Here is a 340,371-nt window from a genome sequence, read left to right on the forward strand (position 1 = left end):
AGAATATTGGCCTGTCCTTTTTTTACCCTTTCGATGTAAGGTTTCAGATCTTCATAATCTGCAACGGGAACCTTATCCTGGAACTCCTTAACAGATTGTATATTTTCAAAATCATGTTCCCTTCCGAAAAGGGTTTTCTGAGCTGTTTTTACTAAGGACAGCAAAAGAGCTTCCTGATTTCTCACTGAGTTTTTTTTGAATTCCCCGGTTTTCCGGACATGTTTTTTTGCCCAGATCAATGCCGCATTTTTCTTGAAGAAGTTTAACATGCCTCAAATTTATAAATAAGTATAGAATATGAAATCATTTTAAACAGGATGCCATAAAAAAACCGGTGAATATTCCACCGGTTTCTTCGAAATTTGATTATGAAAATAACAACTATATGTTAAAGTTTACTTGCTTGCTTTATATCTTTTGTCTGGAGTACCGTCTTTTTTAAGATGTTTGTTTTCTTTATACCTTTTGTCGGGTGTTCCGTCCTTTTTCATCTTTGCTGCAGGTTTTGCAGTTTTAGCTTCGGGAGCTTTTACTGTTTTTGTAGTTTGATGAGATGCTGCAGTACTTGCCGGAGCAGTCTGCTGTGCGGTTGCAAATCCCAGTCCTAGGGCCAGTGACATTGCTGTTAATAATTTTTTCATGAGATGTACTGTTTATTTTTCTTAAGTAAAGGTATACAAAAAACAGGCTGAAAAATCTGCATTTTTAATACTTAACTAAAGTTTATTACTGCTTAAAAAAAACTTAAACAAGAATCTTTAAGACAAAATAAGCCTGCTTCCGTTGAAGAAGCAGGCTTTCTTTATAATGATGAATAGTTGATTTAACGTGTACAGTTGGCAGTCCAGGTTTTACCGTCCTTGATATACAGAATCTTCAATTCATTATTGTCAATTCTTATATAAGAGGTAGCGCTGGATCCTACCATTACAAGGGTGTGGTCACCCTGCTGCTGAAATTCTACTCCGTTAAGATCCGGAATACCGTTGGAAAATGCAAAATTATATTTTGTACCGCTCGCGATCTTGGTTACAAATACACTTCCATTGTCTGTACTGTTATTGGTAGATCCGTCATTGTAAGAAATGCTTCCTTTGTAAGTTCCTGCAAAGAAGTCATTGTTTACAGGATCGTCGTCATCACTGCACGATGTAAATGATAATGCGGTTACAAAGACCAGCATAAAGAGTCCTAAAATTTTGATTGCTTTTTTCATAATGTTATTTCTTTAAAGTTCGATAGGGTAGAATTGCCAAACACTGTGCCATGCCGAAATAATGGTATTTTTTTAACTTTAAATTAAATAAATTGGTAAAAAATTAAGATTTGGGTATGTATATGTTGTTTTTAATTATATTTTTGGCAATTTGAAATTTCGGAAGGAAAAAAAATATCCATATCTTTGTATTAATCAAACGGTTTCGGAATACTCCCGAAATCGCTTTTGTCGTTTATATCGTTACTACTTATGCAGCTAAAACCTATCCGCGAAAAATTTCTTCCCGATCTGCTTCAGAAAGAGTTTGGAAAAGAAATCTTCATCCAATTAGAAAAAAGTCAGCATGTTTCCGTGAGAGGAAGTGCAGGGTCCTCAGTTTCCATTTTTGTTGCTGAACTCTTTTTAACGCAAAAGAAAACCGTTCTCTATCTGGTGGATGATAAGGAAGATGCGCTGTATGCCAATACCGAAATGGAAGACCTGCTTGGAAAGGATAAGGTACTGTATTTCCCGGCAACTCACCTTGAGCCGTACCAGGTAGAGAAAACACAGAATGCCAATCTTGTACTCAGGACGGAGGTTTTGAATAAGATCAATTCCGGAAAATCACCTAAAGTTATTGTGGCTTATGCAGGGGCGCTTTCTGAAAAAGTTTTGAAAAAAGAAGACTTTAAAGCCATTTCGCATCATATAAAAGTGGGAGACCAGCTGGATTTTGATTTTGTGGATGAACTGCTGAATCACTATAATTTCCAGCAGGCAGATTTTGTTTCTGAACCGGGAGAATTCTCCGTAAGGGGTGGAATTGTTGATGTGTTTTCGTATTCCAATGAAAAGCCTTACCGTATCACTTTCTTTGGGAATGAAGTGGAAAGTATTAAGACCTTTGATATTGAAACACAGCTTTCCATAGATAAAATAAAAGACTTTCAACTGGTTTCCAATATGAACTTTTCAGTATCCGGAACCAGGGTTTCATTGCTTCAGCTGCTGGCTAAAGAAAGTTGTGTTGTATCCAGAAACGGAGCTGTCGGGATGCAGAAGATCAGGGCTTTTTATGAGAAATCATTGGAGAAATATGAAACGTTAAGTAAAGATATTGCCCACAGAACACCACAGGAACTTTTTATTTCAGATCAGGATTTTTTATTCGATTTCAAAAAATTTAAAACAGTTGATTTTGCAGGTATTACTATTGAAGGGCTTAAAGAAGTTACCGAAATAAAAGTTGAACAGCTTCCACAGCCTTCTTTCCACAAGAATTTTGAATTGCTGATAGAAGATATTGAGGAAAAGCAGAATGAAGGTTTTGATACCTGGATCTCTTTTTCTACAGAAAAACAAAAAGAAAGACTTGAATCCATATTTGAAGAGCTGGAGCATGAGCTTCCTTTTAAAAGTTTTAAATCCGAATTACACGAAGGCTTTGTAGATAATGACCACAAGCTTTTAGTATATACGGATCACCAGATCTTTGACCGCTATCAAAGGTATAAAGCGAAAAATACCTTTGCAAAATCCGAACAGTTAACCCTGAAAGACCTGATGTCCCTGAAAATTGGAGACTATATTGCCCATATCGACCATGGAATTGGCAAGTTCATGGGGCTTGTCAAGGTAAACAATGACGGGAAAATCCAGGAATGTTTTAAACTTACTTACAAAAACGGGGACTTATTATATGTAAGTATCCACTCACTGCATAAAATTTCAAAATATAACGGTCCGGACGGAAAAGAAGTTGTATTGAGCAAATTAGGTTCTCCGGCCTGGAAATCTTTGAAACAGAAAACAAAGGCAAAAGTAAAACAGATCGCTTTTGACCTTATCAGGCTGTATGCGGAAAGAAAAACAGCAAAAGGATTTGCCTATACACCGGATTCTTACCTGCAGAATGAGCTGGAAGCCAGTTTTATTTATGAAGATACTCCGGATCAGGAAAAAGCAACCATTGATGTAAAGCGTGATATGGAGGCGGAAACGGTTATGGACAGGCTGGTTTGTGGAGATGTAGGTTTCGGGAAAACAGAAGTTGCGATCCGTGCAGCATTTAAAGCGGCAACAGATGGGAAGCAGGTTGCTGTATTGGTTCCTACCACTATTCTGGCGTTTCAGCATTACAGGAGCTTCAAGGAAAGGCTGAAAGATTTTCCCGTAAATGTCTCTTATGTAAACAGATTCAGGACAGCCAAGCAAAAATCAGAAGCTTTAGACGGTCTTAAAAACGGCAAAGTAGATATCATCATCGGAACACATCAGCTGGTAAGCACCTCTGTAAAGTTCAAAGATCTGGGATTGCTCATTATTGATGAAGAGCATAAATTCGGAGTTTCAGTGAAAGATAAACTGAAAACACTAAAGAATAATGTAGATACCCTTACATTGACTGCCACACCGATCCCGAGAACGCTTCAGTTTTCCCTGATGGCCGCAAGAGATCTTTCGGTTATAAAAACACCACCGCCAAACAGGCAGCCGGTTGATACCCAGCTGATCGGTTTTAATGAAGAAACCCTGAGGGATGCTGTCTCTTATGAGCTTCAGAGAGACGGACAGGTATATTTCATCAATAACAGGATAGAAAACCTGAAAGATATTGCGGGACTTATCCAGAGACTTGTACCGGATGCAAGGGTTATTACAGGGCACGGACAAATGGAAGGCAAACAGCTGGAAAAGAATGTCCTTGATTTTATGGAAGGAAAATACGACGTTCTTGTTTCCACAACAATCGTTGAAAGTGGAGTAGATGTTCCCAATGCCAATACAATATTTATCAATGATGCCCAAAAGTTTGGAATGGCAGATCTGCACCAGATGAGAGGAAGGGTAGGGCGAAGCAACAGGAAAGCTTTCTGTTACCTCATTACGCCTCCGTATGATATGATAACTTCTGATGCCAGGAAGCGTCTTGAAGCCATTGAGCAGTTCTCTGATTTAGGAAGCGGCTTCCAGATTGCTATGAAAGATCTTGAGATCCGTGGTGCAGGAGATCTTCTTGGTGCTGAACAAAGCGGTTTTATTAATGAGATGGGGTTTGAAACATACCAGAAGCTGATGCAGGAGGCTCTGGAAGAATTAAAAGATGATGCAGATTTTGAAAATCTGTTTGATAATGAAGAAGACAGGCAGAAGCTGTTCAAATCCGTAAAAGATGTCAATATTGATACCGACCTGGAGCTGATGCTTCCGGATTTCTATATTTCCAATACGGAAGAAAGATTGCTGCTGTATCAGAAAATTGCAGAGATTAATAATGAAAAGGATCTTCATCAGTTTGAACTTGAATTGATGGACCGTTTCGGAGCCTTACCGAAAGAAGCCATCAATTTATTAAAAAGTGTTGCGCTGAAATGGCTTGCTGCGGAAATAGGATTTGAAAAGATTGTAATGAAGAATGGTATATTTTTAGGATATTTCCCTGCGAATCCTCAGGATAAGTTTTATCAGACAGACAGATTCAGGCATATCATTAGTTATTTAACACAAAATCCTGCGGAGGCCCAGCTTAAGGAAAAGATAGGTAAAGAAGGAAATCTGCTGATGATGAGAAAAGAAAAGGTGAAAAATGTGGATGAAGTTAATATTCTTTTAAAAACAATTATCGGACACAACTAAAAGAATAAGTGGTTTGGAATTTTAATCTGAAATAAAAAAGATCCGGAAATTGTAATTTCCGGATCTTTTTTTTGACCTTTTGAATGTGTAACTTAAAAAAGGCTATCCTGAGGTAAACAGGAAGATAATTTCTAAAATCACGGAATAATGAGAAAAAATAATACGGAATCGGCTTCTGATATTGGGTTTGGAAGATGTATGCCGGGTAAAACAGGAAGAAAAATGATATTTTGTAGTAATAATTCTACTTTTCTGTACGATTAATTTTACAACATAATCGCTTTATTTATATGTGTTTAGATGGATATAAATGGTTTTTTATATTTTTAATTCATACCTTTGCAGCCTTCATTATGAAAAGAATTATGTATGGTTGCGCGGCCGGATTTTTATCCCTCCATAGTTACGCGCAGGTGGGAATTGGAACATCTTCTCCCAAATCTATTCTCGATGTCAACGGGAAAACCACTTTAAGAAAAGAACTCAGAGTAGGCGGAACATCTGCCCAAATAGGGAATGCAGGACTGAACGGACAGGTTTTGGTTTCGCAGGGAGACGGATTGCCTCCGGTCTGGAAATCACTGAATGTTTCCTTTATGGAAGAAGGTCAGTACAAGCTTATCAATTCATATTTATCTTCAGACCAGGCAGGAATTACCGATCTTTCGGATGGTATTGCAGCAGATAATATTTATAAAAACAATGTTGGAGATGATATTGCCGATACCTCAAAAGGTAAATGGTCTAAAATTACCGGACTTGAGAATAATTTTATTATCAAGAACGGGAAGAACAGGCTTACTTATCAGTTCCAGACAGGAATAGAGATGAAGGCCCCGAATGCAGCCGCTTCCCAGTCCGTTACTTTTACATGTGGGGTTTTCAGGAACGGAAAGCTGGTGGCAGTACGCCCTGACAAAGTTGTTTCAAACAATAATACAGAAAAATCTGGGATTCAGGATTATATTTTCACGCTTAACTATACGGAGCAGAATGTTCCGGTAGGAGCACAGAAACTTGAAGTGGCGTGCAGAAAAATCAACACATCCAATGTTAACTCCCAATTTACGGTAGGCCGTAATGTATCCGATACCAATACCGTTTCCAATGCATTTACCCTTGAATCTGTCATGAAGATAGATGTTATTGAATACGTTACCTATAAAAGCAATTAATTAATGAAACATAGTATTTCGATCCTGTTTTTGGCAGCAGGACTGTCTCTTTCTGCTCAGGTGGGAATCAATACTGATTCGCCAAATGCAAAACTCGACGTTAACGGAGACATCAATTTCAGAGATAAAATAAGTGTCCTGAATGTTATGGACAATACTTTATCCCAGGGTAATAACGACCAGATTCTTGTTTCCCAGGGAGAGGGCTATCCCCCCATCTGGAAGTCGCTCCGTATTCCCGAATACGAACCGAATAAATTTTATCTCATATTCAACAACTCTTTTTCAGACAAGACCGGAATAAAATTTACCAATAATGAACATTCCAGTATTGCTGCTAAAAATACAGCTTTTACAAAAGGAGCGAATATTTCCAGTCTTCCGGGATTCAAAAAAATTGCGGGCCTGTCTCAGCCTATCAGTGTATTCAGTACAGACAGTAAAACGTATTTTCAGTTTGAAACCGTGGTACAGGCAAATCTTCCTGTAAACGGAACACCTGATATTTCTATAGATTATGCATGCGGTATTTTTGTGGACGACAAGCTGGTAAATCTCAGACAGAGAAACCTGAAAGCAAGTAGTGCAGCAAGTACTTTCATTACCCATAACCAGATCGGGATAGTTACCAATCTTTCCAAAGGACAGCACAATGTAAGTGTGGCCTGTTCAAGGCTTGCCTCATACAGAACGGCAAGTGATGTTGTACTGGCAATAGGAATCAATGCGGATACCAACATTAACAGCTTTATTACCCAGTCTTCCCTGAAAGTGGATGTATATGAGATTCCGCAGGTATTTAACCCAATTATAAATTAATCCGGACATGAAAAAAATTATTATCATAAAATCCCTGCTGTTTGCTATATGGATGAATGCGCAGGTGGGTGTGAATACCTCAAATCCTGCCGGTATGCTTGATGTGAATGGAGATATAAGCGTTAGGAAAGAAATCAGGACCGGTGGGACGAACCAGCTTAAAGGATCAGCCGGAGTGGCTGGGACTATTTTTCATAATAACACGGAATTACACGAGAATGACTGGAAGAGTATCAAAATTGCAGATGGGCAGGGAAGTATGTCCGTATTTTCACTGAATACCGTTGCCGACCAGACGGGTGCGTCTTTTTCTTCACCCAACGGTGCTACAACTCCCTATACCGAAGGTACGGCCATTACTTCTGCATGGACGGTTCTGCCGGGAACTTCGGATACATTTTCTATTACCAATGCTGTAAATAAAGTAGCGTTTACTTTTCAGACTACAGCCCAGAAAACGGGAAATGACAATGCTTCTACAGGGTTTGCATGTGGTATTTTTGTAGATAACACACTGAGAGCAGTCCGTACAGACGTTTTAATAGGTTCGGAAGGAAGCTATAAAATCTTCAATCTCAATGCAACACTTGCGGGTCTTACACCCAAGAACAATTACAGCGTAAAAGTAGCCTGTACGAAAAGGAATCTGAACTCCGGAACATTGGGAATAGGAAGAGCGGTAAATACAGATTTTCTGAATAACGAGATGTCTCAGTCCGTTCTTACAACATCCGTTCTGCAGCCATACTAATTTCGTAATAAGTCATAAATAACAACCTGAAAATATTTGTTTTTAGGTTTTTTTTGTTAAAAGATACGGATTGTTATTAATTTGTTGAATAAGTAAATGTTTTCATCAAAAAAATGAATTATATTTGTCAACTCACTAAAATATTTTTTCATGGGAAAAAACTATCTTCTTAAAATCATTGCCGGAGTATTTTTCGGGTTGATGGTTTCATGTAACAATTCTTCTGAAGATCAATTCGAGCCCAGCTCCAATAACGGAGGAAATGGGAATACACCAACTCCCCCGGCAAGAGTTTTGGAAAAGATTACCTTAAACAATAATGTACAGGAAGAGTATACATTTAACGGAACTGCTTTTCAGAAAGGAATGCTGAGAGATGGAACCAACAATAATTATTATACAGGTACGGTAACGTATATCAATAATAAAATCAGTAAAATAAAATTTATTGGGAGCCTGACCGGAAGTATGACTTATGATTTTAGTGTAAGTGAAGACAGCAAAGGCAATGTATATAGTGCAACATGTACCGGTACGGCTACTGCGGCAATAGATTCTTTTGTAAGCGACTACACCTTTACCTATGATGCCACAGGTAAAAAGCTTGTGAAAATCATGGAAAAAAGAAAAGTAGCGGGAAATTCAGCATACAGCCAGTTTACACAGAATACTTTTACTTACAACGGAGATAATATTTTCAAGGCAGAATGTGCCAAAGGAACCCTTACGGGAACAGGAGAACCTAATATGGCTACTGCAAAGATGACTTTGTACAGCTTCCAGAACTATGATTCTAAAGTTAACCCATACACTACACTTCCCAAAACATTCTTTACTGCATGGAGCCTGGTTCGCCCGGAGAGCTTTTACAGGATTTCTCCAAACAACCCAACATCTGTGTACGTAATGCCGCCAACTCCTGCACCTGCAGTAAATACGCCTATGACGTATTTGTATGATGCTTACAATTATCCTGTATCGGATAAAGACCAGGCGCTTAAATATATTTACAGAACTTTATAAGACCCATTTGATTACCGGTTTTATTGGAATATAAATAAAAACATAACTTTTGTTCAAAAAAAAGTTATATTTGTGAAAAAATAAACAATTACCAGGAAATGAAACAACTTTTCTACTTTATTTTACTGATTGCAGGTTTTTCTTCAATACATTCCTGCAAAGACATGTTAGACGAAGACGGGGATCCGTTATTGGATCTGAACGATACGGGAGGCCTGACAGGTCCAAGAGCATTATACAGAGAAATTACAGATAAAGATACATTAGCGGAATACCACTACAGCGGGCTTTTGGTAACAAAAGTAATTACGGATAGTGCTTCCATTACAGATATTGCCTACAGCGGTGACAAAATAAGCCAGATTACCTTTAACGGATTCCTTGATCTTGACGGAAACGGGAAACTGGATAAAGATAGTGTTTCCTACAGCCAGCTATTTACTTACGGGCCAAACGACAGACTGGATAAAATCTCTGAAAACCGTTCAGTTTTCAGAAGACCTGCACCTGTACCGCCTGCAACTGCTCCAGGGCCGCAGACACTTTTAAGAAAGACAAAAACCCTTTACGATCTAAAGTATAGCGCTTCTACAGCTAAACTGGATTCCATCATCATGCAAAACGGTCCGGACGTTTCCGGAACACCATTCGCTTATATCAGCTATTCCAAAACAGGATATACCTATTTAGGTGATAACGTATCCAGAGTAGTAAGAAATTACGGTCCTATGGCTGCCGGAGTATTTGGAAGACCTACAACCAGACTGGCATACGATTTCACGATTTACGATACTGCAATCAGTCCGTTTACATTACTTCCTAAAGTATATAAAATTTCAAGACTTTTATCTACGGAATCTAACGACAGAGAAAGTCATATTTTATCTCCGAACAATCCCAGAAAAATATCTGTAACGGATCTTATACCGCCTATTCCTTCTCCAATCAGCTGGACAACGAATTATAACTACGATCCGCAGACTTATATGACGAAAGGATATGGTGTAAACTACATTTATAAACCTTTCTAAAAAGAAACTTTAAAATATACCCGCCCAATCCTTCATAAGATTGGGCTTTTTTATTTTTTATCCCTTAATTTTGCAAAAAATTTCTCAATGAAATATTTAATAGTCGGGCTTGGAAACAAAGGCCCTGAATACGAAAATACACGCCACAACATAGGATTCAAAGTAGCTGAAAAAATTGCAGAAACACTTGATGTTTCATTTAATACAACCAATTTCGGGTGGATGGCAGAAGGGAAGTATAAAGGACGGAAGGTTTTCGTTCTGAAGCCGGATACCTATATGAACCTTTCCGGAAATGCTGTAAGATTCTGGATGCAGAAAGAGAATATTCCATTGGAAAATGTACTGATTATTACCGATGATCTTGCTCTTCCGTTCGGAACTTTAAGAATGAAAATGAAAGGCTCTGATGCCGGCCACAATGGGCTTAAAAGCATTAATGAGATGCTTAATACCCCAAATTATGCAAGGCTGAGGTTCGGGATCTCTGCAGACTTCTCCGAAGGCCGCCAGGTAGATTATGTACTGGGAACCTGGAATGAAGAAGAATCTGAAAAACTTCCGGAAAGAATTGAAAAGTTCTCAAAGGCAGGTTTATCTTTTGTATTTGCGGGTATCAATAATACAATGTCTGCATTCAACGGGAAATAGAGTAGATGGATAAGACTTAAAAACAACATTATCTTTAAGCTTCCTGTTAAAAATAAAGACCATCGGAGAATCCAATGGTCTTGCTGTATACTTTAAAAATCAATTTCCAATCTAACTATACCATGATTTTTTGTATATGTGTGATAAAATGTACCGGCTTTTATCTCTTAAAGCCAGGTTACAACTCCGGTTTCAACATCATAATTGGCTCCAACTATTTTGATCTTACCTTCATCTTCTAACTTTTTAAGTGTTGAACTTTGTGTACGAATATCTTCAATTGCGTTTTTTACGTTCTGCTGATTCAGTCTTTCCAGAAGCACCCCGTTTTTTGATGAACGTTCTTCACCTTCTTCAATGATTTCATTGATGATTGGGTCGAAATGGTTAATCAGATGGTTGAGATTATCCATTCCCATTCCCTGGATTTGTGCTGCGTCCAGACCGCCTTTTAATGCGCCACATTTCGTGTGCCCTAAAACTACAACAAGTTTGGAACCTGCAACATTACAGCCAAATTCCATTGAACCTAAAATATCCTGATTGATAAAATTACCGGCAATCCTGATACTGAAAACGTCTCCTAATCCCTGATCAAAGATAAGCTCTGCGGAAGTACGGCTGTCTATACAGCTTAAAACCACTGCAAAAGGCCATTGCCCCTCACGTGTTGCATTTACCTGTTCCAAAAGATCTCTGTTGGCTTTCAGGTTATTTACAAATCTTTGGTTTCCTTCTTTTAAAAAATCTAATGCTTTTTCAGGAGTAATTGTAGATTGAGTTTCGTATGTATGTGCTTTCATATGTTTGATTTATTCTTTTTTTAAATTAAAAATTATTGTATTGAGCTTACATAGCTCTTCGGTGGGTAACCAGAATGTGGGAATCTTCATCTGTTTCATAGTCTTTATATGAAGTTTTGAAGCCTAAAAGTTCCACATTAATATCTTCTTCTTTTGCCCTGATATTGGCGAAATCCTGGATCATCTCCAGTACATCTGTGGCAATATATGAAGTTCCTCTTGCATCAATGGTTACGGTGGAGTTGGGTTTGATGTTTTTCAGTGTTTTTTTGATGGCAGCTTTATTCAGGAAAGAAACTTCCTCAGCAAGCTTTATGTTGATTTCATCAGCATCATCCAGCTTTTCCCTGCTCAGATAATAAGCACGTTTCATATTTCCCTGAAGGATATAGAATACGGAAATAGCCAGACCGATCCCAACTCCTTTAAGAAGGTCGGTTGCCACTACAGCCACTACCGTAGCCACAAACGGGATGAACTGGAATTTACCCAAATGCCAGAAATGCTTGAAAGTAGCAGGTTTCGCCAGTTTATATCCTACAAGAATAAGTACGGCAGCAAGTGTGGCAAGTGGTATTAAGTTGAGTATGAACGGAATAGTCAGCACACATACCAGTAAAAGTACACCATGAATCATCGCTGAAAGTTTTGAAGTGGCCCCGGCGTTTGCATTGGCAGAACTTCTTACCACTACCGATGTCATAGGCAGCCCTCCGATGAATGAACTTACCAGATTCCCGATTCCCTGTGCCTTAAGCTCAAGGTTGGTATCCGTAATTCTTCTTTGCTTATCCAGCCTGTCTGAAGCTTCGATACAAAGCAGCGTTTCAATAGAAGCTACAATGGCAATAGTAGCACCCACAATCCATACCTTGGTATTGGTGAATCCGGAAAAATCAGGCATCGTAACAAGATTTTTGAAATCATCCAGAGATTGTGGAACCGGTAATGAAACCAGGTGCTGTGTACTGATCGCCAGAGCGCTTCCGGATAGTTTAAATGCCTCATTCAGGAGTATTCCCGCCACTACTGCTACCAGTGCTCCGGGAAGTACTTTCATTCTTTTCAGGGCCGGAATTCTGTCCCAGGCAATAAGAATACCTACTGAAACCAGTGTTACCACAATGGCTCCTGCATGTACAGCTCCCAGTAATTCGGTAAAGTACCCGAAATTAAGGCCGTTATCGAAGATAGATTCATGTCCTTCGTAATCTTTATCGAATCCCATGGCATGAGGGATCTGTTTTAAAATAATAATGATACCGATAGCGGCAAGCATTCCCTCAATAACGTTATTCGGAAAGTAATTGGATATACTTCCTGCTCTTACAAATCCTAAAACCAGCTGGATAATTCCTGCAATAATTCCTGCGCAAAGAAAAAGTTCAAAGGCTCCCAGGTCTGTAATGGCAGTTAAGACAATGGCTGTAAGGCCTGCTGCCGGACCTGATACGGATATGTTTGAATTACTTATACATCCTACAACCAATCCGCCTACTATCCCGGCAATGACACCGGACAATGGGGGTGCACCTGATGCTAAAGCGATTCCAAGGCATAACGGAAGTGCTACTAAGAATACAACGAGCCCGGAAGGGAAATTCTCCTTGATTCCTCCTATAAATGATGTTTTTTTCATGATGTTTTTGAAAAATACTATAACTGATTGATCTGTGCTTCAGATCATCAATTATAAAAGATTGGAAATTTAATTTTAAAGCACACGTACCCAATATCAATGCTGATATGAATACTGTAAAAAAATCTAACTGTACTTAAAATTAGGCTTCCGGAGGCGGAGAAAATATGGTAAGTAGGGGCGACAGATGAAAGGAATCATCTATCAGCTCAAAAGATACACCCTGAAGGTTTGGTTCGGAAAACTTCACGTAATCGAATACGTCCAGAGTTTTCGGAAGTGTTTTTTCGTAAACAATAAAAGATGATGGGTGAGAATGTGGTTCTTCTTCATTGATTATTACATTGGTCCTTGCTATATCCCAGCCTGCAACGGCAGCAATGCCCGGCAGTGCTGTGAAGTTTAGGAATAAGGTCAATACAATAATACTCCAGAATTTCATTTTACATTCATTTTTAAGAAAAACTAATCTGTTTTTCTGCTCATTACCCAATCGGAACTTGTAAGGTTGTAGATTTTCTGGATGTCTTTCAGAATTTTTTCGAAATCGATCTCCAAATCAATGATCTTACCTGTTCTCAGGTCAAATACCCAGCCATGTACAATAGGAAATTCCTCGATAATATATCTTTCCTGTACGCAGGCCATTTTAATTACGTTGATGCACTGCTCCTGAACATTAAGTTCTACAAGTCTGTCATAACGTTTGCCCTCATCTTCAATAGCGTCTAATTCAGCCTGGTGTAATCTGTAAACGTCACGGATGTTTCTCAGCCATGGGTTTAATAATCCCAGATCCTGAGGGGTCATCGCTGCTTTTACGCCACCACAGTTGTAGTGTCCGCATACGATAATATGTTTTACTTTAAGATGTTCTACAGCATACTGAATTACGGCTGTGGAGCTCATATCTAAAGTATTGACAACATTGGCAATGTTTCTGTGGACAAAAACTTCTCCGGGTTTGGCTCCCATGAGTTCTTCTGCTGTGGCTCTACTGTCTGAACATCCGATATACAGATAGTCAGGATTCTGAGTTTTTGCAAGCTCATGAAAAAATTCCGGGTCTTGTGAAATTTTAGATTCTACCCACTTTCTGTTGTTTTCGAAAATAACTTCGTACGATTGTGACATAATTTAAAAAATTTAAAAGGTTTACAATTATTTATTTCGTTTAAATTATTTTCAAATTCAATAGATCAAATCAATAATCATGCAAAAATATAATTTTTGCCGAAAAGGCAGGCATCTTTAACAAAATTTAATATTAAAATATGCTTAAAATCATATTTAAAATGAATAGAATTACTGTTTTCCGGATGAATTTGTTTAAAATGTTTTTAATTCAAACTTAAAAGCTATGCTAAAATTACAAACTATAAATGATAAAATTAAAAACGGAGATTAAAATATTCTCAATTATACAAAAAAACCGCCTCAAAACTGAGGCGGTTCCTGATTTCACATCAACTATATTATTCTTTAATGATCTTCGCTATTGTGTCAGAATTGTTAATTCTTACCAAATATACGCCGGATACTAAAGAAGAAAGGTCAGTTTGTTCATTTTCAAATTTACCTGATTTTACTAACTGGCCAGACAAGTTATAAATCTGATAGTAGTATTCTTTAGCTACATCGTTTCCTTTGATGTGCAGCATACTCTTCACAGGATTCGGGAAGAACTCAAGTTTGTTCTGAGCTACTTTTTCCTTGATCACGGCTTTTGAAAGAACATCTTTTGCTTTAGCCAAAGCAGTAGGTGCAACAGGAAGTACAAACGGCTCGTATCTTCCGATTTCTTTTCCATTAGTATCATACTTGATTTCAGCACAACGGCATGACATTGCAGCCTGAGGACGGAAACCGAAGGTTGGAGTTAAGAAATAATAAGGATTGGAGGTTGGTTTAAATAACATCCCTAAAGAGCTACCTCCGCTACCTTGGCTGGCGGATGTCCAGATACCAGAATACTGGAAAGCCTTTAAACCTGAGGTGCCATTAAGATAATCGTTCATCGCATTACCTCCGTTAAAACCTCTTATACCCGTATTAGGAAATAAACCTATATTGTATTCTGGTCTATTTAATATAAATCCATAAGCAACGGCTCCTTTTCCTGAAAAATAGGCATATAGAGTACCACCGATATAGTTATATTTAGCCGGGTCATAATTTTCATATTTCACCACTGCATTCATGTCTCCCGGATCTATACCATAAGCATTATTAAATTGCTTATTATAGAACCAAGGTGTATTTCCTTTTGAAATAAAATTACCAAGAATAATGCCGGTGGAAACACTTTCAAGATCTACTACTCTCCAGCCTGCAGGGCATGGATCGTATGCAGATTTTTCGGTAGCATGTCCCCATCTTTCCGGCATGTTTCCATTCTCATCAGAAACCCAGTCTAATTTTGCAGCATCAGACTGATATAAATAGTTAAGTGGATTATTAACAGAGTATTTTAATACTTTCTTCATTTTATCCGCTTTTGAATCAGATGCAGAAACATTAGCTGCAGCTGAATATGCAGGATAAGCCTGGGTATAAGAATTTAAATATTCTGTTTCAGGTACATTAGCTGTATAAGGTATTGCTCCGGTAGAAGCATTGGCAGGATTATTTTGTCTGAATACATTATATGCAGCATAATTGGTTCCATAGTTGTAATAAGACGGTCCCGGATTGTAAAATACTGGTAATGGATCTTTTCTGCCCCATTGATAGTGCAAACCACCACTTTCACTTATTTGAGCTAATCTGGCTAGTGTGGCGGGATTTCCTGTAGGAAAGCTAGCTGTAGTAGGAGCAGCCAGTCCTGATGCAAATACGGAACCGGAAGGTTCATAAATATGCTCATTTACTAACTTATCTCTGGCTCCCAAATCCCTGTCCATAAAGGTAGTTTTCATAGGAACTCCTGCACTGGTCATAGGATCTACAAACTGCTGGTTAGCAGTAATAACCCCTCCGTTCCCAGCGTTTTCAGGATCTACATCATACTTTGCAATGACAGTTCTTGGTGCCCATATGTGCCAGCTCCATAATACCGGATCACTATGTTTGTTTGCTGACCATGTTCCATTACCCATGTGGAATGCAACTACAGCATTACCATATGTTTTTGAATTTAAAGTAACTCTTAATATGGCGCTCTCTATAGGGCCGTCTCCACCTATAATCTCCATTGTTTTGATCAGACTGGTATTGGTGGTCCAGACTACAGATGAGGTTTTCGTTCCCTCTGCAGGGAAAGAGAAGTCCGTACTTAAATGGAGTTTATACATTGCATATGCCTTTCTTAAAGGAATATCAATAATTCTATCATTATCCCTGTTTGGATCTATATTATTTCCGTTTGGATTGGGTGTTACTAGGTCAGAATTGGTATACTCTACATAGCTGTTTGGAAGCTTGGTCCATGATTTTAAAGTTTCAGTGGAATACGTTTCACTTCCTGAATAAACATAGTCAGTTTCAAATGCTGCCGGCATGAAAGCAGCGTTAGGATCATAAATACAACGGACACCACCACCGCCAGAATGTGCACTGCTTGAAAATCTATGCCATCCCGGTCTTGGTTTGGAAGCACTTAAAGGATCTGAAATCAGAGCTAATCCGGCGGTTCCAAATGAAGTACGTCGTACCCCATTGATCATTTCAGTTGCTGTTATAAATGTAGAGGTTACTAATCCTCCGTCCGCGCTTTGGTCCTGGAATTCCATTACCGGGGCTACCCAGCCGGTTCCATATTTTAAACCGCTTGTAGAATTAGGATACAGTTCATAATTTCCATTAATAGGGAATTTGCCTAAATTCATTCCCGCCACTCCTGAAAAATCAAATCCAAACTGAGGATAAATTTTTATACCAGGATAATCTGCATTTAATGAAGTAGCATTGAATTCCGGATCAATAGTATTTCCGGTATGTTTTCCCCAAGGGCTGTATCTGTTTTCATTCGGTTCCGGAGTACTGGAATTTCTTCCTCCAGAGAAGTAGCTTGAAGGTACTCTCCAGTTACACGGACAAGGATCATACGGTGATTTCAATGCATATCTGGAACTGGCTTCCCCAACTGCAGTATCGTCTATATCGGAATATTTCCCCTGACGTGTATCTCCCCAAAGATCCCAAGCAACGATATCTTCACGGTAAGGAGATGTATACTGTTTGTATTTCTGTTTTGAGAACCAGTTTGTTATGCCTACAGGCTGCGGCCATGTACCATTAGCGTTTTGTTGTAAAAAGTCTTCACCATCATTTAATAAAGGCTCGCCAATCTTAGCAACATAGAGAGGAGTGGCAATAAAGCTGATCGGGTTCTGTATAGAGAATCTGATATTTCCGTTTGGTGTATCAGTACCTGTGTTACGTTGAGCAGAATATCTGTTTCCTCTTATTTTTACAAATTTAGACTGAAAAGCAGGGTCAGTATATGATAAATTGATTTCGCCACTTACAGAATAAAGGCTTAGATCTTTAAGTCCAAATGATGGGAACGGATCTTTTCTTCCCCATTGGTATTGTAAGCCCAGAGATTTATGCCATTCATTTCCAACAAAATTAGCATTGGTAGCACCCAGGTTTCTGTCCATCCATTTCCAGTTGGTTACCACATTTCCGTCCTTATCTTTTTCAAAGCCGTGATGATAGGTACTTCCGTTGGTTCTTGGATCGTCAGTAGCCCATACGTGCCATGACCAGTAGATTTTGTCATCAACTTTGTATGAAATAACGGCATTACCTTCTTTTACTTTGTTGATCATTACTTTGATCCTTGCATTTTCTCCTGTGCCTTCCAAAGTAATGGATTTGATAAGTCCCGGCTCATCTTCCCAGTATAGTCCTGCTTTTGCAAGACCTTGCTGAGGGATAGGTGTGTAATTGCCACTGTCATTCTTCATAAAATCACCACCTTTTGCCCACATTTCGTAAGCTTTTTTTACAGGGATGTATAAACCGTCTACGGCGGCTCCGTATTGGTCTTTACCTGTGAAGATATAGCTGTTAGGAGCTTTTGTCCAGTCTGCGACAAGAGTTGGCTGTGCTCCCGGATTAATTGTAAAACAGTTTACAGAGCATTCTGAGGCATCATTTTTATAAGCTGTTGTATTTCCAAATACACCTGTATATTTAATAAACTTAGAAACCTCTTTTTCAATATCCTGTAATGATCTTATTGTTTGATAGCTTGCTGTAGCAGCATTTCTCAATGCTCCTACACCGTAAAGAGTCATTTCAGAAGTATCGGAAATACTTAAGTTTTCAGATCCCGGTCCTCTTCTGACTCCCTGACTATTGGTATATCCAAAGTAAGGACCTCCATAATTACTGGTAGTGTTTGGATTTAAATCAATAAAGGTTCCGTCACTTTTGTATATTCTTAAACCTGTTGCAAGGCTGGATACAATAACTACAGGCTCCTGGTCAGGAATAATCTCAGATAGATTCTTCCATGTTCTGTTATAGAGGTTGAAATACCTGCTTTCTAGTTTAGCCGGATCTTTGAAATTAAAATATCCGGGGCCATCAGGCTCTCCCGGCCACTGACTGAATTTCATGAAAAACCCGTTGGCAGAAAATTTACCTGCAAACATATATACCGGATCATCATAGCTATACAGATAGGGGATGGGGTGTCCGGCTGCTTCATTGTAGATGAATTCAGGAGTAGAGCCAAGTGAATTACTGATTGCCCCTGTATTGACAAGCTTTACAGATTTAATACCATTGGATTCTGTAATGATGTCTGATGGATTGGCAGGAGAAAAAACTACATCGTTCTTTTTATTGTCCATTAAAACATTACCCAGTTTGTTCCAGAAATAGGCTGAGGTTACCCTGTCTTTAATTCCTGTAGCTTTTCCATTGGCATCTGTTGTAATTGTCCCTTCTTTTCTAGGGGTTAAAAGCATGGTATACTCATTTTCATCCAGCTCACAATTACCGATGGAATAATCTCCCTGTTTGTAGTGGTCTACAGTTTTATTCCACGCTACACTGGTAAAATTGTTTGTGTCAGAACTTAGTTCAACTTTCAGATTGTAAGTTGGGCTTGCCGAAGCAGGCAATTCAAATGTTGCTTTTAAGTTTTCGTTATATTGGTTGTAAGAATAGAGTGTCTTACACCATGCTATAACCCATTCTCCCTGAGCGTTTTGATACTTAATGGAGAGGAGAATGTTAGTGTCTGTAAAAGGCTTGGAAAACTGTCCGCTCATAACGACAAGCCCTTTTTCGTTCACATTTTGTGAAACAACGATAAGAGGATCCAGATCATAGACACTTGGTGGGATAAGTGTCATAGATTTGAATCCAATACTGGTCTCATGATACCAGGGGACAGCTGCTGTCGCCCATGCATGAGACGATGCAATACTAAGTACTGCAGCAAAAATCTTTAGTGTCGATTTTTTTTTCATACGTATAGAATTAAAAGTGTTTTTGAAATAGGTTATCAGACTTATAAGATGTTCGGAAATAAACAATAGTGGATTAAATCCCAACCTGTAATAAAAAAAGCAAAATTTCACAATAAAAAGTATTTACTGCTGCTTACTATAAGTCGATGTAATTTAAATCAGATTTTTGAGAGAATAATTTTCAGAAGTAATGAAAAATGAGGCAACAGAGAACTGCATCATACTGAAAGAGTGATTTTTTTTCATGTGTTGTGTTTTAATGTTATTGTGTTTTTTTTTAATTTTAAAAAAAATAAAACGGGTTTGAAATTTTTTAAAATCCTTTTAGCAAAAGTCGATAAAAAAATATTTTCCTACAATAGGAAGAAGATTTTTCACGAAAAAAGTACTATGGATTTATAAATTTATATAGTTGGGTTTTGTAATTTATTAATGAGTATGAGGCTTTACGTTAAATTGTTTTGGTAAAATATTTCGAAATTTCATGATCCAAAAATTGTAAAAATGCCAAAATTACTTCCCAAACTATAAGCTATGATACCTTATTTCCGATACTAATTTTACCCTAACTGCATCCCTACAATAAAAAAACCGCCTCAATCCAGATTGAGGCGGTTCATCTTACGAATAACTATTGGCTTATTGCTTAATAATTTTCACGATGGTTTCAGAATCATTGATTCTTATTAAATAAGCTCCTTGCGGAAGCGAAGAAAGATCTGTCTGTTTGTTTTCAAATTTTCCTTGTTTTACAAGCTGTCCTGAAACATTGTAAATCTGGTAATAGTAATCTTTGTCATTGGCATTGATGTATAGAATACTCTTCACAGGGTTAGGGAAAACAGTCAGTTTTGAACTGTCTTTCTGCATTTCTTCAATTTGCTTTTTGGCAAAAGTATTTACTGCTTTTCCTGCGGTGTTTTTCGGAACTGCAAGCGCTAAAGGTTCATATCTTCCGATCTCATTTCCGTTACCGTCATATTTGATTTTTGCGCAACGGCATGACATTGCGGTTTGCGGGTAATAAGGATTTCCGGTGGATATTGCATAAGAACCCGGTGCATTAAGACCAAAGTCAATATACAAACCAATAGCCTGGCCGGCATGTCTGTCTGCAGGAGAAGATGTCCAGATTCCGGAAAACTTAAGTTTTACCTGTCCGCCATTGTCAATTGTTTTGGCATCATCTTTTGTATAAACGAGAAGATCTTTTCCTCCGTTGAATCCACGTATTCCGCTGTTCGCAAAACTTCCTATAGCGAAATGGCTGTCGTTGAATACGAATCCATAACGGGTAGCCGGATAATTCGCAATCATAGAAATCTGGCCTGGGTAAGAAAGACTGGTAGCAGAATATGTCGTACTAACGCCGTAAATCCCTCCGGGGTTCAAGCCATACTGTCCGTTTCCTGTATTTCTGTATCCGTTATAGTACCAAGGATTATTACCATGAGCAAATGGCCATCCTGCATAAAAACCTGCAAGTGAAGCCGGCTCTGTTTCATATACGGCAGCGGAGAATGTGTCTGGTATTCTCCATCCTTCAGGGCATGGATCGTAAGGAGACTTTTCAGCTGCATGGCCCCATCTGGAAGCAAACTGTCCGTTCTCATCAGATAACCAGTCTCCGATTTTTTTATTCGGATCGGTTTCACTGCTGGTATTTCGATATAGGAAATACATCGGATTTTTTACAGAGTACTGCAGTACTTTTTTAATTTTATCCTTTTTAGGGTCTGCCGGCAGAATACCAGAAGAATATTCTGCATATTCCTTGGCATAATTAGCAGTATAATTAAGGTTATCAATCGCTGTACTGTATGGAATAATACCACTGCTGATCGGACCGTTTTGTGAATAAACAGGGGTTCTGTTTAAATTTTTATATGCAGTTGATCCGTTTGTAAATTCATAGTTCCCTCCAGGATTGATAAATGCCGGAATAGGATCTTTTTTACCCCACTGATAGTGAAGCCCGCCACTTTTGCTTAATGCCGGTGAAAGGGAATAATTGGTAGTAGAGAAAATAACTCCCGGGAACATCATTAAGGCTCCCAGATCTCTGTCCATAAAGGTAGTTTCCAATTGGGCACCAATACTTTTCACAGGTTTTACAAACGCCGAGTTAACGTTTAAAACACCACCGTTTTCTGGTGTTTCAGTAGTATAGCCGGTGCTTGCTATCACAGTTTCAGGAACCCAGATATGCCAGCTCCAGATAACAGGATCCTGGTTTTTTCCATTGGCCCATGTAGTAGTGGAATTTCCTAAATGGAAGGCTACAACGGCATTACCATAGTTCAGAGACTTTAATGTAACCCTAAGTCTCGCTAATTCTTTGCTGTCAGGATTAATGATCTCTATGTTTTCTATCAGGTCTTTATTGGTAGTCCATACTACAGACGCAGATTTGTTGTTTCCTTCCGGAAATTCTTCTGTTGTGCTAAGATTCAGTTTATGCATGGCATAAGCTTTACCCAGAGGGATATCAATAACACGGTCCTTATCGGAAGCATTTACATCTACAGGGTTGTTTGTATATTCAACATAACTGTTTGGCTGATTGGTCCAGGATTTTAAAGTTTCCAATGAATATTCCTGAGCCGGCAGCGTAAAGAAATTGGTTTCAAATATTTGTGGCATAAAAGCATTGTTCGGATCTTTAATACATCTTATACCTGAAGTTTCATGGGTATTTCCATCATGATCAGTTGAAGCAAGGCTATAAAGGCCAAAGTTATTTGCTGGCTCCTTTATATTTCCCGGATCTGAATTGTATCTTAAACCTCTTGGTCCGTACCATGGCCCTCCATTTGCAGCTCCTACAGAAAATGTAGAAGAACCTAATGAACCGTCTGAAGATCCATCCTGATATATAATAGAAGGTTTTACCTTTCCTGATGCTGCAATACTATTGGCAGTAACTACATTAGGATAATATTCATAGTTCCCGTTAATAGGGATCAGTCCTAAATTACGATTGGTAACGCCGGAAAAATCATACCCTAAACCAGGATATATTTTGATACCCGGGAATTTTGTGCTGGATGTAGCCGGATCTGAAGTAAATGCATCATAATCATTAGCACCTCCGATTTTTCCCCAAGGTGAGGCATTATTATCATTACTCGGACTGGCTAAATTATCATAATAAGAAGGAACCCTCCAGTTACAAGGACATGGATCATAAGGTGATTTCATCGCATAGCTCATACTTTCTTTAGCCATCTGAGGATCATATGAATTATTCAGATCACTTATTTTACCTCCTCTTGTATCTCCCCAAAGGTCCCAGGCAACATTCTGATAAGGGTCGGCATTGAATTCAGACCTGTATTTCTGTTTCGAGAACCATGTTGTACGTCTTTGAGGATACCATGAATTATCAGCATTCTGAACCAGCATGTCTTCTCCATTGTTGTCCACTGTTTCTCCTTTTTTTCTGACATACATCGGAGGAATGATCATGTTGATAGGATTCTGGATAGAATAGCGGATATTCCCGTTAGGAGTATCATATCCCGTATTTTCCTGTGGATCATAAAGATTTCCTCTGAATTTTACAGGAAGTACAGAAGTGGCCCCGATCATAGATTTGGATCCCTGGCTTCTTATATTTCCTACTTCACCAGAAATGTCATACCTGGTACCATCCTTATACACTAAAGATGGGAACGGGTCTTTTCTTCCCCATTGGTAATTTAATCCTTGAGATTTATTCCAGTTATTGCCTACAAAATTAGCACTTGTCGCTCCCAGGTTTCTGTCCATCCATTTCCAATCCGAAACTGGATTTCCGTTTTTATCTTTTTCAAAACCGAGACGATAAGTACTTCCGTCTGTAGGATCGTCTGTTACCCAAACGTGCCACGTCCAGTATACTTGATTGTTTACTCTATAAGAAACAACAGCATTACCTTCTTTAAGCCTGTTTACTGAAACTTTGATTTTTGCATCTTCACCTGTGCCTTCCAAAGCAACAGATTTTATAAGTCCCGGCTCATCTTCCCAGTACAGCCCCGTACTGGCAGTTCCTGCTGGGATAGGGGTGTAACTGCCCTGGTCATTCTTCATAAATTCGCCTCCTTTGGCCCACATTTCATAGGCTTTCTTTACAGGAATATAAAGGCCGTCCACAGCATTCCCGTTTTTATCCTTACCGGTGAAAACATAACTGTTTGGAGCTTTGGTCCAGTCTACAAAATCTGACTGAGCACCTGAATTGATTGCAAAACAGGTAACAGGGCAGTCCTCTGCGGCCGGATTTCCGAAAATACCGACGTATTTTATAAATTTATTGATCTCGCTTTCGATGTCTATCAAAGGCCTTGACGGACCGTTCCAGCTGTTGATCACTTTTCTGTTTCTGATGGCTCCTACCCCATATAGTGATGCCTGAGAGGTGTTGCTTAATGAAAAATTTTCAGAACCGGGACCTCTTTGCTTTTCATAAAGCGGGGGATAACCAAAATCATCGGTAGTATTGTAATTGCTTAAAGCCGTAAGGGAAACATATTGCCCGTTAGCTTTATAAACTCTTAAACCTGTTATTTCACTGATCACAATAACAACGGGCTGCTGATTGGTGAAAACATCACCCAGCTTCTCATTGATGTAGTTATAAAGGTTATAATACCTGTTAAGAAGAGAATTAGGATTAGTAAAATCTAAATATCCTCTTCCCCAGGGTTCTCCTCCTTCTTCAGGTGGCAGAAACCAGTTACTGAAGTTAATGAAGAAACTTTCATTAGAAAACTTTCCGGCAAACATATAAACCGGATCATGATAAGAGAACTCGAAAGGACTCGTATCACTGCCCTGATAGATATATTTCTGGGAGCTTGCTATGGTAGTAAGGTTATTAGGATTCGTAATGTTAACAACCGGTGAATTGGCATTGGAATTATCCAGCGCTGCATTTCCCTGGAAGGATAAAACAATATCATCCAGTTTTTTCGTTAAGTGTTGAGACTTTACTCTGTCTTTTACCCCTGAAACAGTTCCATTCGGGTTGTATAAAACAGTTCCGTCTTTTTTGGGGGTAAACAGGATGGTGTACTGGTTTTCATCCAGATCACAATTGGCATAGGTGTAATTTGCCTTTTTGTAATGATTTACTGTTTTATCCCAGATGATTGAATTCCAGTTGGTAATGGTTTCATTTGAACTTAATTCGATCTTAACGGAATGTGTGTTTAAAGCCGACTCTGGTAACTCGAAATTAGCAGTAAGGTCTTCATTATACTCATAGTTCCCTGCAAAAGTTTTGCACCATAAAGAAACCCAGTTGTTTTGGGCGTCTTTATACTTGATGGTGACTTTTACATCTCCGGCGGTGTTAGGCTTTTGGAAGTTACCTTTGATAACTACCAGCCCTTTCTCATTCGCATTTTGTGAAATGACGATAAGAGGATCCAGATCATAGACACTTGGTGGGAGAGGTGTCATAGAATTGAATCCAATACTGGTCTCATTATGCCAGGGGACAGGTGCTGTCGCCCATGCATGAGACGATGCAATACTAAGTACTGCAGCAAAAATCTTTAGTGTCGATTTTTTGTTCATACGTATAGAATTAAAAGTGTTTTCGGTAAGAGAGAATTACAGGCTTTGAACTGTTAGAAGTATTAATTAATGCAAACATCCAATCCCAACCTGTTGTATTATATAATGATTTTGCAACTGATAAAAATATTTATCATTGTTTATCTAAAATTATATTGGGATTTAAATGGGATTAATGAAGCCATCCGGAAGTTGCTCCATCTTTAAGAGAGTAATTTTTTTTCATGACATTGTGCTTAAAAATTGTGTAGTGTTTTTGAAATAAATAATTAAGAATATAAGACAGACTTAATTCTTAAAAACCGTTTCAGCAAAAGTCGAGAAAAAAATATTCCTTTACAATAAAAAGAATGTTTTTAAAGAAAAACGGTAACTAAATTTATAAATCTGTAGGGGAGATTTTTTATATTTTATTGTTGATATAGGACTCTGTAGCGCTTTCTGTTGAATAAACTGTTCCCGGGTTGCCAACCACTACAGAATTGGCAGGAACATCAAAATTTACATACGAATTGGGGGCAATCAAAACATTTTTTCCAATAGTAACACCCCCTACAATTACGGCATTGGCGCCTATCCAGACTTCATCGGAAATGGTAGGGAAACCTTGAAATTTACCACGGTTTTGCTGGCCGATGGTTACACCCTGTGCAATATTGCAGTTCTTTCCAATTTTAGCTTTAGGATTAATAACCAGACTTCCCCAGTGCCCCAGGTAAAAGCCTTCCCCGATTTCAGTCTCAGGATAAATCTGGTAGCCGTATTTTATCTGGTAATGTCTGAGGACGAATTTCCAGAATACTCCTAAAACAGGCTTTTTATGATATTGCTGGGCTTTTCTTAAGACATAAATAAAATGCAGGTTCGGATTGATACATTTTTTCCAGATCTCGAATGAAGAGAGCCACGTTCCGCTCTCCCTGTAAAAATCTTTTTGTATAACCGTATAACTCATTTTAATCTTTTTTATAGTTCATCAATGATTTCCTGAAGTTTTGCTACAGACTTCTGCAGTACAAAAGGAAGATCGGTGGCAGCAATTTCTTTTTCGTAATGACCCGCAAGTTCCTGATTGATAAGGATTTTTTTCATTCCTTCATAAATTCCGTCTTCCGAGTTGGGTGTAATAACGCCTAATTTTCCGTCCTGAAGAAGATCCCTTATTCCGGAAACATCTGTAGATACGATAGGTTTGTTCAGAATCAAAGCTTCCGCAATAATGGTGGGAAAGCCTTCATGCCGTGAAGACATGATATAAAAATCAGCTTTTTTCAGGTACGGATACGGATTACTTCTGAAACCAAGCATTTTTACGGTTTCCTGAAGCCCCAGCTGATTAAGTTTTGACTGGATATTGTTGAAATCAAAACCGTCACCAATAATAATAATCTGGTGTTTAAGTCCCTCATCAATCAGCTTTTTATGTACATCCAGAAGCCTGTCGTAGCCTTTCTGCGGATAAACCGTTCCGATAGTAATGAAAGTGGGAACTGTATTGGAAAAAGGATAATCATCAATTGGCGTATTGGCTTTATTTAGAGTGTCGTCTTTATCAATCGGGTTGAAGATTTTAATAACTGCCTGTTTTTCCCGGTCTGTTTGTGCCAGCTTTTGCATTTCCTCCTTCAGCTTGTTGGAAATTACCAATATCCTGTCAAATTTGAAAAGTTGCTTTATTACGTCCGGTGTATATTCTTTCAGATTAAAAATATCATTCTGGATCCAGATGATTTTTTTCGAATCTTTCTGCGGACTGGAAAGAAGTTCCCTGTACATTCCATGGATCGCAGCTATTTCCACATCATATTTTTTATTTTTCAGCACAAAGTGGTAAAGGAGCCCCGGAAACCACAGGAACATTTTCTGGTAAAGCACCCTGAATGCTTTTACAGGTATTTCATGAGGCTTATTGGTGGTAATCATTTCTCCCTTAAGAAGATAATACAGATTAACCCATGACGGAACTTCTTTGATATACATTCCTGTGTACAGATTGATCAGCAGGTCTACTTCATATTTGTCCTCGGGAAGGTTTTTGAGAAAGTTAACGAGAACCTTTTCTGCACCGCCATGTCGGAGAGAACCTATACGAATAAGAATTTTCTTTTTCTGTGACATAAACTACTAGTCTATAACAATATTATTTTTGTAAAATTTTCTGGATACAAAATAACTGAATAAAGATGGAAAAAATATTATTATTAGAAGTTTAATGATATGTTTTTTGAACTGCTATTAAGAAAAAGAATTTCAATGTCGTAATTCTGTCCCTTAAGCTTTGAGGTTATGTTGGTAAGATCTTAGTTCTGCCATTAGATTTGTCTGGTAGTATTTAAATAAAATCTTTCAGGTCATTAGTCTCTTATTTTATTTTCCTGGCTTTTTTGAATTTATACGGAAGGTTAGCCTTGATATATTCATCCAGTTTTTTTCTGTCTTTTTCCAGTTCTCTGGGATATTCCGGGCTGCTTTTCAGAACAATATCACCATAATCTTCTATTGTACATAAAAACTGTGCAGGATTACCAATAAAGACCGTATTGTCTGGCATAGATTGTGACAAAACAGAATTGGCCCCCAAAATACAATTGTTTCCAATATGTACATCATGAGTAATCACGCAGTTTATTCCGATTGTGCTGTTGTTTCCAATTTTTATCCATCCGAAAATTCTTGCATTTTCATAACCGGGAAGTTTTCTTAAAAGAGTGGTAGTGCCCCCGTGATTCACAAATCTTACTCCGGCAGCAATATTAACATCATCCCCAATTTCTATAAGGTATGGCTCTGTTCCGAAGTAAATTTTGTCAGGCATATTAAAATTTTTCCCGACCTTCATACCACGGTTTTTTGCTGCTTCAAGGCTTGCCTTATTAAGAAAAACATGAAACATGGAATGTATTTTTAATACTATTCTGAATATGAGCATCATTATTGTGGATTTGTTTTTTAATTTTGCAAAGAAAAAGAATTTATTTAATATGATAAAAGTTTCCAAAATAGAATATTATCTACCGGAGAATGTTCTTACTAATGAAGATCTTGAGAAAGAGTTCCCGGAATGGAGTTCAGACAGGATCCATGAAAAAGTAGGCATCAGGCAGCGTCATATAGCATCAGACGGCGAAACTGTACTGGAACTGGCCGTAAAATCTTCCGAAAAACTTTTCGAGAACTATGACAGGAATAAAGTAGATTTTATTCTTTTCTGCACCCAGAGTCCGGATTATTTTCTCCCCACTACAGCTTGTATTCTTCAGGACAGGCTTGGTCTCAGAAGGAATATAGGAGCAATGGATTTCAATCTTGGCTGTTCCGGATTCGTTTATGGACTGGCTTTTGCTAAAGGATTAATAGCAGCTGGTATTGCAAAAAGTATTCTGCTGATTACATCAGAAACCTATACCAAGCACATCAATCCGAAAGATAAAGCAAACCGCAGTATATTCGGGGATGCATCTGCATCTGTGATTGTAGAGAAAGATGAAAATGCCAAAGATTACCAGTTTTGCCTGGGAACAGACGGAAGCGGGGCCGAGAATCTTATTGTAAAAAAAGGAGCTTTCAAAACAGATTTTCAGCTCAATCCTGAAAACGAGTTTCATCCCGAAAACCTTTACATGAACGGACCTGAAATTTTTAATTTCACTATTGAAAATATCCCGGGTCTGGTAAGAGAAACCCTGGAAACCAATGGAGTGACAATGGATGATATTGATCATTTTGTTTTCCATCAGGCCAATTCATTTATGCTGAATTATTTAAGGAAAAAAACAAAAATACCGGCAGAAAAGTTTTATATTGACATGGAAAACACAGGAAATACCGTGTCCGCCACCATTCCTATCGCCCTGAGAAATATGATGGATAAAGGAATGCTGAAAGAAGGAGACAGGGTATTGATGGCCGGTTTTGGAGTAGGATATTCCTGGGGAGCAACCGTATTGGAAATTTAATAATAATAAAAAAGTCGTAAAATTTAAATATATGAAAACATCCGTTTTTTTAGAGAAATTACAAGAAGAATTAGAAGAAGACGAAACATTAACCGTTGAAACCAATCTGAAACAGCTTGAAAGCTATGATTCTATCAGTCTGCTTTCCGTAATTGCATTTGTTGATGAAAATTTTGATAAGAAAATTGATACAAAGCACTTCAAAGACATAGAAACTGTTTCTGATCTTATGAATGTTATTGGTAAAGAAAATTTTGAAGATTAATGAACAGGTTTTCTTTAAAAGATAAAACAATTCTTATTACAGGCGCTTCTTCCGGAATAGGGAGAAGCTGTTCTGTAGAATGCAGTAACAGCGGTGCAAACCTTATTCTTATTGCCAGAAACGAAGAGGAACTGCAGAAAACAGTCTCTATGTTGGCGCCGGATACCAAAGCCGAAACTCTTATTGCAGATATTACCAATGCTGAAAACCTTGAAGAACTGATCGCTGAAAAAGTATCTGTTTTAGGGAAAATATCAGGATTTATTCACTGTGCGGGAATAGAAAAAACCCTTCCTTTGAAAAAGCATACCCCTCAGCTTTATACAGATATTTTTGCAGTTAATGTAATCTCAGGTTTTGAAATTGCCAAAATTTTATCCCTTAAAAAATACAAAACCGAAACTTCCAGTTTTGTCTTCATTTCCTCAGTTGCAGGAATGGTGGGCGAAATAGGAAAGGCCGCTTACTCAGCAAGTAAGGGAGCTGTAGTTTCCGGAGCCCGTTCTCTGGCAATGGAGCTTTCAAGAAGCGGGGTAAGGGTCAACAGTATAAGCCCGGCGATGGTCAATACTCCCATACTGGAAAAAATGTTTGAAAACATTGGTGAAGATGCCGCAGAAGAAATCCTTAAAAAGCATCCGCTGGGAATCGGGGAGCCCGAAGATGTGGCTAATGCCTGCATTTTCCTGCTTTCGGATGCCTCAAAATGGATCACAGGATCAAATCTTGTGGTGGACGGAGGATATTCCGCCCATTAATTTTTTTCGTAAAGATCTTCAAGAATTCTTTCCACTGCATCAAAGATTTTCTGATTGTCGAACTGGTCCTCAATAGTTTCCAGGTTTTTTCTGATCCCGGCAACCAGTTCAGGATTTGTTAGGAAGGCTTTCATAGCGGCGTACATCTCTTCCGTTTCATAATTGATGAGGTAACCGGTTTCCCTGTCTTTAATCATCACTCCTACATCTCCTGTATCGGTAGCAATGATCGGCTTCTGAAGTATAAGGGCTTCGGCAATTACCAACGGCCAGGCTTCAGATTCGGATGGCAGAATGAAGTAATCCGCATTTTTTACATAAGGATAAGGATTCATCCTGTTCCCGCTTAAAATAAACGTATCCTGGACATTATTTGCACGAATCTGTTCGGTAAGGTTTTTCATCTCCTCACCACTGCCTACAATAACAATACTGTGGTGGAATCCTTCATCAATCAGTTTTTTATGGGCATCAATCAGTTTATGGTAACCCTTTCTGTTATGAAGACGGCCTACCGAAACAAAAACAGGGCCTTCGGGAAGCGGTTCTGCCTTTTCCTGAGCTTTTTTCTTGATTTCATCAATAGGAATGGCATTGATCACAACACTTTCTTCAGGATATTTCATCTCCGGATAGTATTTGTGCATCAGATCCTTGATCTTTTGAGAGCAGTAGATCATATGGTCAAACTGCGGAAAATTTTCAAGGATATCAGGAACCAATGGCTGTAAAGTAGGGACATTGATTTCGGAATGAAACCATCCTATTTTCTTTGAAGCTTTGTTGCTGGAATTGATAACGGATGAAAAAGCTGAGTATGTAGGCGCAATTTCGATGTCAAATTTTTTATTTCCCAAAAGGCGATCTGAAATTTTATGGTTTTTCAAAGCACTGGAAAGTTTCAGTCTTCTACGCACTAACTGCAGTTTATGGACTAAAGGGTTTTTAGAAAGATCTTCTTTTCCATCGGTAAGATATATCTTTTTAACATGTTCAGGAAATTCATTTCTAAGCTCTCCCTGATTAAGATTCAGGCATACTGTGATGTCAAACTTTTCAGGATTGAGATTGTGGAGAATACTGAGAATTACTTTTTCTACACCACCCATTTCCATAGAACGGTGTCTGAAAAGAACTTTTATTTTTTTGCTGTCTGACATTTAACTGAAGAGTTTTTGTAAAAAGATTGTTATTTTTTTCCTGATACGGAAGGGAATTTTATTCTGATACTCCAAAAGATCAAAAATTTCCTGTGGGTCACTATAGCTTTGCGGAATCTGTTTTCCATTAATTTGCTTCAAATTTCTTCTCTGCATTGCTTCCCAAATCGAACGGGCATAATAGCTGTAAGATTTTGCTTTATTATCGTTTTGAGAAATTCCCCCTGCATGAGCCCTGTAAAGATAATCGGTTTGATTGATAAAATGCACTTTTCCAACTTCATACATTTTAAAATAAAGATCCTGGTCTTCTGCTATTTTAAGTTCGGGATTTATTTTTTTTCCTTTTAAATAAACATCTCTCCTGAAAGCTACAAAAGGTGCAATCTGGATAGGAAAATTAAAAAAGGTGTCCTGGCCGTTCGGAACCTGCCTTGCCGATTTAAATTCACTTAAGATATTTAAATTCTGATCACATTTTGCCAGCCTGGAATAGGTGAGAACCACATCTTTTTTATTTTTTAAAACTTCAACAGCACTTTTTAGAGCTTTTGGCCTAATGATATCATCCGGATCAAGATATCCGCAGACATCTCCGGTAGCATCTTCAATAAGTTTAGCTTTTGTAACTCCTACGCCATAGTTCGCATCATTCTCATAGAGTACAAATCTTTTGTCGCCGCCAATAATTTTTTTGATAATTTCTACAGAATCATCTGTTGACCTGTCATCTATAATCACCACTTCCCAGTCTGTATATTCCTGAGCGATAATAGAATCGTAGCAGTCTTTAAAGAATTTACCATTGTTATAATTGGCAATCAGAATAGAAAATTTCATCCAATTTGTGTTAATAAATTTTTTACAAAGATAATTATATATTAAAAATAACAGAAAAATCTCTATTTTTGTGCCTTAAATTTAACACAGTGAGTGAAATAACTAGAGTTCTCAAAACATTAATAGGTTATCTGAAAAGGCCGGACCTATACCCGGAACTAGGCCGGAAAATCATTAAAAATACGGTTAACAGAGGCAATGCCTTCAAGGGCAAGGAAAAAACAAATTCCTGGGCTGCAGGAAAAGCAATTTCCCAGAAAGAGGCTGTTTCAAAACTATTTGGTCTTGAAATAGATGCTTTCCGTACGGATTATGCCGAAGTTTTAAAAACAGCAGACCAGAAAGAAAAGGCATGCCCGGTAAAAATGGGTGGCCCCGGAGCATTGGAACTGATTTATTATGCATGCGAATTTACCAATGCAAAGCATGTAGTAGAAACAGGTGTTGCTTACGGATGGTCATCGCTGGCATCACTTCTGTCCCTCACAAAAAGAAACGGGACATTGTACAGTTCAGATATGCCATATCTGGCACAGGATGGAGATCAGTATGTAGGTTATGTTGTCCCGCAAAGCCTGAAAAACAACTGGAAATTATTCCGTTTTGCCGATAAGGAATCCCTTCCGAAGATTTTTACTGAAAATTCAGTTTTTGATGTTCTTCATTACGATTCTGACAAAAGCTATAACGGAAGAATGTGGGCTTATGACGAACTGTATAAGCATCTGAAAAAAGGAGGTGTATTTATCAGTGATGATATTGGTGATAACTCCGCTTACCAGGATTTCTGTGAAAAAAACAGCATAGAGACAACCGTGGTAGAATACGAAGGAAAATATATCGGCGTTTTTGTTAAATAGTTTTAAAAGAACGCTGTATTCTGTTATGTGTGATGAATAGTGCTTTTGTACTGTTTATTTCATAATTGTACGGATAGGTGTTTTTATATAGTTAAAACTATTGAACATTTTTGTGAATGAAGATAAGCCAGATTACCTTTACCAGATTCCTTGCAGCTTTAGCTATTGTTATTTCCCATTTTAACAAAGATATGTTTGTCTATAAGACAGATTATATTTCAAATATCTTTTTAAAGGCGAATGTAGGAGTAAGTTATTTTTTTATCCTTTCAGGATTCATCATGATTGTAGCTTACCATAGGAAAGAGAAAATCGGGTATTTTGAGTATTATAAGAACAGATTTGCAAGAATTTACCCCTTGTATGTGGTTGGATTGTTGCTTTATCTTGTGACAAGGTATTCAAACTTCAACATTATTAATGCTTTTTTATACCTGTTCGGTTTACAGAGCTGGATTCCCGGTAAGGCAATGATCCTGAATTTTCCGGGATGGTCTATATCCGTAGAATTCCTGTTTTACCTGATTTTCCCGGTATTGTATAATCATTTCTATTCCAAAAAAAACAAAAGTATATGGGTAGTGGGGATTGCTCTGTGGATTATTACACAGGTATTTTCCCATCTTTATGAAGCTTCACCGTCTTATAAAGGACCCCATACGGAAAGTCATGAATTTTTGTATTACTTCCCTCTGATGCATGTAAGTGAATTTTTAGTGGGAAACCTTGCAGGATTGTTTTTTGTAAACAACTTTAAGCAGAAAAATTATGATATTCCCGTAATCCTTTTCTTTGCGGCGGTTATGCTTTCACTGATCTTCGTTCCGCTTTTTTATCATAACGGGCTTATGGCAGTGTTCTTTATCCCGCTCATTCTTTTCATTTCATGGAATAACGGGCGGCTGACCAAGATTTTGGCATTAAAGCCATTGGAATATCTCGGGGAAGTAAGTTATGCGGTTTATATTACCCATATCCCCATTCTGTATATTCTGAGGGAGATCCTGAAACGGCAAAATTATCATCTTAATATTAACAATGTATTCTGGATTTATCTGGTAGTTCTTATTATTACCTCGGTGCTTTTTTATCAATGGATTGAAAAACCACTCAGGGATTATCTTAAAAAGGTAAATGTCAGATAAAATTTTTATTTTTGCAGCAGAGCAAAACACAATGAAAAAAAATACGAATGTTCTAAAGACATATCTTTCATGTATTTATACGAAATGTCCGGTACTCCCGGAAGCTTTTAATAATGCAGGACTGATTGAATTGAGAACCGGTACATTCATATTTTAATAAAAATAGAAAAATTTATGTACAAAACGTTTTCAGAACTGAAAAAGGAACTCCGCAGAGATATCCCTCAGCTTAAGACAATAAAGTTGGCATTACTGGGTGATACCGCTACCCAGTTTCTCAATGTTGCTTTGAAAGGTACTGCTGTGAATGAAGGCTTTAAGCTGGAAATTTTCGAAGCAGATTTTGGCCAGATTTCAAGACAGATCCTGGATCCTACTTCGGAATATTATGAGTTTAATGCAGATTACACCATTATCTTTGAGTCTTCTCATAAATTATTAAGCCAGTATTATAAGTCTTATGATACGCAAGTTGGTTTTGCAGAGAATAAAATATCCTATATTGAAGATCTTTACCGCACTATTCAGAGCCGGACCAAAAGCCGGGTTATTTACTGTAATTTTCCGGGGATTAATAACCAGGTTTTCGGAAACTTTTCAAACAAGGTGGAATCTTCTTTTGTTTTCCAGCTGAATAAACTGAATTATCTGCTTTCTGCAGAGCTGGCAATTAAGAATGATAACTTCTTTATTGCAGATCTTCTTTCAATACAGAATAAATGGGGGAGAGACTTTATGTTTTCTCCAAACATCTACGTGAATACAGAAATGGTACTTTCATTGGATGCCCTTCCGATTGTTGCCCATCATATCACCGGAATTATTTCTTCTCTGGAAGGAAAATTCAAAAAATGCCTGATCCTTGATCTGGATAATACAACATGGGGTGGTATCATCGGAGACGACGGTCTGGAAAAAATTCAGATAGGAAGTTTGGGTATAGGTAAAGCCTTTACGGAATTCCAATACTGGGTGAAGGCACTTCAGAGAAGAGGAATAATTCTTGCCGTTTGCAGTAAAAATGATGAAGATAAAGCCAAAGAGCCTTTTGAAAAACATCCCGATATGGTCCTTAAGCTGGATGATATTGCCGTTTTTGTGGCTAACTGGGAAAATAAAGCAGATAACATCAGAAAAATCCAGAGTATCCTGAATATTGGCTTTGATTCTATGGTGTTTCTTGATGACAATCCGTTTGAAAGAAATATTGTTCGCGAAAATCTTCCCGAAGTCTGCGTTCCTGAGTTACCTGAAGATCCGGCAGAATACCTTGAATATCTGTACGGGCTGAATCTTTTTGAAACCTCCAGTTTTTCTGAGAATGATGCGGAGCGAACCAAACAATATCAGGTAGAAGCACAGCGCGCAGGTGATCTGGACAGCTTTACCAATGTAGAAGACTTTCTGAAAAGCATGAATATGGTTTCCGATGTGAAATCTTTCGATAGTTTTTCAAAGCCAAGGGTTTCACAGCTTACCCAGCGTTCCAACCAGTTTAATTTAAGGACGGTAAGATACACGGAACAGGATGTAGACAGCCTGATCAATTCTGAAGAACATTACACCATTTCCTTCACACTGGAAGATAAATACGGAGATAATGGACTGATCTGTGTGATTGTTCTGGAAAAGAAAGATTCAGAAACACTTTTCATAGATACATGGCTGATGAGCTGCCGTGTTCTGAAACGCGGAATGGAAGATTTTACCCTGAATACCATTGTAGAAACTGCCAGAAAAAATGGATTTAAAAAGGTGGTGGGAGAATATCTTCCTACGGCAAAAAACCAGATGGTAAAAGATCACTATGAAAAACTAGGATTTACAAACGAGGATGATAAATGGGTGCTGAATGTTGATAATTACCAGTCAAAAGAAGTTTATATAAACACTAAAATATGAAAATAGAACACCTTATTGAAAGTATTTCCGGAAAAAATGCCATTCACGGCAAAAAGCTTCAGAAAAACTTTGCCTCTCTCTCAGAAGACGAAAATTATATAAAAGATTACGATGGCTTCATCAGCAAATACAGAGAAATTCTTGAAAAAAAGAACCTGACCTTTGATGATTCTATTAATTATTATCTTAAAATGATCGGCGATTTTAATGAAGAAATGCTGGATTTTATAAGAACCAATAAGTATAGGAATACTTCATTTGATGAGGTAAACCGTGCGATGTACAATAATCCGGATGTCATGGTTTCCCATATGCACGGCTTATTGCTTTCACAGTTTTTGTGGAAACATCATTATGCAGTGTATCAGTATTTTAAAACCCAGATTCAACAGTATCTTCCTGTGGAATCCTATCTTGAAATAGGAGCAGGCCATGGCCTGTATCTTGAGGCTGCTATGGAAAAAATTGGGGATAACTGTACTTTTGAGGCACTTGATATCAGTGAATCTTCACTTGAGCTTACCAAAAGCTTAATTAAAAGTGAAAAGGTTGTTTACCATCTTAAAAATGTATTCGACTATACGGATGAGGATGAGAAGAAAGACTTTATTACAATGGGAGAAGTGCTGGAGCATGTGGAAGATCCGTTGTCGCTGCTGAATAAAATCAAAAGCCTGATAAAGCCGGACGGAACTATTTTCATTACTACTCCTACTAATGCACCTTCTATAGATCATATTTATCTTTTTAATAATATTCAGGAAATCAGAGATCTCATTCATGAGGCAGGCCTTGAAATTGTGGATGAAAGATATTTTGTAAGTGAAGATATAGAACTGGAAAAAGCAGAAAAAAGAAAAGTTGCTACCATGTATGCATCATTTTTAAAAATAAAAAACATATAAATATTATGAGCAAAAACGAAATTTTATCAAAATTATCAGAAATTTTCCGTGAAGAACTGGATAATGAAGAAATTACTTTAACTGAAGAAACTACTGCAAATGATGTTGAAGAATGGGATTCTCTTTCTCATATTCAGTTAATTGTAGCAGTGGAAAAAGCTTTCGGTATACGTTTTACCTCTTCTGAAATTCAGAGCTGGAACACTGTAGGAGAAATGGCTGATTCTATCACTTCAAAATTATAATGAAATTTCACCATGTAGGAGTTGCCTGTAAAGACATACAGGCAGAACTCCAAAACATAAGAAAGCTCCATAAAATTATTGAGGAAACCCCTGTTGTTTTTGATGAAAACCAGCAGGCGGAACTGTGCATGATTACTGTAGAAGACGGGTTGAATATAGAGCTTGTTTCAGGTAAACCGGTACAGAATCTTTTGAAAAAAAATATATCTTACTATCATATCTGTTATGAAGTGGATGATATTGACCAGTCAATTGAAAACCTTATCGAACATGGCGGAATGCTTATTTCTCCTCCCAAAGAGGCTATACTTTTCAACAACAGAAAAGTTGCTTTTTTAATGCTTTCTTATGGAATTGTCGAACTTTTAAACAAGTAGTTATCATATGCAGTTTACATCATTGGTATTCGTACTTTTCTTCTCTGTTTTTTTTGCTGTCTACTGGTGGATTCTCGGGAAAAATCTTAAAGCCCAGAATGTATTTTTATTATTAGGCAGTTACGTATTCTATGCATATTGGGACTGGAGGTTATTAATACTTTTGATCGGAAGTTCGGCAATTATCTATTTTTTAGGGTTGAAAATTTCCAGAAGTGAAAATTCGGAGAAAAAACTCTGGCTGAATTTAGGCCTGATTTTTTCCGTTGGGACACTGCTTTATTTTAAATATTTTAATTTCTTCATTCAATCTTTTACAGATTTATTCGGAATTAAAAATAATCTGACCTTAAATATAATTTTACCCCTCGGAATTAGTTTTTATACATTCAGAATGATCAGTTATCTGCTTGATATAAAGAATACTAAATTAAAAGCCGAGACAGATGCACTGGCATTTTTCAATTATATCGCCTTCTTCCCGAGTATGACATCGGGCCCTATTGATAAAGGAGGCCTATTGCTTCCACAACTGAAAAAAGAAAGAGTTTTCACACTGGAAAACGGTTCTGATGCAGCCAGGCAAATTCTTCTGGGTGCATTTAAAAAGCTGGTGGTTTCTAATGCTATTTTTCCGGTTACAGAAAGTATATTCCAGGGATATGAGCATCTTTCCGGAAGCACTATAGCTTTTGGAGCCATACTGTTTTTATTCCAGATGTATGCGGATTTTTCAGGATATTCCGACATGGCAATTGGCTTTGCAAAGCTTTTAGGCTTTAAAACCACCAAAAACTTTGCTTTTCCCCTTTTTGCCCAGAATATTGCCGATTATTGGCGGAAATGGCATATTTCTCTTACATCATGGCTTACAGAATATGTATTTACACCTCTTGTGATTACTTTCCGTGATTATGATAAAAAAGGATTGATGCTTGCCGTTTTTCTCAATTTCGTCATCATTGGTTTCTGGCATGGTGCCAACTGGACGTTCATTGTTTACGGCTGCCTGCAGGGATTGTATTATGTTCCTTTAGTTGTTAATAACCAGATCAATAAAAAGAAAAAGCTGTCTAAAACCATTCCTACATTTAAAGAATTAGGGAATATTATATATACAATGGCTTTAGTGTGCTTTGCTTTGGTTTTATTTGTGGCTCCAAGTTTAAAAGACGCTTTTGGAATGTATGGGAAAATTTTCAGTCTTTCACTTTTTTCAGTTCCGCAGTTTATCAAAATTAAAATTTTAGGTTTGATAGGAATTGTAGTTCTGATTGACTGGATCAATAAGGACCAGGAGCATGGATTGGAAATCAGCAGATTTAAACCAATAGTAAGAAGAGCATTTTATATTTTCCTTGTTTTTATGATTATGTATTTTGGAATTTTTGGGAATGCCAAGTTTATTTATCAACAATTCTAATCCGAGATGAAAAAATTTTTATTCAAAATATCGTTTTATATTATTGGAATTATTGCCGTTTTATTGTTTTTGGGAACATATGCAGACGGTAATACGGATGATAATTATTTGCACTTTACAGGCCCCAAACCTTCTGATATGATTATGGGGGATTCCAGAGGCTCCCAGGCTGTTATACCGGATATTTTAGATCATAAGCTGAAGGGCAGGAAATTCAATAATTTTTCCCTGAATCTTACAGAATCACCTTACGGACCGGTCTATTTTGAAGCCATAAAGAAAAAGCTTAATCCTGATACAAAGAACGGCATCTTTATTCTTACTGTTGACCCCTGGTGTTTATCCACAGGTAGAGACGTAAAAGAAGCAAAAGACTTTACAGAAAGCACCTCCGCATTGGCAGATATGAATTTTTATGATGTAGCACCTAATTATGAATACCTTCTGAAGCATCATCCTGAAAGCTGGTTTCATATTTACAGAGACAGAGAAGCGGTGGGAAGATCCAATACGTATTTGCATAAAAACGGATGGATGGAAGTTACTGTAAATGTTGAGCCCGATACTTTAAGGAAAAGAGAAGCCCGTAAGGTAAACGATTATTTAGATTTTGTAAAATATCAGAAAATATCCCAGGTTAGGCTGGATGCATTTGACGACATCATTCAATATCTTAAAACGAAAGGTACCGTTTATATTGTAAGAATTCCGGGTTTTAAAGGAATTATGGAAATAGAAAACAGATATTCTCCGGATTTCAGCAAAAGATTAGGATCGATCGCCCAAAAAAACGGAGTAAAGTTTTTCGACTTTTCCCCGTACCATGATAAGTATGTCTTTATAGACGGAAATCATATGTACAGAGAATCCGGGAAAGTATTTACTGCCCAGCTTGCAGATTCCATTCTTCTGGATAAGAAAATGCAGAAATAACCTGAATTAAGGTTTAAGAATATAAAAAATTAAGCCGGAAGCTGGAAGAGAGAGACGGCAAATCACTGATTTTTCAATTTATTATAAGCCATAATAGTTCAGTGAACGGGTTTCTAAAAAATAAGAAGAACTGAGTATAATTACTCTTTCCGATTTCAATAGTTTCCCTCTTTCAGCCCCAAGCTTTGAATCATCCTGATTCAGACTAAAATAAATTCTTCCTGAAATTAATATTGAATAACCCGGAACGTATGCTTGGATAATCCGTAATCAGATATTTAGCGATCATTCCCCATTTTTTGAACGGTGGGGCAACAGCGATCTCAAAGCTTCGGAGCATCCTGTTGATGTGTAGTTTTACATCTGCAGGAACACTTTTCTCATTTTCTGCCCATTTATTTAATTCTTTCCAAAGCAGGACACGTGTTTTCGCAGGATTTATTTTCCCCGAATCCACTTTTGTGATTCTGTTATTCTCATGTACGCCCCTTAGGGCAATAGCCTCATCATTAATACCCGTATAAAGCTTAAGATAATGGGCAAATCTTATCACAATCTCAGAATCCTGGTGCAGGCGCAGAGAGGTCTCAAAAAAACGGTCCATTTTCGAAAGGGAAGATTTCCTCAACGTTAAAGTATCAAGATGAATAAGGCCGAAAGAACCACGTAAATTGATCAGTCCCAGGTAAACATCCTCAGGATTGGTTTTTTTGTAAACAGTATCAAGCTTGTCTTTATAAATGGGGTAGTATTGTTCCCTGGCTTTTTCCGAGTAATATTTTACCCCGATTGCTCCATAAACACCTTCTACCTCAGGGTTTTTGAAAAGCTCTCTTTCCGCATCGAATCTGTTCGGCAGATAATAATCGTCCGCATCCAAAAATGCTATAAAATCCCCGGTAGCCTTTTCCATTCCCAGGTTTCTGGAAGCTCCGGCTCCGTGGTTGCCTTTATCCGGATGCTGGTAAAGCTTAACTCTGTCATGCTTTTCTGTTAATTTCTGACAAACCTGCAGCGCGTTATCAGGAGACTTATCTTCAACTAAAACAACTTCATATACCTCTTCAAACTGAAGAGCTGATTCTACAGCCTGTGAGACATATTCTTCGGCATTGTAAACGGGAATAACTACGGATATTTTCATTCTTATCGGTTGAGATACGTAAAACGGTATTGAGTTTTTAATATTTGAGGATTCTTAATGACCTCTAAAAAGGTGCAAAAATATTTATTTAATCCTGTTTTCAGGGAAAGATCAAAAGATTTATAGGTTAAATAGATCTTTTTTCTGCATTCTGAAGGTAATGGATTGGCAGCGGTCCATTCATACAGCGATTTCCATAAAAGGAACTGTCTTTCATTGTATTGAGGGGAATATCTTATAATCTTGGTAATTCTGTTGTTATCATGAACACCTCTTACCGCAACAGCCTTATCTATAATTCCTGATTTTAGATAGCAGTGAAAAGCCAGCTTGGTAATAAAATCGGAATCCTGGTGAACACGAAGATTTTCATTGAAGTGAAGATTATTCTTTACTAAAGAAGATTTTCTTAAGGTAAGCGCATTCAAATGAAAGAACGTTCCGAAAACCCTGAGAGTCAAGCCCAGCAAGCCTTTCAGAACCTCTTTGCCTTCTGCAGGAAAATTAACGGTGGTTAAAGAAATGTCTTTAAACTTATCCTGAAACTCTTTCCGGCCTTTTTCAGTTAAATATTCTACCCCAATGGCTCCAAAAACACCTTCAATTTTTTCATCTTTAAAAATCTCTTTCTCTGCATTAAAACGATTGGGTAAATAATGATCATCAGCATCTAAAAAAGAGATGAATTCACAGCCTGCTTTTTCCAGTCCCAGGTTTCTTGTAGCTCCGGCCCCGTGGTTTCCTTTGTCCGGATGCTGATATAATTTCACTCTGGAATCTTTTACAACAAGTTTTTGACAAACTTCCAGTGAATTGTCGGTGGATTTGTCTTCAACAAGTACAACTTCCCTTACTTCCTCAAACTGTAAAGCAGAATCTACAGCTTTCTCCAGAAATTCGGAAGCGTTGTAAACCGGTATAATTACTGAAATATTCATGCTTTACTGTATATTGCTTTTAATTTTTCACTTACAATAGCGGGATCATGTTCCTTTCTGATCCTTTCCAATGATTTTTTTGACTTTTCAGGCAACTGTTCCGGATTTGTAAAAATATTTTCCAGAATATTTTCCAACTGGGTTTTCAATGTCTTTTTAAGATCTTCCCGTTGATCAGCAGTAAAATAAAGAGCCTGCTTTAAACGGTTCTGGGGAAGATGAATAAGCCATCCACAGCTTTCATTATTAATTTCAGGCAAAGCACGGATGTCAGTTGTAATTACGGGAACACCTGCTGCCTGCATTTCCAAAACAGAAAAGCCATAAGTGTCAGACCAGGTCGGCAAAAGACCGAAATGGGCACTTTTGATAAGCTCTATCACTTTTTCGTTAGGAATGTTTTCATAAATGTTGATCCATTCTTCTTTTTTGAGCATTTCCCGGGTTTCCTGAGCTTCTTTTTCAGTGACTCTGGTTACGTAATTATCTGTTTTAAAAGAAGAGATAATGCTAAGTTTGAAATTATACTTTTGTCTTAATTTCTTTAAAACGTCTATCATTTCAGAGCCACCTTTCAGATGAAACTGGGTTCCTACAAAAATAAGGTGAAATGTTTCCATGTTTTTGTAGATCTCTTCCGAATCTCTTGAAATAATTTCCTGAGAGGGATGAATAACTGAAAGCTTAGACTTTACATTTTCCTGAAATTCAGGGTAGTTTTTCAGAAGTTCCAGCTGGATATTGGCAGAAGCCTGAGAAATTGAAATAATTCCCAGACAGCTTTTTTTACTGATTTTCCCGAATGCATTTTCCGTTTTTTTATTACGGGTATGCTGAGGTTCGGTTTTCTGATGGTCATCTTTGGTTTCGGGAAACCTGGGAACAAGCGTTTCAAAAGAAGCCACCCACTTCTGGGAAGAATAATTGATATCGTTATAAAGATGAAGGACATCAATCTTGGGACTTTGATAAAAGAAATACTTCCCTTCAAAATCCGTTTTCTTCCTGAATAAGATTTTTTTTACAGTAGCTAGTGAATGGAAAAGATTGTTGTTCTTTCTTAGAAAAACATACTCATATCCCGGAACCTTATTCAGGATATTTCTTTTAATGGGATAGCCATTTTCCGCCAGACCTATTCTCATCATTACTGTAAATGATTTTTATTGTTCTGAAACCAAAGTGCAAGGATCAGCAGACTCCAGTGCTGATGGTGTTTGTTAAGCTTTTTTTGTACCTCGTTAAAATCCAGATACTTGAAGATATAGCTGTTTTTGTTTTCAAGGAGTTCTTTGCTTAGGCTCTGAAGCTCCGGTTCTTTGAACCATTCGGTTACAGAAGCCCCGAAGCCGTTCTTGCCACGCTTTGCAATTTCTTCTGTCCATGCCTGGGAATAGGCTTTTCTCAGTATAATCTTATCTTCTGTAGAGTTTACCTTATACTGCCACGGCATCTGGATACAGAATTCTGCAAAATCAATATCAAGGAAAGGAATTCTTACCTCTACGGAATTGTACATAGAGGTTCTGTCTCCCTTAAGAAGCATATTGGCGGGTACATATTTCTCCAGGTCAATACGCATGAGGTCATTATAATCTTCATTAGTGGGGTTAAAGCTGAAATCCTGTCCCGGAATTTCATCGGTGATCCCGAGATTTCTGATTTCTGCAACGGAGAAATAATTCCTTACTTTATTCTGATGATAATCTATGGTATCTTTATATTGTGCCCTTACGCGCCTTTCGGAGCCAACATCTCTGAATTTGCCAGCCAAAAGGATCATCTTTGAGAGATATTCAGGATAGAAGCCCTTTTGGGAAAGGTCTATGTTATATTTATAGAAAGTATAACCACCAAACAGTTCATCACCCACATCCCCTGAAAGGATTACCTTCAGATCTTTCGATGCTTCTTTGAAAATGAGATGGGTAGGAAGAAGGGAAGAGTCCATTAACGGCTCATCCATGTATGAATATACTTCCTGAAGGGTCTCGGAAATCTTCTGTTTTTTATCCAGAAGAATATGATGGTCGGTTTTATATTTATCTGCAATGGCCTGTGCATACGGCATCTCGTTTAAGTCGCCGCTTTCGTAGCCGTAAACCAGGGTTTTTATGTTTTCCTTGTATTTGGAAGCAACGGCAACAATAGTACTGGAATCCAGACCGCCGGAAAGGAAAGAGCCTACAGGGACATCAGCTACCAACTGTTTCTTTATAGCTATATCCAGAAGATGCTTAAATTTTTCAATGCTTTCATCCAAACTTAACGTTGAGGTTTCAGTAGGAATGGTCCAGTATGGCTTTACCTCTGCTTTTCCATTTTTTAATACTAATGTATGGGCAGGTTTGAGATTGAAAATATTTTTGTAAATCGTTTTATGAGGGTGAATATATCCGTTTTTTAAATAGTAGGCAATCTGTGCTGTATCAATTTCCGGTTTTATCAGTCCTGAAGCAAGAATAGCTTTAATTTCGGAAGCAAAAATAAATTCACCGTTTTTCCCGATAGCATAATAAAAAGGTTTTTCCCCGAAACGGTCTCTGGCACAGAACAGTTCCTGTTTTTCTTCATCCCAGATCGCAAAAGCAAACATTCCGGGAAGGTCATGAATCAGGTTTTTTCCTTTTTTCTGGTACATAGCAAGAATCACTTCTGTATCCGAGCTTCCACGGTAAGGGTAATCGGAATACTGGTCTTTTATTTCAGAGTAACCGTAAATTTCCCCGTTCAGTACAATGCATTCATTTTTTGTACTGGAAAACATGGGCTGTATCCCATTTTCAGACAGATCTATGATAGAAAGCCTGCGATGCCCCAAAGCTGCATTGTCATAAAATTCATGATGTGCCGAATCCGGCCCGCGGTAGGCGATGGCATCCGTCATTCTTTGAATTTCATTCTGGTAATTTCGGGCGTTATTGGTTATAATTCCGGCTATTCCACACATAATATATTGTTTTTCATCATTAATTTTATTTTCGGATAGACAAATTTACGACAGATTTATAAAATACTTCTTATTTGGGAAATTTGCTGTTGATTAAACTTATCCTGAAATTCCTTTCTTTCTTTTTCGGTTAAACATTCCACACCAATGGCTCTAAAAATATCTTCAATCTTTTCATCTTTTAAAATCTCTTTTTCCGCATCAAAACGATTGGGAAGGTAAAAATGTTATCAGCATCTAAAAAAGGTGTAAATTCTAATTGAGCTTTCTCTAATCCTAGGATTCTTGTAGCTACCGCTCCGTAATTTTCTTTTATCAGGATGATGGTGTAGCTTAATTTTCGGATTTTCTACCTTCAGTTTACGGCAGATGTCTAAGGAATTATCTGTTGATTTGTCTTCTACTAAAATAACTTCTTTTACTCCATCAAAATGCACTACAGACACCACATATTTTTCCAAAAACTACCCTTCATTATGAACCATAATAATTACTGAGGCTGTCATTAAAATTAAACCGGTGAAATAACTAAATTATCATTTATTAAAAGTTCTTCTTCTAAGCTGTAAAAGTCTTTATTAAGTACTCTGCTATGTATTTTGAAGTTGTTATCTAAAAAGAATTTTAAAAGTTCGCGGGAGGTATGAGAGCCTTGTTGGTCAATTGCCATAGGGCAAAATTCCATGAAAAAAATAGGTCTGTTTTTTAAGAAAATATCTTTATTGCCTAATATTACAACAGCTTCGTATCCTTCTACATCCATTTTCACTACGTCAAACTTGGCATTATTTATAATTTTTTCTAAAGGCTCTATTTGAACAGTAATTACTTTCTTTCCAGGATGATCGATCTCTACAAATGAACTCATCCCTGCATGCCCTGTCATAAAATTAAATGATTTTGTTTCAGAACGATCACCGATTGCAGCATTAAATAGTTTAATATTTTTGTAATTATTTTTTTTAATACTTTCGCTAAACTCATGATAAACATCGGGAATAGGTTCAAACGCAAAAATTTGTTTACAATAAGGGGCTAAAAGTAAGCTGTGTTGCCCAATATTAGCTCCTATGTCTAATAAAACTTTATCTTTTGAAAGAACATTCCTTATATCATCTACAATATATTGCTCATAAATTCCATTTTCAAAAATATAAAAATCTACATATCCGAATCTTTTATTGAGATAGATTTTGGTTTTCTGGTTGTTGTATTTAATTGTATAAAGTTTTCTGTTATCAAGATAGGAGATATTTAATTTTCTATTAATAAAATTTATTGGACCTTCTTGAAAGAATATACTTTTGAGGGATTTCAGATAGTTTGCCATATAAATAATTTTAAATGTTAATCATTTTATAATTTTTTTGTTATTGTGTTCCCCAAAGAGTACAAAAACATAGGCTGTTTAGATCTATAATAGAAAGCCTGCGATGCCCCAAAGCTGCATTGTCATAAAATTCATGATGTGCCGAATCCGGCCCGCGGTAGGCGATGGCATCCGTCATTCTTTGAATTTCATTCTGGTAATTTCGGGCGTTATTGGTTATAATTCCGGCTATTCCACACATAATATATTGTTTTTCATCATTAATTTTATTTTCGGATAGACAAATTTACGACAGATTTATAAAATACTTCTTATTTGGGAAATTTGTATCAAAATGATTCTGTTGATTCTATCCATATTCACCATGTTAAAAGAAAGTCCTGATTTATTGTTTATACTTCCAATGATTAGATTTTTACAGCTAAAAAAGTACTTTCTGAATTTTATAAAAGATAAAATAGTATGCCCGTTTTATAAGGGAGTCAAGAGCAGGAAAAGTTACGAATCCCTGATGCAGGACCATCATACTCCATAAAGCATTAAATGCAATCAGTATAAGAGCTGTTATATCTTTTCTGGTATTGCTTGCCAGTGTTTTTTCACCTGCAATGTATATCGTTAATAAAGAGAAAAGGATATTGATCCATCTTCCCCAGTCGTATGCTATATAAAATAAGGGCGCTAAACAAAGCACCTGTACTGCAATGAATACGAAATTAATTTTAAGCTCATTAAATTTATAATATATCCCAAAAGTCAGTATGCTGATTACCATACTGATGCTGTAGGTCTGGTAGCCGTAAATATGTTCTTTGTAAAAATTCAGAACATCAAAATGGGGATCATATTCATAGATTCCTAATTGGCCAAGCTGAAGGCCGTGTTCTTTTAAAAATACAATGGAATGATCTGTTCTTATATCCATTCCGAATTTGTAAAGAACAGCCATAGTGATGACGGCAGGCAGTATCTGAAAAATGAAAATTTTCTTGAGTTTACTCATTGCAGGACCTTCATTTTTAATAAAATAAGTAAACGCTACAAATGGCAGATAAAAAAAAGAAGCTTCATGATTTAAGATGGAAATGATAATAAAAAAGGTTATTACAAAGTCACCGATAATCATTTTTGATTTCAACGACATAAAGTATACAAGATACAGCAGCATGACAAAAATATCCTTTTTCGCTGCAATAGTTGGATCTTTTAAAAGCATTCCAAAAGCCGAGGGAAGAAGTAAGATAGCTATTGTTACCAGGTTGTTCTTATTTTTCCAGAACAGTTTAATCAGTAAACAGAAAAATACTGTGTATATCACAAACAGGAATGAAAATACCAGATATTCCAGGTTAATGTGGGTAATCTCATTCAGAAATATAAATATACTCCCAAACAGGCCTCTTCTTTTGAAGCCGCCGTCCTGGTAATTAATGATCCATTCGCCTAAATACCAGCCGTTTTTATACGTTACAATCTGAAGATAGGAGTTCTGTATACTAATGAAATAATATATAAGGAATATGATACCGATGATGTAATTAATGACCTTTGATTTCATATTTAATCAATAAATACTTCTTTAAATTTGTCCATTACCGGATTGGGTAAGAATTTCTCATATAATTCCCTGGCAGACAAACTTAAATCTGAATCCAGAAGTATATTTTTAAGCTCTCCTGCATTTTTGTAGTAATAAGCCTGATTTTTCAGATGATTGATATGTGCTTTTTCAGGTGAATCTGCAAAGGTGATGACCGGTTTTCCTTTAATGGCAAATTCTGCAACGGTAATTCCGAATGTTTCCCCTCTTTCACGGCCGTGAAGTAAAGCGTTACATGTATTGATGAATTTAAGCTTCATCAGAACATCTGAGCTTGGAGGTAAAAATTTGATGTTTGACGGAGCAGATTTCCACCATTTTTTTTTCACGAACGTATCAACGCCCATGAAGATAAAATAAACGTCTTTGTATGCAGAGGCAATTTTTTCTACCGTTTTCTGTACAAAACCGATATTAAAGCTTTGTCCGCCTCCATAATATCCGAATACTTTGGCATTTTTTGGAATGTTAAGCTCGGCTCTAAGATCTTCATGAGTTTCATTTTCAAAATTGACCATATGGGGTACAAACGGAGATTTGCCCTGCGTCATTTCTTCGCTGAGCCATTCAGATACGTAGGCATAAATATCCCCATGAGGTTCAAAATATTTAAAAACACTATGAACAGCTGTTTTGCATTCCTTAGTCTCTATATTGTCGTAAAACCCGTTTTTAATGGCGTAAAACAAATCAATATTATTGTTTTTTATGATAGTATCTACCTCATTGAAATCCGAATAATCGAAGACCTGAAATCTTTTTTCAAATTTTTCAATCCCAAGCGGATGGTTGGTAGGGAGCGTTTTATTGTATACGATGACAGATTCATTTCCCAGATATCTTTCATTGAAGTCGGCATAATCATATAATGCGATGGAAGTCCCTCTGTAATTGAGTTCGTTCTCATGGAAAAGGATTTTCATTCGTCTTTATTTTAATTTATTTTTCAATTTGTTAAGTATTTTCCGGAGCAGGCTTTTCTTTGGATATTTAACAAGATCCTTATGGGTGAAAAGGCCTTCGCCCTGCGCTATTTTAAAGTCCTGCTTTACCCACCAGGAAGCAATATTTCTTTCCAGCGAAACGGATTCTCCTGAGAAAGGAAGAATTTTTTCAAGCAGGTAGCTTTTTCTGACAAGATAAGGATTGTTTGTCCAGTTGGCCCACCGCGATGTGGTTACAAAAAAGTCTCCCTGTTTCTGTATCTTATCGGGGAATTCTACTGCCGGATCCAGCCAGTGCAGGGATTCCAGAAGGTGAGGGGACGTGCATTCGTGCCAGTCATCATAATATTCCAGTTCTTTACCTTTATGCCTGATGGATATCAGAGGATAGCCCGGATTTTTTCTGCTTCGGTAGCGCACAACATCAAAGCCGTTATTTAATAATTCCAGCCCTCCTTTTAACTGGGGAAAAAGGGTGTTTTTATCTTCAATCAGTTCCCAGTCATGCTCAAGGAAGAGGATGTTTTGAGAAGATGCATTTTCAGCAAGCATTTTCATACCTTTTCCTATTCCAACATTTTCTTTTAAACCAATGTATTTAATATTGTATTTTTCTGCTACTTTTTTGTCATCATTATTTACTTCCTGAAACAGAATCGTAATATCATCCACCATATCCAGAAGGCCATACTTTTTGTATGATCTTAATGTGTTTTTCAGATTGGCAGCACTTTTCCAGGAGAGAATGCAGATGCTTATGGGGAACTTTTCCATATTAAATCTTTTAAATATTTAAATAGGGATGATTACCACTCATAGATACTTTCCGGTAGGCCTGAATCTCATCAAACCTTTTTGAAAAGAATTTATACTGGTCCAGGTAAAACTTGTATTCGCTGGTATTTCTCTGGATACCGTGTTTCATAAGAGATGTGATAAAAGCTTTTTTCTCCCGGCCGATGTTGTAATCAAAATTGGGGTTCATGTACTTCGTTTCTCTCTGCATTTGCATGGAAAGTCTTTTCCTTGCCAATACTTCAGCGGGATCTTTCATTTCCTCTTTCTGGAAATCCTGGACTTTTGCATCGTGCACCACTTTACTTTTCGGGCAGGCAATGATTTTCAGCCCGAAATAGGTAACCCTGTTAATGTAATCGTAATCTTCAGCACCATGAAAGAAATAAGGATTAAAGCCTCCTACTTTTTCAAGCACTTTTCTGGGAATGAACCAATGAGCCGCGTTCACGAATTTTATTTCATAAAAAGGCTTTACATCGCCAAGAAAAACATCGGAAAGAAATCTGTTATTCTTACAATCCTGAGCAAGGTAATTTTCAAAGTGAAGATCAAATTTTTTCCCGGTTCCATCCAAGTGCATAGGACTTAAAATACCGATTTTCTCCTGCTCCGGATAATGATTATAAGCTTCCAGCAATTGCTCTACGCTGTCTGGAAAAATCCAGGCATCCTGATTCATAAGGTATACAAAATGAGCTCCTTCTTTATATGCTTTCTCTATTCCCTGGTTATTGGCTTTCCCGAATCCGGAATTTTCGGCAGACTGTATAAAATCTACCTCCGGGAAATGAGTTTTAATATAGTCCTGGGTTCCGTCGGTAGAGCCATTATCAATAACTATTGATTTTACGGGAATATTGGAATTCCGTAAACTTGTAAAACATCTTTCTGCCCATTTCATGGCATTATAGGTTACAATAATAAAATAAATCTTCATCTTTTCGCGGCTTTAAATATACTTTTTGACTAAAGATTCTATATAATCCTCAGGGTTGACGTCTGAGAAAAACCGATTAACGCTGTCCTCAAATGAAACCTGATAAAAATCTCCCTCATTTACTTCATTATAAATAGCTTTTTTATTTACTTTTTTTTCAATGGCTCCTATAATTTCCTGTAAATTATAATAATAAGGGAAAGCATAGTTGATCGTCTGATTTTTTAAATAAGGACAAATTTCCACTAAAAATTTATGAATATCATCCATATCAATCAGCAGTCTTCTAGCATGGCTATGAACGTTAAATGTATGATCTCCGGTAATCTGGGTCCTTAAATAATTAAACAGGGTGTTGGGGTTTCCTCCTTTTCCTACAATATTTCCGACCCGGAGAATAAGATGATTGCCGGAATTCTCTTTAATATAATTCTCCATTTGAAGCTTATGTAAAATATAAGGACTGTCCTGTTTCGACTGATCGTTTACGCTTAATGTTGAAAAATATATAAATTTACTTTCAGAGTATTTTTCCAAAGTGTTTTTCACAAGGCTGAATTCTCTTTCAAATTCAGAGTTTTTGGTTTCGAGGGAATTGGAAACACCGGAAGCAAAGAACAGGTTGTCTTCTGAATCAATATTTCTTAATGAGTTAGCAATAAGTCCGTTGCCTATAATCATACGTTATCTTTTTTTTCAATTTGTGTAAGTAAGAAAGTTTTCATGTATAAGAATTACCAGCAACCTATTTAAGGTAATCAAATATATGAAAATAGTATTTCATTTTTAACCTGGTGATCCAGCTGTGCAAAAGGGGAAGGCTTTTGATATAATTCTTATATTGCTGAATACAGTATGTTTTATACTCTTTTTCAAGTTCTGTAGTAAGGCTGAGTTTTTGAATTGCATTTTTTACAAACGGGAATCTTTTGAATATGGCAAAAACTGAATCACGGGATAAAACTTCTTTTTCAGAAGCATTAAAATAAGCAAATGTTTTGTATCCTATGCTTTGTTTCGGATGTATACGGTATCCTCCCAGAATTCTTTTTTCTATCCATACGGAATCTTTATCGGAAGCAATCAGAAGGAGTTCATAATCGTGAATAATCGTGGAATTAATTTTTTTCAGGGGAAGATTCTCTTTCAGAAAAGTATTTCGGACGGCCATGCTCATTCCGGGAAATATATTTCCTTTAAATAAAATTCTTTTTACAATGTCCTGCGGCTGTGTAAAATGATCAGGGTCTATAGCATCAAGGTCCCAATATGTAATTTCTTCGGTGCTGTTGATGTTTTCCCCAAAAAGTTTAATGTTATGGGATACGATGTTAACATGAGGATGCTGTTCAAAGATTTCTGTGATCACTGCAGTTTTATCCTGATTCCAGCGGTCATCCTGATCACATAAGAATACAAGATCTCTGGTGCACATGCTCATTGCTTTTTCAAAGTTTTCAACGTATCCTATGTTTTCTGTATTCCGGTGAATTTTTATGATATCCGGATAACGTGCTGAATAATCGGAAAGTATTTTTGAAGTTCCATCAGTAGAATTATCATCACAAATAATGATCTCAGACACAGGTTTTGCCTGGCTGAGAATACTTTCCAGCTGTTCTGCTATATATTTTTCACCATTATAGGTACAAAGGGCTACGGATGCTGTCATTGGTTCTGAAAATTCAGTTATTTTTTCTGAAAAAGGTTGTAATAATATTTTTTAAACGCCAGATATCCTGCGATCACTCTGCCGCCTGTAACTTTATTGAATTCGGTTTTCAATTGGGACAGCTGGGTGATGTGGGTTTCAATCATGTGATAAGCAAGCCTGTCATGCAGGTCGTCCCCATATAATTTCTTCAGAATAGGAAGAACTGTTGTTCTCTGGCGAAGAACTTTATAAGGATCGGAGGATAAGCTTTTTTTATCATCTTCTTTACGGTAATGGGCCAGTGGTTCATCAATCAGAAGCACTTCAGGATTGTTGCGGGTGATATAAATCCACATCAGCCAGTCTTCATTGATGCTTAAATTGGTGTCAAACTTAAATCCTTCAAGCAGTTTTACGGAAATTAAGGCACAATGTATAGGTATGGTGAATTTAAGATTCCAGCCAAATACAATTCCGTCAAACGTTGCAAAATCCTTTTCAATATGGTTGTATCCGGGATAGTGAGTTTTGTTTTTGTAGATTGTGAACTGGCTTATGATCAGCGGATAATATTTATCGTGGGAGAGGCTTTTGGCAAATTTCTGACGGTCTATGATATCATCGGCATCCAGAAACTGTACGTATTCTCCGGAAGCTTTTTCAAGTCCGGCATTTCTTGCTGAAGATATGCCTCCATTTTCTTTATATACATAATGAAAACGAGGATCTTTACCGGCCCAGTGTTTTGCCAAAACGTCTGTATTGTCTGTAGAACCGTCATTTACAATGATACACTCCCAATGGGTATAGGATTGTTCTAATATGGACTGCAGGCATTCATCAAGATAAGGCCCTTGATTATAGCAGGGTACTATGATAGAGATTTTTGGCGCCATTTCTTTTTAATATAATAAATTTTTTTGAGTGCTTTTAAAAAAGCTTTGATTTTAAAATGTTTAAGGTAATAGAAAATTGCTGAGTAATGAGCATTGTAGGTATGATAATTACTGATGCTCAAATATTCTTCCACTACTTTTGACATAAACTGATCATCAAACAGTGAAGAGTATTTTTCTATAAGCCTTTCCCTTAATTCAAAATAGGCTTTCTGCTTTTGATCTGAGAAATCTGCAGATCCTGAAATACTTGATCCTGAAATACGGACCTTTACCACACTGTTTTTAATATATAAAATAGGATTTCCGGCAGCAAATAAAAATATAGCCAGATCATCACTTCCCCAGGCTAATGTTATTTTTTCAAACTTAATTCTTTTATACATATCAAGTTTAAAAATATTCTCGGAAAGACTGCTTTGTATCTCGTGGTTATATTTTTTAATGAAAAATTCTGTAGGTTTTATCTCTGAAAAGTTATAAGCATACTTTTCTATAGCATTGTTTTTCTCATCAACCCACTGATGGGAAAATTTCATGACAGATATATTTCTGGATTCCGCAGTTTGAAGGTTATTGTAAAATTCTTCTACAAAGTTCTCGGAAATAACATCGTCATCACCCAAAACCTGGAACCATTCTTCTTTTACATGTTCTAAAACTCTTTCCCATTGCAGGGCCAGATTTTTACCGCCTAAATTTTCTTCATATCTGAAATAAAAGTAACTTTCATCGTGAAGATGTTTTTCAATGATGCTTACAGGATCATCCGGGCTGGCATCATCTCCTATATATAAAACAAAATTTTTGTTGGTTTGTGCGGCAACAGATTTAATGGTTTCCTCAAAAAAATCTATTTTATAGTAGGGGATAACTATAGCAAGCCTGTTTTGATAGTTTTGAGGGGTCATTTAATCAGATTTTTATACGTTAACATTCTTTTTTCAATCAGATGCCACGAGCTATACGCGAAAATATAGGTAATAACAATACTTGCCGGTATGAGTCTTATGGTTCTTAATTTAAAGAATAGCAGTCGGAGAAAATCAAAATTATTTTTCCTGTTAATTGGTGTAGCTGTACTCATTATTTTTTAAGAAAGTATTTTATTAATTGTTTCTTATGAAAATAGTCAATGTTAGGATTTTTAAGCTTTGTCATTTTATAAACAAAATATTTTCCGGTTAATGACATTTTCTCTGTGAACCTATAATGTGAAAGCCTTCTTTTATCAACAGTTACCAACACTTTTTCATTGTCACCGTCATAGTATCTGTCCGGATCAGGCATCCGGTAAGCATGCTTTTTATTATCCATTATTTGATAGAGTTCCTGAATACGGGATTTCCATACTTCTATACTGTAATTGTTCAGCACATATTCCTGTTGTTTTTGTGAGGTTTCTGTTCTGTATTTCGCATCCTGAATCAGCATTCTGATGTTGGAATGCCATTCGTCCAGGTTTTTTGGATAAACTATGTGATGTTCATTATTATCGCTGAAAAGTCTGAATGCAGATAGTGGATTATAATGAAGGGCAAAAGGTATCTTACGTAAAGCAGCCTGAAGAAGCGCTGTAAAGGAAGGCATTGGGAAGCCTTCAATATAAATGTCAGTTTCTTTTTCAATTTCAGCCAGCTTCTGTGAAGATACAATTCCATGTAAAACAATTCTTTCATGCCGGTATTCTTTAGCATAGTCAGAATCGGAATTAATCCCTACAATATTGAAGATGACGTCAGTATTTTCTTCTACAATCTTATAAGCTTCTCTCAGAAAATTGTAGTGTTCGTTGGGATTGTATTTGTAGGCTGTTCCTGTACTTAATAAATTGATGACATGAGTTTCATCGGTGGTAGTTTCTTCTTCTTCTTTTATTTCATTAGCTGTTTCTATAGGAATAGGCAAAAAGAACTGTCTCTCTTTTAAAATGCAGCGTCTTTCCACATCAATCGCTATACTGGATTCCCTGATTTGAAGAACCATATCCGCAACAGATGTTCCCAGCCAGAATACATGATCTGCATGGTTGATAAAACAAACAGGTGTTGTAATATCTTTTTGAGATAAAATGATGTTTGTAATGGTCTCGTCCGGATGAATATGAAGTGCTATTATGTCATAATCATTCAGGGGCTGCCCGTTTAAAAGTTTGACAGATTCTATTTTAGACGAGGATTTTACACTCACATGCTCCACATCAATACTGCCTTTTAGATAGAAATTACTGATCTCTTTCATTTCTTCCAGGGAAAGCCGGGTACTTAGTATTGTGTGTGTGTTTGAAGAATTATTTTTAATCCAGTTATAAAGCAATTTAGAATGCCCGCCCGAGGTATATACTTCCGAGCAGATATGAAGTATTCTATTTGTTTTACCGGTTTTTTGCTGATGAGAAGCTGTTGGTAAAATCTTTTGCTGAATTTCAGTTAAAAGCAGTTCTAAAGGTCCGCTTTTATAGTACCCCGAAAAATTGAACCATCCGAAAGAAGCTGTTTTTTCAATATAATTTATGCAGTCTTCATAAAGATTTTCTTCAAATAATTTTTGTGCAGTCCGAATACATGATTCGAAATACACCTTATTTGAATATAATAACTTTTCCGGATTGATATGTATATCTTTTTTTACCAAGTTCCTGTGCTTTTGAAAGTTTACTGATATTGATTAACCTGAGCTACCGGTTGTTTAGATTTTAAAAACAAATTATTGATGAAATCCTGTCAGGACCGTAAAACATCTTTTTTGTTTTCTCAAAAGAACTCAGAGTTATCCCATATTTTATCCTCTCCCAATATATTTGATTTTCTACGGGCTGATTTGGGTAATTTATATTCCTTTGCAGGACAATTTAAAACAAAAGCATTCCTGTTTATTTTCTTCGGTATTGAATTTTATCTGTACCGGAAACCATCTTTTGTAAATTTCTCTTTTGCAGCTGATTAACCTTCTCTGTGTGTTGTTTCGGGTTAATTTAAAATATTTTAAAATCAAACTGAGGCCTGATAATTCCCGGAAGAAGCGCAATATTCTTTCCAAGTTTTACATTTTCAACTTCAAAGCCGATTGTACTGGAAGTGATATACAACGGAATTCTTTGATCCTCACCGAAAATCAATTTGAAATAATAGTTTCCGGCATTCAGTAAATGCTTTGGAAGTGTAAATTCTACACTGTATTCCTTTGCTTCCGAATCATTATTGGTGGTAATTAAAACTCCTGTATGAAAAACGGGAACTTCTTCATAGGTTCTGAGTTCAAACGTAGTATCCAGGTTGATTCCCGGTTTTGAATTGAAGAATCTTAATTTTACCAGAATTCCGGATTCTATGTCTATTAATTCACCTTGTGCCGGCTCGGCAGAGAATTCAAGAATTCTTATGTTATCATTGCCCATTGCCGTTTCAACAGGTCCTTCGTGAAGATACTTGCTTTGGGTTTCAGAATTTTTCTGGTATTCTATAATGGTATCAAGTATATTGCCGCTGTAGGCCAATTGCCCCTGGTTCAGCAATATTCCGGTGTTACAAAGCTCTTTAATGGCTGTCATGTTGTGGCTTACAAACAAGATGGTTCTTCCTTCGCCTTTCGTTACATCACCCATTTTTCCAAGACATTTTTTCTGGAAATCTGCATCACCTACAGCTAAAACCTCGTCAACAATTAAAATTTCAGATTCTAAGTGTGCTGCCACAGCAAATGCCAGACGCACATACATTCCTGAAGAATATCTTTTTACCGGGGTATCAATGTATCTTTCAACACCTGAGAAATCTACAATTTCATCAAATTTCCTGGTGATTTCTTTACGGGTCATTCCTAAAATGGCACCATTCAGAAATACGTTTTCACGGCCCGTCATTTCAGGGTGAAAACCTGTTCCTACCTCCAGCAGAGACGCAATTCTCCCGTTGGTGCGGATTGTTCCTGTAGTTGGTTTGGTTACTTTACTCAATAATTTTAGCAGGGTAGATTTTCCTGCACCGTTTCTTCCTACAATTCCTACGGCATCACCCTGCTTTACTTCAAAATTAATGTCGCGTAAAGACCATACATAATCGGAAGTTCCTTTTGTTGTTCTGTCATTAATTTCTCCTATTTTCAGATAAGGATCTTCGTTTCCTCTTATTTTGTGCCAGAATCTGTTGAGGTCATGAGAAAGTGTTCCTGTTCCCACCTGCCCCAAACGGTATTGTTTTGATATATTTTCTGCTTTTAAAGCTAGCATTTTTAAATTTTTTTAATTAATCAAAGTGTTTTATACACATTTATACGGTATCCATGAAGGATCTTTCCACCTTATTGAATGTAATGATTCCAATAAATAAAAGAACAATAGTAATAATTGTACTTATGATAAGCATGGAAGGGGAAAAATCTCCGACACCCAGCCAGCCGTATTTGAAACATTCAAAAATACCGGTCAGGGGATTGTACTTTGCCAGGCTTCTGAAATAGCCGGGCAGCATGGATACAGGATAGATTACCGGAGTTGCATACATAAGTAAACTAACGCCAAATGCCAGCAGCATAGTAAGATCTTTATACTTTGTTGTAAGTGATGAAAATATCATTCCGGTTCCTAACGCAAACAAAGCCATGATGATGATGAGAAACGGCGTAGCCAGCACCCACCAGTTGGGATGAATTTCGTTGTTGATAAGATAATAAAGCCAGACAGCCAGAAATAAAAGAAACTGCACACTTAACCGCATCAGGTTGGAAATAACGATTGAAATGGGCGTTACAAGTCTGGGGAAATATACTTTGCCAAAAATACTGGCGTTACCTGTGAAGGTATTTGTGGTACCCAGAAGTGCTCCGGAAAAATAATTCCATAGGGTTACCCCCGCCAGATAAAACAATATACCTGGTGCTCCGTCTGTAGGAAGTTTCGCAAATTTTCCGAAAATAATTAGATAGGTAATTGTAGTAAAAATGGGATTGATAAAAAACCAAATAGGCCCTAATATTGTTTGTTTAAAACTTGATACAAAGTCTCTTTTTACAAACATGTAAACAAGATCTTTGTATTTCCAGACTTCCTTTAGCTTCAGATCAAACAAGGAATGGCCATCATCTATTGTTTCTGTCCACTTCTGTTGTGATTCATTCATTTGTGTATTTTTTTGCAAATTTAAAATATTTAATTCTTATTCGGACTTTTTGGTGATGAAAAATTCGTCATATAATTTCAAAAACAACAACGAATATATTGAAATTTGTTATTATGAACAAAAAACTACCAGCTATAAAGCCAATAGTTTTTTAAATTTATAATGTGAATTATTATTTGTTCAGAATATTTCCGTCATTAATTACGGCATTATTCACTACGCCTGGAATCCGTTAACGGCTTCTATAATGGCCTGGATCTCTTTTTCCTCTAAAACAGAAGAAATCGGAAGGCTCAGTACTTCTTCATGCATTTTTTCGGTAACAGGGAATGAAAGGTGGTTATATTCTTTGTAAGCTTCCTGTTTATGCGGCGGAATAGGATAGTGGATAATAGTACCGATCCCTTTTTCCGTTAAATAGGCCTGAAGCTCATCCCTGTTTTCTGTTCTTATCACAAAAACATGCCATACGTGCTCGTTTTCATCGGCAGGATTTTCGGGAAGGATGATTTTTGGATTGTTGATCCCGGAAATGAATTTTTTAGCAATTTCTCTTCGGGTTCCGTTTTCGTGGCCAATATATTTCAGCTTCACATCCAGAACAGCGGCCTGAATTTCATCCAGCCTTGAATTTAATCCTTTGTAAGTGTTTACATATTTCTGGTTTGAACCATAGTTGGCAATAGCACGGATAGCCTCAAATACATCTTTGTCATTTGTAGTTACCGCTCCTGCATCCCCTAAAGCTCCCAGGTTTTTTCCAGGATAAAAGCTGAAACCTGCAGCATCACCCAGATTTCCTGATTTAATGCCTTTCCATTCTGCGCCAATAGCCTGTGCATTGTCTTCTACAATCTTTAGATTATGCTTTGCGGCTATATTTTTAAGCTCTTCTGAAAAAACAATTCTTCCCTGAAGGTGAACGATAAGGATGGCTTTTGTTTTCGGCGTTATTTTTTCTTCAATTTTTGAGATGTCGATATTATAAGTACTGGCATCCGGCTCTACAAATACAGGAACGAGTCCGTTGTCGGACAAGGCCAGAACGGAAGCAATATAAGTATTGGCGGGTACTATAACTTCATCACCGGGCTGCATGATTCCCAGTTCAATATAAGCTCTGAAGATAAGACGAAGGGCGTCCAGACCGTTGGCAACTCCCAATGCATATTCTGAACCTATATATGATGCCAGGTTGGTCTCAAAGTTTTTAAGCTCGCTTCCCAGCAAATACCATCCGCTTCGGAAAACGCTCAGAAGTTTGTTCTCAATTTCTTCCTGATGCTTAAGGTTTATTTTTTTTAAATCTAAAAAATTAATCATTTTCGTAACCGTTTTTTAATTTCCAATTTTCAAACCCTTCCTCTTCCCAAGGCATGTTTCTTGAGAAATTATAAGGCCAGGGGTAATGGGACTTATCTGCATTTCTTGATTTGAGCTCACGTACATCCTTGATTTTTTTTGCCGGATTTCCAATAACCAGAGAATAATCGTCATATTTTCCTCCTACCAGAGATTGGGCTCCTACTAAACAATGTTTTCCTATCTCTGCAGCTGGCAGAAGAACTGTACCCACAGCAATTTGGGAAAAATCACCCACAGTAGGGCCTGTGCAGATATCTGAAGGAGGGGTCGGATCATTAGTAAAGACGACATAGGGATAAATAAATACATAATTTCCTATTTTAGATTGCTGCCCAATGTGCACATTGCTGTGCAGCCAGCAGTTGTCTCCAAATTCTACATATCCCTGAATATCGGATACAGTTCCGATTCTGCAGTTATTCCCAAACTTCGAATGTTCTCTTATTGTTACACGATGCCCCGTGGAAAAATTCTTTCCAAAAACAGAGCCTGCATAAATAATACTGTGGCTTCTGATGAAAGCACCTTCGTTTAATATTGTTTCAGGGTTTTCATAGCCGCTGTTAAAGTAGTAATCATTGATTGGTTCACCTATTATACAATCATTGCAGATAATAGAATTATCACCGATTATTACATTGTCATAAATAACAGTGTTGTCGCCTATTCTGACATTTTTGCCAATTGTAGCTTTCTCACTAATATATACATTCCTGTTATTGAATTTCATATTTTTTTAGTTATAACGATTGTTGAATTCTTTACCTTTCTTTTGTAGTCCTTTTAAAGCTTTCATAATCTCTGAAATAGTCTTCTTCGTCATATACTTCCGAAGCCAGACATAGCAACACTGCATTATGCGAAAACTGAATGTCTCTCCATACAAGTTTGGGAATGTATAAGCCTTTTGTAGGATGATCTAAAGTAAAAGTTTCCTTGTTGCCGTCTTTGTCCTCCGTATTAAAGGTAATGGTTCCTGAAACAGCAAAGATAAACTGCTGCAGTGCTTTATGGGCATGTCCTCCTCTTGTTACATCATGAGGTGTATAATAGGTCCAGTAGACTCTCTTTATCTCAAAAGGAACATTTTTTTGCGTTTCGGCAATAGTAATATAACCCAGCTGTGATGATCCTATTTTATCGAATGTGATAATTTGTGGTTTATTGTATTCCATTAATGTCTATAAAATTCTTTAAGCCCTCAAAGTTAATTATAAAATTACTATCGGGGCACAGCCTGATGCTGCCATCTGCCTGTATATGAAATTTACATTATGTACTTGCTTCGGATTAAAGAAAGGTACTGTATTTTTGTAACGTAAACGCTGATGTTATTTTCTGACAAGTTGTTTCAGATATTCACCATAACCACTTTTTCCGTATTTTTCAGCGGTTTCAAGCAGCTTTTCTTCGTTGATGAATTTATTTCTGAAAGCAATTTCCTCAATGCACCCGATCTTGAATCCCTGTCTTTTTTCAATAACGCTTACAAATTCAGAGGCATCGTTCAGGGAATCAAATGTTCCGGTATCCAGCCAGGCTGTACCTCTGTCCAGAACGCCTACTTCAAGTTTTCCTTTGTTTAAATAAACGTTGTTTACATCCGTAATTTCAAGTTCTCCTCTTGTGGAAGGCTGAATGTTTTTTGCAATTTCCACCACTTCATTATCATAGAAGTAAAGGCCGGGAACTGCATAATTCGATTTTGGGTGTAAAGGCTTCTCTTCAATAGAAATGGCTTTAAGATTATCATCGAATTCTACAACACCATATCTTTCCGGATCGGACACATGATAGGCAAAAACCACCCCTCCATCAGGATTGGTTTTTTCTTTTAAGAGTGTTCCCATTCCAGAACCATAGAAAATGTTATCTCCCAATACCAATGCAACAGGATCATTACCAATGAATTTGTCTCCTAAAATAAAGGCCTGTGCTAATCCGTCCGGGCTCGGCTGTACAACATACTCGATGTTGCATCCGATCTGAGAGCCGTCACCTAAAAGTTTAATGAAACCCGGCTGATCGTGAGGAGTTGTAATGATCAGAATATCTTTAATTCCTGCCAACAGCAAAGTTGAAAGCGGATAATAGATCATCGGCTTATCGTACACAGGCATCAGCTGCTTGCTTACTGCAATTGTTAGAGGGTAAAGTCTTGTTCCGGAGCCTCCGGCTAAAATGATACCTTTCATCTTTTGTGTTTGTTAGTTATACTGATTTTCGTAGTATTTCTGGTAATCACCGCTGGTTACGTTCTCAAGCCATTCTTTATTCTCAAGATACCAGTCAATGGTTTTCGAAAGTCCTTCTTCAAAAGTTACAGATGGTTTCCAGCCTAAATCTTTATTAAGTTTGGTTGCATCAATGGCGTAACGCTTATCGTGCCCCGGTCTGTCTTTTACGAAAGTAATTAATTTTTCAGAATAACCTTCCTGTTTTCCAAGTTTGGAATCCATTTGCTTGATCAGTTCTTTTACAAGATCAATATTCTGCCATTCGTTGAAGCCTCCGATATTGTAAGTTTCACCGGTTCTGGCTTCATTAAAGATCTGGTGGATACCTTTTGCGTGATCTATTACAAATAACCAGTCTCTTGTATATTTTCCGTCACCGTAAATTGGCAATGGCCTTTCATTGATGATATTTGAAATACAAAGCGGAATCAGTTTTTCTGGAAAATGATTCGGCCCATAATTGTTTGAACAGTTGGAGATGATGAACGGCATTCCGTAAGTATTTCCATATGCTCTTACCAAATGATCGGAAGCTGCTTTTGATGCGGAATATGGAGATTGCGGATCGTAAGCGGTAGTTTCCAGGAAGAAACCTGTTTCACCAAGGCTTCCATATACTTCGTCTGTAGAAACGTGGTAGAACAAATTGGTTCTTTTTTCGTCAGGAAATCTTCCGTGTGTATGATCCGGATTCAAAGTCCAGAATTCTTTACACAAATTAAGAAGGTTGGCGGTTCCGTTTACGTTCGTATTGATGAAGGCCATAGGATCCGTGATGCTCCTGTCTACATGGCTTTCTGCTGCCAGGTGTACTACTGCATCAGGATTGTATTTTTCAAATACCTTTCTTAATTCTTCAGGTTTTGTAATGTCTGCTTTTTCGAAAACATAATTAGGTTCATTTTCAATGTCCTTAAGGTTTTCCAAATTTCCGGCATAGGTAAGTGCATCAAGATTAATGATGGTTGTGTCCGGGTTATTTTTTACAAATTCCCTTACAACGTGAGAACCTATGAATCCGGCGCCACCGGTAATAATTATATTTTTCATATTAGTTTATATCCTGTTTATAATTATGAGTATGTAGTTTAATGATTGTTTTTATTCTTGTCAAATCAAAAATGTCTCCTTTGGAAACAATGTTAACATCATCAAATAGTTCAGATAAATTTTTGTTTTTAATGAGGTTTTTATTTTCAACATAACTTTCGAAAACACCGTTGTTTTTCAAAAAATCAATATCTGCTTTTCTATGCCCTGGTCTTGATCCTGTTCCTCCATAGTTTTTGGTATAATAGGTAACGAATGGACTTGCTAAACCCATCGGATCCAGGTAATATGCATTATACTGGTTGTTTGAAACCATCAGAGGCTCATGAAGCATGGAATAGCAATAATCTACAAAGGTAACTTTGGGATTAGGTTTAATATACCGAAACTTCATTTCCGGAAAATTGCTCGGAGGTTTGAGGTAAAACGCTCTCTCGTCCGATACCCAATATCTTCCTTTTGTTAGTTTGTCCTCATATAGTTTTATCACGGGAAGAAAATAAAATATAATGCCTGCAACTATCAGTCCAGGAGTATAAATTTTAAAGAAATTATTTTTATACTCGCTGAGGTTTCTTTCTGCAATAAATTCTATGATGGTGATAATACATAACGGGATTAGCGGGGTAAATAGTCTGCCAAGCATATAATCTCTTACTATAAAAATATATATCAGGTAAGAAAAGATACCTAAAAATATTCTTTTGTTTGCAATAAAAGATGTGTATAATCCTAAGATTATGATTAGGAACATCGGTTTGCTCTCAAATAGATTTTTTCTGGAGTAATATAATGATTGATTAAAATCAAGATTAGCTTTAAGATAAAAGCTATTGGGGAAGATATTGCCAAAATATAAAAATGAGAAAACAAACCAAAGAATTACAATGAGAGCCATGATTTGAAAACCCGGTGTGATTTTATTCCTGAATAAATAATAAAGCATTGTAGGTGCTATTATCAGTAAAAAATCATATCTGGTCAGAAAAACAAGTGCTGCTGCAACAGGTAACCAAAAAATTGTCTTAGAATTGCCCGGAGACATAGCTAAGATAGCAAAAGCTGAAATGACAAAATAGGACAAAGAATTTTCTAAGCCGCTGGTGCTGTAGTGCAGAAAAAACTTTGAAAAAAATAAGAGTATAAAACAGAGTCCCAAAATAATAAGTTTTGAGATGTCCAGCTTTTTGCTTTTTGAATAGGCAAATTTTAAAATTAAAAAGAATGTTGCTCCCGAAAATAATAAATTAATAAATATTGGGATTGATAATATTTTATTTTCAGAAAAACCAAATAAATTTAAAAATAGGTCTGATATATACGTTAAAGGTATAGATAGTAATGTAAATAATGGTGATGTTGATACATAGGTGCGTTCTGCAAAATTCCAGACAAGCCCAAGCCCATTAATTACATTGTATGATTGATAAACAACAGATAAACCGTCTGAAGAAACCCACCTGTAATGATAGGCCAGGGCTAGATAAATCAAGCCAATGGTAACCATTAGCCAGAATTTGAGGTCCTTAATGAAGTTCATCTTTAATAAATTGTTTTTCTACCTATACTTTTATAGTGGAATCCATTTTGTTCAGGGACTTCCAACGGGTACATGTTTCTTCCGTCAAAAATGACTTTATTCTTCATTTTCTTGGCCATCAGTTCAAAATTCGGATTTTTAAACTCAGGCCATTCCGTAGCAATAAACAGGACATCTGCATCTTCAAGAGCATCATACATTCCTTTGGCATACTGTATTTTGTCACCGATAAGTTTCTGTACATTACTTTCTGCTACCGCATCATATGCAGCAATTTCTGCACCTTTTTCCAGTAAAAGAGCAATATTGTCTAAAGAAGATGCTTCTCTGATGTCGTCTGTGTTAGCTTTAAAGGCCAATCCCCACATCGCAATTTTCTTTCCTTTGATATTTCCTCCGAAATATTTTTCGATCTCTGAAACCAGAATTACTTTCTGGGCAGTATTTACTTTTTCTGTAGCCTCCAGAATCTGGAAATTAAAGTCTTCCTGTATCCCGGATTTTATAAGGGCTTTTACATCTTTAGGGAAACAGCTTCCACCATATCCGATACCCGGGAATAAGAATCTGTGACCAATTCTGTCGTCACTTCCCATTCCTAGCCTTACTTTATCTACGTCAGCCCCTACTTTTTCACAGTAATTGGCAATTTCATTCATGAATGTGATTTTCACAGCAAGGAATGAATTGGCTGCATACTTCGTAAGCTCTGATGATTTCTCATCCATAAAGATAATCGGGATTCCCGTATTGGTAAATGGCTGGTAAATTTTAGCCATGATACCTTTTGCTTTCTCGGAGCTGGCGCCTACCACTACTCTTGACGGGTTCATAGAATCTTCCACAGCAAAACCTTCTCTCAGGAATTCCGGGTTGGAAACTACGTCAAAAGGGATATCCGTTTTAGAAGAGATCACTTCTCTTACTTTGTCAGCAGTTCCCACAGGAACTGTACTTTTATTAACGATGACCTTATATTCCGTCATCATTTCTCCGATATTGTTGGCAACCTGAATGACATATGAGAGATCTGCAGATCCGTCTTCTCCCGGCGGTGTTGGCAGCGCAAGGTATATAACTTCACTTTTGTCCAAAGCTTCCTTAAGATCGGTGGTGAAAAATAATCTTTCGGATTGAATGTTTCTTAAGAACATTTCTTCAAGGTTCGGCTCATAGATGGGAACTACGCCGTTTTTCATACCTTCAACTTTCTTTTCATCAATGTCAACACAGTATACTGAATTGCCAAGTTCTGCCAGGGTAGTACCTGTTACCAGCCCTACATAACCTGTTCCTACAATTGTTATATTCACAATGTTTATGTTTTTAAATTCACGGCAAAAATAATAAAAATACTTCATTGTCCTGCTTAATTTATCATAATGAAAGAATTAAGGTACTGAGTTGATAACTAAGCAGGTTTTGCTTTTTTAGAAAAAATGCGTATATTTGCAATGGATTTACAGGAAAAAATGGGAAGGCTTCGGAAGAAAGCCTTTTTTCGTACTGGTAAATCAAGATATTTAATGTATGGAGTTTAAAAAAAGAATTGAAGAATTATTAAATGAATTCCTTGAGAACAGGGAGGATTTGTTTCTTGTAGATCTTAAGATTTCTGCAGGAGATGATATTACTGTGATCCTGGATGGTGATAATGGAGTGACTCTTCAGGATTGCCTTGATGCAAGCCGGGCCATAGAGTTTAATATGGATCGTGAAGAGCATGATTTCAGCCTTCAGGTAATGTCTGCAGGACTGAGTGAGCCGATGTCTGCCCCAAGACAGTACAGGAAAAATTTAGGAAGAGAAATAGAAGTATTGCTGAATGATTCTTCCAAAATTGAAGGTGAGCTGGCCAATGCAGATGATGAAAAGATCACACTTATTTTACGCTACCGCAAACCGAAAGATATCGGGAAAGGGAAAGTGGATGTGGAGGAAGAAAAAGAAATTCCTTACTCCGAGATAAAAAAGGCATTAGTAATAATTAAATTTTAAAAGAAAAAAGAATAGATGGATAATATAGCGTTGATTGAATCCTTTGGTGATTTTAAAGACGAAAAAGGGATCAGTAAGATTGATCTTATGGCGATTATTGAAGACTCACTGAAGACTCTTCTCAGAAAGAGATATGATTCGGATGATCATTTTGATGTAATTGTGAACCCTGATAAAGGAGATTTTCAGATATTTTTAAATAAAACGATTGTAGAAGACGAAATGTCTGAAGATGATGATCTGGAAATTGAACTTTCTGAAGCTAAGAAAATAGACCCTACTTTTGAGGTAGGTGAAGATTTTACAATGGAAATTCCTGTAGCTCAGTTGGGAAGAAGAAATATCCTTACCTTAAAGCAAATCCTGGCGACAAAACTTCAGGAGCACAATAATGCAATGCTTTATGAGCAGTTCAGAGATAAAATCGGGGAAATTGTTATCGGAGAAATCCACCACATCCGTCACAAACATGTGATCTTATTGGATGATGAGGAAAACGAGTTCATTTTGCCGAAAGAAAACCAGATCCCGTCCGATTTCTTTAAAAAGGGCGAAAATATCAGAGCTATTGTTGAAACAGTAGATTTTAAAGGTTCAAAACCACAGATTATTATTTCCAGAACTGCACCTAAATTCCTGGAGAAATTATTAGAGCTGGAAATTCCTGAAATCCAGGACGGAACCATTATGCTTAAAAAAGTAGTGAGAATTCCTGGTGAAAAGGCGAAGATTGCAGTAGATGCTTATGATGACAGAATAGATCCTGTAGGTGCTTGTGTGGGAGTGAAAGGATCAAGAATTCATGGGGTTGTAAGAGAGTTGAGAAATGAAAACATTGATGTAATTCAGTGGTCTAAAAACCCTGAAATTATGGTAAAAAGAGCTTTAGGAAATGTTACCATCAATAAAATTGACATCAACGAGGAGGCAAACTATGCATTGGTTTACACCCCGGTTGAAGAGATTTCCAAAGTGATCGGAAAACAGGGACAGAATATCAGACTGGCTTCCTGGTTATCCGGATACGAAATAGATGTTTACAGAGAATCCAGCGAGGATGACGATGTTGATTTGAGAGAATTTAATGACGATATTGAGCAGTGGATTTTGGATGAATTTAAGAAAGTAGGTCTTACTACTGCAAAATCAGTATTGGATAAAGATACTGAAAGCCTTCTGAATATGGTAGATCTTGAAGAAGAAACCATTGAAGACGTAAAACGAATTCTGAGAGAAGAATTTGAAGATTAAGATTTTAATGAATTTTAATAAACAGTAAAAAGAAATACTTTAATTTTAAGAATTAAAAAAATAGTAAATAATATAGATGCCAAAAATAAGATTAAATAAAGCGGTTAAGGAATTCAATATTTCGATGTCCAGATTAGTAGAGTTTTTACAGTCAAAGGATTTCGAAGTTGAAAGCAATCCTAACGCTCAATTAGAAGAAGCGGCATATTCTGCATTGGAGGCTGAGTTTGCCAAAGACGGTGAACAGCGAAAGGCTTCCCATGAGGTGGTGATTACCAAAGTTCCGGAAGAAAAACTGGAAATTGAGGAAAAGAAAACCCCTGAAGTAATAAGAGCTAAAGCAAACAAACCGGAAACTAAAATTTTAGGTAAAATAGATCTTGAATCTAAAGCTCCCGAAGTTGAAGAAGCTCCTGCGACACCTGCGCCTGTAGCAGCACCGGTTGAAGAAAAGAAAGAAGAAGTTGTGGCCGAGCCGGAAGTTAAAGCAACTCCTGAAAAACAGGAATTCAAAGTTCTGGATAAAATTGATCTGTCCCAAATAGAATCCAGGAATAGACCTGTAAAAAAAGATAAACCCAAAATGGAGGAGAAAAAAGAAGAGGAAAAACCGGCAGAACCTGTGAAAGAAACTCCAAAACAGCCAGAACCTGTTGAAAACAAGGTTGAAGTTCAAGAATCTACTGAATCTGATTCTCAGGAACCACAGAAAATAGAAACCGTTTATCAGAAACTGGATGGTCCTAAGATCGTTGGTGAAAAGATCGACTTAACACAATTTGCGCCAAAACCCGGTGCAGGTGCTAAAAAGAAAAGAAAGAGAATTGAAAAACCCGGAGGCCCGAATAACCAACAAGGTCAGGGAAATAACCAAAACTCAGGAAATAACAACAACCAGGGAGGGCAGGGAAATCGTCCACACAATAATGGAGGCCCTGGAGGAAACCGTCCGCAAGGTCAGGGAGGCCCTGGAGGAAACCGTCCACAAGGACAAGGAGGCCAGGGAGGTAACCGTTTCGGGAACAACCAGGGTAACCGTCCTCAAGGTCAGGGAGGCGGATTCAAAAAAGGTCCGGGTGGAAACAACAACAGGCCAGGACAAAGAACCATGCCTGTTGAGCTTACTGACGAGCAGGTTAAAAACCAGATCAAAGAAACTCTTGAAAAGCTTACCAATAAAGGAGGTAAATCTAAATCTGCAAAACACAGAAAAGACAAGAGAACATATCGTAGAGAACAGGATGAACGTCAGCAGGAGATCGATGCTCAGGACAGAACATTAAAAGTTACCGAATTCATCACAGTAGGTGAACTGGCTAGTTTAATGAACGTTTCTCCTACAGAAGTAATCTCTGCTTGTTTCTCCCTTGGAGTAATGGTAACCATGAACCAAAGATTAGAAGCTGATACCTTATTATTGGTAGCTGATGAATTTGGATATAAAATTGAATTCTCTGATGCTGATCTTGAAGAAAGCGATGCAGAAGACGAAATCGACAACGAAGAAGACCTTCTTCCAAGAGCACCAATCGTAACCGTAATGGGACACGTTGACCACGGTAAGACATCCTTACTTGACTACGTTAGAAAAACCAATGTTATTGCCGGTGAATCAGGAGGTATTACCCAGCACATCGGAGCTTACAACGTAAAATTAGAAAACGGACAAAGAATTACATTCTTAGATACACCTGGTCACGAAGCGTTTACCGCGATGAGAGCCAGAGGTGCCCAGATCACCGATATTGCAATTATTGTAATTGCTGCCGATGATGATGTAATGCCTCAGACGAGAGAAGCAATTTCCCACGCACAGGCTGCAGGAGTGCCAATGATCATTGCGTTGAACAAAGTGGACAGACCAAATGCGAATCCTGACAACATCCGTCAGCAACTTTCAGGAATGAATATCCTGGTAGAAGAATGGGGTGGAAATGTTCAGTCGCAGGAAATTTCTGCAAAGTTTGGTAACAATATGGATGTTCTGTTGGAAAAAGTATTGCTTCAGGCAGAAATGCTTGATCTGAAAGCTAATCCGGACAGAGCCGCTCAGGGTGTTGTTATTGAAGCTTCATTGGATAAAGGAAGAGGATATGTTGCCACTATGCTGGTGCAAACAGGTACTCTAAGAGTAGGAGATTATGTAGTTGCAGGTAAAAACCACGGTAAAGTAAAGGCTATGCTTGATGAAAGAGGTAGAAGCCTTAAAGAAGCAGGTCCTTCAATTCCTGTTACTATCTTGGGATTAGACGGAGCGCCTACAGCAGGTGATAAGTTCAAGGTATACGCAGACGAAAGTGAGGCTAAAACCATTGCCAATAAGAGAGAGCAGTTGCAAAGAGAACTTTCAATAAGAACCAAGAAACATACTACGCTTGAAGAACTTGGAAGAAGAATTGCTTTAGGTGAATTCAAAGAACTTAACATTATTCTTAAAGGTGATGTGGATGGTTCCGTAGAAGCACTATCCGATCAATTACAGAGATTATCTACAGCAGAGATCAACGTAAATATTCTTCACAAAGGAGTAGGGCAGATCACTGAATCTGATGTTAACCTGGCTACTGCATCTGATGCAATTATTATCGGATTTAACGTAAGAGCCGGTGCTAATGCTAAAGATTTAGCAGATAAAGAAGAAATCGAAATCAGAACATATTCAGTTATTTATGCCGCAATTGATGAGGTTAAAGAAGCGATGGAAGGTATGCTTTCTCCTGAGATTAAAGAACAGGTAATTGGTAATGTTGAAATCAGGGAAGTATTCAAAATCTCTAAAGTAGGTACCATTGCCGGATGTATGGTTCTTTCAGGTAAAGTAACAAGAAGCTCTAAAGTGAGAGTACTGAGAGACGGTATCGTTAAATTCGATGGAGAGCTGGAAAGTTTAAAACGTTTCAAAGATGATGTAAGAGAAGTGGCCAAAGGTTACGAGTGCGGATTGAACCTGAAAGGTTATAACGATATTGAAATCGGAGACATTCTAGAAGTTTACGAAGAAGTAGCTGTTAAAAAGAAGCTTAAATAATAGTTTTTTAGCTAAAAATATAAACCACTTTTTTATAAAAGTGGTTTTTTTTATTTCTTTAGAATTTGTATAATTTTTACTGATTGATTTAATTGTTTTTTAACTTGATAATTTAAGGAAAGAAGGGTTATCATATAATTGTTTTTTTAGCAAGTCGATTAGCAAATTTTAAGCTGAGAATTTAATAATTATATGATCGAATCTTAAAGTTAAAGCAAGCATTGAAAATACGCTGAATAAAACATAAGACACTGAATAGTGTCTAGATGTCAGCCCGTAAATGCAATTAGAATACATAATAAGAATATAACGCTTAATCAACAATTAAAACTAAATAATTAATTTGTGTTTTATAAATAGATGAAATTCATCTTTTTTTATAGTATTTTTCTAAGATTATTTCAGTTTTTATTAATTTATATTTATTCTAAATAATATTTTTCAAATTGATAATAATTTGTTAAAAAAAATGACTTGTGTGAAAAAAAAATATTTATAGTAAATGAAGGTGGATATTATTGTTTAATCTGAGGTATTTCACTGAATGGTTAAAAACAATATGTAAAACGAAGCTATAGCTTATATAATGACTCCATTTGTGAGTGTTAATATTTATTAACATATTTGCTAATTAAAATATATTAAAATTTGTTAATATGAATGTTAAACTACGTGTATTGAGTGTTGGAGCGTTGTTCTTTATCGGAACTACTGCTTTCGCACAAAAAACGAAAAAAGACACCGCATCTACTACGCAGATTGAGGAGGTAGTAATGGTTGGATTCGGACAGAAGAAAACGGTGCAGGAGATTACAGGGGCTACAAGTACGATGACAGCCAAGGCTATTGAAGATTTACCAGTTGCTTCGGTTGATAAAATGTTACAAGGTAGAGTTACCGGTGTTCAGACTGGTAGTTCTTCTGGTCAGCCGGGTGGTTTTGCGAATGTAAGAGTTAGAGGGGTTTCATCTATCAATGGAGTAACTACTCCAATTTATATCGTTGACGGTGTTAGGGTAGCAAACGGAAGTTTGGGGACAGCTAACGGAACAGCATTACTTACCAATATTCTTGCTAACTTAAGCCCTGATGATGTAGAAAGTATTACAGTATTAAAAGATGCTGTTTCTACAGCTGTTTATGGTGCAGACGCAGGTGCGGGTGTAATTGTAATCACAACTAAATCCGGTAAGAAAGGAAAGCCAAGATTTAATTTGTCATTTAACAGCGGTTTTAACCAGCAAGCTGTTGATATGGCAAGAAACTTCTCTGCCGGTGAGTATAAGACATATTTAAGAGATATGTTCAATAACTCATTGAGTTCAAACTATTCTATCGAGGAGATTGCTGGTGGTGCTCTAGCTGGTAAAATCTCAGCTTCTGCAAATGCACAGGCTGTGGCTGTTATGTCTTCTCCTTATGACACAAACTGGCTGGATGTTGTTAGAAAAGATGGCTACCAGCAGAATGCGGATTTCAGCATGTCAGGAGGTAATGAGAGGTTTACCTATTATGCGGCTGCAAATATGTTCGAGCAAAACAGTATTATTATGAACTCTTTCTTCAAAAGATTATCATATACTACAAAATTAAGCTATCAGGCAACAGATAAATTAAAGATCAGCACAGATTTCCAGATCTCTCATAGTAAAACAAGAACTTTGAGTGATGGTGGTGCATTCTCTAACCCGATGCTTGCACAATATTTTAACAGACCGACGGATCCTGCAAGAAATGCAGACGGTTCTTGGTACTTAGGGAATCCTGCAAACAGCAGATTAAGTAATAATCAATTTAACGTTGGCTATTTGCTTGAGAACAACTATATCCAGGCTGGAACATTCAGAGCTTTTGCCAATCTTAATGTTGAGTATAAAATCTTAAAGAATTTAACTTATAGATTTGTATTCTCACCAGAATATGTAAATATGGAAGAAGATACATATTGGAACCCTCTTCATGGAGACGGATATACATATGGTGGATACAAAAGAACTTCTAATAATAGATATTTTAATTTCAACATACAGAATATCTTAGATTATTCACAAAAATTTGGAAAACATAATGTAGGAGTTTCTTTAATTCAGGAAGCATATAAAACTGATAGAAAGTTTTTAATGGCTACAGGAATTACTGTAGGTTCACCAGCACTTGAAACTTTAAGGAATTTTGTTGTACCTTATGGTTTTGATGGAACTCAAACAATCACATCCAGATACGGATATGCTGTAACAGGACATTATGACTATGATAAGCTATTCTTATTAGATGCATCTTACCGTAGAGACGTTCTTTCACAGTTTACTCCAGGAAGTAAAGCCGGTAATTTCTGGTCCATAGGTGGAGGTGTAGATTTAGCGAGACTAGATTTCATCAAAGATATGAATACTATTTCTATGGCTAAATTCAGAGCTTCTTATGGTAAATTAGGAAATCAGGTAAATGCCAACCCATATGCATTATATTTATACGATCTTAATTATAATGACTATGCTGGAGCAAGATATTATAATATCTATAATCCGAATTTATCTTGGGAAACAGTAAATCCATTGAATATTGGATTGGATTTAGGATTCTTAAGAAACAGAATTACAGTTACAGCTGAATACTATAACAAGAAAACAAATGATCTAATCTATAACGTTCCATTATCTCCATCACAGGGTGGAATTATCAACGATAATGGTACTATCAGATATGGTTTGATGCTTGATAATGTTGGAACACTTGTTAATAAAGGATTTGAATTTGCTGTAAATGCTGATATATTTAAAGGAGACAGAGATCAAGTGAACTGGTCAATTGGTGCCAACCTGTCTACCCTTAAAAATGAAGTTACAGAATTATATGGAGGAGCTGTTAATACAGCTACTACAACACTTAGAGTAGGAGAAGGAGCTCGTACTTTCTATCTTAGAAAATGGGCTGGAGTAGATTCTTCAAATGGAGACCCTCTATGGTATATCAATGGTAACGATGGAGAAACTACTAATGATTATAACAAAGCACAGCAAGCCGTTCAGGGTTCATTCCTAAGTACAGTGTTTGGTGGGGCTAACACTAGTATTTCATATAAAGGATTTGCTTTAGATCTTCAGTTTACTTACGGGTTCGGAGGTAAAATTTATGACAACTGGGCAAATTACACCTATAGTGATGGACAATATTCTCTAAACTATCCTGGATATGGAGATGTTATGGGAGACTACTGGACCCCTCAGAATACAGGAGCGTCTAATCCGAAGCCATTATATGGAGGAAACAAACTTTCTAACCAGGCTTCAACAAGATATTTATACGATGCTGATTATATCAGATTGAGTAATGCAAGATTTGGCTATACATTTAATGGTGATTTCTTGAAAGGGTCAGGACTTAATTCTGTACAGGTTTATGTAATGGCAAATAATGCTTGGACACATAACTTTGATGACAGATTGAAATTTGATCCGGAGACTAATATTTCAGGAACTACTAACTTGAGTTTACCTGTATTAAAGTCTTATCTATTTGGTGTTAATGTTAGCTTCTAAAAAAGAAAAAAAATGAATAAAATAATTAAAATAGGATTATTGTCAATCGGGGTTGCTGTTACCAGCTTATCATGTTCCGATGATTTTGTAGAAAGAGAATTCTTCCAGGAGGTACAGCAAGGCCCTCTAACAACTGATAATGAAGTTCAGGCATTTGTAAGAGGTGGTTATGCTACTATGCGTAATACAGAATATTATGGAGCAGACTTCTTAGCATATGGAGAAGTAAGATCAGATGAAATGATCAGTAACCTGGCTGGAGGATACTATCAGAATGTAATGAACTACACTATGCTTTCTAATGACAGATACGCAGTAGATACTTACAACAGAATTTACGAATTAGTTGCTAAAGCTAATATTGTTATCAATACAGATATGGCAACTATTCAGGGAACAGATAATGATAGAAAGAACTCCAGATATGCACAAGGACAAGCGTACGGATTAAGAGCTATTGCTTTCTTTGACGGTCTGAGATTATATGGACAAAAATATATCACAGGAGGAGAATCTTTAGGTATTGTATTACCTTTAAAGTATGATCCACAAGCTCGTATGGCTAGATCTACTATTGCTCAGACTGAAGCTCAGATTGATGCCGACTTTACAAAAGCATTAGAATTAATGACTGCTAATGGAGTTGTGACAAATACCATAAAAACGGAACTTAATATCAACTCTTTAAAAGGGATGATGTCAAGATTCTATCTATACAAAGGAGATTATGCAAAAGTAAGAACACTTACAAGTCAGATTGTTGCAACAAATGCTTATTCTGTAGCTTCAGCAGCATTATTACAGGAAACTTTCAGATTTACAATGAATGGAGCTGCTCCCAATTCTATCTTTGAATTAGCTGTGGGTATTAATTCATCATTATCTACAGGATCATACAGACAGAGACTTAACCCGAACGGTTATGCCAATCTTGTGGTAAATGCAAGTACTCAGGCAGCTTATGATGCCAGTGATGTAAGAAGAACATTTATTACACTAAGTGGAGGTCAGAGATTCGTTTCATTCAGTTCCAACGCTAATGGTATTGGTAAATATACGCAAGGTGTAGGAGCAGATAATATCAAAATGCTTCGTTATGAAGAAATTTTATTAAATGGTGTTGAAGCAGAATTAAATGGCGGTAGCGCCGCTCAGGCTCTTATTTATTACAATCTAATTGTTCAGAATAGAGGATTAGCTGCTGCTGGTACTGTTGATATGACTAAACTTAGATCGGAAAGAATGAAGGAACTTCTTGGAGAAGGTCTTAGACAATGGGATTTAAGAAGATGGGGTATTGCCATTCCAAGACCAACAGGTGCGAATGCTAATGTTGATCTTAATGCATTCCCGATTCCAAGACAGGAAACCGACTTATCAGGTACATTAGTTAAATCTAATCCAGGATATGACAACTAATAATTAGTTTATATAATTAATAAATATATCAGCCACTTCTTTATGAAGTGGCTTTTATTTTGCTATTTTTGTTAAAATGTTGTTATGAAAAAGATACTTTTAATTTTATTGGGTTGTTCAGTTTATATAGTCGATGCACAAGTCGGTAACGAAAATGTTTCCTATTCTCCCGGAACTTTTTTTATGAGAGCGAATAGGCCTACAACCAAAGAATATGTAATAGAAGGAAGTCCATATACAACCGGAGATAAGTTCAATAAGGTAATTATTAAAGGCTTTAGTAAAGATGTTCAGGATCTTCGCTATAATGCTTATGAAGATGAAATGGAATTTAAAAAAGATGATGAATTATTTTATACCAATAAAGAGGATAATGTCAAAATACAATTTCCTGATATTGGCAAAATCTATGAATCTCTGACTTATACCTATGATGGGAAAACAAAATCCGGATACTTGGTATTATTGGTAGATAGCCCGAAATTTTCGCTTTATAAAAGAGAAAAAGTGGAATTGCTGAAGGGAGAAAAAAGTACTAATTCATTTACAAAGGATGCTAATGATTATTATGCAAAAGATAAAGATCTATACCTGATTACCAAGGACAAAAAGTTCTTCAAATTCCCCAAGAACTCAGCTGATGCTGCCGAAGTCTTTTCAGTAGATAAAAAAGAACTGGACAGCTTCGTAAAGTTTAATAAAATCAATTTCAGTAAAGAACCTGATATGATAAAACTGGTAGAATTTGTGAACAAGTAAACACCATATCTTAACCCCTGCTTCCCGCAGGGGTTTTTGTTTCCTTTTATTTCTTATTTTTGCTGTACAAAAGTTCATAATGAGATCCTCTTAGATTCCACATGATTTTTGAACAATATAAATGAACGTATGAAGTACATCCTTATTATAATCATCTTCTTCGGTTTTGTTGCAAAGGCCCAGGTTGTTAATAAAACAGATAATAAAAATCCGCAGAAAGAAGAAGATACCCTTGTCATAGATACCGGGAAAAAAGATTCTCTGAAAATTTTTAAACCTACTATTAATGATTACCTGTATCAGACTCAGTTCTCTGAAAAGAAAATTTTTGATACAGTGATGACCGCTGAGAAGACCAATATCTTTTCTCAGTATAACAATAAGGATAACTTTGGAAAAGCCCAGGTTGCCAATATAGGGGCAGGCTTCAATCCTTTGATTTATGAGGTAAATCCCGAGCAGAATTTGTCTTTACTTCCAGCCAATAAATCATATATGATCATTGGTGCTGATGAAGTAAAATATTATGATGTAAAAACACCTACAGCCGCATTCATTTATCATACGGCTATGAAAAATGGGGCAGCATTGAATTCTACCTACACGCAGAACATAGGAAAAAGATTCAACTTTGCCCTTGAATATATGGGGCTTCGTTCCCAGGGATTTTATAGAAACTCGCTGGCATCGAACAACAATACAATATTTTCAGGACATTATATTTCCAAAAGTGGAAATTATGAGTTATTTGCGCATTATCTTCATCAGAATGTAAACAATCAGGAAAGTGGTGGAATTACAGAAGATGATCTGTTCCAGAATGGAGACAGCAACTATAAGAACCGGCAAAATGCCCAGGTGAATCTGGCTTCATCAAGTTCTCAGTATTCCTACAGGAGATATTATCTCAGCCATCAGTTTACGCCATTCAATTCGGAAAAATTTCCTTTCAGTATAAGACACACCTTGTCCCATCAGGGAAACAAATATTTTTATAATCAGGGAGCAGTAGAATCTTATTGGTATGATAATACTTCGGAACTGATCAACGGCTTCCCCCTTACTACAAAAAAATATTCAGACAACTTCAGTAATACATTGAGTCTTGTTTTTAATAATGAAAGATTCAAGCTTGATGGAGGAGTAAGATATCAGATGCTGAAGTTTGGAGTAAGAGATCTTATTACAGTAAACGGAACAGCGCTTCCGGGTGAGCTTAAGGAAAACAGAATTGGAGCTGTAGGAAATCTTCAGGTAAAGCTTTGGGACAAATTCCAGCTGAAATCCTTTTTGGAGTTTTCCAATGGAAGCCAGTTCGGAAGCTACCTCAGAACAGCCAATAACATAAAGTTCGAACCTATAAAAGATTATTTTGTAAACGCAAAAGTAAACTTCCAGAGTGCCTATCCTTCATTCAATTACCTTTTGAACACTTCCGTTTACAATAAATACAATTATTATCTGGAAAATGCCAAAAACCAAACGGTAACAGAAATCGGGGGAAGTGTGAATCTGAAATGGTTCAAAACTGAAATCTTCGCCAATTATTTCAGAATAGATAATTATACTTATTTTAATGCTGACGGAGCGCCACAACAGAGCAATAATTCATTGAACATTTCCCAGATCGGGGGAGATGCTACCTTCAGTTTTGGGAAATTCCACCTTAATACGAGACTTCATTTCCAGAATGCATTAACGAACAAAGACCTTCTTCCAATGCCAGGTTTTATCGGAAGAGCCAATTTCTTCTTCCAGAGTCAGGCATTCAAAAAAGCGGCGGAAATCCAGGCAGGTTTGAAAGTCTATTATTTCTCAAAATTTGCATCAAGAGATTACTTCCCGATTCTGAACGAATATACTCTGCCTAATGCTGAGGCATTCTCCATCGGAGGGCAGCCTATTGTGGACCTTTATGTTAATATGAAGGTAAAAAAAATGTTCTTCTATGTAGAAGGCCAGCAGATAGGAACTTTTATTTCCAACAATAAAGCATATGCATTTCCACACTATCCGGTTTACGATTTTAGGTTAAATATTGGAATTGTGTGGTATTTGTTCAACTAAAAGCAAAACAAAGTTGAAAACAGTAAATAAAATATCTTTTAATGATATAGAAAGCATTCCTCAGCTTGTAAAAGATTTTCTGAATCAAAACATTGAGGGCTTTGAAAAAAATACCTTTTCTTTAGATCATTTTAAAGATCAGATTCATCTCAAGCAGAATTCATTTACACAGGATCAGAGAACAATCTTGTCCAATGTACTGGAAAGACAGCTTTCAGGGCTTACCCTTTCCTCAAAACAGAAAGAAAACCTTGAAAACTTAAAACTGCCGGGTACATTTACAATTACTACAGGGCATCAGCTGAACCTTTTTTCCGGGCCTGTTTTCTTCGTCTATAAAATTTTACAGACCATTAAAACATGCGCTTACCTGAAAGAAAATTTTCCTGATTTTAATTTTGTACCGGTGTACTGGATGGCCTCGGAAGATCACGATTTCGCCGAGATCAATCATTTCAAAACCGAACATAATTATTATGAGATCAATGAGAAATCCGGCGGGCCGGTAGGCAGAATAACCATCAGCGATACATTTTTCATTTCCGAATTTGAAAAAGAATTTAAAGATTCCATATTCGGGACAGAATTGATTCTGATGATGAAAGAAGCCTACAAAACAGGAAATACACTTACAGAAGCAATTAAAATTCTGGTCAACAGGCTTTTTTCCGAATTCGGGTTGCTGATTATAGATGGCGATTCCAAGGAACTCAAAGATCAGATCAAAGATATTTTCAAAGACGAGCTGCTGAATTTCAGCTTACACAAAAACTCAAAAGAAAAAGTAAATTTTCTGACGGGAAAATATGGAAAAGTACAGGTTAATCCACGCGATATTAATCTTTTTTACCTTTCTGAAACCAGAGACCGTATTGATTTTGACGGTGAGCAATATATCGTAGTAGATACAGATAAAAGGTTTACCCGTGAAGAAATACTTCAGGAGCTGGAAAACCATCCCGAAAACTTCAGTCCGAATGCTTTAATGCGTCCGGTTTATCAGGAAAAAGTACTTCCTAACCTGGCTTATATCGGAGGAAATGCAGAGATCATGTACTGGCTGGAACTTAAAGATTATTTTGAAGCAGTTCGTATCCCTTTCCCTGTTTTGATTCCGAGGAATTCAATGCTTTTTATTAAAGAAAAAACTGTTGGGAAAATTGAAAAGCTGGACCTTAATATCCATGACTTCTTTGGAAATTTTACGGCAATTACCAATCAGAAAATTTTAAAAGACAGTAATGTATTATCATTGCTTGAAGAAAAAGAACTTCTTTTGGAGAAAAACTTTTCTGAGCTTACATCTGCAGCAGAAACCACGGAACGCTCTTTCGGGAATATGGTAAAAGCAGAAGAAGTAAGGCAGCTGAAATCATTTAAAAGAATGAAGAAACGATTGCTTCATGCAGAAAAAATAAAACAGGGTGAACTGCTCGAAAGACTTGAAAAATTGTTTTTAGATGTTCATCCTTCAAAAACATGGCAGGAGAGGGTTTATAACTTTAGTGTCTTCTTTTCAGATTATGGCTATTCATGGCTTGAAAATTGTTGGGAGGAAATGGTGGTTCAAGAATCCAAATTAATAATTGTTGCCATTTAATTTTAAAGAAGTATTTTTGTAAATTATAATTATCGAATATGATAAAGAGGTTTTTTATTTTGTCCAGTTTATGTATGGTTTTGGGAGCGTCTGCCCAGAACTCACACACCGTTATAAAAGGAGATAATCCTTATAATATTGCAAAAAAATACGGTATTACTGTAGATGAATTGTTAAAGCTAAACCCCAAATTTAAAGATGGTAAACTGGCAATAGGAGATGTTGTTACAGTAAAAGCTGAAAAACATACTGCTGTAGCTTCCAAACCTGCTGTCGTAGAAAAAGCAAAATCCGGTAATACAGCTGCTCAGGTTGGGAAAATTATTCTGCAGCCTAAACAGACTATTTACGGGATTACAAAACAATACCGTATCTCTGAAACAGATTTGCGAAAACTGAACCCAGAGCTTGATGCCCACATGAAAATAGGGGACGAGATCATTATACCTCTTGACAGTATCAAAAAATATGGTGGAGAGCAGCAGGCTGTTCCTGTAGTTACCAAACCCGCAGAAACTCATACAGAGGTAGCTGCGGCAGTAGCAACACATGTAGAAGGAGAGGCATATGTAGTTCAGTCAAAAGATAATTATTACAGAATTACAAAACAGTTTGGAATCAGCCAGCAGGAGCTTTTTGCCTTAAATCCGGGATTGGAAGAGAAAGGGCTTAAGCCGGGTGAGACCATCAGGATTAAAAAATCAAATGCGGATGCAGCCGTGGTTTCCGAACCCGTAAGTCCTAAAACAAAAATAGATGCAGGAAACGAGAAATCCCCGGCAGTAACTACTGTAGTGGATGACTACGTTACATATACCGTTCAGCAGGGCGATACCGTATTCTCTATCGTTAACAAGTTCGGTGTTTCAATTGACGAGCTTATCGCTTTGAATCCTGAACTTTCAAAAGGACTGAAAACAGGGATGGTCTTAAAGATCAAAAAACAGGATCCGGCTTACGTAAAGAAAAACGGAGATGCACTGAGCGTTGTTTTGATGCTTCCTTTCGGGTACAGTACCAACGAAACCCAATACAGATCAATGGCGCTGGACTTCCTTACAGGAGCTAAACTTGCTATTGAAAGAAATGCAAGAGGCGGTCAGAAGCTTGATGTTAAAATTGTAGATTCAGGAAACGAAGCTACATTCAAAAATTCAATGGCCCAGATCAATCCGGAAAATACAGACCTGATTATTGGCCCATTCTTTAAATCTAACGTAATTGACGTTCTTGATTTTACCAAAAATCAGAAGATCCCGGTTGTTGCACCTTTTGCCAACTCTCCGGAATTATACAATTATAACAACCTGATTATTGTTGAAACCAATGACCAGACTTATGCAGATAAAATTGTTGAAGAAGTAAAAGCTGTTTATTCAGATCAGAAAATATATGTGGTGGCAGACACTAAGAAAGAACTGGCCAGCTATATCAAAGGCGGTCTTGAAAAAGCAGTTAAAAATCCAAATATAATCATCGTTAATTCTCCATCAGAAATTCAGCTGGATCAGAATATGATGACAGGGCAATCCGCTCCGGTTATTGCCATTCTTGCCAGTGATAATGATGCTGCCGGAGAAGCTTTTGCCAACAAAACAATTGCCCTTTCCAAAGAAGTACAGGGAGTAAAAGCCTTCAGTATGTATTATTCTCCTGTTTTTGAGAAGAAAGTAGATGATCTGAGCCAGGCAAGCCTTGTATATCTGATGGACAGAAAAATCAATTCAGACGGAAGCTTTGAAAAAGAAATACTGGCTGCTTATAAAAGTAAATACTGCAAGACACCTCCTAAATATGCAATCGTAGGTTTTGATGTTGTAAATGACATGCTGATGAGAGAAAACAAAAAAGGAGAAATCTTTAAGCAGATGAATAAAGTTCAGACCCAGCTTGCTACCAAGTTTGAATTTGTAAAATCTAAAGCAAACGGAGCTTACGTAAATACCGGATACCGTGTAATTAGACTAGTTCCTTAATCAATTTATGCCTTTTTGAAGAAATATTTTTAACATTATCTTTATATTTGCATAATATTTAAATCAATACATGAAAGCACTTGTATTTCCTGGGCAGGGTTCTCAGTTCGTAGGAATGGGAAAAGAATTATACGATTCCAGAAAAGACATTAAGGATTTAATGGAATATGCCAACGAAATTTTAGGTTTCGATATTCTTTCCCTGATGTTCAACGGAACGGATGCAGATCTTAAGAAGACAGAAGTTACCCAGCCTTCAATATTTATACATTCAGTAGCTGCTCTGAAAGCAATAAACGGTCTTGGAGCCGAAATGGTTGCAGGACATTCTTTAGGAGAATTTTCAGCATTGGTTGCCAATGGAGTTTTATCCTTTGACGACGGTCTGAAGCTGGTATCCGAAAGAGCAAAAGCAATGCAGGAAGCCTGTGATGCCAATCCAAGCTCTATGGCTGCAATTTTAGGTCTTGAAGATGCTAAAGTTGAAGAGATTTGCGCACAGATCAGCGGTATCGTAGTTCCAGCCAACTACAACTGTCCTGGCCAATTGGTAATTTCGGGAGAAACTTCAGCAGTAGAAGAAGCTTGCGTAAAGCTTAAAGAAGCAGGGGCAAAAAGAGCATTGCTGCTTCCTGTAAACGGAGCATTCCACTCCCCGTTAATGCAGCCTGCACAGGAAAAACTGGCAGCGGCAATTGAAAAAACAAAATTCAGAAAAGCAACGATTCCGGTATACCAGAATATTACAACTACAGCAGTGATTAATCCTGAGGAGATCAAACAAAACCTGATCGCCCAGCTTACAGGTCCTGTAAAATGGACTCAGTCTGTTCAGAATATGATCAAAGACGGTGCATCTAATTTCGTAGAAGTAGGTCCTGGAAAAACACTTCAGGGGCTCATCAAGAAAATTGATGCTTCTGTAGATGTTGCGTCTGCAATATAATTAAGAAATATGAGCGGAATATTTTCACCGGGAAAGCTTATGCTTACTTCAGAATATTTCGCAATAGACGGAGCTCTTGTCCTGGCGGTACCTACCAAGCCCGGACAAGAGTTTTTTTTTGAAGAAAAAGATGATGAAAAATCCCTGATCTTCTGGGAAGCCCATCATCAGAATAAATTATGGTTGAAAGCTGTCATAGATTACAAAAACTGGCAGATCCTTGAAACCAATCTTCTTCCAAGCGCTGAATTCATTCTGAAAACCTTAAAAAACGTTCAGCAGCTTTCTAAAATCAAATTCAAAGACCATTTTACCTATCACCTGAAAACCAACCTTCAGTTTCCTGCAGATTACGGATTGGGAAGCAGCTCTACTTTAATGACCAACCTTGCAGAATGGGCAGATATTGATCCATTCCATCTCAACAGCATGAGTCTGGGAGGAAGCGGTTACGATATTGCCGTTGCAAAAGAGAAATCCGCAGTGCTTTTCCGCAGTAAACCTGAGATCAGCTATGAGAAGATAGATTTCAGTCCACCATTTAAAAATGAACTGATTTTTATTCATTTAAATCAGAAGCAGGATAGCAGGGAAGGAATTAATCTTTACAAGTCCAAATTAAAGTCCCAGATCCTTATTGATGAATTTTCGGATATCACAAAAAAAGTTTTATTATGCAGTGAATTGGAAAATTTTTCACAGTTGATGATGATCCATGAGCAAAAAATATCAAAATTCCTTGAAATTCCTGCAGTTAAAGAGAAATTTTTCGCGGACTGTCCTGTTTTTGTTAAAAGTTTGGGAGCATGGGGCGGAGATTTTGTGATGAGTGCCAAATTTCACGGCTATAAGGACTATTTTTGGGGAAAAGGTTTCAATACTGTTTTTGAATGGTCTGATATAATTAATTTATAATCAGTAATTTACAATCCTGTTTTTTTATTTGCCATTCTGACTTATATCATTATATTTAAACCACCTTTAACAAATAATTAATATTAATTTTGTTGAACCCAATAAAGAAATAGAAAATATAAGTAAAATGAAACACGCTAAAATCATCCAGGATTTAGAAAAATTAGGGATTAAAGGAAGTTATGAAGTCGTCTATAACCCGTCTTATGAAGAGTTATATCAGGCTGAAATAGCTCCTGAAAATCAAGGCTTTGAGCAAGCTGAGCTTACAGAATCCGGTGCAGTATCAGTGAAAACTGGAATTTTCACAGGTCGTTCGCCTAAAGACAGATACATAGTTCAGGATGATGTTACAAGAGACACAATTTTCTGGGACGGGAAAGTAAACCTTCCTACAACAGCGGAAAATTTTGATTCCTGTAAAACATTAGTGCTGAACCAGCTTTCTGAGGCTAAAAAGATCTATGTAGTTGATGCTTTTTGTGGTACCAATACAGATACAAGGCTAAAAGTAAGGTTCATCGTTGAGGTAGCGTGGCAGGCGCATTTCGTTACTAATATGTTCATCCGTCCGTCTCATTATGAGCTTGAAAACTTCGGCGAGCCGGATTTCACAGTGATCAACGGTTCTAAAACAACCAATCCGGACTGGGAAGCCCAGGGATTAAATTCTGAGAACTTCATTATGTTCAACCTTACTGAAAAACTACAGATCATCGGAGGTACATGGTACGGAGGTGAAATGAAGAAAGGTATGTTTGCCATGATGAACTATTATCTTCCATTAAAAGGAATGGCTTCTATGCACTGTTCTGCCAACGTAGGTGAAGAAGGTGACGTTGCCCTTTTCTTCGGACTTTCCGGAACAGGAAAAACAACTTTATCTGCTGACCCTAAAAGATACCTGATTGGTGATGATGAGCACGGTTGGGATAATAACGGTGTATTCAACTATGAAGGAGGATGCTATGCCAAAGTAATTGACCTTTCAGAAGAAAAAGAACCGGATATTTTCAGAGCGATCAAAAGAGACGCACTGCTGGAAAATGTAGTGGTAAATAATGGAATTGCTGATTATAAAGACGGATCTATCACTGAAAATACAAGAGTGTCTTACCCGATTTATCATATCAATAAGATCGTTCTTCCTTCTAAAGCCGGTCATGCTAAGAAGATTGTTTATCTTTCTGCTGATGCATTCGGGGTATTGCCTCCGGTTTCTATTTTGGATGAAAACCAGGCGCAGTATCACTTCCTTTGTGGGTATACTTCTAAATTAGCCGGTACAGAAAGAGGAATCACTGAACCTGAACCATCTTTCTCTCCTGCATTCGGAGAAGCATTCCTTACACTTCACCCGACAATGTATTCTAAAACACTGATCGGTAAGATGAAAGAACACGGGGCTAAAGCATATCTGGTAAATACAGGATGGAACGGAACAGGGAAGAGAATCTCTCTAAAAGATACAAGAGCAATTATTGATGCAATTATTGACGGTTCTATCGAAAATGCTCCTAAAACTCAGGTTCCAATCATGAACCTTGAAATTCCTACACAGCTTCCGAATGTTTCTGAAGGTATTTTAGACCCGAGAGAAACCTATGAGAACGCTTCAGAGTGGGAAGAAAAAGCAAAAGATCTTGCTGCAAGATATATTAAAAACTTTGAGCAGTACTGCGATACTGAAGAAGGGAAGAAGTTAGTTGCTTCAGGGCCTCAGTTGCAGGGACAAACGATCTAATAGTTATCAACAACATACAGAAAAGCCTCATGATCAATGAGGCTTTTTATTTTTATTTCAGACGTTTTAAAGGAAATCATAAATAAGACATCTGGTATTAGAAATGTCATGCTGAGCGGAGTCGAAGCATCTTTTGATATGCCTGATCTATCACTTTAAACTTAAAATCGCGAGCCTGTATCCATCCATACCAAAACCGGATAATACCGCATCAGTATTGGCTGCCGTTACAGACTTCTGGCGGAACTCTTCCCTTTTATAAATATTGCTGATATGAACTTCAACCTTAGGCTTTTGTATGTTTTTTAAACAGTCTGCAATGGCATATGAATAATGAGTATATGCTCCCGGGTTAATTACTAAAGCATCAAAATTATCTTCCTGAAGTCTGTTGATAATTTCCCCTTCAATATTGGACTGGTAATAGCTTATTTCACAGGAAGTGAATTCAGATTGTAAATTTTTCAGACAATCCTCCATAGAAACGGTTCCGTAGATTTCGGGCTCCCTTGTTCCCAAAAGATTGAGATTGGGACCATTGATGATAAGAACTTTCATTAAAAATAATTTATTCAAAGATAATATATTTTACATACTGTTTCCATTACTGTTTTTCATGTTCTTATGAAAATATTCTGAGGGAGTAATCCCTTCAATCTGTTTGAAAACCCGGTTAAATGTAGACTGGTTAGAGAAGCCTGCCTCAGTGTAAACATACATAAGTGTTGTTTTCTGAAAATCAACTTCTGTGAACAGCTTTTTCACATAATTGATTCTGTAAGTGTTCAAATAATAATTAAAATTAGGATACCCTTTATACCGGATCGCTTTCGATATGTAAGTGCTGTTGACGTCCAGCGCCACACTTAAAGTGGAAAGATTAAATTTTACATCTTTGAAAAGCATGTTTCCAGTCATGGAGGCATCAATTTTGGAGAACAGCTTTTCCATGTTTTCATTGTCGATATCATTATCATCTAAAATAAATTCTGTAACATTTACTTTCTCTTTTTCTGCTTTTCCGGTAGGTACAGCTTCTGATAAAATTTCAAGCTTTCTGATTTTATCCTTGTAGTATATTAATAAAGTAACGACTAATATATTTGACGCAATCAGGATTGTATCTGTAAATGTTACTTCTTTTTGAGAATGTTTAGGGAAATCCAGTTCAAGGTTATTGGCAAGGATGTATCCTGTAACAATGATGAACAGGGTATAAAAAGAATACACTAAAACTTCTTTTTTCGTAAAGAAAATATATGCCCCTAAAGGAAGCGGAAGAAGCCAGCAAAAGCTTGCAACCGAATTATTCCAGAAAGCAAGCATAATATAAAAATTATATAAAGGTGCAGTTATTAAATACAAATGCACAATTGTATTTGTAGGAAATCTTCTTCGAGCCAGAAAATAACTGTAACCAATAAAAACGAATCCGCCCAACAGATACCACGACATTATTTTATCATAGATGTAGAACGTGAAAATAACGGTATAAATTCCCAGGATAAAAAGCATCAGAATTACATACCTGTCTATCAGTTCATGTTTTAGCTTTTCTATGTCTTCATTTTTTTTGCTCATCTGATGTCTGGAAGGGATTTATTTTCAGTCTAAATCAATGAAATCTCAGAAATGACTTTGTTAAACGCTTGAATTTCAATAATATGAATGAGTTTAAGTCATTTTCAGAATTATCATTTGCCTTGCTGTTTTTTTGATTTATAGATTAAAATAATTTTGCGGAACAGTTTCGATAAACAAACACACGTATATATATCGTGTTGCAAAATTATTAAAAATAAAATATAAATGAAAGGTTCGCTGTAAATCGCGGTATTCTTAAAGCTTTTTAAATATAGTAAAGAATGTTGAAAATTAATTCTTTGGTTATTGCAGAACAGAAGAAATTATAGAAGATATGCAACGATATTTATTTTTTTAAAAAATTCTAAAAACACATATGAATGATAATTCTGAAAAGAATTCCTTTTTTAACTTAAAAACAACTATTATGAAAAAAATTATTTTGCTTGTTACAAGTATCTCTTATGCATTAATTTATTCACAAGTAGGTATTAACACGGCTAATCCGCGCGGAACTCTCCATGTGGATGGCCAAAAGGATAATCCCGCATCAGGTGATCCTGGTGCTGTACAGGGAGCGAATGACTTTATTGTGACCTCTTCCGGCAGTGTGGGGATTGGAACTGCAGTGCCTAATGCATCTGCGATCCTGGATGTAAATGTAGACGGACTCGCTGTTGGCAGCAAAAAAGGGCTTTTAGGTCCGAAAGTAGCATTAACCTCCCAAACCGATCAGGCTACCATTCCTTCACCTGTAGCAGGACTTCTTGTGTACAATTTAGGAACCGGAGGACTTGGTTATGTAGGGTATGTATTTTGGAACGGTACGGAATGGAGAACATTCAACAACGGCTCTCTTGCCCCTGGAACTTTAGGCTCTATTACCTGTAACGGAGTTACACTGTCTCCCGGAATTTATACTGCCGGTACTCCTTATACAGGAACTATGACTGTTCCGTATACAGGCGGAAACGGAGGTGTTTATGCAGCACAGACTGTGGGACCTGTAAACGGACTCACTGCAACGCTTGCTGCCGGAAACTTTAATGTAGGATCAGGAATTCTAAGCTATACAGTATCCGGAATGCCTACTGCTTCCAGCCCTACACTTACCACTTTCCCGCTAAATATCGGAGGACAAACCTGTAGTGCAACAGTAGGAGCGGGTTCTGTAATTGCCCCTGGAGAATTGGTATATTATCATTCTTCAATCCCGCGTCAGACTTCATCATTTCTTTTAAGTCAGTTTCTTAATGATCTTCCTATAGTTAACAATACCTTCAGAGTTGATGCATATATCACTTCTCCTAATGCATTTGACTCCAGTAGTGCGAATACCAATTTTGATCCCCGTCTTTATAATATTACCGCGGCTAACGCAAAAGTGTGGGTGTCTGAAGTATCTACGCATACGGGAGATTCACGTGGGGCTAATTTATTAATCTTCCCTAATAATTATGCCCAGTTTGATGATGGAGTGTATCTTACATATGGAAGAAATGAGACCGTTACTTTTGACATTACAACGGCGGATAATAAATGGTATAGAGTTTATTACGCGTTGCGTATAGATAATAAATCTTTTGCAAGTGCAGGTAATGCCAATACTACTTCAGACTCTACTACTGCGGACAATACACTGGAAGTTTTTGTTTCCATTCAGAGGTTGTATTAAAAAGGATTTCAAGTAGGTTAAATTATTGATTGTCAGTTTTTAATCATAAATGTTGATTGGATTTAAGGATCGGCTTTAAAGCTGGTCCTTTTTCAAAAAAGAAATTGGGCAATAGATATTTAGGTTTTGGGAGAAAACAATAGATACAGGAAACCCCCATTAGACTAAAGTGTATGATAAAATTCAAAATAAAAGACTTGGAAGAGCAGGCAAATACAGGCTATACTTTACAATAGTTTCACTTAACAAACTTTTTCCATGAGATTTGATTTTAAAAACATTCACATCGGTGAATGTATAAAGACAAGAGCAGAAGAACTGGAAATTTCTGTATCCCGGATCTGTAAATTTCACAAAATTACAGAAGAAGAAATGTATGAAATGTTTGATACGAAAAGTCTGGATACGGAAACTCTTCTTAGATGGTGCAAGCTTCTGGAATATGATTTTTTCCGAATCTATGCCCAGCATCTTATTTTATTTGCTCCCGGAAACGGCTCATCGTTTAATCTTCCGGAAAATGGCAAACCCTCACTTCCGGAATTTAGGAAAAATGTTTACACTAGGCAGGTTGTGGATTTTATTCTGGAATTAATAAAGACAGGAGAAAAAACAAAACTTCAGATATTGGAAGAGTATAGGATTCCCAAAACTACACTTTATAAATGGATCAGTAAATACGATGAGACACAATGAAATTGATGCACCAGTATAATTACCTGCTGTATCAGAATAAAGAAGAAATTATGAAATTGCTTGGACAAGAATTTAATTTCTATCCTTCTGATAACTGGACATATACGCTGGAAACAGGAACATTCGGAAAGAAAACAATCCTGTTTTTATTCTTTGAAAATGATAAAGTCTCCAAAATTGAAATAAAAAAAATATATGGAAAGATCAGCACCGGATTATAAGAAAATATACACGGACATTATTTTTAGAAAATGCCCTGAGAAATACGGGCTTTGTGATTTTATTTTGCAGAAAGAAACTCTGTCCGTTTTAGACGTTATTAAATTAAATCAGCTGATTTTTGATGTTGAAGACCAGCAGATAGCTCAGTTTAACCAAAAACAAAGATCGTATGATGAAGCTTCGATTTTGGAAATCCTGGAATTTCAGGAGAGAAACGGGTATAATAATACAGAATTAGCGGATGAATTTAAATTAAGCAGAAACTCTGTAGCAAAATGGAAAAAAATATTCAAGAGCAAAGCCCAAACTAACTGAACTGCTATATGCAAATTTAAAAGGCTATTATAAGAAAGGAATGACATCGGAAGATGTCATTTTTTTTGCTTCTCAGTTTTTCATTTAATTATTAATAATGATAAATCTCATATTTATGGATTTCGCAATCTGTTAACTCCTTGCTGTGGCGGTGTTTTAGTTGAGAATTAAGTTAATTTTTGATAATGTATAATAAAAAATTTTAAAGTCTACTTGTTTTGTAGACTAATTGTTTTTAGATTTGCAGACATATTTCGATCGGCTTATAAAGAAAGATGGAGGGAACTGACCCTGTGAAATCTTAACAACCTGCCCCTGCGCAAGGTGTTACATTCAGCCTTTAAAGGAAAAATAAGCATTTGGTTTATCGTATTTTTCGATGCCCTTTGCTGACTTTTCTGCAAAGGGTTAGTTTTTTAATATATGATAAATAAAATTGATTATGATTAGTAAGAGTTTAATTGATTCCAAGGCTTGGATTCCTTCTGCCGCTGTATTTTTCTTAGGAATTATCAGTGCAAATGCCCAGGAAATAAAGCCGAAAAAAGATACAGTCAAAGAAAAGGAAATTGATGAGGTGGTAGTCATTGCTTACGGTAAAGCCAAAAGAACAAGCTATACAGGTTCCGTAGCCACTATTTCCAGCGAAAAAATCAACAACAGGCCCGTTACCAATATTACAAAAGCTCTCGAAGGGCAGGTTCCGGGAATTCAGGCGGTAAGTGCTTCAGGACAGCCTGGAGCAACGGCTTCAGTAAGAATAAGAGGAATTGGTTCCATTAGTGCTTCCAGTGACCCTCTGTATGTAGTGGATGGAATTCCTTTTGATGGGAATATCAATTCCATCAGTCCGAATGATATAGAATCCATAAGTGTTTTAAAAGACGCCACAGCAAGTTCATTATATGGTTCAAGAGGAGCTAACGGGATCATCATCATTACCACAAAATCCGGTAAAAAAGGAGAATCCAGGGTCAATTTCAATATCAGTCAGGGATTTTCTACCAGAGCCGTAAAAGATTATAAGCAGGTAAGTACCGATGAGTATTTCCAATTGTATTGGGAAGCATTGAGAAACGGTTACAAATCCGGGCAAATATCTTCCCAGCAGGCCGCACAGATGGCAAGCGACAACCTTGTGAATGCTCTGGGAATAAACCCTTACGGAGCCGGTTTCCCCAAACCTGTAGGAACAGACGGAAAACTTCTTCCGGGAGCAAAAGCTTTATGGAATGACGACTGGAGAGATATTCTTCAAAGGACGGCCTCCAGAAGCCAGGTAGATTTTGACATCAGCGGAGGCAGCGAAAAAAGCAATTATTTCTTCTCCTTAGGATACCTTGATGATAAAGGAATTGCCATAGAATCTGGATTTCAAAAGTTTTCCACCAGGCTAAAAATTAATTCTGAAGTTAAAAAATGGCTGAACGCCGGAGCCAATTTAAGTTACACCAACAGTATTCAGCAGGCACCGCCATCTTCAGATTCCAGAACAGACAATATCATCAATGCAGCCAGGGTAATACCTTCTTTCTACCCATATTATGAAAGAAATGCTGACGGAAGTTATGTGCTGGATTCAGAAGGAAACAGGATCTATGATTTCGGGAAATACAGACCCACAAGTGCATTGCAGAACCAAAATGCAGCTGCAACACTGCCTTTGGATAAAAACGAAAACAAAGAAGACAATTTTTCAGGAAAAGGATTTTTAGAATTTATCTTTCTTCCCGAACTGAGATTTAAAACCAGTTTTTCAGTTGATCTTGTAAATTACAACGGACATTACTATTCCAATCCGCTGATCGGGGAAGGAAGCGAAACAGGAGGTTCCGTAACGAAATCGAACAGCAGAACCCTTTCCTATACAACCAGTAATATTCTGACTTTTGACAAGAAGTTCGGAAAGCATCACCTAAGTGTTTTGGGAGGCCAGGAATTTTACAAATATGATTACCAGACGATATCCGGTTCCAGAAGCCAGTTTTCCCTTCCTTATTACTACGAGCCTGATGCTGCGGCGCTGCTGGGAAGCTTCAGTGGAAACAGAGATCAGTTTTCCTTATTAAGTTTCCTGGGAAGAGCAGAATATGATTTTAATAATACTTACTTTTTGTCAGTTTCCGGAAGAGCAGATGGTTCTTCAAGATTCTTTGCAGATAACAGATGGGGGAAATTCTGGTCAGTGGGAGCTTCATGGAAAGTCTCAAATGAAGATTTTATCAAAAACCTGAATGTTTTCAATCAACTGACATTGCGTGCAAGTTACGGTGGTCAGGGGAATGATAAATTAAGGAGACCCAACGGATCTTCTCTTTACTATGCTTACCAGGAATTGTACAGGTTTTATAATAACCTTGGCGAGCCGGGAACAGTTCTGGAAAAAGTGCAGACCAATGATGTGAAGTGGGAAACCAACCTTAATTTAAATGTAGGTCTTGAGTTTGCAATTCTGAATAACAGGGTAAAAGGTAACGTAGAATATTTCAAACGAAAGAGTCAGGATCTTCTGTTTAATATGCCGGTTGCCCCATCTCTGGGAATCAGTGATTTTCCTTTCAATATCGGGACAATACAGAATACCGGTTTTGAATTCTCATTATTCACAACACCAATCAAGAACGACGATTTCCAGTGGAATGTAGATGTGAACCTGAGTACTTTGACCAATAAAATTACAAAATTGCCTAAAGGATCTGTAATAACAGGAACAAAACGCCTTGAAGTAGGTGGTTCCATCTATGATTTCTTTATTCCTGAATGGATAGGCGTTGATCCTTCCAACGGAAAACCTTTATGGAGATACATTTACCAGGATACCAATGGAAATACGGTAGACGGAACCACTTCAGAGTATGCAAAAGCTACAAAAACAGTACAGGGATCTGCGCTGCCTAAAGTAACGGGAGGAGTTACCACAACTATTGCGTATAAAAACTTTGATTTTTCAGGATTGCTGACTTTCAGCATCGGAGGAAAGATCCTTGATACGGATTACACATCATTAATGTCCAACGGAAACGCCGGAGGACGCGCGTGGAGTGCAGAAATGCTGAACAGATGGACTCCGGAAAACCCGAACACAGATGTTCCGGCGCTAAGCACGACAACGAATAACTGGACTTCCACTTCTTCAAGATTTTTGTATTCCGGAACGTATGCAAGACTTAAAAACGTAAGCCTGGGCTATACACTCCCTTCCGATTATTTTGAAAAATTAGGACTAAAAAAATTCAGAATCTACGTTCAGGCAGAAAATCTTCTGACCTTCTACAAGCATAAAGGCATGGACCCGGAACAGGCATTGGACGGGACTACCTATTACAGGTATCCGGCTATGAGAACTATAACTTTCGGTCTTCAGGCAACTCTTTAACCTTCAAAAATTGAAACAATGAAAAAATTAAAATACATATCTCTTGCCCTGATCGCAGTGTGGTCACTAACAAGCTGTGAAAGCGAACTGGAAACGGCTCCTACGGATCAGGCTAACGGAGCTGAGGTTTTCAAAACGGCAGAAAGCGCGGAAACAGTAATTAACGGAGCATGGGCAAAATTGAATGATGACGGTCCAACCTACGCAAATATCGGTTACTCAACGGTTCTGAGAACCAGTGATGCCATGGGAAGTGATGTTGCAGTTCTAACCAATAAATATGGGTTCCCGTCTGCGTATGCTTTTACGGAAATGATTAATAATACGGCCTCAAGACCGCAGTTTATTTGGTCAACACTATATTCAACCATTAATAACATGAATAATGTAATCACCCGTATTGACCATACAGAAGGGAGTCAGGCAAAAAAAGACCAGGTAAAAGGTCAGGCTAAGGCATTACGTGCTTTCTGTTATCTGAATCTGGCAAGTTTTTACCAGTTCAGCTATCTGAAAGATAAAACCGCTCTTACTGCGCCGATTTATACAGAGCCTTCAACCATCAGTTCTGTTCCGAAGAAAAGAGCAAGTCTTGAGGAAATGTATACCCTGATCAAAAATGATCTCACGGAAGCAGATAACCTTTTAACCAATTATACAAGAAATAACAAGGATAAGATTAACAGAGCGGTCGTAAACGGACTTTTGGCAAGAACCTACCTGAATACCGGAGAATGGAATAAAGCTGCCTCCGCTGCGAAAATGGCAAGAACAGGTTATCCGCTCATGACCGCTGAAAAATATAAAGAAGGTTTCAATGACATCAGCAACGGAGAATGGATCTGGGGACATGGGCAGACTCAGGAGCAGTCAGGGGCAAGCTACGCCTTCCATTATCTTGATGTGTCTTCTTCGGGAAGTTATTATTATAGCTTTATGGCAGATCCTTTCTTTAAAGATTTGTTTGATACGAATGATATCAGGTCCCAGCTATTCCAGTGGGATGGTCTTCCGGGAAGGGAAGGACTTTTGAGATATTCAAAATTTAAATTTAAGACGGGGCTTATCGCAGATATTGTATTGATGAGAGCCGCAGAAATGTACCTGATCGAAGCTGAGGCTGAAGCCAGAAATGGAAATATCACTAATGCGGTTACCATTTTAAATGGATTGAAAACAGCCAGAAATGCCAATATATATAGCGGTTCGCTTGCTCAGAGTGATGTGATAAAAGAAATCCTGACTGAAAGGAGAAAAGAACTGTTCGGGGAAGGATTCTCGCTTTCAGATATTATCAGAACACAAGGAAGCGTAGAGAGAAAACCTTATGTAGATACCGGTGGCCAACCGATAAAAGTACAGATTACCACTCCGGGTGGAACGGTGAAAACAGTAAACGGAAGAGGGCATTCAGTCTTTAATTTCCCGGATCAGACTGCTTTTGCACCAAATAGTAAGTATTATCTGTTTAGTATTCCGCAGAAAGAGATTGAGAATAATCCTAACCTGTAATAATTAGATTTGATTTTTTTTAGCCATCGTGTAGTACGGTGGCTTTTCGTTATTTTCCATGCATAAAATAAACAACCTTTTCATTTCTATGTTGGTCTTTAAAACCAATTTTAACACTGTCAAGAGTTTCCCTCTTGCTGATATCATCATAGTATAATACAATATTATCATTGTTAATACCGCCGCAGAAATCACAATGAAAATCAAGAAATTGGCTATGATCACTGTCTTCAAGGGAAAGGCCTTCCTTACCTGTTTTAAGATTTTTAAGCCTTATACTGAAAGCAAAGAAATTTTTATTGATCGTTTGATCCTTTTTTGAATTGAACTTAAAAGTGGTAAACGCTTCCACAATCTCATATTCTCCTTTATTAATTGTGATTTTGTTTACCGTAGGATAATATTCCTTTATTAAAAGACCTCTGTTCCTGGCTTCCGAAACAGTTTGAGGAAGGAATTCAGTATCAGAGCCTACACAGGACATTACCATCAAAAACAAAAATAGGATGTATTTTTTCATAGGAGATATAAAAGCTTATGATTGCCAAAAATATGAAAAAGTAATATTTCTTTCGAAACCCAACAGAATGTTAAGAATATATTAATTGAGCTTCCTGGCTTTACCATTTAGAAAAAAACTTTACCTTTGTTTATATGAACCTGTTAAGATGGATACTTGCATTCTATTTCATGGCATTGTCACTCATGCCCTGTGAAGATGTGCACCGTACTTCAGGAACAGCCGAAGCTAAACTGTCATTCAATATTCAGGAATCCCATTCAAAAGATCAGGGAGATATCTGTTCACCGCTTTGTGCATGCAGCTGTTGCCAGATGACCGTATCTTCCTTCAAAATGGATCCGTTATTGGAAATTCCAAGCCACGTTCAGGCTTACTTTTCAAAGAAGATTCTTTTCCAGAAAAACAATTTCGCTTACCAGGTGTATGATCATATCTGGCAGCCCCCTAAAATTTAATTTTTATTGATTATTAGAAAGTCAGGCTTTCTATCCATTGAACTTTGCAATTTCATTGCAGAGGTCTTCGTGATATTTTTGCACTGGCATTATCGCTGTGTGCATTGATTTACCAATAAAAATTAAATACGAATCGTGTTAGATAAAATCATAAAATTCAGTATCAAAAATAAGGTCGTCATTGGTATTATGACCCTTCTTCTGATCATCTGGGGAGTATGGAGTGCCTCGAAACTTCCCATAGATGCTGTTCCTGATATCACCAACAATCAGGTACAGATTATTACTGCATGCCCTACACTCGCAGGACAGGAAGTGGAGCAGTTTGTAACCTTTCCCATAGAGCAGAGTATAGCCAATGTCCCCGATATCCAGGAAACCAGAAGTATTTCCAGATTCGGGCTTTCTGTGATTACAGTAGTATTCAAAGAAAATGTAGACGTTTATTTTGCCAGACAGCTTATCAACGAACAGTTGAAACTGGCAGCAGAAGAAATTCCCAAAGGTGTAGGAACTCCTGAATTAGCTCCGGTAAGTACCGGTTTGGGAGAAGTTTACCAATATATTCTCCATCCTAAAAAAGGCAGTGAAAAGAAATATTCTGCCAAAGAACTCCGTACCATGCAGGATTGGATTGTCCGCAGACAGCTGAACGGAACTCCTGGTGTTGCAGAGATCAACAGCTTTGGAGGAGAATTAAAACAATATGAAGTAGGCGTAAGTCCGGACCGCCTGAAAGCAATGGGCGTAAGCATCTCGGATATTTTTACAGCCTTGGAAAAAAATAATCAGAATACAGGCGGAGCATATATCGATAAAAAACCGAATGCCTATTTTATTCGCGGAATTGGCTTTGTAACCTCTCTGGAAGATATCAGGAATATCTCCGTAAAAAATGAAACCGGAAGTGTTCCCATATTCATAAAAGACGTGGCAGACGTACGTTTTGGAAACGCAGTACGTTACGGAGCACTGACTTACAACGGAAAAGTGGATGCCGTAGGTGGCGTAGTAATGATGTTGAAAGGAGCCAACAGCAACGATGTGGTGAACAGCATTAAAGCAAAAATCCCAACCATCCAGAAATCCCTTCCGGATGATGTGGTCATAGAACCGTTTCTGGACAGAACAGACCTTGTAGGAAGAGCAATCAATACCGTAGAAAAAAACCTCATTGAAGGTGCTTTGATCGTTATTTTCGTACTGGTGGTTTTCCTTGGAAATCTCAGGGCCGGACTGATCGTAGCATCAGCCATTCCGCTTTCATTGCTTTTTGCGTTGGGAATGATGAATGTTTTTGGGGTCAGTGCCAATTTAATGAGTCTCGGAGCTATAGATTTTGGGTTAATCGTAGATGGTGCTGTGATTATTGTGGAAGCGACCTTGCATCATTTGGGAGTGAGGAAATCTTTACGCACGCTTACCCAAAGTGAGATGGATGAAGAGGTTTTTCTTTCTGCCTCAAAGATCAGAAGCAGTGCTGCCTTCGGAGAAATCATTATCCTTATCGTGTATATTCCGATTCTCACCCTTGCCGGTGTGGAAGGAAAAATGTTTACCCCAATGGCCAAAACAGTAGGATTTGCCATCCTGGGAGCTTTGATCCTTTCATTAACTTACATTCCGATGATGAGTGCATTGTTTCTGTCTAAAAAGATTTCTCACAAAGAAACTTTTTCAGATAAAATGATGAATTTCCTTCAGAAGATCTATCAGCCTTTGTTGCAGAAAGCGGTTAAAATAAAATATATTATTGTTTCAGTAATAGTCTTTATATTTATTATCAGTGCTTTCATTTTTAAAAATATGGGAGGTGAATTTATCCCTCAGCTGCAGGAAGGAGATTATGCATTCCATTGTATTCTGCCACAGGGAAGTTCACTCAGCCAGAGCATCGAAACCTCTATGCAGGCTTCCAGAATTATCAAACAGTTTGATGAGGTGAAAATGGTAATCGGGAAAACAGGCTCCGCAGAGGTTCCCACAGATCCCATGCCACCGGAAGCTACCGATCTGATTGTAGTATTGAAGCCGCAAAGCGAATGGAAATCAAAAAAATCATATGCAGAGCTGGCTGATGAGATCAGTGAAAAACTGGAAGCCATTCCCGGAGTGTTTTTTGAAAAGAACCAGCCGATCCAGATGCGCTTCAATGAGCTGATGACAGGAATCAGACAGGATGTTGCCGTTAAAATTTTTGGTGAAAACCTCGATTCACTGTCTGTTTATGCAGATAAAGTCGGAAAGATCATTCAAACCGTAGACGGTGCTACAGCCCCTCAGATAGAAAGAGTGAGCGGTCTTCCTCAGATCAACGTAGAGTATGACAGGACAAGAATGGCCAATTACGGGTTAAATATAGAAGACGTAAACAATGTTCTAAGTACTGCTTTTGCAGGAAAAGCAGCCGGACAGGTTTTTGAAAATGAAAGACGTTTTGATCTAGTAGTCCGCCTGGACAGCCTTCACAGAACCAATATTGACGATGTCAATAACTTAATGATTACTACAGGAACAGGAGCACAGATTCCGCTTTCCCAGGTGGCCAGTGTCAGTTATAAACTGGGACCTGCACAGATCAGCCGTGAAGAAGGAAAAAGGAGAATTGTAATAGGCTTTAATGTAAAAGGCCGTGATGTACAGAGTGTCGTAAAAGATATTCAGGCAAAGCTTAATAAACAGGTTAAATTGCCTTCAGGTTATTACTTTACTTATGGCGGACAGTTTGAAAACCTTCAGGAAGCCAGCAAACGACTGATAATTGCAGTTCCGGTTTCATTGTTCCTGATCTTTATGCTCCTCTATTTCACATTCCGCTCATTTAAACAGGCAGCTTTAATTTTTACAGCCATTCCGATGAGTGCCATTGGAGGTGTATTTGCCTTGCTGTTAAGAGATATGCCTTTCAGTATCAGTGCCGGAATCGGGTTTATTGCCCTTTTCGGAGTGGCAGTTCTCAACGGGATTGTTTTAATAGGAACCTTTAACCAGCTTGAAAAAGACGGCGAAACCGACGTCCTGAAAAGAGTATACGAGGGAACAAAAACCCGGTTAAGACCCGTTCTGATGACGGCAACCGTAGCTTCACTGGGATTTCTGCCAATGGCCATTTCCACAGGAGCAGGAGCTGAAGTACAGAAACCTTTGGCCACAGTGGTAATCGGAGGATTGGTAACGGCTACTTTCCTTACTCTATTTGTTCTGCCGATGCTTTATATCATTTTTAATACAAAGATTCCGCGAAAAATGAATAAGATCAAGCCAATCACAACAATTATTGTTCTTGGATTTCTGATGTTCGGGCAAACTTTCAAGGCTCAGACGAGACAGATTTCCGCAGACGAGGCAGTAGAAATGGCAGCAGAAAATAATCTGGTTTTAAAATCAAAAGAGCTGAATATAAAATCTGCGGAAGCTTTGAGAGGAACAGCAAAAGAACTTCCCAAGTTAAACTTTGAAGCACAGCTGGGACAATACAACAGTCCGAAATTCGATCAGTCGTTTGCCATTTCACAGAGCATTCCTTTTCCTACATTATTCAAAGCCAGAAGAGAACTGATTACTGAAAATATCAGGAGCAGACAGATCAATAAAGAAATTTCAGCCAATGAATTGACAAAGCAGGTACGGACGTATTATTACCAGATAGAATACCTTCAGTACAATAAATTCAAACTGAAAAATCTTGACAGCTTGTACCAGGATTTTATCAGGATCGCAACGGTAAGATTTAATGCTGGTGATATAAAGAAGATTGAAATTAATACAGCTGAAACACAGAAAGGCGAAATCAGCCTGTTGTTGAAACAGAATGAAGTGTATTTAAACAATGCCTATAAAAATTTAAAAACATTACTGAACACCTCGGAAGATTTCGAAGTTCCGTTTAAAAACGATTATGAACCTTTGAGAACAGAAAATATTCTTGACAGTTCATCCATAGCCAATAACCCTACAGTCAAGGCTTTCTATCAGGAAATGGAGATTGCAGAAAAGAATAAAAATGTTGAAAAATCACAGGGGCTTCCGGAATTCAGTCTTGGGCTGACGAGCCAGTCGCTGATAGGCTTTCATACCAAAAACGGACAGGAGAAATTCTATAACGCAGGAGACCGTTTCAATTCTTTTTCGGTAGGTGTTGCCATTCCTTTGACTTTTGGAGCCACAAAAGCAAGAATGCAGGCTTTGGAATATGAAAAACAGGCCGCCGAAGCCAATGCAGAAATGCAGCAGAAACAACTTTCGGCACAGCTCGGAAATGCTTTTGGACAGTATCAGCAGGATATCCAGCAGTATGAATATTATGTAAGTCAGGCCATTCCGAATGCAGAGAAAATTGTAAAAGCAGCACAGTTGGGTTATAAAACGGGAGAGATTTCTTACGTAGAATATCTTTTTGCCTTGCAGACTGCCACCAATATTCAGTTAAAATATCTGGAATCTATCCAGCAGGTCAATCAATCTGTAGTTACCATTAATTCAATCATCAATAAATAAACATGAAAATAAAGCACAATATCATATATCTGACCGTCACAGCATTTTTACTGCTAAGTTGTGGAAAAAAAGAAATCCAGGCAGAAAAAGCTGAAACAAAAACAGAAAAGAGCGAAACAGATCATGAAGAAACTACCCAAGCCATCGTTTCATTAACGGAAGAACAGATAAAGTCCGTCGGAATATCCTTAGGCCCTGTAGAAATGAAGGAACTTACTTCCACCATCAAAGCAAATGGCCTTCTCAGAGTTCCGAATAATAATAAAGCAACCATAACATCCCTGTATGGCGGGGTCATTAAAACCCTCAATGTACAGGTAGGAAGTATCGTCAGAAAAGGACAGGTGATTGCCACCATTGCGAATCCTGAATTTATCCAATTACAGGAAGACTATTTGACCACGAACAGCAGGATTACCTATGCAGAACAGGAATACAGAAGGCAGAAAGAGCTTTTCGACAATGATGCAGGAGCAAAGAAAAACCTTCAGAGCTCCGATGCCGAACTTAAAACATTGAGAACAAGGAGAGCTTCATTGCTAAGACAATTACAGATGATGGGGATAAGTCCCGGAAAAGTAAATAATTCCAATATGAGATCCGGATTGGTTATTACCGCGCCGATCAGCGGAACGGTCAGCAGTATTTCGGCACAGATCGGAAGTTATGTAGATGTTTCATCACCCGTTGCAGAGATCATTGACAACAATTCTATCCATCTTGATCTGCAGGTTTTTGAAAAAGACCTTCCTAAAATGAAAGTAGGACAGATTGTTCATTTCAAGCTGACCAACAATCCCGAAACTGAATACGATGCAGAGGTTTATAGCGTAGGGTCTTCTTTTGAAAACGAAAGCAAAACCGTTTCCGTTCATGGAACCGTGACAGGAAACAAAGCAGGCCTCATTGATGGGATGAATATTACCGGAATCGTAAGTCTGGATAAAAATACAACTCCTGCCGTTCCTAACGAAGCCATCGTAGAAGCAGACGGTAAATATTATATTTTTATCCGCACAGATAAAAAAGTAGAAGACCATGAAGAAGAATCCGCAGATAACCACAAAAACGAAAAAGAAGAACCGGCCCAACAGAAAAGAACTTTAAATTTTGAAAAGATAGAAGTGATAAAAGGAACTTCGGATATGGGCTACACGGCAATTACACCCGTACAGGAAATTCCGGCTGATGCACGTATCGTAGTGAAAGGAGCCTTTTTCGTTAATGCAAAGCTTTCCAATTCCGGCGGGCATGAGCATTAAATCAAGGAAATGATAATTGATTTATAAGGACAATCCGGGAAAAATACTGTTTTTATGCCTAAATTAGAGGTGTTTACGGTAGAATTTCAGGAGCAGCCATACCAATTTTCAGATCAGAGAATAGAAAGTACATCTTAAAAAAATTAGAAATGAAAAAAGATATAGAAAATAAGCTCATCGACAAAAATACCAAACCCACCAGCATGAGAATTCTGGTGTATGATTTTTTGAGTACCCAGGAAGCTGCATTGTCCCTTTCAGAAGTTGAAAGTCATTTTGACAATGCGGACAGGACCACAATTTACAGGACATTGAAAACCTTTGAAGAAAAAGGAATCGTTCACAGCATACAGGAAAATACCACAACAAAATATAAGCTGTGTGATGACGATTGCAATGAAAAGACACACAAAGACTGGCACCTCCATTTTTACTGCAAAATATGCAAACAGACCACCTGCAGGGAAGATATTTCCTTTCCGCAAAATGTTCAGACCAGTTTCCGGATCGATGAAATAAGATTTTTTGCCAAAGGAATCTGTGAAAACTGTCTTGAAAGTTTGCAATAGTATTGCATTTCGTATACACCTAATTTTACATCAAAATAGTACTTATGGAAGAATGTTGCAGTACAAAACCAAAAAAAGAACAGCATAAACATGATCATTCCGAAGGCGACGGACACGACCACTCTCACGATACAGGCAAAACGACTTTCCAGATGTTTCTTCCTGCCATTATCTCTTTCGTGCTTTTGCTTATAGGAATAGCCCTGGATAATTATATAAAGCCAGAATGGTTCACCGGTTGGGTACGCCTGGTGTGGTACCTTGCTGCCTATATTCCTGTAGGCCTTCCTGTTTTGAAAGAAGCTTATGAAAGCATCGTCCAGGGAGATGTCTTCTCCGAATTTTTCCTGATGGGAATTGCGACAGTAGGTGCATTTGCAATTGGAGAATATCCGGAAGGAGTCGCCGTAATGCTTTTCTACTCGGTAGGTGAAGTATTTCAGGGAATGGCTGTTTCAAGAGCAAAAGGAAATATCAAAGCTTTGCTGGATCAGCGTCCTGATGAGGTAACGATTATTGAAGCCAGTCAGCCTAAGACCATTAAAGCAAAAGAAACCAAAATAGGAGACATCATTCAGCTGAAACCGGGCGAAAAACTGGCGTTGGATGGTGAACTGATGACAGAATCAGCATCATTCAATACAGCTGCACTCACCGGAGAAAGCAAACCGGATACTAAAACGAGAGGCGAAGCAGTATTGGCAGGAATGATCAATATGAACAGTATTGCCCTTGTGAAAGTAAATACAGCTTACGAAGACAGTAAACTCAGTAAAATTCTCGAACTGGTGCAAAATGCCACCGCACAGAAAGCCCCGACTGAATTATTCATTAGGAAATTCGCCAAAGTATATACACCCATTGTTGTTTTTCTTGCCATAGGAATCTGCCTCCTTCCTTATTTCTTTGTGAATGATTACATATTCAGGGACTGGCTTTACAGAGCATTGGTTTTCCTTGTGATATCTTGCCCTTGTGCATTGGTAATCTCCATCCCGTTAGGATATTTTGGCGGAATTGGAGCAGCAAGCAGAAATGGAATACTTTTTAAAGGAAGTAACTTTTTAGACAGTATTGCTGAGATTCAGAATGTAGTGATGGATAAAACAGGGACCATGACAGAAGGTGTATTCAAAGTACAGGAAGTGAATATTAAACCTGAATTCAATAAAGAAGAAATCTTAAAGCTTGTCAATGCACTCGAAAGCAAAAGCACACATCCTGTAGCCACAGCAATACATAATTATGCAGGTGAAATTGATTATTCCATTCCATTGGAAAATGTAGAAGAAATTGCAGGGCATGGATTAAAAGCAATGGTGAATGGGAAAGAGCTGCTTGTAGGAAATTTTAAGCTGATGGATAAATTCAATATCAGCTACGATATCAATCATACTAACATTGTATATACACTTATTGCTATAGCCTACGATAAAAAATTTGCGGGCTACATTACCATTGCAGACAGTATAAAAAGTGATGCAAAGGAAACCGTTGACAGCCTGCACAGAATGGGGGTAAAAGCAACCATGCTAAGCGGTGATAAAAGCACTGTTGTACAATATGTTGCTGAGCAGCTCGGTATCGACAGTGCTTTTGGGGATCTTTTACCGGAAGATAAAGTGAATAAGGTAAAAGAGATCAAAGCAAAAAATCAGACCGTAGCTTTTGTGGGAGATGGCGTAAATGATGCTCCGGTAGTTGCCTTAAGTGACGTAGGAATTGCTATGGGCGGACTTGGAAGCGATGCCACCATTGAAACCGCCGATGTGGTTATTCAGGATGATAAACCGGGTAAAATTCCAATGGCGATCAATATTGGGAAGCAGACCAAAAAGATAGTCTGGCAGAATATTATCCTGGCCTTTGCTGTAAAAGCTGTTGTGTTGGCACTTGGAGCCGGAGGTTTGGCAACCATGTGGGAAGCTGTATTTGCAGATGTAGGAGTTGCTTTACTGGCCATCTTAAATGCAGTAAGAATTCAAAGAATGAAGTTTTAGTTAAGAGTCCGCACATCGTAAGTGAAAAATAAAACATACGAATTTAAACAAAATCAAAAATCTGCTTAATCTGCAAAATCAGCGAGATAAAAAAATCTCCGTTACAACTGTAGCGGAGATTTGCTTTTCCGTCAGCTTCGGCTCATCACCTTGCCATCAAAAAATAACAATGACATTCATCATAAATAAAGCATAAACCCAATTTGAGTAGTATATTTGTAAAACAGAACTGATCATTGAGATTTTTTATTTCCATATTCATCATTTTTACCATCGCATTACGCCCTGTTTTGCCATTGGTAAACTATGCTGTGAACTATGATTATATTGTAAAAAATCTCTGTGAGAACAGAAACATTCCGCAATCAACTTGTAAAGGGAAATGCTACGTTAGCAAAGAACTTGCAAAAACTGAAAAGCAATCCAGTAATTCCCAGGTTATGAAAATTTCTGTACTGGATGTTTTTGTTACCCATGAAACACTGTCATTTTCAGCTCATAAGTCTTACGACTTGGAATCACAGTCTGTGAATTCAAGGGATGTCATAGATCACTCTTCTGATTATTTTTCACGGATTTTCCATCCTCCTTTATCATAATTTTTAATTTAAACTAAGCATTTAGTTGATTTGAATTTTTCTGTAAATATTCATTGCCAATAAATATTTTTGGGATAAAATCTACTGTACTCAACAATAGAAAGGTTTATATTAAGTTTAGTTTAAGAATCAGCCAATTTTATCCAATACCACTATTAATTTCAATTTAAAATTAAAATGAAATCAAAAATTATTTTAACTGCATTTTTGTCAGTTTCGTTATTTGCGTGTGCTCAGGAAACGCCTAAAGTAAAGCATAAAAAAAGTACTTCATCTTCAAAATCAATAGCAAAAAAAGTAAAATTTGCCAACGCAGAAGACCCGATCTGCCATATGAAAACAGAAGACGATATGAAGGATACCGTAGTATACAAAAATAAAACGTACGGTTTTTGCAGTACCTATTGTAAAGACGAATTCAAAAAAAGTCCTGAGAAGTATGTCCAGAAATAAAAAAGCTGATACCGGAACGAAAAGAAAAATAATCATTCCGATTGTGATCTTTGCACTGCTTTTTCTGGGAATAGGTGTGGGCATGGGGTATTTTAAAAAGAATCTGTATACCGTAATGAAAGTTCCCGGTTTTGAACTTACAGATCAGAATAACAGGAAAATTACCAATAAAGATATGCTGGGAAGAGTATATCTCGTAGAGTTTTTTTTCAGCAGATGCCCCACTATCTGCCCTGTGATGAACCGCAATATGAGGTTTATTGAAGATGAGGTAAACAGCCCCGATTTTGGAATTATTTCCATAAGCATAGATCCGGAAAATGATACACCGGAAGTATTGAAACAACATGCCAGAAGTGTAGGAGCAAAATCCCAGGACTGGCATTTTCTTACCGGAGACAGAGATTATATCGGAAAGCTGGCGGACCAGTTCAATATTTATGTAGGAGATAAGGAAGATGAGAGTGAAAGTCTTAACCACAGCGGTATGATTGCCCTTGTAGATAAAGAAGGAAACATCCGTTGCAGGTATAATAAAGACAATATGCCGATCCTTTATTATTCAGGTCTGAATTATGAAGATCCGGAAGGGAGAACACCAAAACTCAACGGGAAATATCATCCGGACCGGGAAATATTGATTGAGGATATTAAGAAATTATTGAAATAAAGAAGGATGGAAGATGGAAGGCAGAAGATGGGAGTTATTGATAAGGTAAGTTTCAATGGTTCTCATCAGTTTTAATTGAATAGAGTAGTTTTCAGACTGAAATAACTTCCCTCTTCCATCCTCCACCTCCCTTTCTTTAAATAAAAAATATTGTTAAACCATAAAACAAAACATTATGAAGATTTTGAAAATAGCAGCTTTAAGTGCCGTATTTGCTGCACAATTCGCTTTTGGGCAGTTCAAGCAGACACCGCTTCCGTATGCCTACAACGCATTGGAAGGTTCAGTAGATGCCCAGACTATGGAAATTCACTATTCAAAACATGCTGCAGCGTATGTAGCCAATTTGAATAAAGCCATTGCGGGAACACCTCAGGAAAAGCAGACCCTTTTTCAGATCCTTTCAGGAGTTTCCAAACTTAGCCCGGCAGTAAGAAATAATGCCGGAGGACACTATAACCATGAGCTTTTCTGGACAGTGCTTACTCCTGTAAAAAATACACAGCCTTCTGAAAAACTGACAAAAGCCATCAATGAAACCTTCGGAAGCATGGATGCATTCAAAGAGAAAATAGGCAAAGCAGGGGCAGAACGTTTCGGTTCCGGATGGGCATGGCTTTCTGTAGATAAGAATGGAAAACTGTTTGTTTCTTCAACACCAAATCAGGATAACCCTTTAATGGATGTAGTAGAGGAAAAAGGAACTCCAATTTTAGGGATTGATGTCTGGGAACATGCCTATTATCTGAAATATCAAAATAAAAGAGCAGATTATCTTGCCGCCATCTGGAACGTGCTGAACTGGAAAGAAGTAAGCAGAAGATACGATGAAGCAGTAAGCAAAAAATAAAAAATGAACTTAGTTTGCAGCATATTCCTCACTTTTTACATGGCGTTCAGACCACTGATCCCATTGATGGAGTATGCTGTAAATTATGACTATATTTCCACAGTTCTTTGTATCAATAAGAGCAAGCCGGAGCTTCATTGCAACGGAAAATGCTATTTGAGCAAAGAACTCTCGAAGACGAACGATTCAGATTCCTCGCCTTTGAATAAAACTAAGAATTCAGGACAAAAAATCCTGGATATCTGCACACTTCCTGAAATTACTACAATCCAAAAAGCAGAGAAGTTTCTTTCTTTAAACTTCAGTTTTCTCTACGAAACAGCCTATTCTTTTCTGTTTCTGAAACAAATTTTCAAACCGCCGGTTTTTTAAGCTCAATTTTAATCATCACAAGCCACAAGAGTTTTAACACTTTGTTCAGCTGTATTTTTAAATAATTTTTGAAAATATAGTCTTACATAGATAATCACAGATTATCAAAAAAACTTAAGTGTTCTTCTATTTGGTTTTTCACATACACTTTGAATAGCTGAAGTGTCCAAAAACTTTTGTGTCTTTTGTGGTTTAAAAAAATGAATGTTCACTCATTCAAAAGCATTTCTATTTCAAAAATTCAACTTAAAAAATCAAAATGAAAATCTACAAATTTTTATCATTATTATGTATTGCCATTACTTTATTCACCTTATCATCTTGCCGGAACACTGATAACGATGATCCACAGGATACCACATCAGGAAGTTTACAACTCAAATTTGAAAACGGATTCAGTAACCTGGGTGATATCGTATTAAATCAAACAGTACAGACATCTGTTGCCGGGCAAAAACATACATTCTCAACCCTGAAATATGTCATCAGTAATATCGCATTAATTGATGAAAACGGAAATGAATTCAAATACAATGAAAATAACCCTGATAAAGGAGCTTTTATCATAGATCAGGCAGATGCCGTAGCCGGAATTATTTATATTGACCTGAACGGAATTCCGAAGAATAATTATAAAAAAATAAGGTATCTATATACAATTTGACACCAACTTTAAAATCTATTAATAGAACTATCTTATAGTGATTCTTATTTACGGATTTTATATAAAGAAAAAGAGGACTTTGTGTCCTCTTTTTGAATAATATAACTTAAAATTAATCCCAAATGGAAAATACAGAAAACAAAAACATCGAAAAAATTACTAATGAAGAATTATTTCAAGAATTTAAAAGACGTGGATTTTACACAATACCAAATGAAATAAAACCAGATAGACCCTTAAATTATATTGTAGTAGCCATTGAAAAACCTAATTGTGATATTTTCGTAGATTATAAACATGATGTAGAAAAATATAGAACAGGTTTTATTAACTTCTGAAAAATACGTTATTCTATAGTTTTAAGATTATACGCTTTCACTATACCATCAACTTTTGCTATTGTCAGACCAAAATCTTCCCAAACTGTTTGAATTGAATTTATAACTATTGTACCTACTTCGTCTTCATTATCAATTAAGTTTCCTTCGTCATCCTTAATTTCATCAAATGAGCAATATTGCCCCCTTGGTAACTGATATAAAATTTCATTAACAATAAGTTTTTTTGAAAATTTGTTTTCAAACATAACGTCATGAAGATCATCGTAATCAGCATCTTCAGAATTATATAGTTCAATACGAATTAGAAAGGTTGAGATTTTTTTCATAATATTTTAATTTTCACAAAATTACAAAGAAAAATACCAGATTTATTACGGAAAACCATAATAAAATCCCACTTTTTGTCAGTGGGATTATTATTTGAAGTCAATTTTAATTCTTAATAAACTTGGAACTCAACTCTCCAATTTTATAGATATAAATTCCTTTTGTAAGAGTTTCAACATCAATAGCTATTTTGTCCTCATTAGAACTGAAAACTTTATTCATAACCAACTTTCCTGATGTATCATATATTTGAACCTTATTAGCTCCATTATCTGGGTTTATAATGTTCAATATTTTGTTTGTAGGAATTGGAAATGCAGATAGTTTATTTTGAGATTGGACTTCTTTTGCTGCAAGTGAAGTCGTCGAAAGATTATAGATTTCAGTAGAGTTTATTGTGACTTTGTATAGCCTTAATTTATTAGTATTGGTTGTATTGTCATGATAAACATAGAAATCAAATTCATCATCAAATCTATAATTTTCTCCAAAGTCTTTAACTATTTGTCCGTCTTCATTAAAGATTACAATTTTGTTTATAAGACCATTATCATACTTACTAAAAACAACAACAATTTCTAAAAGATTATCTGTATTAAAAATGTTTTTAGATAGAATGAAATTGTTATAAGAACTTATATTCATTGAATACCCTGTTGGAATAGTTGGTGAAAATTGTTTTTTCAATGTGTGATTAGCATTGTAAATCTTAACTGTTGTAAGATTCTGACCAACAGAATAATAATTTGTTTCAGTTGCATTTGTATAAACTTGTAGATTCTCTGATGTGTAAGTTGTTTCAAGTGTGATTTGACTAAATGCAAAATTTGTAGCCATTATAGCTACTGATAGTAGGATTTTTTTCATGGTTTAAAATAGGTTTTCTAATAGTTTAAACTTTACAAAACTATTTTGTAAAGGGTTAATTTCCTTACGGAAATCCATAATGCAATAAATCATAAATGTGATTTTTAATTTCTTCCGAGTCCCGAAGAAGAATTGTTATTAGATAAAAAAGAAAGCGTGGGACTGCTAACTAATTCTCTAACGGGCTCTGGTAAGCCATGGACGAATAAGCAACAGCCCACGCCATAAAAGTATAGCGTAGGTCAGTTTACTTATTATCGTCCTAAATAATTTACCAGATTCGTTAGAGACAATAAGTTTACACCTTCTTAATGTGTTCGAAAAATGTTTTATAGATATGTTATATCCATAATTTTAAACAAATATAAAGAGTTTTTCTGAAGATGAATAATCTTGTTTTTATTTAGCAAAACTTTAGCGTTACATTCCATGAAACATCTTATAAAATCCCCATTTTCCGGACTATATGTTCAAATGAGAACATATGGATATTTTAAATCAATTGAAGTTTAAATCTATTAGGGAATTGATAAACACATTCAATACTGAACAAAAATGTATAGATTTTTTAGAACAAATTTTTTGGAATGGAGAGCCCGTTTCGCCATTTGACAAGACATCAAAAGTTTATAAATGTAAGCATAAATACAAGTGTAAAAACACAGGGAAGTATTTCACTATAAGACATATCCCATTATTTAAGAACTCAAATATAAAGTTTCAGGATTGGATAATAGCAATATGGTTTTTTACAAGTCATAAAGGTAGTTTATCGTCAATGCAATTACATAGAGATTCAGGCTTGACACAAAAGACTACATGGTTGCTATTACACAAATTAAGAGAGTTTTGTAAGTTTGAGAATTTTACTTTATTGTCAGGAGATATTGAAGTTGATGAAACATTTATAGGTGGGAAAAATAAAAATCGACACGCTAATAAAAAGGTTAAAAAATCGCAAGGAAGAAGTTTAATCGATAAAGTTCCTGTTTTTGGATTGGTACAACGAGGTGGTAAAGCTGTCATTATGGTTGTGGGATCTACAAAACGTGAAGAATTAGAACCTTGGATTTTAAAAATTGCTGAAATGACCAGTACTGTTCATTCTGACGAATGGCCAGGGTATGATGGTTTGCCTAAGTATATTAATCATTTAAGAGTAAACCATAAAAAGAAAGAATACGTGAATGGAACAACTCATACAAATACAATAGAAAATATTTGGAGTAATATTAAACGAGCTATTTTTGGTGTTTATAGAGTTATTTCAAGAAACCATATACAAGCATATCTTCATGAATTTGTTCTAAGATATAACACAAGAAAAATGAGCCCAAATGAAAGATTTATGCATTTGATTTCAAACATCAAAGGACGCAATTTGACTTACAATAAATTGGTAACAAAATAAAAATAGCCTTCTATATGAAGACTATTTGGTAATAATATGTTGATTTTCATAATCAATTACAATGTATCAAGATGATAACCTTTATCAGCTAAAATCTTTTTCTCATCTTCAGAAAAAATCTCATTATAATCATCGATGTAGATTTCTGTATTTTGTAACTTTAGTTCATTGATGTGGTCATCAATTTCTTTGGTTAATTCATCAATAGTATTAAAGAAACAAGATTTTGCTGTAAGATTATCATTTTCGTCTTTTATACATGCTGTTATAAGCCTTTCGTTATTTTCCATTTTGAATATTTTATATAGTTATATACAGATATTCAAAATTTAAGTTTTTGAGTTAATTTTAAATATTAAGAACAGTATATTAAATCTAAATTATTTTAGTTCTTCAAGTAATTGGTTAAGATTAAACTGATATTCACGTTTTATGTCTGTACTAAATCGAGAGTCATAAACTTGCTTACGCCGTGAAATACTATCAAAATCACTTGCTTGTTTTAATACATATTCTTTCATTAATTGGTTGTAATTTGAGGTATCAAACAATAGAAATATTGAAGATTTTACTAAATTTTCTAAGGCTTCTATTTTAGCTTTAAGTTGTGCATTTTCACATATAATTTCATCATGAAATTTCATGAAATCATCTGATAAATCATCCATAATTAAAAGTTAAGATTTCTTCCAAAAATAGTGAAAAATAATAAAAAATACTACCTATGTGGAATAGATAATATTTTTAAATGTTGGTGTCAAATTGTATGTAGGTGCCAAAAATAAAATTCGGTTTGGGGATCAGTCAGAAAGCTTATCTGCTGGGGCAGGACGGTCAGGCAGAATTCTGGAACAAAGCCAAGCAGAAAGGGATGTCCTGGTCCTGGTCAGCAGGTTATATTTTCGTAAAACTGGAAGGAAAATACGGAGCAACTGCAGCAGATATGGAATTCATGAATCACACAGGAAATATGGGAAATGTAACCGCTAATAATACTCCCGACCTTTACCGGGAAATTACGTTGAATCTTCCCACTACTGCCAGAGTAACATCGCAGATAAAACCTTCCGTACATATCCTTTCAGATCTCAATCAGTTTCTGAGCGGAAGTAAGTCTCTTACCTTAGATACAGCCAATAATATGATGATGGGATCAAGTCAGCATCTGGTAGACGTTACAGATAACCTTACAGCAATGTTTAAAGTAGATCATGTACACAATGATTAAGATTGTATTAAAGATAATATTGGTTATCATTGTTTTTTCAGGTTGCATATCCTGTTCTGATGAGGTGATCCAGCCACTTGAAAAAGATGAATCTTATCCGTTGCAGTTTCCGTCTTATTTCCCTGAAATGACTTTTGATGCATCCGGAAATCCCATTACCAAAAACGGAGTGGAGTTGGGCAGAAAATTATTTTATGAAGGAAGACTATCGAGAAATAATACCATTTCATGCGGGTTTTGTCATATTCAGGAAAATGCTTTTACCCATCACGGCCATAATGTAAGTCATGGAGTTGATGACAGAATCGGAACCAGAAATGCACCACCTGTTCAGAATATGGCTTTTCTGAAAAGATATATGTGGGACGGGGTAATTCATAACCTGAACGAGCAGCCCATCATTCCCATTACAGATGCCAATGAAATGGACAGTTCAATGCCTGATGTCATTTCCAAACTAAAAGACGACCAGAAATATAAAAAACTCTTCATGGCAGCTTATGGCGATGAAAATGTGACCGGAGAGAGAATATTAAAAGCATTGTCACAATTTATGGCAAGCATGATCTCTGCAGATTCAAAATATGACAGAATGAAACAGGGAAAAGAAATTTTCTCTTCTGAAGAATCTCAGGGAATGGCTCTTTTTCAGCAGAAATGTGCTTCATGTCACAGCGGGGAATTATTTACCGATGAAAGCTTCAGGAATTCAGGAATGTATTATAATGAACAGTTCAAAGATGCGGGCCGTTACCGCGTAACCCTGGACCAGAAAGACTGGATGAAATTCCGTGTGCCAAGTCTCAGAAATGTAGAATATACCGCACCTTATATGCATGACGGCAGATTTTATACATTGGAAGCAGTTCTTAATTTCTATTCAGATAGTGTGGAAGATAATCCCAACCTTGATCCGCAGCTGAAACAGAACGGTCATGTCGGTATTGCAATGAACGGTCAGGAAAAGCAGTTGATCATTGTATTCCTGAAAACCCTGTCTGATAAAAATTTTATTTCCAATCCAAAATTTGCAGAATGAAAATAATCATGAACAGAATAATTTTTATACTCAGCCTGACTTTATCATTGACATATCAGGCTAAAATAATGAATGACAGCCTTTATATTGGAAATGAAATCAGCAGAATGCTGGATGATTGTGACGCATGTGGCTGTGCAGCCGGAAACGGCTCTTCAGGTTTTGAATCTTTATTGAATCCCCAGTTTATTGGTGTAAAGTATTTTGCCCAGCATTATAAGGCCAAAGAAAACCTTTTTGTAAAAAATCTCACACAGGACCAGTATTTCAATACGCTTCAGGTTTGGGGTAAAATTCCTTTGACAAAGAAGCTCAGTATTTACGCCAGCCTGCCTTTCCATTTTCATGAGAAGAAAACAATGCGGGGGGATATCAATATTAACGGTATCGGAGATATGAATCTCATGGGAATATACAGGTTAATCAGTTCCGAAGATAATTTTCATCAGCTCAATGGCGGTTTTGGGGTAAAAATTCCCTTAGGTAAATTTGATGAAAAAGGAATCTCAGGTGTCAATCCAAGTTTTCAGCTGGGAACGGGAAGCTGGGACTATCAGGCTGCATTGAATTATAAATTTCAGAAAAATAAACTGGCAGTTCTGATTAATACAGATTATACCGTGAAAACAGAGAACAAGAAACATTACCGCTTCGGAAATCAATGGAATTACGCAATGACAGGATTTTATCAGGTCGCAGGAAACGAAAAAACAATTTTTTCTGCCAAAGCCGGACTTCAGGGTGAAGTTTATGATAAGAATAAACAGTTTGATGAAGTATTACCCAACACAGCCGGAAGCGCTTTGTATGGAAAGTTTGGTTTTGAGGCTTCTTATAAAAAATTCAGTTTGGGTGGGGAAGTAATGTTACCCACTTATTCCAATCTTGCAGGAGGAGATATTGAAGCGAAATCCCGGTTCAGTATTTTTATCAATTTTGGAATCTGACAGGAGTGGTGGCTTCGAGAGCCTCAGCCACCAAATATGGGTTATTCAATGTTCATTATTAATAGAAATATTGTACTCTTAATTATAATTTCTAAAAACTGGTGGCCGAGGTTCTCGAAGCCACCAGTTTTAGTATATCACTCAACAAATCTGCTCTTTTCATAGTATTGAGAATTAATTTATTATGCCGTGTATTGCATCTGTCAATAATTTTCTATCTTTGCCACAATCTGGTGCGCTGTAAAAAGCACTTAAAAGGGAATCCGGTGAAAATCCGGAACAGACCCGCTGCTGTAAGCTCCACATCAAAGTTTTTGAAGATTATATCCACTGTTTTTTAATGGGAAGGATTTCAAAAACGGAGTAAGTCAGAAGACCTGCCGGAGGATGAACGTTTGATGCTTTCGTGGAATAAAGCTTAGGACAACAATAACTTTGTGCAGTATCAGCTGTGCTTTGTTGTTGCTACCTTATACCTATATCCATTAGCAGGCATCATTATTCCAAATGAGCTAATGGTCGGAAAACTTACTGTTTCACGGTTTCAAAAAGGAGTTGTCATATTGTTTGTGATAACCTCACAACTTATATTCTCTCAATCCAGAGATACCATCCGGGAGAAAACCATTCTTCCGGTCCGGATTTACAAAAAAGACTTTAAAGAAATTCTTCCTGCTCAGGTTCTTTCCGGGGAACAGCTCGAAAGACTGAACAGCCAGTCTGTTGCCGATGCTTTACGGTATTTTTCCGGAGTACAGATCAAAGATTACGGCGGGATGGGCGGTTTGAAAACGGTCAATATCAGAAGCATGGGAAGCCAGCATGTGGGAGTGTTTTACGATGGAATTCAGCTTGGGAATGCCCAGAATGGAGTAGTGGATCTTGGAAAATTCTCACTGGATGATATTGAGTCGGTTTCATTGTATAACGGTCAGAAAAGCGAAATTTTTCAGCCGGCAAAGGATTTCGGGTCCTCAGGATCTATTTATCTTCAGCCTAAAGTACCGGTTTTTAAAGAGGATCGGAAAACCAATTTAATAGTTAAACTTAAGCTCGGTTCCATTAGCTTATTCAACCCTTCATTTCGTTTAGAACAGAAGATTTCAGATAAAGTTTCAGCAAGTTTCAGCTCGGAATTTGTGCAGAGCGACGGCTTGTATAAGTATAAATATGAAAAAAAGAATTCAGATGGATCTGTTGCCAATGATACTATTGCCAGAAGATACGATTCTTATATCCGAGGCAAACGTTTTGAAGCTGCTTTTAACGGGACCATTAATGACGGAAGCTGGAATGTACGCGGTTACGGGTATATTTCGGAACGGGGAATTCCTACAGCCATTGTAAACAATGACTTTGGCCCGAAAGGACAGCAAATGCTGGATGAAAACTATTTTGTGCAGGCCGGTTTCAGGAAAAAACTGTTTCCAAAATTTGAAACTCAGGTTAAAGCCAAATTTGCTTATGATTATTCCAGATTCCTGGATACCGTTAATGTAGCTACAACCGTTTTGCCTATAGATAATTCTTATGTTCAGAGGGAACTTTATTTTTCTTCATCAAACATTTACTCCATCAACAAAAACTGGGATGTGAGCGCAAGCTTTGATCTTCAGTATAATAATCTGGATGCGAGTTTGAGGGATTTCTCATATCCAACGCGGTATACTTCATTACTGGCTTTTGCAACAACTTATCAGTGGAACAGATTCAAATTTCTTGGAAGCGTTCTTGGAACTTTTGTTCATGAAAATGTAGAAAAAAATGCAAAATCGCCTGATAAAACGGAATGGACACCTTCTGCATTTCTCAGTTACCAGCCTTTTGAATCAAATAATTTTACAGTAAGAGCATTTTATAAAAGGATTTTCAGGATGCCGACTTTCAACGACCTGTATTATACCATGATTGGAAATACCATGCTGAAGCCTGAATATACCAGCCAATATGATATAGGATTTACTTATCAGAAACTTTATGACCATCATTTTTTTAAAGGAATTTATGCGAAAGTGGATGGTTATTATAACGAAGTAGAAAATAAGATCGTAGCCGTTCCTACAACCAATTTATTCAGGTGGATGATGACAAATCTGGGTGATGTAAGGATTATAGGGGCAGATGTAAATATACAGGCTGAATTTGATTTAAATAAGATCAAATTAAGACCTCTTGTAAGCTACACCTATCAGCGTGCCGGAGATTATACTGATAAAAAAGAGGATTATTACGGCGATCAGATTCCTTATGTGCCGTGGCATGCCGTGACCTTTACCATGATGGCAGATTATAAGGACTGGAGCTTCAACTACAGTTTTATGTACACGGGAGAACGCTATGACGCACAGCTCAATAATATCAGGGCTAATTATCTTCAGCCGTGGTATACCCATGATTTATCTGTTCAGAAGAAATTCAGCTGGCATTCTTATCAGTTCAAAGCCAGTTTTGAGGTGAATAATGTTCTCAATCAATATTATGACGTGGTAAGGAACTATCCTATGCCCGGAAGAAATTTTAAACTCATTGTAAGCTTTACATTATGAAAAAACTAAACTTTTGCCTGCTGGCTTTTACCATTTTCTTCCTGTTCTCATGCCGGACGGATGATTATGTAGTCCCGTCTGAAAAAGATGAGGTAAGTACAGGTGAAGATACTCCCATTAAAGGTTTTTATCTTTTAAACGAAGGAAATATGGGCAGCAACAAATGTACACTGGACTATTTCGATTATGCTACAGGAACTTATCACAGGAACATTTATGCGGAGATCAACCCGGATGTGGTAAAAGAGCTGGGTGACGTGGGAAATGACATCATGATTTACGGAAGCAAAATGTATGTTGTCGTTAATGTTTCCAATAAAATTGAGGTACTGGACGCTAAAACTGCAAAACGCATCAAGACGATACAGCTTCAAAATTGCCGGTATATGTCTTTTAAAGGCAAAAAAGTGTACGTAAGCAGTTACGCAGGCCCCGTTGAGCTGAACCCAAATTCTCCACCGGGAAAAGTAGTTGAAATCGACACGGCTTCTCTTGCCATAGAAAGACAGGTTGTGGTGGGGTACCAGCCTGAGGAAATGGAGATTATAGGCGATCAGCTTTTTGTTGCGAATTCCGGGGGGTATATGTTCCCGAATTATGACAGAACTGTTTCTGTTATTGATCTCAACAGTTTTACACAGACAAAGAAAATTGATGTGGCTATCAATCTTCATCGTTTGCAGAAAGATAATTACGGTGATCTTTATGTGAGCTCAAGGGGAGATTATTACAATATCCCGTCAAGCCTGTTTCTTGTAGATGCGGTTACCGGAACTGTGAAAAAAGATTTCCATGTCGCAGTAAGCGGAATGACCATCGTGAATGACAAGTTGTATTACTACGGAAATGAATTCAATTATAATACACATACTTACGTAAAAACCTTCGGGATTATTGATGTAAAAACCGAGCAGGTCATTGCCACTAAAATTATTGATCAACAATATGCCGATGAAATAAAAGCCCCTTACGGAATTGCTGTAAACCCTTATACAGAAGACATCTATCTTACAGATGCCAGAAATTATGTGACTACCGGATATGTGTACTGTTTCGATAAAAACGGGAAATTCAAATGGAAAACCGAAGGCGGAAATATCCCCGCTCATTTTACCTTCTTATATAAATAATCAGAAAAAATGGAAAGAAAGACGATTCAAATTATAAAAACTGTGCTTTTCTCTTCAATTGTATTGGCAGTAACAGCCTGTAAAAGTGATACTGAAGAAGTAGCGGAAGAAGTGACATTTCCTGCGGAAGTTCTTAAAGAAGCTTATACAATTGACAGATTAAAACTTTTAAATATAAATCCCAAAATTGAAGGACAGCTAACCTGGAGCATTAACGATTCCATCATTTCTGATCATCTTCAGCTGGACTTTGTAAGCGCTTATATAAAAACATATCCTTTAACCTTAAAGGTAGAACTGAAAGGAGCAGTGAAGACTTATCAGTCAAAGATTATTGTGAATAAAGAACAAACGCCTTACAGTAAATACATCGCCAATGTTTTCGAATTCCGTCCCGCTGCCGGGCAGTTCATCAACGAAGTTCCCGAGTATGTAACCGGAAATACTGAAGCGAATATGCTTCAAAAAGCAAAGGAGTCATTGGTTGGAGGAAATTCCACCATGATTACGTTGGGAGGTTTCGGGGGATATGTTTCTTTTGGTTTCGACCATACAATTCCAAACCTTGAAGGAAGGGATTTCAAAATCCTGGGAAATGCATTCTGGGGAAATAATTCCAGTACAGCCAGAACAGGATCATGTGAACCCGGAATTATCATGGTTGGCTACGACAAGAATAAAAATGGCAAACCGGATGAAGACGAATGGTACGAAATTGCCGGCAGCGAATACTTTAAAAATTCAACTACAAAAAATTATAACATCACCTACTTCAAACCCAATGAAAATAAGCCCCCCGTTCCCGGAAGTGAGTTTTGGCAGACTGATGTGGAGTACATCAAATGGCAGGACAATTTTGGGAATTCTGGATTTAAAACTAAAAATACCTTCCATGCACAAAGCTATTATCCTCTATGGCTCCAGACTGCTTCTTACAGCCTGACCGGAACCAGACTTAAGGATAATTTTTACGACCAGAGCGGAACGGGGACTTATTGGGTGGGAACATCCTATGATTATGGATACGCAGACAATGCACCCAACAATGATGAAGCCTCAAATATTGATATTTCCTGGGCAGTAGATCAAAACGGAAAATATGTAAAACTTCCGGGTATCGATTTTATCAAGGTTTATACAGGAGTCAATCAGGAGGCCGGTTGGTTGGGAGAAATTTCTACCGAAGTGGCGGGAGCCTATGATCTGCATTTTAATTAATAAAGACTACAAAATTTAATAAATAGTTTAAAATGAAAAAGTTTTACCTTTTTACCGTACTGTTTCTGTTTACGTTCTTTGCGAATGCACAGATAAAAGTACAGGGTGTGCCCCGCAATGATATTCCGGGCACAATCAGCAGCAATCAGCTGAATACAGCCGTAACCACCAATATCAGTTTTTCTGATATCCAGTATTGGGTGGGAAGCGGAACAAATGAAGCAGCTTTTGTTGTTCAGTGGAACGACAGTAAGAATCCTGATGCTCTTGTGTGGGGATTCAGATGGAATGGCAATGCAACCGGAGAAGATATGCTGAAGGCGATTGCCCAGGCAGATCACAGGTTTTTTACATTGCTTTATCCGGGAACCCAGTTCGGAACAGCAATCGGAGGATTAGGCTTTGACCTGAACGGACAGAATACCAATGCGCTTTACAAAAACGGAAATACTACATATCCTCTTTACCCTGTAAGTGGCATCGTCAATACAGCGGCTTATGATTTTGATGATTATACCGCAGCAGATGCCGGAGATCATTGGGGGTCGGGATGGTATAACAGCTACTGGTCTTATTGGGTAAAAGATCCTACAGATGCCGATTTCGGATATTCCGGAGTGGGGGCTTCTTCCCGTGTGCTTCAGAACGGTTCATGGGATGTATGGAATTTTAACCCGGGAATGAATTCTTTTCCGGTTTCTTCAACATTGACACCGGTTTCTTCTTACGTTGCTTCCACCAATTTTACGAATGGTTATTTTATGGTGAATGAAGAATGGTTCGGGCATACCAACGGATCGGTAAACTTTATTGACAATAACGGACAAGTTAATTACCGTGTTTACAGCAATGCGAATAATAATCATGCCTTTGGAGCAACAACCCAATACGGGACGATCTATGGTGATAAATTTTATTTTGTCTCCAAGCAGGCTGCAGATGGGGGAGATACTCAATATACTCCGGGTGGAAGACTGGTTGTGGCAAATGCACAAACGATGCAGAAAATTGCCGGGTTTAATAATATCGGCGGTGGTGACGGAAGGTCTTTTGTAGGCGTTAATGAAAATAAAGGCTACATTGGAGCTTCTAACGGGATATTTGTATTTGATATCGCTAATTTACAGGTAGGAAACCTGATTGCCGGAACAGGCGGAGGTGGTCAGTATGCAGGGCAGATCGGGAACATGATCCGTTCTTCCAAATATGTGTTTGCTGTAAAGCAGTCTGCCGGAATTCTGGTTATAGATCCTGCTAATGATACCCTGATTAATACTATACCCGGAGCTTTCCATTCTATTGTTCAGGCAAAAGACGGAAGTATCTGGGCGATCCAGGATCAGAAAGTGGTGAATATTCACCCGACAACTTTTGCTACAACTTCATATAATATTCCCACAACGAAATACCTGGGTTCATGGGGAGCCTGGAATGCCGGAAGCTTTTCAGCAAGCAGTAAGCAGAATGTTTTATACTGGATCAATTCCATTAACAGTTTCAGCTCCGGAACACAGATTGTGAAATTTGACGTAACAACAAAAACCTTTAATGAAAATTTTGCAGCAATTCCTGGGCAAACAGGAACTTATAAACAAATTCCTTACGGTGCCGGACTTCGTGTAAACCCCGTATCCGATGAACTGATCCTAAATACTACGGAAAGTGGTTTTGGTGCTCATTACCAGAAAAACTGGATTCATACTATAAATATCAGCGGAACTATTACAAACACGAAAATACTTAATGATTATTACTGGTTCCCGGCTTTGGCAGTATTCCCTGACAATACGCTACCGGCAGTAAGTAATACTTTCCCGTCACAGGTTAATGTGAATTCCACATCAACAATTGATCTGAAAACCATTGTTTCGGATGAAGACAATCTTTCTTCTGCGATTGTAAAAACAGTTAAATCAAACTCAAATCCAGCAGCTGTTTCTGCAGTAATCAATGCTAATGATGAACTTGTTTTAACTCCATTAGCTTCCGGAACCGCCGATATCAGGATCAGTTTTAATTCAAACGGAAAAGTAATTGAGAAAATACTCACCGTAAACAGTACTGCTTCTACTTTAGCTACTGCTGAAGTGAAGAAAATTGAGTTCAGTATCTATCCGAATCCGGTGACAGATATTCTTACCATTAAAACTCAGGAGAAAATCTTAAATGTTTCTGTTTATGATGCTTCAGGTAAGTTGGTAAATACACAGCTTAACAACAGTCAGATTAATGTAAGTACGCTTCCTAACGGAATGTATATTCTGAAGGCTGTAACTGATAAAGGAGTATATCAACAGAAATTGATCAAGAAATAGTTTTCACAGTCTATTTTATTTCAATGGATCGGCGGCCCGAAGGGCCGCCGATTTTTTATAGGTTATTAATGTTTAACCATAGAAAATATCATATTGTTTTTTATTGAATGTGAATGACTGCGTTATATTCTACAATTCGAAAATACTTCTTAGTAAATGTTTTGGGATATTAATTCTATGTTTTATTTCTTTCGTCCCTTAATGTTCGGCAAAAAGGCAGTTATAATCCCTATAAAAGCTGCAATAGCAAAAAGGCTTACGTAACCCTGGCCTAATCTCTCCTGTATTTTGTGTGTTAGTTCCAATTAACTAATGGTACTGATGATCTGAAAAATTTCTTGTTTGGATTGTTCAAATATTTCTCCTCCAAATTCTTCGTTATCCAGTGAAATTATAGTGACATCTTTAACGCCCATCATTCCGAAAATAAATTTCAGATAGGTAGTCTGGAAATTCATGTGCCCGTTTTTTCCGTTTTCACCATAACCTGTATCGCCTCTGCTTGAAAGAATGAACAGTTTTTTGTTTTCAAGCAATCCGACATAATCTCCATCAGGTTTTCCGGAACGGAATTTCCATGTTTCATTAATCCTCATGATCTGATCTATATAGGCTTTTAATCCGCTGGGAATTGACCAGTTGTACATAGGTGTCCCAATTACGTAAATATTATTTTCCTTCAGTTCTTTTACCAGTTCATTGCTAAGCTGTAATGCTTCCCGGTTTTCATCGTTCCGGTCTTCAGGTTTTGTAAAAGCTTCTGCAATCCATTTTTCATCAATAGGCTTAATGATTTCCATGCCTGTTTCCCTGAAGGTAAAATGATCATCAGGGTATTTACTCATCCAGTTGTCAACAAATAGTTGTGTTAATTTTCTGCTGTATGACCGTTTATCTCTGATGCTTGCATTGATAATAAGTAAGTTGTTCATTTCTTTAAATTTAATAAATCAAAGATCTGAACTTAAAAAATGAAGGATATTGACCTAGTTCAATGGATTTTATTTTTCTTACGGATTCTGCTCAGGAATTCTGCTGAAATTCCCAGATAGGAAGCAATGAGGTATTGTGGAATTTTAGCCGTGATTTCCGGATAATTTTGTACAAAATCCAGGTAACGGTGTTCTGCGTTATAAATATGGTTGTAGATAATTCTTTTTTGAAGCGCGCCAAGATAACTTTCTAAAATGATGCGGAAATATCTCTCAAGAGACGGAATCTGCTCCAGCATTTTTTGAAATGACTGAAAACTGATCTGCAAAAGGTCTGTTTTTTCCAGCGCCTGAATATTGTATATGGAGGGTTCCTGTTTACGAAAACTGTCCATATCTGTTGCCCACCAGTTGTCTACTGCAAAATAAAGAATTTCTTCATTACCGTTATCAGCATTGATACAGAAGGCTTTTAAGGTTCCGGAAACAATATAATTATCTGTACGGCAGATCTCCCCGTTTCTCAATAGGTAATCTCCTTTCTCCAGAGTCTTTTCTGACCAGAAAGTGTTCATCAGCACTTGTTCCTCTTTTGTGAGTTTAATGTGCCTTGAAATGGCATCAGCTAATTTTTGCGAACCGTTCAAAATATTTGTTGGGATTTGGTAAATATGATGATATGCAAATGTAAGGAAAGGAATTGTAAATAGGTTTATCAGTTATCCTAAAAGAAAAACAGGAAAAACGATTTAAATCGTTTTTCCTGTTTAGTAGCCCGTAGGGGAATCGAACCCCTCTTACCAGAATGAAAATCTGAGGTCCTAACCGATAGACGAACGGGCCTTCTATCTTCCACTATCAGATAGTGTGTTAGTTTTTTGTTTTTATAAGTTTACAACTCTTATTATTTAATCACGCCAATTAGTAATGATTAAATTTAGTAGCCCGTAGGGGAATCGAACCCCTCTTACCAGAATGAAAATCTGAGGTCCTAACCGATAGACGAACGGGCCAACTATACTTTTACGCTAATTTATTAACGTGCTTTGTTAATTTGCTTTTCAAGTTAGCTGCTTTGTTCTTGTGGATAATATTTTTCTTAGCTAATTTATCCAATAAAGCGATAACTTTTGGCAGTTGCTCTGTAGCAGCAGCTTTGTTTTCTTCATTTCTCAAAACTTTAAGAGCAGTTCTTGCAGTCTTGTGATAATATCTGTTACGAACTTTTCTAACTTCGTTTTGTCTAATTCTCTTTAATGCTGATTTATGATTTGCCATATCGTTCAAATGTGAGTGCAAAACTATAAACTTTTTTTTAATCTGCCAAATTTATTTCTGAAATTTTTCAATTTTCTTCTGACAGGTATTTTCTGAGTTTATCTATTGCTTGTTCTATTTTTAAATTCTCTTGTTCTCGTTCTATTTTCTTGATTGTGCTGCTTAGCATAATCATCGCATTGTTCCATTCTCCAGTGGTATTGGTAAAGGTAAGTCCGTCAATCGTTACTTCAAAAGCAACCCTTTCTCCTGTCCTGTAAAGCCTGAAACTTATTTTATCATCCCTGCCTGTAATCCCGTCTTCATTGATTTGTAAATCGTAACTTTTTGGGTTAGAGTGGATTTTCTTAAAAAGAAGTTTGGCTTCTTGTATTTTTAAATCCGGCATGATATGAAATTTGGTAGCCTATAGGGGAATCGAACCCCTGTTGCAAGAATGAAAATCTTGAGTCCTAACCACTAGACGAATAGGCCAAATTTTGAGGTTGCAAAAGTAATAATTAACTTTTTAACTTCAAAATTATTTTTTACGTTATTTGAAAACTTTTTGGATAATAGTATTCTTGATTCCTTTGGATTCAAGGTCTTTTTGAAGCTTTACAGCATCCTCCAGAGTAAATACTTTACCATAGGTGTAATAGAACACGCCATTCTCTTTATTTCTTTCCACATCTTTCAATGTCTGAAGAATAAATGAGTTGCCGTTCAGTTTATCGCCGGTATAAACCTCAATGGTATAGTAACCAGTCAGCAGTTTCTGATTAGGCATGAATCCTACTGCATAAGCATTTCTGAATCCTGCATCTTTAGCCGTTTTAAGATTGATATCTCTTACAGAAGCCATATTGGTAACCCCGTAATAATATTTGTACTGGCCGTTGTCTTTAATAGGCAGAATATAGTTTAAGCCTTTTAAAGCCGGATCTCCATCATTGTATTTTGTAGGAGAACTCAGCAATAAAATTCTGAAATCATTTTTTAAAGGAGTTTCCGCAGGTTTTTCAGGCTCAGGTCTTTTTATAGCAACAGATCCTCCGCCTGTTTTTCTGTCAATTGCTTTTTTATAATCAATGATAGCATTATAAATACTCTCTGCAATTTCGTCCTGTCCCTTTTCAGAGGCCAGATAGTGACTTTCTTCAGGGTGGTTGATGAATCCTGTTTCTATCAGTACGGATGGCATTGCATTCATACGCAATACGTGAAGGTTTTTCTGGAAAACACCTCTTGAAAATCTTTTGTCCTTATTTACAAAATTGTTTTCTACCAGTCCGCCAAGCAGTAAGCTGGATTCCAGGTATTTGTTCTGCTGGAGTTTCAGGGCAATAAGAGATTCCGGAGAACTTGGATTATAAGATCCGAAAGTCTGTCTGTCTTTTTCATCAAGAAAGATCACATCATTTTCTCTTTTTGCTACTTCCAGGTTTTCATCATTCTGGTTGGGTCCCTGTACATAAGTTTCAGTTCCGTAAGCTGTAGGTCTTTGCGAAGAATTACAGTGGATAGAGACAAAAAGGTCCGCTTTACTTCTGTTAGCCAGATTGGTTCTGTCTGAAAGAGAAGGGTATTCGTCAAACTTACGGGTATATATTACTTTGAAATCTCTGTTTTTTTCCAGCATTGATCCTACTTTCAGGGTAACGGCGAGCGTAACATCCTTTTCTGCAACTCTTCCGATATCCGAATAAGTCCTGTTCGCTCCATGATCACTTCCTCCATGACCGGCATCCAAAACGATTGTAAATTTCTTTTGCGAAAAAATTAAAATGCTGGAAAGGATGAAGAGAAATGATAAAATTATTTTAAATTTTTGCTTGTACATCTTACAGTTTTAAAAATTATACTAATTTTGAGCCTTAATTATATAGAATAAAATTGGCCAAAACCGTCCTCAAAAATATATTACAAATTTTAATTATCCTAATTTTTAACAATTTTTTAGCACAGAAAACACCTGAAAAATTGCCTAAAAATGCGGTTAATGATACTATTTCCAAAAAGGATACCATTGTTGTAAAAAAGGAAGCTTTAGATGATATTCTCCATACAAAAGCGGATGATCAGCGAAGAGATGTTCCCAAAAAGATGACGTTTCTGAATAAAAATGCCCAGGTAAAGTATCAGGATATGCAGATAGATGCAGATTATATCTCTATTGATGATAATAAAAATTTAATCTACGCACGCGGAAAACTGGATTCTTTAGGCAAGATCATTGAACCTGTAATAACAACTCAGGCCGGTAAAAAATATGAAACCAATGAGTTCAGTTACAACACAAAAACAAAACAGGCCATAGCTTTCAATGCAAGAACAGAAGAAAGCGAAGGAGTAATTACCGCACAGAAAACAAAAAAATATAACGATTCCGTTTTCGCAATGAGAAATGCGGATTATACTACGGACGAATATTATATCAAGAAAAAAGATACCGTTTCGGATTACTTTATGCGTGCATCCAACATCAAGCTTATCAAGAATAAAGATAAATCGCAGATCGTTACAGGGCCTATCCAGATGTATATAGAAAAAGTGCCTACTCCGCTTATTCTTCCGTTTGCCATTCTTCCGTTTTCACAAAAGAGGGCAGCCGGTATCCTGATTCCAAGTTTCGGGGAAAGGGAAGATGTAGGTTTTTTCCTTAATGGATTAGGATATTATCAGCCGATAGGGGAACATTTTGACCTTAAAGTACTTGCCGATATTTATACCAAAGGAAGCTGGAACTTAAGACCGCAGATGAATTACCTGAAAAAATACCGGTATTCCGGAACATTTACAGCAGATGTGGGAACTATGGTAAGAGGAATCAAAGGTCTGGATGATTATACCAAGAACAGCACCTACAGAATTGCATGGACTCACACACAGGACACAAAGGCTAATCCTTTCCTGACTTTCAGTGCTTCCGTGGATATTGTAAGTACCAAATTTTATAACAATCCGCTTAATAACAACTACATTTTCAACCAGAATGTTCTGAACACCCAGCAGAGTTCAGCGGTAACAGTTACCAAAAGATTCCTGAAACTGCCTGTTACCATCACAGGAACAGCATCGTATTCCCAGAACTTTGCTACCGGGCTTGCAGACCTTCGTCTTCCGCAGATGAACGTGGCGATTAACCAGTTTTATCTGTTTAAATCCAAAACAGGGGTAAGACAGGGGCTTCTTGAAAATATCACCGTGAATACAGGCTTTAACCTGACCAACTTTGTAACCACACAGGAGAATGAACTTTTTACAAAGGCAATGTGGGATAAAATGCAGACAGGGCTTAAAAATAACATTGCTTTGGGAACCAATACAACCATTGCCAAATATTTTACATTCAGCTTAAGTGCAACAGTTGATAATGCTTTAACAACAAAAACTCTTAAGAAATATTATGATCCTGTAAATAATGTGGATGTTGATGAAATCCAGAAGAATATAGCAGGATATTCTACCTTTTCTTCATCTGCCAGCCTCCAGACAACCCTTTACGGAATGTTGAAATTCAAAAAAGGTTCTGCTGTAGAAGCGGTAAGACATATGATGACGCCAAGCCTTAGCTTTACCTATTCACCGGATTTCTCAAGTCCAGGGTTCGGATATTATAAGAATTATTATAATGCGGAAGGAGCTTTGACACCTTATTCTATTTTTGAAAAAGGAATTGTGGGAAGTCCGTCAAGCGGTGTGGTAGGAGCTTTAGGATTTAATATCGGGAACAATATTGAAATGAAGGTGAAGTCTAAAAGTGATTCTACCGGTGTGAAGAAGATAAAAATCTTTGAATCTCTTAATCTTTCAGGGAACTATAATTTTGCAGCAAAAGATCACCCGTGGTCTGTATTCAGCATCAATGGGCAGTCTTCTTTCTTTAACAATAAATTAAACGTTAATACCAGCCTTTCACTGGATCCTTATAAGATAGTTTTTGCTCCGGGTGCAACACAGGGAGTAAGAACGGAACAGTTCGGACATTTCAGTGTACAGGGATTCAACGTGCAGTTATCATATCCTTTAAGCAGCGAGATTTTCGGCGAGAAAACAGATTATGCTAAAAAGTATCCTGCGAAAGGAGAGGTAAGAAATGAAAATTATTATTTTGATGATGATAATTATGCCCATTTCGATCAGGCATGGACGTTGAATATCAATGCCAACTATGCTTACTCAAAAGGCTTATCGGCTCTTGGGACCAAGATTGCCTCCGTAGGTCTGGACGGAAGCATCAAACTTACTCCATACTGGAATATCAATGGAAGCACGCATTTTGACCTGGTGACGAAAGATCTTGCCTATACAAGAATCGGGTTTTCCAGAGATCAGAGAAGTTTTACAATCAATTTTAACTGGGTTCCTTTCGGGCAGTATAAAGTATATGACTTCTTCATCGGTATCAAAGCCAATATCTTAAGTGATGCCCTGAAGTATAAAGACAGAAGTTTCACACAGCCTGGTGCACCTTTCTAATATCAGATTGACAATTGTAAATATAAATTTTATATTTGCACCAGAATACATTCCAATGTGACCACTGCCGGTGATTGCATAGAACCTCAGAAAAAAATAAATATCCGTATATGAAACAAATAATCAACACAGTTAATGCACCTGCAGCAATAGGGCCTTATTCACAAGCTAATATGGCAAACGGGGTTTTATACATCTCCGGGCAAATCCCTGTAGATCCTGCAACTGGTAAACTGGTAGAGGGAATTGAGAAGGAAACACACCAGGTTATGAAAAACCTTCAGGCTATTCTTACTGAAGCAGGAATGACCTTCAAAAATGTAGTGAAAGCTACCATCTTCCTTAAAAGTATGGATGATTTTGCAGTAATGAATGATATTTATGCCTCATATCTTGATGCAGACAGCTACCCGGCCCGTGAAACTGTACAGGTTTCATGCCTGCCTAAGAACGTTGATATTGAAATTTCTATGATTGCACATCAGGATTAATGAATTTTATAAGAAATACATTTGCGATTCTTGTAGGCCTTGCTATAACAGGGCTTATTATTACTCTTGGGATAAGAGTTTTTCCGCAATGGATCACTTTCGAGGCTTTTGCTCCTTTTGAGCACTGGCAAAGGTTTCTTTACAGTATGAGAGGCGATAATGCATTTTTCGGGTTTCTGCTGTTTATTTCCGGGCTTGGAACAACGATAGGGGGTGTGGCTACTGCGCTTATTGTGAAGTATGCTAAAGTGGCATATGCTATTCTTATCGGCTTTATCATGCTTTTTATAGCCATGCTGGATGTTATTGTATTTCCGTATCATCCTACGTTTTATAAGATCTCTATTTTTCTCACTTTTTTCCCGTTTTCGTGGATAGGAGGGAAGATTGTAGCAGTGATTTATGAGCGGAAGAATAAAAGAAGAATTGCCGAGAAAATGAACAAAACAAAATAAAAAAACGCTGCAACATCTGCAGCGTTTTTTGTTAATATGAGAAGACAGTTGTCTGCTTGATTAAGGCATCTTGAATCCTTTGGTATAGATTCTTCCGTAGTCGTCCACGAATTTCACCTGTACATTACCCTGGTATTTATCAAGGATCTTTTCTACATCTTTCTGTGAATTGACCGGTTTACCGTTGATTTCTATAATGATGTAATTGTCTACAATTCCGATTTTGGCCATCTCACTTCCTTCGCTTACATTTTTGGCAACAACGCCACTATTCAGGCCATATTCTGTTTTGAATTTTTCATTAAGCGGATCGAAATCTGCCCCTATTTTCTCAGTGACGCTCAGATCAGCTTTTGTTCTTGTTGAAGTTCCTCCTTTCTGGTCTTTCAGCGTTACTGTAGTTGTGTTTTCTTTACCGTTTCTTGAATAAGTTACCTGAACTTTATCTCCAGGACGCTTGCTTCCGATAGACATGGAAAGATCAGCAAAATCAGTAATGTCATAACTGTCTATTTTAGTAATGATGTCACCTTTTTTAAGACCTGCATCTTCCGCGCCGCTGTTATCTCCAAATCCTGTAACATAAACCCCCGAACCGGATTTGATACTGGTTTTATACTGTTGATTATAGGCAGCCACCTGCTGATCGTTGGAAAGATCTAATGATGAAACTCCTAAGAATCCTCTCTGTACAATTCCGAACTTCTTGATATCCTCAACAATTTTTCTTGCTAAATTGGAAGGAACGGCAAATCCGTACCCCTGATAATATCCTGTGGTAGACTGGATGGCAGAGTTAATACCGATAAGGTCACCATTAACATTTACCAGCGCTCCTCCTGAGTTACCGGGGTTAATGGCGGCATCGGTCTGGATAAAGCTTTCAATTGGGTTGGTTGCTTTTCCCTGGCCTCCAAGGATTCCGATTCCTCTGCCTTTAGCAGAAACAATTCCTGCAGTTACCGTAGAGTTTAATCCCAACGGGTTTCCTACTGCAAGTACCCATTGTCCTACTTCAATATTGTCTGAATTGGCAAAATTTAAATAAGGAAGTCCTTTTTCTTCAATCTTTAATAGTGAGATGTCCGTATTAGGGTCTGTTCCTACCAAAGTTGCGATATAAGATTTTTTATTGCTTAAAACCACTTCCAGTTTATTAGCCCCTGCCACAACGTGGTTGTTAGAGATAATGTATCCGTCCGGCGAAATAATCACCCCGGATCCCATTCCTGAAGGCATATTGTCCGGAGCCTGCTTCTGTCTCTGCTGGCCTCTTCCTCCTCCTCCCAAAGGATCTCCGAAGAAGAAATCAAACAGATCCTGTTCTGAAGCTCTGCTCGTTCCTCTGCTTTGGTAATTTTTAATAGTAACAACAGCCGGAACCGTTGTTTTTGATGCTTTTACAAAATCGTCACCCACAACCCCCGTATTCATTCCTACAAATGATGCGTTTGGAGCGGCTGCTGTAAAATAAGATGGGTCGCCATTATTGGAATGTTGACCGAAATATTGTATTGTCCCAACGGTAGTAGCTCCTGAGACAACTCCCACTACTGCAAATGGTAATAGTTTTTTTAAAGTACTCTTCATTGTATATCTTTCTTTTTATTTATTGATTTTTGTTTTATCGTAAACAAATTTAATGTTAAATAAGTAAGCAATTAGTATGCTATGTTTCAATTTTAACTAAAATTTAACGGCTATTATGCCATTTTATAAATTATGTCATAATCCTCAATGATGTATTAACAAAACTTAAAATATTCTTAAACCGAAAATATGACATTTTGTAAAGCGGTAACAGTAAAAATGTCAGGTATTAAGATACAACAATAAACCAAAAGTCTTTCACGGATTATTATTACAGGTCATTAAATTACTCATTATGCTTTACCGGATAAGCAGGTTCAATGTAAAAATGATTATATTTGCAAAAATTTTTCTCACTTAAAACGTTTATAGCATGCAACTGTACAACACCTTAAGCGCAGAAGAAAGAGCTCAGCTTATTGATGAAGCCGGTGAGGAACGCCTTACATTGTCTTTCTATGCGTATGCCAAAATTGAAGATCCCAAAAAATTTCGCGATGAACTATTTATAGCCTGGAATGCACTTGATGCACTTGGCCGTATTTATGTTGCTCATGAAGGCATTAACGCTCAGATGAGTGTTCCTGCAGACCAGTTTGAGGCTTTTCGGGATACGCTGGAAGTTTATGATTTTATGAAAGGAATCCGTTTGAATGTAGCGGTTGAACAGGACAATCATTCTTTTTTAAAACTGACCATAAAAGTAAGACACAAAATTGTTGCTGACGGTTTGAATGATGATACTTTTGATGTTACCAATAAAGGAATCCATTTAAAAGCACAGGAATTTAATAATATGCTTGAAGATCCGAATACTATTGTAGTGGATTTCAGGAATCATTACGAAAGTGAAGTAGGGCATTTTGAAGGGGCTATTACCCCTGATGTGGAAAATTTCAGGGAAAGTCTGCCAATTATCAATGAGCAGTTACAGGATTTTAAAGAAGATAAAAACCTGCTGATGTACTGTACAGGGGGAATTCGTTGTGAAAAAGCGAGTGCCTACTTCAAGCATCAGGGTTTTAAGAATGTTTTCCAGCTGGAAGGAGGAATTATTGAATATACCCGCCAGATAAAAGAGGAAGACATAAAAAGTAAGTTCATTGGTAAAAACTTTGTTTTTGATCACCGTTTGGGAGAGAGAATTACAGACGATATCATTGCACAGTGCCATCAGTGTGGAAAACCTTGCGATGACCATACGAATTGTGCCAATGATGCCTGTCATTTATTATTTATCCAATGTGATGAATGTAAAGCTGCGATGGAAAACTGCTGTTCTACAGAATGCCAGGAAACCATACATTTGCCATGGGATGAACAGGTGAAATTAAGAAAAGGACTTCAGGTTGGGAACAAGGTTTTCAGAAAAGGAAAATCGGATGCTTTGAAATTCAAAAATTCGGGAGATTTATCAACCCAGCCTTTAGGGAAAGCTACAATGGCTGAAACAAAAGATATTCGTCAGAAAATAAAAGTTAAAAAGACATTAATCGGAAAGGCGGAACATTATTATTCAAAATCAAAAATCGCCCAGTTCCTGATTGAAAACAAAGAACTTTCAGTTGGAGATAAGGTTTTGATTTCAGGACCAACAACAGGTGATCAGGAGGTTACAATTACGCAGATTTATGCAAACGGAGGACCTTGTGAAACTGCAAAAACAGGTGATCAGATTACTTTTGAACTTCCTTTCAGAGTTCGTCTGTCTGACAAATTATATAAAATTGCACAAACTGAAAACGCATAAGCCATGTTAAAAGCTGAGCTTAGAAAAGAATATATGCAAAAAAGAAAAGCCTTGTCAGTAGATGAGGCTTTTCTGTTATCTGAAAAAATACTTAAGAACTTCCTGGATTATTTTAAACCCGAAACAGGCCAGAAAGTACATATTTTCCTTCCGATTAAAAAGTTTAAAGAGATTGATACAAAAATCTTTATTGAGGCTTTCCTGGATAAAAATATGCATGTTTTTGTACCTAAAGTCGTTGCAGGAAACCTGTTCTCAGTAGAAATTAATAGTGAAACAGCATTTGAAACCAGTGAATGGGGAATTCCGGAGCCTGTTTCTAATGAAGATTCCGGGGAGCAGCACTTTGATTATGTAATTACTCCTTTGCTTTACTGTGACGGCAGAGGAAACAGGATAGGCTATGGAAAAGGTTTTTACGATGCGTTTTTCCAAAGTATTTCCGAGACATCCAGAAAAATTGGTGTCAATTATTTCAATCCTGATGAGAGAATTGATGATGTATGGGAAAATGATATTCCTTTAGACTATTTGGTTACTCCAACAGAGGTGCTGTCTTTCTTTACCGGATCAGAGTAGAAATCCAGGAAATAGAATTTAAATTCTTTCTTGATCATTGGGGTGGAAAGCAAAATATACTGTGCATTTTTCTCAAAAGTTCCCAAAGATTTATTTTTTGCATCAAAATATTCAAGATTGAAGCGGGCATAATCCAGTGTATCTTTTTTATAGAATTCTTTATACACGTTCAGGCTGTTTACTTTCACGGATTTTACTTTCAGGCTGTCCAGCTCTCTGAACAGGTTTTTAAAAGTTGCGGAATCCGGTTTATGAAAATAGCTTTCCATTTGGGAATAAATGAACGAATCTACTTCTGTATTTCTATTGCCGGAAAGATATAGGGTGGAGAGGTCCAGAAGTTCCTGTACTTTCTGCTTGGTAATGGAGTTTATGGCCTGCATACTATCCATCTGTACAGCAGGATAGCTTTTTACATTGTTGCTGTTTCTTAGCATATCCAGATCGCTTACTTCTCTCTTTTTATTATTGCAGGAAACAAATGCTAAAAAAAGTAATGCGAAAATTAAAAAATTATTTATTCTTTTCATCTGTAGATGCGATTTTAAATTTGATGGATACTATTTTTCCTTTACTGTCCTTTTTCATCTCTATAACACTGAGGTTTTTCAGAGATGTGGTAGGGGTTGTAACGAGTGTAATATATTTTTGCTTATCAAGCCTTTCTATACCATAAGTATTATTGTCGTATACCTGGTAAATCACTGCATTATTGCTGATAAGGCTTTCCAATTGATTTCTTTTCTGTTTAATAAGGGCAACCTGTTCTGCAGAAGTTCCGCCTTTTACATCTTTAATTGAGAAATAATAGGCTGCCATTTTATAATCATCCGGTTTCAGCTCTATCTTTTCCTCTTCAGGGGCATTTTCCAGATTCCGGTTAACCTCCAACGGCTCATAGAAGGGAGCACTGATCCTCATTTTCAGGTTTTTATCTTTGGTAGAGTAGAGGAAACATTCTCCGGGCTTTATTTTATACATAATCGGAGATTCATTTTCTTTGATGACCATAATATCTAATGTATTGATCACATTAACACTGCGGTCTTTGTCTATAAAGCAGTATTTATAAGTTTTTGAGAATATTTCGTCTTTAAAACCAAGAACTCCGGTAACGGCAATTAAAATGGTCGTAACAATAGCCCATGCATTTTTTTTGAGTAAATTTTTTCTTGAAACAGACGGTTGTGTTTCAACCGTGGATAATGTTACTTCTTTTTCTTTAATTGGCTGGTTATCAGTATTTGATTTTTGTAAATCAGTGTTTTCCTGAGGCTGAAACTCTATTTTTTTTGCCGGAATTTCAGTTTTTGGAATTTCAGGGGATAAGGATACTGTTTTTTCCAGTTCTTCGATGTCTTCCTGCTCAGAATCTTCATTTTCCTGCAGTAATTCTCCCGCAAAAAGATGCTGTTTTTTGAAGTCGTACCAAGATTCGTATCCTGCATAAACACTCAGTAAATTGAGCATGTCAATTCGGGGTAGCTTGGTAACCGGTGAAGTTTTAAAATAGGTGTAAAAAGATTTTTCGCTGATGTTGCCTTTCGCCTTTTTTCGAAGATCCTCCTGGAAATATATGATATCTATCCCTTTCCATTTTGAAATTTCATCCTGGGAAGGGGTAGATTTTTTTAAATATTCTGTTTGAACGTCTTTTTTTAGCTGTTCAAAGTGTAATAGATCTAAATCTGTCAATTTTTATTAAATGATTAAATTGTTGATTATCAGTATTGTTTTTTTGTAAAATGATTTTACAAATGTATTACAATTATTTTTCATAAACAACTTTTGTATCTGCTCTACCTTTGTCTTGTTCAAATAACAGAACAGAAGAAAATTTATAAAAACAATATTAACAAAATTAAATTTAATTTATTATGAAAAAGTCATTATTCGTAGCTGCTATCGCTGCAATCTCTCTAGTTGCTTGTAAAAAAACTGAAACTACTTCTACTGAAGGAGCTACTGATTCTGCTGCTGCTAACGTAGCTGATTCTGCTGCTGTAGTTACAGATTCTGCTGCTAAAGTAATTGATTCAGCTGCTAACGTTGCTGTTGACGCTACTAAAGATGCTGCTGCTGCTACAACTGCTGCTGGTGTTGATGCTGCTAAAGCTACAACTGAAGCTGCTGCTGACGCTGCTAAAGGTGCTGCTGATGCTGCTAAAGGAGCTGCAAAAGATGCTGCTAAAGAAGTTAAAGACGCTGCTAAGAAATAATTCTAGCATAAGCTTAACAATAAAAGAACCGTTTCACCCTGTGAGACGGTTTTTTTATGCACATATTTTAGGATGGAAGATTCGAAGATGATATGATGTTACCTGTATAATGCTCAAAGTCAAAAACGTCTAATAAAAGTAGATTTATTCAATGAGACTGACTTGAACTTGTTTTATGGCTTGAACAACTTCCCTCTTCCTTCACCAGGCTTCCTTTCTAAATATCATCTTTCTTTTGCCTCAACGATTCATAGCAGGTAATCGCTACAGCATTACTCAAATTTAAAGAGTCAATGCTTCCTGCCATAGGGATCAGCGTGTTTTTTCCTTTTCCAATCCAGAAGTCACTTAATCCTGAATGCTCAGTTCCGAATAATACAGCGGAGCGCTGTGTGAAATCTCTCTTATAAATATCTTCAGCAGTTTCATCCATAAGTGTTGTATAGATGTTGAAATTGTTTTTCTGCAGAAAGTTTAAAGTTTCTTCATTTTCAGCATCATAAACTTCCATTCCGAAAAGACAGCCAACACTTGAACGGATTACATTAGGGTTATAAAAATCAGCTTTTCCGTTTGCAACCACCAAAGCATCAATTCCAAAAGCTTCACAACTTCTCAGAATTGCACCAAGATTGCCCGGTTTTTCTACTCCTTCCACAATGATTATGGTTGAGTTTTCTTTAGGAGTAAATGATGAAAGTGAATTCTCTTTGGTTTTATAAATCCCGATAATTCCTTCAGAACTTCCTCTGTAAGCTATTTTTTCGTAAACTTTTTCACTTACATGATGGATTTTGCCTTCCGGAAGTTTTCCCTTAAATATGGTTTCGCAGATAAAAAACTCTACAGGTTCAAAATCATACTGTAAAGCTCTTTCATTTTCCTGCTGCCCTTCCACAACAAAAACCTTTGATTTTTTACGAAACCTGTTGTCAGCCAAAAGCTTGGTGACATTTTTTATTTTATCGTTCTGAAAACTCTCTATCAACATGCTGCAAAATTATGCAAAATTTGTGATTAGACGGGTTTAGTTTTAATGAAAAGGCTTTTTCAGTATTTTTAAATAGAAGTTATTTTTTTGGAGTATTTTGAATTTCCGGCTTAGACTTTAAGAGCAGCAAACTGCCGATAAACATGGTCACACAACTGGCAATCCACAGATAATATCCTAAACCATAAGAGGCAATAATGAATTTGTGTCCCGGTTCATTAACTATTATTTCAGTTTCAGTCAGATAATATAATGCTGCGCCCAGGGAAAGAAAACCTAAGAAAGCAGCTATTTTGGGCTGTCTGGCCAGCAAGAAAATCCATGAAAAGAAAAGTATAGGATTAGTTATCCAGGAAATCCCATCTCCGTAAAGATCGGTCCATCCCCATAGAAAACAAACTGAACCATATACTTCACCTCCTTTTTGGGTAAAGACAGCAGGAAACATCAAAGAAATCAGAAAAACGACAATGCTGACAATGAAAATGATATGGTTTTTTTTCATGTTTAGTTGTCCGGATCTAAGAAGCTGTTGTTATCAATGAGATTTTGTGGAGGGTTTTCTTCCAGTAGCTCAGTATTTTCTTCATTAGATTTGGCTCTTGTAATTAAGTTTTCAGGAAGTGATTTTGTAGCTTTAGCTCCCATTACCTTTAATCTTTGAGCGCTGGTTACCAGGTTTCCTCTTCCGTCAACCAGTTTATTCATAGCTCCTTCATATTCTGTTTTGGCTTCTTCCATTTTTTTACCCACCTTTAACAGATTGGTAACAAAACCATCAAATTTATCATATAAAGCTCCGGCTTGACGAGCAATTTCTATAGCATTTTCCTGTTGCTTCTGGTTGGTCCACATACTGTCAATTGTCCGAAGAGTCGCAAGTAATGTGGAAGGGGTAACTATTACGATATTTTTTTCAAATGCTTTGTTGTACAGCAGTTTGTCTTCATTGAGAGCAATGGCAAAAGCAGGTTCTATTGGAATAAACAGTAAAACAAAATCGGGGCTTTCCATTTCATAAAGGCTATGGTAATTTTTGCTGCTCAGTTGTTCAATATGTCTTTTTAAAGATAAAACATGCTCTTTTAGAAATTGAGTTCTTTCTTCATCTTTTTCTTCGTTCACATAACGTTCGTAAGCAATCAGAGATACTTTAGAGTCAATAATCATTTTCTTTCCGTCAGGAAGGTTCACAATAACATCTGGCAATACCCGGTTTCCTTCGGTAGTTAAATGGCTTTTCTGAATTTCATATTCTCTTCCTTTCTCCAGACCTGATTTCTCTAAGACTCTTTCTAATACCAATTCTCCCCAGTTTCCTTGAATTTTACTGTCACCTTTTAAGGCTTTAGTTAGATTTAAGGTCTCCTTGCTCATTTGGATATTTAAATCTTTCAGCCCAATGATTTGTTGTCGAAGGGCGGCATGATAATCAATACTTTCTTTGTGGGTGTCTTCTACCTTTTTTTCAAAATTGTTAATTTTTTCCTGAAGGGGATTTAATATATTTTTAAGATTCAGTTGGTTTTGTTCAGTAAACTTCTCTGTTTTTTCTTCTAATATTTTATTGGCTAAATTTTCAAACTGCAATTTACCTTCTTCCTGAATTTTTAGAACTTCTTCTTTTTGAGTTTCAACAGATTTTTTTAAGCTGTCATTAATTGCAGAAAGCTCAGAGTTTTTCGCAAAAATATTTTGCTTCTCTTCTAATAAATTTTCGATCTGGGAAGCCTGTTTTGAGTTAAGCTGTTTCATTTCTGAGAACTGAGCATTTAATGAGGTATATTCTGCAGAAATTTTTGCATATTCATTTTTCAGGTCATTCAACAGGTCTGTCTGTTGTTGGTTCTGTTCTTTTTCTTTGTTGATATTTTGGGTGAGTTCCTGAACTTTCAGATTAAGATTTTCCAGATCCGAATGATTTTTGATATGCAGATTATTCAGTTCATCATAAGAATTTCTTGAAACCGTAGACGATTTTAAGGCAAAGTACAAAATAACGGCTCCCAGAATTCCGCCAGCAATAAATCCAATAATTAAATATGTCATCTCCATGCTTCAAAATTACAAAAAGAAAAATTGATTTCTTTTATGGGAAACCGTCAAAATTTTATCAGATGAAAGAATGAATATGGACTAAACAGTTTTTGTTCCGGATAGAATTTCAATATTTTTCACAATGTCATTGCTTTCACATTTTTTCAGTTCTTTAGTTAAAGCAGGTGTAAGGAGCTTAGGATTTAAGATCTGAGATGCCACTTTTGCTGCAGCATAATCTACAATATTGATAACGGATTCTCTTAAAAAATTGGGTGTATTAGAAGCTATGACTGCGGTGGCCCAGGAAGTTTCCCTTGCTTTGGAAATCGCGAAATCCAGAATGGCATTATCTTTACCATTTGAGATTTTGTCGATAAGATCCACAGGATAGCATATTTTGTTTAAAGAATCCTGGACCTGTTGGTTGATTGAAGCTATTACTGTGTTGATATTTTCAAAATCTTTTTTAAGCGGATTTATTTTCCGATACGGCATTATTGTAGCTGCCGAGATCCCCAGATCAAGATTAATATGAGCATTCATTCCTAAGAAAATATGCTGTAAGATCAGAAGGTTTTTGTTTTTAGTTGCTTCAAAGGCCAAATACCAGGAGTTTGTGATCTTTTTTCCTTTACTGTAGTTTTCCCACGCGTCTAAATATCTTTGGGCAAAAGCAATATCTAATAAAATCATCCTGGGATTGTCTTCAAACTTTTTTTGTTGGATTCCCTTTAAAACCTGAGCGGTCATAATTCTGTAAGTACATGCAAAATATCCGGCTGGACTTTGGTTTTCTTTGCACCAGATGATGATATCATCCAGTTTTTTAAGGACTTCTTCTATTGTTTTCATAAAGGTTTTAGTTTTCTTAAAAATAGTAAAAACTTACTATGATTATGATACAGAGTAATTATTTCTTTAGTTTTAATTAAACAAAAAAAGTGAGCCGGAAAGACTCACTGTAAATTATACATTGTAATATGATATTATGGATTTTCTTTCGAAATTTCCTCATGATGTTTTAAATACAAAGGCAATGCGGCAGATCCATACCACGGGAATATTTCATAACTGAACACCCCGGCCTGTACTGCAGGATCAGTTTTTACCCATTGCTCGGCTTCTTCTTTAGACTTTGTGTTGAAAATAAACATACCTCGGTAATTTTCTTTGTTTTGCTCAAGGAAAGGTCCTGCCACAACAATTTTTCCTTCATCAGCCAGTTTTCCGATGTTGGCTAAATGGCCTTTCATCAGCTCTCCCATTTTGGCTTTGTCTTCAACTTTTGTAGGGCCGGAAGTGAGCATTATGATCGTGTAAGGTTTCATTCCGTATTTATCAGCACCTAGAGACGTTGCCAGTTCCTGATTGAATTTCGGTTTTTCTGTTTTCTTTTCCTGAGCGAAGGATAATGTTCCTGCAAGAAGAGATAAGGTTAAAAATGTTTTTAGTTTCATTGTGTTAATCTTTTATTCTTAAAAATTCTTTAGCCAGTTCGATCATTTTAGGATCTCCGGTGTATTTTCCATGTTCGTCGGAAAGTTTTACGGTTGGGATCCACTCTTTGTTCGGAGCCTGTACCCCGATCAGCTTCATTACTATATTCATTGGTTTTAAACCGACATCGTTGGTAAGATTGGTTCCGATTCCGAAGGATACCCCGATTTTTCCTTTGCAGTAGTTGGTGATTTCTTCTACCTTTTCCAGGTTTAATGCATCAGAAAAGATGATATATTTAAATAAAGGATTGATTCCGTTATTTTGATAGTGGGCTATTGTTTTGTCTGCAAACTCCAACGGATCACCACTGTCATGGCGTACACCGTCAAACAGTTTTGCGAATTTTTTGTCAAACTGCTGGAAGAAAACATCAGTAGTATAAGTATCTGATAATGCAACTCCAAGATCACCTCTGTAAACGTCTACCCAATGTTCGAGTGCCATTTCGTTGGCCATTTTAAAACCATATTCGGCGGCATGGAACATAAACCATTCATGTGCATGGGTGCCAATTGGTTTTACATTGTATTTCATGGCAAAATGTACATTGGAACTTCCGATGAAGGTTGATTCTTTATTTTGTGTTAAAGCTTCCATCACCAGATTCTGTACCTTATAGGAATGTCTTCTTCTGGTCCCGAATTCTGCGAAATTTACACCAAGCCTTGCGAGTGAATCTGCTTTTTCTAAAGTTCTGTTCATAACGATCTCATTGGAATCTCTTTCCATATGGTTCATTTCGTAATGAAGTTCACTGATCAAAGCAAGAAGGGGAACTTCCCAGAGAATGGTCCTGTACCAAAGTCCTTCAACCGTTACGGAAAGATCGCTGCCTTCCTGGTGTATCTTTACCTCAGACGGATCGTAATGATAGCCTTCTAAAAAATCCAGATAGGGCAGATCTATATAAGGACAGGTTCTTGCCATGAATTTTTTTTCTTCCTTGGTAAGCTTCAGTTCTGCCATTTTGTTGACTGCTTCCTTTAAAGCCGCATCGAAACCTTCCGGAAACTGGTGTTTTCCTCTGTTGATGAATTCATATTTTACAATGGAGCTTGGGAATAGCTTTACCACTGCATTTTGCATCGTTATTTTATAGAAATCGTTATCCAGAATAGAGTTTAATCGAACATCATTCATAATATGTGTAATTTTAACGCAAATATAGTCATTTAAAATAAAAATCGCCTAAATGTAAGACGATTTTTTTATTAATCGGTTGATTTTTGCAGGTTACTTCCCTAAATAAGAATTGTACATCCATACTTCTTTTTCCTGTTCGGTAATGTAATCACTCATTTGAGAGTTGGTTCCTTCATCTCCTGCTGCGTCTGTAATGTCCAGAAGCTCTCTTTGCAGGTCAATCACTACTTTGAAAGAATTTAGGATAAGCTCAACACTTTTGTTGGCATCCGTTACTTCTTTGCTCTCTTTAATACTAGCCACTTTCAGATAATCTGAGTAGTTGTGGGCTGGAGTTGCTCCTAAAGTAAGGATTCTTTCCGCGATCTCATCAATTTTCAGCACAAGACTGTTATATAATTCTTCAAACTTAGGATGAAGCGTGAAAAACTGATCTCCTTTAATATTCCAGTGGGAACCTCTTGTGTTTTGGTAAAATACGGAATAATTGGCTAACAGGATATTTAATTTTTCTGAAATGTTTTTACAGTCGGCCTCTTTTAAGCCGATAATACTTGCATTTTTCATAAGTTTATTTTTTATGTTAACAAATTTAGAGAATATCGTGCCGAAAAGACTTGAGTTTCAATAGAAGATAACTATAGGAAAGTTTTTTAAAATAGTTTGGAAATAAAGGTTAAACTGTATTTATATGATATTAGGTTACCAATTAAATTTTACGATTGTTTAATATAGTATACTTTAAGAAAAATAGCTTCCTGCTTTTATTTTTTTTCAATAGACATCGGCAGTTCTTTATTAGTCCTGTCAGAAGCAACAGCTTTTGCATGTAAGTATTTGATTTTAATTTTTATATAAGTGTTTGCAGATTAAAAAAATATTACTATTTTTGCACCCTAAAATAAAAAGCAATTAAATGCCTACTATTCAACAATTAGTAAGAAAAGGAAGAGCCACGCTTGCCAAGAAGAGCAAATCGGCTGCCCTTGATTCTTGTCCACAAAGACGTGGTGTATGTACGAGAGTATATACCACTACACCTAAGAAACCTAACTCTGCACTTAGAAAAGTAGCAAGGGTAAGACTTTCTAACGGTAAAGAAGTTAACGCCTATATCCCGGGCGAAGGACATAATCTTCAAGAGCACTCGATAGTATTGGTTAGAGGCGGAAGGGTGAAAGACCTACCGGGAGTACGTTACCACATCGTAAGAGGTGCATTAGACACAGCTGGTGTAAATGGAAGAACTCAGAGAAGATCTAAGTACGGAGCTAAGAGACCTAAACCAGGACAAGCAGCTGCTGCTCCTGCAAAAGGAAAGAAAAAATAATCATTAAATAAGGTACAAAAGCAATGAGAAAGACAAAAGCGAAAAAAAGACCGTTGTTACCAGATCCGAAATTTAATGATCAATTGGTAACGAGATTCGTAAACAACTTAATGCTTGACGGTAAGAAGTCAATCGCATTCAAAATTTTCTATGATGCATTAGATATCGTAGAAACTAAAAAAGGAGAAACTGAAAAAACTGCACTTGAAATCTGGAAAGATGCACTTACAAATGTAATGCCTCACGTAGAAGTACGTTCTAGAAGAGTAGGTGGAGCTAACTTTCAGATTCCAATGCCAATCAGAGCTGATAGAAAAATTTCTATGGCAATGAAATGGTTAATTAGCTACTCTAAAAAGAGAAATGATAAGTCTATGGCTTTGAAATTAGCTAATGAAGTAGTAGCTGCTTCAAGAGAAGAAGGTGCTGCTTTCAAAAAGAAATCTGATACTCACAAAATGGCGGAAGCTAACAAAGCTTTCTCACACTTTAAATTCTAATTAGAAATGAGTAGAGATCTTAAATTTACAAGAAATATTGGTATTGCCGCTCACATTGATGCTGGTAAAACTACTACTACAGAAAGAATCTTATTCTATACAGGGGTAAACCACAAAATTGGTGAAGTTCACGATGGTGCTTCTACAATGGACTGGATGGAGCAGGAAGCAGAAAGAGGTATTACTATTACTTCTGCTGCAACCACTTGTTCTTGGAACTTTCCAACAGATCAAGGAAAACCTGTTGCAGACACTAAACCTTACCACTTCAACATTATCGATACACCGGGACACGTTGACTTTACAGTAGAAGTAAACAGATCTTTGAGAGTATTAGATGGATTGGTATTCTTATTCTCAGCAGTAGATGGAGTAGAGCCTCAGTCTGAAACAAACTGGAGACTTGCTGACAACTACAAAGTTGCTAGAATGGGATTCGTAAACAAAATGGACAGACAAGGTGCTGACTTCCTTAACGTGGTAAACCAGGTTAAAGACATGTTAGGATCTAATGCAGTTCCAATCGTTTTACCAATCGGTGCTGAAGAAGATTTCAAAGGTGTTGTTGACTTAATTAAAAACAGAGCTATCATCTGGGATGAAGCAGGACAAGGAGCTACTTTCGAAGTAGTGCCAATTCCTGAAGACATGAAAGCTGAAGTTCTTGAATACAGAGAGAAATTAGTAGAAGCTGTTGCTGACTACGATGAGACTTTGATGGAGAAATTCTTCGAAGATCCGGATTCAATCTCTGAAGAAGAAATCAACGAAGCGCTTAGAAAAGCTACTATCGATTTATCTATTATCCCAATGACTTGTGGTTCTTCATTCAAGAATAAAGGAGTACAGTTTATGTTGGATGCAGTATGTAAATACCTGCCTTCTCCATTGGATAAAGATGATATCAAAGGTACTGATCCAAGAACAGACGCTGAAATTACAAGAAAACCAGATGTAAACGAGCCTTTCGCGGCTTTGGCATTTAAGATTGCTACTGACCCGTTCGTGGGAAGACTGGCATTCTTCAGAGCATACTCTGGAAGACTGGATGCAGGTTCTTACATCTTGAACACCCGTTCAGGAGATAAAGAAAGAATCTCTAGAATCTATCAGATGCACGCTAACAAGCAAAACCCGGTAGAATATATTGAAGCTGGTGATATTGGTGCAGCGGTAGGATTCAAGTCTATCAAAACTGGTGATACTATGTGTGATGAGAAAAACCCGATCATTCTTGAATCTATGGTTTTCCCAGATCCGGTAATTGGTATCGCTGTTGAGCCTAAAACTAAAGCTGACCAGGATAAAATGGGTAACGCTCTAGCTAAATTGGCAGAAGAAGATCCAACGTTTACTGTTAGAACTGATGAAGCTTCTGGACAAACGATCATCTCGGGTATGGGTGAGCTTCACTTGGATATCATTGTTGACCGTATGAAGAGAGAGTTCAAGGTTGAAGTAAACCAGGGACAGCCTCAGGTAGAATACAAAGAAAACTTAACAAAAGTTGCCCAGCACAGAGAAGTTTACAAAAAACAATCTGGTGGTAAAGGTAAATTTGCTGATATCGTATTTGAATTAGGACCTGCAGAAGAAGGTAAAATTGGCTTAGAATTCATCAATGAGATCAAAGGAGGTAACGTTCCTAGAGAATTTGTTCCTGCAATTGAAAAAGGCTTTAAAGCTGCAATGAAAAACGGTCCTTTGGCTGGTTTCGAAGTTGAAGGTATTAAAGTTATTCTTAAAGACGGATCTTTCCACGCAGTGGATTCTGATGCACTTTCATTTGAAATGGCTGCTAAATTAGGATTTAAAGAAGCGGGACGTGCTGCTAAGCCAGTAATTATGGAGCCTATTATGAAACTGGAAGTTGTAACTCCGGAAGAATATATGGGTAACATCATTGGTGACCTTAACAAGAGAAGAGGTACTATCAGTGGTCAGGAAGAGAAAAACGGTGCTGTTGTAATCAAAGGTTCTGTTCCACTTTCTGAAATGTTTGGATATGTTACTACTCTAAGAACACTTTCATCAGGAAGAGCTACTTCTTCTATGGAATTAGAGAAGTACCAGGCTACTCCACAAAACGTTGCTGAAGAAATCATAGCTAAAGCAAAAGGTTAATTTTTAAATTAAAGAAATGTCACAAAGAATCAGAATAAAACTAAAATCTTACGATTATAACTTGGTAGACAAGTCTGCTGAGAAAATCGTAAAAACGGTAAAGGCTACCGGTGCTGTTGTAAACGGACCGATTCCATTGCCTACGAATAAGAGAATCTTCACGGTGTTGAGATCTCCGCACGTAAACAAGAAAGCAAGAGAACAGTTCCAACTTTCTGCTCACAAGAGATTGATGGATATCTACTCTTCTTCTTCTAAGACTGTTGATGCTCTAATGAAATTAGAACTTCCTTCAGGTGTAGACGTTGAAATTAAAGTGTGATAACTGCATACTTTGCAATGATTATAGAATCCGTTCCTTTTTAGGGGCGGATTTTTTATATACTTACACAAAACTATAAATTGGATCTGCCGAAACATTAGTGTTTTGCCCTTTCACATACCTCATTTATATCCAAACCCAAACTTTCTTATCTCTCATTCAAGTTAATTCAATACATTTATTCATTAAAAGCATTGATATTATGAGCCAAAAGAATAATAATCTTTTTGAAAAATTTTCAGACTGGGCAACCAAATTTACAGGAAGTTCATATGCATTTATCGGAGCTGCGCTCGTAGTGGTTGTATGGGCCGTTTCAGGACCTGTTTTTGATTATTCTGAAACCTGGCAGCTTGTAATTAATACAGGAACAACCATCATTACTTTTTTAATGGTTTTTTTAATCCAGAAGGCTCAGAATAAAGATTCAAAGGCCATACAGATCAAACTCAATGAGCTTCTGGCGGCTAATGAAAAAGCCAGTAACAGGATTGTAGATATTGAAGATCTTACTGAGAAAGAACTGGATCAGCTTCACTGCTATTATGAGAAACTTGCTGATTTTGCAGAAGAAGATGGCGATATTCACACCTCTCACTCTATAGATGCAGCACAGAGAAATCAGGATTATAAGCATGAATTCTTTAAGCACAAGCATGAAGAGTGGCTTCAGAAACAACAGGAAAAAAAGGAATCGTAATGATTCCTTTTTATTATAATATTTAAAAAAACTATCTTTTCAAAAAGTATCCGAAATAGCTGCAACTACCCGATAAGCCTTTCATAGTTTCCGTATCTGAATACTGGGATTTCAGCTGGGCAAAATAGGTTCTGTATTTCTGGTTTCTGATATTGTCCAGCTCAGTCTGGTGTGCCTGCTCCTTTTCAGAATACTGAGGATCCGAATAGTTTATATTCGATGCATTTTTAGCCTCATACTGGTAATATTTACCCTGCTCGGCACTGGCCATCTGAAAAAGAACCCTTGCTCTCTGTTCCTTATCCTTTGAAAATTTCAGGGTCTTTTGGTAATAACTGATGGCTGAGTCGAAGTTATCCGGCTCAATATAAGTGGTAGAAAGGAAGTTCTTATAATAGTACCTGTAAGGGTTTTTCCTGTCTGTATTCCAGAAATCATATTTTCCGCCGTTGCTGTTATCAATATCCATCACGAACAGCTGACGGTAATATCCTAAGCTGGAAGTGTTGTACAATAAATTTCCTATAAGCTGACTGGCTTTGGCTGCTTTTTCATCCGTTCCGTTACTGATCTTTTTAAGCTGAATCAGTGCATCTGCCAGTTCCAGCTTATTCATGCTGCCTTTGATGAAAGGGAATGCAGAATAATCTTCAGCTTCCATGCTTTCGGTTTCAGCACTTCCGAAACTTTCCCATACATTGTGCCCAAAAACCAGATTGGAAATATCCCTGAAACCGTTATATTCACCGGCTGCATATTGTTTTGGAGTAATTTTTTCACCTTTGTCCGTCCATTCATAATTCATTCTCGGAATTCCTGCAAAGCCCTGTGCTTTTTCATAATAGGATTTGGCCTTTTCGAAATCAGCCTGTTTCATGGCTCTGTCTCCATAGATCATGCTGAAGAAGGCATTAATATTTCCTACATCATCCATGTTTTTGGCAATAATCTGCTGTTCAAACTGGGTTTTATTTGGTTTCCGATAAAATTCTTCAACACTTTTCACCAGACTTGAATTCGGGTTATACTGAAGATCCGAAAGCTTATTGTTCATCAGGAAAGATTTTCCGTCCTCACCCTGAAGGAAGTAACGGTTGGCAAGAACATCTTTAAGGAAATCCACAGTGGACGGAACTTCACCATAATAATCATAATCATCCGTATTGGTGCTGTCTTTCTTTACTTCTTTTTTTACAAAGTAATCCGCATAATCCTTCATCATATGATCTTCGAAATCTGCATCTATCTTAGGATGAGAGACAATATCATTCAGAACTTTCATTCTTTTGATCTCTTCCAGGTATTCCGGATTGGTTGTTTTGATGTCTTCAAGAATTTCGGAACTGGCTTCATAGTCTTTTTTCAGAAACTTAAGATAGGCATCGGCAATCTGCCAGTATTCATCTTTGGAAGCTTTCTTCGTTTTTTCGGTGAATTTTTCAAGGTCATCCAGATAGTCCTTAGTCTTTTCATCATAACCATAGCCTGATTGAGTATAAAATGGGATTCTGTCCGGATTATTCAGTAGTTCGTTATCGCTCTGATCATTTTTACCCCCATCTGAACTGCCGGATTTTGAACCTCCGAAAAGATTTTTGAAAAACCTTACAATCTTTTGCCAGAATGAAAGCTTTTCCTCTTTTTTTACTTCCGCAGGCTCAGATTGCTTATCTGTAGAAGCTTTATCATGGTCATCCGTATTTCCTTTCTGTATATATACATTGCCTGCTGTATCGGAAGTATAATAATAAATCGGAAGATAGCTTCTTTCAAGCTCATTGATGCTTCTTACCGCCATTACTTTCAGGATCTCGGAATCAGGGTTGATGTCGTACATCTTTTCCATAATAGGAATAGGATTGTTAAAACCTTCATATCCCAATAGGAAATAAGCCATATTCTTTTCATCATTGGTGCCGGCTCTTTTCATGATGTTGCTGAAAGATGCCGTATCCGAAAGTTTCATTGAAACGAAAGCGGATTCTTTACGGTCTTTGCTGTTTATAAAAACCTGGAAAAAATTCCAGTTGGCATCAGCATTCATCTGTTTTCCCCGCTGAGCGCCTGCAAGCTGGTCCAGTGCCATAAAATATACCGTCCCTTTTTGTTTAATGGGTTCTATATAAGTTTTGAAAGCTTCCAGTGCGGCATCATAATTTCTCGTATAATGGTTGAAGCGCACCAGCTGGTACCCATAACGCTGCTTGATTTCCGGATTTCCTGCTGCATTGTACAGGGACGTAAGCGCGTTCACTGTTTTAGCATAATCGATGGAAGTGGCATTTTGCTGCTTCGAAGGACCATAGCTGTAAAACGAATCCGGACTTTCAACATAATTAATGCTCATGTAAGGTTCCAGGTACTTGGCTTCAATTAAATAATCAATGCCTTCCCTGTACTTTTGGTAAAATCCCGTACCCAGCTTCTGTAATAGAGGATTGGTTGGTGCTCCGTTTTTCAAAGCGTTAAGATCATTCATACTGATCTTGTATACCAGGTTTTCCGTTTCCGCATAGTTCAGCTGGTTATTGAAAAACTTTTTCCATGTCTCAATATTATCGTCAGGAATCTGAATTCCTTTATAATCTCCATAAAACCTGTTTGAATACGTAAGCAGGAAAGGGAGATAAGATTTATCTTTAATGATGCTCTGGGTAAACAGGTTGAAATATTCATAATCTGGGTCTGACCATGCACAGGCGTCAGATTTTGTGTAAAAAAGCGATACAACCGCCAGTGAAAGGATATACTTTTTCATATAGTTGATGGGTGTTTTTTATTCTGATAATTAAATTTTGATAAAGTGTACCATATCATATAAATAATTACAATGCAAAACTTTAAAAGTTCCGGTTACTTACAAATTTACTATCTAATTGATAATAAATTATATTAAAATCATGTATTTTTTTCTCCAGAAAACGGGTGACATCCTGTAACTGTTCTTCAGATATTTCTTCCACTTTTATCCTGAAGCCTTTATTGAGGAAGCTTCCGAAATAGAAACCGTCTTTAATAATTTCCACTTCGTTGTCAGATATCTTTTTAAATCCTGGGTTTTCAAGATCTTTCCGGGATAAAGCATTGATTAATTTATGCTTTTCAAGATGGTTGGTGACAATTCCCCACGAATAGATCGGTAAAGCTACATCCATTTTTTTAACAGGATAATCTTCCAGCCTGGAAAGATAGCTTTTCAAAATAGTCACGTCCAGAATAGAATTCCTGTCAGAATTTTCCAGTGGCGAGGAAGTAGAGTAGCACATCAGGTAAACTTTTTCTACAGGCGGAATTCCGGTCTGGATTTTATCTTTAACCTGATGAAGGCGCAATGTACAGGTAACTTCTTTTCCCGAAACTTTTCTAAGTTCTTTTAAAAATTTAAAATAATCATCTCTTGTTCCTGCTGTCCAGTCGCAGTCGATCTGAATTTCATTGTTGATCTTTACATTATATTCTTTAGCCTTCTTCTGGACCAGTTCATGAATATTTTTGGCAATAAACCTGATTTCTTCCGATGAGATTTGATACATAGCCTGATTGGTGATGAAAACAGTCGGTACAATCTGTTTCCCGGTTTGGAAGCTGTTGTCTCGGGTAATAACGGCAACCGGCTGAAATTTTCCATGGACCTTATCGATATCGAAAAACCTGGTGTACAGATAAGGAACCGAAGCCTGATCTAAAGCTTTTCTCTCTTCCTGATCCAGCCTGAGATGTGTTTTCCAGTAATAAAAAGTATAAGCATGATTTTCCTTTCTCTTGCAAGAGGCAAAAAGAAGAAGTATGAGCAGAAATTTTAATACTTTCATCGTTTATACAGTCTGTTTTCGCAGGTGCAGATATTCTGTGCTACACTTTTCATCTAAAAAAAAGCAGTTTCCGGGTTTATTTTTTTCAAAAGTAGTAAGATTTTGGCGAAAACTAAACCGTAAAAACCCGGTGATTGCCTGTTTGAAGTAATTTAGATTATTTTAACCATACAATATAAAAACCACCCCGGAATGAAGTGGTTTTATAATCAATTTAAAATTCAGATTAAAATACTGTAGCCGCCAGCTGAATTCTTGCATATTTATTAGAAGGATTCCACATGGTCATCATAGAAACCGGAAGGCTGTAATGGTCTGTAACTTTGACAGTTTTAGTGGCTTTTACTCCTACATTCACAACATCAAAGCTGTTTTTACCGTTTCCATAAAGAAAATTACGGTCGTTAAGAGCAAAACCTGCCCCTACGAAAGCATCCAGATTTATTTTTTGCCCGGCGATAACCGGATAACTTGCCTGGATATAAGTAGAATATTTATTCTTTTTATAACTTCCGTCTTCCTCTAAAACTACTTCACCTGCATTGGCTCCCCCGTACAGCATAACATCTGCTTCAATATTTATCGGAAAAGAAGGCCCGAAAGTATAATTCGTTCTAAGATCAATGATGTGAGCAGTTCTTCTCTGTGAATAACTGAAAATGTCATCTGCAGCTACGGCGGTATTGATATTTCTGGAGTTATACAGATCCCACAATCCAATATAGAAACGGTTATGTGAATATTGAATGTAATAGTTGATCTCCTTATAATGGGTACCATCTTTATCATCTGCTAATGCTGAAGCGCCCCAGATACCAACTTTCCATTTCTTTTCAGAATCCAAAGCGTAAGAAAGATTTCCCATTACCACTGGCTTATCTGTAATAATCAATCCTCTCCATAAATGGTTATTCTGAATATTGGCGGTAAAATCCAGCCTGTTATTCTTTGTTGCTTCCTCGTTCTCCTGAGAGAATAGCTTTCCTGTGCCTAAAATCATCAGGCATACAATTTTTAAAATTTTCATCGGGTATCTTTTAATGTATTATTCCAAAAAGAACTGCTGCGATAATAGCTCCCAGGATAGGGCCTGCAACGGGAATCCATGCATATCCCCAATCACTGCTGCCTTTTACGGGGAGCAGGGCGTGCATGATTCTTGGGGCCAAATCTCTGGCAGGATTAATGGCATAACCGGTAGTTCCTCCTAAAGATAAACCGATAGCCCAAACCAGTAAGGTAACAGGAAGAGCTCCTACAGAACCAAGGCCTACTTTGGCAGTTGGATCTGCATTCAGGGAAATGCTTGGGTCTGAAAAGTGAAATATGACAAATACAAGTACAAATGTTCCGATAATTTCACTGATGAGATTGGATAAGGTATTTCTGATAGCCGGCCCGGTACTGAAACACGCCAGCTTGGCTCCTTCATCTTCCGTTATGGCAAAATGGTCTTTGTTAAAAAGCCAAACGAGAAAAGCGCCGAGCATTCCACCAAGCATCTGTGCTGCAATATAAGTGGGGACCAGATCCCAGGAAAATTTTCCGGCAACAGCCAGTCCGATGGTTACAGCCGGATTCAGATGGGCGCCGCTTGCCGGTCCTGCAACAGTTACGCCTACGAAAACTGCCAGTGCCCAGGCTGTTGTAATAACAATCCATCCTGAGCTATTTCCTTTGGTGCCCTTTAAGACAACATTGGCTACAACGCCGTTGCCTAATAATATAAGAAGCATTGTTCCTACAAGTTCTGCGGTAAATGGGGTCATAAGTAGTTTTTTTTAATGTTTAGGAATTTAATCTTCAATCCAGCTTTGGGAACGCTTTACTGCTTTATTCCAGAAATGGATCATGTTATCTGCCTTTTCCTTATCCACTTTCGGATGGAAGTCTTTATCTACTATCCATTGAGACTGGATTTCATTGATGTCTTTCCAGTATCCGACTGCCAAGCCTGCAAGATAAGCAGCTCCTAAGGCCGTTGTTTCAAGGGTTTTAGGTCTTGTAATTTTAAAGCCGAAAAGGTCAGACTGTATCTGCATCAGAAGGTCACTTGCAGAAGCACCGCCATCTACTCTCAGTTCGAGGCTCGGTCTTCCTGAATCTGCTTCCATAGATTTTACAATATCATATACCTGGAATGCTATTCCTTCCAAAGTAGCTCTTGCAATATGTCCGTTGGTTGTTCCGCGGGTTACGCCTACAATAGTTCCTCTTGCATATTGGTCCCAGTAAGGTGCTCCCAATCCCGTAAGTGCCGGAACAAAATAAACTCCTCCATTGTCTTCAACGCTTGCTGCCAAGTCATTTACTTCTTCTGATGAATGGATAAGTTTCAGCCCGTCTCTCAGCCATTGTATTGCTGCACCGCCTACAAATACGCTTCCTTCCAGTGCATAGTTTACTTCTCCGTTGATCTTCCATGCAACTGTAGTCAGGAGATTGTTTTTTGAGGAAACAGCTTCTTTTCCTGTATTCATTAATAGGAAGCATCCGGTTCCGTAGGTATTTTTTACCATTCCGGGAGTGATGCACATTTGCCCGAATAGAGCAGCCTGCTGATCTCCCGCAATTCCTGCAATCGGAATTTTGGTGGAAAATAAAGTGGTTGCGGTTTCGCCGTAGATTTCACTGCTCTGTTTTACTTCAGGAAGTACAGATTTTGGAATGTCAAACAGATCCAGAAGATCCTGATCCCATTCCAGAGTGTGAATATTCAGAAGCATGGTTCTGCTGGCATTGGAAACATCGGTAATGAACATTTTTCCACGGGTAAGTTTCCACACCAGCCATGTATCAACCGTTCCGAAACATAATTTTCCTTCTGCCGCCTTTTTCCTTGCTCCTTCTACGTTATCGAGAATCCATTTCAGCTTGGTTGCTGAGAAATAGGCATCCAGTACAAGTCCGGTTTTCTCTTTGATCGTTTCGGCATGGCCCAGTTCTTTTAATTCGTCACAGTATTTGGCGGTTCTTCTGTCCTGCCAAACAATAGCATTGTAAATAGGTTCCCCGGTTTCCCTGTCCCATACAACAGTGGTTTCACGCTGGTTGGTAATCCCGATCGCAGCTACTTCCAGTCCGGAAATACCGGCTTTGGCAATAATTTCTGCGGCAACAGATATCTGGGACGACCATATTTCGTTGGGATCATGCTCTACCCATCCCGGAGTAGGGAAGATCTGTTCAAAATTTTTCTGGGAGATATATTCTATAGCTCCGCTGTGATTGAATAAAATGGCTCTGGAAGATGTTGTTCCCTGATCCAGAGCGAGAATCAGTTTTTCCTTCATACTGCAAATTTTTAGTGATGAGTAATAGTTTTGGGAGAATAAGGTGTTAATAAATATCCTTTTGCTAATTCAATAAATTCTTTTTCCTGCTGATCTGCCCATTCCTGGGTATGTCCTTTTTCTTTGGCAATAAGCTGTGCGATAGTATGAGCGCTGTCAATGGCGGCTCTTGCATCTAAAAACAGAAGACGGACTCTTCGGGCGAGAATATCTTCAATGGTTTCCGCCATTTCGTATCTTATAGCCCAAACTGCTTCTGCAATGGTGAAAGCATGATCCGGATGGATCTTTTGTACATATTGAGGATCGCTGCTCTGTAATGATTTTATAGCGGGTATATCTGATCCATAAACGTACAGATGGCTGGTACGGTCTACCAGTTCCCCTTCCATATTACCATGGATGGACATATTTTCCGTTTGGGAAGGTCCTCCGTTTAAGTGAAGGATCTCGACAGCTTTATCAATGGTGTCCTGCGCCATTTTACGGTAAGTGGTCCATTTTCCGCCGATGATGGAAACAAGTCCTGTGTCGGAAGTAATAACTTTGTGGCTTCGGGAGACTTCTTTGGTGTTTTTACCTCCTTCTTTTGGAGCGGCAAGCGGTCTTAATCCGGCAAACATGGATTTCACATCTTCTCTTGTCGGTTTTTTTGCCAAATATTGTCTGGCTGTATTTAAAACGAAACTTATTTCAGATTCCAAGGCATGTGGCTCAAAGCTTGGATTTTCAAGAAGGGTATCTGTGGTTCCTACCAGTGCCCTGTCATGCCAAGGGACAACAAAAAGAACTCTTCCGTCTGATGTTTTCGGAATCATGATGGCATCATCACTTTTCAGAAAAGATTTATCCAGAACCAAATGAATACCCTGGCTCGGAACTACAAATTTACCGTGTTTAGGGTTATTCATATTTAATATATCATTGGTGAATACCCCGGTTGCATTAATAACTGCTTTTGCGTGAAGTTCATACTGCTGACCGGAAAACTGATCTTCTGCTTCAACCCCGTTTATTTTTCCGGAATCGTTTTTCAGAAGGCCGGTTACTTTCATATAATTAACAGCGCTTCCTCCTTTTTCGATGAGTGTTTGGGTTAGGTTGATTGCCAATCTTGCATCATCAAACTGTCCGTCCTGGTAGACTACACCGCTTGCGAGATTGTGTTGCTCAATAGTTGGAAGCTTCTCAACGGTTTTGGATTTGCTGATGTATTTTGTTTTTCCAAGGCTGAGCTTTCCTGCAAGGAAATCATAGATGGATAATCCTATTTTATAATAAATTCCTCCCCACCATGTATAGTTGGGAATAATGAATGACTGGTTTTTTACTACATGAGCCGCATTTTGAGCGAGCAGCCCTCTTTCTTTCAGGGCTTCTTTCACGAGGCCTATGTCTCCCTGGGCCAGGTATCTTACACCGCCGTGTACCAGTTTGGTGCTTCGGCTGGATGTTGCTTTGGCAAAATCGTGTGATTCCAGAAGAAGGGTTTTGAATCCTCTGCTGGCTGCATCCAATGCCGACCCCAGGCCGCTGGCGCCACCTCCAATGACAATAAAGTCCCATTCCCGGATGCCGGCTAATTTACTGATTTCTTCGTTTCGTTTCATAAATGTTTCGTTTATGTTTCGTTTTCAAAATTATAAATTAAAAATGAAACTGAAAAGAAAATAAATGAAATTTTACTGTTTTCAAAAAAAATGGTATTTTTGATGAAAGAATCAGAATGGAAAAGTTAATACCGAGGCACAATGATATATTAAAGGAACTGGACGAAAAAGGTCATGTTCTTGTACAGGATCTGTGTGAGAAGTTTAATGTTTCATCGGTTACGGTTCGAAAGGATCTGAACTATCTCGAAAGTATAGGCTTGCTTTTCCGAAACCATGGGGGAGCCAGTAAGCACGTGCGCTATGCTTATGAAAGAAATGTGGATGAAAAAGAAAATATCAATGTAGAAGCGAAACAGAATATTGCAAAAGCAGCGTTGCAGCTGATCCAGGAAAATGACTGTATTATTCTGGCTTCAGGGACTACCATGCATTATCTGGCGAGAATGCTTGTGAATTTTGGCCCGCTTACGGTTTTAACCTCTTCTTTAAGGGTAGCTATTGAGCTGTGTAATAATCCTAATATTAATATTATACAGTTAGGAGGGGAAGTTCGAAAAAGCTCAACCTCTATTGTAGGATCCATTTCTGAGGGGATCCTCAAGCAGTTTTCATGCAATAAGCTTTTTCTGGGAGTTGATGGGATTGATATTGATTTCGGTATCAGTACATCAAATGCTGCGGAAGCACATCTGAATCAGTTGATGATTGAATGTTCTGAAAAGGTGGTTATTCTTGGCGACTCTTCAAAACTGAATAAGAAAGGCTTTGGGAAGATCGCTCCTTTGGATCATGTGGATTATCTGATTACTGATAACGGTATTGGCGAGGAAGATAAATCTGCATTGGAGGAAAGGGGAGTTACGGTCATTGTAAAATAAGACGCTTTTTAATTTATTTTTTGTAAAGCCAAATAATTTCCCTGAAAATTTCGTCCTTAATTTTTCAAAATTATCTAATTGATTAAAAATCAAAATATTTTACTCGAAATATTTGTCAGTTCTAAAAATATTCATAAATTTGCACACTCCATTTTAGGGGCGTAGTATGCCTATATCAAAAGTAGAAATTACTTCAGACCTCCTAAATATGTGGAAATTAGAAAGATAAATTTTATTTAATATAAACAATGTCAGGTATTATTGGTAAAAAAATCGGTATGACGTCTTTGTTTAACGAAGAAGGGAAAAACATTCCTTGTACAGTTATTCAGGCTGGTCCATGCTCGGTTTTACAGGTCAGAACCTTAGAAAAAGACGGATACAAATCTGTGCAATTAGGTTTCGATGACAAGAGTGAAAAGAACGTAGGTAAAGCGTTAGCTGGCCATTTCAAAAAGGCTGGTTCTGCTCCAAAAGCTAAATTGGTAGAATTCTACAGAGAATTCGTTGATGAAGTGAAAGTAGGAGAAGAAGTAAAAGTTGATTTATTCTCTGAAGGAGAATTTGTTGACGTAACAGGAACTTCAAAAGGTAAAGGTTTCCAAGGTGTTGTTAAAAGACACGGATTTGGAGGTGTAATGCAAGCTACTCATGGTCAGCACAACAGACTTAGAGCTCCAGGTTCTATCGGTGCTGGATCGGATCCTTCAAGAGTATTCAAAGGAATGAGAATGGCGGGTAGAATGGGAGGTAAGCAGGTAACTGTACAAAACCTTCAGGTATTAAAAGTGGATCAAGAACAAAATCTTTTAGTAGTAAAAGGTGCTGTTCCGGGAGCTAAAAATTCTTATGTAATTATCAGAAAATGGAACTAGTAGTATTAAATACATCAGGAAAAGAGACCGGAAGAAAAGTAACTCTAGACGAAACAGTATTCGGAATTGAGCCAAATCAGCACGCGGTTTACTTAGAAGTTAAACAGTACCTTGCTGCACAAAGACAAGGAACTCATAAAGCAAAAGAAAGAAGCGAAATTACTGCTTCTACTAAAAAACTTAAGAAGCAGAAAGGATCTGGTTCTGCCAGATATGGTGATATTAAATCTCCAACTTTCAGAGGTGGAGGTAGAGTATTCGGACCAAAACCAAGAGATTACAGATTCAAACTGAACAAAGCTCTTAAGAGATTAGCAAAAAAATCTGTTCTTTCTCAGAAAATGAGAGATAACAGCATCAGAGTTTTAGAAGATATGAGCCTAAACGCTCCTAAAACTAAAGATTTCATTACTTTATTAGATGCATTGACACTAAACGGTAAAAAATCTTTGTTTATTCTTCCTGAAGCTAACAAGAATGTGTATTTATCTTCAAGAAACTTACCTAAAACTAAAGTAATGAACTTCAATGAAGTGAGCTCTTACGATTTAGTAAATGCAGGTGAGATTGTATTCTTCGAAGGTGCAGTAGAAAAATTCCAGGAAAATTTAAAGAAATAAATCATGTCTATTATTATTAAACCAGTTATCTCAGAAAAGGCTAATTACCTTACGGATTTAAGAGGTTCTTATTCTTTCTTAGTAGATACTAAGGCGAATAAAATCCAGATTAAAAAGGCTGTAGAAGCAGCTTACGGTGTAAAAGTAGCAGACGTTAACACAATGATTTATGCTCCGAAGGTTTCTTCGAAATACACTAAAAAAGGTCTTCAAGTAGGAAAGACAAACAAATTGAAAAAAGCGGTAATCAAACTTGTTGAAGGTGAGGTTATCGATATTTTTGCTGTAAATTAATTATCAATTATAAATAATAGTAATGTCTGTTAGAAAATTAAAACCTATCACCCCAGGACAGAGATTCAGAATTGTAAACAATTTTGAGGAAATTACTACCAACAAACCGGAGAAATCTCTAACAGTTGGTATTAGTAAGTCAGGTGGACGTAACCAAACTGGTAAAATGACCATGCGTTACACCGGAGGTGGACACAAAAAGAAATACAGAATTATCGACTTCAAAAGAAACAAGCATGACGTTGAAGCAACCGTTAAAACTGTAGAATACGATCCAAACAGAACTGCATTTATCGCTTTATTAGAGTATGCTGACGGAGAGAAGAGATACATCATCGCTCCAAACGGTATCAAAGTAGATCAGAAAGTAGTTTCAGGAGAAAGCGTAGAACCAAACGTAGGTAACGCAATGAAATTGAAAAATATTCCATTGGGTACCGTAATCTCTTGTGTTGAAATGAAACCTGGACAAGGTGCTATTTTAGCAAGAAGTGCTGGTTCTTCAGCTCAATTAACTTCAAGAGACGGAAAATACGCAATCATCAAATTGCCTTCAGGAGAATCAAGAATGATCCTTACTGAATGTTATGCAATGATTGGATCTGTTTCTAACTCCGATCATCAGTTAACTGTTTCAGGTAAGGCTGGTAGAAGCAGATGGTTAGGTAGAAGACCTAGAACTAGACCGGTAGTAATGAACCCTGTAGATCACCCAATGGGAGGTGGTGAAGGACGTTCTTCTGGAGGTCACCCAAGATCTAGAAACGGTAAACCGGCTAAAGGTTACAAAACTAGAAAGAAAAACAAAGTGTCTAACCGTTACATCGTATCTAAAAGAAAATAATTATGGCAAGATCACTTAAAAAAGGACCATTCATTCATCATACTTTAGATAAGAAGGTTCAGACAAACATAGAGTCTGGTAAGAAGACAGTTATCAAAACTTGGTCTAGAGCATCGATGATCTCTCCGGACTTCGTAGGACAAACTATTGCTGTACACAACGGGAAATCTTTTATCCCTGTATATGTTACAGAAAACATGGTAGGTCACAAGTTAGGCGAATTTTCTCCAACAAGATCTTTCAGAGGTCATGGTGGTAACAAAAACAAAGGAAGCAGATAATCATGGGATCAAGAAAACAAGATAGTTCAATCGCAAGAAAAGAAGCTAACAAAGACGTTGTAAAAGCTTCATTAAATGACTGCCCATCATCTCCGAGAAAAATGAGATTAGTTGCTGATATCATTAGAGGAGAGCAGGTAGATAAAGCTCTTTATATCCTAAAATATTCTAAAAAAGAAGCCTCTAACAAATTAGAGAAATTACTTCTTTCTGCTATGGCAAACTGGCAGACTAAAAATGAAGGTGCTGATATTGAAGAAGCAAACCTTATCATTAAAGAAATCTTCGTGGATAGTGCAAGACAATTGAAGAGACTAAGACCAGCTCCACAAGGTAGAGGGTACAGAATCAGAAAAAGATCTAACCACGTTACATTAATCTTAGGTAATAAAGAAAATTAATCAAGGTATGGGACAGAAGACAAATCCAATTGGTAACAGACTAGGTATCATCAGAGGATGGGATTCTAACTGGTTTGGCGGAAACGATTATGGAGACAGAATCGCGGAAGACTACAAAATCAGAAGATACCTTGAGGCTAGATTATCTAAAGGTGGTATTTCAAAAATTTATATTGAAAGAACACTAAAATTAGTAACAGTGACAATCACTACTGCCAGACCGGGACTTATCATCGGTAAAGGAGGTCAGGAAGTTGATAAATTGAAAGAAGAATTGAAGAAACTTACAGGTAAGGATATTCAAATCAATATTTTCGAAATCAAAAGACCTGAACTTGATGCAGTATTGGTAGCTGACAGCATCTCTAAGCAGATCGAAAACAGAATTTCTTACAGAAGAGCTGTTAAAATGGCGATGGCAAGTACAATGAGAATGGGTGCTGAAGGTATCAAAGTTCAGATCTCCGGTAGATTGAACGGAGCTGAAATGGCAAGAAGCGAATCTTTCAAAGAAGGAAGAATCCCATTGTCTACTTTCAGAGCTGATATCGATTATCACTGGGCAGAAGCTCACACTACTTACGGTAGATTAGGAGTAAAAGTTTGGATCATGAAAGGAGAAGTTTACGGTAAAAGAGAACTTGCTCCATTAGTGGGACAACAGAAAAAAGGAGGTCCGTCTGACAGAGGAAACAGAGGAGGAGAAAGAGACAACAGAAGACCTAGAAAGAATAACAATAATAACAATAATAATTAAAAATTTTAGATAGAAATTTTGAATTTTAAATTACCGTTACTTTTTTAAAATAAAAAAAATCTAAAATCTAAAATCTAAAATCTAAAATTTAGAAATTATGTTACAACCAAAAAGAACCAAATTCCGTAGAGTTCATAAGATGAAGATGAAGGGGATTGCTCAGAGAGGTAATCAACTTGCTTACGGAACTTTTGGAATCAAAGCTATAGAAGGTGCTTGGATTACTGCAAGACAAATTGAGGCTGCCCGTATCGCTGCGACAAGATATATGAAGAGAGAAGGTCAGCTATGGATCAAAATCTTCCCGGATAAGCCAATTACTAAAAAACCAGCGGAAGTACGTATGGGTAAAGGTAAAGGTGCCGTGGAATATTGGGTAGCTGTAGTAAAACCAGGTAAGATCATGTTCGAAGTAGGAGGTGTTCCTTACGAAGTAGCTAAGGAAGCTCTAAGACTTGCAGCTCAGAAACTACCGGTAGTTACTAAATTCGTAGTTGCTAACGATTTTGTTAAACCTCTTTAATCTTTGATACAATGAAACAAGCTGATATTAAAAATTTAAGCGCGGGTGATATTCAGGCGAAACTTACTGAATTAACAGCTCAATATTCAAAACTGAAATTGGCTCACAAAATCAGTCCAATTGAAAACCCGATCCAAATCAGAGATTTGAGAAGAACAATCGCTAGATTAAACACTGAGTTAACCACTAAACAACAATAAGATTTTCATACATTATGGAAAGAAACTTAAGAAAAGAAAGAATCGGAATAGTTTCCAGCAATAAAATGGAAAAGACCATTGTTGTAAGTGAGACTACGAGAGTGAAACACCCGATGTACGGTAAATTCGTATTAAAAACGAAAAAATATACTGCACACGACGAAAACAACGAATGCACAGAAGGTGATACAGTTCTTATCCAGGAAACTAGACCTTTGAGCAAGAACAAGAGATGGAGATTAGTAAGAATCATTGAAAAAGCTAAGTAATAATGTTACAAACAGAATCAAGATTAAAAGTTGCTGATAACACAGGTGCTAAAGAAGTATTGGTTATCAGAGTTCTGGGAGGAACCAGAAGAAGATATGCTTCAGTTGGTGATAAAATCGTTGTTACTATCAAAGATTCTACACCATCAGGAAACGCAAAGAAAGGTCAGGTATCTAAAGCTGTAGTAGTAAGAACTAAAAAAGCGGTTAGAAGAAAAGATGGTTCATACATCAAATTCGAAGACAATGCTTGTGTATTACTAAACGCAGCAGGAGAAATGAGAGGAACACGTGTTTTCGGACCGGTTGCTCGTGAGTTGAGAGACAAAGAATATATGAAAATCATTTCATTAGCTCCTGAAGTACTTTAATTTTAAAAATTTTTAAAAGAAAATGTCAAAGTTAAAAATAAAAAGAGGAGATAACGTCATCATTACTACTGGTAAGAAAGATATCAAAGGTAAGACAGGTGAAGTTATTGAAGTGATCAAAAAAGAAGGAAAAGACCCAAGAGTTATCGTTGCAGGACTTAATATCGTTAAAAAACACGTTAAGCCTTCAGCTTCTAACCCTCAAGGTGGAATCACTGAAAAAGAAGCTTCTATTCATATCTCAAACGTAGCTTTAGTTGGTAAAGACGGAAAAGCTGTCAAAATCGGTTATAAAATTGATGGAGATAAGAAAGTAAGAATCAATAGAAAAACGGGTGAAACTTTATAATTTGAATTAACACATGGAATTTATAGCAAGACCCAAAAATATATACAAAGAGAAAATTGTTCCTGCAATGATGGAAGAATTTGGGTACAAATCAGTAATGCAAGTACCTAGGTTAGAAAAAATCATCCTATCTCAAGGTTTAGGTGATGCCACTGCAGACAAGAAAATCATTGATTACGCTGTAGAAGAATTAACAATGATTACCGGCCAGAAAGCTGTTGGTACTATTTCTAAGAAAGACGAAGCTGCTTTCAAATTGAGAAAAGGTATGCCAGTAGGGGCTAAAGTAACATTGAGAGCTCATAAAATGTATGAATTCTTAGACAGACTTACTTCTTCTGCATTGCCGCGTATTAGAGATTTCTCTGGTATCAAAGCTGAAGGTTTCGATGGTAGAGGTAACTATAACTTAGGAATCACTGAGCAAATCATTTTCCCTGAGATCGTTATCGACAAAGTGAAAAAAATCCAGGGGATGGACATCACTTTCGTTACTACTGCGAAAACAGATAAAGAAGCGAAAGCATTATTAACTCACTTCGGTTTACCATTTAAAAAGAACTAAGAAATGGCTAAAGAATCAATGAAAGCGCGTGAGCGCAAAAGAGAAGCACTAGTTGCTAAATACGCTGACAAAAGAAAAGCTTTAAAAGAAGCTGGTGATTATGAAGGACTTCAGAAATTACCTAAAAATGCTTCTCCTGTAAGATTACACAACAGATGTAAACTAACAGGTAGACCTAGAGGATACATGAGAACGTTTGGTATTTCCAGAGTAACTTTCAGAGAAATGGCAAACAACGGTCTTATCCCAGGTGTAAGAAAAGCCAGTTGGTAATAATTACTAATTAATCGGGACAATTAAGTTGTTCAGATACTAAAGATAAAAAATATCAGACCTAGGAAATTCTGAAGTCTGATATTTTACTCTTCAAGTCTTTGCAAAACTGTTTGTCTTTAACCAATAATTTTAAAATAGAAAAATGGTAACAGATCCAATTTCAGATTTCCTAACAAGAGTAAGGAACGCACAAAGCGCAGGCCACAAAGTGGTGGAAATTCCTGCATCGAAAATCAAAAAGGAGATTACTAAGATCTTATTTGATCAAGGGTATATCTTAAACTACAAGTTTGAAGATAGCGCTGTTCAAGGAACGATCAAAATCGCTTTAAAGTATGACAAGCAAACTAACAAACCAGCTATTAAATCTATCCAGAGAGCTTCTAGACCAGGTTTAAGACAGTACAAAGGTTCTGCGGAACTTCCAAGAGTACTGAACGGTTTGGGTATAGCTGTTATCTCTACTTCTAAAGGGGTAATGACTGACAAGAAAGCTAGAGAAGAAAAAGTAGGCGGTGAAGTAATCTGCTATGTTTATTAATTTTTAATCAGAGGAAAATGTCAAGAATTGGTAAAGCAATTATAACAATTCCAGCTGGAGTTACTGTCACTGAAAACAATGGTGTAGTAACTGTAAAAGGAGCAAAAGGAGAACTTTCTCAGGAGCTTACAGCAGGAATTACTTTAGAACAGAAAGATGGTGAGCTTAATGTAAACAGACCATCTGATTCTAAGCAACACAAAGCGCTTCACGGTTTATACAGAGCGTTGATCGCCAACATGATCGTTGGTGTTTCAGAAGGTTTCGAAAAGAAACTAGAACTGGTAGGAGTAGGATACAGAGCTTCACACACAGGTCAAAAACTTGAGTTAGCTTTAGGATTCTCTCACGGTATCGTACTTGAACTTCCAAGCGAAGTAAAATTAGATACATTGACTGAAAAAGGTAAAAACCCTATTATTACTTTAACGTCTCATGACAAGCAACTTCTAGGAATGGTTACTGCAAAGATCCGTTCTTTCAGAAAGCCTGAGCCATACAAAGGAAAAGGTGTAAGATTCGTAGGAGAAATTGTTAGACGTAAAGCTGGTAAATCTGCTTAATAAATTATAAGTATTATGGCATTAAGTAAATTAGAAAAAAGAATAAGAATCAAAAGAAGAGTAAGAGGGAAAATCTCTGGATCTTCTGAATTGCCAAGATTATCTGTATATAAAAGTAATAAGGAAATTTACGCTCAGTTAATCGATGATAAAAATGGTACAACTTTAGTTTCCGCCTCTTCAAGAGAAAAAGGTGTTGACGCTAAAGGTACTAAGACTGAAATTTCTGCTGCCGTAGGTAAAGCTATCGCTGCTAAGGCTGTTGCTGCAGGAATCGAAAGTATTGTATTTGACAGAAACGGATTCGTGTACCACGGTAGAGTGAAAGCTCTTGCTGACGGTGCTAGAGAAGGAGGACTTAAATTCTAATCATAAAAATTTCGGAAAATATGTTAGGACTAGATAATATAGAAAGAGTAAAACCGGGAGGATTAGAATTAAAAGATCGTCTCGTAGCTGTTAACAGAGTAACAAAAGTAACAAAAGGAGGTAGAGCTTTCGGATTTTCTGCTATCGTAGTAGTAGGTAACGAAGACGGAGTAATCGGTCACGGTCTTGGAAAATCTAAAGAAGTAGCTTCTGCAATTGCTAAAGCTGTTGAAGACGCTAAGAAAAACCTTGTGAAAGTTCCTGTAATGAACCACACAATTCCTCACCAAACTACTGCAAGATACGGTGGTGCAGATATCTTCTTAAGACCTGCTTCTCACGGTACAGGACTTATCGCCGGTGGTGCGGTAAGAGCGGTATTGGAATCTGCCGGTATCCATGACATCCTTTCAAAATCTAAAGGATCTTCTAACCCTCACAATGTAGTGAAAGCTACTTTCAAAGCGTTATTGGATATCAGAAGACCTGAAGAGATCGCTAGAATGAGAGGAGTTTCTCTAAGTAAAGTGTTTAACGGTTAATATTAGAACAATGGCAACAATCAAAGTAAAGCAAGTAAGAAGCGCTATTGGAAGAACAAAAACCCAAAAGAGAACGCTTGAAGCATTAGGATTTAAGAAACTTCACCAAGTTGTAGAGCACGAAGCTACACCTTCTATTTTAGGGATGATAGCTGCAGTTAGTCACTTACTTGAAGTTCAAAAATAATTTTTAAAATAATTTTAAAATGAATTTAAACAACATAAAGCCTGCTGCAGGTTCTACTTTCAATTCAAAAAGAATTGGTAGAGGACAAGGTACAGGAAAAGGAGGTACTGCTACGAAAGGACATAAAGGTCAGAAAGCTAGAGCTGGTTATTCTCAGAAAATCGGTTTCGAAGGTGGACAAATGCCTTTACAAAGGAGATTACCTAAATTCGGATTCAAAAACATAAACAGAAAAGAGTTTAGAGGCGTAAACCTTGATACTATTCAAACTTTAATCGAGAACAAATCCATCACCGGAGATATCACGAAAGAAGTTTTAGTAGAAAACGGGATCGTTTCTAAAAACGAATTAGTGAAAATTATGGGTAGAGGAGAATTGAAATCTGCGGTTTCAATCTCTGCTGACAAGTTCACTAAATCTGCTGAAGAGCTTATTGCTAAAGCAGGTGGAAAAGCAATTACCTTATAATACTTACTAATGAAAGAATTTATACAAACCCTTAAAAATATTTGGAGCCTAAAGGAATTAAGAGACAAAATTCTCTTTACGTTAGGTATTATCCTTGTGTATAGATTCGCATCTTATATCTCACTTCCCGCAATTAACCTTGCAGAAGTGGGAGATCTCTTAGAGCATTATAAAAATCAAGGCGGTAACAAGCAAGGAGCAGGTCTCCTTGGCTTGCTTTCGTCGTTTACGGGGGGAGCTTTCAGCCACGCTTCCGTAATGGCGTTGGGAATCATGCCTTATATTTCTGCTTCTATTATTGTTCAGTTGATGGGGATGGCTATTCCTTATCTTCAGAAACTTCAGAAGGATGGAGAGTCAGGTAGAAATACATTGAATCAAATTACAAGATGGTTAACTATCGGAGTTTGTTTAGTACAGGCACCTTCTTATTTAACTTCTATTACTCAATTATTCTTACCATATGCTCAGTTCTCATCTGCATATTATGTAGAGCCAAATTCCATTATGTTCTGGTTACCAAGTATTGTAATCCTGGTTGCCGGTTCAGTATTCGCAATGTGGTTGGGTGAGAAAATCACCGACAAAGGTATCGGAAACGGTATCTCTATCCTTATTATGGTAGGGATTCTTTCAAGATTACCAGAAGCATTCGTACAGGAAATGGCAGTGCAGAACGGAAAAGGAGGAATGGGATCTATTATGATCCTTATTGAAGTAATATTCTGGATGCTGGTAGTTCTTTTAGCTGTAGTATTATCTGTAGCTGTAAGAAAAATACCAATTCAGTATGTAAGCAGAGCTCAAGCAAGAGGAGGTGTAAACAGAAATCTTATGCAGGGAGCAAGACAATGGATCCCATTGAAAGTTAATGCTGCTGGTGTAATGCCGATTATCTTTGCCCAGGCATTGATGTTCGTACCAGGATTATTGACGAAATTCGATGAGTCCAATACCTTTCTTGCAGGTTTCAAGAATGTTTTTAGCTGGCAGTACAACGTATTGTTCGCGCTATTAATTATTATCTTCTCATTTTTCTATACTGCAATTACAATTCCGGTAAACCAAATGGCTGATGATTTGAAGAGAAACGGAGGTTTAGTACCGAAAGTAAGACCCGGTAAAGAGACAGCTGATTATTTAGATGATATTTTATCAAAAATTACCTTGCCAGGTGCAATATTTTTGTCTATCTTTGCAGTCCTTCCGGCAATAGTGCATGGAAGCTTTGTTCAGACAGATGCGTTTGCCCTATTTTTCGGGGGAACATCATTATTGATTATGGTGGGCGTAATTTTAGATACAGTTCAACAGATTAATACCTATCTGCTGAACCATCACTATGATGGCTTAATGCAGTCTAAATTGTCAAGAACGACTGGATATTAATTTATGGCAAAACAAAAACATATTGAACAAGACGGCGTTATAACGGAAGCACTTTCGAACGCCCAGTTCCGTGTAGAGCTGGAGAATGGGCACATACTTATTGCTCATATTTCCGGTAAAATGAGAATGCATTATATTAAACTTTTACCTGGAGACAAGGTAAAACTAGAAATGTCTCCCTATGATTTATCGAAAGGGAGAATCACATTTAGATATTAAAAACAAACGCCAAATGGAATGTATGTTCCATTTGGCTCTTGTTGAAAAATAAATACTATCAAAATGAAATCGTAAGATTCCATTGGTCAGTAAAAAAAATAAATATTTCAAATGAAAGTTAGAGCATCAATTAAAAAAAGAAGTGCTGATTGCAAAATCGTACGCAGAAAAGGTGTACTGTTCGTAATCAACAAGAAGAACCCAAAATTTAAACAAAGACAAGGCTAACATTAAATTATGGCGAGAATTGCAGGTATTGATTTACCAAAAAACAAAAGAGGTGTTATCGGTTTAACTTACATCTACGGAGTTGGAAGAAGTACTTCTTCCGAAATCCTTAAAGCTGCCGGTATCAGCGAAGACAAGAAAGTCAACGAATGGAATGACGATGAATTGGCTGCAATCAGAACATATATCTCTGAAAACGTAAAAGTAGAAGGAGAATTAAGATCTGAAGTGCAATTGAACATCAAGAGATTGATGGACATAGGATGCCAACGAGGAATACGTCACAGACTAGGACTACCTTTAAGAGGCCAGAGAACGAAAAACAACTCTAGAACCCGTAAAGGAAAGAGAAAAACTGTTGCTAACAAGAAAAAGGCAAGTAAATAATCGTTAGGAATTATGGCAAAACAAACTAAAGTAGTTAAAAAAAGAAAAGTAAAAGTTGAAGCTATTGGTGAAGCGCATATTCAGGCTTCTTTCAATAACATCATCATTTCTTTAACAAATAAAAACGGAGAAGTTATCTCTTGGGCATCTGCCGGTAAAATGGGTTTCAGAGGTTCTAAAAAGAATACTCCATTTGCTGCTCAAATGGCAGCTGAAAATTGCTCTGCTGTAGCTCACGAAGCTGGTTTAAGAAGAGTAAAGGTGTATGTGAAAGGTCCTGGTGCAGGTAGAGAATCTGCAATCAGAACAATCCACAATTCAGGAATTGAAGTTAGCGAAATCGTTGATGTGACTCCTATGCCACACAACGGTTGTAGACCACCAAAAAGAAGAAGAGTTTAATTTTTAGAATTTACCCATTATGGCAAGATATATTGGACCTAAAACTAAGATTGCTAGAAAGTTTGGTGCTGCAATCTACGGAGATGATAAAAACTTCGAGAAAAGAAAAAACCAACCGCCAGGACAACATGGTCCTAACAAAAGAAGAGGTGCTAAAAAATCTGAATATGCAATTCAGTTAGCTGAAAAGCAAAAAGCTAAATATACTTATGGTATTTTAGAAAGACAGTTTGCTAACTTATTTGAAAAAGCACACAGAAGCAAAGGAGTAACAGGTGAAGTACTTTTACAACTTTGCGAATCTAGATTGGATAACGTAGTATACAGATTAGGTTTTGCTAAAACAAGATCTGCTGCTAGACAATTAGTTTCTCACAGACACATCACTGTGAACGGAGAGCTGGTAAACATTCCATCTTATTTGCTTAAAGCAGGTGATGTAATCGCTGTAAGAGAAAAGTCTAAGTCTCTTGAAGTGGTTTCAAATGCATTAGCTTCCAAAGCAAATTATGAGTGGTTACAATTCAACGATGAGAAGAAAGAAGGTACTTTCGTTTCTGCTCCTGAAAGAATCCAGATTCCGGAGGAAATCAAGGAACAGCTTATCGTCGAACTTTACTCTAAATAATTTTTTAATCAAATTTTTGCTCAACCCAATAATATGGCAATTTTACAATTCATAAAACCCGATAAAGTAATTTTACTTAACTCTGATGAATTTAAAGGTCAATTCGAATTCAGACCTCTAGAACCAGGTTTCGGGCTTACAATCGGTAATGCTTTGAGAAGAGTGTTGCTTTCTTCTCTGGAAGGATACGCTATTTCATCTATCAAAATAGAAGGTGTAGAGCACGAATTTTCAACCATTCCAGGAGTAATCGAAGATGTTACCGAAATTATTCTTAACCTTAAGCAGGTAAGATTAAAAGCTTCAGCAGAAGGCCAGGCCAACGAGCAGGTAGTTGCTAAAGTTTCGGGGCAGACGGTTATTACTGCTGGTGATTTAGGAAAGTCTATCAACGGATTTGAGGTGCTGAACCCTGATCTTTTGATCTGCAACCTAAACAGTGATGTAACTTTCGAAATTACTTTCAATATTGAAAAAGGTAGAGGATATGTTCCTTCAGAACAGAATAAGTCGAACAATGCACCTGTAGGTACTATTGCTATTGACTCTATTTTCACGCCGATCAAGAAAGTACAATACAGCATTGAAAATTATCGTGTAGAGCAAAAAACAGACTACGAAAAACTTGTATTAGATATAGAAACTGATGGTTCCATCAGTCCTCAAAATGCTTTAACTGAAGCTTCCAAGATATTAATTTATCACTTCATGCTGTTCTCTGATGAGAGAATCACGCTTGAAACTGAAGCTGTAAAAGCATCTATCCAATACGACGAGGAAACTCTTCACACAAGACAATTACTTAAGTCTAAATTAGCAGATATGGATCTTTCCGTAAGAGCCCTTAACTGTCTGAAAGCAGCTGAAGTAGAAACTCTTGGAGAACTGGTTTCTTACAGTAAGTCTGATTTGATGAAATTCAGAAATTTTGGTAAAAAATCTTTGACAGAACTAGAAGAATTAGTGCATTCAAAAGGTCTTAACTTCGGTTTCGACGTTGCAAAATATAAGTTAGACGCTGATAAATAATTAATAATGAGACACGGTAAAAAATTCAATCACTTAGGAAGAACAGCTTCTCACAGAAGTGCTTTACTTTCTAATATGGCTTGTTCTCTAATTGAGCATAAAAGAATCAACACTACTGTAGCTAAAGCTAAAGCTTTAAGAGTATATGTTGAGCCTCTATTAACAAAAGCAAAAGAAGATACTACACATAACAGAAGAGTAGTATTCTCTTACCTTCAAAATAAATTCGCGGTTGCTGAATTATTCAGAACTGTAGCTCCTAAAATCGCTGAAAGAAACGGTGGTTATACAAGAATCATCAAAACTGGTTTCAGACAAGGTGATGCTGCTGATACTGCTCTTATCGAGTTGGTAGATTTCAACGAGCTTTACAACCCGAATGCTGAAGAGAAAAAAGCTACAAGAAGAAGCAGAAGATCTACAACTGCTAAAAAAGCTGAAGCTGTAGTAGCTGAAGCTCCAAAAGCAGAAGAGAAAGTTGAAGAGCCTAAGGCTGAAGCAGCTGACTCTGCTGAAGAGAAAACTGAAGAATAATATTCATTCAGATATAAATGAAAAGCCATCCAGATTTTGGATGGCTTTTTTATTTTCCTTTAATGATGAGCAGCTAATATTTTAAAGTAAATAGTTATTTCATTATTCGCTGTTTTACTACAAGTTTAGTATTCTCTTAAACCCAGAAATATAGAACCTGTATCGTGTTAAATTTTTGTTCTCTTCAATTCAATAACACTATTTCCCTGCTCAAGATGGAGACTGTCTCCTTTCACTCTTGCAGTCATATCATCTTTTTTATAGATGGTTTCCCCGTCTTTTGTTTCCGCTTTAGGTAATGTAAACGTTTTCTTGTTGCTGGTAATGGCAACATTACTTTCCTTAGGATCGTTTTTGAATACTACTTTTACCAATGTTCCGTCTGTAGCTTTGTAAACAAAATCTGTTTTTTCTGTCTTCTGGCCGTTCACTTCCATTGTTGAAGAACTTTGGGTTACAGAATCAATTTTTCCGTTGTTGTCTGTAATTACAGTCTCTGAACTGTCGGTTTTGATGATACTTTTGTTTCCGCTTTCACTTTTTTTACAGCTGGTTAATAATAATGCCACAGCCGAAATTGCGATTAAAAGGCTTTTTCTCATGATATTTATTTTTTAATGTATGGGATATTAATTGTTTTCTATTGTAACAGAAATTTAACTAAATTAATAGAAACAAAAAACAAACCAATAACCCTGAACTCAAGCCCCTAAATTACACAAAAGTGTAATTGACTCCGTCTTGTTTTCTGCTGATATTTGTCGTAAACAAAAAGCAATGAGCATCTCGATAGCCATAGTAGAAGACGAAAAGAACTACAACAATGCGTTGAAGAAAGTCATCGATTATCAGGATGACATGAAGGTAGTTGCCCAGTTTTTTGATGGAAAAGATGCCTTGAAAAACCTCCCCGATATTTCTCCGGATGTAGTGATGATGGATATCCAGCTTCAGGATATGCTGGGTATTGAAATCATTGAAAAGCTGAGAAAAGAAATGCCGGAAACAAACTTCATCATGTGTACCAGTTTCGAAGATGATGAAAAAATATTTAATTCTTTAAAAGCCGGTGCGATGGGCTATCTCATTAAAGGGGAAAGTATGGATAAGATTCTTTCTTCCATCCGGGATGTATACAATGGCGGAGCACCCATGAGCCTCTCCATCGCAAGAAGAGTTTTAAGCCATTTTGAAAGAAAACTCCCTGAAGCTAAAGATTTTGATGATCTCACCGAACGTGAAAAGGAAATCCTGGAACTTCTTTCACAGGGACTTCTTTACAAAGAAATCGCTGATAAAAAATGTATAAGTATTGATACAGTAAAAAAACATGTAGGAAACATCTACAGAAAGCTGCATGTCAGCAATAAAGTAGAAGCTATAAATAAATTTAACCATTTTAAAAACTAAAACATCATGAAAACCCAATTATCAGATCTTTTCTTTAGCACCCAGATGGTGGACAAAATGAAAGTACTTCTTGAAGCATTTGCTTTAAAACCAATGCCTGATGATGATTTTAAAGAATTTGTGCAGGAATTTAATTCTTTAAAAAACGGAAGTGGAGTACCTTTCACTGGCAGTATAATTGTTGACCGACAGTTAATGGATATTATATTACGTTCTTCAAAGAAGTATGCTAATTTTTGCTTTGTTGAACGAAATGGGAATATTTCTTTAGCACTTCATCTATCAAATGATGTTACCGCTGTGGATTATAGCGATAGTGTTTATTATTTAAAAGATAGTGGAAAACAGGTTGATGGAATGGCAGTATTTACTTTAGAAGAATTTCCTACACTGATGGATTTTCTTAAGGATAGAAATAATTATAAAGAAGGACTAGGTGATTATATTAATCAAATAACAAAAAGAGTTAATACCGAGATTGTATCTTATGAAAAAGAAGATCTTGCTCTATTTAATTATAATATGCTTTTAATTTATGGGGGAAGATGGGAAGATTTCAAATACGTTAAAATAAGTTTTATTATTTTTAAAAGGATAATAGGATCCGGACTTGATTTTGAATATAAGAAAAGACTTGGAAGAATTTCCTTTGCCATGCAATACTGTTTTGAGAACCCAGACAAAACAATAAAAACGATGTCTCTTAGTAGTCCCTCTGACATAACCAGTTTATGGCCTTAACCATATTTTATTATATATATTGTTGCGGTTTATTAACTCTCACAATATTATTTTTTACTTTGGGAATAAAAAAGAAATTTTATTCCCAAAGTTTCTTTTTTGTTTATCTCATAGTTACCTTATTAGTTGATGTAATAATAGGTTTTGTAGAAAAGATTTTGAATGTAGATGAACCCAATGCATTAAGATTTAATTTTTATATAATCTTTAGTATACTGTATTTTACATATTTATTTTGGGACAAATTTCGCTGGAATATTTTTTTGTTTATCCTTTTATTATTGTCTGTTTTCTCTATTTTTTTCATGAAAATAGATCTTTTCAATAATATTTTTGACCTAAAATTAGGTTTTATTATTTCGTTTTATTATATAGTGATTGCACTTGCATGGCTATTAAAGAAGAATTATTATTTCGATGGGGAAAAAATTATTAATAACCCATTATATTGGATTAGCCTATCTCAAATTGTCTGGGCGAGTTTTTTTATGTTGAGAACAGTGCCTATGTATTATTTTAATGAATCAAGCAAAAGTATTTTAAACTTTAGTAAAATACTTTTTATTGCGGGTAACTATTTTTGCTTAATATTATACAGTTTTGCTTATTTTCAATGGAAAAAAAAGAAAAACAATGCCAGAAAAAATTAAACTTACAATATTATTGATTGGTGTAATTATTCTTTTTATAGTTATAAGTTTAGCATTCACTACTTATTTATTTAATAAAAAAAGACTACTTTTTATACAAGAGCAGAAACTCCAACAAGCCGAACACCAAAACCAGCTCCTCCAAAAAGAACTCGAAAAACAAAAATCGATAGAACAGGAACGTGAAAGAATTTCCCACGATATGCATGACGATCTTGGAGCCGGAATTTCAGCACTGAAGCTACAAGCAGAATTCTTAAAACAAAAAGCAGGAGATGATGACCTGCAAAATGATATCAACGAACTTCTGAAAACATCAGAAGAAATGAATCTTTCCATGCGCGAAATGTTGTGGAGTCTGAACTCAGGAAATGATACGCTGGGAAGCTTTATAGACTATGCAATACAGTATGCAGATAATTTTTTGAGAAAAACAAAAATAAAGCTCTGGTCGGAAAGTGAAGATATTATTTCAGATACCCCAATTTCTACGGAACTGAGACGGAATATGTTTCTGTGCCTAAAAGAAGCCGTTAATAACGTCTACAAACATAGCCATGCCAATACCTTGAAGCTTTACTTCTTACAGGAAAAAAACATTTTTACCATGAAGATTTCTGATGACGGGACTGGAATTCAGGACGGACATTCCGAAGGAAACGGCCTCAGAAATATGAAAAGGAGAATGCAGGAACAGGAAGGAGAATGCCATATTGTAAAAGAAGGTCCCGGAACCCAGATCCTTTTCAGAATAAAAGTATAAAACAATAAAAATGAATTGCTGTAAATAAAGAGAAAGTATTCTCTAGATAAGTGAAATATTATTTAAAAGTACAGATTGAACTATAATTCTTCAATGCTATAAAAAACATTGGAATTTTTTTTATTTATTACCAAATATTAAAGCCCACTTTTTTCATCAGGTTAGTTTTTTCATTAAATTTGTCATCAAGTATAGATTAATAATAAACACAACTTGAAGCGTTTGCGGAGAGTTTAAAACTAAAAAAATATGAGTGCAATTTCTTTTATAGAGGCGAGACAAATTTTGGATTCCAGAGGAAATCCTACCATTGAAGTAGATGTATTTACAGAAAGCGGTGCCATGGGGCGTGCTGCTGTACCATCCGGAGCATCTACAGGTGAACATGAAGCAGTGGAATTACGTGACGGTGGTTCAGATTTTATGGGTAAAGGAGTCCTGAAAGCTGTTGAAAATGTGAAAGAAGTAATTGCAGAAAACCTGATCGGGCTACCTGTTTTTGAACAGAACTTTATTGATAGAGTTATGATCGACCTGGATGGAACTCCGAACAAAGGAAATCTTGGTGCCAATGCAATCCTGGGTGTTTCTTTAGCGGTAGCCAGAGCTGCAGCAGCTGAATTGAGAATGCCTTTATACAAATATGTTGGCGGTGTTAATGCCAACACACTTCCTGTTCCAATGATGAATGTAATCAACGGAGGATCTCACTCAGATGCACCTATTGCATTCCAGGAATTTATGATTATGCCGGTAAAAGCAGATTCTTTCTCTCATGCTTTGAGAAAAGGAACTGAAATTTTCCATAACCTGAAATCTATCCTTCATTCAAGAGGTCTTTCTACGGCAGTAGGGGACGAAGGAGGTTTCGCACCAACGTTCAAAGGAACTGAAGATGCTTTGGATACTTTACTTCAGGCTATCGAAAAAGCAGGTTACAAACCAGGTGATGATATCATGCTGGCTCTTGACTGTGCAGCTTCTGAATTTTATAAAGACGGAATTTACGACTACAGAAAATTCCAGACTCCTGATGCAGCTCAGTTCTCAAGCAGTGAACAGGTTTCTTACCTTGCTGAATTGGCAGCGAAATATCCAATCATTTCTATTGAAGACGGAATGCAGGAAAACGATTGGGAAGGCTGGAAAATGCTTACTGATAAAATTGGTGACAGAGTACAGCTTGTAGGTGACGATTTATTCGTAACCAATGTAGAAAGACTTTCAAGAGGAGTAAAAGAAGGTATTGCCAACTCAATCCTTGTAAAAGTAAATCAGATCGGTTCCCTTTCTGAAACTATGGATGCCGTACAGATGGCTCAGAACAACAAATTCACTTCCGTAATGTCTCACAGATCAGGAGAAACTGAAGATTCTACTATTGCAGATTTAGCGGTAGCTATGAACTGTGGCCAGATCAAAACAGGATCTGCTTCAAGATCAGACAGAATGGCAAAATATAACCAGCTGTTGAGAATTGAAGAAGCATTAGGCGATACTGCTTTTTTCCCAGGGTTAGACGCATTTAAGATCAAAAGATAATTGAATTTATAAATAACGGCAAGCGATAATTTTTGTTTGCCGTATTTTATAATTAGTAGTATATTTAGAAACAAAATAAATAAATAATGTCAGACAACAAAGTAATATTGAATTACGACGGTAATTCATATGAATATCCAATTGTGGATAGTACTATCGGAGACAGAGGGATTGATATTTCGAAATTAAGAGACCAGACAGGTTTAATCACTCTGGATTTAGGTTACAAAAACACCGGAGCTACCCTTAGCGACATCACTTACTTAGACGGAGATAAAGGAGAATTATTCTACAGAGGTTATCCAATTGAGCAAATTGCTGAAAAATCAAACTTCACAGAAGTAATGTACCTTTTATTACATGGGGAATTACCAACTCAAGATCAATTCAATACCTTCAACGGTAACATCAAAAAATATAATTTCGTAGCAGAGGAGATGAAAAAAATTATCGATGCTTTCCCTCGTTCTGCTCACCCAATGGGAGTTTTATCTACTTTAACTTCTGCTTTAACGGCTTTCAATCCTAAAGCTGTTAATGTAAATTCTAAAGAAGAGATGGATTTAGCTGCAGAATTGCTTATTGCTAAATTTGCTCACCTTTGTGCCTGGACGTACAGAAAAACTTTAGGTTTGCCGCTTAACCACGGAGATAACAGCCTGAACTATGTTGAGAACTTCTACAAAATGGCATTCAGATTACCAAACGAAGAGTTTGAAATCAACCCTGTGGTAACTGAAGCATTAGATAAATTATTAATTCTTCATGCAGACCACGAGCAAAACTGTTCTACATCTACAGTAAGAATGGTAGGCTCTGCTCATACAGGTCTTTTTGCATCTGTTTCTGCTGGTATTTCTGCACTTTGGGGACCACTTCACGGGGGTGCAAACCAGGCTGTTATCGAAATGCTTGAATTAATTGAAAAAGATGGAGGTGACGTATCTAAATATGTTGCTAAAGCTAAAGATAAAAACGACAGCTTCCGTTTGATGGGATTCGGACACAGAGTTTACAAAAACTTCGACCCAAGAGCAAAAATCATCAAAAAAGCTGCTGATGATCTATTGAACGCACTTGGAATTCAGGATAAAGCGCTTGACATTGCCATGCAGTTAGAAAGAGTAGCTCTTGAAGACGAATACTTCGTAGAAAGAAAACTATATCCGAACGTAGACTTCTATTCAGGAATCATCTACAGAGCACTGGGAATTCCTACAGAAATGTTCACTGTAATGTTTGCATTGGGAAGATTACCGGGATGGATTTCTCAATGGAAAGAAATGAGACTGAAAGGAGATCCTATCGGAAGACCGAGACAGGTTTACCAGGGAGCCCAGCAAAGAGATTACATCAATATTGCAAACAGATAATATTGATTTCCAGATACAAAAATCCCAAAGCGAAAGCTTTGGGATTTTTTATTAAATTTTTTACATCAACCCGTAATTTTTAATTCTGAAATTTTCTCATTTTCAATCTTAAAATGAAATTTCAATGTAATTGGGCTGCCATCAAAAGTACCGGAAACATTTGTCCTTAAAATAATAACTTCATTTTCAGTGGAAATATCAATAATTTCCATTTTAGATTGATATTCCTTATTGGATCTTTCATTCCAGTCCTTTATCTCGCCTCTTCCTCTATAAGTTTTGCCTTCATCAAAAACCAGCGCCTCTTCCGAAAAACAATTAGAATATAAAACACTGTCAAAATGTTCCTGGGCTTTCAGTAATTCTTTTAAAATATCAGGTATCATCATATTTATAAATTTTTTAATTAATTAAATTGTGGGAATAGTTCCGCCATCAATCACATATTCCGTTCCGGTTAAATACTTGGCCCGTGGTGAAACCAGAAATCCTACAAACTCTGCAATATCTTCAGGTTGTGCAGGCTTGCCGATAGGAATTCCACCTAAAGCATCCATAACACTTTGTGTAGCTTCTTCAATAGTAGTTTCTGAACTTTCCGCAATACGTTCCATCATTTTGGTTGCAGAAGAAGTCATGATCCAGCCCGGAGAAACAGTAAGAACGCGGACACCTTTAGGAGAAACTTCTTTTGATAAACCTTTACTGTAATTAATCAGGCCGGCTTTAGCTGCTGCGTAAGGCAGTGTAGAATCAAACAAAGGCAATCTCCCCTGGATAGACGCAATATGAATGATAACTCCATCTCTGCGTTCCAGCATTTGAGGTAAAAAACCTCGGTCTAAACGGACAGGAGCCAGAAGATTCGTTTGGATGGTGTTCTCCCAGTCCTTATCATTCAGAACAGCGAAACCACCACCCGGAGTTTCTGAACCGCCAAGTGCGTTAATCAGAATATCCAGCCTTCCGAAAGATGATAAAATTTCTTTTACCAGCTTTTCATTTCCTTCAGGCCTGCTTAAATCAGCTGTGATGAAATGAAGTTTTTCATCCATACTTCCGGGATGATGCCTGGCTGTAATAATTACCGTTGCGCCGGCTTTTGAAAGTCTTTCTGCAATAGCTTTCCCTGTTCCTTTGGTTCCTCCTGTTACCAGAGCAATTTTATCAGATAATTCATTGTTGAAATCAAATAATTTTGTCATTTCTTTTTTGTACAAATTTCAGCCGTATAAGAGGTTTATACAAGTACGGAAATACGATTCACATAGGGATAAATTAATCCCCTATTGCAGTTTTTGTACCATTGAATTACATTTGTTTTTATGTATGAAAGAAAAATTTTACCCAATCTGAACTGTGGGCTTGACCTGATAGGAGAAGTTCTGTACGGAAAATGGAAAATACGTTTGCTTTGGTTTATCAATGAAGGATTTAAAAGACCAAGTGAATTGCAGAAAAAAATACCCGATGCATCCCGGCGTGTTCTGAATATGCAGTTGAAAGAGCTAGAAGAGCATGAGCTGATTACCAGGAAAATTTATCCGGTTGTCCCTCCCAAAGTTGAATACAGTCTTACGGAATTTGGAAACTCTTTGGTTCCGGTAATTTCTGTTTTGGGAGAATGGGGAGATAAAAATGAAGAACGCTTAAAAAAAGTAATTTTACAGCGGTTGATAAAGTAAATCTAACCTGCAAAGTCGGTGATAAAACAAAACCTGCTTATTAAAAGCAGGTTTATTAATTTTTCTATTATGGACAAACACAGTTTCCGCACGTCCAGATCGTACAGTTCCCATTTTCGTCCCATTCGCAGCAATATCTTGGTCTGATTGGACCAATACCTCCTACGATTGATTTCTGTTCGTTTCTTCCTAATTTTTGTGCATTTTTAAGCACAGGATTTTTCTTGTTCATGATTTTGATTTTTTGGTGTTAATAGTTAAGTTTTAATTCCATCAGAATTATATCACTAAGATATGAATTTATTTTGTAAAATATACTGTTTTTTACCTCTTATGTAGATGAAATATAGTTAGTTGTAGATGTTTTTTTTAAGAAATATAATGTCATTGTGAAATTATATGTAAAATTATTTACCGAAATATAGAGTCAAAGACTGAAATAAGTAATATTAAAATCAAATTTGATGCATAAAACAAATCAAAAGTTTTCCAGATAGAGACCTTTACTTATATTTGTAGTATTGCATAAATCTTTATGAAACTAAACATTAAAAACGAAACGGGCAGGCTGAAATCAGTTGTTCTAGGCCAGCCTAATTCAATGGGAGCCGTTCCCACACTGGAGGAAAGCTATGATGCCAAGTCATATTACTCCATCGAACATAATATGTATCCCAAAGAAGCGGATATTATCAACGAAATGAATGCTTTTGAAGCTGTATTGAAAAAATATGATGTGGAAGTGCTTAGACCAAGTATTATCAAAGATTACAACCAGGTTTTTTCAAGAGATGTAGCTTTTGTGATTGATGATAAAATGATCATTTCAAACGTAATTGCAGACAGAGCAGATGAACAGGATGCCTATAAAAAAGTTTTTGAAAAAGTAGCGTGGAGAAAAATTATCAATCTTCCCGAAACGGCCCATATTGAAGGTGGAGATGTAATTGTGTGGGACGATTTCCTTTTTATAGGAACATGTTTCAGTGAAGATTACAGAAATTATAAAACGGCAAGAACCAACGAATATGCTATTGAAATTCTGAAAGAATACTTTCCAAAGAAAAGAATTATCGACCTGGAATTAAAGAAGAATGACAAGGTTCCGTTTGAAGGGATCTTACACCTGGACTGTACTTTTAACCCGGTGGGAAAAGATAAGTGTCTTATTTATAAAAACGGATTTGTGGATGAAAGTGATTACCGTCTGATTGTTGATATTTTCGGAGAAGAAAACTGCTTTCACCTTAACGATGAGGAAATGTTTGAAATGTTCCCGAATATTTTCTCCATTTCCCCGGAAGTTGTGGTTTCAGATAAAACATTTACAAGAATGAACAACCATCTGAGGAACGAATGGGGAATGACAGTTGAGGAAATCCCTTACAGGGAAATCTCTAAAATGGGAGGACTGTTAAGATGTTCAACAATGCCTTTAGTAAGAGAGTAGATTGATTAAAGATTTAGATAGCTCATTGATAATCTTTTAATCCTTCAATCTTTTAATTTTTAAATTCAAAAACATGCAGACAACAGATACAGTATTAATGATAGAGCCGATTGCCTTCGGTTACAACGCTGAAACAGCAGAAAACAATTATTTTCAGGTAGAGCAGAAAGATTCAGATGTTCAGTCTAAAGCTTTGGCTGAATTCAACACTTTTGTGGCGAAGCTGAGAAGCAGAGGAGTTAATGTTATTACCATAAAAGACACATTAGACCCTCACACACCGGATTCCATTTTTCCGAATAACTGGGTAAGCTTTCATAAAGATGGGAAAGTAGTTTTATACCCTATGTTTGCTTCCAACAGAAGAGTGGAAAGAAGAGATGATATTATTGAAAGTATCGAAAACCAGGGATTTGAAGTTTCCGAAATTGATGACTGGTCATTCTCAGAAACACAGGGACATTTCCTGGAAGGAACAGGAAGTATGATCTTCGATCACGATAATAAATTGGCGTATGGCTCAGTTTCCTTAAGGCTTGATGAAAATCTGTTCAGAGCATTTTGTGAAAAATATGGCTTTACACCTGTAGTTTTTCATTCTTATCAAACGGTGGGAACAGAAAGGCTGCCTATCTATCACACCAATGTTATGATGTGTGTAGCAGATAAATTTGTAGTGATTTGCCTTGATTGTATCGATGATGAGCTGGAAAGAGAGAAAGTAATTGAAACCATTAAGAACTCAGGTAAGGAAATCGTTGAAATTTCAGAAGAACAGATGCAGCAGTTTGCAGGAAATATGCTTCAGGTTCAAAACAAAGAAGGACAGAAGTTTTTGGTGATGAGCCAGACAGCTTATCAGTCTTTAACAGCTGAACAGGTTGCAGCAATTGAAAAGTACTGTGAAATCATTTACTCAGACCTGAATACAATAGAAGTGAATGGAGGAGGAAGTGCCAGATGTATGCTGGCGGAGGTTTTTCTTCCGAAAAAATAATAGCTTTAAGAATCAATTGATTAGAAATATTTTCCGGCCTTGGAACAAGGCCGGAATTTTTTTGATCTGTTTCATTGATTCAAATTGAGACAAAAGACAAAAAAGTTACCTAAATTTGCTCCTTAAGCAAAAAATTATGAAGATACAGCAGTACTTTTTATCATTCGCTGTTTTGTTGGGAATGTTCGTTGGAGCCCAGCAGAAAACATTTTGTAACCCTATAAATATAGATTATGGCTATACGCCGTTCGAAGTATTCTCAAAACAGGGAAAACACCGCGCCACAGCTGATCCGGTGATCGTTAATTTTAAAAATAAACTATTCCTTTTCTCTACCAATCAGGAAGGATACTGGTACAGCGATGATATGTTGGACTGGAAATTTGTGAAAAGAAAATTCCTCAGAGACAATAAATACATCCATGACCTGAATGCACCTGCAGTTTGGGCTATGAAAGACACTCTTTACGTATATGGCTCTACCTGGGAACAGGATTTCCCGATCTGGAAAAGCACCAATCCTACCAAAGATGACTGGAAAATTGCAGTGGATACTTTAAAAGTCGGAGCCTGGGATCCTGCATTCCACTATGACGAAGATAAAAATAAACTCTATTTGTATTGGGGTTCCAGTAATGAATGGCCGTTATTAGGGACCGAAGTAAAGGTTAAAAATCTGCAGTCTGAAGGTTTTGTAAAGCCCATTATTAAATTAAAGCCTGAAGATCACGGTTGGGAAAGATTTGGGGAATATAACGACAATGTTTTCCTCCAGCCGTTTGTAGAAGGCGCATGGATGACCAAGCACAACGGGAAATATTATATGCAGTACGGAGCTCCTGCCACTGAATTCAGTGGATATTCTGATGGAGTGTATGTAAGTAAAAATCCTCTTGAAGGTTTTGAATACCAGCAGCATAATCCGTTCTCTTACAAACCGGGAGGTTTTGCAAGAGGAGCAGGGCACGGTGCTACTTTTGAAGACAATTATAAAAACTGGTGGCACATTTCAACAATTTTTATTTCCACTAAAAACAATTTTGAAAGAAGGCTCGGAATCTGGCCGGCAGGATTTGATAAAGATGATGTAATGTATACCAATACAGCTTACGGAGATTACCCAACCTATCTTCCGCAATTTGCACAGGGCAAAGATTTTTCAAAAGGGCTTTTTGCAGGCTGGATGCTTTTAAATTATAATAAACCTGTTCAGGTATCATCTACTTTAGGCGGATATCAGCCGAATTTGGCAGTGGATGAGGATATTAAGACCTATTGGAGTGCAAAAACAGGTGGCTCAGGAGAATGGTTCCAGACAGATCTGGGAGAAGTTTCTACCATTAATGCCATTCAGATCAACTATGCGGATCAGGACGTTGAATTTATGGGAAAAACCCTCGGAAAAATGCACCAGTACAAAATCTACGGATCCAATGACGGAAAGAAATGGAATGTTATTGTGGATAAAAGCAAGAATACCAAAGACGTTCCCCACGATTATGTAGAACTTGAAAAACCAGCTCAGGCAAGATTCCTTAAAATGGAAAACCTGAAAATGCCAACAGGAAAATTTGCATTAAGCGGTTTCAGGGTATTTGGAAAAGGAGCTGGGGTAAAACCTAAGAAAGTGGAAGGATTTGTTCCTTTAAGAGCTGATCCTAAAAAATACGGAGAAAGAAGAAGCATCTGGATGAAATGGCAGCAAAACCAGGATGCAGATGGATACGTGATCTATTGGGGGAAATCTCCCGATAAATTGTACGGAAGCATCATGGTGTACGGAAAGAACGAATATTTCTTCACCGGAGCAGACAGAACAGATTCTTATTATTTCCAGATCGAAGCCTTCAATGCCAATGGACTTTCAGAAAGAACAGAGGTGGTAAAATCTGAGTAAAATAGAAATAGCTTGAATCTTAATCATAAGATAAAATCTGCAATAGCAGCTCGGACTTTTAAACGCAAAGAAAATAAATTCAGAGAGCAAAGAACAATCAAATTAAAAAAATGATTTTCTTGAGGCTGACTTAAGAGAAAAACATACATAAAAACGCTTTGAATTTTTCAAAGCGTTTTATTTTTTATCAGGCTGTTTCAGGAAAGCATCAATTTTATTCATCAGGAACTGATCGTGGGGAGGTTTGTCCCAATCCAGATGGCCGCCGCTGAATTCATAAGTTTCATGCTTTACTTTATGCTGAATAAGAGCTGAATCCAGCTTTTTCATTTGAGATAAAGGGATAATATGGTCATTGTTTCCGTAAAAAGAGATCGTGGGCGGAGATGTTTCATTGATCCAGAAAACAGGATTGGGAATATCTGAATGGGTAATGTCGGTTGGAGTTGGTTTTGAGGAATCAATCATATGTTTTTCAACAAAAGAATAATCGGAATAATTCCTGAAATCGGCACTGTTTATATCTGCAGGGCCTACAATATTTACAACCGCCTTTACTTTTGTCCTGTGCTTATCATCAAAAATGCTGTTATACCCGTATAACATTGATAAATGCGCTCCTGCACTGTTTCCAAGCAAAATAAATTCAGGCTTAAATTTCATTTCCACGGATTTCTTAACCAATAAATCTAAAGCATTGTCAATGTCTTCTGTCTGGTTGGGAAGAATAAAGGAATCATTATCTGCCAGTCTGTAATTCATATTGGCAAAAGCATAATCAGGGAATTTTTTCATCATTGAAAGCGTAAAAAATGTCAGGTCAGACTTGTTTCCAGCCTTCCAGCCTCCTCCGTGAATAATCACAAAGACCCCTTTTATTGAGTTCCTGTTTTTAGGAGTATAAAGATCTAATTTTTGTTGGGAATCATTTCCGTAAGAAATATCTTTTTCCAATTCAAAAGAAATGTTTTCTCCAAGATTAATGGTTTTTTCCTTGCATCCGGTCCAGAGGAAGCAGATCAAAAGAAAATACAGAATGGTGATGAAACTTTTATACATAATCATAAAGATAGAAAACCCGCCGGAAATTCCGGCGGGCTTTTACCACAAAAAATAATTGAATTGAATATGAAGAATGATAGTTCTTTATCTTGTTCTGCTCTTGATGGCATCCGATGCGCCTTCTATGTCTCTTACCTTTTTCACTTTCTGGTTTCCGAAGTTGTAAGTAAGGCTTACGGTTACGCTTCTTCTGTACTGATCGTTTCTGATGTAGTTATAATTTCCGTTGGGCTGGTAATCCTCAATTTCCACAACATTGGTTCTTAATACATCATTAAGATTTACGGCGAAAGTCCAGTCGTTCCAGTTTTTCTTGATGCTTAAGTCTAAGCTCATCAGGTTTTTCAGCATTCCCAGTTCAATCTGCTGTTTGTCAACAAAGAAATAATTAACTCCCAGGAACCAGGTTTTCTTTTTGTCCAGACGTAGCGTATTGTTGCTGGTCACAATGAAACTTGTTGATTTTACATGATTGGTATATACTAAAGGCTTTCCCTCTTTATCTACAAAAGTTTCACCTGTGGTAGGATCTTCAGACAAAGAGCCGTTATTGATATTATGCTGAATTCCCGCATTGAAATTCAGGGTTAAATACTGTTTGAAGAAAGTCTTCTGAATTCCCACCATAGCGGACATTTCCTGTCTGTCACCGAAATTGGTCCTGATATAGCGAAGCACGCTCTGGTCACTTACCTGTCCGTCAGTTGTTTTTGTGAACCCTTGCAAAGGAACCTGTGTGATCTGATCTTTAAGGTAGGAGTGGTTCAGAATCAGGAAATATGAATTTTTATACATATACGTCAATTCCTGGTTGTAAGTCGATGATGCCTTCACAAAAGGATTGTTTTGGGTATAATTATATTCAGTGATGTAATTTCTTACCGGATTCAGCTCCCAGAAGCTTGGTCTTCTCATTCTGCTTGAGAATGAATAGGAAATATTGTTCTTGTCATTAATCGCGTAATTGAAGCTTAAGTACGGCAGAAAATTATTGTAATTTCTTTTAATGGTCTGATGTCTTTGAGATTCTATAGGATTGGTAGGGCTGTCTGCTGTGCCTAAACTGTTGGTAATTTCATACCTTGCTCCAATCTTTCCTGAGAATTTATCAGAGAACTTCTTTTCAAATGTCAGGTAAAGTCCGTAAATATTTTCATCGTAGATAAAATGGTTAAGTTCCGGGCTGGTTGTTGTACCGGTCAGATGGCCGAGATCATCATATGTATAATCGTAGGTAAGATTTTTTGTATCGTTATCCGTTTTTGTTTTATTAAAATTTCCTCCTGCGGAGAATGTGAAGTCATTTTTAAATTTCTGGATATAATCTGCCGTTCCCGAAAAATTATTGATGATCTGCGGAATATCCTGAACAATTGTTTTCCCGGTTCTTGAAAAATCACTCCAGTTGGTTATGCCGGGAAGCATGGTATTGTTTTTTGAAAACTGGAATCTTTTATAAATAAGATAGGCTGCATTTACGTTCAGCTTGCTTCCGAGAGAATCAAGTTTTAATTCGTAGTTCAGGTTAACCGAGTTGTTATAATTTCGGGCATCTTCCCTGTTTTTTGTTCTTGTATAGTTGGTTTCAAGGATTCCATCTTCATTAGGCTGAGTTAGGGTATTGAACAGATCAATCGTAGAATCATAGCTTCTGTTGGCCCATGAATTCCAGGATAAAGCTAAATTATTATTATCATTCAGCTGATAATCAATATTTAAATAGCCACCGATGTTTTTATTCGGATCATCGATGTTACCTACAGACTCATTTTTCATCTGATCCGTACCGTTTCTTAAAATATAACTCTGAGGCTGGATACTTTCTCCGCCGTTGAGGTTGGCACTGATTCCAAGTTTATCTTTACGGTAATTCACGGAAAAACTTGCCTGGCTGGAATTGTATTTGTTCTGGGTATTGGAGAATCTCATATTGCCGTTTGTACCGTCGCTCATTTTCTTTTTCAAAACAATATTGATGATCCCGTCTGAAGATTCCACCTGGTATTCACTTCCCGGAACCGTAATCACTTCAATCTTCTGGATATTTTCAGCCGGTGTATTTTTCAGGAACTGAGCCAGAGACTCGGCATCCATATTGGTTTTTCTTCCGTTGATGTAGATCAGGGCATTATTTTTTCCGGCAATCTTTAACGTTTTATCATCTGTTGAGGAAAGAAGCGGAGTCTGCTTCAACAGATCAAAAGTAGTATTTCCTTTGGCAACCGGGGAAGCTGCAACATCATACACAAAACGGTCACTTTGTTTTTTGAAAACCTGTTTGGTAAGGGTGATTCCTTCTATGGATTTTGTTTTTACAGTGTCTGATTTTTTTTCCTGTGCAAAAACTACGCTTCCTGAGATGGCTGCTGCCAGTATGATTATCTTTTTCATGATTCTTCTTATTTAAGTGAGGATGTGGTATAAATTTTTATATCAGACTTAAGTCCTTGATTTTATAGCATCGTTGGCCGATTTCATTTCTCGTGCCTTTTTCAGCTTCTGGTTCCCGAAATTGTAGGTTACCCCAATGTTCAGGATTCTTGAGTATTCGAAATTGACAACATTATTGTAGCTTCCGTTAGGCTGGATTCCCTGGATACTGTTGAAGTTCTGGTTGAATAGGTCATACACTTCAGCCACAAAAGTCCAGTTTCCCATGATTTTCTTTAAGCTTACATCAAAGCTCTGTCTTACACCCAATGTTCCGCTTTCAATCTTTACTTTACTTCCGTAGTAATAATTGATTCCCAGGAACCAGTCCTTATTTGAAGAAAGGCGAATGTTGTTATTGATATTACCGGATATATTGAAGTTCTTGAAATTGATTACATACGGATCAATCACCTCTGTTTGCCCCGGAACCGGAACCGAAGTAGGGTCCTCAGATACTGTACCTTTGTAGATGCTGTATCCTAAATTCACCGAATAATTGGTTGTCCAGATTTCTTTGAACCAGGATTTGTTCATTCCTAAAGTCAGCCCGAATTGCTTATTGTTTCCATAGTTGGTTCTGATGTATCTTAAGAATTTCGTAGTAGTCATTACAGGATTTCCGTTTTCATCATCCTGTAGCCCCGTTACGCTTCCCTGAAGAGGAATCTGGTTCGATGCATCTTCCACATAATTAAAGCTGAGGTTGGCAAAAAATGCATTTTTGTACATATAACTGATTTCCTGATTGTAGAACTTGGAAGCCAGTACGAAAGGATTATTCTGTGTATAGTTGGTTGGTGTAAAATAAGTTCTTGAAGGATTCAGCTCCCAGAATCTCGGTCTTCTGATCCTGCTGGAAAAGCTGTAGCTAAGATTATGATCTGAGCTGATGGCGTAGTTCAGGTTAAGATAAGGAAGAAGATTGTTATAATTTCTGTCGAAACTTGTCTTTCCAAGAATTTCGCCGCTGCTTCTCGTCATTTCATACCGGGCACCTATTTTTCCTGAAAATTTTTCACTCAGTTTTCTTTCATAGGTAATATAAGCTCCCAGGATTCTTTCCTTATAAATAAAGTGATTGGTTTGGTTAATATCATTCACAAAATCGTCGTCTACAAGGATATCCTGTCTTGTGTCATTATCCGTATTTGTGTGATTGTAGCTTACTCCCATCAGCCAGGTATGGCCCTTAGCGGTCTTTTTAAGATAGTCGATGTTGGCAGCATAATTATTGATGATCTGTGGGACAGATTGTCTCAATGCACTGTATGCGCTGTTCTCATCAATTTCAGAGGTATTGGTCAGCGGATAACTTTTGTTTACACTCATTTTATCCCTGTTAAACCACAGATAAGAAATATTGGAAGTAAGTTTGCTCCCGATAGAATCTGTCTTTATCTCATAATTCAAATTGAAAGAGTGATTTCTCGTCTGTGCATCCTCATGATTGATCGTTCTGTTTTCAAGAACACCGTCTTCCCAATTGGTTACATCAAGAATAGAGTTGAAACTTTTATTATACCTCATATTGTACGTAAACCCTAAACTGTGTTTCTTATTGATTTCATAGTCGATGTTCACGCTTCCGCCTACATTTTTATTCGGATCATCATTATAGCCTAAAGATTCATTTCTAAAAGTGGAATCTCCGTTTGAGAGCGTATATCTTTCTCTGTCCGTCCAGCTTCCCGTATTGAAATTGGAGTTTACAGACCATTTATTCTTTCTGAAATTGAATGAGGCACCTGCAGAAGGATTGTTATAATAAGCCTGCTCGTTATTCATTTTAAGAGTTCCGTTGTAGCCGTCATTTTTATTCTTCTTCATTACAATATTAATAACCCCTTCATTGGATTCTACCTGGAATTCGCTTCCCGGAGTTGTAATTACCTCAATTTTCTGTATATCTTCCGATGGAGTTCCTTTCAGCATTTCTATCAATGCTTCGGCATCCATATTGGTTTTCTTGTTGTTGATGTATACCACTACATCAGATTTTCCCATGATCTTCAACGATTTTCCATCAATGCTTGATACCATTGGTGTTTGTTTCAAAAGATTGAACGTATTGGTTCCTTTGGCAATAGGAGAGGAAGCCACGTCATAAATGAAACGGTCACTTTGTTTTTTGAAAACCTGCTTCTTGATATTGACAGCTTCAATGTTTTTTACTTTCAGGGTATCTTTTGTCTGCTGGGCAGCGGCAAGTCCACTGAAGAATAAGGCGGCAATGAGAATCTGAGTTTTCATGATGATTATTTTTTAGAGTTGTTTAATAGCTTGTATGAATGATTATTTAACATTACAAAGATATATAATAAAAATAGTATCATGCAATACAAAGTACTTAAAATATTTATATCGTTAATTTAACTTATTGATTTACAGGTGCTAAAATTTCATATAAAAATTGAAACTGCTTTTTACTTTCTACATAATTAGACAGTTCAACATGAAGGTTTGTTACACCGGAGATTAAAAATTAATTTGATTTAAAAAATAGTATATGAAAAATTAAGTAAAAATGGCGTCATATTTATTTTATGATTAATTTAGTATAAACTAAAAATTAATAACATATGAGAAAATTTTATCCCCTATTTTTGTTATTATTGCTAATGTTTTCATGTAAAAATGAAACATCCTTAGACATTGATGACAACAGTGTAACCCCTGAATCTAATTTTAATTTTGGAAATACAGTACAAAGAAACTTTCAGGGAGTAGTCCTTGATACCGGAGGAAATCCTGTAAGCGGGGCAACGGTAACCATAGGATCAAGCACGGCGCAGACAAATTTCAAAGGCTTTTTTACATTTAAAAATGCAGAGGTGAAGGAAAACTTTGCCCTTGTAAAAGTAACAAAACCCGGATTTATAGACGGTTCAAGAGTTATGGTTCCCACAAATGGAATCAACCGTGTGAATATTATGATGATTCCTGCAGCTACAACGGCCAGCATTAATTCAGGAACAACTTCTACAGTATCTTTGCCTAACGGAACAAAAGTGAAATTCGATGGAAGCTTCAAAGATGCAGCCGGAAATACTTACAGCGGAAGTGTGAATGTTGCATTGTATAATTTAGCATCATCCAATCCGTATCTGACTGAATTAATGCCCGGTTCCCTTCTCGCAGCCAATTCCGGCGGAAATGCAAGAATCATGGAAACGTTTGGAATGGTGCATGTTCAGCTTACAGGAAGTTCAGGACAGAAATTACAGATTGCAAACGGGCACACCGCTGAAATGACGGTGCCTATCGATGCTTCACAAACTTCAACTTCCCCCAATACAATTCCACTGTGGTCGTATAATGAAAACACAGGAATGTGGAATGAAGAAGGTTCCGCAACAAAGGTTGGAAATACTTATGTAGGAACAGTGAGCCATTTCTCATGGTGGAACTGTGATGCCCAGTTTCCGCAGGCCATCCTGAAAGTAACGGTGAAAAATCCCGCCGGATTACCAATGGTAAATGCAAAAGTAGCTTTAAAAAGAAGCAGCCAGAGCTATGAAACCTATGGAATGACAGATAATATGGGAACAGTAACAGGGATTATTCCCGCCAATGAAACTCTTACCCTGAAAGTATACGATGTTTGTAATACTGTAGTTTACACTTCAAATGTAGCACCTGTAACAGTGGGAACCACCATGACATTACCCGATATTACGGTAATTTCTACAGGGAATCAGTATATTATACAGGGTAATCTGAAAACATGTACCAATACTGATGTTACGGACGGTTATGTACTTTTAAGACCTGCAGCCGGTACCAATTATTTTCAGTACACCTCAGTTCCGGTAAGCAGTACAGGTAATTTTTCATTTAATGTTTATTCATGTACGGCCAATCCGCAGTTTATTCTGGAAGGATATGATTATACTAATCTTCAGACCTCAGGAGAAATACCTTTTACAGCCAATTTACCGGTTATGAATTTTAACAATCTTTCGGTTTGTAATTCGGTAAGTGAATTTATCAGCTATAAAATTGATAATCAAAATGTAAAATATGTTTTCGGGAATATCAACGCCCAATGGTCCGGTCTTACTTCAACCAGTCCGAATATCATTGCAAAACAATTAAGAATTAATTCTACATCAACTGCCGGAAATGCTTTCTTTATGACTCAGAATAATATGCTTGGAGTTCCGGGAAGCTTCAATGCAGATTATCTTTTTGAGTTTTCCGGGGGATATTTCAATCCTTCTACAGGAAATGTAGTGGTTCAGGTGACTAATTTCGGAGCGGCAGGAACTTACATTGATTTTACTGTAAACGGAACTTACACTGATACAAACGGAAACCATACTTTTACAGCAAATGGGCATGTAATAAGGGATCTTTAATCCTGACGAATCATAATTAAACAAAAAAGGACCGAAACGGTCCTTTTTTTATGTTGTATTGTTATTCCCTGTCGAAGCGCGCTAACTTTTTGTCAATCCAGATAGTGGCAAACGGGAAGAATGCAGCGATTAAAGCAAAAACGCTGTCTTCATCATCCCACGTATATATTTTTCTTATTGCAGGTAAAAATAACAGGTAAAGTGTAAAAAATAACCCGTGAATGCTGCCAATAGTACTGATATATACAATTGCGAAAGTACCTTCCGGATCAATGCGTATCAATGTCATGGCTGTGAACAGGAAAAACCATGAAACAGCTTCAGCCAAACAGATTTGCTTAAACCATTTGATCACTTTTTCCTGAGGATATTTTGAGAATAATTTTTCGAGAAATTCCATGTTGCAACTTAAAAATGATGAGCAATAGTTATGAATTATAAGCCTAAGCCCAGATTCCTTAAACCTATTATCTGAACTGCAAAATTACTTATAAAAACTGCTTCCGTCCAAATATTCAAAAACTTCCGGTGGAAGCATAGGACGTACGTTTTTGCCTTCTTTAATCATATTCCTGATTTCCGTAGCGGAAAGTTCAATAACCGGAGCTTTGATCATAGAAATATTTTCATGCTGAAGATACTCGGAATCTTTCTTTTCACCTTCAAAAACCCTCGGATAAACAATAATGTGATGATTTTTAATCAGGATATCAGAGTTTTTCCATTTATGAAGACCATCCAGGTTATCTTCCCCCATAATCAGGCTGAAAGAATAATCAGGATACTTTTCATGAAGATAAGTGAGTGTATCAATCGTATAGCTCGGTTTAGGTAAGGAAAATTCTACGTTGGATGCTCTCATTCTCGGATAGCTTTTTACGGCAAGCTGTACCATATCCAGTCTGTTATGATCTTTCAGAAGGGATTTTTTATCCTTAAACGGGTTCTGCGGACTCACAACGAACCATAATTCATCCATATCAGAATTCTCAAGAATGTAATTAGCTAAAATTAAATGTCCGATATGGATAGGGTTGAAAGAACCGAAAAATAAACCGACTTTTTTCATTGTTATGCCAGGTAGCAGATGTTAGGTAACAGGTAGCAGTAACTAATCCCTGAACTTTACATCTTTTATGTTTAAATAGTGAGTGACATTGCCTTTCCAGTGATTTTCCTCTAAGGTAAAGGCAAGATCAAAATTCTTATTTTTAAAATCTTCAATAAATTGCCCCAGTTTGAAGCCTACACATTCTATATTTCTTCCGGTAGATTCCTGCTTGATGTAGAACTTCAGGTGATTGTTGTCTTTTCCCATGGTTTTTACATAGCCGGACAATTTTTGGTCAGTCAGTGTAAGAATAGGTTTCATATTATGAGGGCCAAACGGAGCCAGTTTTCTGTGAAAATTGATGAATTCCCTGTTGATCTCATCCACTTTAATTTCAGAATCAATAGTGATGGAAGGTTCCTGCTGGTGTTCTTTAATTTTTTCAGAGACTATTTTTTCAAATTTTATTTTGAAAGCCTCAAATTTGTCCTTTTCCATAGAAAGTCCCGCGGCAGCGTGATGCCCACCGAACTTCAGGAAATATTCAGAACACATATCAAGGGCTTCATGAACATCAAAATCCGAAACTGATCTCGCAGAAGCTACCATTTCCCCATTATTACCGTCAGTGAATACCAGGGTAGGTTTATAATAAGTTTCAATAAGTCTAGACGCTACAATACCGATTACTCCTTTGTTCCATTCAGGGTGATAAACAATGGTGGAATATTTTGTCTGCTGCTGGGATTCAACAATCTGATTCAGGGCAGAAAGCGTGGAATTCATATCCAGTTCACGCCTTTCATCATTAAGGTTCATAATATCACCAACAATCTGGTTGGCATGCTTAAGATTATCGGAAACCATAAGCTCCACAGCTGCTTTTCCATGCGAAATTCTTCCTGCTGCATTAATTTTTGGTGCAATTTCAAAAACGATATTTGAAATTTCGAAATGAGATAATTTGTCCTCGGGAATTAGTAATCTTAAACCGAGATTTCTTGTCTTTCGGAGAACTTTAAGTCCCATTTTGGCAAGTACACGGTTTTCACCTGTCATAGAAACAATATCTGCGGCAATGGAAATAGCCAGAAGATCTGTAAGTTCAAATAATTCAGCTTCCGGAATTTTATAAATGGTATTAAGTCCCTGGCATAGTTTAAAGCCTACACCACATCCTGAAAGTTCCTTAAAAGGATACCTGCAATCGGTCCTTTTAGGGTCCAGAACGGCAGCTGCATTGGGGATTTCTTCACCCGGAAGGTGATGGTCGCAGATAATAAAATCAATATTTTGTTCCCCTGCATAGTTGATCATATCTATCGCCTTGATACCGCAGTCTAAAGCAATGATCAGGGAAAAACCATTTTCTTTGGCAAAATCAATACCTTCTGTGGAAATTCCGTATCCTTCGGAATTCCTGTCCGGAATATAATAGTCTAAATATTTTTTCTCAACAATTTTGCTGAGGTAAAGGTACATTAACGCAACAGCTGTGGTTCCGTCTACATCATAATCTCCGTAAACCAATATTTTTTCACCATTTTCAATTGCAGTTGCAATGCGTTCTACTGCTTTCTGCATATCTGCCATTAAAAACGGGCTGTGTATATCGTTGAGGTTTGGCTTGAAGAATTCCCTGGCCTTTTGATAATTGTCAATTCCTCTTAAAACAAGGAGTTTAGATTCAAAAGTACCAAAACCAAGTGACGAACTTAATCTGTCCACAACTTCCTCATCGGGTTCGGGCTTGTAAATCCATTTCTGACTCATTTCACAAAAATAAGGAAAAAAAATAGCATTTTGAAATGATTAAGTATGAAGTTGATTTACTGATTGTTGAAAAAAATATCTATCTTCGCGATCCAAATTAAAAATGATCATGAAAAAAATTACACTGTGCCTTTTATTCTTAGGGGCCATGAATGCTGTATCAGCACAGAAAATTAACCTTGGAAAAGCTGCTGGCATTGTTTCGAAAGGAACAAAAGCTCTTACTTTTACCAATGAGGATGCCGTTAAACTATCCAAAGAGTCTGTTGACTGGATGGATAAGAACAACCCGGTTGCGGGACCAAAAGATCCATATACGGTTAGACTGAACAAGCTTTTCGCAAAGCACAAATCCCAGGACGGACTTACTCTGAACTATAAAGTTTACAAAGTAAAAGATATCAATGCTTTTGCATGTGCAGACGGAAGTGTCCGTGTATTTTCTTCGTTAATGGATATCATGACGGATGATGAAATACTTGCAGTAATCGGGCATGAAATCGGTCACGTAAAAAATCAGGATACCAAAGATGCCATTAAATCTGCTTACATGAAGGCAGCAGCTCTGGATGCGGCATCATCTGCATCAGGAACTGTGGCTGCGCTGAATGACAGCCAGATAGGGAAGATGGCCAATGACTTTTTAGATGCTTCACACAGCAAGAAACAGGAATCAGAAGCAGATACCTATTCTTACGATTTTATGAAGGCTAATAACTATAATGTAGTAGGAGCTTATTCTGCATTTAAAAAACTGGCTTTGCTTTCGGAAGGAAGTACTCAGACCGGTTTTGAGAAAATGTTCAATTCTCACCCGGATAGTGAAAAAAGAGCTCAGGCTATCAAAAAGAGAGCAGAAAAAGATGGTCTTTGGAAAGATCCGGGAACCATTGCTATTCCTAAAACTAAACTTACAAAGTAATTATTGGTTACTAAGAAAAATAAAAATTCCTCAAAGTTATCTTTGAGGAATTTCTTTATATAGATTTTTAATGTTGTCTTAAAAAATTAAGCATACATTTTCTCTCTAAGTTCTTTTACTTTTTTGTCAGCAAGATATTCATCGTAAGTCATTTCTCTGTCAATGATTCCTGTTGGAGTCAGTTCAATGATTCTGTTACAAACCGTTGAAAGCATTTCGTGGTCATGAGATGCCAGTAAAAGGTTTCCTTTGAAATTAGACAACGAGTTGTTCAGGGTTGTGATACTTTCAAGATCCAGGTGGTTGGTAGGTTCATCCAATAACAGAATGTTGGCTTTCTGAAGCATCATTCTGCTGAACATACATCTCATTTTTTCACCTCCGGAAAGTACTTTACATGATTTTAAAGCTTCATCACCAGAGAAAAGCATTCTTCCCAGGAATCCTCTTACGAATTCTTCATGGCGCTCTTCGTCATTTTTAGTGAATTGTCTCAACCAGTCAACAAGGTTGATGTCTTCCTGGAAGAAATTGGTGTTATCCAAAGGCATGTGAGATTGGTTGGTGGTAACTCCCCAGGCCACAGTTCCTTTGTCTGCTTCAACATTTCCTGCTAAGATTTCGAAAAATTCTGTAATTGCCAAAGAGTTTTTAGAAAGTACAGCTACTTTATCACCCTTCTTAAGATTCAGATCAATGTTTGAGAATAATAATTCTCCGTCTTTTGTTTTTTCAAGACCTTTTACATCTAGGATCTGATCTCCTGCTTCTCTTTCCATTTCAAAAATAATGGCAGGATATCTTCTTGAAGAAGGCTTAATATCATCGATGTTCAGTTTATCAATCATTTTCTTTCTTGCTGTAGCCTGTTTTGCTTTTGCAACGTTTGAGCTGAATCTTGCGATGAAGTCCTGAAGTTCTTTCTTCTTTTCTTCTGCTTTTTTATTTGCCTGGGCTCTTTGTCTTGTTGCTAGCTGAGAAGCCTGGTACCAGAAAGTATAGTTACCTGTATAAAGGTTAAGTTTGGCATAATCTAAATCTCCGATGTGCGTACAAACCGTATCCAGGAAGTGACGGTCGTGAGAAACCACGATCACTGTATTTTCATAATCCGCAAGGAAATCTTCTAACCATGAAATTGTATCAATATCAAGGTCATTCGTAGGTTCATCCAGGATCAGTACATCAGGATTTCCAAAAAGCGCCTGAGCCAAAAGAACTTTTACTTTGTCCTTGTTCTCAAGCTCACTCATCATTTGCCAGTGCATATCATCTTTAATGCCCACATTTGAAAGCATGGTCTGTGCATCAGATTCCGCAGTCCATCCCCCCATTTCATCATAGATTACACCTAATTCACCAGCTTTGATTCCGTCTTCGTCAGAAAAGTCTTCTTTAGCATATAAAGAATCCATTTCCTCTTTTATCTCGAATAATTTCTTGTTTCCTCTTAAAACAGCCTCAAGAACAGTAAATTGATCGTAAGCAAAGTGATCCTGTTCCAATACTGACATTCTTTTCCCCGGCTCCAAAGATACATGCCCTGTAGTAGGATCCTGCTTTCCTGTTAATATTTTAAGGAATGTAGATTTCCCCGCACCGTTTGCTCCGATAATCCCGTAGCAGTTTCCTTTGGTAAACATAATATTTACCTCGTCAAAAAGAACTCTTTTCCCGAATTGTAAAGATAAGTTAGATACTGTTAACATATAGTTTTGTAAATTTGGCGCAAAAATACGAAAAGAATTTGGGTATTTCGTAATAATGTAATAGTCAAGTTTTTAAATATAAGGTATTTTTTCCTATATTTCATTAGCGAAATAATAGAGAGTAGCTCCAAAAGGAGGGACTTAATGAAAGATTAGGCATAACCCGGTCAATTTAATCACGAATTTTTACAATGAAAATCGAAAAAACAGTAAATATATTAAACAGAAGAGCCCGTTTTGAGTATGAAATCCTTGAAGAATTTGAAGCAGGGATGGTTTTAACAGGTACGGAAATAAAATCTTTACGTTCATCAAAAGCATCTATTACCGAATCCTTCTGTCAGTTTATTGATGGGGAGTTATACATTATTAATATGATGATTGATGAATATAAATTGGGAACTTTTTACAATCACAAGACAAAAAGGGAACGGAAATTGCTGTTGCACAAAAAAGAATTGCAGAAACTTGAAAAAAAGTTAAAGGATGCAGGTAACACAATTATTCCTCTAAAGTTATATATCACAGACAAGGGTAAAGCAAAGGTGCTTATTGCGCTTGGTAGAGGGAAAAAACTCTTTGATAAAAGGGAAGCGATAAAAGATAGGGAAAATAAACGTAACCTGGACAGAATATTAAAGAAAAGTTAAAAATCATTCAAAAAACTTTGTATATAAAGAAAAATTATATTTATTTTGCATTATCAATTATTTAATCATTTAATTCTATGAAAAATCTAAAATTAGGAATTTCAGCATTGGCGCTTACTGTTGCCTCTACTGTCTTCGCGCAGACTACCAACAATCCGTGGTTGATCGGGGTTGGTGCTCATGCGGAAAACCACAAGGCAGCACAGACGGAATTCAGTAACACGTTCTCTGCTAATAATTTAACGAAGAGAATGTTCAATGTGAACAACTTCTCTATTACACCTCCATTATCTAAGTTAACAGTTGCTAGAAACATCGGTAAAGGTTTAGTTATCGACTGGCAGACTTCCGTAGGTAATGTAGACAACAAAAGATTTAACATGGGGAAAGAATTTTTCCTAATGACAGGTCTTGGTTTCCAGGCTAAAGCAGCTGGTCTTTTATGGAATGAAGAATCTTGGTTCGATCCATATTTAAGAGTTGGTGCTAACTACCTGAGACATGATTACACTGCTCTTGCTTTCCCTAGATATGACTACAAAGGAGAGTTAGTTGCTAACGGTGACGGTGGTAACGAAAACGGTAAGGCTAACCACTTTACAGTTTCTACAGGTGCTGGTGCTAACTTCTGGGTAACTAAAAACTTCGGTCTTGGTATTCAGGGAGATTATGTATCAACTCCAGGTGATAAATCTACAGTTGCTAACTTCTGGCAAGCTTCTGCATCAATCTTATTCAGATTTGGTAACAGAGATAGAGATAAGGATGGTATCCTAGATAAAGATGATCTTTGTCCAGATACTCCTGGTTTACCAGAATTCCAAGGATGTCCTGATACTGACGGTGACGGAGTTCCAGATAAAGACGATCAATGTCCAGAAGTAGCTGGTCCAGTTGAAAACAACGGTTGTCCTTGGCCAGATACAGATGGAGATGGTGTTATCGACAAAGATGATGCTTGTCCTACAGTAGCAGGTCCTGCTGAAAACAACGGTTGTCCTTGGCCAGATACAGATAAAGACGGTATCCTAGATAAAGATGATGCTTGTCCTACTGTTCCAGGTCTTCCAGAATACAATGGATGTCCTAAGCCTAAGAAGCAAACAGCTATTGAAACAACTGATGCTCTTAAAGGTATCTTCTTTGACTTCAATAAAGCGACTATCAGACCAGAATCTAGTGCTAAACTAGACAACGCTGCTAAGATCATCAAAACTGACGGTGGTAACTACCTAGTTGAAGGTCAAACTGATGCTAAAGGTGCTGCTGAATACAACTTGAAACTTTCTAGACAAAGAGCTGCTTCAGTAGTTTCTGCTCTAGAGGCTAGAGGTGTTGATGTAAACGCTCTTAAATCAATCGGAGTTGGTGAAACTAAAGCTACAGTTTCTGAAAAAGCTTCTGATGCTGAAAGACAAGCTGATAGAAAAGTTATCGTAACTGCTATCGAAGATGCTAACGAGTGGAACGCAATCAAGAAAAAAGATTACGAAGATGCTCCAGTGAAAAAAGCTACTAAAAAAGCTCCGGCTAAGAAAAAAGTAGTTAAAAAGAAAAAATAATAAATTTTTCTAAATAATAAATACCTCCAATTTTTTGGGGGTATTTTTTTTTTGTTGACTTTTAGTTAATTTTGTTGAAATTTAAAAATTAAAATGGGAAGAGCATTTGAATATAGAAAAGCTTCTAAAATGGCCAGATGGGATAAAATGGCCAAAACTTTCTCCAAGATCGGTAAAGATATTGCATTGGCTGTAAAGGCTGGAGGAACAGATCCTGAGGCCAACCCGGCTTTAAGAAGATGTATCCAGAATGCAAAAGGGGCCAATATGCCTAAAGATAATGTGGAAAGAGCTATCAAAAAAGCAAGCGGTGCTGATGCCGAAAACTATGAAGAAGTAACCTACGAAGGATACGGACAGGGTGGCGTTGCTTTCTTTGTTGAATGCACAACCAATAACACAACCAGAACCGTTGCCAACGTGAGAGCTATCTTCAACAAATTTGATGGTAACCTTGGTAAGAATGGAGAATTAGCTTTCATTTTCGACAGAAAAGGAATTTTCAGTATCGATCTTGCTCAGATCAAAATGGACTGGGATGATTTTGAAATGGAAATGATTGATGGTGGTGCTGAAGACGTTGAAAAAGATGAAGAAGAAGTAATGATCACTACGGCTTTCGAAGATTTCGGTTCATTATCACATAAATTAGACGAGCTTGGAATTGAAGCAAAAAGTGCAGAACTTCAGAGAATTCCGAACAATACGAAAGAAGTAAATGAAGAGCAGTTCAAGGCCAATATGAAGATGCTTGAGCGTTTTGAGGATGATGATGATGTACAGAATGTGTATCACAATATGGAGATCACAGACGATCTGATGAATTCACTGTAAAAAATAATATAACATTCATATACAGTTAACTTTCAATTAGTTTCTTTGCATAAAACTATGAAAAGAAACGTTGAATTAGTTGTTATATCGGATGTTCATTTGGGTACTTATGGATGTAAGGCTAAAGAACTGTTGAGGTATCTCAATTCTATACAGCCTAAAACCTTAGTTTTAAACGGGGATATTATTGATATCTGGCAGTTTAAAAAGTCTTACTTCCCTAAACCTCATTTGAAGGTAATCAAAAAGATCCTTTCTTTTGCCACTAAAAATACACAGGTTTATTATATTACTGGCAATCATGACGAAATGTTCCGTAAGTTTACCGATTTCGAATTGGGAAAACTGAAAGTCTGCAATAAAATTTGTCTTGATATAGATCAGAAAAAAACCTGGATATTTCACGGAGATGTTTTTGATGCATCCGTTCAGCATTCCAAATGGATTGCAAAGCTTGGCGGAAAAGGCTATGATCTCCTGATTGTTATCAATAATATGGTGAATTGGTTTTTAGAGAAAATGGGCAGAGAGAAATATTCATTTTCAAAGAAGATCAAAAACAATGTGAAAAAAGCAGTAAAATACATTGGAGATTTTGAACTGACAGCTTCCGAATTGGCTATTGATAATCACTACGATTATGTAATCTGTGGACATATCCATCAGCCCCAGATCCGTGAAGTTGTAACCAAAAAAGGATCGTGTACTTATCTTAATTCCGGGGATTGGATAGAAAACCTGTCGGCTCTTGAATATCATGATAAGCAATGGAAAATATTTTATTACGACGATCACAAAGATTCACTTAAAGACGACGAAGCAGAAGAAATCCAGGATATGGACAGTTCCGAACTTCTGAAAATAGTAACTAATTTTTCTTAAATGAAAGTATTGTATGCATTTCAAGGAACAGGAAACGGACATGTTGCCAGGGCACAGGAAATTATTCCTATCCTCAAAAAATATGCTTCGGTAGATACGCTGATCAGTGGGCATCAGTCACAATTGAAGGCGGATTTCGACATTAACTTCCAATACAAAGGCATTTCCCTTCTGTATAACAAAACAGGCGGTTTATCTTACCGCAAAACGTTTACTGAAAATAAATTCCTCGAAGCGGTAAAAACAATCAGGGAACTGGAGCTTTCACAATATGATCTGATCATCAATGATTATGAGCCTCTCACCGGATGGGCAGGAAAGCTGAAGAAATTACCAATGATTGAGCTGAGTCATCAGGCTTCTATGAGTTTTGCCGAAACACCCAAGCCTGAAAAGAAGGATTTTCTGGGTGAACTGATCCTGAAATATTATGTTCCCAGTGAAAGAAAAATAGGATTTCATTTTGAAAACTATCATCCCCAGATTAAAAAACCTGTGATCAGGCACAAAATACGAAATCTGAATCCTGATAAAAAAGGATACTATCTTGTTTATCTTCCCAGTTTTGCGGACGAGAATATCATCAAGGTTTTAAAACAGATTCCTGTACAATGGAAAGTGTTTTCAAAGTACAGCAAATCACAGATAAAAATAAAAAATGTAGAAGTTTTCCCTATTGACGAGGTTCAATATCTGAAATGCTTTGAAAGTTGTGACGGCATCTTATGCAATGCCGGCTTTGAAACTCCCGCGGAAGCCTTATTTATGGATAAAAAACTTTTTGTGATCCCTATTCATAACCAATACGAACAGGAATGTAATGCCAGTGCCTTAAACCTTATGGGAATTCCGAATTCTAAGGTGCTGAACCTTCAGGAAATTATGGAATGGGTTGCTTCAGACCATCACTTAAAAGTAGATTATCCGGATGATATTGAAGAAATTCTGGTAAACGAGGTTTTAGTTCTTTAAAAAAATATCGTCCACATCACTCATTCTGGTCATTACAGCTCTTGCATAGGAGCAGTGAGGATATACTTTCCAGCTGTTTTCCCGGGCAAATTTTATCGCTTCCTCAACCAGATATTTTCCCATTCCGCGGCCTTCAAATTCCGGATGGACCAGAACGAAAGAAATAATAAATTTACTGTCTTCCGGAAAAATAGTATACGTAAGCCTTCCGACCTCTTTTACATCATTGTTCAGCATAATCACGCCGCCATTTCCTGATTTATTGTTTTCAAATCTCATAATTCAAACCTTTATTTTAAAGATACAAAAATTACACCGACCAGTAATGATGAGTGATGAATAATAAGTAATGAGCAATAGATTATGATGAATAGCCAGTAGTGAATTGGCTCTGCAGTCAATTTTTATCTGACGGAATTCTAAAAATATTTCTGAGACAAGACAAAATTAATCTTTCCTTGTGAAGCAAGATGGACAATTGAAAGTTATCCATTAATTATCTTTTCCCGTATAATAATTATAATCCTTAATTACTACATTAATGAACTGTCTTTCCGTCATTTTTGTCGGGTCTATTTCCAGTTTTAGAATGCTCTTGATCTTATCAGATAGTTTACTGATGATCTGGCGGTCGTCTACCTTCAGAGCTTTGGTATAATTGTCTTTGATGATCCGCATATCATTATCGCTTAATGCAATCACCTGAGGGAATGAAGGAATATAGTCTTCATGAATGTTTTCCAGGATAGTATGGGAAATATTGATGTTGTTTTTTAAAGAAATCACAGCCGTGCCGGAAGCAATATCACCCAGTCTCTGGTTGTTTTTGGAAACAATCATAGAAATGAGGCCAATGACACCAACTGCTGAAGTATCAATCAGTCTGAACATCCAGCGGATCAGGTAATCACCGAAGCTAGCCTGGTAGCCATCAATTTTTACTACTCGGATTTTCATAAGCTTTTTTCCGGGAGTCTGGCCCTCCATAAGGCTTTCCAGAACAACGGGGTAAATGTAAATGGGAAATGTAAGGAGAATATAAACAGCCATTACGGACCATTGATCCAGCCCCGTCAATAAATACCCAAGATCGAAAACATTGAAGAAAAGATAGAATATAATAACAGCATAGGCAACCTTTATCAAAAGATCGATAATAAAGGCAAGCATTCTTTCTCCAACACCTGCAATATTAAAATTAATATTTACATTTTGTGAGGTATTTATCGCAATTTGAGACATAATTTTTATTATTTTAGCCTTACAATTATGAGAGAAGTTTATTTCATTAAACAAAATAAAGAAAAATGGTTGGGAATTGAACAGGTTATTCAAGGGAAAATTAAAAAAAATCCGGATGACCTGTCTTCGCTGTATATCAACCTGATCAATGATCTTTCATTTGCACAGACTTACTATCCCAAAAGCAATACCACCGTATACCTGAACCATCTTTCTTCACAGATATTCCAAAAGATCTATAAAACGAAAAGAGTAGAGGAAAACAGGCTGCTTTATTTCTTCAGAACAGAAGTTCCTCTGCTTGTGTATCAATACAGAAGATATCTTGTGTACGCTTTTCTGTTTTTTATCCTGTTTACTTCCATCGGAGTGCTTTCAGGGATGTATGATAAAGGTTTTGCCAATATCATTCTAGGAGAAGATTATGTAAACGAAACCATAGAAAATATTAAAAAAGGAAATGCAGTAGGAATATACCAGAGCGGTTCAACATGGGGAAGCACAATCGGGATTATTTTCAATAACATCGGGGTGGGCGCGAAATTATATATTTATGGGATCACCGGAGGGGTAGGAACTTTGTTTGCTCTGCTTTCCAACAGTGTTATGCTGGGGTCGTTTCAGTACTTTTTCTATGATTACGGAGCCCTGAAAGACAGCGCAAGAGGAATCTGGCTTCACGGTGTCTTTGAAATCTTTGCCATGGTTGTGGAAGCCATGTGCGGCCTGATTCTGGGAGCTAGTATTCTGTTTCCAAGAACATTTTCAAGGTTCAATTCCTTTAAAAAAGGTTTCAAGGACTCTTTTAAAATCTTCCTAAGTACTATTCCGTTTACCGTTTGTGCAGGAATTATCGAAGGTTATGTAACAAGACATGCTCTGAAAATGCCACTTGCAGCAAATTTAACCATAATAATCACTTCACTTGCCATTATAGGATTTTACTACTTTGTTTATCCTTTAGTGGTTTATAAAAAAATTAATAACCCAACCCATGATGCAGTTTTATAAAAAAAGAGAATTTGGAGCTTTCATCAGTGACAGCTTTAATTTTTTCAAATTATACGGAAAAAATTACTTTAAGAACTATATCCTGATCAACGGGTTGCTGCTGATCTTAACGGTTGCCATCATAATTTTCGGATTCAGGGAAATTTTCGGACAGCTTATTGGTTCCAATATAAGTGGAGAAAGCTATTATTTTGAAAGATATTTCTCAGAGAATGCCGGAATGCTGATCGTTACCGCCATACTTGTTTTTATACTTTTTGTCCTTCTGGGAATTGTTAATTACCTCTATCCGGTTTTCTATATGAAAAGGATTACCGAAGGTGCCCAAAAGATAAAAACAGACGAAATCCTGGGAGATTTTAAGAGAAATGCCGGAAGGATTGCCAAAATGTGCATAGGAATGCTGTTTATTGTGCTTCCTGTAATAATGATCGTGGTAGGATTTTCCTATTTACTGATGCTGATTATCATCGGTTTTTTCCTGATGCTGCTTGTATATCCTACAGCATTCAATGTCTCGGCGTTTCTGATGTATGATTATTTTAATACAAAAAGAGGCTTTATAGAAAGTTTAAGTTATTCCATAAGAGCCCAGTTTTCCTATCCGAACGGAAACGAAAAATCTCCATACTGGAAGTATTGGGGAGCATCCATTATCATGTTCGTTATTATGTACATGATTACTTCGGTATTTACATTTATCCCGATGTTTTTTATTTACGGATCGCTGCTGGCATCTGCTCCTGACGGAAACTTTGAAGAGAATCCTTTTGCGGGAACAGCAGGGATTATTTTCTTTGTATTCTATGGATTTTCAATGCTGGCTTCATTAATGCTTTCCAACCTGATGTATATCAATGCGGGGCTTATGTATTACGACAGCCGGACAGATCTTCATCAGAAAATTGAACTTGAAGAAATAGAAACCATAGGTATTAATGAATAGATTTCTTCTTTTTCTGCTGCTTTTTTTCTCCATTTGTCCTGTTCATGCACAGGATGAAAATGAGCCTGCAACAGTAGAAGAATATATATCGGATTCTTTGGGAACGGGACATTACAGAAATATGTTCCGTGCAGATTCTGTCCTGATCATGAAACCGGTTTCGGAAAATACAGTCTACCCCAAAACATTCAAAGAAAAGCTTCCGTCAAGATATAAAGGCAATGAATTTGATTATTCTGTTTCCAAGCCAAGAGAATCTTTCCTGCAAAAGCTGATGAGAAGGATAGACCAGATTCTTCAAAGTATTTTCGGGGAAAGAGTCTTTACCGATTCTGCTAAAATTACGACCGTTCTTATCCGTTTGTTTGCTATTATTCTGGTAGGATTTCTTCTTTATTTTATCATTAAATATTTAATGGGAAAAGACGGGAACTTTTTCTTCGGTAAGAAAAACAGAAAAGTAGACATCAATGCAGAAGAGCTTCATGAAAATATTCATGAGATTAATTTTCCTGAAAGCATCGCAAAATTTGAAGGGGAAAGAGATTACCGTTCTGCGGTCCGTTACCAGTTTCTTTTCATCCTGAAAAAGCTGAGCGATAAAAAGTACATCAACTGGAATCCTGAAAAAACAAATAAAGATTACCTGGTGGAGCTTAAGGCAGAACATCTGAAAAAAGAATTTTCCGGACTGTCCTACATTTTCGATTATGTCTGGTACGGAGAATTCACTATTGATGAGCAGGCTTACCTGAAATTTAAAAACCAGTACCAGGCATTCAAACTCTAGTCTAGTTAAAATATAAATTTAATCATGAAAAAAACCTTCAAAATATATGCTGTGATATTCATCGTTGTGATGCTTATTCTGGCGTTGCTTGAAGTCAATAAAAAAGAAACCACAAGCTGGAGGAAGAATTTTGATATCAATGAAAAATCTCCTTTCGGATTGTTTGTTTTTAATAATGAGGCCAAAGACCTGTTTAAAAATAACCTGAGTAAAACAGAACAGGCACCTTATGACTATTACGGCCAGAGAAAGAAAAACCTGCACAATATTATCGTCATAGAAAAAGATCTGGATAAACAATCCTGGATGAAAATCCTGGATCAGGTATCAGACGGTTCAGATGCTATGATTATAGTAAGCCATGTTCCCAAAAATATTGAGGATACAATTGGTTATCATAGTTCAGATATTTCTTTTGCGGAGGAAAATGTGCTGAAACTTACGGATACGAAATATCAGAATGATTTTATTAAATTAGATAAATTTCCGTCAGGCAGAGGATTTTCATTCATCAAACCCAAAGTGGATGTACTGGGAAAAACAGTTGAAAAAAATAATTCGGATCAGGTCAATTTTATTAAAACCAGCTTTGGAAAAGGAACGATCTATGTACACAGTGAACCGCTTTTCCTGACGAATTATTACCTGTTAAAACCCGGCAGCTTAAAATATGCACAGGATGTTTTTTCGTATCTTCAGGATAGGGAAACCATCTGGTTTGTGGAAAATGATACCAAAGTTTCACGTTTCTTCATGAGATTTGTGCTTTCTAATCCTGCATTAAAGTATGCGTGGTGGATATTTTTAGGAGGGCTTATGCTGTTTATCTTCTTTAATGCAAAAAGAAAACAACGGATAGTACCTGTTTTGGAGCCGTTAAGAAATACTTCGGTAGATTTTGTGAAAAGCATTGGAAATCTTTATCTTCAGGAAGGGAATTTTCATGATATGATGGCTAAAAAAGCCCAATATTTTCTGAACAGGATAAGAATGGACCTGCTGATAGATACCCAGCATCTTGATGGGGAATTTGCCAATAAGCTTCATTTAAAAACAGGAAAACCAATAGAAATGATTGATGAAGCCATAACCCTGATGAGAAAAGGACAGGATCCTTATGCAAGCGTTATGAAAGAAGATCTTGTAAGAATGAATAAACTTCTTGATGAAATACTCAGGTAGTTGATATAACGGTTCTGGCAATGCAATAATAATGTGCCAGCCCAGATAAACAACAGAATGTAAACAGAAATACCATGCAGTGGAAAACCTGCTGCAGTGTTAAACTTTTACATGGTTATATAGAAAAAAACAATTATGGAAAACTTTGAAAACCAGAACTTAGAAAATCAAAGTTCTATTAATTTAAATAAAAGTGAGGATCAGTTTCAGTCAAGAATTGATATGATCGAGCTGCGTGCCAGTTTAGACAAAGTAAAAGCTGAAATAGCCAAAGTTATTGTAGGGCAGGAGAGTATGGTAGAACATCTTATTGCAGCCCTTTTATCAAACGGACATGTATTGATTGAAGGCGTTCCGGGAGTTGCAAAAACCATCACAGCCAAGCTCCTTGCAAAAACTATTGATGCAGGCTTCAGCAGAATACAGTTTACGCCGGACCTTATGCCTTCCGATATCCTGGGAACCTCTGTTTTCAGTGTGAAAAACTCTGAATTTGAGTTTAAAAAAGGACCTATCTTTTCCAGCTTTATCTTAATTGATGAGATCAATAGATCACCGGCAAAAACCCAGGCAGCATTGTTTGAAGTAATGGAAGAAAGGCAGATCACCATGGACGGAATCCGTTATATCATGGATGAGCCATTCCTGGTAGTGGCTACCCAAAACCCAATAGAGCATGAAGGGACTTACAGGCTTCCTGAAGCTCAGCTGGACCGTTTCCTGTTTAAAATCAATGTAGGATATCCTAACCTTGAACAGGAGATCGCTATTATAAGAAACCAGCACGAAAGTAAAAAAGAAGACAAGACAGAAGGGGTAAATCGTGTCATTACCGCAGAACAGCTGAAAAACTATCAGCATTTGGTAAAAGAGATCATTGTAGAGGCTCAGCTCATGGAGTATATTGCCAAAATTATAGTCAATACAAGAGAAAACCAGTTCTTATATCTGGGAGCTTCTCCAAGGGCTTCACTGGCTTTGCTTACAGCATCCAAGTCTTTTGCAGCACTTAGGGGAAGAGACTTTGTAACACCGGAAGATATTAAAGAAGCAAGTTACGCTGTATTAAGGCACAGAGTGATCGTTTCTCCGGAAAGAGAGATGGAAGGGCTTACAGCAGATGAAATTATACGCCAGATCCTGGAAGGGATAGAGATTCCTAGATAGATTTTGGAGGGATTAGGATGAAGGGATTAGCTTAACAGGTAATTGTTTACTATAGTTAAATCCCTGATCCCTTCATCCTAATCCCTAATTCCTGAAAATATGAAAAACCTATACATCAATACACGCTTTTTCTTTTCGCTCATTGGAGTGGGGATCATGTATGTCCTTGCATTTTTCTTCCCGGTTCTGATGTGGGTTGCTCACATTCTTTTGCTGCTGTGTTTTCTTGCGGTAATGGTAGATTATCTTTTATTATTTAATCAGAAGAATGCATTGTTTGCCCAAAGAATACTCCCGGAAAAACTATCCAACGGGGATGAAAATTTTGTGAAAATTGATATTAAAAATAACTACGGTTTTAAGATCAGTACGAAAATCATTGATGAAATTCCGTTTCAGTTCCAGAAAAGAGATTTTCTGATTACAAAAGATATTGAATCCGGCAGGAATACTTATTTCCAGTATAGCCTTGAACCTAAAGAAAGAGGAGAATACAGCTTCGGAAACCTGAATGTGTATGCTTCTTCACCATTAGGATTTGTAGCCAGAAGATTTAATTTCCAGAAAGATGCTATGCTGCCTGCTTATCCGTCTTTTGTTCATCTCAGAAAATATGAACTGATGGCATTGCAGAGTGAATTTATGTTGGGCGGAATCAAAAAGATCAGAAAACTGGGGCATACCATGGAGTTTGAGCAAATCAAGGAATATGTTCCGGGAGATGATATCAGAACCATCAACTGGAAAGCCACATCTAAAACAAACAGGTTGATGGTTAACCAGTTTCAGGACGAGAAATCTCAGCGTATCTTTATTCTGATTGATAAGGGAAGAACGATGAAGATGCCTTTCAACGGTCTCAGTCTGCTTGATTATTCTATCAATGCAGCAATGGCCCTGTCTCATATTATCCTCAAGAAAGGCGATCGGGCCGGAATGATGACCTTCTCTAAAAAAACGGAGAACAAAGTTGCTGCTGAAAATAAATCAGGACAGCTGAAAAAGATATCGGAAGCATTGTATAACATTAAAACCGACTTTTTTGAAAGTGATTTTAACCGCCTGTATCAGGATGTAAAATATTCTCTGAACCAGAGGAGCCTTGTTCTGCTTTTTACCAACTTTGAAACCCTTGACGGATTAAACAGGCAACTGAAATATCTCCGCGGTATTGCCAAAAACCATCTGTTGGTCGTTGTATTTTTTAAAAACTCAGAACTGCATACCCTTATCAACAAAAATCCTGAAAGTATGCAGGAAATCTATGATGAGATCATTGCTGAAAAATTTGAATTTGAAAAGAAACTGATCATTCAGGAACTGAGGAAATATGGTATCTATACGGTATACACTTTGCCTGAAAATTTAAATATTGACGTTATCAATAAATATCTTGAGATAAAAGCGCGGGGAATTTTATAATTTTGTATAATAAATCTAATGGTCTCCATCACGGCTAAACTGATTTTATATAAATGATACAATCAGTTACCATTCTGAAAGGAACTTAAAAATTTTACAATAAAATTCGAAAATGAAAATAACACTAAACAGAATAAACGAGGACTTTTTATTCGAATGTACCAATTCCCAAGGGAATTCAATTCTTTTGGACAACACTTCACAGCCAGGTGCTAAAGGAGTTTCTCCTATGGAAAGCGTACTGATGGCCGTAGCCGGATGCAGCGGAATAGATGTGGTCTCTATCCTGAAAAAACAGCGTCAGGAAATTACCGGCTTCCAGGCAGAAGTAGAAGGAGAAAGAATTCCTGTAGATGATGCAAAGCCATTTAAATCCATTAAAGTGAAGTTTCTTTTGGAAGGAAATATTGATCCTAAAAAAGCATTAAAGGCAGCTGAACTGTCTTTTGAAAAATATTGTTCCGTATCAAAAACTTTAGAACCGAATGTAGAAATCGGGTACGAAGTTCTGGTTAACGGAGAGAAAGTTTAAATCTTTTTTTAATTGATATGAAGAGTCCGGCCCAAATAGGCCGGACTCTTCATTTTATACAGTTAATCTCGGTTTCATAAGCTTGGCAACTGTTGCCGTCCATCCTGTCTGATGGGAAGCTCCTACGCCACGACCATTATCTCCGTGGAAATATTCAAAGAAAGTAATATAATCTTTAAAATGCTCATCATAATTGAATTTGGCATTGCCTCCGTTAAAAGGTCTTTGTCCATCTTCATCCTTTAAAAATAACGAACACAGTCTTCTGCTGATATTCTGCGCCACTTCATCAAGGTTCTTTTTCTCGCCGCTTCCGGTGGGGAATTCCACTTTTAAACTGTTGCCATAATAAAAATGAAAACGCTGTAAGCTTTCCACAATAAGGAAATTGATCGGGAACCAGATAGGTCCTCTCCAGTTGCTGTTGCCCCCGAACATACGGCTGTCACTTTCTGCAGGAGTATAATACACCACATTTTCAGTACCATGAACGGAGAATACGAAAGGATTTTCCTCATACACTTTAGACATTGCCCGGATTCCGTAAGAACTTAAAAATTCTTTTTCATCAAGCATTCTGTTTAAAACCTTTGTCAGTCTGTTCTTACGAAGGATACTCATCAGGTGTTTTCTGCCCTGTCCTTCCTCATCCCAGTGAGAAACCAGTTTTGTAAGTTCAGGCTTGTTTTTCAATACCCATTCCATTCTTGCCTGGAAATTGGGCATCTTTTCCAATAACTGATGGTCTACAATTTCTACAGCAAACATCGGGATCAGTCCTACGATACTTCTTAATTTCAAGGAAACACTTTCTCCGTTACCAAGCTGCAATACATCATAGAAAAAGCCGTCTTCCTCATTCCATAAACCTTCTTTGCCATCACCCAGGTTTTCCATCGCTTCCGCGATATAGAGGTAATGTTCGAAAAATTTAATGGCCATATCTTCGTATACCTGATAATACTGAGCAAGTTCCATAGCGATTCGCATCATATTAAGAGCGTACATTGCCATCCAGCTTGTTCCGTCAGCCTGCTCAAGATGCTGGCCGTCTTTCAGTTCCATATTGCGGTCAAAAGCCCCGATATTATCCAGACCAAGGAAACCCCCGCCAAAAATATTCTTGCCGTTTTTATCCTTCCTGTTTACCCACCATGTAAAATTCAGGAGGAGTTTCTGGAAGACTTTTTCAAGGAATAAAAGATCAGGCTTGCCGTTCTGTTTTTCATCAATTTTGAAAACACGGAAGCAGGACCACGCATGTACCGGTGGATTTACATCGCTCAGGTTCCATTCATAAGCAGGAAGCTGGCCATTCGGATGCATGTACCATTCCTTTGTTAAAAGCAGAAGCTGTCCTTTTGCAAATTCACCGTCAATAATGGAAAAAGGCACACAGTGAAATGCCAGATCCCATGTTGCATACCACGGATATTCCCATTTATCAGGCATAGAGATAATATCCTTATTGTGGAGATGGTTCCATTCTGTATTTCTTACATATTCATTGAAATTTCTCGGAGCTTCATGGTTGGGATCGCCTTTCAGCCATTTGCCCACATTATAATGATAGAACTGTTTATTCCACAGAAGCCCTGCGAATGCCTGCCGTTGCACATTTCTTTCATCCTCATTTGTGGTTTCGCTTTGGATCTCATTATAGAATTCATCTGTTTCTGCAGATCTTGCACTGAAAATTTCGTTGAACTTATCAAAAGGCTCATCCATCTCATCCGGGCACAGCCTGAAATCAAACGTTTTGGATTGTCCGGCTTCAATTATTTCGTCAATGATGAAAGCTGCTTTGGTTCCTCTTTTTTCCGGATTTACCGTATTGCTTTCATAAATAATATGATCGTTGATTCCGTCCTTAAAATAAGTATTTCCGGGATAAGGGGCTCCATATAATTTGGGAGTATTGGTCTCATTTTCGCAGAAAGCACTTTTTGCAGCAAGATTCCTTGAGTAGAATTTCTTAATCGAAATGCTGTCATGCTTAATGTCAATGCATCCATCGTATGAAGCATTCATTTCACCTTTATATGTGTTGTATCCCCATTTCCAGTTATTTCTGAACCATGCAGCCGGAGTGATAACGATAGGGGCATCCTGACGGCTTCTGTTATGAACAGTTACCCTTGCAAGAATATCGTTGTGATCAGCCTTACAGTATTCAATGAAAATATCGAAGTATTCATCATTGTCAAAAATTCCCGTATCAAACAGTTCATATTCAGGCTCCTTTTTGCTCCGTCTGCCATTTTCGGTAACAAGATCGTCATAAGGAAATGCATTGATAGGGTATTTATACACCATTTTCATATAACTATGGGTAGGTGTATTATCTAAATAGTAAAAAATCTCTTTGATATCCTCCCCGTGGTTACCCTGCGGATTGCTCAGTCCAAAAAAACGTTCTTTTACAATTTTATCTTTTTTATTCCAAAAGGAGAAGGCAAAACAGAGAATCTGCTTCACATCGGAAATTCCTGCGATTCCTTCTTCGCCCCATCGGTAGGTATAACTTTCTGCATTATTATGGTTGGCGTAATGCCAGGCATTTCCGTTCGGGCTGTAGTCTTCACGCACATTTCCCCATTGCCGGTTACTTACGTATGGTCCCCAGTTTTTCCATTTGGGATCTAGTAATCTTTCTTTTTCAACAGTCATATTTCATCACTTTTTCAGTACGAAGGTAGTTTTTTTGAAAAATAATTCCAATTCCTTTCATCTGAATAATTATTAATATATCCTTGAAATACTTATCAATAAAGCTTTTTTAAATATTAAAAATAATTTTTTTAAATATTAAAAGAAAAAACATATCTTTGCAGTGCGTTCATTCAAATATTGAAAATGTTATCAAGAAAGGTTGAGGGATTAGACCCTATGAAACCTTAGCAACCCTTTGTGCAAGCAGAGAAGGTGCTACGTTCTACCAATTTATATTGGACAGATAACTCACTGAAGTTCTTTTCAGCCATTTCCTGTGGCATTTTCAATTGTATTAAAATAATAGAATTGAAAACAGAACTAAACTATATTAATCTTTCGTATCAAACCGGTTCCCAAAAGGAATACAATATCCCGCTGACCTATCAGATCTTCGGGAAAGACCTGTTTTCAGCACCCGTTATACTGGTAAATCATGCTTTAACCGGGAACTCAAACGTTTCTGGAGAAAAAGGCTGGTGGAAAAAACTTATCGGGGAAAATCAGGTAATTGATACCAATATATATACAGTTCTGTGTTTCAATATTCCCGGAAACGGATATGATGATTTTTTAATTGATGAATACGAAGATTTCACCTCTTCAGATATTGCACAAATATTCCTGAAAGGTCTTGAAGCTTTACATATCAAAAATTTATACGCCATTATCGGAGGTTCCCTCGGAGGAGGAATTGCCTGGGAGATGCTTGCAAAACAGCCGCAACTCTCGGAGATATTTATTCCTATTGCCTGTGACCTTAAAACTCATGACTGGCTTCATGCACAGTGTCTTGTTCAGAAATTTCTGCTTAATGGAAACGATGAGCCTCTGCAGAAAGCAAGAATCCATGCTATGTTGTGTTACAGGACCCCTCAATCTTTAAATGACAGATTTCAAAACAGATACGATCAGAAGAATCAGAGGCTTGAGTCTGAAGACTGGTTGGTTTATCATGGAAATTCATTAAACGAAAGATTTAGTTTAAAATCTTACAAGCTGATGAATCATTTGCTCATGAATATCAATACCGAAGAAGAAAAACTGGAAAAAATCAGTTCCCGAATTCACCTTATCGCAGTAGATACAGATTTGTTTTTCCCTGCTTCAGAAATGCGAATGTGCTTTGAACAGCTGAAAGAGAAAAACAAAGAGGTTTTCTATCATGAAATACAGTCAATTCACGGGCATGATGCCTTCCTAATGGAATACGAACAATTAAATACTATCATAAAAAATATTTTGTAGAATGAGAAATGCTAACGAAATAAAGTTTTTAAAAAACAGATCAATCATTAAGTTTGAAGGAGAGGATTTCCTGGGTGAAATCGGGATCGACGGAAGAATTTTTAAAGCGCTTACTTTGGCACGCATCAGTGTTGGAGTAATCTCTCAACAGGCCATTGAAAACGGAATATCCATTCTGGTCAATGAGGCAGATGCAGAAAAAGCAGTTACCTGTCTGATCGATGAGTTTGAGGCAGAAAGAAAATCAGGAAAAGTTTCACAGATATACAGTATTAATAACGTTTCCGTACTCGGTTTTGTAGCGGAAGATTTTAATAAAGTTCTTGCAGAGCTTGCAAGGAATAATGTTTTTCCGCTTCTTCTGAACCAGGTTGCAGCCGAAAAGAGAGTTAATATTGTGGTTACCTCTTCTCAGGACGAGAAAACGAAAAATATCATTGAATCCGAAATTTTCAAAAAGCCTAAAACCGTTCACCTGGCAATCATAGGACATGGAAACGTTGGAAAGACTTTAATAGACCAGGTTTTACAGTCCTCTGAAGAAATCAAAAGACGTAAAAAAATAGATCTTAAGGTAGTTGCAGTGGCCAACTCAAGAAAGATTGCATTCAACAAAAAAGGATTTAATGAAAACTGGAACGATGAGGTTTTAACAGCAGAACACTCATCAAATGTTGAAGAACTGATCAGTTTTTCAAAAGAAAACCAACTGGAAAACCTTATTGTAGTGGACAATACGGCAAGCAAAGATTTTGTAAAGAATTATCATGCGCTGGCCGAAAACGGCTTTGATCTGGTTTCCTCCAATAAAATATTCAATACCCTTCCTATCGAAGAATACCGTAAACTAAGATATACGTTGAGCAAAAACAACAGACGCTATTTATATGAAACTAATGTAGGAGCAGGGCTTCCATTGATTGATACGATAAAATTATTACATCTTTCAGGAGAAAATATCACGAGAATAAAAGGCGTGTTTTCCGGATCGTTGAGCTATATCTTCAATAATTTCTCTGTGAGAAATGATAAGTTCTCAACCATCATCGGAGAGGCAATGGAAAAGGGATACACGGAACCCGATCCGCGTGAAGACCTTTCAGGAAATGATGTCGCAAGAAAACTTCTGATCCTTGCCAGAGAGCTGGATCTGATCAATGAGTTCCAGGATATCAATATTCAGAATTTAATTCCTGAAAACCTGCTTTCCATTGATAAAAATGAGTTTGTTTCAAGGCTTGAGGAGTTGGATGATGAATATCAGAGAATTAAAGAAGAGCAGCAATCGGGGCACGTGCTTCGTTATGTAGGTGATCTTCACGGTGACCTTCAGAAAGATAAAGGACAACTGGATGTGAAATTGGTTTCCGTACCCGGAAGTTCAGCTTTAGGTCAGTTAAAAGGTTCAGATTCTATCTTTGAGATCTACACGGAAAGCTATGGTGAAAATCCTATTGTAATTATGGGAGCCGGGGCCGGAGCCAAAGTAACGGCGAGAGGAGTTTTCGGGGATATTTTAAGAGTAAGTGAAACTAAATAACTAATATAACAATTTAACAATGTGCCAGTTTACCAATAATCTTATTGTTACATTGATAGACTGATACATTGTTACATTTTAAAACTATATGGAAAATTTTGAAACATCAGCGATAAGAACACAGACTGAACGAACACAGTTTGACGAACATTCAACGGCATTATACCTTACATCCAGCTTTATTTTTCAGGATGCTGAAGATATGAGAGCCAGTTTTGCTGAAGAAAAATCTAAAAACCTCTACAGCCGTTTTTCAAACCCGAATGTAACTGAATTCACGGATAAGATTGCAAAAATGGAGGGAGCTGAAGCCGGATATGCATTTGCAACAGGAATGGCGGCTATCTATTCAACATTTGCTGCTTTACTGGAAGCAGGTGATCACATTGTTAGCTGCCAGTCTGTATTTGGGTCTACCCATACTTTATTTACAAAGTATTTCCCGAAATGGAACATTGAAACTACTTATTTCAAAGCAGAAGATGCTGAAAATGTAGAGCGGTATATTAAACCCAATACTAAGATTTTATATCTCGAAACACCTACCAATCCTGCCATTGAAATTCTTGATCTTGAGTTTTTCGGACAGATTGCTAAAAAGCATAACCTGATATTTATCGTAGATAACTGTTTTGCAACGCCTTATCTTCAGCAGCCCATTAAATATGGTGCAGATGTTGTTGTGCATTCTGCAACGAAGCTTATTGACGGACAGGGAAGAGTGTTAGGTGGAGTTGCGGTAGGAAGAGAAGATATGATCAGAGAGATTTATCTTTTTGCAAGAAATACAGGACCTGCAATGTCGCCTTTCAACGCATGGGTACTATCCAAAAGTCTCGAAACACTGGCTATCCGTGTTGAAAAACATTGTGAAAATGCTTTGAAAGTAGCTGAGTTTTTGGAAAATCATCCTAATGTAGAACTCGTAAAATATCCTTTCCTGAAATCCCATCCGAGTTATGAAATCGCTAAAAAGCAGATGAAGCTTGGTGGAAATATTGTAGCCTTCGAAATTAAAGGAGGAATAGAAGGAGGAAGAAACTTCCTGGATAAAATAAAACTCTGCTCACTTTCTGCCAATCTGGGAGATACCAGAACTATTGTAACACATCCTGCATCAACTACTCATTCAAAACTGACGGACGAGGAAAGAAATGAAGTAGGAATTACCGCAGGTTTGGTTCGTTGTTCAGTAGGTCTTGAACATGTTGATGATGTGATAGCAGATCTGAAACAGGCTTTAGATTAATCAATAGGAATGGGATTTAGCCCATTTAATCAATGGTAACACAAAAATGGCTTTAGCCAAAATATATAAAATGAAAAATTCAGAACAACTATACAAAGCATTATCCGAGAGAATTTTAATTCTTGACGGAGCTATGGGAACCATGCTTCAGCGTTATAATTTTGAAGAAGAGGATTACCGTGGCGAACGTTTCAAAGACTGGGAACATCCGGTAAAGGGAAACAATGACCTGCTTTCCCTTACGCAGCCTCAGGCAATTGAAGAAGTTCATAAGAAATACCTGGAAGCCGGAGCAGACATTATAGAAACCAATACGTTCTCCGGAACCACTATCGCGATGGCAGATTATCATATGGAAGATCTGGTATACGACCTGAACTATGAATCAGCTAAGATTGCCAGAAAAGCCTGTGATGAATTTACCACTAAAAATCCAGACAAACCAAGATTTGTTGCCGGCTCCATAGGACCTACGAACAGAACAGCAAGTTTAAGTCCGGATGTAAACGATCCGGGATACAGGGCAATTACCTTTGAAGAGTTGAGAGTAGCTTATAAACAGCAATGTGAAGCTTTACTTGACGGAGGCTCAGACATTCTTCTGGTAGAAACCATCTTTGATACCCTGAATGCAAAAGCAGCCCTGTTTGCCATTGATGAAATTCAGGAAGAAAGAAACATAAAAATTCCTATTATGGTTTCCGGGACAATTACAGATGCCTCAGGAAGAACTTTGAGCGGACAAACCGCTGAAGCGTTCCTTATATCGATTTCGCATCTGAACTTACTGAGTGTAGGTTTCAACTGTGCATTGGGTGCGGATCAGTTGACCCCATATCTGGAAACGCTGGCACATAATTCAGAATTTTATGTTTCAGCTTATCCGAATGCAGGACTTCCGAACGCTTTCGGAAAATATGATGAAACACCGGAAGATATGGCAAGACAGATCAAAGAATATGTAGAGAAAGGATTAATCAATATCATTGGAGGGTGCTGTGGAACAACCCCTGATCACATTAAAGCAATAGCAGATCTTGTAGCGCAGTATTCTCCAAGAAAATTGAAGAAATTTGCATAATTTGATAGGTTTTTTAATTAAAATAAAAAATAAGTGCTTGATTATAAATGTTAACTTTAAGTAAGTCACAAAATTTAACATTATGGAAAAGTCTGGTTACTGAAAAAATTCAGATGAGATAAAACTTTTATAAAAGTAAAAAGACCGAACTCGCTCTTATTGTACTATAATAGAGATCACGGAAGAAATAGAAGAATTAGCAAAAAAACACAATGTAACCTGTAAAAGGGTTCCAATATGTACCGCATCAGGTAAACATACAGATCTGCTCCGGCAGAATGCAGACAATGCCTATTATATTTAGAAGAATAGACAAATAATGAAATATTTAAGATTATCCGGCCTTGAGCCCCTTATTATAACCCCCGAAAGTAATTTCATCAATGTTGGTGAAAGGACCAATGTTGCCGGGTCCAAAAAATTTTTAAGACTGATAAAAGAGGAGAAATTCTCTGAAGCACTCGATATTGCCCGCCATCAGGTAGAAGGTGGTGCACAGATTCTTGATGTTAATTTCGATGACGGATTGATCGACGGAAAAGCCTCCATGATCAAATTTCTGAATCTGATAGCCTCAGAACCGGATATTTCAAGAATTCCTATCATGATAGACTCTTCCAAATGGGAGATCCTGGAAGCCGGACTTCAGGTAGCACAGGGTAAATGCGTAGTCAATTCCATCAGTCTGAAAGGAGGTGAAGAAGAATTCATCAAGCAGGCAAAAGCTGTTAAAAGATACGGTGCAGCAGTAATCGTAATGGCATTTGACGAAACCGGCCAGGCAGATAATTTCGATCGTAGAATTGAAATTTCAAAACGGTCCTATGATATCCTTGTTAATCAGCTTGGTTTCCCTGCCGAAGATATTATTTTCGACCTGAATATCTTCCCGGTAGCCACAGGAATGGAAGAGCATAGAAAAAATGCCGTAGATTTCATAGAAGCGACAAGATGGGTAAGACAGAACCTTCCTTATGCTTCCGTAAGCGGTGGCGTTAGTAACGTGTCCTTTTCGTTCCGTGGAAATGATACTGTAAGAGAAGCGATGCACTCAGTATTCCTTTACCATGCCATTCAGGCTGGTATGAATATCGGGATTGTAAACCCTTCCATGCTGGAAGTATATGACGAGATCAATAAAGAACTTCTGGAACTCGTAGAAGATGTGATTCTTGACAGAAGAGACGATGCTACGGAAAGACTTCTGGATTATTCCGAAAAGCATAAATCCGTTAAAAAAGAAATAGTTGAAGATCTCGAATGGAGGACAAGGCCTCTGCAGGACAGAATTACCCATGCCTTGGTAAAAGGAATTGACCGTTTTATTGAAGAAGATGTAGAAGAAGCCCGGAAACAGGCTGCCAAACCGCTACATGTTATTGAGATTAACCTCATGACCGGGATGGGTGTTGTGGGAGACCTTTTCGGAAGCGGAAAAATGTTCCTGCCACAGGTTGTAAAATCGGCAAGAGTAATGAAAAAAGCAGTGGCTTATCTGCAGCCCTTTATTGAAGCAGAGAAAGACGGATCAAGACCAGCCAACGGAAAAATCCTGATGGCAACGGTAAAAGGAGATGTTCATGATATCGGGAAAAATATCGTAAGCGTAGTATTGGGCTGCAACAATTATGAAATTGTAGACCTCGGTGTAATGGTTCCTGCAGAAAAGATTATCCAGACAGCCATTGAAGAAAAAGTAGATGTGATCGGATTAAGCGGATTGATTACCCCAAGTCTTGATGAAATGGTATACATCGCCTCCGAACTCGAAAGACAAAACCTCAATTTTCCTTTACTGATCGGCGGTGCAACTACTTCCAAAGCCCATACCGCGGTAAAGATCGATTTGAAATATAAAAATGCTGTAGTCCACGTTAACGATGCATCCAGAGCGGTAAATGTAGTAAGTTCATTGTTGGGAGACAGAAACAAAGACTATGTTTCAGAGCTTAAAGACGAATATTCTGATTTCCGTGAAAAGTTTCTGAACAGACAGGTTGATAAAGATTATGTCTCCATTGAGGAAGCAAGAGAAAACCATTTCTCTGTCGATTGGGCAAATGAAGAAATTTTCACACCGAATAATTTAGGTGTAACTGTAATCGAAGATCAGGACTTAAATGAATTGCTTCCGTTTATCGACTGGTCTCCATTTTTCAGAAGCTGGGATCTGCACGGAAAATATCCGAATATTTTAGAAGATGAGGTCGTAGGAACCCAGGCTAAAGAATTATTTAAAGATGCTCAGGTTATTTTAAAGAGAATTCTTGATGAAAAGCTGTTAAAGGCAAAAGCTGTATTCGGAATTTTCAAAGCGAATTCCAATGAAACGGATGATGTTTTAATCTTTAACGAAAATAATGAAGAACAAGCAAAGTTTTTAACCTTAAGACAGCAGGCCCAGCGTTCAAAAGGAAAAGAATATTTAGCGTTAAGTGATTTCATTGCTCCACATACATCCGGCAAAACAGATTATGTAGGAGCTTTCTGTGTCACTACCGGTTTCGGAACAGATGAACTGTCAGAAGAATACGAAAAGGCAAACGATGATTACAACGCCATCATGGTAAAAGCCCTTGCCGACAGATTTGCAGAAGCTTATGCCGAATTTCTGCATAAAAAAGTAAGGACGGAATATTGGGGCTATGCCAATCAGGAGAATTTAAGCAATGAAGAACTGATCGCAGAAAAGTATAAAGGAATCCGTCCAGCTCCGGGATATCCTGCCTGTCCGGATCACTTGGAAAAGAAAACCATCTGGGACCTTTTAAAAGTGGAAGAAAATACAGGAGTTTTCCTGACTGAAAGTCTGGCCATGTTCCCAACAGCATCAGTTTCCGGATATTATTTCGGAAGCCCGCATGCCAAATATTTCGGTCTTGGAAAGATTACAGAAGACCAGCTTAAAGATTATGCAGAAAGAAGAGGCTGTAGCATTCAGGAAGCAAGAAAGTGGTTGTCTCCCAATCTGGCAGATTAAAAATATCATCAACTACTATTAAAGCTAAAATAATAACTAAACTATAAAATGAAGATCACTGAACATATTAAAAATGCAAATGGGAAAACCTTATTTTCACTGGAGGTAGTTCCGCCTCAAAAGGGAATCGGCATCGAAGATCTGTATACCAATATAGATCCGCTTATGGAATTTAAGCCCCCTTTCATAGATGTAACCACATCAAGGGAAGAATATATTTACATTGATAAAGGCAATGGACTTATGGAGCGCCGTATCACCAGAATGCGTCCCGGGACCCTCGGAATCTGTGCCGCCATTCAACATAAATATAATGTAGATACCGTTCCACACCTGCTTTGCGGAGGGTTTACCAAAGAAGAAACTGAATATCTGCTTGTAGACTGTATGTATCTTGGAATAGATAATATTATGGCCCTGAGAGGGGATGCCATGAAGGGACATCAATACTTTGAGCCAACACCGGGAGGTCACGCCAGTGCCATGGATTTGGTTCACCAGATTAATGATTTGGGAAGAGGAAAGTATCTTCACAATGAAGAGGAAGCCTGTGATGAGCTTAATAAATTCTGCATAGGCGTAGCCGGTTATCCCGAAAAACACATGGAAGCCCCTTCCATGAATTATGACCTGAAATGGCTCAAAGAAAAAGTGGATGCCGGGGCAGATTATATTGTTACCCAAATGTTTTTTGACAACAAAAGATTCATTGAATTTGTGACAAAAGCCCGCGAGATGGGTATTACAGTTCCTATTATTCCGGGAATTAAACCTATTGCAACAAAAAAACATCTTAAGATTCTGCCGCAGGTATTCAAGATAGATCTTCCTGAAGAACTCATCAACGAAGTGGAAAACGCTAAAAATAATGAAGCTGTAAAACAGATCGGGGTAGAATGGGCTATTGCCCAATGCAAGGAACTTCTGGACTTTGGAGTTCCTGTGCTGCACTTTTATTCTATGGGGAAAAGCGATAATATTAAAAAAGTAGCTGGCGAGCTATTCTAATAAAGTATCAAAATGAAAGGAGCCCTGCTGTTCAACAGCAGGGTTTTTATTTTTAAAGCATAGGATGTCTTTCAAACTCCTTGTTGCGGTCGAATAAATACCGGTAAGTAGCCAGTTTTCTGGTGACAGTGGTATCCAGGCTTTCCGCTATTTTGATCATTTTAGGATTAAAATCTCCTATCCATTGAAGTTCAGTGGTTTTAAAATCAGTATGCTTTCTCAGATGCTGGGTTCCTTCCCAGATCATATAGCCGTCAATTCCTTTCTTTTGCCATTCCGGGATAACACCAAATACCAGGCCCACCATTTTCTCATTCTTTTTGAATTGCTTTATCCACAAAAATTTGAGTTTTTCCATAATTCCGAATGCACCGTTCAGATATTTAAACCATTGGTTTACATCCGGAAGATTCATCCACATGGCAATCGGCTTCTCATTTTCATACACGAACCAGGAAATATGTTCATTGATAATAGGCTTCATGGTTTTGAACATTTTCAGAACCTTTGATTCTTCCAGCTGCTTTCCCTCACCATGACCTGCCCATGCCTGATTATAGATCTCTGTAAAATCCTTTGCAAACTTAGGAAGTTCATTTTTCTTCATTGGTCTTGCAGAAATTGCCGGATTCCTGCTGTGTTTGGTATGCATCACGGTAAAAATTCTTGAAACTTCAGCAAAAATTGGTCTTGAAAAGCAAAGCTGCTCAAAATAGATTTTAAATCCATAGTTTTCAAAAAGCTCTTTATAATAAGGAAAATTGTAATTCATTCCGAATAGCGGTTCTGCAAAGCCTTCCGTCAGAAGTCCCCAGAATTTATCACGTTCTCCGAAATTAATTGGCCCGTCCATGGCTTCCATTCCTTTATTTTTAAGCCAACTTGAGCAATGGTCAAAAATAAAATCAGCGGTTTCCTGATCATTGATACAGTCGAAAAAACCGAATCCTCCGGTAGGCTGCTTCTGCTTATAAAGCTCGGATATAAAAACTGCGACTTTGCCTACTGTTTCATTCTGTTTGTTTTTAAATAAGAATCTTGCACATTCTCCGTTCAGGAAAGATTTATTCTTTTCAGGATCGAAAATCTCTTCAATATCCTGATTTCTGGGTCTTATATAGTTTTTGTCTTGCCGGTAAAGCTGGGCGGGAAATTCTAAAAATTCCTTTTTCTGTTTTTCGTTCTGTACTTCTTCGACAATAATCATAGGCTAAGTTGAGAATGGATAATGTTTTTCGTTCAAAATGAAATTGATGAACAGATTTTATCCGTATTTTTGTTGCAAATTAAATAAAAATGGTTGATTTTACTGATAACGACGATGATATTTTCACTGGAAAAGAACATACGCCTATAAGGAAAGATGCTTTTGATAAATCGCCAGAGGAAAAAATAGAAAAAATTACCGAACTTTTTGGTGAAATTATGCAGACGCTGGGAATGGATATGACGGATGATTCTTTAAAAGATTCCCCAAGACGTGTTGCCAAAATGTACGTGAATGAAATTTTTGGAGGGCTGCTTCCTGAAAACAAGCCGGGAATTTCCACTTTTTCCAATAAATATAAATACCGCCAGATGTTGGTGGAAAAGGATATTACCGTGTATTCTTTCTGTGAACACCATTTTCTGCCGATTATAGGAAGGGCTCACGTTGCCTATATTTCAAACGGTGAAGTGATAGGTCTTTCCAAGATCAACAGGATTGTGGATTATTACGCGAAAAGGCCACAGGTTCAGGAAAGGCTGACCATGCAGATTGTAGATGCTTTGAAAGAAGCGCTGGGAACAAAAGATGTAGCCTGTATCATTGATGCAAAGCATTTGTGCGTTAACTGCAGAGGAATAAAAGATACGGCAAGTTCTACCATTACCGCAGAATTAAGTGGTATTTTCAGAACTAATCCTATCACCAGGCAGGAATTCCTGCATTATGTGGGAAGTCATGCGAAATTAGATTATTAATAAATGAACTATCAGATTCTAAAAAATATTATTGATACCGAACTGCAGAGATTTGAAACCATTTCTGAAGAAGAATGGTCATATAAAATCTCTCCGGAAAAATGGTCTAAAAAAGAAATTTTAGGGCATCTTTGCGACAGTGCATTCACCAATATCCGAAGATTTGTAGTGACACAATATAAAGAGAACGACAATATTGTTTACGATCAGGATTTTTGGGTAAAAGCGCAGCATTATCAGAATATTCCCGTTTCGGAAATAATTGTCCTTTGGAAATCTCTGAATTTTCAAATGGTTCATACGGTAGAAAATATTCCTGATGAAGCCCTGAAAAGAACCTGTGATACCACAAAAACAGTTCATCAGGCCTTTACATTGGAGTATATTATTCAGGATTATGTTGATCATCTTCAATATCATCTAAAAGCAATTTAATAATGGTAATATTTAAAAAAGTTTCAAATAAAATTTTTCTCACAACAATTATTTGTTGCGGTTAGAATTATTTTAACTAATTTTTAAATCCTTTAATCATTGAATCTTTTAATTTAAAAAAATGCAATTAAAATTATATAACTCCCTTACAGGAGAGAAAGAAATATTTAAACCGATTTTAGAAGGAAACATAGGAATGTATGTCTGCGGACCGACCGTGTACAGCAATGTACACTTGGGAAATGTAAGAACATTTCTTTCCTTTGATTTTATATACCGTAGCCTGATGCATTTGGGGTATAAAGTAAGATATGTAAGAAACATCACCGATGCAGGCCACCTTACAGACGACGGAAATGTAGATAACGACAGATTCGTGAAGCAGACCCGCCTTGAAAAGCTGGAACCTATGGAAATCGTACAGAAATACACGGTTGATTTTCATAAAGTGCTGGAAATGTTTAACCTTCTTCCTCCCAACATTGAACCTACAGCAACCGGCCATATTGTAGAACAGATTGAGCTTACGCAGAAACTTATTGAAAGAGGTTTTGCCTATGAAAGCAACGGCTCCGTATACTTCGATGTTCTGGAATACAATAAAAGAGGCCTGAATTACGGTGAACTCTCAAAACGTAATATCGAAGAGCTTTTTGCCAATACCCGCGACCTTGACGGACAGGGCGAAAAGAAAAACCCACAGGATTTTGCACTGTGGAAAAAAGCTTCTCCTGTACACATTATGAGATGGAATTCTCCATGGGGTGAAGGTTTCCCGGGATGGCACCTTGAATGTACTGCAATGAGCACTAAATATTTAGGTGAAAAATTTGATATCCACGGTGGAGGTATGGACCTTAAATTCCCACATCATGAATGTGAAATAGCACAGGGAAAAGCATGCAACGATATTGCTCCGGTTAATTACTGGATGCACGCTAACATGCTGACGATGAACTCCCAGCGTATGAGTAAATCTACAGGAAATTATATCCTTCCGATGCAGTTGGTTACCGGAGAAAATGATTTCTTTGAAAAACCTTTCCATCCTTCTATCGTGCGTTTCTGCTTCCTGCAGGCACATTACAGAAGTGTGCTGGATATTTCCAATGATGCGATGATTGCCAGTGAAAAAGGCTTCATCAGGTTAATGGAAGCCGTTAAAGTATTGAATTCTGTTGCTCCGGATAATGAAAAGCAGTCTGAATTCAGTCTTCAGGAATGGAAAGATAAATGTTATGATGCTTTAAATGATGATTTCAATTCTCCGATCCTGATCGCTCACTTATTTGAAGCCGTAAAATATATTTTCGCTTTAAATGACGGTAAAGAGACAATCTCTTCAGCAGGTCTTGAAGATCTGAAATCAACTTTAAATGCTTTTATATATGATGTTCTTGGACTTCAGAATATAGAGGAAAACAATAACGAAAAGCTTGACCAGACTTTAAAAGTTTTAATAGAACTGAGAAATCAGGCAAGAAAATCAAAAAACTTCGAACTTTCAGACCAGATCAGGGATAAACTGCTCGCTGAAGGTATTGAATTGAAAGACGGAAGAGACGGAACAACCTACGTTCTGAACTAAACTTCCCAATAAATAATATAGCTCCCACAGACTATGTAATCTGTGGGAGTTTTTTTGTTTGGTGGTGGAAACTTATTTTCACAATTAAAACTTTTGCGTTTAAAAAAATCATCATAATCATAAAAATTAGAGTTATCATAATATCAGTGTTTATATTAAATGATTGTAAATGTTATGCAAATAGTATTATTTTTTTGTGATTCAATATGTAAATTGTGTAACTTAGTTATACTAAAATGATTACGAATCTAAATTCTACTATTGTATGAAAAAACATTTATTCCCTCTTTTCCTGCTTGTGTTGGGTGCCAATGTCCAGGCACAGCAGGACTTTTTTGCGATTGCCGGAAAAGACACTTCCAGCATAGTTTTTAGTGATTTCCGCGTTATGGATGCCGCGAGCGGGGCTTCCGGAGAGAAAATATTTTCGGCAGATGCTGCTCCAAAAGTTTTTTCCCAGGAAAGAAAAGGCCCTGTATTGGAAGATAAAAACTCTTACAACAATTCCCAGGCAGTGACAATGGCGGCTCTGGCCTACGATCCATCAAACAATAATTTGGTGTATATGCCAATGTTTTCGTCAAATATTTATGTTTTGAATGCCAAAACTAAAGAAATCACCCTTGTGGAAAATACCGTTTCAAAAGTCACTTCCTGTGATATCAATTCTCACATAACAAGGATGGCTACAGGATATGACGGAAATATTTATGCCCTTAATAATGCAGGTACACAACTGTTGCAGATCGGTAAAAAAGGCGGTCAGTATACGGTTAGTGATCTTGGTATTATCAAAGATGATGCTTCCAACGGGAAATATTCATTTACGGCAATGGAAACCGGCTTTGGCGGGGACATGATAGCTGATGCTGAAAATAATTTTTATGTTTTCTCAGCTTCCGGAAATGTTTTTAAAGTCATTGCAAAAGAATTGAAAGCGAAATTTGTAGGAAAAATTTCAGGAATTCCTGATAGTTACTCAGTGAACGGTTCCGCTGTTAATTCTAGAGGAAAAGTAATCGTTGCAAGTGCCAAAGGCGATAACTTATATGAAGTGGATATGCAAACCCTTCAGGCGAAAGCTCTTCCGGGTGGAGAAAAACCGCATATTTACGATCTTGCGAGCAAATACTTTATCAATGACAGAGCTTCTTCAGTCAGCACACTGGCAAATATCGATATCTATCCAACCAGAGTAGACGAACATTTCATCAACGTTACTGCAAATGATAAAGCTGTTAAAGGCAATCTGAGTCTCAGTATTTTTGATATTTCCGGTAAAAATGTGATGAAGCAAAACCTGGCAGTAAAAGACAATTCATTGAATCAGCAGGTTTATCTTAAAAATCTGGTTAGCGGAGCATACCTTGTAAACATTGCAGATGAATCCGGTAAAGTAATACTGAATAAAAAAATTCTTGTTACAAAATAACAGTTTAAACTATTTTGAGGATAAATAAACTCCAATAAAAACTAAAACCTTTTCAAGTTATTTTGGAGAGGTTTTTTAATGATTATTTGATCTTCAATAAATTTTGTTTTTCGATATTAAAATGTATTTTTATAAAAAAAATATAGATGAAGTTATACTTTAGTGTAGGATATAATGTGAAGGCCGGACAGAATCTGCAGCTATTGATTGTAGATAGTGAAGGTGCTGCTGTCCAGACTCATACCATGTTTTATGCAGAAAACGGCATATGGAAATGTGAAGTAGATTATTTTTCAAAATCAGTTTCATATAAATATCAGATTGCAGACGAAAAAGGAGTTATCCTGAGAGAAGAATTTGTCCTGCACCACCTTAATTTCCCTCACAACTATAAGGAATTTGTCATTTTTGATGAATGGAGCAATAAAAATTTCCCTGAGAATTATTTAAACAATAAAATTCTTTATAATAAACTCAACCAGTTTGTTCCTGAAAAAGCTGCAGTTTTAAAAAAGCATACCCATTTATTCAGGATTGAAGCGCCTGTTTACAATCCGGACTGGGAAATTGCCCTATTCGGAAGTACGGCTTCTTTAGGAAACTGGAATTACGATAATGCAATCCGTCTTTTACAGACAGACTTTGGAATCTGGGAAATCTCTCTTGAAATTCCTGAAAACGAATTTATCCAGTTTAAATACTGTATTTACAGCAAAAAAGAAGGAAAAATTATTGACGTTGAAACCGGTGAGAACAGGTTCACTGTTGCCAATCAGCTTAAAGATGTGCTGCAGATTGTTTCCAGTCATTACTTTAAATTTAAGTCTTACCAGATGTATCATGATGCTGGTGTGGCAGTTCCTGTATTTTCCCTGAGAAGCGGGGACGGTTTTGGAGTTGGAGAATTTTCAGATATTAAGAAACTTGCTGACTGGACTAAGGAAACTAACTTGGGAATTATCCAGATCCTTCCGATTAATGATACAACTGCCAATTATTCATGGACAGATTCTTATCCTTATGCGGCTGTTTCTGTCTATGCTCTGCATCCGCAGTATATTTCCCTGGAAAACCTTAATTTTGCTTTACCGGAAGAATTAGTTTCTGAATACCAGGCTGAAAAAGAAGCGTTAAATGCTCTTGACCTGATTGATTATGAAAGAATGATCGAAAGCAAATGGAAATTTTTAAAAGCTGTTTTCAATGCAGAAAAAGAAAAGATCTATAAAGACAGGAACTTTAAGAAATTCATAAAGGATAACGATTACTGGCTTACTCCTTATGCCGCATTCTGTGTGCTTAGGGACAAATATAAAACCCCGAATTTCAACGACTGGAAAACCCATAAAAAATATATAGCAGGAAAAATCTCACAGTTTTTTACTCCAAAAAGTAAAGATTATGATGCTTCCATGCTTCATGCCTGGGTACAGTACCAGCTTCATTTACAGTTGAAAGATGCCGTAGATTATACCCACAGCTTAGGCGTTTCCTTAAAAGGGGACCTTCCGATAGGAATCTACAGGCATTCAGTAGAAGCATGGACAGAACCTGAGCTTTTCGGAATGGATTTTCAGGCGGGAGCACCACCGGACCAATTTACAGAGTTGGGCCAGAACTGGGAATTCCCGACGTATAACTGGGAAGCCATGAAAGAAGACGACTACCGCTGGTGGAAAAACAGATTCAAAGCCCTTGAACAGTATTTCGATGCCATGAGGATCGACCATATCTTAGGGTTTTTCAGGATATGGAGAATGCCGATTTCCGCTACACAAGGGATTTTAGGGTATTTTTATCCTGCAGTTCCTATTGTTCTTGATGAATTTAAAGCAAGACATATCCCTTTTGATTTCAACAGATATTGTAAGCCTTACATCAATGAAAGAATCCTGTGGGAATATTTCGGGGAAGAAGCCAATAAAGTTTTTGAATTTATCAACAACAATCATAACGGAACATATTCATTTAAAGAAGAATTTGATACTCAGAGAAAGCTTGCGGAATTTTTCAAAAAAAATCCGAGAGGTTTTATTGAAGAAAAACTTATTTCCTTATGCGCCAATGTTTTATTCCTTACCGAAGAAAGAAACGGTGAAACGGTTTACCACCCAAGATTTAATGTGTACAACACCGATTCCTATAAAAACCTTTCAGAATGGGAAAGAAAAGCAATATACGAGCTGTACCATGATTACTTCTTCAGAAGACAGGATCATTTATGGTATGAAAAAGCAATGGAAAAACTTCCGGTTATCCTTAACGCAACAAAAATGCTCATCTGCGGTGAAGACCTTGGCATGGTCCCTGCCTGTGTCCCTGTTGTAATGGATGAACTGGCTATCATTGCGCTAAAAGTACAGCGAATGCCATCGGAGAATATTCCGTTTTACAATCCCAAAAAAGCTGATTATATGAATGTGGTAACAGCCTCTTCACATGACAGCTCCACATTGAGACAATGGTGGAAAGAAGATCATGCATTAACCCAGAAATACTTTAATCAACAGCTTGTTCAGTACGGTAAAGCTCCCGGTGAAATGGATTCCCATATCGCTGAAATCATCATGAAACAGCACCTTTATACTGAAGCAATGCTGGCCGTTTTCCCGATTCAGGAATTTCTGGCTACCGATCCGGAACTTACCAATTCGAATATGGATAATGAAAGGATCAATAATCCAGCAGTTTTCCCTCATTACTGGCGGTACAGAATGCATGTAAAGCTTGAAGACCTTACAGGCAGGGAATCCTTCAATGAAAAAATTGCCTATTGGATAAAAGATAGTGGAAGAATGTAAATTTAACATCTGATTATCAATTAGTTAATTGTAAATTAAAAGAAGTTTGATCTTAGGATTTAACTTCTTTTTTGTATTTATATCCAAAAGATAGAATAGAGATATTCTACTATATACTAACCAATTAACGACTATAGAGATGAAAAAAATATTTTTGGGATTAGCTTTGGGACTGGCAGCTTTGTCTTCCGCCCAGCAGTATCCAAATAACGGATGGGGGGACGACGGATATTATCAGAATGGGAATGGATACGGAAACGGAAATGGAGACGGTTATTATAATGATGAAGATGACAAAAATTATTTCCCGGACGATTATTATTATAACTATCCGCAGGATTATTATCCAAATGATTATTACCAGGGATATTATAATGACTACAGGAACAGCATCGTCAATATCAACTGGAATGTTTTCTTCAGAGACAACAGGTTAAACCAGTGGCAGATTGATCAGGTTTTAAGGCTTAATAACTTATATGTGAGCTTTTCTACATGGGATAACTTTTACAGATACAATCCGGACAGATGGTATTATGACAGATTCTATGCATTACAAAGAATTTTAGGGCCAAGAGTATTTGTAGTTTTCCAAAACAATTATTACCGCGGAATGAGCCCTGTTACTTACTTCCAGAACTACAGAAGAACATATTATACACCAAGATATGCAGTAATGCCAAGATACAGAAATGTAAATATCAATGTATATAGAGTAGACAGAGCAAGATTTGGAAGAATGAACAATCCAACCCTGAATGTGGTAAGAACCAGCAGCAGACCGGACAATGGTTTTAGAAATTCCGTAAGAGAAGGCAGTGCAGGAGGTTTCCGCGGACAGGCTGGTAACAACGGATTCCGTAATGATAACAATGGAGTAAGAAATAACGGAGGATTCAGAGGTAATTCTGAAAATAATGGAAATCGCGACGGATTTGGAAATAATGGAGGTTTCAGAGGAAACAGCAATGAAGCAAACAGAGAAAGAACCCCGCAAAGAGAAAATAACAGCGGTGGATTTAGAGGAAACGGAGGAGGTTTCAGATCTGAAAGTTCATCCTCAAGACCACAGAACAACCGCAGCAGTGAAAACAGAAGTAGCGGTGGTTTCAGAAGCCGTTTGGCAAGTAGCAGATAATAATTTTCATATATTATATTTAAGTGGTGTGAAGGGCAGATTTCAGGATCTGTCCTTTTTTTATTACTTTAATATTAAAATTTAACATTTTTTATGAATATTTCGGTTTAACTTATCTTTTAACTAATAATCAAAAAGATGTATAACAATTAATTAAATATTTTTTAAGATGAAAAAATTAGTTTTAGCAATAGCATTTATCGGAATAGGAGGTTTTGCAATGGCACAACAGACAACAACTCCACAGGACAAACAGGCAAGAAGAGCAGAAATGCAGCAAAAAATGCAGCAGAGAGAACAGGAGCACCTGGATCAGATGCAGAAAGATCTTAATTTGAACCAGGCTCAGGTAGCTCAGATCAAAGGTCTTCATGAAAAAAGAAAGTCTGAAATGAAAGCTGACTTTGAAAAAAATAAAGTAGCAAGGCAAGCCAAAATGGAAGATATGAAAGCTAAAAAAGCTCAGATGGATGCAGACATGAAGAAAATTCTTACCCCTGAACAATATGATAAATGGCAGGCTGACAGAAAAGCTAAAATGGAGCAGAGAAAGACGGCAATGAAGGATAGAAAAATGATGAGAAAGCCTATGAATAATGATGCTCAGATAGCAAAATAACAATTCATAATTTTGATTTTTTAATGTGGAAAGGACGGGTTTACTCCCGTCCTTTTTGTATTAAATTTCATTAAAACTTTTGATTTCGGGCTTTTATTGCGTATTTTTGACTATAAATTTATACTTATGATCAGCGAAAAAATTGCAACGTTAATTAACGAACAAATAGCTCACGAACAATATGCCGCACAATATTATCTTTCAATGTCTGCCTGGTTTTCAGGAAAGGACCTTGACGGAATTGCGAATTATTTCAGAGTTCAGAGCAAAGAAGAATTGATGCATGCGGATAAAATGTTTGATTTTTTAAATGACGTGGGAGGGGAAATCATCATCGGGGAAATTGCAAAACCCCCGCATGAGTTCGAAAATGCTACCGATATTTTTGAAAAAGCATTGGAACACGAAAAGAAAGTAACCAAAAGTATTTTCAACATTGTGAAAAATGCTAATGATGAAGGCGATTTCGCAACAACTTCATTCCTTCAGTGGTTCATTAACGAGCAGGTAGAAGAAGAAGCAAGTGCTTCACAATATGTTACAAAGATTAAGATGGTTTGCGACAATCCGTCTGCATTATATCTTTTCGATCAGGAATTGGCTCAGAGAGTTTTTACGCCCGATCCTACAGCTTAATTAAATTATATTGTAATGAATATGCCCCGCCGTTCGGAGAACGGCGGGGCATATTTTATTTAGCTAAAAGTTTGGAATTTGTAGATTCCTTAATGAAAATGAGGTAATCAAAATCATCCGCAACATGGGTATCTCTAAATTCTTTTTGAGTCACAGTAGACCCCATTTGTCTGAATTTCATTTCATTTCCGGTAATCCAGCGTGCCAGCTCATTGTTTTCCTTTTTCAGGCTTTTCAGATCAAGGATGAATATAGGAATATCAAGTGAGTTTAAAATATTCTCAAGAGTTCCTTCGTAGGCTGTCTGTGCCGGAAAAGTGCCCACATCTCCGGAGCCGGGATTGAAGGCAGTATATGATCCGCTGTAAAATGCAAACCCGAAAGTGAGATAGTCATCTTTAAAGCCACGGTTGAGGTAGCTGCCCATTTTCAGATGATGATTGTTGATATGGCCATTATGAGCTGAAATAATCATTTTAGCATCCGGATTCTGGGAATGTATCCATTTAATGTTTTCTGCCATATACAGATCCCTTTTCATGTAAGATTTGTCTGTAGTCTGCTCAATGATTCGTATGTTTTGCAGGAAACGGTTTCTCTCTCTTTCATCCGTTATTTTATTTGATAGCTCTCTGAAATCTGTAAAATGGTTCTGCAAGGCTTGCTTTTGTGTTTCTGAAATAGCTGTTCTTCCGGATTTTTTGCTTTGGGTCTGTTTTGTGATGGTTTCAAGGAGTGTTGAAAAATTATCCACATTTTCTTGTGGATAACCTGTGGAAATACAGATGCTCTTCATTTGTTCTAATGCACCTTCATAATACTGCATGTCAAAACCGGTGAACTGTACTTTCTTAGAAGTGTTTTCATTATATTTTTTCATCCATTCCACCATGCTTAGCATTTCTTCGGTCTGCCAGATCCAGAAACGCATATCTTTCAGAAATATCTTCGGATCACCTTTCCCATGAAGTGTGTATTCATTCATCAGATAGGATTCAGGCATTACAGCTTCCAGTGAAAAAATGCTGAAATCTTTATGAGGAACCATATATCGGATGAATCGGTCCTTCATTTTATAAATTTCGCTGGAGCCGTGAGAAACTTCCCCTAATGCAACAATTTTGGAATTCCCGATAAATGTATCAAGTACTTTGAGATCAGCCTGATCCGGATAATTTGGTTCGAAAGATTTCAGGGGATAAATGAATTTCTTAAGATAAATTTTTTCATCCGCAGTTAAACTTTTTTTCTGTGCATGCATACTGCAGAACAGCAGAATCATCAAAAGCGGGAGTATGGCTTTGAATTTAATTTTTTTCATGGTTTATTTTTATCCGGCAAAACAAGGTTAAAAATATTTCCTTAAAAAAAATATCAACATAAAATTTTATTAAATTTTGTTTTAAAAAAGTTAAAACGTACAAATCAGAATTTTCGGTAATTACAGGTAGATAAGTTGTGTTTTTAAAACTTTTCTTCCCAGGCTTTCCAGAATATTTTTATACCTTTCGATCTGATATTCATTTTTCTCACTTTGCTCTCCTGTTTTGAAATCAACAATAATATAGCCCTCTTCTCCTTTTAAAATACGGTCTGGTCTGAAAATATGGCTTTGACCTCTCTCAGAAATCATAATATCCTTCTCATTAATCACTTCCCACTTTTCATCAAAAAACTCAGAATATTTTCTGATGATCTGTACTAAAGTTTCCTGAATCTCATTTTTTTCTTCCAGCGTGATCTGCCCGTCCAGTACGTAGCTTTCCAGAACTTTGGCTATATCTTTTTCCGTATTGATCCTGGACAGCAATTCATGCACGAAAAGCCCGATCCTTACTTTTTCATTTCGTACCTGATAGTTCCTTGAAGGTGTGGCAATCTTTATAGAAGACCTGTTTTCATTAATATTTTTAAGGTTCTGAATATTCTTGGTCTTAAATAACGATATTTTATCCCTTGAATGTTTTTTCAGCATTTCCGGATGTACTTCATAGAGGTCAAATTCATCAGCCCCTTCCGGATTCTTTTCATTAAAAAATTCCAGCAGTTCAAGGTTATTGGATGTCTTATTCGCCTTCTGAATATAGAAAAACAGCTGTTCTACAGGACGTGTGGTGGCTACATACTGAAGACACAATCTGTCAATAAGGTTTTTATAAGAATTTTTCCTGTTAAAAGCTTCTATTTCCTCATCATACACTTCAAGATATTTGCTGAACTGGTTGATGTTCACAGATTTCAGGGCATCATCATTATTCGTATCAAACCAATTCGTGAATTCACTGTCCCGGTTTTTGTTCATCATCGGGATAAATACAATCGGGAATTCCAGTCCTTTAGATTTATGAATCGTCATGATCTGTACGGCATCAATATTTTCTGAAGCCTGGATCGTATAGGAAGAAGCTTCTTCATCCCAGTATTTTAGAAACTCTTTTGTACTGGCCCCTGCATTCTGTGTAAAATTGAAAAGCATTTCAAGGAAATTCAGCAGGAAATCCGTTTCCTTATTTTCCACAGCGAATTCATTGATGTAGTATTCCACAAAATTATACAGGTTGAATCTTGGAAAATTATCCTGTTTCAGCTTCAGGGAATAGGTATTCTGAATAAACTGAATAATTTCCTCATGCGTTTCTATATCCAGAATTTCTTTCATTTCCAGTGTGAAATCCTTCATGTGAATTCTCCCAAGCGTATTCAGATAATACATCATCATAATCAGATTGGGCCTGTTCTTCGGATTGATTTCCCAACGCAGGAATTCAACAACGGCTTTCAGAGTATTGGAAAGTTCCAGGGTCAGACCTTTATCGGAAATCGTTTTGATATTTACTTCTTCACCCCGGTAGTTCACTTTAAGATTTCCCAGTTTCTGAGAATAGCTGAAAATATCAAAATTACCACGGCATAAAATGGTAATATCAGAAAATTTAAACCCATTATTCAGGCTTTCCTGAATATCTTTCTGCATCCTTTCCGAAGTATCATTATAAAAATCCTCGTTCGTAAGATTTTCAATTAAATTTACTTTTATACGTCCTTCGATCTGTGATTTTGAATTCTGTTCAGCATCTTCCCCGAAAATATTCCTGTGTTCCTCTTCCAAACCTGCCGAATGATAACGGTACAGCTCGTTGTTGAACTGTACAATATTTTTGGCACTTCTCCAGTTATCTTTTAACACCAGAAGATCAGCTTCCTTAGGAGAAAATTCTTTCTTGTTGATAATATCCAGCATCAGCTTGCTTTCCCCTCCCCGGAACCGGTAGATACTTTGTTTAGGATCGCCTACCAGTGTAAAGGAAGTATTTTCTGTAGAGACACTGTGATCACGTAGCGGAACGAAATTCTGCCATTGCAGTTCCGAAGTATCCTGAAATTCATCAAAAAAATAATGCTGAAACTGTGAGCCTACTTTTTCATAAATAAAAGCGGATGGTTCATTCTTAAGATTTTCATTGATCAGAATATTGAATTTTGAAAGCAGAACAAGATCATTTTCCTCTTCAATTTTTTTTAATTCATCCTGAATGTCTTTATTTACCTTAAGAGGAAGAAGTGCGGACAGGATTTTTTCCTTTTTTTGGGTTTCAATATATAAAAGGATGAGTTTCATTCTGTGTTCAAGAAGCTGATCCAGGATCTCAAAGATCTCAGGTTCCTTACTTTTTGATTTTGCGGAAGCTCCTTTCCTGTAATTATTAACAACAGATTCTTCAAGTGTGGTAGGAAACGGAAAACCAGGTCTTTTCTGACTGTAAAAATCCTGAACCTTGGTGAAAAATCCGCCAATTCCGTTTTTGCCCTGTGCAAAATCTTCGATCTCAATGTTTCTGGATCTGAATAGTTCAATAGAGTTTGCAGCAAGTTCTTCAGACTGTTTTTTGTTCTGAACAATTTCCTTTCTGAGCGTATTTTTTATATTCTCATAATTCGTATCATCAAAGCTTTGGTTACTTTTCAGGTGCTCATAGTGGATGTCTTTTACAAATTCTTTTGCAGAATCATAAAGGCTTTTATTAAGATTGATCCTTTCATTGTTTTCCAAGCTGTAATCCACATAATCCATGAAAGAATTGGAGATATTTTCATTCTCGCCGATCTGGTCAAGCATTTTATCCACAGCTTCTATCAGAAAAGGTTCCGCTTCAATTTCAAGATTAAAATTCTTAGCCAGGCCCAATTCATAGGAAAAACTTCTTACCAGCCTTGAATTAAAGCGGTCAATCGTCCCGATATTCAATGTTGAATAATTATGAAGTATATAATCCAGCAGCTTTTTTGAACGGTTATGAAGCTCATCAATCGTAATTTTAAGTCCTTCATTCTCCAATGCTTTCTGAATATTTTTCAGGTCATTGTTTTCTGCAAAATTGCCCGCCGAAAAGTTTCCGAGCCACGACAGAATTCTTTCCTTCATCTCATTGGCCGCCTTATTGGTAAAAGTAAGAGCGAGAATATTCCGGATAGATTGCTGCTGGTTGGGATAGCGGAGACAGATCATCAGAAGCCTCTGGACAAGGGCATATGTTTTCCCTGAACCGGCTGAAGCATTGATTACTGTGTAAGAATTTTGCATTGCTGAACTTAGAATTGAGACTGCAAGTTAGCTAATTTTTAAGTGAAATTTTAACAAATCGGAGTGGTGATTTAACAGTTTAGGCTGCAAAAATCAAAAAGAAATCCTAAAACGCGTTAACTGTGGTTAAACTTGTTATTTAGTTTAAAAATAATTCTAGCTTTGCTCTATAAAAAACTGTCCGTGAAATTTAAACTACTCTTTCTTTTAACCACCTTTTTTTTCATTCATGCCAATGCCCAAAATTATATTTTCGGAAAAATAATTTCCGAAGATAATGCTGAAATTGCAGATGTTACCGTAGTTAATATCAGAACGGACGAAAGAGCAGTGACCAATAGAGACGGACATTTCATGGTTTCCGGAAGGGCAGGAGATGAATTACGTTTTGTAAAAGCAGGTTATGAACGCATCGTTAAAAAAGTTTCCAAAGAAAATATAGAATCTCCTATGAATGTTACCTTAGCGAGGGCTACAATATTAATTCCCGAAGTGGAGGTGAAGCAGGGTATTACAGGAGATCTTAAGATTGATGCAAAAAATCTCAACAGGCCTAAAAAGGTAGAGAAACTGGTAAAAGATATTGACCGGTATATTGCACAGAAATCAGATCCGAGAATACTGGCAGCAAAACCCGGAGAATTTGTACAGCCGAAAGGACAGGGCTTTTCTATAGGGAAGGTGAAGAATAAGTGGGACGATATTGATCTGGCCGGTTACCTGAAAACGGCTCTTGGTGAGGAATACTTCACAGATTTAAAAATAGATAAACCCCAGATAGATCATTTTATCAGCTACGTTATGGCAGGCGGATTCGAAAGAAAAAACATTCTGAAATACGGTTTCTGCAGTGATGCCGACCTCTATAGATTTCAACGGTTTGTATTGACAAGGATTTCTTCCTACCGGGCTCCACAGACTCAAAAATAAATGCAAAAGAGAACTTATATTAAACAAAGTTTTTATTTAATTCCGTTTTTGGTTTCCGCAGAAGTTTTTCTCAACAGCAATTAACCGGAATAATGTTAAGAAATTCTTAAAATTCGGAATGAAAATTGATGTAGATTACACAAAATCAATCAATCACAATTTTTCTATGAATAAAAATATTATTGCAGTAGCAGTCGGGGCACTTGGATTTGTTCTCGGACTCGGATTTTTAGGAAATGCTATTAAAAACAGGAACAAATCTGAAAATACCATTTCCGTAACGGGATTAGGCACCAAACAGTTTACTTCCGATCTGATCACATGGTCCGGAAGTTTCTCCAAAAACAATTCGGATCTAAAGGCGGCTTATGATGAGCTGGCTATAGACAGAAAGGTCATTAATGATTATCTTCTTTCGAAAGGAATTAAACAGAATGAGATTGTATTTTCATCCGTTGATATTCAAAAACAGTTCAGGAGCTATAACGATTCTAACGGGAACTATGTGCAGGGTGAATTTTCAGGCTACAACCTTACCCAAAAAGTGTCTATTGAAAGTAAAGAGGTAGTGAAAATTGAGAATCTTTCCAGAAATATTACAGAGATCATCAACAGGGGCATTGAGTTTACTTCCTCAGCACCATCTTATTTTTACACTAAACTGGCAACGGTAAAACAGGAAATGATTGCCAGTGCAACCAAAGATGCCAAAGAAAGGGCAGAAAAAATTGCGGAAAATTCAGGAAGCAGCCTGGGAAATCTTAAAAAAGCAACGATGGGAGTGATCCAGATCACAGAACCTAATTCTAATGAAGACTATTCCTACGGCGGAACATTCAATACTTCCTCCAAAGAAAAAGAAGCCAATATTACCATTAAACTGGAATACGAAGTCAATTAATAAAGGAGATCAATAGCTGTTTAAGAATTCCCCTCCTGTAGAAGGGTGCAAATCAAAGATTTGACGGGGTGGTTCAAAAAATAACCCGCAAGAGATCTTCCTGCGGGTTTTATATTTAATGATACACAACATCATAAATTTCGTCTTTGACTCTTTTTAAATCTTCGGGAATATAATTAGCCAGCAGCCACAGATCCAAAGGCTTTTTTCCTTCGCCATAGCTTGGCTGAACATACATTTCATCAATCAGGGTGAAACCGTTTTTCTGATAGAAAGAATAACGTCTTTTTGCATCATCACCCAAATGCTCAGGTTCTATCTCAAGGATGATACGGGGATAGTTTTTAAACAGGTATCCCGTAATATGAGATCCCAGTTTCTGACTTCTGAATGCCTCAAAAACTTCAAAATGTTCCATAAAAATATAAGAACTCAGCTCCCAGATAATAAGATAGCCAATAGCCTGGGATTCGTGAAGCACTGAAATTATTTTCACATGAGGATTTGAAAATAAAGCGGTAAACTGGTTCCAGTCTCTTTGTTCATCCGCGGGAAATGTACTGGAGTAAGAGGTATAGATGTCCCGGACTCTATAGTCTTCGGCAGAGGTAATCGGTAAAAATTCCATAATTATAAATCAAAAACGCTGGGTCTTCTTGTAATAAAAATATCTTTGATCCAAAGCGTGAATGCCAGTCCCAGATAAATCAAAAAGAAAAATCCGGCAGTTGCAAAAGTAGAATAGATGAAGAAGATCCTTAATTTAGATACAGGAATTCCCAGTTTAGCTCCCATTCTCGTAAGAACGCCAAACCATTCTCTTTCCATTTTGTGGCGGATATTATCAAGCATTTGAAGATTCTTTTAAAAGTTTAAATCCAATACTGCAATTTAAGCAATTTTTTTCTTCACACGAGGTTTTATGATGATAAATAAGGCTCTGACTTTCCAGTGCATCTTTAACCTTCAGCCCCAGCTTTTTCCATCCCGATATTACTGAGTTTTTTTCTGCCGTTTTGTTCCTGTATAATTCCAGTATTTTATCTGTAATTTCTTCATTATGATATTTGTGGTAAGTATACTTTAGCGGAAGTACGGTATTGAGGATCACCAGTTCAATAAAATCTTTGCTTACTATTTTAGGCTGGAATCTTGAAAATGTTCCGAATGTAAAATGAAGATCCCAGTATTCCGAAGCTTTTACCGGTGCAAAAATTTCATACAGTTCATCCATATGATCCGCTTTGATGATCTTTGAAAACAGATTCTGATGCCTATAGTACAGATCTGCCAGCTGAGAAAGGCGTATCGTAGGAAAATTCTGGGGCCGCAGTCTTAAAAACTTGGGATGCAACGTCAGATCCGGAATGCTGAATTTCTTTCTGATGAATTCAAATTCCCTTTTCCACATCCTCATTTTTCCGTCTTTCGGATCGTCAAGCCACCCTGAAATCCCAAACAGAAGAGCTTCCAGCTGAGATTCATTCTGCCGGATTTTATTAATAATGCTGAAATCTACAGACTCTGCAATCTGTGTGAAAATATGGGCATTAACTTTTAATCCGAAAGAATAAGCCAGGCTGTGAAAGAGAACTGCTTCAAAATTATTCTTGTATTTTTCCAGGCTTTTTTCCAGTTCCTGAGATTTTTTATCAAGCTTTTTAAGAATATTAGCCTCGTGAAAATTCGGTGGTATTTTAGAACAATCAAAAATGTTTTCGCAGGGAATAAACCGGGTTCCGTTAACAAGCTTTTCATATTTCCAGAGAATGTTTTGGTCAATATGATCTTTCAGCTGTAGGGTAGGAACATTTTTAATGATGAGATCTTCAATTTCAGTATCATTCTGATAAACAACATGAAGGATAATATTTTGGTAATTTGGATCCTTGGAGTGGTTATGGAAAATCCAGTCGGAAGAGCGAATATGCAGTTCAATATTTCCGGCAATAACAAGACCTTTTGTTTTGATTTTCGCATCGAGAAAATCCGGCCCTGCATTGGTATTCCATTTTCCAAAGGTAATGATCTCAACAGGATTCCCTTCAATATCCTTGAAGTCGAAATGTTTGAAAACCTTATAGTTCCAAATATATTGAAGCAGTTTTTCCGTCATGGTGTGACGATAAATATAAAGGAAATATCAGATTTTTACTGACTGCTTTTTAAAATTTTCTGTACCCGTTCTATATATTTTTTGTTTTGTAGGAAAATGTTCCTTTAATACTCTTTATTGAGAATATTATCAAGTATTTTTCTTCCATTTCGCAACCGTATTCCTGCTTATCCTGAAGTGCCTTGCTAACTGACTGTTGCTTAAACTGTTTTTACTTTGATAATTTAATATTTCATGAATTGCCTCAGTATCATAAGATTTATGAGCCTGATTTTTAACTGCTGATTCCTTTCCAAATATAATTTCATTAAGATGAACAACATCTAAAGACGTAAGCTGCTCTTTTTGCAGGATAACTGTACAGCGTTCCGCCTTTTCGGGGTATTTCTTTTTTAAAATATCGATATAAATTTTTTTATAGTCCGGAGTACCTATTTTGTGTATTTGTTTCTCCATTTATGCAGCGTGTTTTTTGGAATTCTGTAATCTTCAATAATCTGTGCAGTTGTTTTTTCGCCGGATTCCAGCTGTTCCAGCACAAATTCTATTATTTCTTTCGTATAAATATTCTTGAAGCCTTTTTTCTTCACTTTATTTTCTTCAGCGTAACCACTGTTGATGGGAGGTGAATAAAGGATCAGATGCTGACTGTAGATTCTGAAAAGATCATAATCTAAAAACTTACTCCACTGCAAAAGTTTTTCAGAATCCATGCTGTGAGCATTGTAAATGTTAATTAGTTCATTTTCAGGTATTTTGAAATGGGTGGAAATGTCATTCGGATTTATTTTATTTTCATCAATCAAGAGCTTGATTACTGAGCCTATTCTGAGATTTTTGTAATTCATGGTGGTTTAAAATGAAAGGTGGTGTGTAAAACGCATCACCTTTCAAAATTTATAGTGGTTAGTAGTGGTGCTTCCTTGTCTTTAACCTTAGACTATTTTAATTGTGTTTTTTTAGGCACCGGATTGAAGATTGTATATTGTTTTCTGCTGAAAAAATTAGATCAGGCTTTATCTCATGAAAGCATCTGAAAAAATAATATCAGGAATTTGTTGTAGAAAATTATTTAAAACAAAAAATTAGCACAAAGAACAAAAGCAGGAGAAGCAGATAAATTATGATCTTAAAACGCTCCAGAAGCTTCAGTAATTTATAGCTCCGGATATTTTTCTTCAATTCATTATCTGTGTAGTTCATAAGGTTTTATCTTTGATTGGGAAGATTCTTCTGTCTATGTTTTTATAGTCTTTTTTAAGTTTGGGCTCTGATTATTTTAAATTTTATCTTTCACGAAAATTATTTTTTTTATGTATTCCCATGCGGAGTACATTTTTTTTATTTTTTTCATAGTTGTAGGTTTTTATTTGTTAAATGAATATATGAGATGAAAATATTATCCTCATGGTACAAATATGTTATACTAAATTTTATAAAATAAGAATTATAGGAAACAATTTATTTACAAGCCGGAAACAGGGTATGTACAAATTATGTACATCGGGTATTAATTATTTGGTTGTTAGTGTATTATGCAGAAAATGCAGTTCTGTTATAAAACATGATTTTTATTCATTTATAAAAAGCGCAGGTATATATTTGTACACTACTTATAAAAAAACACATTGTAACTGTTAACTTAATTGTATTGGGGGTGATTAAAAAAAATATTTTAATTTTTGTTTTTACTTGTATCAGTCATCTATGCTTTTCACAAAGTGATTTAGATAAAAACCAACAGCTGATATATACCTATTTATTCAGTAATGAACTGGTAAAAGCAAAAGATCTTATCTATTCAGACTGTCTGGCTTCAAAAGATGATTCCAGGAAAGTAATAGGATACGTTTACCTTTCCTATTATTATTCGAAGATTAAAGATAAGCGTAAAAGAGCTGAGGCACTAAACGAGGCCAAGATTCTTGCCGGGAAAACAGGAAATCCTTTAGACGGTGCTTATGTCAATTTTGGCTATGCCGGATATTTTATGGACTTAAATGATGATGAACTGTTTTTAAATTTCTTCAATAAAAGCTTCGATACTTTCAGTAAATCACCGGATGGGTATTTTATGCTCACTTTGCTGTATTTCCTGAAACAGATGTATAACGGCAGTTTTTCAGATTATAGTAAAACACGCGATTATGCACTGAAGACAAAGAATCCGGTTTTGATAAGCTGGGCACTGAGCCGGCTTGGAAATTCATATTTAGAAGAATTTCATCATACTGAAAATAAAAAGAATATTGATTCTGCAATACTTAATTATAACAAATCCTATCAATACGCAAAACTCATAAAAGAGCCTGCAGCAAGGGAAAAATCATTCATGGTGTATTATATCAATTATTCATATACCCTGAATATTGCAACTCCGGCCCAGTATGAAAAAGCAATGAAATTAAATAATCTCGGTGAAGCACTTATAGATCATAATCCAAAGCTGTGGAAGTACAGAACCGATGTCTATAATAATAAAGGTTTTACTTATGAAGGAATGAAGGATTATAAAAAAGCAGAAGAATATTACTTAAAAGCCTACAAATATTATGATCCCAACAATTATTATAAAGTAACCGATAAAATTGAAGTTTTTGAAAACCTGTCCAACATCTATCAAAAACTAAATGATTATAAAAAAGCACTGTTTTTTGAAAAAGAAATAAAGAATATCATCAAAGAAGACAGTAAGAGAAAATTGAGCGGTAATGTAGGTATTATGAAGTCTTTCTATAATGTGGAACAAAAAAACCAGCAGATAACAGAACTGAGAAAAAGACAGTTGCTTTACATTGTCATTATTCTTCTTATCATTGTTGCAGGTGTTTCTCTTTATTATACTTTCAATAACAAATATGAACTGAACATAAAAAATATAGCCCTCCTTGAAGCAGAGCAGAAAATTCTGATGATTCAGCAGGAAAGATTAAAAAAACACGCATTGGCTATATCGCTTAGGCTGGACTATAAAAATAATTTTATCAAGGGGCTTAAGTCGAAAATGACTGACAAAACCGAGATCAGCATGGATAAAATCTGGAAAGAAGATCTGCTGAATGAAAATGATTTTAATGAAATTCAGAATATTGTAGAAAAAGTTCATCCCGATTTTTTTAAATCTCTGGCAAGCAAATCCACCGCGAAACTATCCAATCTTGACATGAAATATGCCGCTTATATTTACATGAATATGGATAACCAGCAGATTGCCAATATCCTTAAAGCAGACCCCAATACGGTAAGAGTGGCCAAATACCGGTTAAAACAGAAAATGGGACTGAGCAAGAATGACGATCTGCGCAGCTTTATCCAGAATATGGATTTATAGTTTCTATATTTTACTCTCCAACTAAAAAATAAAACCTTCCCTATGATCAGGAAGGTTTTTTATGCTTATGAATTATTGAAATAATAGTTCTATACTTTCGTCAGCTCTTTCTTGAAATTTTCAATAGTCGTTCTGTACATTTCCTCATAAATGGGAAGGATATTTTTCAAATCAAATTTTATAGCCTGATCTTTGGCATTCTGTTTCATTTTGGTCAAAAGATCCTCATTGCTCAGTAACTTTATAGTATAATTGCTCATGGCTTCCACATTTCCGATTTCAGCTAAGAATCCGGTTTCTCCCTGGATATTCACCTCAGGAATTCCACCTGCGTTGGAGCTGATTACAGGGGTATAAGCCGCCATAGCCTCAAGAGCCGCCAAACCGAAACTTTCCTGTTCAGAAGGCAGTAAAAATACATCAGACAATTGCAGGATCTTATATAAGTCATTCACCTTTCCTAAAAGACGGATTTTTGAAATAAGCTCAGGGTTTTCTTCCAGGAATTGATTAACCTTTTCCATATCCGGCCCTTCGCCGATGATAATCAGCTTTGATTTTACCTTTTTTTCTACATTTTTAAAGATCTGAAGAACTTCATCCACCCGTTTTACAGGACGAAGATTGGATACGTGAATCAGGATTTTTTCATCCGGATTGGCAAACTGTGTTCTCTGGCATTCTGTACAGTCATCAAATTCAGAATTATCAATAAAATTGGTAATAACCTGTATTTCCTTTTTGATATTGAAAAACTGAAGGGTATCTTTTTTCAGGCTTTCGGAAACCGAAGTAATGGCATCTGACTGATTGATAGAGAATTCTACGGCATGTTTATAGCTTGGATGCTGTCCTACAAGAGTAATATCTGTTCCGTGCAGCGTAGTTACCAGTGGAATGTCATTATTATCATCCTTCAGCATCTGTTTAGCCGTAAACGCAGCGTAGGCATATGGAATGGCATAATGAGCATGCAGCAGATCCAGTTTATAAAGATTTACAACGCGGTAGATCATCGAACTTAATGCAATATCATAAGGCTGATACTGGAAAAGCGGATAAGTCTGTACATTCACTCTGTGAAAGAAAATGTTGGGGTTTGTAATGTCTAATCTTGCGGGAAGCGCGGAACTTATAAAGTGAACCTCATAGCCTTTATTGGCCAGGGACATTCCCAGTTCTGTTGCTACGATTCCGCTTCCGCCATATGTTGGATAGCAAAGTATGCCTATTTTCATTAGATTATTGTTGTTTTGATGTTGTAGAAACTGTGGTATTCGAAGCAGAAAGTGGAGTACTGTCGATTCCCATTCCTGCCTTAAGCTGATCATTAACCAGAACAGGCAATCTGCCCCATATTTTTGTTTTTCCGTTCAAGGCATTGGCTGTGGCAGTCATTGAATCATCATTGTTTTCATAAGATACCAGAACTGTAGATATCTTTGAAATATCAATATCCTTCAAAGCGTATGCACTTCCGAAAACATTTAAAATTACTTTCTGGTTTCTGGCAAGATCGGCAAGGACTTTTTTAGATTCTGCTGAAATTTTATAAGATTTGTAAGCCGTTGAATTATCCTTGTGCAATCCTACGATTACCGTAGAACCCACAGGAATTGTATTAATTTCGCTTGCTTTTTTAATTGTTATATTAGAGCCCAGCTGGTTGGCGAAAGTCTGGTAAGGAGCTTCTTCCAGCGGGACATAATATATCTGCTTTCCAGCAATTGGGAGCAACTTTTGATCATCTTTTAACAGCGTCAGCGCATTGGTATAGAGGTTCTGTACCAAAGTTTTGTGAGAATTATTATTCAGATCGCTGGTGATGTTTTCAGGATTTTTCGGAGTGTATTGATCAAGGCCGAGGAAATATTTCGTGAGTAAAATTTTCTTTACGCTTTCTTCAACTCTTGACTGAGGCACTTCGCCTTTATCAATGGCCTTCTGGATTAATTTTTTCCCTTCCGAAACTCCCTGCGAGAAGAGCATAATATCATTTCCTGCTTTAAAAGCAAGGGCATCCAGTTCGCCCGGTTTATATTTGTTGGCTACGGCACCCATATTCAGAGCATCTGTAATGATTAAACCTTTATAACCAAATTTATCTTTTAACAGTCCTGTAACAATATTCTTTGAAACGGAAGCCGGAATTCCTTTTCCCGATTCAAGGCTTGGAACATACAGGTGAGCTACCATCACGCCACCGATTCCCTTATCCATTAAAGCTTTAAAAGGCGCCAGTTCAACAGTATTTAATCTTTCCAGATTATGTGAAACCATAGGAAGATCCAAATGTGAATCCGTACTGGTATCACCATGCCCAGGAAAGTGCTTGATTGCAGCAAGAATAGTATTGTCCTGAAGCCCGTTGGAATAAGATAGAGCAGAGCTGATTACATTATTCACTTCCGAACCGAAACTTCTGTTTCCGATAATAGGATTGCCAGGATTGGTATTTACATCAACAACCGGTGCGAAATCCCAGTTGATCCCCATTCTATGACAGTCTTCCGCTATTTTGGCGGACATCTGGTAAATGAGACTTTTATCCTGTATCGCTCCGAGGGTCATTGCCCATGGAAATTTGTAAGCAGTGGCAATTCTTTGAAACAGTCCCCATTCCGCATCCATCCCGATCATCATCGGAACTTTTGATTTCTGCTGAAATTCATTCACCAGGTTAATTTCCCTGGCAGCATCATCCTGCATCAATATCAACCCTCCGATCTTATCATTAACGACAATGTTTCTTACCTGGTTGATATAATCTTCACCTTTGTTGGTATAAAGCGCTACAATAAACAGCTGCCCAAGCTTTTCATCCTGAGAAAGAGATCTGTAGGTTTTATCTACCCAGCGATTCGCTTTTTTCAGGTCTTCTTTAGAAATATTTTTGGGCTGGTACTGAGCTTTGGCTGTAAAGCTTATGAATGAAAAAACAAAGAGGGAAGTATATAACAATTTCTTCATGATCTATTGAATAAGAACAAAAATACAACTAAAAAAATGAGGAAAACAATGTTTTTGTAATTTTTGGTATATGATTTGAATACGCTTTATAAATAATAACTAAACTTTTCAAAAAATGAAAAAAATACTTCTCTTTTTATTCCTGGGCGCTGTAGGTTTTACAGCTTATAGCTGTGACAATGATGACGATGTTGTTGTACAGGGGCAGGATAATGATACGTTTCCGGTAATGGCAGATGCTACAGGAACTTTTAATGCAGGTAATTCTTATGCGTTGATAAAAGATATTAATATTCAGCAGACGGATGTTGTTTTAGTATACAGAAAAGATGGAAATGCGTGGCAGCAGATTCCTAAGACTATGTATTTAGATCCTGCAACTAATCCTGCAGCCAGAAAATTCGATTATAACTTCGTATTTGATTCTAAGGAAGTTGAGGTTCGAATTGATGATCCTAATTTCAATCTTGCTTCATTATCTACAGCTGAGGTTAATGCTTATTTGGCCAACCAGACTTTCAGAATTGTACTTGTACCTGCTGATCCTGCCAATAAAACCGGTAAAACCGGAGCTGGAGTAGATTACAGCGACTACAATGCAGTAGTAAAATACTATAATCTTGATGAAACGAAAGTTCAGACTTTCAAAGTAAATTAATTAAGAATATCTTTTCAGTTTTTTATAATTAAAAAAAGCTTCGGGAGAAATCCCGGAGCTTTTGAATTTATATCCTGAGGTCCTATTTTGAAGAGAGATAAAAAAGTTTAATTTTATCGTAAAAATACAAACTCATGATAAAGAACCTTTATTTTAAATTTTTGCTGACTGTATTGTTGTCTTTGTTCTCCTGCACCGAGACCGGCGATATTATAGATAACGGGTATCAAAATAATGCGCAGGAAAACTATACATCTCCCTATATGGGAAAATGGGTGGGTACCTACTCAGGAAATGCGATTGATGGGACTCTGATTTTAAATGTAAGTAAAAGCGGCAGCATTGAGGTAAAAAGGGGTGGAAATGGTACTATGGATGAAGTATATTATACCAGTCTTCAGGGATCAGGCGGAGCTTTAAATCCGGCACCTTCTCCAAAAGGGTTTATATTATACGGAAGTTTACATACGAAGTCCGGAACGTGGAATTTTCAACACTGGAGTGGCAGTTGGTCTGTTGCTAAACAATAACCGGATATCGTACAATATAAAAGCTCCGGAGAATTTCCGGAGCTTTCATTTTTTTATCTAATTGTCATTATCATCGAGTAAATGCCCAAAGAAGTCTTTTTTAGTCTGCAGATAGCCTTTACTTATCTCATTTGCCGGGATCTGTAAAGGAACCCTTGAATTAAGGTGGATATTGCTGTTTTCGACGTATTTTACCTTTTCAGGATTGTTAGTCAAAAGATTGATGTCTTTTACCTCTAAAAGGTTAAGGATCTCAATGGCTACTCCAAAGTTTCTGTCATCAGCAGGAAGGCCCAGTTCCAGGTTAGCCTGTACGGTATCAAGACCCTTTTCCTGTAGAGAATATGCTTTAAGTTTGTTGATGATTCCTATATTTCTCCCCTCCTGGCGAAGGTATACAATAATTCCGCCGTTCTCGTGGGTATATTTCATTGCGGCATCCAGTTGCTGCCCGCATTCACATTTTTTTGAATGGAAAACTTCTCCGGTAATGCATTCGGAATGGAAACGTACGTTCACCGGTTTTGAAAAATCTGTATTTTCTGCTACGATGGCCATGTGCGGCATCCAGTCGTTTTCGTTTTCGGAGAAAGCGATCATTCGGAAAGAGCCGTGCTCTGTAGGAACATTGGCTTCTGCCTGAATTTTAATCATTAATAGTGGTTCGTTTTTAATTTCCTTTTAAAGAATCTTCGATTACAGAAATATTGGTTTTTAAGCGAACCAGATATCTGTTAAGAACTTCATCATCATCTTTATCAAGCTGCTGTCTGAGTTTTTGAATTTTCTTATACGATTTTTCGAAATTTTTAATGGATCTGTTTTTTCCTGCAGGATTATTGGCATCAATAGCATATAGGTAATTCTGAAGGCTGTATTTCAGGCTTGTTATCTCATCATTCAAACCGTTATTTTTAAACTTTGGAAAAGTGGAAATAAGATTTGAAATTTCAGAAGCGTTTACATTTTCTTTGATATTGATGTCGAAGCCTTTTTTTGCTCCTCTGTCGGAATCAGAACCTTTGGTTTCGCTATAAAAATTATTCGACAACGGGGAAAGATTAAGCTTCTCCGTTGCGCAGGAAGTTATGATTAACAGTAGTACTCCAAAAAAAAATAGTTTTCTCATTTTTGCTGCCCCTTTTGATAAAGGATCGGGTTAAGACTATCATCGTTATACATTTTCATTTGTTTGTATACTTTCATCTTAACATTACCGCATTCAATATCAGTAAGCAACTGATCTATAGAAGTTGATAGGTCTTCTTTCTGAGTAAGCAGTACATCCAGTTTAGCCTGGCAGTTGGCACGGTGCTCTTCAGAAGCGGATTCTCTATTGGCTTCTAATGACATATGATAAACCTTTAATGCAAGAATTGATAATCTGTCTACAGCCCAAGCGGGAGTTTCAGTATTGATTTTTGCATCAGGTTCTGGAGTTATATTTTCAAACTTTGTAAGGAACCAGCTGTCGATAAATTCAACCAGATCTGTTCTTTTCTGGTTGGATGCATCTATTGTTCTCTTCAGTTGAAGAGCTTCAGCAGGATCAATATTTTCATCTCTAATAATATCTTCCAAATGCCATTGAACGGTATCAATCCAGTTCTTTGCATACAAAATCCGTTCCAAACTGTCTTTTTCGAACGGGTTATTAATTAGAGTGTTAACGTCATCGGACACGTGATAGTCTTCAATAGATTGATTGAAGACTTTCCATGCAGTCTCGGTAAAATTCATTAATTCTGAGGAATTTTAGTTGCTTGTAGTATTGTTATTGTTGGTAGAAGAGGCTTTGTTTTCAGAACCTGGTTTGTCTTCTTCCTTCACGGCATCTTTAAATTCCTTGATTCCTGAACCAACTCCTCTCATTAATTCCGGAATTTTCTTTCCTCCAAACAGCAATACAAGAAGTATAGCCACGATAAGGATGTGCTGCCAAGATAAGGCTAGTATTGTTAGTGTGTTCATCTCTTAAGATTTTTACAAAGTTACGCTTTTTTTAATATGAAATCCAACCTAACGGATCAACTGGCGTATTTCCGTTCCATACCTGGAAATCAAGGGTGTAAGAACCATCGAAGTCCTGGGCTACCGTACCTACGGGAGTGCCGGAAGACACCTGCTGTCCTTTGGATACACTTACGTTTGCCAAATTGGAATAGATTGTAAAATAGTTTCCATGCTTCACCATAACGGTTTTTGTTCCGTCACTGTTGGCCAATACAGAAGAGACTGATCCCGGATATACAGATTTAGCACGGGTTCCTGATGGTACTGCTATTTTAATTCCTGTATTATCCTCAACAATATTTTTGAAAACCGGGTGTGGCTGTCTTCCAAATCGGTGGGTAATCTGTCCTGCTCTGTCTGCAGGATAGCCAAGTCTTCCTCTGCTGTCTGCAAAGCTGCTACCGGTAGTTGTGGTAACTCCATAGCTGGTCATTGCTTTGGTTTCAGCGGCCTTTTTCTCTTCTTCTTTTTTCTTGTTTAGTGCGGCTTCTGCGGCTCTTGCTGCGATAAGTTTGTCTGATGCTTCTTTTGCTCTGGCATTGGCCTCGTCTGATGCTTTTTTAGCAGCTATTCTTCGTGCTTCGTCTTTTGCGCTGGCTTCGGCTCTTGCTGCCTCTTCACTTCGTTTTCTTTCTTCTTCTGCTCTTTTTGCGGCTAATTCTGCTGCTTTTTTAGCTTCAGCTTCGGCTATTTTCCTTTCTCTTTCCAGTGCTTCGGCTTTGGCTTTTGCTTCGGCTTCAATTCTTGCTTTTTCTCTGTCTGCAATAATTTTAGCCATACGGATTTTTTCAGCTTCTGCTTTTCTTCTTGCTTCTTCTTCAGCTTTTGCTATTCTGATTTCTTCCGCAATAATGGCTCTGATCTGTCCTTCCAAAGCTTTGGACTGCACCTGCTTTTGTTTAAGCTCTACAGTAAGTTTGGCTTCATTCTTCTTGAAATCTGCCAGCAGCTGTTCTTTCTGTGCCCTTTCTACATTGATGGTTGCCAGATCTTTCTGCTGATTAACCAGAAGATTGTCTTTTTCTCTTGCAGAGTTCTGTTTTTGCGCGATTGATTTTTTGATCTGTGCTGCTGCATTGCTTATCTCTGCAGCTTTTTTATCCTGATAATCAGCATACTGCTTTAAGTACTGTACTCTTCTTATAGCTTCTCCTAAGTTTTTGGATGAAAGAATGAAGGTTACTTTGTTCTGTACTCCTTTGTTTTTGTATGCATTTACGAGAACTTCAGCATAGTTCTTTCTCAGAACTGCCAATTCTTTGTTTTGGCGGTTGATTTCCAGCTGACGCAGATAGATCTCGTCTTCAATAAATCTTTTTTCTTTCTGAGTATTGGTATAAACCTTTTCTCTTAAAGTTAATTTTTTATTGACGTTATCAAGGTAGGCAACTGAAAGTTTGGATTCAGTTCTGGTTTTTGCCAGATCTGTATTTATTTGTACAATTTGTTTTTTAAGATCGGCATTCTGTTTCTGAAGCTGTTCCTTGCTCTGCTGTCCCTGATGCAGGCCGAACATGAGGATACCTATTAAAAAGCTAAATTTTCTAATCATTTAATCTCGATTTTCTTATAACTGGATGGTACAGAATAAGGTGTTTCCATCCTCGAAAAGTCAAATTTCGTGTTTTCCAGTAAAATCTGACTAGATTTTGAACCTTTTATAATTATTTTAACATTTTTTGGAAGGCGGATTCCGTTGTATTCATTCCAGTTACTGTAAGAGATTTCCAGTTCGTCAGCAGACAAAACATCCTTTAAATTTACGCTCAGAAGATCATAATTGGTGTCATAATTAAGAAGAACTTTATATTCTCTGGTTTTCTGATCGGTCTCAATTTTCTGGTTGTTATTGGAAACCATTTTAAAGCCCTGCGCATTTCTGGTAAGAGTAAACTGTGAATCACTGATTTTTATAAAAGTTCTGCCCATCAGTATTTTTTCCAGCGATTTATAATCGATGAAATTGACGTTAAGCAGGTTGTTTAAGTAGTCAAAATCTGAATCAATGTAGGTTTTACTGGTTTTATCCTGGCCTTTGATACCTTCAGGAGTAGCAATACCTTTTGCAACGGTAAAGAAGAACGCCTGAAGATTCATCCAGACCTTTGTATTATTTTCAATATAAATAACAGCATCCAGGGTTGGGATAAAGTTTCCGGTTTCCACATTCACTTTACTGTTGATCTTGATCTGATCAAATTTTGGAGGGATAAGTACATGTTCATAAAAGGTAAGTTTGTCTCTTACCGGTTCATTGGCATCTTTAGGATTTCTGTTATCTTCCTCTGCTATAATTGTGCTGTCCTGTTTGTTGCCATTATTGTGTTTGGCAGCATTTCTTGTTTTACAGGATGACAGGGTAAGGAATATGAGAAGTATCGGGATCCAGTTTTTCATGTATTTATCTTTCAATTAAAAGGTACGCTGCAATATTAACGCCAAACCACACAAGAAATATTGTGTGGCCTGGGGTATGTTGTTTTAAATCAGGTATTTCTGATCTTATCTGGATAAAAAATCAAGAACTGAGTAGTCTCCTAAAGAAATTTCTCTGGAAACTCCAAAGTACTGTGCAGAATTCCCGATCATTGAATTAGAAAGGTTTCCGTGATTGATCTTCGTGTTTTCCTGTATCAAAGAGTTCTCAATATTGGAATTTACAATGACCGTATTATTCCCTAATGAAACTCCCGGGCCTATTTTAGAATTGGAAATTTTTACATTTTCACCAATAAAACACGGCTGGATAATCAGCGAGTTTTCAATAACTGCAGATTTCGGGTAATTAAGCATTTCTTCTCTCTCGTATTCAAGGATTTTGCTGTTGGTTTCTACGGTGGCATTTTTATTTCCGCAGTCCATCCAGTCATTTACCTTTCCTAAAGTAAACTTCGCTCCTTTTGACCTAAGGTTTTCCAAAGCAGTAGTCAACTGGTATTCGCCCCCGTTTTTAATATTATTATCCATGATATAATTGATCTCGTTCATCAGTTTTTCAGCACTGTTGAAGTAATAGATACCGATGATGGCAAGATCTGAAACGAAAGTCTGAGGCTTTTCAACGAAATCCGTAATAAAGCCATAGTTGTCCAGTTTTACCACTCCGAAGGCAGACGGATCTTCTACACTTTTTACCCAGATCACTCCGTCAGAATTTTTATCAAGCTGGAAATCTGCACGGAAAAGCGTATCTGCAAAAGCGATCACTACATCTCCCTGCATGGAGTCTTCTGCACATTTAATGGCGTGTGCCGTTCCAAGCGGATCATTCTGGTAGTATATACTGCCTTTTGCTCCCAGTTTTTCGGCTATCTGAAGTAAAGATTTTTCAATCTCCGGTCCGAAATCCCCAATGATAAATGCTACTTCTTCAATTTTTTCACCAGCTACTTTGGCAATATCTTCTACCAGTCTTTGTACGATAGGTTTTCCTGCAATAGGAATAAGAGGTTTTGGAACTGTCAGAGTATGTGGACGTAATCTGGAACCACGTCCAGCCATAGGAACAATTATTTTCATAGATTATATGACAATGTTTTTATTTGTTATTTTTTTAATTTGTTCAGGCTAAAGGTAATAATTAAAATCATTGGTAATCCTAATAATTATCATCTTTATCGATCTCCTGCTTAATTTTTTTAAGAACTCAATAGTATCAAATTAGAGGCCATAATCAGTTTTTTCTCATTCTTGATAACAGCATGTCTTTCTCGGAATAAATTAAAACTCCTGCATAAACAAGAAATAAAAGATTCCCTATCCAGAAATTGTAATCGAATAATTCTACAATCATATAACTGAAGACTGCTAAAAGGAGGATGAAAAATGATATTTTTTTCATTCTGTAAGGAATAGGGTAATACTTCTGACCTAGAAAATAGGAAAGAACCATCATAACAAAATAAGCGGCTAAAGTTACCCAGGCGGAAACCATAAAACCGTATTTTTTCAGAAATAAGAAATTCAGGGCAATGGTGATAATTGCTCCGGTCCAGGAAATATAGGTTCCTACTCTTGTTCTGTCTGTTACCTTATACCACGTGGAAAGATTATAATAAATGCCGAAGAATAAATTGGCAATTACAATGATGGGGATGATATTTATGGCAATCCAGTAGCTGCTGTTGGGAACCAGTAAAAGTTTTATCCATGAAACATTGGCAATGATTCCTAAGGCAACTATAGAAGCGAAGAACGAGAAATATTCGGTAACCTTAGCATAGGTGTTTTTGGCATTGTTGTTATTCATTTGCTTAAAAAAGAAGGGTTCTATTCCCATTCTGTATGCAGTAACAAAAAGCGTCATAAGCACGGCCATTTTATAGCATCCTCCATAAGCGCCTGCCTCGGCATCATTGATAATGAATTTCTGAATGAACTTATCAAAATTCTCATTCACCATAAATGCCAGTCCGGCAATCATTACCGGCCACGAATACTTGATCATTTGCAGAAAAAGATCCTTTGAAAACTGAAATTTAACCTTTAAAATGACAGGTAAAACAAGCAGGAATCCTAAAAAGCTGGCTGCGAGATTACTGTAAAAAGGATAAGATACTTTTTCTTTTAAACCTAATTTTAATGAAAATTCCTGTGGGATATAAAGAAATAATGCAATAGCAAAAATACTCTGGAAAACGGCCTGTATCACTCTGATAGCAGTATATTTGATGGGCCTGTTATGAAATCTGAACCATGCCAGAGGAATAACGAGGATATTGTCAAAGAAGGCAATCCACGCGAACCACCGGATAAATTCCGGGGTTTTTTCGTAACCGAAAACATTTGCAATGGGTTGGTTGAATAATAAAACAAGTATTAAAAAAACAGTTGATAAACCTGTCAGAAACCAGAATGACGTATTGAAAACTTTCTGCTCATTATCCTTATCGGAGGAAAATCTGAAATAAGCGGTTTCAAAACCAAAGGAAAGGACAATATTTACAAAGGATATCAACGCGTAGAGATTGGTAAATATGGCAAAATCGCTGTTATTGATGTTCTTAATAAACAGGTAATTGAGCAATACAACAATGATCCTCGGCATAATGGCCCCAATTCCATAGATAATCGTCTCGTTGAGAAGTTTTTTCAATGTGTGAAATTTTATGCAAATGTAAATATTTAGAAATTGATTTATAATCGGAAACATTAAAATTCATTCATAAACCTTAATTTTGCTTTTGATACAAATTAGATATTATAACTCTGGTTTTTCTAGCTTCTAATATCTAAACCCCTAATTTCTATAAAAAGTAAAAATGAAGACCCTAATCAAAAATGTAAAGATCGTGAACGAAGGCAAAATCTTCGAAAGCGATATCTTAATAGAAAACGACCTTATTTCAAAAATAGATTCCAATATTTCCGAAGATGCAGACCAGATTATTGACGGTTCCGGGAAATACCTTCTGCCGGGAGTAATAGATGATCAGGTGCATTTCAGGGATCCGGGCCTTACCCATAAAGGAGATATTGAAACGGAATCGAGAGCGGCTATTGCAGGAGGGATAACCAGTTTTATAGACCAGCCGAACACGGTTCCTAATGCAGTTACCCAGGAATTACTTGCTGATAAATATAAAATAGGTTCTCAAAAAGCATATGCCAACTATGGTTTTATGATGGGTGGAACCAATGATAACCTTGAAGAAGTTTTGAAGACCAATCCGAGAAATGTTCCGGGAATTAAATTATTCTTAGGCTCTTCTACCGGAAATATGCTTGTAGATAATCCTGAAACCCTTGAAAATATCTTCAGCAGTACAAAAATGCTGATCGCTGTTCACTGCGAAGATGAAGCAACGATCAAAGCCAACACTCAGAAGTATATTGATGAATACGGAGAAGATATTCCGGTGAGATTCCATCACCTGATCAGAAGTGAGGAAGCATGCTATAAATCTTCTTCAAAAGCAATTGAACTGGCAGAAAAAACAGGAGCGAGACTTCATGTTTTTCATCTTTCAACAGCTAAAGAAATGGAGCTGTTCAGAAATGATATTCCGTTAAAAGATAAAAAGATTACCGCTGAAGTATGCGTCCATCACTTAACATTTACCAATGACGATTATGAAACTAAGGGATCTTTGATCAAATGGAATCCTGCCGTAAAAACCCAGAAAGATAAAGATGCATTATGGGAAGCTCTTCTTGACGGAAGAATTGATGTGGTTGCTACGGACCATGCGCCCCATACTGCTGAAGAAAAACAGAATGTGTATACAAAATGCCCTTCCGGTGCGCCTTTGGTACAGCATTCATTGCCGGTTATGCTGGAAAATTATTATGCTGGAAAAATCTCTCTGGAAAAGATCGTTGAAAAGATGAGCCACAATCCGGCTATACTTTTCAGAATTGAGAAAAGAGGTTTTGTAAGGGAAGGGTATAAGGCGGACCTTGTTCTGGCAGACTTAAATACAGACTGGACTGTAGCCAAAGACAATATTCTTTACAAATGCGGATGGAGTCCGCTCGAAGGGATGAATCTGCATTCCAAAATAACCCAGACTTTTGTTAACGGGCAGCTTGTTTATGATAATGGTAAAATTGCAGACGGAAAATTCGGGGAAAGACTTCTTTTTGAAGCAGGAGAATAATTGTAAGGAAAAGAGAGAAAATAAAAAGGGCAAATAAATACATTTGCCCTTTTATTGTTATAAATTTTGGAGGTGTGAATGTTAAATCACCCCGTCAAAAATTCAGAAAATTTTTGCCACGCTTCTAAGGGAGGGAAATTTTGATCCAGCGAATATTAATCATGATGAAAATTAAGTATCCTAAAATCTGTTGTGACTTTTGTGGTTAAAAAAGAACCTATTTCTTTGCCTTAGCGCTCATATAAAATGTAAGTTTCCCACCAGCCGTAATTTCAGAATGCTTTAATGTAAAATTCTTAATCTCTTTGCCGTTCAGAAGAATCTTTTCCACGTAAACATTTTTAGGGCTTTGGTTGATTGCCTCAATTTCAAAAGTTTTTCCGTTTTCCAGATTTAATATGGCATGATCTACAGCCGGACTTCCTATTGCATAATCTTCGGAGCCTGGTGCTACAGGATAAAACCCGAGTGAGCTTAAAATATACCACGCACTCATTTGTCCTGCATCATCATTTCCTCCCAAACCGTCAGGTGTTGCCTTATACTGCATTTCTAAAATACGGCGGATCTGTGCCTGTGTTTTCCATGGCTGTCCCGCCCAGTTATAAAGGTAAGCAACATGATGAGCCGGCTCATTTCCGTGAACGTAACCGCCGATAATTCCTTCGCGGGTAATGTCTTCCGTATCAGCAAAAAATTCATCAGGAAGATGCATGGTGAACAGTTCATCCAGCTTGGAAGCGAATTTTTTCCTGCCTCCCATCATTTGAATCAGGCCATCCGGATTTTGGGGAACAAAAAAACTGTAATTCCAGGAATTTCCTTCAATAAAACCCTGTCCGTGGGTGCTCAACACATCAAAATCTTTTTTGAAGCTTCCGTTTTCTGATCTGGGACGCATAAATCCTTCTTTCTGATCAAAATTATTTTTCCAGTTTTCAGAACGTTTGATGAACTGGTTGTAAATTTCCGTTTCCCCAAGATGTTTTGCCAGTTGGGCAATGACCCAGTCGTCATAAGCGTATTCAAGAGTGTTTGAAACTGAGGTCCCGCTTTTTTCAGCAGGAATATAGCCCATGTCAATATAGTACCCGATTCCTTCATAATCTCTTTTATTGGCTGTTGCAATACAGGCTTTCAAAACCTCTTTTGGATCACCGGTGTAATTTCCTTTGATTACCGCATCGGCTGCCACGCTTACACTGTGATAACCACTCATACACCAGTTATCGTTGGCATAATGTGACCATATCGGAAGCATTTTCATGGAAAACTGGTTATAATGGGCCATCATGGATGTTACCATATCATTATTCCGTTTGGGCTGGATAATGTTGAAGAAGGGGTGTAGGGCTCGGTAAGTATCCCAGATTGAAAATGTGGTATAGTTGGTAAAGCCTTCCGCCTTATGGACGTTCTGGTCTAAACCTTTATACTCACCATTGACATCCATATAAGTGGTAGGACTGATGAACGTGTGGTACATTGCCGTATAAAAGTTCATTTTTTCTGTGTCAGAACCATTAATGAGGATTTTATTCAGTTCGGTATTCCAGTTTTCCTGGGTTTTGGCTTTTACCTGATCAAAAGATTGACGACCGGTTTCTTTTTCCAGATTTTCCAGAGCATTGGCTTGGCTTACGGGAGAAATTGCGAGTTTTACTTCGATGGCTTCGTTTTCTTTGGTGTCAAAATCAAAATACATTTTCAGGTTTTTGCCTGCGATTTCGGGGAAGTTTTTGTTTTGATCGAATTTTCTCCAGAATCCTTTATAAACCTGCGGCCCGTCAAAATTTTTCTGTCCGTATGACTTAAAAGGTTTTGAAAATTTCATGGCAAAATAAACGGTTCTTGTTCTTGCCCAGCCGTTGGTCTGGCGATATCCGGTAACAGTTCCATCATTTTCTACACGTACATAGGTCCAGACGTTTTTACCGTCATAATTGTAAATTCCGGCGGTAAGGTCTAAAATAAGATGTGCCTGATCAGATTTTGGAAATGTATAGCGGTGAACTCCTGTTCTGGTTGAGGCAGTAAGCTCTGCCAGAATATTGTAGTCGTCCAGTTTTACTTTATAATACCCGGCTTCTGCTTTTTCATTCTCATGAGAAAATCTGCTTCTGTAGCCACTTTCAGGATTTGATGCTGTTCCCGGATTCAGCTGTAATTTTCCAACAGTCGGCATGATAAGAAAATCTCCCAAGTCAGAATGCCCGGTTCCGCTAAAGTGCGTTGAGCTGAAACCTACAATTGTTTTGTCTTCATAGCGGTAGCCGGCACAGTATTTATAAACTTCGCCGTTATATTTTCCGTTCAGTTCGTAGGAAATAGTATCGGTTTCCGGGCTTAACTGTACAGCTCCGAAAGGAACGGTGGCTCCGGGATAGGTGTGGCCCATTTTTTCGGTACCAATTAATGGATTGACGTATTGTATTAATTTTTCAGATTTCTGAGCTTTAAGATTTAAGCTGAAGAATAAAAGGAATAGAAAAACAGTTGTTCCGTGATTTTTCATTAAGAGCAAATTTTCAAAGATTAAAGTTAATCAAAAACAAAGAATAATGATTTATTGCTTTAATCCGGATGAAATTTTACTGTCAAATCTGTTTAAACAAAATTATTAAGCATCTTTTTCCGAAAAACGGAAGCCTATTCCGTGTAGGTTTTCGATCAGGATGTTTTGCTCGTCAGCCAGTACTTTTCGCAATCTGGAAATAAATACATCCAGACTTCTGCCCATGAAATAATCATCATCTCCCCAGATGGCTTTCAGGATATCCTGCCTTTTGACAACTACATTCTTGTGACGGATGAAATACAAAAGCAGTTCAGATTCTCTTTGTGTAAGCGTAATGCTGTTTTCCGTATTCTGGAGGGTGTAATTTTTCGGATCGAAATCATATTTTCCGACTTTATATTTCAGAAGGGAGGTGTCTTTTTTCTTTGTGCGTTTCAAGAAAACTTCAATTTTCAGGATCAGTTCCTCTATGCTGAACGGTTTTACCAGATAATCATCCGCCCCGATTTTCAGCCCTTTAATTCTGTCTTCTTTTAGTGCTTTTGCAGAAATGAAAATGATAGGGATCTCAGTGTTTTTACTTCGGATTTCCTGTGCCAATTCAAATCCATTAAGTTCGGGCATCATAATATCCAGCAGGCAGATATCAAAATCCTGGCTGTTGAATGCATCAAGTGCAGACTTTCCATCCGAATAGCAGTTGATATCATAATAGCTTTCCAGGCTGTCCTGAATCAGAAAAGCTATGGTTTGATCATCTTCTGCATACAAAATTTTAGATTTCTCCATACTTATGCATTATTTAAGACGGGAAAAAGAGCATTGTGGTAATTCCTTTGTCTGCATTATTTTCAACTGAAATTTTCCAGTTATGCTGCTGCACTACTTTTTTTACATAAAACAGTCCTAATCCAAAGCCATTGATCTCTTCACTTTTTTTGGTATTCACCCTATAAAACTTGTCAAAAATATGAGGAATATTTTTAGCGGGAATTCCCATTCCGTTATCTTTAAACCTTAAATATAAACCTTTTGAATCTTTGTAGGAAGAAATGATCACCTGGGACTTTGTTTCACAATATTTAATGGAATTATCCAGAATGTTGTAGATGATATTGGTAAAATGAAATTCATCAGCCATTACTGATACACCGTTTTCAATGTCTATATCAATGGTGATGCTTTCATTCTTTTGTTCCATGGTATCGGCAATCTCCCGGATAAAGGGAAGCAGTATAATCTTCTGGGGTTTTAAAGACAGTCCGGAAGAATCATTTTTGGCAATATTCAGTATTTTTTCAATATGGCTGTTGAGCTTGTGGCTTTGATTGATAATAATGGAAGTATAGGTTTGTAATTTGGAATTTTCCTGTACGATTTCCTGCTTGCTGAGCGATTCTGATGCTAAAAGTATGGAAGACAGCGGTGTTTTAAACTCATGCGTCATATTATTGATAAAATCCCGCTGAAGTTCCGAGAATTTTTTCTGCTGAATAATGGTATATATGGAATAAACATACACCAGTAAAATAATAATAAGCGCAAACGTAAGCAAATACCAAAACCTCAGTGAGCTTATCAGGTAAGTGGTTTTATCCGGAAAACGGATGGAAAAATAATAGGTAAGATTTTTATGTTTGGGAAAATTAATGACCTTATCGCTGGGGCTTTCCTGGTTTTTTGACATGTATTTCCCATAAATCATTTTATCGCTATGGCAGTTATATAAAGCATATACATAATCTGTATTTACCTGGAAACGGGTGAATTCCGTTCTCAGATAATGTTCAAGAACTACAGGATGGAATTCGTTATTGGTGTTAACTACATAATAGTCATTGGCTATATTCTGTACAGGATTTTCGGTAAAGGAATTTTTTTCTCCGGATAACTTTTTGGCCACCTCCAGCAGGGCGATATTTACTTTTTGATTAAATTTTCTGTCTTCAAGATTATAAGCCTGCCGTGCCCACAGAAGCTGTGCTATCAAAATTCCGATAATAGCAATGAATCCAAGCGTTATAATAATATTGAGTTTCTTTATTTTCATTTCCGGAACAATATTATCCAAAAATATCTATTAATCTTTTATCATTAACAACTTGTTAACAAATGTTTGACAGCGGTTAACAACCAGTATCGGTCATCTGCTGTACATTTGCTCTATCAAAAGATAATAATTTATTAACTATTAAAATTTATACTCATGAAAAAATTAAAAATTACAGCAGTTTTAGCCGTTATGGCATTCTCTCCTTTCTATGCCAATGTATTTCCTGCCGAAGGTAATTCAATAGTGAAAACAATTGCAGATGTTATTAAATGGAAATCAGAATCTATAGATGTAGGAAATATTCCTCAGGGAAAACCAAAGGTGATCAGATTTGAATTTACCAATACAACCTCAAAACCTATCGTTATTGAAAATGTAGCACCATCATGCGGCTGTACAACAGCAGATTACACTAAAACTCCGATTCTTCCGGGAAAAAAAGGATTTGTGGAAGCTAGTTATAACGCAGCAGCTAAAGGGGCATTTATGAAAACAGTTAATGTTACCACCAGTGAAACCAAAACACCTAAAACACTTTCTTTCAAAGGAGTGGTTATTTAATAACATATTTTTACGATCAGACAATCATAAAAGTACAGCAGCCTTGTAATCCATTACAGGGTTGCTGTTATTTTTTGGAATATGGAGAATAACTATTTATAACATTATTATTTATCTCATTATTTTAAATGGCGTGAGTTCAATATTTAGTATTTTTAGGAAAAAATAAAATCATATGAATTTATATACACAGCCCATGTTGCGCGAAGGTGCATTAAAAGATAAAGTAGCCATTGTAACGGGAGGCGGAAGCGGTCTTGGAAAGGCAATGACGAAATATTTTCTGGAACTGGGAGCAAAAGTGGTGATCACTTCCCGTAATCTGGAGAAATTGCAGGGAACAGCAAAAGAACTGGAGGAGGAAACCGGCGGAAAAGTTCTGTGTGTCGCATGTGACGTAAGAAACTGGGATGAGGTGGAATCCATGAAAGAAGCCGCATTAAAAGAGTTCGGAAGAATTGATATTTTACTGAACAATGCCGCGGGAAATTTCATCTCGCCAACAGAAAGACTAACACATTCAGCATTTGATTCTATTTTGGATATCGTTTTAAAAGGAACAAAAAACTGTACCCTTTCCGTTGGAAAACACTGGATCGATTCTAAAACTCCGGGAACAGTTCTGAATATCGTGACCACATATGCCTGGACAGGATCTGCTTACGTAGTTCCTTCAGCTTGTGCAAAGGCTGGGGTTCTGGCTATGACAAGATCCTTAGCCGTGGAATGGGCAAAATACGGCATCCGCTTCAATGCAATAGCGCCAGGCCCTTTCCCTACCAAAGGAGCTTGGGACAGATTGCTTCCGGGGGATCTTCAGGAAAAGTTTGATATGAGGAAAAAAGTTCCTTTAAGAAGAGTGGGTGAGCATCAGGAGCTTGCCAATCTTGCCGCTTATCTGGTTTCAGATTATTCTGCTTATATGAATGGTGAAGTAGTAACGATAGATGGAGGCGAGTGGCTTCAGGGAGCAGGAGAGTTCAATATGCTTGAAGATATCCCGAAAGAAATGTGGGATGCCCTTGAAGCAATGATTAAAGCGAAAAAAACAAATTAACGAAAGGCAGGAAGCCTGAAACGGGAAGAGAGAAGTTATTGAAAACCTGAAAAATAATAATCATCCAATTATTTTTTGAATGATTTAATTCGATAACTGTCAGAAATTATCAGTCCAAAAGTACTTCCATCCTCCCTCTTCCAGCTTTCCTCATTAAATAACTCTAAATCAGATTAATTTAAATTTTGATAAAAGCATCCCGGATTTGTAACGATTCCGGGATTTTTTATAACTTATCACAGAAATATTATAAATTTCTCAGAATGAACTATAAACTTCCAGGCCTTATTGCAGTGGCAGTATTATCCTTATTTTCAGGATCTGCCTTAGCACAGGAAACTCCGAAATACAGTTATGTAGAGGCGTTCAAGCCCTTCTTCTATCCTCAGACAGGGACAGAAACCCGTTCGGCGAGTGGTCAGCCCGGTCATGCTTACTGGCAGAATTCGGCAGATTATGATTTAAATGTAAACCTTAACGAGGCTGAAAATGAAATTACAGGGACAGCGGATATTACCTATACCAACAACAGTCCGGATCAATTGAGTTTTCTGTGGCTGCAGCTTGATCAGAACCTGTTTGCAAAAGATTCCCGTGGTAATGCTGTAGTTCCGCCGTCAGGAAGCAGAAATGGAGCTCATGGAGAAGAGCTGGACGGAGGTTATAAAATAAAATCTGTAAAGCTGGACGGTAAAGATGTGAAATATACCATCACAGATACCAGGATGCAGATCGATCTTCCAAAAGAGCTTAAAGCTAAAGGCGGTGTTGCCAAGATTAAGATAGAATATTCTTTTATCTCTCCGGAATACGGCTCCGACAGGATGGGGGTGCAGGAAACAAAAAATGGTAAAATTTTCACAATTGCACAGTGGTATCCAAGGATGTGTGTGTATGATGATGTAATGGGCTGGAATACGCTTCCTTACGTAGGAGCATCAGAATTCTACCTGGAATATGGAAATATTACGGTAAATATTACAGTTCCCGCCAATCATTATGTAGTGGCATCAGGAGAGTTGCAGAATTACAAAGAAGTTTACAGCAAAGATGAAAACAACCGTTGGGAACAGGCAAGAAACAGTGATAAAACAGTAATGATCCGTCCGGAATCCGAGATCAGAAAAAATCAGGTTTCAGGAACCAAAACATGGAAATTCAAAATAGACCAAACCCGCGATTTTGCATGGGCTTCATCCCCCGCATTTATTCTGGATGCAGCAAGAATAAACCTTCCGAGCGGTAAAAAATCAGTTGCTATATCTGCCTATCCTGCAGAAAGTGCGGGCGAAAAAGCCTGGGGAAGATCTACAGAGTATACAAAGGCAGCCATTGAACATTATTCCCGGAAATGGTATGAATACACTTATCCCGCAGCAACCAATGTAGCAGGAAATGAAGGCGGAATGGAGTACCCGGGAATTGTTTTCTGTCATATGGATTCTGCAGGTGAAGATCTTTGGGGAGTTACGGATCACGAATTCGGGCATAACTGGTTCCCGATGATCGTAGGTTCGAACGAAAGATTATTTGCATGGATGGATGAGGGCTTCAACACCTTTATCAATGAACTATCCACAAAAGCTTTTAACAACGGAGAATACTACAGGAAAAAAGATATTGCCAGAACCGGAGCCTTTATGATGGGCGATAACATTGAACCTGTAATGGTAGGTCCTGATAATATGAAAGAAAGAAGTATAGGAATTCTTGCATACTTTAAGCCGGGAATGGGACTGCAGATTTTAAGAGAAACCATTCTGGGCCCTGAAAAATTTGATAAAGCCTTTAAAACTTATGTTGACCGATGGGCCTTCAAACACCCTACGCCCTGGGATTTCTTCCATACGATGGAAAATGTATCCGGAGAAGAGCTGAACTGGTTCTGGAGAGGATGGTTCATCAATAAATGGCAGATTGACCAGTCTGTTAAAGACGTAAAATACAACGGCGGAGACTTTAAAAACGGTGCCCAGATCACAGTTGAAAATATTGGACAGCTTCCGATGCCTACAACCGTTCAGGTGAAATTTAAAGACGGTACTAAACAGATCATTAAGATCCCGGTTGAGGTTTGGAAACGTAACACGGAATGGCTCCTTAAGCTGAATTCAAATAAAGAAATCAGTGAAGTGATGCTTGATCCGGATTCTTTGGTTCCTGATGTGAATATGAGCAACAATATCTGGCCTTCAGCGCAAACAAAGCCTGTTGAAAAGGTAAATACAAAAGATTTTGCCGGAACATACGGTACTAAAAGTGACCCGATCAAACTGGTATTTACCGATAAGAACGGACAGCTTTTTGCCAAAGCAGGCAACCAGCCGGAATTCCCTCTTGAATATGCCGGCGGGAACCAGTTTACCTTTAACGAAGCCGGAATAACGCTGGAATTCAGTAAAGATAAAAAAGACCTCATCTTTAAACAGGCCGGAAGAGAATATAAATTTACCAAAGAATAAAACATAGCTTTAATTCTTATTGAGAGACCTAAACTCCATGCATTTGGAGTTTAGATTTTTTGTTGGAAGAAAGTAGGGAAAGGAAGATTAGAGTTTTCAGTCTTATAAGTACTATTATCAGCAATGAAGTGATAAAACATTTATAAAGTTAAACTTCAATTGCTTCTTCCGGCTATTTTAACTTCCATCCTCCATCTTCAGACTTCCTTCCTTAAATTAATAATAATGTATTCCCAAACTGCATCACCTCTCACAAAGATGTTCTATTTTTGTTATTCTAATTTAAAAATAGGGTTATGAATTTCAGATTATCAATTTTATCCGTGTTGTTCTTTACATTAGGGTTTTCACAGTATCTTAAAGTGATGAGCTTTAATATCAGGCTGCAGGTAACATCAGATAAAGAAAATGCCTGGACAGAGAGAAAACAGGATGCCCTGGATCTGTTAAATTATTATCATCCCGATTATTTTGGGGTTCAGGAAGCGCTTCCTGAGCAGATGAAAGATATTAAGACAGGGCTTAAGAATTATGATTATGTAGGAGTGGGAAGGGACGACGGAAAAGAAAAAGGAGAGTTTTCAGCTATTTTTTATGATACAAACAGGCTTCAGGTTATAAAATCCGGGACATTCTGGCTTTCCGAAACACCGGAAAAGCCTTCAAGAGGATGGGATGCAGCGCTTAACAGAATTTGTACCTATGCGGTTTTTAAAGATAAAAAAACGAAAAAAGAATTCCTGGCAATGAATCTTCATTTCGATCATATCGGGAATGTGGCAAGAGTAAAATCTTCCGAACTTATCCTGAAAAAGATCAAAGAACTCAATCCTAAAAGCCTTCCGGTAACTTTAAGCGGAGACTTTAATTTAACAGAAGATTCAGAGCCGATAAAAATACTTTCACAGAACCTGAATGACAGCTTTTATCATTCTGAAACAAAACCTTACGGACCAAAAGGAACTTTTACAGCTTTCAATATCAAGGAAGTTCCTAAGGACAGGATTGACTATATTTTCGTAAAAGGATTCAGAATAAAATCCCAGAGACATATCAACGACAGACGGGAAAATCTTTTATATCCATCAGATCATTTTCCGGTATTGGCGGAACTTTCTTATTAATTCCGAACAGTTCACCGGAAAATCAACTTCAAATCCGATTCCTCTCAGGGATTGGATTTTTGTTTTAAAATCATTCATAAAATATTATTATAAAAGAAATAGCTGTTCTGTATTGCATTTTTGCTAATTTTGATTTTTGTTTAAAAAAATTGGAGATATGAAACGATTTCTTTATGCCCTGATAATAGCTGTTTCAATACAACAGGTTTCTGCACAGGAATTATATATGCCGAGAAATATTAAAAAAGCCTATGAAAAAGGAACCCGGGATATTTCCGGGGCTCCGGGCAAAAACTATTGGCAGAATAAAGGAATTTATAATGTGGAGGTAAAAGTGGATGCAGGAACCAAAACCGTTTCAGGAAAAGAAACCATCATGTACAGTAATAACAGTCCGGATGAACTTAAGGATCTGGCTGTCAGGTTTGTGAATAATCTTCATAAGCCACAGTCGCCGAGATCAGGTTTTGTGTCCAAAGATTTCCTTTCATCAGGTCTTCATATCAAATCATTGATGATAAACGGTGAGAAGTATGCGGTAAACAGTGATGACTGGAGCACAGTAGAAAAAGTAAAACTGAATAAACCGCTTAAAGCCGGTGGAAAAGCTGAGGTAAAAATAGAATGGGAATACCCGCTTTCCGTACAGAGTGGGAGGGAAGGGCAGATAGATCCCGAAACTTTTTACGTGGCCTATTCTTTCCCGAGAATTTCGGTTTATGATGATTACAATGGGTGGGATATGCTTCAGCACTCCGACAGGCAGGAGTTTTATAATGATTTTAATGATTATAGTTTTGCCATCAGTGCTCCTAAAAATTTTGTAGTATGGGCTACCGGGGATTTTCTGAATCCTGATGCTGTGCTTCAGCCGGAATATTTAAAAAGATACAAATCTTCCCTTAGAAATGATAAGGTTGTTCACATTGCCTCTGAACAGGAAATGAAGGCAGGAAAAGTAACCAAACAAAATAAATGGAACATTTGGAAATTCAAAGCCAGCCATATCACAGACTTTTGTTTTGCATTAAGTAATCACTATGTTTGGGATGCGGCAAGTGTTCAGTTAAAAACGAAAAGAGCGAGCGTTCAGGCAGGATATAAGGCGGGAGCTAAAGATTTTGAGAATTATGTAGACTGGATGCATTATAACCTGGACTGGTTCTCAAAGAAATGGCCGGGCGTGGAATATCCATATAACGTAATGACTGCTATTCAGGGATATGCTGATATGGAATATCCAATGATGATTAATGATACAAGTATTCCTGATGATCTTCGTGATGCAAGACTTACAGCAGATCATGAAATTGCCCATACTTATTTCCCTTTTTATATGGGAATCAACGAAACCCGCTACGCTTTTATGGATGAAGGCTGGGCAACAACACTGGAATACCTGATCGGAATTGATGAAAACGGTGAAGCTGCCGCCAAAGAGTTTTATAAAAATTTCCGTGTTAAAAGATGGATCAATGACCCTTCTGCTGAACAGGATCAACCTGTCATTACTATGAGTACGCAGGTAAGCGGAGTCGGATATGGAAACAATTCTTATGTAAAAGCATCCCTGTCTTATCTTGCATTAAAGGATTATTTGGGAGATGACCTGTTCAAAAAAGCCCTTCTTCATTATATGGATAACTGGAACGGGAAACATCCTGTGCCGTGGGATTATTTCAATTCAATGAATACAGGTTCCGGAAAAAATCTGAACTGGTTCTTTCAAAACTGGTTCTACACTAACAATTATATTGATTTAAAAATAACCGGAGCTTCACAGCTTAATGATCTTCTTACGGTAAATGTGGACAATGCAGGAGGTTTTGCCATTCCTTTCGATGCTGTACTGAATTATGAGGACGGGTCTGTAGAAAAGCTTCATTTCTCGCCGGCGTTGTGGGAAAAAGACCAGAACCAGGCAGATCTTACAATTCCTATTAAGAAGAAGGTGAAATCAGTAATTCTGGATGGAGATATCTTTATGGATTATACCCCTGAAAATAATACGAGATCATTATAAAAATAAAAGCCTGAAGAAATTCAGGCTTTTTTATTTAAAAATTAATCTGGATATATTATCTTAATCCTGCTCTTGGGCCAGCAGCGGCTACAACTGCCTGCATTCTTGTTTTCTGGTTGGCAGAGAACATGAACATCGCTTTATCATCCACATAATCCATGTAATTCATAAACATCTGAGAACGGCTTACTCCACCGCAAACTCTGTTTAAAGGATAAGTAGGTGTACCATAATTTGGTCCTGGAGACGTAGGAGTGTCGTTAGAGTAATCTGTCTGACAACCTGTGTTGGAAGATCCCCAAAGGTGAGGTAAATTCAGGTAGTGGCCTACTTCGTGGGTAACAGTTCTACCTAAGTTAAATGGAGCTGAAGCGCCTGTTTTTCCAATATACTGATAACCGATTACAAGACCGTCATACCATAATCCGGCAGATTCAGGGTAATATGCGTAACCCAGTGTTCCCGGCTGACTGTTCTCATCAAGAATTGAGTTAACAACCCAGATATTCAGGTTTTTAGTCGGGTCTGTAGCATTGATACCTCCTGTTGTAGATTTTTTCATCTCTTCAAGATCAGATCTCCAGCCTGTTTTTGTATATTGCTTACGGTTAGTTGCCACCAGTTTAAAGCTGATTTTAACATTACCGGCAGCAGAAGGCTGAAACGCTGCAGGAATTTTATTGATGTCAGAATTGGTAGCACCGTAATCTGCATTAAGTACCGCAATTTGTTCTGCAATTCTTGCATCAGAAACATTCTGGGCAGTTGTGTTATAGATTACATTGAAAACAACCGGAATTTCAACGGTTCCGTCCGCAAGCACTTTGCCTAGTACGGCATCTCTTGAGAATTTATCAGACTGTAATTCATTGGCCTCAAATCTTGCTCTTAATGCCGGATCATTTTTAAGATTTTTTTCTCTTATGAGATCGGAAGGGCATGCTCTTTTTGAATTTGTAAAGTTTGTTGGAGCACTTGAATCCTGGGATATATCCTCCTGGCTGGAAATATTATCACTGTTACAAGCTGACATGAAGCTCAGAACGAGAGCTCCGAATAATAGTTTTTTCATAAATAAATTATAAATGGTTTGGTCTCCAAATTTATATTATAAAAAACTAATAAACAAAATATTTTTTAAAATATTTGCATATTTTTCACTCAAAGCCGATGAATATTGAATATTGTTTATCTTTTGTAGTGTTTATGTGGATTTTAATCATATCACTACAGTGTGTTTAAAATATTTTATTTCAAAATATATTTTTGTTGAAAATAATTAACTTAAATATTTAAATTGATTTATATTTTTAATTTTATTTCTCTTTTTTAATCAGCCGGCAAAACCATTTTTAATAGCAAAAACTGCAAGGCCTACCCGGGTTTTAAGATCCAATTTATCACATAACTGATCACGATAGCTTTCTACCGTTCTTGGACTGCAGCACATTTTATCTGCAATTTCCTTGTAACTCAGCTCAGTGACGGTGTATTTCAGAAATTCTTTCTCACGGTCGGAAATTCTTACTGAATTCTCTGTTTCCTTGTCTTTGTTCATATTGGAAAATATGATCTTTGAGGCCCATTCCGGGTAAAAGAAGCCTTCGGAATCTAATTTTGTCAATGCAGTTTCCAGGTCTTTCGGATGGGTGTTTTTCAGCAGATACCCTTTTGCACCGTTTTTGATCATTTTAATGACGCTGTTGTCATCACCCTGCATGCTGAGTGCCATCACTTTAATGTCCGGATGATTCTGTGTAAGCCAGGCAGCGGTTTCGAAGCCGTTCATAATAGGCATACTGATGTCCAGCAGGACGATATCCGGAATCTGGCCATTGTCTTCAAATTTCTGAATGAGATCTTTTCCGTTTTCGCATACATAAATCACTTCAAAATCATTGAAATTATCAATGATCCCTTCCAAAGCTTTGGCAATAAGTACGTGGTCGTCAACAATCACTATGGTTTTTTTCATGGCTGTTTCTTTAAAATAATATTGAGTGTGGTTCCGGTATCTTCATGGCTTTCAAAGCTGAAATCAGCACCTATAATGGCGGCTCTATTCTTCATATTGGTGAGGCCAATGCCGTTTGATTTTATGTTGGTACTGTCAAATCCGGTACCGTCATCTTTAAGGTTAAGTTCCCAAAGTATATCGTCAGAAGTATTCAGTCTGATAAAAATATTTTTACAGTTTGCATGTTTGATGCTGTTCTGAATAAATTCCTGCGTAATCCTGAGTAATACGTTTTTATGAACAAAGCCCAGATCAAGCTGCTTGAAATTATGCTCAAAAGTTACATGACATCTCTTAAAAGCATTGGTATTGTCTACTTCTTCCTGAATCAAAGTTACAATTTCCTTTTGGTTTATATTATCGTCTGTCAGGGTCTTTGAAAGGCTTCTCAGATCCTGCAGCGACTGGTTGATGATCTGGGATACCTGATCGATCCTTTCACTTACCTCGGGAACCCGGTTTTCATAGAGAAGCTGTTGGGTGTAGAGGCTTACCAATGTAAGTTTCTGGCCGATATTATCATGAAGCTCACGCCCTATCTGCTGCATGGTAGCCTGCTGGATTTCAAGCTGTGTGGCAAGAAGCTCACGTTTATGAATTTCGTTTTTTACTTCAATTTCGTTCATGTATTCTTTTTTGCGCTGTTGGTATTTTCTTATGTAAACTATTACTGCGGATACAAACAGTACAAAGAATATGTTGAATAAAATTAATACTATGATGAGCTCTGTTTTCCCCATATGAATGAAATTGAAAATAATAGATACATGATAATTCCTGAAATGAGAAAATAAGAAAAATAGATGCTATAAAGTTCCCGGTATTCCTTAATGAGGTTAAAAAAGGTCCAGAAGGGAAGTGTTCCTATATAAAATAGCGTAACTCCCAGATTAATATAGAACATCTTATTTCTGCTGAAGTTCAGAATTTCGGAAGAATTAATCTGTTTATAATATTCCATGACTACCAGTACCATTAAGATGAGACAGCCTACTGTATAGTTAAAGGATAAAATAATCTTTTTGGTAGTGAAGAAGAATTCACTGGTTAAAAATGACAGCAGATATAAAAGAGACATGGTGTAAAATAACTTTGGTTTACCTAATGACTTTACAGCATATAGCCAGTAAAAGAAAAGAAACTCAAGGGGAATTACGAAATAATTATAAAATTTCTGCTTATTGTAATCTATGAATAAATCTCCCCATTTTCCCATTAATTCAGACAGGAACATAATGATAAGATAAATGGAAAAATACTTCCAGTACCCTTCTTCGTTATTACGGTTAAAGTAAATAACCGATATGAAAGCAGCGAGCCCTTCTGCCCAGATCATAGAATCCTGGAGTATTTTCTGAAATTCTGTCATTTTTTAATATGGGGGTAAGATAAATTAAAGTATTAAGGAAATTGCTCTGTTTTTGGACTTTCCGGTGGAGATAATACTCCGTGGTTTTCTGCAAGAGTCTCACCTTCATTGCTTCTTTTTGCTGTCATAGCTATTGCTGAATCAAAACCGGACGGGCAGAAATCATAGTTAAGCATTGCTCCTGTTTCGTCTTCTTTTTTCAAAGTAGGAACCAATACTAATGTGTGTCTTTGCGCATACTCTTTTTCTACAGGGTGGTTTTCCATAATAGCCCAGTCTTCAGCTTTTGGATAGGCTGCATAATAAAACCTGATCCCTAAATCGGCTTCAGAAACATTAGGGTTTGCATTTTTAGCCTCATTTTCTACGCAGGCAATAAATTTTTTCAGTTTAGGAAGGTCGAACCATATGGAGTGGGAGTCGGTAATTCCCAATTCTTTATTAACAGCCTCCATCTGATTGTCTCTGTAATTGCTGATCAGTTTTTTAACAAGCTCTGAAGCAATGGTGTTCTCTCTTGAAGCAGCTCCAAGTGATCCCCCCTCTAAAGTAGGTTCTGTTTTCATAACGGTAGTTTTATAAAAGAATATTAGTTAGTATGCAAATTTCGTAAAAAATAAGCAGTAAACTGATGTGTTTTTTCCCGTTTCTTTTTCCGTGGTTTTACGGATTGTATATTATACTGTAAAATGATAAAGCCTCCGGTTGAAATGGAGGCTCTGTTGGTAATGATTGTAATGGAAAGATTAAATGCAGGGATATCTTCTGGGATCTCTGCATATATTTCCTGTTGAGCAGCATAAACCTGCAGGGCAGTTCATGTCAATGTCACATTCTGTTATTACAGCGGATACACCACCGCTGATCTTTTTAAGATCGTTTCTTTTTAACTTTTTCATACTGATTTTGTTTTAGTTGGTAATTTTTTGGATGATAAATATACTTATATTTCACATGGTATTGATAAAATCCAAGTCATTATATTCAATGTTAGTCCAATATTTTTGCAGATATAGAATCTTATCATATGGTTTATTGTTAAAATACAAAACCTCGATATTATCTTTGTTATACTTCCCACAGATCTCACAGATTTATACAGATGATTACGTATGATTTTAGCAATTTCAAAAAAGTATAATATAAACATCTGTGTAAATCCGTGAAATCCGCGGTTTAAAAATCCTATATATTTTCTGAAATGAAAGTGTTCCGGCTTCATCATAATACTCATCTCCTTTTCTTTGCAATAAATAAAAGATTGATTTCCTATTAATCTACCGATATTGTATCAAAATCTCACATTCTAATAAATGTAAATTTGTATATCATGTCCAAATTTTAAATAAAAAAATAAGTGATGCAGAATTGGGCTGCACCACTTACTTACAAAAATAATATATATGAAAAAAACTACTTTATTGATCTGTCGGCCTGAAAACCAAGCCGGTTTCTTCGAAATAGTCCAGAGTAATTCTGTCTCCGTCATTTACTTTTCCTGCAAGAATTTCTCTTGATAATTTATTTAAAACTTCCTGTTGGATCACTCTTTTCAAAGGTCTTGCCCCAAAAGAAGGGTCGTATCCTTTATTCATCAGGTAATCTACAGCATCCTGAGTGGAGGTCATAATGATATTTCGCTTAGCCAGCATATCATTAAATCCTCTCAATTGATACTGAACAATTTTTCCGATCTCTTTTTTGTTCAGAGGCTGGAACAATACTACCTCATCTATTCTGTTCAAAAACTCAGGACGTAATGTCTGTTTCAGAAGGTCAAAAACTTCATCTTTAGTTGTATTGACGATCTCATCCTGATTTTCCTCTGTAATATTTTCAAAATTCTCCTGGATCAGATGGGAGCCTAAATTCGAGGTCATGATAATGATTGAATTCTTAAAGTTCACTACACGTCCTTTATTATCTGTAAGACGTCCGTCATCCAATACCTGAAGCAATGTGTTGAAAACGTCCGGATGGGCTTTTTCAATCTCATCCAAAAGCACCACAGAATAAGGTCTTCTTCTTACCGCTTCTGTTAGTTGGCCGCCTTCATCATAACCCACATATCCCGGAGGAGCTCCCACCAATCTTGAAACACTGTGTCTTTCCTGGTATTCACTCATGTCAATTCTGGTCATATTGTTCTCGTCATCAAATAAGAACTCCGCCAGCGCTTTTGCCAGCTCTGTTTTACCAACACCGGTTGTTCCTAAAAACAGAAAAGATCCGATCGGTTTTTTATCATCGCTTAATCCGGCCCTGTTTCTTCTGATAGCATCTGCAACGGCCGTAATGGCCTCGTCCTGTCCTACAACACGGTGATGAAGTTCGGTTTCAAGGCTCAGTAATTTTTCTCTTTCAGACTGAAGTAATTTGGTAACAGGAATTCCTGTCCATTTGGCAATGACTTCAGAGATGTTTTCAGAAGTAACCTCTTCTTTAATCAGTTCATTCTGGTGGTTTTGCATCTCCAGCTCCAGTTTCTGCAACGCATCTTCTTTTTCCTTTATTTTTCCGTACTGGATTTCAGCGACTTTAGCATAATCTCCCGCTCTTGAAGCTTTTTCCGCTTCCAGTTTCAGAGATTCAATATCTTTTTTAATCTGGGTTAAATCCTCAGATTTCTGTTTCTCTTTCAGCCATTTCGCATTGATCTCATTTCTTTCCTCCGAAATCTTTGAAATATCTTCTTTTACATGATCAATTTTGGTCTGGTTGCCTTCCCTTGAAATAGCGGCCAATTCAATTTCCAGCTGCATTAATTTCCTGTCCAGAACATCCAGTTCTTCCGGTTTTGAATTAATCTCCATTCTCAGTTTCGCGGAAGCCTCATCAATAAGGTCAATCGCTTTATCCGGTAAAAACCGGTCCGAAATATATCTCTGGGACATTTCCACCGCAGCAATAATCGCTTCATCTTTGATTCTTACTTTATGGTGAGCCTCATATTTATCTTTAATACCACGCAGGATGGAAATGGCAGACTCCGTATCCGGTTCTTCAACCATTACTTTCTGAAAACGTCTTTCCAATGCCTTATCTTTTTCAAAATACTTTTGGTATTCATTTAAAGTAGTGGCACCAATGGCTCTTAATTCTCCTCTGGCCAAAGCAGGTTTTAGAATATTGGCAGCATCCATTGCACCTTCACCGCCCCCGGCTCCCACCAAGGTGTGGATCTCATCGATGAAAAGAATGATCTGTCCTTCAGATTTGATCACCTCATTCACCACAGACTTCAAACGCTCTTCAAATTCCCCTTTGTATTTGGCTCCGGCAATCAACGCACCCATATCTAAAGAATATAATGTTTTGTCCATCAGATTTTCAGGAATATCCCCTGAAATAATACGGTGTGCAATTCCTTCAGCAATAGCGGTTTTACCTACTCCCGGTTCCCCAATGAGGATAGGATTGTTTTTGGTTCTTCTGGAAAGAATCTGTAATACCCGTCGGATTTCTTCATCACGTCCTATTACGGGATCCAGCTTTCCTTCTGCTGCTAGTTCGTTGAAATTTTTGGCATATTTATTTAAGGATTGATAAGTTTCTTCTGAGCTTGCAGAAGTTGCCTTACTTCCTTTTCTTAATTCTTTGATAGCACCTTCCAGAAGACTTTTCGTTACGCCCATATCCTTAAGCATTTTGGATACCTCAGAACTGGTTTCCAGTAAAGACAGCCATAAATGTTCAATTGTTACGTATTCGTCACCCATTTTTTTGGCAATGTTCGGGGCATCCAGCAAAATTTTGTTGGCTGATTGTGAAAGGTAAATATTCCCTCCCTGAACCTTTGGAAGCTTTTCAATATTTTCTCTGTTTCGCTCCCTTACCAGATTGGCATCTGCTTCAGATTTTTTTAATAGAAAAGGCGAAATATTTTCATCTGCCTGAAAAATACCTTCAAGTATATGTTGCGGCTCAATACTCTGGTTACCAAATTCCAGAGCAGTCTGTTGTGCTGCCTGGATGGCTTCCTGTGATTTTACGGTATATTGGTTTAAATTCATATTTTTTATGTTTTGTGTAATACTTTGTTTGGGTTTAGCTTTTAAAAAGACATCAAGAAACCAAATTGTAAGGCCCGGTTTCTTAATGCCATCAAGTTATTTAATCATTTAATCGGTTACATTATTTCAAAAATCATTCAATTATTAAATTTACAAAAAATATGGACAAAATTTCCGAATTATCTATTTTTAACGGTAAATTAACTTGACAAAATTTCCGATTCTTTTATATTTGTTTTGAAATAATGGAAAAACCGTCATATTCAGGAAAAATAATGATTGAATGAAAGACTGAAATTTTGTATTCAATTGACTTTTCGTATAGGCTTAACCGGAAATTCTCCTCCGCTGGAGGGGTGGCAAATCTTAGATTTGACGGGGTGGTTAACAAGAACTCCCGCTTTCTTGTTTAAAATCATAACGTTAAATTAATTTATTAATCTCAGAATAGTTATTTTTGCATTTTACCAGATGGAGCTTAAAGAAAAACAAAAGAAAATTTTAGACGCAGCGGTAGAGCTTTTCAAAGAGAAAGGTTATATGGGCAGTTCGGTTAGGGATCTTGCCACAAAGCTTAATATTAAGGCTGCATCGCTGTATGCCCATATCCGTTCAAAGGAGGAAATCCTGGAGTGGATCTGTTTTGGCATTGCACAGGAATTTTTTGATGAGCTTCAGGAAGTAAAAAGCACAGACATTGCTCCAAAAGACAAGCTCAATCTGCTTCTGGATAAACATTTATCGGTAGTTCTTAAAAACCGTGATGTTACCCACATTTATTCCAATGAATGGCGGCACCTTGAAGAAAGGCTTCCTGAATTTATTGAACTTCGGAAAAACTATCAGAACGAGGTGGAACAATTAATTTCCGAAATTTATAAAGCGGAAAACTGGGAATTGAAATCACCCACCTTTACTACAAGATTCATTCTTCACACTCTTAATAACTCTTATTTCTGGTTCAAAAGAAACACAGAATCTACCTCTGAAATTATGGATGAGATCAGGGCAAAACTTCTGTACGGCCTTCTGGGAAATCAAAAACAGTAAAACAAATAACTTTTATAATTACTTTTCACACCCTTTTATCCCTGGCCGCTATTTAGAATCATTCAAAATGTGATAAAAATCATAATAATTTTGTCAGAATTGAAATTCTTTTTAAATTTACACCTAACAAATGTTAGTTAGTTGAATATGGATTTTTCAGTTGAATATGTAAAGCTCAGCCAGTTGAGACAGCTTCAGTCTGACCGGTTGATAAATTTGGTCAGCTATCTTGAAGAGAGATCAGATTTTTATAAAGGGAAATTTAAAGAATCAGGAATATCTCTACAGGACATAAGGACAATTGAAGATATCACGAAACTTCCTATAACTTACAAACAGGATCTGAGAGATAATTATCCGTTTGGACTTTTTACAGTTCCGAAAAATGAGCTGCAAAGGATTCACTGTTCAAGCGGAACTACAGGAAAACCAACAGTGGTAGGCTATACTAAAGAAGATGTGGATCTTTTCAGTGAAGTAGTTGCAAGATCATTATATGCAGCAGGAGCGAGACCAGGAATGCAGTTGCACAATGCATACGGATACGGGATCTTTACCGGTGGATTAGGACTTCATTACGGGGCAGAAAAACTGGGAATGAGTGTTCTTCCTATTTCAGGAGGAATGACGGCCAGACAGGTAGATCTCATCATAGATTTCAAGCCGGAAGTAATCTGCTGTTCACCGTCTTATGCCTTAACTATCGCTGATGAATTTGCGAACCGTGGAATTTCTGCAGATGAAATCAGTTTGAAATATGCTGTTTTAGGCTCGGAACCATGGACGGAAATTATCAGAAGTCATATTGAAGAAAAATTGGGACTTCATGCAACCAATATCTACGGATTAAGTGAAATTATTGGCCCGGGAGTATCCATGGAAGATTTTGAGGAGAAAGGAGGTTCATACATTTGGGAAGATCATTTTTATCCTGAAATTTTAGATCCGGTGACCAGACAACCGGTTCCGTTCGGGGAAGAAGGCGTTCTTGTCATTACCACCTTAACGAAAAAAGCAATGCCGCTTTTACGTTACTGGACGAATGATATCACAAGTCTTTACTACGATGAAAACGGAAAAAGAACCATGGTAAAAATGAACCCCATCAAAGGAAGAGCGGATGATATGCTGATCGTAAGAGGGGTAAATGTATATCCAAGTCAGATAGAAGAAGCATTTTCCCATGTAAAAGGAGTGGTTCCGAACTACTACCTTACACCAATTGAAAAGGAACAGATGTGCGTTGCGCTGGATATTGATGTAGAAATTGATGATGAATTGGTGAAAGAACAGAAAATAGATGCCGGTACCGATGATTATGCTATTTTTGTCGGGCACTTTGGAAAAAACATAGAAAACGAAATAAAAAAGAGGGTAGGAATTACCACAAAAGTGAAAATCCATGCCCAGGACAGCCTGCCAAAATGCGAAGGTGGAAAAATTAATAGAATACTTAAAAAATAATGAATTCATTTTATAAACTTAAAACGGTAAAGGTTCAGAAAGATACTCCTGATGCGGTAAACGTAGCAGTGGAAATTCCTGAGGAGCTGAAAGATAAATTCAGGTTCAAACAGGGGCAGTATCTTAATTTCCGTATGATGATCAACGGGAATGAAGAAAGACGTTCTTATTCTATCTGCAACGCTCCGAGCGAAAAAAGCAATACACTGGAAGTTCTCGTAAAGCTTTTGGAGGGCGGAAAAGTTTCAGGATATTTCAATGAACATCTTCATATGGACGAAGTGCTGGAAGTAATGCCCCCGATGGGTGGTTTCAATACCTCTTATCACCCCACCAATGTAAAAACCTATGTAGGTTTGGCGGCGGGAAGCGGTATCAGCCCTGTTTTATCCAATATTAAAGAAAGCCTTTATCAGGAACCGAACTCTAATGCCTACCTTTTCTACAGCAACAGAAGCATGAATCATGTAATGAAAAGAGCTGAGATCGATAAGTTGGTAGAGCACTTCAACGGCAGACTGAAAGTAATTTACCTGGTAAGCCGTGAAAAACATGAAGATCCGGTATTCGAAGGGAGAATTTCTGCTGAAAAACTGGAGCAGCTATTTGAAAGATATACTGATATTGATGTAAAAGAAGCTACCTATTTCATCTGCGGACCTGCAGAAATGATTAAAGGGATTGCAGATTATTTAAAGAAAGATAAAAAAGTACCTGCCATTCAGGTTTTATTCGAATATTTTACAGCTCCTGACGAAGAGAATTCAGAAGAAATGAGCGATGAATTCAAAGCGATAGCAAATATCGAAAGTATGGTGACAGTAATCATTGATGATGATGAATATTCGTTTCACCTCAATTCCAAAAAAGAAAGTATCTTAGATAAAGCATTGAAAGACAATCTTCCTGTGCCTTTTGCATGCAAAGGAGGAGTGTGCTGTACGTGTAAAGCCGAAGTTCTGGAAGGAGAAGTTTTCATGGAGAAAAATTTCGCGCTTACCGAAGAAGAAGTAGCCAGAGGTTACGTTCTTACCTGTCAATGTCACCCGACAACGAATGTGGTGATGCTTAATTATGATGTTTAATAGAATTTGAAAATTTGAAAATGTGTTAATTTGAAAATTAATTGATGCATTCTCAAATTCTCAAATTTTCAAATTCAAAGATTTATGGACTTAGAAAAATTTGTTCAATACGTTCACGAAGAAAATAAGGTAGAGCCAAAAGATATCATGCCTGATGATTACAGGAAGCTTTTGGTACGCCAGATCTCACAGCATGCCCATTCTGAAATTGTAGGAATGCTGCCGGAAGCCAACTGGATTTCCAGAGCACCTTCATTAAGAAGAAAAATGGCCCTTTTAGCGAAAGTTCAGGATGAGGCCGGACATGGCTTATACCTATACGCTGCAACTGAAACCCTTGGAAATGGGACCATCAGAGCAGACAGGGATGCAACCTATGATGATATGCTTTCAGGAAAGGCAAAATACTCAAGTATCTTCAATTACCCTACTTTAAGCTGGGCAGATATAGGTGCTATCGGCTGGCTGGTAGATGGTGCGGCCATTATGAATCAGGTAATGCTGATGGGAAATTCTTACGGACCTTATTCAAGAGCGATGGTAAGAATCTGTAAAGAAGAATCATTCCACCAAAGACAGGGCTACGAAATCCTGATGGCACTTTGCCGTGGTACCAAACAGCAGAAAGAAATGGCTCAGGCTTCGTTAAACCGTTTCTGGTGGCCGGCTTTAATGATGTTCGGTCCAAATGATGACAGCTCTCCAAACTCTAAAATTTCTATGAATTACAGGGTAAAACGTGAGAGTAATGACAGTCTTCGCCAGAGATTTATCGACGTTACCGTTTCCCAGGCTGAGTTCTTAGGATTAACAATTCCTGATAAAGACCTGAAATGGAATGAAGAAAGACAGCACTACGATTTCGGGGAACTTCCGTGGGATGAATTTATGACAATTTTAAAAGGAAACGGACCCTGTAACAAGAAAAGATTACAGACAAAAGTAAAAGCACAGCAGGAAAACCTTTGGGTAAAAGAAGCTGCAGCAGCTTTTGCAGAAAAACAACAAAAAGAAGTAATATAATAATGTAACAATATACCAATGTAAAAATGTAACAATCAATTGTCATGCTGAGTTTGTCGAAGCATTTTATTGGTAAACCGGTACATTGATACATTGTTAAATTAATTTGACTATGGCAAATTTAGATATGTGGGAAGTGTTTATTCAGACTAAACCGGGATTATCCCACAAGCACGCCGGAACAGTTCAGGCACCAACAGCAGAAATGGCTCTGCAGAACGCAAGAGACGTTTATACCAGAAGAAAAGAAGGAACATGCGTATGGGTAGTTCCAAGTAAATATATTGTGACTTCGGAAGGAATGGATCAGGACGCATTTTTCGATCCTGCAGACGATAAATTATACCGTCACCCTACATTCTATGATATTCCTAATGATGTAAAGAATATGTAATTAAAATAAGATTAAGAGATGTGAGATATCAGATACCAGACATTATGCCTGATCTGAAATCTAATGTCTGAAATCTGAAATCTATTAAACAATGAATCCATTATATAATTATTTATTAAAATTTGCCGATGACAGTTTCATCATGGGGCAGAGATTATCCGAATGGTGTGGCGAAGGTCCCTATCTGGAGGAAGATATTGCATTGACAAACATTGCTTTGGATGAACTTGGACAGGCCAATAACTTCTACCAATATGCTTCAAGAGTTGCCGATAACGGTAAAAACGAAGATGATCTGGCATTCCTGAGATATGAGCATGAATATGTAAACGCACATTGGGTAGAACTTCCCAATGAAGATTATGCGCAGACTATCCTTAAAGTATATGTTTTCTCTGTTTATCAGAAATTGATGTACGAAGCACTGTCAAATTCTGCAGATGAAGAACTTTCCGCAATTGCTCAGAAATCTTTAAAAGAAGTAAAATACCATTACACGCACACTTCTTCCTGGATGAAAATTTTTGCTCAGGGAACAGAAGAAAGCCGTGAACGTTTGGTAAAAGCCATTGAAAATATCTGGGAATATACCAAAGGATTATTTGCGAAAGTAGAAGGAGAAGATGATTTAATTGCTCTAAACATTGCTTTAAATGTTGACGAACTGTATAAAGAATTCGTAGCGATTACAGCAAAAGATTTTCAGGAATACGGATTGGCATTTCCGGAAAACCCATTCATGCAGCCAAAATCAAGAACAGGATATCATACGGAATATTTCGGGTACATTCTTTGCGAACTTCAGTATATGCAGCGAGCTTATCCGGGATGTACGTGGTAATCAAAATGTAACAATGTAGCAGTTTAACAATGTACCAATAATTGCTAGACTGTTAGATTGATAAATTGGTACATTTTTAAAATGAATAATTTATTAAACATACTGTCCCAGGTTCCCGATCCGGAAATTCCAGTGATCGACATTGTGGAATTAGGTATTGTAAGAGACGCAAAAGTTACGGGCGAAAATACCTGCGAAGTAACAATAACGCCTACATACTCTGCCTGTCCTGCCATGTTCACCATTGAGGAAGACATTACGAAAATAATGAAGGAAAACGGCTGGGATGCAAAAGTAGTAACCAAAATGTTTCCTATCTGGACAACAGACTGGTTAACAGATCAAGCGAGAGAAAAACTCCGGGCTTACGGAATTACACCTCCCGAAAAAGGAGCAGACGAACACCACATCGGGAAACCGAAAAAATGCCCGAGATGCGGTTCAATGAATTCAAAACAGATCAGCAGGTTCGGGTCTACACTGTGTAAGGCCTCTTATCAATGCCTGGATTGCCTGGAACCTTTTGATTATTTTAAATGCCACTAAATTCATGTAACAATATAGCAATGCAACAGTTTACCAATTATGTTCAGTATCGCATTATAATTATTGCATTGTTAGACTGGTAAATTGTTACATTATAACTAAATTAGTGGATGCAATAATAAAATTAAAAACTATGTATACACAACTCGACATTGAAACGCATTTTGACGGAAAACTGAAAATTGCTTACCTCAATCAGCCTGAAACTATGAACGCGCTTACCAAGCCATCTTTATCAGATCTGAAAGATTTCATTAAAGAATGCAGCGAAGATCCTGCGGTAAGATGCGTGGCGATTTCAGGAAGAGGAAGAGCTTTCTGTTCCGGTCAGAATCTGGATGATGCTTTCGTACAGGGTAATGTACATCATGATAACGATATCATCAGAAAAATTGTGGTAGATTACTACAATCCTTTGGTAACGGAGATCACACGTTGTAAAAAACCTGTTGTGGCATTGGTAAACGGCCCTGCAGTAGGTGCTGGTGCAATGCTGGCATTAATCTGCGACTTTGTTTTAGCAGTAGATAAATCTTATTTTGCCCAGGCATTTTCAAATATCGGGCTGATTCCTGATACGGGAGGAACTTATTTCCTTCCAAAACTATTGGGAAGACAGTTAGCTAATTATTTAGCGTTTACAGGCAAAAGATTATCCGCTGAAGAATCTAAATCTTACGGTTTGGTAGCTGAGGTTTTCACTGAGGAAGAATTCGCTCCGAAATCTATGGAAATCCTTGAAAGAATGTCAAATATGCCGACTGCAGCCATTAAATTAACCAAAAAAGCCTTTGCCCAATCTTACAGCAATACATTAAAAGAGCAATTGGAACTGGAAGGCGATTTACAACAGGAAGCCGCACAGACAGAAGATTTTATAGAAGGTGTAAACGCCTTTTTACAGAAAAGAAAACCTGAATATAAAGGGAAATAATCAATTTGAAAATGAATTAATTTGAGAATTTGAAAATGAGAAATGACAAAGAAAATATTATTGTAAATAAGACTTTCGATTTTGCATTGAATATTATTGAATTTTCAGAAGAATTATATAAGGCTAACAAATTTTCTCTAGCCAATCAGATTTTTAAATCGGGAACATCAATTGGAGCTAATGTCAGAGAAGCTCAGAATGCAGAAAGCAAGGCCGACTTTATTCATAAATTAAAAATTGCTGCCAAAGAAGCTGACGAAACAGAATATTGGATTTTGCTGTGTTTACAGTCTCCACATTTACAGTCTCCGAAAGAAAAGATGGTGTCAGATTTAAAAGAAATTCTATTAATTCTGTCTAAGATTATTTCAAGTGCAAAGCTTAAATAATTTTCAAATTAACTCATTTTCAAATTTTCAAATTAAAATTATGAACGTAGGAATTATCGGTGCTGGAACTATGGGAATAGGCATTGCACAAGTAGCCGCAACAAACGGATGCAAAGTCTGGGTTTACGATGCCAATCCAAAACAGGTAGAAACAGCCACTGTAGGTTTAGAAAAAACATTAACTAAATTAGTTGATAAACAGAAAATTTCGGCAGAAAAAATGTCTGAAATGTTAGCCAATATTTCTATCGCTACAGAATTGAAAGACTTCAAAGATTGCGAACTGATTATTGAAGCCATCATCGAAAACAAAGACATAAAAACCAAAGTATTTACAGAATTGGAAACCCATGTTTCCGAAACCTGTATCATCAGTTCCAATACATCCTCCATTTCTATCACCTCTCTGGGTGCAGAACTAAAGAAACCCGAACGTTTCATCGGAATTCACTTTTTCAATCCGGCTCCGCTGATGCCTTTGGTTGAAATCATTCCATCACTGTTAACAGAAAAATCATTAGCTGAAAAAATGTATACCCTCATGAAAGAATGGGGTAAAATGCCTGTAATTGCTAAAGATATCCCGGGATTTATTGTCAACAGGATTGCCCGCCCTTACTATGGTGAAGGTTTGAGAATTGTTGAAGAAAATATCGCAACCCCCGAACAGGTAGACGAAGCTATGAGGACCCTCGGAAATTTCAAAATGGGACCATTTGAACTCATGGATTTAATTGGAGTTGATGTAAATTTTGCAGTAACAACAACCGTTTACAAAGACTATTTCTACGACCCGAAATACAAACCGTCTCTGCTTCAGCAAAGAATGTCCGAAGCCAGACTTCACGGCAGAAAAACCGGAAAAGGGTTCTATAATTACGCTGAAGGAGCAGAACAACCAGTTGCTCAGAAAGATGATGCTTTATATCAGCAGATCTTTTTGAGAATTATTTCAATGCTTATCAATGAAGCAGTAGAAGCTAAAAGATTAGGCGTTGCCAACGATGAGGATATTGAACTGGCCATGCAGAAAGGAGTAAACTATCCGAAAGGATTATTAAGCTGGGGAAAAGAAATCGGCTATTCAAAAATCTCAGAAACCCTCCAAAACCTTTACGCAGAATATCAGGAAGAAAGATACAGACAGAGCCCTTTACTTCGTAAAATGTAATAAAAAAATGTAACAATGTATCAGTCTAATAATGTAACAATCATCGATCTGAGCATAGGTTAAGAGCTATTTATTGGTAAACTGTTACATTGATAAATTGTTAAATTAAAAATATGACGCCGAGACAAGTTGCAGATTATATGTTCAATCAGGATTATTTTTCCCAATGGATGAATATTAAAATGATTGAAGTCAGAGAAAATTATTGTTTAATAGAGATGCCCATCAAAAAAGAAATGTTGAATGGGCTTAAAACCGTTCACGGAGGAGTTACATTTGCCTTTGCAGATTCTGCACTCGCATTTTCATCCAACAATTCAGGAGATGCAGCCGTTGCCCTGAACTGTATCATCAATTTTACCAAAGCCGGAAAAGAAGGTGATGTTTTCAGAGCAGAAAGCATTCTTGTTAATGATACCAGGAAAACTGCGGTTTACGACATAAAGATCACCAATCAAAATAATGAACTGATCGCAAAATTCGTCGGAACTGTTTACAAAATAGGAAAAAAAGTAACAGAATTATAATGAGAAATCTTATAGATTTTGGGAAATATAATAGAAGGAGAATAATTTTATCCAACGCTCAAAAACTATCTGTGACTAATAAAGTCGTGATAGGTTTAGGCTTTTTATTGTTTGCATTTTTGATAATAAATATAAATGGTAATCCTGTCCACAATTATGTGGCTCTCGGAATAATAGTGTTAATATTTTTAGCCCAGATAATACAACTATCAATAAATGATGTTAAGCAGCTGAAACTTATAGTACCGGATTATAAGGCTAATATGCTATCAGTAGATTGGATGCATTATAAATTAATTCATGAATATAATCTTAAAATTGGGCAGAGTGATTTAGTTAATTTAGGTTTAGAAGATTTAAATTACAATATGTTGATTGTTGAAGCAAATAAGCCAATAAAACCAAGTTTCAATTATAATATTCCAATTATATTGATTAGTGTAATAAGTTTGATTTTAGCAAATTATTCACCTTTATTCCAGTTTATAAAGTTAGATGGGATAAATGATCAGGCAATATTATTAGCTCTAAAAAACATATGGAAAATACTGACTATTGTTATAATTATGTTCTTATTTATTATTTTCAGTTCATTTTATTTTTCATACATATATTATGATTCTGCTAAAGGTAAATATGAACAATATTTACAAAAAAAAGAATTAATAAATTTTTTAATATTTCACAAAAATAACCCTGAATTAAATAATTAAAATGACAAATAGTGTTTATATAATAGATTATATACGTACTCCTATTTCAAAATTGACTGGGGGTCTTTCGGAAGTAAGAGCCGATGATTTGGCCGCAGTGGTTATCAAAGAAATTATAGCGAGAAACCCTGAGATACCTGCAGAAGAAATTGAAGACGTTATTTTCGGATGTGCCAACCAGGCAGGAGAAGATAACCGTAATGTAGCTCGTATGGCCCTTCTCTTAGCTGGACTTCCTTATAAAATCGGAGGTGAGACCGTAAACAGGCTTTGTGCTTCAGGAATGTCTGCAGTAGCTAATGCTTTCCGTTCCATTGCTGCTGGAGAAGGAGAAATTTATATTGCAGGTGGAGTAGAGCATATGACACGTTCCCCTTATGTAATGTCTAAACCGGGTTCCGCTTTCGGAAGAGACAGCCAGATGTTTGATACCACTTTCGGATGGCGTTTTGTCAATCCGAAAATGAAAGAACTGTACGGTGTTGACGGAATGGGAGAAACAGCAGAGAACCTTGCGGATATTCACAATATCAGCAGAGAAGATCAGGATAAATTTGCCCTTTGGTCTCAGCAGAAAGCTACAAAAGCTCAGGAAAGCGGAAGACTGGCCGAAGAAATTGTAAGCGTTGAAATTCCACAGAAAAAAGGCGAACCTAAAATTTTCGATACAGACGAATTCATTAAGCCGACATCCTCCATGGAAGGTCTTGCCAAACTTCGTCCTGCTTTCAGAAAAGAAGGAACTGTAACTGCCGGGAATGCTTCGGGAATGAATGATGGTGCAGCTGCCCTTATCCTTGCAAGCGAAGAAGCCGTGAAAAAATACGGTTTAAAACCAAAAGCTAAAATCTTAGGCTCTGCAGTAGCTGGCGTAGAGCCAAGAATTATGGGAATCGGACCGGTAGAAGCTACACAGAAACTATTGAAAAGATTAAACCTTTCCCTTGATGATATGGATGTCATTGAGCTGAACGAGGCATTTGCAGCACAGGCTTTAGCCGTAACCAGAAGTTTAGGATTAAAGGATGATGATTCAAGGGTGAATCCAAACGGAGGAGCGATTGCTATTGGTCATCCACTGGGAGTTTCCGGAGCAAGAATCATAGGTTCTGCTGCTATTGAATTGGAAAAGCAAAACAAGAAATACGCATTATGTACCCTTTGCATCGGTGTAGGACAAGGTTATGCAATGGTAATAGAAAAAGTATAAATCAATTTGAAAATGAGCCAATTTGAGAATTTGAAAATATTTTGCGATGTTTTTAATTTTCAAATTGGCACATTCTCAAATTTTCAAATTAAATATAAAATGAACATCTACTCATATCATGGTATACGCCCCATTATAAAACCTTCTGCCTATATTCATCCGCAGGCGGTGATTATTGGGAATGTGGAAATCGGTGAAGAAGTATATATCGGGCCCAATGCCGTGATCCGTGGTGACTGGGGAAAAATCATCATTAAAGACGGAGCCAACGTCCAGGAAAACTGTACACTCCATGTTTTCCCGAATATTGAAACCATTCTTGAAGAATCTGCCCACATCGGGCATGGTGCAATTATCCACTCAGGACATATCGGTAAAAACTGCCTTGTAGGCATGAATTCCGTAGTGATGGATAAGGCTGTGATCGGTGACGAATGTATCATCGGGGCTTTAGCTTTCGTTCCCGCTAATTTTAAATGCGAGCCGAGAAAACTTATCGTAGGAAGTCCTGCAAAAATTATCCGCGATGTTTCCGATGAGATGATCCATTGGAAAACAGAAGGAACCAAACTGTACCAGCAGCTGGCAAGGGAAGGAAAAGAAGCGATCCTTCCATGCGAACCGTTCTCTGAATACGTGGAGCAGATTCCTACCAAAACAGTTGATTACAGCATCTGGGCAGATTTGAAATAAACTACTAGCCTTACAGGTCTCAGAGCCTGTGAGATTTTATAAAATGAAAACTAATATGATCAAAAGACTTCTCATTTTTTGCGGTATCCTGTTTACATTTCACTTTATGGTTTCGGCCCAGAATGAAAATGTAAAACCTTTGTCTATCGGAGAAATACGAACAGTAAAATCCCAAATATTAAACGAAGACAGAACCTTAAATATCTATCTTCCACAGAATTTTGATAAAAGCAAATCATACCCCGTTATCTACCTTCTAGACGGTTCACTTAATGAAGATATCATCCATGTCTCAGGGCTGGTGCAGTTTTTCAACTTAATGTATGCAATGCCGGAAACCATTGTGGTAGGTATTGCCAATATCGACAGAAAAAGGGATTTTACCTATCATACAGATCTGAAAGATTTACAGCAGGATTATCCTACAACAGGTCATTCCGATAAATTCATCAGATTTTTGGAAGAAGAGCTGCTGCCTTACATAGGAAGCCAATACAAAACAACAGATAAATATTTGTTCGGGCAGTCGCTGGGTGGACTTCTCGCCACAGAAATCCTTTTCAAAAAGCCGGAAATGTTCAACAATTATTTTATCATCAGTCCAAGCTTATGGTGGGATGATCAGAGCCTGCTGAAACAGGCACCGCAGTTACTTTCCAAAAGCCCGGATACAAAGAAATTTATCTACGTGTCTGTAGGAAAAGATGAACATCCGGTAATGGTAAAAGACGCACAATCACTTTATAATGTTCTTAAAAAAGCCGGAAAGAAAAACTGGACGGTTGAATATAAAGTGATGGAAACAGACAATCATGCTACCATTCTTCACAGAAGCCTGTACGAAGGTTTAGTAAAAATGTTTCCTTATAAAGAGCCAAAATAAATTTAAAATGCAACAATGTGAAAATGTATCATTATAACAATTGGTAAACTGTTAAATTGATACATTGTTAAATTCAAATACCATATGGAAAAACTAAAAAACTATATCTACGGAGAATGGATAGAAGGTACCGGAAACGGAACCCCTTTATACAATGCCGTTACAGGAGAGCAGGTAGCCGTTTCAGATACAGAAGGGCTTAATTTCGAACAGGCCCTTGACTATGGAAGAACAGTAGGCTACAAAAACCTTTCCTCCATGACATTCTACGACAGAGGTGAAATGCTGAAAAAAGTGGCTCTTTACCTTTTGGAAAGAAAGAAAAAATATTACGAACTATCATATAAAACCGGAGCTACCCACGCAGATTCATGGGTAGATATAGAAGGAGGTTTCGGGACCTTCTTTACCTATTCCGGACTGGCAAAAAGAATGCTTCCAAATACACCGTTCTGGGTAGACGGAGAAACTCAGAAAATTTCGGCTAACGGAACCTTTCTGGGAACTCATATTCTGACACCAAGTGAAGGAGTTTCTATACAGATCAATGCTTATAACTTCCCGGTTTGGGGAATGTTGGAAAAATTATCAACATCATTATTGGCGGGCGTTCCTTCTATTGTAAAGCCTTCTCCTTTTGGCTCTTACCTTACGAACGCTGTTTTTCAGGATATGATTGAAAGCGGTATTCTTCCGGAGGGAGCCGTTCAGTTGGTTTGTGGTGATCCGGGAAATATTCTGGATTACGTTCAGGACGGAGATTCTGTACTGTTCACCGGCTCTGCCAATACAGGAAGAAAGCTGAAATCAATGCCTTCCATTGCCGGAAATGCAGTGCGTTTCAATATGGAAGCAGATTCACTGAACTGTTCTATTCTCGGCCTGGATGCGAAACCCGGTACTCCGGAATTCGATCTGTTCATCAAAGAAGTACGTAACGAAATGACGACTAAAGCAGGTCAGAAATGTACCGCTATCAGAAGAATCATTGTTCCTGAGCACCTTGTAGGAGATGTCCAGAATGCTCTATCTAAAGCTTTAGATCAAACCAAAATCGGAAACCCATTGAGCAGGGAAACCAGAATGGGGTCTCTTGTAGGAAAGCAGCAATATGATGAGGTCGTAAGAAAAGTAAATATCTTAAAAGCAGAAACAGAACTGGTGTACGATGGAAAACACGAACTTGTGGATGCAGATTACGATAACGGTGCATTTATGAGCCCTAAATTATTCCTGAACGATAAACCTTTCGAAAAAAATATCTCTCACGATGTAGAAGCTTTCGGACCGGTTTCTACCTTAATGCCCTACAAAGATGCGGAAGAAGCTGCAGCTCTGGCAAAAAAAGGAAAAGGAAGTCTGGTAGGATCTATTGTTTCCCATGACGAAAACTTTATTGCGGAAACTTCATGGAAAATGGCTTCCCAGCACGGAAGAATTTTCGTACTGAACAGGGATAACGCCAAAGAAAGTACAGGTCACGGTTCACCGCTTCCTACACTGATGCACGGAGGTCCGGGAAGAGCCGGAGGAGGAGAGGAGATGGGCGGACTGAACGGTCTTCATTTCTTCCTTCAGAAAACAGCAATTCAGGGGTCACCGGATACTTTAACGGCAATTACTAAAATTTACCAGCAGGGTGCGGAAAAGAAATTCTCAGACAAACATCCTTTCCAGAAATATTTTGAAGAAGTTGAGGTAGGAGATTCACTGGAAACAGCAGGAAGAACCGTTACCGATGCAGACATCGTTAATTTCTCCAATGTTTCATGGGATCATTTCTATGCCCATACTGATGCTACAAGTTTAACAGGAACTATTTTTGATAAAACGGTTGCTCACGGATATTTTATCCTTTCGGCAGCGGCAGGATTATTTGTTTCAGGGAAAAAAGGACCTGTTATTGCAAATTACGGACTGGAAAACTGTTCATTCTTTAAACCTGTATATGCAGGAGACACCATTACGGTTTATTTAACGGCAAAAGAGAAGATCAACAGAGGTGTAAAAGGAAGAAATATTCCTTCCGGTGTTGTAAAATGGCTGGTTGAAGTCGTGAATCAAAGAGATGAGGTAGTTTGCGTGGCGACCATCTTAACCCTTGTGGCAAAACATTCGCCTTTTATTGATCTGAATGTGAAAAATGTTCAGAAAATACTGAATGGTTTAACCGAAAATACCCAGTCAAGCTGGGGCAAAATGTCTCCTCAGCAAATGATCGAGCATCTGGAACATGGTGTTCTGGTAAGCCTTGGAGAACCGGAAGCAGACAAATGTTTCACTCCGGAAGAGCAATTGGAAAAATGGCAGGATTCCCTTTATAACCACAGAAAAATGCCAAAAGATTTCCCCGCTCCTTTTCTTGCTGAAGATGAATCTTTATTAGAGTTAAAGCATAAAAATCTTGAAGCCGCCAAACAGTCTTTTGTTGATACTCTGAAAAGATATTCAGTTTATTACAAAGAAAATCCGCAGGCAGAACATATGAATTTTGTATTCGGAAAACTGAATAAAGAAATGTGGGAGCTGATGCACAAAAAGCATTTTACCCATCATTTTGAACAGTTCGGATTAATTTAATATTATAAAAATATAAAAGTCATAAAAGGAAATTGATTAACTTTTATGACTTTTTCATAATACACAAATTTATTAATGAAAACCAATATCTGTTATTACCTTGTTTTAGCTTTATTTCTTGTCTGCTGTGTTTCCAAAAAGAAAAATATGGCCAAGACAGAATATGAACCGCTTGCCGGAATTTCATATCCAATGGAAGAAGATGAGAGGAAATATTGGGATTCTTTATGTAACGCGGAAGAAAAGAAGGCCGTTCAAGATATTAAAAACAACAATATTTTTTACACCCATGTTTATGGCATGGTTGAAATGTACCGAAGTGATCATGAAATAGATTCTCTTTTGGCATTATATTCCATTAAACCTAGAGAAAGCCTTTATTACTGTACAGTGCCCGTTTCAAAACAGAATTGTTACGGCAAAAGAATGCAGGAAGAAATTGTCAGAAGACATGGCGAAAACTTTATCGATTCTTTAAGAAAAGTAGCAGACATTTCTTATGTGAAAAAAAGGAAAAACGAAATTTTTAGTTTTGAAGAATGTGATATGAATTCACGCTATGCAAAATCAAACGATTACAGTGAAGCGCTTGACCTGGTAGAAAAAGACTTTTGGAAAACAACCGAATATCCGGACGAATTTGCTTTCAGAAAAGAAAAAGATTTATATTCGTCAATGGAAGCTAATTTCATACTTCAAAAAGACGGCAGTATTTCCGAACCTAAAGTAGAGATCAGATTTCAGAATGAAAATAACTATCAGTTTTCAGGATATTTTATAAAAAAACTTAAGGATTTTGTGAAAAATTCAAAATGGAAACCGGCTACCTCAGTAGGAATTCCTGTAAACAGTGAAATGAACGTATTAATATTTTTTAAATAACCGAAATGAAAAAAAAATTAAGCTTTATAATGCTGTGTCTTTCTGCAGTACTTTTTGCACAGCAAAACATCAGTGAAAAAAATCAGGTAGATAAGAAACTTGTAGGAATCTGGAAAGGTGAAGAAGATGACCAGCAGATTGCCGGAATGCATAAAAGCTGGATCATGCATCGTTCAGATGACGGGAGATTCCTCCTGCTGTTTGTTGCTGTACAGGATGGCAAGACTACAACTTTTACAGAAAGAGGGCAATGGTGGGTTGAAAATGGTAAGTTTTATGAGCTTCATAAAGAAGACGGTAAAACTGATGTTTATGACTATCAGGTTTTAGATAAAGATCATATCAAATTTAAAGCGGTTGAGATGTCTCTTGAGCAGAATAATGAAAATTATGAATTCATAGATACAAGAATGGAAGAATAATTCTGTTCAGGTATATTAATATAATAATGTAGCAGTTTTATCATAAATTGCTGCATTGTTTTTTTATTACTTTCCAATGAAAACATTTGCTGATAAAGTTATAGAATTCAATATGAGCTTACAGTTCCCGGGAAATCTTCCCGATGGATTTGAAGTCATGAACCCGTATCTGGATAATCCGGAAACCATAACAGTCATGCAGGAATTTTACCATCAATATTATAATGATCTGAACCGGAGGAAATTCATCATCGGGATCAATCCCAGCCGGCATGGAGCAGGAGTTACCGGAGTTCCCTTTACCGACACCAAAAGACTTGAATCGGTCTGCGGAATCAAAATGCAATCGGCCCATACCCATGAAGTTTCTTCAGTTTTTGTCTATGATATGATTGCTGAATACGGCGGTGCGGAAGAATTCTATAAAGATATTTACATCAATTCACCTTTTCCGCTGGCTATTGTAAGAAAAACAAAAACAGGATGGCTGAATGCAAATTATTATGATGACAATAAACTTTTCAAGGCAGTAAAAGATTTTATGATAGATTCCCTGAAGAAGCATATCAGCATGGGAGTGGACACTTCCGAAGTTTTTATCCTCGGTAAAAAGAATGCCGAATTTATTTCAGCACTGAACAAAGAAGCCCGGTTATTTGAAACCATGACTGTTCTTGAACATCCAAGATATATCCAGCAATACAAGACAAAAGAAAAGCAACTTTATATAGACAAATATATTTTAGCACTGAAAAAACAAAAATCCCCTGAATAATTCGGAGGATTTCTCATTTATGCATTAGAATCTTTTCGCGGCACAAATCACTTATAAAAATTTTATTTTTTGATGATTTTGGAAGATCCTGATGATGTTTTAAGGATATAAACGCCATTCGGAAGTTCTGATAGATCTGCCTCATTGGTTCCTTTTTTCATTTCCAGGCCTTTCAGGAGCTTTCCGTCCTGACTGTAAAGTTCAGCCCGGGCATTATTATCTTCCGTTGTAATGGAAATAGGACCATTCGTAGGATTAGGATAAATACTCATTGCCTTTTTTGAAGAAACAGTTTCGTTTGTTGACAGTACAATACCGGAATCTTTTACCCAGGTGAAAGCGTCCAGCCCTGCATATCTGTAATTTCCGCCTAATGTTATCTGCAGCTGATCAATGATGATATTTGAATAATTCTGGCCATTCAGGTTCGTAAGATCAATCAGGGTATATCCGTTCGAGGATGCTGTAGATGTTGTAAATCCTGTAGTTTTCGTTTGTGTGAATTTAGTTACGCCACTCAGCTTTCCTGTAACGGTTAAAGTTCCCGCTACCGCTAAATCCAGATTAAGAGCTGAAAGATAAATCCAGAATCTGTTTACTTTAAACAAATTAGATGTGGTTTTGATACTGAAAGACGGAGGTGATGCCGTATCATTGGAATTATCAATATACCTGTTGTCATTGCCTGTTCCGTTCCAGCCTGTTCCCGGATAATTTCCCTGGATGTCGAAAATCCCCACATGAGAAATGATATTAAAAATCACCCCGTTGTCTGTAAAACTGGCGCTTCCATGTGACTCCGTTTCAAATTGCTCTGTACTGGTCTGCCCGAAAGAAAATAAAGATATGAACAGACTACAAATGGTTAAAAAAATAGTTCTTTTCATGATTTAGGTTTTAAAATAGGTTTGTTTTTAACTTCGCGGAGGATAAATTCCTTCAACGCAAATGATATAGTTTAGCCCTAAGTAAGGCGGCATATTATTCATCGGAAGATTTTGTCCGATGTATGAGATAGATTTCGCATTAACAGCTGTATCCGGATCTGCCTGTACAAAACTTGGCACTGCATTAAAATCTCTTCCTACCTGTGTCCCGGTTATCGCAACGGAAGTGCTGGCTGAAGGCGTTGATACCGTTGCGTTCGCATTAGCAACTTTCAGTTGAAATCCCGCTCCGATACTAGGGATATTTTGTGCCAGGATTGTATTTTGTGTGGTTCCTGCAACTACGCCCAGAGGATAATATTCATTGGCATTTACATTTCCGGCCCCTAATGCCATACGGCCTTTCAGATTAGGCAGTGCAAAAGTATCTATGCCGTTTCCTCCGTAAGTTGTTCCCAGGATGGAAAACAAAGCGCTGTTGTTTGAGATTCTTAACAGGCTTCCGTCACAAAACATCCAGCCTCTTGGTGCAAAATTTCCTGCAAATAGTTTTACAATTCCAATGTACTCGTCCATGATAATAGTTTTTCAGTTATTAAATTTTCCTACTCTGTTTTAGGCTTTTCGGATTCCGCCGGTGCTTGTTAGTTTTTTGATAAGTCAAAGGAACAACATATAAAAAGGCAGTACTAGAGTAGAAAACACCAAATTGAAGACTCCGTATTTATACGTAATGAATGTCTTTATTTCCTGATGGATAAAGCGTTTTTAATACAGTAAGTACGTTATTTTATATGTGTATATAATATGTAATTTGTGCCTGATAATTTTCTCTGTAAGAGCGGTATTTAGTATTTTTGTAAGAATCCAATTAAAATAAAAATGAACGAATTCGTAGCATCAGAAATTAAAAACAATATCGCCGAAATTACATTCGGAACACTAAAAAGCAACTCACTTCCCGGAGCTATCCTGGAAAAACTGGCTAAGACCATTCTGGATGAAGGAGCTAAAGAAGAGGTAAAAGCCATATTAGTAAAAAGTGAAGGAGAAAAGGCATTCTGTGCAGGAGCAAGCTTTGATGAACTTTTAGCTATTGAAGAGCTGGAAGCATCTACTCAGTTTTTCGGGGGATTTGCCAAAGTTCTTAATGCAATGAGAAACTGCGGAAAAATAGTGGTGGTGAGAGTTCAGGGAAAAACAACCGGCGGAGGTGTTGGAATTGCCTGCGGTGCAGATTACTGTTTTGCTACTAAAGATTCAGCTTTGGCCCTTACAGAGATTAATTTAGGGATCGGGCCTTTCGTAATCGGGCCTTATGTAGAAAGAAAAATTGGGAAATCACAGTTTTCTGCAATGGCTATTGATGCAGATTTCAGATCGGCAGAATGGGCAGAACAGCATAATATTTACCATTCCGTATCCGAAAATATTGGAGAAATGGATGCTAAGCTGGAAAAATTCATGCAGACATTAGCTTCCAGAAGCAGTGATGCACTGGCTCTGATTAAAAAAGTATCCTGGGAAGGAACAGAACATTTCAATGAACTGATGCCGGCAAGAATCCACATGAGTGCAAGCTTAATTCTTGAAGATTCTGCCAAGAAAAATATTGAATCTATTAAAGAAAGATTAAGAGTAAAATAAATTATTTAGCCATAATAATACGGCCGCTGATAGTTTCAGCGGCTTTTTTATGGATTACATCAGAAAACCTGACTAATTTTAAAAAAAATAATTGGTGGATTAAAAATAAATTATAACTTTGTAATTCAAAGTTCTTTTTATGGATTCGAAAAACTATCACGAAGACTTATCCCATATCCGTTCCATGATGGAGCGGTCTTCCAGATTTATTTCACTGAGTGGACTGTCCGGAGTATTTGCCGGATTGGCAGCACTAATTGGTGCCGGATATGTATATTTTGTTTTCCAGAGGGAAGGAATCAACTACTTAGATGGAGACAGGAACTTTTTCGGCCCGGCATTGGTCAAAGAACTGGTGCTTACTGGAACTGTGATTTTACTGACTGCTTTACTCAGCGGATATATTTTTACAGCCAATAAAAGTAAAAAGAAAGGACAAAAGATCTGGGATGCCACAACCAGACGTTTGCTTCTAACCTTTGCCGTTCCTTTGGTAACGGGAGGAATTTTCTGCCTTGCGCTTCTTTTTCATCACCTGTTTGTATGGATTGCACCGGCTACACTGATTTTTTATGGAATTGCTCTCGTTAGCGCAGAACGATATACTTTGACGGACATTAAATACCTTGGATATTGCCAGATCATTCTGGGACTGATTTCACTGTTCTTCTTGGGATGGGGCCTGTTATTCTGGACCATTGGTTTTGGAGTTCTGCATATTGTATATGGATTGATTATGCATAAAAAATATAAGTAAATGAATAAAACCCTCAAATACTTTCTTATTGCTCTTTGTGCAGTCGGTGGATTATTTTTGATCGGTTTTATTATAATGGTTTTAATGATTGGTTTCGCATTTGGAAGTTTTGACAAGGGCTATTCGGTTTCTGAGTTAAAAGAGGAATATTACTCTAAAGAAGTTGAAATTAAAGAACTGGTAAATTATTATAACACAATTAAACCCAAAAATTGTTCTGTAGATATAGAATTTAAAAATGATAAGATCCTTGAGAGATTAACAGTAATTTCTAAAGATTCATCAAATGAAATAATTTATCAGGAATGGGATATAAACTCCAATGTTTTACAGACAGAAAAACTTAAAAATTTAGTAGGATGGAGTGAGCGCGAAATTACGGGTTTAAAAAGTAAACTGGATCAGGCAAACTGCATTTCTATAGAAGAAGGAGAGCCTTTGAAAATTGGTTTCAAGAGAAGCGGGATGGGAATGTTTTCTTTTAATATTTTCCAGGAAGCGAGAACTAACCGGGATGAATATAATAATAACTGCGAATATATCCTAGTAAATAAATATTTAGCTCTTCAATATGGAGGAGGAGCAATTGGACCTCAGTGTTTTCCAGATAAGAATTAAAAAATTATGATTAAAATAAATCAACTCAACAAAGAATTCGAAAGCCGCGTAAGATTGGGCATTATGTCCGTTCTTATGGTCAACGACTGGGTTGATTTTTCTGAAATGAAAAACCTTTTAGACATTACAGACGGTAATCTCGCAAGTCATAGCAATGCTCTGGAAAAAGCAGGATATATTGAAGTGAAAAAAGAATTTGTAGGGAAAAAGCCCAAAACTTCATACCGTGTAACACAGAATGGCAGAACAGCCTTTAATGAGCATCTGGATGCACTTGAAAAATTATTGGGGCGATAGATCCTATATTTTTTTGAAAATTAACTTTGAGATACAAAGTACTTTATAAAATAAAAATTAAATAAAATGATGACAACAAGACAAAAAACATTCACAATTTATGCTCTTCCACCGGTTTTACTGTGTATTCCGCTGGTGGGAAATCTAATATCTAAAGAAGTCAACTGGTCAGCTTCGGATTTTCTGATTGCCGGAGCATTACTTTTTACAACAGCATTTCTGATCAACCTGGTCAGAAGCAAAATCAAAAAACAAGGCCAGAGAATCCTGATCTGCGCTTTCATTCTGATAGTTGTTGCATTGATCTGGATTGAATTGGCAGTAGGGATTTTCGGAAGTCCGTTTGCCGGAAGTTAAACGGATCTTATTTAACGTATGACAAGAAAAGAATTCATTAAAAGATTGATGCAGATTTCAGTAATTGGAGCTTTCCCTGCATTATATTCCTGGCAGGTAGAACCTTTCTGGGTAGAATTTGTCCGGAGAAAACTACCGGTTAAAAACCTGCCGGAAGCTTTGGAAGGGAAGATACTCATGCAGATATCGGATCTACATGTTGGTGACCGTTTCGACTGGAATTTCCTGATTGATTCCTTTCAAAAAGCCCAAAAGCTCCATCCTGATTTTGTAGTGTATACCGGAGATTTTGTGAATCACGGTACCGAAGAAGAACAGGAAGACCTGAAAAAAGTAATGGAACATGCGGTTCACGGAAAGCTGGGAACTTTCGGAATTCTTGGAAATCACGACTATGGAAAAAACTGGGATGACACGGAATGCTCTGAAAATGTTTCAGATATTCTCGAAAGCTTCGGAATCAGTATGCTTAAAAACAACAGTGAAGAAAGTTACGGACTCAATTTCATAGGATTCGAAGATCTGTGGTCTCCTAATTTTTACCCGATGGAAGTCATGAAAAATTATGACCCTTCAAAAGCCAATATCATACTCTGCCATAATCCGGATGCCTGCGACAGGGATATATGGAATGGCTATCAGGGATGGATTCTGAGTGGGCACACTCACGGAGGACAGTGCAGGATTCCGGGAATCATCACACCCATACTTCCCGTTGAAAATAAAAAATATGTGTCCGGGGAAATAGATCTTCAGGATGGAAGGATGCTGTACATCAACCGCGCCATAGGGCATTCCTTCCAGATAAGATTTATGGTACGCCCGGAAATTACCCTTTTTACTTTAACTCAAGCTTAATATTATACCTATGAAAAATGATGAAATTATACATACCGGAAAATGTACTTTCTGGCTCTTCTTTATCCTCGGGAATATCTGTCTTTTCGGCTATTTAATAACAGGAAACGGCAGCTTTGCAGGTGGAGGTTTTATGCTTTTAATTTTCGGAACCATTATCAACCTGCTTCTTGTGATTGGATTGTTAATTTACGGAATTGCCAGCAGATCTAAACTTAATGCATGCCTTAAAGCAATAGGTTTGCTCACAATCAATATTCCCATAGCATACGTCTATGCCGTAATAGGACTTAGCCTTAATTAAAAATAATACATTATGAAAAAAATACGTGTTCAGTTTCTGCTTTTTGTGTACAATAAAACTCAAAAGCTTTACAGAAAATACTTTAAAAAGAAAAAAAGACAATGGCAGTTCAATGAAGAGCAGCTGCTGAAATTCCAGGAAGATTCACTGGGAAGAAAGCTGGGAGAATTCTACAAAAAACATGGATTTTCAATGATCCCCAAAATGGAAAACCATGATGTGCACCACCTGATCACAGGATGCGGAACCCAGTTCGAAGACGAGGTAGCCATGCAATACCTTCTTCTCGGAAACGGCAAACTGAATGCCCACCTCCTTGCCGCAGTTGTACTGGGAACTCTTATCCTTCCGGAATATCTGAAACTGTACATGAAAGCATACCGAAAAGGACAAAGTATGAAACCCTTCTATCACTGGGACTTTGAAAGCCTGCTGTGGCAGAACTTCGATCACCTGAAAGATTATATCCAGCAGAAGGAACCAACAGTATTGTTTTAATCAGCCAGTATGAAAAAAATAAAATTCAGTAAGCTCGGCAGGGACGTTTTCCTCTCTTCGTTTTTATTGGGAACACTGCTGTTGCTTGTCTTTCTGATCACGAAAGCATATTATCTGTTAGTGATAGGATTTTATTTTGTAGTCACTACAGCCATAGTCAATATGCTTGTCTTACTGCATGAGCTTATAGAGTTTCTGAATGATATTCCAAATAAAAAAGCTTCCGGAAACTCTGTACTGCTTCTTCTGATGAATATTCCCGTGACTATACTTTATCTATTGATCATTTTTAATTTCGGTTTATCAATGTTTCATTCGCAATAACATATCTGATAGCCAATCTTTAAATCATTCAATTCTTTAATTTTTAAATTATTGAATTTCCCAATCTTCAAATTTTAAAACTATGAAAACACATCATTATATATTCCTTACAGCCGCCTTGTTTGTCATTCTGTTCTATGACCAGGAAATCGGTTTGAATCTCGGTATTCTCGGTATTGTTTACGCGGTGCTCACCTGGTTTAAAACTTCGGAAAGTAACAAAACCCGCACTTTTCTGATACTCTTTGTTACAAGTATTCTGTCAAGTATTGTTTTTGCATGGTTCAGAGACTTTCCCTCCCTGCTGGCGGTTGTAAGTTCCCTGCTGCTGCTGGGGTACCGTTCACGGAACAGAAAGCTGAAAATACTGTTCCTGATTCCCGTATTTATCATCAACAGCTTTACCTCAATTTTCAGATTCTTCAGCTTTGATGAATGGCTCCCGAAAAAGAATATTTCCGGTGTATGGCAGAAAACTTTAGCCTTTATTGTTATTCCGCTGTTGTTTATCTCTATATTTTTCGGGATCTATTCGGCAGGGAGCGATCATTTTGCAGCTGTTTTCAGAGATTACGAACTGGATATTAACGTATGGCATGTGCTGGGACTCTCCGTTCTTGGGTTTTTCATTGCTTTCAACTATTGGAATTATGCGGTGGAAAGATTCATCTATAAAAAGAACCAACTGCTGGATGATGATTTTCAGGAAAACAATACAATCCAGAAGGCAACCTATTCCTTCCTTGATCTGGATGCGGAGAGAACCAGCGGTGTGATCTCTTTCTTCTGCCTGAATATTTTACTCGTATTTTTTATCATTACTTACAACTACGAGCAGTTTTATGAAGTGTCAAAAACCCCGGTTCAGCTTTCGGAAGAAACGCATGAAAGGGTCAATGCCGTAATTATGTCTATTGTTATGGCTGTACTCGTTATTATGTTCTATTTTAAATCCGGGTTCAATTTTGATCCTAAAGCTAAAATGATGAAACTTCTTGCAAAGATCTGGATCATTCTGAATGCCATTCTCGTCTTTTCCGCAGCGTTGAAAAACTATGAATATATAATCAGCTACGGATATACATATAAAAGGCTGGGAGTTTTTGCTTTTCTTCTTTTGTCCGTCATTGGGCTGGCCCTTACTTTCATTAAAATTCAGAAGAAAAAGAGAAATGCATTCCTGTTCAATACCATGGCCTGGTATTTTTATGGAACAATTTTGGCTTGTAGTTATGTAAACTGGGGCGGAATTATTACTTCCCAGAATATGAAACGTAAAGATTTTGTGGTAAACTATCACCTGGAACAGATCAGGTTCAGTGAAAGAAAACTGCTGAAGTATGCAGAAGAAAAAAACGATCTGCAGCTTAAAAAGAAAGTGCTGGAAAAAGTTGATATAGAAAAAAACAAGCCTTTCCTTTCGAAGATTCTTTACTTTGAAACACTAAAAGATTAATTGTTATGAAAAAATCCTTACTGTTAATTCCATTGATTATTATTTCATGTAAAAAAGAACCGAACATAACAGAAACTCCCGGAAGAGATTCAGTAATGGTTACAGAAATGCCGGATTCTGCGGCTAAAGCAGATTCAGTATCGCTTAGAAAAAGAGATTCAATTATTAACAATGCTCCCGTCACTAAAGAAGTACTGCGCAAAGGCGTGATGAGAAGTGAGAAAGATGGTCAGATTATCAGAACAGCAGATGCATCACAGCTTCCTTTCACATTGGGTGAAGAATTTACAAAAGACGGGCAGGAACTGATTTTAAAACTGACGAATTACAACAAACCTGAAATTAAAGCCAGGATTTCTACCAATGAAAAGGATTTTAATATCAGATTCAACCAGATCAGGCTTCCAAACGGAGAGTATGACGGACCTTTCAGCAGGGAAATTTCCTATGATATTAAAGAGTCAGGAGAAGTGTGGCTGATTATCGGAAAGAGCAATATGGCTTCCGGTAATACGAAAGGGGGTTTTAATGTAAGTGTGGAATAAAATTCACCATTTTGGTATAATTTCTGCAAACTCAATCCTAAAGTTTAAAGTTATGAGAAATATATTTTTAATGACAGCGGCCGTTTCTGTATTGGCAGTAAGTTGCGGAACTGTGCAATCGCTCGTTCAGAATACATTCCCTTATACAGCCAATGTTTTGGTTTCTACGGGAGTACCTTCGGATAAAGAGGTTTCATCTACTTCTACAGCCACAAATGTACAGACATGGTTTGGTGGAAATAACAATGCGAAGATTAAGGATGTAAGGATTTCCGATGCCAAAATTTCTGTTGTTTCTCCTTCAGGCGGAAACCTAAGTGCCCTTAAATCTGTAAAAGTGTATGTTTCTTCCAGCGGAACAGGTGAAAAACTTGTAGCATCACGATCCGGTATAACAACCGATTCCTCCAGTTTGAATCTTGATATAAACGACACCGGATATCTGGATGAGGTTGTGAAAAGTACAGGACTTACGGTAAGAACAGTATATGAGCTGAAAAATCAGACAAGTTCAGATATGACGCTTAAAATAGCGCTTAATTTCAACAGCGTTCCTGCAAATTAGTTTTTGAATAAATAGAAATAAAATAGGCCGGCCTGGAAAGGCCGGCCTATTGTTTTAATATGATTATTGCTCTGATAATTTTGTCAACACTTCCATAGCTTTTTCACGGTCTTTTTTATTCACGAAAATATGGTCATGATAATAAGCTGCCACTACATTACAGCTGATCCTATTCTCTGAAAGGGCTTTTGCAAAAGCAGCCGTTAATCCCACAGCTTCCAGAGAAGAATGTACAGTTAATGTTATCCAGGACATTATCACAGAATATGCCAGATGTAATCCGTCCGCAATTTCTTTTTTGAGGATGACTGTAAATCCTTCCTCTTCCCTGAAAAACATTTCAGTCCGGTTCAAATCAACATTTCCAATATCCTTGACCGTACAAAAAACATAATCGCCTGTGTTATGTTTGGGTTTCATAGTTTTTAAAAGCTGTTGTAAATCCTTTTCTCCGCTCATTTTTCAATAATTAAAGAGACAATATACATTATTTCTGTGGTTTTATTATTTGAGTTATAATTTGGTAAACTTTTCAATGACTCTTCGTTGTCCTTCAATAATGTTGATAAGATACTGCCCGGTCAGAAGATCAGAGATGTCAATTTTTTCACCCGCAGAAACTGAACCTTTTTTGATTGTCCTTCCCTGCATATTGATCATTTCAAAATCCATTTTTTTACCTTCATTGCTGTGAATAGTAATGTAGCCGGTAGCAGGATTAGGATAGATTTTGATTTCTAAAGGAAGCGCGACCTCTGCTTTTTTTGTTGTAAGTAAAGAGTTGCTTTCCAGTTGCAGTATTGCATTTTTTACATTAGGAAAAGGACCTATTTTCTGTCCGGCAACAGTTCCGCCCTGAGGAATTCCGGTAGATATCAGCAGGTTTTTCATAGCTGCAGGACTTAAATACTGGCCTGTGGTCTGACGGTAAAAAGACTGGATCAGAATAGCTGCGGACGCCACAACAGGAGTCGCAGAACTTGTTCCGCTAAAATAATTGTAGGTTCTGTTGTTGTCGTTATCATATTTTTGATAGGATCCATATCCGGCAGCCAGAACATTGCTTCCCCAACCCTGTACATCCACTCTGTTTCCATAGGTACTGAAGCTCAGTTTAGAGTGCGTGGTATTGGGAGAGCCTGCACCAACGATAATTGCTCCACTGTTTCCTCTTGCCATGTAAGAAGCATAAAAAGGATCATCCAGGTTCTGATTCCCGTTTCCGGCTGCTGCAATAATGATAATTCCGGAATCAGTAGCGGCTTTTGTCAGGTCCCAGATTACACTGTCATATTCAGCAGGGCAGTACTGACCGTCTTTTCCGCCTGTCTGCATTTCATATAAAATAATATCACCGGCCTGCGATGCATTGATGGATCTGCTTACTGCGGCCGCTCTGTTGTAACCAACGGTAGTCCATTCCATATATCCTTTGATTTCAGAAGCACTGTAAGCAGCTCCGGAAAGCCCGATATTATCCTTCACAGAACCTAAAATACTTACTACAGCAGTTCCGTGGTCCCGGTAATTATTTCCCGACAACCCTGAATTGGGAGAATATCCCGTTTCCAGCTGGATAGAATTTTGATTGGATAGCATTTCATGAGTCTTGTAAAAGCCATATTCTACATCACGTACACGGATGTTCTGACCTGTAATGCCTCTGGACCAAGCATATTTTGCATTGATCCCGGGATTATCATTTAGGTAAGTCTGCAGGCTTTCCAGATCGGGAGTTGCTACGAATGCCTTAACGGATGGCGGTTCGATAGGGGTGCTGCTCATTACAGAAACATATTCCACTTCCGGGAACCTCTCGAGGATACGGGCTGTTTTTTCTGCATCTTCATTGTTTAGCAGGGGAAAATTTACTCTGAAAATTCGTTTCAGTTTTTCAACGGATTCACCTGAGTTGCCATTCGCTTTGCTGTTTTTGATCATTTCTTCCAGTTTTCTGTCATCAAAACCGAGATCATTAACAAAAGAAATTTCATTTACTTTAACAAATTCCGCTAATGCCGGATTTTTAGTGAGTGCAGCTTTTTCAGAAGCAATCTCTTTTGCAAAGCATACATAAATGTTAGAATTTGAACGGTCATTCTTCTGCCCGAAAGAAAGCAGGAAAATGAAGACACATAATGTGAAAAGTCTAAATTTTGTTCTCATAATATTAATATTAAATGGTTGTAAACCAAATATATAATTTTAACGAGAAATATTAATCACATTTTTGTGAAATTTAAGAAATGATTCAATTATTTAATTTTTTAGCCAATGCATCGTAACGTTTTTCAGCTTTTTGTGATTGAATCCATCACAATTGTTACAGGACCATCATTGATCAGGGAGACTTTCATATCTGCGCCAAAAATTCCGCTTTCTGTTTTTAATCCTGATTTAGCCAGCTCTTCTTTAAAATATTCGAAAAGAGGAATGGCTTTGTCCGGTTTTGCCGCTTTGATGAAAGAGGGGCGGTTGCCTTTTTTATAATCTGCAATGAGGGTAAACTGACTGATACATAAAATTTCTCCCGCAATATCTGTTACGGAAAGATTAAGTTTATCATCTTCATCACCGAATATTCTCAGATTTAAGATTTTCTGAACAAGCCAGTCTGCATCAGATTTTTCGTCATTTTCATCAATTCCTGTCAACAGCATTAGCCCTTTTCCGATTTCCCCTACAATTTTTCCGTCTACTTTTACATAGGCTTCGGAAACTCTTTGTATAACAATCTTCATTTAGAAATAAATGTTTAAGGTTTTACTGGCAGCATCATAATTGTACGGATATGTTTTAGGAGGAAGGGAAGTGGCCGCTCCTGATTCCGGCTGTCCCGTTCTCAAAATCCAGCGGGTATTGTCTTTAGGACACAGAATACTGATATTATCCTTTACCTCAAGGGTCGTATTGGTATCAGGACAAAGATGGGGAGCATTTCTGTCATATGCTTTAAATGTATCTCCGGCACGGACTATAATCAGGCCTCTTGTTCCGGACTGCTGTTCATTTACATAAATCCAGCCTCCGTCATAGTTAAGATTATTATAGGCAGGCAGATTCAGGTTTAAAGTTACGTTGATAGGGTTGTTGGGGAAACAGTTTACAGTATCTTCCCTGCTTCCGCATGAGTTTATGGTTAAATTACTGAAAATCAGTAGTGTTAAAATAGATAGGATTGAAAAAGTTTTTTTCATTTCAATTTAAATTTTTATATATTTGTAAAAGTTAAACGATTATAACACGCAAAACATTGTCCGGCAAATGTCGGATTATTTTTTTATACCAAAACTAAATTTAGAAAATTATGGCAAGCTATGTAACAAAGGCGGGGCAAGAAAAAATGAAAGCTGAGCTGGAACAGTTGGAAACTGTAGAAAGACCAAAAATCACCCAGCAGATTGCAGAAGCGAGAGATAAAGGAGATTTATCTGAAAATGCTGAATATGATGCTGCTAAAGAAGCTCAGGGTATGCTTGAAATGAGAATTTCCAAGCTTAAAGATGTTATTGCAAATTCCAAGATCATAGATGAAAGTCAGTTAGATACTTCAAAGGTTTCAATCCTTACTACGGTAAAACTTAAAAACAATGCTACTAATCAGGAGCAGGTGTTTACATTAGTGCCGGATAATGAAAGCGACCTTAAAACAGGTAAGATTTCCGTGAATACACCAATCGCAAAAGGATTACTGGGAAAAGTAATTGGCGAAACGGCAGATATTACATTGCCAAACGGGAACAAACTGTCTTTCGAGGTATTAGACATCACTCTATAGTTTTCGGAATAATGTCCGGAATTAAATTATTCTAACATCTAATATTTAACTTCTAAAAAATGAGCAGTATATTCACGAAGATTATTAACGGTGAAATCCCCTCATATAAAATTGCTGAGGACGAGAATTTTATAGCATTTCTTGATGCTATGCCTTTGGTAAAAGGACATACACTGGTAATTCCTAAAAAAGAAGTTGATCTGATCTTTGATCTGGAAAGCGAAGAATATAAAAATCTTTGGGGATTTGCCCAGAAGGTTGCCAAAAAGGTTAAAAATGCAGTACCCTGTATAAGAGTGGGGGTAGCTGTAGTAGGACTTGAAGTTCCTCATGCACACATCCATCTTATTCCTTTAAACAAGATGGAAGATATGAACTTCAGAAATGAAAGACTGAAATTAACAGACGAAGAATATAAAGAGATCCAAAACTCAATTATTAATTCTTAAAAAGTACACAATCGTAAAAAAGAAATTTTTTACGATTTTCTTTAACATATATTATATAGTATGAATTCAAACCAATGTTCTTTCTGCGGCAGAAAAAGAAATGAAGTACAGATGCTTATTTCCGGGCAAAGTGGCTTTATCTGCGAGAATTGTATTGAACAGGCGCATGTTATCGTAAAAGACAGCGTTTCTAAAACAGGGGCTTCTCCTGCAGCCAATATAGACGAGCTTAAGAAACCTAAAGAGATCAAAGAATTTCTTAACCAATATGTAATTGGACAGGATCAGGCAAAAAAACAGCTTTCAATTGCAGTATACAATCATTATAAAAGACTGCTTCATGCTCAGGACGAAAACAGGGAGGTGGAACTGGAAAAATCAAATATCATTATGATAGGCGAAACCGGTACCGGAAAAACCCTTCTGGCAAAAACCATCGCAAGAGAGCTTAATGTTCCGTTCTGTATTGTAGATGCTACTATTCTTACGGAAGCAGGTTATGTGGGGGAAGATGTGGAAAGTATCCTTTCAAGGCTTCTTATGGTTGCCGAATATGATGTGGAAAAAGCAGAAAGAGGAATTGTATTTATTGATGAGATTGATAAAATTGCAAGAAAATCTGATAATCCAAGCATTACAAGAGATGTTTCCGGAGAAGGTGTGCAGCAGGGACTATTGAAACTTCTGGAAGGAAGCATCGTAAATGTGCCGCCTCAGGGAGGCAGAAAACACCCGGATCAGAAATATATTCAGGTAAATACCCAAAATATTCTGTTTATTGCAGGAGGTGCTTTTGACGGGATCAAAGAGATTATTGAAAGAAGAATGAATAAGCAGGCCATTGGATTCAGTTCGGAAAAAATAAACAAAACTGATGAAGATGAATACGTACTGACCCACATCAATGCCATTGATCTTCGTTCTTTCGGATTGATTCCTGAGCTTTTAGGAAGATTCCCGATCATTACTTACTTGGATAAACTTACCAAAGAAACGATGGTAAGAATCATGAAAGAGCCTAAGAATTCCATCATCAATCAGTTTGTGGAGCTTTTCAAGATGGATGGCACGAATTTGGTTTTCACAGACGGTGCTATTGAAAAGATTGTAGAAGAAACCATCGAAAAAGGATTAGGGGCCAGAGGCTTGAGGGGAACAACGGAAAAAGTACTGGAAGACTATATGTTTTCAATAGGTGAAGAGAAAGAAATCGTATTAACGGAGGATAATATTTTTGTTAATAAATAAAATATTTTTTTTTCTTTAAAAAAAAGTCTTACCTTTGCGGGTGAAGATTGTATTAACACACAAATAATTATATACAATGAGAAAAAGTTTATTTGCTATAGGTCTTTTAGCAATTAGTTACTCTGTTCAGGCGCAGATACTATGTCATGTTGACACTAATGCTAATATGTATGTGAGCGAAGGCACCCTCGTCTACAGTGGTGGAGGTGTACAGACAAGAGATAATGGTATCCTTGACGTTCACGGTAATGTAATGATCGCAGGTGTTACCGGAGATGTTATTAAAACAATTTCTGGAGCGGGAGCGGGTAGTCCTAAAACTAATGGTGGAAACATCATTTTAAGGCTTAATACTCCTGGAAATACTGACGACGCATCTACTTACGGGCAGTTATATGTTAATGGTTTAAGTCAAACCGACATTACTGGAATCGTAAGTAAAGAATTCAGAACCAAGAAACATGGTACTGGAAATTACTATCAACAAGTTGGTATGCCTTTCTTTGGTAAAGCCTTAAGTACATTATCCACTGAATTGGGTAAAACATTCGGAACGGTAAGAAGAAGCAGGAATGAAATCTTAACCATGAACAACTTGGCAGCTGTAGCTGATTTTACAGATTTAAGTGTTCCTACAAGTGATCCTTCCGGGTATTTTATGCTTGGGTCTAGTAATGACAATTTAGACGTAAGTAGTGCTATGCATACTATTAATGGCCGCCCTTATGCTACATTGGCAGCTCCTGTAACTCTTCAAAATGGAGGGAATGTTAACTTTGGGACCAATGGTAATGCTACTAACGGGTATAATGAAAGATATAACACTTATCTTCAGGATCAGTTCGAAAGTTCAGCCTCTCTTTGGTTGAATTCTTATGGTAAAAATATTTACCAGTTTGGAAATCCTTTCTTAACGAATATCGACTTATCGAGAATAGGATATCCAGAACCGGTGTCCGGAGGAGTTAGTGATGGTAATAATATTAGTAACATTTGGGGTGTAAGGTATGATCCGGGAACTGTAGTTGTAGGCTCGCAAGGGAATGCTTACAGTACTGGGGCACTGATTACTACTTATGATGCAACGACAAAAATTCCTGTTGGTGATGTAAGTGTAATGATTAAACCAATGCAGACTTTTGTATTGAAATTAAGATCAAATGTACCTCAAACATTGGATTTTAATACTCTTAGAAGATTCAAAAGTGTCTCAAGAGCAGAAACTGTTGGTTACGATGTTAATGCTGCAAGGAATGGTGCAAAAGTTACTGAAGGCACAATAAAACAGCTTGGAGTAATTGGTTTAGATGCCAGCGGAAAAGAGATTGCAAGAACATATTATGTAGTATCACCGAGTGCTGTTACTGGTCACCAGACTTCTGTAGCAACTACAGTTCAGGCAACGGCAGGAAGTAACATTATCGGTACATTTGAAGAAGCTTTGAATGGTGGTTATGATACAAACTACACAGGTCAATATTGGTTATATATTAATGAAGCCAATGAAAATAACTTTAAAGGTAAGAACGTTAAACTGGTAAATTACGATACCGGTAAAGTAAAATCATATAAATTTGAAATCAGAGAAAACGGAGAGCTGGTTCCAGCAGGAACTCATTTGTTATCCGCAGGTGTAGGTTTCTACTATAAAGCATCAAATGGTACTTTGCAGCCGGCAACACAAGACGGAATTGCACCTAACGCTGTTGCTTCTTATGATTTATATTATGGCGAACCAAGCAATGTAGTACTGGGAACAAAAGATACAACAGCACCTTCAAGAACGTTGGTGGTGTACAATCCAGCGGTTAGTAACTATATTGTTAGATTTGATCCAAACTGGAAAAAGGCAGATATTGAAGTTTATGATATGAGCGGTAAACTGGTTATTTCTAAAAAGGCAGTTGATGCATCTAGGGATTTTGTAATAGAGCTTGATGGAGCTGTAAAAAATTCTTATGTTGTAAAAATTGTTTCTGATAAAGGAGAAACCGTTAACACTAAAATCTTAAAATAAATATTATGAAAACTATTAATAAACTAGTACTTGCTCTTTTCTTTTTCGGAACACTTCTAGTCAAAGCAGATGATGAAATACCACCAGTACCAGGAGGAGGAAACACCGGCGTTGTAGGACCTGGAGGACCTGCATCACCTATTGATATGTATGTTTATCTGCTATCGATTGTTGCAATTGCATTTATTATGTACTATACAAAAAAATTGAAGAGCCAAAAAGCCTAAAATTTTATTAAAATACCATTAAACTCTCTGATTAATCAGAGAGTTTTTTTATTTTTACTCTATGAAAAAGATATATATATTATCTGCAGTATTATCTGCATTTTCTCTGCAGGCTCAGTTTACAGTTACAATTCAGGCTCCGGCAGAATTTAAAGACCAGGACGCTATTCTATATACATTAAACGGTTCAAAAGATATAATCGTTACCAAAGAACAAAGCAAGAATAATACATGGACCTTCAAATATCCAAACCATTATATGGGGATGATGAAGGTATATTTTCCTGCTTCAAATAATGCGGTAAGTTTTGTTTCGGAGAATAAAAATGTTAGCATTAAGATGGATGTTCAGAATAATAAGGTTAAAGATGTTATCTATCTTGATGAAGTTAACGATCTCATGAGTAAGCAGCAGGAAGGTTCTCAGAAGAAAGAACTTATCCTTCCCGCACTCGCACAGATCAAAGAATATTATAAGGACAATACAGACTTCGGTAAAGCCCTTAAAACTGAAATAGAAAGACTGGCCGGAACGAGTAACACTATTGATGCGGCCCAGCATCCGTTTATTTCTTATTATAATACCAATTACAATAAGTTTTTGTCTAATTCAACCGATCAGACTAAAAAGACTACCCCGGATGACATTGTTAACTTCCTGGATAAATCCAATGATATGCTTGAGTCTTCTTCACTTTTAAGACCGGTGTTGGTCTCATATCTTAACTCAGGAGGGAATACCAATGTTACTGGTTCTGTAGACACCCTTTTAGAGCGCTTAAAGGTTGAAACTCCAAGGGGGCAGACCGTTTTATCAGAGCTTATTGATATCTTTGATGCCTATGACATGGAAGAGTACAAAACCAAGTATCTTACACTTGCAAAGAATCTTAAATGTACCATCACTGACAGGCTTGCATCCACTTTAAAATCCAATGCCAATGTTGAAATGGGAGCACTATTCCCTAACGTTAAATTCCAGTCTCCGGTAAATACATCTGCAAAATCACTGCACGATGTAAAGGCTGATAAAAAGATCATTGTTTTCTGGTCGTCCACATGCTCACATTGCGAAAGTGAACTGCCTCAGCTTTTAGCGAAGTATAATGATTTAAAGGCAAAAAATATACAGATTGTAGGTTTATCTTTAGATACGGACAAAACTTCCTACACACAAAAGATAGCTGCTTTTCCCTGGATCAATGACTCCGAATTAAGAGGATGGAACAGCAGTTATGTAGATACCTATAATGTTCATGCAACACCTACGTATTTTATTTTAGATGCTAACAATAAGATAATCAATAAACCAGACCACGTGGGCAATGTTTTGGAATATTTTAAGTTGAAATAATTTTGGTAGTAAGCAAATATTTTCTATATTTGCACCACCAAAACGGCGAGGTAGCTCAGTTGGTTAGAGCGCAGGATTCATAACCCTGAGGTCACGGGTTCAATTCCCGTCTTCGCTACAAATAAAGGCTGTAATCAGCAATTTAACTCTCTTGAAAAAGAGAGTTTTTTTGTGCCTTGATTTTTGATATAACACAGGTCTTTTTTGAATTTAAAATATATTCCTTGGCTCAAATGTATTAAGATTCGTAAGGGCTTAATATTGTAAGTAAGATATCATCCTCTTAAGCTTAAATGCGACTGATTTTTAATGTTGAGTAATTCGTCATTAATTTTATATATAAGGAATAGTACATCTTATAAAAAAGGCTGCTAACATTTGTTAGCAGCCTTAGGGTAGGTATTATTTTTTAATAATCTTCACAACTTGCTCAGAATTATTTATTCTAATAATATATGCGCCTGATGATAAGTTGGAGAGATTTGTTTTATTATTTTCAAATTTACCTTCTTTCACAAGCTGACCAGACAAGTTATATATCTGATAATAATAATCTTGGCTGTCTTTAGCATCTATATTAATAATATCGGTTACAGGATTTGGGAAAACATTAAGCTTTTTCTGCTCAATTTTTTTCTTAATTTCTTTTTCCGTAAATACATTGCCGGCTTTGCTTATTGCATCTGACTGTACAGGAATTGTAACATCATCAGGGGTAAATCCTTCTTCTTTTCCATTTCTGGACAGAATCTTAACACATCGGCAAGGAGCTCCGAAATACTGACTGTTATCACTATCCGATAAAAATACATTATTATTAGCAGTACTAAAAGTCATAGAAACGGGCCTTCCCTGATAAGAAGTGCGCAATGCAGCAGTCCATCTTTTTCCATTACCAAATTCTACTTTAGTTGGTATAGATGGGTCCGAAGAGAATATTATACTGCGGTTTCCTCTTATACCGGTTGTTCCATAGTTACCAACTTTATATGCCGGGTTCTGGAAAGCGTATCCTAAAATGGTATTTCCATTTTTAATAGGGGTGCCTAAATAATCATTTACTGCATTTTTTCCTGCAACAAAAACATTCTTTTTGTACCATAGAGATCCGCCTAAACCAGTCTCCGAATCATTAGTGGAATCGGCATCCGGTATTCTCCAGCCTTCCGGACAAGGGTCAAATGGTGATTTGCTGGTTCCTTTACCCCAGCGCTCAGGGAATTGACTAGCCTGATTAATTAACCAGTCTGTTCCCATTGTTCTAACCCCATTATAAGTATTTAAAGCACTAGGAATCATAAATACCAAAGGATTTTTAACAGAGTATCCTAAAACTTTAGCAATTTTATCAGCAGTTTTATCGATTCCTAAAACATTAGCGCTATTGGCATATGTATTATATGGAATAATATAATTACTTTCTGCATTTTCAAAAGTGTCAGCTGTAAGCTCACTATAAGTAATACTTCCATCTGCGTTGGCTCTTCCCAGGAAAACACTTGTTTTGTTGTTGTTTACATTTTCGTGGAACACAGGGAAAGGATCTTTTCTGCCCCATTGGTAATGTAAGCCTGCCGAATTTTGAATTTGCGACAACTCAGCTGCTGTAGGAGCACCTTGAGTTTGTAAAGACGAAGGTAACACCTGCAGCGCTCCTAAATCTCTATCCATAAACTGGGCTTGCTTCACTGCATTACTGGATAATCCCTTAACGTAATTTACAAAGTTGGGAGCAGCAGGATCACCTATATCAGTTGTATATAAATAAGAGCCCACTTCCGTATCGGTTATCCAAATATGCCAGCTCCAGTAAACTGGATTATCTATACTGCCATTATGAAGCGTTACTATAGCATTACCGCTTTGGTTTGGATTAATAAGAACCTTAATCTTGGAATCTGAAATAGCCGCTAATGATGTAGGAGAAGAATTAAGCACTGAAATGTTTTTAATCAGTTGTGTATTATTACTCCAATGTACATTAGCTTTTAAGTTGTTATAACTTACAGGATTCAGAATTTCCAGGTTATTCATATACTGATTTTGCATAGCAATTGCCTTTGAAACAGGAATTTCTATGGTAAATTCAGCCGTGTTTTTTACTTTTTGATAAGAGTTTGGCTGACTTATATATTCTTTTCCATAGTTCTTTTGATCTGTAAAGAATTCTGTAGGGAAATTATAATCATTATCCTTATATAAAGGATCTTTTATACATCGGCACCCGGCAGCGTCTGTAGTATGCATCGGGAACATAGGATCATAGGAGTACCTACCAATAACATTAGGCAAACCTGGGTCTGGTTTATCATTACTTGAATTGGGTTCATTTTCCGGAATAATCAACAACCCTTTTGCGGTATTAGAAGTACTACCTGAATTAGAGCCCCCAAAGACTGTTCTCGCCATAGTAGCAGTCCATAATCTTGTTTGGTGCATATCTCCATAGGAGTCTTCATTAAGCATTCTCCATAAAATTTTTCCGGTTCCTGGAAATAGGCCTAGATTATCTCCGCTAAAATTAGTCATATCAACCCCTATATTGGAATATACTTTAATGTTTTTCAATTGACTAGGGTAAGTAGGGTATCTACTGTAATCCGGTTTTATGAAACCATAAAAAGGGCTTGCTCCAATTTGCAAAGTAGCGTTATAACTACTTGCTGAGTTGCTGGTATAAAATTGGTTAGCTATTTCATTATATTTTGGCCCAAAAGGAGATCTGTTTAAGGGCATATCATAATTTGTAAAAGCCGAAAGCATAGAAGGGATTCTCCAGCCATTTGGACAAGGATCGTACTTTTCTTTGTTTCTATAAACATTTTTAACCGTCATTGTGGTTTCGGTTGAATTGTTTATATTTCCCTGTGCATTATCCGACCAAAAATTTACTCTTGCATTATTAGATGGGTTTACACTTGTCCCATTAATATAACCAAACCAATTATATCTGGAAGATGAGACGCCATCATAATGAAGTGCATCTGAATATATCAAACTCAATGGGTTTTTTATAGAAAGCGGTAAATTATATGTTATATACGCTTGTGCTTTGGGCACGGTTATCGCTATGTCGGTAAGTATTTTATAGTTAGCCCCATTTTCCAGGCTAGCCTTTACATCTCTTACTTTTCCTATTGAACCTGAAACTTCATAGTAAATATTCCCTCTGGTAATAAGTGGAGGAAAAGGGTCTTTTCTTCCCCATTGGTAAAGTAAACCTCCGTTTTTGTCATATTGATCTGTCCCTGTAATAGAAGCTCCTAAAGCTCCCAGGTTTCTGTCCATCCAGCCCCAATCTGAATCAGGGATTCTTTCTTGGGTACCATTTTTGAGCAGTCTTGCTTCATCACCATAACTTCTGTATTTTGAACCATTCGTAGGGTCATCGGTTACCCAAACGTGCCAGGACCACTGAATTTCTCCATTTACTTTAAATGCAATTACTGCGTTCCCTTCAAACGATTTCTTAATAGGAACTTTAATTTTTGCATTTTCAGCTTCTCCTGTCATTTCAAGTGAATAATTTTCTCCTGATTTAATTAAACCCGGGGTATCTTCCCATAACACATCAGCAGTTATCGTACCTTGAGGTAATGAAGTACTGTTTAAATATGTCACATTATCCTGCCACATCTTATATGCTTTTTTCACTGGAATATAAAGCCCGTCTGCCTCATTTCCATTATCATCTTTTCCTGTAAAGATGTAAGAATTAGGAGCCAGTTTCCAATCTTTAGCAGCTATAACCGTAATTGTTCCCTGCAAATTTTCAGGGCCACATCCTCCTGTAACGGTAACAGTGTAATTGTAAGTTCCGGCTGTTGCAGCTGTTCCGCTGATAGTAACCGCTGTTCCGTTTACTGTAGCTGTAACACCAGCTGGAAGCCCCGTTACGGAAGCTCCTGTAGCTCCGTTAAAAGTATATACTATCGGAGTGATAGCATTGTTTACCTCTACTGTCTGTGTGCTATTACCTGATGTTAATACCAAATTAGCAGGAGAGTTCACGGTTACTGTCATAGTGTTTGTAGAAGCACACTGTCCGGCATCTGGTGTAAAAGTATAAGTAGTAGTAGCCTGGTTGTTAATTGCAGGAGACCACGTTCCGGTAATACCTTCATCAGATGTTGCAGGCAAAGTAAATGAACTTCCTGAACATACTGGTGCTACTTGTGTAAAAGCTGGTGTAATAGAGGAAGTACAGCCTGCATTCCCTACACAAGCCTCCTGAACAGGTTGTAAATAAGCATGTACAGATGCATTAGCAGGGCTGCCTGCTTCAATAATTACATCTGAATTAAGCTGAAAGGTAGTTGCTATTTTATAGCATAAAACACCATTATGGATCTCAGTATTTAAATTAGAAAAATTCTGACTTGCCCAAAACACTCCGGCAGGGGTATAATATTTAATAGTGACATTACTTCCATTCCATTGATTTTTTGGAATGAAAATGGTGTAATTGTTATTGTTCCTGTTAAAACATATTCCTTTAGCTTTATCAACGCATTGTGCCTGCTTCGTATAATCATTCCAGTCGCTTTGCGGAAGTGGCGCCAGCGTATTGGATACTGCTGCATTTTTAGGGCTGTTTACTTCATAAGTCAAAGTCTGACCGGTAAAATCCTGCGATGTTCCTGCTTTTATGTAATAATACTCCTGACCATTTTTTGTAATCTTAGTCAAATTATTAACATTGTAATTATATCCGTTCCAAAATACACCATTTGAAAGATAAATTCTGAAGTTCACTGTAGTGTCTCCATTCCATTGATTTACAGGAATCAGGGCTTCTGCAAAACCATTGTGCAGACGGTTGAAGCAAACATTGGCTTTATCAACACACTGTTTTTGTTTCGTATAATCATTCCAGTCGCTTTGCGGAACTGCCGCCAACGTATTTGATACTGCTGCATTTTTAGGACTGCTCACTTCATAAGTCAAAGTCTGACCGATAAAATCCTGTGATGTCCCTTCTTTTATATAATAATACTCCTGACCGTTTTTTGTAACCTTAATCAGGTTATTAACATTGTAATTATATACGTTCCAAAGTCCGCCATCAGCAAGATAAATTTTGAAGCTTACCGTAGTGTCTCCATTCCATTGATTTACTGGAATCAGGGCTTCTGCAAAACCATTATGCAGACGGTTGAAGCAAACATTGGCTTTATCAATGCATTGCACTTGCTTTGTATAATTATTCCAGTCGCTTTGCGGAACTGCCGCCAACGTATTTGATACGGCTGCATTTTTAGGACTGCTCACCTCATAAGTCAAAGTCTGGTTGCTGTAATCCTGTGATGTTCCTACTTTTATGTAATAATACTCCTGGCCGTTTTTTGTAACCTTATTCAGGTTGTTAACATTGTAATTATACCCGTTAAAAAGTCCACCATTGGCAAGATAAATTTTGACATTCACCGTAGTGTCTCCACTCCATTGATCTACAGGAATTAAGGCTTCTGCAAAACCATTATGCAGACGGTTGAAACAAACATTGGCTTTATCAACACATTGTTCCTGCTTCGTATAATCATTCCAGTCGCTTTGTGGAATGGGCGCTAAGGTACCGGAAACTGCCGCATCCGAAGGACTGCTTACCTCATAAACTAAAGTCTGGTTGCTGTAATCCTGTGTTGTTCCTACTTTTAGGTGATAATATTCCTGGCCGTTTTTGGTAACCTTAGTCAAATTATTAACATTGTAATTATACCCGTTAAAAAGTCCACCGGTTGTAAAATAAATCTTGAAGGAAACTGTTGAGCCGTTCCACTGATTTACGGGAATCAGGGCTTCTGCAAAACTATTGTGCAGTCGATTAAAACAGACATTGCTGTTTTGGGCTAAAGATGTCAGCCAAAATAAGATTAAAAAAAAGAATGATAATTTTTTTTTCATACTTGAAGATTTTTAATAATTCCTACTCATTGAAGGCTTTTCGGAAAACCGCCTTTTAAGGCGCGAAAATACTTTAAGTTACTTCCAGCACGAAATTTGAGTTGTGTGAATTTATAAATTCACACAGCTTAGAAAAATCAGGCAAAAAAAATCAGCCCTTTATGAATTCCGAATAGCTAATTCCCATATGTTGCTTGAATACTTTAGAAAATGCAGAAGAGCTTTTGTACCCAATATGTTCTGAGATCGCCTGTACTGTATATTTAGTGTATTTAGAATCTTTTTTTAGAAGTTCCAGCAAATATTCTATTCTTTTTTCCTGGAGATACTGGTTAAATCCCTTTTTTAAAAAGTTATTGAAAAAAGAAGAAAGATATGTGGTATTCGTATCTAATTTTTTTGCCAAATATGAAAGTTTGAAATCCGGATCCAGAAATTCTTTATTTTTCTCAATTTCTAAAAACTTTCCTAACATTTGTTGAAAGGCAGTTTCGCCAAAAATTTTATTTATCTCAAAATCATCTTTACTGCCTGTATTTCTTTTATTTTCATCAGCTTGATTTTGGTTTAGAATAATTTGCTCTTTTAGCTGCAAAATGACATCTTCATAATATTTTTGTTTTATATTAATCCTGCGTTTATATTGTTGCAGACTCATATATAGAGTAACGGCTAAAATGCTGCATATAAAAAAAAGGCAAAAAATCAAAATTATGTTTACACTGATGGTATGAAAAAAAAAGTTATCTGCTTTCTGAAAATTAGTGGCATTTTTTTCTCTATTTATGTCTTTAATTTTATACTCCTTTATTAATAGATTGGCATATACAAAATTAAATTTTTTATTGCGAGGACTTTTCTTAGTTGTTATTCCGAACATCCTAAAATCTATTAATGTATCATTAGAATTTTTTATGTCTAATGAAAAGCAAGAGATGATGAAATGGAGTAGGAGTAGTTTTTTTTGAATAAAAGAGGGAATAGCGATCATATCTGTAGTTCAGATGCAAACTTAATTACTACGTGGGTAATTAATCATTACGAATGAGAATATGATTATAGTAAATGAGAATTTGATTTATCCTGTACTTGATATAATTTTTTATTATTAATCAGAAGTTATCAGATATAAGTTTTAATCTTTTGTTCATCAAAAAAACCGCAGTTTAAAGTAACTACGGTTCTATTTTATCTGTAATAAAGCAAATTAACTTTGGTAGCCCAATAATTTTCTGATCTGATAGAAAAATCTTTCAATTAATCTTAAATCCTGAGTTACGATTTCCGCATTTCCTCTAAGCTCTTTATCAAACTTAAGATTTTTGTTATAACTTGTTTTTAATCCTTTTGGAAGAATTACATCTACGTAGTAATTTCCTTTATCGTCAGGGGTAAGAGAAATATTCTGGACTTTTCCTTCTACAATGCCATATTCCTGAAAACGGTAATTGTCAAGTTTAATGAGTACTTTCTGGCCTGTAGCGACCTTTCCGGAGTTAACAGTGGGAACCGACATTCTTCCTACCAGTTTTTCTTTGTTGTTAGGAAGGATAGATAAAATAGGTTCTGCCACTTTTACAAATTGGTTTTCCCCAAAAAACTGTTGAAAACTTGCCATTCCGTCTGTAGAAGAAATCACAAGATAATTCTGCTCCCATTGTTTTAAGGATTTACGCAGCTGTTCAAAAAGCTGTAAAGTCTGTGAAGAGTAGGTGATCTTGTCCTTTTCCGTATTGATGGCTGCGCCACTTTTTGTTTTATTTACATTGGAAATTCCTTCTTCAATCTGGGAAATAGAGATATTGAGATTTTCAAGGTTCTGCTGAGCCTGAAGATATTTTATTTTTTCATTTTCAAGTTCCACAGATGCAATTACTCCCTGATTGTAAAGTTCCTGTGATCTCTGGTAGCTTTTCTTTGATAATTCATACTTAGCCAGCTCCAGATTTTTCTGTTGTTTTAATGTTGCGATTCTTCCCCTGTATTCTACGATACTCTGATTAGCGGCAAGATTTTCCGGCGCATAAGGCTGAAGCCTTGTGAAGAGTTCTTCATCCTGGAAAGCTTTTGCAAAACTGTTGTAATCACCCTGCAGTTCTCCAAGCTTGAATCTTGATGTCTGTGCAATCGGGAAAGAGCCCAATTGGTTGGGAGCAATAGAATCCATAAGTTTTCTCAGCTCCAGAACATCTTTATAGTTTGCTGTGGACTGCATAACCATTAATACATCATCCTTCTTTACTTCCTGATGATCTTTAATAAAAATCTTTTCAATCTTTGAGCTTGTTCTAGCCTCTATTTTTTCAGGCGGATTTTGTGAGGTTACGATAACGGGCGCTGCAACAAATTCCGGATATTTGATGATATAGCTCATCACAAGGATAAGCAAAAGTATAATTAATATGATGCTGTTTCCCCAGCGTATCATCCAATGAGGAGGCTGGGTAAGAATGTCCTGGACACTCTCTGAGCGGAGTTCAATATTGTCTAAAATGTCTTCTTTCATTTTCTGAGATAAAATTTCCCTTATTTCCGGGAAGGATATTATTAATTTCCTAATTCCAGCTGATTCTTCACCAGTCTGTAGTATTCTCCCTTCAAAGCAACCAGTTCAGCATGGTTACCTTCTTCTACTACTTTACCTTTGTCTAAAACTATGATCTTATCGGCATGTTTTACCGTTGACAATCTGTGAGCAATGACAATAGCTGTTTTTCCCTTAAAGAACTGCTCCAGATTCTCCATAATCACTTTTTCATTATTGGCATCCAATGCAGAAGTGGCTTCATCAAAAAAGATGAACTCCGGCGATTTGTAAACGGCTCTGGCAATGAAAAGCCTTTGCTTTTGTCCACCGCTGACCCCTATACCTTCGTTTCCAATTTTTGTATTATAGCTCAGTGGAAGGCTTTCAATGAAATCCTTGATATTTGCAATTTCTACGGCACGCCTCAATTTCTGTTTATCAACATAGTCTTCGCCTACCGCAATATTATTGGCAATAGTATCATTGAAAATATATCCTTCCTGCATTACTACCCCGCAATGATCCCTCCAGAATCTCGGTGAAATATTTTTCAGTTGGGTGTTGCCAAGTTTGATTTCTCCGGCAGTAGGTTCGTAGAATTTCATCAGAAGTTTTAAAAGAGTTGTTTTTCCACTTCCGCTCGCCCCCACAATAGCTGTGGTTTTCTGATAAGGAATGCTGAGACTGAGATCTTCGAATACCGGAACATCAGACCCTATGTAACGGAATGACATATTATTTACATCAATGTCCTTTTGAGGAATCTCAGTTGCATACTGTTCATTTTTGTCTTCTTCATCATCTTTGTCGTGAATTTCACCTAATCTTTCCAGTGAAATTTTAGCATCCTGGGTTTGCTTGATAAAATCAATAAGCTGTAGCAAAGGGCTGTTCAGCTGTCCGATGATATACTGCACGGAAAGCATCATCCCCAGAGTAAGGTTTCCACTTAAAACCAGTTTGGCAGAAAGAAAACTTACCAGAATATCTTTCATCTGATTGATAAAATTTCCACCTACAGACTGCCATTGTTCAAGGGAAAGAGATTTGATCCTGAGCTTGAATAATTTTACCTGAAGGAATTCCCAATCCCAACGCTTCTGTTTTTCCGCGTTATGCATCTTGATCTCCTGCATACCATTGATAAGCTCAATTACTTTACTCTGTTCCTGGGAAACCTGTGAGAATCTTTTGTAATCCAGTTCTTTTCTTTTATTGAGGAAAAAGCTGATCCATCCAACATATAAGGCTGCTCCTACAAGATAAACGATAAATAGCCTGTAATCATAAAATAACAGAACAATGCTGAAAATAATAAGATTGACAAGCGAAAACAGGGTATTTAAAGAGGAGCTCGTTAAAAGCTGTTCAATTCTGTGATGGTCATTGATCCTCTGCATGATATCCCCGGTCATTCTTGTATCAAAAAAGCTTATAGGAAGCTTCATCAGTTTGATAAAGAAATCTGAAATAATCGAAATGTTAATTCTTGCAGAAAGATGGAGAAGAATCCAGCTTCGGATCACTTCAATACCCATTCTTCCAAGAAATAACATGATCTGGGCAAGAAGAACAACATAAATGAAGTTAAGATCCTGGTTCTGTATCCCAACATCTACAATACTCTGGGTAAGGAACGGGAAAATCAGAGAAAGTAAACTTCCAGCCAAAAGACCTACGGCAAGTTGTATAACAAGCGTTTTATATTTAAATAAATACTTGGAAAGAAAAGAGAAACTGGCCTTACTTTCTGCTGTGTCAAATTCCGTCTGAAAAAATGTGGGTGTAGTTTCAAGGATGAGAGCGATTCCTTCTTCCGTATTCTCGTTGGCATTTTCCCCGATCCATGATTTGATAAATTCTTCACGGGTATAGGTAATCAGTCCGTAACTTGGATCTGAAATATATACTTTATTATTTTTATCAATTTTGTAAACAACAACGAAATGGTTCTTGTTCCAGTGTACAATACAGGGAAACGGTACTTCTTCTGCAAGCGTATTAAAATCGATCTGGACTCCAAGGGAGCGGAATCCCAGGTTTTCTGATGCATCACTCAGTCCTAAAAGGCTGCTTCCCTCACGGGTGGTTTCAGAAAGTGCACGGATCTGCTGCAAAGAAATACTTCTGCCATAATATTTACTCACTATTCTGAGGCAGGTTGGTCCGCAGTCTTTGCCATCAGGCTGTTTATAAAAGGGGAATTTTTTCAAAATTTATACTCATTATAAAATGTCGTCATATCGCGACAACATTTTTGCTTTATTCATTGTTATACTTAACTGATCATGGGTTAATAATACTGTTGGTTGCCTCCGCATTTTATCATCAGGACATCTTCTTTAAATTTTTCATATGGTTATTGAATTGTCAGTTTTCAGGGTTTTTAAATTTGTTGGAAACTGCTTTTATTTTTTCCTAAGATAATGAATTTTTAAATTTGGAGGATTTCCTACTGAAGGTCCTCATCCTCCATTAATTCATCAACAAAGAACCAGATATCTTCACGATCATACTTATCCGGGAACTGATAACCGTTAAGAATGAAAATAGGAGTGAAATTTAATCCTGAGTTGCTGTTGTCTTTTGTGATTTCAACAAACGTAGTCAGGTCTTCCGTTTCAGACGATCCGGATAAAGAAAAGATCTTGTTTTCATCTTTTGTTTCAAACCATTCTTCAACAGCTTTTAAAAATTCTTTTTGGGATCCATTGTTATAAATGTTCTTAAAAGACGAAAGTAATTTAGTGTATCTTTCATCAGCCCTTTCCGGAGAATAATTGAAACGGATTTGTACGGAAATATCTTCAGGGTATTTTTCAAGAAGCCCTTCCATGATTTTATGGCCATCTTTACAAAAACCACAGTAAGGGTTCGATATAATTGAAAGACGAAGTTTGGAGTTCTTGCTTCCCAGTACAAAAGTTTCTGTGTCCTGGAATTCTATTTTCTCATTTTCTAAAAGCTGACTTTTAAAAAGTTCATAATTTCTTTTAAATCTGAGGTTTTTAGCATTTGATTTTTGAAGGCTTTCTTTCTGGGAAAGAATATTGCTGAAATATAAAACCGCAGAAAAGGCAAGGATCCACAGAACGGCTGTTAATAATAATATGCCTATGCTGAATGGTGCGTTCTGGAAGAAAATAATGCTAAGCGCTAACTGTCCTGCAAGAATTGAAATGATCAGAAGGCAAACTCTGCAGAAAGTTTTTTCCACAAAAGCCTGGATATATAGAGAATAACCAATTGCCAGTAGTGAAACGAATGTAAATCCTTTTACAATATAAGCTGTTGCCGGAAGGAAAAGTCCCAGTACAGCCAGGCCTGTAAAATAGATCAGGGAAAAATCTGAAAATTTTAAACCTAAAATACTTGTTTTATCCTGCTTTATGATCTTATCACATGAGTTGGCAGTCTGCTTGGCGGAAGTATCTCCGCAAATACTTCCAATTACCGTAGAAGTATTTCCGAATTTTTGATTAAAAATCTCCAGGGATATGTAAACTCCTGCAAGGGAAAGAACATTAAAAATAGCTTCGGATAGGGTTTGTGTGAAAAAAGAATATCCCAAAATAATTGCAAAAACAGCATACAGAAGAGGTTTGAAATTAAAAACCGTTTTATTTTCCGCATTTTCAGTTTTTTCAAAAAGCAGTACAAAATTTGTTGATTTATTATGAAGTTCTTCCTTATTAAGCGTTTTAGCCTTTTCGGAATAAACCGAATAATTGGCCCCCGATTTCTTTACAAGGGAAAAGGAATTATCTACGATTGCGATAAACTCTTCCGGCAGCTCGTCCCAGTATTCCTTGTCAAGTTCATAAGCATCATTTTTTACGCCCATAAAGTTCAGTGTATCACTAAAAGCCAATGCAGATGGGTAGTTTGGATGAGAATTGAATTGAAAAGAAAATTCCTGTTTATCGAGTTTTAGATAGTTGATTAGTTTATCGAAAATCATAGTAATATTTTTAACTAAAATACGCAGATGTTTTAAAAAAACAAGTTTTTTTCTTTTGATAGTGATATACCGTTGTTAAATGCTTGATTTTGTGTAAATATTCTTGTATTTTTAATCTTATTTTAGCATAAATTCAATCTGTCTTTTGATGTTATAACAGATGAAATCCTGATACAGAGGGAAAATATTAAAATCTTAGAACAAAATATTTTTAATTTGAAGAGGTAAAGGAAATAACGGTTTGATTATTCTCTGGAATAAATTTCGTGAATTGGTAATTTTTATTGAATGAATTTAAAAATAAGAAAATTATCCTGATAATATGGGAAGAAATTTTTTCTCTGGGCTACTGTTTTTACAGCTTATAATGGTTTTATTTCCTTATTTTGAAAATAACTCTAATTTTTTCTATTTATGAAAATAAATAAAAACCTCAATGTTTTATTATTAAACATTTGTTTAATTTTATGCTTTTTTGATAGGCTAATATGAGTTTAAATATCGATTGGTCACCGAATTATATTTTTTATTAAAATTCTAATTTTCAGTATTGAACTCAAAAAAACTTAAAAAATCATAAAATTTTCTTAAAGTTTAAAAAAAGAATAGAAATGTTTTTGTATTTATAAAATATGTTGTACTTTTACATCGCCTTGAATGAGGGAACAAGTCAAGGTAATAAATTTTTTTTCATCATTTGTGTTTTTAGAATCGTATCGCCTGATACGATTCTTTTTTTTGTTGGCTACTTTTCATAGTTTAAAAGAAGGTCGATAAAATAAGAATAAGTGACCGAACCTTCCTGCTGGTTGCTCTTTAAAAAAAGATTGTTGGTAAACCCAAAGAAATCGTCCAGCCAGCCCTGATGTCTGAATATAAAACTTCTTTCATACATTCTGTCTCTTTTCATGGCTGGGGAATATTGGTTAAGGACTGTTTTTACGAATTCAGGGTCCTCTTCAATAATAAACCTTAAAAGGCTTTTTAACGTAAAATATTCAGTGCTGTATCTCAGATCCGGGTTTGCAGAATTAACTCCGATCAGATAGCCTACAAAATTAGCTTCCTGCTCTCTAGCAAATCCCAGTTGGTGGGAGCTTTCATGCGCTGAGGTAAACGGAATGAACGTATGGGGAAGCTCTGCATTATATTGGGCTTCTGCGGTAAAAGGGTTATAATAGCCCAGTATTCCTGTAAAATTCATTACATTTTTAAAGAGACTGGGTTTAAATGAATTAATCTGAGGGGTATTTTTATTCGAGATGTATTCCGGAAGCCGTGCCTGCTGGCGTACAATTTCTGTCTGGATAGAAGTGAGGTCAGTTATAATAAATACTCCGTTCCTGTCTTCACGTACATTTTGCCTGGTGATTTTGCATTTTTCCAGATACCGCAGCGCTAATGTTTTTGCTTTGCTTATTTCCGGTTCTTTCTGGCTGGAAAGTTTCTTTATAACAGGTGTCTGGAAATACAGCATCCCCCAAAAGACCTGGTAGATAAAGTAGAAGATATTAATAGCGGCAAGAAGCTTTAAAAGAGCCTTGTTTCTGCTTTTCTTTTTAAAACACAGAATAATCTGGTATAGAAGAAAAATTCCCAGAAGAATGTAGATGAGATCTCCGAAAGAAAAAGGGATCCAGCTGAAAAGTAGCTGGTGGATCTTTTTCTGGGACTCAAAAAAGAGTTCGAAGAAACGGATTGCTGTTCCGGACTTCGAGAAGCCATAGAACAAAAGAAATTGGGCAAGTAATACACCTGCCCAAAATCTCTTTTTATATGTTATTTTTATTATACTAGTGACCACTGCCTTTAGAGATTTTATCCAGATCAATGCCCTGAGATTTTAGGATCCCGGTTACACGGACTGCATAGAATGCAAGATAGGCAAAACAGATAACACCTACGATATAGCTGAAATGAATATTTGTTTTATCTGCAATATATCCCTGCGTAAAGCTCACAATTCCACCACCCATAATCATCATAATCAGGTAGCCTGAACCCTGGTTGGTGTGTTTGCCAAGACCATTGATCGCAAGAGCGAAAATACAAGGCCATAGGGTAGAGCAGAATAATCCTACACTTGTAAAGGCGTATACGGATACCATTCCTGTTGTGAACATTCCGATCAGTAAAGCGGTAATACCAGCTAAAGAGAAGATCAGAAGCATTCTGGCAGGATTTCCTTGACTCATAATGTCGCAAATGATCATTACGATAATAACAGCACCATAAACATAGAATGGAGAGAGATCATGCTTTGCAATGGCATTCACTAATAAGAATACTCCGAATGCAAGATAAGGGGCAAGGAATCTTAAGATCTTTTTGAATCCGGCACTCAGATCAAATGCTTCTACAGCACCAGTCCAACGGCCGATCATCAATGAAGCCCAGTATAATGAGATATAAGGCGCTACATCTTTGGTTTCAAAGCCTAAGCTTTTTTCCATATATGCAGGAAGATTACTTGCTGTAGAAACTTCTACTCCTACATACACAAAGATAGCAATCATACCCATTACCAATTGCGGGTACTGGAAAGCAGAAGTCTTGTGGTCCCCCGGAATTACATCGTCTGTATCCTTTGTATTGGTAGGAGTTATTGCAGGAAGAGAGGAAAACTTAAGCATGATAGCAACTAAAACAAATGCAGCTCCAAGCATAAGATAAGGAATTTTTACACTCTCAATACTTGCTTCCGTATTGGCTGTAGATGCGGAACCGAAAATAGCAAATGATACCAGAAGCGGTCCGATGGTTGTTCCAAGGTTATTGATTCCTCCTGCCATCGTCAGTCTCTGAGATCCTGTTTCAGTAGGTCCCACCTCAATGGCCAGTGGATTGGCAACAATCTGCTGTAATGAGAAACCTAGCCCTACAATGAACAGACCGGAGATCATTAACGGAAACGATGCCATATTAGCTGCCGGATAGAACAGTAAAGTTCCTGCTGCAGAAATAAGAAGACCTAAAATTAAGCCGTTTTTGTAGCCTATTTTATTGATCAGATCCTGTTTCAGACTTTTTGAGACGGCCATATAAATTAAAGAACCCACCGTATAAGCTACGTAGAAACAAATCTGTACGAGCATACTTTCGGTTTGGGATAAATTAAAGGCTTTTTGGAAAACTGGTATTAGAATGTCATTACTTGCAGCAACAAATCCCCAGAAAAAAAACACAGTAACCAGTGGGATAAACTGTCCCCAATTGGTTTGTTTAGAATAATTTGACATGTTTGTTAAAAATTTCGCAAACAAATATAACTATTTCTTTTAAATAGAACGTTCCAGCAATGTTTTTTTTATCTCTTTATAAGCTTCTGTTTTCAGATCTCTCGGAGAATCTGATGGTTCCATGATTCCGTTGAAATATACTTTTACCCTTCCAGGATAGCCTTTTGTGTTATCGAAAGGGAAGATTTCCTTTAACCCGATAAAAGTATACACTGCAATCGGAGAGTTGTGTTTGGAGGCTAAAGTGAATGCTCCGTCTTTAAATTCATCAAGGATAATGGAGGTGTCATCCGGAACACCGCCTTCAGGAAATATGGCGATGCTGTTGCCTTCTTCCATTTTTTCAGCACATCTTCTGTAGACATCTGCACGGCTTCTTGCGCTGCTTCTGTCTACCATTACACATATTCTTTTATATATAGTACCGAAGATCGGGATCTTTACCAGTTCTTTTTTACCTACAAAACATATGGGATGGTTCGGCATCAGGATACAGGTAAGCATGATATCCATGATGGAAGTATGGTTCGAGATGAAAACGTATGGTTTGCTTTTGTCTTTTTTCTGATCGGAAAGATTAATAAGATCATATCTCAGACCCATACCATAGAACATTCCGAAACACCAGATACGTATAAATCTGTAAGCATATTTATAATGCTTTTTGCTGAAAGATAAAATATAAACAGGGATTCCCAGTGTTACTGTTAAAACAAATGCAAGCAGCAGCAGCCAAAATCTCCAGAGATAATTTAAAATTTTTGTCACCGCCTAACCGTTAAAAATTACTTTCTTTTTTACTGAATAATTGAGAATGGAAACCAGCAGGATTGCCGAAATCTTACTGATCATTTCCGGGCTTAAGGTATAAAAAATCAAATTGATATTGTCCTTAAATATAAAGCTGTAAAAAATCTGGAAAAAACCTAAGCTTAATAAAGTTGAAACAAAAGAAACAACCATAAAGTAAGCAAACTCTTTTCTTTTGGAATGCTTTCCTCTTTCAAAAACAAACCAGATACTCAGGAAATAATTACTGATGATCCCGCAGCAGGTAGAGAAAATATTACTTAAAGGATAATGAATGCCGTGAAAATTGGTTTCCCTGGCAAAGAAATGAGGAAGGTAGGTGCTGAATGCTTTGAAGCTTCCAATTTCTACAACAGCACTAAGCCCTCCGGCTATAATGAAGAACAAAACCTGTTTCTGGCGTATTAGTAATTCTCTCATTCAATATATATGATGTGCAAATTTATAACTATATGTTAATAATGTAAGAATAAAAGATTATTTTAAAGTAAAAAATTGATTTAATGTATTGGCTTTTAATGTGATATATGGTTGTTTTTGAAGCTGAAAGACGCATGTTGAAAGAAATAATACACAATGCTCCCATTGGATTTGGCTGTTAATCGTGAATGAGAAATTCCTTTCGTAACATTTCAAAAATTGTAAAAACAATAACAACATTGATGGCTAAAGGGATCTGTAAGTTTTAATCAGATTATATTGTGATAAGTATATGTTAAACAATGAAAAAAGTTGTTAAATTATTTTTTTGAACGAAAATAATTTCTAAATTTAATACTCAGAATGATGTAATTTAAACCTGATAATAAATTCATTTTCAACTTCTTGTGTTGATGGTTTTTTCTATCTTGTAATGTGCGCTATAACGCATACTACCTTAATTTTTACGACCCAAATTATAATAATATTTGTATGAAAAGTCAAAACAAATACAGAAAATTCCAGCTTCAGCAAAAAAATATTGAAGCTCTTGAGAGAGAGAATTCCCGCTTCAAAAGAGTATATTCAGAATATGAAAATATGGCAGATGAATTGTGGAATCTTGAAAACTCCACAGGTGAGCCCGTGCCTGATGATTTTATTAATGCCATCATGCTTCAGAGTTCTTATCTGGAAGATGAAATTGAAGACTGGCTGCTCAAATTCAACAATCAGAAAACTGATATAAAACATTAGAAGCTTCCAGTCTGTTTTTAAACGCTATTTGAAGATAAATTCATAATTTAGCACCCTTAAACTAAAATGTAAAATATGGTTGCTATTGTTGATAGTGGGTCTACCAAGTCAGATTGGGTAATACTGGATGATTTCAAAAAAGTGTTTTTAAAAACGGAAACCATCGGCTTTAATCCCAATTTTATCAACCGGGAACTCATTGTCCCTGAAATAGAAAAGAACAGCAGCCTTATACTGGTTAAAAATTCCATAACGAAGATTTTCTTCTATGGCTCAGGGTGCGGTGTGAAAAAAAACTGCGAAACTATTGAGGAAGAACTCAAAAAGATTTTTACAAAAGCTGAAATTACAGTGAAAGAAGATCTTATGGCTGCAGCTTATGCCGCATACAACGGAAAGCCTGCTGTGGTATGTATTTTAGGTACAGGTTCCAATTCCTGCTATTTCGATGGTGAAAAGCTTAAGATAGAATTACCTTCCCTGGGTTTTCTTATGGGAGATGAAGGAAGCGGAAGTGCTATCGGGAAACAGCTTGTACGCAGATATTTTATGAAAAAGCTGCCTGGAGATCTTCATGCAGAATTCGAGCAGACTTACGGACTGAAAATAGAGGAGGCTTTGAAAAACATGTATCACAGTCCGAGACCTAATGCCTGGCTGGCAGATTTCAACAAATTTGTAATGGAAAGAAAGGATCATCCTTACTTTAAAAATATGGTATTTGAAGAAATGAAAAACTTCTTTGAATACCAGGTGATTCCCTATGAAGAATCAAAAGAAGCCGAGATCAATTTCATCGGCTCTATCGCTTATTATTACGAAAATGTTCTCCGCTCTGTTGCGGCAGAACTTCATTTAAATGTGGGCCATGTTGTTCAGAAGCCCATCGAGAGTTTAGTAAACTACCATATTAAGTATATACTTTAATAAAAAACAAAATTTTATGTCAAGTAAAACCCACCGCGACGAAAAGAACTTTAATCAGGCCGCGTTAGATTATCATAAAGCCGAACCTAAAGGAAAGATCGAAGTTATTCCTTCAAAACCACACTCGTCACAAAGAGATCTGTCATTGGCGTACTCACCGGGGGTAGCAGTTCCTTGTATGGAGATCCATGATAAACCTGAAACGGTGTACGATTATACGGGAAAAGGTAACCTGGTAGCCGTAATTTCAAATGGAACGGCTGTGCTGGGACTTGGAGATATCGGAGCGGAAGCTTCAAAACCGGTAATGGAAGGAAAAGGTCTTTTGTTTAAGATCTTTGCAGATATCAACGTTTTTGATATTGAAATCAATGAAAAAGATCCGGACAAATTTATTCAGATTGTAAAAGGTATTGCACCTACATTCGGTGGGATCAACCTTGAAGATATTAAAGCTCCTGAAGCATTCTATATTGAGCAGAAACTTAAAGAAGAGCTTGATATTCCTTTAATGCATGATGACCAGCACGGGACAGCAATTATTTCTGCTGCTGCTTTAATCAATGCTTTACAGATTGCCAATAAAAACATCGGAGAAGTAAAAATGGTGGTGAACGGAGCCGGAGCGGCTGCCATTGCCTGTACCAACTTATACATTTCTTTAGGCCTGAAAAGAGAAAATGTCCTGATGTGTGACAGTAAAGGAGTGATCAACCATAAAAGAGAAAACCTTACCCCTGAAAAACTGGATTTTATTGCCAATACAGATATTGAAACACTGGAAGATGCAGTGAAAGGTTCAGATGTTTTCATCGGATTGTCCAAAGGAAACGTAATGACTCCGGAAATGCTTTCCACCATGAAAGAGAATCCTATTGTTTTCGCATTGGCCAACCCTGACCCTGAAATCGCATACGATCTTGCCCTTGAAACCCGTAAAGATGTGATCATGGCAACCGGAAGAAGTGATTATCCTAACCAGGTGAACAACGTGCTGGGATTCCCTTACATTTTCCGTGGCGCGTTGGATGTTCAGGCAAAAGGAATTAATGAAGAAATGAAGCTGGCAGCCGTACATGCTATTGCAGATCTTGCGAAAGAGCCTGTACCGGAAGCGGTAATCCTTGCTTATAATGTTCAGAATTTACAGTTCGGAAGAGAATATTTCATTCCGAAACCATTTGATAACAGGCTTATCACCAAAGTATCCAGTGCCGTGGCAAAAGCAGCTATTGAAAGCGGTATTGCAGGAAAAAGCATTGAGGATTTCGAAGAATACGAAAACCAGCTGCTCGACAGAATGGGACGAGACGAAAAGCTCGTAAGAATGATGCAGAGCCGTGCAAGATCCAATCCGAAAAGAATTACCTTAGGAAATGCCGAAGAATATAATGTATTGAAGGCAGCGCAAATCCTTTACGAAGAAGGCATTGCATTCCCAAGTCTTTTGGGAGACAAGAAATACATCAAAGAACAGATGGAACGCTACAGCATCAATCTGGATGTTCCGATTATTGATCCAAGCGACGACGATCAGAAAGAAAACAGGAAAAAATACAGGGAAACCCTTTGGAAACTTCGCCAGAGAAAAGGAATGAACGAGTACAAAGCAAAAAGATATGTACGCCAGAGAGATTATTTCGGGCCATTAATGCTGAGACATGGTGATACAGACGGACTTATCGTAGGTTTTTCTAAAAACTATACTTCAGTGCTTCGTCCCGTTTTAGAAGTGATTGAAAAAGATAAAGGAGTAGATAAAGTAGCGGCCATGATGATGATTCTTTCAGAAAAGAAACCTATTTTCTTCGCTGATACATCCATCAATCAGAATCCTACCGCAGAAGACCTTGTGAATATTGCTAAAATGGCAGAAATCACAGTGAAATCTTTTGCCATAGAGCCTAGAATTGCCATGCTTGGTTTTGAAAACTTTGCTGCCATTTCCGATACTTCCAAAAAAGTAGCGAAAGCGGTAAGCATTCTTCACGAAAAATATCCTAAAATGGTGGTTGATGGTGAAATTCAGCCGGATTTTGCAATGAATGCCGATCATTTAAGTGATTATCCATTCTCAAAACTGGAAACAACTCCTGCCAATACCTTCATTTTCCCGAATCTTGAAAGTGCCAACCTTTCCTACAAGATCATCAGAGGAATGAAAGTGGCGCAGGTGATCGGGCCAATCCTGATGGGATTAAAACAGCCTGTGCATGTATTGCAGATGCGTTCCAGTGTAGATGAAATTGTAAACCTGGCAACGGTTGCAGTACTTGATGCCCAGAGAAGAGAAAATAAAAAATAATAAAAGATTTATTTCTTTAATAAAAGCAGTACACAGATTTAGTGTACTGCTTTTTTATTTTTGATGTGCTGTAGTATCCGGAATTGATGAATTTCTCTTTGATTCCTGATAAAAAAGCAATTTGAAAATCAGTAAAAAATAGATGATATTATTATAAAGTAATATAAGCTTTGTTTAAAAAGGTAAGTTTAAACATTGTTGTAATTATTTATTATTGAATAAATAATTATAGTATTTGGTTTTTTTAAATAAATTTCAGTAAAAATTTGTTGATTTTGTAAAAAATAATATATTTACATGGATTTTAAAAAATAAATAATTATCATGAAAAACATTAAGAAACTTTCAAGAGAAAATTTGAAGCAGATAAGTGGAGCAGGAGTTAGAGATCAGCCTATTCAATCTCCGGACGGAACACTATATTGTCTTCCATCCCAAGGGCAGCTGTGTTTAGTAGGCTGTACACCAACTTGTGTAAATGGACCGTGTTATCTTCAGGCGTGCTTTGATGTAAATCCTTAGAATTTATCAAGTTCAATCATTCATTGAATCATAGAACCTGTCCGTTTGGACGGGTTTTTTGTATTTATATAAATTCATTGAATTGACAGTCAAAAATTAAGTTAAAAACCATTCGTGTGTTAAATGAAAATATTAATTAGTTTAAATTGCTATATTTGGGAGTTTTAAAAATTAATAATGATATTTTCCTTAAAAGGCAGCGTTCAAGAACTTACGCCCACCTACGCAGTAATTGATGTACAAGGAGTTGGTTACTATGTAGGTATCAGTTTGATGACCTCCCAGGCCCTGGCACTGAATAAGCCGACATTTTTATTTACCCAGCAAATTATACGGGAAGACGCCCATCTTCTCTTTGGATTTAACACTCGTTCAGAAAAAGAAATGTTCAATTTGTTAATAAGCGTTAACGGAGTAGGAGCTGTTTCTGCCCTTATATTACTTTCCACTTTAAGCCTTGAAGAGATAGCTTCGGCTATCCTCTCCAGAAACAGTGCACTCATTCAAAAAGCCAAAGGAATTGGGGCTAAAACTGCAGAGAGAATCATCGTTGATTTGAAAGATAAAGTCCAAAAATTCAGCGTTGCAGAAGAAAATATTTCTTCTTTTGTGGATAATAAAGTCAAGGAAGAATCGTTATCTGCATTAGAAGTTTTAGGGATTCCAAAACGAATGAGCGAGAAAATAGCAGACAGAATGATGAAGCAGAATCCGGAGATCTCCGTAGAAGAATTGGTAAAACAAATTTTAAAAAACATTTAACATTTGGTGGCGAATAATAAGCATCTGAAAATATTTTTGTTCCTGTCGTTCCTGTGCATGTCAGTAAGTTCCTTTGCACAGGTGCGTGATACTGCGATCATAAAGAAAGACTATCAACTGGCCGATCCTACAAGGTATGAAGCCTTTTACGACATAAAAACCGGAATGTATTACGTATACCCTAAAATTGGGAATACATTTACAGGTCCGCCTACAGCAATGTCACCCGAAGAGTATAAAGAATTTATGCTCGCAACACAGTCAAAAGCGTACTACAAAGAAAAATCCGATAAATACAGTCTCCTTTACAGAAGAGATAGAACAGATGCCCGTAAAAAAGGGCTTATTCCGTCTTTAATGATCAACAACAGGCTGTTTGAAACCATTTTTGGGAGTAATAAAATAGAGATCATTCCTTCAGGATATGCTTCTTTAGACTTTGCCGGGCTGTATCAGAAGATAGATAACCCTCTGATTCTGCCACAGAACAGAACCAGTTTTACCTTTGATATAGACCAGAGAATACAGCTGGGATTATTAGGTAAAGTAGGAGAAAACCTCCAGTTGAAAGCCAATTACGATACCCAGAGTGGTTTTGCATTCGAAAACAGAATGAACCTCGTGTGGCAGGCAAAAGGAAACTGGAAAGACCTTCAGTCCAAAGGCCTTGGCGATGTAGACAAGCCTAATGCAGGAGGCGAAGATAAAATCATTAAAAGAGTAGAATTCGGTAATGTGAATATGCCGCTTTCTACCAGTCTTATCCGTGGTTCACAGTCGTTATTCGGTGTAAAAACAGAATTCCAGCTGGGAAAAACTTACGGAACAGTAGTTCTTTCCCAACAGCAGGGTGAAGCCCGTAATATTGTAGTACAGGGCGGAGGTGTTATGAATAACTTTAAAGTTAACGCCATTGACTATGAAGACAACCAACACTTCTTCCTGGGACACTATTTCCTGGACCGTTATGACAATGCATTGACTAATTATCCTCAGATCAACTCCACAGTTAACGTTACCAGATTGGAAGTCTGGGTGCTTGATCAGGGGAACAGTAACCTTGCTTACCAGAAAAGCATTATTGGTATCAGGGATTTGGGAGAAGGAGCTTCAGGACTGCCGGACAACTCCCAGAACGGGTTGTATCAGTCCGTTAATGCAGCTGTAGGAGTAAGAGAAGCCGGTAAAAATTACGCAACAACCTTTCAGGGGCAGATGTTTCCGGGAAGCACACAGCCGTATGATAACGGAGAACAGTTTATTTTCAATACCAAAGCAAGAAGGCTGAATGCTAATGAATATACATTGCAGCCTCAATTAGGATATATTTCATTGAACCAGAAGCTGAACGAAAATCAGCTTCTAGCCGTTTCATACTCCTTTACCGATGGTACCAACAAAGTCTATAAAGTAGGGGAATTCTCCGAAGAAAGTCCCGTATTGGTAACCAAAGTTCTTAGAGTAAACAATAAAGTAAACACAGAATCTCCGATGTGGGACCTGATGATGAAAAACATCTATTCCCTGGATGCAGGACAGGTAGCACAGGATAACTTTATTCTTAATGTTTTCTACAGAGACCCGAAAACCGGAGGTAAAGTAAACTACCTTCCGGGTACACCTGTTCAGAATCAAAATTTATTAAAATTACTTAACTGGGACCGTCTTAATATGAACGGTGATATCCAGGCCAGCAGCGGGGTATTGGGAGACGGTATTTTTGACTTTGTTAACGGGATCACCATCAGGCCGGAAACCGGAAGAATTATCTTTACCAAAGTACAGCCTTTCGGAAGCTTTATGCAGAGCCAGGTGGGGAACGATCCTCAGATTGTTTTCACAGATCTCTACAAACAGCAGAAGCAGGTGGCATCTTCAAGTAACCTTGCCCAAAGATATACCATAGAAGGGCGATATAAAGGAACACAGGGACAGGGGATTTCCCTTGGAGCTGTAAACGTGCCGCAGGGATCTGTAAAAGTTACTGCAAACGGTGTTCAGCTTACGGAAGGTGTAGACTATACCGTAGATTATATGCTCGGAACGGTAACAATTATCAATGAAAATGTTAAACAGTCCGGACAGGCTATCAATATCTCATTAGAAAACCAGCTTACCTTTAATACCCAAAGGAAAAGATTCTTAGGTTTAAATTTAGAAAGAAGGTTCAATGAGAACTTCATATTAGGAGGAACAGTTGTTAATTATTCCGAATCTCCGCTTACCCAAAAGGTAAACTATGGGCAGGAGGCTGTTAACAATACAATGGCCGGAATCAATATGATGTATAATAATCAGGTTCCTTTCCTGACAAGGCTTACAGACAAGATTCCATTTGTAAATACTGAAGCTCCATCCAATCTGAACTTCAAAATGGAAGCGGCATACCTTCTTCCGGGATTGAATAAAGGAACGAATGACCAGTCTTATGTAGATGATTTCGAACAGACAACCTCTAAAATATCCTTAAAAGAACCTGCGGCCTGGAGTCTGGCCTCAAGACCAGAGAAAAACCTTGCGCCTCCATTTAACGGGGCTCCGGGTGATGATGCTCTTACAAGCGGTTATGGGAGAGGGCTTTTATCATGGTATAATATTGACCCTAGATTCTGGGGAGTAGGAGGTAGAGCGCCTGCGGGAATTACACCACAGTCTGTTTCCAACCACGCGTCCAGAAGAGTTCAGACTTCCGAAATTTATAATAACAGAGATTTTGTTGCAGGTGAGCAGACCTTCACCAATACTTTGGATATATCCTACTATCCTCAGGAAAAAGGACCATACAACGTTAATCCTGGTTCTGAAACAGCTGCTTCCAGATGGGCGGGTATCATGAGACCTGTAAGTGTTTCCAATTTTGTAAATTCAAATATAGAATACGTTGAATTCTGGATGATGGACCCTTATGCGGATGGAAATGTTTTAGGAAATAATGCCAGACTTTTACTTCAGTTAGGAAACGTTTCCGAAGACATCCTGAAAGATGGGAAAATGCAATATGAAAATGGTCTTCCTACTCCGGGAGCGCCATCCACTACCACTACTTCCAATTGGGGAGTACAGCCTAAACAGCCACCAATCCTTTATGCGTTTTCAAGTGAAGGAGACGACAGAAGAGCTCAGGACTTAGGATACGACGGTTTAAACTCAGATCAGGAATCCATGAGGTTCGGAAATACATTTGTGAACCCGGTTACCAATCTGGTTGACCCTGCTGTGGATGATTTCGTATTCTTTATGTCGGATAAATTTACAGGCGGTCAGGCGGCATCTCTTGTTCAGAGATATAAATATTTCAGAAATCCGGAAGGCAACTCACAGGCGAATTCACTAGAGGTGGCTTCACAAACTCCGGATGCGGAAGATATCAACAAAGATTATAACCTTGACCAAACAGAAAGCTACAACGAATATGTTGTGAAATTAGATAAGCCTAGCCTTGGATTAGGACAGAACAATATCGTAGATGTAAAAACTGTAAAGGCTACATTCCAGAACGGGCAGACTTCCGATGTAAAATGGTACTTATTCAGAATTCCTGTTTCCAAATATGCTGAAACTGATGCAGAAGGAGAAAAAAGTGCATCCGTATTGAATAACGTAAGATTTGCGAGATTAATGCTTGCAGGTTTTGAGCAGACTTCCACTTTAAGATTCGGTACAATGGATTTGGTAAGATCAGACTGGAGAAGATATCCGAATAAGATTGCCAGTCCAACTGTAAACTCTACTGATGAAGGAATGGCTTCTGCTGATGTAAATATGAACAATAACTTTGAAGTAGGGAGTGTAAATATTGAGGAAAATGCATTGAACCAGCCTCCGTACGTATTGCCTCCGGGAATTGACAGACAGGTATTAAGCGGAAATGCAGGAGCACAGAGACAGAATGAAGCTTCATTGTACATGAGAGTAGATAACCTTGCAGGAGAAGCAAGAGGAGTTTTCAAAAATACAACCCTGGATATGAGAAGATATAAAAAGCTTAAGCTTTTTGTACATGACCAGGCTCCAAACAGCAGAGACGTAGGTATTGATAAAGAAGCTAAATTCTTCATCCGTTTCGGAAGCGATGCTACAGATAACTATTACGAATACGAATCTGAGATGATGCTTACCCAAAGTACAGCAACAACACCATTGGAAATATGGCCTGTTGAAAACAATGTTGATTTTGATATCCAGGACTTTGTAGATGCCAAGATCCGAAGAGATAAAAGCTCATCTAATGTTACCAACAGAACAATGGATAACGTTTTTGGTGATAATTCCAAAAGAATTTATATCAAAGGACGTCCAAGCTTAGGAAATGTTACGACCATTATGATCGGGGTAAGAAATACAAGCCGAAGCGAATCTATAACCAGGATTCTTTGGGTAAATGAGATCCGCCTTTCCGAAATTGAAAATGACGGAGGTTATGCAGGTAACGCAAGTTTGAACTTCAACCTCGGAGATTTTGCTACCGTGAACACAAATGCGTCTTATACTTCCGTAGGTTTCGGTAATATAGATTCAAAGCCGGCAGAAAGAAATCAGTCTACACAGTCTGCATTCAGTATTAATACTGCTGTAAACGTAGATAAATTCCTTCCTGAAAAAAGCGGGATGAAAATTCCTTTAAACTATTCCTATTCACAAACCATCGAGGATCCGAAATACAACCCTCTTGACACCGATGTGGAATTCAGCAAGGCAGCTAACAAGGAACAGCTTAAAAAAGTAGCGAGAACTTACACACAGCAAAGAAGTATTGGTGTTGTGAATATGCATAAGGAAAGAGTAAATCCAAATAAAAAACCTAAATTCTATGATATTGAGAACGTTTCTGTAACAGCCGTTTATAACGATGATTATTACAGGGATATTTACACATCCAAAAACTACAGACAGTATCTGAGAGGGTACGTAGATTATAACTACACCTTCAAGCCGTGGGTAATTAAGCCATTCAACAAAATGATCAGTGATACGGCAAAATCCACGAAGTATCTGAGATGGATCAAAGAATTCAACTTCAATCCGGTTCCTACAAGATTATCTTTCAGAACGGAAGTAGACAGGAACTATAATGAACTTGAGTTCAGAAACGTAGAAGCAATCTTAAGTGGAAATACCGGCGACAGTTTTGCCGCCATTAAAAACAGAAACTTCTACTTCGGGTGGCAGTATGGTTTAGGATTTAAATTCACCAAATCATTAAACCTGGAGATCAATTCCGCAACCAGAACCTTAAATGATAATGTAGATGTAAACGGAATGGATGATAAATCCATTTTTGGAAATGTATTCAGAGCGGGTAGACCGGTATTGTACAACCACAGGGTACAGCTTAATTACCAGCTGCCGTTCCAGTATCTTCCTTATTTGGATTTCATTCAGGCAGAAGTCGGATACGGGCTTACCTACAATTGGAATGCAAGATCCACGGCACTTCTTTCAAGCCCTGAAGGAAGCTTAGGTTCAGTAGGTCAGAATACAAACGTAATTCAGGCTACAGCTACTGCGGATATTCCTAAATTCTTCGGTCAGTTTAAATACTTCAAGAATATTTCGGCAAAACTGCAGAAACGTAAGCAGGAAATAGATTCATTAAATAATGTATATACCCAGCAATGGGAGAAAAAGAGATACAGGTATAAGAATTATAAATTCAAAAATAAACTGACTCTTCTTCAAAGTGCAGCCTTCGCATTGACATCGTTCAAGCAGTTGGATATTAATTACTCTGAAAATAACGGAACAGTACTTCCGGGTCTGCTTTCAGCACCAAACATGTACGGTTATGGTCAGACACTGGGAGGCCCAACTATAGGATTCCTTTTAGGATCACAGGCTGATATCAGAAGAACCGTACTTGAAAACGGCTGGGTAAGCGATTCGCCTTACATGACTGATCCTTATGTGAAAATGTTAACAAGAGAGTTAAGGGCCAATTTACAGATCGCTCCTATGAATGATTTAAGAATTGACCTCAGTGCGTTGCATAACTATAACAGGAACTTCTCACAATCCGGATTTAATAACCGGAATAACCTTGCAACATTGAATCATGATTATACATTTGCAAATGATCTGGTAACCTATTCCAATTCTGTTGTACTTCTTAAAACATCGTTTAAAGAGACCCAGGCCGTTTACCAGGCCATCAGGGAAAATGCAATGGTACTTTCACAGCAGCTGGGTATGGGCGAAGTACTGAACAGTGACGGCTTTGCAGATCACTACAGTATTGCCAATGCTTATGTATTGATTCCGGCATTCAGAGCTGCTGTTGAAGGAAAATCTGTTAAACAGATGGGGAATGCTAAAAAAGCGGGACTTCCTATTCCAAACTGGAAAATTATTTATTCAGGATTAAGAAACATTCCTATTATCAACGGACAGTTCGCTAAGTTTGATATCAATCATGCCTATACTGCAACTTATACGGCAACAGGTATTCAGTCAAGCATTGATTATTTTAACAGAATTTCAGGAGGAAATGCATTCGATGTTAATAATGACTACATCAATCCGTTTACATTCTCGCAGGTGGGTTATGTAGAATCATTCTCTCCGCTTATCGGAATAGATGTTACCATGAGAAACAATATGCAGTTCGGGATCCAGTATAACAAAAACAGAATGCTGTTGTTAGGATTGGTAAACCATACTCTTACTGAAGATTCAAATACAGAATATGTAGTAAGACTGGGATATATCGTTAAGAACTTCAGACTTGGTATGGCCAATACAAGAGGATCAAGAGGAAAAGGCAGTGACCTGAACATCAGGGGAGATATTTCATTGAGAGACAGTAAAACATCCATCATGAATATCCTGTTGAACGATTCACAGATCACAGGAGGACAGAAACTGATGAATATAAAACTTTCGGCAGACTATAACGTCTCTGAAAATCTCAACCTGAGAGTATTCTATGAACAGATGACCTCCAAGTATAAAATATCGACAGCGTTCCCGCTGTCTACCATTAGAGCAGGTCTGTCTGCAACGTTCACCTTTGGTGACTCAGGCGGCGGTTTCTAAATAAAATAAAATGAACCTGAAATGTCCTTCAATTTTGAAGGACATTTTTTATATCCGATATTTGAACCTACTGTTATTTTGAATACATTTGTACAAAATAAAAATTAAAATGAATACACCATCAGAATTAAAGTACACGAAAGATCACGAATGGATCAAGATTGAAGGCAATGTGGCTACAATCGGTATTACAGATTTCGCACAGGGAGAGCTTGGCGATATCGTATATGTAGATGTGGATACTGTAGATGATGATCTTGAAGGAGGAGCTGTTTTCGGAAGTGTAGAAGCAGTGAAGACTGTTTCAGATTTATTCCTGCCTATAGCTGGAAAAGTTATTGAATTTAATTCAGAATTGGAAGATCAGCCCGAACTGTTAAATACAGATCCTTATGGAAACGGATGGATCATTAAATTAGAAATTGCTGATGGTGCAGATCATTCAGAACTGCTTACTGCAGAAGAATATCAGGCTGTCATTGGATAAGGTTTCAAAAATATTCAGTAAGATTTTGCCCATTTATTGGGCATTTCTTACGTATATGCTCCTCAAGCCGGGTGAAGAAAACCATGAGTATTGGTTTATGTTCAGCGGGATTGATAAAGTGTTACATGTGAGCATATTTGCAATGTTAGGTTTCTCTTTCATTGCCACTTTCCCTAGAATCAAATTTTTATACTTCTTTCAGATCATACTTATATATGCCTTCCTTACTGAAATTCTTCAGGAAGAAATGGGATTGGGCAGATCCATGGAATCTCTGGATATTGTAGCAGATACAATAGGATGTCTGATCGGATACTTTGTATATAGAGCATTGGTCAAAAGATTTTTCTAAACCTAAACTCTTTTGTAGATTCAGCTACATCCGCAATAAATAATAAATATTGTAATAGAATTTAAACATTGTTTAAATTTTTTCTTCTGCTTACCAGTTCTTTACAGTCAAATATTACGCAAACATGAAATTTATGTTAAATAAATTTGTTTTGTGTAGGGTAAAGGGCCTATCTTTGCCCCACTGAAAAACGAAAGGAATCAGTAAGCGCAGGAGTTGGATTGAATATTTAGGAAAAGGGGTTAGGGTTAAAAAAAAACTTTAAATTTTCTTTGATAAATATTTGGTCATTAATAAATAAATAATTACTTTTGCAACCG

Annotated in this window: 313 protein-coding genes, 4 tRNA genes and 3 riboswitches (1 of these 320 cut by a window edge); of the genes, 190 read left to right on the forward strand and 127 right to left on the reverse strand. The window is 37.2% G+C overall.

Going from position 1 to position 340,371, the window contains the following annotated elements:
• From HNP36_RS13295 to HNP36_RS13305, 3 genes are all read right to left on the reverse strand, one after another.
• Nucleotides 1-269 carry the 5' end (the start) of a GH3 auxin-responsive promoter family protein gene (locus HNP36_RS13295; RefSeq protein ID WP_184164386.1) on the reverse strand. The gene continues 1,231 nt to the left of window position 1, outside the view, so only the first 269 of its 1,500 coding nucleotides appear in the window; its start codon is at nt 267-269; its stop codon lies beyond the left edge, outside the window.
• Nucleotides 270-395: 126 nt separating this feature from the next.
• On the reverse strand, nt 396-641 hold the full coding sequence (locus HNP36_RS13300) for a hypothetical protein (RefSeq protein WP_184164389.1): 246 nt from the start codon (nt 639-641) through the stop codon (nt 396-398).
• A gap of 182 nt (nt 642-823) precedes the next feature.
• Nucleotides 824-1,216: a hypothetical protein gene (locus HNP36_RS13305; protein WP_184164392.1), complete on the reverse strand. Its 393-nt coding sequence runs from the start codon at nt 1,214-1,216 to the stop codon at nt 824-826.
• Nucleotides 1,217-1,468: 252 nt separating this feature from the next.
• Here HNP36_RS13305 and mfd point away from each other — a divergent pair, with 252 nt between their 5' ends.
• From mfd to pth, 7 genes are all read left to right on the forward strand, one after another.
• Nucleotides 1,469-4,837, forward strand: coding sequence for a transcription-repair coupling factor (mfd, locus tag HNP36_RS13310; protein ID WP_184164395.1), 3,369 nt, complete (start codon nt 1,469-1,471; stop codon nt 4,835-4,837).
• Between the two features lie 353 nt (nt 4,838-5,190).
• A complete protein-coding gene (locus HNP36_RS13315) occupies nt 5,191-6,012 on the forward strand; it encodes a hypothetical protein (RefSeq protein WP_184164398.1) in 822 nt (273 codons plus the stop codon).
• A gap of 3 nt (nt 6,013-6,015) precedes the next feature.
• Nucleotides 6,016-6,831: a hypothetical protein gene (locus tag HNP36_RS13320; protein WP_184164401.1), complete on the forward strand. Its 816-nt coding sequence runs from the start codon at nt 6,016-6,018 to the stop codon at nt 6,829-6,831.
• 7 nt (nt 6,832-6,838) lie between these two features.
• Nucleotides 6,839-7,582 (forward strand): hypothetical protein, encoded by a 744-nt coding sequence (locus HNP36_RS13325; RefSeq protein ID WP_184164404.1) that lies wholly within the window; start codon nt 6,839-6,841, stop codon nt 7,580-7,582.
• A 150-nt stretch (nt 7,583-7,732) separates the two neighbouring features.
• Nucleotides 7,733-8,605, forward strand: a complete 873-nt coding sequence (locus HNP36_RS13330; RefSeq protein WP_184164407.1) for a hypothetical protein — start codon at nt 7,733-7,735, stop codon at nt 8,603-8,605.
• A gap of 98 nt (nt 8,606-8,703) precedes the next feature.
• A complete protein-coding gene (locus HNP36_RS13335; RefSeq protein ID WP_184164411.1) occupies nt 8,704-9,636 on the forward strand; it encodes a hypothetical protein in 933 nt (310 codons plus the stop codon).
• 87 nt (nt 9,637-9,723) lie between these two features.
• The gene (gene pth / locus HNP36_RS13340) at nt 9,724-10,287 is read left to right on the forward strand and encodes an aminoacyl-tRNA hydrolase (protein WP_184164414.1); all 564 of its coding nucleotides are present in this window, start codon (nt 9,724-9,726) and stop codon (nt 10,285-10,287) included.
• Nucleotides 10,288-10,454: 167 nt separating this feature from the next.
• On the opposite strand, the gene HNP36_RS13345 is transcribed toward pth, so the two are convergent.
• The 9 genes from HNP36_RS13345 to HNP36_RS13385 all read right to left on the reverse strand — a co-directional run bounded on the left by HNP36_RS13345 (nt 10,455) and on the right by HNP36_RS13385 (nt 27,618).
• Nucleotides 10,455-11,090 carry a carbonic anhydrase gene (locus HNP36_RS13345; protein ID WP_184164417.1) on the reverse strand — a complete coding sequence of 212 codons (636 nt, stop codon included), beginning with the start codon at nt 11,088-11,090 and terminating at the stop codon, nt 10,455-10,457.
• Nucleotides 11,091-11,136: 46 nt separating this feature from the next.
• Nucleotides 11,137-12,729, reverse strand: a complete 1,593-nt coding sequence (locus HNP36_RS13350) for a SulP family inorganic anion transporter (protein ID WP_184164420.1) — start codon at nt 12,727-12,729, stop codon at nt 11,137-11,139.
• Nucleotides 12,730-12,871: 142 nt separating this feature from the next.
• On the reverse strand, nt 12,872-13,171 hold the full coding sequence (locus HNP36_RS13355) for a hypothetical protein (RefSeq protein ID WP_184164423.1): 300 nt from the start codon (nt 13,169-13,171) through the stop codon (nt 12,872-12,874).
• A gap of 23 nt (nt 13,172-13,194) precedes the next feature.
• Nucleotides 13,195-13,863, reverse strand: a complete 669-nt coding sequence (locus tag HNP36_RS13360; protein ID WP_184164426.1) for a carbonic anhydrase — start codon at nt 13,861-13,863, stop codon at nt 13,195-13,197.
• Nucleotides 13,864-14,204: 341 nt separating this feature from the next.
• Nucleotides 14,205-19,160, reverse strand: coding sequence for a T9SS type A sorting domain-containing protein (locus tag HNP36_RS13365; protein WP_184164429.1), 4,956 nt, complete (start codon nt 19,158-19,160; stop codon nt 14,205-14,207).
• 639 nt (nt 19,161-19,799) lie between these two features.
• A complete protein-coding gene (locus HNP36_RS13370; RefSeq protein ID WP_184164432.1) occupies nt 19,800-24,725 on the reverse strand; it encodes a T9SS type A sorting domain-containing protein in 4,926 nt (1,641 codons plus the stop codon).
• Nucleotides 24,726-25,128: 403 nt separating this feature from the next.
• Entirely contained in the window at nt 25,129-25,680 is a 552-nt protein-coding gene (locus tag HNP36_RS13375; RefSeq protein ID WP_184164435.1) for a serine O-acetyltransferase, read from the reverse strand.
• Nucleotides 25,681-25,691: 11 nt separating this feature from the next.
• Nucleotides 25,692-26,843, reverse strand: a complete 1,152-nt coding sequence (locus HNP36_RS13380) for a glycosyltransferase (RefSeq protein WP_184164440.1) — start codon at nt 26,841-26,843, stop codon at nt 25,692-25,694.
• 244 nt (nt 26,844-27,087) lie between these two features.
• Nucleotides 27,088-27,618, reverse strand: a complete 531-nt coding sequence (locus HNP36_RS13385) for an acyltransferase (RefSeq protein ID WP_228456369.1) — start codon at nt 27,616-27,618, stop codon at nt 27,088-27,090.
• Between HNP36_RS13385 and HNP36_RS13390 the strand changes: the two genes are divergently transcribed.
• The 3 genes from HNP36_RS13390 to HNP36_RS13400 are packed head-to-tail and all read left to right on the forward strand — an operon-like array spanning nt 27,617 to nt 29,704.
• The gene (locus tag HNP36_RS13390) at nt 27,617-28,681 is read left to right on the forward strand and encodes a 3-oxoacyl-ACP synthase III family protein (RefSeq protein ID WP_228456371.1); all 1,065 of its coding nucleotides are present in this window, start codon (nt 27,617-27,619) and stop codon (nt 28,679-28,681) included. The genes HNP36_RS13385 and HNP36_RS13390 overlap by 2 nt on opposite strands.
• 31 nt (nt 28,682-28,712) lie before the next feature.
• Nucleotides 28,713-28,946, forward strand: coding sequence for a phosphopantetheine-binding protein (locus HNP36_RS13395; protein WP_184164448.1), 234 nt, complete (start codon nt 28,713-28,715; stop codon nt 28,944-28,946).
• On the forward strand, nt 28,946-29,704 hold the full coding sequence (locus HNP36_RS13400) for an SDR family NAD(P)-dependent oxidoreductase (RefSeq protein WP_184164451.1): 759 nt from the start codon (nt 28,946-28,948) through the stop codon (nt 29,702-29,704). Before HNP36_RS13395 ends, HNP36_RS13400 begins: the two co-directional genes overlap by 1 nt.
• Here HNP36_RS13400 and HNP36_RS13405 read toward each other — a convergent pair.
• On the reverse strand, nt 29,701-30,864 hold the full coding sequence (locus HNP36_RS13405) for a glycosyltransferase (RefSeq protein ID WP_184164454.1): 1,164 nt from the start codon (nt 30,862-30,864) through the stop codon (nt 29,701-29,703). The two genes, HNP36_RS13400 and HNP36_RS13405, sit on opposite strands and share 4 nt — an antisense overlap.
• Nucleotides 30,865-31,704: a glycosyltransferase family 2 protein gene (locus tag HNP36_RS13410; protein ID WP_184164457.1), complete on the reverse strand. Its 840-nt coding sequence runs from the start codon at nt 31,702-31,704 to the stop codon at nt 30,865-30,867.
• Nucleotides 31,705-31,793: 89 nt separating this feature from the next.
• Here HNP36_RS13410 and HNP36_RS13415 point away from each other — a divergent pair, with 89 nt between their 5' ends.
• The 8 genes from HNP36_RS13415 to HNP36_RS13450 all read left to right on the forward strand — a co-directional run bounded on the left by HNP36_RS13415 (nt 31,794) and on the right by HNP36_RS13450 (nt 39,494).
• Entirely contained in the window at nt 31,794-32,564 is a 771-nt protein-coding gene (locus tag HNP36_RS13415) for a class I SAM-dependent methyltransferase (protein WP_184164460.1), read from the forward strand.
• Nucleotides 32,565-32,680: 116 nt separating this feature from the next.
• Nucleotides 32,681-33,709 (forward strand): acyltransferase family protein, encoded by a 1,029-nt coding sequence (locus HNP36_RS13420; RefSeq protein ID WP_184164463.1) that lies wholly within the window; start codon nt 32,681-32,683, stop codon nt 33,707-33,709.
• Nucleotides 33,710-33,883: 174 nt separating this feature from the next.
• Entirely contained in the window at nt 33,884-35,611 is a 1,728-nt protein-coding gene (locus HNP36_RS13425; RefSeq protein WP_184164467.1) for an HAD-IIIC family phosphatase, read from the forward strand.
• Nucleotides 35,608-36,516, forward strand: coding sequence for a class I SAM-dependent methyltransferase (locus HNP36_RS13430; protein ID WP_184164470.1), 909 nt, complete (start codon nt 35,608-35,610; stop codon nt 36,514-36,516). Before HNP36_RS13425 ends, HNP36_RS13430 begins: the two co-directional genes overlap by 4 nt.
• A gap of 5 nt (nt 36,517-36,521) precedes the next feature.
• Complete coding sequence (locus tag HNP36_RS13435) at nt 36,522-36,761, forward strand: acyl carrier protein (protein ID WP_184164473.1); 240 nt, start codon at nt 36,522-36,524, stop codon at nt 36,759-36,761.
• Entirely contained in the window at nt 36,761-37,138 is a 378-nt protein-coding gene (locus tag HNP36_RS13440) for a VOC family protein (protein WP_184164477.1), read from the forward strand. The genes HNP36_RS13435 and HNP36_RS13440 overlap by 1 nt, the downstream gene beginning before the upstream one ends.
• 7 nt (nt 37,139-37,145) lie before the next feature.
• Nucleotides 37,146-38,561, forward strand: a complete 1,416-nt coding sequence (locus HNP36_RS13445; protein WP_184164480.1) for an MBOAT family O-acyltransferase — start codon at nt 37,146-37,148, stop codon at nt 38,559-38,561.
• 6 nt (nt 38,562-38,567) lie between these two features.
• On the forward strand, nt 38,568-39,494 hold the full coding sequence (locus HNP36_RS13450) for a hypothetical protein (RefSeq protein WP_184164483.1): 927 nt from the start codon (nt 38,568-38,570) through the stop codon (nt 39,492-39,494).
• Between the two features lie 205 nt (nt 39,495-39,699).
• On the opposite strand, the gene HNP36_RS13455 is transcribed toward HNP36_RS13450, so the two are convergent.
• The 25 genes from HNP36_RS13455 to HNP36_RS13575 form a co-directional block, all read right to left on the reverse strand.
• Complete coding sequence (locus tag HNP36_RS13455) at nt 39,700-40,638, reverse strand: glycosyltransferase family 2 protein (RefSeq protein WP_184164486.1); 939 nt, start codon at nt 40,636-40,638, stop codon at nt 39,700-39,702.
• Between the two features lie 2 nt (nt 40,639-40,640).
• Nucleotides 40,641-41,576 carry a glycosyltransferase family 2 protein gene (locus tag HNP36_RS13460; protein ID WP_184164489.1) on the reverse strand — a complete coding sequence of 312 codons (936 nt, stop codon included), beginning with the start codon at nt 41,574-41,576 and terminating at the stop codon, nt 40,641-40,643.
• Nucleotides 41,573-42,724, reverse strand: a complete 1,152-nt coding sequence (locus HNP36_RS13465; protein ID WP_184164493.1) for a glycosyltransferase family 4 protein — start codon at nt 42,722-42,724, stop codon at nt 41,573-41,575. Before HNP36_RS13465 ends, HNP36_RS13460 begins: the two co-directional genes overlap by 4 nt.
• Entirely contained in the window at nt 42,724-44,526 is a 1,803-nt protein-coding gene (gene asnB, locus HNP36_RS13470) for an asparagine synthase (glutamine-hydrolyzing) (protein ID WP_184164496.1), read from the reverse strand. Before asnB ends, HNP36_RS13465 begins: the two co-directional genes overlap by 1 nt.
• 230 nt (nt 44,527-44,756) lie before the next feature.
• Nucleotides 44,757-44,975, reverse strand: coding sequence for a glycosyltransferase (locus HNP36_RS19370; RefSeq protein WP_410494188.1), 219 nt, complete (start codon nt 44,973-44,975; stop codon nt 44,757-44,759).
• A gap of 62 nt (nt 44,976-45,037) precedes the next feature.
• A complete protein-coding gene (locus HNP36_RS13480) occupies nt 45,038-45,856 on the reverse strand; it encodes an FkbM family methyltransferase (RefSeq protein ID WP_184164502.1) in 819 nt (272 codons plus the stop codon).
• Between the two features lie 40 nt (nt 45,857-45,896).
• Nucleotides 45,897-46,097, reverse strand: a complete 201-nt coding sequence (locus tag HNP36_RS13485) for a hypothetical protein (protein ID WP_184164506.1) — start codon at nt 46,095-46,097, stop codon at nt 45,897-45,899.
• Between the two features lie 180 nt (nt 46,098-46,277).
• Nucleotides 46,278-47,414, reverse strand: a complete 1,137-nt coding sequence (locus HNP36_RS13490; RefSeq protein WP_184164509.1) for a hypothetical protein — start codon at nt 47,412-47,414, stop codon at nt 46,278-46,280.
• Between the two features lie 2 nt (nt 47,415-47,416).
• Nucleotides 47,417-48,379: a hypothetical protein gene (locus tag HNP36_RS13495; RefSeq protein ID WP_184164512.1), complete on the reverse strand. Its 963-nt coding sequence runs from the start codon at nt 48,377-48,379 to the stop codon at nt 47,417-47,419.
• Between the two features lie 6 nt (nt 48,380-48,385).
• A complete protein-coding gene (locus HNP36_RS13500; RefSeq protein ID WP_184164516.1) occupies nt 48,386-49,174 on the reverse strand; it encodes a hypothetical protein in 789 nt (262 codons plus the stop codon).
• Nucleotides 49,175-49,184: 10 nt separating this feature from the next.
• Nucleotides 49,185-50,135, reverse strand: a complete 951-nt coding sequence (locus tag HNP36_RS13505; RefSeq protein ID WP_184164519.1) for a glycosyltransferase family 2 protein — start codon at nt 50,133-50,135, stop codon at nt 49,185-49,187.
• A 12-nt stretch (nt 50,136-50,147) separates the two neighbouring features.
• A complete protein-coding gene (locus tag HNP36_RS13510; RefSeq protein ID WP_184164522.1) occupies nt 50,148-50,816 on the reverse strand; it encodes an NAD(P)-dependent oxidoreductase in 669 nt (222 codons plus the stop codon).
• A gap of 64 nt (nt 50,817-50,880) precedes the next feature.
• Nucleotides 50,881-51,807, reverse strand: coding sequence for a glycosyltransferase (locus HNP36_RS13515; RefSeq protein WP_184164525.1), 927 nt, complete (start codon nt 51,805-51,807; stop codon nt 50,881-50,883).
• Nucleotides 51,808-51,824: 17 nt separating this feature from the next.
• Nucleotides 51,825-52,685, reverse strand: a complete 861-nt coding sequence (locus HNP36_RS13520; protein WP_184164528.1) for a glycosyltransferase family 2 protein — start codon at nt 52,683-52,685, stop codon at nt 51,825-51,827.
• Complete coding sequence (locus tag HNP36_RS13525; RefSeq protein WP_184164531.1) at nt 52,661-53,596, reverse strand: glycosyltransferase family 2 protein; 936 nt, start codon at nt 53,594-53,596, stop codon at nt 52,661-52,663. Before HNP36_RS13525 ends, HNP36_RS13520 begins: the two co-directional genes overlap by 25 nt.
• A 175-nt stretch (nt 53,597-53,771) precedes the next feature.
• A complete protein-coding gene (locus HNP36_RS13530) occupies nt 53,772-55,319 on the reverse strand; it encodes a hypothetical protein (RefSeq protein WP_184164534.1) in 1,548 nt (515 codons plus the stop codon).
• Between the two features lie 340 nt (nt 55,320-55,659).
• A complete protein-coding gene (locus HNP36_RS13535) occupies nt 55,660-56,913 on the reverse strand; it encodes an ABC transporter ATP-binding protein (protein WP_184164536.1) in 1,254 nt (417 codons plus the stop codon).
• A gap of 40 nt (nt 56,914-56,953) precedes the next feature.
• Nucleotides 56,954-57,802 carry an ABC transporter permease gene (locus HNP36_RS13540; RefSeq protein WP_184164539.1) on the reverse strand — a complete coding sequence of 283 codons (849 nt, stop codon included), beginning with the start codon at nt 57,800-57,802 and terminating at the stop codon, nt 56,954-56,956.
• Between the two features lie 216 nt (nt 57,803-58,018).
• Nucleotides 58,019-59,125 (reverse strand): DegT/DnrJ/EryC1/StrS family aminotransferase, encoded by a 1,107-nt coding sequence (locus HNP36_RS13545; protein WP_184164542.1) that lies wholly within the window; start codon nt 59,123-59,125, stop codon nt 58,019-58,021.
• Nucleotides 59,118-59,897 carry an acyltransferase gene (locus HNP36_RS13550; RefSeq protein ID WP_184164545.1) on the reverse strand — a complete coding sequence of 260 codons (780 nt, stop codon included), beginning with the start codon at nt 59,895-59,897 and terminating at the stop codon, nt 59,118-59,120. Before HNP36_RS13550 ends, HNP36_RS13545 begins: the two co-directional genes overlap by 8 nt.
• A 31-nt stretch (nt 59,898-59,928) precedes the next feature.
• On the reverse strand, nt 59,929-60,342 hold the full coding sequence (locus HNP36_RS13555; RefSeq protein ID WP_184164548.1) for a sugar 3,4-ketoisomerase: 414 nt from the start codon (nt 60,340-60,342) through the stop codon (nt 59,929-59,931).
• 156 nt (nt 60,343-60,498) lie between these two features.
• Nucleotides 60,499-61,362: a glucose-1-phosphate thymidylyltransferase RfbA gene (gene rfbA / locus HNP36_RS13560; RefSeq protein ID WP_184164551.1), complete on the reverse strand. Its 864-nt coding sequence runs from the start codon at nt 61,360-61,362 to the stop codon at nt 60,499-60,501.
• Nucleotides 61,363-61,374: 12 nt separating this feature from the next.
• Complete coding sequence (gene rfbB / locus HNP36_RS13565) at nt 61,375-62,454, reverse strand: dTDP-glucose 4,6-dehydratase (RefSeq protein WP_184164554.1); 1,080 nt, start codon at nt 62,452-62,454, stop codon at nt 61,375-61,377.
• 1 nt (nt 62,455) lies between these two features.
• Nucleotides 62,456-63,994 (reverse strand): hypothetical protein, encoded by a 1,539-nt coding sequence (locus HNP36_RS13570; protein WP_184164557.1) that lies wholly within the window; start codon nt 63,992-63,994, stop codon nt 62,456-62,458.
• Nucleotides 63,995-63,996: 2 nt separating this feature from the next.
• A complete protein-coding gene (locus HNP36_RS13575; protein WP_184164560.1) occupies nt 63,997-65,307 on the reverse strand; it encodes a UDP-glucose dehydrogenase family protein in 1,311 nt (436 codons plus the stop codon).
• A gap of 217 nt (nt 65,308-65,524) precedes the next feature.
• On the opposite strand from HNP36_RS13575, the gene rimP reads away from it, so the two are divergent.
• The 12 genes from rimP to pckA all read left to right on the forward strand — a co-directional run bounded on the left by rimP (nt 65,525) and on the right by pckA (nt 85,236).
• Nucleotides 65,525-65,992, forward strand: a complete 468-nt coding sequence (gene rimP, locus HNP36_RS13580; protein ID WP_184164563.1) for a ribosome assembly cofactor RimP — start codon at nt 65,525-65,527, stop codon at nt 65,990-65,992.
• A gap of 15 nt (nt 65,993-66,007) precedes the next feature.
• On the forward strand, nt 66,008-67,243 hold the full coding sequence (gene nusA / locus HNP36_RS13585; RefSeq protein ID WP_048501215.1) for a transcription termination factor NusA: 1,236 nt from the start codon (nt 66,008-66,010) through the stop codon (nt 67,241-67,243).
• Between the two features lie 76 nt (nt 67,244-67,319).
• Nucleotides 67,320-70,271, forward strand: a complete 2,952-nt coding sequence (infB, locus tag HNP36_RS13590; RefSeq protein WP_184164566.1) for a translation initiation factor IF-2 — start codon at nt 67,320-67,322, stop codon at nt 70,269-70,271.
• A gap of 656 nt (nt 70,272-70,927) precedes the next feature.
• Nucleotides 70,928-73,810, forward strand: coding sequence for a SusC/RagA family TonB-linked outer membrane protein (locus tag HNP36_RS13595; RefSeq protein ID WP_184164569.1), 2,883 nt, complete (start codon nt 70,928-70,930; stop codon nt 73,808-73,810).
• A gap of 12 nt (nt 73,811-73,822) precedes the next feature.
• Nucleotides 73,823-75,229 (forward strand): RagB/SusD family nutrient uptake outer membrane protein, encoded by a 1,407-nt coding sequence (locus tag HNP36_RS13600; RefSeq protein WP_184164572.1) that lies wholly within the window; start codon nt 73,823-73,825, stop codon nt 75,227-75,229.
• 84 nt (nt 75,230-75,313) lie between these two features.
• Nucleotides 75,314-75,988, forward strand: coding sequence for a hypothetical protein (locus HNP36_RS13605; RefSeq protein ID WP_228456373.1), 675 nt, complete (start codon nt 75,314-75,316; stop codon nt 75,986-75,988).
• A gap of 129 nt (nt 75,989-76,117) precedes the next feature.
• Nucleotides 76,118-78,055 (forward strand): putative porin, encoded by a 1,938-nt coding sequence (locus HNP36_RS13610; RefSeq protein WP_184164575.1) that lies wholly within the window; start codon nt 76,118-76,120, stop codon nt 78,053-78,055.
• A gap of 13 nt (nt 78,056-78,068) precedes the next feature.
• Complete coding sequence (gene bshC / locus HNP36_RS13615; protein ID WP_184164580.1) at nt 78,069-79,655, forward strand: bacillithiol biosynthesis cysteine-adding enzyme BshC; 1,587 nt, start codon at nt 78,069-78,071, stop codon at nt 79,653-79,655.
• Nucleotides 79,656-79,693: 38 nt separating this feature from the next.
• Nucleotides 79,694-81,631, forward strand: coding sequence for a LysM peptidoglycan-binding domain-containing protein (locus tag HNP36_RS13620; RefSeq protein WP_184164583.1), 1,938 nt, complete (start codon nt 79,694-79,696; stop codon nt 81,629-81,631).
• A gap of 70 nt (nt 81,632-81,701) precedes the next feature.
• Entirely contained in the window at nt 81,702-82,577 is an 876-nt protein-coding gene (fabD, locus tag HNP36_RS13625) for an ACP S-malonyltransferase (RefSeq protein ID WP_184164586.1), read from the forward strand.
• Nucleotides 82,578-82,586: 9 nt separating this feature from the next.
• Nucleotides 82,587-83,492 carry a GYDIA family GHMP kinase gene (locus HNP36_RS13630; protein ID WP_184164590.1) on the forward strand — a complete coding sequence of 302 codons (906 nt, stop codon included), beginning with the start codon at nt 82,587-82,589 and terminating at the stop codon, nt 83,490-83,492.
• A 127-nt stretch (nt 83,493-83,619) separates the two neighbouring features.
• On the forward strand, nt 83,620-85,236 hold the full coding sequence (gene pckA / locus HNP36_RS13635) for a phosphoenolpyruvate carboxykinase (ATP) (RefSeq protein WP_184164593.1): 1,617 nt from the start codon (nt 83,620-83,622) through the stop codon (nt 85,234-85,236).
• A gap of 150 nt (nt 85,237-85,386) precedes the next feature.
• On the opposite strand, the gene HNP36_RS13640 is transcribed toward pckA, so the two are convergent.
• On the reverse strand, nt 85,387-85,794 hold the full coding sequence (locus tag HNP36_RS13640; RefSeq protein ID WP_184164596.1) for a type II 3-dehydroquinate dehydratase: 408 nt from the start codon (nt 85,792-85,794) through the stop codon (nt 85,387-85,389).
• A gap of 30 nt (nt 85,795-85,824) precedes the next feature.
• Nucleotides 85,825-86,817 (reverse strand): helix-turn-helix domain-containing protein, encoded by a 993-nt coding sequence (locus HNP36_RS13645; protein WP_184164599.1) that lies wholly within the window; start codon nt 86,815-86,817, stop codon nt 85,825-85,827.
• Nucleotides 86,818-87,247: 430 nt separating this feature from the next.
• Between HNP36_RS13645 and HNP36_RS13650 the strand changes: the two genes are divergently transcribed.
• The 6 genes from HNP36_RS13650 (at nt 87,248) to HNP36_RS13675 (ending at nt 94,616) form a co-directional block, all read left to right on the forward strand.
• Nucleotides 87,248-88,495, forward strand: coding sequence for a hypothetical protein (locus tag HNP36_RS13650; protein WP_184164602.1), 1,248 nt, complete (start codon nt 87,248-87,250; stop codon nt 88,493-88,495).
• A 258-nt stretch (nt 88,496-88,753) separates the two neighbouring features.
• Entirely contained in the window at nt 88,754-89,191 is a 438-nt protein-coding gene (locus HNP36_RS13655) for a transposase (RefSeq protein WP_184164605.1), read from the forward strand.
• The gene (locus HNP36_RS13660; RefSeq protein WP_184164608.1) at nt 89,188-89,412 is read left to right on the forward strand and encodes a hypothetical protein; all 225 of its coding nucleotides are present in this window, start codon (nt 89,188-89,190) and stop codon (nt 89,410-89,412) included. Before HNP36_RS13655 ends, HNP36_RS13660 begins: the two co-directional genes overlap by 4 nt.
• On the forward strand, nt 89,387-89,728 hold the full coding sequence (locus HNP36_RS13665) for a helix-turn-helix domain-containing protein (protein ID WP_184164611.1): 342 nt from the start codon (nt 89,387-89,389) through the stop codon (nt 89,726-89,728). The genes HNP36_RS13660 and HNP36_RS13665 overlap by 26 nt, the downstream gene beginning before the upstream one ends.
• 260 nt (nt 89,729-89,988) lie before the next feature.
• Nucleotides 89,989-90,086, forward strand: a riboswitch (SAM riboswitch).
• An 84-nt stretch (nt 90,087-90,170) separates the two neighbouring features.
• The gene (locus HNP36_RS13670; protein ID WP_184164614.1) at nt 90,171-93,104 is read left to right on the forward strand and encodes a SusC/RagA family TonB-linked outer membrane protein; all 2,934 of its coding nucleotides are present in this window, start codon (nt 90,171-90,173) and stop codon (nt 93,102-93,104) included.
• 18 nt (nt 93,105-93,122) lie between these two features.
• On the forward strand, nt 93,123-94,616 hold the full coding sequence (locus HNP36_RS13675; RefSeq protein WP_184164617.1) for a RagB/SusD family nutrient uptake outer membrane protein: 1,494 nt from the start codon (nt 93,123-93,125) through the stop codon (nt 94,614-94,616).
• A 49-nt stretch (nt 94,617-94,665) separates the two neighbouring features.
• Here the strand turns inward: HNP36_RS13675 and HNP36_RS13680 are convergent, their stop codons facing one another.
• The gene (locus HNP36_RS13680) at nt 94,666-95,136 is read right to left on the reverse strand and encodes a hypothetical protein (RefSeq protein ID WP_184164620.1); all 471 of its coding nucleotides are present in this window, start codon (nt 95,134-95,136) and stop codon (nt 94,666-94,668) included.
• A 134-nt stretch (nt 95,137-95,270) separates the two neighbouring features.
• Here HNP36_RS13680 and HNP36_RS13685 point away from each other — a divergent pair, with 134 nt between their 5' ends.
• The 12 genes from HNP36_RS13685 to HNP36_RS13740 all read left to right on the forward strand — a co-directional run bounded on the left by HNP36_RS13685 (nt 95,271) and on the right by HNP36_RS13740 (nt 107,868).
• Complete coding sequence (locus HNP36_RS13685; protein ID WP_184164623.1) at nt 95,271-95,594, forward strand: DUF6660 family protein; 324 nt, start codon at nt 95,271-95,273, stop codon at nt 95,592-95,594.
• A 135-nt stretch (nt 95,595-95,729) separates the two neighbouring features.
• The gene (locus HNP36_RS13690) at nt 95,730-100,091 is read left to right on the forward strand and encodes a CusA/CzcA family heavy metal efflux RND transporter (protein ID WP_184164626.1); all 4,362 of its coding nucleotides are present in this window, start codon (nt 95,730-95,732) and stop codon (nt 100,089-100,091) included.
• 2 nt (nt 100,092-100,093) lie between these two features.
• Entirely contained in the window at nt 100,094-101,353 is a 1,260-nt protein-coding gene (locus HNP36_RS13695) for an efflux RND transporter periplasmic adaptor subunit (RefSeq protein WP_184164629.1), read from the forward strand.
• 149 nt (nt 101,354-101,502) lie between these two features.
• On the forward strand, nt 101,503-101,922 hold the full coding sequence (locus tag HNP36_RS13700; RefSeq protein ID WP_184164632.1) for a Fur family transcriptional regulator: 420 nt from the start codon (nt 101,503-101,505) through the stop codon (nt 101,920-101,922).
• A 350-nt stretch (nt 101,923-102,272) separates the two neighbouring features.
• Nucleotides 102,273-103,922, forward strand: a complete 1,650-nt coding sequence (locus HNP36_RS13705) for a heavy metal translocating P-type ATPase (RefSeq protein ID WP_410494189.1) — start codon at nt 102,273-102,275, stop codon at nt 103,920-103,922.
• Between the two features lie 236 nt (nt 103,923-104,158).
• Nucleotides 104,159-104,521, forward strand: a complete 363-nt coding sequence (locus HNP36_RS13710) for a hypothetical protein (protein WP_184164638.1) — start codon at nt 104,159-104,161, stop codon at nt 104,519-104,521.
• Nucleotides 104,522-104,698: 177 nt separating this feature from the next.
• Nucleotides 104,699-104,974, forward strand: a complete 276-nt coding sequence (locus HNP36_RS13715; RefSeq protein WP_184164641.1) for a YHS domain-containing protein — start codon at nt 104,699-104,701, stop codon at nt 104,972-104,974.
• Entirely contained in the window at nt 104,961-105,644 is a 684-nt protein-coding gene (locus HNP36_RS13720; protein ID WP_184164644.1) for an SCO family protein, read from the forward strand. Before HNP36_RS13715 ends, HNP36_RS13720 begins: the two co-directional genes overlap by 14 nt.
• 175 nt (nt 105,645-105,819) lie before the next feature.
• Nucleotides 105,820-106,494: a superoxide dismutase gene (locus HNP36_RS13725; RefSeq protein WP_184164647.1), complete on the forward strand. Its 675-nt coding sequence runs from the start codon at nt 105,820-105,822 to the stop codon at nt 106,492-106,494.
• 3 nt (nt 106,495-106,497) lie between these two features.
• On the forward strand, nt 106,498-106,866 hold the full coding sequence (locus HNP36_RS13730; protein ID WP_184164650.1) for a hypothetical protein: 369 nt from the start codon (nt 106,498-106,500) through the stop codon (nt 106,864-106,866).
• 259 nt (nt 106,867-107,125) lie between these two features.
• Nucleotides 107,126-107,530 (forward strand): MbnP family protein, encoded by a 405-nt coding sequence (locus HNP36_RS13735; protein ID WP_228456375.1) that lies wholly within the window; start codon nt 107,126-107,128, stop codon nt 107,528-107,530.
• A gap of 122 nt (nt 107,531-107,652) precedes the next feature.
• Nucleotides 107,653-107,868, forward strand: a complete 216-nt coding sequence (locus tag HNP36_RS13740; RefSeq protein WP_184164653.1) for a hypothetical protein — start codon at nt 107,653-107,655, stop codon at nt 107,866-107,868.
• Nucleotides 107,869-107,876: 8 nt separating this feature from the next.
• Here the strand turns inward: HNP36_RS13740 and HNP36_RS13745 are convergent, their stop codons facing one another.
• Both HNP36_RS13745 and HNP36_RS13750 read right to left on the reverse strand, forming a co-directional pair.
• Entirely contained in the window at nt 107,877-108,197 is a 321-nt protein-coding gene (locus HNP36_RS13745; RefSeq protein ID WP_184164656.1) for a hypothetical protein, read from the reverse strand.
• 106 nt (nt 108,198-108,303) lie between these two features.
• Nucleotides 108,304-109,065, reverse strand: a complete 762-nt coding sequence (locus tag HNP36_RS13750; protein ID WP_184164659.1) for a T9SS type A sorting domain-containing protein — start codon at nt 109,063-109,065, stop codon at nt 108,304-108,306.
• Between the two features lie 484 nt (nt 109,066-109,549).
• Between HNP36_RS13750 and HNP36_RS13755 the strand changes: the two genes are divergently transcribed.
• On the forward strand, nt 109,550-110,476 hold the full coding sequence (locus tag HNP36_RS13755; RefSeq protein WP_184164662.1) for an IS1595 family transposase: 927 nt from the start codon (nt 109,550-109,552) through the stop codon (nt 110,474-110,476).
• Nucleotides 110,477-110,532: 56 nt separating this feature from the next.
• On the opposite strand, the gene HNP36_RS13760 is transcribed toward HNP36_RS13755, so the two are convergent.
• Both HNP36_RS13760 and HNP36_RS13765 read right to left on the reverse strand, forming a co-directional pair.
• Nucleotides 110,533-110,766 (reverse strand): hypothetical protein, encoded by a 234-nt coding sequence (locus HNP36_RS13760; RefSeq protein ID WP_184164665.1) that lies wholly within the window; start codon nt 110,764-110,766, stop codon nt 110,533-110,535.
• 90 nt (nt 110,767-110,856) lie between these two features.
• The gene (locus HNP36_RS13765; RefSeq protein WP_184164668.1) at nt 110,857-111,144 is read right to left on the reverse strand and encodes a hypothetical protein; all 288 of its coding nucleotides are present in this window, start codon (nt 111,142-111,144) and stop codon (nt 110,857-110,859) included.
• Nucleotides 111,145-111,248: 104 nt separating this feature from the next.
• On the opposite strand from HNP36_RS13765, the gene HNP36_RS13770 reads away from it, so the two are divergent.
• From HNP36_RS13770 to HNP36_RS13800, 7 genes are all read left to right on the forward strand, one after another.
• A complete protein-coding gene (locus tag HNP36_RS13770) occupies nt 111,249-111,704 on the forward strand; it encodes an MbnP family protein (RefSeq protein ID WP_228456377.1) in 456 nt (151 codons plus the stop codon).
• Nucleotides 111,697-112,743 carry a cytochrome-c peroxidase gene (locus tag HNP36_RS13775; RefSeq protein ID WP_184164671.1) on the forward strand — a complete coding sequence of 349 codons (1,047 nt, stop codon included), beginning with the start codon at nt 111,697-111,699 and terminating at the stop codon, nt 112,741-112,743. Before HNP36_RS13770 ends, HNP36_RS13775 begins: the two co-directional genes overlap by 8 nt.
• An 8-nt stretch (nt 112,744-112,751) precedes the next feature.
• Complete coding sequence (locus tag HNP36_RS13780; RefSeq protein WP_184164674.1) at nt 112,752-113,690, forward strand: transporter; 939 nt, start codon at nt 112,752-112,754, stop codon at nt 113,688-113,690.
• A 214-nt stretch (nt 113,691-113,904) separates the two neighbouring features.
• A riboswitch (cobalamin riboswitch) is annotated at nt 113,905-114,090 on the forward strand.
• Between the two features lie 115 nt (nt 114,091-114,205).
• The gene (locus HNP36_RS13785) at nt 114,206-116,236 is read left to right on the forward strand and encodes a TonB-dependent receptor plug domain-containing protein (RefSeq protein ID WP_184164678.1); all 2,031 of its coding nucleotides are present in this window, start codon (nt 114,206-114,208) and stop codon (nt 116,234-116,236) included.
• Nucleotides 116,233-117,366 (forward strand): YncE family protein, encoded by a 1,134-nt coding sequence (locus HNP36_RS13790; RefSeq protein ID WP_184164682.1) that lies wholly within the window; start codon nt 116,233-116,235, stop codon nt 117,364-117,366. The genes HNP36_RS13785 and HNP36_RS13790 overlap by 4 nt, the downstream gene beginning before the upstream one ends.
• Before the next feature lie 9 nt (nt 117,367-117,375).
• The gene (locus tag HNP36_RS13795; RefSeq protein WP_184164685.1) at nt 117,376-118,584 is read left to right on the forward strand and encodes a cell surface protein; all 1,209 of its coding nucleotides are present in this window, start codon (nt 117,376-117,378) and stop codon (nt 118,582-118,584) included.
• A 32-nt stretch (nt 118,585-118,616) separates the two neighbouring features.
• Nucleotides 118,617-120,899 carry a DUF5074 domain-containing protein gene (locus tag HNP36_RS13800; protein ID WP_184164689.1) on the forward strand — a complete coding sequence of 761 codons (2,283 nt, stop codon included), beginning with the start codon at nt 118,617-118,619 and terminating at the stop codon, nt 120,897-120,899.
• Between the two features lie 305 nt (nt 120,900-121,204).
• Here the strand turns inward: HNP36_RS13800 and HNP36_RS13805 are convergent, their stop codons facing one another.
• The 8 genes from HNP36_RS13805 to HNP36_RS13840 all read right to left on the reverse strand — a co-directional run bounded on the left by HNP36_RS13805 (nt 121,205) and on the right by HNP36_RS13840 (nt 124,931).
• Nucleotides 121,205-121,831, reverse strand: a complete 627-nt coding sequence (locus tag HNP36_RS13805) for an FMN-dependent NADH-azoreductase (RefSeq protein WP_184164693.1) — start codon at nt 121,829-121,831, stop codon at nt 121,205-121,207.
• A 59-nt stretch (nt 121,832-121,890) separates the two neighbouring features.
• Nucleotides 121,891-122,478: a Crp/Fnr family transcriptional regulator gene (locus HNP36_RS13810; RefSeq protein ID WP_228456379.1), complete on the reverse strand. Its 588-nt coding sequence runs from the start codon at nt 122,476-122,478 to the stop codon at nt 121,891-121,893.
• 124 nt (nt 122,479-122,602) lie between these two features.
• Nucleotides 122,603-122,674, reverse strand: a tRNA-Glu gene (locus tag HNP36_RS13815).
• Nucleotides 122,675-122,772: 98 nt separating this feature from the next.
• Nucleotides 122,773-122,844 (reverse strand) — tRNA-Glu (locus HNP36_RS13820).
• 10 nt (nt 122,845-122,854) lie between these two features.
• Complete coding sequence (gene rpsT, locus HNP36_RS13825; RefSeq protein WP_048501176.1) at nt 122,855-123,109, reverse strand: 30S ribosomal protein S20; 255 nt, start codon at nt 123,107-123,109, stop codon at nt 122,855-122,857.
• A gap of 67 nt (nt 123,110-123,176) precedes the next feature.
• Nucleotides 123,177-123,497 carry a hypothetical protein gene (locus HNP36_RS13830; RefSeq protein WP_047454243.1) on the reverse strand — a complete coding sequence of 107 codons (321 nt, stop codon included), beginning with the start codon at nt 123,495-123,497 and terminating at the stop codon, nt 123,177-123,179.
• Between the two features lie 11 nt (nt 123,498-123,508).
• Nucleotides 123,509-123,583: transfer RNA gene (locus tag HNP36_RS13835), tRNA-Glu, on the reverse strand.
• Between the two features lie 58 nt (nt 123,584-123,641).
• Complete coding sequence (locus HNP36_RS13840) at nt 123,642-124,931, reverse strand: N-acetylmuramoyl-L-alanine amidase (protein WP_184164696.1); 1,290 nt, start codon at nt 124,929-124,931, stop codon at nt 123,642-123,644.
• 53 nt (nt 124,932-124,984) lie between these two features.
• Between HNP36_RS13840 and HNP36_RS13845 the strand changes: the two genes are divergently transcribed.
• The 3 genes from HNP36_RS13845 to HNP36_RS13855 all read left to right on the forward strand — a co-directional run bounded on the left by HNP36_RS13845 (nt 124,985) and on the right by HNP36_RS13855 (nt 128,516).
• Complete coding sequence (locus tag HNP36_RS13845) at nt 124,985-127,570, forward strand: putative LPS assembly protein LptD (protein WP_184164699.1); 2,586 nt, start codon at nt 124,985-124,987, stop codon at nt 127,568-127,570.
• A 110-nt stretch (nt 127,571-127,680) separates the two neighbouring features.
• Nucleotides 127,681-128,061 (forward strand): RidA family protein, encoded by a 381-nt coding sequence (locus HNP36_RS13850; RefSeq protein ID WP_184164702.1) that lies wholly within the window; start codon nt 127,681-127,683, stop codon nt 128,059-128,061.
• Entirely contained in the window at nt 128,061-128,516 is a 456-nt protein-coding gene (locus tag HNP36_RS13855; protein ID WP_184164705.1) for a hypothetical protein, read from the forward strand. Before HNP36_RS13850 ends, HNP36_RS13855 begins: the two co-directional genes overlap by 1 nt.
• 60 nt (nt 128,517-128,576) lie before the next feature.
• Here the strand turns inward: HNP36_RS13855 and HNP36_RS13860 are convergent, their stop codons facing one another.
• Entirely contained in the window at nt 128,577-130,106 is a 1,530-nt protein-coding gene (locus tag HNP36_RS13860; RefSeq protein WP_184164708.1) for a trypsin-like peptidase domain-containing protein, read from the reverse strand.
• A gap of 373 nt (nt 130,107-130,479) precedes the next feature.
• On the opposite strand from HNP36_RS13860, the gene HNP36_RS13865 reads away from it, so the two are divergent.
• Nucleotides 130,480-131,856: a rhodanese-related sulfurtransferase gene (locus HNP36_RS13865; protein WP_184164711.1), complete on the forward strand. Its 1,377-nt coding sequence runs from the start codon at nt 130,480-130,482 to the stop codon at nt 131,854-131,856.
• Nucleotides 131,857-131,889: 33 nt separating this feature from the next.
• A complete protein-coding gene (locus tag HNP36_RS13870; RefSeq protein WP_317168974.1) occupies nt 131,890-132,435 on the forward strand; it encodes a 5-formyltetrahydrofolate cyclo-ligase in 546 nt (181 codons plus the stop codon).
• Here HNP36_RS13870 and HNP36_RS13875 read toward each other — a convergent pair.
• Nucleotides 132,384-132,965 (reverse strand): hypothetical protein, encoded by a 582-nt coding sequence (locus HNP36_RS13875; RefSeq protein WP_184164717.1) that lies wholly within the window; start codon nt 132,963-132,965, stop codon nt 132,384-132,386. The two genes, HNP36_RS13870 and HNP36_RS13875, sit on opposite strands and share 52 nt — an antisense overlap.
• Nucleotides 132,949-134,130, reverse strand: a complete 1,182-nt coding sequence (locus HNP36_RS13880; protein WP_184164720.1) for a hypothetical protein — start codon at nt 134,128-134,130, stop codon at nt 132,949-132,951. The genes HNP36_RS13875 and HNP36_RS13880 overlap by 17 nt, the downstream gene beginning before the upstream one ends.
• Nucleotides 134,131-134,312: 182 nt before the next feature.
• On the opposite strand from HNP36_RS13880, the gene HNP36_RS13885 reads away from it, so the two are divergent.
• Complete coding sequence (locus HNP36_RS13885) at nt 134,313-134,654, forward strand: hypothetical protein (RefSeq protein ID WP_184164723.1); 342 nt, start codon at nt 134,313-134,315, stop codon at nt 134,652-134,654.
• A 217-nt stretch (nt 134,655-134,871) separates the two neighbouring features.
• On the opposite strand, the gene HNP36_RS13890 is transcribed toward HNP36_RS13885, so the two are convergent.
• The 7 genes from HNP36_RS13890 to HNP36_RS13920 all read right to left on the reverse strand — a co-directional run bounded on the left by HNP36_RS13890 (nt 134,872) and on the right by HNP36_RS13920 (nt 140,895).
• Nucleotides 134,872-135,645, reverse strand: a complete 774-nt coding sequence (locus tag HNP36_RS13890; protein ID WP_184164726.1) for a TrmH family RNA methyltransferase — start codon at nt 135,643-135,645, stop codon at nt 134,872-134,874.
• Between the two features lie 79 nt (nt 135,646-135,724).
• Complete coding sequence (locus HNP36_RS13895) at nt 135,725-136,150, reverse strand: hypothetical protein (protein WP_184164729.1); 426 nt, start codon at nt 136,148-136,150, stop codon at nt 135,725-135,727.
• Between the two features lie 2 nt (nt 136,151-136,152).
• A complete protein-coding gene (gene rmuC, locus HNP36_RS13900) occupies nt 136,153-137,700 on the reverse strand; it encodes a DNA recombination protein RmuC (protein ID WP_184164732.1) in 1,548 nt (515 codons plus the stop codon).
• 81 nt (nt 137,701-137,781) lie between these two features.
• Nucleotides 137,782-138,537, reverse strand: a complete 756-nt coding sequence (locus HNP36_RS13905; RefSeq protein WP_184164735.1) for a DUF5995 family protein — start codon at nt 138,535-138,537, stop codon at nt 137,782-137,784.
• A gap of 134 nt (nt 138,538-138,671) precedes the next feature.
• Nucleotides 138,672-139,142: a YciI family protein gene (locus tag HNP36_RS13910; RefSeq protein WP_184164738.1), complete on the reverse strand. Its 471-nt coding sequence runs from the start codon at nt 139,140-139,142 to the stop codon at nt 138,672-138,674.
• Nucleotides 139,143-139,146: 4 nt separating this feature from the next.
• On the reverse strand, nt 139,147-140,325 hold the full coding sequence (gene pncB, locus HNP36_RS13915) for a nicotinate phosphoribosyltransferase (protein ID WP_184164741.1): 1,179 nt from the start codon (nt 140,323-140,325) through the stop codon (nt 139,147-139,149).
• Between the two features lie 93 nt (nt 140,326-140,418).
• Complete coding sequence (locus HNP36_RS13920; RefSeq protein WP_184164744.1) at nt 140,419-140,895, reverse strand: Dps family protein; 477 nt, start codon at nt 140,893-140,895, stop codon at nt 140,419-140,421.
• 349 nt (nt 140,896-141,244) lie between these two features.
• On the opposite strand from HNP36_RS13920, the gene rpsL reads away from it, so the two are divergent.
• The 5 genes from rpsL (at nt 141,245) to HNP36_RS13945 (ending at nt 145,304) form a co-directional block, all read left to right on the forward strand.
• Entirely contained in the window at nt 141,245-141,658 is a 414-nt protein-coding gene (gene rpsL, locus HNP36_RS13925; protein ID WP_002983146.1) for a 30S ribosomal protein S12, read from the forward strand.
• Between the two features lie 23 nt (nt 141,659-141,681).
• Nucleotides 141,682-142,158: a 30S ribosomal protein S7 gene (gene rpsG, locus HNP36_RS13930; RefSeq protein ID WP_034677991.1), complete on the forward strand. Its 477-nt coding sequence runs from the start codon at nt 141,682-141,684 to the stop codon at nt 142,156-142,158.
• A gap of 6 nt (nt 142,159-142,164) precedes the next feature.
• A complete protein-coding gene (fusA, locus tag HNP36_RS13935; RefSeq protein WP_184164747.1) occupies nt 142,165-144,282 on the forward strand; it encodes an elongation factor G in 2,118 nt (705 codons plus the stop codon).
• A 16-nt stretch (nt 144,283-144,298) separates the two neighbouring features.
• Nucleotides 144,299-144,604 carry a 30S ribosomal protein S10 gene (rpsJ, locus tag HNP36_RS13940; protein WP_002661363.1) on the forward strand — a complete coding sequence of 102 codons (306 nt, stop codon included), beginning with the start codon at nt 144,299-144,301 and terminating at the stop codon, nt 144,602-144,604.
• Nucleotides 144,605-144,806: 202 nt separating this feature from the next.
• Complete coding sequence (locus HNP36_RS13945) at nt 144,807-145,304, forward strand: low affinity iron permease family protein (RefSeq protein WP_184164750.1); 498 nt, start codon at nt 144,807-144,809, stop codon at nt 145,302-145,304.
• Nucleotides 145,305-145,335: 31 nt separating this feature from the next.
• Here HNP36_RS13945 and HNP36_RS13950 read toward each other — a convergent pair whose 3' ends face one another.
• The 6 genes from HNP36_RS13950 to HNP36_RS13975 all read right to left on the reverse strand — a co-directional run bounded on the left by HNP36_RS13950 (nt 145,336) and on the right by HNP36_RS13975 (nt 154,019).
• Nucleotides 145,336-148,062 carry a hypothetical protein gene (locus HNP36_RS13950; protein ID WP_184164753.1) on the reverse strand — a complete coding sequence of 909 codons (2,727 nt, stop codon included), beginning with the start codon at nt 148,060-148,062 and terminating at the stop codon, nt 145,336-145,338.
• A gap of 82 nt (nt 148,063-148,144) precedes the next feature.
• Complete coding sequence (locus HNP36_RS13955; protein ID WP_184164756.1) at nt 148,145-149,116, reverse strand: hypothetical protein; 972 nt, start codon at nt 149,114-149,116, stop codon at nt 148,145-148,147.
• A 226-nt stretch (nt 149,117-149,342) separates the two neighbouring features.
• On the reverse strand, nt 149,343-150,116 hold the full coding sequence (locus HNP36_RS13960; RefSeq protein WP_410494190.1) for a hypothetical protein: 774 nt from the start codon (nt 150,114-150,116) through the stop codon (nt 149,343-149,345).
• A 37-nt stretch (nt 150,117-150,153) separates the two neighbouring features.
• Nucleotides 150,154-150,885, reverse strand: coding sequence for an MIP/aquaporin family protein (locus HNP36_RS13965; RefSeq protein WP_184164763.1), 732 nt, complete (start codon nt 150,883-150,885; stop codon nt 150,154-150,156).
• Between the two features lie 27 nt (nt 150,886-150,912).
• Entirely contained in the window at nt 150,913-152,409 is a 1,497-nt protein-coding gene (gene glpK / locus HNP36_RS13970) for a glycerol kinase GlpK (RefSeq protein WP_184164766.1), read from the reverse strand.
• A gap of 11 nt (nt 152,410-152,420) precedes the next feature.
• Nucleotides 152,421-154,019 (reverse strand): glycerol-3-phosphate dehydrogenase/oxidase, encoded by a 1,599-nt coding sequence (locus HNP36_RS13975; RefSeq protein ID WP_184164769.1) that lies wholly within the window; start codon nt 154,017-154,019, stop codon nt 152,421-152,423.
• Between the two features lie 116 nt (nt 154,020-154,135).
• Here HNP36_RS13975 and HNP36_RS13980 point away from each other — a divergent pair, with 116 nt between their 5' ends.
• From HNP36_RS13980 to rplQ, 29 genes are all read left to right on the forward strand, one after another.
• Complete coding sequence (locus tag HNP36_RS13980; RefSeq protein WP_184164772.1) at nt 154,136-154,900, forward strand: DeoR/GlpR family DNA-binding transcription regulator; 765 nt, start codon at nt 154,136-154,138, stop codon at nt 154,898-154,900.
• 248 nt (nt 154,901-155,148) lie between these two features.
• Nucleotides 155,149-155,775: a 50S ribosomal protein L3 gene (gene rplC / locus HNP36_RS13985; protein WP_184164775.1), complete on the forward strand. Its 627-nt coding sequence runs from the start codon at nt 155,149-155,151 to the stop codon at nt 155,773-155,775.
• Nucleotides 155,766-156,395, forward strand: coding sequence for a 50S ribosomal protein L4 (rplD, locus tag HNP36_RS13990; protein WP_076444040.1), 630 nt, complete (start codon nt 155,766-155,768; stop codon nt 156,393-156,395). The genes rplC and rplD overlap by 10 nt, the downstream gene beginning before the upstream one ends.
• Nucleotides 156,396-156,398: 3 nt before the next feature.
• A complete protein-coding gene (rplW, locus tag HNP36_RS13995) occupies nt 156,399-156,689 on the forward strand; it encodes a 50S ribosomal protein L23 (RefSeq protein WP_034678011.1) in 291 nt (96 codons plus the stop codon).
• A gap of 22 nt (nt 156,690-156,711) precedes the next feature.
• Nucleotides 156,712-157,533, forward strand: coding sequence for a 50S ribosomal protein L2 (gene rplB / locus HNP36_RS14000; protein WP_184164778.1), 822 nt, complete (start codon nt 156,712-156,714; stop codon nt 157,531-157,533).
• Between the two features lie 2 nt (nt 157,534-157,535).
• The gene (gene rpsS, locus HNP36_RS14005; RefSeq protein WP_034702850.1) at nt 157,536-157,814 is read left to right on the forward strand and encodes a 30S ribosomal protein S19; all 279 of its coding nucleotides are present in this window, start codon (nt 157,536-157,538) and stop codon (nt 157,812-157,814) included.
• Between the two features lie 2 nt (nt 157,815-157,816).
• Nucleotides 157,817-158,215, forward strand: coding sequence for a 50S ribosomal protein L22 (gene rplV / locus HNP36_RS14010; RefSeq protein ID WP_111957085.1), 399 nt, complete (start codon nt 157,817-157,819; stop codon nt 158,213-158,215).
• Between the two features lie 7 nt (nt 158,216-158,222).
• The gene (gene rpsC, locus HNP36_RS14015; RefSeq protein ID WP_184164780.1) at nt 158,223-158,972 is read left to right on the forward strand and encodes a 30S ribosomal protein S3; all 750 of its coding nucleotides are present in this window, start codon (nt 158,223-158,225) and stop codon (nt 158,970-158,972) included.
• 97 nt (nt 158,973-159,069) lie between these two features.
• Complete coding sequence (gene rplP / locus HNP36_RS14020) at nt 159,070-159,495, forward strand: 50S ribosomal protein L16 (RefSeq protein ID WP_040993531.1); 426 nt, start codon at nt 159,070-159,072, stop codon at nt 159,493-159,495.
• A gap of 11 nt (nt 159,496-159,506) precedes the next feature.
• Entirely contained in the window at nt 159,507-159,695 is a 189-nt protein-coding gene (gene rpmC / locus HNP36_RS14025) for a 50S ribosomal protein L29 (protein WP_184164783.1), read from the forward strand.
• A gap of 11 nt (nt 159,696-159,706) precedes the next feature.
• Nucleotides 159,707-159,964, forward strand: a complete 258-nt coding sequence (gene rpsQ, locus HNP36_RS14030; RefSeq protein WP_034669456.1) for a 30S ribosomal protein S17 — start codon at nt 159,707-159,709, stop codon at nt 159,962-159,964.
• A 2-nt stretch (nt 159,965-159,966) separates the two neighbouring features.
• Nucleotides 159,967-160,335 (forward strand): 50S ribosomal protein L14, encoded by a 369-nt coding sequence (gene rplN / locus HNP36_RS14035; RefSeq protein WP_007839504.1) that lies wholly within the window; start codon nt 159,967-159,969, stop codon nt 160,333-160,335.
• Nucleotides 160,336-160,357: 22 nt separating this feature from the next.
• Nucleotides 160,358-160,684, forward strand: coding sequence for a 50S ribosomal protein L24 (gene rplX / locus HNP36_RS14040; protein ID WP_184164787.1), 327 nt, complete (start codon nt 160,358-160,360; stop codon nt 160,682-160,684).
• Nucleotides 160,685-160,697: 13 nt separating this feature from the next.
• Nucleotides 160,698-161,249 carry a 50S ribosomal protein L5 gene (rplE, locus tag HNP36_RS14045; RefSeq protein ID WP_184164790.1) on the forward strand — a complete coding sequence of 184 codons (552 nt, stop codon included), beginning with the start codon at nt 160,698-160,700 and terminating at the stop codon, nt 161,247-161,249.
• 3 nt (nt 161,250-161,252) lie between these two features.
• The gene (gene rpsN / locus HNP36_RS14050; protein WP_047376574.1) at nt 161,253-161,522 is read left to right on the forward strand and encodes a 30S ribosomal protein S14; all 270 of its coding nucleotides are present in this window, start codon (nt 161,253-161,255) and stop codon (nt 161,520-161,522) included.
• Between the two features lie 145 nt (nt 161,523-161,667).
• Nucleotides 161,668-162,066 (forward strand): 30S ribosomal protein S8, encoded by a 399-nt coding sequence (rpsH, locus tag HNP36_RS14055; protein ID WP_048501141.1) that lies wholly within the window; start codon nt 161,668-161,670, stop codon nt 162,064-162,066.
• Nucleotides 162,067-162,083: 17 nt separating this feature from the next.
• On the forward strand, nt 162,084-162,629 hold the full coding sequence (rplF, locus tag HNP36_RS14060) for a 50S ribosomal protein L6 (protein WP_184164793.1): 546 nt from the start codon (nt 162,084-162,086) through the stop codon (nt 162,627-162,629).
• 15 nt (nt 162,630-162,644) lie between these two features.
• Nucleotides 162,645-162,998: a 50S ribosomal protein L18 gene (gene rplR / locus HNP36_RS14065; RefSeq protein ID WP_184164796.1), complete on the forward strand. Its 354-nt coding sequence runs from the start codon at nt 162,645-162,647 to the stop codon at nt 162,996-162,998.
• Between the two features lie 20 nt (nt 162,999-163,018).
• Nucleotides 163,019-163,540, forward strand: coding sequence for a 30S ribosomal protein S5 (rpsE, locus tag HNP36_RS14070; RefSeq protein WP_034703137.1), 522 nt, complete (start codon nt 163,019-163,021; stop codon nt 163,538-163,540).
• 10 nt (nt 163,541-163,550) lie between these two features.
• Nucleotides 163,551-163,727 (forward strand): 50S ribosomal protein L30, encoded by a 177-nt coding sequence (gene rpmD / locus HNP36_RS14075; protein ID WP_007839493.1) that lies wholly within the window; start codon nt 163,551-163,553, stop codon nt 163,725-163,727.
• 19 nt (nt 163,728-163,746) lie between these two features.
• The gene (gene rplO, locus HNP36_RS14080) at nt 163,747-164,196 is read left to right on the forward strand and encodes a 50S ribosomal protein L15 (RefSeq protein WP_184164799.1); all 450 of its coding nucleotides are present in this window, start codon (nt 163,747-163,749) and stop codon (nt 164,194-164,196) included.
• Between the two features lie 9 nt (nt 164,197-164,205).
• On the forward strand, nt 164,206-165,585 hold the full coding sequence (secY, locus tag HNP36_RS14085) for a preprotein translocase subunit SecY (RefSeq protein ID WP_034725974.1): 1,380 nt from the start codon (nt 164,206-164,208) through the stop codon (nt 165,583-165,585).
• A gap of 3 nt (nt 165,586-165,588) precedes the next feature.
• Nucleotides 165,589-165,804, forward strand: coding sequence for a translation initiation factor IF-1 (gene infA / locus HNP36_RS14090; RefSeq protein ID WP_027381317.1), 216 nt, complete (start codon nt 165,589-165,591; stop codon nt 165,802-165,804).
• A 111-nt stretch (nt 165,805-165,915) separates the two neighbouring features.
• Entirely contained in the window at nt 165,916-166,032 is a 117-nt protein-coding gene (gene rpmJ, locus HNP36_RS14095; RefSeq protein ID WP_007839480.1) for a 50S ribosomal protein L36, read from the forward strand.
• Between the two features lie 9 nt (nt 166,033-166,041).
• Complete coding sequence (gene rpsM, locus HNP36_RS14100; RefSeq protein ID WP_002983260.1) at nt 166,042-166,419, forward strand: 30S ribosomal protein S13; 378 nt, start codon at nt 166,042-166,044, stop codon at nt 166,417-166,419.
• 12 nt (nt 166,420-166,431) lie between these two features.
• A complete protein-coding gene (gene rpsK, locus HNP36_RS14105) occupies nt 166,432-166,821 on the forward strand; it encodes a 30S ribosomal protein S11 (RefSeq protein ID WP_040993541.1) in 390 nt (129 codons plus the stop codon).
• 19 nt (nt 166,822-166,840) lie between these two features.
• Nucleotides 166,841-167,449 carry a 30S ribosomal protein S4 gene (gene rpsD, locus HNP36_RS14110; RefSeq protein WP_184164802.1) on the forward strand — a complete coding sequence of 203 codons (609 nt, stop codon included), beginning with the start codon at nt 166,841-166,843 and terminating at the stop codon, nt 167,447-167,449.
• Between the two features lie 33 nt (nt 167,450-167,482).
• Nucleotides 167,483-168,478: a DNA-directed RNA polymerase subunit alpha gene (locus HNP36_RS14115; protein WP_040993543.1), complete on the forward strand. Its 996-nt coding sequence runs from the start codon at nt 167,483-167,485 to the stop codon at nt 168,476-168,478.
• Nucleotides 168,479-168,484: 6 nt separating this feature from the next.
• Nucleotides 168,485-169,012: a 50S ribosomal protein L17 gene (gene rplQ / locus HNP36_RS14120; RefSeq protein ID WP_184164805.1), complete on the forward strand. Its 528-nt coding sequence runs from the start codon at nt 168,485-168,487 to the stop codon at nt 169,010-169,012.
• A gap of 167 nt (nt 169,013-169,179) precedes the next feature.
• Here the strand turns inward: rplQ and HNP36_RS14125 are convergent, their stop codons facing one another.
• Nucleotides 169,180-169,614 carry a hypothetical protein gene (locus tag HNP36_RS14125; RefSeq protein ID WP_184164808.1) on the reverse strand — a complete coding sequence of 145 codons (435 nt, stop codon included), beginning with the start codon at nt 169,612-169,614 and terminating at the stop codon, nt 169,180-169,182.
• A 175-nt stretch (nt 169,615-169,789) separates the two neighbouring features.
• On the opposite strand from HNP36_RS14125, the gene HNP36_RS14130 reads away from it, so the two are divergent.
• From HNP36_RS14130 to HNP36_RS14150, 5 genes are all read left to right on the forward strand, one after another.
• A complete protein-coding gene (locus HNP36_RS14130; RefSeq protein WP_184164811.1) occupies nt 169,790-170,422 on the forward strand; it encodes a response regulator in 633 nt (210 codons plus the stop codon).
• Between the two features lie 6 nt (nt 170,423-170,428).
• On the forward strand, nt 170,429-171,163 hold the full coding sequence (locus HNP36_RS14135; RefSeq protein ID WP_184164814.1) for a hypothetical protein: 735 nt from the start codon (nt 170,429-170,431) through the stop codon (nt 171,161-171,163).
• A 633-nt stretch (nt 171,164-171,796) separates the two neighbouring features.
• A complete protein-coding gene (locus HNP36_RS14140; RefSeq protein WP_184164821.1) occupies nt 171,797-172,576 on the forward strand; it encodes a sensor histidine kinase in 780 nt (259 codons plus the stop codon).
• Between the two features lie 249 nt (nt 172,577-172,825).
• Complete coding sequence (eno, locus tag HNP36_RS14145) at nt 172,826-174,118, forward strand: phosphopyruvate hydratase (RefSeq protein WP_184164824.1); 1,293 nt, start codon at nt 172,826-172,828, stop codon at nt 174,116-174,118.
• Nucleotides 174,119-174,204: 86 nt separating this feature from the next.
• Nucleotides 174,205-175,491 carry a citrate synthase gene (locus HNP36_RS14150; protein WP_184164827.1) on the forward strand — a complete coding sequence of 429 codons (1,287 nt, stop codon included), beginning with the start codon at nt 174,205-174,207 and terminating at the stop codon, nt 175,489-175,491.
• Nucleotides 175,492-175,556: 65 nt separating this feature from the next.
• Here the strand turns inward: HNP36_RS14150 and HNP36_RS14155 are convergent, their stop codons facing one another.
• Nucleotides 175,557-175,880: a nuclear transport factor 2 family protein gene (locus HNP36_RS14155; RefSeq protein WP_184164830.1), complete on the reverse strand. Its 324-nt coding sequence runs from the start codon at nt 175,878-175,880 to the stop codon at nt 175,557-175,559.
• A gap of 21 nt (nt 175,881-175,901) precedes the next feature.
• Nucleotides 175,902-176,696, reverse strand: coding sequence for an SDR family oxidoreductase (locus tag HNP36_RS14160; protein WP_184164833.1), 795 nt, complete (start codon nt 176,694-176,696; stop codon nt 175,902-175,904).
• Between the two features lie 120 nt (nt 176,697-176,816).
• On the opposite strand from HNP36_RS14160, the gene HNP36_RS14165 reads away from it, so the two are divergent.
• Nucleotides 176,817-177,176 carry a winged helix-turn-helix transcriptional regulator gene (locus HNP36_RS14165; protein WP_184164836.1) on the forward strand — a complete coding sequence of 120 codons (360 nt, stop codon included), beginning with the start codon at nt 176,817-176,819 and terminating at the stop codon, nt 177,174-177,176.
• Nucleotides 177,177-177,243: 67 nt separating this feature from the next.
• On the opposite strand, the gene HNP36_RS14170 is transcribed toward HNP36_RS14165, so the two are convergent.
• Nucleotides 177,244-177,408: a hypothetical protein gene (locus HNP36_RS14170; protein ID WP_184164839.1), complete on the reverse strand. Its 165-nt coding sequence runs from the start codon at nt 177,406-177,408 to the stop codon at nt 177,244-177,246.
• A 303-nt stretch (nt 177,409-177,711) separates the two neighbouring features.
• Between HNP36_RS14170 and HNP36_RS14175 the strand changes: the two genes are divergently transcribed.
• From HNP36_RS14175 to HNP36_RS14185, 3 genes are all read left to right on the forward strand, one after another.
• The gene (locus HNP36_RS14175; protein WP_184164842.1) at nt 177,712-178,626 is read left to right on the forward strand and encodes a dimethylarginine dimethylaminohydrolase family protein; all 915 of its coding nucleotides are present in this window, start codon (nt 177,712-177,714) and stop codon (nt 178,624-178,626) included.
• 73 nt (nt 178,627-178,699) lie between these two features.
• A complete protein-coding gene (gene ctlX / locus HNP36_RS14180) occupies nt 178,700-179,623 on the forward strand; it encodes a citrulline utilization hydrolase CtlX (protein WP_184164845.1) in 924 nt (307 codons plus the stop codon).
• Nucleotides 179,624-179,759: 136 nt separating this feature from the next.
• Entirely contained in the window at nt 179,760-181,520 is a 1,761-nt protein-coding gene (locus tag HNP36_RS14185) for a discoidin domain-containing protein (RefSeq protein ID WP_194304138.1), read from the forward strand.
• Between the two features lie 177 nt (nt 181,521-181,697).
• On the opposite strand, the gene HNP36_RS14190 is transcribed toward HNP36_RS14185, so the two are convergent.
• From HNP36_RS14190 to HNP36_RS14200, 3 genes are all read right to left on the reverse strand, one after another.
• Nucleotides 181,698-182,579, reverse strand: coding sequence for an alpha/beta hydrolase (locus tag HNP36_RS14190; protein WP_184164848.1), 882 nt, complete (start codon nt 182,577-182,579; stop codon nt 181,698-181,700).
• An 87-nt stretch (nt 182,580-182,666) separates the two neighbouring features.
• On the reverse strand, nt 182,667-184,973 hold the full coding sequence (locus HNP36_RS14195) for an outer membrane beta-barrel family protein (protein ID WP_184164851.1): 2,307 nt from the start codon (nt 184,971-184,973) through the stop codon (nt 182,667-182,669).
• Between the two features lie 48 nt (nt 184,974-185,021).
• On the reverse strand, nt 185,022-187,265 hold the full coding sequence (locus HNP36_RS14200; RefSeq protein WP_184164854.1) for an outer membrane beta-barrel family protein: 2,244 nt from the start codon (nt 187,263-187,265) through the stop codon (nt 185,022-185,024).
• Between the two features lie 329 nt (nt 187,266-187,594).
• Between HNP36_RS14200 and HNP36_RS14205 the strand changes: the two genes are divergently transcribed.
• Nucleotides 187,595-189,373, forward strand: coding sequence for a carboxypeptidase-like regulatory domain-containing protein (locus tag HNP36_RS14205; RefSeq protein WP_184164858.1), 1,779 nt, complete (start codon nt 187,595-187,597; stop codon nt 189,371-189,373).
• Nucleotides 189,374-189,434: 61 nt separating this feature from the next.
• Here HNP36_RS14205 and HNP36_RS14210 read toward each other — a convergent pair whose 3' ends face one another.
• The 3 genes from HNP36_RS14210 to recJ form a co-directional block, all read right to left on the reverse strand.
• Entirely contained in the window at nt 189,435-189,773 is a 339-nt protein-coding gene (locus HNP36_RS14210; protein ID WP_184164860.1) for a DUF3817 domain-containing protein, read from the reverse strand.
• An 84-nt stretch (nt 189,774-189,857) separates the two neighbouring features.
• Nucleotides 189,858-190,442 (reverse strand): nicotinate (nicotinamide) nucleotide adenylyltransferase, encoded by a 585-nt coding sequence (gene nadD, locus HNP36_RS14215; protein ID WP_184164863.1) that lies wholly within the window; start codon nt 190,440-190,442, stop codon nt 189,858-189,860.
• A gap of 42 nt (nt 190,443-190,484) precedes the next feature.
• The gene (recJ, locus tag HNP36_RS14220) at nt 190,485-192,197 is read right to left on the reverse strand and encodes a single-stranded-DNA-specific exonuclease RecJ (RefSeq protein WP_184164866.1); all 1,713 of its coding nucleotides are present in this window, start codon (nt 192,195-192,197) and stop codon (nt 190,485-190,487) included.
• 109 nt (nt 192,198-192,306) lie between these two features.
• Between recJ and HNP36_RS14225 the strand changes: the two genes are divergently transcribed.
• Complete coding sequence (locus HNP36_RS14225; protein WP_184164869.1) at nt 192,307-193,119, forward strand: M48 family metallopeptidase; 813 nt, start codon at nt 192,307-192,309, stop codon at nt 193,117-193,119.
• Nucleotides 193,120-193,205: 86 nt separating this feature from the next.
• On the opposite strand, the gene HNP36_RS14230 is transcribed toward HNP36_RS14225, so the two are convergent.
• Nucleotides 193,206-194,828 (reverse strand): ABC-F family ATP-binding cassette domain-containing protein, encoded by a 1,623-nt coding sequence (locus tag HNP36_RS14230; RefSeq protein WP_184164872.1) that lies wholly within the window; start codon nt 194,826-194,828, stop codon nt 193,206-193,208.
• A 191-nt stretch (nt 194,829-195,019) separates the two neighbouring features.
• Between HNP36_RS14230 and smpB the strand changes: the two genes are divergently transcribed.
• The 5 genes from smpB to HNP36_RS14255 all read left to right on the forward strand — a co-directional run bounded on the left by smpB (nt 195,020) and on the right by HNP36_RS14255 (nt 199,728).
• The gene (smpB, locus tag HNP36_RS14235; protein ID WP_040993570.1) at nt 195,020-195,478 is read left to right on the forward strand and encodes an SsrA-binding protein SmpB; all 459 of its coding nucleotides are present in this window, start codon (nt 195,020-195,022) and stop codon (nt 195,476-195,478) included.
• Nucleotides 195,479-195,555: 77 nt separating this feature from the next.
• Nucleotides 195,556-197,040, forward strand: coding sequence for an OmpA family protein (locus HNP36_RS14240; RefSeq protein WP_184164875.1), 1,485 nt, complete (start codon nt 195,556-195,558; stop codon nt 197,038-197,040).
• Nucleotides 197,041-197,133: 93 nt separating this feature from the next.
• Nucleotides 197,134-197,874, forward strand: coding sequence for a YebC/PmpR family DNA-binding transcriptional regulator (locus tag HNP36_RS14245; protein WP_184164878.1), 741 nt, complete (start codon nt 197,134-197,136; stop codon nt 197,872-197,874).
• 57 nt (nt 197,875-197,931) lie between these two features.
• A complete protein-coding gene (locus HNP36_RS14250) occupies nt 197,932-198,756 on the forward strand; it encodes a UDP-2,3-diacylglucosamine diphosphatase (RefSeq protein ID WP_184164881.1) in 825 nt (274 codons plus the stop codon).
• Nucleotides 198,757-199,728: a glycosyltransferase family protein gene (locus HNP36_RS14255; RefSeq protein ID WP_184164884.1), complete on the forward strand. Its 972-nt coding sequence runs from the start codon at nt 198,757-198,759 to the stop codon at nt 199,726-199,728. It abuts the gene before it with no gap.
• Here the strand turns inward: HNP36_RS14255 and HNP36_RS14260 are convergent.
• Both HNP36_RS14260 and HNP36_RS14265 read right to left on the reverse strand, forming a co-directional pair.
• On the reverse strand, nt 199,717-200,007 hold the full coding sequence (locus HNP36_RS14260; protein ID WP_184164886.1) for a GNAT family N-acetyltransferase: 291 nt from the start codon (nt 200,005-200,007) through the stop codon (nt 199,717-199,719). The two genes, HNP36_RS14255 and HNP36_RS14260, sit on opposite strands and share 12 nt — an antisense overlap.
• 213 nt (nt 200,008-200,220) lie before the next feature.
• A complete protein-coding gene (locus HNP36_RS14265; protein WP_184164889.1) occupies nt 200,221-200,970 on the reverse strand; it encodes an RDD family protein in 750 nt (249 codons plus the stop codon).
• Between the two features lie 27 nt (nt 200,971-200,997).
• On the opposite strand from HNP36_RS14265, the gene HNP36_RS14270 reads away from it, so the two are divergent.
• The 7 genes from HNP36_RS14270 (at nt 200,998) to HNP36_RS14300 (ending at nt 208,020) form a co-directional block, all read left to right on the forward strand.
• Nucleotides 200,998-201,981, forward strand: a complete 984-nt coding sequence (locus HNP36_RS14270) for a stage II sporulation protein M (RefSeq protein WP_184164892.1) — start codon at nt 200,998-201,000, stop codon at nt 201,979-201,981.
• Nucleotides 201,965-202,927 (forward strand): DUF4013 domain-containing protein, encoded by a 963-nt coding sequence (locus HNP36_RS14275; RefSeq protein WP_184164895.1) that lies wholly within the window; start codon nt 201,965-201,967, stop codon nt 202,925-202,927. The genes HNP36_RS14270 and HNP36_RS14275 overlap by 17 nt, the downstream gene beginning before the upstream one ends.
• Nucleotides 202,920-203,717, forward strand: a complete 798-nt coding sequence (locus HNP36_RS14280) for a DUF4129 domain-containing protein (protein WP_184164900.1) — start codon at nt 202,920-202,922, stop codon at nt 203,715-203,717. The genes HNP36_RS14275 and HNP36_RS14280 overlap by 8 nt, the downstream gene beginning before the upstream one ends.
• Before the next feature lie 24 nt (nt 203,718-203,741).
• Nucleotides 203,742-204,899: a hypothetical protein gene (locus HNP36_RS14285; RefSeq protein WP_184164903.1), complete on the forward strand. Its 1,158-nt coding sequence runs from the start codon at nt 203,742-203,744 to the stop codon at nt 204,897-204,899.
• Between the two features lie 135 nt (nt 204,900-205,034).
• Nucleotides 205,035-206,066: an AAA family ATPase gene (locus HNP36_RS14290; protein ID WP_184164905.1), complete on the forward strand. Its 1,032-nt coding sequence runs from the start codon at nt 205,035-205,037 to the stop codon at nt 206,064-206,066.
• A 99-nt stretch (nt 206,067-206,165) separates the two neighbouring features.
• Nucleotides 206,166-207,488: a DUF58 domain-containing protein gene (locus HNP36_RS14295; protein ID WP_184164908.1), complete on the forward strand. Its 1,323-nt coding sequence runs from the start codon at nt 206,166-206,168 to the stop codon at nt 207,486-207,488.
• Between the two features lie 112 nt (nt 207,489-207,600).
• Nucleotides 207,601-208,020 (forward strand): OsmC family protein, encoded by a 420-nt coding sequence (locus HNP36_RS14300; RefSeq protein ID WP_184164911.1) that lies wholly within the window; start codon nt 207,601-207,603, stop codon nt 208,018-208,020.
• A gap of 54 nt (nt 208,021-208,074) precedes the next feature.
• On the opposite strand, the gene HNP36_RS14305 is transcribed toward HNP36_RS14300, so the two are convergent.
• Entirely contained in the window at nt 208,075-210,690 is a 2,616-nt protein-coding gene (locus HNP36_RS14305) for an MGH1-like glycoside hydrolase domain-containing protein (protein ID WP_184164914.1), read from the reverse strand.
• A 186-nt stretch (nt 210,691-210,876) separates the two neighbouring features.
• Nucleotides 210,877-210,983, forward strand: a riboswitch (SAM riboswitch).
• A gap of 58 nt (nt 210,984-211,041) precedes the next feature.
• Here HNP36_RS14305 and HNP36_RS14310 point away from each other — a divergent pair.
• The 6 genes from HNP36_RS14310 (at nt 211,042) to metF (ending at nt 219,838) form a co-directional block, all read left to right on the forward strand.
• On the forward strand, nt 211,042-211,980 hold the full coding sequence (locus tag HNP36_RS14310; protein WP_184164917.1) for an alpha/beta fold hydrolase: 939 nt from the start codon (nt 211,042-211,044) through the stop codon (nt 211,978-211,980).
• Nucleotide 211,981: 1 nt separating this feature from the next.
• Nucleotides 211,982-213,520: an ACT domain-containing protein gene (locus tag HNP36_RS14315; RefSeq protein WP_184164920.1), complete on the forward strand. Its 1,539-nt coding sequence runs from the start codon at nt 211,982-211,984 to the stop codon at nt 213,518-213,520.
• Between the two features lie 88 nt (nt 213,521-213,608).
• The gene (locus tag HNP36_RS14320) at nt 213,609-214,769 is read left to right on the forward strand and encodes an O-succinylhomoserine sulfhydrylase (protein ID WP_184164923.1); all 1,161 of its coding nucleotides are present in this window, start codon (nt 213,609-213,611) and stop codon (nt 214,767-214,769) included.
• Nucleotides 214,770-214,839: 70 nt separating this feature from the next.
• Nucleotides 214,840-215,850: a homocysteine S-methyltransferase family protein gene (locus HNP36_RS14325; protein WP_184164926.1), complete on the forward strand. Its 1,011-nt coding sequence runs from the start codon at nt 214,840-214,842 to the stop codon at nt 215,848-215,850.
• A 319-nt stretch (nt 215,851-216,169) separates the two neighbouring features.
• Entirely contained in the window at nt 216,170-218,830 is a 2,661-nt protein-coding gene (gene metH, locus HNP36_RS14330) for a methionine synthase (protein WP_184164929.1), read from the forward strand.
• Nucleotides 218,831-218,878: 48 nt separating this feature from the next.
• Nucleotides 218,879-219,838, forward strand: a complete 960-nt coding sequence (gene metF, locus HNP36_RS14335) for a methylenetetrahydrofolate reductase [NAD(P)H] (protein ID WP_184164932.1) — start codon at nt 218,879-218,881, stop codon at nt 219,836-219,838.
• 52 nt (nt 219,839-219,890) lie between these two features.
• On the opposite strand, the gene HNP36_RS14340 is transcribed toward metF, so the two are convergent.
• On the reverse strand, nt 219,891-221,045 hold the full coding sequence (locus tag HNP36_RS14340) for a hypothetical protein (RefSeq protein WP_184164935.1): 1,155 nt from the start codon (nt 221,043-221,045) through the stop codon (nt 219,891-219,893).
• An 89-nt stretch (nt 221,046-221,134) separates the two neighbouring features.
• Between HNP36_RS14340 and folE the strand changes: the two genes are divergently transcribed.
• The 8 genes from folE to HNP36_RS14380 all read left to right on the forward strand — a co-directional run bounded on the left by folE (nt 221,135) and on the right by HNP36_RS14380 (nt 230,452).
• Nucleotides 221,135-221,803 (forward strand): GTP cyclohydrolase I FolE, encoded by a 669-nt coding sequence (gene folE, locus HNP36_RS14345; protein WP_184164937.1) that lies wholly within the window; start codon nt 221,135-221,137, stop codon nt 221,801-221,803.
• A 3-nt stretch (nt 221,804-221,806) separates the two neighbouring features.
• Nucleotides 221,807-222,238, forward strand: a complete 432-nt coding sequence (locus HNP36_RS14350; RefSeq protein ID WP_184164940.1) for a DinB family protein — start codon at nt 221,807-221,809, stop codon at nt 222,236-222,238.
• Nucleotides 222,239-222,359: 121 nt separating this feature from the next.
• Nucleotides 222,360-223,826 carry a cysteine--tRNA ligase gene (gene cysS, locus HNP36_RS14355; RefSeq protein ID WP_184164943.1) on the forward strand — a complete coding sequence of 489 codons (1,467 nt, stop codon included), beginning with the start codon at nt 222,360-222,362 and terminating at the stop codon, nt 223,824-223,826.
• Nucleotides 223,827-224,091: 265 nt separating this feature from the next.
• The gene (locus HNP36_RS14360; protein WP_184164946.1) at nt 224,092-225,258 is read left to right on the forward strand and encodes a T9SS type A sorting domain-containing protein; all 1,167 of its coding nucleotides are present in this window, start codon (nt 224,092-224,094) and stop codon (nt 225,256-225,258) included.
• A gap of 146 nt (nt 225,259-225,404) precedes the next feature.
• Complete coding sequence (locus HNP36_RS14365; protein ID WP_184164948.1) at nt 225,405-228,059, forward strand: 4-alpha-glucanotransferase; 2,655 nt, start codon at nt 225,405-225,407, stop codon at nt 228,057-228,059.
• A 139-nt stretch (nt 228,060-228,198) separates the two neighbouring features.
• On the forward strand, nt 228,199-229,197 hold the full coding sequence (locus tag HNP36_RS14370) for a hypothetical protein (protein ID WP_184164951.1): 999 nt from the start codon (nt 228,199-228,201) through the stop codon (nt 229,195-229,197).
• A gap of 169 nt (nt 229,198-229,366) precedes the next feature.
• Entirely contained in the window at nt 229,367-229,816 is a 450-nt protein-coding gene (locus HNP36_RS14375) for a hypothetical protein (RefSeq protein WP_184164954.1), read from the forward strand.
• A 126-nt stretch (nt 229,817-229,942) separates the two neighbouring features.
• Nucleotides 229,943-230,452 (forward strand): ferritin, encoded by a 510-nt coding sequence (locus HNP36_RS14380; RefSeq protein ID WP_184164957.1) that lies wholly within the window; start codon nt 229,943-229,945, stop codon nt 230,450-230,452.
• Between the two features lie 55 nt (nt 230,453-230,507).
• On the opposite strand, the gene HNP36_RS14385 is transcribed toward HNP36_RS14380, so the two are convergent.
• Nucleotides 230,508-231,773, reverse strand: a complete 1,266-nt coding sequence (locus HNP36_RS14385) for an erythromycin esterase family protein (RefSeq protein WP_184164960.1) — start codon at nt 231,771-231,773, stop codon at nt 230,508-230,510.
• A 120-nt stretch (nt 231,774-231,893) separates the two neighbouring features.
• Nucleotides 231,894-235,034 carry a UvrD-helicase domain-containing protein gene (locus HNP36_RS14390; protein WP_184164963.1) on the reverse strand — a complete coding sequence of 1,047 codons (3,141 nt, stop codon included), beginning with the start codon at nt 235,032-235,034 and terminating at the stop codon, nt 231,894-231,896.
• A 183-nt stretch (nt 235,035-235,217) separates the two neighbouring features.
• Here HNP36_RS14390 and HNP36_RS14395 point away from each other — a divergent pair, with 183 nt between their 5' ends.
• Together HNP36_RS14395 and HNP36_RS14400 are read left to right on the forward strand one after the other, a co-directional pair.
• Nucleotides 235,218-235,964: a carboxypeptidase-like regulatory domain-containing protein gene (locus tag HNP36_RS14395; protein ID WP_184164966.1), complete on the forward strand. Its 747-nt coding sequence runs from the start codon at nt 235,218-235,220 to the stop codon at nt 235,962-235,964.
• 166 nt (nt 235,965-236,130) lie between these two features.
• A complete protein-coding gene (locus HNP36_RS14400) occupies nt 236,131-236,865 on the forward strand; it encodes an SIMPL domain-containing protein (protein WP_184165232.1) in 735 nt (244 codons plus the stop codon).
• A 115-nt stretch (nt 236,866-236,980) separates the two neighbouring features.
• Here HNP36_RS14400 and HNP36_RS14405 read toward each other — a convergent pair whose 3' ends face one another.
• The 5 genes from HNP36_RS14405 to HNP36_RS14425 form a co-directional block, all read right to left on the reverse strand.
• On the reverse strand, nt 236,981-237,493 hold the full coding sequence (locus HNP36_RS14405) for a GNAT family N-acetyltransferase (protein WP_184164969.1): 513 nt from the start codon (nt 237,491-237,493) through the stop codon (nt 236,981-236,983).
• Between the two features lie 2 nt (nt 237,494-237,495).
• Nucleotides 237,496-237,717, reverse strand: a complete 222-nt coding sequence (locus HNP36_RS14410) for a PspC family transcriptional regulator (RefSeq protein WP_184164972.1) — start codon at nt 237,715-237,717, stop codon at nt 237,496-237,498.
• A complete protein-coding gene (locus HNP36_RS14415) occupies nt 237,710-238,981 on the reverse strand; it encodes a DUF2851 family protein (protein WP_184164974.1) in 1,272 nt (423 codons plus the stop codon). Before HNP36_RS14415 ends, HNP36_RS14410 begins: the two co-directional genes overlap by 8 nt.
• Nucleotides 238,982-239,110: 129 nt before the next feature.
• Complete coding sequence (locus HNP36_RS14420; RefSeq protein ID WP_184164976.1) at nt 239,111-239,437, reverse strand: helix-turn-helix domain-containing protein; 327 nt, start codon at nt 239,435-239,437, stop codon at nt 239,111-239,113.
• Nucleotides 239,413-239,829: a transposase gene (locus HNP36_RS14425; protein ID WP_184164979.1), complete on the reverse strand. Its 417-nt coding sequence runs from the start codon at nt 239,827-239,829 to the stop codon at nt 239,413-239,415. The genes HNP36_RS14420 and HNP36_RS14425 overlap by 25 nt, the downstream gene beginning before the upstream one ends.
• 809 nt (nt 239,830-240,638) lie before the next feature.
• Between HNP36_RS14425 and HNP36_RS19335 the strand changes: the two genes are divergently transcribed.
• Nucleotides 240,639-242,312 (forward strand): tetratricopeptide repeat protein, encoded by a 1,674-nt coding sequence (locus HNP36_RS19335; RefSeq protein WP_317168975.1) that lies wholly within the window; start codon nt 240,639-240,641, stop codon nt 242,310-242,312.
• A gap of 89 nt (nt 242,313-242,401) precedes the next feature.
• Here the strand turns inward: HNP36_RS19335 and bshA are convergent, their stop codons facing one another.
• Together bshA and HNP36_RS14440 are read right to left on the reverse strand one after the other, a co-directional pair.
• Entirely contained in the window at nt 242,402-243,550 is a 1,149-nt protein-coding gene (bshA, locus tag HNP36_RS14435; RefSeq protein ID WP_184164982.1) for an N-acetyl-alpha-D-glucosaminyl L-malate synthase BshA, read from the reverse strand.
• A gap of 4 nt (nt 243,551-243,554) precedes the next feature.
• Nucleotides 243,555-245,282 carry a glycoside hydrolase family 3 protein gene (locus HNP36_RS14440; RefSeq protein WP_184164985.1) on the reverse strand — a complete coding sequence of 576 codons (1,728 nt, stop codon included), beginning with the start codon at nt 245,280-245,282 and terminating at the stop codon, nt 243,555-243,557.
• 115 nt (nt 245,283-245,397) lie between these two features.
• On the opposite strand from HNP36_RS14440, the gene HNP36_RS14445 reads away from it, so the two are divergent.
• Nucleotides 245,398-245,940 carry a hypothetical protein gene (locus tag HNP36_RS14445; RefSeq protein WP_184164988.1) on the forward strand — a complete coding sequence of 181 codons (543 nt, stop codon included), beginning with the start codon at nt 245,398-245,400 and terminating at the stop codon, nt 245,938-245,940.
• A gap of 134 nt (nt 245,941-246,074) precedes the next feature.
• On the forward strand, nt 246,075-246,470 hold the full coding sequence (locus HNP36_RS14450; RefSeq protein WP_184164991.1) for a hypothetical protein: 396 nt from the start codon (nt 246,075-246,077) through the stop codon (nt 246,468-246,470).
• A 57-nt stretch (nt 246,471-246,527) separates the two neighbouring features.
• On the opposite strand, the gene ribA is transcribed toward HNP36_RS14450, so the two are convergent.
• The 8 genes from ribA to HNP36_RS14490 all read right to left on the reverse strand — a co-directional run bounded on the left by ribA (nt 246,528) and on the right by HNP36_RS14490 (nt 253,578).
• A complete protein-coding gene (gene ribA / locus HNP36_RS14455) occupies nt 246,528-247,124 on the reverse strand; it encodes a GTP cyclohydrolase II (protein WP_184164994.1) in 597 nt (198 codons plus the stop codon).
• A gap of 16 nt (nt 247,125-247,140) precedes the next feature.
• Nucleotides 247,141-247,599 carry a hypothetical protein gene (locus HNP36_RS14460; protein WP_184164997.1) on the reverse strand — a complete coding sequence of 153 codons (459 nt, stop codon included), beginning with the start codon at nt 247,597-247,599 and terminating at the stop codon, nt 247,141-247,143.
• Nucleotides 247,596-248,210 (reverse strand): DUF4254 domain-containing protein, encoded by a 615-nt coding sequence (locus HNP36_RS14465; protein ID WP_184164999.1) that lies wholly within the window; start codon nt 248,208-248,210, stop codon nt 247,596-247,598. Before HNP36_RS14465 ends, HNP36_RS14460 begins: the two co-directional genes overlap by 4 nt.
• Nucleotides 248,211-248,225: 15 nt before the next feature.
• Nucleotides 248,226-248,441: a twin-arginine translocase TatA/TatE family subunit gene (locus HNP36_RS14470; protein ID WP_184165002.1), complete on the reverse strand. Its 216-nt coding sequence runs from the start codon at nt 248,439-248,441 to the stop codon at nt 248,226-248,228.
• A gap of 31 nt (nt 248,442-248,472) precedes the next feature.
• Nucleotides 248,473-250,035, reverse strand: coding sequence for a M23 family metallopeptidase (locus tag HNP36_RS14475; protein ID WP_184165005.1), 1,563 nt, complete (start codon nt 250,033-250,035; stop codon nt 248,473-248,475).
• A complete protein-coding gene (locus tag HNP36_RS14480) occupies nt 250,032-250,880 on the reverse strand; it encodes a DUF4292 domain-containing protein (protein ID WP_184165008.1) in 849 nt (282 codons plus the stop codon). The genes HNP36_RS14475 and HNP36_RS14480 overlap by 4 nt, the downstream gene beginning before the upstream one ends.
• A gap of 105 nt (nt 250,881-250,985) precedes the next feature.
• Complete coding sequence (locus HNP36_RS14485) at nt 250,986-252,002, reverse strand: sugar phosphate nucleotidyltransferase (protein WP_184165011.1); 1,017 nt, start codon at nt 252,000-252,002, stop codon at nt 250,986-250,988.
• A gap of 154 nt (nt 252,003-252,156) precedes the next feature.
• Nucleotides 252,157-253,578 (reverse strand): lipopolysaccharide biosynthesis protein, encoded by a 1,422-nt coding sequence (locus HNP36_RS14490; RefSeq protein WP_184165015.1) that lies wholly within the window; start codon nt 253,576-253,578, stop codon nt 252,157-252,159.
• 166 nt (nt 253,579-253,744) lie between these two features.
• Here HNP36_RS14490 and HNP36_RS14495 point away from each other — a divergent pair, with 166 nt between their 5' ends.
• Nucleotides 253,745-255,082 (forward strand): dihydroorotase, encoded by a 1,338-nt coding sequence (locus tag HNP36_RS14495; protein ID WP_184165018.1) that lies wholly within the window; start codon nt 253,745-253,747, stop codon nt 255,080-255,082.
• 217 nt (nt 255,083-255,299) lie between these two features.
• Here HNP36_RS14495 and HNP36_RS14500 read toward each other — a convergent pair whose 3' ends face one another.
• The 3 genes from HNP36_RS14500 to HNP36_RS14510 all read right to left on the reverse strand — a co-directional run bounded on the left by HNP36_RS14500 (nt 255,300) and on the right by HNP36_RS14510 (nt 259,650).
• Nucleotides 255,300-257,597 (reverse strand): GH92 family glycosyl hydrolase, encoded by a 2,298-nt coding sequence (locus HNP36_RS14500; protein WP_184165022.1) that lies wholly within the window; start codon nt 257,595-257,597, stop codon nt 255,300-255,302.
• Nucleotides 257,598-257,702: 105 nt separating this feature from the next.
• Nucleotides 257,703-258,389, reverse strand: coding sequence for a response regulator transcription factor (locus HNP36_RS14505; RefSeq protein ID WP_184165025.1), 687 nt, complete (start codon nt 258,387-258,389; stop codon nt 257,703-257,705).
• Nucleotides 258,390-258,402: 13 nt separating this feature from the next.
• Entirely contained in the window at nt 258,403-259,650 is a 1,248-nt protein-coding gene (locus HNP36_RS14510) for a sensor histidine kinase (RefSeq protein ID WP_184165028.1), read from the reverse strand.
• A gap of 156 nt (nt 259,651-259,806) precedes the next feature.
• Between HNP36_RS14510 and HNP36_RS14515 the strand changes: the two genes are divergently transcribed.
• The 5 genes from HNP36_RS14515 to HNP36_RS14535 all read left to right on the forward strand — a co-directional run bounded on the left by HNP36_RS14515 (nt 259,807) and on the right by HNP36_RS14535 (nt 266,880).
• Nucleotides 259,807-260,214, forward strand: a complete 408-nt coding sequence (locus HNP36_RS14515; protein WP_184165031.1) for a DUF1573 domain-containing protein — start codon at nt 259,807-259,809, stop codon at nt 260,212-260,214.
• 175 nt (nt 260,215-260,389) lie between these two features.
• Nucleotides 260,390-261,271, forward strand: coding sequence for an SDR family oxidoreductase (locus HNP36_RS14520; protein WP_184165035.1), 882 nt, complete (start codon nt 260,390-260,392; stop codon nt 261,269-261,271).
• A gap of 263 nt (nt 261,272-261,534) precedes the next feature.
• The gene (locus HNP36_RS14525; protein ID WP_184165038.1) at nt 261,535-263,733 is read left to right on the forward strand and encodes a M1 family metallopeptidase; all 2,199 of its coding nucleotides are present in this window, start codon (nt 261,535-261,537) and stop codon (nt 263,731-263,733) included.
• A 296-nt stretch (nt 263,734-264,029) separates the two neighbouring features.
• Complete coding sequence (locus tag HNP36_RS14530; protein WP_184165041.1) at nt 264,030-264,857, forward strand: endonuclease/exonuclease/phosphatase family protein; 828 nt, start codon at nt 264,030-264,032, stop codon at nt 264,855-264,857.
• Between the two features lie 157 nt (nt 264,858-265,014).
• The gene (locus HNP36_RS14535) at nt 265,015-266,880 is read left to right on the forward strand and encodes a M1 family metallopeptidase (RefSeq protein WP_184165044.1); all 1,866 of its coding nucleotides are present in this window, start codon (nt 265,015-265,017) and stop codon (nt 266,878-266,880) included.
• A 55-nt stretch (nt 266,881-266,935) separates the two neighbouring features.
• Here HNP36_RS14535 and HNP36_RS14540 read toward each other — a convergent pair whose 3' ends face one another.
• The 7 genes from HNP36_RS14540 to clpB all read right to left on the reverse strand — a co-directional run bounded on the left by HNP36_RS14540 (nt 266,936) and on the right by clpB (nt 274,279).
• Nucleotides 266,936-267,952: a zinc metalloprotease gene (locus HNP36_RS14540; RefSeq protein WP_184165047.1), complete on the reverse strand. Its 1,017-nt coding sequence runs from the start codon at nt 267,950-267,952 to the stop codon at nt 266,936-266,938.
• A gap of 261 nt (nt 267,953-268,213) precedes the next feature.
• Entirely contained in the window at nt 268,214-268,855 is a 642-nt protein-coding gene (locus tag HNP36_RS14545; RefSeq protein WP_184165050.1) for a response regulator transcription factor, read from the reverse strand.
• On the reverse strand, nt 268,852-269,523 hold the full coding sequence (locus HNP36_RS14550) for a sensor histidine kinase (RefSeq protein WP_228456381.1): 672 nt from the start codon (nt 269,521-269,523) through the stop codon (nt 268,852-268,854). The genes HNP36_RS14545 and HNP36_RS14550 overlap by 4 nt, the downstream gene beginning before the upstream one ends.
• Nucleotides 269,524-269,612: 89 nt before the next feature.
• A complete protein-coding gene (locus HNP36_RS14555; protein ID WP_184165056.1) occupies nt 269,613-270,266 on the reverse strand; it encodes a hypothetical protein in 654 nt (217 codons plus the stop codon).
• Nucleotides 270,267-270,298: 32 nt separating this feature from the next.
• On the reverse strand, nt 270,299-270,832 hold the full coding sequence (locus tag HNP36_RS14560) for a hypothetical protein (RefSeq protein WP_184165059.1): 534 nt from the start codon (nt 270,830-270,832) through the stop codon (nt 270,299-270,301).
• A 180-nt stretch (nt 270,833-271,012) separates the two neighbouring features.
• Entirely contained in the window at nt 271,013-271,165 is a 153-nt protein-coding gene (locus tag HNP36_RS14565) for a hypothetical protein (protein WP_184165062.1), read from the reverse strand.
• Nucleotides 271,166-271,684: 519 nt separating this feature from the next.
• Nucleotides 271,685-274,279 (reverse strand): ATP-dependent chaperone ClpB, encoded by a 2,595-nt coding sequence (gene clpB, locus HNP36_RS14570; protein WP_184165065.1) that lies wholly within the window; start codon nt 274,277-274,279, stop codon nt 271,685-271,687.
• A gap of 471 nt (nt 274,280-274,750) precedes the next feature.
• On the opposite strand from clpB, the gene HNP36_RS14575 reads away from it, so the two are divergent.
• The 19 genes from HNP36_RS14575 (at nt 274,751) to HNP36_RS14665 (ending at nt 291,861) form a co-directional block, all read left to right on the forward strand.
• Complete coding sequence (locus HNP36_RS14575; protein WP_184165068.1) at nt 274,751-275,329, forward strand: TetR/AcrR family transcriptional regulator; 579 nt, start codon at nt 274,751-274,753, stop codon at nt 275,327-275,329.
• Between the two features lie 147 nt (nt 275,330-275,476).
• Entirely contained in the window at nt 275,477-276,793 is a 1,317-nt protein-coding gene (locus tag HNP36_RS14580; RefSeq protein ID WP_184165071.1) for a phenylacetate--CoA ligase family protein, read from the forward strand.
• A complete protein-coding gene (locus HNP36_RS14585; RefSeq protein WP_184165074.1) occupies nt 276,793-277,878 on the forward strand; it encodes a 2Fe-2S iron-sulfur cluster-binding protein in 1,086 nt (361 codons plus the stop codon). Before HNP36_RS14580 ends, HNP36_RS14585 begins: the two co-directional genes overlap by 1 nt.
• A gap of 84 nt (nt 277,879-277,962) precedes the next feature.
• A complete protein-coding gene (gene paaA / locus HNP36_RS14590; protein WP_184165078.1) occupies nt 277,963-278,901 on the forward strand; it encodes a 1,2-phenylacetyl-CoA epoxidase subunit PaaA in 939 nt (312 codons plus the stop codon).
• 112 nt (nt 278,902-279,013) lie between these two features.
• Nucleotides 279,014-279,295 (forward strand): 1,2-phenylacetyl-CoA epoxidase subunit PaaB, encoded by a 282-nt coding sequence (paaB, locus tag HNP36_RS14595; protein WP_184165081.1) that lies wholly within the window; start codon nt 279,014-279,016, stop codon nt 279,293-279,295.
• Between the two features lie 91 nt (nt 279,296-279,386).
• Entirely contained in the window at nt 279,387-280,136 is a 750-nt protein-coding gene (paaC, locus tag HNP36_RS14600; RefSeq protein ID WP_184165084.1) for a 1,2-phenylacetyl-CoA epoxidase subunit PaaC, read from the forward strand.
• A gap of 81 nt (nt 280,137-280,217) precedes the next feature.
• Nucleotides 280,218-280,682: a 1,2-phenylacetyl-CoA epoxidase subunit PaaD gene (gene paaD, locus HNP36_RS14605; RefSeq protein ID WP_184165087.1), complete on the forward strand. Its 465-nt coding sequence runs from the start codon at nt 280,218-280,220 to the stop codon at nt 280,680-280,682.
• 133 nt (nt 280,683-280,815) lie between these two features.
• On the forward strand, nt 280,816-281,616 hold the full coding sequence (locus HNP36_RS14610) for an enoyl-CoA hydratase/isomerase family protein (RefSeq protein WP_184165090.1): 801 nt from the start codon (nt 280,816-280,818) through the stop codon (nt 281,614-281,616).
• Between the two features lie 35 nt (nt 281,617-281,651).
• The gene (locus tag HNP36_RS14615) at nt 281,652-282,005 is read left to right on the forward strand and encodes a four helix bundle protein (protein ID WP_184165093.1); all 354 of its coding nucleotides are present in this window, start codon (nt 281,652-281,654) and stop codon (nt 282,003-282,005) included.
• A gap of 40 nt (nt 282,006-282,045) precedes the next feature.
• Nucleotides 282,046-283,176 carry a 3-hydroxyacyl-CoA dehydrogenase NAD-binding domain-containing protein gene (locus HNP36_RS14620; protein WP_194304140.1) on the forward strand — a complete coding sequence of 377 codons (1,131 nt, stop codon included), beginning with the start codon at nt 282,046-282,048 and terminating at the stop codon, nt 283,174-283,176.
• A 113-nt stretch (nt 283,177-283,289) separates the two neighbouring features.
• Entirely contained in the window at nt 283,290-283,703 is a 414-nt protein-coding gene (locus HNP36_RS14625; protein ID WP_184165100.1) for a PaaI family thioesterase, read from the forward strand.
• Nucleotides 283,703-284,416 (forward strand): hypothetical protein, encoded by a 714-nt coding sequence (locus HNP36_RS14630; RefSeq protein ID WP_184165103.1) that lies wholly within the window; start codon nt 283,703-283,705, stop codon nt 284,414-284,416. The genes HNP36_RS14625 and HNP36_RS14630 overlap by 1 nt, the downstream gene beginning before the upstream one ends.
• A 1-nt stretch (nt 284,417) precedes the next feature.
• A complete protein-coding gene (pcaF, locus tag HNP36_RS14635) occupies nt 284,418-285,626 on the forward strand; it encodes a 3-oxoadipyl-CoA thiolase (RefSeq protein ID WP_184165106.1) in 1,209 nt (402 codons plus the stop codon).
• A gap of 99 nt (nt 285,627-285,725) precedes the next feature.
• On the forward strand, nt 285,726-286,319 hold the full coding sequence (locus tag HNP36_RS14640; protein WP_184165109.1) for a transferase hexapeptide repeat family protein: 594 nt from the start codon (nt 285,726-285,728) through the stop codon (nt 286,317-286,319).
• A 55-nt stretch (nt 286,320-286,374) separates the two neighbouring features.
• Nucleotides 286,375-287,202 carry an alpha/beta hydrolase gene (locus HNP36_RS14645; protein WP_184165112.1) on the forward strand — a complete coding sequence of 276 codons (828 nt, stop codon included), beginning with the start codon at nt 286,375-286,377 and terminating at the stop codon, nt 287,200-287,202.
• A gap of 84 nt (nt 287,203-287,286) precedes the next feature.
• On the forward strand, nt 287,287-289,782 hold the full coding sequence (gene paaZ, locus HNP36_RS14650) for a phenylacetic acid degradation bifunctional protein PaaZ (RefSeq protein WP_184165115.1): 2,496 nt from the start codon (nt 287,287-287,289) through the stop codon (nt 289,780-289,782).
• 75 nt (nt 289,783-289,857) lie between these two features.
• Complete coding sequence (locus tag HNP36_RS14655; protein WP_184165118.1) at nt 289,858-290,664, forward strand: hypothetical protein; 807 nt, start codon at nt 289,858-289,860, stop codon at nt 290,662-290,664.
• A gap of 5 nt (nt 290,665-290,669) precedes the next feature.
• Complete coding sequence (locus tag HNP36_RS14660; protein ID WP_184165121.1) at nt 290,670-291,086, forward strand: hypothetical protein; 417 nt, start codon at nt 290,670-290,672, stop codon at nt 291,084-291,086.
• 76 nt (nt 291,087-291,162) lie between these two features.
• Nucleotides 291,163-291,861: an SMUG2 DNA glycosylase family protein gene (locus HNP36_RS14665; RefSeq protein ID WP_184165125.1), complete on the forward strand. Its 699-nt coding sequence runs from the start codon at nt 291,163-291,165 to the stop codon at nt 291,859-291,861.
• A gap of 62 nt (nt 291,862-291,923) precedes the next feature.
• Here the strand turns inward: HNP36_RS14665 and HNP36_RS14670 are convergent, their stop codons facing one another.
• Together HNP36_RS14670 and HNP36_RS14675 are read right to left on the reverse strand one after the other, a co-directional pair.
• Nucleotides 291,924-292,748, reverse strand: a complete 825-nt coding sequence (locus HNP36_RS14670; protein ID WP_184165128.1) for a T9SS type A sorting domain-containing protein — start codon at nt 292,746-292,748, stop codon at nt 291,924-291,926.
• Between the two features lie 27 nt (nt 292,749-292,775).
• Entirely contained in the window at nt 292,776-293,324 is a 549-nt protein-coding gene (locus HNP36_RS14675; RefSeq protein WP_184165132.1) for a phage tail protein, read from the reverse strand.
• Between the two features lie 306 nt (nt 293,325-293,630).
• Between HNP36_RS14675 and HNP36_RS14680 the strand changes: the two genes are divergently transcribed.
• The 12 genes from HNP36_RS14680 (at nt 293,631) to HNP36_RS14735 (ending at nt 300,974) form a co-directional block, all read left to right on the forward strand.
• Nucleotides 293,631-294,395 (forward strand): enoyl-CoA hydratase/isomerase family protein, encoded by a 765-nt coding sequence (locus tag HNP36_RS14680; protein ID WP_184165136.1) that lies wholly within the window; start codon nt 293,631-293,633, stop codon nt 294,393-294,395.
• A 139-nt stretch (nt 294,396-294,534) separates the two neighbouring features.
• Nucleotides 294,535-295,152, forward strand: coding sequence for a hypothetical protein (locus HNP36_RS14685; protein WP_184165140.1), 618 nt, complete (start codon nt 294,535-294,537; stop codon nt 295,150-295,152).
• Complete coding sequence (locus tag HNP36_RS14690; protein WP_184165143.1) at nt 295,153-295,770, forward strand: hypothetical protein; 618 nt, start codon at nt 295,153-295,155, stop codon at nt 295,768-295,770.
• A 6-nt stretch (nt 295,771-295,776) separates the two neighbouring features.
• Nucleotides 295,777-296,067: a winged helix-turn-helix domain-containing protein gene (locus HNP36_RS14695; protein ID WP_184165146.1), complete on the forward strand. Its 291-nt coding sequence runs from the start codon at nt 295,777-295,779 to the stop codon at nt 296,065-296,067.
• 66 nt (nt 296,068-296,133) lie between these two features.
• A complete protein-coding gene (locus HNP36_RS14700) occupies nt 296,134-296,424 on the forward strand; it encodes a hypothetical protein (RefSeq protein ID WP_184165149.1) in 291 nt (96 codons plus the stop codon).
• Nucleotides 296,425-296,442: 18 nt separating this feature from the next.
• On the forward strand, nt 296,443-297,282 hold the full coding sequence (locus HNP36_RS14705) for a metallophosphoesterase (protein ID WP_184429276.1): 840 nt from the start codon (nt 296,443-296,445) through the stop codon (nt 297,280-297,282).
• A gap of 10 nt (nt 297,283-297,292) precedes the next feature.
• Nucleotides 297,293-297,586, forward strand: a complete 294-nt coding sequence (locus HNP36_RS14710; RefSeq protein ID WP_184167469.1) for a hypothetical protein — start codon at nt 297,293-297,295, stop codon at nt 297,584-297,586.
• A 12-nt stretch (nt 297,587-297,598) separates the two neighbouring features.
• Nucleotides 297,599-298,084, forward strand: coding sequence for a Coq4 family protein (locus tag HNP36_RS14715; RefSeq protein ID WP_184167472.1), 486 nt, complete (start codon nt 297,599-297,601; stop codon nt 298,082-298,084).
• Between the two features lie 9 nt (nt 298,085-298,093).
• The gene (locus tag HNP36_RS14720) at nt 298,094-298,408 is read left to right on the forward strand and encodes a hypothetical protein (protein WP_184167475.1); all 315 of its coding nucleotides are present in this window, start codon (nt 298,094-298,096) and stop codon (nt 298,406-298,408) included.
• A gap of 82 nt (nt 298,409-298,490) precedes the next feature.
• A complete protein-coding gene (locus HNP36_RS14725) occupies nt 298,491-299,864 on the forward strand; it encodes a DUF4173 domain-containing protein (protein ID WP_184167478.1) in 1,374 nt (457 codons plus the stop codon).
• Between the two features lie 5 nt (nt 299,865-299,869).
• Nucleotides 299,870-300,409 (forward strand): hypothetical protein, encoded by a 540-nt coding sequence (locus HNP36_RS14730; RefSeq protein ID WP_184167481.1) that lies wholly within the window; start codon nt 299,870-299,872, stop codon nt 300,407-300,409.
• A 52-nt stretch (nt 300,410-300,461) separates the two neighbouring features.
• The gene (locus tag HNP36_RS14735; protein ID WP_184167484.1) at nt 300,462-300,974 is read left to right on the forward strand and encodes a hypothetical protein; all 513 of its coding nucleotides are present in this window, start codon (nt 300,462-300,464) and stop codon (nt 300,972-300,974) included.
• 63 nt (nt 300,975-301,037) lie between these two features.
• Here HNP36_RS14735 and HNP36_RS14740 read toward each other — a convergent pair whose 3' ends face one another.
• The 4 genes from HNP36_RS14740 to HNP36_RS14755 form a co-directional block, all read right to left on the reverse strand.
• Nucleotides 301,038-301,433, reverse strand: a complete 396-nt coding sequence (locus tag HNP36_RS14740) for an ACT domain-containing protein (protein WP_184167487.1) — start codon at nt 301,431-301,433, stop codon at nt 301,038-301,040.
• 54 nt (nt 301,434-301,487) lie between these two features.
• Nucleotides 301,488-303,140 (reverse strand): S8/S53 family peptidase, encoded by a 1,653-nt coding sequence (locus tag HNP36_RS14745; protein ID WP_184167490.1) that lies wholly within the window; start codon nt 303,138-303,140, stop codon nt 301,488-301,490.
• Nucleotides 303,141-303,265: 125 nt separating this feature from the next.
• A complete protein-coding gene (gene dtd / locus HNP36_RS14750; RefSeq protein WP_184167493.1) occupies nt 303,266-303,715 on the reverse strand; it encodes a D-aminoacyl-tRNA deacylase in 450 nt (149 codons plus the stop codon).
• Nucleotides 303,716-304,171, reverse strand: a complete 456-nt coding sequence (locus HNP36_RS14755; protein WP_184167496.1) for a hypothetical protein — start codon at nt 304,169-304,171, stop codon at nt 303,716-303,718.
• Nucleotides 304,172-304,281: 110 nt separating this feature from the next.
• On the opposite strand from HNP36_RS14755, the gene greA reads away from it, so the two are divergent.
• The 7 genes from greA to HNP36_RS14790 all read left to right on the forward strand — a co-directional run bounded on the left by greA (nt 304,282) and on the right by HNP36_RS14790 (nt 310,165).
• Nucleotides 304,282-304,752: a transcription elongation factor GreA gene (greA, locus tag HNP36_RS14760; protein ID WP_184167499.1), complete on the forward strand. Its 471-nt coding sequence runs from the start codon at nt 304,282-304,284 to the stop codon at nt 304,750-304,752.
• 59 nt (nt 304,753-304,811) lie between these two features.
• Nucleotides 304,812-305,201 (forward strand): HIT family protein, encoded by a 390-nt coding sequence (locus HNP36_RS14765; protein ID WP_184167502.1) that lies wholly within the window; start codon nt 304,812-304,814, stop codon nt 305,199-305,201.
• Between the two features lie 60 nt (nt 305,202-305,261).
• Nucleotides 305,262-306,449 (forward strand): ATP-dependent Clp protease ATP-binding subunit ClpX, encoded by a 1,188-nt coding sequence (clpX, locus tag HNP36_RS14770; protein WP_184167505.1) that lies wholly within the window; start codon nt 305,262-305,264, stop codon nt 306,447-306,449.
• 76 nt (nt 306,450-306,525) lie between these two features.
• Nucleotides 306,526-308,466, forward strand: coding sequence for a T9SS type A sorting domain-containing protein (locus tag HNP36_RS14775; RefSeq protein ID WP_184167508.1), 1,941 nt, complete (start codon nt 306,526-306,528; stop codon nt 308,464-308,466).
• 5 nt (nt 308,467-308,471) lie between these two features.
• A complete protein-coding gene (locus tag HNP36_RS14780; RefSeq protein WP_184167511.1) occupies nt 308,472-308,693 on the forward strand; it encodes a signal peptidase in 222 nt (73 codons plus the stop codon).
• A 61-nt stretch (nt 308,694-308,754) separates the two neighbouring features.
• Complete coding sequence (locus tag HNP36_RS14785; protein WP_184167514.1) at nt 308,755-310,047, forward strand: peroxiredoxin family protein; 1,293 nt, start codon at nt 308,755-308,757, stop codon at nt 310,045-310,047.
• A gap of 44 nt (nt 310,048-310,091) precedes the next feature.
• Nucleotides 310,092-310,165 (forward strand) — tRNA-Met (locus tag HNP36_RS14790).
• 284 nt (nt 310,166-310,449) lie between these two features.
• Here HNP36_RS14790 and HNP36_RS14795 read toward each other — a convergent pair.
• The 9 genes from HNP36_RS14795 to HNP36_RS14835 form a co-directional block, all read right to left on the reverse strand.
• Complete coding sequence (locus HNP36_RS14795) at nt 310,450-315,951, reverse strand: T9SS type A sorting domain-containing protein (RefSeq protein WP_184167517.1); 5,502 nt, start codon at nt 315,949-315,951, stop codon at nt 310,450-310,452.
• A 151-nt stretch (nt 315,952-316,102) separates the two neighbouring features.
• Nucleotides 316,103-316,942 carry a helix-turn-helix domain-containing protein gene (locus HNP36_RS14800; RefSeq protein WP_184429278.1) on the reverse strand — a complete coding sequence of 280 codons (840 nt, stop codon included), beginning with the start codon at nt 316,940-316,942 and terminating at the stop codon, nt 316,103-316,105.
• A 216-nt stretch (nt 316,943-317,158) separates the two neighbouring features.
• Nucleotides 317,159-318,457 carry an HlyD family secretion protein gene (locus HNP36_RS14805; RefSeq protein ID WP_184167523.1) on the reverse strand — a complete coding sequence of 433 codons (1,299 nt, stop codon included), beginning with the start codon at nt 318,455-318,457 and terminating at the stop codon, nt 317,159-317,161.
• A 41-nt stretch (nt 318,458-318,498) separates the two neighbouring features.
• Nucleotides 318,499-320,691, reverse strand: a complete 2,193-nt coding sequence (locus tag HNP36_RS14810) for a peptidase domain-containing ABC transporter (protein WP_184167526.1) — start codon at nt 320,689-320,691, stop codon at nt 318,499-318,501.
• Nucleotides 320,692-320,930: 239 nt separating this feature from the next.
• The gene (locus HNP36_RS14815) at nt 320,931-322,439 is read right to left on the reverse strand and encodes a vitamin K epoxide reductase family protein (protein WP_184167528.1); all 1,509 of its coding nucleotides are present in this window, start codon (nt 322,437-322,439) and stop codon (nt 320,931-320,933) included.
• 745 nt (nt 322,440-323,184) lie between these two features.
• Nucleotides 323,185-324,243, reverse strand: a complete 1,059-nt coding sequence (locus tag HNP36_RS14820; protein WP_317168976.1) for a DUF3810 domain-containing protein — start codon at nt 324,241-324,243, stop codon at nt 323,185-323,187.
• A complete protein-coding gene (locus HNP36_RS14825) occupies nt 324,233-325,678 on the reverse strand; it encodes an MFS transporter (RefSeq protein WP_184167531.1) in 1,446 nt (481 codons plus the stop codon). Before HNP36_RS14825 ends, HNP36_RS14820 begins: the two co-directional genes overlap by 11 nt.
• A 39-nt stretch (nt 325,679-325,717) precedes the next feature.
• Nucleotides 325,718-326,446, reverse strand: coding sequence for a lysophospholipid acyltransferase family protein (locus HNP36_RS14830; protein WP_184167534.1), 729 nt, complete (start codon nt 326,444-326,446; stop codon nt 325,718-325,720).
• Nucleotides 326,447-326,449: 3 nt separating this feature from the next.
• Nucleotides 326,450-326,908, reverse strand: coding sequence for a GtrA family protein (locus HNP36_RS14835; protein ID WP_184167537.1), 459 nt, complete (start codon nt 326,906-326,908; stop codon nt 326,450-326,452).
• Between the two features lie 492 nt (nt 326,909-327,400).
• On the opposite strand from HNP36_RS14835, the gene HNP36_RS14840 reads away from it, so the two are divergent.
• From HNP36_RS14840 to HNP36_RS14875, 8 genes are all read left to right on the forward strand, one after another.
• A complete protein-coding gene (locus HNP36_RS14840; RefSeq protein WP_184167542.1) occupies nt 327,401-327,664 on the forward strand; it encodes a hypothetical protein in 264 nt (87 codons plus the stop codon).
• 75 nt (nt 327,665-327,739) lie between these two features.
• Nucleotides 327,740-328,591, forward strand: a complete 852-nt coding sequence (locus HNP36_RS14845; RefSeq protein WP_184167545.1) for a BadF/BadG/BcrA/BcrD ATPase family protein — start codon at nt 327,740-327,742, stop codon at nt 328,589-328,591.
• A 16-nt stretch (nt 328,592-328,607) separates the two neighbouring features.
• Nucleotides 328,608-330,896 carry an NADP-dependent malic enzyme gene (locus tag HNP36_RS14850; protein ID WP_184167548.1) on the forward strand — a complete coding sequence of 763 codons (2,289 nt, stop codon included), beginning with the start codon at nt 328,608-328,610 and terminating at the stop codon, nt 330,894-330,896.
• Between the two features lie 324 nt (nt 330,897-331,220).
• Nucleotides 331,221-331,418: a bacteriocin-like protein gene (locus HNP36_RS14855; RefSeq protein WP_184167551.1), complete on the forward strand. Its 198-nt coding sequence runs from the start codon at nt 331,221-331,223 to the stop codon at nt 331,416-331,418.
• Between the two features lie 177 nt (nt 331,419-331,595).
• Nucleotides 331,596-332,180, forward strand: coding sequence for a Holliday junction branch migration protein RuvA (gene ruvA / locus HNP36_RS14860; protein ID WP_184167554.1), 585 nt, complete (start codon nt 331,596-331,598; stop codon nt 332,178-332,180).
• Between the two features lie 57 nt (nt 332,181-332,237).
• A complete protein-coding gene (gene sprA / locus HNP36_RS14865) occupies nt 332,238-339,212 on the forward strand; it encodes a cell surface protein SprA (RefSeq protein ID WP_184167557.1) in 6,975 nt (2,324 codons plus the stop codon).
• Nucleotides 339,213-339,321: 109 nt separating this feature from the next.
• Nucleotides 339,322-339,699, forward strand: a complete 378-nt coding sequence (gene gcvH / locus HNP36_RS14870) for a glycine cleavage system protein GcvH (RefSeq protein ID WP_184167559.1) — start codon at nt 339,322-339,324, stop codon at nt 339,697-339,699.
• Nucleotides 339,641-340,051, forward strand: a complete 411-nt coding sequence (locus HNP36_RS14875) for a VanZ family protein (protein ID WP_184167562.1) — start codon at nt 339,641-339,643, stop codon at nt 340,049-340,051. The genes gcvH and HNP36_RS14875 overlap by 59 nt, the downstream gene beginning before the upstream one ends.
• The last annotated feature ends 320 nt before the right edge of the window (nt 340,052-340,371 follow it).

The sequence above is a fragment of the Chryseobacterium shigense genome, assembly GCF_014207845.1.
In the GTDB taxonomy this organism is placed as follows: Bacteria; Bacteroidota; Bacteroidia; order Flavobacteriales; family Weeksellaceae; genus Chryseobacterium; species Chryseobacterium shigense_A.

Excerpts from the sequence above, each read along its gene's own strand:
- HNP36_RS13300 (WP_184164389.1), bottom strand. The coding sequence starts at position 641 with ATGAAAAAATTATTAACAGCAATGTCACTGGCCCTAGGACTGGGATTT.
- HNP36_RS13305 (WP_184164392.1), bottom strand. The coding sequence starts at position 1,216 with ATGAAAAAAGCAATCAAAATTTTAGGACTCTTTATGCTGGTCTTTGTA.
- mfd (WP_184164395.1), top strand. The coding sequence starts at position 1,469 with ATGCAGCTAAAACCTATCCGCGAAAAATTTCTTCCCGATCTGCTTCAG.
- HNP36_RS13315 (WP_184164398.1), top strand. The coding sequence starts at position 5,191 with ATGAAAAGAATTATGTATGGTTGCGCGGCCGGATTTTTATCCCTCCAT.
- HNP36_RS13320 (WP_184164401.1), top strand. The coding sequence starts at position 6,016 with ATGAAACATAGTATTTCGATCCTGTTTTTGGCAGCAGGACTGTCTCTT.
- HNP36_RS13325 (WP_184164404.1), top strand. The coding sequence starts at position 6,839 with ATGAAAAAAATTATTATCATAAAATCCCTGCTGTTTGCTATATGGATG.
- HNP36_RS13330 (WP_184164407.1), top strand. The coding sequence starts at position 7,733 with ATGGGAAAAAACTATCTTCTTAAAATCATTGCCGGAGTATTTTTCGGG.
- HNP36_RS13335 (WP_184164411.1), top strand. The coding sequence starts at position 8,704 with ATGAAACAACTTTTCTACTTTATTTTACTGATTGCAGGTTTTTCTTCA.
- pth (WP_184164414.1), top strand. The coding sequence starts at position 9,724 with ATGAAATATTTAATAGTCGGGCTTGGAAACAAAGGCCCTGAATACGAA.
- HNP36_RS13345 (WP_184164417.1), bottom strand. The coding sequence starts at position 11,090 with ATGAAAGCACATACATACGAAACTCAATCTACAATTACTCCTGAAAAA.
- HNP36_RS13350 (WP_184164420.1), bottom strand. The coding sequence starts at position 12,729 with ATGAAAAAAACATCATTTATAGGAGGAATCAAGGAGAATTTCCCTTCC.
- HNP36_RS13355 (WP_184164423.1), bottom strand. The coding sequence starts at position 13,171 with ATGAAATTCTGGAGTATTATTGTATTGACCTTATTCCTAAACTTCACA.
- HNP36_RS13360 (WP_184164426.1), bottom strand. The coding sequence starts at position 13,863 with ATGTCACAATCGTACGAAGTTATTTTCGAAAACAACAGAAAGTGGGTA.
- HNP36_RS13365 (WP_184164429.1), bottom strand. The coding sequence starts at position 19,160 with ATGAAAAAAAAATCGACACTAAAGATTTTTGCTGCAGTACTTAGTATT.
- HNP36_RS13370 (WP_184164432.1), bottom strand. The coding sequence starts at position 24,725 with ATGAACAAAAAATCGACACTAAAGATTTTTGCTGCAGTACTTAGTATT.
- HNP36_RS13375 (WP_184164435.1), bottom strand. The coding sequence starts at position 25,680 with ATGAGTTATACGGTTATACAAAAAGATTTTTACAGGGAGAGCGGAACG.
- HNP36_RS13380 (WP_184164440.1), bottom strand. The coding sequence starts at position 26,843 with ATGTCACAGAAAAAGAAAATTCTTATTCGTATAGGTTCTCTCCGACAT.
- HNP36_RS13390 (WP_228456371.1), top strand. The coding sequence starts at position 27,617 with ATGGAATGTATTTTTAATACTATTCTGAATATGAGCATCATTATTGTG.
- HNP36_RS13385 (WP_228456369.1), bottom strand. The coding sequence starts at position 27,618 with ATGTTTCATGTTTTTCTTAATAAGGCAAGCCTTGAAGCAGCAAAAAAC.
- HNP36_RS13395 (WP_184164448.1), top strand. The coding sequence starts at position 28,713 with ATGAAAACATCCGTTTTTTTAGAGAAATTACAAGAAGAATTAGAAGAA.
- HNP36_RS13400 (WP_184164451.1), top strand. The coding sequence starts at position 28,946 with ATGAACAGGTTTTCTTTAAAAGATAAAACAATTCTTATTACAGGCGCT.
- HNP36_RS13405 (WP_184164454.1), bottom strand. The coding sequence starts at position 30,864 with ATGTCAGACAGCAAAAAAATAAAAGTTCTTTTCAGACACCGTTCTATG.
- HNP36_RS13410 (WP_184164457.1), bottom strand. The coding sequence starts at position 31,704 with ATGAAATTTTCTATTCTGATTGCCAATTATAACAATGGTAAATTCTTT.
- HNP36_RS13420 (WP_184164463.1), top strand. The coding sequence starts at position 32,681 with ATGAAGATAAGCCAGATTACCTTTACCAGATTCCTTGCAGCTTTAGCT.
- HNP36_RS13425 (WP_184164467.1), top strand. The coding sequence starts at position 33,884 with ATGTACAAAACGTTTTCAGAACTGAAAAAGGAACTCCGCAGAGATATC.
- HNP36_RS13430 (WP_184164470.1), top strand. The coding sequence starts at position 35,608 with ATGAAAATAGAACACCTTATTGAAAGTATTTCCGGAAAAAATGCCATT.
- HNP36_RS13435 (WP_184164473.1), top strand. The coding sequence starts at position 36,522 with ATGAGCAAAAACGAAATTTTATCAAAATTATCAGAAATTTTCCGTGAA.
- HNP36_RS13440 (WP_184164477.1), top strand. The coding sequence starts at position 36,761 with ATGAAATTTCACCATGTAGGAGTTGCCTGTAAAGACATACAGGCAGAA.
- HNP36_RS13445 (WP_184164480.1), top strand. The coding sequence starts at position 37,146 with ATGCAGTTTACATCATTGGTATTCGTACTTTTCTTCTCTGTTTTTTTT.
- HNP36_RS13450 (WP_184164483.1), top strand. The coding sequence starts at position 38,568 with ATGAAAAAATTTTTATTCAAAATATCGTTTTATATTATTGGAATTATT.
- HNP36_RS13455 (WP_184164486.1), bottom strand. The coding sequence starts at position 40,638 with ATGAAAATATCCGTAGTTATTCCCGTTTACAATGCCGAAGAATATGTC.
- HNP36_RS13460 (WP_184164489.1), bottom strand. The coding sequence starts at position 41,576 with ATGAATATTTCAGTAATTATACCGGTTTACAACGCTTCCGAATTTCTG.
- HNP36_RS13465 (WP_184164493.1), bottom strand. The coding sequence starts at position 42,724 with ATGATGAGAATAGGTCTGGCGGAAAATGGCTATCCCATTAAAAGAAAT.
- asnB (WP_184164496.1), bottom strand. The coding sequence starts at position 44,526 with ATGTGTGGAATAGCCGGAATTATAACCAATAACGCCCGAAATTACCAG.
- HNP36_RS13480 (WP_184164502.1), bottom strand. The coding sequence starts at position 45,856 with ATGGCAAACTATCTGAAATCCCTCAAAAGTATATTCTTTCAAGAAGGT.
- HNP36_RS13485 (WP_184164506.1), bottom strand. The coding sequence starts at position 46,097 with ATGTGTGGAATAGCCGGAATTATAACCAATAACGCCCGAAATTACCAG.
- HNP36_RS13490 (WP_184164509.1), bottom strand. The coding sequence starts at position 47,414 with ATGAAATCAAAGGTCATTAATTACATCATCGGTATCATATTCCTTATA.
- HNP36_RS13495 (WP_184164512.1), bottom strand. The coding sequence starts at position 48,379 with ATGAAAATCCTTTTCCATGAGAACGAACTCAATTACAGAGGGACTTCC.
- HNP36_RS13500 (WP_184164516.1), bottom strand. The coding sequence starts at position 49,174 with ATGGAAAAGTTCCCCATAAGCATCTGCATTCTCTCCTGGAAAAGTGCT.
- HNP36_RS13505 (WP_184164519.1), bottom strand. The coding sequence starts at position 50,135 with ATGAAGATTTATTTTATTATTGTAACCTATAATGCCATGAAATGGGCA.
- HNP36_RS13510 (WP_184164522.1), bottom strand. The coding sequence starts at position 50,816 with ATGATTATAGGCAACGGACTTATTGCTAACTCATTAAGAAATATTGAT.
- HNP36_RS13515 (WP_184164525.1), bottom strand. The coding sequence starts at position 51,807 with ATGACAGCATCCGTAGCCCTTTGTACCTATAATGGTGAAAAATATATA.
- HNP36_RS13520 (WP_184164528.1), bottom strand. The coding sequence starts at position 52,685 with ATGGCGCCAAAAATCTCTATCATAGTACCCTGCTATAATCAAGGGCCT.
- HNP36_RS13525 (WP_184164531.1), bottom strand. The coding sequence starts at position 53,596 with ATGACCCCTCAAAACTATCAAAACAGGCTTGCTATAGTTATCCCCTAC.
- HNP36_RS13535 (WP_184164536.1), bottom strand. The coding sequence starts at position 56,913 with ATGCTAGCTTTAAAAGCAGAAAATATATCAAAACAATACCGTTTGGGG.
- HNP36_RS13540 (WP_184164539.1), bottom strand. The coding sequence starts at position 57,802 with ATGAATGAATCACAACAGAAGTGGACAGAAACAATAGATGATGGCCAT.
- HNP36_RS13545 (WP_184164542.1), bottom strand. The coding sequence starts at position 59,125 with ATGATTAATTTTTTAGATTTAAAAAAAATAAACCTTAAGCATCAGGAA.
- HNP36_RS13550 (WP_184164545.1), bottom strand. The coding sequence starts at position 59,897 with ATGAAATTCAATAACAGGAATGTATATATTAGTGAGAAAGCTACAATT.
- HNP36_RS13555 (WP_184164548.1), bottom strand. The coding sequence starts at position 60,342 with ATGGAATACAATAAACCACAAATTATCACATTCGATAAAATAGGATCA.
- rfbA (WP_184164551.1), bottom strand. The coding sequence starts at position 61,362 with ATGAAAGGTATCATTTTAGCCGGAGGCTCCGGAACAAGACTTTACCCT.
- rfbB (WP_184164554.1), bottom strand. The coding sequence starts at position 62,454 with ATGAAAAATATAATTATTACCGGTGGCGCCGGATTCATAGGTTCTCAC.
- HNP36_RS13570 (WP_184164557.1), bottom strand. The coding sequence starts at position 63,994 with ATGAACTTCATTAAGGACCTCAAATTCTGGCTAATGGTTACCATTGGC.
- rimP (WP_184164563.1), top strand. The coding sequence starts at position 65,525 with ATGGAGTTTAAAAAAAGAATTGAAGAATTATTAAATGAATTCCTTGAG.
- nusA (WP_048501215.1), top strand. The coding sequence starts at position 66,008 with ATGGATAATATAGCGTTGATTGAATCCTTTGGTGATTTTAAAGACGAA.
- infB (WP_184164566.1), top strand. The coding sequence starts at position 67,320 with ATGCCAAAAATAAGATTAAATAAAGCGGTTAAGGAATTCAATATTTCG.
- HNP36_RS13595 (WP_184164569.1), top strand. The coding sequence starts at position 70,928 with ATGAATGTTAAACTACGTGTATTGAGTGTTGGAGCGTTGTTCTTTATC.
- HNP36_RS13600 (WP_184164572.1), top strand. The coding sequence starts at position 73,823 with ATGAATAAAATAATTAAAATAGGATTATTGTCAATCGGGGTTGCTGTT.
- HNP36_RS13605 (WP_228456373.1), top strand. The coding sequence starts at position 75,314 with ATGAAAAAGATACTTTTAATTTTATTGGGTTGTTCAGTTTATATAGTC.
- HNP36_RS13610 (WP_184164575.1), top strand. The coding sequence starts at position 76,118 with ATGAAGTACATCCTTATTATAATCATCTTCTTCGGTTTTGTTGCAAAG.
- HNP36_RS13620 (WP_184164583.1), top strand. The coding sequence starts at position 79,694 with ATGATAAAGAGGTTTTTTATTTTGTCCAGTTTATGTATGGTTTTGGGA.
- fabD (WP_184164586.1), top strand. The coding sequence starts at position 81,702 with ATGAAAGCACTTGTATTTCCTGGGCAGGGTTCTCAGTTCGTAGGAATG.
- HNP36_RS13630 (WP_184164590.1), top strand. The coding sequence starts at position 82,587 with ATGAGCGGAATATTTTCACCGGGAAAGCTTATGCTTACTTCAGAATAT.
- pckA (WP_184164593.1), top strand. The coding sequence starts at position 83,620 with ATGAAACACGCTAAAATCATCCAGGATTTAGAAAAATTAGGGATTAAA.
- HNP36_RS13640 (WP_184164596.1), bottom strand. The coding sequence starts at position 85,794 with ATGAAAGTTCTTATCATCAATGGTCCCAATCTCAATCTTTTGGGAACA.
- HNP36_RS13645 (WP_184164599.1), bottom strand. The coding sequence starts at position 86,817 with ATGAGCAAAAAAAATGAAGACATAGAAAAGCTAAAACATGAACTGATA.
- HNP36_RS13650 (WP_184164602.1), top strand. The coding sequence starts at position 87,248 with ATGAAAAAAATTATTTTGCTTGTTACAAGTATCTCTTATGCATTAATT.
- HNP36_RS13655 (WP_184164605.1), top strand. The coding sequence starts at position 88,754 with ATGAGATTTGATTTTAAAAACATTCACATCGGTGAATGTATAAAGACA.
- HNP36_RS13660 (WP_184164608.1), top strand. The coding sequence starts at position 89,188 with ATGAAATTGATGCACCAGTATAATTACCTGCTGTATCAGAATAAAGAA.
- HNP36_RS13665 (WP_184164611.1), top strand. The coding sequence starts at position 89,387 with ATGGAAAGATCAGCACCGGATTATAAGAAAATATACACGGACATTATT.
- HNP36_RS13670 (WP_184164614.1), top strand. The coding sequence starts at position 90,171 with ATGATTAGTAAGAGTTTAATTGATTCCAAGGCTTGGATTCCTTCTGCC.
- HNP36_RS13675 (WP_184164617.1), top strand. The coding sequence starts at position 93,123 with ATGAAAAAATTAAAATACATATCTCTTGCCCTGATCGCAGTGTGGTCA.
- HNP36_RS13680 (WP_184164620.1), bottom strand. The coding sequence starts at position 95,136 with ATGAAAAAATACATCCTATTTTTGTTTTTGATGGTAATGTCCTGTGTA.
- HNP36_RS13685 (WP_184164623.1), top strand. The coding sequence starts at position 95,271 with ATGAACCTGTTAAGATGGATACTTGCATTCTATTTCATGGCATTGTCA.
- HNP36_RS13695 (WP_184164629.1), top strand. The coding sequence starts at position 100,094 with ATGAAAATAAAGCACAATATCATATATCTGACCGTCACAGCATTTTTA.
- HNP36_RS13700 (WP_184164632.1), top strand. The coding sequence starts at position 101,503 with ATGAAAAAAGATATAGAAAATAAGCTCATCGACAAAAATACCAAACCC.
- HNP36_RS13705 (WP_410494189.1), top strand. The coding sequence starts at position 102,273 with ATGGGAATTGCGACAGTAGGTGCATTTGCAATTGGAGAATATCCGGAA.
- HNP36_RS13715 (WP_184164641.1), top strand. The coding sequence starts at position 104,699 with ATGAAATCAAAAATTATTTTAACTGCATTTTTGTCAGTTTCGTTATTT.
- HNP36_RS13720 (WP_184164644.1), top strand. The coding sequence starts at position 104,961 with ATGTCCAGAAATAAAAAAGCTGATACCGGAACGAAAAGAAAAATAATC.
- HNP36_RS13725 (WP_184164647.1), top strand. The coding sequence starts at position 105,820 with ATGAAGATTTTGAAAATAGCAGCTTTAAGTGCCGTATTTGCTGCACAA.
- HNP36_RS13730 (WP_184164650.1), top strand. The coding sequence starts at position 106,498 with ATGAACTTAGTTTGCAGCATATTCCTCACTTTTTACATGGCGTTCAGA.
- HNP36_RS13735 (WP_228456375.1), top strand. The coding sequence starts at position 107,126 with ATGAAAATCTACAAATTTTTATCATTATTATGTATTGCCATTACTTTA.
- HNP36_RS13740 (WP_184164653.1), top strand. The coding sequence starts at position 107,653 with ATGGAAAATACAGAAAACAAAAACATCGAAAAAATTACTAATGAAGAA.
- HNP36_RS13745 (WP_184164656.1), bottom strand. The coding sequence starts at position 108,197 with ATGAAAAAAATCTCAACCTTTCTAATTCGTATTGAACTATATAATTCT.
- HNP36_RS13750 (WP_184164659.1), bottom strand. The coding sequence starts at position 109,065 with ATGAAAAAAATCCTACTATCAGTAGCTATAATGGCTACAAATTTTGCA.
- HNP36_RS13755 (WP_184164662.1), top strand. The coding sequence starts at position 109,550 with ATGGATATTTTAAATCAATTGAAGTTTAAATCTATTAGGGAATTGATA.
- HNP36_RS13760 (WP_184164665.1), bottom strand. The coding sequence starts at position 110,766 with ATGGAAAATAACGAAAGGCTTATAACAGCATGTATAAAAGACGAAAAT.
- HNP36_RS13765 (WP_184164668.1), bottom strand. The coding sequence starts at position 111,144 with ATGGATGATTTATCAGATGATTTCATGAAATTTCATGATGAAATTATA.
- HNP36_RS13775 (WP_184164671.1), top strand. The coding sequence starts at position 111,697 with ATGATTAAGATTGTATTAAAGATAATATTGGTTATCATTGTTTTTTCA.
- HNP36_RS13780 (WP_184164674.1), top strand. The coding sequence starts at position 112,752 with ATGAACAGAATAATTTTTATACTCAGCCTGACTTTATCATTGACATAT.
- HNP36_RS13785 (WP_184164678.1), top strand. The coding sequence starts at position 114,206 with ATGGTCGGAAAACTTACTGTTTCACGGTTTCAAAAAGGAGTTGTCATA.
- HNP36_RS13790 (WP_184164682.1), top strand. The coding sequence starts at position 116,233 with ATGAAAAAACTAAACTTTTGCCTGCTGGCTTTTACCATTTTCTTCCTG.
- HNP36_RS13795 (WP_184164685.1), top strand. The coding sequence starts at position 117,376 with ATGGAAAGAAAGACGATTCAAATTATAAAAACTGTGCTTTTCTCTTCA.
- HNP36_RS13800 (WP_184164689.1), top strand. The coding sequence starts at position 118,617 with ATGAAAAAGTTTTACCTTTTTACCGTACTGTTTCTGTTTACGTTCTTT.
- HNP36_RS13805 (WP_184164693.1), bottom strand. The coding sequence starts at position 121,831 with ATGAACAACTTACTTATTATCAATGCAAGCATCAGAGATAAACGGTCA.
- rpsT (WP_048501176.1), bottom strand. The coding sequence starts at position 123,109 with ATGGCAAATCATAAATCAGCATTAAAGAGAATTAGACAAAACGAAGTT.
- HNP36_RS13830 (WP_047454243.1), bottom strand. The coding sequence starts at position 123,497 with ATGCCGGATTTAAAAATACAAGAAGCCAAACTTCTTTTTAAGAAAATC.
- HNP36_RS13840 (WP_184164696.1), bottom strand. The coding sequence starts at position 124,931 with ATGTACAAGCAAAAATTTAAAATAATTTTATCATTTCTCTTCATCCTT.
- HNP36_RS13850 (WP_184164702.1), top strand. The coding sequence starts at position 127,681 with ATGAAACAAATAATCAACACAGTTAATGCACCTGCAGCAATAGGGCCT.
- HNP36_RS13855 (WP_184164705.1), top strand. The coding sequence starts at position 128,061 with ATGAATTTTATAAGAAATACATTTGCGATTCTTGTAGGCCTTGCTATA.
- HNP36_RS13860 (WP_184164708.1), bottom strand. The coding sequence starts at position 130,106 with ATGAAGAGTACTTTAAAAAAACTATTACCATTTGCAGTAGTGGGAGTT.
- HNP36_RS13865 (WP_184164711.1), top strand. The coding sequence starts at position 130,480 with ATGCAACTGTACAACACCTTAAGCGCAGAAGAAAGAGCTCAGCTTATT.
- HNP36_RS13870 (WP_317168974.1), top strand. The coding sequence starts at position 131,890 with ATGCAAAAAAGAAAAGCCTTGTCAGTAGATGAGGCTTTTCTGTTATCT.
- HNP36_RS13875 (WP_184164717.1), bottom strand. The coding sequence starts at position 132,965 with ATGAAAAGAATAAATAATTTTTTAATTTTCGCATTACTTTTTTTAGCA.
- HNP36_RS13885 (WP_184164723.1), top strand. The coding sequence starts at position 134,313 with ATGAAAAAGTCATTATTCGTAGCTGCTATCGCTGCAATCTCTCTAGTT.
- HNP36_RS13890 (WP_184164726.1), bottom strand. The coding sequence starts at position 135,645 with ATGTTGATAGAGAGTTTTCAGAACGATAAAATAAAAAATGTCACCAAG.
- HNP36_RS13895 (WP_184164729.1), bottom strand. The coding sequence starts at position 136,150 with ATGAAAAAAAACCATATCATTTTCATTGTCAGCATTGTCGTTTTTCTG.
- rmuC (WP_184164732.1), bottom strand. The coding sequence starts at position 137,700 with ATGGAGATGACATATTTAATTATTGGATTTATTGCTGGCGGAATTCTG.
- HNP36_RS13905 (WP_184164735.1), bottom strand. The coding sequence starts at position 138,537 with ATGAAAACAATAGAAGAAGTCCTTAAAAAACTGGATGATATCATCATC.
- HNP36_RS13910 (WP_184164738.1), bottom strand. The coding sequence starts at position 139,142 with ATGAAACTAAAAACATTTTTAACCTTATCTCTTCTTGCAGGAACATTA.
- pncB (WP_184164741.1), bottom strand. The coding sequence starts at position 140,325 with ATGAATGATGTTCGATTAAACTCTATTCTGGATAACGATTTCTATAAA.
- HNP36_RS13920 (WP_184164744.1), bottom strand. The coding sequence starts at position 140,895 with ATGAAAAATGCAAGTATTATCGGCTTAAAAGAGGCCGACTGTAAAAAC.
- rpsL (WP_002983146.1), top strand. The coding sequence starts at position 141,245 with ATGCCTACTATTCAACAATTAGTAAGAAAAGGAAGAGCCACGCTTGCC.
- rpsG (WP_034677991.1), top strand. The coding sequence starts at position 141,682 with ATGAGAAAGACAAAAGCGAAAAAAAGACCGTTGTTACCAGATCCGAAA.
- fusA (WP_184164747.1), top strand. The coding sequence starts at position 142,165 with ATGAGTAGAGATCTTAAATTTACAAGAAATATTGGTATTGCCGCTCAC.
- rpsJ (WP_002661363.1), top strand. The coding sequence starts at position 144,299 with ATGTCACAAAGAATCAGAATAAAACTAAAATCTTACGATTATAACTTG.
- HNP36_RS13945 (WP_184164750.1), top strand. The coding sequence starts at position 144,807 with ATGAGCCAAAAGAATAATAATCTTTTTGAAAAATTTTCAGACTGGGCA.
- HNP36_RS13950 (WP_184164753.1), bottom strand. The coding sequence starts at position 148,062 with ATGAAAAAGTATATCCTTTCACTGGCGGTTGTATCGCTTTTTTACACA.
- HNP36_RS13955 (WP_184164756.1), bottom strand. The coding sequence starts at position 149,116 with ATGAAAGTATTAAAATTTCTGCTCATACTTCTTCTTTTTGCCTCTTGC.
- HNP36_RS13960 (WP_410494190.1), bottom strand. The coding sequence starts at position 150,116 with ATGATTTTAGGCACAGGAAAGCTATTCTCTCAGGAGAACGAGGAAGCA.
- HNP36_RS13965 (WP_184164763.1), bottom strand. The coding sequence starts at position 150,885 with ATGACCCCATTTACCGCAGAACTTGTAGGAACAATGCTTCTTATATTA.
- glpK (WP_184164766.1), bottom strand. The coding sequence starts at position 152,409 with ATGAAGGAAAAACTGATTCTCGCTCTGGATCAGGGAACAACATCTTCC.
- HNP36_RS13975 (WP_184164769.1), bottom strand. The coding sequence starts at position 154,019 with ATGAAACGAAACGAAGAAATCAGTAAATTAGCCGGCATCCGGGAATGG.
- HNP36_RS13980 (WP_184164772.1), top strand. The coding sequence starts at position 154,136 with ATGGAAAAGTTAATACCGAGGCACAATGATATATTAAAGGAACTGGAC.
- rplC (WP_184164775.1), top strand. The coding sequence starts at position 155,149 with ATGTCAGGTATTATTGGTAAAAAAATCGGTATGACGTCTTTGTTTAAC.
- rplD (WP_076444040.1), top strand. The coding sequence starts at position 155,766 with ATGGAACTAGTAGTATTAAATACATCAGGAAAAGAGACCGGAAGAAAA.
- rplW (WP_034678011.1), top strand. The coding sequence starts at position 156,399 with ATGTCTATTATTATTAAACCAGTTATCTCAGAAAAGGCTAATTACCTT.
- rplB (WP_184164778.1), top strand. The coding sequence starts at position 156,712 with ATGTCTGTTAGAAAATTAAAACCTATCACCCCAGGACAGAGATTCAGA.
- rpsS (WP_034702850.1), top strand. The coding sequence starts at position 157,536 with ATGGCAAGATCACTTAAAAAAGGACCATTCATTCATCATACTTTAGAT.
- rplV (WP_111957085.1), top strand. The coding sequence starts at position 157,817 with ATGGGATCAAGAAAACAAGATAGTTCAATCGCAAGAAAAGAAGCTAAC.
- rpsC (WP_184164780.1), top strand. The coding sequence starts at position 158,223 with ATGGGACAGAAGACAAATCCAATTGGTAACAGACTAGGTATCATCAGA.
- rplP (WP_040993531.1), top strand. The coding sequence starts at position 159,070 with ATGTTACAACCAAAAAGAACCAAATTCCGTAGAGTTCATAAGATGAAG.
- rpmC (WP_184164783.1), top strand. The coding sequence starts at position 159,507 with ATGAAACAAGCTGATATTAAAAATTTAAGCGCGGGTGATATTCAGGCG.
- rplN (WP_007839504.1), top strand. The coding sequence starts at position 159,967 with ATGTTACAAACAGAATCAAGATTAAAAGTTGCTGATAACACAGGTGCT.
- rplX (WP_184164787.1), top strand. The coding sequence starts at position 160,358 with ATGTCAAAGTTAAAAATAAAAAGAGGAGATAACGTCATCATTACTACT.
- rplE (WP_184164790.1), top strand. The coding sequence starts at position 160,698 with ATGGAATTTATAGCAAGACCCAAAAATATATACAAAGAGAAAATTGTT.
- rpsN (WP_047376574.1), top strand. The coding sequence starts at position 161,253 with ATGGCTAAAGAATCAATGAAAGCGCGTGAGCGCAAAAGAGAAGCACTA.
- rpsH (WP_048501141.1), top strand. The coding sequence starts at position 161,668 with ATGGTAACAGATCCAATTTCAGATTTCCTAACAAGAGTAAGGAACGCA.
- rplF (WP_184164793.1), top strand. The coding sequence starts at position 162,084 with ATGTCAAGAATTGGTAAAGCAATTATAACAATTCCAGCTGGAGTTACT.
- rplR (WP_184164796.1), top strand. The coding sequence starts at position 162,645 with ATGGCATTAAGTAAATTAGAAAAAAGAATAAGAATCAAAAGAAGAGTA.
- rpsE (WP_034703137.1), top strand. The coding sequence starts at position 163,019 with ATGTTAGGACTAGATAATATAGAAAGAGTAAAACCGGGAGGATTAGAA.
- rpmD (WP_007839493.1), top strand. The coding sequence starts at position 163,551 with ATGGCAACAATCAAAGTAAAGCAAGTAAGAAGCGCTATTGGAAGAACA.
- rplO (WP_184164799.1), top strand. The coding sequence starts at position 163,747 with ATGAATTTAAACAACATAAAGCCTGCTGCAGGTTCTACTTTCAATTCA.
- secY (WP_034725974.1), top strand. The coding sequence starts at position 164,206 with ATGAAAGAATTTATACAAACCCTTAAAAATATTTGGAGCCTAAAGGAA.
- infA (WP_027381317.1), top strand. The coding sequence starts at position 165,589 with ATGGCAAAACAAAAACATATTGAACAAGACGGCGTTATAACGGAAGCA.
- rpmJ (WP_007839480.1), top strand. The coding sequence starts at position 165,916 with ATGAAAGTTAGAGCATCAATTAAAAAAAGAAGTGCTGATTGCAAAATC.
- rpsM (WP_002983260.1), top strand. The coding sequence starts at position 166,042 with ATGGCGAGAATTGCAGGTATTGATTTACCAAAAAACAAAAGAGGTGTT.
- rpsK (WP_040993541.1), top strand. The coding sequence starts at position 166,432 with ATGGCAAAACAAACTAAAGTAGTTAAAAAAAGAAAAGTAAAAGTTGAA.
- rpsD (WP_184164802.1), top strand. The coding sequence starts at position 166,841 with ATGGCAAGATATATTGGACCTAAAACTAAGATTGCTAGAAAGTTTGGT.
- HNP36_RS14115 (WP_040993543.1), top strand. The coding sequence starts at position 167,483 with ATGGCAATTTTACAATTCATAAAACCCGATAAAGTAATTTTACTTAAC.
- rplQ (WP_184164805.1), top strand. The coding sequence starts at position 168,485 with ATGAGACACGGTAAAAAATTCAATCACTTAGGAAGAACAGCTTCTCAC.
- HNP36_RS14125 (WP_184164808.1), bottom strand. The coding sequence starts at position 169,614 with ATGAGAAAAAGCCTTTTAATCGCAATTTCGGCTGTGGCATTATTATTA.
- HNP36_RS14130 (WP_184164811.1), top strand. The coding sequence starts at position 169,790 with ATGAGCATCTCGATAGCCATAGTAGAAGACGAAAAGAACTACAACAAT.
- HNP36_RS14135 (WP_184164814.1), top strand. The coding sequence starts at position 170,429 with ATGAAAACCCAATTATCAGATCTTTTCTTTAGCACCCAGATGGTGGAC.
- HNP36_RS14140 (WP_184164821.1), top strand. The coding sequence starts at position 171,797 with ATGCCAGAAAAAATTAAACTTACAATATTATTGATTGGTGTAATTATT.
- eno (WP_184164824.1), top strand. The coding sequence starts at position 172,826 with ATGAGTGCAATTTCTTTTATAGAGGCGAGACAAATTTTGGATTCCAGA.
- HNP36_RS14150 (WP_184164827.1), top strand. The coding sequence starts at position 174,205 with ATGTCAGACAACAAAGTAATATTGAATTACGACGGTAATTCATATGAA.
- HNP36_RS14155 (WP_184164830.1), bottom strand. The coding sequence starts at position 175,880 with ATGATGATACCTGATATTTTAAAAGAATTACTGAAAGCCCAGGAACAT.
- HNP36_RS14160 (WP_184164833.1), bottom strand. The coding sequence starts at position 176,696 with ATGACAAAATTATTTGATTTCAACAATGAATTATCTGATAAAATTGCT.
- HNP36_RS14165 (WP_184164836.1), top strand. The coding sequence starts at position 176,817 with ATGTATGAAAGAAAAATTTTACCCAATCTGAACTGTGGGCTTGACCTG.
- HNP36_RS14170 (WP_184164839.1), bottom strand. The coding sequence starts at position 177,408 with ATGAACAAGAAAAATCCTGTGCTTAAAAATGCACAAAAATTAGGAAGA.
- HNP36_RS14175 (WP_184164842.1), top strand. The coding sequence starts at position 177,712 with ATGAAACTAAACATTAAAAACGAAACGGGCAGGCTGAAATCAGTTGTT.
- ctlX (WP_184164845.1), top strand. The coding sequence starts at position 178,700 with ATGCAGACAACAGATACAGTATTAATGATAGAGCCGATTGCCTTCGGT.
- HNP36_RS14185 (WP_194304138.1), top strand. The coding sequence starts at position 179,760 with ATGAAGATACAGCAGTACTTTTTATCATTCGCTGTTTTGTTGGGAATG.
- HNP36_RS14190 (WP_184164848.1), bottom strand. The coding sequence starts at position 182,579 with ATGTATAAAAGTTTCATCACCATTCTGTATTTTCTTTTGATCTGCTTC.
- HNP36_RS14195 (WP_184164851.1), bottom strand. The coding sequence starts at position 184,973 with ATGAAAAAGATAATCATACTGGCAGCAGCCATCTCAGGAAGCGTAGTT.
- HNP36_RS14200 (WP_184164854.1), bottom strand. The coding sequence starts at position 187,265 with ATGAAAACTCAGATTCTCATTGCCGCCTTATTCTTCAGTGGACTTGCC.
- HNP36_RS14205 (WP_184164858.1), top strand. The coding sequence starts at position 187,595 with ATGAGAAAATTTTATCCCCTATTTTTGTTATTATTGCTAATGTTTTCA.
- HNP36_RS14210 (WP_184164860.1), bottom strand. The coding sequence starts at position 189,773 with ATGGAATTTCTCGAAAAATTATTCTCAAAATATCCTCAGGAAAAAGTG.
- nadD (WP_184164863.1), bottom strand. The coding sequence starts at position 190,442 with ATGAAAAAAGTCGGTTTATTTTTCGGTTCTTTCAACCCTATCCATATC.
- recJ (WP_184164866.1), bottom strand. The coding sequence starts at position 192,197 with ATGAGTCAGAAATGGATTTACAAGCCCGAACCCGATGAGGAAGTTGTG.
- HNP36_RS14225 (WP_184164869.1), top strand. The coding sequence starts at position 192,307 with ATGAAAAAAATTACACTGTGCCTTTTATTCTTAGGGGCCATGAATGCT.
- HNP36_RS14230 (WP_184164872.1), bottom strand. The coding sequence starts at position 194,828 with ATGTTAACAGTATCTAACTTATCTTTACAATTCGGGAAAAGAGTTCTT.
- smpB (WP_040993570.1), top strand. The coding sequence starts at position 195,020 with ATGAAAATCGAAAAAACAGTAAATATATTAAACAGAAGAGCCCGTTTT.
- HNP36_RS14240 (WP_184164875.1), top strand. The coding sequence starts at position 195,556 with ATGAAAAATCTAAAATTAGGAATTTCAGCATTGGCGCTTACTGTTGCC.
- HNP36_RS14245 (WP_184164878.1), top strand. The coding sequence starts at position 197,134 with ATGGGAAGAGCATTTGAATATAGAAAAGCTTCTAAAATGGCCAGATGG.
- HNP36_RS14250 (WP_184164881.1), top strand. The coding sequence starts at position 197,932 with ATGAAAAGAAACGTTGAATTAGTTGTTATATCGGATGTTCATTTGGGT.
- HNP36_RS14255 (WP_184164884.1), top strand. The coding sequence starts at position 198,757 with ATGAAAGTATTGTATGCATTTCAAGGAACAGGAAACGGACATGTTGCC.
- HNP36_RS14260 (WP_184164886.1), bottom strand. The coding sequence starts at position 200,007 with ATGAGATTTGAAAACAATAAATCAGGAAATGGCGGCGTGATTATGCTG.
- HNP36_RS14265 (WP_184164889.1), bottom strand. The coding sequence starts at position 200,970 with ATGTCTCAAATTGCGATAAATACCTCACAAAATGTAAATATTAATTTT.
- HNP36_RS14270 (WP_184164892.1), top strand. The coding sequence starts at position 200,998 with ATGAGAGAAGTTTATTTCATTAAACAAAATAAAGAAAAATGGTTGGGA.
- HNP36_RS14275 (WP_184164895.1), top strand. The coding sequence starts at position 201,965 with ATGATGCAGTTTTATAAAAAAAGAGAATTTGGAGCTTTCATCAGTGAC.
- HNP36_RS14280 (WP_184164900.1), top strand. The coding sequence starts at position 202,920 with ATGAATAGATTTCTTCTTTTTCTGCTGCTTTTTTTCTCCATTTGTCCT.
- HNP36_RS14285 (WP_184164903.1), top strand. The coding sequence starts at position 203,742 with ATGAAAAAAACCTTCAAAATATATGCTGTGATATTCATCGTTGTGATG.
- HNP36_RS14290 (WP_184164905.1), top strand. The coding sequence starts at position 205,035 with ATGGAAAACTTTGAAAACCAGAACTTAGAAAATCAAAGTTCTATTAAT.
- HNP36_RS14295 (WP_184164908.1), top strand. The coding sequence starts at position 206,166 with ATGAAAAACCTATACATCAATACACGCTTTTTCTTTTCGCTCATTGGA.
- HNP36_RS14300 (WP_184164911.1), top strand. The coding sequence starts at position 207,601 with ATGAAAATAACACTAAACAGAATAAACGAGGACTTTTTATTCGAATGT.
- HNP36_RS14305 (WP_184164914.1), bottom strand. The coding sequence starts at position 210,690 with ATGACTGTTGAAAAAGAAAGATTACTAGATCCCAAATGGAAAAACTGG.
- HNP36_RS14315 (WP_184164920.1), top strand. The coding sequence starts at position 211,982 with ATGAGAAATGCTAACGAAATAAAGTTTTTAAAAAACAGATCAATCATT.
- HNP36_RS14320 (WP_184164923.1), top strand. The coding sequence starts at position 213,609 with ATGGAAAATTTTGAAACATCAGCGATAAGAACACAGACTGAACGAACA.
- HNP36_RS14325 (WP_184164926.1), top strand. The coding sequence starts at position 214,840 with ATGAAAAATTCAGAACAACTATACAAAGCATTATCCGAGAGAATTTTA.
- metH (WP_184164929.1), top strand. The coding sequence starts at position 216,170 with ATGAAATATTTAAGATTATCCGGCCTTGAGCCCCTTATTATAACCCCC.
- metF (WP_184164932.1), top strand. The coding sequence starts at position 218,879 with ATGAAGATCACTGAACATATTAAAAATGCAAATGGGAAAACCTTATTT.
- HNP36_RS14340 (WP_184164935.1), bottom strand. The coding sequence starts at position 221,045 with ATGATTATTGTCGAAGAAGTACAGAACGAAAAACAGAAAAAGGAATTT.
- folE (WP_184164937.1), top strand. The coding sequence starts at position 221,135 with ATGGTTGATTTTACTGATAACGACGATGATATTTTCACTGGAAAAGAA.
- HNP36_RS14350 (WP_184164940.1), top strand. The coding sequence starts at position 221,807 with ATGAACTATCAGATTCTAAAAAATATTATTGATACCGAACTGCAGAGA.
- cysS (WP_184164943.1), top strand. The coding sequence starts at position 222,360 with ATGCAATTAAAATTATATAACTCCCTTACAGGAGAGAAAGAAATATTT.
- HNP36_RS14360 (WP_184164946.1), top strand. The coding sequence starts at position 224,092 with ATGAAAAAACATTTATTCCCTCTTTTCCTGCTTGTGTTGGGTGCCAAT.
- HNP36_RS14365 (WP_184164948.1), top strand. The coding sequence starts at position 225,405 with ATGAAGTTATACTTTAGTGTAGGATATAATGTGAAGGCCGGACAGAAT.
- HNP36_RS14370 (WP_184164951.1), top strand. The coding sequence starts at position 228,199 with ATGAAAAAAATATTTTTGGGATTAGCTTTGGGACTGGCAGCTTTGTCT.
- HNP36_RS14375 (WP_184164954.1), top strand. The coding sequence starts at position 229,367 with ATGAAAAAATTAGTTTTAGCAATAGCATTTATCGGAATAGGAGGTTTT.
- HNP36_RS14380 (WP_184164957.1), top strand. The coding sequence starts at position 229,943 with ATGATCAGCGAAAAAATTGCAACGTTAATTAACGAACAAATAGCTCAC.
- HNP36_RS14385 (WP_184164960.1), bottom strand. The coding sequence starts at position 231,773 with ATGAAAAAAATTAAATTCAAAGCCATACTCCCGCTTTTGATGATTCTG.
- HNP36_RS14390 (WP_184164963.1), bottom strand. The coding sequence starts at position 235,034 with ATGCAAAATTCTTACACAGTAATCAATGCTTCAGCCGGTTCAGGGAAA.
- HNP36_RS14400 (WP_184165232.1), top strand. The coding sequence starts at position 236,131 with ATGAATAAAAATATTATTGCAGTAGCAGTCGGGGCACTTGGATTTGTT.
- HNP36_RS14405 (WP_184164969.1), bottom strand. The coding sequence starts at position 237,493 with ATGGAATTTTTACCGATTACCTCTGCCGAAGACTATAGAGTCCGGGAC.
- HNP36_RS14410 (WP_184164972.1), bottom strand. The coding sequence starts at position 237,717 with ATGCTTGATAATATCCGCCACAAAATGGAAAGAGAATGGTTTGGCGTT.
- HNP36_RS14415 (WP_184164974.1), bottom strand. The coding sequence starts at position 238,981 with ATGACGGAAAAACTGCTTCAATATATTTGGAACTATAAGGTTTTCAAA.
- HNP36_RS14420 (WP_184164976.1), bottom strand. The coding sequence starts at position 239,437 with ATGGAGAAACAAATACACAAAATAGGTACTCCGGACTATAAAAAAATT.
- HNP36_RS14425 (WP_184164979.1), bottom strand. The coding sequence starts at position 239,829 with ATGAATTACAAAAATCTCAGAATAGGCTCAGTAATCAAGCTCTTGATT.
- bshA (WP_184164982.1), bottom strand. The coding sequence starts at position 243,550 with ATGAAAATAGGCATACTTTGCTATCCAACATATGGCGGAAGCGGAATC.
- HNP36_RS14440 (WP_184164985.1), bottom strand. The coding sequence starts at position 245,282 with ATGAAGAAATTGTTATATACTTCCCTCTTTGTTTTTTCATTCATAAGC.
- HNP36_RS14445 (WP_184164988.1), top strand. The coding sequence starts at position 245,398 with ATGAAAAAAATACTTCTCTTTTTATTCCTGGGCGCTGTAGGTTTTACA.
- HNP36_RS14450 (WP_184164991.1), top strand. The coding sequence starts at position 246,075 with ATGATAAAGAACCTTTATTTTAAATTTTTGCTGACTGTATTGTTGTCT.
- ribA (WP_184164994.1), bottom strand. The coding sequence starts at position 247,124 with ATGATTAAAATTCAGGCAGAAGCCAATGTTCCTACAGAGCACGGCTCT.
- HNP36_RS14460 (WP_184164997.1), bottom strand. The coding sequence starts at position 247,599 with ATGAGAAAACTATTTTTTTTTGGAGTACTACTGTTAATCATAACTTCC.
- HNP36_RS14465 (WP_184164999.1), bottom strand. The coding sequence starts at position 248,210 with ATGAATTTTACCGAGACTGCATGGAAAGTCTTCAATCAATCTATTGAA.
- HNP36_RS14470 (WP_184165002.1), bottom strand. The coding sequence starts at position 248,441 with ATGAACACACTAACAATACTAGCCTTATCTTGGCAGCACATCCTTATC.
- HNP36_RS14475 (WP_184165005.1), bottom strand. The coding sequence starts at position 250,035 with ATGATTAGAAAATTTAGCTTTTTAATAGGTATCCTCATGTTCGGCCTG.
- HNP36_RS14480 (WP_184165008.1), bottom strand. The coding sequence starts at position 250,880 with ATGAAAAACTGGATCCCGATACTTCTCATATTCCTTACCCTGTCATCC.
- HNP36_RS14485 (WP_184165011.1), bottom strand. The coding sequence starts at position 252,002 with ATGAAAATAATTGTTCCTATGGCTGGACGTGGTTCCAGATTACGTCCA.
- HNP36_RS14495 (WP_184165018.1), top strand. The coding sequence starts at position 253,745 with ATGAAGACCCTAATCAAAAATGTAAAGATCGTGAACGAAGGCAAAATC.
- HNP36_RS14500 (WP_184165022.1), bottom strand. The coding sequence starts at position 257,597 with ATGAAAAATCACGGAACAACTGTTTTTCTATTCCTTTTATTCTTCAGC.
- HNP36_RS14505 (WP_184165025.1), bottom strand. The coding sequence starts at position 258,389 with ATGGAGAAATCTAAAATTTTGTATGCAGAAGATGATCAAACCATAGCT.
- HNP36_RS14510 (WP_184165028.1), bottom strand. The coding sequence starts at position 259,650 with ATGAAAATAAAGAAACTCAATATTATTATAACGCTTGGATTCATTGCT.
- HNP36_RS14515 (WP_184165031.1), top strand. The coding sequence starts at position 259,807 with ATGAAAAAATTAAAAATTACAGCAGTTTTAGCCGTTATGGCATTCTCT.
- HNP36_RS14520 (WP_184165035.1), top strand. The coding sequence starts at position 260,390 with ATGAATTTATATACACAGCCCATGTTGCGCGAAGGTGCATTAAAAGAT.
- HNP36_RS14525 (WP_184165038.1), top strand. The coding sequence starts at position 261,535 with ATGAACTATAAACTTCCAGGCCTTATTGCAGTGGCAGTATTATCCTTA.
- HNP36_RS14530 (WP_184165041.1), top strand. The coding sequence starts at position 264,030 with ATGAATTTCAGATTATCAATTTTATCCGTGTTGTTCTTTACATTAGGG.
- HNP36_RS14535 (WP_184165044.1), top strand. The coding sequence starts at position 265,015 with ATGAAACGATTTCTTTATGCCCTGATAATAGCTGTTTCAATACAACAG.
- HNP36_RS14540 (WP_184165047.1), bottom strand. The coding sequence starts at position 267,952 with ATGAAAAAACTATTATTCGGAGCTCTCGTTCTGAGCTTCATGTCAGCT.
- HNP36_RS14545 (WP_184165050.1), bottom strand. The coding sequence starts at position 268,855 with ATGAAAAAAACCATAGTGATTGTTGACGACCACGTACTTATTGCCAAA.
- HNP36_RS14550 (WP_228456381.1), bottom strand. The coding sequence starts at position 269,523 with ATGAACGAAATTGAAGTAAAAAACGAAATTCATAAACGTGAGCTTCTT.
- HNP36_RS14555 (WP_184165056.1), bottom strand. The coding sequence starts at position 270,266 with ATGACAGAATTTCAGAAAATACTCCAGGATTCTATGATCTGGGCAGAA.
- HNP36_RS14560 (WP_184165059.1), bottom strand. The coding sequence starts at position 270,832 with ATGAAAACAGAACCTACTTTAGAGGGGGGATCACTTGGAGCTGCTTCA.
- HNP36_RS14565 (WP_184165062.1), bottom strand. The coding sequence starts at position 271,165 with ATGAAAAAGTTAAAAAGAAACGATCTTAAAAAGATCAGCGGTGGTGTA.
- clpB (WP_184165065.1), bottom strand. The coding sequence starts at position 274,279 with ATGAATTTAAACCAATATACCGTAAAATCACAGGAAGCCATCCAGGCA.
- HNP36_RS14575 (WP_184165068.1), top strand. The coding sequence starts at position 274,751 with ATGGAGCTTAAAGAAAAACAAAAGAAAATTTTAGACGCAGCGGTAGAG.
- HNP36_RS14580 (WP_184165071.1), top strand. The coding sequence starts at position 275,477 with ATGGATTTTTCAGTTGAATATGTAAAGCTCAGCCAGTTGAGACAGCTT.
- HNP36_RS14585 (WP_184165074.1), top strand. The coding sequence starts at position 276,793 with ATGAATTCATTTTATAAACTTAAAACGGTAAAGGTTCAGAAAGATACT.
- paaA (WP_184165078.1), top strand. The coding sequence starts at position 277,963 with ATGGACTTAGAAAAATTTGTTCAATACGTTCACGAAGAAAATAAGGTA.
- paaB (WP_184165081.1), top strand. The coding sequence starts at position 279,014 with ATGGCAAATTTAGATATGTGGGAAGTGTTTATTCAGACTAAACCGGGA.
- paaC (WP_184165084.1), top strand. The coding sequence starts at position 279,387 with ATGAATCCATTATATAATTATTTATTAAAATTTGCCGATGACAGTTTC.
- paaD (WP_184165087.1), top strand. The coding sequence starts at position 280,218 with ATGAATAATTTATTAAACATACTGTCCCAGGTTCCCGATCCGGAAATT.
- HNP36_RS14610 (WP_184165090.1), top strand. The coding sequence starts at position 280,816 with ATGTATACACAACTCGACATTGAAACGCATTTTGACGGAAAACTGAAA.
- HNP36_RS14615 (WP_184165093.1), top strand. The coding sequence starts at position 281,652 with ATGAGAAATGACAAAGAAAATATTATTGTAAATAAGACTTTCGATTTT.
- HNP36_RS14620 (WP_194304140.1), top strand. The coding sequence starts at position 282,046 with ATGAACGTAGGAATTATCGGTGCTGGAACTATGGGAATAGGCATTGCA.
- HNP36_RS14625 (WP_184165100.1), top strand. The coding sequence starts at position 283,290 with ATGACGCCGAGACAAGTTGCAGATTATATGTTCAATCAGGATTATTTT.
- HNP36_RS14630 (WP_184165103.1), top strand. The coding sequence starts at position 283,703 with ATGAGAAATCTTATAGATTTTGGGAAATATAATAGAAGGAGAATAATT.
- pcaF (WP_184165106.1), top strand. The coding sequence starts at position 284,418 with ATGACAAATAGTGTTTATATAATAGATTATATACGTACTCCTATTTCA.
- HNP36_RS14640 (WP_184165109.1), top strand. The coding sequence starts at position 285,726 with ATGAACATCTACTCATATCATGGTATACGCCCCATTATAAAACCTTCT.
- HNP36_RS14645 (WP_184165112.1), top strand. The coding sequence starts at position 286,375 with ATGATCAAAAGACTTCTCATTTTTTGCGGTATCCTGTTTACATTTCAC.
- paaZ (WP_184165115.1), top strand. The coding sequence starts at position 287,287 with ATGGAAAAACTAAAAAACTATATCTACGGAGAATGGATAGAAGGTACC.
- HNP36_RS14655 (WP_184165118.1), top strand. The coding sequence starts at position 289,858 with ATGAAAACCAATATCTGTTATTACCTTGTTTTAGCTTTATTTCTTGTC.
- HNP36_RS14660 (WP_184165121.1), top strand. The coding sequence starts at position 290,670 with ATGAAAAAAAAATTAAGCTTTATAATGCTGTGTCTTTCTGCAGTACTT.
- HNP36_RS14665 (WP_184165125.1), top strand. The coding sequence starts at position 291,163 with ATGAAAACATTTGCTGATAAAGTTATAGAATTCAATATGAGCTTACAG.
- HNP36_RS14670 (WP_184165128.1), bottom strand. The coding sequence starts at position 292,748 with ATGAAAAGAACTATTTTTTTAACCATTTGTAGTCTGTTCATATCTTTA.
- HNP36_RS14675 (WP_184165132.1), bottom strand. The coding sequence starts at position 293,324 with ATGGACGAGTACATTGGAATTGTAAAACTATTTGCAGGAAATTTTGCA.
- HNP36_RS14680 (WP_184165136.1), top strand. The coding sequence starts at position 293,631 with ATGAACGAATTCGTAGCATCAGAAATTAAAAACAATATCGCCGAAATT.
- HNP36_RS14685 (WP_184165140.1), top strand. The coding sequence starts at position 294,535 with ATGGATTCGAAAAACTATCACGAAGACTTATCCCATATCCGTTCCATG.
- HNP36_RS14690 (WP_184165143.1), top strand. The coding sequence starts at position 295,153 with ATGAATAAAACCCTCAAATACTTTCTTATTGCTCTTTGTGCAGTCGGT.
- HNP36_RS14695 (WP_184165146.1), top strand. The coding sequence starts at position 295,777 with ATGATTAAAATAAATCAACTCAACAAAGAATTCGAAAGCCGCGTAAGA.
- HNP36_RS14700 (WP_184165149.1), top strand. The coding sequence starts at position 296,134 with ATGATGACAACAAGACAAAAAACATTCACAATTTATGCTCTTCCACCG.
- HNP36_RS14705 (WP_184429276.1), top strand. The coding sequence starts at position 296,443 with ATGACAAGAAAAGAATTCATTAAAAGATTGATGCAGATTTCAGTAATT.
- HNP36_RS14710 (WP_184167469.1), top strand. The coding sequence starts at position 297,293 with ATGAAAAATGATGAAATTATACATACCGGAAAATGTACTTTCTGGCTC.
- HNP36_RS14715 (WP_184167472.1), top strand. The coding sequence starts at position 297,599 with ATGAAAAAAATACGTGTTCAGTTTCTGCTTTTTGTGTACAATAAAACT.
- HNP36_RS14720 (WP_184167475.1), top strand. The coding sequence starts at position 298,094 with ATGAAAAAAATAAAATTCAGTAAGCTCGGCAGGGACGTTTTCCTCTCT.
- HNP36_RS14725 (WP_184167478.1), top strand. The coding sequence starts at position 298,491 with ATGAAAACACATCATTATATATTCCTTACAGCCGCCTTGTTTGTCATT.
- HNP36_RS14730 (WP_184167481.1), top strand. The coding sequence starts at position 299,870 with ATGAAAAAATCCTTACTGTTAATTCCATTGATTATTATTTCATGTAAA.
- HNP36_RS14735 (WP_184167484.1), top strand. The coding sequence starts at position 300,462 with ATGAGAAATATATTTTTAATGACAGCGGCCGTTTCTGTATTGGCAGTA.
- HNP36_RS14740 (WP_184167487.1), bottom strand. The coding sequence starts at position 301,433 with ATGAGCGGAGAAAAGGATTTACAACAGCTTTTAAAAACTATGAAACCC.
- HNP36_RS14745 (WP_184167490.1), bottom strand. The coding sequence starts at position 303,140 with ATGAGAACAAAATTTAGACTTTTCACATTATGTGTCTTCATTTTCCTG.
- dtd (WP_184167493.1), bottom strand. The coding sequence starts at position 303,715 with ATGAAGATTGTTATACAAAGAGTTTCCGAAGCCTATGTAAAAGTAGAC.
- HNP36_RS14755 (WP_184167496.1), bottom strand. The coding sequence starts at position 304,171 with ATGAAAAAAACTTTTTCAATCCTATCTATTTTAACACTACTGATTTTC.
- greA (WP_184167499.1), top strand. The coding sequence starts at position 304,282 with ATGGCAAGCTATGTAACAAAGGCGGGGCAAGAAAAAATGAAAGCTGAG.
- HNP36_RS14765 (WP_184167502.1), top strand. The coding sequence starts at position 304,812 with ATGAGCAGTATATTCACGAAGATTATTAACGGTGAAATCCCCTCATAT.
- clpX (WP_184167505.1), top strand. The coding sequence starts at position 305,262 with ATGAATTCAAACCAATGTTCTTTCTGCGGCAGAAAAAGAAATGAAGTA.
- HNP36_RS14775 (WP_184167508.1), top strand. The coding sequence starts at position 306,526 with ATGAGAAAAAGTTTATTTGCTATAGGTCTTTTAGCAATTAGTTACTCT.
- HNP36_RS14780 (WP_184167511.1), top strand. The coding sequence starts at position 308,472 with ATGAAAACTATTAATAAACTAGTACTTGCTCTTTTCTTTTTCGGAACA.
- HNP36_RS14785 (WP_184167514.1), top strand. The coding sequence starts at position 308,755 with ATGAAAAAGATATATATATTATCTGCAGTATTATCTGCATTTTCTCTG.
- HNP36_RS14795 (WP_184167517.1), bottom strand. The coding sequence starts at position 315,951 with ATGAAAAAAAAATTATCATTCTTTTTTTTAATCTTATTTTGGCTGACA.
- HNP36_RS14800 (WP_184429278.1), bottom strand. The coding sequence starts at position 316,942 with ATGATCGCTATTCCCTCTTTTATTCAAAAAAAACTACTCCTACTCCAT.
- HNP36_RS14805 (WP_184167523.1), bottom strand. The coding sequence starts at position 318,457 with ATGAAAGAAGACATTTTAGACAATATTGAACTCCGCTCAGAGAGTGTC.
- HNP36_RS14815 (WP_184167528.1), bottom strand. The coding sequence starts at position 322,439 with ATGATTTTCGATAAACTAATCAACTATCTAAAACTCGATAAACAGGAA.
- HNP36_RS14825 (WP_184167531.1), bottom strand. The coding sequence starts at position 325,678 with ATGTCAAATTATTCTAAACAAACCAATTGGGGACAGTTTATCCCACTG.
- HNP36_RS14835 (WP_184167537.1), bottom strand. The coding sequence starts at position 326,908 with ATGAGAGAATTACTAATACGCCAGAAACAGGTTTTGTTCTTCATTATA.
- HNP36_RS14840 (WP_184167542.1), top strand. The coding sequence starts at position 327,401 with ATGAAAAGTCAAAACAAATACAGAAAATTCCAGCTTCAGCAAAAAAAT.
- HNP36_RS14845 (WP_184167545.1), top strand. The coding sequence starts at position 327,740 with ATGGTTGCTATTGTTGATAGTGGGTCTACCAAGTCAGATTGGGTAATA.
- HNP36_RS14850 (WP_184167548.1), top strand. The coding sequence starts at position 328,608 with ATGTCAAGTAAAACCCACCGCGACGAAAAGAACTTTAATCAGGCCGCG.
- HNP36_RS14855 (WP_184167551.1), top strand. The coding sequence starts at position 331,221 with ATGAAAAACATTAAGAAACTTTCAAGAGAAAATTTGAAGCAGATAAGT.
- ruvA (WP_184167554.1), top strand. The coding sequence starts at position 331,596 with ATGATATTTTCCTTAAAAGGCAGCGTTCAAGAACTTACGCCCACCTAC.
- sprA (WP_184167557.1), top strand. The coding sequence starts at position 332,238 with ATGTCAGTAAGTTCCTTTGCACAGGTGCGTGATACTGCGATCATAAAG.
- gcvH (WP_184167559.1), top strand. The coding sequence starts at position 339,322 with ATGAATACACCATCAGAATTAAAGTACACGAAAGATCACGAATGGATC.
- HNP36_RS14875 (WP_184167562.1), top strand. The coding sequence starts at position 339,641 with ATGGTGCAGATCATTCAGAACTGCTTACTGCAGAAGAATATCAGGCTG.